The organism is Nitrospirillum amazonense, assembly GCF_007828035.1.
GTDB lineage: Bacteria > Pseudomonadota > Alphaproteobacteria > Azospirillales > Azospirillaceae > Nitrospirillum > Nitrospirillum amazonense.
Map to the genome: position 1 here is coordinate 1 of NZ_VITV01000008.1, position 333523 is coordinate 333523.

Consider the following 333523-nt stretch of genomic DNA (forward strand, 5'->3'; position numbering starts at 1 on the left):
GATTTGATGTCGTCGCCGATGATGGGCAGGTTGCGGGCCTTGAAGCGGTCGGCGAAGGCTTTGTCGCTGGCGATGAACACCGGCATGTTGTTGATGAAGGCGACGCCGGCCTCCAGCGCGCATTCCGCGTAGAAGCGGGCGGCCTGTTCGGAGCCCACGGGCATGTAGTTCAGCAGGACCTCGGCGCCGGTGCGCTTCAGCTCGGCGACGATCTCCTCCTTGCTCAGCTCGGCCGCGTCGGCGCGCACGAAGGTGCGGTCTTCCGAATAGTCCGCCATGTGGTCGGAGATGCCGTCCAGCACCTGGCCCATCTTGACGGTCACGCCGCTGTCGGGAATGTCGGCCTGGAAAACCTTGGTGCAGTTGGGCTTGGCGAAGATGGCGCGATGGACGTCGGTGCCCACCTTGCGCGCGTCCACGTCGAACGCGGCGACGACCGCGATGTCGCAGGGCAGGAAGCCCCCGATCTCACGATGCATCAGACCAACCACACCGTCGCGGCAGCGCTCAGGGGTGTAGTAATGAATGCCCTGGATCAGCGCGCTCGCACAGTTTCCGATGCCTGCGATGGCAATACGGATTTTGGCCCTCTGCATGACGTAACCTGTGAGTTGCTAGTTGCAAAAAAACTTCGGCACCCCGCCGGACCTCGGTCACAGACCGTGCCATCGTGTCCGCGCTAAGGAGCTTGGCATGTACAGGTAACGATAGCGCATGACATAGATCGGAAACAGCATTGACATTAACCTGCAAAGCCACTTGCCCATCTACCGGGGCGCCGGGCCGGCCACAAGCGCCGCGTTCGGCGCATCAGCCTCAACGACGGCACATTTGCCTTTCTGTCATCAATTTGCATACCTGTTTTCAAATCCCCTCGGCGTAAAGCCATAGAGAGTTAGGGTTACACGTAAAAATGACGTCTCCGACGCCCTCCCACCATCCCGGGCTCCCGACTCGCCATGCGGATTTCCTGTCCGTGGCCGACGCGCTGGATTACGCCGCCCAGGGCCCTACGGGTTACAATTTCTATTCCGGCAAGGGTGTCCTCAGCGAGGCCTTGCCCTACGCCACGCTGCGGGAGCAGGCGATCGATCTGGCCCGCCGCCTGTTGGGCATAGGCCTGGAACCCGGCGACCGCGTCGGCCTGATCGCGGAAAGTGATGGTGATTTCGTCCGCGCCTTCTTCGCGTGCCAATACGCCCGGCTGGTACCGGCGCCCATGCCACTGCCCTCGGCGTTCGGCGGCAAGGATACCTACATCGCCCATATCCGGCGCATGCTGGAAAGCTGCGGTGCCATCGCCGCCTTCGGGCCGGCCATGCTCAACGACTGGCTGGCCCAGTCGGTGGAGGGCCTGGACCTCAAGATTTCCGGCACCTTGGCCCTGCTGGACGACGTGGCGCCGTACGCCGGCGACCTGCCGGCACAGTCCGCCGACAGCATCAGCTACCTGCAATTCTCATCGGGCAGCACACGCTTCCCCATGGGCGTCGCCGTGACGCAGCGCGCCTTCCTCAGCAATGCCGCCCACGTGGGCCGCACCGGCCTGGCCATCGACGACGGCGACCGCTGCATTTCCTGGCTACCCTTTTACCATGACATGGGCCTGGTCGGATTCCTGCTGATCCCCATGGCGTGCCAGGTGTCGGTGGACACGCTGCCCACCCGGGAATTCGCCCGCCGCCCCCTGATGTGGCTGGATCTCATCAGCCGCAACCGCGGCACCATCTCCTACAGCCCATCCTTCGGGTATGAGTTGTGCGCCCGCCGGGCGGAGACGTTGTCGACCGAGGGGATCGACCTTTCCAGCTGGCGCAGCGCCGGCATCGGCGGCGACATGATTCGTCCGCATGTGCTGGCCAACTTCGCGTCGCGCTTCGCCGCCAACGGCTTCGACGCCCGCGCCTTCGTGCCCAGCTACGGCATGGCCGAGGCGACGCTAGCCCTGAACTTCACGCCCAAGGGCCAGGGCGTGCGCCACGACGTGGTCGACAGCATCCTGCTGGAGAGGGAACACCGCGCTGTGCCGGCCGCGCCCGGCGCCGAACGCAGCCGCACTTTCGTGCTCTGCGGCCACATCCTGCCCGACCACACCATCGAGGTGCGCGACGGCGCCGGCCAGCCGCAGCCGCCGCGCCACGTCGGGCGTATCTTCGTCCGCGGTCCCAGCCTGATGAGCGGCTATTTCGACGCACCGGAGGAAACCGCCCGGGTCCTGGACGAGGACGGCTGGCTGGATACCGGCGACCTGGGCTACCTGCTGGATGACCAGATCGTCCTGACCGGGCGGGCCAAGGACCTGATCATCGTCAACGGCCGCAATCTGTGGCCGCAGGATCTGGAGTGGACGGCGGAGGCGGAAATCACCGCCCTGCGCAGCGGCGACGTCGCGGTCTTCTCCGTCGACAGCGGTGACGAGGAAGAGGTAGTGGCGCTGGTGCAGTGCCGCAGCCAGGACCAGGCCGCACGGGACGCCTTGGCCGGCGAAATCAGCCAGGTCTTCCGCAGCCGCTATGGTGTGCTGGTCCGCGTTGTCCTGGTGCCGCCGCACAGCCTGCCGCAGACCACGTCGGGCAAGCTCAGCCGCAGCCGGGCGAAGGCTCTGTATCAGGCGGGCGACATGCCCATCCTGGGCGTCTCCGCGCCGGTGGAGCCCGTCCCGGCATGAACGGGCGGCCCATCGTCGCTGTCACGGGCGCGACGGGCTTTCTCGGGCTGCATCTGGTCGCCACCCTGGCGCGGTCGGGCGCACGGTTGCGGATATTGGCCCGCCGGCCGCCGGACCACCCGTTCTGGGCTGGCCTGACCTTCGAGACCGTCCGGGGCGGGCTGGAGGACCCCGATGCTTTGGCGCGGCTGGCCGAGGGGGCGCAGGTGCTGATCCACGCCGCCGGCCTGATCAAAGCGCCGGACCGGAACGCCTTCATGGCAACCAACCGGGACGGCACCGCCCGGATGGCATCGACATTGCGCCGCCTGGCGCCCCAGGCCCACCTCATCGTCGTCTCCTCCCTGGCTGCGCGTGAGCCGCAGCTGTCGGACTACGCGGCCAGCAAGCGGGCGGGTGAGGAGGCGGCACACCAGGCTTATGCGGATGCGCCGGGGCAACTGGCCGTCCTGCGCCCGCCCATGATCTACGGTCCCTGGGACCGGGAGACGCTGACGATTTTCAGAACGGCGTCACGGCCGATCATCCCGCTGGTGAGCGACGGGCGCCTGGCAGCGGTCCACGTCAGCGACGCGGCCGGGGCCTTGAGCGCTATCGCGACCGGCACCGGGGCCCCCTGTGGCGGCACCTACGCCTTGGCCGACACCGAGCCGGCCGGGTATGCCATGGCCGAGATGATGCGGCAGGCCGCCCTGGCCGTGCGCGGCGACGCGCGGCCCCGATTCCTGCGGGTGCCCAGCCGCCTGCTGCTGGCGGCCGGACAGGCCTCATCCTGGTGGGGAAGGGTGCGCGGCGCCGCCCCCATATTCACCACGGGCAAGGCGCGGGAGATCCTGCACCCCGACTGGACGGTCACGCCCGACGAGTTGCTGCCCGCAGCGGTATACCAGCCCGCCGTAAGCCTGGCGCAAGGGTTCCGCGACACCGTCGGCTGGTACAGGTCTGCCGGCTGGCTGCCGTAAGCCGTTTCAGAGCGCCTTCTCATAGATGCGGTAGGTTTTGTAGGCCACGCCGCCCAGGCTTTCGTTGATGCGGCGCATGGGCATGTTGTTCTCCAGAATCCACGACAGCTCGATGTGCTGGAAGCCCATGGCCGCCGCGTCGGTGCGCACGGCGTCGATCAGCAGGAAGGGCAGCAGGCTGCCGATCATGCCCTGGGACGCGGCCTTGCGGATGCCCATCAGCGGCACGCGCGCGGTCTTGAGGCCGGCGACCTTCAGCCGCCACAGCAGCTTGGCCCAGCCCAGGGGCAGCAGCTTGCCGTTCAGGTCGCGGATGGCCTCGTTCAGGTTGGGCAGGCAGACGATGAAGCCGACCGCCTCGCCATCCTGCTCCACGAACCGCACCAGGCGCGGGTTCAACAAGGGCTTCAGCGACTTGGCCAGATAGTCGGTCTCCACCTCCGTCAGGGGGACGAAGCCCCAATTGTCCCGCCAAGCGTCGTTGAAGATGGAGGTGACGGCCTTGATCTCGTCATCGTAGCGCTTGAAGTCCATGCGCCGTACCGTGACGCCCTTGGGCAACGGCCGGTCGATCAGGCGGCGGGCGCCGGCGGGCAGATCCTTGGTGATGTCGTAAAGATAGGCGTAGACGTCCTTTTCCTTGCGCAGGCCCTGCTCTTCCAGGCGGGGGCCCAGGTAGGGCTTGTCGTGCCCCATGAGCAGCATGGGCGGCGTGCCGAAGCCGTCGACCAGCAGGCCGATCTCCTCATTGATGTTGAGGTTCAGCGGGCCCTGCATGCGAGTCATGTCGCGGGCCCGTAGCCAGTCGGCGGCCACGTCCAGCAGGGCCTTGATGATTGCCGGATCGTCCTCCGCGGCGATCAGGCCGAACTGCCCGGTCCCGTCCGGCCGCAACTCCAAGGCGTGATGGTCGATCTGGGCGCTGATCCGACCCACGTCCCGGCCGTCCTTCCGGGCCAGCCAGAACTGCACGTCGGCGTGGCCGAAGAAGGGGTTCTTGGCCGTCAGCGCCTCCTTACGCTCCAGATGCAGCGGCGCGATGTAGTGCGGATCGTCCTTGTGCAGCCTTTCGGGCAGGCGGATGAAACGGTCGAGAAGGGCGGGCCCCGTCACGGGGACAATGTCGATCGCGGTCACGAGGCCGCACCACCTGTTTCAGAAGTTGCGAACGCGGTTGGCGGACGATCACGCGGCGGCGAGCCGGTTACCTCCATCACCCAGGGATAACGGCGGGCCTCGTCAAGGTCATAGCCGAGGTTGAAGACCGTGGCGCTTTTCGGGCAGTCGCGGGCCGAGGCGAAATAGGTGCCGAACAGCCGGTCGGGCGTGAAGCTGACGATACCCAGGTTGGTGTCCTCATTATGGAAATGATGGATCAGGTGATCGCGCTTCAGCTTCTGGATGAAGCGGCTCTTGGGCTTGTAGTTCAGGTGCTGGATGCAGTGGATGAATTCATAGACGCAGGTGGTGGCCAGGCCAGTCGCCAAGGCGGCGCCAGCGGCCGGCCAGCCGCCGACGACATAGCCGACCGGCATGGACACCAGGGCGATAGTCGGCAGCGTGTTGGCGGGTGAGCCGAACAGGACCTCCAGCAGGTGAGGATCCTGGTGGTGGTCGAAATGGATGCGCTTCCACAGGCTGGCCGACCATTTCATCCGGTACAGCCAGCGGCCGTGCAGGATGTAGCGATGGATCAGGAACCAGGCCATGGGATAGACGAAGAAAACCGCCAGGACGGCCAGCGCCGGCCCCTGCCAATTCCGCGCCGTGACGATGGTGTAGGCTGCGGCGGCCACGGCCAGCAGGCCGTAGATCTGGATCGCCGGATAGGTGAGATACGCCCGCCAGAGATCCGCCAGGGTCATGCGGCCGAGATCGTAACTGCGCCCATGCCAAGCGCGACCCCAGGCGAGTTTCTGTGCCATTTCCTTAACCTCAAAGTCCCCAACGCCTTTTACCCATGGCGCCCGGCCTAGTTCTAGTGATGAATTTGCCGGGGGTAAATCCCCGCATCCATCGCAGCGGCGCCGCATATGCGCTATGGGCGGCATCACAGCCGGCCAGGTTGTGCGTCGCCGCCGGCTGAGCGGGAGGCTCGCCGGATTGGCTCGGCAATGACCTGGGTGCATGTTGGCGATGGAGGCGTGCTGCGGGGCGCATCAGCTGGGGCGGCGGTTGGCCGCGCAGGGGGCAGGAGGTCTGGCTGATGGCGCGCCTGCTGATGTGGAAGCACATGCTATGCCGACCGGCGTCCAAGCCGCGTGCCGATTACACCGGCACCTCTCAGTATATCAGTTCACTCCCGGAAGGATAAGAGTAACAGAAGCGCGCATGGTTGTAGGCGACGGCTCGCGCTTCGTCCGGCGACTCCATCTTGGACAATCCATAAACGCGGGTGGTATCGAGTAATCGATAGCGGGCGCCGTGTGGTGTTTCGTGCAGTGCCACCAGCGATTTTGAAACCAGGTTGGCTAGGATTCTCACCACCGAATGCCTGTCAGAATTATCCCTGTCAGAATTATCAAGGCAGGCGACGGCGATCGCGGCATCCAGGGTGAAGTAACCCACGAAAATGGAAATTCGACGGAGCACGGCCCGTTCCGGTTCATTCAGTAGTTCGTAACTCCAGTCGAGGGCGGCGCTCAAGGTCTGGAGCCGGAGCGGCGCCGTCCGCCGGCCTTCCCACAGCAGGCGAAAATGCCCATTCAGAAGGGCCGCCGTTTGCCTGATGCCATAGGCAGGAACACGACCCGCCGCCAGTTCCAGGGCTAGGGGGATGCCATCGAGCTTGCGACATATTTCGCCGACCAACGGCGTGTCTTCGTCCGACAACTGAAAGCCCAGTTGATTGGCCTGGACACGATCAATGAAAAACTCCACCGCCGAGTAGCATAATGCGGCTTCACTTGATGAAGGGAGGGTCGGGGGCGGGCACGCCAGCGGAAATAGCCGGAAGACATGTTCCCCTTCCGCCCTCAACGATTCCCGGCTTGTCGCCAAGATGCTCAGTTCGGGAAGGCAGCTGAATAGCTTTTCCGCGAGGTCGGCAACGAAATCTATGACGTGTTCACAGCTATCAAGAATTAACAACATTCTGCGATCGCGGAAAATCGCGAGAAGGTGTTCCAACCGATAATCAACCGGCAAGGAATGTCCGGCGGCCGCAGCAATGGCGGCAGGGACCAAAGCGTCGCCGTTGAGGGCGCCGAGTTCGACAAATGCGACACCGTCAGGAAAATATTCGAGAAGGTCGTGGCCCAATTTGACCGCCAGCGTCGTTTTCCCGATGCCGGGCGGCCCGACCAGCGTCAGGAAGCGGCGAGCCAGCAGTTCGCTGCCGGCGTCCACGACCGTTGCGTCGATGCCGATGACGCGGCGCGTTCTAAGCGGGAGCTGGGGCACCTGTACGGCTGTTGCGCCCAGGGGTGCATTGGGAGACGGTGTCGCCGTGGCCGTGAAACAATAGCCGCGCCCCGCCACAGTCGTAAGGTACCTGCCATCCTGGGCGCTGTCGCCGAGTGCTTTGCGCAGCGCGACGATATGGAACCGCAGGTTCCCTTCTTCGACGATCACGCCCGGCCAAACGACACGGGTGAGTTCGGCCTTGCTGACCACTTGGCCGCAGCGTGCGGCCAACGCAAAAAGAACGTCGAGTGCCCGCCCACCCAGCGGAACGAGCTTGCCATCCCGCTCCAGGCGCCTCTCGGCGCGCGACAGGCGGAAAGGGCCGAAATGCAAGTCGTCACTGGTGCCCTGATCTTCAGGGCTGGCAACTGCAAGTGGAGATGCGAACGCCATCATATTGTCCTCTTGCAGCTTGAGGTAGCATTCGCGGAAATAAAGCTGACACATAGCATGCGCTACATGGGCCTTGTGGATCGGGCATCCGGAATTTGAATGGGGTGTCAATCAGATGGGCAAGCCTATCAGCTTGGTTTATCAGAAAGATTGAAGCTTATTGGCCGCTTGGTCTCAAATTGCGGTGGGCGCGGCCGTTAGCTCAAGGCGCACGTGGACGCGGCAACGAAGGCGGCCGCGATAAAACTGGCTATGTCTTCCCGCTCGTGGACTGGCTGGTAAAACGGGATACCTCGAAGTGCATATCCATTAGGGCGGTCGGCATCACAGTAGAACGCGGTTGCAGACTTCTCCGGAAAAAGCAAAAGTCGTCGAAGAAACGCAGATTGGCGTACCGCGGCGTTGGATCCTGTGCATTCCCAAACGCCTGTTTGGAAGCGCAGCAGTAAGATTAATTTTAAATCCGCTCGCTAAACTTCAACTGATTCCGCCCTGCCATGCGGGCAGGTTCGCGGTAAGGACCCCGTTAATGTCGGCTAAACAATATCAGCAGGCGGTCAATTTCGAGCAGGCGCGACAGCAGCTCAGCGATCGCCCCTTGCGTGCCACCAGCGCCGGCCGGTTATGGGAAGGTATTTCTTTGGATGAGTATGCCGACTATTATATGGATGGCAGCCAGTTCATGCCGCCACGCGACCATCATATTGTTACCGTCTCGCTCGGCCGCTCGTCAGACGTTCTGCAAGAACGGCTCGGTAAGACCTTTGAAAGTCCAAGCCTCTTCGGCGAAGCCACGATGATGCCCGCCGGATATGAAACCCGTTTCCGTGGCCTGTTACCTCGGCATATCAGAATTGGCCTGATGCCGGAGCAGTTGATAGAAGCAGCTGATGCCTGCAGGCGTATCGGGACAGCATCCAAGCCTCGCTTCCTCAGCAATTTTCGGGTGCGGGATCCGTGGCTCGTTCACATGGGCGAAATGCTGTCGCTGGAGTTGGGGCGGGCTCCGCATCCAGCACAAGACCTCCTGATTGAGTCGCTGTCCGTGGCGCTGTCAGTCCACCTGGTCCGCGGCTACAGTGCCGACGTACATGAAAGCGCCCCGCCTGCGGCGATGCTATCCTCGGCCGCTATGAGACGCGCCTTCGCCTATGTCGAAGATCGGGGGATGGAGAAGATTTCTCTCGCTGAACTCGCCGAAGCGGCAGGTGTGAACCGGTTTCACCTGGTCAAGATCTTTAAAAAAGAAGTGGGCATGTCTCCAATGAGATACTTGGAGCGGTTGAGAATCGAGCGAGCGAAGGAGCTGGTCCGGGCCGCAGAACTGCCGCTTGCGGATATCGCCTACGCGGTAGGCTTTTCCGACCAGAGCCATTTCACGCGCCGCTTCCGCCATCATGTCGGCTGCACGCCGGCGGCGTATGCGCGGGAGAATGGGCGACGTTTTCTGCCGGTCAACTCCAACTAACTGATTTTATTGTGATGGAAACGACCGTAATGCGCCGCGTCGGCGCGCGATTGATTCCTTTCATGGCATTGAGCCAGTCGCGAAGGCTAGTGCCGCGGCCGCGGTGAAAACATTGGCATGGGCATCTTCCTTGTCCGACTGGGCGCGGGCAAGGGACGTTTCCGATGTGACCAGGTCGGTGTAAGTCCCGACGCCATGACGATAAGCTTCCAGGGCGGACTCATAGGCCGTCTGGGCCGCCTTGGTGAGGACCACGGCGGCCTGGTATTCGGCGAAGCTGGTCGTCAGCGCGTCATAGGCATCGATCACTTTTTTGGACGCGGCGTCGCGGGTTCGGTCGAGTTCCCAATTGGCGGTGGCCAGTTCGGAATTGGCTTGCGCCACCTTGGCGTCCCGCACGCCGCCGTCATAAAGCGGCAGGCTGATCCTCAGCAGAATGGAGGAGCCGGGAAGATTGACGGTGCTGTAGGGACGGCCCTGCGAACTCAACTGGCCGATGTTTTCATAGATCTTGGTATCGATCCCCACGGTCGGATAGTAGGTGGCCTTCGCTGACCGAATGCGCCCCTCGGCAGCCCGAACCTTTCCCAAGGCGGCCAGCATGTCGGGACGGGCATTCAATGCCTCATGGATCATCTGCTCGACATCCCCCGAGGGCAGCGCCGGCAACGGCAATTCCGAACTATCGGTGGTTTGCAGCGGCTCTGACGGCGGCAGGCCCAGGCTGACCATCAGTGCCGTGTAGGCGGCGCGCTCCGCGCCACGGGCCCGTTCAAGATTGAACCGTGTCTGGGCCGTTTCCCGTTCCGCCTGATGCAGGGCCACCACGGTGGCCAGGCCATTGCTCTGCTTCCCTTGGGTCGCCTCCTGCACCACCAGCGCGTTATCCAAAGCCTTCTGCGCCACTTTGAGCCGGCCACGGGTGGCGCCGAGGGCGAAATAGTCGCGGCTCACTTCATAGATCAGCCGCTGGTGGACGCCGTTGAAGGCGACATTGGAAACGAACGAATTGGCTTTGGCCTCGTCAACGGCGCCGGCACGCTGGCCGAAATCGAACAACAGCCATTTGGCGGTCAGCGCCGGAACCAGCTCTCGGCTGTTGCTGGTGAAATACCCTTTCGGGATCAAAGACGTGGGGGCCGGCAGCGGTGTGTGCTGGAAGCCGCCGATCGCCTCCGCCGAAATCTGCGGCAGGTAGGCGGCTTCGGCAAGGCCAACCCCCAACGCCGCCTGGCGGGCCCTTTCCCAGGCGATGCGCGTGTCGGGATTGTTCCGCTGGGAAAGGTCGATCAGGGCCGGCAGATCGTAGCGCCGGGATGGGTCGATCATCACCGGTGACAGAACGACCTCCGTAGCCTCATGGCGCACGATTGACCCTTGTGCCGGCTGGGCCGAATAATCCGTCGGTAGCAGAATGGGGCGATCCGGACTGGACGGAGCCAGGTCCAGCCTGTCCGTGGCACAGGCGGAAGCAAGAAGGGGACAGAGTAGAAGGGCAGTGCGGAGGTACAGCACGGCTGTCAACTCCTGGCGTCGGTTGCGAGGGCGATTTGCTGCAGGAGCAATTTGCGGGCTTGTAGGGCGATGCGATCATCCGCTGGGGTCACCGCGAGCAAGCCGTCGAGATCCGCAGCTGCCTGGTGTGGCGGTGGCTGGACAGAGGCGCCACCCGCAACCCGGTCGGCGCTGGCGATTAGCCAATCCGCGGCGGCGGCATCGGCTGGTGCGGCAGCGGGACTTGCGGCCTGATCGGCAATGGTGAAGGTCGCCGCGGCGATCCGGTCGAGCGAGCCGAGGGTCAACACTTCATGCTTCTGGAGCGCACGCTCCGGAAGCGCCTTCAGTTCAAACAAGGCAAGGCCGGTGAAGCGGTGGGCGGCCCCCAGCGCCCGCAGCGCGGCCAGCCGGGTACCTGGCGTACCGGAACTCAACAGTCGGGCCAAGGCGCGCAAGGCCTCGGCTATAGAGCTTCGGACCCGGTCCGTGGCACTGACCGGCCACAACAGGCTGAAAACGAGGGACATCACCACGTTGCCAAGCAGAATGCCGGCGATGCGATCGCGCGGAATCGTGAGATCGGTTGACGGGGCATAGCCCTGCAGCACGGTGAGGAAAAAGGCGAAGGCCAGCTGCATGCCGGCGTAGGAAAGCCTGTCGCTGCTGGTTGAGATCCAGGCCCCCAGCGCGGAGCCACCCAGAATGAGCAGCGACAGCTGACCGATGTCGGTCATATGAGGCAGGATGAACACCACGCACATCCCACCCAGCAGCCCACCCAGAATTGCTCCGCTGAGGCGCAGTGTCAGCTTGTGCATGGTTTCGCCCAGGCTTCCGAGGGCCACGAAAAAGCAGGTGGTGATCGCCGTATCGATGCCGGGCCAATCCACCAAATTATAAGCGACGTAGCAGACCATGGCGGCCAGGGTGGTCTTAAGGGCAAAGCGCCCATGCGACGGGTTGGTGAAGGCATCACCTACAAAAAGGGGCTTCCGTTGCCTCGGTGCGGCCGCATTTATTGAGCCGCGCTGAGACAGGCCGTCCCGCAGCCGCATCATCGCCGTGCGGAACGCGATCACGACCGCGGTCGCTTCAGGCGTCAACTCCAGCGTGGGTATTGCCAGGGCGAGGGGGAAGGGGGCCGGCGGCGCCCCTCCGGATAGGAATGTCGCACAGTCTTCCGCCACTGCCGCCAAGGGCAGTCGGATCGCGGCGGGTGTCTGCCGGGGCAGCAAGGGACAAAGGGCGAGCAGTTCCGCCACAGTCTCGATCAGCATGCTGTCCAGTGCGTCGCGTCCATGCAGGCCGGGGTTCAAAAAGCTGGCCTTGTGGCGCACTTCCATCAGAGTGACCGCTTCCTCCCGTCGTTGTGCCAAGCCCGAGAAATCTCCGCATCGGAGCGCGTCCGCCAAGGCCGTGAGCAAGTCGTGGGCGGAACGCCGCGCCAGGCGCGCAGGATCCACCCCGATCAGCAGATTGACCAGGATGGTCGCCACGACCGGGATCATCACCACGACCCACAACCAGAGCACCGTATGGGTCAATGCTTCGAGGTTAGGGATTTCGTCGATCAGGGTCTGGGACAGGACGAGCACGAAGCTCGCCAGGAACATCACCGGACCCAGCGTCATGACCCGCACCAGATACATGCCTACAAAGGTGCTCAACGCCATCAGCGGAATGCGAAGTGCCGGCTCCGACGCGTCGAAGACATAAAACAGCAGCGACAGCCCGATGGCGATGGTGAACGCGAGCGCCGCCACCAAGCCGACCATCACCGTGCTTGTCGCCTCACCACCACTGATCAGGAACACCGCGTAAGCCATGTAGGGCGTCAGCGGCACCTGGAAGATCTGGCCGATGATCACGACGACCGTACAGGTGACGGCGATACGGCAGACCTGGCCTAACCTTCCTGGCCGCGGTGCCAGCTCGGCCCGGAGGAAGGCCAGCAGGGATGGTTCATCAGCGGCGGGCATGCCGCACCATGACGGTCACCGTCCCCCCGATGCGCATGAACGATTCCGGCGGTTCGGTCAGGCGAATGCGAACAGGGAAACGCTGCGCCACCACCACCCAGCTGAGGGTTCGACCCACCGTCGGCAGGGATGGGCCACCGCCGTCTTCGGGCCGGACGCCCCAGCCGATGCTGTCCACCTTGCCTTGCAGGGGATGGCCATTGTCCATCATCATCCAGATCGTGGCGTCGTCGCCGGCAGCGACGGCGGATAGCTCGGTCTCGCGGAAATTGGCTACTGCATACCATTCATCCGCCTTGACCAGGGTGAACAGCGGATGGCCGGCGACCGCGTAGGCGCCATCGGCAATATCCAGCCCCACCACCACCCCGTCGAACGGGGCCACCACCGTCGACAGCCTCAGGTCGCGTTCCGCCAGGGCTACACTGGCCTCAGCGCCGGCGAGTTGTGCTTCGAGACTGTCGGTATCGCCCACCATCTGACGAGCCTGCTGGGCCTGCTGGGTGGCGGCGGTCAGCGCTGCCGCGGCCGTCTGCACATTGGTGCGGGCCTCATCCACTTGCTGCGCGGTGACATAGCCCTTGCCGAGCAGCGGGGAAAGCCGGTCAAGCGTGTCCTGCGCCAATTTGTATTGGGTTCGGGCGCGGCCCACCTGGGTGGCGGCGGCATCGGCGCCGGATGACTGGCCTGCCACCTGCCGCCCCGTGAGCGCGATCTGCGCCTTGAGCGCCGCCACCTGCGCACGCGCCTGGCGGAGCCTCAGCTCGAACGGCTCCGGGTCGATCACCACGAGAGCCTGTCCCTTCGTAACGCGTTGGTTATCGCGCACCTTAAGGTTGATGATACGTCCGCTGACTTCAGGGGCCAGCCCCGCGCTGTCGGCGTACAGGAACGCGTCGTGGGTGCGTGGCCGGCTGTCGATGCGCACCAGGACGGTCGCCCCCAATCCAATGGCCAGCAGCACCACGACTGCCGCGAAGACCTTTCCCAACAGCCGTTTGATGGCGCTGGGTGCCGGCATTTCGGCTTCTAGTCCTGCCATAGCAGCCACACCGCGAAGGAGACGGCTACCGCCAGGATCAGATGGACGAGCAGGGCGGCTGGCACTGCGCGCGCCATCCCGACCGCGGAAAGAATGAGCCGGATGGCCACGGAGGCGACGGCCCCGATCAGGAAGCAAATCATCCAGGACGGGAAGAACGAGCCCAGAATGCTTTGGGTTGGGGCAGTGTTGCAACTGGACAGGCAACCCGTCAGGAGCAAGGCGCCGGCGGGAACGAGCCAGCGGTCCGGGGCGGTACGGGAATGGGGCATCGTGGGAACCGGAGGCGAGGTGAATATCCGGTCTAAAAGCTATTCGGTGTGATTTCCCCGGGATTGCATCCCGTTGCGCCGACTTGGAAATCCTTGCTTGCGTGTGCCAAGGGCATGCGCCGACGCCAGCAACAATAACTCTCAAAGCATGGCATTGGGCTGCAATCCATTTGGGCACGATGCCGCCAGCATGCGGCCGGCGCACCATCAGGGGATTTGCGATGACCGATACAGAACGCTGGCGTGAGGTTTTCGACGGCGGGTCGATTGAGGCGGAACAGGAAAGCTTTCAGCGCTTCGCTGAAGTCTTCCAATCAATCCAGGAGGCGACCCGGCGAAAGGCCGGATGGAGCCATCCCCAAAGGACGCTCCATGCGAAGCAAACCGCCGGGATCGAGGACGCCCGCCTGCTGATCGATGACGACGCGCCCGCCCGTTTCTGCCAGGGCTATGTCCAGGCGGGCAGAGAATTCGGGGCGACCGTTCGCTTCTCCAACGCCAGCGCGGCACACCTGCCTGACGCAGCGCCGGATCTCAGGGGGGTGGCGCTTCGTGTCGCGATCCCTGGCGGCGGCTTCCACGATCTGCTCATGACGAGCTTCCCCGTGTCGCATGCCCGTAACGCGCGCCAGTTCGTCGAGTTCGCCATGATCGCCTCAAGCGGCGACAGGGCGACTTTGCCGGCGCGTCTGGTCGAGCATTTCGGGGCTGCTGAAACGAGGCGAATGCTGGAAAACATCCAGCAAGGCGCCCGCAAATCACCGGGGCTCGCCCGCGAACGGTTCTGGAGCCGCGGCGCCTATCTTTGGGGGGAGGCGGGCCCGGTTCGCTTTAACCTGCGGCCCTGGTCCGACGCCACAGCCGCGCCCGGTGAAGAGGGGCCCGACGATCTCAATGCCGATTTCTCGGCGCGCCTGACCCAGGGCCCAGTGACCTTTAAATTGGCGCTGCAATCCTTCGTCGATGAAGAACGCACCCCAATAGAAGACGGCGCCGTCGAATGGCGTGAAGCCGTCACTCCGTCCGTCGACATTGCCACCCTCGTGATTCCCGGACGCCCAAGCATTGATGCGGAGGCGGCCGCCAGGGTGGACGGCCTGGCCTTTAATCCTTGGAACGCGCCCGAAGGATTCCGGCCGCTTGGAAATCTTAATCGTGCCCGCGGTGCGGTCTACAGCGCCAGCGCCGCACTGTGGCGCAAGTGACTTCTTTTGCAGAGGAGTATTCCCGGAATGAGCAAAAAAGTAGCCCAGATCATCGTCGAAACCCTGGAGCAGGCTGGCGTCAAGAATTGCTATGGTGTCGTCGGCGATACTCTCAATCTGATCGCGCACAATATCTCCACCAGCTCGATCAGTTGGATTCACATGCGCCATGAGGAGGCCGGTGCCTTCGCGGCGCAGGGCGAAGCGCTGGTGACCGGCAGGCTCACCGCCATCGCTGGCAGCTGCGGCCCCGGCAGCCTCCACTTTATCAACGGGGTGGTGGAGGCCAACCGCAACCGGGCCCCGCTCATCGTCATCGCCACCCAGGTCGTCCGCGACGAGTTGGGGTTCGACTTTCCTCAGGAAGTCGACTTCAAGGCCATTTACGGCAGTTGCAGCGTATATTGTGACATGATTCTCACGCCCAACCAGGCCAGGCGCAAGACCGTCATGGCCTGTCAGGCCGCCTTGGCCAAGCGGGGCGTCGCAGTCTTGATCGTGCCGGTCGATATCTCGCATTCCGATGCGCATGACGATGTGCCCTATGCCGTCCATACCAGCGATCCGCTGGTCCGCCCGATCGACGCCGATCTTGATCGTGCCGCCGCCTTCCTCAATGCCGGGCGGAAGGTGGCGATCTACGGTGGGTCGGGTTGCCGTGATGCGCATGATGCGATCGTCCGCCTCGCCGGAATTCTCAAGGCGCCGATCGCTCATACGTCGCGGGGCAAGGACGCGCTGGCTTACGACAATCCCTACAACGTCGGCATGACGGGAATCATTGGGACTGAAGCGGGCTATCAGGCGCTTCATGACTGCGACACGCTACTGCTGCTGGGGGCGGATTTCGCCTGGCGCCAATTTTACCCCAAGCATGCGCGCATCGTTCAAATCGACCTTGATCCGACGCATCTCGGCCGCCGTCATCCTATTGCCCTCGGCTTGACCGGCGACATCAAGGCAACCGTCGAGGCGCTAATTCCCAGGGTCCAGGAGAAGACGGACACGCATTTCCTCGATCGCCTGGTGAAGCGTTACCATGAGGTGATCGCGTCACACGTGGCCAAGGCGGCGCCTAAGCGGCGTGACAGTATTTCGGGCATTCATCTCACGGAAGTCATCGACCGCATGGCGGCCGAAGACGCGCTCGTAACCGGTGACGACGGCACGCCGACCGTCTGGATGCACCGCTATTTTACCGCAACGGCACAGCGCCGCTTCTTTGGAAGTCTGCTGCACGGCACGATGGCATCGGCGATGCCCACCGCCCTGGGCTTGCAGAAGGCGGCGCCCGACCGGCAGGTCATAGCCCTGTCCGGAGATGGCGGGATCGCCATGCTGTTCGGCGATTTGCTGACGGCGGTCCAGGAAAAACTGCCAATCAAGATCGCCGTCTACGATAACGGCAAGCTAGGCTTCATTGACATTGAGCAGAAGTCGGAAGGCCTGCTGCCGCTTTATACCCACCTGCACAACCCGGATTTCGGGAAGGTGGCCGAGGCGATGGGATTGTGGGGACGAACCGTTTCCCGCGCCGATGAGCTGGAGGAGGCGGTCGGTTCATGGCTCGCCCATCCCGGACCCGCATTGCTCAACGTCAAGGTGGAAAGCATGACGTTGGTGATGCCGCCGGTCATCGAGTTCGGTCCGGCATATGGCATGGCGCTCTATTCCGCCCGGGCCATTCTGGATGGGCAGAGCCAGGACGTCATTGAGATGATCCAGGAGAACTTTCTCTGATTTTTGGGTGATCGACGTGCGCTTTCATTGAAAGCGCACGTCAAAAATCTCAACGTCTAACAGGGAATTCGTGCCAAGGCGTCCATCCGCTTCGATGGCGCGGGCCCGCCGAAGGGTGGCAATGAGAATTCCATTGAAAGAGGCATGGGCCGATAGAATGTCCGCCAGAACACCGGGGTGGACATGCCGCATCTGATAGTCGCAGCGGTGGGCAATTCCATCGTCGGCGATCAGCAGCCGTCGATGGGGGCACAATGGATCGGCGCGATGAGGCAAGTGAATATCCAATTGCCCCACGCCGGTGGCGACGGTTCTCGCGCCAGGGAGAAGCCCAGCGAAAGGGCCGGCGATGGCGTTCCATAAAACGTTTCCAATAAGGAACAACCTCTCGATCTCGTCGAGGGGGCGACCGTTGGCACTTCCTGCCAGAGTGGCGTCCGGGTAGTCCACGCCAGTGATCAAAGCGTCCCTCCTGCTCCGGATCTCGAGCCGGTTGGGGCGGTATAGGAAATAGCGGTCCGCGTCGGTAGAGCCGAATAATTTCAGGCTTGGACTGCGGGGGTCTCCTTCAATGGCGAATTCCCGCGACAACGGACGGCCACCGGAGGGGGACGCAGAGCCGGGCCCCAATAATGGGCCGCCGATCGAGACATGGGCGGAAAAGGCTGTCAGTCGGTTCCAACGTCCTTTACCCCCGTAGGATCGGAAGACGTCTGAAGCGAGAGGCATGATTGATTCCCGGACTATGACGTCGCGGCGAGTCTAAGTCCTGGAAAATCTCTCTTCTTGAAACTCAGTGCGTCAATTTGCACCACTTTGCTTAATCGGACTTACAAATTCGCAATAATTTCTCGCAACGCCAAACAAGCGTTTGCGAGAGCGAACAATGCATCATCCCGACGTAATTCCGACGGGACTGGAAAGATGACTCAGCTGACCGCCGCCGTTGTTCCCGCTACGCCACTGAACGGGCTCGGGGAAGAGGCCCTTGTTCATAGCTTGCTTGAGCTGTTGGAGCGTGCCGAAGGCGACGTGGATTGGGACCCGGAATCCGCCAAGCGCGCGATTAACAGGGCGTCTGATATTCTAAAAGTTGAACTGGAAAGAACCTCCGTCATGCATGGCATGGATGGCGGCGGGCTTGCGCCTTGGCAGGTCCGCCGGGTCACCGCTTACATGGAGGAGCATCTGTCGGAACATATCTCCGTCAAGAAGCTCGGTGAGGTCGCTCGCAGAAGTGCGTCGCACTTCTGCAGGGCATTCAAGCGTACGATGGGCGAGACGCCGTATAGCTTCATTACACGGCGGCGCTTGGCGCTGGCCCAGCGGATGATGTTGACCAGCGATGCGCCGCTCAGCGAGATCGCCGTTGCTTGCGGATTTTCCGACCAGTCTCACTTCACCAACCGCTTTCGCGGAGCGACAGGACAGAGTCCGGCGGCTTGGCGGCGTGAACGCCGTGAGCGCGCGGGCCGATTCAGAGAGCGCCCCCCAATCGCGTCGCGCCCCCAAGGGCCCCCTCAAGGGCCCCCTCAAGGGCCCCCTCAAGGGCCCCCTCAAGGGCCAACGCCTGACCAGCCTGATATCCCTGGGGACGTAGCGACATCGGAAGCGGCTGGGTCGATCTGCCGCCCGACGTAAGCAGATGCTCCGGCGCCAGCCGGCGCTGGTGGTCTGGTTCGATGTCGGCCACACGACCGGCCGTGATCGCCGTCATGGGGGCCGGCCAGCGCTTTCGAATTTGCATTCACGGCGGAACTGAAATCCGCGGCGGTGGTTTCAGCCCTGGATGACTGGGCCTTGCCGTCCATCATCGTGTCTGCGGTTTATCCCCCGGGGCGTATGCCCAGCGGCAAGGCAAGGGCCTTTGTCACCTTCGTGGACAACTACCTGCGGGAAGGGTGGCACGTGAGGCGACACCTTTGCGGTGAGCTGTGGAGCAGTGACGTGTTTGCGGTTGGGCGGTGGCGGAGGGGACGATATGCGACATCATGGAAACGCCGACGTCAGCCGGCGTGGATTGCTGCTGGGGGCGGCGGCGTCCGCCGCCTTGACGGCGACGCCGCGGCACGGCCAGGCTATGCCGGCTGACGGCGATGCGCCGCCGGCCCCCCATCCCGGTCCGGCGCCCGTCATGAATCCTGTAATGAATCGCGTGTCCCTTACCGTGAACGGCACGGCGCAGACGCTGGAGGTGGACACCCGCACCACCCTGCTCGACGCGCTACGGGAGCATCTGCACCTGACCGGCACCAAGAAAGGGTGCGACCATGGCCAATGCGGCGCTTGTACCGTCATCGTCGATGGCCGGCGCATCAATTCCTGCCTGACCCTGGCCATCATGCATGAGGGCGGCAGCGTCACGACGGTGGAAGGGCTGGGCACGCCGGCCAGGCTGCACCCCATGCAGGCCGCTTTCGTGAAGCATGACGGGTATCAGTGCGGTTACTGCACGCCGGGCCAAATCTGCTCCGCCGTCGCCGTGCTGGATGAGATCAAGGCCGGCATTCCAAGTCACGTCACCGCCAGCCTGACGGACGCCCCCCAGCCCACCCATGCCGAGATGCGGGAACGCATGAGCGGCAACATCTGCCGTTGCGGCGCCTATTCCAACATTCTGGACGCCATGACCGACGTGGCGGGCCAAAGGACGGCGGGCCAACAGAACGGGAGGGATCCGGCATGAAGCCCTTCACCTATGAGCGCGCCACGTCCCCGGCCGATGCCGCGGCCAAGGCGGCCAGCATACCGGGCGCCCGCTTCATCGCCGGCGGCACCAATCTTCTGGACCTGATGAAGCTGCAGATCGAGACGCCGGCCCATCTGATCGACTTGAACGGCCTGGGCCTGGACAAGATCGAGGATACGCCGGACGGCGGCCTGCGCATCGGGGCCCTGGTGCGCAACACCGACCTGGCTGCCGACATGCGGGTGCGCCGGCACTATGGCGTGCTAAGCCGGGCCCTGGTGGCCGGCGCCTCGGGCCAATTGCGCAACGTCGCCACCACCGCCGGCAACCTGCTGCAACGGACCCGCTGCCCCTACTTCTATGACCCCAACCAGCCCTGCAACAAGCGCCAGCCCGGCAGCGGCTGTTCCGCCATCGGCGGTGTCAGCCGCCAACTGGGGATCGTCGGCACCAGCGAGGCTTGCATCGCCACCCACCCCAGCGACATGGCCGTGGCCATGCGGGTGCTGGACGCGACCGTGGAAACGGTGCGGCCCGGCGGTGCTTTCCGCGCAATCCCCATTGCGGACTTGCACCGCTTGCCCGGCGATACGCCGCATGTGGAAACGACGCTGGAGCAAGGGGAACTGATCACGGCCGTGACCTTGCCCAAGCCGGTGGGCGGCGTGCAGCTGTATCACAAGGTGCGCGACCGCGCCTCCTACGCCTTCGCGCTGGTTTCCGTCGCCGCCATCATGCAGCCCGGCGACACCAACGGGATCGCATGGGGCCGGGTGGCGCTGGGCGGCGTGGCGCCCAAGCCCTGGCGGGTGGAGGCGGCGGAGGCGCACATGAAGCAAGGCGCCAAGGCGGTCACTGCCGGCCTGCTGGCCGATGCGCGTCCGACGGCCGACAACCGGTTCAAGATCAAGTTGGCCGAGCGCACGTTGGCCGCCGTCCTGACCGAGGCGAGGGGGTGAGGCCATGAAGTTCGACACACCCGCCGCCACCAACCCCATCGACCAGCTGAAGGTGGTGGGGAAGGCCACCGACCGCATCGACGGGCCGCTGAAGACAACCGGCACGGCCCCCTATGCCTATGAGCGGCATGACGTGGTGGCCAACCAGGCCTACGGGTTCATCCTGGGATCCGCCATCGCCAAGGGCCGCATCAGCCGCATGGACGTCGCCGCTGCCAAGGCCGCCCCCGGCGTCATTGCCGTCGTGACGGCGGAAAACGCGGGCGCGCTGGGCAAGGGCAAGTGGAATACCGCCGCCCTCCTGGGCGGGCCGGAAATCCAGCACTACCACCAGGCGGTGGCCCTGGTGGTGGCCGAGACGTTCGAGCAGGCGCGCGACGCCGCCAGCCTGATCAAGGTGGACTATCAGGCGGAGGCCGGGGCCTATGACCTGGCGGCTGCCCGGAGTGGCGCGACGGTGGCCAAGGGCGAACCGGACAGCACGGTGGGCGATTTCAACGGCGCCTACGCCGCGGCGCCGGTGCAGCTGGACGCCACGTACACGACGCCCGATCAAGGCCACGCGATGATGGAGCCGCACGCCACCATCGCTGCCTGGAATGGCGACAAGCTGACCCTGTGGACCGCCAATCAGATGATCAACTGGGGCGTGAAGGACGTCTCGCAAACCCTTAACATGCCGGAGGAAAATATCCGCCTGATCTCGCCCTACATCGGTGGCGGCTTCGGTGGCAAGCTGTTCGTGCGCAGTGACGCGCTGATGGCGGCCCTGGGCGCGAAGGCGGCGGGCCGGCCGGTGAAGGTGGCGCTGACCCGGCCCCTGATGTTCAACAACACCACCCATCGTCCGGCCACCATCCAGCGTATCCGCATCGGCACCACGCGTGAGGGCAGGATCACCGCCATCGGCCATGAAAGCTGGTCCGGCGATCTGCCCGGTGGCAAGCCGGAGACGGCGGTGCAGCAGACCCGCCTGCTTTACGCCGGGGCCAACCGCCTGACCGCCATGCGTCTGGCCGTGCTGGACCTTCCGGAGGGCAACGCCATGCGGGCCCCGGGGGAGGCTCCGGGCTTGATGGCCCTGGAGATCGCCATGGATGAAATGGCGGAAAAGCTGGGTATGGATCCCATCCAGTTCCGCATCCTGAACGACACGCAAGAGGATCCGGAAAAGCCAGGCCGCCCCTACTCGCAACGCCAGCTGGCGGAATGCCTGCGCCAGGGGGCGGAGCGCTTCGGCTGGGCCAAGCGCAGCCCAAAGCCCGCCAGCGTGCGCGAGGGCCGCTGGCTGGTGGGCGTGGGCGTGGCGGCGGGCTTCCGCAACAACCTGGTGACCAAATCCGCCGCCCGCGTGCGGCTGGATGGCCAGGGCATGGTGACGGTGGAAACGGACATGACCGACATCGGCACCGGCACCTACACCATCATCGCCCAGACGGCGGCGGAAACCATGGGCGTGCCGCTGGACAGGGTAGCGGTGCGCTTAGGCGACAGCAGCTTCCCCGTCTCCTGTGGCTCCGGCGGGCAGTGGGGCGCCAACAACTCGACGGCGGGCGTCTATGCCGCCTGTATGAAGCTGCGCCAGGCCGTGGCGCGCAAGCTGGGCTTCAACGCCGCCGAGCCACAATTCGCCGACGGCCATGTCTCATCCGGCGGGCACACCGTGCCGCTGGCCCAGGCGGCCAAGGATGGGGAACTGGTGGTGGAAGACCTGATCGAATACGGCGACCTGGACAAGAAGTACCAGCAATCCACCTTCGCCGGCCATTTCGTAGAGGTGGCAGTGGACGGCGCCACGGGTGAGATCCGGCTGCGCCGCATGCTGGCGGTCTGTGCCGCCGGACGCATTCTGAACCCCAAGTCGGCCCGCAGCCAGGTCATCGGTGCCATGACCATGGGGGCGGGGGCGGCCCTGATGGAGGAACTGGCGGTGGACAAGCGCCGGGGCTTCTTCGTCAACCATGACCTGGCGGGATACGAGGTACCGGTGCACGCCGACATCCCGCACCAGGAGGTGGTCTTCCTGGACGAGGTCGATCCCATCTCCTCCCCCATGAAGGCCAAGGGGGTGGGCGAGCTGGGGATCTGCGGCGTGGGGGCGGCGGTGGCCAACGCCGTCTACAACGCCACCGGCGTGCGCGTGCGCGACTATCCCATCACCCTGGACAAGATCCTGGACCATCTGCCGGAAATGACCTGAGGAAAGCGCCCCGTCCACCCCGGGCCTGTTGGGTGGACGACACGGCACCATAATAAGGCTGGGTCAGTGCTTCACCTTGGCGGCGGTCACCTCGATTTCCACCAGGGCGCCGGGCAGCACCAGGGCCGCCACCTTCACCGTGCTGCGTGCCGGCTTGTTGGGCTGGACCACCGTGCCGAAGTACTGCGTCCAGGCGGCCTGCAGGCCGGCGAAGTCGATGTCGCCGCCCTTATTGGGGTCGCCCGCCAGGAAGACGTGCGCCTGCACCACGTCGCCCATGCCATAGCCCAGGCCTTCCAGCGTGGCCTTCAGCTTGCCCAGCACGCTCAGCGCCTGCGCCTGGGTGTCGCCATAGGCCTGGACGCTCCCCTTGGGGGCATTGGGATCGATGACGGAGGCCAGCGTGCCGCTGAGGTACACCGTCTCCGCCCCGGCGGGCACTGTGACGGCGGCGGCGATGGGGCTGTCGGCGTTGGGGCCTTGCGTGCGGACAATGCCGGTTTCGGCCAAAGCGGGCGTGGCGGCCAGCAGGACCAGGGCGGGCAGCAGGACGGACAGGCGCATCTTCTTGAATCTCCTTCCGAGTGTTGGCTAAGCCGGGCCGGGGCGGGGCCTTGCGACGTCGCAAGGCCCTCTTGACGTTTAGACGGCGGGCTCGTTGCCGAAGGCTGCGACCTCGGCCACCAGGCCAGTCACCGCCAGTCGCACCAGTTGGCCACCCTTTTCCGGCGTGGCCAGCGCGGGATCGGAGCCCATGCGGCCGTCCGGATGCCGGGCGCGGAAGTCCAGCGCCTCCCGGATGGGGCCGGAGCCGGCGATCTTGGGCGTGTACTCGGCCGTCTTGATGGCGTCCGGATACGCCCATTGCGTCACCGCGATTTCCGACGGGGTGGCGTGGCTGCCGTGGCCGGCGGGAAACAGCTGATGCGCCAGGGCGTTGACGCCCGGCAGATCCCACCAGTTGCGCAGCTTTAGGGCGAAGCCGGCACGGCGCTTGGCGAAGCTGGCCTCGGCATACAATTCGGAGAAGGCGGCCTCGATGGTGGCGACGTTGCCGCCATGGCCGTTCAGGAAATAGATCCGCTCGAAACCGTGCACGGCCAGGGATCGCACCCAGTCGCCGATCGCCGCCATGAAGGTGGAGGGGCGCAGGCTGATGGTGCCGGGGAAGCCCAGGTGGTGCTGGGCCATGCCGATGTTGAAGGTGGGCCCCACCAGGATGTCGGCGCCGCCCTTGTGCGCCTCATGCGCGATGATCTCCGGGCACAGCCAGTCCGTGCCCAGCAGGCCGGTGGGGCCGTGCTGCTCGTTGGAGCCGATGGGGATGACGATGGTCTTGGAGCGTTCCAGGTGGCGCTCGGTCTCCGACCAGGTGGACAGGTGCAACAGCATGGGTTCGTTCCTCAAAGCCTTATTGGCCGCCACCATAGGGTGGACCACCGGCAAAGGCATCCCAAAAGCGCCCCGGGGAACCGGGGCACCACCTTGGCGGTTGGCAGGGGATGGGGGATGAACGCCGGGCGTGCTGGAGGGGGCTTGCCGGACGGAACCTGCTTTACGGATTTGCGCCATGCGACGGGCATTCAAGATAATCGGCTGGTCCCTGGGTGTGCTGGTGGTACTGGTGCTGCTGGCCGGAACGGGGGTCTATTTCTTCGTCACGTCCGACTATGTGCGCGCCCAGCTGGAAAACCGGGCCGATGCTTTTTCCGGGCGCAAGACCAAGATCGGCAAGATCTCCGTTCATTGGGGCTGGGTCACCCACATCCTGCTGGACGACGTGCAGGTCTCCAACACCGACTGGGGCCAGGCGCCGCACCTGTTCACGGCCAAGCAGATCGAGCTGGATATCGAGCTCAAACCCCTGCTGCTGCACCGCGACCTGGTGTTCCCCCAGTTGATCCTGCGCCAGCCGGTGGTGGCGCTGGAAAAGAACGACCAGGAACAATGGAACTGGAGCCCGGCGGAAAGTCCGGTGGCCAGTGGCACCGTGAATCAGCTGAAGCCCGAGAGCCGGGATGAGGTGCCGTTGATCGGCCGGCTGGAGATCGACGACGGCCGCGTCAGCTATCGCGACGCCAAGCGCAAGCTGAACCTGGACGGCACGGTGCAGACGGCCACCGGCCAGGCCCCAGCCGAACCCAAGGCCGAACTGGATCTGAAGGGCAGCATCGAGAACCAGCCCCTGACCGTGCACTTCGTCGGCGGCAGCGTCCTCATGCTGCGCGACACGGACCAGCCTTATCCCGTGGACCTGAAGGTTGATTACGGGGCCACCAAGCTGACGGTGAACGGCACTTTGGAGGATCCCTTCCAATTCACAGGATCCAATGTGCAGGTGGCGCTGTCCGGCCCCAACCTCTCGGACATCTTTCCCCTGCTGGGCATTCCGGGCCCGCCCACGCCGCCGTACCGCATCACTGGCAAGCTGACGCATGAGCCCGGCGTCTGGCGGGTGGTGGACATGGCCTGGCATGCGGGCGACAGCGACCTGGCCGGGGACATCGCCATCGACCACCATGCCAAGCCCTCTTTCCTCACGGCGCATCTCACATCCGACCACCTGGCCTTCGCCGACTTGGCCCCCCTGGTGGGCGCCACGCCCGGCGCCAAGGGCAACCTCTCGGCGGAGCAGAAGAAGACCCAGGCCCAGCTGGAGGCGACGGGGGACCTGTTCCCCAACGTACCGCTGAAAATGGAACGGCTGCGCGCTATGAACATGGATGTCAGCCTGGACGCCCGCCACGTGGTGGCGCCGGACTACCTGCCGGTGCAGACGCTGAACTTCCGTGTGCGCGTCCGGGACGGGCAGGCGATGGTAGACCCGTTGCGCATGAGCGTGGCCGGCGGCACCCTGGCCGGCACCCTGGCGCTGGACGCCCGCACCGAAAACCCGCAGGCCCGCGCCAATCTGACCTACCAGGACGTGGACCTGAAGACCTTCTTCCGCGGGTCGGACTATTTCGACACCACCACGGGCAAGCTGAGGGGCCGCGTGCAACTGGTGGGGAATGGCCATTCCTTGGCAGAGGTCATGGGCTCGGCCACAGGCAACGTCGTCGTCACCATGTCCGGTGGTACCATCAGTTCCCTGATGGTCAGCCTGGCCGGCTTGCAGATCGCCGATGCCCTGGTGCTGTACATTACCGGCGACGACCAGATCCCCATTCGCTGCGCCCTGGGCCGCCTGAATTTCAACCATGGCCAGGTGGCTTTCGACCGCACCCTGATGGACACCCGCAAATCGGTTGTCCACGTCAACGGCGAGGTTCGGTTGAAGACCCAGGAGGTGGATACCGAGGTCACGGCCGACACCAAGAAGTTCGACCTTCTGGACCTGCACGCCCCCGTGGTGGTCAGGGGCAAGATCCGCTCCCCCCGCATCACCATTGGCCGCCTGATCCCCATCCCGCTGCCCGACTTCGGCGGCGCCGACGACGTGGATTGCGACGGCCTGACGCGGCAACTGTTGGCCGCCGATTAGCCCAGCCTGACCCGCATGACGCAGCCCGGCTGGCCGTCCTCGACGTCCAGGTGGAAGCCGTGCAGTTGCACCACGGCGGCCACCAGGCTGAGACCCAGGCCGTTGCCCGGCGTATGGCGGGCGTCGTCGCCGCGGGTGAAGCGGCGGAACATCATGTTCCGCTGTTCGGGCGTGATGCCGGGCCCGGTGTCGCGGACCATGAGCTCCGGCACCTGTCCCGTCTCCTGCCGCAGGGTCAGGCTGACGGCGCCGCCCGCCCCGCCATACTTGATGGCTGTGAACTTGATGGCATTGTCTAGCAGGTTGCCCAGCGCCTCGAACAGCAGGTCGGCGTCGCCGGTGACGGATCCGACTGGGTGGATGTCGGCGGTGAAGGCCAGGCCCTGGGCGGTGGCCAGCGGTTCATACAGCTCGGCGGCGGCGGTTGCCAGCGCCGCGGGGTCGACGGGGGCGAAGGCCGCGCGGCGGCGGCCGTCCTCCACCTCCGCGATGCGCAGCAGGGCGCGGAAGGTCGCCAGGATCTGGTCGGCGTCGCTGATGGCGTCTTCCATGGCGGCGCGATGGGTCTCGACATCGCCGCCCCGGCGCAGGGCACCCTCCAGCCGGGTGCGCAGGCGGGTAAGGGGGGTGCGCAGATCGTGGGCGATGTTGTCGCCCGCCGCCTTCACGTCGCCGATCAGCCCCTCGATCTTGCCCAGCATGGCGTTGACGATGGCGGCCAGCTTGTCGAAGTCGTCGCTGGAACCGCGCGTGGGCAGGCGCTGCGACAGGTCGCCTGCCATGATGGTGGCGCTGGCGCGATGGATGGCCTCGATGCGGCGCAGGGTGCCGAAGCTCAGTGCCAAGCCGCCCGCCAGGGCCAGGCCGACGCTGCCTACCAGGCCGGCCGCCATGGCGCGCAGGATCAATTCGCGCACCTCGTGCACCTCATCGGTGCGCAGGGCCAGCACCAGGACGCCCCCGTCCGGCAGGCGGTGTGCCAGTCCGCGTGCCTTGTGATGGTGCTCCGGCATCGGGCCGGCGCCGTGGGGCAGGGCGTGGACCTTGCCGTCGGCGTCCTTCAATTCCGGCGGCAACGCCGGCAGGTTGCCGGCCAGGACGTGACCGTCGGGCGCCAGCAGCAGGGCCTTCCAATACCCCCGGCCGTCGCTGTCCACCAGGCTGTCGATATGGGCGGATTGCTCCGGCACCGAGGTGCGCAGGAACTCCTCCGTCTCGCGCACTAGGGTGTCGTCCAGCCGGCGGGTCAGGAACACGCCCGTGCGCCAGTAGACGAAGCCCAGCACCAGCAGCACGGCGGTGATCATCAGCACGCCGAACAGCAGGGTCATGCGGAAGGCGGTGGTGCGGGGCAGGTCCGCCAGGCGGAACCGTTCAATCCGGGGCATGCAGGCGCCAGCCCCCGCCGCGCACGGTGCGGATCATCGGGTCCTCGTTATCCCAATCCACCTTGCGGCGCAGGCGGCCGATATGCACGTCGATGACGTTGGTGCCGGGATCGAAGCTGTATTCCCACACCGCCTGGTACAGCATGCTGCGGGTCAAGGTCTGTTCCGCGTTGCGGACGAAATATTCCAGCAAGCGGAACTCGCGCGGTGTCAGGTCCAGGTCCCGCGCCCCGCGCGTGGCCCGCCGGTTCATCAGGTCCATGACCAGGGGGCCCGCCTGCAGCAGGGTGCCGGCCGGCTTGTCCGCCCGGCGGCGGGCCAGGGCCATGACCCGCGCCACCAGCTCGGCCAGGGCGAAGGGCTTGGTGAGATAGTCGTCGCCGCCGGCGCGCAGTCCCCGCACCTTGTCGTCCACGCCATCCAAGGCGCTGACCACCAGCACGGGCGTGGTCACCCCCTCCCGCCGCAGGTCGGCCAGCAAGGTCAGCCCGTCCAGGCCCGGCAGCAGGCGATCCAGGGTGATGGCGTCGTAATGGCCGCTGCGCGCCGCCGCCAGGCCGGCGGGGCCGTCGGCGCGAAGGTCGACGGCATAGCCTTCGGCTTTCAGCGCATCGACGATCTCGCGCGCCGTCCGCTCCTCATCCTCGATCACCAATATCCTGGGCATGGGTGGGCAACTCTGGCAGGGCATTCTCAGGGCATCTCGGCGCACGATAGCGGCCTTGCCGCGGTGGGGCACCAGGGCAGACGCGGCCCTAACGCAAAAGTTAGCGTTTCCCCGGCCAGGATGCGGTTATTGAGCAGGGGTTTCATCGCTTGGACGTCCCGATCATGCCCTGCCGCCTTTCCCTCGCCGCCATCGCCTTCCTGTCCGCCGGCCTCGCCACCGTGGGGCCGGCCGGTGCCGCCGACGCGCCTTACCGCAAGGGCGCCAGCATCGCCGCACCCGATGGGCCGTGGGACTACGCCAGCGTGGACGCCGACGCCCGCCGGCTGTACGTGGCCCGTGGCGACGGCGTGCTGGCGCTGGACCTGGACAGTGGTCGGTTGACGCCCACCCTGGTGCCGGGCCAGCGGGTGCACGGCGTGTTGCCGCTGGGCGGCGGCATGGCGGTCAGCACCAACGGCGACAGCAACACCGCCACCCTGTTCAACACGGCCGACGGCGCCGTCCTGGCCAGCCTGCCCACCGGGACCAAGCCGGACGCCGTGGTCCGGGCCGGCAAGCTGGTCGCGGTGATGGACGGCAAGCAGGGCGACATCACCCTGATCGATCCGGCCGCCCGCACCGTCGTCGGCCACATCGCCGTGGGTGGTGCGCTGGAATTCGCCGCGGTAGACGCGCAGGGCCATCTCTACGTCAACGTGGAGGACAGGAACGAACTGGTGGTGGTCGACCTGCCCGGCCATGCCGTGCTGGCGCGACGGCCGCTGGCGGATTGCGACGGTCCCACCGGGCTTGCCTTGGACCCGGCCACGGGCATCCTGGTCACCGCCTGTTCCAGCGGCCGGGCCGTGGCCATGAATGCTGCCGACGGCCATGTCCTGGCCAGCCTGTCCATAGGCCAGGGGGCCGACGCGGTCATCCTGGATGCCAGGAACCACCGTTTCCTGATTCCTTGCGGCCATGACGGCGTGCTGACGGTGTTGAGCCAGGATGCCCGGGGCGTGCCCGCCGTCACCGCCATGGTGCCGACGGAGAAAGGCGCTCGCACTGGCGCCTTGGACCCTGTGACCGGCCGTGTCTATCTGCCGACGGCAACCTTCGAGGCTGCCAAGGCCGGGGGGCGTCCGTCCATGGTGCCGGGCAGCTTCCATGTGATGGTGCTGGAACCGGCCCAATGAAGGCGTCGCCATTCATGACAAATGCGTGAGTGTCGAAGACTAACTGAAAAGTCAATGGAGGGTAGACCCGTCTTCTGGCGTCGTGCATCCATGATTTCGCGACCTCTTCCTCCAGAACCTGCCGCATGATCCCACGCATATGGAAATCAAGGGGCTTGGGCGGCCTTCTGGCCCTGTCCAGCTTGGCCGGCTGCGCCAGCTACAGCCCGGCCCCCCTGGCTGATGCGCCCGACCTGGCGCAGGGCCTGGCGGGCATCACCGTAGACCCGGCGGCCATGCCCCTGCCGGCCCTGCGCCGCCACGCCGTCGATCCGGCCCGTCCGCTGGACGTCGATGCGGTGGCCATGGTGGCCGTGGCCCGCAATCCCGAGCTGAAGGCCGCCCGCGCCCAGCATGGCGTGGCGGTGGCGGAGGCGTTCACGGCGGGGCTGCTGCCCAACCCGCAGCTGTCGGTCGACTACGGCTTCCTCACCTCGGGCCCCGCGGTGATGGACGCCTTCACCCTCGGCCTGATGCAGGACGTCATGCCTTTCCTCACCCGATCCTCCCGCAAGGACGCCGCGGCGGCCACCCTGCGGGGGGCGGAGCTGGACCTGCTGTGGCAGGAATGGCAGGTGGTGTCCCAGGCGCGGCTGCTGGTGGTGCGGGCCCATGCCTTCGAGCGCCAGCGCGCCGTGCTGGAGGCCAATCGCGCCCTGTTCGCCGACCGCTATCGCCGCACCAGCACCGCCATGGGCCGGGGGGACGAAACCCTGCCCAACGTCGTCAGCGACCTGGCGGCGCTGAACGGCGTGGAAACCCAGCTGCATGACCTGGAGCAGCAGGCCTTGCGCAACCGCATGGACCTAAACGCCCTGCTGGGCCTGACGCCCGCTGCCACCCTGGCCCTTGCGCCCCTGACGGCCGGCGACCTGCCCCTGCCGCCGGCCGACCGCATCCGGGCCGATCTGCCCCAATTGGCCGGCCGCCGGCCCGACCTGCTGGCGCTGAGGGCCGGCTACCGGGCGCAGGAGCAGGCGGTGTGGCAGGCGGTGCTGGGCCAGTTCCCGGCCCTTAGCATCGGCAGCAACCGCGCCCGCGACACCTCCAACGTCAAGACGCAGAGTCTGGCGCTGTCCATCAGCCTGCCGCTGTTCGATGGCAACCAGGGCGCCATCGCCGTGCAGCGCGCGACACGGGAGCAGCTGCGCCAGGACTATCAGGCGCGCCTGGACGCCGCGGTGGCCGGCGTCGGCCAGGGCCTGCTGGCCCTGGACCAGCTGGAGGCCCAGGCGCGGGCGACGGCCGACAGCATCGCCACCCTGGAACGGGCGGCGGCCGACGCCGACGCCGCTTTCCGCGCCGGCAGCCTCGATGAGCGCACCTTCGCCGACCTGCATGGTGCCCTGCTGTCCCGCCGGCTGGAGGCGTTGAAGCTGGACCAGACGGTGCAGGAACAGCGCGTCGACCTCATGACCCTGATCGGTGGCGATGTGCCGGAAAACCTGGGCACGGCCCCAGACGCGATCGAGAAAGCGACCCCATGACCAAGTCCGCCCTGCGCGCCACGCTGCTGGCCGCGACCCTGCTGGCCGGTGGCGCCCATGCCGCCGAGGAGCCGGCGCCCGTCGCCACCGTGCGCGCCGCGCCCCTGGCCCGCCAGGCGGTCAGCGTCACCGTCGGCGGTTACGGCACCCTGACGCCGGACAGCGACGCCCTGGTCAACGTGAGTTTCCAGCGGGCGGGGCAGGTGGCCCGCGTGCTGGTGCGGCCTGGCCAGCCGGTGGCCAAAGGTGCCCCCCTGGTGGATCTGGCGACAGACCCCACGGCCGCCGCCGGCTATGCCAAGGCGCGCTCGGCCCTGACCTTCGCCACGGGGGAGCTGGAGCGGGCGCGCGCCCTGCGCGACCAGCACCTGGCGACCAATTCCCAGGTGGCGGCGGCGGAGCAGGCCGAACGGGACGCGCGCAGCGCCCTGGAGGCGGAGCAGCACCTGGGCACCGATCACACCACCGAAACCCTGGCCGCCCCCTTCGATGGCTATGTCGACAGCATCCCCGTGGCCTTGGGTGATCGCATCCAGCCGGGCGCGCCCGTGGTGCGGCTGGGCCGGGGCGCGGGCGTGCGCGTGGTGGCGGGCGTGGACCCGGCCGAGGTCGCCACGGTGAAGGTGGGCCAACCTGTGACGGTGACGCCGCTGGTGGGGGCCGGCACTGCCCTTACCGGCACGGTGGCCGGCATCGCCGGCATGCTGAACCCCGCCACCCGCTGGGTGGACGTGACCGTCATCCTGCAGGCGGGTGGCGGTGCGCTGCCCGGCACCCCGGCCCGCATCGCCATCATCACCGACCGGCACGACGGCTATGTCGTGCCCCGGCAGGCGGTGCTGACGGATGAGGACGGCGCCTACCTGTTCCAGCTAGCGGGGGCCAAGGCCCGGCGCGTGAGTGTCGAGACCGGCGTGGAGGGCCCCGCCGGCACGGAGGTCAGCGGCGACAAGCTGGACCCCAAGCTGCCGGTCATCATCCTGGGCAATTACGGTCTGGAGGACGGCGGGGCCGTCAAGGTCGAGGCCGCCCGATGACCAGTTTCACCGCGTGGGTGGCCGCCCATCGCCGCTCGCTCTTGTGCCTGCTGGCCCTGCCGGTACTGGCGGGCCTGATCATGGCGGCTCGTCTGCCCGTCACCCTGTTTCCCACCGTGACCTTCCCCCGGGTGCGGGTCTCGCTGGATGCCGGCGACCGGCCGGCGCCGCAGATGCTGCTGCTGGCCACAAGGCCGCTGGAACAGGCGGTGCACCGGGTGCCCGGGGTCACGGACGTGCGCTCCACCACCAGCCGGGGCAGTGCGGAACTGTCCATCACCTTCGCCTGGGGCACCGATATGACCACGGCGGAGCTGCAGGTGAACGCGGCGGTGGGGCAGGTGCTGCCTACCCTGCCGGCGGGCTCCACCGCCACCGTGCGCCGCATGGAACCTACCGTCTTCCCCATCATCGCCTACAGCCTGACCTCCGATACCCTGTCGCCCACGCGGCTGCGGGACTTGGCCCAGTACCAACTGCGCCCCCTGCTGGCCGGCATCGAGGGTGTTGCCGAGGTGGGTGTCACCGGCGGGGCGGAGCAGGAATTCCAGGTCATCGCCGATCCCGACCGCCTGCTGGCCCACGGCCTGGCCTTCGAGGACGTGGTCAAGGCGGTGGGCAACGCCAGCCTGGTGCAGGCCGTTGGCCGCATCGAAGATCATTACAAGCTGTTCCTGGTGGTATCGGACAACAGCCTGGGCGGCCTCGATGCCGTGCGCCACGTCGTGCTGTCCAGCGGTGCTGGCGGTGTCGTGACGGTGGGCGACGTGGCCCAGGTGGTGGACGGCACCGTGCCGCAATGGACGCGGGTGACGGCCGGTGGCCGCAATGCCGTGCTGCTGAACGTCTATCAGCAGCGCGACGGCAACAGCGTGCGCATCGCGGCGGCTGTGCGCGACCGCTTGGCGGCGGCCAGCCTGCCCAAGGGCGTCACGGTCAGCAACTGGTACGACCAGAGCCAGCTGGTGCTTGCCTCCGCGGCCAGTGTGCGCGACGCCGTGCTGATCGGCATCGTGCTGGCGGCCTTGGTGCTGTGGCTGTTCCTGCGCGACGTGCGCATCACCTTGATCGCCGCCCTGGTGGTACCGGCGGCGCTGGCGGCCACGGTGGCGCTGCTGAGCATCCTGCACCTCAGCTTCAACATCATGACCCTGGGGGGCATGGCGGCGGCGGTGGGCCTGATCATCGACGATGCCATCGTCATGGTGGAACACATCGTGCGCCGCCTGCGCGAAGGACATGGTGACGGCGGCGGCGGCGTGTTGGCCGCCGCGCGGGAATTCACGCGGCCCCTGGCCGGATCCAGCGCCGCCACCCTGGTCATCTTCGTTCCCCTGGCTTTCCTGAACGGCGTCACCGGCGCCTTTTTCCAGGCGCTGTCGCTGACCATGGCCTCCGGCCTGGCCTTTTCCTTCATCATCACCTGGCTGGCGGTGCCGCTGGCGGTGGAACGGCTGGTGGACATCCACAGGCCGCACGGCGCGGGCAGGGTGCAGGCCTGGGTGGACGACCGCTACGGACGGCTGTCGGCGCGCCTCCTGGCCCGGCCGTGGCTGGCGCTGGCCGGCCTGGTTCCCCTGATCGTCCTGGGTGGCCTGGCTTATCGCGCCGTGGGTTCCGGCTTCATGCCCGACATGGATGAGGGCGGCTTTGTCCTGGACTACCGCAGCGCCCCCGGCACGGCCATCACGGAGACGGCCCGCCTGCTGCACCAGGTTGATGCCATCCTGGCCGGCACCCCCGATGTCGCGACCTGGTCCTGGCGCATTGGCGCTGGTCTGGGTGGGGAGCTGAACGAGCCCAACCGGGGCGATTATTTCGTGCGCCTGAAACCGACCGGCCGCCGCGATATCGATGAGATCATCGCCGAGGTGCGGGCCCGCCTCGCCCACGAGGTGCCGGGCCTTGAGGTGGAGATCGCCCAGCAAATGGAGGATCTGATCGGCGACCTGACGGCCGTGCCGCAGCCCATCGAGGTCAAGATCTTCGGCGACGATCCCGCGACCGTACTGCCCACGGCCCGCGCCGTGGCGGCGGCCCTGGCCAAGGTGGACGGGGTGGTCGACATCAAGGACGGCGTCAACCCGGCAGGCGATGCCCTGGACATCCGCGTGGACGCCGCCCGGGCGGCGGTGGAGGGCATGGACGTGGCCGGCGTCACCGCGGCGGTGGCTGATTACCTGCAGGGGGCAGTGGCGACGCAGCTGCCGCTGCAGACGGCGCTGGCCACCAAGCAGGTGGGGGTGCGCGTCTGGGTGCCGGCGGCGGTGCGCACCACCGACACCGACGTGGCCAACCTGCGCCTGCGCGCGCCCGACGGCCATATGTTTCCCTTGAAGCGGGTGGCAGCGGTGGTGCCGGTGAGCGGGGAGCCGGAGATCGGGCAGGAGAACCTGCAGGGCATGGTGGCCGTCACCGCCCGCATAGAGGGGCGCGACATGGGCTCCGTCGCCGCTGACGTCACCGCCCTGCTGGACAGCCAGCACCTGGTGAAGGCGCCATTGCGCTATGAACTCGGCGGGCTTTATCAGCAGCAACGCATCGCCTTCCACGGCCTGCTGACCGTATTCTCCGCCGCCGTGGCGGCCGTCTTCGTCCTGCTGCTGTTCCTGTACGAAAGCTTCATCACCGCCCTGGTCATCCTGGTCATGCCCTTGCTGGCGGCGGGGGCGGTGTTCGTGGGGCTGTGGCTGACACGGACGGAGCTGAACATCACCGCCATGATGGGCATGACTATGGTCATCGGCATCGTGACCGAGGTGGCGATCTTCTTCTTCTCGGAGTTTGAGAGCCTGCCGGCGGACATGCCGCTGGTGGAACGGCTGTCCCAGGCGGGGCGCAACCGCTTCCGCCCCATCGCCATGACGACACTGGCCGCCATGCTGACCCTGCTGCCGCTGGCCTTCGGCCTGGGCGAAGGGGCGGGCATGCAGCAGCCGCTGGCCATCGCCATCCTGTCCGGGCTGGCGGTGCAGCTGCCACTGGTGCTGCTGGTCATGCCCTGCCTGTACCGCCTGGCCATGCGCGGCGTCAGGACTTGATCAGGCCGGCCTCCAGGATGGCGCGGGCGTCATCGGCGTTGCCCACGCCCAGGGGGCGGAAATGGCGGCCGCGCCGGCGGTTGTAATCGATGAAGAAGGCCTCGATGTCCTCCAGCAACTGGCGGGACAGGACAGGCACGGGATCGTCTGCGATAGGCTCCCGCGCCCGGTCGGGCACGCCCAGCAGGCGATCGTTGCGCACCGTCTTGCCGTTCTGGTCCGTCTGCTCCGCCATGATCACGCCCAACAGGCGCGTCTGGACCAGCAAGCCGGTGGGCAGGGGCGTGTCCAGTATCAACAGCAGATCCAGGGGATCCCCGTCCTGTCCTTCCGTTCCTGGGATGAAGCCGAAATTATGGGGGAAGACCTGGCCCAGGGGCAGCAGGTAACTGAGCGTGAACAGGCCCAGCCCAGGCTCATACTTCAGCTTTCCGGGGCAGCCCTTGGGCGTTTCCAGAACCGTGTTGACCAGGCCGCTTTCCAGATCGAAGGCGGGCAGGCGGTCCATGGCCGGAACAGGGCGGGGCGCCTGGTCCATGATCCCTCGCTCAGCCAAGGAAAGTCCCGCCCTTGGGCACGGTTACAGTCATCACGCCGCGACGGAACTCGGTCCGCACCAGCCGCGGATCGGGGCGGAACGGCAGTGGCACCCGCCGCCGGGGCACCTCCGGTCCCCACAGGACCAGGGCCCGATCCTTCAGTGTCACGGCGAACGGGCCGGACAGCACGTCTTCCGGCAGTTCGGTGATGATGTACAACGCCTCCTCCGCCTCCACGATGTCGATGGCGGGCGCATCGGTGGCAGGCACGTCGATGGCGGTGGCCGGGGTGGGGGCGGCTGGGCTGCCCAGGGCCCGGGCAATGGTGGTGCCGTGGTCGATGGAATAGTGGGCCATGGCGGGCGCTCCGTCGAGGATGGCTGTTCATGGGTTCAAGAGCCGGGGCGGCCTTTCCGTTCCCGGAACGGCGCCGAAAACAATTCGCCGCAGGGGCTGACGGGGGATGGGGCTGCCGGGTGGCTTGTGCTATGCTGGCCCCGCCACTCCATCCAGCGGGCGACCCGGTACCGTCTCCCCTGAGCCCGTCTCAGGGGAGAGCAGTGCGGGCCCGCCGCTCGTTTCGTTCGTCTCGCCCACGGCATCGGGGCCTTGCCCGTGCCATCCGTGCCGGGGATCGCAACAGAGGGGAGGACGCCATGCCTGACGCCGTCAAAGCACCGTTTCCACCGAACGACCGGACCAACCAAGCCCTCTTCGGCACCATGCTGGCCGACAACGCCGCCTGGCTGGGTGACATCCAGCACGCCTATGGCCGCATGGCCCATGGGGGCATGGCCTTCTTTCAGGAAATGAGCCGTTTCTGGGAGCTGCGCATGCACGAGGACAGGGAGGCCTGCGCCGAATTGTTGGCCTGTCGCACGCCGCAGGAACTGCAGGAATGCGGCCAGCGCTTCGCCCTCAAGGCCAGCCAGGATTACGCCGAGGGCATCAGCCGCCTGCTGCAAGTCAGCATCGGCGCGTTGGAGGACGGGCCCATTGGCAAGGGCGACGGGGCAAAGGGGGATGACGTCGGGGGCGGTGCCGCCGCGGCGCCCAAACAAGTCGCCTGACAGCCCGCGCCCTCGCCTGTCACGCAACAGATGCCGGTCGCGCAACAGACCTGTGCGTCGACGCCGCGTTCAAAGCGCGCGCCGGGGCCATTATGTTCAGACGGTTAGCAATTTGGGCGGCCGCCCCACCGCCGGTAGACGCCGGCGGCGGCCGCCCCACCGCCGGGACAGGATCTTATGCGCCAGCACCATGACCTCTATTCCTATGAGCCGGCCAAGGGCCATGGGTTGCCGCACGACCCGTTGAACTCGATGGTAGGACCCCGCCCCATCGGCTGGATCTCCAGCAGGGGGCGGGACGGCAGCGTCAACCTGGCGCCCTACAGCTTCTTCAACCTGTTCAACTACCGCCCGCCCATCGTGGGCTTCTGCAGCACCAGCGCCAAGGACAGCCTGCGCAACGCCCAGGAAACGGGCGTCTTCGTCTGGAACCTCGCCACACGCGACCTGGCGGAACAGATGAACGCCACCAGCGCTCCCGTGCCGTACGGGACCAACGAATTCGAGGCCGCCGGCCTGACCCAGCTGCCGGCGGTGCACATCGACGTGCCGCGCGTGGCCGAAAGCCCTGTCCATTTCGAATGCCGGGTGACGGACATCCACCGCCTGCGCCGCCATGACGGCACGGCCGTGGATTCCTGGCTGGTGATGGGCGAGGCCGTCGCCATCCATATCGCCCGCAACCTGATCGTCGATGGCGTCTTCGACACCTTCGGCGCCGGTATCATCCTGCGCGGTGGCGGCCCCTCGGCCTATGCCGCCATCACGCCCAACACCCGTTTCGACATGGACAGGCCCCGTGGATGATGATTGGGCGCAGGCAAATGGCTGTTGAAAACTATTCAATTACGGCGCTGCGGGCCAGTGTGGTACCGCAGCGCACAGTCCTTTGACTAAGCGTCGATCCGCCTTGTCATCCCGAATGAAGCGGTGTCCTATTCCCACCGCTCGGGTCTTGTGCCGAAACATTGGGCTGGCAACACCATCACCGGCAGGTAAGGTGTGCCCTCTATCGCGCTGTCTGTTGAGGCCTCATGTCCACGTCCTCCGCCCTTCCACCGCTCGATGACGCCGCCAGCATCATGGATGGCCTGCGCCAGGCCATGCGCCGCTTGGCGGCCTCGGTCTCCGTGGTGACGCTGCGGGATACGAACGGGGCGGCGGGCGCCACGGTCAGCGCCCTGTGTTCCCTGAGCTTCGAGCCACCCTCGGTCCTGATCGCGCTGAACCAGTCCGGCAGCATGCACGACCGCATCCTGGCGGTGGACACCTACGCCATCAACATCCTCTATGCCGACCAGGAAGAGGTCTCAAAGACCTTCGGCGCCCCCAACCGGACGGCCGACTGCTTCAGGCCCGACGCGTGGGAAGACATCATGGGCGCCCCCTGCTTGATCGGCGCCCAATCCACCCTGATCTGTCGCCGCGCCGCCGAGCTGCCCCACGGCAGTCACCGCGTCATCGTGGGGGAGGTGCTGTGGACCCGCAGCCGGCCCGAGGTCAACCCGCTGCTCTACGCCGACGGCGGTTACCGCCGGCTGGGGTGAGGCGCGGCCGGATTAAGACCGGTAAAGCCGCAAAAGGAAATCCCCGGGGGACGGGCGCCCCCGGGGATTTTTGTTTTTAACTGCCAAAACTCGAGTTTGGACGGCCCTAGGGAAGGGAGGCCCCTGGGACCGTCGGGGGGACTGAACTGGATCTCAGAACTTGGCGCGGGCGCCGAAGATCACCTGCACGCCGGGGTAATAGATGCTGTAGGGCGAGTTGGAGTGGCCGAACAGCGTCACCAGCGGCTCGTTGGTGACGTTCAGGGCATCCACGGTCAAGCGCAGGCTGTCGTTGAAGAAGGGCAGTTGATAACCCATGGACAGGTCCAACTGGCCATGCGCCTCGGCGATCAACGCCTCGTTGATGTTGTTCTGTGGGGCGTTGGCGGCCGTAGACTGGTCGTTCCAGACGTAGTTCACGCTGAGCGACACGCCGTGGCCTTCATAATAGGCCTGCAGATTGTAGCTGTAGGGGGCGATGCCGGTGGCGAACAGCCCGCTGTCCGAGCTCTGCTCGATATGCGTGCCGTTGGCCGAGAAGCCCAGACCCTCGACGATGAAGTCCAGCGGCTGCACCCAGGTCAGCTCGATGCCCTGCAGCAGCAGCTTGCTGAGGTTGACCGGCTGGGTCAGCGTGACGGTCGCCACGTTCGGGCCGCCGCGCAACAGCAGGGCCTGCTGCTGGCTGGTTTGCAGGTCGCTGAAATTGATGCCCAGGGCGGTGAAGGGCACAGTCTTCTGCGTGGTGACGGTGAAGCCGTCGATGTCCTTGCGGAACAGGGCGGCGCCGATATAGCCCAGGCCGCCCGTGTACCACTCGCCACCGATGTCGATGTTGTTGGAGGTGTAGGGCTTCAGGTTCGGGTTGCCGGCGCTGGCCACCTGCGCCGAGATGTCGGAGAAGGTGGTGCCGGGCAGCAGTTGGCTGGCGTCGGCGCGGGTGATGCTGCGCGAGGCCGAAGCGCGCAGCTTGATGTCATCCGTCAGGCTGTAGACCACGTTGGCCGAGGGCAGCACGTCACTGTACCCGGTGCTCAGCGTCTGGTCGACCAGGGCGCCGGACGCGGTCACCAGCGGGCTGGTCACGGTCTGGTCGGTGTGGAAGTAACGCAGGCCCATGTTGATGGCCACGTCATGGCCCAGCAGGGTATCCTTGGCGTTACCCTCGGCATAGCCGCCGAAGGTCTTTTCCGAGATGTTGCCGACGGAACCGCCGGTCACGGCGCTGCGCGTCTGCGGCGCCGTTTCCTTATAGTATTCGTAGTTGGTGGCCTTCTCCAGCGCCGACAGGTTGGTCATGATCCACTGGGTGTAGCCGACGTTGCCACCGGCCAGGTGACCGAAGTCGCTGATGTTCATGGGCTGCAGGTACTGGCCGATCTGGGAATTGGGCACCGAACCCGACAGCCCGTCGCAGGTGGCGCCGCAGACGGAGGTCTGGAAGGCCGTGCTGTTGTCGTAGGCGCGGATGATGCGGCTGGCCATGTCATAGGCGCCGCCCACCTTCAGGTTGACGTTGTCGTCGCCGTACTGGGTGTCGATGTGGGCGCCACGGGTCGTGGTCTCGCGGTACACGTTCTGCACGTTCACGCGGTACCACTTCCAACCCAGGTTCGGGTCGTTCAGGTTGCGGTTGGGCACGATGATGGGTTCGCCGTTGGCGCCATTGGCCTGATAGCTGACCACCAGGCCGGACTGCGCCGGCGTCTGCACGTCGAACTGCGGCTGTTCACGGAAGAAGGTGCTGTGGCCGTAGTTAACCTGGGCATCGACCTTGAAGTCCTTGGACGGCTTCCAGGTCAGGGTGGGGTTGATGTTGTAGAACTCGGTATGCTGGTTGAAGATGTCGTTTTCCAGGAAGAAGCTGGAATTGGCGAAGGTGCCCTGGGTCACGACGTTGTTGCTGTCGACGGTCAGGTTGAAGGGGACCATGCCGCCGGTGGACGTGGGGCTGGTGCCGGGGCCGGAGTTGCGGACGTACCAGTTCATGTTCAGGCGCTGATAGTCGCGGTCGGACTGGGCCCACAGGCCGTCGATGGCGAAGTGCCACTCGTCGCTGGGGCGGTATTCCAGGGACAGCAGGCTGGACACGCGCGAACGGTCGCCGAAGGTGTAGCTGTTGCGGCCCAGGCGCGGGATCTGCGCGCTGCCCAGCTGCGGCAGGGTCAGGCCCGACGTCTGCGCCAGGTTCACCGGCTGGCCAGCGGTGAGGCCCGCCACGTTGCGGGGGGCTGTGCTGGCATAGACGAAACCGTTGCCGGTGCCGACGTCGCCGCTGCCGGCGGGCAGGTTGCCGTCGGTCCAGCCGATGGTCTCGAAGCCGTCGATGCGGGTCGTGGTCTTCACGCCGGACACGCCGACCAGGATGCCGAAGGGGCCCCAGGTATGGCTGGCCACCATGGCGCCGCGCGGGCTGACCTCGCCGTCGGCGTTGGTGTACTGGCCCTGGCCGATCAGGGTGACGTGGGTGCCCTCGTTATCGAAGGGGCGGGCGCTGTGCAGGTTCACCGTGCCGGCAATGCCGCCTTCCAGGGTGGAGGAGACCGGCGTCTTCTCCACGTCCAGGCGGGTGAACAGCTCGGACGGGAACAGATCCAAGTCGACTTCGCGGTTGGCGTTGCCGCCGTTGGTGCCGCCGTCCGACGCCACCGCGATCTGGGTGTTGTTCAGCAGCACCTTGGAGAAGCTGGGGCCCAAGCCGCGGATGGAGACCTGCACGCCTTCGCCGTCGATGTCGCGGTTCAGGTTCACGCCGGGGATGCGGTTCAGGGTCTCGGCCAGGTTGGTGGCCGGCAGCTTGCCGATATCCTCGGCGAAGATGCTGTCGCCAAAGGCGACGGAATTGCGCTTCTGCTCGGTGGCGTCCAACAGGCTGCGCCGGATGCCGGTGACGGTGATTTCCTCCAGCGCGGCATCATCGCCCGCCGAGGCCGTCTGGGCGTAGGCCTGCATCGACATCATGCCCAGCAGCGCGGAGCCGGCCAGGGCGGTGGTCGTCAGTAATGCTTTCCAGTTCTTTGAATATGCCATTTCTTTTCCTCCCTGATCGCCCGCGGCTCCCTCTCCGGATTGGGCGGTCTGTTGTTAAGGTTCTGGTTTTGCGCGGCAATCCCGCGCGGATACGGGTCAGCGGTAGCGGTAGAACGTCACCCGCTGGATCTGAAACTGATCGGGGGGCAGGCGGATATGCCGACCCTGGTGGGTCTGGTCGCCGTTCAGATAGCGTCCCGGCACCCAGCGGCCCTGCGCGTCGAACGTGCCCTCGACGGCCTTGTCGATGCCGGCCAGCGCCGGGCCATCGCCCTTGGGGCCCGGTTCACCGGCGACCGTGACGATCAGGCCGCGGCCGGCGATCAGGTATTCCTCCGGCCCCGTCTGGATGATTAGGCCGCCGTGGCTGGCGGTGTCCTGCTCCGCCTTGGGCGTCCAGCTGTCGATGAAGCCGACGGTGAAGCGGTAGTCGCCCAGGGTGCGCGTGACCGGGGCGTCCAGCACCGTGCCATCCTCGAGCACCCGGGGCTTGAAGCCCGCCATGCGACCCAGCCCCTGCGCCTTAAGGATGGCGGGGGTCAGCTGGCGTAGCAGGCCGTAGGCGTCGGTGATGGCCGCCTGGCTCTTGGTGTCCGCGTTCTCGATGGAGAAGGGGCTGAAGCCGAAGGCGTCCAGATTGCCGATTGCGTAGAAGGCATTGGCCGGCACCTCGGGCGCCGTCACGTTGTTGGCCTCGGGAATGAACAGCGGATTGTCGGCGCGTTTGTACCGCCCGGCCAGGTCACTGAAATTGTGGAAGTAGATGTCTGGTCCGATCAGGTCCAGGCTGGGCGCGCCGGTCTTCCACACGTCGATCAGATGGGGCAGGGGCCCGCCGCTGGGATACTCGCCCGGCGTCTTGCCGGCCCTGTTCAATGCCACGTTGACGTACATGGGCAGGGGGTAGGCAGCCTTGCCCGCACGGGTGACGGCGTCGGCGTACTGGGCGTAATGCCAGGCGGTGAACACCTCCTGCCCCGCGTCGGCGTCGCCGAACACCTGGCCCCATGTGCCAGCGGTCTTGGCGCCGTGGGCCTGCCACAGGGCGCGCAGCTCCGGTTCCACCGTCTTGCCCTCGCGCACGGTGCGCAGCAGCGCCTCCGGCACCGGCTGCGCCCAGGCGGCCTGGGCGGCATCGCCCCATTCGCGCGCCACCGGCAGCATGCCGATCTCATTTTCCACCTGCACCATCAGCACGGTGCCTTTGGCATCAACGGCCTTCAGATGCGCCATCAGGGCCGCGAAGGCCTTCGCGTCGGCGTCGCGGAGCGCCGGGGAGAAGGCGGAAAGGATTTCCACGCTGGCACCATTGGCGGCGCGGGCGCGCGGGAAGCGCGCCTGGTCACGCTTCACCCAACCGGGGACGTAGGTGGACATGCTGTTCTTCCAGGCGCCAAACCACAGCAGCACCAGATGCATTTCCTGGGCGCGGGCGTCGGCCAGCAGCCCGTCAACCGTGGAAAAGTCGAACGTCCCTTCCTTGTCCTCGATCAGTTCCCAATAAACCGGCGACAGAACCGTGTTCAGGTTCATGGCCTTCAGTTTGGGCCAGTACTTGGCCATGTAGGACCGGCTGGAGGCGCTGGAATTGCCCAATTCACCGCCCAGCACCAACAGCGGCCTGCCGTCCACCATGAGGCGGGTGGCGGTGCCTTGGTGGTCCAGGATGGGGACGGCGGCCAGGGCGGCCGTGGGGGAGGACGTCCCGGTGGACAGCGCGACCAGGCTGGCGGCCAGCATCAAGCGCCAGGTGTTTGTTTGCCGGCCGGTGGCCGAATGCAGGCGTCCCATTCCGCTCCCCTCCCTCAACCAGCGCGTTCGAGGCGCTTTTAAATGGTAGCGTTACCATTTCCAGGAAACAGCAATATTGTCAATATATTTTTTAAACAATATTGGTATAATTCTGATAATTATTTTAAAATACAGGCAAATACAATGCCACCTTCCAAAGAAAGGTGATCGTTTCCAGAGAAATTACTTAAAGATTTTCTTTTTTCTCAGGATGCGGCGCCTCCGCTGTCCGGTATGGCGGGGCGCAGCTGGGGGCTCAGTGTCTGGAGGGCCAGCAGCGCCAGGGGATAGGCCAGGGCGGCCGTCAGGAAGATGGGGCCATAGCCGCCTGTGGTCTGCAAAATCCATCCCGTGAACTTGGACATCACCATGCCGCCCACGGCCCCCGCCGTGCCGCCCAGGCCCACTACGGTGGCGACGGCGGAGGGGGGAAACAGGTCGGAGGGCAGGGTCATCAGGTTGGCGGAAAAACCCTGATGACCGGCGGTCGCCAAGCCGATGATCAGGACCGCCGCCACCAGCCCGCCGACCCAGGGCGCCGCCAGCACGGGGACGACGCAGACGGCACACGCCAGCATGGCGACCTTGCGCGACCGGTTGGCGCCCAGACCCCGTCGCATCAGGCGTGACGACAGCCAACCACCGGCCACGCTGCCGACGTCGGACATGAGGTAGATCGCCACCAGGGGCGGGCCGAAGCTGGACAGGTCCAAGCCGAAGCGGCGGCCCAGGAAGTCCGGCAGCCAGAACAGGAACACCCACCAGATGGGATCGGTCAGGAACTTGGCCAGCACATAGGCCCAGGTCTGCCGCTGGCGCAACACCCAGCGCAGGCGCGGGCCCTGAACGGCAATGATGGGGGAAATGGCGTCAGAGCGGATGTGGGCCAACTCCGCCCCAGTCAGATGCCGATCCTCTTCCGGCCGGCGGTAGAAGAGAAGCCAGGCGGCCAGCCATCCGAAGCTGATGACACCGGTTACCACGAAAGCGGTGCGCCAATCGGCCACGGCGACGATGACGGGCACCACCAAGGGGGTGACGACCGCGCCGACGTTGGAACCGGCGTTGAAGATGCCCACGGCCAGGGCGCGCTCGCGCCGGGGGAACCATTCCGCCACGCTTTTCAGGCCTGCGGGGAAATTGCCGGCTTCGCCGGCGCCCAAGGCCACGCGCGCCAGGGTGAACTGGACCAACCCGCCGGCCAGGCCGTGGGCCATGTGGGCCAGGTTCCAGATGACGAAGGTCAGGGCGTAGCCCCAGCGAGCACCCACCCGGTCGATGACACGGCCGAACACCAGGTAAGCGATCGCGTATGAGGCTTGGAACCAGAAGATGATGTCGGCGTAGTCGGTATCGGACCAGCGGAATTCCTGCGACAGTAGGGGCTTCAGCAAGCCCAGCATCTGGCGGTCGACGTAGTTGATGACGGTGGCGGCGAACAGCAGGGCAACGACGATCCAGCGCCGCCGGCCTAGCCTGGCCGGCGGTGTGATCGGTGCACCTGTGGCTTCCGCGGGCCACGCCATGAACGTCTCTCTCCCATTCGTCACCGGCGGCTTTGACGCCCGCGCGGCGCTGTTCTTATGCAAGGGCGCGTTCAAGGCCGCGCCCGGTCCCAAGCCAGCTCACCAGTTCCAGAGCGTGCCGTCCGTCAAGCGGGCCACCGGGAGGTAGGCGGGCTGATAGGGGTACTTGGCGGCTTCCGCCTCATCGATGTCGACGCCGTGGCCGGGCGCTTCGCCTGGGTGCATGTAGCCCTGATCGAAGCTGTAGGCGTGGGGGAAGACGCTCTCGGTCACGGCCTCGTGCACCATGCGTTCCTGAATGCCGAAGTTGGGCACCCACAGGTCGAAGTGCAGGGCGGCGCCCATGCACACCGGCGACAGGTCGGTGGCCCCATGGCTGCCGGTGCGGATCTGGTACAACTCCGCCAGGTTGGCGATGCGGCGCAGGTGGGTGATGCCGCCCGCGTGCACCACCGTGGTGCGGATGTAGTCGATCAACTGGTTCTGGATCAGGTCCTTACAATCCCAGATGGTGTTGAACACCTCACCCACCGCCAGGGGCGTCGTGGTGTGCTGCCGGATCAGGCGGAAGGATTCCTGGTTTTCCGCCGGGGTGGGGTCTTCCATCCAGAACAGGCGGTAGGGTTCCAGGCTTTTGCCCAAGCGTGCCGCCTCGATGGGGGTCAGGCGGTGGTGCACGTCGTGCAGCAGATGCAGGTCCCAGCCGAAACGGTCGCGGGCGGCGGCGAACAGGGTGGGGGCGAAATCCAGGTAGGCTTCCGTGGACCAGGCCGATTCCGCCGGCAGGCCGCGTGTCGCCGGCTCGTAATTGATGCCTTTGGCCACGCCGTACACACCCTTCAGGCCGGGCACGCCCGCCTGGATGCGGATGGCCTTGTAGCCCTGATCGACATAGTGCTGCACCTGGTCCATGGCGTCATCGACGGTTTGGCCGTTGGCATGGGCGTAGACCATGACGCCGTTGCGGCTCTTGCCACCCAGCAACTGGTACAGCGGCAGGCCGGCCACCTTGGCCTTGATGTCCCATAGGGCGGTGTCCACCGCGGCGATGGCCGACATGGTGACGGGACCGCGGCGCCAATAGGCGCCCTTGTACAGGTACTGCCAAATATCCTCGATATCGTGGGGATCACGGCCGATCAGGCAGGGAATGACATGGTCGGTCAGGTAGGACGCGACCGCCAGTTCACGCCCGTTCAGGGTGGCGTCGCCGATGCCATAGACACCTTCATCCGTGCGGATCTTCAGGGTGACGAAGTTCCGCGCCGGGCAGGTGACGATGACGTAGGCGTCCGTGATCTTCATACTTTCAGCTCCGAAGGCGGGTCCAGGTGGGCGCGGGCCGGCCATGAAAAGGGCGGCGGATCCGGCAATGGTCTTCGACAAAGCCCCCGGGGTGGCCATGGGGCTGTGTTCTCTCCCAGTGCGAAACGGCTCATGCCGTTCGTCAGTTACCATTCATGTATACTACCATACCAGCTGGGTCAACAGGACAGTATGGGGTGCGTCTGAAGGGGGCAGCCGCTGCTGCGTGAAATTGCGCTGCTCCCATTCTCCGACCGACATCGCGGCCTTGTTTGTCGCCTAGTATGGTAGTATGTATGAATTGTAAGAGCAACGGCGTTCGACAAAAATGCGTTTCCTTCGGGCGATGTCCTCTGGAAGACGCCGGCCGAATGTCGCAGGGTGGAAACGGGGATGGGCGGTGTGCCGCGAGGGTACTCCCGTGCCGGGACCGTTTCGGCCCCGGGCCCGTGCGACTCTAATGGGGTGCGTCTGGTGTTGGCGGAAAATGACCGTGTCGTCCTGAACCGTATCCAGGCGGACAGTGCGGAGCCCGTGGCCCGCCGCGTGTTCCGGGAACTGCGGGGCGCCATCGTCGCCATGAAGTTCCGCCCCGGCCAAGCCATCTCCGAACAGGATATCGCCGACCAGCTGGGCGTCAGCCGCCAGCCGGTGCGTGAGGCCTTCATCAAGTTGAGCGAGGCGGGGCTGCTGTCCATCCGTCCGCAGCGTGGTTCCTTCATCGTCAAGATTTCCGTACGCCAGGTGTTCGACGCCCGTTTCGTGCGCGAGGCGGTGGAACTGGCAGTGGTGCGCCGCGCGGTGGCGGAGATGAAGGCGCGCGATATCGACCTGCTGCGTGACAACCTGCGCGCCCAGGCCAACGCCGCAGAGGACCGCGACCATGCGGGCTTCCTGGACCTGGACGAGCGCTTCCACCGTGACATCGCGCTGCATGTGGGCTGCGAATATGCCTGGCGGGTGGTTGAGGAAACCAAGGCGCAGATGGACCGCGTGCGCTATCTCAGCATGCCGGAGGCGACGCCGTTTTCCCTGCTGATCACGCAGCACCATGCCATCGTCGACGCCATCGCCGACCGCGACGCGGACAGGGCTGAGGCGGCGATGCGCCAACACCTGCAGGAAATCCTGACCTCTCTTCCCCGGTTGGCCACCCGGTTCCCGGACCTGTTCGCCGACGACGCGCCCTTATAACGATTTGGCTGTTTGGTAGGACCGGTCCCGGCCGGCTTAAGGTTTTGTGGCCATGGTAACGGTACCATGGCGGCCCTGACGGGGCGGGTGTCCGGGGGCCGGAGGCCTTGAAAGAATAACGATAGGGAGAAGCCAGCGTGCGTATACGCCATGACTCCATCCATCATCGGATCGGCCATCGGATCGGCCGCCGCCTGATCCTGGCCGGCGTCGCCGCCGTGGCCATCAGTGCCGCCGCCTATGCGGCCGACAAGCCTGCGGTCTACAAGGACGCGGGCGCGCCGGTGGCCGCCCGGGTCGACGATCTGCTGGCGCGCATGACGCTGGATGAGAAGGTGGCCCAGCTGATCGCCGTGTGGGATCACAAGCCCGCCATCTTCGACGCGGGCATGAACTTCGATCCGGCCAAGGCCAGCGGCGTATACCCCAACGGCCTGGGCCAGTTCACGCGCCCCAATGACGAAAAGGGCTCCGGTTCCCTGCGGACCCAGCATTGGCGGGACACAAAGGGCACGGTCGCCATGGTGAACGCCGTCCAGCATTGGGCGGTGGAGAAGACGCGGCTGGGCATCCCCGTGCTGTTCCATGAGGAGGGCCTGCACGGTTACCCTGCCATCGGCCCCACCAGTTTCCCCCAGGCCATCGCCCAAGCCAGCAGCTGGGACCCGGACCTGATCCGTGAGGTCGACAGCGTCGTGGCCCGCGAGATCCGCGTGCGCGGCGTCAGCCTGGTGCTGTCGCCGGTGGTGGACGTGGCGCGCGACCCGCGCTGGGGACGCATCGAGGAGACCTTTGGCGAGGATCCCTACCTGGCGGGGGAGATGGGCGTGGCCGCCGTCCAGGGACTGCAGGGCGACAGCCTGCCCCTGGCCGACGGCAAGGTCTTCGCCACGCTGAAGCACCTGACCGGCCACGGCCAGCCCGAAAGCGGCACCAACGTCGGCCCCGCCTCCGTCGGGGAGCGCACGCTGCGGGAGATGTTCTTCCCGCCGTTCGAGCAGGTCATCCACCGCACCAACGTGCGCGCCGTGATGGCCTCGTACAATGAGATCGACGGCGTGCCCAGCCATGTGAACACGTGGCTGCTGCACGACATCCTGCGCGGGGAATGGGGCTATAAGGGTTCCATCATCAGCGACTATTCCGCCATCGACCAGCTGGTCAGCGTCCATCACGTGGTGCCGGATCTGCCGTCGGCCGCCATCCGCGCCATCACGGCCGGGGTGGATGCCGACCTGCCGGATGGCGAGTCCTATGCCAGCCTGGCCCAAGCCGTGCGGGCCGGAAGGATCAAGGAAGAGGTGATCGACCGCGCCGTCCGCCGCATCCTGGAACTGAAGTTCCAGGCCGGCCTGTTTGAGCACCCCTATGCCGACGCGGACAAGGCCGAGGCCCTGACGGCGAACGGCGAGGCGCGGGCTGTGGCCCTGAAGGCGGCGCAAAAGTCGGTGGTGCTGCTGAAGAACGACGGCGTGCTGCCGCTGGACATGGCCAAGGTCAAGACCCTGGCCGTCATCGGCCCCAATGCCGCCAAGGCCCACCTGGGCGGCTACTCAGGTGAGCCCAAGCAGACCGTCAGCATCCTGGACGGCATCAAGGCCAAGGTGGGCGCCCAGGTGAAGGTGACCTATGCCGAGGGCGTGCGCATCACCAAGGATGACGATTGGTATGGCGACACCGTCGAACTGGCCGATCCGGCGGAAAACGCCCATCTGATCCAGCAGGCCGTTGCCGTGGCCAAGACCGCCGACCACATCGTGCTGGTCATCGGCGACAATGAACAGACCAGCCGGGAGGGCTGGGCCAACAACCATTTGGGCGATCGCGACAGCCTGGACCTGGTGGGCCAGCAGAACGATTTGGCCAAGGCCCTGTTCGCCTTGGGCAAGCCCATGGTCGTGGTGCTGCAGAACGGCCGCCCGCTGTCGGTGGTGGACGTGGCCGCCAAGGCCAACGCCCTGATCGAGGGCTGGTACCTGGGGCAGGAGGGTGGCACCGCCATGGCCGACGTGCTGTTCGGGGACGTGAACCCGGGCGGCAAGCTGCCGGTGACCGTCCCGCGCTCCGTTGGGCAATTGCCCATGTTCTACAACAAGAAGCCCAGCGCGCGGCGCGGCTATCTGTTCGACACCACCGACCCGCTGTTTCCCTTCGGCTATGGGCTTAGCTACACGACCTTCGACGTGGGCTTCCCGCGTCTGTCCACGCCCACGATCGCCAGGGATGGCGCCGTCACGGTGTCGGTGGACGTGAAGAACACCGGCAAGCGGGCAGGGGATGAGGTGGTGCAGTTGTATCTGCACCAGCAGGTCGCCTCCGTTACCCGGCCGGTGAAGGAGTTGAAGGGCTTCCAGCGCGTCACGCTGGCCCCGGGCGAGAGCCGCACGGTCACCTTCACCGTCGACGGCCAGGCGCTGGCCCTATGGAACCAGGACATGAAGCGGGTGGTGGAGCCCGGCGCCTTCGACATCATGGTCGGCGACAATTCCGTCGACCTCAAGACCGCTGTCCTGACGGTCACGGAGTGAGAACCATGAAGCGTTTCATCCGATCCCTTCTGCTGGCTACCGCCACGGTCGCGCTGGCCCCCCAGGCCTGGGCCCTGGGCCAACCCCGGTATGTCGAGGCACAGGCCACGCCTGGCGGCTTCGCCATCGTGCAGGGCGGTGTCGCCGCCCGCCTGCATGTCGATGCCCAGGACTATGCCGGCGTGCAGCGCGCCGCGCGGGACCTGGCGGCCGACATCGGCAAGGTCACGGGCGTCACGCCCGCGATAAGCCAGGACACGGATCTAGGCGCCCTGCCCATCCTGGTGGGCACCCTGGGTCACAGCCCGACCATCGACAGGCTGGCGGCGGAGGGCAGGATCGACGCCGGCGTCCTCAAGGGCAAGTGGGAGGCCTTCCGCATCCAGGTTGTGGCCAACCCGGCACCCGGCATCGCCAGCGCCCTGGTGATCGCCGGCAGCGACAAGCGCGGCACCATCTACGGCCTGTACGACGTCTCGGAACAGATCGGCGTGTCGCCCTGGGCATGGTGGGCGGATGTGCCGGTGCGGCACCGCGACAGCCTTTATGTGAAGGCTGGCACCTATGGCGAGGATCCGGCACCGGTCAAGTATCGCGGCATCTTCCTGAATGACGAGGCGCCGGCCCTGACCGGCTGGGCCAGGGAGAAGTTCGGCGGCCTGAACCACCAGTTTTACGAACATGTCTTCGAGCTGATCCTGCGGCTGAAGGGCAACTACCTGTGGCCCGCCATGTGGGGCAACGCCTTCAACGAGGATGACCCGCTGAACCCCAAGATCGCCGACGAGTATGGCGTGGTCATGGGCAATTCCCATCACGAACCCATGCTGCGGTCCCAGCAGGAATGGAAGCGCCACGGCACCGGCCCCTGGGACTATGCCCAGAATGGCGAGGTGCTGCGCCAGTTCTGGTCGGACGGGGTACGCCGCAACAAGGACTTCGAGAGCATCGTCACCATCGGCATGCGCGGTGATGGCGACATGCCCATGACCGGCGACGCGGCGGCAGCCAACACGGCGCTGCTGGAAAAGATCGTGGCCGACCAGCGCCAAATCCTGGCCAAGGAGGTCAACCCCGACGTCACCCAGATCCCGCAAATCTGGGCGCTCTACAAGGAAGTGCAGGAGTATTACGAAAAGGGCATGCGCGTGCCCGACGACGTGACCCTGCTGTGGTGCGACGACAATTGGGGTGACGTCCGCCGCCTGCCCACGGCGGAGGAGCGCAAGCGTCCCGGCGGGGCCGGCATGTACTACCATTTCGACTATGTCGGTGATCCCCGGAACTACAAGTGGATCAATACCAACTCCATTCCTAAGGTCTGGGAACAGATGAACCTGACCTTGGAATATGGCGCGGACCGGGTGTGGATCGTGAACGTGGGCGACCTGAAGCCCATGGAATTGCCCATCGAGTTCTTCCTGGATTACGCCAGGGACCCCAAGCGCTGGCCCAAGGAGAAGCTGCCGGAGTTCACGGCCGCCTGGGCCGAACGCGAATTCGGGCCTGAGCACGCCGCCGAGATCGCGACCCTGGTCACCCGCTACGGCATGCTGATCAGCCGCCGCAAGCCCGAGTTGCTGGACGCCAACACCTTCAGCCTGACCGACTACCGCGAGGCGGAGCGGGTGGTGGCCGACTACCAGGACCTGGTGGCGAAGGCAGAAGCCATCTATCAGGCCCTGCCGGCCGACGCCCGAGACGCCTTCTTCCAGCTGGTGTTGCACCCGGCCAAGGCGGCGGCCCAGGTGACGGAGCTGTACGTCGCCGTCGGCCGCAACCGCCTGTATGCCGACCAGGGCCGCGCGTCGGCCAATGCGGAGGCCGCGAAGGCCAAGGCCCTGTTCCAGGCCGATGCCGACCTGACGAAGCAGTACCACGCGCTGAATGGCGGCAAGTGGGACCACATGATGGACCAGCCCCACATCGGCTATACCTCTTGGCGGGAACCGCTTGCCGACATCATGCCGGAGATCCGGGAACTGAGCCTGCCGGCAGAGGCGAAGCTGGGCGTCGCGGTAGAGGGCAAGACCCAGGCCTGGCCGGCCCTGGATGGCAAGCCAATGAAGGACGCCGCCGTGCTGCCGGACCTGGATGTGACCAACAAACCAAGCCGTTACATCGATGTCTTCAACCGGGGATCGAAGCCTTTCGCCTACACCGCCAAGGCCAGCGCCCCCTGGATCATCCTGAGCCAGGCCAAGGGCACGGTGACGGAGGAGACCCGTCTGCAGGTGGCGGTAGACTGGGCCAAGGCGCCGGCCGGAACCAGCCCCGGCAGCGTCACCATCACGGGGGCCGGGGGCAGCGTCACCGTCCACCTGCGGGCCCTGAACACGCCAGTGCCGCAGGATGGCCAGCCGGCCTTCATCGCCGCCGACGGCTATGTGTCGATGGAGGCGGAGCACTACACCGGCAAAGCCGACGCCGGCGTGGCCGCCTGGCAGAAGATTCCGAACTATGGCCGCACCCTGTCGGGCCTGGCGCCCTTCCCGGTGACCTCGGCCAGCTTCGCGGCCGGGCAGGGGCCGCGCCTGGACTACCGCGTGTACCTGCCGGCGGCAGGCCCGCTGACGGTGCAGGCCATCGTCGGCCCCACCCTGAACTTCGTGCCCGGGCGCGGCCTGCGCTATGCCGTTGCCATCGATGACGAGGCGCCGCAGGTGGTGGACATCCTGGCATTGAACGGGGTCGCCGACTGGTCCAAGTCGGTTGAGGATAACGCGCGCAAGCCCACCAGCCACCACACCGTGGCCAGTGCCGGCTATCACACCCTTCACATCTGGATGGTGGATCCGGCGGTGGTGCTGACCAAGCTGGTGGTGGATCTGGGTGGGGTGAAGCCCACCTATCTGGGACCGCCGGAAAGCGCCAGGGTGGCGGCGCGATAAAAAAAGGGTGGGGAAGAAAACGTCATGCGTCTGAAACGACTGTTGCCCCTGGCCGCCGGCCTGATGCTGACCGCGGCCCCTGTGCTGGCGCAGCAGGCGCCCCCGCAGGCCGCCAAAATGCAAGTGGCCCTGACCATGGACGACCTGCCGGTGCACGGCCCCCTGCCGCCCGGCCTGACCCGGGCGGAGGTGGCGGCCCGCGTGCTTGCGGCCTTCAAGGGCGCCGGCGTGGCGGAGGTCTACGGCTTCGTCAACGCCAAGGGCCTGGCGGACGAGGGCGACGATGCCGCCCAGGTGCTGGCCCTGTGGCGCCAGGCCGGCTATCCGCTGGGCAACCACGTCTATGCCCATGACGATCTGCATGGTCACGACGTGGCCGCCTTCACCGCCGCGGTGACGGCGGATGAGGCGGCACTCACGCAGTACATGGGCCCAGGAAGTGGAAAGAACACCGATTGGCACTGGCTGCGCTTCCCCTATCTGCACATCGGCGAGACGCCGGAAAAGCGGCGGGAGGTGGCGGCCTTCCTCAAGGACCACGGCTATCGCGTGGCCGAAGTGACGCTCAGCTTCAACGACTACATCTACAACGCGCCCTATGCCCGCTGCATGGCCAAGGGCGACCAGGAGGCGGTGGCGCAACTGCGCAAGAGCTATCTGGACCGGGCGGCGGAATCGCTGGCCATCGGGCGGCAGCAGGCCCAGGCCTTGTACGGCCGCGACGTGCCCCACGTCATGCTGCTGCATATCGGCGGGTTTGAGACGGTGATGCTGCCGGAACTGCTGTCGCTGATGAAGGCCAAGGGCGTGGCCTTCGTGCCCCTGGCCGAGGCGGAGGCGGACCCCATCTACGCCACCAATCCCGACACGCCGTCCAATGGCACCGGCAGCCTGCTGGACCGGGAAATGACGGCCCGCAACCTGCCGCAGCCGGCGCACAGCGCCGACCCGTCCACCTGGCTGGATGGCCTGTGCCGCTGACACCCCTAGATTCAGGAAACACCCCATGCGCCTCCGTTCCCTACTCCTGGCTGGTGCCCTGCTGGCTTCCGCCACGGTTCATGCCGCCCCCCAGAATGTTAACCAGTTAACCACCCGGTGGGTGGGCAGCTGGATGGCGTCCGCCCAGGCGGGCGGCGCCGATTCCACGCCGCCGGCGCCGGGCTTCACCGACGCCACCCTGCGCCAGGTGGTGCACCTGACCTTAGGCGGCGCCCGCGTGCGCTTCCGCCTGTCCAACGCCTTCGGCACGGCGCCGCTGACCATCCCCGGCGCCCATGTCGCCCTGTCGGCGAAGGAGGGAAAGACGCCCAGCGCCGCCATTCGCGCCGGCAGCGACCACGCCCTGACCTTCAACGGCCAGACGTCCGTCACCATTCCGGCCGGCGGCATGGTCTGGTCCGACCCAGTGGACATGGCTGTGCCCGACATGGTGGACCTGGCCGTCAGCCTGCGCCTGAAGGACGTGCCAGCCACGGTCACCGGGCATCCGGGGTCCCGCGCCACCAGCTATATCGCCATCGGTGATGCCCTGGACGCCGCCGATCTGCCCAACGCCGCGACGGTCACGCACTGGTATATCCTCACCGGCGTGGACGTGCAGGCGCCGGCCACGGCCAATGCCGTGGTCGTGCTGGGCGACAGCATCACCGACGGGCGCGACAGCACCACCGACGGCAACGGCCGCTGGACGGACGCCCTGGCCCGACGCCTGCTGCAGGGCAAGAGCCCGGTGGGCGTGCTGAATGCCGGCATCGGCGGCAACCGCCTGCTGCTGGACGGCATCGGCCCCCGCGCGCTGGACCGGCTGGATCGCGACGTGCTGGACCAGACGGCGGTGCGCTGGGTCATCGTGCTGGAGGGCATCAACGACCTGGCGACGGCCCTTAAGGCGGCGGAACGCAAAGAGGTGGGGGCGACACCGGAGGCCATCATCGACGCCTACCGCCAGATCATCGCCCGCGCCCATGCGCGCGGCCTGCTGGTCTATGGCGCCACCATCCTGCCCTGCCAGGGCATCGGCTATTGCGACCCGGCCATGGAGCCCAACCGGCAGAAGGTCAACGCCTGGATGCGCGGCAGCGGCGCCTTCGACGCCGTCATCGACCTGGACCGCACGCTCCAGGATCCCAAGAATCCCGGCCATCTCTTGCCGGAGGCCGATGGCGGCGACCATCTGCATCCGGGCGATACCGGCTATCGCCTGATGGCGGAGGGTACGGACCTGGCGCTGTTCGCGAGGTGACGGCTTACAAGCCAGGCGGGATCTTGGCCAGGATGCCGGAGCGGAAGGGACCGGGGCGGTCGCCGCGCATCAGCACGCCGGTCTCGCTGGCGGCATACTGTGCCGCCAGATCCAAGGCGGCGGCGGCGGTCTCGGGCGTCGGCGCCTTGTCGCAGAACAGGTAGCTGGGCTTGCCCGGGCCGGACAGGGCCACGGTGCAGGCGCGGTCGCAGCCGCTCATGCACTCCACCCCGTTCAGGGCCACCTGGTCGCGGCCCGGCCAGTCGGCGTGCAGGGCGGCCACGGCCTCGTACAGCAGGCGGCCGTCGCGCACGGCCTCCGGCAGGGCGCCCTTGGGCCGGCAGGTGACGCAGATGTGAAGAGTGTGGGCAGGGGCGGGGACGGTCGGGGACGCTTCGCTCACCGGGGACTTCCTCAAGGCTTGAACGCGGTGCGACTATGGGCTCGGCCGTGCGGCGGGCGTCAAGGGGATACGCCGTATATTCATCACAGGCGCGGCGGTCGCCGGCAGTTATAAGACGGCTTCCACGCCCCCGAGGATTCGGCCTGATGCCCAGCATGCCTGTCGAGATTTCCGCGTCCCGCGCCCGTCATCTCTGGCTGGCGGCCCAGCGTCTGCTGGAACCGACCCCCTTCGGCGCGGGCCCCCAGGCCGTGAAATTGGCGACCGAGCACCTGGGTTATGTCCAGATCGACACCATCAACGTCATCGAGCGCAGCCACCACCACATCCTGCAGACGCGCATCCCTGACTACGCCCGGGCGGACCTGGCGGCGGCGCAGTCGGTGGACAAGTCGGTCTTCGAATACTGGGCGCACGCCCTGGCCTATATCCCCACGGCCGACTATCGCTATTTCGCGCCGGACATGCGCCAGATGCGCGACAACCCGCCGGCCAACTACGCCGCCATCAACCGGCGCGATTACAACGCCCTGCTGCGCCGCATTGGGGAGGAGGGCGCGCTCAGCATCCGCGACATCGACGATGAGGTGCTGGTGGAGAAAGAGCATCTGTGGGCCAGCCGCAAGCCGTCCAAGCGCCTGCTGAACTTCGGCTTCTACAACGGGGACCTCACCATCTCCCGCCGCGACGGCATGCTGAAGGCCTATGAGCTGACCGACCGTCATTTCGGCTGGGAGCGGCGGCCCCGCCCGGCGACGCCGGGGCAGGTGGCCGACTATCTGTTGAGCCGCGCGCTGCGCAGCCAAGGGGTCGTCAGCCTGGATTCCATCTGCTACGGCAATTTGGGCCTGAAGGCCCAGGTCTTGCCCTTGATCGAGAAGGCGGTACGTGCCGGCCGCCTGGCCCAGGTGAGCATTACCGGCGCGGAGAAGGTGCCCCACTGGGCCGAGGCCGCGGCGCTGGAAGGCGGGCAACCGCCGGTCCCCGCCGGCCTGGTTCACATCCTGTCGCCCTTCGACCCGCTGGTCATCCAGCGCAAGCGGCTGGAGGCCATCTTCGGCTATGTCCATCGGTTCGAGGCCTATGTGCCGGCGGCCAAACGGGTGCTGGGCTATTTCGCTCTGCCGGTGCTGGTGGGGGATGAGATCGTGGCGGCCCTGGACCTGAAGACCGACCGCCAGGCCGGCCGCCTGTTGGTGCAACGCTGGACCTGGATGGTGCCGGAACGGCCGGATCTGAAGGCCGCCATCGAGGAAGCGCTGGGCCGGTTCCAACGCTTCCAGCTGGCGCCCTCACTCCTGCCGGCTTGAGGGCAGCGTTTCCAGGAGCGGCCGGGCCAACTGCAGCACCTGATAGGTCACGGCCGTGGCCGGCGGGTTCGAGGGCGCCTCCGCGGCCAGGCGAACCCGGGTCAGGGTCCAGGTGCGGGTGTCCACCCCCACGGCGGAGGCCACGATGTCCTCCCCCTCCGCCACCTCACGGTTCAGCGCGATTTCATCGGCCCACAGCCCGCCCAGGGCGGTGTCCATCGAGATGGGCGCGTTGTCCACCACGGCGTAACGGGCGTCGCGGGCGCGGCCCTTGCGCGCGTCCAGCGCGACGCGCACATCGATGTCCGCCCGGCCGAAGGTATCGGTGACGGCCTTATAGTGGTTATGTACCAGGAAATCGCGGAAGGCTGCGTCCTGCCGCCACAGGTACAGGGAGGAATAGGCGTTGGCGATGGCGCCGTGCCTGCCTGCCTCCCGCAGCAGGAAACCCTTGAAGTACAGTTCGGGCATGGCGGCCCAGCGGGCGGCGTTGGTCTCGGCCCGCTTGCGCAGGATGTCCAGGTCGTAGTCGGCCGTCAGGCGGTGGCTATAGTGCGCGATCAGCATCGGTTGTCACTCCCGTGGTGGCGATGTCCGGGAGGATAACGACGCCTAGACGATCAGATAATCACATGAATGACTATTTCAGTAATTGCTGTTTGAAATGATTAAGCTGTCGGCTCTTGCGCCATGCGCCGCAGGAAATCCACCAGCGCCCGCACCGCCGGCGGGGTGTGGCGCTGTTTAGGGTAGTACAGGTACCAGCCGGGGAAGGGGGGTGAGTACTCCTGCAACAGCGGCACCAGGGCGCCCCGGTCGATCAGTGGCTTCATCCACCGGTCCGACCAATAGGCGAAGGCGATCCCCACCCCTTGCGCGGCGGCGGCCAAGGCCGTGTCGCGGTGGGACACCACCAGCGGTCCCTCCACCGCCACGGCGAACCAGCGGCCGTCGGTCTGAAATTCCCAATTGTACAGCTTGCCGCTGCCGGGCTTGCGCCAATTGATGCAGCGATGGGCGTGCAGGTCGGCGGGTGTGCTGGGCTGGCCGTGGCGGGCGATATAGTCGGGCGAGGCCACGGCCACCTGATGCAGGTCGGGTCCCAGCTTCGCCGCCACCATGTCCTTGGCCAGCAATTCGCCCAGGGTGATGCCCACGTCGAACCCGGCTTCCACGATGTCCACCACCGCGTCATCGATGGCCAGTTCCAGCACGATGTCGGGATATGTCGCGTGGAAGCGCCCCAGCACCGGTTCCACCAGCGTGGCGGCCGCCAGCCGGGGCAAATGCAGGCGCACCGTGCCGGTGGCCGTGCCGCGCATATTGCCGACGTCCGCCACCGCCGCCTCCATCTGTTGCAGGGCCGGCTTGAACCCCGCCAGCAGCCGCGCGCCCGCCTCCGTCAGGGCGGTGCTGCGCGTGGTGCGGTTGAACAGGGCGACGCCCAGCCGTTCCTCCAGCCCGCGGATGGTTTGGCTGAGGGCCGACGGGGTGACCCGCAATTGGGCCGCGGCGCGGGAGAAGTTCCCCTGTTCGGCGATCATGGCGAAGGCCCGCAGGTCGGCGAATTCACTGCCGCGCATTCTATCTCTCCAGCTAACAGGCGCATCGAGTTTATGTAGCATACCGCAGATCCGGCGGCTGTGGCCCACTCCCGCGCATTCTCAAACCAGCGCTGGGGTGTCCCCATGGTCCAATCGAAGATTTTCCTGATCACCGGCGTCAGCAGCGGCTTCGGCCGCGCCTTCGCGGAAGCGGCGCTGGCGGCCGGCCATACTGTCGTGGGCACCGTTCGGCGCGCGGCGGACGCCCAGGCCTTCACCGCGCTGCACGATACCCGCGCCCGCGCCATCCCTCTGGACATCACCGATACCGACGCCATCGCGCCGGCCGTGGCGGGGGTGGAGCGGGATGTTGGCCCCATCGCCGTTCTGGTCAACAACGCCGGCTATGGCCACGAAGGCATCCTGGAGGAATCACCGCTGGCGGAAATGCGCCGGCAGTTCGACGTTAACGTCTTTGGCGCCGTGGCCATGATCCAGGCGGTGCTGCCGTTCATGCGCCGGCGGCGGGCCGGGCACATCGTGAACATCACTTCCATGGGCGGCTTCATCACCATGCCCGGCCTAGCCTACTATTGCGGCAGCAAGTTCGCGCTGGAAGGCGTCAGCGAGGTGCTGGCGAAGGAGGTGCGCGATCTGGGCATCCGGGTGACGGCGGTGGCGCCGGGTTCCTTCCGCACCGATTGGGCCGGCCGCTCCATGGTCCGTTCAGCCCGCGCCATAGCGGACTATGACAGCCTGTTCGACCCCGTGCGCCAGGCGCGGGAGGAGAAGAGCGGCCGCCAGGCCGGCGACCCAGCCAAGGCGGCGCAGGCGCTGCTCACCCTCGTGGAGGCCGAGGCCCCGCCGACACATCTGCTGCTGGGCACCGACGCCCTGGCCCTGGTGCGCGACAAGCTGACGGCGCTGGAGGCCGAGATCACCGCGTGGGAGGACCTGACGCGGTCGACGGATTTCGATTAGGCGGCGCAGCCGTCCTTGCCGGGCGCCGTCTCGGGGCCCGACGCCGTCTCGGGAAAGGTCGCCGCCAGGGTGGCCAGCGCCATGGCGGCGGCGGCGCCCAGCGCCAGGAACGTGAGGCGGTAGCCGAAATGGTCGACCAGCATGCCGGCGGCCAGGCCGCTGACGGCCGCGCCCACGCCCTGCACAGTGGCGATGACGCCCAGCGCCAGGTTGTAGCGGCCGGTGCCGCGCATCAGGTCCGCCGCCACCAGGGGCGTCAGGGCGCCATGAATGCCCGCGCCCACGCCGTCCAGCAACTGCACCGCCACCAGCCAGGCGCTGTTGTCCGACAGGGTATAGAGCACGGCGCGGATGGGCAGGATGGCGAAGCCCACCAGCAGCAGGGGCTTGCGTCCCCAGCGGTCCGCCCGCCAGCCGCTGACGAGCGCCACCGGCAGCATGACCAACTGCGCCGCGATGATACAGGCAGACATCAAGGCGGTGGCCCAGGTTGGGTTGGCGGCGGCCAGCTTCTGCCCCACCAGCGGCAGCAACGGGGCGTTGGCGAAGTGGAACAACAGGGCGCAGAAGCTGAACACCATGAGCGGCCGACATCCCACCACGGCGCGCCAGGCGGGTGGGCCGCCCCCGGCCTCATTCCCATCGGCCCCTTTGGCGCGCTGATGGTCAATGGCGCGTCCGGGAATGGACAGGACCGCGACAATGGCCAGGACGGCGAACACCGGCCCCAAAAGGAAAACGGACCGCTGGCCGAACAGCCGGCCGACCGCCCCGGCAACCAGGGCGATGAAAACGTTGCCGGCATGGTCCCAGGCGGCGTTGCGCCCCATGCGGGCCGCCAATTGCTGCCGTGCGAACAGGCCGAGGGTCAGCGCCGCGACGGCGGGGCCCAGCACGTCACCGACGGCGGCCAGGACGCTGTTGGCCACCAGCACGGGCCAGAAGTCCGGCCAGGCGTAGATGACGCCGGTGCCGGCCGCCAGGACGACCAGAGCCGCCACCATCACGGCGCGCTTGGCCGTGGTGGCGTCGATGGCCGCCCCCGCCGGCGTCTGCGCCACCAGACCGACCAGGCCGCTGACCATGGTCATGACGCCAACGGCCGACTGGGTCCAGCCCTGCTGGGTCACCAGGAAGACGTTGAGGAAGGGACCCAGGGCGCCGCGCACGTCGGCCAGCAGGAAATTGATCGCGTCCAGCGAGACGGGATGGAAGCGGCGGCGGGGGGAGGCGTCGGTCATGGCGGTCCTGGCCGGGGGGAGGCGGTGGGACCAGAAACCTAGGGGCCGCGTCACCGCATGACCATCGAACCTTGGACTGAGCCATGGCGGCGGACGATCTAGGCGGCCGACTGGCGGCCCCGACCGGCGGCCCTAGGGCTGAAGGATCAGCACCAGGTAGGTGCAGGGCCGCTCGCCCCGGTTCTCGAACACGCAGTCGGCCGGCGGGCCCAGTTCCAGGCTGTCGCCGGCCGCCAGCCGGTGCTCGGTGTCGCCCTCGGTAAAGGTCAGTTCGTTGGTCAGCACGTGGATGATGTGGCGGGTGAAGGCGTAGGCCGAGGCGGGGAAGGGCACGCGCGCGCCGGCCGGAAGGTCGATATGCACCAGTTCCAGCGGCATGTCGGACCCCGGGGGCGGCGCCACCAGGCGGCGGACATAGCCGGTGGCGGGGTCGCGCCAACTGCGCTGCTCGCCCGCGCGCAGCAGGCGGCGGCGTCCGTCATCCTCCGCCCGGGCCAGCAGGGCCGACAGGGTCAGGCCGAAGGCGCCCGACAACCGGCCGAGGAGTGAGGCGGTGGGGCTGCTTTCCGCCCGCTCGATCTTGTTGATCATGGCGCGCGAGACGCCGGCGCGGTCCGACAGGTCGGTCAGCGACCAGCCACGGGCCTCACGCTCCACCCGGATGCGGGCGCCCAGCCGCGCGTCCAGTTCATCGCCGTTTCCCGTCATGTGCTTACCGAACTCCACTTGCCGACATCGGTATCGTATCACATAGTGGACGTCATGAAACTATAGTGAACGGATCGCCCGCATGACCCAGCCCGTTACCATCCGCCCGGCCACCGTGGACGATCTGGAAGGCATCCGCGTCATCTACAACCACGCGGTGGTGCATACGACGGCCATCTGGAACGACGTGCAGGTGGATCTGGAGAACCGCCGCCAGTGGTTCGAGGCGCGCATGGCCCGGAACTTCCCGGTGCTGGTCGCGGTGGCAGAGGGGGACGGGCAGGGGCAGGTGGTGGGCTACGCCGCCTATGGCGATTGGCGCCCCTTCGACGGTTTCCGCCACTCGGTGGAGAATTCCGTCTATGTGGCGCCCCAGGCCCAGGGACGCGGGGTGGGGGAGGCGCTGCTGCGCGCCCTGGTGGCGTGCGCGCGGGAACGCGGCATCCACCGCATGATCGCGGCCATCGCCAGCGAGAACGCCATCTCCATCGCCTTGCACGCCAAGGTCGGCTTCCGCACCGCCGGGGTCTTCTCCGAAGCGGGCACCAAGTTTGGCCGCTGGCTGGACCTGACCTTCATGGAACTGGCGGTCGGCGGGGGCCAGCCGACCTGAGGCGGGCCCCCATCCTCCACAAGCCTCAGCTCATCGTCGGGATCACGAAGCTGGCGCCTTCCTTGGTGCCGGAGGGCCAGCGTGAGGTGACCGTCTTGGTCTTGGTGTAGAAGCGGACGCTGTCCGGACCGTGCTGGTTCAGGTCGCCGAAGCCCGAGCGCTTCCAGCCGCCGAAGGTGTGATAGGCCAGCGGCACGGGGATGGGCACGTTCACGCCGACCATGCCCACGTTCACCCGGTTGGTGAAGTCGCGCGCGGTGTCGCCGTCGCGGGTGAAGATGGCGACACCGTTGCCGTAGGCATGCTCGTTGGGCAGGCGCAATGCCTGCTCATAGCTGTCGGCCCGCGCCACGGACAGCACCGGGCCGAAAATCTCGTCCTGGTAAATCCTCATGTCCGTGGTGACGTGGTCGAACAGGCTGCCGCCAATGAAATAGCCGTTTTCGTGCCCCTGCATCTTGAAGCCGCGCCCATCGACCAGCAGCTTGGCGCCTTCCTTGACGCCGGTATCGATGTAGCCGCGCACCCGCTCCAGCGCGTCGCGCGTCACCAGGGGGCCGTAGTCGGCGCCCTCATCGGTGGACAGGCCTACGCGCAGGGATTCCACGCGCGGCACCAGCCGTTCCACCAGGGCCTCGGCGGTGGCCCGACCCACCGGCACGGCCACGGAAATGGCCATGCAGCGCTCACCCGCCGAGCCGTAGCCGGCGCCGATCAGTGCGTCCACCGCCTGGTCCAGGTCGGCATCGGGCATGATGATCATGTGGTTCTTGGCGCCGCCGAAGCACTGGGCCCGTTTCCCGTGTTCCGCCGCCGTGGCGTAGATGTAGTTGGCGATGGCGCTGCTGCCGACGAAGCCAACGGCCTGTATGCGCGGGTCGGTCAGCAGCGTGTCCACCGCTTCCTTGTCGCCGTTCACCACGTTGAAGACGCCCTCGGGCAGTCCCGCCTCCAGGAACAGTTCCGCCAGGCGCAGCGGCACCGACGGATCGCGCTCCGACGGCTTCAGCACGAAGGCGTTGCCGCAAGCGATGGCGGGGGCGGCCTTCCACAGCGGGATCATGGCCGGGAAATTGAAGGGCGTGATACCCGCGACCACGCCCAGGGGCTGGCGCATGGAGTAGACGTCGATGCCGGGGCCGGCGCTGTCGGTGTACTCCCCCTTCAGCAGGTGGGGGATGCCGATGGCGAACTCCGCCACCTCCAGCCCGCGCTGGATGTCGCCCTTGGCGTCGGCAATGGTCTTGCCATGTTCGGAGGACAGCAGCCGCGCCAGGCTGTTCATGTCGCGGTTCACCAGGTCCACGAACTTCATCAGCACGCGGGCGCGGCGCTGCGGGTTGGTGGCTGCCCAGGCCGGCTGGGCCGCCTCGGCGGCGGCGATGGCGGCCTCCACCTCGCTTTTCGAGGCCAGCGGCACCTTGGCTTGCACCTCGCCGGTGTTGGGGTCGTACACGTCGCCGAAGCGGCCGGACGTGCCCGGCACAGGACGGCCGTTGACGAAATGGGTCAGTTCCCGGGTCATGCGCGTTCCTCCTGCTATGATTGTTTTGCACCAGTTAAACATTCATATTCCTGCACGTACAGGGCGCTGATTTCGCCCTCGGCTGTGCGGGAATTCCCATATGGAAAGCTCATTTGACTGGGACGCCCTGCAGTCGTTCCTGGCGGTGGTGCGCGCGGGCAAGCTGACGGCGGCGGCCCGCCGCCTGGGCGTGGATCATTCCACCCTCAGCCGCCGCATCGCCGACCTGGAACGCACCCTGCAGACCCAGCTGTTCACCCGCAGCGTCCAGGGTTATGCCCTGACACCCCAGGGGGAGAAGCTGCTGGCCTCGGCCCAGGCCATGGAGTCCGTGGCGCTGGGCATTCTGGGGGAGGTGGCGGGCTCCAGCCTCAAGGTGGCGGGCAGCGTGCGCATCGGCGCACCCGACGGCTTCGGCACCGTGTTCCTGGCGCCGCGCCTGGGCGACCTGGGGGCGGCCCATCCGGATTTGCTGGTGGAACTGGTGACCACGCCCCGGCTGTTCAGCCTGACCAAGCGCGAGGCCGACATCGCCATCGGCCTGGCGCCCCCGCGCGAGGGCCGGTTGCACGCCCGCAAGCTGACGGACTATCAGCTGGGCCTGTACGCGGCCCAGGACTATCTCGACCGGCGGGGGGCGCCGCTGCGGCGGACCGACCTGCGCGACCATCGCCTGATCGGCTATATCGGCGAGCTGATCTACGCGCCGGAACTGGACTACGTGCCCCTGATCGAAAAGGATCTGGCGCCCAGCATCACCAGTTCAAACCTATTGGCCCAATACCAGATGACCCTGGCGGGGCAGGGGCTGTGCGTCCTGCCCTGCTTCATGGCGGGGCAGGAGCCGCGACTGCGCCGGGTTTTGCCCGAGACGGTATCCCTGACACGTTCCTTCTGGCTGATCGTCCATTCCGACTTGCGCGCGCTGGCGCGGGTGCGCATCACCTCCGACTTCATTGTCGAGGCGGTGAGGGCCGCCCGCGCTATGTTCACGCCGGACGTGTAGATCCGATGGCCGGGTCGGTGCTGGCCGGCCAGTCGCCGTCGGCGCGGCCGGCCAGGCGGCGTTGGACATGGTCGCCGGTGATGACCAAATCGTACCACCCGCCCGTGGGGCGCAGGGGCCAGCGCATGACGCCGCCCACCGGCCCCGGCGTCCAGGGCCGGTGGTGATCCAGATAGGCGCCGGGCTGGATGCTCACGTCCGTGCCGGGGGCCACGGTAACGCGCAGGGCGTCGCCCTCCACCGCCCAGCTGACGCCGGCGGTGCCCGCGCGGGTACCGGTGAAGGCGCGGTGAAAGCCGTTGGGGCCGCGCACCCACAGGTCATAGGCGCCCTCGGGCCCGGTCAGGTGCCAGTCCCCCGATAGCGTGCGGCCGGCCTCTACGGTGTAGCGGCGCGGGATGGCGTCCAGCCGCAGCCGGTCATAGACATGGAACACGGCGCCCTGGCCCGCCCCGGCGGAGAAGTCCAACCGCAGGGTGCCGGTGGTCGCATCAACGTGGCCGGCGACCTCCAGCGCGTAGCGCAGCCGGCGCGATGGCCGGGTCCCGGCCTCCTGCACCGGATGGGGCGGGGCTACCGGCGTTTCCGGCACCGTCTGGCCGACAATGGCGCGGGCGCGGTCGCGGGTGGGCACCGTGTCCGGCAGAGGCGCCAGCTTGGCGTTGGGCGTCTTGAAGTCGAAGGCGGTCAGCAGGTCGCCGCACACCGCCCGCCGCCAGGCGGAGATGTTGGGTTCCATCACGCCGAAGCGCCGCTCCATGAAGCGGATGATGGAGGTGTGGTCCGCCACCTCCGAATGCACCCAGCCGCCGCGCGACCAGGGGGATAGGATATAGCAGGGCACGCGCGGCCCCAGGCCGTAGGGCCGGCCGCGCAGGTTCAAATCGTCGCCATCGGCGCCGGGGGCTTTCAGGCGGTGATAGTCGTCGTCCGTCGCCGCCGTGCTGGCGCCGGCGAAACCACCGGGGGCGTCCGGGTCGGGAGAGGGCGGGGCCGGTGGCGGAACATGGTCGAAGAAGCCGTCATTCTCATCGAAGGTGATGAACAGCACGGTGCGCGCCCACACCTTGGGGTTGGCGGTCAGCGCGTCGATGACCTGGGCGGTGTAGGCCGCCCCCTGCGCCGGGCTGGAGGGGCCGGGATGCTCCGACCCTTCCTCCGTGCCCACGACCCAGGAGATCTGGGGCAGTCGGTCGGCCAGCACATCCTCGCGCAGCTTGTCCAGCGCCCGGGTGGACAGGCCCTTTTCCCGCAGCACGGCGCGTGAGCCCGGATCGCCACGGTAGGCGGCGCGGTATTGCAGGAAATTGGCCAGCGGGTTGTCGCCGAAATTGTCGGCCATGTCCTGGTAATGGCCCCAGCTGATGCCCGCCGCCTCTAGCCGCTCCGGATAGGTCGTCCAGGAGAAGCGCGGGGTGCTGGCCGCATCCGGCTTCGTCAGGTCGTCGTCGGGGTTGTCGATGGCCGGGCCACCGCCCTTGCCGTGCGGGTCGTTGGTGCCGGTCCACAGGAACAGGCGGTTGGTGTTGGTGCCGGTGTGCATGGCGCAGTGGTAGGCGTCGCAGATCGTGAACGCCTCCGCCATGGCAAACTGGAAGGGAATGTCCTCCCGCGTGTAATAGCCCATGGCGCGCTGGGTCTTGGCCTCCGGCCAATGGGCCATGCGGCCGTTGTCCCAGGCCGCCTGGGCATTGGCCCACTGGTGCGGCGTTCCCAACATGCGCATCAGATCGAAATGCGCCTTGGTCGACAGGTGGAAGGGATTGACCAGGCGCGGGTGCGGGTCGGTACGGTCGCGCTGGTCCCATACGGTTAGGGGCTGCCCATCCGGGCCCGGCGGCACCGGGATGGGGAAGCGGTCGCCGAAGCCGCAGACACCCGAGAGGGTGCCGAAGTAATGATCGAAGCCCCGGTTTTCCTGCATGAGCACGACGATGTGGGCCACATCCTCGATGGTGCCGGTGCGCACATCAGCAGGGATGGCGGCGGCGCGGGCCAGGGCGGGGGGCAAGCCGGCCAGGGCGGCACCGCCCAGCGCATGGCGAAGAAGCGAACGGCGATCCATCATGATGGGCGGTCTTTCCGGGGCGGGAGATCAGGGGGCGACCGACAGCTTGTCGGCCACGGTCTTCACGGGGCACAGCGTGCCGCAGCCGGGCAGGGGCAGCACGGCGCTCCAGGGCGGGCTGGCCAGGCTGAGGGGGGCCAGATTGCGCACCTGGTCCGGCGTCTGGGCGACATAGGCGACGCGGACCAGGGCTTGGCCGGCAGCGTCGCGCCACAGTTCCAGCCGCAGGCCGCCGCCCACGGGCGGATCATCCTCGCCATAGCCCTGGACCTGGAAGTGCACGCCCAGCAATCCCGCGATGGCGGCGATGTTGTCGTCATGGCCCACCAACAGGGTGACGGGTGGCTGGCCGGCGCCGGTCAGCGCCTCCGCCATACGCGGGGCCAGGGCCACGGCCTTGCGCGGCGCCATGTAGGCGTTGCGGGCGAAGACGTCGAACTGCAGTCCGTGCAGGCGGGAAATCTGCGCCAGCGCGTCGCTTAGGCCGGGACCGGCGCCCAGGCGGCCCCAGGCCACCTGATCCGGCGCCATGCCCTCCAGATATTCCAGGATGAAGATCTGCGCCGCGCCGGCGGTCTGGGCCACGGGCCCGCGCAGATCCACGCCGCGGTTGTCGGCGCTGGGGCTGATGACCGTGCGCTCCTGCACCAGGTCGCAGGCCGGCAGGGTCTTGTCACAGCCCAGGCCGCGGATGGTGAGCGCGATGGCGGGCACCAAGTAGGTGGAGGCGTTGCGCACGTTGTCCATCTCCGGCTCCATGGCCTTCACGGCGGCGGCGGCATCCACGGTGGCGGCACCGGCCTCGAACGGATCGAACAGCGGGTCCAGCGTGCCCGGCGGCCTGTGCCCCACAGGCAGGGGGCAGTTCGGCGCCAGGCCTTGGGCCATGGCTTCGCCCGTGCGGATGGTGCGCTCCGCCGAATTGGTCCAGATCGCCACCTGGCTTGCGGCGGGGCAGCCCTGGGCCGGCAGCAGGCCGTTGGCGGCCAGCCACTGGCGTTGATAGGCGCCCATCAGCGTCGCGGCGGCGGCGCCATGGGGCGTGAGGTGGCTGGGCGCCACCGGCCAGGACGGCCACGGGCCCTGTGCCAGCCCGGGGGCCGCTTCGGTATCCAGGGGGGCCCGCACACCGTGGCGCACCAGCATGACCACCCGCTCCAGCGTCAGGGGCTGGCCGTTCGCGGCGCGGGGGGCCACGGTGGCGTCGGGTGCCGCTTGAGCCGGGGCGGTCGCCAGCATCAGGCCGGCCAGGAGAAGGAGAAGAAGGCGGGTCACGGGCATCTTTCCAGCAGCAGGGGTCAAAACACGCCTTGGGCGCGCAGTTGGGTCAAGGCTTGGGTAAGGGCGTCCAGTCCGCCCTGGGCTGCCAGCGACTGTACACGGGCGGCCCCCAGGTGACTCAGCACCGCGTGGCGATAGCCCCAGGTGTAGCGGGCGGGGTCGCCGGCATCCACGCCGAAGCGGGGGGCCAATTGGCGCAGCAGGGCGTCGGCATCCTCCACGGCCGGTTCGGCGTAGACCCAGTTGTGGTCGGATTGCGCGTGGATCAGGCAGGCGGACCACCAGCGCGGCACGGCGCCGGTTTCGGTCATACCGGGCAAGGTCAGGCCACCCGCCTGTGCCGGCGCCAGGTAACCCGCTGCCACCGGATCCACCCGGGCGATGATGGCGGCGGCGCGCAGCCAGTGCACCAGCCGATCGGGCTTGCCCCGTTCCGGCGCCTGGTGGGCGCAGGCCTGGACGATGATCAGGTCGGCCGGCATGCGGCGGGCCATCGCCTCCGCGAGGCCCAGGATGTGATGGGCGCCGGTGCGATAGTCGCCATCGGGTCCATGTCCGCCCAGGGATACCTCGGGCGGCAACCCGCCATCCGGGCGCCAGACGAACAGCAGGGCCTTGGCCCAGTCATGCCACAGCGGTGCGGCGGCGATCAGATCGTCCTGCCCATCCAGGACGACACCGTCGATGGCCCGGTAGGCGGCGGCGAAATCCTTGGCGCTTTGGGCGTTGAAGGCTTCGTGCACGGGCAGGCCGCCAGGCCAGGAATGATGGCTGCCGGCATTGCCGCCGGGGGCGGCGGCGAAGGGTTGGGGCAGATGGGGGCAGGGGCCGCCCTCGCCGGGCAAGGCCGGGAACAGCCCATCCACCAGGCCGTCGCCGGGGTCGGCCAGGCCCTCGGCCACCAGCCGGTTGATGATGTCTCGCTTGTCCGCTTGGCCCAGGTTGGCGCGATGGGCCACGCAGGTGGCGGGGTTGAACAGGGCGTCCTCGGTCGCGGCCTTGATGACCGGGTCGTGTATCGTGCTCACATCGGCGCGCAAGCGGGCCAGGGCATCGCGCGTCAGGGGCGAGGCGCCGGCGAGGGTGGCGGCATCGGCCGCCAGCGCGGGCCGGGCCAGCAGCAGTAGCACAGCCAAGGCGGAGGCCAGGCGGAGGAGCGTCGTCATCAAAACTCCTGTTGCAGGCTGAGTTCATAGCTGCGGCCGGCGCTGATGGTCTGCACCACGGCGTCGCCGTGACGGCCGACACTGGTGCGGTAGGCCAGGGCGTCGCCCAGATTGCGCACCGTCAGCCGCGCGCTCAAGCCCCCGCCGGCATTATAGCCGGCGCTGAGGTCCAGCCGGCGCGTGGGATGCACCCAGGTATCCAGCGCGCTGCCCGCCAGGGTCGTTCCGCCCCCGGAAACAAACGCGGTGCCGTAGGATTGCACGTAATCGTCGGCCCAGCGGTAATCCACGGACAGATGCAGGGCGTCGCGGTCGTAACGCAGTTGCACCCCGGCCAGCCAGCGGGGCGCATACTGCACCCGTTCGATCGTGCTCAAATCGGGGCTGTTGAGGCGCACCGCCGTGGTCTCCCAGCTGAGGGTGCCGGCCAGATGGAGATCACGCAGGATCTCGGCCACGGGCGCCAGGCCCTGATCCACCGACAGCTCCGCCCCGGTCAGCCGGGCGGTGCCGCCATTGGTGGGGATGCTGAGTCGGACTTGCGCGTCGCTGGTGGGGGACCCCACCGCCAGGCCGCCGCCGGCGTCGTAGAGGTAATTTTTTAAGCGCTTGTGGAACAGCGCCAGTTCCAGCCGACCGTCCTCCCCGGCGGTGTCACCCCAGGTCCAGGCGCCGGACAGGTCGAAATTCAGGCCGTCGACCGCCTTCAGGTCAGGGTTGCCCCGGGTGATGGTGACCACGCCGTCACTGTCCTGTGTGGCGGTGGCGTTGCCCGCCAGTTGATAGGGCGACGGCGCGGTCTGGCTGGTCCAGACGGCGGCGCGGTAGGTCGAGCGTTCGTCCGGCTGCCAGCGGGCGAGCACGCGGGGCAGCAGGGCGGTGAACCGGCTGCCACTCTCATTCCAGCCGTAATGGACGCCGCCCGCGGGCGCGCCGTTGTTGCCCGACAGCCAATAGCGGTTGGTCAGGTCAGAGAATTCCGCCCGTAACCCCGGCAGCAGGGTGAGGTCATCCCAGGTCAGCCGCGCCTGGGCATAGGCGGCCACCGTGCGCTCCCCACCGCTCAGCGTGTTGCCGTTCCAGGCATCGGCGGTCCAGGTCGCGGTGCCGTCACGCTGGCGGTACAGCTGCGCCAGCCGGTCGGCATCGATCAGGGGGAAGGTGAAATTGTAGATGCCGCTGAGCGGTGCCGTCAGCGTGCCGGCGCGCAGGCCCGCGGCCGCCAGGTCGGCCACGCTGGTGCCGGCGTCCACCGCCCCCAGCCCGCCTACCAGTTGCCCTTCCTGGTCGCGGCGGTAGCTGTCGCGCTGGCTGTCGGTGATCTTTACCCCGGCTTCCAGCGTGGCGTCGGAGGTCACGGCCAGCTTGCCGTCCAGGGCGCCGCCCAGCCTATCCTGACGGCTGGACAGGCTGGTGATCTGGCCGCGGTTGGAAACCGGCAAGTTCTCCACTCCGTCGGCCATTGCCAAGGCGCCGGACGGTCCAGCGACCACGGGATAGCCGTCCTTGTGCCCCAGGCTCAGGCCCTGGTTCACCGTGGTGCCGGTCGGGTTCCAGAACGACAGCTCGATATGCTGGGGCCGGCCGTTCTCCCCCCAGGTGTAGAACAGGCGGGGCGACAGGGTCAGGGCGCCCGTGTGCCAGTCGGCGCCCAGCTGGGCCGTGCCCAGGGTGGCGGTATCGGGGTTGGTCTCGAACCAGTAATGCACCTGGGTCTTGACGCTGCGGTTTTCATAAAGGCCGTTGCCCAGGGCGACGCGGGTGATGAAGCTGGGGTCGCGCCCACCCTGGAAGCCCGTCTGGTAGACTTCCTGGTCGGTGTCGGCCGTGGCCACGGTGACATGGGCGAAGGCGCGGAAGGTGTCGTTGGGCTGCCAGTCGCCCGCCAGGCTGCCCCCCCAGCGCCGCGTCTCCCCTTCCGAATATTGCACGTTCAGCGAGGTGGCCAGCAGGTCGCGCGCCGGATCCAGGCCGGCCGGCGTCTGGCCGCTGGCGTCGACCAGGCGGTATTCGAACTGGGTGGACTGGTAGGACTGTTCCACGCTGGCGAAGCGGTTGCGTCCGTAATAGCCGGTGACGGCCAGGCCCAGGCTGTGGTCGCGGCCGAGCTGCCGCGCGACGTCCACGGTGGCGAGGCCCCCGCCCGAGGGCCGGCCCAGGTTGGCGGAGCGTTCGTCCAAATTGCCCTGGACCACCAGGCGCGTATGCTCGCCACCCTCCAGGGCGGACGCCAGGCGCAGGTCGAACTGGCCCGCGGTGGCATCGCCGTCGTCATGGGCGTCCGGCGTCTTGGTCAGTTCCACCCCGTCCATGGCGAGCGGCGGCAGCAGGCTCAGTTGCACGGCGCGGCTGTAGGGCATGCTTTGCGCCACCGATACCCCGTCCAGGCGGGTGACGGCGTAGGCGCTGTCCAGCCCGCGCACGGCAGCGAACTGGCCTTCTCCCCGCGCCGCCCGGTCGATGCCACCCAGGTCGCCCTGAAGGGACGTTACCAGCACGTTGACCCCGGCCAGCCGGCCCAGGCTTTCCGCCAGGGTGCGGTCGGCCCGGTCGTGCAGGTCCGCCGTGGTCAGGCTGTCGGTCACGGCGGTAGCGGTGATTTCCGCCGGGGGCGTGCCGTGGTAGGGCGCCTTGACGATCAGCACCTCGGGCAGCTGACCGCCGCTGGCCGGTGCCACCGCCGGCGTGGCCGGGATGGACGATGCCCGCTCCAACTCGATGGCGCCACCGTCACCCAGACGATAGCGCAGGTGGCAGCCCGATATCAGGCGGCCCAGCGCTGCCTCGAAATCCGTCACACCGGCCAGCGGTCCGGCGCGGCAGCCGCGCACCAGTTCCGGCCGGAACAACACGTCGCGGCCGGACTGGCGCGCCAGGTCCAACAGCGCGCTGCCCAGCGGTTGTTCCGCGATGGTGAATGGCGTTCCCGCCGGCGCGGGCGCCGCTACCAGCAACGGCAGCACGGCGCAGGACGCCGCCAGCCGGCGGCGTCCTGGCCGGCGCTGGGGTCTACCGCCGGCGCGCAATCCGGTAATCCCCATTGGCGTCCTGCCGCCAGGTGATGGGATGCAGGCGGGCCAGGGCGGCGAGGAAGCCGGCGACATCGTCGGCGCGGTAGCTGCCGCTGACACGGATGGCGCCCAGGGCGGGGTCGTCCAGGTGCAGCACGATGCCGGTTCGTGCCGCCACCTCCGGCACCACCTGGGCCAGGGGCATGTCATCGAACAGCATGCGCCCGTCCTGGCGGGCCTTGACCTGGTCCACATTGGCCTTGCCCAGGCGCAGGGGGCCGCGGCCCTCCTGGTCCACCTGCTGGCCGGGCGCCAGACTGACCAACACCCGGCCGCTGTCGCGGTCGCGAACCTCGGCCGCCCCCTCCAGCAGCACGGCGCGCACTTGCCCGCCGTGGGATGAAACGGTGAAACGCGTGCCCAGGTCGCGCACCTCCAGCGCCCCGGCCATCACATGGAAGGGGCGCAGCCTCTCATGCGTCACCTGGAACTCCGCCTCACCCTGGGCCAGGTCCACGCGGCGGCCCAGCGGGTCGATGCGCACATGCAGGTGCGTTGAGCCGCCCAGGCGCATGACCGTGCCGTCGGACAGCGTTACCTGGGGATGGTCATGGGCGGCGGTGACATAGTCGGCTTCGCTGACCGCGCCGTTCCACAGCCAGACCAGCGCCAGGGCCAGGACGGCGGCAAGGCCGCCCACGGGGGGCATCCAGGCGACGGGGCGCCAGGAGCGGTGGGGCCGCGTCTGCCCATCCGCCAGGCGCAGGCCACGGGCGCGGGTCAGGTCAGGCCGCAGGGGGCCCTTGTCGTCGATGCCGCCGCTGGCCGTCCAGGCGCGGGTCACCAGGTCCATGGCGGCGGCGTGTCGGGGGTCGGCCGCCAGCCAGGCGCGGAAGGTCCGCTGGCCCTCCGGCCCCAGTTCCCCCGCCTGTATGCGCCGCAGCCAAGCGGCAGCCGTTTCTAGCAAGACTTGATCGTGATCGGTGGAGGTCAACGCGCGGGCTCCACCATCGTCCGGGCCAGGTGGGCCAGGACGCGTTCGATTTGACGAGACACCACTTTGACCTCAAGGCCCAGGCGGCCGGCCACTTCCCGGTGGCTCAGCCCATCAACGCGGACTAGCAGGAAGGCGTGCCGCGCCAGAGGATCGACATCGCGCAGCGCCGCCTCCAGGCTGGCCAGCTCCTGCCGGACCATGACGGTATGCTCGGGCGTGGCGGCGCCGTCGTCCGCCAGCTCCGCCACCTGGTCCAGGCCGTCGTGAGCGTCCTGGTGGCGGGCGGCGTTGCGGCGGAAGCGGTCGACCAGCAGGCTGCTGGCGACGCGCAGCAGGAAGGCGCGCCAGTTGTCCACGCCCCGGGCGGGGGCGGCGGCCAGCGCGCGCAGATAGACGTCCTGGACATAGTCGTCCACATCCTGCGCCTGGCGCACGCGGCGGGCGAAATAGCCGCGCAGCACGGATTGGTGCGCCTCGAACTCCGCGCCGTCGAACGCCGACGGCGCATCGCTCCTGGCCCTTGAGTCGGCCTGACTGTCCATCTTTCCTCTCGGCCGGCTAATGGGCACGGACAAGGTCATAGCGACGGCAGGCTGCAGATTTATGATGGAGGGCTGCGCCATGTGCAGGCTCCGGATGACGGGGACGCGGGGGTGGGGATGGGGGCGGGACCTGGCGGCCCCACCCCCGGTAGCGGAACGGATCAGTAGGTATACTTGACGGTCATCAGGGCGGTGGTGCCGCTGTCGACGATGTTCGACAGCGTCAGGCTGTTGCGCCCGATATGCGCCCAGTAGGTGTAGTCACCCGTGAGGTTGGAGACGGAGCCGTCGACCGCGAAGCCGTTGTCGAACTTGTAGCCCACGTGCAGGTCCAGGCGGTTGGTCGGCCGGACCCACATGTTGTCCCAGCTGCCGCCTTGGCCCAGGTAGTCGTAATAGGCCAGGTAGGAACCGGTGTAGTTGTAGCCGAGGTCGGCGGAGAAACCGCCCACGGTGTAGGACAGGGTGGCGTTGGCCAGCCAGCCGGGGGCGTTCTGGATGGGCTGGTCGGCGTCCAGGCCCTTGATGCCGGTGTCGACCACCGACCACTGGCGTGTGACGTTGCCGCCGATGCTGAAGCCGGACAGCCAGCCGGGCAGGATGGTGTCGAACTTCTGCCGGAAGGCCAGCTCGATGCCGTAGACGTCGCCGTCGCCGCCATTCTTGGGCTGGCTGATGCTGACCAGGTTGCTGGTGGTGCTGAAGGGGTTCACCAGGGTGGAACCGTTGTCGAACAGGTAGTTCGACAGCCGCTTGTAATAGACGGCGGCCGAGGCCGTACCGCCCTGGCTGTTGTGCCATTCACCCGACATGTCCAGGTTGGTGGACTCGATGGGCTTCAGGTTGGGGTTGCCCTGGGTGATGGTCTTGACACCCGTGTCGGCGCTGATGGACACGGAGGAAGAGGCGCCCAGCTGCACCAGGGCGGGCCGGGTGTAGGACTGGCTGACGCTGGCGCGGTAGACCGTGTCGTTGTCCGGGCGCCAGTTCACCAGCACGCTGGGCAGCGGCTCGTTGTACGTGGTGCTGCTGTTTTCCCAGTGGCCCACGGTCTTGCCGTCGCTGTTCAGCTGCCAGAAGGTGTTGTGGATGTCGGTGTGTTCGAACCGGATGCCAGGGATGACCTCCACCTGGCCGAACTGCAGGTTGGCCATGACATAGGCCGACGTCACCTGCTCCCGCCCCTTCAGGGTGTTGCAGTTCATGTTGTCGACGTAGTTGCCGTTGCAGGTGTCGAAGCTGCCGGCCGTCTGCAGCTTGTAGAAATAGTCCAGCAGGGCCTGCTGGCTGACCTTGGGCACCGACCAGCTGTAGCGGCCGGGATAGACCGAGGAATAATAGCCGTTGGCGATGCCCAGGCTGGACCAGGTGCTGTTGGGGTAGCCGGAGGCGGAGAAGTAGGCGTTGGTCCAGTCGCGGTTGGTGACCGCGCGGTCGCTTTCCACGAACTTCACGCCGGCCTTGATGAAGGACAGCGGGCTGTTGTCGTTCATGTCGTACTGGCCGTCCAGCTTGGCGCCGTACTTGTCCTGATGGCTGCCCTGCTGGGTCAGCTGGCCGGCGCGGCGGGCCCACAGCGCGGTGGCGGCGTTGTTCAGCGCATCGTACATGCCTGGGCTGAACACCGGCACCGGATAGCCGTCGTTGCTGCCCATGCCGCTGATGCCACTGGGGAAGCGGGCGCTGCTGCTGTACTGGTCGATGCGGGACGACGCCTCGATATGGTTGGGGCGATCGTTGTTGGCGGCGCTGAAGAAGACGGTGGGCGTCAGGGTCAGGGCGCCCAGCTTCTTCTCGCCACCCAGCTGCAGGGTGGACAGGTCGGCGCGCTCCGGGTTGGTCTCATACCAGACGGAGGTGCGGTACTTGTCCACGCTCAGGCCGTACAGACCGTTGGCCAGGGCGTTCCAGCTCTTGTCCGTGCTGATGATCTGGCTCAGCGTGCTGTTCTGCACCGCGTTCTCGCGGGCGAAGGAGCCGCGCAGGAAAACGGCGGTGGTGTCGTCCGGGTGCCAGTCCAGCGACAGGTTGCCGCCATAGCGTTCCGTGCTGCCGTCCGACACGCCGACGCTGATGCCCGTCTGGCGCAGGTTGGAGGCAGGGTCGGTGCCGGCCGGGTTGGTCGATCCGGTCTTGGTGCTGCTGACGGCGAAGCCCCAGCCGCCGTCGTTATGGGCGCTGTCGATGCCCGCCATCTCGCTGTTGGTGAAATAGCGCTTGTCGTAATAGCCGCTGACATAGACGCCGAACTGGCGGTCGCGGCCGAACTGGGTGGCCACCTCGGCGGCGGTGTTGCCGCCCAGGCCGGTCTCGCCATAGTCGCGCGCCCGGCTCTCCAGGCGGGCGCCGCCCTGGATGCTGAAGTGCAGCGGGTTGGCGAAGTCGTAGGCGGTGGGGGTGCGGAAGTCGACGGTGCCGGAAATGGCGTCGCCGCTCATGGACGCGTCCAGCGTCTTGTTGACGACAATGGTCTGCAGGCCGGACGGCGGCAGCAGGTCCAGCTGGACGCTGCGGCTGTAGGGCAGGCCCTGGGCCACCTCCACGCCGTTCATGAGGTCGACGGCGAATTCGGAGTTCATGCCCCGGATGGCCACCAGCATGCCTTCGCCGCGCGAGGCGCCGTCGATGCCGCCGGCCACCGACTGGCCGGTGTTGCTGACGGTTACGCCCGGCAACAGGCCCAGGGCCTCGGCCACGTTATGGACGGCGGTGTGCTCCAGCTCCGCCGCCGACATGATGTCGACGGTGTTGGACGCGCGGATCTTGGCGGTATCCGCCTGGTCGCGGTTGGCGAAGACCAGGATTTCGTCCAGCGTCCCGTCAGCGCTGGCGTCGGCCGCGCCGGCGTCGGCGGCGTTGGGGGCAGGGGTGGCGGGGGCGCTGGCTTCAGCGGCATGGATGGTCGGTGCGGCCAGCAGGGCGCCGGCCATGGCGCCGCACAGCAGGACGTCCTTGAGCATCGTGTGTCGCATAGTCTTCTTTTGGCTCCGTCATGGACGCCCACGACGGGCGCCCTCGGAAAGCCAAGACGCGGCACGTGACCAGATTCCGGCCTGTCACGGAACTTTAGTAATTTTGGTTTCGTTATTCGGGTGTTTGAAATGCCCTCATATGCCGGGCGCCCGCATCCGCGGGCTTGGCTTCCTCACTGCGCCCTTCGGTGCTCGGCGGACGCGGTCGCGTCCTACGGCATGAGGTTCAGCCTCACGCCGTAGGGTGGGGTTGAAGGTCAACGCTTCGGCGGCTGCACGGCCAGGAAAACGGTGCTCCACAGCTGGGCGGCGTTTGACTCGTCGGCGTCGTTGCCGGCGGCGCCATAGGGGGCGACGACGTAGTGGCCGTCGCGATAGTCCCAGGACCACAGTTCGGAATTCTGCACGCCCTTGGCGGCCTCGATATCCCGCCACAGGGCGGTTTGCATCCGGGTCAGCCTGGTCCGGGTCGTGGCAGGCAGGTCGGTGCGGGCCAACTGGCGGGCCAGGCCGGCGGCGGTCAGGGCCTGCTGCCAGGACCACACGACGGTGCCATGATAGGCGGTGCGGGGGAACAGCTCCCGCGTCGCCGCCGGCGCGTAGGCCGGGTTGGCGACCAGCATGCCAATGCCGGTCATCAGGCCGGCGGGGAAGGGGCGGTCCGCGGCCTCCACAGCGGCATCCAGCGCCGCGGGGCTGGGATGGCCGAACAGCATCTCGAACCCTTCATCCGAATGCAGGACGGGGACAGGGGTGCCGTCGGCGTTCAACGACAGGGCGTGGAAACGCACCGGGCCCTTGGGCAGGGCCGCCAGCGCCGCGTCGGCCGGCACGCCCGCCTTGGCGGCATAGGCGGCGACATCCCGGCGCGCCTGGGCCGGCGCCACCGTCACGTCGAACAGGGCAGGGGCCTTGGCCCGCCACACCTTGGCGAGGTCCGCCGCCTTGGCCAGGTCGGCACGGGCGGCCGCGTCCAGCCAGGGGTCCAGCAGCTTGGCTTTCAGCAGGGCGTCCGCCGCCTCCAGGGCCGCCGGCACCAGGATGGCGTTGACGTCGTAGGGATAGACACCGCCGCCCAGGCCGGTGTTGCTATCGCGCCATTCGCCCACCTGCTGCCCCGGCTTCAGTCGCACCAGGGTGGCGGTGCCGGGGGCTGCGGCGAAGGGGGCAGCCTGGGCCACCACCTGGCGCAGGTTGCGCACCAGGGCCGCACCCGCCGCCTCGCTCTCCCCATGCCGGCCATCGGGCGCCGCCAGGAATTCGGCCGCCGCTTCCCGGCCGCGCGGGTCGTCCAGCAGCCAGGCCCGCGCCACCGGCGCCAGCAGGAAGTCGCTGTCCACCATCTTGTAGTCATAGACCGGCGCGTCCGACGTGCTGCCGTCAGCCTTCAGATGGTCCAGGATGGCAAACTCACCGATATCCTCCTCATGCGCCACCTCACCGGCTGGCGAGAGCCGGGCGAGGACGGAGCGCAGGCCGGCCTGCACGGCATCCGGCTGCAAGGCTGGCATCAACAGCATGACGGACATCAGGGTGTCGCGCCCGAAATAGGTGTGGAAGCGCCAGGACCCGGCCAGCAGCTTTTCCTGATAGCTGAGGAAGGTCAGGGCGTTGCGGCTGGCCGGCTGGTTGGCGGCACCGGCGGTTAGCAAATGATCGCCGGACAGCGGGGTCAGCGGCGCCTCACCGGTCAGCGCCGTGATGCGCAGGCCGATGGTGCCGTCGGCACCGGCCTTCAGCCCATCGTCCGTCAGCTGGCCGTGGGTCACCGTCACGGTCAGGCGATAGCCGGCCTTGCCGTCCAGGCGGTCGCGGCTCCAGTCCAGCGTGTCGTTCGTGCGGATGGGTTGCACCTGCACTTGGGCGGGTAGGGTGCGCAGGGTTTCATAGTCGCGCAGCACCCGGGTGCTGGACAGCACGCCCTGGCGGGGCACGGCGCTGTCGGCTCTCAGCGTCGCCTCGAACACCACCCCGCGCAAGGGGCGTCCCTGGGCGTCGGTGGTGGTCACGGGCTGGGGGGTGCCGGTCAGGGTCCAGCTGGCGGTGTCGGCCGTGTCCAGCCACAGGCCCACGCTGCTGTTGCCGGCTGGAAACGCCACCAGGATGCGCGCGTCCTTGCCGGAGCGCAGCAGCAGGTGGGCCGCCACCTCGCCCTGGCGCACAAAGGCGTTGAGGTTTCGCCCCTCCGTCAGGCTGTAGGACAGGGCAGGCTTGGCGGCCGTATCAGCGAAGCATGCCGGTGCCCAGGCCAGCGTCAGGGCCAAGATGGAGCTGGAGAGCAGGTGCGGAAGGCGCGGCATGGGTGGGTCCTATAGGCAGGCATGAACCGGGGTGCGCCGCCCCGGGGACTGGGGCGGTGGCGGGGTGGAAAGACGGGGAGGGATGGGATCAGGCTGGTCCCATCACGCGGTGCAGATACCCTTCGTGACTGGGCAGGGTGGCGGCGGCCTTGGCCATCTGGTCGCGCAGGCGCAGCAAATAGGCCAGGTTCTCGTCCGCCGGCATTGTGTCCAGCAGCGGGTTGTAGTCGGTGGCCCGCAGCCCCTGGCCCATCAGCACGGCGAACCAACTGGCCTCACGGAACAGTTCATCGGTCGAGAGCACGATGCGGCCGGTGCGGGTGAAGTGGCGTTCCTTCAGCGACAGCCCCTCGGGTACCGCCATGGCCTGGCAGTGGCGCCACAACGGCTCATCCCGGCCCTGGGTGCGGCTGTAGTGCAGCACCAGGAAGTCGCGCACCGATTCAACGTCGGCGCCATAGACCTGGTTGAACTGGCCGGCCGTCTCCTCGGGGCAATCGCGGGTGGGGAACAGGGACAGAAGCTTGGCAATGCCGCTCTGGATCAGGTGGATGGAGGTGGATTCCAAGGGCTCCAGGAAGCCGCTGGACAGGCCGATGGCGACGACATTCTTGACCCAGGACCGCCGCCGCCGCCCGGTTTGGAAGCGGATCAGGCGCGGGTCGGCCAACGCCTTGCCGTCCAGGTTGGCCATCAGGGTGGATGCCGCCTCATCATCGCTGGCGAACCGGCTGCTGTAGACGATGCCGTTGCCGGTGCGGTGCTGCAGCGGGATGCGCCATTGCCAGCCAAAGGCGTGGGCGGTGGCGCGGGTGTAGGGGACGGGGGCGGCGACACGCTCGCACGGCACGGCCAGGGCGCGGTCGCAGGGCAGCCAGTGCGACCAGTCCTCGAACCCGCTGTTCATCACGCCCTCAATCAGCAGGGCGCGCAGGCCGGAGCAATCAATGAACAGGTCGCCTTCCACCCCCTCGCCCCGGTGGGTGGTCAGGCGGGTGACGAAGCCGGTCTCCGGATCCTGCTCGATCTGCTCCACCTTGCCTTCGATACGCTTCACCCCGCGCGCCTCAGACCGGCGGCGCAGATGGGCGGCGTAGAGGCCGGCGTCGAAGTGGTAGGCGTAGCCCAGGGTGGAGAAAAGGGAATTGGGGTCGGTGGCGGGCGGGCCGAACTTGTTCGCCATGGCCGCCAGCGTGGCCAGGGAATAATCCTGGTGGCCGTGCGGGAAGCCGCCCAGGGTGGCGCGGATCCAGCGGTGGAAGAACATCTGCGCGTCGGCCGGCCCGCCATAGCGGCCGAAGGGATGGAAATAGCGGCTGTCGCCACCGTTCCAGCCGACAAACTCTATGCCCAGCTTGAAGGTGGCCTTGGTTTCGCGCAGGAACTGCGCCTCGTCCAGGTCTACCAGGCGGTTGAACCAGTGGATGGTGGGGATGGTGGCCTCCCCCACGCCGATGATGCCGATCTCATCGGATTCGATCAGCGTCACCTCGAACTGCGGCGGGGTGTTGACCTTGGCCAGCGCCGCCGCCGTCATCCAGCCAGCGGTGCCCCCGCCCAGGATGACGACCTTCCGGATCCGTCGATCTGACACGGCTTTCGCTCTCCTTCAGAAAAAAAGCGGGCGGCGGGCCCCGAGACTGATCCGCCGCCCAGGGGAGGAAGAGGGTCAGAACTTGGCGGTCAGGGACACCATGGCGTTGGGGCCGACGATGCCACGGCCATAGAAGTAGCCGTTCACGACCTGCTGAGTGAAGCCCTGGCGGGGGTTGCCTTCCGTCAGGCCCAGCTCATCCGTGACATTGTCCACACTGACGTTCAGCGTCATGGCGGGCGTGAGGTTGTAGATGGCGCCGATGGTCACGACGCCGTAGCCGGGCAGCTCCACCTGGTTGCCGTTGTCGGCGAAGATGCGGCCGACGTACTTGTAGCGCAGGTAAATCTGGCCCTTGTTGTTGGGCAGGTTGTACTCCGGCGTGATGGCATACAGGATCTTCGGGGTGCGGCCCGGAATCTTGCCATTGTAGAAGGCGGCCACCTGCGGCGCGATGTTGGTGCCGTTGACGTCGATGAAGCCGACTTTGACGTTGCTGAACGTCGGGTCCTGGTAGGTGGCCTGGGCGTGCACGCCGAAGGCGCTCAGCGGCTCGTACTGCGGGCGGTAGTACAGATCGACGTCGACGCCGTTGGTTTCGGAATCGGCGAAGAAGCCCTGGTTCAGGTTGGGATCGGCCGGGTTGACGCCGCCGCCCCAGGTCTGGTTCTTGAACTCGGTGCGGAAGCCGCGGACGGTGCCGGTCAGGCCATAATCGGAATAGGTGACGCCGCCTTCGTACAGGCTCAGGGCGGCCGCCTGCGAGTTGGTGCCCTGGGTCTGGTAGGCGTGGGCGTAGCGGGCGTAGACCGACAGGTTCTGGGCGATGGTGTAGTTGACGCCGGCCGTGACGTGCACCGGTGACTCATGGCCCGAGGTGTAGTTGTAGGTGCCGTTGAAGGCGTTCGGGTTTACCTGGACGATGCCGCCCACGCCCGCCGGGATGGGCTGGGGCGAGCTGTTGCCCGCCACGCCGACGGTGTCCTCGCGCTCATAGCGCATGCCGAAGTCGAAGTGCAGGTCCTGGTTCCAGGCGAATTCGTCGTTCACATAGACCGACTTCGACGTCTGGTGGGTGGCGCTGATGCCCGCACCCCAGTTGCCGTAGGAGATCAGGCCGTTGTTGCCCAGCGTGCCCAGCACGTTGCCGGCGCTGTTCATGGCCACGATGTCATAGATGTTGGACTGGTTCTTCACGTCGTTGATGACGGTGGAGACGCCCGACTGATCGTTGGCGATGTCCGTGGCGTAGATCATGCCGCCCACGGTCAGGCTGTTGGTCCAGCCATCGCCCGAGGTGTCCCACTTGGCGCCAAAATCGCTGCCCCAGTCGCGCAGCTTCACCAACTGGCGGTTCAGCACGGTCTGCTGCAGCAGGCCGTTGCCGTTGAGCGCGTTCAGGGCCGCGGCATTGGACGCCGCGGTGACCTGGCCGTTGGTCAGGTTGCGGATGCCGAACTGCGTGGTGCCCGGGAAAGCGGCCAGGCCGGACTGCAGCAGGTCGTAGATGGGCGATGCGCTGGTGGGCGTCAGGTAGGTGAGGGCCGACGCCAGGCCGCCGTTGCCGGTGCCGCTGCCGGCGAACACGCCGTTGAAGTCCCAATCCGTCTCGGTATAGCGGCCACGGGCGAAGAGGGAGATGCCGTGGTCGAACTCACGCTCCCCATCCACGCGGAACTGGTGGCCGGTGGCGTGGATGCCGTCCTGCATGCTGAAATTGCGGAAGCACTGGCCGTTGGCGTAGCAGGAGTCCGGCACGCTGACGTTGGCGAAGCCCTTGCCGATGATGTTGCCGAACTGGGTGTCCAGGCCCGGCACGCTGGAAATGGTGCCGTTGTTATAGGCGTAGGGCTGGTCGGCGTAGTAGGGGTCGTGCTCGTCCCAGTCCTTGACGGTGAAGCGGATCCAGCCGTCCTCGAACTTGTGCTCCAGCTGGCCCTTGATGTGATAGGTCTCGTACCGGAAGGGGGAGCTGCGCACGCCCGGCGTGCTGTCGTAGTAGCCGGAGATGGCGAAGGCCGTGTCCTTCAGGTCCGGGATGGGGGACGAGAACCACAGGTCGCCGCGCCGGTCGCCATAGGTGGTGCCGGTGATGCGGGCGATGCCGCCGGCCTCGTCGAAGTTCAGCTTGCGGGAGATGAAGTTGATGGAGGCGCCGGCGGCGTTGGGCGTCAGGATGCCCGAGCTGCCGCCCTGCAGCGCTTCGACCCGGTCGATCGAGATGTCGTTCTGGAACACCTCGTCATCGTTCAGGCCGCCATAGATGGCGGGCATGCCGTCCTCGATCAGGCGGACGAACTGCTGGGTGCCACCGGGCAGGCCGCGCACCGAGTAGTTGTTGGACACGGGGCCGGCCGTGCCCTCGACGAAGATGCCGGGGATCATTTCCAGCACGTCGACCGTGCTGCGCGGCGCCTTCTGGGCCAGGTCGGCCTCGTTCACCGCGGTGATGGCGACGGAGGCGTTCAGCAGGTTGCGCTTGGAGCGCAGGCCGGTGACGATGATTTCCTGCAGGTCGGGCGCGCCGCCCATCTGCACGGTGTCGTCGGTGCCCGACGTGGTGGGGGTGGCCTGGGCGACCTGGGGCTGCGCGGCGGCGCCTTCCGTAGCACCTCCTTGGGCGGCGGCATTGCGCAGGGCCGGGGTCGCCGTGGCGGCGCGGTCGGACTTGCGGCTTACCACCGCGGCGCCCGACGGGTCGCGGTGCACGGTCAGGCCCGTGTTGGCCAGGATGCTGTCCAGCGCCTGCTGGGCGGACAGGCGGCCCTGGGCGCCCTTGGTGCTGATGCCGGCAACGTCGTCGGCCTTGTAGATCAGCTGCGAGCCGGTCTGGCGAATATAGCTTTCCAGCGCGGTGCGCAGGTCGCCGGCCGGGACATCGATCATCGTTTCGGCGGCGGACGCCAAAGTGATCGCGCGCGAAGGTTGCGGCACCGCCATGGATTCAGCGGCCTGCGTTAGGGCTGGCCAGCAGACCGTCGTCAGAAGGGCGGCGGAAAGGGCGTGACGGATATTCGGGTTTGGCACGATTTCTCCCTCATTTCTGGATTGTTGTATTTGGCTATGACGAAGGACCGTGCCGGATCCCCTATCCTCAATTTGAAATTCTTATTTCCCTGCCGTCGTCGATTACCTTCAGGCCGAAACCGCTGTGCAGCAGGCGGGCGAAAGCGTCGACATTGGTGGCCTCGAAACTGCCGCCGATGCGGATATCGCCCATGGGGCCGTCGGCCGGCACCACCAGTTGCTTGCGGTTATAGCGGTTGAACTCCGCCGCCACCTCCCGCAAGGGGCGGTCGGTGAAGACCAGCGTCCCGTGGCGCCAACCCAGGGAGTCCCGCACTTGTTCCTCGCTGCGCGGGCTTTTCCGGATGGCCTTGGGCTGCGCCACCGCCGCGTTCAACTGCGTCACCAGGGTGGGGCCCACCTCATTGGGATGGGCCATGTCCTCCACAAGGACGGCACCCTCGGCCACCACCACCTCAAGCCTGTCGCCTTCACGGCGAACGGAGAACTTGGTGCCTACGTCGACGATGCGCAGGTCGCCGCTGATGACGACGAAGGGGTGCTTGTCGTCGTGTACCACCTCGAAGAAGGCCTCGCCCTTGTCCAGCCGCACCTCGCGCGTTGTCTGGCCGACGGACGCGCGCAGGCGCGTGTTGGTGTTCAGCTCGATCTGCGATCCGTCCTGCAAGTGGGCGGTATAGCGGTCGCCGACGCCGGTGCTGAACTTCTGCCCGGCGGCGAAGGGCCAGTCCCAGTCATCCAAGGTGGGAACGACGGCGACCAGGGCCACCGCCGCGGCGACGGCCACCATAGGCGCCCAGCGGCGCCACGGCGCACGCACCAAGCCGGCCCGCGGCGGGGGCAGGGCGGGGGCCTGGCGGGTGGCGCGCAGCTGGTCGGCCCGCTGCCACGCCGCCTCCAGCCGCAGGTAGGTCACGCGGTGGCGGGTGGAGGTGGCGATCCAGGCGTCGAACCCTGCCTTGGCCGCCGCGTCCAGCGGGCCGGCATCCTGGCGGGCCAGCCAGCGCGCCGCCTGTTCCTCGATGGGATCGTGCTCCATCATGGCCGCCCCACCTGGCGCGGCCCCATTTTGCGCAAACGCCGTCCGAAGCGGGCTGTCCCGGGTTCGGGGACGATGTCGACCATGGCGTCGGCGATCAGGCGCACGCCCTTGGCCACCTGCTGTTCCACCGTGCTTTCGCTGATGCCCATGCGGCGGGCCACGTCGCGCTGGGGCAGGCCGTGCACCTTGCGCAGCAAGGTCACCTCGCGGCAGCGTGGCGGCAGGCGGTTGATGGCAGCCTGCAGCAGCCGCATGGCCTCGCGGCCGACGGCGCTCTGTTCCGGGTTGGGCACGGTGTCGGCCACGTCCAGGTCCTCAAGATCGATGACGGTCTCGATGGAGACCACCTGCGCGCGGCGGGCGCGGTCGATCAACAGGTTCCGGGCGGTCATGAACAGGAAGGGCTTGGTCATCTCAGGGATCGCCACGGTCGCCGCCTCGTAGACGCGGGTGTAGATTTCCTGCCGAAGATCGGGGATCTCGGACGCCTCCCGCCATTTGCGGCGCAGGTAGCCGGTCAGCGCCGCCTCCAAGGGTAGGACTTCCTCCACAAACCATAGATCCACCGCACTTCTGTTCACCGGACGTCCTTCCTCCCTCGGTATTTCTGCGCGCAAACGGGCGCCCTTTCCCTGGATGACGAACGGGCGCCAAAAATCCGTTATGGGCAATGGGAAAAAATTTCGGGGCCAGGATGTGCGGGGCGCTGCCCCATCGCTGGACGGGTATGCCGATCCGGGCACTATCGTGTCGCGCATCCTGTGGCATAAGGGGGCCAATCACGCCTTTGGAATCCGGTTCCCATGATCCGCCTCGAAAACATCAGCAAGCACAACGGCCACCGCATCCTGTTCATGGAGACGTCCGCGGCCCTGAACCGGGGTGAGAAGGTGGGCCTAGTCGGTCCCAACGGCGCCGGCAAGACCACCCTGTTCCGCATGATCACCGGTGAGGAACTGCCGGACACCGGCCAGGTGTCGGTGGAAAAGCAGATCACCATAGGTTACTTCAACCAGGACGTGGGCGAGATGTCCGGCCGCAGCGCGGTGGCGGAGGTGATGGACGGCGCCGGCCCGGTCAGCGAGGTGGCCAAGGAGATGGCCATCCTGGAGGCCGCCATGGCCGACCCCGACCAGGCCGACCGCATGGATGAGATCATCGAGCGCTATGGCGAGGTGCAGGCGCGCTTCGATGAGCTGGGCGGCTACGAGCTGGAGGGAAGGGCGCGGGAAGTGCTGGCCGGCCTCAGCTTCAGCCAGGAGATGATGGACAAGGACGTCGGCATGCTGTCCGGCGGCTGGAAGATGCGCGTGGCCCTGGCCCGCATCCTGCTGATGAAGCCCGACGCCATGCTGCTGGACGAACCCAGCAACCACTTGGATCTGGAAAGCCTGATCTGGCTGGAGGGCTTCCTGAAGGGGTACGACGGCGCCCTGCTGATGACCTCGCATGACCGGGAGTTCATGAACCGCATCGTCACCAAGATCATCGAGATCGACGGCGGGTCGCTGACCAGCTACTCCGGCGATTATGTGTTCTATGAGCAGCAACGGGCCCTGAACGAGCGGCAGCAGCAGGCGCAGTTCGAGCGCCAGCAGGCCATGCTGGCCAAGGAGCTGAAGTTCATCGAGCGGTTCAAGGCCCGCGCCTCGCACGCCAGCCAGGTGCAGAGCCGGGTCAAGAAGCTGGACAAGATCGAGCGGATCGAGCCGCCGAAGCGCCGCCAGACGGTGACGTTCGAATTCCCGCCGGCGCCGCGCTCGGGCGATGACGTCGCGGTGCTGAAGAACGTGCACAAGGGTTATGGCAGCCGCACCATCTACCAGGGCCTGGACCTCACCATCCGCCGCAAGGAGCGCTGGTGCGTCATGGGCGTCAACGGCGCCGGCAAGTCCACCCTGCTGAAGCTGATCGCGGGCGCCGACCAGCCGGATGCGGGCACCGTCACCGTCGGCGGCAGCGTCAAGATGGGCTATTTCTCCCAGCACGCCATGGAGCTGCTGGATGGTGAGCAGACGGTGTTCGAGGCCCTGGAGGCCAAGTTCCCCCAGGCGGGCCAGGGATCGCTGCGGGCGCTGGCCGGCTGCTTCGGTTTCTCCGGCGACGACGTGGAAAAGCGCTGCCGCGTCCTGTCGGGCGGAGAGAAGGCCCGGCTGGTGATGGCCATGATGCTGTACAACCCGCCCAACTTCCTGGTGCTGGACGAGCCGACCAACCACCTGGACCTCGACACCAAGCAGATGCTGATCACCGCCCTGGCGGCGTACGAGGGCACCATGCTGTTCGTATCGCACGACCGCCACTTCCTGGCCACGCTGTCCAACCGCGTGCTGGAACTGACGCCGGAAGGCATCCACCAATACGGCGGCGGCTATACCGAATATGTGGCCAGCACCGGGCAGGAGGCCCCCGGCCTGCACAGCTGATTCCGATCCTAAGACAGCGCGCGCAGGATGGCGCGGACGGGGGCGGCGTCGGCGTGGGCGAGGTTGAGGGGTAGGGCGATCAGTTCGTAATCCCCCGCCGGCACGTCGTCCAGCACCAGCCCCTCCAGGATGGCCAGGCCGTTGCGGCGTACGGCGTTGTGGGCCAGCAGGTCCTTGGACGTCTCCGGATCCAGCGACGGCGCGTCCACCCCCACCAGGCGCACGCCATGGGCGGCCATCAGGTCGATGGTGGCGGCGTCCAGGGCGCGGAAGTCGCTGACCCAGCGGTCGTGCGGGAAGCGCTGATAGGTGCGCAGCAGGATGCGCGGCGGCGCGCCTGCCAGGCTGTCCGCCACCTCCGCCGGCATGACCGGCCCATCGCCATCCACCACGTGGATAAGACGGCAGGGCCCCAGGTAGGGCGCCAGGTCGACGGCGCCGATGGGCAGGCCGGCGGCGTCATAGTGCAGGGGGGCGTCGGCGTGAGTCCCGGTGTGGGTGGACAGGGTCAGCCGGCTGACATTGACGGGGCAGCCGGGCCCCAGGGCCCACACCCGTTCCTCCTGATAGGCGGTGTCGCCGGGCCACACGGGGATTCCGGGGCGGATGGGCTGGGTGATGTCCCAGATGCGGGTCATAGCGCCGTCCTCACGGAAAGCAATTCGGGGAAGAAGCTGAGGCTCAGCGCCTTGACCAGGTAGCTGACGCCGCCGGTGCCGCCGGTGCCGGGCTTGAAGCCGATGATGCGCTCCACCGTCTTCATGTGGCTGAAGCGCCATTGCTGGAAACGGTATTCCAGATCCACCAGCTTTTCCGCCAGGTCGTACAGCTCCCAGTGCCGGTGCGGGTCCTGGTAGACCGCCAGCCAGGCGGCCTGCACCCGGGCGTCCGGCTCATAGGGCTGGGCGAAGTCACGCTCCAGCTTCTCTTGCGGGATGTCGAACCCCCGGCGGGCCAGCAGGCGCAGGGCCTCGTCATACAGGCTGGGGGCGTTCAGGCTCTCTTCCAATGCCGCGAAGATGGCCGGCTCGCCCTGGTGCACCGTCATCATGCCGGCGTTCTTGTTGCCCAGCAGGAATTCCAGGTGGCGATATTGATAGGACTGGAAGCCGCTGCTCTGTCCCAGATGGGGGCGGATCAGGCTGTAATCCGCCGGTGTCATGGTGGACAGCACCTCCCACGACTGGATCAGCTGCGCCTGGATGCGGCTGACCCGGGCGATCATCTTCAGGGCCGGCCCAAGGTCGTCCACCTGGATCTGCCGCAATGCCGCCCGCAGCTCATGCAGGGACAGCTTCATCCACAGCTCGGACGCCTGGTGGATGATGATGAACAGCAGTTCGTCATGCTCGCCGGAACGGGGATGCTGGGCGGCCAGCAGCTGTTCCAGCCCCAGATAGCTGCCATAGCTCATCGGTGGGGCGGTGTGCAGCCCCTCGCCGGACAGATCGACGGCGGCGGTATGGGGACGGGCGATGTCGGTCACGTCACGGCTCCACGGGTCTGATAGGCGGCATCCTGCCAGGCGCCGCTGTCCATGATGTCTTTCAGGTGGGCCACCGCGTCATAAACGTCGACATAGCGCACATAGAGCGGGGCGAAGCCGAAGCGGATCACATCCGGGGCGCGGAAGTCGCCGATGACCCCCCGGGCAATCAGCGCCTGCATGATGGCGTACCCCTCGGGATGGCCGAAGCTGACCTGGCTGCCCCGGGCCTGCGCGTCGCGGGGGGAATGCAGGATGAACTGCCCCGGGCAGGATTCCTCCACCAGCCGCATGAAAAGGTCGCCCAGCGCCATGGACTTGGCGCGCACCGCACGACGATCGGCGCTGGCCATGATGCCGACGCCGACCTCGAGGGCGGCCAGGCCCAGGATGGGGGGCGTGCCGCAGAGCATGCGCTCGATCCCGGGGGCCGGCGCATAGTCGTCGCCGAAGGCGAAGGGCGCCGCGTGGCCCATCCAGCCGGAGAGGGGGGAGCGCAGCTGCGCTTGGTGACGCCGGGCCGCGTATAGGAAGGCCGGCGCCCCGGGGCCCCCGTTCAGGTATTTATAGCCGCAGCCGACGGCCAGGTCGGCGCCAGCCGCGTTCAGGTCGACATCGATGGCACCGGCGCTGTGCGACAGGTCCCACAGCGCCAATGCCCCGGCGGCATGGGCCTTGGCGGTCAGCCGGGCCATGTCGTGGATGCGGCCCGTCTTGTAATGCACCTGGGTCAGCAGCAGCAGGGCCGTGTCCGCGTCCAGGGCCTGTTCGATGTGATCAGGCTCCACCACCCGCAGCTCGACCCGGTCGCCCAGGAGGTCGCGCACGCCCTGCAGGATATAGAGATCGGTGGGGAAGTTGCCCGGCTCCGTCACGATCACCCGGCGGCCGGGCCGCAGGGCCAGGGCGGCCGTCGCCAGCTTGAACAGATTGACGGAGGTGGAGTCCGCGGCGATGACCTCATCCGCCTCCGCGCCGATGAGTGACGCGATGCCGGCGCCGACGCGCTGGGGCAGGGTGATCCAGCCGGCCGTGTTCCAGCCGCGGATGAGTTCGCCCCCCCATTCCCGCGCCACCACGTCGGCCAGGCGCTGCCGCGTCGCCTTGGGCAGGGCGCCTAGCGAATTGCCGTCCAGGTAAATGACGCCGTCGGCGATCTCAAACGCGTCACGGAATTCGGCCAGCGGATCATCGCGATCCAAGGCGGCACAGGCGGCACGGTCCAGGGACATGTCCCGAGATCTCCTTGAGGTTTCCCTTTCCCCGATCATACCGCCCCCGAAGGGGAACATTGTTACGAAGATGCTTGTCTTGATGAAACGTTAAGAACATCGTTCTGCCAACTTGGCGAATTGGAGAACGACTATGGATGCGATCGATCAGCGCCTGCTGACCATCCTGGAAACCAGCGGCCGCGCGTCCTTCGCCCAGATTGCGGAGACGGTGGGCCTGTCCAAGACGCCGTGCTGGAACCGGGTGCAGGCCCTGGAGGACGGCGGGGTGATCACCGGATACCGGGCGGAGCTCGACCGGTCACGCGTGGGGCTGCCGCTGCTGGCCTTCGTGGACGTGGCCATCGACCTGGGGCGCCATCAGGCGTTCGAGGAGGCCATCGCCCAGGTTCCCGCCGTGCTGGAATGCCATACCACGGCCGGGCCGTTCGACTACGTCCTGCGGGTGGCGCTGCGCGATGTCGAGGCGCTGGACCAACTGTTGCGGACGGAGCTGTCGCGCCTGCCGGGCGTCAAGACCTTCTCCACCCGCATTTGCCTGAAGACGGTCTTTCAGGCGCGCCCGCTGATGGCCGCGTTGGGCACCCAGCCGTAAGGGCGGCAGCCCAGGCGGCCCGCCATTTCGGAACCTTATCCCGTGATGGCGGATTGTGGGCCGTGATCCCCGGAATCACGCCGGTGGACGTCGCCCCTAGCGGAGGCTGTGGCCGCCATGGACTATATCGCCCTGTTTTTCGCCGGGGTCTTCCTGTGCAACGGCATCCCCCATCTGGTCGCCGGCCTGCACGGACACCCATTTCCCACGCCCTTCGCCAAGCCACCCGCCGCCGGCGACAGCCCGCCCCTGGTGAACTTCCTATGGGGCTTCGCCAACATCATCGCCGGACTGTTGCTTTGGTCGGTGCGCCCGGTCATGGCGGTACTGACGCTTGATTTCGCGGTGCTGGCGCTGGGCGCGCTGTTGACGGGCGCCTGGCTGACCCTGCACTTCGCCAAGGTCCAGGCCGGGAAGCCGGCCCCATGAGCGCAGCCTGGGACCGGCGGCTGTCCACGGGCACGGCGGCGCTGATCGCGGTGTTCGGCCTTTATCTCATGGTCGGCGGTGCCTGGCTGATTCTCCTGCACGGCAGCCCGTATTACGCCATCGCCGGCGTCACGCTGCTGGCGGTCGCCGTCCTGTTGTGGCGCCGGCGGGCGGCGGCTTTGTGGCTGCACGCCGCCCTGGTGCTGGCCACCATGGCCTGGGCGGTATGGGAGGTGGGCTTCGATTTCTGGGCCCTGGCGCCGCGTGGCGACGTGTTGGTCCCCCTCGGCGCCTGGCTGATGCTGCCTTTCATCAGCCGCGGGCTGTCGCCGGCGGCCAGTGGGGAGGGCAAGAGTGGGGCAGGCAAGGGACCGGTGCTGGCTCTGGGCGGCGTGCTGGTGCTGGCCGTGGTGGTGGTTGGCATCGCCCTGGCGCATGATCGCCACGCCATCCAGGGAACGGTGCGCCCCATGGGGCTCGAGGCGCCCGCCCCCGACCAGGCAGCGACCGACTGGCCGGCCTATGGCGGCAGCGGCAGGGGCGACCGCTATTCCGACGTGGCCCAGATCACCCCTGCGAATGTCGGCCGCCTCAAGCTGGCCTGGCAGTTCCGCACCGGCGACCTGCCGGGGCCCAACGACCCCGGCGAGATCACCACCGAGGTGACGCCCCTGAAGGTCGGCGACCTGCTTTACACCTGCTCCCCGCACCAGATCGTTTTCGCCCTGGACGCCGCAACCGGGGCGCTGCGCTGGAAGTTCGATCCGCAGGTCCAGCGCAACCCTGGTTTCCAGCACATGACCTGCCGCGGCGTGGCCTTCCACCGCACGCGGCCCGGGGGCACGACGGCCGACGGCGCGCCGGCACCCGCCGAATGTCCCACCCGCATCTACCTGCCCACCGATGACGGCCGGCTGTTCGCCCTGGACGCGGAAACCGGCAAGCCCTGCGACGGCTTCGGCGACCATGGCCAAATCGACCTGAAGCGCGGCAGCGAGGTGAAGCAGGTGGGTTTCTACCAGGGCACTTCCCCGCCGGCGGTGACGGACAGGGTGCTGATCATGGGTGGTGCCGTCATCGACAACTACTCCGGCAAGGTGCCGTCCGGCGTCATCCGGGGATTCGATGTCTACAGCGGCCGGTTGCTCTGGGCGTTCGACGCCGGCAATCCCGACCCGAACGAGATGCCGTCGGCCACCCACCATTTCACCGCCGGCAGCCCCAATTCCTGGATCGTTTCGGCGGTGGACGAGGGGCTGGGCCTGGTCTATGTGCCGCTGGGATCGTCCTCCCCTGACATTTGGGGCGGCAACCGCACGCCGGCGCAGGAACGTTATGACAGCGCCCTGGTGGCGCTGGACATCGCCACGGGCAAGCTGCGCTGGTCCTACCAGAACGTGCACCACGACGTGTGGGACATGGACGTCCCGGCCCAGCCCAGCCTGGTGGACGTGGCGACGCCGGCCGGACCGGTGCCGGCTGTCTATGTCCCGGCCAAGACCGGCAACATCTTCGTGCTGGACCGCCGGGACGGGCACCCCATCGTGCCGGCGCCAGAGGTGCCGGTCCCCCAGGGACCCGCGCCCGGCGACCGGTTGTCCCCGACGCAGCCCGCCTCGCAACTGAGCTTCCGCCCCCGGGACAAGCTGACGGGCGCGCAGATGTGGGGCGGCACGATGTTCGACCAGTTGGCCTGCCGCATCCTGTTCAAGCGCCTGCGTTACGAGGGGCCCTTCACCCCGCCATCGCTGCAGGGCACGCTGGTCTTCCCAGGTGACCTCGGCATGTTCGAATGGGGCGGCATCGCCATCGACCCGCGGCGGCAAGTGGCCATTGCCAATCCCATGTCCATCCCCTTCGTCTCCCGCCTGGTGCCACGCGGCAAGGACAACCCGGCGGCCCCCAACGGCCAGCATCCGCCGGGGACGGAATTGGGTGTGCAGCCCATGTACGGCACGCCCTTCGGCGCTAACCTGGGTGTTTTCCTGTCGCCCCTGGGCATCCCCTGCCTGCAGCCGCCTTGGGGTGAGCTGGCGGCCATCGACCTGCGCACCAACACCGTGGTATGGCGCCACCGCGTGGGTACCATCCGCGACATGGCGCCGGTGCCGGTGCCGCTGGAACTGGGGGTGCCCATGCTGGGCGGGCCGCTAGTGACGGCGGGCGGCGTGGTGTTCCTGACCTCCACCATGGACTATGCCATCCGGGCCTTCGATGTGACGGACGGCCGGCTGCTGTGGCAGGACCGGCTGCCCGCCGGGGGCCAGTCCACCCCCATGTCCTATGAGCAAGGCGGGCGGCAATACATCGTCACCGTGGACGGCGGCCACGGCTCCTTCGGCACCAGGATCGGCGACTATGTGCGGGCCTATACCCTCGGGGATTGAGGGAGCGGCGATGGGCATAGTTCCTTTGTCATCCTTGCGCCGCAGGCCCCGGGCTGCGTTCTTCACAAGCCAGCGGGCGACGGCCCATGGGCGCGGTTGTCCATGGTTTCAATGATTTATGACAGCTCTTGCGGAAGGTTGGACTGATCGGCCGGCGTGATGAGGCCAAGGGCGTTGGAGGGGCATGTGGAGTTGGAAACCGATCCGCCGATCGTCGGCATCGGAGCGTCGGCAGGCGGGGTGAAGGCGTTGCAGGCCTTATTCGAGGCATTGCCGGACGAACCCAATGCCGCCTTCGTCGTGGTGATCCATCTAAATCCCGAACGGCGCAGCGAACTGGCCAAGATCCTGGCGACCCGCACCCGCATGCCTGTATCGCAGGTCACCGATCGGGTGCATCTGCGCAACAACCACGTCTATGTCATCGCCCCGGACAGCGCGCTCAACATCGCCGACCACATGATCTCGGCCCTGTCGTTTGACGAGCCGCGGGCCAAGCGGGCGCCCATCGACCTATTCTTCCGGTCGCTGGCGGCGCAGCATAGCGACGGCTTCGCCATCATCCTGACGGGTGCCGGCGCGGATGGCGCCGTGGGTGTCAGGGCCATCAAGGAGGTGGGCGGCATCGTCCTGGTGCAGGACCCGGACGAGGCGGAATTCGCCTCCATGCCCCGCAACGCCATCGCCACCGACGCCGCCGACTTCGTCCTGCCCGTGCGCGACCTGGCCCGGCAATTGGCGGAATTGTTGCGGAACCGGAAGGATGGCGAGGCGCTGACCGCGCCGGATGACGACGAGAATATGATGCGCCGCATCCTGGCTCATGTGCGGGTGCGCGTGGGCCATGACTTCAGCCAATACAAGCGTGCCACCATCGCGCGGCGCATCACACGGCGCATGCAGGTCACGCAGCAGGACACGCTGAGCCAGTACCACACTTACCTGCGGGAGCACGCGGACGAGGCCCACGCCCTGTTCACCGACTTCCTGATCTCGGTCACCACCTTCTTCCGCGACAAGCGGGCCTTCGATCAGCTCGCGGCCATGGTGATTCCCCAGTTGTTCGAAGGGAAGGAAGCGGCGAACACCATCCGCATCTGGGTCCCCGCCTGCGCCACGGGCGAAGAAGCCTACACCATCGGCATCCTGTTGCTGGAGGAAGCGGCGCGCCGCGACGTGCGGCCCGAAATCCAGGTCTTCGGGTCCGACCTGGACGCCGATGCGCTGGTCGTGGCCCGCGAGGGCTGCTTCCCCCTGACCATCGACCAGGACGTGCCAGAGGAATATCTGCGCCGCTACTTCCAGCGTGAGGGCGACCATTACCGGGTGCGTCGGGAATTGCGCGATACCGTCATGTTCGCCAGCCACAGCATCCTGCGCGACCCGCCCTTCGCCCGGGTCGACATGGTGTCCTGCCGCAACCTGCTGATCTACCTGGACCGGGAACTGCAGCACCAGGTCTGCACCACCTTCCACTACGCGCTGAACCCCGGCGGCTTCCTGTTCCTGGGCGCGTCTGAGAACGCCGACCATCCCCCCGGCCTGTTTCGGGCCCTGGACCGCGACGCGCGCATCTACCGCATGGTTCCCAATACCGGGGAAAGGCGGACGGCCCTGCCCATCATGCCCAGCACCCACCATGCGGCACCCAGCCGTGGCGCGACCGCGCACCGGCCCCTGGGTCCGGGGGGCGACGTGGCCCTGCACCGCCAGATGCTGGAACGCGTGGCGCCACCCAGCATGCTGGTGGATGAGACGCACCGCGCCATCCATCTGTCCGAAACCGCCGGCCGTTTCCTGCAACCCTCGGGCGGGCCCGTCACCACGGTGGCCACCGACATGGTCCGGCCCGAACTGCGCTTCGACCTCGAGGCGGCGCTGCACCGCGCCTTCGACCGGAAGGAGGCGACGCTGACCCGGCCGCTGGTGGTGAAGTTCGAAGGCCAGCCCCAGCGGGTCTATCTGCAGGTGAAACCGGTCCTTGAGGAAGGCGACCCCAGCCGCTACGCCCTGGTGCTGTTCATCGAGGGCGAGACGGTGCGGGCGGATGACGACGGGGACGAAGGCGGCCAGGATCGTGAGCCGACCAATGAGACCATCCGCCAGTTGCAGGAGGAATTGCAGCTGGCGCAAAACCGCCTGAGGGCCACGCGGGAGGAATCGGAGGCAACGAACGAGGAATTGCGGGCCGCCAACGAGGAACTGCAGTCCATCAACGAGGAGTACCGATCCACCTCCGAAGAGCTGGAGACCAGCAAGGAGGAGCTGCAATCCACCAATGAGGAGCTGCAGACCGTCAACAATGAGCTGAAGCAGAAGCTGGCCAGCGTGTCCCGCGCGCACAGCGACCTGCAGAACCTCATGGCGGCGGCGGATTTCGGCACCCTGTTCCTGGACCCCTCGCTGCGCATCAAGCGCTTCACGCCCCGCGTGACGGAGCTGTTCAACATCACCGCCACCGACGCCGGCCGGCCCATCACCGACTTCACCCATCAGTTGGATTACGACCAGCTGGCGGACCACGCCCACGCCGTGCTGCGGGAGCTGACGCTGCTGGAGCATGAGGTGCAAAGCCGGGACGGCGGTTGGTACCTGGTCCGTATCCGGCCCTATCGCACCGTCGACGATCGCATCGACGGCGTGGTGGTGACCTTCTTCGACATCACCGAGCGCCGCCGGGTCGAAGAAGCCCTGCGCGACAGCGAGGCGCGGCTGAAACAGGAGATGCGCCTGGTCGAATTCTCACGCGCGCCTATTTTCGTCTGGGAGTTCGACGACGGCATCGTTCAGTGGAACCGGGGCAGTGAGGAGTTGTACGGCTATTCCCGCGAAGAGGCGAAGGGCCAGGATGTGGCGGCACTGCTGCGATCGGCGCCGGTGGACGGCAGCTTCGATATTGTGCGCCAGGCCCTGTCGGAAAAGGGCGCCTGGAGTGGTGAGCTGCGGCACACCACCAAGGACGGCCGGGTGCTGACGGTGGAAAGCCAGATCGAGATGGTCAGCGTCGGCGGCCGGCGGCTGGTGCTGGAAAGCACGCGCGATGTCACCGACCGGAAGAAATGGGAACGGCGCCAGCGCCTGCTGCTGGGCGAACTGCGCCATCGCGTGGGCAACACCCTGGCGGTGGTGCAGTCACTGGCCCGGCAGACCTTGCGCACGGCCGGATCCAGCGACCGCTTCGTCGACCTGTTCGAGGGCCGCCTGACCGCGCTGGCCCGGGCGCATACCCTGCTGGTCGATTGCCAATGGGAAGGGGCGGAATTGATAGCCCTGGCCCGCATCCAGCTGGCGGCCTACATCACTGCCGGCCCGCAACGCCTGCGCCTGGAGGGCGCGCACGTCCTGCTGCCGCCCCACCTGGCAACCCCCTTTGGCCTTGTGTTGCACGAACTGGCCACCAACGCCGCCAAGTACGGCGCCCTTTCCGTTGCCGGCGGGCGGGTGGAACTGACTTGGACCCAAGTGACCCGCGAGGGCCGGCCCTTCCTGACGGTGACGTGGCGGGAATTCGACGGCCCCGCCGTCGTTCCGCCGGAACATCATGGCTTCGGCGGAGTTTTGATTGAGCGTGGTATGCCCGGCGCTACCGTGACCCGGCTTTTCGAGCCCGCGGGCCTGGTGTGCACCATGGAAATCGACGTTGAGGAGGAAGAGCAGGATGGGGACGACAGCTGATCCCGAACTGCCGCTGGCCGGCACGTGCATCCTGGTCGCGGATGACGAGGTGATGATCGCCATCAACCTGGAGGAGACCTTCCGGGACGCGGGTGCCGATATCCTCAGCGCCGCTACCGTGCCGCAGGCGATCGTCGCCGCCCGCAACCCCCGCCTGACCGCCGCCATCCTGGACGTGCGCCTGGGGCGCGAAACCTCCGAAGCCGTGGCCGACATCCTGACCGAACGGGGCATTCCCTTCTTCTTCTACAGCGGTCAGATGCTGTCGCCGAGCATGCAGGCAAAATACCCCGGCGTCCCGGTGCTGACCAAGCCGGTGCGGCAGGATGCCTTCATGGCCACCATGCTGGCCCTGGTGGCCAAGCAGAAGGCGCTGGCCTGACCGGAACCGTCCCGCCTGGGTAAATTTCGCGCCATAAGCGGAACCCCGCCGTGCCGTCCGGATTGATCCCGCACTCGGGGAACCACCCTCGCTTCAAGTCCGCAGCGCCGGAGAGGTCTTCCCGTTCAATCCGTGATCGACGTGGAAGGGATACCTCATGAAAGCGCTGACCTGGCACGGCAAGGGCGATGTTCGATGCGAACATGTCCCCGATCCGACGATCGAGCATGCCCGCGACTGCATCATCAAGGTGACGGCCTGTGCCATCTGCGGCTCGGACGTGCATCTTTACGACGGCATTATTCCCTCCATGGAAAGCGGTGACGTGCTGGGCCACGAGACCATGGGCGAGGTGGTCGAGGTCGGCAGCGGCGTCAGCAACCTGAAGGTCGGCGACCGCGTGGTGGTGCCTTTCACCATCTCCTGCGGCGAGTGCTTCTTCTGCAAGCGCGGCTATTACTCCGCCTGCGAGCGGTCCAACCCCGACAAGGCCAAGGCGACCAAGCTGTGGGGCAACTCGCCCGCGGGACTGTTCGGTTATTCGCACCTGCTGGGCGGTTACAGCGGCGGCCAGGCGGAGTACCTGCGCGTCCCCTACGCGGATGTCGGCCCCCTGAAGGTTCCGGGCGGCCTGACGGATGAGCAGGCGCTGTTCCTGTCCGACATCTTCCCCACCGGTTACATGGCCGCCGACTTCTGTAACATCCAGCCGGGCGACACCATCGCCATCTGGGGCTGCGGCCCGGTGGGCCAGATGGCCATCCGCAGCGCCTACCTGCTGGGGGCGGAGCGGGTCATCGCCATCGACCATGTGCCCGAGCGGCTGGAACTGGCACGGCAGGGCGGCGCCATGACCCTGGACTTCAAGGAAGAGGACATCTACGACCGCATCATGGACCTGACCCAGGGCCGGGGCGCCGACGCCTGCATCGACGCGGTGGGAACGGAACCCGACATCGGCAGCGGCTTCGACGCCGTGGTCGACCGCATCAAGGTCGCGACCTTCATGGGAACGGACCGGCCCCACGTGCTGCGCCAGGCCATCATGTGCTGCCGTAACTTCGGCACCGTCTCCATCGTCGGCGTCTATGGCGGCCTGCTGGACAAGATCCCCATGGGGTCCGCCATCAACCGGGGCCTGACCTTCCGCATGGCCCAGACGCCGGTGCAGCGCTACCTGCCCCACCTGCTGCGCCGCATCGAGGAGGGGGAGATCGATCCGTCCTTCGTCATCACCCACCGCGCGTCGCTGGAGGAGGGGCCGGAACTCTACAAAACCTTCCGCGACAAGCAGGACGGCTGCATCAAGGTCGTGATGAAGCCCTGACCATCCCATTAGCCAGTCCCCAAGAAGGAGAAACGCCATGGCTGCTTCCCGTGCGCCCGTGCGGCTGTTGGCCGTCGTCACCGGTGCCTCCACCGGCATCGGCTACGAACTCGCCAAGCTATGCGCCCAGAACGGCTTCGACCTGGTGGTCGCTGCCGATGAACCCGAAATCCATGACGCCGCCGACACCTTCCGCGCGCTGGGCGCGCATGTCGAGGCGGTGCAGGCCGATCTGGCCACCCTGGACGGCGTCGATACGCTTTATGCCACCATCCAGGCCCAAGGCCGTCCGGTGGACGCCCTGTTCGCCAATGCCGGCCGGGGCCTGGGCAAGGGCTTCCTCGACCAGAACTTCATCAAGGCCAAGCGGGTGATCGATACCAACGTCACCGGCACCGTGTATCTGATCCATTTGGTGGGCCGGGGCATGCGGGCGCTGAATTCGGGCCGCATCCTCATCACCGGGTCCATCGCCGGCTTCATCCCCGGCAGCTACCAGGCCGTCTACAACGCGAGCAAGGCCTTCCTGGACAACTTCGCCTACGCCTTGCGCAATGAGCTGGAGGGCACGGGCGTCACCGTCTCCTGCCTTATGCCCGGGCCGACGGACACCGACTTTTTCCGCCGCGCCGAGCTGATGGACACGGAGATGGGCACGGCCGAGAAGGACGACCCGGCCAAGGTCGCTCGCGATGGCTTCGACGCCCTGATGAAGGGTGAGGCCGACGTGGTCAGCGGCTGGAAGAACAAGCTGCAGACCACCCTGGCGAACATCATGCCGGCGGAAATGCTGGCGGACCAGCACCGTGGTATGGCCGCCCCGGGGACGGCCCACAAGCACTGACTGGTCGCCTAGGCTATATGGCGCCGTGTTTCTCCCTCGATGAGGCTGCGTGCTGTTCCATCAATAGCGATACCCTCAGCAGTCCGTCCTTGAGCATTTTGATAGTATTAGAATCTAGCGTCGAGCGCACCTTCTGCGCCTGCCATTCCGCCACAGCATCGTACACGCAATGTCGAAAATAATTCATCAGCGCTTGCTCACCCGAAATCTGAGAAACATGCGGGTGCTGCATGTTGATGATGACAATGACTTTCGAATTAGCGCCAGTCTCGCAGACTACATAAGGGTCAAATGGGCCGACGTCGGTCGGCACCACATATACCCAGACCTCTAGATCGCCGATCTTGGCCTGAATATCGGGTGTGCGCCCGGCTTTTACCGGTTCGGCGATGCGTGCCAAAGATGCGATAAGGGCTTCTTCGGGAGGTAGTACCGTGATCGAGATCTTATCGATCATCTCAGGCGACGTCAGCTCGTCGCGCAGGCCGGATATTGCTAAATCGACTTCACCGTCCGTCGGCCCGCGCTCATCTTCCTGATCTTTCCAAGGGGTACGAGCGATTGGGAGCAAATCCGCGATGGCATCTTTGAGACCCTTTTCAACCAGATCTTCCTCGTCACCATACCATTGAATCATATCTTTAGTGTGTGTCACATCGAAGTCTTCAAGGTGAATTTCCCCGAGGAGCCGCTGGTTCAGCAGATCGTTGCGATTGTGGCCGTAGATGCCCTCAGGCCGCCAGGCGTCCGGCCAACCTTTAACGACTCGATCTGAATGCAGCATGGAGAAGCCCGTATCCGCCCGTGCTCCAACGTCCAAAATACCCGCCCAGCCATAAGCTGTGCGGCCGCCGACATCAAAAATGAACTCGCGCTTGTAGAGTTCGCCCGCCTTGTTGCGGCGCAGCTTGGAATCGAACTCCTCCCAGATCATTTCCTCGTCGTTGTAGAAGAGCCGCAGCGACTTGGCGCGGAAGTCCATACGATACATTGAGCGCAGATAGTCCTTGATCTTCGAAATAGTACGCCCCTTAAACTCCCGATTGTGGTCGCGTATCTCGATACGCGTGTAGTGCGTATCTGCGGGCTGGTTTGCTATGGTCTTCGTCACAAGCTCGGAATTACCATTTTCTATTTTTCTGACGTTGATTTCGACAGTATATTCATTTGTGTCGCCTAGCTTTTTCGTCGTGACCGACCACCGGTTGCCGATCCAACAGGAAGAGGTTTTCATACCCATGCCATATCTGCACCGGCCAGTGCTGATAGCTGGCGGGTATGCAACCTTCAGGGCATGCTCGAGGTCCTGATAGTTCATTCCCATTGCGTTATCGACGATACGCAGAACTGGATCGCTACCCTGTCGTTCATAAGTGATGCGGACCTCGAGCCCTTCCCCTTCCCGCGTATAGGCGGCGTCAAGATCGGCTTTGTTGTTCGCGTAAGATTGAGTCGAATTGTCTACATACTCGGCCAAGGCATACCAAATCTCATAGCTCATGCGCCGGTAGCTGGCTATTGCGTTCAGCCCAATCTCAATATGCATCGACATCTTACCCCCCTGCGGCCGCTAATGGTCTAATCGAGTAATTGCCCTTATCGTCCCGCACCAAAGCATAGCGTTGGCCGGGCCTGATTGGCATCGAGTGTACAGGTGTGATGTAGCACTCGGTTGCCGTGTCAAATCGCTCCCAATACGTAGCCTGTTCGTCGATAAAAATCATCACTCGCTCACCATGCTGGAAATCTAGAGCGGCAGGTGATTTCACTGTCAGTAACCGTGGTAGCAGACAAAAGGCGAGTTCCGTCAGAATGTTCTGAGCAAGAACCGGCAGATTGCCGTCGATCGCAAAAATATGCCGGTTAGATGTGGGAGAACGGAAAATTTCAAACACCATCATGTGCGCGCCGTAGCGTCGAATCTCGCGGGCCCACTCCTCGTCATACTTGTTCACGAGGACAAGGATCTCGGGTGGCTCGCCGCGTAGCATTTGTGCAAGTTTATCTTGGTCGAATTTTGGATTCCCTGCAGCGAGATATTCGGCGTGTGATCGGTCATAAAGCGCGTTTCGCAGGGTGTCGATCTGCGGAATGACATGGCGGTGTAGATCGTGACGCAACATCTCGACCTCAACGACCGTCCACTTGCGGTAATCGTCGGCGATGACCGCTAGATCGGCGCGCGCCGAGCGCTCACCCGCATATACGGTCTTTTTGTAAGGCACGATCGAAGTGCCGGGGCGGATAATATTGGCATTCTGGATTAGTAGGCTCTCAAATTCACTTTCCGAGAGTGCACTCGGCGAAAGTTCGTGGAACCATTCGCTCTTATGAAACAGCCTAGGCATGTGCCTGCATCTTGCCCTGTTGCCATTCTATGGTCGTGGTACCTTCGAGGCTGGTGGCCTCCTGCGCTAGCCGCTTCCTTTCTTCTTCAGTTGCAAAAATCGTATACACGGAAGCCTCTGTCTTTCCTTTCGCCCTTCGCAGAATTCGTCCCAGACGCTGGATGCGTTGACGCTGGCTCGCGGTCGAGCTGGCGATGATTGCGACGCTGGCCTCGGGAACATTGATACCCTCATCAAGTGCGCGGCAACAAACCAGCACGTCAAATAACCCCCTGCGGAAGAGACGGAGATTGTCGCGGCGCACGATTGGCCCGATTTCGGCATGATAGACTGTCGCGCGATGGCCCCGCGCCTTCAGGATGTTGACAATTGTATTCGCCGCATCAATGCGCTCATGGAAGATGACTGCGCGGTCGCCTCGATGCTGCTCGACGAGCTTGATCGCAACAGGAATTCGCATCGTTGCGTTGGCCGACACCGCAGCCCGCTGCTGGAGCAGGCGTTTCAGCCGCTCTTCCTGCCCTTCGGCAACGCCACCCTTTCGGATGCAGCGCGCGATCGAGCGTGATAGTTTACTATATCTTTCCTCCTCGTCGGAGAGAAGGTCGACATGAATATTGATCAGCGAGAACGGCGTGATGATCCCTTCCGCAGCCGCGTCGCGATAGGTGTAATGGTAAATGATCGGACCAATTTTCGGCGCGATTAGCTCGGTAAAGCCTTCATCGTATTCGCGTTCGGGCGTGGCAGATAGTCCGAGTGTTGCCGCGAAGTCCCCATCCAGAGCCTTCGCATTAGACGGAGAGCCCGCGCGATGGCACTCATCTACGATCAAGAAGATTCGCCTGCCTTTGGCGAAGGTCGCTGTGAATTTACGGGCAGTGTTGATCACCGCGACGATAATCGGCTCATCCCCCTTGGGTTTTTCTTGTCCGCTCAGCAGGCCGATCTGATCCGGCCGGACATTCATCTCATCCTGCAGTGCGATGCACCATTGGTCGAGCAAGGAGACGGTCGGCACAATGATTAGCGCCTGACCAAGCGTCTCGTCTTTGAAGAATTCGAGAAGGCAGAGCTGGGCGAAGACGGTTTTTCCGCCACCCGTCACAACCTGCACTACGCCTCTCCGGTTGGGCCGCCAACGCTCGAGTGCAACGTTTTGCCAATCGCGTGGCCGGACCTTAAGTTCCCAGCCCGTCATGTTGGCTTCGCCTTCCGCAGGCTAGGCTGCTTCGGCTCCGCTTTCGTCTTCTGGCCCCCAGCTTTATCCAACCGATCCGGGGTCTGCTCCTCCCACAATAGGCCCGGCTTGGGGAGGCGGTAGAAATCGCCTTCTTCGCTGCCTGCCTTCAAACCGCGTATCTTACGCGGCGTCGGTTCAGCATCTTTCTGAAATCGGCCCAGGGCGCCCTGCAGGTAATCTTTGCGCAGCTCGGCGCAGAGCCAGCGGCGCTTGAGTCGTTCGCACACTTCACCCGTCACACAGCTGCCGGCAAAGGGGTCAAGCACCAAGTCGCCTTCGTCGGTCAGCATTCGCACAAAGAATTCAGGCAGATCGGTTGGGAAGCGCGCGGGGTGCGTCTTTAACCCTTTGTCGCGGCAGTAACGCTGATAGGCACTGTTACTTTCCGTATTCGCTATCGCGAGTAGGTTGGAGGGGATTGCCGCGCCGTTGTCGTTCCCGAACTTATCGCCAATATCGTGGCCGGAGGGCCGCAGCCCCGCATTATAGCCTCGCTTCAACAGGTCATTCATACTGTTGCTATAAGGTTGGAGCACACGACGGTTGCTCGCCTTTGGCCATTCGGTTTTGGAAAGCCACCAGATCTTGTTGATTGAGTCCTTCACTCGGATGCGCCGCACCGTAACCCACTCAGCAGGCGACGGAAGCTTGGCAGGATTCCACCAGTAGAAATCCTGGGCGAGGTGAAACTTATATTCCTCGCACAGCATGATCATTAACTTGAAGTGGTAAAGGTGGCGTGTTGGTATCCCTTTATTCCACGCGCCGCCGATATCGATGACGAGGCTACCCGTATTCTTCAGAATGCGTGAAAACTGGTTGGCATACGGCTTGAACCAATTGATATATTCGTCAGCGGGGACGTTCCCATACTCTTTTTCGCGAACCAATCCGAATGGTGGGCTGGTCATGATCAGATCAACGGAACTATCCTTAAGTCCTGCTATGTACTGATAGGAATCGCCATTAAAAATTTTTCCGTAGTCGGTCTCATGGAAATAGTGAAGATCATCATCGTGTTTCATGCAATGCCGGTTCTTCAATATCTGCGTACACCGACACCTATACCGAATACTCGATAAACTGGTTGGTGCACCCTTCAGCCGCAACGCGCGCCAATCGACGTTGCTAGCCCATCTAATAGTGTAGTACGGTTAAAAATGCTAGACGGGGCGTGACATTTTACCTCGTGAATGCACGGCGCTTGGCCCATATAGGCTTGGCGTGACGGCTGGCCGTTGCTCTTGCGGTACAGCTTGGCTTGGGGATCGGTCGTCGAGACGTGGGTCTGGTTGAAGCGCTTCTCCCCATGGAAGTCGCGCTCCCCCGTTGCGACCGGGGCCCGGCGGCTCGCCACCACCATCCTTGGGCTGGAAGCTCTTGATCGACGCCCAGGCCTCGATCAGCGTTCCATCCACCGAGAAGTGGTCTTCCGACAACAAGTTTCGCCACGCGCCTGGGCCACCATCGCACCCAGGAACTTCGCCGCAACATCGCCTCAAAGTCCGGCGACAGAATCTCCAGCGCCTCGTCGCAGATCGCCCGAATCGCCCGAAGCGGATAGCCTGGCGGAACACGCGTCTCGGAGATCACCTACGAAAACAAGCCTTCCATCCGAACGTTTCCGCCACGCATCTCCACCTCTTCAGCGTCATGAGAAAGCGAATCACGACGGAAACTCAGACGGAAGGGTTTTTCTGCATCTTGCTAACGCGTCAGGTAGTCCAGCGCCAGATAGCCCAGCAGGATCAGCAGCCAGAAGGCGGCCCCCAGCGCCATGATGCGCATCAGGCCGCCTTCGCGGCGCAGCTGCATATAGACCCAGGCGATCAGCGCCGCCTTGGCCGACGCGATGCCCAGGCTGACCACCAGGCTGGGCGTGCCGGTCAGCATCAGGCTGGCGCCTACGGTCAGTCCCAGCAGGGCCAGCAAGGCGGCCCAGACGGCGATCAGGGGAGCCACGACCTTCATCTCAGCGCACCAGGTAGAGGATGGGGTAGAGGAAGACCCAGATGACGTCCACCAGGTGCCAGTAGAGGCCCACCACCTCCACGCCTGCGGCCCCGCGCGGCAGGGCCAGGCTGCGACGATGGACACGCCAGGCCAGGCCGGCCAGCAGGACCACGCCCACCGTCACGTGCACGGCGTGCAGCGCCGTCGCGACCAGATAGAGGTCCATGAACAGGTGGGCCGGCGGGCTCTCGAACGCCTCGGCCGGGGTGAAGGCCGGCAGCAACTGTTCGCGGATTTCCATCCCGTATTCCACCGCCTTCAGGGCCAGGAAGCCGAGCCCCAGGCCGGCGGCGGCCAGCAGGCTCACCACGGTGCCCTTGACCTTGCCCATTTCCGCCGCCGCCACGGCCAGGGCCACCGCCAGGCTGGAAGTCAGCAGCACCACGGTGTTGGCCGCCCCGATGCCGTAGTGCAGGCGGCGGGACGCGGCCGCCACCTCCTGCGGGTGCAGCAGGCGCAGGGCCAGCGCCACGGCGAACAGCCCGCCGAACAGCATGATCTCGCTGGCGAGGAACAGGTACATGCCCATCAGCGTGGTGTCACGCTGCCGGCTGGGGGCGGCGTCAGCCATGGGCTGTCTCCCGCTCGGCGTCCGGTTCCACCGGGTACTGGTACGGCGGGCCGTCCACCGTGGGCAACTCATGGAAGTTGTGCTGGGGCGGGGGCGAGGGCACGGTCCATTCCAGCCCGGTGGCGCCCCAAGGATTGGGCGGTGCCTTTTCCCCATGCCGCAGGGAATAGAGCAAATAGGTGAAGGGCAGGAGATAGGCCAGGCCCAGCACGCTGGCCCCCGCCGACGACAGGACGTGCAGCGTCTGGAACTCCGCCGGGTAGACGTGATAGCGCCGGGGCATGCCCAGGTACCCCAGGATGAACTGGGGGAAGAAGGTCAGGTTGAAGCCCAGGAAGATGAAGATGGCCGACAGGCGCCCCCACACCAGGGGCAGCCAGCGCCCCATCATCTTGGGCCACCAGTAATGCAGGGCCCCGAAGTAGGCGGACACCGTGCCGCCCACCATGATGTAGTGAAAATGGGCGATGACGAAATAGGTGTCGTGTACGTGCACGTCCACCGCCAGCATGGCCAGGATCAGGCCGGTCATGCCGCCCACCACGAACAGGCCGATGAAGCTCATGGCGAACAGGAAGGGCGGGTCCAGGGCTATGTGCCCCTTATACAGGGTGGCCGTCCAGTTATAGACCTTGATGCCCGAGGGCACCGCCACCGCGAGGCTGAGGAAGCTGAAGACGGCGCTGGCGTACATGGATTGCCCCGCCACGAACATGTGATGGCCCCAGACCAGGAAGCCGATGATGGCGATGGCGATGGAGGAACCGGCCACGAAGCGGTAGCCGAACACCGGCTTGCGCGCCGCCGCCGTGACCAATTCGCTGATCACGCCCAGGGCCGGCAGCACCATGATGTAAACCGCCGGGTGGCTGTAAAACCAGAACAGGTGCTGGTACAGCAGCGGGTCGCCACCCAGCGCCGGGTTGAAGACGCCGACGCCGAACAGCCGCTCCGCCGCGATCAGCACCAGGGTGATGGACAGGACCGGCGTCGCCAGCACCAGGATCAGCGAGGTGGCATAGATCGACCACACGAACAGCGGCAGCCGGCCCCAGGTCATGCCCGGGCAGCGCAACCGGTGCACCGTAACGATGAAGTTGAGGCCCGTGAGGATGGACGAAAACCCCACCACGAAGATCGCGGTGGCGGCCAGGATGACGTTGCCGTTGGCGAACATGGAGGATAGCGGGGTGTAGAAGGTCCAGCCCGTGTCCACCCCACCCAGCACCAGCACCGCCAGGGTGAACAGCCCGCCCAGCATATAGATGTACCAGCTGAGCAGGTTCAGCCGCGGAAAGGCCAGGTCCCGCGCCCCGATCATCAGCGGCACCAGGAAATTGCCGAAGGTGTTGGGGATGGACGGGATCAGGAAGAACCACACCATGATGACGCCATGCAGGGTGAAGGCGCGGTTGTAGCCTTCGTTGCTCATCAGGTCGGCTTCAGGCGTCAGCAGATCGATGCGGATCAGCGCCGCCGCCGCCCCACCCACGAAGAAGAAGAAGGTGATGGAGAGAAAATAGAGGATGGCGATGCGCTTGTGGTCCGTGGTCAACAGCCAGGACTTCAGGCTGTGGCCATGCTCCAGGTAGCTGACCTCGGTCATGGCGGTCCCCCGTCGTCGCGATCCCTCGGGGGTGGTGGCGCGTTCGCCAGGGACTTGATGTAGGCCACCAGCTTCAGCACATCTTCCTCCCCCAGCACGTTCTGAAAGGTGGGCATGATGGCGGGATAGCCCGCCGCCACCTGGGCCTGTGGCAGCAGGATGCTGTCGCGCAGGTATTGATCGTCCGCGGTCACTACGCTGCCGTCGGCCAGGGGCACCGGGCGCCCGTACAGCCCTTCCAGTGGCGGGGCGTGGACGGTGCCGGCGGAACCATGGCAGCCGCTGCAGCCCCGGGTGCGGAACAGGACGGCCCCTTGCGCCGCCAGCGAACCGTCGGTGCCCATACCCTCCAGCCAACGGGCATAGTCGGCCGGCGTCTGCACCACCAGCCGGCCGCCCATGACGGCATGGTCGGCGCCGCAGAACTGGGCGCAGACCAGGGCGTAGCTGCCGGGTGTGTCGGCGGTGAACCACAGGCGGGTGTAGCGGCCGGGCACCACGTCCTGCTTCAGGCGCAGCGCGGGCACGAACAGGCTGTGGATGACATCCTGGGAGGCCAGGGTGACCTCCACCGGACGGCCGGCCGGCACATGCAGTTCGTTGATTTCCGCCTGGCCGCCCGGGTGCTGGAACTTCCACATCCATTGCTTGCCCACGGCGTTGATCGCCAGCGCCTCGGCCGGCGGCTGGTAGAGATCGATGTACAGACGGGTGGACCAGACATAGAAGGCAAGGGTGGCAAGGAAGGGGATGGCGGCCCACGACACCTCCAGCCAGACGCTGCGGTCGGCGGCATGGGTGCGGTCGGCCGGTTTCCCCCGCCGGTACTTCACCGCGAACCAGGGGATCAGGATGAACACCGGCGCCGACAGCAACACGGCCAGGGCCGCCAATCCCAGGAACAGCGTGTCCACCTGATGCGCGTGGTGCGAGGCCTGGCCGCCCCAGAAGGTCAGCAGCCGGTTCATGACTTCACCAGGCGGCGGTCGCGCCACAGGGACCAGGCGATCCAGCCCCCGCCGCCCAGCGCCACCAGCGCGCCCAGGGTGCGCAGCAGGGTCCAGATCAGGGGGCCGTTACGGCCGGTCATGGGATCGTAGTGGAAGCACAGCAGCAGGATGCGCTGGCCCCAGTCGCCAGCCCGACCCCGTGCCGCCTCGTCCAGCGCCCGTTCCAGCGCGTCGGGTGCGGGCGACAGGCCATAGAGCCAATGGTTCAGCGTCCCGTCCGGACGCAGGATGGCCACCGCCGCCACATGGGCGTACTGCCCGATGCGGTCATCCCAGGCGTAACGGTAGCCCAGGGCGTCGGTCACCGCCCGGATCTGGTCCCGCGCGCCGGTCAGGGCGTGGATGCCGTCGGCGGGCAGGGCCGGGAAGGCGCGGCGCAGGTCGGCTAGGTCGGCGGTGGCATCATCCGGCCCCTCGCGCGGGTCGATACCGAAGGCCACCAGGGTGAAGTCGCGGCCGGGGCGCAATCTCTGCGCCAGGACGGCCTGGGCCAAGCCCGCCAGGGTGACGCCGCAGATGTTGGGACAGCGATGCAGGACCGGGACCAGGACCAGCGGCTTGCCGTCCGCCAGCCCGCCCAGGCTGACCGCCCGGCCGTCGGCCTCGCGAAAGGTACCATCCAGGGGGACGCGCGCGCCCAGCCTTGGGTCGATGCCCGCCGCCTGGAAGGGGTCGAAGGCCGCCAGCCAGAAGGCGGCGGTGATCAGGGCGAGGGCGCGCGTCATTCCGGCGCCTCCGTGTCCTTGTCGTCCGGGTCTGGCCAACCCTTCCTAGCCAGCAGATCCATGGCCCGGTCGATGGGAATGGTGGCGCGTCCGGCGTCGCGGTCGGCCCAGCCATAGCGGGTGAGGTCGGCCTTCGCTCGCGCCCGCACCTGGGCGCCGCCCAGGTACGGCACCTCATCCAGGGGGACGCCCGCCACGGGGGGCGGGGTGGTGACGGGCGTCGGCCCCCGGCCATGGCCCAGCAGATGAACCAGGCCAGCCACGATGCCCAGCGCCACGGCGACGGAGGCCACCAGGACCGCCGCCGACCACAGCACGACGCGGGGGGACATGTCGCGCGCCTCGGGGGCCCGGGTTTCCGGCGCCGGGCTCATGCCCGCACCTCCCGCCAGCGCAAGCCGACCCAACTGAGCAGGCCCATTCCCAGCAACGCCAGAACGCCGGCGACCGCTGCGGGCCCCTGGTCGCGGGGCAGGTCGGGCAGTACCAGCCAGGCGGTTTCCAGCACCTTGCCCAACAGCACGAAGGGCGCCATGCGGGCCAGGGCCAGGCGGCTGCGGCGGATGGGCGGGAAGAACAACAGGAACAGGGGCAGCAGGCCCAGCACGGCCACGGCGTACTCCACCATGGCCCAGGCGCCTTCGCCACGCCGCTGGTACCAGCGCACACCCGGCGCCAGGTCGGTGGACCAGCTGATGAAATAATGCATGAAGGCGAGGTAGGCCCACAGCAGCAGCGCCGTCAGCCATACCCCCGCCAGCACCCCGGTGGGCGCCGTCTTGTCCGCCATCACCCGCAGGGGGATCAGCACCGCCAGCGCCGTCACCATATGCATGGACAGGATGTAGAGCCCGAAGCCGGAGGAATGAAAGTCCGGATCCAGCGACATCAGCCAGTCGGTGGCCACCAGATCCTGGAAGGGAACCAGCAGGATAAGGGTGAGGATGGCCATAGGCACCGCCGGCGGCCGCCGCAACAGCCCCCAGGCCAGCAGTCCGGCCAGGGCGAAAAACAGCGCGCCGCGCAGCCGGAAGGGCCACGACGACAGGTACCAGCCGCGAAAGCCCGCCATGACCTCATCCGCCCAAGGGTACAGCACCCGCGGTGCGATCAGCACGGGCAGCAGGGCCAGGGCCGCCAAGGCCAGCAGGGGCAGGGCGGCTTCCGCCCCCGGCGCCAGGCCCTGGCGCCAGACGCCGGGAATGAGGCGCATCATGGCCAGCAGGATCAGTGTCGCGATGGGCAGCCCGCTCCAGAAGGCGAAGGCCGCCAGCCACCCGCCGAGCGCCACGGCAGGTTCCACCGCCGCATAGGCCAGCACGCCGCCGCACACCAGCAGGCCGCAGACGGCCGGGAAATAGCGGCGGGCGGTCAAGACGCCCCTCCATCCAGCCTAGCCCCATCGAGCTTAGCCCTGTCCGTGGCCTCCAGCGCATCCGCCGGCGCGTCGCGGCTGAGCTGCAGGGCGCGGATATAGGCGGCGATGGCCCAGCGGTCGGCTGGGGCCACCCGGTCGGCGTAGCTGTACATGACGCCGTGGCCGCTGGTGATGACCTCCACGAAATAGCGGGACGGCGCCTGCACCAGGCGCGGCTCATGCAGGCTGGGCGGGGCCGGGAAACCCCGGGCGGGCACGGCGCCGTGGCCGGTGCCGGCGACGTCATGGCAGGGGCTGCAATAGATGTCATAGCGTTGGCGTCCGCGCGCCAGCAGCGCCGCACTCATGGCCGGGCGCCGGGCCAAGGCGGCGGCGCGGGCGCGGTCGTCCTGCGCCACCGCGCCGGCCGGCGGGGCCTGCATCGCCTTGCCATCTGGGAACAGCCGGCCCGGCCCCGCCGCCTGATAGCGGGGCTGGTGGGTCATCTCATCACAGCCGACAAGCAGAATGATCAGGACCGCGCACAGCGCCAGCAGCAGCAGATATCTCATTCCGGCCCCTCCGTCTGCGGCACGTCCACCACCCGCACGGGCGCCAGATCGCCGAGGAACCGGGCCGCCTCGCCAAAGCGGGCGTCCTCGCCCAGGATCACCAGGAAGAACTTGTCAGTACTGGCCAGGTGGAAATCCGGCACCCCGAACACCGGGTGGTGCAGGCGGGGCAGGCGGTTCAGCACCAGCATGCCCAGGATGGCGCTGAGCACGGCGCCCAGCACCGTCAGCTCGAAGGTGATCAGCAGGGTGGCGGGAAGGGCCACCAGCGGCCGGCCGCCCACGGGAATGGGATAGTCCAGATTGCTCCATACCTGCAGGCCGAAGCCGGCGGCGGCACCCATAATGCCGCCGGCCAGGGTCAGCCAGGGGACGCGATTGTCGTGGATGCCCAAAGCCTCCGTCAGGTCGGCCACGGGGAAGGGGGTGTAGGCGTCCAGCCGACGGAAGCCCGCGTCCCTGGCCCGTTTCACGGCATCCACCAGGTGTTCGGCGTCGTCGAATTCCGCCATCACGCCGAAGGGCGGCAGGGGGACCTTACGCTCCGGCATGGCCGCCTCCCTTTTCTTCGCTTTCCTCGAACAGCGCTTCCTTCACCTCGAAGGCGGAGATGACGGGCAGAAAGCGGACGAACACCAGGAAGGGCACCAGGAACACGCCCAGCATGCCGGCGAACAGCGCCACCTCCCAGAAGCTGGGGGTGTAGGGCCGCCAACTCGATGGTACCCAGCTGTGATGCAGGCTGGTGGCCAGCAGCATGAAGCGTTCGCACCACATGCCCACCATGGCGGAAAAGCCGATGAGGAACAGGGCCAGCGGGTGCCGCCGCACCCCCCGCCACCACAGCAGCTGCAGCGGAGCGAAGTTGGCGATGACGGCGCCCCAATAGCTCCAGGCGAACGGCCCGGTCAGCCGGTCGGCCAGCAGGGACAATTCCGGCTTTTCCCCGCCATAGAGGGTGTCGAACACCTCCGCCGCGTAACCGTAGGCGGTCATCAGTCCGGTGGCCAGCAGCAGGCGGCCCAGCATGTCCAGGTGCAGGGGCCGCACCAGATCCTGCAGTCCCAGGGCGCCGCGCAGCACAACCGCGATCATCGAGACGACGGCGAAGCCGGAGAAGGCGGCCCCCAGCACGAAATAAGGCGGGAAGACCGTGGAACTCCATCCCGGCACCGGGCCGGCCGCCAGCAACAGCGAGATTTCCGAATGCACGGAAACCACCAGCGGCACGGCGATCGCGGCCGTCAGGCGATAGGCCTGGCCCCAGCGCGCCCAGTGATGGGCGGACCCGCGCCAGCCCAAGGCGCCCAGACCGTACAGGACCTGGGCCAGGCGGCCGCGGGCCCGGTCCCGCGTGGCGGCCAGGTCCGGCACGATGCCGATGTACCAGAACAGGGCGGAGACGGTGAGGTAGGTCAGGACGGCGAAGAAGTCCCAGGTCAGCGGGCTTTTGAACTGCGGCCACAGCGTCATGCTGTTGGGATAGGGGGCCACCCAGTAGAACAGCCAGGGCCGGCCCAGATGCATCAGCGGGTAGAGGCCGGCGCAGACCACGGCGAACAGAGTCATCGCCTCCGCGAAACGGTTGAGCGAATTGCGCCAATGGACGTTCAGCAACAGCAGCATGGCCGAGATCAGGGTGCCGGCATGGCCAATGCCCAAGAACCAGATGTAGTTGACGATGTCGAAACCCCAGTTGACGGGGATATTCAGGCCCCATACGCCCACGCCGTTCCACAGCAGGACGCCCAGCGCCGTGAAGAAAACGGCCAGCAGGCCGCAGGCCGGCAGGAAGCACAGCCACCAGGCGCGCGGCCGGGGATAGTGCAGGGGGATGCCCGTCACCTCCGCCGTCACGTGGGCGTAGGCGGCGGCCCGTTGGGTGTCGGCCCGTTGGGTGTCCGTCGCGTCCGTCATGCGGGCCCCCCGTCCTTGTCCGTGGGGGCGGGCTCGATGCGGGCGAGGTAGGTGGTGCGCGGCCGCGTCCCGGCCTCGGGCACCAGGCTGTAATTGCGGGGACTGGCCTTTTGGCGGCTGACGGCGGAGGTGGGGTCGGTGACATCCCCGAAGGTGATGGCCTGGGTGGGGCAGGCTTGCTGGCAGGCGGGCACGATGGCGCCGTCCGGGATGGCCTCCCCTTTCAGCTTGGCCTGGATGCGCGCGGCGCTGATGCGCTGGACGCAGTAGGTGCACTTTTCCATGACGCCGCGCTGGCGCACGGTCACGTCCGGATTGCGCTGGGCCTTCACGGATTCAGGCGCGTCGGCGGTATAATCGTACCAGTTGAAGCGGCGCACCTTGTAGGGGCAGTAGGACGAGCAGGTGCGGGTGCCGATGCAGCGGTTGTAGACCTGCAGGTTCAGGCCGTCGTGGCTGTGCACTGCCGCGTTGACGGGGCAGCCCATCTCGCACGGCGCCTGTTCGCAATGCATGCAGGGCACGGGCTGGAAATAGGTGGCAGGTGCCGCCGCGTCGCCCGCGTGGTAGCTGTCGACGCGCAGCCAATGCATCTCGCGCCCCATGGCCACCAGCTCCGCCCCCACCATGGGCACGTTGTTCTCCGCCACGCAGGCGACGACGCAGGCGTTGCAGCCGATGCACAGGTCCAGGTCGATGGCCATGCCCCAGGACGGACGCTCACGCGGCGCATCGGGGTAGAAGCTGGGCGTGGGCTCTTCATGCGGCACCACAGGGTGGTCCGCCGGCACCGTGCGCACGAAGTTCTCGCCCTCCATGGCGTGGTGGCGCTGGGTGCTGGCGATGTCCAGCCGCCGGCCCGTGGCCTCCAGCGACACCGGGCCCGGGGTCAGGGGATAGGCGTCGTGGCCCAGGCCATCCGCCGTCTGGCCGGGCAGGCGCCGGCCATAGCCCAGCGTCAGGGTGATGGTCAGCGCCTGTTGCCCAGGCAGGACCCAGGCGGGACCCATGATGCTGGCGCCACCCACCGCCACCCGCACCTCATCGCCATTCCTCAGGCCGCGCTCGGCCGCCAAATGGGGGCTGATGTGCACGACGTTGCCCCAAGTGACCTTGGTCAGCGGCTTGGGCGTTTCCTGCAGCCAGGCGTTGTTGGCGGACGCGCCGTCCCACAGGGTGGGATCCGGCCGGACCAACAGGGTCAGACCGCCGGAGGATGCCGCCTCGGCGGGCGCGGGTAGGTTGGCGCGAAGCTCGGCAGACTGGGGCGTCACCCAAGCCGGGACGCTGTCGGGAATGAAACCGCGCACCAGCGCGTCGCTCCAACGCCGCTCAAAGTCATCACCCCAGCCGGGACGCCAGGTGGCCTGCACCACCTCCCGATCCGTGGCGCCGCCGCCCATCAGACCGTCCAGCAGGGCGTGGCGGCCGCGCACGTCGTAAAACGGGCGCACCAGCGGCTGGATCAGGCTGGCCGTGCCGTCCACGGCGCGCGCGTCGCCCCAGCTTTCCAGGTCATGGGCCAGGGGCGCATGCCATTGGCAGGCCGTGGCGGTTTCGTCCACCAGCGTGCCGGCATGCAGGCTGAAGGGCACCCGGGCCAGGGCGTCGCGGAACGCGGCGGCCTCGGGGGCGGCATAGGCCGGGTTGGCGTCCAGGACCAGCAGCGCGCGCACCTGGCCCTCGGCCATGTCCCGCAACAGGTCATGCCAAGGCGCGGCTGTCGCTACCAGCGGCCCGGTGAAGCGCAGGCAGCCGCCCAGCGCACCCAGCCGTGTGTTCAGGTCCAAGGCCTGGGCCTGCAGCGCCGGGTCGTGCCAGGGCCCCACGGTGATCAACGAACGGCCGGGATGAGCCAGCAGCGCCGCCCTGGCCTCTTCCGCCCAGCGGGCCTCCTGAGGGCTCAAGTCCGCCGTCTCACCGTGCAGGGCCTGCATCAGGGCCGGCAGCCGCTGCACCCCGGCCACAAGCCGCAGGTCAGCACGGGCGCCGGTCAGGGTGGGGGTCGGTTCCGCCACGAACAGCCGGCAGGGACCCTGGCCGGTCTGGCCGGCCAGGCGACGCCGCGCCCAGCGCCGGGCCAGCGTGGTCTGGGCGGGCCCTGGCCCCAGCGGGTCGTCATCCAGGCACACCACCACGTCCGCCTGATCCAGCAGAGTGTGTGCCTGCAAGGGCTGGCCGAAAGCCAGGCGCGCCGCCTCCAGCCGCGAGGCATCGCCCATCGGGTCCAGCACATGCCAGCGCACCCGGGGCCAGCGTTGGGCCAAAGCCGTGATCTGGCGGACCAGCGTGGGGGAGGTGGTGGGGCCGGTCAGCAGGCGCAGGCCCTCACCCTGGCTGGCGTCCGCCGCCCGCGCCCCTCCACCCAGCGCGGTGTCCAGGGCGGCCCAGGTCGTGGGCTGGTTCCGGCGCCGGGGACCCTGCGAGCGGTCGGGATCGTAAAGATCCAGCAGGGCGGCCTGGGTGAACAGGTCGGTGCCGCCGCCGGTGGCGGGATGGTTGGGATTGCCCTCCAGCTTCACCGGCCGGCCGCTGTGGGTCTTACCCATGACGGGCTGGGCATAGCCGCCCAGGCGCACGGCGGTGGCGTAATGGCGTGCGACGCCCGGCACGTCGCCCTCGGGTGCGGTGACATAGGGCAGGGCCGTTTCATCCGGCCGCCCGTCGCAGCCCGTCAGGCCGGCCAACGCCAGGCTGGCGGCCATAGCCTTCAGCGCAGCGCGGCGGTTCAGGCCGGCGGGCGCCAGCGACGGCAACAGGGCCGGGAACTCAGCCACCACCAGATCACGAAAGGCGGCGGTATCGGCCATGTCCTCCAGGCTGCGCCAGAGGCCGCTGCCGGTACGGCCGCTGAGGGCCTGGATGACGGTATCGCGTGCCGTGCGGTCCATGGGCGTCACCGGTGACACAGGGTGCAGTCGGTCATGCGCTCGGGCTTGATCCCGAACAACGCGGCCTGGTTGGGGCCGTAGTCGGCGTGGCCCTCGCGATCCCAGGCGCGCCAGTCCATGCGCGTTATCTGATCGGGCGGGCGCAGGTGCGGTCCGGGGTCGCGGTGGCAGTCCAGGCACCAGCGCATCTGGAAGGGCTGGGCCCGCATCATCAGGGGCATCTGGTCCACCCGCCCGTGGCAGGTGACGCAGGGCACCCCGCGCGCCACATGGATGCTGTGGTTGAAATAGACGTAGTCCGGCAGGCGGGCCACCCGCTGCCAACGTATGGGGGTGCCGGTGGCCAGGCTTTCCCGCACCGGCGCCAGGGCGGGGGCGCTGGTCCACAGCTGGGAATGGCAGGTCATGCAGGTGTGGGTGGCGGGAAACCCCGCGTGCGGTCCCGTCTCTACCGTCGTGTGGCAATAGCGGCAGTCGATGCCGACGTCGCCCACATGATGCTTGTGGCTGAAGGGCACCGGCTGGTCGCGGACCCAGCCCACGGCGGTGATATAGCTGGATCCGATGGCCCCACCCCACAGCAGACCCGTGACCAAGACGCCCAGCGCGGCCAGCAACACGCCAGCGCGCAACCAGGTATCGGCGGATGCCGTGAAAATCTGGGGCATGGGGCAGGGGGTCCCCTTATTCGGATGTTGGGCTTCGGAACGTGAACGCAACCGAGCCGCCCCCTGAACGGACGCCCGGCCGGTTTGGTTCCCAGCCTGCGGCGTCCTGTCGCACTGGCGGAAAGACGAGGCTTTGGCGCGGCAGGAACAAGCGCCGGCCTGCGGCGTTCATCCACCTGTAACAATTATGATGCCGCCAAAGAACGCCATGGACCTGACGCACAAGGTGAAGGCGGGGCTGGATGAACTCCGCATGCTGACCCTGGGCTGCCAGGTCCTGGTGGGCTTCCAGTTCCAGGCTGTTTTCCAGGAGCTGTTCGCCGACCTGCCGGACCATGCCAAGGCGGCCAACATCGCCGGCCTGCTGCTGATGATCTTGGCAGTGGGCCTGTTGATGGCGCCAGGCATCCATCACGCCCTTTACGGCGATCACCAGGCGACGCGGGGCGTCGCGCACATGACCAGCCGTATGGCGGACTGGGCCCTGCCGCCCTTCGCGCTGTCCCTGGGCTTGGACGTGTTGATCGGTGCCGAGCAAGTCTACGGCACGGCGGCGGGGGTGGCCGGGGGCCTGGCGTTTGCAGCCCTGGCGCTGGGCGCCTGGCTGGGCTGGGGCCTGCTGGCGCGGGGGCGTCATGGCCGGAAGGAGCGGGAGATGGCCGATCTGCGCTGGGATGAGACCGCCGACGTGGCGCAGAAGATCACCTTCATGATGACGGAGGCACGGACCATCCTGCCGGGCGCCCAGGCCATGCTGGGCTTTCAGCTGGCCGTGGTCCTGACCAGGGCATTCGCCGGCCTGTCGCCCCCGGAAAAGGCCCTGCATGCGGCCGCCCTGGGCTGCGTCGCCCTGTCCATCATCCTGCTGATGGCACCGGCCGCCTATCACCGCCTGGTTTACGCCGGTGAGGCCAGCCCCCGTTTCCTGACAGTGGCCAGCCGCCTGGTCACGGCCGCGACCCTGCCTCTGGGCGCGGGCATGGCAGCCGACGCCGCCGTCACCATTGGCTTCATCCTGGACTCGGCCATGGCCGGCGCCGTGGCCGGCGGGTCGGTCCTGCTGGTCCTGGCGCTGCTGTGGTATGCGCATCCCTGGCGCCTGCTTCGCCGCCGGCTGGTGACCTGAGGCCGGAACCGCCGCGTGCCGCCGCCGGTTATGGCGGCAGCCTTTCCGCGAGCGACCGATGCCGGATCCCACCCAACCCCGCAAGGGCACGCCCAGCCCCCTCCTGGATGAGGGCGAGTTCCGCCGCCGCTTCCTGGCGCCTTTCCAGGATCCCGTCTTTGATGCCCTGTCCGGGGAGCTGGACCGCGTCGCCGCCGCAGCTTGGGACGCCTATAGCCACCATCGCAAAAGCCCGCGCACGCGCAAGGCGGGTCCAGGGTTCCATGATCCGGATTACGATCTGGCGGTGGACTGGATCGCCGCCAGCGACGCCATCCAGGCGGCGCAGCGTCAGCACGACGATCCGGCCGGCCCCAGCCGTTTACTGCTCATCAGCGGCTCATCGCGCAGCGAGCACACCTGCCCGGGCGAAATGTCCAAGTCCCATCGCCTGGTGGATTTGGCGCGATCGGTACTGGAGGGCATGCCGGACACGGTGGTGGAGGTGCTGGAACTGCACCGCTTGGCCGCCGAGTATGGCCGCCACATCCATCCGTGCAAGGCTTGCTTCTCCACCGCCGCCCCGCTCTGCCACTGGCCCTGTTCCTGCTACCCCAATTATTCCCTGGGACAGGCGCAGGACTGGATGAACGAGATCTACCCCATGTGGGTGCGGGCCCATGGGGTGATGATCGTGACGCCGGTCAACTGGTACCAGGTGTCCTCACCGGTGAAGCTCATGATGGACCGCCTGGTTTGCGCCGACGGCGGCAATCCCGACCCCACCCTGACCCAGGGCAAGGACGCCCAGCGGGCCAAGGCGGTGGAGCTGGCGGGCTGGGACTATCCCCGCCACCTGGCCGGCCGTCTGTATTCCGTCATCGTCCATGGCGACGTGGAGGGGGCGGAGAATGTGAGGCGCAGCCTGTCGGACTGGCTGCGCTTCATGCGGCTGGTGCCGGCGGGGCCCCAGGCGGAGCTGGACCGCTACATCGGTTACTGGAAGCCCTACGCCACCAACCACCTGGAGTTGGACGCGGACGAGGCGGTGCAGGAAGAGGTGCGCAACGCCGCCCGCACCCTGGGCCAGGCTGTGACAGCCACGCGCCAGGGGCGCCAGGTCGCCGCCGGCAACGATTTACACCCGCCGCGCCAGAAGTAGACGGCCCAAAAGCCGGCGCCGTTGGCGCTTAACCGTTTGTTCAAGGATTTGTCCTAATTTTCACGGTAGGGATTAACCAATTCGGCTAGCCATTGCGGGATGGCGGCCGTGGTGCGGGGCGCGGTTTCGTTGGGTGCGGGACCAAGCGCCCTAGGACCGTGAGGGGAGACGTCCGATGACCATACGCAAGTTGATCGCATCATGCCTGGGCGGCGTCGCCGTCCTGATGCTGGTGCTGGGCGCCGTGGTGGCGGTGGAGCAATGGCGGGTGGCGGCCGCGGCGGCGGACGCCCAGGGCCTGGCCCGCGTCATGGCAGCGCTGACCCGCATGACGGAGAATCTGGCGGTCGAGCGTGGCCCGACGCTGGTGGCGCTGGGCAGTGCCGATCCGGCGACGCTGGCCCCGGTGAAGGAGCAGCGCGCCAAGTCCGATGCGGTGCGCAAGGCCCTGGCCGATCTGCTGGTCACGGAGGATTTCGATACCAAGGATAGCTTGAAGGCGGTCATGTCCACGCTGGACGGCCGGTTGGCCACCCAGCGCGGCATCGTCGACGCCCTGCTGGCCAAGCCGGTGGCGGACCGTCCGGCGGGCGAGGTCGACACCTACGTCAAGGGCATGTTCGCCATCATGGCGGACCTTGGCGCCGAACTGAATGCCACCGGCCGGTCGCTGCTGCAGCGCGCGCCGGAGGCGGGGCACTATGCCAACATCGCCGTGATGGCCTGGTCCTACCGCGACTATGCCGGTCGCCAATCCTCCATGCTGTTGCAGGCCCTGAACAGTGGCAAGCCTATGAGCCCGCAGGCCACGCGCGACGTTCAGGTCATGCAGGGGCATCTGGACGACCTGGAAGGGCGCCTGGACGGCCAGCTGGCCCTGGCCGGCACGCCCGACAACCTGGTGAAGGCGGCGGAGGCGGCGCGCCAGGGCTATAAGGGCGTCTTCGGCGCCATGCGCGCCAAGGTGCTGGAGGCCAGCGCGGCCGGAACGCCCTATCCCGTCGATGTCACGGAGTACCGAAAGACCAGCGTGCCCCAGCTGGCCGGCATCCTGGGCATCCGCGACGCCGCCATCGCCGAGGCGACCCGCCTGGCCGATGAACAGCATGCCAGCGCCAGCCGGGCCCTGCTGCTGGTCACCCTGCTGCTGCTGGCCGCAGGCGGCGTGCTGGGCGGCATCGTCTGGCTTGTCGGCCGCCGGGTCACCGGTCCGCTGTCGGTGTTGACGCAGGTGGTGATGAAGATCGCCGGCGGCGACCATGACTTGGCCGTCCCCTTGACGGAACGCCGCGACGAGATCGGAGAGATGGCGGGCGCCATCTCGACCTTGCGGGTCAATGCCAAGGAAGCCGATATCCTGGCCGATCGCCAGCGGGAGGAGGAGGCCGCCAAGGAACAGCGCCGCCTGCGCCTGGAAGCGGCGACCCGGGAATTCGCCACCTCCATCGACCAGGTTGTGGAAGGGTTCTCCGGGGCCGAACGTTCGCTGCGCGGGGCGGCGGATAGCCTGACCCTGTCGGCCGGCGACACCATCAGCCTGTCCAACACCGTGGCCGGCGCCGCCGAGGAGACCTCCGCCAACGTGCAGACGGTGGCGGCGGCGGCCGAGGAACTGAACCAGTCCATCAGTGAGATCGCCCGCCAGATGGTGGGCGCCACCACCACCTCCGAGGCGGCGGTGCGCGAAGCCTCGACCACCAAGCAGTCCATCGACGGCCTGGTCAGCGCCGCTCAGCGCATCGGCGACGTGGTGAAACTGATCACCGACATCGCCAGCCAGACCAACCTGCTGGCCCTGAACGCCACCATCGAGGCTGCGCGCGCCGGTGAAGCCGGCAAGGGCTTCGCCGTGGTCGCCAGCGAGGTCAAGGCACTGGCCAACCAGACGGCGAAGGCGACGGAGGAGATCCAGGCCCAGGTGGGCGCCATTCAGGAGGAGACGGCGCGCGCCGCCGCCGCCATCGATGGCATCACCAACACCATCGCCAGCATGAGCCAGATCACCACCGGCGTCGCCTCGGCGGTGGAGCAACAAGGCGCCGCCACGCGGGAGATCGCCCGCAACGTCCAGCAGGCCAGCGTCGGCACGCAAGAGGTGTCGTCCAACATCACCGGCGTGCGCACCGCCGCCGATGAGACGGGCAGCGCCGCGCGCAGCGTGCTCAGCTCCTCCGACGTGCTGGGCCGCGAGGCCGACACCCTGCGCTCGGTGGTCAGCGGCTTTGTCGCCACCATCAAGGCGGCGTGACGGCGGCGGGGGATTGGGCGGGGGATTGGGCAGGGGCGTCGCCGCCAACCGTGGCGGCCCTCTGTCCAGCCCGCGCCATGAGCAGGGCCGCGGCCAGGCTGAAGCCATAACCCCAGAGCAGCCAGGCGCCGGCCAGGCGGCTGACGGTATCGTTGGGCCCGTAAATCCGGGGGAACCAGTTCAGGACCAAGCCGTCGGTGACCATGACCACCGCGCCCACCAGCCCCACGCCCGCCATCAGCTGTTCCGGCGCCAATCCCGCCAGCCGCCGGATGAGGTACACGGCGGTCCAGGCGACCGAGACGGTGCTGGCGAAGTTCAACGGGTTCCAGAAGGGATCGGTCAGAAGCTGGGGCAGGCCGCGCAGGTAGGCCAGTGCCGACAGCCAGAACATACCCCCCAGCACGACCAGAATACCGGCCTGTCGTCCCGTAAACATCCCACACCCCCTTGCGTCACGTCCATTCGCTTGAGAATACGCGCGGGCGGGCCGGTCAGCTCACGCCCATTTCAATGGACAGGCGGATCAGGTCGGCGGTGCGGGCCACGCCCAGCTTGGCCTTGATGGCGGTGCAGGTGTTGGCGATGGTCTTGTAGCCCACGCCCAGTTCGCTGGCGATTTCCGCCAGCGCCCGGCCTTCGCCCAGCAGGCGCAGGATTTCCAGGTCGCGTTCCGTCAGGCGCTGCGCCGGATGGCTGGCGGGCATGCCGTGCACCGCCAGTTCCTGGGCGATCTCATTCTCCACATAGCGGCCGCCCTCGGCCAGGCGGCGGATGGCGGCCAGCAGTTCATCCGGGTCGGCATTCTTGCTCATGTAACCCTTGGCGCCCGCCGCCAGCGCGCGCGAGGCGTACAGCGCTTCGGCATGCATGCTGAACACCAGGACGCAGGCCGTGGGGTCCTCGATCAGCAGGCGCTGCAGCAGTTCCAGCCCACCCACGCCGGGCAGGTTCAGGTCCAGCAGCACGATGTCCGGCCGGTCCTCGCGATAGCGGGTCAGGGCGTCGCGGCCCGTGGCGGCCTCGGCGATGGCGACACCGGGCAGGGGGGCCAGCAGGCGGCGCAGGCCGGAGCGCACAATGGCATGGTCGTCGACAAGCAATAGCTTCATGGGGCCGTCATTCCTGATGCCGTCATCCTGATCACGCCGCTTCCGGGGTCGCCAAAGCCGATATGCCGGTGGCCGAAGGCAGCACGGCGTGGACGCGCACGCCGCCTTCCGGCCGGTTTGCCACCGTCAGGCTGCCGCCCAGGGCCGCCACCCGTTCCGCCATGCCGCGCAGGCCATAGCCTGTGCTGAGCGGCGCCTCCGCCGGCAGTCCGTCGCCGTCATCCGCGATGTCGACGGTGATGCCGCTGGCGCAGGACGCCACGCCGACGCTGACAGCCCCGGGCCGGCCGTGTCGGATGGCGTTGCTCAGGCTTTCCTGCACCACCCGGTAAATCGCGGTGTCCCCCGCTTCACCCAGGTGCGGACCGGGCGCCACGGTGACGGCGATGGCCACGTCCGGCCGGCGCGCGCGCCAGAAGGCCGCCAGGTTTTCCAGGGCGGCCCGCAGGCCCAGGTCGCTGAGGCCCGGCGGGCGCAGGCGGGCCAGGATGGCCTTCACCTCCTGCTGCACATGGGCCACGGCCTCGCGGGCGGAGCGGGCCTGGTCGCGCATCGCGGAATCACCCACCCGCTCCGCCGCCGCCATCAGTGCGGTGACATCGACATTGATGGCGAAGAGATAGGGGCCGACCTCGTCATGCAGGTCGCGGGCGAGATCCGCACGCTCCTCCTCCTGGATGGTCTGCAGTTGCTCGTGCAGGCGGCGGTTGCGCGCCTCCGCCGCCGCTAGGCGCTCGATCATGCGGTTGAAGCCGACGGCCAGGCGGCGCAGCTCCGGCGGCCCCGCCTCCGCCACCGGCCGCGCCGTCTCCATGCCGGTTTCCGCCACCTGGGCGAACGCCTTCGATAGCCGGTCGACGGAGCGCAGCGCCCGGCCCAGCGTCCAATAGACCATGGGCAGCGCCAGCGCGCTGAACAGCAGCATCATGACGGCGTCGTCGCCCAGTTCGCCCCACACCTCCGACACCTCGCCTGAGGGATCGGTTTCCAGGCGCAGCCACAGGCCCTGGCCGGAAAAACCGGGCAGGGGCACCTCGGCGCTCAGTTGCGGCACGTCCAGCGACCGGACGAACCAAGTGGGGGCCGGATGGTCGGGCACGGCCAGGCGGGAACTGGCGACCACCCCGCCGCCCGGCTGGCGCAGGCTGACCTTCAGGTGACGGTCGCCGTTGAAGGCGCCAACCAGCCGGGTCAGCAGGGTGGTGATGTCCTCGTCACTGCGGCTTTCCGGCACCGGCCGACCGGCCAGGTGGGCCAGCGCGCTGCCCACCGTGTGTTGGCCCACGGACAGGGCCGCCTCCATCTCCGTATGTACGGACCGCTCCGCCCGCAGCCAGGCGGCGGCGGCGCCGGTGGCCAGGCTGACCAGCAACAGCAGGGCGATGCTCAAGACCAGGCGGATGCGTAGCGACATGAGGTTGGTTCCCCAATGGCCGGTAAATGTGTGGCCGCCCACCTTCGGACAGCGCCTCCCACCCCTATCTAACAGGCGCTTGGGGGCCAGGTGCAACAACCGCCGTGATATCGGGAATTTTTCCCGGGAAAATCGGGAAGGGGGCCTATGGCCGGGCCCTGGCCTCAGGGCTAGCCTAAGACCAGCTCCATCCACCGGTGCGTCCCCATAATGAAAAACATCCCGGCCGGCTTGTTGGCTCTGCTCTGCACCACCTGCTCCACCCTGGCCTGTTCCGCCCACGCCCTGGCGGCCGAGCCCGACCCGGCCCCCGATGGCGCCCCGCCGACCTTGAGCGACATCATCGTCGTCGGCGTGACCCCCCTGCCGGGCGCCAACGTCCCGCTGGACAAGGTACCGGCCGCTGCCACCACCCTGTCGGCGGATGACTTGGCCCGCCTGCATTCCGTGTCCATCCTGGACGGCATGGCCCAGAGGATGCCGGGGCTGGCGTTGTCGGACACCCAGGGTAACGCCCTGTTCCAGGATGTCCGCTACCACGGCTTCACCGTGTCCCCCCTGCAGGGAACGCCCCAGGGCATCGCCGTCTATCAGAATGGCGTACGCCTGAACGAGGCCTTCGGCGACACGGTGAACTGGGATCTGGCGCCCGAGGTGGCGATCGACCGCCTGACCTTGGCGACCAACAACCCGGCCTATGGGCTGAACGCCCTGGGCGGGGCGGTGACCCTGGAGATGAAGAACGGCTTCACCTTTCAGGGCGCGAATGCAGAGTTGCTGGGCGGCAGCAACGGGCGGATCCAGGGCTCGGCCGAGTTCGGTTGGCAATCGGGGGCCTTCAGTCTTTACCTGGCGGCGGAGGCGGAGAAGGATGATGGCTGGCGCAAGCAGTCGGCCTCCGACGTAGAGCGCTTTTACGCCGACGCCGGCTGGCGCAGCGAAACGGCGGAGGTGCACCTGATCGCCGCCGCCGCGCGATCCAGCCTGGGCGTCGTGGGTCCCACGCCGCTGGAAATGATCCAGGCGGACGAGACCGCCATTTACACTTGGCCGCAGACCACTAAGAACGACAGCGGCATGCTGGCCCTGAACGGCAGGATCGACATCGCCCCCGGCTGGGCCCTGCAGGGCAATGTCTATGGCCGCCATTTCGGGCAGAAGCATGTGGACGGCAACGACAGCGATTTCGAAGGCTGCAGCGCGCGCTCCTCCTACGGCGGCCAGCTATGCCTGGAGGATGACGCCTTCGGTACGCCGGCGGGCGGAAAGACAACTGCTTTCCGCAACCAGTTCGTCATCACCGACCTGGCGGGACACACCTTCGCCTTCGACCGCGACGCCACCTACGGCACCCTGGATCGCAGCGCCACCGACACCACCGCCGTGGGCGGGTCGCTGCAGTTGACCAGCGACCGGCCGCTGATGGGCCTGGGCAACCGCTTCGCCGCCGGCGGCAGCATCGACCACAGCGACATCCGCTTCACCGCCACCACCACGCTGGGCATCATCAACCCCGACCTGTCGGTGAGCACCCAGGGCGGGGAGGCCATCGATATCCCCGGCGCCGGCCTGATCATCCGCACCCTGGGCAACCTGGGCTACGCCCCCGTCTGGCTGTCCGGCACCACCGACTATTACGGCGCCTACGTCACCGACACGCTGGACCTGACGCCGGCCCTGTCGCTGACCGCCGGCCTGCGCCTGAACGTGGCCGACATCGGCACCCGCGACCGGGGTGGGGCGGCGCCCGAACTGAACAGCGACAACCGCTATACCCACTGGAACCCGCAGGCCGGCCTGACCTATCAGCTGGGCGGCGGGGTCAGCGTCTATGGCGGCTATTCCCAGTCCAACCGCGCGCCCACGCCGCTGGAGCTGGACTGCGCCGACCCCCTGCGCCCCTGCCTGCTGGAGAATTCACTGGTGGCGGATCCGCCGCTGCGCCAGGTGGTGGCCGACACCTACGAGGCCGGCGTCCGCGGGACCCAGGGCATCCTTTCCGGCCGGCTGGACTGGACCGTGGGCCTGTTCCGCACCGACAGCGACAACGACATCGTGGCACTGGCCAGCAGCATCCAGGGCCGCGGCTATTACACCAACGTTCCCGGGACCCGTCGCCAGGGCGTCGACGCTGGCCTGACCTTCGCCGCCGAACGCTGGCAGGTCTACCTGAACTACAGCTTCGTCGACGCCACCTATCAGTTCGACGGCGTGCTGGCCTCGCCCAACAACCCGCAGGCGGATGACAACGGCACCATCACCGTGCACAGCGGCGACCGCATCCCCGGCATCCCCCGCCACCAGGTGAAGCTGGGCGGCGACGTGATGGTGACCGACGCGTGGAGCGTAGGCGGCGCCGTGCAGTACTACGGCAGCCAGTATCTGGTTGGGGATGACGCCAACCAGAGCTCCCAGCTGACGCCCTACTGGACCATGGACCTGCGCACCTCCTACCAGATCTTGTCCAACATCCAGCTGATCGGCGGCGTCAACAATCTGTTCGACCGCCGTTACGCCAGCTACGGCACCTATTTCGATACGGCAGGCGCCAGCGACATCCTGGGCCGCTCGTTGAGCGACGCCCGCACCCTGACCCTGGGTGCGCCGCGCACTTTCTATGGCGGGGTTAAGGTGTCGTTCTAAGAGGTTGAATTCATGCAGTTCCCTGTGGGCGACGCGATCATGCCGTCAGGGAAGGGGGACCGGTTCCATCCGCTGCCGGTCCCCCTCTTTTTACCCGCCGGCCGCCAGGGCCTTGAGTTCTTCCAGCAGCGCCAGCGGCACCTCCAGCCCATGGGTCTGTGCCCGGGCGCGGGCGGCCAGGCGGCGGTCGCCCGGCAGGCGCGCGCCATCCGCTACGATGGCCTGAACCAGTTCCCCCATGCGGCCGGCGAAGTCAGGGCCGCGGAACGCCGCGGGATCGAAGGCGATGATGACCTGGCCCACGGCGGGGCTGGACCCCTGGGCATCCAGGAAGGAACTGGCTTGCCAACCATACCGCCCACCGGCCAGCGCGCCGCAGAGGATTTCCACCATCAAGGCCAGCGCCGCCCCCTTGGGGCCGCCAATAGGGGCCAGCGCGCCCTTCAGCGCTGCCGCCGGATCGGTGGTGGGATTGCCATCGGCGTCCACGGCCCAGTCGGCCGGAATGGGTCGCCCGGCTTTTTGCGCCGCCACTATCTTGGATCGGGCGACCAGGGACAGCGCCATGTCGATGACCAGCGGCGCCCGGCCTGCCACCGGGGCGGCGAAGGCCAGCGGGTTGGTTCCCAGCAAGGCACGACGCCCGCCCGCCGTTGCCATGGCGGCCGGGGTGTTGGACATGACCAGGGCCACCATGCCCTGGTCCGCCAGCCTCTCCACCACCAGGCCTGCTTGGCCGATGTGGTGGGAGGCGTGGATGCCCGCGCCCGCCGTGCCCATCTGGCGCGCCAGGGCGGCCACGGCATCCACAGCCATATCCACGGCGGGATAGGCGAAACCGCCGGCCGCGTCCACCCGCAGGCTGGCGGCGGCCGTCTGGATCAGGCGTGGTAAAGCTGCGCCGTCAACCTTGCCGGCACGCACCTGGGCGGCATAGGACGGCACGCGGGCCAGACCGTGGCCGGCTTGGCCATCGGCCTCGGCCGCCACCAAGGCGCGGGCCACGCTGCCGGCAGCGGCGGGCAGGGTGCCGCAGGCGGTCAGCGCCCGGACAGTCAGGGTGTGGGCATCGGTGAGCGAGAGAATGGGCATGGCGGCAGCACAGGTTGGGGACGGGCACGGCTGGGCGATAATCCCCAGCTATGCCGCCACCCGGCCCATTTGTCGCCGCTTAACTGCGGGCCGTGGCTATTGCGCCGTCACCCGCCAGACCGTGTTGCCCACGTCGTCGGCGATCAGCAGGGCCCCGGTCTTGTCCACCGCCAGGCCCACAGGGCGGCCGTGGGCCTTGCCGTCCTGGTCCAGAAAGCCCGTGACCACATCCACCGGCTGACCATTGGGCTGGCCGTTGCTGAACGGTATGAAAATCACTTTGTATCCATTTGGAATCCTTCGATTCCAGCTGCCATGCTCACCCACGAAGGCGCCGCCCTGGTAGGTGCCGGGCAGAGTGCTTCCGGTGTAAAAGACCATGCCCAGGGGGGCAACGTGGGTGCTGAGGGCGTAGTCCGGCACGATGGCGCGGGCGACCAGATCGGGGCGCTGCGGCTTCACCCGCGGGTCGACGTTCTGACCGTAATAGCTGTAGGGCCACCCGTAGAAGCCGCCATCCTTCACCGAGGTCATGTAGTCCGGCACCAAATTGGGGCCCAGTTCGTCACGCTCGTTCACCACCGCCCACAGGGTGCCGGTCTGCGGTTCCCAGCTCAGGCCGTTGGGATTGCGCAGGCCATCGGCGTAGATGCGCCAGCGGCCGGTGGCGCGGTCCACCTCCCAGATGGCGGCTCGGTTCTTCTCCGCTTCGATGCCGTTTTCGGTGATGTTGCTGTTGGATCCGACCCCAACATAGAGCCGCGTGCCATCCTGGCTGGCCACCAGGCTTTTGGTCCAATGGTGGTCGATGGGGCCGCCGGGCAGGGGCGTCAGGGTGGTGCCCTCCGCCGTGATCTGGGTGTCGCCCTCGGTGTAGGGGTAGCGGATGATGGCGTCGGTGTCGGCCACGTACAGGTCGTTGCCCACCAGGGCCACGCCGAAGGGGGAATTCAGGTGGTCCAGGAACACGCTTTGGGACTCCGGCACGCCGTCGCCGTCGGCATCGCGCAACAAGGTAATGCGGTTGCTGTCCTTGGTTTCACCGCCGGACGTGGCCAGCGCTTCCACCCAATGCATGATCAGGTCCTTGGGGCGCTTGATGGGTTCACCCTTGGGCGCCACGGATTCGACCACCAGCACGTCGCCATTCGGCAGCACGGTGAGGGATCGGGGATGATGCAGCCCAGTGGCCATGGCCTGGATCTTCAACCCTTGGGCGACGGCCGGCTTCTCGCCATCCTTCCAGCCGACGACCTTGGCCACCTTCATGGGCGGCAGCAGGTATTGCTGCTGCTTGGGCAGGGTGGGGTTGGCGCCGATCTGGGCATTGGGATCCGTGCCCTTGCTGCCGTCGTCGCAGGCGCTCAGGGCAAAGGCGGCCACACTGGCCAGGGCCAGCAGGCGTAGGACATGCCGCTTCATGGCCGCACCTCCACCACCCGGCGGCGGTAGACCAGCACCGACCAGCCGATCCAGTTGCTGGTCAGCACGACGATCAGCACCAGCGCCGACAGGATCAGTCCCTGCGGCACGACGGAGGTCCAGGCGTCGCGGCTGTGCACGAAACAGTTCAGGATGGCCAGGCCCAACGCCACCAGGTTGCCCAGCACATGCGGCCAGATGGGCGCCTGGGTGACGACATAGCGGCGCTGCCCCAGATCCACCAAGCCGGCGACCAGCGCCAGGCACCCCAGCACCACGCCGGCGAACAGCAACCAGGCGGAAAAGTCCGCCCACATCATTTCCGCCGTGCCCCAGTAGGCGACATCGGTGAAGAAGGCGCCGACAAAACAGACGCTGGGGAAGGGGACCAGCATGGGATAAAGGGGGTGGCGCACAACCTCGGTGGTCGTGCTTTCCACGGTGGTCAGGTGCACCGGCGTCCCCTGGACCGTCGATCGCGTGATGTCACTGGGCATGGCCGCTCCTCTCCATAATCTTCCCCGCGCCTTCAACCCCTTAGGCGTCGGCGTGGTTCCGGAGGGCGCGCGGGTGCCGCTTTTGGGTACGCGTAAAAAGAGTATATCTTCGGGATTGGTAATAGCCCGCAGACCGTCATTATCCGCAGGAACGCTCAGATTTTGGCCATTTATCCACTATTAATACGTGCATATCCATAGTGACAAAGCCCGCAAGCGGGGATAAGAGTCGCGCATCGATTTCACCCAGGGGTTGTGAAATGCGCATCATCCCATCTTCGCGGGCCGCCCGTCGTCTGATCGGCACGGCGGCCCTGGCCATCACCACGGCATTCGCCGTCCCGTCCCTGTCCAATGCCGAGGTAAACGCGGAGGCGGCCAAGTCTCCGGGCGGCATCCGCCTCAGTTGGCAGGACTTCGCCAAGGATCCGGCCAAGGTCGCCAGCCTGCGCAAGGCCGTGGCCGTCATGAAATCCCGCAACAGCGCGGACCACACCAGCGCCGTGTACCGCACCAGCTGGGAGTATTGGGCCAACATCCACGGCTATTTCGGCCCGGATTCGCCTTTCGGTACGGTGGCCGAGAACATGCAGGGGCTGCCGCAGCAGTATCTGGTCTATTTCAAGGGCATCCAGGACACGAGCCCGCCGGACCAGGTGGCCAAGGACGTGTGGGCGAATTGCCAGCACGGGACGCCCTGGTTTTTCGCCTGGCACCGCCTGTACCTGCTGTATTTCGAGAAGCAGTTGCAGGCGGCCGCGGGCGACCCGACCTTGCGCCTGCCGTACTGGGACTATAGCAACCCGGCCCAACTGGCCATGCCGGCAGCCTTCATCGACAAGACCTATGTCGACGGCTCCGGCAAGACCCAGCCGAACCCGCTGTACGAAGCCCGTCGCGCGCCCGGCTGGCTGACGGGCAAGGCCACGCTGAACGGCAACTCCACCAATATCAATTCCGCGCTGAAGCTGAAGCAGTTCACTGCCTACCAGAACTATATCGAGGGCAGGGTGCACGGCTATGTCCACTGCACCGTGGGTGTGACCTGCCCGGTGGTGGACATGGGGTCGGTGCCCTATTCCTCCAACGATCCGGTGTTCTGGTCGCATCACGCCAACATAGACCGGATGTGGAGCTGCTGGAGCAACATCAGCGGCCACCAGAACCCGGACACCGATGCCTTCCTGAACCAGCCCTATTCCTTCGTCGACACCAACGGCAAGGAATTCACGGTAACGGTCCGCGACCTGTTCAACGGCACCATTGTCGACTACAAATATGAACAGGAAACGAACTGCGCCCGCGGCGCCGGCGAGACGCTGGTCGCCAGTGCCGGTCCGACGGTCGCGCTGGCCGCCGCGGCGGTGAAGGCCGCCGACCAGCCGCCGAACCCGTTGCCGCCAAACCCTTTGCCGCCCAATGGGGCCCCCAATGCGCCAGCCACCGAAAGCCTGCTTGCGGAGCCCCAGCCATTGAACGCGCCCTCCCAGCCGCTTGCCCTGACCCAGGCCAAGACCAAGGTGAAGATCACCATGCCCCAGGGCGGTGAGAAGGCGCGGTTGCAGGCGTTCGCGCTGGTCCCACAAAACGCGGCGGCCACCGAGACCCATCTGATCCTGGAGGGCATCAGCTACAAGGCGCACCCCGGCACCATGTTCGACGTGTTCCTGGAGAACAGCAAGGACCCCAAGAAGCGGGTGCAGGTGGGCACCATCAGCTTCTTCAGCCTGTCGGGCGCCGCCGCCGCCAAACATGCCGAGCACCAGCCCCCCAAGACCGACGACTTCGACGTCACCGACGCCCTGCGCGAGGTCGCCGGCGGCAAGGCCAGCCTGTCCGATGTGACCGTCAGCTTCGAAGCCACCACCGGCCGCGAGGGCACGGGTGAGAAGCCAACGATGAACGCCGACGCCGGCCTGACGATCCAGAAGATCAGCCTGATGGTGCAGCCGGCGCAGTGATCCTGGACCGCATGAGCTGACGTGCCTGGAAGGGACCGCCGGAAACGGGGTCCCTTCCAATGGCATGAGGTCTTTTCCATAAGATTGATTATCGGTTTTCCGTATGTAGGCGCAAAGTTAAAATGTCAGGCCTGTGCAAAGTAGAACTGTCAGTCTTCCGGTTGGCTGTGTCCGACGTGGGAGGCTGCGGTGGGCTGGGTCGTGATGAGCGACCGGGATGTTCGTCGGGTTGAGGTGCTGTCTGATGTTGTGGGTGGCCGGCTGACAGCTGGCTCAGCGGCAGCTGTTCTGGGCTTGAGCGAGCGTCAGGTATGGCGGTTGCTGGGCCGGTATCGGTCAGGCGGTGGTGGTGCCATCGTGCACCAGGCGCGAGGGCGGCCGTCGAACAGTCAGCTGGGTGCTGGGTTGCGTGAGTTGGCGCTGGAGTTGGTGCGGCGGCACTACGCGGATTTTGGTCCGACGCTGGCGGCGGAGCAATTGGCGGAGCGTCATGGGCTGGCTGTGTCGCGGGAGACGCTGCGGGGGTGGATGTCCGCGGCGGGGTTGTGGGTGTCGCGGCATCAGCGGCGTCAGTTTCACCGCCCTCGCCTGCGCCGGGAGCGCTTGGGCGAACTGGTTCAGATCGATGGCAGCGAGCATCGGTGGTTTGAGGACCGGGCGGGCCCGTGCAGCCTGTTGGTGTTCATCGACGATGCGACGGGCCGGTTGATGGAACTGCGGTTCGCGGCGTCGGAGAGCGCGTTCAGCTACTTCGCGGCGCTGGAGGGGTATGTGACGCGGCATGGGCGGCCGGTGGCGTTTTACTCCGACAAGCACACGGTGTTCCGGGTGGCGAAGGCGGAGGCGCGGACGGGGCAAGGGATGACGCAGTTCGGTCGGGCCTTGGCGGAGTTGGGGATCGAGATTCTGTGCGCGAACTCCAGCCAGGCGAAGGGGCGGGTTGAGCGGGTGAACCGGACGCTGCAGGACCGGCTGGTGAAGGAGTTGCGGCTGGCGGGGATCAGTGACATGGCGGCGGGGAATGCCTTCCTGCCCGGGTTCATGGAGCGGTTCAACGGGCGGTTTGCGGTGGCCCCTGCGCGGCCGGAGGATGTGCACTGTCCGCTGACGGTGTCGGCGGAGCGGCTGCGGGACATTCTGTGCTGGCGGGAGCGGCGGTATGTGGGGCGGCAGCTGACGCTGTCGTATGAGCGGCGGCGGGTGATGCTGGCGGAGACGGCGGTGACGCGGGTCCTGGTGGGTCAGTATGTGGACAGCTACGCCTTTGCGGACGGTCGGCTGGAGTTCCGCTGGCAGGGAGTGGCCCTGCCCTACACCGCGTTTGACAAGAACCAGCGGGTGAGCCACGCGGCGGTGGTTGAGAACAAGCGGCTGTCGGCGGTGCTGGCCGAGATCCGGGAGACGCAGGACGCGATGCCGGCACCGAAGGTCCAGACCAACAGCGAGCGCGTTGGTTACGTCAAGACCGGGGACAAACCGGGGCGTAAGCGGAGGTTGCCGGGGCGCCTTGCGGGGGTAGGCCGGTCCGCTGCGCCTTCGGCTCCGCTGCCCGCCCTACCCCCAGCACTGACAGTTCTACTTTGCGGGACACCCTGACACTTCTATCCGGTTGAAACACCGTATGTAGGCGGGGGGGTGGACTCAAAAACGAAGTGCGACTTTCCTTGGTTATCAGGGCTTTGCCAGGAGTTTCCCACGGGATTGCACTGGCGAAGAGTGGTAGTGAGAGATCTGGCAGGTTCAGGAAGGCAGAAAGATGCTCGATAGCGCTTCCCATGATAATTTGTAAGATAAGATTCCTTATGGCAGGAGCAGAGCCTATGCGGAGGAAACGAAGGGCGACCGGGGTCAAGCTGTTTTCCAGCTTCATAGGAATCGCGCTCTTCGCTGTGTTAGGGACAAGCAGCGCCTCGACAGCAGTATCGTCCCTCCCCTCAATCACTTATACGATATCTCCGAAAGCCGATGCCGGTCAGTTAACCGGAATATTAGTAGAGGTCATGTTGCCGATCGGCGCGACGGGTGACGTTGTTCTTAACTTACCTGAAGAATGGGGCGGTACTGACAAGCTCTACCGATATCTTTCACCCATCAATGTAATCGGAGGGTCGATTGTAGCGCTGTCACAAACACACCTTAAGGTTTCGGCCCCGCCGGGCCGGAGCGTCACACTGCGCTATGCTGTATCCAGTGCCTATGACCACGAGCCGAATGCGAAGGATGCCATCCTCACGGCCGGACCTATGATCCGCTCGGACTGGTTCACCGGCATGGGCGACCAATTTATCGTCGGCCTCAAGGACCGCGACACCGCGCCGGCAACGGTACGCTGGAAAGGCTGGCCGAAAAGTTGGGTGACGGTATCGAGTGAGGATGCCCGCGTCTCAACTGTCGCCGATGTAATCGGCGCCAGCTTCATCGCCGGACGGGAGGTCATGATACGGAGCCGTCCGATCAGCGGAGGCACGCTTCGCTTCATAAGTCACGGTTCTTTTGAATGGAATGTCGATGCGTATGCTGATCGCGTAGCGCGGACGATCGATGCCGAGCGCAGATTCTGGGGTGGCATCTCGGGCAACTACACAGTGACCATGATCGGCTTGGCGCCATCGCTGGGGTTCAGTTCGTCCGGGGGCACAGGTCGAAACCACGGCTTCGTCCAATATGCCTCTCCGGATACGCAGATGCCCGTCCTTGAGCGGAATATAGCGCACGAACATATGCATAACTGGATACCGCGCCAAGTCGGAGAGATGCCAGACACGGATGGCGAGGCATCAGTCTATTGGTTCAGCGAGGGGTTCACTGATTTTTATACAGGAAGGACGCTGTTACGCTCAGGTCTGTGGTCACCGGAGCAGTTTACGGACAACCTAAACGAAGTCATCACCCGCCTCGCAACGTCGAAAGCTCGCAACTACACCAACGCCCAAGCGGCGAAAGAGGCATGGTCGGATCAGGACGTGCACCAACTCGCCTATGATCGCGGGCAACTGTTTGCGTTCCTGCTTGACCATGCATTACGGCAGGCTGGAAAGCGCGGACTGGACAGTGTCATGCTTCTAATGCGCGACCGCTGGCAGGCTGCGCCCGCGAACGCCAAACCGCCCGTGATCGCAAATCTGCTCTCCGCTGCCGATGCCGTTGCCTTCGATATGCGGCCGATGCTCGCAAAGTACATTGATGCGGGCGAAACGATCACATTGCCGGCGGACCTCTTCGCCAATTGTGCCACGATCGCGGATGTGAAACTGGCGGAGTTCGACCTTGGCTACGATCGCGTAGCTACGGGAAAAAGCGGTGGCGTGTTTGCCGGGGTTCAGCCGGATGGTCCTGCCTATGCCGCCGGACTGCGCGACGGTATGGTCAGATTGGCAAAGTTGAGCGGAACGATGGGCGTCTCGACAACAGCCTGGAGTTTCCGTGTTCGCGACGGTGCCAGTGAGCGGGTCATCACCTACTATCCAAGGGGCAAGAAGCTCATTGACGGTCAGGAGATGCGCCTAACGGCATCGCTCTCCCCCTCCCAACGCAAGCAGTGCGCGCTATCTATGAGCGGTGCCTGATTGCATGGGGCTCCCGTTTGGGAACGACGATGCGACCTACGTGACCTGGCAGGTCGATGCCCTGGTCGGGCGGCAGGAGATCACGCGCGTGCATGATGAGGGTCTTCCGTCGCTAGGCTCCCGGCACCCGCGTGGCGCCCGCCGCCGGGCGCGTGCTTGACCGCGGCGGGGCATTTACTCCCGCACGCACTCATAGGCGCCATTGGAAATGGCCGTGATGTTGTCCACGGTTACCAGCACGCTGCTGCGATAGCCGGCGGGGCAGACGGCCATGATCCGCCAGCCGCCGGGCGGCGTGGCCCTGGTGGCCAGGGTCTGGCCGCTGTCTAGCGTGTCCAGGCGCAGCGTGGTCGGGTTGGTGCTGCGGCGCTGTTCCAGGGTGATGGGCTGGGGACAGACGTTGGTCATGAGGCGGATGCCGGCGTCGTCCGGATCGGGCTCGGTGTGACGGCAGCGCTCCGCCTGCGGCAGCGTCGCCTGTCCCAGATCCCAGGGCGTGGCCGTCGTGTCCGGAGGAGGGCGCCGCTCGGGCGGCAGCGTGGTTGTCAGGGCGAAGTCCGGGTTCTCCCGCGCCGTGGACCAATCAGCGCGGATCAGGTCATAAGCCGTGGCCTTTTCTCGCCCCGGTTCCGTCGCCACGTCGGGTCGCACCCCCACCCCTTCCCAGCCCTCGCCGCCATCCGGCGCCCGCAGCAGCTTGGTGGGCAGGAACAGCGACAGGCCGCCGGGCAGATCTTCCAAATGGCCGGCGATGCCCGCACCGGCCGTCGTCTGGCCTACGATGGTGGCGCGCCCCGCCCGCTGCAGGCCGAAGGCGAACCCCTCCGCCGCCGATCCGGTATGAGCATCGACCAGGATGTAGAGCTTGGCGTCGGCCAGACGGCGGCCGGGAACGTAGCCGTAGGTCCACTCCTGTTCCTCACGGGCCGGATCGCGGTGTACCCCCCTGACCAGCAGGCGCTCCTGCCCCAGGGGGAAGAAGTAGGTCGCCAGGAACACCCCGATTTCGCCATTACCGCCGCCGTTGCCGCGCACATCGATGATGACGTAATGCGACCGGGCGGCAAGCGCCATGGCGGCGGCGGCGCTGGCGAAGCCGGCCTCATTGGCCGTCCACGGGCCTGGCGAGCGGATGGTCGTGACCGGAAGGTCGGGATCGACGGTAACGGCGGCGATGCCGTGGTAGGGGCCGGCCACCACCTCCTCCGTGCCCGGGCCGTCGCCAGGGGTAGCGTCGCACCGTACGCTCAGATGCAGGTCGGCATGCTCGGCCCGCAAATCCTCGGTCAGCCTCTTGGCCAAAGGGCACGGCGCCTGCCCATCATAGCGCCCGGCCTTCAGCCCGCGCGCCAGCACCTTTCCGTATCGCGCGGAAATGTCGGGCAGAGGATAATGGTCGCGCAGCAGGCGGCTGATGGTCGCCACCGCATCCGCCACCTGCCCATGATCAAGCGGCGCCGGCCCGGCATCGGCGGCCCCAACCGCCGTACTGATCAGCAGGCAGGCACCGGCAAGAAGCGTCAGGGCGCGTGACATGGGACGACGGGCGATCCAGGGTGAGGAAACGCCCCCATCCTATTGATGGTGCAAGATTCGTCACCCCTTATGCGACCAGTGGCGAATTTGTCGCACATCTCAGTTCAGGAGATAGATCCCGGCGTTCAGCGCGGAGGCGAAGGCGACCCAGGCGGCATAGGGCAGGAACAGCAGGGCGGCGATCCGGTCGCTGCGCCAGGCTGTGGCGATGAAGGCCAGGATGGTGACCAGCAGCAACAGGATGACGGCCAGCGCCAGCCCCGTCAGGTGGGCGGCGAAGAAGATGGGCGACCAGCAGAAGTTCAGCAGCATCTGGATCCACCAAAGCCGCATGGGCCGGCTGTCCCTGTCCCGCTGCCATGCCACCCATCCGGCGATGGCGATCAGCACATAGAGGGTGGTCCAGGCGGGCGCGAACACCCAATTGGGCGGCGTGAAACCAGGCTTCGCCAAGCGCAGGTACCACAGGCCGGGCACCGTCAGGTAGCCGATGGCAAGGCCTATGCCCAGCACCAGGACGACGAAGAGGATGAGGGCCCGGGAAACCGACGATGGCGCCGGCGGTTCATCCTCATAGGGCGTCATGGGCGCTTTCCCTAAATGATGTCTACCCAACGGTGTCTACCAAGGCATTGGTACACAATAACTTCGCGACTGTCGCGCCCGTTCCATGCGCCCCGTTCGATGCCTGGTTTGTCAGGGGCCTAGTGGTCAGGCCCCCTGCAGCCGTTTCAGCAGATCCGGCGACCAGGTAGCCAGCCGGGCGCCGTGCGCGTTGGCCTCCTGCGCCACCTGGTTATAAAGCTCCAGCAGCTTGCGCGGGTCGAGCAGGCAATCGTTGAAGGCCGCACGGCCGAAACGCTTCTCCACCAGCACGGCCATTTCATAACCCACGGTGTACCAGGCGCCTTGGGCATCGCCCCAGAAGGGTGCCGCGCGCTTCATGATGTCCGCGTCCTGGGTCAGCTTGTCGTCCAGGATGTCCAGCAACAACTGCTGGACGGCCTCAAGGTCGGTGGCGAAGCGCTGCATGTCGCCGTCCCACCTAGCGCGGACGGGGGCATCGTCCTCCCAGTGGGGGTGCCGGTCGGCGCCGGCGGCGGCCAGCATGGCCTCCCCCTCGCCGAAGGCGCTGAGCCAGTTGACGGCGCGCTTCACATTGGCGGGCAGCCCCGCCTGCAGTTCCTCCTGCCGCGCCGCCAGGCTTTCCAGGCCGATGTGGTGGCATTCATGGGCCACCGTGTTCTCGAACTGGTCCCGCGATTGCCGGTTGACGGCCAGGAAGATGGCCGGGCCGCCGCCATCATCCGCTGCCGCAGCAGCGGGTTTTTTCCACACGAAGCTGTTGCGCTGCGGCTTGATTTCCGGAAACACCTGGGCGTGGATGCTGGCGCCGGTCGGCAGCCACGCCAGAACCCCGGCGCCCAGCCGGGCCATGTCCGCCTGTTTCATGGCGGCCAGGGTCGATGCCCAACCCAACCGCTGCTCCGCCGCTTCCGGCGACAACAGGAAGCGCTGGAAATCCTCATCGGAAAGGGGTCGTCCCATCGCGGCCTCCCGCGCCTTCAGCCACTGATAGGGCCGGGTCGCGAACAAGCGGTTCCAATCCGCCGTGGTGACCGGCTCATGCGCCGCGCTCTTGTCCAGGATGCGCAGGGCCTCGTCCGCCTCCGACGTGTCGAGTGCCAGCGCCACCGGCGCCTGGGCCATGGCCGTGCCAGCCAGGAAAAGCCACGCCCCGACGATGGCGGAATACATCGATCCGTTCATGCCCTGCCTCCCTCCAGTCCAGGGCCAAAAATACCAGGATGCGGTTCGGCGCCCCAGACCGCTTGCCGGTGCCCGGTTGGGGCCACTCGTCACGCGGCCACCTTCTCCACGTCGGCATTCGATGTCATGATCGGGCCCGCCGTGAACCCGTGTGAGGGAGATGTGGGCTTGGTTGGACGCGCGCCGTACCGCATCGCCTTGGGCGCCCGAACCTGGACATTCGCCGACCTCAAGGATCTGATGGCCAAGGCGACGCCCCCCCGATCGGGCGACCGGCTGGCCGGTATCGCCGCCCAGTCGGCCGAGGAAAACGTGGCGGCCAAGATGTGTCTGGCCGACCTGCCGCTGAAAACTTTCCTGACCGAGGCCCTGGTGCCCTATGAGGAGGATGAAGTCACCCGCCTGATCCTGGACCGGCACGACGCGGCGGCCTTTGCCCCGGTGTCGCACCTGACGGTCGGCGGCTTCCGCGACTACCTGCTGTCGGACCAGGCGACGACGGACGCGCTGGCTGCGCTCGCCCCCGGCCTGACGCCGGAGATGGCGGCGGCCGTGTCCAAGATCATGCGCAACCAGGACCTGATCCTGGCGGCGCGCAAATGCACGGTCGTCACCCGCTTCCGCAACACCATCGGCCTGCCGGGCACGCTGGCCGTGCGGCTGCAGCCCAACCACCCGGCGGACGACCCCGCCGGCGTGGCGGCCAGCATCCTGGACGGCCTGCTCTATGGCTGCGGCGACGCCGTCATCGGCCTGAACCCGGTGTCGGACAGCCTGTCGGTGCTGGCCGACCTGGCGCGCCTGATCGACGGCGTCATTCAGCGCTTCGCCATTCCGACCCAGGCCTGCATCCTGACCCATGTCACCACCAGCATCGAGCTGATGAACCGGGGCGTGCCGCTGGATCTGGTGTTCCAGTCGGTGGCGGGCACTCAGGCGGCCAACCAGGGCTTCGGCGTCAGCCTGGCCCTGCTGCGTGAGGGCATGGAAGCGGCCCAGGCGCTGAAGCGCGGCACGGTGGGTGATCATGTCATGTATTTCGAGACCGGCCAGGGCAGCGCCCTGTCCGCCGGCGCCCACCACGGCGTGGATCAGCAGACGCTGGAGGCGCGGGCCTACGCCGTGGCGCGGGAGTTCCGGCCCCTGCTGGTCAACACGGTCGTGGGCTTCATCGGGCCGGAATATCTCTATGACGGCAAACAGATCATCCGCGCCGGGCTGGAGGACCATTTCTGCGGCAAGCTGCTGGGCCTGCCGCTGGGCTGCGACGTCTGCTACACCAACCATGCCGAGGCCGACCAGGACGACATGGACACGCTGCTGACCCTGCTGGCCACGGCCGGCGTGTCCTACGTCATGGGCGTGCCGGGGGCGGACGACGTCATGCTGAACTACCAATCGACCTCCTTCCACGATGCCCTCTATGTCCGGCGCCTGCTGGGCCTGAAGCGCGCGCCGGAGTTCGAGGCCTGGCTGGCCGCCCTGGGCATCACCGGTGCCGACGGCCGGCCCCTGCCCCAGCCGCCCAGCCAGCCTTTGCTGCGGGGATGGCGCTGATGGACAAGCCGACGGTCACGCCCGACGCTTGGGCGCACCTGGCCGCTGCCACGCCGGCGCGCATCGCCCTGGGCCGCGCCGGCGACAGCCTGCCGGCGGCGGAGGTGCTGCGCTTCGCCCTGGCCCACGCCCAGGCTCGCGACGCCGTGCACACCCCGTTCGATGCCATCGGCCTGGTGGAGCAACTGGCGGCCCTGGATCTGGCGCCGGTGGCGGTGCACAGCGCCGCGCCAGACCGCGCCACCTACCTCAACCGCCCGGATCTGGGTCGCCTGCTGGATCCGGCGGGCCGGCAGGCGCTGGCGGCCTTGCCCACGACCAGTCCGGACCTGGCCATCATCATCGCCGACGGCCTGTCGGCAACGGCGGTGCACCGCCAGGCCCTGCCCCTGCTGACCGCCTTCCTGCCCTGGGTCCGGCAGGAGGGCCGGCGCCTGGCCCCGGTGGTGGTGGCGTCCCAGGCGCGGGTGGCCCTGGGCGACGCGGTGGGCCAGGCGCTGGGCGCCCGCGCCGTGGCCGTGCTGATTGGGGAGAGGCCTGGCCTGTCCGCCCCCGACAGCCTGGGCGTCTACCTTACCCTCAACCCCGCGCCCGGCCGCCTGGATGCCGAACGCAACTGCCTGTCCAACATCCGCGACGGCGGCCTGTCCCACGACCTGGCGGCCTTCAAGCTGGCCTGGCTGCTGCGCCAGGCGCTGCGCCGCCAGGTGACGGGTGTGGCCCTGAAGGATGAAAGCGACCGCTTGCTGGTCGATGGCAGCAGCCCCATGTTGCTGGCGGACTGAGGGAGAGGATGGCCGTGCTGCGGACAGGTTTGGTGGCGTTGTCGATGATGGCGCTGGCTTCAGGGGCCCAGGCGGAAGCCGGCCGCATCGAGGAACGGACCCTGCCCTACGCGCCGCTGCCGGCCGACCTCAAGGCGGTGGATGAGGTCATCAAGGCGCCGCTCAGCGACGACTTCGTGGCCAAGACCTACACCGCCCCGGACGGCCGCACGGTGCCCTATCGCCTGCTGGCCCCGGCCACGGTGGCGGCCCAGCCCATGGCCGCCAAACTGCCCCTGGTGGTGGTCCTGCACGGCTCCGGCAGCATCGGACAGGACAATGCCGGGCAGATGACCGGTTTCGCCAAAGCCTGGGCCCTGCCCGACCTGCGCCGCCGCTTCCCCGCTTATGTGGTGGTACCGCAGGTGGACGCGCGCAGCGCCGACTACGCGCCAGGCGGCGACGGCCTGTTAGCATCCCACCCCGGCGCCTCCCTGCCTGCGGTGCTGGCCTTGGTGGACGATCTGGCGGGCCGCCTGCCGGTCGACCCGGCGCGGATCTATGTCGTGGGTTTCTCCATGGGGGCGTCCGCGGCGCTGGACGCGCTGGTGGCGAAGCCCGGGCGCTTCGCCGCGGCGGTCGCCTTCTCGTCCGTGCCGCCGGACCGGGCGCAGGCCGCCGGGGTAGCGGCCGTGCCCACCCTGCAGGTGCATGGTGACCAGGACACCGAGAACCCCTACGCCCCCGACCACGCCTGGGCGGAGGCGGTGGCGGCGGCCGGCGGTGTACCCGTCTTCCTGCGTTATCAGGGGATGGAGCACCGGGTGCCGCCAGACATGATCCTGGCGCCCGGCTGGCGGGAATGGCTGTTCGCCCAGCGGCTCACGCCGGCCGTGCCGCCCCGGCCTTGACGGGCCGGCCGTAGCGGGCCAGCAGGGTCAGCACCGCCTCGTCGATCACCCGGCCCACTTCGGCATCGTCCACCACCTGGTCCGCGGCCAGGAAGGTGGGCCAGAAGATCAGGTCGTTGATCATGCCCAGGAACTGGCGCGCCGCCAGCGGCACGTCATGGATGTCCATAGTGCCGACGGCGATCTCAGACCGTAGATAGGCATGCAGGCGGTCGAGGTAGGGTGCCTTGCCCCGCAGGAACAGGGCCTGGCCAAGCTCCGGGAAACGCGGCGCCTCCGCGATGATGACGCGGAACAAGGGGCCGGTATCGGGCTGGCGCAGCTTTCCGGCATAATCGTGGCCGATGGCGGTCAGCCCGGCGGTGGGGTTGCCGGCCGGCGGCAACGGGCGCTGCAGTTCCGGATCAACCTCCCACAGCTCCTCCATGATGCCTTCGAACAGGGCGGCCTTGGTGGGAAAGTGCTTGAACAGGGTACCGGTGGAGATGCCGGCCTCCCTCGCCACATGGGCCAGGGTGGTGCGGTCGTAGCCGTGGGACAGAAAGGCCCGGCCGGCGGCGGCCAGGGCCGCCGCGCGCTTTTCGGACTTCACACGTTCCCGGTACTTTTCCACAGCCATGGCCGACACATCCCCAATTCCAGCCGCAAGCCGCCTGTATACCGGCGGTTGCGGCTGGGGTTAAGGGTACAGATGTTCCCCTTCAGAGAACGCTTTTAAAGGGGGCCATGGTCCGAATGTGGCAGGAGAGGGCCGGCGGCGAAGGCGGTAGTGTTGATGCCCAGACTGTGGCGGGTGGCGGATGAGACATGATCCATCCGGCCCATCGATAACAACGCATGGGTTTTATCGATTTTCCTTTTACCCCCGGACCCCGGTCTAATGCGGCCCCAAGACGGGAGGAATAAAGACGCCAGCGTAGCCGGGTCGTGAACCCGGGCGTTCCCGTCGTCAGTAGCGGTACAGACAGGAACCGGCAGCATGGCCCGCACCTTCATCGACATCTCCGTCACCCTCGACAACGACGTGGTGGCCGACCCGCCCTTCATGCGCCCGCATATCGAGTATCAGACGCATAAGGACACGCTGCATGAGCTGACGGTGTTCTTCCCCGATCTGGACCCCAACGATATGCCGGATGCGGAGTTCGCGGCGGCCGAGACCGTGCGCCTCTCCACCCACAACGGCACCCATCTGGATGCGCCCTGGCACTACGCCTCCACCATGAACAAGGGGCAGCGGGCGATCACCATCGATGAGGTGCCGCTGGAATGGTGCTTCAACCCCGGTGTGAAGCTGGACTTCCGCCACCTCCCAGACGGGCATGTGGTCGGCGCGGGGGAGGTTGAGGCGGAACTGGCCCGCATCGGCCATACCTTACGGCCGCTGGACATCGTGCTGGTCAACACCCGTGCCGGTTCCCGCTATGGCCATGGCGACTTCCTGGGCGCCGGTTGCGGCATGGGGCGGGAGGCGACGCTGTACCTGACGGAACGCGGCGTGCGTGTCACCGGCACCGACGCGTGGAGCTGGGACGCCCCCTTCCCCCACACCGCCAAGAAGTTCGCCGAGACAAAGGACGTCGGCCTGATCTGGGAAGGCCACAAGGCCGGCCGCGACATTGGCTATTGCCACCTGGAAAAGCTGCATAACCTTGAGGCGCTGCCCGCCACGGGCTTCACCGTCAGCTGCTTCCCCGCCAAGATCAAAGGGGCGTCGGCCGGCTGGACCCGGGCGGTGGCGATCATCGACACCTGACGCTGCTGTTCCTCATCCTCTAAGGTACCGGCTGGGCGGTACCCCCAGCAGACGCTTGAACATGCTGGTGAAGGCGGCGGGGCTGTCGTAGCCGAGATCCAGCGCCACTGTCGTCACCGCCTCGCCCGCCGCCAGCCTGGGCAGGGCCGCGAACAGGCAGGCCTGCTGGCGCCAGGCGGCGAAGCTGAGGCCTGTTTCGCGGCGGAACTGGCGGGTGAAGGCCCGGCGGCTCATGCCCAGGTCGTTGGCCCAGCCGTCGATGGTGGCGTGCGGGTCGGGATCGGCCACGAAGGCACGGCAGCGGGCCGCCAGCCGCCCGTCGGTGGGCAGGGGCATGGACAGGGGTAAGACGGGCAGCGACGGCAGCTCATGCAGCAGCAGCCCCATGATCAGGCTGCCCCGGCTTCCTTCCTTGATTTCGGCGGGCAACTCCGCCGCCTCGATCAGCAGCGCGTGGACCAGGGGGGAGATGCCGACCACTTGGCAGCGTTCCGCCCGGGGATCCAGGGCGCCTTCCTCCCGCGCCGGGGGCAGCACGGCGGGGGCGATGTACAGGCTGCGCATGGCGCCTGGGCCCGCGACCACCTCCACCTCGTGCACCACGCCGGCGGGTATCCACACCGCCCGCTCCGGTGGCACCATCCAGGTTCCCTGGGCCGTGGCCACGGTCATGACTCCGCATATACCATACAGCAACTGACAGCGGCTGTGCTGATGCGGCGGCAGGATAAAGCCCTGCGGATAATCGTTGCCCACGGCAAAAACCGGGGCTGGCAATTCCTCCAACGTCAGGGACCGGACGTTGCGCACCATGGTGTTGGCCCACTCTCACAGGAAATTGGCCTGACCCCGTAAGCGGGCCGGCGCCTTGGCGGGTAGCTTGTCCATTGCCCGCTGAAATGCAAGCCGCGTGAGCGGCGGGGACTGTGGGATGGGCGCTGTGAAAGAGGGGGGAATGTTGGTGACTCAAGCGCAAGGCGTTGTTGAATCTGGGCCGGCTTCAGGCGCGGGCATGGATGTCGGCCCGGCGGCGGCGGCCAAGGTGGGGGGTACCGTGTTCTCGGTGCTGGGGGCCATCAGCTTCTGCCATCTGCTGAACGACATGATGCAGTCCATGCTGCCGGCCATCTACCCCATCCTGAAGGGCAGCTTCGACCTCAGCTTCAGCCAGGTGGGCCTGGTGACTCTGGTCTACCAGATCACCGCCTCGCTGCTGCAGCCCTTGATCGGCCTTTACACCGACGCCAAGCCCAAGCCCTATTCCCTGTCGATCGGCATGGGCTTCACCCTGGTGGGCCTGGTGCTACTGGCGACGGCGCCCAGCTTTGTCCTGGTGCTGGCGGCGGCGGCGCTGGTGGGCACCGGTTCCTCCGTCTTTCATCCTGAATCCTCGCGCGTGGCCCGCATGGCCTCGGGCGGGCGGCACGGCCTGGCGCAGTCGCTGTTCCAGGTGGGCGGCAACGCCGGTTCCGCCTTGGGGCCCCTGCTGGCCGCCTTCATCATTGTCCCGCACGGCCGGGGCAGCATCGCCTGGTTCTCCCTGGCCGCTTTCCTGGGCATGATCGTCCTGGCCAGGATCGGCCTGTGGTACAAGCGCAACGCCAAGCCCAAGGCCGCCAAGGCGGTGAAGGAGGATCTGACCGGCCTGACGCCGCGCCAAGTGGGGCTGGCCTTCGCCATCCTGCTGGCGCTGATCTTCTCCAAGTATGTCTACCTGGCCAGCATCACCAGCTACTTCACCTTCTATCTCATCCAGACCTTCGGCGTTTCGGTGAAGGCGGCGCAGTTGCACCTGTTCATCTTCCTGGGCGCGGCCGCCGTGGGCACCATCGCCGGAGGTCCCATCGGCGACCGCTTTGGGCGCAAGCACGTCATCTGGTGGTCCATCCTGGGCGTGCTGCCCTTCACCCTGGTCCTGCCCTACGCCAACCTGTTCTGGACCAGCGTGCTCAGCGGTGTCATCGGCGTGTGCCTGGCCTCTGCCTTCCCGGCCATCGTCGTCTATGCCCAGGAACTGATGCCGGGCAAGGTCGGCACCGTGGCCGGCCTGTTCTTCGGCCTGGCCTTCGGGGTGGCCGGTGTGGCCGCCGCGGCCCTGGGCTGGTTGGCCGACCTGACCAGCATCACCACCGTTTACAAAATCTGCGCCTACCTGCCGGCCCTGGGCATCCTGACGGTATTCCTGCCGGATATCGAAGGGGCGATGAAGCGGGCGGGCCAGGCGGGGTAAGGGATTACGGTGTCTTGGCGCGCTCTATGAAATAGTCCTCGCCCTCATAGAGATAAATGGCCTTACCGTCGCCCAGGAACAATACTCGGCCGACGGGACCTTTGTCACAGGCGAGCCGCGCATCAATGACTGACCCCTTCTGAGGAATAAGATTCTTGGCGCTCTTGGGCAAGTTGCTACCAAAGAGTTTCATGACTTGGTCGCCGGGTATGGTCCGGTTGGGATAAGAGGCATTGGCGCAGGTGATTGAGAATGGATCCGTGAACGACGTCGGAGCGAAGACGAGTTTGGTTCCCACTTCCTCTGGTCGCCTGTCAGCGCAGTCTTTGCAGAGGACTTTGGTGATGGTCCAGGTCCCGAACATTTCGAGCGAGCCTTGAGTATTTCCCATCGGCCTGACATGAACACCTTCATCGGCAGTGGCGTTCGATGCTGAAGCAGTGAAAATAAGAGCAAAGGCAAGTAGCAATCTCATTGGTATCGACCCTGCTTGTCGTCAATGCGCTTTGCGCTCAATCAAAAAGTCGACGCTCTCGAAGAGATAGATTGCCTTGTCACCCCCCAGGAAAAGCACGCGGGCGTAGGGGCCGCCGCCGCAGTTCAGGCGCGTGTCTGTGACAGTGCCGCCGGCGGGAAGCAGTTTTTGGGCACCCTTAGGTAGTTTGAATAGTTTTACCGCCTCTAGACTGGATAGTGCCCGGTTCGGATAGGCCACGTCTGAGGCGCAAGTCGTTGAGAAGGGATCGGTAAACGCGGTGCCGGAAAGAATAATTTCCGTACCGACCTCTGCCGGCTGCCGGCCCTTGCACTGGCTGCACAACACTTTGGTCACGGTCCAGGTCCCGAACATTTCGGGCGAGCCTTGAGGGTTGGCCATTGGTGGCAGAGCAACATCCGCTTGGACAGCAGCGGTCAGCATCATCCCCATTGCGAAGACGGTTGCAGCCAACAGCTTCATTGTGCAGGCCCCTTGTAGCGAAAGAACTCCTTCTTGCGTGGCCACCACCAGGTATCAGGTACCTTGACCCGACCAACGCCTTTGGACTGCATCCCTACGAATTCAGACGACGAGAGCATGATGGCGACATGGGCGGGGAAATCATGCTTGATACCGTTCTTGGTCACTTCGTATGGAACCTGACCTTTTGGAAAATAGACGATATCGCCTACCTGAGGTGGTCCTAGCACGGGCTCAAAACGTAGCCGATCCGCCGCGATTGCGCTGAGGATTCTCGAACGAAATGCGGATTGACGGTCTTGATGGCCAGCCAAACGAAGTATGAGCAGTCAAACGTGCCATCTGAAATAGGTGGAGTCGCATAGGCCGCATCCGATTTTGTGCTCCAAAGATTGAGTGCAGCAGTGGCTATACGTTCGGAAACAGAGGGTGGTGGCTGCTGGTCCATCGCGCGTCACGTGGAGGTTCATTCAACGCAACAATGGTTGTATCGCTGGCGCCGTCTTCAAGGGAGCGGAGATCAAAATAAGGGGCCGCCCCCACGGACGGCCCCCTCTCCATTTGCTTTTAGCTGACACCGGGCCTTACTTGGCCTCGGCCGTCCAGGTGTTCAGCCAGCCCAGCACCTCCTGGTGCCACTGGACGGAGTTCTGGGGCTTCAGCACCCAGTGGTTCTCGTCGGCAAAGAACACCAGCTTGCTAGGCACGCCCTTGCGCTGCAGGGCGGTAAAGGCGCCCAGGCCCTGTTCGAAGGGGATGCGGAAGTCGCGGCCGCCGTGGATGATCAGCTGCGGCTTGGTCCACTGGTCGACGTGGTTGGCGGGGTTGAAGCGTTCGTACCCGGCCGGGTTCTCCCAGACCTTGCCGCCGTTCTCCCATTCGCTGAACCACAGTTCCTCGGTGGAATAGCCCATCATGCGGTTGTCGAAGACGCCGTCATGGTTGACCAGGCACTTCCACGGGCCGTTCCAGTTGCCGGCGATCCAGTTGATCATGAAGCCGCCGTAGCTGGCACCCAGCGCGCAGGCCCGGTCGCCGTCCAGGAAGGGGTACTTGGCCAGCGCCGCGGCCCAACCCTTCTGCAGGTCCTCCAGCGGGCGGTCACCCCAATGCTGGCTGATGGCGTCGGTGAAGGCCTGGCCGTAGCCGGTGGAGCCGTGGAAGTCGATCATGACCACGGCATAGCCCGCACCGGTGTAGGCCTGCGGGTTCCAGCGGAAGCTCCAGGCGTTGCCGAAGGAGCCCTGGGGGCCACCGTGGATGATGAAGGCCACCGGGTACTTGTGGCCTTCCTGATAATTGGCCGGCTTCACGACATAGCCGTGGACCGTTTCGTTGTTCCAGCCGGGGAAGCTGAACTGCTCATAGGCGCCCAGGGCGACGTCCGCCAGCTTGTCGGCGCCCACGTGGGTCAGCTGCTCCGCCTTGCCGCCCTTCAGCGACACCTTGTATGCCTGCGACGGGCCGGACAGGCTGTCGGCCATGTAGACCACGCCCTTGTCGCCGCCCTTCACCAGGTCGATGGCCGTCACATGGCCCTCGCCGGTCAGCGCCTTCACCGCACCCGACTTCACGTCGACGGAGAACAGCTTGGACTGGCCCACGTCGTAGGCGGTGGTCAGGAGCGTGCGGCCATCGGCGGTCCAGGCCAGCGTGTCGGCGGAGCGGTCCCAGCTGGGGTCGATCTCGCGCGTTTCGTCGCTCTTCAGGTCGCGGACCATGATGCCGAAGCGGTCGGCCTCGAAGGTCGGCCGCTTCATGGCGCGCCAGGCCAGCTTGGACCCGTCGGGGCTGAACACGGGCCCCGTGTCCATGGCGGCGTTACCGGCCGTCAGGTTGACGGGGGCGGCGCTGCCGTCCATGGGGACTTGCCACAGGTCCAGGTTGGTGCTCCACGGTTCCGTGCGGCCGGCCAGGCGGGCGGTGAAGACCACCGTCTTGCCGTCCGGGCTGATGGTGATCTCGCTGTCATCGCCGAAGGGCTTGCCCGGCGCGTCGCCGTCGAAGCCCTTCATCAGCGGCACGGGCGCGCCGGTGGCGACACCCTCGCCGTTCAGCGCCAGGGCGAACAAATGGTTGCGGGTGCCGTCGGCCCATTCATCCCAATGACGAACGAAGACCTTGTCGAACACCACGCCGCTGGACTTGGCGATGTCCGCCGGCTTGGCCGGCTTGTCACCCGTCTCGGTGCCGGGGAACACGGCCATGGACACGACGATGTGCGTGCCGTCCGGCGCCAGGTTGAAGCTGCCCACGTCCAGCGGCAGGGCTGTCACCTGGGTGGCCTGGGTGCCGGCCGCATTCGTCTTCCACACCTGCTGGCTGCCGGACCGGCCGGACATGAAATAGAGGCTCTTGCCATCGGCCGACCAGCGCGGGGTGCTGGCGCCGCCGTCGGAGATGGCCAGGCGGCGGCCGTCGCCCTTGCCATCGATCTCTTTCACCCACAGGGAGTGGGCGGCCTTGTTGCTGGCGTAGTCGACGGTGCGGACGTCGAAGGCAAGCAGGCGTCCATCGGGCGAAACGCGCGCGTCGCTGGCGCGGTCCATCGTCGCCAGTTCCATCGGCGTCAGGCCGTGCTTGGCTGCCTGCGCGTCGGCCGGCGTGGCGGCCAGGGCCAGCGTCAACGCCAGCGGCGCGCAGAAAGTGACGCGCCGGGCCAGGCCCAGGGCGGAAACGGATCGGTCCATCAAGCTCTCCAGAAAGGCAAGAACCCCATCGGCCGTTGCGGCCGCTTGGCGGCCGTCATAACCCAAAACGCTTCCCAAGCCTACCGCCCAGCGGCGTCGTACCACCACCTGCCCCGGTACCCGTCCCGAAACAACCAGCCGGCCAGGCCACCCAGCGCCCCCGTGAAGACGGACAGCGCCGTCCCCAGCGCCAGGATGACGGCGGGCACGTCGCCCAGCCGCCACGACACCAGAATGCCTATGAGGGCGCAGGCGCCGCCCACCAACGCGCCGCCCATGACAGCGATGGACAGCCCGGTCCGGGTACGGCCGTAGAGGAAGCCGGCAAGGGCGGAGATGGCCATGCCCCCCACGGCGAAGAAATCGGCGATCACCGGCACGTAGTGGCCGGCCACCACCATGGCCACTTGCAGCGCCGTGCCGGCCAGCGTAGCACGGAACAAGATGCTCCCCGGCATGGGCGTCGGTTTCCTCCCGTGATGAATGAGACGATCCTGAACCATCGGCGGGGACAGCACCACCCACAACAACGGCGGAAAAGGTTACAGACCGCACCCGTCCCTGCCGGGAAAACCGCCGGATCGGCCGCTGGACGCCCCTCCCCGTCGTCGGGTGGCCATGCTACGAACCCGCAGGTACGCTGGGGTTGGCGCGTTTTCGATGTCATGACAGGTTGACTGGCACGCCTTCTGCTATGCTGGTCGCTACCAAGCGTATGCGTACCCAGGAACGCCGGCAATGATCGGCGGCCTTCGATCCAAAAGCCCGGGAGGCACCTAAGATGAAGTCCAAGAAGACTTTCGTTTCCGCCCTATTCGGCGCCAGCGCCCTATCCGCCGTCCTGGCCATGCCGGCCGCCGCCGAGGATGTGGTGCGCCTGGGTAACCTGAAGCTGGCCCACTTCGGCGCCGTGTCCTACACGCAGATGCTGACCGACTGCGGCATCAAGGTGGAGGAGCGGATTTTCGCCAAGGGCCCCGACATCATGCAGGCCATGGTGGCCGGTGAGCTGGACGTGGGCGCCACCGCGTCCGAGGCCGCGATCTCCGGCCGCGCCGCCGGCGCCCCCATCTACATCGTCGCCGGTTTCGCCAAGGGCGGCGCCCGCCTGGTGGCGGCGCCCGAGGCCAAGGTGACCAAGGTCGCCGACCTGAAGGGCAAGAAGGTGGGCGTCACGCGGGGCGGCATCCAGGAGGTGCTGCTGGCCGCCGAGCTGGCGCAGAACAACCTCACCTGGTCCGATCAGCCGGGCAAGGACGTGCAGATCGTCTACCTGAACTATCCGGACCTGAACCAGGCACTGATGCTGAAGCAGCTGGACGCCATCATGCAGACGGAGCCGCAGGGCTCGCAGGCCGTGAACGGCGGCTTCGGCGTCGAGGTGATGAAGCCCTACGACACCGCTATCGGCACCCCCGTGCGCACCCTGGTGATGTCGGAGGAGTTCCACGACAAGCATAAGGCCGTAGCCGAGAAGTTCATGCGCTGCTTCGTGAAGGCAACCAAGACCTTCATCGACAAGCCGGACGTGGCGTCCAAGTATGTGCGCGAGACGCTGTTCAAGAAGCAGCTGACCGAGGCCGACTTCAACAGCGCCATGGGCAACGCCCAGTACAGCTATGACATCGATCCGGCCCAGATCCAGATCACGGGCGAGACCATGGCGAAGTATGGCGTGTCCAAGATGGCCAAGGTGCCGACCGCCACCGATTACGTGAAGCTGGACCTGCTGGCCGATGCCAAGAAGGACCTGGGCATCCAGTAAGCGCCTGGGCCCGCCGCCACCCAAGCGGCGGGCCTTTTCCCATCCGCCCTTTCCGCCTTTAAGGGGAGTACCCGAATGCGGCGTAACACTTGGTTGGCGGCCCTGCAGGGGGCTGTCGTGCCGCTCGTGCTGCTTGCCATCTGGCAGGCGGCGTCCAGTTCCGGCCTGGTCAACGCGAAGATCCTGCCCTCGCCCGTGGCGGTGGCCGTGCGCTGGTGGGCCTATCTCGCGCCGGCCGAACCATACGATCCCGCGAACGGCGGCTACGTTGCCTGGCTGTTCTCCGGCGAGCTGATCATGGACGCCATGGGCAGCCTGTACCGCGTCGTCATGGGCTTCCTGGTGGGGGCGGTCCTGGCCCTGCCGATGGGCCTGGCCATGGGCGCCAGCCGGGCCGCCTTCCGCTGGCTGAATCCCCTGGTGGAGGTGCTGCGGCCCATCCCGCCCATCGCCTACATCCCGCTGTCCATCCTGTGGTTCGGCCTGGGCAATCCGCCGGCCATCTTCCTGATCTCGCTGGGCGCCTTCTTCCCCGTCCTGGTCAACACCATCGCGGGGGTACGCCAGGTGGATGGCATCTATCTGCGCGCCGCCCGCAACCTGGGGGCCGGGCCCTTGACCATCTTCCGCCGCGTCATGCTGCCGGCGGCCACGCCGTACATCCTGTCGGGCGTGCGCATCGGCATCGGCACCGCCTTCATCGTCGTGATCGTGTCGGAGATGATCGCCGTCAACAACGGCCTGGGCTTCCGCATTCTGGAGGCGCGGGAGTACTTCTGGTCCGACAAGATCATCGCCGGCATGCTGACCATCGGCCTGCTGGGCCTGGCCATCGACAGCGGCGTCACCCGCATCAACAACCACCTGCTGCGCTGGCACCGCGGGCTGGAGCACTGAACCATGTCCGACATCCTGATCAACCACGTCTACAAGCGCTTCGCCGTTCCGGGGAACGAAGTGGTGGCGCTGAAGGACATCAACCTGGACATCGCGTCGGGGGAGTTCATCTGCCTGCTGGGCCCCTCCGGCTGCGGCAAGTCCACCCTGCTGAACGCCATCGCCGGCTTCTCTCACCCCACGGAGGGCAGCATCACCGTGGGTGGCCGCCCGGTGGTGGACCCCGGACCCGACCGGGGCATGGTCTTCCAGGAATACGCCCTGTTCCCGTGGATGACGGTGTTCAAGAACGTCCGCTTCGGGCTGGAGGTCAAGGGCGTGGCCAATGACGTAGCCGACGCCCGGGTGCGCGAGCTGCTGGACATGCTGGGCCTGTCGGAATTCGGCGAGCGCTTCCCCAAGGATCTCTCTGGCGGCATGCGCCAGCGCGTGGCCATCGCCCGCGTCCTGGCGCTGGACAGCCCCGTCCTGCTGATGGATGAGCCGTTCGGCGCGCTGGATGCCCTGACCCGGCGGTCCCTGCAGGATGAACTGCTGAAGATCTGGGCGCGCCTGGGCAAGACCATCGTCTTCGTCACCCATTCCATCGAGGAGGCCATCTACCTGGCCGACCGCATCGTTGTCCTGACCTACCGTCCCGGCACCTTGAAGCGCGACATCCGGGTGGAGATGCCGCGCCCGCGCGACGCCGCCTCGCCCGAGTTCAACACGCTGAAGCGCGAACTGTCCCGCCTGGTGTCGGAGGAACAGCAGCGTCATGAGGCGGCGGAACGCGCCGGCCTCACCACCGACTGATCTCCACTTGGCCGGCCCCTTCCCCTTCACGGCCCGCGTCCGCGCCGTCGGCACCGGCGGCGCCCTGGCGCTGCTGCTGGCGGTGGCCGGGGCGGTGGGAATGTGGGTGCTGGCGGTGGGCCATGCCGAGCGGCGGGCGGTGGAGGCGGTGGCCGCCGACGCCCGCCACCGGCTGGAGATCTACGCCAACAACCTGGACAGCGCGGTCGAGCGCTTCGACTACCTGCCCTCTGTCGCCGCGCGGGACCCGGCGGTGGCGGCGCTGGCGGCGGCCGGCTTCGGCCATACCGATCCGGCCGAGGTCGGCCGGGTGAACCGATATCTGGAAGCGGTGAACGCGAGCGCCGGATCCGCCGTCCTCTACCTCATGGACGCGGAGGGGCGGACCGTGGCGTCCAGCAACTGGAACCGGCCGGACAGCTACCTGGGCGTGGACTTTTCCTACCGCCCCTATTTCAAGGACGCGCGTGACCAGGGCGTGGGCCGTTTCTATGGCGTGGGCACGGTCACCCGGCTGCCCGGCTATTTCATCGCGGCACCGGTGGAGCGGGATGGACGTCGCGTGGGCGTGCTGGCCGTCAAGATCGTGCTGGACGCGCTGGAGGACGGCTGGCGCACCTCCCACGACGCGGTGCTGGTGGCCGACCGTTTCGGCATCGTCTTTTTGTCGTCCAATCCGGAATGGAAGTTCCGCGCCCGCCGGCCGCTGGACCCGGACACCGTGACGTACCTGAATGAGACCCGTGAATATGTCGGGTTGGACCATCCGCCGCTGGTGCTGCCCCGCTCCCTTCGGGTCCATCCGGATCTGCTGGTGGAACGGGGGCTCAGCCGTTATGGCTGGACCATCGCGCTGGCCGCCGATGCCCACCCCGTGGCCCAGGCCGCCACCACGGCCCGCATCGGCCTGGCGCTGCTGTTGCTGTTGGCGCTCGCCATTGGCCTTTACGTGCGCCAGCGGGTGAAGCGCCTGCGGGAACAGCGGCTGGCCAAAGCCGCCCTGGACCGCGCCTACCTGGACCTGGAACGCCAGGTGGAAGCGCGCACCGCGGACCTGCGCGACGCCCAGGCCGAACTGGTGCAGGCCGCCAAACTGGCCATGATCGGCCAGGTGGCGGCGGGCGTGACCCATGAACTGAACCAGCCGCTGACGGCCCTGCGCGCCCTGGCCGACAACGCCCGCCTGCTGCTGGACCAGGGCCGGCAGGCGGAGGTCAGCCAGAACCTGGTCCACATCGCCGGCCTGGTGGACCGCATGGCCAAGATTTCCAGCCAGCTGCGCAACTTCTCCCGCCGCAGCGAGGGGCCGGCCCAGCCTGTCGCCCTGCCGGGCGCGGTGCAGGAGGCGCTGGCCTTGCTGGACCGCCGCCTGAAGGAGGCGCGGGTCCAGGTGACGGTGGACGTGCCGGAGATGACGGTGGCCTTCGACCCCGTGCGCCTGCAGCAGGTGCTGGTCAACCTGATCCGCAACGCGGAGGATGCGACGGCCGGGGTAGCCGAGCCCCGCATCGCCATCACCGCCGCCCCGGCCCAGTTGGACCAGCGCGCCGCCGTGCGGGTGACGGTGGCCGACAACGGCCCGGGCCTGGATCCGGCGGTGCGCGACCGGCTGTTCGACCCCTTCGTCACCACCAAGCCGGGCGGCCAGGGCTTGGGCCTGGGCCTTGCCATCTCCCTGGCCATCACCCAGGAATATGGCGGGCAGTTGGAGGCTCGCGATGGGGACGCCCGCGATGGCGAAAATACCGGGGCCGTCTTCCTGCTGACCCTGCCTCTGATCTCAGTTGAGCACGATGACCCAACCGCCTGATATCGCACCCGTTGTCCTGTTCGTGGATGATGAGGAAATCATCCGCCTGACCGTGCGCCAGACGCTGGAGCTGGCGGGCTTGGCCGTGGCAACCTACCCGACGGCGGAGGCGGCGCTGGCCCACCTGTCGCCGGATACTCCGGGCATCCTGGTGACCGACGTGCGCCTGCCGGGCATGAGCGGGCTGGACCTGCTGTCGCGGGTGCGGGCGCTGGATGCGGAACTGCCGGTGGTCCTGGTCACCGGCCAGGGCGATGTCTCCATGGCGGTGCGCGCCATGCAGGACGGCGCCTACGACTTCATTGAGAAGCCCTTCGTCACCGACCATTTCGTGGAGGTGATCCGCCGCGCCCTGGAAAAGCGCGCCCTGGTGCGGGAGAACCGGCGCCTGCGCCAGGCCCTGGAGCAGAACGCGGCGGTGGAGAACCATCTGCTGGGCCAAAGCCCGGCCCTGGTGCGCACCCGCCGCCTGGTGGCGGACCTGGCCGGCACCGACGTGGACGTGCTGGTGCTGGGGGAAACGGGCACGGGCAAGGAACAAGTGGCCCGCGCGCTGCACGAGGGCGGGCCGCGGGCTGCATTTCCCTTTGTCGCCGTGAATTGCGGCGCCATCCCGGACAGCATGTTCGAAAGCGAGATGTTCGGGCATGAGGCCGGCGCCTTCACCGGGGCGGCCAAGCGCCGGGTGGGCAAGATCGAATACGCCCATCGTGGCACCCTGTTCCTGGATGAGATCGAGAGCATGCCGCCGGCCCTGCAGGTCAAGCTGCTGCGCGTGCTGCAGGACCGGGCGCTGGAGCGGCTGGGCGGCAACGACCGGGTGATGGTGGACCTGCGCGTGGTGGCGGCCACCAAGGAGAACCTGCTGGATCTCGCCAACGCCGGCCGCTTCCGCGCCGACCTCTATTACCGTCTGAGCGTCGTCACCCTGACCCTGCCCCCCTTGCGCGACCGGCGGGAGGACATTCCCCTGCTGTTCCAGCACTTCGCTTTGCAGGCGGCGGCCCGCTTCCGCCGGCCTTATGCCGAACCGGTGCCGGCCCTGCTGCGCGCCCTGATGCTGAAGGATTGGCCGGGCAATGTGCGCGAACTGCGCAACGCCGCCGACCGTCATGTGCTGGGACTGGCGGAAGACGAGGGTCCTGGGACCGACGGCGGCTCCCTGGCTGACATCCTGGATGGGGTGGAGCGGCACCTGATCACCGAGGCCTTGCGCGCCAGCGGCGGCCAGGTGACGCGCGCCGCCGAGACACTGGGCGTGCCGCGCAAGACGCTGTACGACAAGATGAAACGCCTGAATATTGGCGGCGCGGAATGAATTGGGGCACCGAATGAACGCCGATCCCGTGATCCTGACCGTGGCGCCCAACGGCGCCCGCCGTCTGAAGACCGACCACCCGGCCATCCCCCTGGACCCGGCGGAGATCGCCCGGGATGCCGCCGCCTGCCTGGAGGCGGGCGCCGCCATGATCCACATGCACGTGCGGGACGGCCAAGGCCGCCACCTGCTGGACGCCGATGCCTACGCCGCCGCCACGGCGGCCGTGCGCCAGGCCGTGGGCGATCGCCTGGTCATCCAGGTGACGACGGAGGCCGCCGGCATCTACCACCCGCCCCACCAGATGGCCGTCATCCGCGCCCTGAAGCCAGAGGCGGTGTCGCTGGCCATCCGCGAACTGGCCCCGGACACCGCGCATGAGAAAGACGCCGCCGACTTCTTCGCCTGGCTGGCGCGGGAGAGGATCATGGTGCAGACCATCCTCTATTCTCGGGACGACCTGCTGCGCTGGCACGATTTGCGCCGTCGCGGCGTGATGCCGGAGGCGCCGCACTTCCTACTATACGTCCTGGGCCGCTACACGGCAGGGCAAGTCAGCGATCCGCATGACCTGTTGCCCTTCCTGGCACCCGTCGCGGGTACGCCCGACGACAACACCGGCGACGTGCCCTGGGCCGTCTGCGCCTTCGGCCGGCGAGAGAACGCCTGCGTGCTGACGGCCGCCGGCCTGGGTGGCCATATCCGTGTCGGCTTCGAGAACAACCTGCACTTGCCGGACGGCACCCTCGCCCCCGACAACGCCGCCTTGGTGGCCGCCGCCGCCCAAGGCAGCCGCCTCATGGGCCGCCCGCTGGCCACGGCGGACGAGGTGCGGGCGCGGTTCGGCTGACCCGCGCCCTAAATCGCGGTGCTGAAAAAGTCGTTGGGCATCACCGCCCCGCCGGTTTCTTCCATGATGGCCCGCATGGCGGCGGCGTCGGGGTGGCGCTGGCCGGTGCACCACCGGGCAACGGTGGAACGGCTGCGTCCGATGCGGCGGGCGAATTCAGCGGCGGTGAGGCCGTGCGCCTGGAGGTAGTCGGCGAGCGTCATGGCCAGATGGTGCCGAATGGGCAACTTTCTGTCAACGCGTTGCCCGCATGGCGACTGACGATTGGTAGCCGCTGTGGCAACTTCGCTGTCATGATGGACCGCCCGCCCAACCGTATCCGTGAACTTCGTGAAGCCAAAAGGATGACCCAGGAACAGCTGGGCGCCCTGATCGGCACCGATAAGACGGTGATCTCCAAGCTGGAATCCGGCCGCACGCGCCTGTCGCAGCAGCGCATGATGGCGATCGCCGCCAGCCTGGGCTGCGGTGTGGCGGAATTGCTGGAGCCGGTGACGGCGGCGTCGCCCCCGTCCGACTGGGGACAGGACGACGCATCCGTCGAGGTGGCGGAGGTCGATATCTACGGTGACCGGCGTGGCGGCTTCCTGTCGAGTCACCAGGGGGCCGGCCATGGGGGTAAGCCGCAGGGCTTCCGCGAGGATGAGACCATCGCCCCCTGGCGCTTCCCCGCCAGCTATCTCTCCGCCGAATTGCAGGTGCGGCCCGCCGCCGTGCGCATCGTGGAGGTGCGGGGGGACGGCATGGAACCCACCCTGCTGCCCGGCGACCGGGTCATGGTCAACCTGGCCGACCAGTCCCCCTCGCCCCCTGGGATCTTCGCCCTGTGGGATGGACAGGGCGTGGTGATCAAGCGGCTGGAACTGATCATGGGCAGCCACCCGCCCATGGTTGAAATCCGCTCCGACAATCCGCATCACCGTGTCTACGAGCGGGCGGCGGCCGACATCGACATCATCGGCCGTGTCGTCTGGGTGGGCCGGCGCCTTTGAGCGCCACCCGTCTTCGATGCGCAAGTTGCCAGGAGAGCAACTTATGAATTGACGGGCGGTTGCCGTTCAGGCACCGTCAGGATATCGGCTGTTCTGTCGATGTTCCCCTTCCCCAAGCGCTGACCGCCTGAGGAGCCCTTTCCCCTTGGAGAGGCTGATGACCCGTCTTGAGCGCACGACACAGTTTTACTGGCAATTGGCCCAGTTGGCGCGGCACGACACTTTCCTGGACCTGGTGGTGCGTGGCCTGGACGGGCTGGCCGTGGTGGCGCGCACTGCCCCCAGCCATCGCTTGCGCCGGGCCGCCGCCGCCCATGTTGGCGTGGCCGCGCGGGCGCATCGTTTTCTGAATGCGGATCGGCTGGAACAGGCGGCGGTGGCACTGACCGCCGCGCCGAGCTGGCCGATTCCTTGCAGGCCAGCTCCGCCATTCGCGCGTAAAGCCGGCTGTCCGAAGGGATAGGGGCGCCCGGGGGGATAAGCGGGCGTCTGGTTTGCGAGCAATCATAAGTGGTATGATGACGCATCCCCCTCATCAGTAGCGGGTTCACCTAGCAATGAGAGGCCGTGGCGCCGCCCGCTGTTTGGCCTGTTATGACCTGCCTGCGGCGGTGACACCGCTGCCGCTGCCCCCATCCCGTTCTTCCCAGTCTACCTCTACCACCCCCGTGTTGCCGGCGGCGCCATCATGCAGACGCAGATCTGGTCCCCGCTCATGAACATTTGAATGCTAATCGTTAGGATTCTAATATTCTGGACATGGAACAAACGGCTCCCCTTCCCATTACCCCCCGGCACCGGGCCTTCGGCCTGACGCTTCTCTATCTCACCCGGCGGTGGCGGCGGGAGGCGGACGCGGCGTTGAAGGCCTATGGCCAGTCCGAGGCGACGGCCCTGCCGCTGGTGGTGCTGGCCCGCCTGGGCGACGGCATCCGCCAAGGCCAGCTGGCGGATCATGTGGGCGTGGAAGGCCCCTCGTTGGTGCGGCTGGTGGACATGCTGGAAAGGGACGGTCTGTTGGAACGCCGCAGCGACCCGCGCGACCGACGGGTGAAGACCCTGCACCTGACAGCCAAGGGCCGCGCGTTGGCCCTTCAGTTGGATGACGCCCTGGACGGCATGCGCCAGCGCCTGCTGGCTGAGGTGACGCCGGAGCAGCTGGATACCACGCTGACCGTCTTCGCGGCCGTTGAACGCGCCCTGGGCGGGTCCCCGGGCGCCAAGGACGGCACCGAGGGAGATGCGCCGTGACCGCCGCCGCCTGGTTCTCATCTCTTTTCCGGGGCTTCTCCAAGGGCGCTGGCGACTGGATGTTCGCGGCCAAGACGGCCGCCGCGGCCCTGGCGGCCTTGTACATCGGGTTCAGCCTGGACTTGCCGCGCCCCTACTGGGCGGCGGGGACGGTCTTCATCGTGTCGCAGCCGCTGGCCGGCGCCATGCGGTCCAAAGGCGTGTTCCGCGTGATGGGGACGGTCATCGGCGCCGTGGCCACGGTGGCCATCATTCCCAACCTGGTGGACGCCCCGCCCTTGCTGTGCGTCGCCATGGCGCTGTGGACGATGGTCTGCCTGACCTTGGCCCTGCTGGACCGCACGCCGCGCAGTTACATCTTCATGCTGGCGGCCTACAGCACCGCGCTGATCGGCTTCCCCACCGTCACCGACCCCGGCACCGTGTTCGACGCCGCCCTGGCCCGGGTGGAGGAGATCACCGTCGGCATCCTCTGCGCCACCGTCATCGGCAGCGTCATCTTCCCGCGCGGCATCGGCCCGGTGATCAGCGACCGCATTGACGCCTTCGCCGCCGATGTCACCCGCTGGGCGCGGGACGCCCTGGCCGGGGCGGAGGAAACGGCGGCCACCCGCTCGGACCGGCGCCGCCTGGCCGCCGACGCGGTCGAACTGCAAATGATGGCCACGCACCTGGATTACGACACCAGCCACCTGCACGGCATGAGCCAGGAGGTGCGGCAACTGCGCCAGCGCCTGGTCATGCTGCTGCCCATCCTGTCGGGCCTGGGCGACCGCGTCCGTGCCTTGAAAGCCGACGGCCAGCCGCTGCCGGCGGCGCTGGAGGTGTTGCTGGCCGACGTCGGTGACTGGGTGGCGGACCTGGAGGCGCCGGCGGACCGCACGGCGGATTTGCGCGCCCGTATCGCGGCGCTGCGCACGGCGCCGGCCGACTGGCACGACGTGCTGACCCTGAACCTGCTGACGCGGCTGAAGGACCTGATGGACGCCCTGCAGGATTGCCGCGACCTGCGCCGGTACACAATCAGCGGCGGCCATGGGCCCAAGGTACGCCGCCGCCGGGGCGGCCGGGCGGGGGCGGAGGTGGTGATGCACCGCGACCTGGGCATGGCCCTGTGGTCCGGGGCGGGCGCCGCCATCACCATCCTGCTGGGCAGCGCCTTCTGGATCGGCACGGAATGGGCGGACGGCGCCATCGCCCTGGAAATGGCGGCCGTGGCCTGCTGTTTCTTCGCCGCGCAGGACAACCCGGTGCCGGCCATCCTGGACTTCGCGCTGTACAACGCCGTGGCCGCGGTGCTGGCCGGCATCTACATCTTCGCCATCATGCCGCACATTGACGGCTTCGTGATGCTGGCCTTCGCCCTGGGTCCCATGTTCCTGCTGCTGGGCCGCGTCATCGCCAATCCGCGCCTGGCTGGCCGGGCCCTGGCGGTAGGCGCCACCCTGCCCACCCTGGCGGGCCTGAGCAACACCTACAGCGCCGACTTCGCCTCCTACCTCAACAGCGCCTTGGCGCTGGTGCTGGGCATGGGATTTGCGGGGCTGGTGACGGCGCTGGTGCGCGCGGTGGGCGCGGAATGGGGCGCCCGGCGCATCCTGCGCGCCTGCTGGTACGACATCCGGGCCGTGGCCGACATCCGCGCCCCCGCCCCCGACGGCGGCCTGCGCCCCGTGTTCGCCGGCAAGCTGCTGGACCGCATGGGCCTGCTGGTACCACGCCTGGCCGCCCTGCCCCCGGGGTCGGAAATCGCGGCCGCCGACGCCCTGGCCGACATCCGCACGGGCATGAACGTGCTGGAGCTGCGCGGGGTGGAACGGGCCCTGCCCATCTCGGCGCGGGCGGCGGTGGACGGGGCGTTGTCCCTGCTGGCCGACCATTACCGGGCCGTCTGCCGCGCCGGTGCCCCGCGCCCGCCCTCGCCGCCGTTGCTGGCCGGCATCGACGCCGCCCTGGCGGCGCTGATGCCCCTGCCTGACCGCAAGCCGCGCCAAGCCTTGCTGGCCTTGGCCGGAATCCGCCGGGCCCTGTCGGACGGCGTGCCCGACCTGCCGCCGCCCACCCCCGCCGTTCCCGCCCCTCCCACCCCGGAAGAAAGCCTGGCCGCATGATCGGCGAAATGGACATTCACGGCGTTTTCGTCTCCCCCCTGCTGGTCTGGGGCGTGGTCGCCTTCCTCATCTCCATGGCCGTGCGCTGGGTGCTGCGCCTGGTGGGCGCCTATCGCCTAGTCTGGCATCGGCCGCTGTTCGACCTGGCCGTTTACGTCATCGTCCTCGGCGGGGTCGCCGCCGTCTTCACCCACTACACGTCTCATCCCTGACTTGCTGGACGCCGCCGCCATGCGCAGCTTCATCACCGCCCTGACCCGCCTTGCCGTCACGCTGGTCGTGGTCGCCATCGCCGCCCTGGTAGGCTGGCGCTTCTGGATCTATTACATGGAAGAGCCATGGACCCGGGACGGCCGGGTGCGGGCCGATATCGTGGGCGTGACGCCCGACGTCTCCGGCCTGGTGGATGAGGTGCTGGTGCATGACAACCAGACCGTGACCAAGGGCCAAGTGCTGTTCCGCATCGATCGTGCCCGCTTCACCCTGGCGCTGCAGCAGGCCGACGCCGCGGTGGCCGCCAAGAAGGCCAACTTCGACGAACTGGTGCTGGAGCGGAACCGCTATGAATCGCTCAGCAGCTCCGCCGTGTCGCGGGAGAAGCAGGAGCAGACGGTGGCCGCCGCCAAGCAGGCCGAGGCCATCTACCTGCAGGCCGTGGCCGACCGCAACGTCGCCAAGCTGAACCTGGACCGGACGGAGGTGATGGCCACCGTCAACGGCTATATCACCAACTTCGACCTGCGCCCCGGCGACTATGTCACCGCCGGCAAGGCCGTGACCGCTCTGGTGGACAGCGACAGCCTGCACGTCCAGGGCTATTTCGAGGAAACCAAGCTGGGCCGCATCCATGTGGGTGACCCGGTAACCGTGCGCCTGATGGGCGACCCGCGCAGCTTCAGTGGCCATGTGGAGAGCGTGGCCGCCGCCATCGAGGACCGGGAACGCACGGACGGCAGCAACCTGCTGGCCAACGTGAACCCCACCTTCAGCTGGGTGCGCCTGGCCCAGCGCATCCCGGTGCGCGTGGTGCTGGACAACCCGCCGGCCGACCTGCGCCTGATCCCTGGCCGCACCGCCACCGTGGCGGTCGTGGGCTCCGACGCCGTGCTGAAAACGCCCCTGACCAAGTTGCCCCATCCGACGCCGCAAGGCACCCAGCAGCCCCAGGCGTCCCCGCCGGTAGCACCGACACCCCAGCCGGCGGTCCCCGCCACCAAGCCCAAGGCGCGGTGACCAAAACTGTCCGAGGAAGAGCGTGCAAGGGGCGCTGCCGCCCCTCTTCATTCAGGGACATGACGTCGCAGTCCAGCAGGCCCCCGACAGCCAGCGGGCCCCGCCCCGTTTAATGACCCAGGCGCCCCGTGGGCGGGTGCCGGGGCATCGGGGGCGATCGGCATATGGAAGGGGCATCCGGCACGGCGAGCGTGCCCACGGGCAGCATGCCCGGCGCCGAGGCCATCCGGCGGGCGATCCTGCGGCTGGAAGGTGCGGTGGCGGACAGCCCCACATCCATCGATGCGCGCTTTCACCTCGGCGTCCTGTTGCAGGCCGACGGCCGGCGGGACGAGGCGGTAGCGCAGTACCGCCAGGCCTTGGTGCTGAACCCCTTCGACGCCCGTTTGCACAACGCCCTGGGCATCGCGCACCACGACGCCGGCGACATGGCCCAGGCCATGAGCTGTTTCGAGGATGCGCTGGCCAGCGATCCGGACGATCCCCAGGCGCACAACAACATGGGCCACCTGCTGCAGGTGGAGAACCGGCTGGACGACGCGCTGGCCTTCTTCGATTGGGCGCTGGCCCTGCGGCCTGACTATCCGGAGGCGCTGAACAACAGCGGCGTGGTCAGGCAGATGCAGGGCCGGCTGGACCAGGCCGTCGCCCTATACCGCCGCGCCGTGGCGCTGCGCCCCGACTATGCCGCCGCGCACAAGAACCTGGGCATGACCCTGCTGGCGGCCGGCCAATATGAGAAAGGCTGGCGGGAGTTCGAATGGCGCTGGCAGGACCCTCAGCTGGCCGGCGCCCGCCGCCCCTTCACCTGCCCGCAATGGCGTGGCGAGGACGCGCCCGGGCGCATCGTGCTGATCCATGGCGAACAAGGCTACGGCGATAGCCTGCAGTTCTGCCGCTACATCCCCCTGGTGGCCGAACGTGGCCTGCGCGTGGTGGTGGAAGTGCCCCAGCCCCTGGTCCGGCTGATGCGCCGTCTGCCGGGGGTGGAGCAGGTGGTGGCCCATGGCCAGGCCCTGTCGCCGTTCGACCTGCATTGCCCGATGATGAGCCTGCCGCTGGCCTTCGGCACCACCCTCGCCACCATCCCGGCGCCCATCCCCTATCTGGCGGCCGATCCGGCGGAGATGGAGGTTTGGCGACGGCGCCTGGCGTTGGCGGCGCCGGGTGACAACCGGCCCTTGGTGGGATTGGTTTGGGCGGGGGCAGCCCGCGCCGGTACGCCCGACGTGGCGGTGGCCGATCGCCGCCGGTCCATGGGCCTGGCCGCCCTCATGCCCCTGTTGGATGATGACCGCGTGCGTTTCATCAGTCTGCAAAAGGACGCGGCGGAGACCGAGGTGCCACCCGGCCTGGGCGGCCTGATCGACAGCGTTGTGGATTTCGCCGACACCGCCGCCCTGGTCAGCAACCTGGATCTGGTGATCAGCGTCGACACCGCCGTGGCCCATCTGGCGGCGGCCATGGGCGTCAGCGTCTGGCTGCTGAACCGCTTTGACAGTTGCTGGCGTTGGCTGCGCGGCCGGGATGACAGCCCCTGGTATCCCACGACCCTGCGTCAGTTCCGGCAAGCGCGCCTGGGGGACTGGGGCGGTGTCGTTCAATCCGTACGCGCGGCCCTGGCCGCCACCTTCACCTCTGGAACATGCCGATGACCGCCCGCCCCGCCGCCCTTCCCAAACCACCCCTGCCGGCGGGTCAGAAAGCCTTCGCCGCCGCCGTGATACAGCACAAGGCCGGCCGGCTGGAAGCGGCGGCCGTGCTGTACCGCAAGGCGCTGTCGCTGATGCCCCGGCACCCGGAAAGCCTGCACCTGCTGGGCGTCGTCGCCTTCCAGCAGAAGCGCATGGATGAGGCAGTGGTGTTGATCACCCAGGCCCTGACCCTGAAGCCAGCCTTCCCCGAGGCACTGAACAATCTGGGCACGGTGCGGGAGGCACAGGGTGACATCGATGCCGCCGCCGATTGCTTCCAGCGCGCCGTAGCGCTGAAACCAGATTTCGCCGAAGGATACAACAACCTGGGCAACGCCTTGAAGGCACAGGGAAAGCTGGACGAAGCCCTGGCGGCGCTGGACCGGGCGCTGGAGCTTCGCCCCGCCTATGCGGAGGCACACAACAACAGGGGCGTGGTCCATCGCCTGCAAAGCCGCTGGGCCGAGGCCGAAGCCGGCTTCCGGCAGGCACTGGCGGCCAAGCCCACCTATGTCAACGCCCTCTACAACCTGGGCCTGGTGCTACGCCTGACCGGCCGGCTGGAAGAGGCCATGCCCTGGCTGGAGCAGGCGGTGGATCGGGCGCCCGACCATGCCGAAGCCTGCTTCAACCTGGGCCTCGCCTTACAGGATCTGGACAGGCACGATGACGCCCTGCCGTACCTGCGCCGGGCGGCGGCCCTGCGCCCCGATGATCCTGTCCCCCACAGCAGCCTGGGCACCACCTTGCAAACCTTGGGGCACGCGCCGGAGGCGCTGCTGTGCTATCAGCGGGCGCTGGCGCTGAAGCCGGATTTCGCCGACGCCCACAACAACATGGGCCTTATCCTTTACGTCCACGGCCGCTATGCCGAGGCGGAGTCTTGTTTCGCCCGCGCCATTGCGCTGTTGCCCGGCAATCCCAAGACCCACAATAACTTAGGGCTCGCCCTCCTGGCGCAGGGTAAGGGCGCGGAGGCGGCGCGAGCCTTCGACCTGGCCATCGACGCCCAGCCGGACTATGCCGAGCCACACAACAACCTGGGCATGGCCCTGCATGCCGAGGGGCGGATGGACCAGGCGCGGGCCAGCATCCAGGCCGCCTTGGCCCTAAACCCGGATTATCCGGAGGCCCACAACAACTTGGGCGCTGTCTTTCAGGCCAAAGGTGAGCTGGACTTGGCCGCCGCCTGCTTCCGCCGCGCCATCGCGCTGAAGCCCGACTACGGCGCCTGCCACAACAATCTGGGCATGTCGTTGCTGTCCGCCGGACAGTATGAGGAGGGCTGGCGCGAATATGAGTGGCGCTGGCGCACCCGCCAGATGACGCCCTACGCCCGCCAGTTCCCCCAGCCGCAGTGGCGGGGAGAGCCGGCCGCCGGCAAGACCATCCTGATCCACGCCGAACAGGGCCTGGGCGATACCCTTCAGTTCAGCCGCTACCTGCCCCTAGTGGCGGCGCGGGGCCTGCGCATCACGCTGGCCGTCCAGCCGCAGGTGGCCCGCCTGCTGCGCCCCCTGCCCGGCGTGACCCATATCCTGGTGGAAGGGGAACCCCTGCCGCCCTTCGACCTGCAATGCCCGATGATGAGCCTGCCGCTGGCCTTCGGCACCACGGTGGAGACCGTCCCGGCGGAGGTGCCCTACCTGGCCGCCGACGCGGGGGATGTGGCCGTCTGGCGGGACCGCCTGGCCGGGGACGGCCCGGGCCTGCGCGTCGGCCTGGCCTGGGCCGGCAACCCCCGGCGCGACCGGCCGGAACTGGCAGCCGTGGACCGCCGCCGCTCCGTGGCGCCGGAGTTGCTGGCGCCCTTGGCCCAGGTGCCCGGCGTGCGGCTCTACAGCCTGCAGAAGGACGCGGCACCACCGGCCGATCTCCCCTTGATCGACCGTATGGCGGAAGTGGCGGACTTCGGGGACACCGCCGCCCTCATCGCCAACCTGGACCTGGTGATCAGTGTCGACACCTCGGTCGTCCATCTGGCCGGCGCGCTGGGCAAGCCGGTGTGGATGATGAACCGCCACGACAGCTGCTGGCGATGGTTCCGGAACCGGAACGACAGCCCCTGGTATCCGACTTTACGGCTGTTCAGCCAGGCGGCACCGGGGGACTGGGATGGCGTGGTGATGGCGGTGTGGAAGGCGCTGGCAATAAAGGTGGCAGAGCGGAATTAGGGGGCAGCATCAACATCGATCACCATAGAAACCTTAGTGTGTTCCATTGTGGTTCGATAATATCGCCTTCCTCCCGTCGTATAAATTCTAACTCCAACAGCCGATCATTTTCGTCGGCATATAAAACAACCTCAATTTCAGTATGATCAGCGTCTAGGAGAACGCCTCCAGGCGAATAAGAATGCTGTCCATGATAGGATGGCCTGGCATAGCCATTGATCCTAAATTTTATCACTTCACCATTTGCACGAGTTGACTCAACGACCGCATTTTCCATGTCTTGGATTAATATCTGGCGCTTGCCCGGATCGAGCCTCTCGGCAAATTTCCGAATGATCAACAGCTCTTTGGAACTAAGAGCACGTTCGCTCATGGTCGATATTTTCCCGGTTGGTGACGCTGAGGCCCGTCTCTCGCGTATGAAAAAGCCCCTGGCTGAACCCCGCATCGCGCGGTCCGGCCGGGGGCTTGGAATGGCAAGGCGTTTTACGCGAACTCCGCCAGTTCCGCCTCCAGCCCACGGCTGCGGCAGGCGGCGGTCAGGGTGTTCAGCAGCAGCACGGCGATGGTCATGGGGCCCACGCCGCCCGGCACCGGAGTGATGGCGCCGGCCACGGCGGCCGCCTCGTCATAGGCGACGTCGCCCACCAGGCGGGTCTTGCCGGCGGCAGCCGCCTCGGGATCGCGGGCGGGCACGCGGTTGATGCCCACGTCGATGACCACGGCGCCGGGCTTCACCCAATCACCCTTCACCATCTCCGGTCGGCCGACGGCGGCCACCAGGATGTCGGCGGTGCGGCACAGGGCGGGCAGATCGGCGGTGCGGCTGTGGGCGATGGTGACGGTGCAGTCGGCCTGCAGCAGCAGCTGGGCCATGGGCTTGCCCACTATGTTGGACCGGCCCACCACCACGGCGTGCTTGCCCTTCAGGCTGCCCAGATGGTCCTTCAGCATCATCAGGCAGCCCAGCGGCGTGCACGGAACCATGCCGGGCAGACCCACCGCCAGGCGTCCGGCGTTGACCACGTGGAAACCGTCGACATCCTTGTTGGGGTCGATGGCGCCCAGGACGGCGTTGCTGTCGATATGGGCCGGCAGGGGCAACTGCACCAGGATGCCGTGGATGGCGGGATCGGCGTTCAGGCTGTGCACCAGGGCCAGCAGATCTTCCTGCGTGGTGCTGGCCTCCAGCCGGTGGGTGACGGAGTGCATGCCGGCGGCGTGGGTCTGTTCGCCCTTGTTGCGGACATAGACCTGGCTGGCCGGATCCTCGCCCACCAGCACCACGGCCAGGCCGGGCTTCAGCCCGTGACGGGTGATGAGGTCGGCGACCTTGGCGCCGATGCGTTCGCGCAAGGCCGCAGCGAATGCCTTACCGTCGATGATGTGCGCCATGACCTGTTCCTCCGCCAGCGAAACCTGAGAATTGCGCGGGACATTAGCCGCAGCGCACTGCGCCGCCAATCCCTTGGGCTCAAAAGCCTTCCGAACCCTGCCATGCAGCACCGTCGGTCCCCCCGGTGCCGTGACAAGGCTGCCGCCAGGCGTTTTTATATTTGACGTATAAATTCATATTTGATGTGCTGGTCACCAGCCGGGCCACATGCCGGCCAAAAGAACACCCTGGGAGGGGACATGTCGGACGGCCGCGCGCATCCGCATCAGCACCAAGCCACAAAACCGAAATGGGCGATTCCCATCGCCCTGATCGTCAGCCTGTTTTTCCTGTGGGGCGTGGCCAACAACCTGAACGACGTGCTGATCGCGCAGTTCCGCAAGGCCTTCGATCTTCAGGATTGGCAGTCCGGTCTGGTGCAATCCGCCTTCTACCTGGGCTATTTCTTCTGCGCCATGCCGGCGGCCCTGTTCGCCCGGCGCTACGGTTACAAGGCCGCCATTGTCCTCGGGCTGGCGCTCTACGGCATCGGTGCGCTGCTGTTCTATCCGGCGGCCGAACTACGGGCGTACAGCGCCTTCCTGGGCGCCCTGTTTGTCATCGCCAGCGGCCTCGCCTTCCTGGAAACCTCCGCCAACCCGCTGATGACCGTGCTGGGCGACCCGGCGGGGGCTGAGCGGCGGCTGAACCTGGCCCAGGCCTTCAATCCCCTGGGCTCCGTTGCGGGTGTCCTCATGGGGCGGCAGTTCATCCTGTCCGGCGTGGAATACACGCCCGAGCAACTGGCCGCCCTATCGCCCGAGGCGCTGGCCCGGTTCCGGGACACCGAGGCCATGGCGGCCCAGTCCTCCTATCTGGTGCTGGGCGTGCTGGTCCTGCTGTGGGCGGTGGTGGTGTTCGCCGTGCGCTTCCCCACCCTGAGCGACGGGCCGGAGGAACGGCCTGAGGAAGGGGTGGATACGGCGGCGGCTGGTGATGGAAGCGGCTTCCGCGGTCTGCTGCGCCACCGCCATTTCCTGTTCGGCGTGGTGGCGCAGTTCTTCTACGTCGGCGCCCAGGTGGGGGTATGGAGCTTCCTGATCCGCTATTCCCAGCACGCCCTGCCCGGCACGGGGGAGAAGACGGCCGCCGCCTACCTCACCCTGTCCCTGGTGGCCTTCATGGCCGGGCGCTTCGCCGGCACCGCCCTGATGGGCCGGATGCCGGCGGAACGGCTGATGGGCGTGTTCGCCGCCATCAACGTCGCGCTGTGCCTGGTGGGAGCGTTTGGCGGCGGCTGGCTGGGGCTGGGCGCCATGATTGCCACCAGCTTCTTCATGTCCATCATGTTCCCCACCATCTTCGCCCTGTCGTTGCGCGGCCTGGGGCCGCTGACCAAGCTGGGCTCGTCTTGGCTGGTCATGGCCATCATCGGGGGCGCCGCCATCCCCGTGGCCATGGGCCGTGTGTCGGACATGACCAGCATCGCCGTCGCCATGGTGGTGCCGGGGGTGTGCTTCGCCGTCGTCGGCGCCTTCAGCCTGGCGGGGCGCACGGCGCCGGTGGGTGGGCGCGATGAGCGGCTGAAGGTCGTGGCCACGCACTGAGGGCGACCGGCATGATCGATGCCCACCAGCACATCTGGCGCCTGGGCCGGCACGGGCACAGCTGGCCCACGCCCGACCTGGCGGTCATCCACCGCGACCATGAGGTAGCGGACCTGGAGGCCCTGGCCGCCCCCCTGGGCGTCACCGGCAGCGTGCTGGTGCAGTCCCAGCCCTGTGACGAGGACACCGACTTCCTGCTGGAGGAAGCGGCGCGCCAGCCCTTCGTCCGGGGTGTGGTGGGCTGGGTTGACATGAAGGCGCCGGACGCGCCAGCGCGCATCGCCGCCCTGGCCGCCCGGCCCAAGATACGCGGCCTGCGCCCCATGCTGCAGTCTCTGCCCGTGGACTGGATCGCCGATCCATCCGTCGATGCCGCCGCCCGCGCCCTTGTGGTGTGCGGCCTGAGCTTCGACGCGCTGGTCCTGCCGCCCCACCTGCCCGCTTTGCTGGACTTCTCCCGCCGGCACCCGGATTTGGCCATGGTGATCGACCACGGCGCCAAGCCCTATATCGCCCGGGGGGAGATCGACGGCTGGGCCGCCGGCATGCGGGGCCTGGCCGCCCTGCCCCAGGTCCACGCCAAGCTGTCCGGCCTGCTGACCGAGGCTGGCGACCGGCCGACGGCTGCCGCCCTGATACCCTACGTGGACGTCCTGCTGGACGCCTTCGGCCCCGACCGCCTGATGTGGGGAAGCGACTGGCCGGTGCTGAACCTGGCAGGCGATTACGCGGGCTGGCTGGCCATGGCGCGCGATCTGGTGCCGGCCGAGGCGCACCCGGCGGTGTTCGACGGCACGGCGCAGCGCTTCTACCGTCTTTAAAGTACCTCCTCCACCAGCCGGGCGCCCCATTCACCCAGGCGCTCGTCCAGGCCGCGATGATGCCATGCCTCGGGGTCTATCGCCCGGGCATGGGTCAGGTCATGCTGGAACATGGCCTCCATCTCCTGCCCGAACCCGGCGCCCAGGACCACGGCGTTGATCTCGTTGTTGAAGGCGACGCTGCGCCAATCGAGGTTGGAGGAACCGACGGTGGACCAGTCGCCGTCGATGACGGCGGTCTTGGCATGCAGGATGGCGTCCGCATACTCGTAAATATGCACGCCGGCGGCCAGCAGGTCGCTGTAATAGCCGCGCCCGGCCATGACCGACAGGGGGCTGTCGCTGGGCCCCGGCACCAGCACGGTGACATCCACGCCCCGCGCGGCCGCCTGCCTCAGTGCCCGGGCCAGGTCCGGCGTCGGCACGAAATAGCCGGTGGTCAGGTGGATGGACTTGCGCGCCAGGGTGATGGCCACCAGCAGGCTGCGGTAGATCAGCGGCCGGCCCTCCGTCGGCGCGCCGCTCAGCGCCTGCAGGACGATGTCGCCCGGCCGGGTTCGTGGGCCCGGCGGCGGCGCGCTCAAGGGTGGGGCGGCGTCGAGCCCCTGGGCCTGGCGCTGCTGGTCCCAGGTGTCCGCGTACAGGCGCTGGAACTCCGCCACCACCGGGCCGGCGATGCGCACATCGGTATCGCGCCAGGGGCGCTGTTCCGGATCCTGGTTTTCGGCGCCCGCGCCGGCGTGATGGCGGCGGTCGTAGACCTCGCTGATGTTCACGCCGCCCACGATGGCGACGGCGTCGTCCACGATCAGCAGCTTGCGATGGTCGCGGCGGTTGACGTCCAGGGTCAGCAACGTCGCGGGGTCGACCGGGTTGAAGACCAGCAGGTTCACGCCGCCCTGGCGCAGGCGCTCGAACACCTCCTTGGGCGTGTCCTGCGAGCCCCAGGCGTCATAGATCAGGTTGACCTCCACCCCTTGCGCCCGCTTGGCCACCAGCTTCTCCGCGAAGCGGGAGCCTTCCACCCCATCGAACTCATAGCTTTCCATGTCGATGCGGGTGCGGGCGCCGTCGATGGCGGCGTCCATGGCGGCATAGGTCTCGGTGCCGCTGCGCAACAGGGTGACGCTGTTGCCGCCGACGAAGGGCGCGCCGCCGATGATTTCCCCCTGCCGGCGCAGCAGATCCAGCCGGCTGGTCGCATCCGCCGTGGCCAGTGCCCGGGCGATGTCGGGGTCGGCCGAGGGCAGCGTGGCGCAGCCGGCGACGCCGCCAACCAAGGCAAGGGCGATAAGGGCGGTTCTGGCGAAGCTTAGGCGAGGCGGCATGGGCCGGATCGTGCCACCGCTGCCGCCATCCGGCCATTGCGACCAGCGGCGGAGCGGGGCCCGATTTCCGGCTTATGCGGGGGATGCGGCGGCTTAGGCCGTCCAGCCACCGTCGATGACATGGATGGCGCCGGTGGTGAAGGATGAGGCGTCGCTGGCCAGGTACAGCGCCAGTTCCGCGATCTCCTCCGCCCGGCCCAGGCGGCCCATGGGCTGGCGGGCGACGAAGGCGGCCTGCGCCGCGGCATAATCGCCGGTGGCGGCCAGGCGTTCATCCAGCGAGGGGGTCTGCACCGTGCCGGGACAGATGGCGTTGCAGCGCACACCCCGGCCCACGAAGTCGGCGGCCACCGACTTGGTCAGGCCGATGACGGCGGCCTTGGTGGCACCGTAGGCGAAGCGGTTGGGCACGCCCTTGATGGAGCTGGCGACCGACGACATGTTGACGATGCTGCCCCCGCCCGCCTCCAGCATGCCGGGCAGAAAGGCGCGGATGGTGCGGACCATGGCCGTGACGTTCAGATCCCAGGAAAAGTCCCAGGCGGCCGCATCGCACTCCAGGATGGTGCCCGCATGGACGAAGCCGGCGCAATTGAACAGCACGTCGATGGGCCCGACCTCCGCCGCGATGGCAGCCACGTCCGCGTCACTGCGCACGTCCAGCCGATGGTGACGGCAGCCCGCGACCTCGGCCAGCTTGTCGGTGTTGATGTCGGTGGCGTGGACGGTCGCCCCCTCCCGCGCGAACAGTTCCGCCGCCGCGCGACCAATGCCTTGCGCAGCCGCCGTCACCAGCGCCGTCTTACCCTCTAGACGTCCCATTAGTGATCTCCTCAAGCAGCCCGCGTGGGCAGGCAGGCGGGGCCCACCGGCTCGAACGATTTGTAGGTCAGGATGAATTCCTGATGGCCCAGGGCCTCGGACACGGTGCGCTCGCCCACCGCCGCCGCCTCGACTAGATCCAGGATCTCGGCCCCCACCTCATCCAGCGTGGCCTTGCCTTCCAGGATGCGGCCGGCGTTCACGTCCATGTCCTCCGACAGCCGGGTATAAGTCTCCGGGTTGGCGCAGACCTTGATGACGGGGGAGATGGCGGAGCCGACGACGGAGCCGCGCCCGGTGGTGAACAGGATGACGTGGCTGCCCGACGCGATCAGCTCCACGATCTCCGCGTTGTCGGAAATGTTGGGGAAACCGAAGCGCGGCTCCCCATCCGGCACCACGTCCATCAGGTACAGTCCACCTGACGGCGGAATGTCGCCCGGCTTGATCAGGCCGCTGATGGGGGAGGAGCCGGACTTGGAATAGGCGCCCATGGACTTCTCTTCCTGGGTGGTCAGCCCGCCCTCGGCATTGCCAGGGGCGAAGCTGCCGAAGCCCATGATGGTGTAGTAGCGCTCCGCCTTCTGCACGCAGGCCTCGATCTCGGCACCCAGTTCCGGCGTCACGGCCCGGTCGGACATGATGCGCTCACAGCCCACCAGCTCGCCCGTCTCCTCGAAGATGCAGGTGGCGCCGGCCTCGACCAGCCAATCGAAGCAGCGGCCGACGGCGGGGTTGGCGGTGATGCCGCTGGTACCGTCGGACCCGCCGCAGATGGTACCCACCACCAGTTCATGCCGGGCCATGGGCCCCACCGGCGTCTGGTCGGCGAGGGCTTTCAGGCGGGCCACGGCGGCACGCCCGGCCTCGATGGTGGCCTTGGTGCCGCCGGCCTGCTGGATGACCAGGGTTTCCACCGGCCGGCCGCTGGCCGCCACCACCTGGCGCAGGGCCTCACGGTTGAAGCTCTCGCAGCCCAGCGACACCAGCAGCACCCCGCCCACGTTGGGATGGGTGCACAGCTTGGTCATGATCTGGAAGGCGTAGCTGTTGGGATAGCAGCCGGGGAAGCCGATCAGGTGCACGTCCATGTCGTCGCTGACCGTGACGATACGGCGGGCCACATGGTGGGCGCATTCCACCAGATAGGCCACGACCACCACGTTGCGGATGCCCTTGCGCCCGTCGCTTCTGAGAAACCCACGCATCTCCGCCATATCAGTGGCCCCCTTCGCTGCCGCCGACCACCTGTCGTGTATGGCTGGCGATGTAATCGCTTTTCATGTTGTGCATGTGGACATGGCCGCCGACGTCCACCGCGGCGGTCATGGAGCCGATGGGCGCGCCGTATTTCAGCACCTTGTCCCCCGCCGCCAGGGTGCGGCGGGCCAGTTTATGGCCCACGGTCACGTCCTGGGCGGCGGTGACGGGCGTGCCGTCGATTTCCAGGGCGTCGCCGGCGCGGATGGCGGCGCGGACCACCAGCACGTTGTCATCCGGATGCAGCAGGATGAGAGGAGAGATGGGCGTGCTCATGCGGCTTTCGTTGTGTTGGGAGTGGGAACGGGGGCATCCGGATGCAGCAAGCCATCGGCGCCCAGGATCTGCCACAACTCGGGTGGAATGACGGTGTCCATCAGGGCCCGGGTTTGGGCCACCTGTGCCGCATCCGCCATGCCGGGGATGACGCTGGCCACCACCGGGTGTGCCAGGGGAAACTGCAAGGCCGCCGCGGCCAAAGGCACGTCGAAGCGGTCGCAAGCCGCTTCCAGCCGGCGCACGCGGTCGATGATGGCGGCGGGCGCCGGCTGGTAATTGTAGTACAGCGGGGCCGCACCCTGGGTGCCGTTCACCAGAATGCCGGAATTGTAGGGGCCGCCGACGATGACCTTCACCCCGCGCGCGGCGCAGGCGGGAAAGAAGGCGTCCAGCGCCGTCTGTTCCAGCAGGGTGTAGCGGCCGGCCAGCAACACGACGTCGAAGTCGGCATGGCTCATCGCCTCCAGGCACACCTGCCACTCATTGACGCCCAGGCCGATGGCGCGCACCGCCCCCTGGTCCCGCAGTTCCCGCATGGCGCGGTAGCCGCCGTCCAGGAAACGGCGGAAATGAACGGCGTGGTCGTCACCATGGGTGACGGTGCCCAGGTCATGGGCCAGCAGCAGGTCGATGCGGTTCCGCCCCAGCCGCCGCCGGCTTTCGGCGTAGGAACGCATGACGCCATCATAGCTGTAGTCGAACACGGGCTCATACGGGGCGGCGTCGGCGAAGCCGTGCCTCACCGGGCCCGCGCCCGCGCCAACCGGCACCAGCACCCGCCCCACCTTGGTGGAAACCACCAGCTCTTCACCGGGGTCCAACTCTGCCAGCACGGCACCCAGGCGGCTCTCGCTGAGGCCAAAGCCGTAATGGGGTGCTGTATCCAGGTAGCGGATGCCGGCCGTCACTGCCGCCGTCACGGCGGCCCGGGCCGCTTCCTCCGCCACCGGCTGGTACAGGTTGCCGATGGCCGCGGCGCCGAAGCCCAGCGGGGGCAAGGGCGGGCATGCCGGGGTGAATGAAGAGAATGCGTCCATGGCGGCCTTCCCGGGGGGCGGGGCGATTTTCAATTCATATACGAAATCACCTTCCGCATATAAAATCATCGGCCACAGTCCGTAAGTCAAGACGCCTCACGCCATCTCTTGCCCGGCGGGCGCCCTGATGGCATAGCCGGAGAGCCGCAAACCCAGCCCTCAGGCCCAGGCCGGATTATCCATGCCCCCCCTTCCCGATGATACCGTGCCCGACCTCGACACCCCCGATGACCTCACGGCCGACGGTGCGGCGGAAACCGTGCGCAAGTACCGGGCGCCCGCCTTGGAGAAAGGGCTGGACATCCTGGAGTTGATGGCCAGCCACGGCGCGCCCATGACGCCGTCGCAGATTTCCGCCCGGCTGGGCCGCTCGGTCAGTGAGCTGTTCCGCATGATCCAGGTGCTGGAGTTCCGGGGCTATATCGCGCCGGCGGCGGCGGCCGATGGCTATGAGCTGACCAACAAGTTGTTTACTCTGGGCATGGCGCGGGCGTCGGTGCGCACCCTTCTGGAGGCGGCCCTTCCCCTGATGCGCGAGCTGGCGCTGGCCATCGGCCAATCCTGCCACCTGGCGGTGGCTTCGGACGACCAGATGGTGGTGGTGGCGCGCATCGAGAACCCGGGCCACCTGGGTTTCTCCGTGCGTCCCGGCTATCACCGCAGCTTGGTGGAGGCTACGTCCGGCATGGTGCTGTACGCCTTCCAGCCGCCTCACACCCAGGCCCTGTGGCGCGCCATGCTGGAACGCGCCGTGGGGCCGGAACGGGTGGCCCCCTTTGCCGCCCGCGCCGATGCCGTGCGCGCCCAGGGTTATGCCCAGGCCGCCAGCGACTACGCCCTGGGGGTCATGGACCTGTCCGCCCCGGTCATCGGTGGCACCGGGGCGGCGGTGGCGGCCCTGACCGTGCCCTTCATGCAGCATACACCCCAGGTCCGTTCCCTGGCGGAAACCATAGGCATGGTGCAAGCCACCGCCCGGCAGATCGCCCTTGACCTCACGGAACGGGCCTGAACCGACCCGCACGGGATGGCCGGCATGCACGCGCCCAGGGCTGTGACAGGGCCATGGTTTATGCTAGACCCGGGCAACTTCCTTCCAAATAACACCCGCATGCCTTGAGGAATCGTTCGCCGTGACGTCGCAGCCGACCCCCGCCCCCCACAGCCCCTACGTCCTGGTGCTGACCTGCCCCGACGTGAAGGGTGTGGTGGCCGCCGTCTCCAGCTATCTGGCCGACAACGACGCCTCGATCACCGAATCCAATCATTTCAACGACCAGCTGACCAACAGCTTTTCCATGCGCACGGCCTTCCGGCCGGATGGCCCGGGATTCCCCGACCCGGACAGCCTGCGCCAGGGCTTTCAGTTGATCGCCCGCCGCTTCCGCATGGATTGGCAGTTGGTGGACATGACGGTGAAGCCCAAAGTGGTGATCGCCGTGTCCAAGTTCGGCCACTGCCTTTACGACCTGCTGCACCGCGCCCGCTCCGGCTCCCTGCCCATCGACATCCCGGCCGTCATCTCCAACCACGACGACATGCGCTCCTTCGTGGAATGGAGCGGCATCCCCTATCACCACCTGCCGGTGAAGGGCGATAAGACGGCGCAGGAGGCCGCGTTCATGGACGTGGTGAATCAGGCCGGTGCCGACCTGGTCGTGCTGGCCCGCTACATGCAGATCCTGTCGGCTGACCTCTGCGGCCAACTGGCGGGCCGCTGCATCAATATCCACCATTCCTTCCTGCCCAGCTTCAAGGGCGCCAAGCCCTACCACCAGGCCCACGCCCGTGGCGTGAAGCTGATCGGCGCCACCGCCCATTATGTGACCACAGACCTGGATGAAGGCCCCATCATCGAACAGGGCATCGAGCGGGTGGATCACACCCAGACGCCGGAAGACCTGGTGGATATCGGCCGTGACATCGAATGCGCCGTCCTGGCCCGCGCCGTGCGCTGGCACATCGAGCGCCGCATCCTGGTGACGGGGCAGAAAACCATCGTGTTCAGCTGAACGAAAAGGGTGGGACAGCCAGCCAGCCGTCCCGCCCTTAGACTTCAGGCGCCACTACGGTCAGCGCGGCGTTACGCTGGTGCTGGTCGATGTGCCGCCCGAGGCGTTCACCTTGGCCGATGCGCCCCCGGCGGACACGCTGTCCTGGCTCTGGACCCTGGCATGGTCGTTGGCGGACACGCCGGACTTGCCGGCCGAGACATCAGCGCCGCCGGTGGTGCCGGCCGACACGCCGGCACCACCGTTCAGCAGCGTCGGAGCTTTGGCGGCGCCCACGGCCGTGGTGCTCGTGCTGCCGGTGGTCTGGGTCGTACCGGCGGCGGTACCGTTGGTCACGCCCATGGCGCCGGCGGTGGTGCCGTTCTCGACCTCCTGGGTGGTGGCCGCGGCGCTGGCGGCGGTACTGCCGGCCGCGTTGGCGTTCGCCTTGGCGGCATCGGTGGCGGCATTGGTGGTGTCCTGCGCCGTCACGGCGGCGCTGTCCCTCACCTGGCCGGCGGCGGCGGTGCCGCTGGCGGCGCGGGGGACGGCCTGGGCGTTCAAGCCGGCCATCGCATTCTGCTGGGCGCCCAGGTTGGCGCCGGTGGCGGTGTTCAGGGTGCTGCTGACGCCACCGGTCACGGCACCGGTGGCATGGCCGCCGATCAACTGCGCGTTGGCGGCGCCGGCCAGCAGGGCGGCGACAGCCACGCCGCTCAGGAGAAGACGGGTATTCATGGTGTTCCTCCGTATCGCAGTGCGGCAAGCGCCTTCAAATTTTCCGCGCCTGCCCTTGCTACAGAGGCCAGTTCATTACCCAATGATGGCGGCAATTTGGCAAGGGAATGGATTCAATTGGCCTAATGCGAAAGCCGTAAAGGCTCAGAAATTTAAAATATTCCTCTCTCTATTAAAAATGAAATTGATCTTCTATCCACCCACACACTTCCGGAATTTATGAGAATTTTTCAAAGACATGGCCGTGAGAAAGGGCGGGACGTCCCGGGGACATCCCGCCCTGTTTTCGCCGGTCGCAAGGACCGGTCACACCAACGGCGCTCAGCGCGGCGTGCTGGTGGTGGTGGTGGTGGTCGTGGTGCTGGTGTTGCCGTAGCCATCCGTCTGGGTCGACTGGCGCTCCACCACGCTGCCGTCCGGCGTCTCCACCTTGCTGCCGCTGCGCGTGACCTTGGTGCCGTCCGGATAGGTCGTGGTGGTGGTGCGGGATTTGGTGACGCGATCGGCATCGGAACCCGTGACCGAACTGTAGGAGGTCTCGGTCGATTGGGTGGTACCGGGCGCCATCATGTCGGGCGCGGGCGGCTGCACCGTGGTGGTTTCGGTGGTGGTGGTGCGGGACTGGGCCACCGGCACCGCGCTGGTGGTGACGGTGCGGGTGGTGGTCGTTTCGGACTGGGCGCAAGCCGCACCAGCCAGCAGGCTCGCCAGGGCCGCGCCAGTCAAAAGAAGACGGGTGCTCATGACACTTCCTCCATTGTGCGTTTCCGGTGGGCGCATTGGATTGAGTTGCCGCGCCCGCCTTGCTACGAAATTGAATTTTATTTCTGAATATGGCTGGATTTCGGTGTGTAATAGGAATGTTTTTGTCATTAATCATTAGAAATATTCGAATGAATTACATCATTATTTAAACCATAAAGACAAATAAGGGCATGGCATCGTCGGGATGCCTTGCCCTTATTTTCCGTCAGGCCGGTGGGGTGGCGCCATCCACCCCCCGATTATCGTCAACGCGGCGTGCTGGTCGTCGTGGTGGTGCTGGTGGAATTGCCATAGCCGTCGGTCTGGGTCGACTGATGCTCCACCGTGCTGCCGTCCGGGGTTTCCACCTTGCTCTTGCTGCGCGTGGACTTGCTGCCGTCCGGGTACGTTGTGGTCGTGGTCTTCGACTTGGCCGTGCGGTCATCGTCCGACCCGGACTGGGAGCTGTAGGTCTCGGTCGACTGGGTGGTACCGGGCATGGCCGCATCCATGGCCGCATCCGACGCCGCATCGGGGGCCGGAGGCTGCTGCGTGGTGGTTTCCGTGGTGGTGGTGCGCGACTGGGCCACAGGAACGGCGGTGGTCGTCGTAGTGCGCGAGGTCGTGGTTTCGGACTGGGCGCACGCCGCACCGGCCAGAAGGCTGGCGAAAGCCGCGCTGCTCAGAAGAAGACGGGTATTCATGGTTATTCCTCCGTATTTGCGTACGGCGGGCATCACATGAAACGATGCGCCTGCCTGTTACCGACTAGAGTTCAGCCCCGTAATATGGCCGGAATTTGGCAATAATTGCAGCTCTATTTGCTTAACTCCTTCGCTGATTACGGTGTATTTTAAAATGGATAGGAAAATCGGTGGGCGGCATATACTCCTCATGCCGCCCGAACCAAGCATTCATCACTTAGCCATCATGGATAGACAGCAGTCAGCCATTCGGCCAAGAGCGCCGGCTTTTCCTGACCTTCGATTTCAATGGTGACGGTGCGGGTCAATACCCAGCCGCCGCCCTTTTCCTCAACCGAATCCAGGGTCTGGCGGCTGCGCAGGCGCGACCCTGCCGGCACCGGCGCCAGGAAGCGGATCTTGTTGAAGCCATAGTTCACGCCCTTGCCGGCGTCCCGCACCTCCAGCGTCTGATAGCTGAAGGCGGCTAGCAACGACAGGGTGAGGAAGCCATGGGCGATGGTGCCGCCCAGGGCCGCCGTGGCACGCGGCACGTCGATATGGATCCATTGATGGTCGCCGGTGGCGTCGGCGAAACCGTTGATGCGGTCCTGATCCACCACCACCCAGTCGGAGTAGCCCAGGTCCCGTCCCACCAGGGTGGGCAGGTCGGCCATGTCCACGGTCAGCATTCTGTTTCCCTCCTCGTTGTTGGCGCAGCAAGAGGTATCCCGTGACACGGGGGGTCCCGCACGCGGTGGCAGGATGCCAAATTGGCGGGGCAAGGGCACGGACTATGCAATTCCCCAGGCGTACCGTTCGCCTACCATAAGCGTCCTCCTCCTCTGCGGCCCCGCCTTTGGCCCGCCCTGACCAACGGACCATCCATGACCGCCACCGCCTTGCCCGACGATGTCGCCCCGGACGAGCGGGAGCCCGGTCGGTCGGTGTGGGCGGAGTTCCGCCGGGGGCTCGCCGCCATGGCGCCCATTCTGCTGGGCGTGGCGCCCTTCGCCCTGGTGCTGGGCTCCCAGGCCGCGATGAAGGGCCTGAGCCCGCTGGAAGTGGCGCTGATGTGCGGCCTGAACTTCGCCGGCGGGTCGGAGTTCGTGGCCATCGAGCTGTGGCGCAGCCCGCCGCAGATCGCGCTGATCGCCGGCATGACCCTGCTGGTCAACTGCCGCCACCTGCTGATGGGGGCGTCATTCGCCCCGCATCTGCGGCGCCTGCGCCCCTGGCAGGCGGCGCTGGTGCTGTTCGTCATGGCCGATGAGACCTGGGCGCTGGGCATGGACGATGCCCGCCGCCGCATGGCCGTCACCGGCCGGCCGGGCATCAGCCTGCCTTACTATGCCGGCCTCGCCGTCTCCCTCTACATTGCCTGGGTGGCGGTGACGGTGCTGGGGGCGGTGGTGGGGCCGGTGCTGGGCAACCCCCACGCCTATGGCTTCGACATGGCCTTCACCGCCGTCTTCCTGGTGCTGATCCGCGGCATGTGGAAGGGCTGGCGCCGCGCCCTGCCCTGGCCGGTCAGCCTGGGCGTGGCCGCTGTCACCCATCTGGCGGTGCCGGGCGCCTGGTACGTGCCGGCCGGCACGCTGGCCGGCCTGGCCGTCGCCTATTTCGTTGCCGGCACCGAAACCCGGGAGGCCGCGTCGTGAGCGACTTCGCCCGCTATCTCACCTTGGACGTACCGTCCCTGCTGGCCATCCTGGCCATGATGGCGGTGACCTACGCCACCCGCGTCACGGGATACCTGGTACTGCGCAACCGCGCCCTCAGTGCCCGCGCCACCGCGGTGCTGGAGGCGGTGCCGGGCGCCGTGCTGATCTCCGTCATCGCGCCGGCCTTAACCACCACCAATCCGGCGGACCTGCTGGGCCTGGCGGTGACCCTTGCCATGGCCTGCCGCTTCCCCATGCTGCCCACCGTCATCGTCGGCGTGGCCGTCACAGCCCTGTTGCGCCATGTGCTATGAAGTGGGGCGGCCGTCGCTAAACGGTTGAACCCCAACCGCGTCGTTGGCATCCTTCCCGCCCAAGGCCTAAGGGGGAAAAGCATCATGATCGAACTCGTCATCGACCAGCGGCGGCGCGACTTGGGCGGGTTCGAGGTCGGGCGCATCCTGCCCGTGGCCCAGCGCCGCCATGTCGGCCCCTTCGTCTTCTTCGACCACATGGGCCCGGTGGACTTCCCCAAGGGCATCCCGCTGGAGCGGGACGTGCGCCCGCACCCGCACATCGGCCTGTCCACCGTCACCTACCTGTTTGATGGTGAGATCATGCACCGCGACAGTGTGGGCTCCGAACAGGCCATCCGCCCGGGCGAGGTCAACTGGATGACCGCCGGCAGCGGCATCACCCATTCCGAGCGCTTCGAAAAGGCCCGGGCCGAGGGCGGCGCCCTGCACGGCATCCAGGCCTGGGTGGCTCTGCCGGAGGCGGATGAGGAGACCGACCCCAGCTTTCATCATTACGGTGCGGACGACCTGCCCACCTATGAGCATGGCGGGCTGTGGGCCCGGCTGGTGGCGGGTGAGGCCTTCGGCGCCAAGGCCGGGGTCAAGACCCACTCCCCCCTGTTCTATGTGCACTGGGTGCTGCAGCCCGGCACCAAGGCGCAGCTGCCGGCCGAGTATCCGGAGCGCGCAGCCTATGTCGCCGTCGGCTCGGTGGAGGTGGAAGGCAGGACGGTGGAGGCCGGCCACATGCTGGTGTTCGCCCCCGGCCAGCCGGTGCTGTTCACCGCCGTCACCCCTGCGGTGGTCATGCTGCTGGGCGGGGAGCCGCTGGGCGACCGCTATATCGACTGGAACTTCGTCTCCTCCCGCAAGGAGCGGATCGAGCAGGCCAAGGCCGACTGGCGCGCCGGCCGCATGAAGCTGCCGGACCTGGACGACAAGGAATTCATTCCGCTGCCATAGTCCGCACGCTTGACGGAAGCTAAAATGAGAGATTATTTGAACGATTACCCAAACGTATTGTACGTACTGCGCCTGAATGTCTCTGCGTCGGCTCCTATTGATCGCGGAAAAAGGGATAAGTTTTGCTTCATGGCGGACAAAAGCAATGTAAAATTTGGATCGGCTAGAAGTTTTATAGAAAGAACAAAAAATTACAAATATGTATTTAATGAAAGAGAGCAAGAAGAAAAATTATTCGATATTTTTCCCCTTTTGTCAATATGTTCCATTGAAAACGCCAGAAGAATTGAGAAAATTATATTAGGAAAATTTGAATGTTATAGAGTCTATTATAGCAGTCTTCATAATAAAAGGTCATGCACGCTAGAGTGGCTTCATAGTCCTGTGACCGCAGAGGATGTGGCTCGGGTTTCTAGAGAGGTCGCGCAAGAGTTTGGAGTTGGCAAAGAACTATTTGGAATGAATAATTTGCTCGGCGAATTTCCCAACGTATAAGTTTTAATATTCACAAACGTACCGCACTGACGACGATACCGTCCTCATCGGCGTAGAGCCAGGCGCCGGGCGTGAACTGCGCGCCACCGAAGGATAGGGGCACGTCCACCTGGCCGGCGCCGGTCTTGGTGCTTTTCTTCGGGTTGGTGCCCAGCGCCTTGATGCCGAGGTCGATGTGGGCCAGGGCCACGCTGTCGCGCACGGCGCCCCACAGCACCAGGCCGGCCCAGCCGTGCTTGAACGCCAGGCCGGCGATGACGTCGCCCACCAGGGCGGTGCGCAGCGAGCCGTGGCCGTCCACCACCAGGACGGCACCCTCGCCCGCCTCGGACAGCGTATGCTTCAGCAGGGCGTTGTCCTCATGGCAGCGCACGGTCCGGATGGGCCCGTGGAAGGAAGCCCGCGCCCCGAAGGAGCGGAACTGGATCTCGCAGCTTTGCAGGCTGTCCTCATAAGCATCGACCAAGTCGGCGGTGCGATGGGTCATGCCACCCCTCCCTTCCCTGCCAAGGTTTCTCCTTATCCTAGCGCATTTTGGCCGGCACGGCAGCGGCGAGGATGGAACCGTGACCACACTCTTAAGTGACTACATGGATGTGTATACTGCAGCGGTAAGGTCTGGTGCCGGATTTGGAAATCAAGGCCGGCGCTGGACCAGGAACGGTGGGGAATTTCCGTGGCTTATTCCATCTATGTCTTGGTGGTGCTGGTGCTGGCCTATGTGCTGGCCTTCATCGACCGCCAGATCCTGACCTTACTGGCGGTGCCGATGAAGGCCGATCTGGGCCTCAGCGACCTGCAGCTCAGCCTGCTGCAGGGCTTGTCCTTCGCCCTGTTCCTGGCCATTGGCGGCCTGCCCATCGGCCGCCTGGTGGATCGGCGGCGGCGCACGGCGGTGCTGGCCGCCGGCGTCGCGGCTTGGAGCCTGTTCACCGCGGCCTGTGGCTTAGCGCGATCCTTTCCAGCCCTGTTCGTGGCGCGCGTGGGCGTGGGCTTTGGCGAGGCGACCATGGTCCCCTCGGCCTACTCCCTGATTGGCGACCTGTTCCACGGCCGGCGCCTGGGCCTGGCCATCGGCTTGTACAACATGGGCCCCTATGTGGGCGCCGGGCTGGCCCTGATCCTGGGCGGACTGGTGCTGCACCATCTGCCGCCGGATGTCGTGCTCCCCCTGCTGGGCAGCCTGCGCGGCTGGCAGGTGGTGTTCCTGCTGCTGGGGCCCGTGGGCCTGCTGATGGCGCTGTGGGTCGTCACCGTGCGGGAACCGGAAAGAACGGGCGCCGGGGCGCACACCGCGCCCAACTGGGCCGAGGTGCGGGCCTACTACCGCGCCCATGGCGTCAACGCCCTGATGGTCAACCTGGCCGGCACCTTCGCCGCCATGGCGCTGTACAGCCTGGGTGCCTGGCTGCCGCATCTGCTGGCCCGCATCCACCACATGAAGCCGCTGGACATCGGCCAGGGCATGGGCTGGCGCCTGATGGTGTTCGGCGCCGGCGGCGCCTTGCTGGCCGGCATCCTGGGTGACCTCCTGCGCCGACGGGGCTTGGTCCAGGGACGCCTGGTCGTGATGATCGCCGGTGCCGCCGCGTCTTGCCTGCTGCTTTACCCCGCCCTGCGCGCGCCAGACGGCGCCGGCGCGCTGGCATGGCTGGGGCCGCTGATCGGCTGCATGACCCTGGCCATCGGCTCCAGCCCCCCGGCCTTGCAGGAGATCACCCCCAACCGCCTGCGCGGGTTCCAGCACGCCGTGGCGGCACTGATCGCCACCCTGCTGGGCCTGGGTGCGGGCCCGTCAGTTGTGGCCCTGGTGACGGACAAGGTGCTGCGCGACGAAAGCCGGCTGGACCTGTCGCTGCTGCTGACCCTGCCCGCCATGCTGGGCATCTGCATCCTGCTGGCGCTGATCGTGTGCCGCCGCTACGCCGCCAGCCTGGCGGCCATGGCGTCAACCGGTGAAACGGTGCCAACCGCCGGCCTTTCCCTTTCGGGGGCAAGCGGAAACGCCACAACCTGAGAAATCTATTTTTGTAGGAAGCTCCCGCAAAAAGATGTATGAGGAGGAATATCGCTTATGCGCGCATAGGTTGTCGCGCCAGCCCTGGAGAAGAGCATGTACAACACCGCCACCTTCCCTGTGCCGGACGGCACCACCATCAAGATCAACGGCTTCACCAATTCCGGCTATTGGGCCCAGCGCATCGTGATCGAGGTCACGGGCCAGGCGCCCATCACCTGGAACGGCACCGGCGCCCAGAACAACAAGCTGGTGGGCCAGGTGGTGATCCCGCCCGGCAACGGCCGGCAGGTCAGCATCACCATGTCCTATGATCCGGGCGGCGGCTTCGCCCCTTCCACCGTCGTGAAGATCCCCTTCGATGATCCCAGCCTGACCGGCTTCGTCATCGGCGGCCAGGACGCCGGCGGCCGCCCCAATGGCCCTGCCAGCTGGAACACGGTGGCCTTCGTCTATTGGGCCAAGGGCTATTAAGGCGGCGCTCGCTCCGGCGGACGCAGTGGCGTCCTACAGCGGCATGAGGCTTGTGCCCTCATGCCGCTGACAAAGGTGTCAGGCCGCTTCGCGGTTCTGCGCCAGGCGGTCCAGCAGGGCGTCCTGCTGGTCGATCAGTTCCTGTGGCGTGTCGCCACCGAAGCGGCCGAACAGCTCCGACTGGTCACGCAGTTCCGTTTCAGCCTCCACGTCGTTCACCGCCATGACGGCGTCGAACTGGTCGCGACCGAAGTCCAGGCCGGTCCAGGTCAGGTCCTCATAGCGTGGCGTCAGGCCGAACAGGTTCTCTTCCGTTTCCACGGCGCGACCGCGCACCCGGTCCACGATCCACTTCAGCACCCGCATGTTGTCGCCGAAGCCCGGCCAGGCGAACTTGCCGTCCTGGTCCTTGCGGAACCAGTTGACGCGGTAGATGCGCGGCAGGTCATTGATCTTGTTGCCCATGTCCAGCCAGTGGCGCCAGTACTCCGCCATGTTGTAGCCGCAGAAGGGCAGCATGGCGAAGGGATCGCGGCGAATGGCGGCTTGGCCCACGGCGGCGGCGGTCGCCTCCGACCCCAGGGTCGCCGCCCAGTACACGCCCTCGTTCCAGCCGCGGGTCTCGAACACCAGGGGGAAGGTGCGCGACAGGCGGCCACCGAAGATGAAGGCGCTGATGGGCACGCCGGCCGGGTCTTCCCAGGCCGGATCGATGCTGGGGCATTGGCTGGCCGGGGCGGTGAAGCGGGCGTTGGGATGCGCCGCCTTGCGGCCGCTGGCGGGCGTCCAGTCCTTGCCCTCCCAGTCGATCAGGTGGGCCGGCGGCGTCTCGGTCAGGCCTTCCCACCACACGTCGCCGTCATCGGTCAGGGCGCAGTTGGTGAAGATGACGTTGGCGTGCAGGGTCAGCAGGGCGTTGGGGTTGGACTTCAGGCTGGTGCCCGGCGCCACGCCGAAGAAGCCAGCCTCCGGATTGATGGCGCGCAGGGTGCCGTCAGGCGCCGGCTTGATCCAGGCGATGTCGTCGCCGATGGTGCGCACCTTCCAGCCGTCGAAGGCGGCCGGCGGCACCATCATGGCGAAGTTGGTCTTGCCGCAGGCCGAGGGGAAGGCCGCCGCGACATAGGTCTTCTCGCCCTCCGGGCTTTCCACGCCCAGGATCAGCATGTGCTCGGCCAGCCAGCCCTCCTCGCGCCCCAGGGATGACGCGATGCGCAGCGCGAAGCACTTTTTGCCCAGCAGGGCATTGCCGCCATAGCCGGAGCCATAGCTGATGATCTCATGCGTCTCGGGGAAGTGGACGATGTACTTGTGCCGGGCATTGCAGGGCCAGGCCACGTCATTCTGGCCGGGGGCCAGGGGCGCGCCCACGGAATGCAGGCACTTCACGAAACCACCGTCACCCAGCTGGCGCAGCACCGCCTCGCCCATGCGGGTCATGATGCGCATGTTCACGGCGACATAGGGGCTGTCGGACAGCTGCACGCCGATGTGGGAGATGGAGGAGCCCAGGGGGCCCATGCTGAAGGGCACGACATACAAGGTGCGGCCGCGCATGCTGCCCTTGAACAGGCCCTGCAGCGTTTGGCGCATTTCGGCGGGATCGGCCCAGTTGTTGGTCGGGCCGGCCTCTTCCGACGTCGGGGTGCAGATGAAGGTGCGATCCTCCACACGGGCGACGTCGCCGGCGTCGGACCGGCAGAGGAAGGAATTGGGCCGCTTGGCCGGGTTCAGGCGGATGAAGGTGCCTTGGGCCACCATCTCTTCGCACAGCCGGTCATATTCCTCCTGGCTGCCGTCGCACCAATGGACGGCCGCCGGCTGGCAATGGGCGACAACCTCATCAACCCAGTCCAGCAGGGCCTGGTTGGTCGTGGGCGCGCCGGTGGCGCCACTCAGGGGGGAGCCGGTCAGGGCGGAGGACGTCGTGACGGAGCTGCTCATGGAAATATTCTACCTTTCGATCCGCGAAACCGCTGGCGGTTGGCCCGGTGCCGTCCCGGCCTGCCTGGCCCGGAAGGGGGCGCCGGCCATCAACGGAAGCGTCAGGTTCGCAGCATCGTTCCCGGGGGCCGGCAGGGTGTGGGCACAGCCGATGGCAAATGATGCCGCGCCGCTTCCATCGGCGCAGACGGTCATGATTGGTATGGGGCGTTGAAGGGCGCGATGGCCGACCGTTGACAGGTCAACTATATGCGCATGCCTCCCTGGCACCGGACAAGCCGGGTGCGGCAGGGCGATCGCCCCGCGGACGGGATCGTCGACGGATTCCGTGGGTAAAGGTCATTGTGCGCTACTCCCCGAAGTTGAGTACGGGTGGGCCGGTCTTCGCCGCCAGCTCCACCCTCAAAACATGGCCGGCCCTGTCGCCGGGCGCGTGCCTGTTCCATCTTCTACCGCCCCGCCACCGGATGTCCAGTGGCTTGGCTGTGTCAACGGCGGTCATACCGGTTGGGAAGGCCGGCCGCCTTTATCCAAGGTATTAACATCATGGCGTGTCCGCCAGCATCCGCACCGTCACCGGATCACGCCGGTAAACCATGAGGACGGATAGCAAACCGCAGAGGGCGGCGGCGGCCATCCACAGGCCGGGCGCGGCCCTGTCGTCCGTCAGATCGATCAGCCAGGTCGATACCAGCGGCGTGAAGCCGCCGAACAGCGCCGTCGCCAGGCTGTAGGCCAGGGAGAACCCCACCGTCCGCACCTCCGGGGGCATGACCTCCGTCAGCGCCACCAGGGCCGCCGCATTGTAACTGGCGTAGAGGAAGGACAACCACAGCTCGGCCACCAGCATGGTGCCGAAGCTGACGTCATGGACCAGCCAGTTCAGCACCGGATACGCCGTCAGCATGGCCAGGATGGTGAAGGCCATCAGCAGAGGCCGGCGGCCCACCTTGTCGGACAGCGCCCCCATCACCGGCAGCCAGATGAAATTGGACAGGCCGACGCAAAAGGTGAGCAGCAGGCTTTGCCCGGCATCGAGCTTCAGCACGCTTTTGCCATAGGTCGGCGCATAGACGGTGATGAGGTAGAAGGACACCGTGGTCATCACCACCATCATCATGCCGGCCAGCACCAGCCGCCAGTTCGCGGCGATGGACCGGACGATCTCCCGAAAGGTGGGACGATGCCGCCGGTGCTGGAATTCCGCCGTCTCCTCCAGCGAGCGGCGGATGACGAAGATCACCGGCACGATCAGGCAGCCGATGAAGAAAGGTATGCGCCAGGCCCAGTCGTGGATTTGCTCCGGCGTCAAAATCCGGCTCAGCCCATAGCCGATGAGGGCAGCGGCCATGATGGCCGCCTGCTGGCTGGCGGATTGCCAGCTGACGTAAAAGCCTTTGCGGCCCGGCGTGGCCATTTCCGACAGGTAGACAGAGACGCCGCCCATCTCCACGCCGGCGGAGAAACCCTGCAGCAGACGGCCGATCAGCACCAGGGCGGGGGCCAGCAGCCCGATGCTGGCGTAACCTGGCACGAAGGCGATCAGCACCGTGCCCAGCGCCATAATGGCCAGCGTCACCACCAGGCCCTTGCGGCGCCCGATCCTGTCGATGTAGCTGCCCAGGATGACGGCCCCCACAGGCCGCATCAGGAATCCGGCGCCAAAGGTGGCGAAGGTCAGCATCAGCGACGCGGTGTCGTCGCCGCTGGGGAAAAACGTGCTCGCGATATAGGGCGCGTAGAAGCCGTAAAGGAAGAAATCGAACATCTCCAGGAAGTTGCCACTGGTCACACGCAGCACTGTGGCCAGCCTGGACGGCTGCTTGGCATTGGAACTCGGCATGGAAGCGATCCTCAGCGGGGGGCTGCGGTGGCGGGCACCAGCCCGGATTTGGTGATCAGCGACGCGGCGTCGGGCGAGGACAGGAACGCGGTCAGGTCCTCGGCCGCCTGCGTTTCCCGTGTTCCGGCAACGATGCCGATGGAAAACGGTGTCACCTTCTGCGCCTCATCGGGCAAGGGCCCGACGATGTCGATGCCGGACAGCGGCAATAATTCGCTGATCTGCTGGAAGCCGATCTCCGCCTCGCCGCGGGCGACGACGTTGCCGACCGGCTCCGCCGGGATCATCCGCGCCTTGTCCCTCATGGCGTCGGCGATGCCCAGGCGCTTGAAGAGGACCGTGGACAGGAAGACACCGCTGGCGCTGTCGGAATAGGCGACCGACTTGGCGTCCAGCAGCACCTTCTTCAAGGACGCCACGGTCGAGATGTCCGGATGGGGCGCGCCGGCCTTCACGGCCAGGCCGATCTTGGACAGGGCCAGGACCCGGTGGTCCAGATCCATCACCTGCCCGTCCCGCACCAGCGCTTCAAGGCTGTCGCCCACCATGATGACGACATCGATATCCTGATGCTGGCGCAGCCGATTGGGGATGGCCTCCGGCGTGTCCCCCATGGACGGGCCCCACACCGAGACCAGCGTGTGCCCGGTGCGTTTTTCGAATTCCGGCGCCAGGGCCTTATACGCGGCGGCGAAGCCACCGGAACTGGCGACGTGCAGTTCCGCGGCGTTGGCCGACAGCGGCGACAACGCCAGCAGCAGGGCGAACGCACGCGACATGACGCCGCCCGCGGAACGCGGGACACTTCCGGTCATCACCGTCTCCTCCGGTTTTAATATCGCCGCCATTGTGGAATGCCGGCGACCGGACAGGAATTGCATTTATCTTCTCAATTAATAATGATGGTGCATCAATTGGAGCGCGTGGCATGCGGCTGGATTTCGAGTTTGGGGAGGTGCTGGCCTTCGTCACAGTGGCGCAGACGCTGAACTTCCGCGCGGCGGCGGACAGGCTGCACCTATCCCAGCCCGCCTTAAGCCGGCGGGTGGAGAAGCTGGAGGCGGCGCTGGAGATGCGCCTGCTGGAGCGCACGACGCGCAAGGTGGACTTGACGGAGGCCGGCCGTCAGTTCCTGAACCACGCCGTCGTCATCCTGGAAGAGTTGGAATTAGCACGCGCGAGCATGGTAGAGCGCGCCAGCCGGGCCAAGCAGCTGGTGACGGTGGCCTGCGTGCCTTCCGTGGCCAACCATGTGTTGCCCGGCATCCTGCGCCTATACGCCCAAACCCATCCGGGAGTACGCATCCGCATCATCGATGAAAGCGCCGGCAAGGTGCTAGATGCCGTGATGGGGGGCGAGGCCGATATCGGGATCAGTTTCCTGGGTGCCCAGAACGCGGAGGTGGATTTCATTCCCATCCGCAGCGAACCCTATGTGCTGGCGGTACGCCGGGACCATCCCCTGGCGGCGGCAGCGGCGGCCCGCTGGGACAGCCTGGAGGCCGAACGCCTGATCGCTGTCTCGCTGAACAGCGGCAACCGCATCCTGATCGAGAACGTGCTGGCCGGCCTGCCGCGGCGGCCCACCATCCATTATGAGGCCAATCATGTCGCCGGGGCGCTGGGCCTTGTATCGGCCGGGCTGGGGGTGGCGGTGCTGCCCGCGCTGGCCCTGGCCAACAACGCCTATCCGGGGCTGGTGGGCATACCGATGCGGGACCCTGAACTCAGCCGCACTCTAGGCCTGGTCACCCGCGCCGGCACGCGCCTGAGCCAGCCCGCGTCCGCCCTTCACGACCTGATCTTGCAAAAGATCGGCGAATAACCGCCCCTCAGCCCGCCTTGGCCAGCAGGGCGCGGCCGGCGCGGCTGGCGTTAGGGCGGCCAATGGCGTCGGAGATCCAGCCGCCGATGACGGACAGGGCGTCGAGGTCCACGGCCGTCGACAGGCCCTGCCCTTCCAGCATGTAGACCACGTCCTCCGTCGCCACGTTGCCGGTGGCGCCCTTGGCATAGGGGCAGCCGCCGAGGCCGGCGACGGAGCTGTCGATGACCCGGATGCCTTCATCCAGGCAGGCCAACAGGTTGGCCAGGGCCTGGCCGTAGGTGTCGTGGAAATGCGCGGCCAGCCGAGACACCGGCACCTCTTCGGCCACGCGCCGGATCAGGGCCGCCGCCTTGGCCGGCGTGCCCACGCCGATGGTGTCGCCGAGGGAGATTTCGGCGCAGCCCAGCTCCACCAGGCGGGCCGATACCTCCGCCACCTTGGCGGGGTCGATCGCGCCCTCATAGGGGCATCCCAGCACGCAGGAGACATAGCCGCGCACGGCGATGCCGTTGTCGCGCGCCAGGCGCGTCACGGGGGCGAAGCGGTCCAGGCTCTCGGCGATGGAACAATTGATGTTGCGCTGGGAAAAGGCCTCCGACGCGGCGGCGAAGACGGCGATTTCCGTCACGCCGGCCGCCAGCGCCTGGGTGAAGCCACGCTCATTGGGCACCAGCACGGGGTAGCCGACGCCCGCCTTTCGCTGGATGCGGGCCAGCACGTCGGCCGTGTCGGCCATCTGCGGCACCCATTTGGGCGAGACGAAGGCCCCGGCCTCCACCACCGCCAGGCCGGTGGCCGACAGGCGGTCGATCAGGGCCACCTTGGTGTCGGTGGGCACCAGCGCCGCCTCGTTCTGCAGGCCATCGCGGGGACCGACCTCGACGATACGGATGGCAGGACCACTCATGCCTCATCCCCTTTCACGATGATCAGCTCAGCACCGTCCGGCACCTGGTCGCCCACGGTATAGCGCACGGCTTCCACCGTGCCGGGCCCTTGCGCCTTGATGGTGTGCTCCATCTTCATGGCCTCCAGCACCACCAGGCCCTGGCCCTTCTCCACCCGGTCCCCGGCCGCCACCAGCACGGCGATCACCTTGCCCGGCATGGGCGCCACCAGGCGGCCACCGCCGCCGGCATCGACCACACCAACGTCCAGCGGGTCGATCTGGGTCAGGCGGTGATGTCGGCCGGGGCGGAACAGGTCCAGCTCCCGCGCCCGGCGCGACCACCCGGCCGTCAGGCGGCGCCCGCCGACCTCGGCCACCAGGCGGCCATCCGCCGCGAAGCGGGCATTCCCCGCCAGTTCCTGGCCACTGGGCAGGGTGATGTCGAAGCCGCCATCGCGCCGGCGGCGGGCCCGCACCTCCTGCGGCTCAGCGCCCTCGCGCCCATCGGTGAAGGTCAGGATCTCCGCCACGGCGTCGTTCAGGCGCCAGCTGTCCGCCATGGCCCAGGGGCTCCACGGGTCGTTGGTCCGAGCGGCCGCGGCTGCCGTCTCCGCCTCGCGCTCCAGCAGCACGCCCAAGGCAGCCAGCGCCAGCACGTCATCGTCAGGAGCGGCCGGCGCGGGCAGCAGGTCGGCCTGGTATCGCTCGATGAAGCGGGTATCGAGGTCGGCCGCCAGAAAGGCAGGATGGCCGGCGATGGACGCCAGGAAGGGGATGTTGGCGGCCAGGCCGCCCACTTCCGTACCCGCCAGGGCCTGGCGCAGGCGCCGCACCGCGGCGGGGCGGTCCACGTCCCAGACGATCAGCTTGGCGATCATGGGGTCATAGTGGATGGAAATGGCGTCGCCCTGGCGCACCCCCGTGTCCACACGCACATGCGACCCCGCTTCCGGGAAGCGCAGGTGCGACAGGGTGCCGGTCTGCGGCAGGAAACCCTTGTCTGGATCCTCGGCGTAGAGGCGCACCTCGATGGCGTGGCCGGTCACCGCCAGCTGATCCTGGTTCAGCGGCAGGGCGCCGCCGGCCGCCACCCGCAACTGCCACTCCACCAGATCCTGCCCGGTGATGTACTCCGTCACCGGATGTTCGACCTGCAGGCGGGTGTTCATCTCCATGAAGTAGAAACGGCCGTCGCCGCCCGTCTCCACCGGGTCCAGCAAAAATTCCACCGTGCCGGCGCCGACATAGCCGATGGCCTTGGCCGCCGCCACGGCCGCCGCCCCCATCTCCTGCCGCAGCTCCAGCGGCAGGTTGGGCGCCGGCGCCTCCTCCACCACCTTCTGGTGGCGGCGCTGGATGGAACAGTCACGCTCGAACAGGTAGACGCAGTTGCCGTGGCTGTCGGCGAAGACCTGGATTTCCACATGGCGCGGCCGGCCTAGGTACTTCTCGATCAACACCCGGTCGTTGCCGAAGGCGGCCTGTGCCTCGCGCTTGGCGGAGGCCAGCTGCTCGTGAAAGTCCTCGGCCGAGGTGGCGACCTTCATGCCCTTGCCGCCGCCGCCGGCCGACGCCTTGATCAGCACGGGGAAGCCGATGCGGGCCGCCTCCGCCGCCAGCACGCCGCTGTTCTGCTCCTCCCCATGGTAACCAGGCACCAGGGGGACGCCGGCGGTTTCCATCAGGGCCTTGGCCTCGGACTTGCCGCCCATGGCGCGGATGGCGCTGGCCGGCGGGCCGACGAAGATCAGGCCGGCGGCGGCGCAGGCCTCGGCGAAGCCGGCGTTTTCCGACAGGAAGCCATAGCCGGGGTGAATGGCCTGGGCGCCGGTGCGGGCGGCCGCGTCCAGGATGGCGTCCATGCGCAGGTAGCTGTCCCGGGCCGGGGCGGCGCCAATGCGCAGCGCCTCATCCGCCAAGGCCACATGCAGCGCACCCGCGTCGGCGTCGGAATAGACCGCGACGGTGCGGATGCCCAGGCGGCGGGCCGTGCGGATGATGCGGCAGGCGATTTCACCGCGGTTGGCGATCAGCAGCGTATCGATCATCACTTGTCCCCTGCAGGCTGGACCCAGGCGGCCTTGCGCTTTTCCAGAAAGGCGGAAACACCCTCCCGCCCCTCGTCACTGGCCCGGATGCGGGCGATGCGTTCCGCCGTGTCGCTGATCAGCGCGTCGGTGACCGGCTGGTTGGCGCAGTCGAAGACCAGCTGCTTGGCGGCCGCCTGGGCAACGGGGCCCCCCTCGCCCAGGCGCTTCACCAGCGTGGCCACGGCCTCGTCCAGCTGGTCGGCCGGCACCACCTGGTGCACTAGGCCCGCCGCCTGGGCATCCGCCGCGCTGAAGCGCTCCGCCGTCAGGAAATAGCGGCGGCAGGCACGCTCTCCCATGGCGGCCACGACATAGGGGCCGATGGTGGCCGGGATCAGGCCCAGCTTGACCTCCGACAGGCAGAAGGTGGCGCCCTCGGCCGCGACGGCGATGTCGCAGCAGGCCACCAAGCCCACGCCGCCGCCGAAGGCCGCCCCGTGCACCACGGCGATGGTGGGTTTGGGGCAGCGGTTCAGGGTGCGCAGCATGGTGGCCAGGCCCAGCGCGTCGGCGTGGTTCTGGTCGCGGGTATAGCCCGCCATGCGCCGCATCCAGTCCAGGTCCGCCCCGGCGGAGAAGCTGGGGCCATTGCCCTTCAGCAGGATGACGCGCACGTCCGGGTCACGGCCCAGCTGGTCGAACAGCTGGGTCAGCTCGGCGATCACGCCCTCGTTGAAGGCATTGTGCAGGGCCGGCCGGTCCAGGGTGACGGTGGCGGTCCCGGCTTGATCCACTGTGGCAAGAACATCGGTCATGGTCTTGATCTCACATCCGGAAGACGCCGTAGGTGGTCGGCTCCCCCCTATTGACGTCAGGGGCTGCATTGAGGGCGGCGGACAAGGACAGCGCCAGCACCATCCGCGTCTCCGCGGGGTCGATGATGCCGTCATCCCACAGGCGGGCGCTGGCGTAATAGGGATGGCCCTGGTGTTCGTACTGGGCGCGGATGGGGGCCTTGAACGCCTCCTCCTCCTCGGCACTCCAGGTTTTGCCCTGGGCCTCCAGGCCATCGCGCTTCACCGTGGCCAGGACGCCGGCAGCCTGCTCCCCGCCCATGACGCTGATGCGGGCATTGGGCCACATGTAGAGGAAGCGGGGGGAATAGCCCCGGCCGCACATGCCGTAATTGCCGGCACCGAAGCTGCCACCGATGATGACGGTGAACTTGGGCACCTTGGCGCAGGCCACGGCCGTCACCAGCTTGGCGCCGTCCTTGGCGATGCCGGCGTTCTCATACTTCTGCCCGACCATGAAACCGGTGATATTCTGCAGGAAAATCAGCGGGATGCCGCGCTGATTGCACAGCTCGATGAAATGCGCGCCCTTCAGCGCGCTTTCCGAGAACAGGATGCCGTTGTTGGCGATGATGCCCACGGGATAGCCCCACAGGTGGGCGAAGCCGCAGACCAGGGTGGCGCCGTACAACTGCTTGAACTCATCGAACTCCGATCCGTCGACCAGGCGGGCGATGATCTCGCGCACGTCGAAGGGCTTGCGGCTGTCGGTGGGGATGATGCCGTAGATTTCCTCCGCCGCGTACTTGGGTGCCACCGGTTCGCGGAGCGCCAGGGCCGGCGCCTTAACGCGGTTCAAATTGCCGACGATGCGCCGGGCGATGGCCAGGGCGTGGGCGTCGTTCTGGGCCAGATGATCGGTGACGCCGCTGGTGCGGCTGTGCACGTCGGCGCCGCCCAGATCCTCGGCACTCACCACCTCACCGGTGGCGGCCTTCACCAGGGGCGGCCCGCCGAGGAAGATGGTGCCCTGGTTGCGGACGATGATGGACTCGTCCGCCATGGCCGGGACATAGGCGCCGCCCGCCGTGCAGCTGCCCATGACCACGGCGATCTGCGGGATGCCGGCGGCCGACATGGTGGCCTGGTTGTAGAAGATGCGGCCGAAATGGTCGCGGTCGGGGAACACCTCGTCCTGGTTGGGCAGGTTGGCGCCACCGCTGTCCACCAGATAGACGCACGGCAGGTTGTTTTCCCGCGCGATCTCCTGCGCCCGCAGGTGCTTCTTCACCGTCAGGGGGTAGTAGGTGCCGCCCTTGACCGTGGCGTCGTTGGCCACCACCACGCACTCGGTGCCCGAGACGCGGCCGATGCCGGTCAGGATGCCGGCGGCCGGCACCACGTCGTCATAGACGCCGTGGGCGGCCAGCTGCGAAAACTCCAGCCAGGGGCTGCCCGGGTCCAGCAGGTGGCGCACCCGGTCACGGGGCAGCAGCTTGCCGCGCGACAGGTGCTTGGCCCGCGCCTTCTCACCCCCGCCCTGCTTGATGCCGGTGACGGTGGTGTGCAGGTCGTCGACCAGGGCGCGCATGGCCGCGACATTGTCGGCGTAGGCGGCGGCGCGGGTGTCGATCTGGGAAATCAGCTGGGGCATGACGCGGGTGTTCCCCCTTGTTGTCTCAGGCAGATGAGGTCGGCGGGCCGATGCGCCGGTCAGGTGGCGCTTTCGCGGAACAGTTCCCGGCCGATCAGCATGCGGCGGATCTCCGAGGTGCCGGCGCCGATCTCATACAGCTTGGCGTCGCGCAGCAGGCGGCCGGTGGCGTATTCGTTGATGTAGCCGTTGCCGCCCAGGATCTGGATGGCGTCCAGCGCGCATTTGGTGGCGCTTTCCGCCGCCAGCAGGATGGCCCCGGCCGCGTCCTTGCGGGTGATCTTCTTGGCGTCGGCCGCGCGGCCCACGGCATAGACGTAGGCGCGGGCGGAGTTCAGGGCCACGTACATGTCCGCGACCTTGCCCTGGATGAACTGGAACTCACCGATGGGCTGGCCGAACTGCTCCCGGTCATGGACATAGGGCACGACCACGTCCAGGCAGGCCTGCATGATGCCCAGGGGGCCGGCGGCCAGCACGGCCCGCTCATAATCCAGGCCGCTCATCAGCACGCGGACGCCGCCGCCCAGTTGGCCCAGGATGTTCTCCTCCGGCACTTCGCAGTCCTCAAACACCAGCTCGCCGGTGTGGCTGCCGCGCATGCCCAGCTTGTCCAGCTTCTGCGCGCAGGAGAAGCCCTTGAAGCCTTTCTCGATCAGGAAGGCGGTGATGCCCTTGGGGCCCGCCGACGGGTCGGTCTTGGCGTAGACCACCAGGGTGTCGGCGTCGGGGCCGTTGGTGATCCACATCTTGGTGCCGTTCAGGACGTAGCGGTCGCCCCGGCGCTCCGCCTTCAGCTTCATGGACACGACGTCGGAGCCGGCACCGGGCTCGCTCATGGCCAGGGCGCCGACATGCTCGCCCGAGATCAGCTTGGGCAGGTAGCGGGTCTTCTGCTCGGGCCGGCCGTTCAGGCGGATCTGGTTGACGCACAGGTTGGAATGGGCGCCGTAGCTGAGGCCGACCGAGGCGGAGGCGCGGCTGATCTCCTCCATCGCCACCATGTGCTCGACATAGCCCATGGCCGCCCCGCCGTACTCCTCCTCCGCCGTCACGCCCAGCACGCCCAGGTCGCCCAGCTTGCGCCACAGGTCCATGGGGAACTGGTCCGTGCGGTCGATCTCCGCCGCGCGCGGGGCGATCTCGGCCGCCGAGAAGGACGCCACGGCGTCGCGCAACATGTCGGCGGTTTCGCCGAGGCCAAAATCCATGGTGGGGAACGCGGCGGAGATCGACATGGCGGGCTTGTCCTCCCTCAGGGAATGTGAGATTGCTTATTTACAAACGGTCATACGTTTCTTTCGGGCGGGCCGCAAGGGTGATTTAGGGACCAAATGGGGCGTGATCTTGACGGCCGCCACCCATGGCCCGAAAAGTCGCAAGGCCGGGACGGGCTAAGCCCCGGAAACGTTTGAGATTGGATTTTTGAGCATGGTGCGCACGGTGGGCTCTCGCGGCCCGAAGACGATGGAGGCGATACGCGCGGCGGGCCTGCGGCTGATCCGTGAGCATGGCTATGAGGCCATCACGCTGCGCCAACTGGGGCAGGAAGTGGGTATCCAGCCCGGGTCCATGTACAACTACATCCAGTCGAAACAGGAACTGCTGTTCATCCTTATCCGCGACCATATGGTGGCCCTGTCGGCCGAGGTCGCCACGGCGCTGGAGGGGGCGCCCGATCCCCTGGACCGGCTGCGGCGCTTCATCCGTTTCCACGTCTCCTACCACATCCGCCGCACGGATGAGGTGTTCATCGGCGGGTCCGAATTGCGCAGCCTGGAGGGGGAGAACCGTACCGCCATCCTGGCCATGCGCCGCGATTACGAGCGCCTGCTGGTCGCCATCCTGGAGGACGGCATGGCCGCTGGCCAGTTCAAGCGCACCGACCCACCCGTCACCGCCTACGCCATCCTGGCCATGCTGACCGGCGTGTGCACCTGGTACAACCCCGCCGGCCGCATGGGCGAGGAAGACCTGATCCGCCTGCACCAGGACATGATCCTGGGCGGGGTGCTGGCGTGAGGATGCGGGCACGCCACTCTCATACTCTTTTGCACTCTTCACCGCTCGAGAAGACTGTTTAGGTACTCTAAATTGTCAGGATCCTGTTCAGCAGCCATCATTGCTTCTATCTTTCCAAAATCTAAATAGCCGTAGGCAGATAGAATTTTTATAGCGTTGAATCGATGCCCATCATCGCGATGATGAGCGGCAATATTACTGAGAATTCCCACCGCAGAAGATTCAAATAGCGTTAATCCCGCAGTTATTACGTCAATCCATTCTTCGTAAGGAAGATTTTCATCATAAAATTTCTCTATATCATGTTTGCGAATAGCTTCAACTAGATGGCTGGCGGCAATTTTGAATTCGTGATCGACTTGGAAAATTCCCTTTAACGATGGAATCCATCTGAGCCCTTCCGCCTCATCGACCGTCACTATAAATTGCGAAATTCCTTCACAGTTTAGATGATTCTTAGCCGCCAATGAAAACCCGGACGTCGAAATCATCACGGTTGGAATTCCACCAATATCTTGAACCAAGGCAATTGTCGCCCCCGCTACAGTTATATCGACAGGCCTATTATGTTTCTTCGCCTCAATTATGAGAATTGGAACTCGCGAACCTCGCCTGAAAACAGCTCCATCAATTTGACGGCTGACCTTTGTCTTAAGACCTTTAAGATGTATGTCATGGACTACTTCGTATTCGGGACTCTGCCAATTTAGTCGGACCCGTTCTAGGACTGCCCGCTCATATTCCCTGGCATCCATAACAGTTACCTTATTCCACCAAGCTCATTTGCCACGACACAGCGAACGGGTCAGCCAGTCAAGGATAGCGCAGACTGAAGGGATATGCGTCCAGCGACATGAGGATATCGCCACCCTCATTCAAGGTCGCACAGGCATGGTCCAGCGCGGCTGGTATCGGTGAATGCCACGAACAGGAACAGCGACGGCATGAAGCTGAAGCGTGGGTGATGGGGCTGTCGATGCACCGCACCAGCTGCTTGCTTATGCTGTAGCGGGCCTTCTGCACGCTGCCCGGCGCGCGGGGCCTCCAGCGCCAGTTAAAGCACCGGCGGCGCCGCCTCCAGGAAGCGCGCCACGTCCGCCGGTGTGCCAAGGGGCACCACCGCCGTGAACGGCATGCGGTGCAGGTAGACGGGCAGGCCCGCCCGGATCAGGTGGTTGTAAAGGGGGGCGATGTACTTCTCCCCCTTCGCCATATTGGCCGGGTTGGCGAAGAACTCGGCATAGGATCGGACGTAGAGGGTGAAGGAGGAGAACCAATAGAGCCCGACGGTGGCATCGTCGGAGATGCGCTCCTTCTCCCGCAGCTCGGCGATGCGGCCGTTCTCGTCGGCGCGGGCGAAGCTCCAGGCAGCCCCGGGTCCGGGAAAGCAGGGAACCCAACCGTCGCCGCGCACGGCATCGGCCGGCAGGTGGGCTGGGTCGACATGGGTGTCGATGTTGTAGACCAGCATCGGCCGGTCGGGGTGGGCCACCGCGTCCCGGGCCGCCAAGGCGCTGGTCGCCTGGCCATCAGTCAGCGCGTCCAGTTCGATCAAGGACACGTCGCGGATGCCCAAGGCGGCGGCTTGCTCACGAATGAAATCCCCCGCCCCATCCTGCCGCAGGGCCACGAAGATGCAGGGCGATCCTGCCTCAATGAAGGAGCGCAGGCTGAGCATGGACCAGACGAACAGGGTGCGGCCGTGCGCTTCGATCCGGTACTTGGGCACGGTGTAGCCGGCGTCGCGGAAGCGCTGGCCCATGCCCGCCATGGTGATGATGACCGTGGGCGGGGCGGCGGTGGACATGGGCACGCGGACCTTCCATCAAGCGGATTGGCTTCAAGCGGCGGTCGCCTGCTCGATCTCTTCCAGGATGGAGCGGGCGGTCAGGGCGAAGCCTAAAATCTTCTTCGGCACGTCGATGTGCAAGGGCGCCATGCTGATGAACAGCGAGGCCTCGCACAGCCGCACCAGCAGGGGGTCGAAGCCCGCCTGGGCCAGGCGGTCGCGGAACAGCGCTTGCGCCCAGGCACGCTCCCCGGCGTCGCTGGCCAGGGTCAGGCCCAGGTCGGCGCCCAGCGCCACCTCATACTGCCCGCTGTTGACGAAGTCGTAGCCGCCCAGGATGGAGTGGGACAGCTTGGCCAAGTCGTAATAGGGATCGGTGTGCAGCTCATCGGCCGACTCCACGCCGCGCGGATCGATGAAACGCAGCAGCTGCGTCGCCTTGGAATAGAGGATGTTGGAGAAGCACAGGTCGCCATGGCCCACCACCAGCCGGTCGGCGGGGAAGCGGTCCCGCAGGCCTTGGTAGGCCGCCAGGTAGCGGTCGGTCAGCGCGTCGATGCCGCCCACGGCGCGGGCCAGCAGGGGCGCCAGGTCGCCGTAGGCAGGCAGGCTTTTCAGCAGGGCCACCCGCTCCACCACCTTGTCGCGGTAGAGTCGGTCCATGACGGCCCTGCCCTCCGGCCGGCCGACGCGGCGCGCCGGGCGCTGGGTCACGTAGCTGAACACCCGGTCCAGGAACAGGCCGAACTCCGCCGGGGTCATGGTGCCATGAACCCACTGGATGCCCATGTCGGCGATCAGCAGGCGCTCCATGCGATAGCTGGCGGTGTCGCCGTCGTCCTGGAAGTCGAAGGGCTGCACGAAGAAGATACGCTGCTGCGCCGGCAACAGACCGTAATACTCAAACTCCCGCCGCAGCTTGGCGCGGTCGCGCGACCGCTTCACCAGGGTGTAGTCCGGCCCGTCGCTGATGGAATTGAAGTGGCGCGCGTCGAAGTTGTTGGCCAGGAACCCCACGAACTGTGCCGGGTCGCGCAAATCGATCAGACCCGTGTCGGCCAGGTCGGGCGCCGTGAAGTCCTTGCGCCGCCGCGACACGAATTCGCGCAGGCGTCCCTGGGCCAGGGCGCTCAGCGCGCCCTCGGCCAGGCGCTGTTCCACCAGCACCAGCCCGGTCCACTCCGCGACGGTACGCACCGGCCAAGCCTGGTTGCCGGTGGCCTGGGCCAATGTCTTCAGCAACTGCGTCAGCTGCCCACGGGGGCCGGCGGCGGCCAGGTTGGCGGGGAACAGCAGGAACTGCGTGGACGCCGGGGCCGTCCCCGCCCGCTCCGCCGCCTCATCCAGGGCGGCACGGGTGGTGGCCACCACGGGCGGGGGCAGGCCAGCCTCCTGCGCCGCTTCTTGCACATGGCGAAGCAGGGTGCGGCGGCCGTGGATCAGGCCGCCGAAACTGCCCACGCCGGTCATGCTGAGGATGTCGTCGGGAACCCGGCGGCTGTCATCGAACAGTATGGTCAGGCCCATCGCGATCCCTCCTCGATACCGGCACCGCCGGTGTGGACGACGCATGGCCTGACAAGAATGCAGGGATTGTGCCAGCAGCGGCGGCGCGGCGACAAGAGGCCGGGCCTACCCTTTCCGGTGGAAGGCGGACGGGCAACGCCCCGTGTGCGGCCAGCGTGACGGCGGCCAGGCGTGACATGTGGCATGGGCTTGACGTTTTCCACTCGACGGCGGTCCCTGGAGAGGTCGAAGATCGGCGCAGGACGGACGGGACGACAAGAGCGTCCCCTTCTCCAGACGGTTTTCATACGGTTTTCATTCCCCATCTCAGAACCGGATCCTGATCCATGCCTGGCACCCCCACCCACACCCCGCCCGTTCCCGACGCCCAGAGCTGCCTGCACGCCGAAGGCCCGCGACTGTCGCCGCTGGTCTGGGGCGCCTGGCGCTCACGCGAGGGGGAAGAAACCGGCACCCCGGCAAAGCTTGCCCGCTTCCTGGACGGATGCCTGCAGCTGGGCATCAGCAGCTTCGATCATGCCGACATTTACGGCGATTACGGGGCGGAGGCCCTGTTCGGCCAGGCGCTCAAGGAATGGGGCGGCAAGCGCTCTGCTCTGCAGCTGGTCACCAAATGCGACATTGCCTTGCTGTCGCCGCTGCGGCCGGGCCATGTGGTGAAGCATTACAACACCTGCGGCGACCACATCATCGCCTCGGTCGAGCAATCGCTGCGCAACCTGGGCACCGACTATATCGACCTGCTGCTGCTGCACCGGCCCGATCCCCTGATGAACCCGGACAATACGGCCGACGCGCTGGACCGGCTGCTGCGGTCGGGCGTGATCCGCCACATCGGCGTGTCCAACCATAACCCGTCGCAGGTGCGGCTGCTGCAATCCCGCCTGGGCCGGCCGCTGGTGACCAACCAGATCGAATTCTCCGTCACCAGCCTGGCGCCCCTGTTCGACGGCACGCTGGACCAGGCGCTGGAACTGCGCATGCGGCCCATGGCCTGGTCACCCCTGGGCGGTGGCGGCCTGTTCACCGGCGCCACGGAGCAGGCGCGCCGCACCCTGGCGGCGCTGGAGGCCGTGGGCGCGGAAATGGGCATCGGCGACCCGGGCACGGTGGCGCTGGCCTGGCTGATGCGCCATCCGTCACGCCCCGTGCCGGTGCTGGGCACCACGCGCCTGGACCGCGTGCGCACCTACATGCAGGCAGCACAGCTGAAGATGCAGCGCCAGCACTGGTTCCAGATCCTGGAGGCCAGCCAGGGCCATGAAGTCCCCTGAATGAGGGATGGTGCCATTCCGTATGGTGCCACCGGTCGTGGCCGATAGTGTCGGGTGGATGTCCTTCCGCCCGGCACGCGTCCGGCCGATACTGCCCCCACGACGCGGCCGACCGGAGAGGCGGCGCGATGAGGGGAATGGAGAATGACGCGGGCACCGGCAGGCATCGGAATTCTGGGCTATGACGACGTCAACGCCCTGGACGTGACCGGTCCGGCCGAGGTCTTCGCCAACGCCGCCGACCTGGCGGAATGGGGCGAGGCCGAGATGGCGCCGGGGAAACGGCCCTATCGCGTCGTGCCGCTGGGCGTGAAGGCGGGGCCCTTCACCAGCGAGTCCGGCCTGACCTTCACCCCGGCGCACAGTCTGGCGGCCGATGACGTGCCGGACCTGGATACCTTGATCATCGCCGGCGGCAAGGGCCTGCGTGAGCCGGTCACCAATGCCGCCGTGGCGCAGTGGCTGGTCGGAAACGCCCATCGCTTCCGCCGGGTGGCCAGCGTCTGCACCGGCATCTACGGCCTGGCGGCCAGCGGCCTGATGGATGGCCGCCGTGTCACCACCCACTGGCGTCATGCCGCCGACCTGGCCCGCCGCTTCCCGCGCTTGAGCGTCTGCGCCGACGCCCTGTTCCTGAAGGACGGCGACTTCTACACCGCCGCCGGCGTCACCGCCGGCATCGACCTGGCCCTGTCGCTGGTGGAGGAGGACCACGGGCCGGCGCTGGCCCTGGCGACGGCCCGGGAACTGGTGGTGTTCATGAAGCGCCCGGGCGGCCAGGCGCAATTCTCCGAACCCCTGCGGTTTCAAAGCCGGGCGGCCGACCGCTTCGCCGACTTGTCGGCCTGGATGCTGGGCAACCTGGACCGCGACCTGTCGGTGGAGGAGTTGGCGACGCGGGTGAACCTCAGCCCCCGGCAGTTCCGGCGCCGCTTCACCGCCGCCCTAGGCCGTCCGCCGGCGGATTATGTCGCCGACCTGCGCCTGGGCGAGGCCTGCCGCCGCCTGGTGCAGCCAGGCGTGAGCGTGGAGACGCTGGCCGCCGCCATCGGCTTCCGCAGCGCCGACGCCTTCCGCCGCGCCTTCCGCCAGCGCTACGGCGTGTCCCCCAGCCAATATCAAGCGCATTTCTCCCCGGCCGGCAGCAGCTGAGCCGTTTCATCCCACCCTGAACCACCGGAGGGCCCCATGGCCTGGTTTTCCCCTGCCCGCCGCCTCGCGGCGGCGATGCCCCTGCTTTGCCTGCTGCTCACCTCCGCGACGGGGTCCGCCGCCACGGACGAACCTGCCCCCTTCGTTCCGCAATTCGACAAGGACGATCGGCTGACCTTCCCCGCCGACTACCGGGAATGGGTCTATGTCACCACCGGCATCGACATGGCCTATGGCCCGGCCATGCGCATGGGCCATTCCATGTTCGACAACGTCTTCGTGAACCGCGAGGCCTACCTGGCCTTCAAACAGACCGGCACCTGGCCGGAGAAAACCACCTTCGTGCTGGAGGTGCGCGGCGCGGCGGACAAAGGCTCCATCAACAAATCCGGCCATTTCCAGACGTCGGAGGTCATGGGGCTGGAGGTTCATGTGAAAGACACCGCCCGCTTCCACGACGACGGCTGGGGCTTTTATTCCTTTGACGCGGGCGACGCGGCACCCCGGCCCGCGGAGCAGTTGCCGGTGGAGCAGAGCTGTTACAGCTGCCACCGGGAGCATGGGGCGGTGAACACTACTTTCGTGCAATTCTATCCGACCCTGCGCCCCATCGCCGAGGCCAAGAAAACCTTCAGCGCCGCATACCTGGCCGAAAAACCCTAGAGCAGAAGGCGATCAGGTGGGGTCGCCTGACCGTGTAAATCCGCTCTATTATGAATAGGTTAAGGGCAAGATACGATCATGGCTGATTGTATCTTGCTCTTGGCGGCGCCTGCTGCCGGCCGGGGCGACCGCGGGCCGGGGCGTCCTTCCTGGCCTTTGTGACGTATTCTGACACGGCGCCGTTGCCGTCGTGTCGGGGATGGACTATCAGTGCGCTTCGGCAGATAAAAGCGCGGTCATGAAGCCCGGCCTGATCCCCTCCTTGGACCCGTCCCTTTCCGATTCTCCGCCGGCGGCGGCGGGAGGGTCGGCCCCATCCCGCACGGCCGGCCGGCCCCAGGACAGCACCCGGGAACGGCTGATCGACCAGGCGCACACCCTGCTGGCCCAGGGCGGCCTGAAGGCATTGAGCGTCCGCAACTTGGCCGCCGCCGCCGGCCTGTCCACCAGCGCCGTCCCCTATCACCTGGGCGACAAAGACCGCCTGACCCAAGCGGTGTTCCTGGCCGCGGCAGAGCGTGACCGTCAAGCTTGGGCACAGTTCCGGGTATCGCTGGGCGATGGCGGCCTGCCCGTCCACGCCCTGGCCGATGCGCTGGTGGTGCAGGCGCTGGACCTGTCGTCACGCCAGGGCACCATCGAGTTGGTATGGTACGAGCTGATCCACCAGGCCCGCCATACCCCCGCCCTGCGCCCCATCCTCACGCAATGGTATGAAGAGCGGCGCAGCCACTATCGCGACCTGTTCGCACTGGCCGGCCTGCCCATCCATATCGCCGACATCATGACCCATTATCTGGTGGGCGACCGCTCCACCCTGCTGGTGGCCGGCGGCGCATCGGGCTTCGCCCTATCGGTTGTGGAGAACATCCGCCACCTGTGCGAACCGGAAGAAGGCCGCGGCGCCCTGTGGCATGAGCGCCTGCGCCGTCCCGGCAGCACGGGCGACGGCGGCGGTGAACCGGTGGGCGAGACGGAACGGCGCATCATCGCCGCCGCCGTGGCCACCATCATCGACCAGGGCGTGGCCGCCGTGACCCATCGCGCGGTGGCGCAGCGGGCGGGCGTCTCTCTCTCCTCCACCACCTATTACTTCCGCTCGCGCGGCGACATCATCCGCCGCGCCTTCCAGTTCATCCATGAGGAGCTGCGGCGCGAAATCCCGGCGGTGAATCGCGAACCGCCACCGCTGGACATCTTCCTGCGGGCCGTGGCCGACAACATGCTGACCCCGGTGGAGGGCGGGCGCATCGCCGGCCGCAACACCACCCACGCCATGGGCGACTTCGCGCTGGAGGCCTGCCGGGACGCCAGCCTGGTGCCGTTGTACCTGGCCTTCCGCCAGGGCCGCGGCTCCCGCATCCGCGCGGCGCTGGATTACGTGGTGGGCCCGCAGGCCTCCCTCTCCCCCTTTCAGGCGCAAATCGTCTCCACCTGGATGCAGGGGCGCGCGCAGATCCTGCACGCCATGGATGACCCGCCCGGTGTCGCCGGCCCCGATATCGACGGCTACGCCGCCGAGATGATCGTCCTGCTGCGCTACCTGCAGCCGGCGATGCCCAAGACCTGACAAGAGAGCCCTGACGTCAAAAGGCCAGGCGCCCCAGGTGGCGGCCGGCCAGAACCCAGGCGCGGGCGGCTGCCAGTTGTTCGCCGTCCAGGACCCGCCGCAGATGGGTCACCCGGCGCACATGCTGCCGGCTTTCCAGCACCGTGTAGATATGGGTGTACACGCCGTGGTGACGGTGGATGACGGCGTAGGTGCGGGCGACACAGTCCGGCACGCCAGCAAGGGGCATGCGCTCTTCCCGCAGCAGATGTACGGCATCCCCCGGATGGCTGCTGATGCCCGGGGCGATGCCCAAGACCGGGGCCGGCGGTTCTTCCTCCGCCTGCGCAATGGTACCGGGCGTGCTTAGCGGGAAGGCGGCGGGAATATGCACGGGATGTCCACTCCAAACGGAGCGGATCCGGCATGATGCGACCATACGCTGCGACCCACTTGGTTGCCGCCGCCCGGGAACCGGGGGCCGCCACATCTCCGCGCGGGACGCGGAAACCACCTTGCCTGGGCTGGCAGGTTGGTGCGGGACGCCGGCCCCGCTCCTGATGCAACAGTGCCGGCACGAACACCGGCGCGTTGTGGATACCCGCAACCGTCAGCCCTGGCAAGCGGCCATTTGGGCATGACGGCCCCAGTCGTCCGGCGTCCAGTGCGGCGCCAGAACCAGGGCGCGGCCGGTGGCGACGATGTCGCCGTCCCGCCCACTGTCATGAATACGGCACACCGTGGCCAAGTCCACCAGCCGCTTTTCGGGCCGCAGGCGGGTGATGGCCACGGTGGCGGACAGCGCCGCATCCAAGGGTACCCGGCGCCAGAACACCGTGTCTTGCTTCAGGTAGTTGGTGCCCGGCCCCGGCAGGTGGACGCCCAGCAGGAAGGAGAAGAGGCTCAGCACCAGCGGCTCGCGCAGGCGATGGCCGGTCAGGCGTTCATAAAGCGCCAGATCCTGGTCCGCGTATAGGCGGGTGACCTGGGCGGCGGCGCCCGGCGGCGGCTCGCGCCAGTCCTCATCCGGCGCCAGCGGCGCCAGGGTGGCCACGCCGTCACACACGACCTGGCCGTCCGTCCGCCGCTGGGCCACCAGACGCACGTGGGCGCCGTCTTGCGGATCGGCGCGGAAGGTCAGCACCTCGTCCGCGTACGCGGGGGCGGGGAAGGTCACGGCCAAGCGGGCCAGGGGCTGGCCGGGCTGCGCGTCGGCGGCCAGGCCGCGCAGCAGGGCGCACAGCAGGGCGCCGTGGGCCACAGTGCGGCCGAAGCGGGTGCGGGCCGCATGGTCCGGGTCCACATGAATGGGGTTGTCATCGCCCGACAGCCGGGCGAAGGCGTGGAAGTCATCCTGGCTCAGGGTGCGCGTGAGGATCACGAGGCCAGATCCAGGCCCGGCGGCGGCACCAGACGGTGCTTCTGAATCTTGCCGGCGGCGGTGCGGGGGAAATCCTCCACCAGCACGAACCGGCGCGGTACCTTGTAGCCGGCCAGCAGCCCCCGGCAATGCCTGGCCAGGCTGTCGATGTCGGTGCCGGGCTGGGCGCGGACATGGGCATGCCCCACCTCCCCCCACACCGGGTCGGGCACGGCCACCACCGCAACCTCCAGCACGCCGGGATGGCGCAGCAGGGCGTTCTCCACCTCCACCGGATAGACGTTCTCCCCGCCCGAGATGAACATCTCCTTCAACCGCCCCGCCGGGTAGTAATAGCCGTCCTCGTCCTGGCGCACCAAGTCGCCGGTGCGCAGCCAGCCGTCGGGGGAAAAGGCGGCGGCGGTGGCCGCCGGCTGGCGCCAATAGCCGGGTGTCACCGCGGGCCCCTTCACCCACACCTCGCCCACGTGGCCGGCGGGCACATCCCGCCCGGCCCCATCCACCACCCGCACCCGGCATAGAATCTGCGGCTTGCCGATGGAGCCCACCTTGGCGGCGGCCCCGGCCGGGTCGTTCAGGAACAGGGTCGGCCCTGTCTCCGTCATGCCCATGCCGTTGCACACGAACGCGCCGCGCTCAATGAAGCGGCGGGCCAGTGCATCCTCTAGCGGGGCGCCGCCGCAAGCCCAGCGCCGCACGGCGCCCAAGTCCGTGCTCCTGAAGCGGGGATGCAAGGCCAGCTGGCGATAGACGGCGGGCACGCCGAAGAAGGTGGTGATGCGGCCCTGGGCGATCAGATCCAGGACAGCGCCGGCGTCGAATTGCGGCTGCACCAGCACCTCGCCCCCCGCCATCAGCAGCGGCAGGGTGTGCAGGTTGATGCCGGCGGTGTGGAACAGCGGAAGGTAGTTCAGGGTGCGGTCGTTCTCCGACAAATCCACGCCCTGGCGCAGGTTGGCGTAGTTCGCCATGGCCATGCCGTAGGTGTAGAGCACGGCCTTCGGCTCACCGGTCGTGCCGGAGGTGTAGAGCAGGTACCAGACATCGTCGGCCGGCCAGACTTCGCGGCAGGGCAACGGCGGCTGCTTCGCCACCCGGTCCTCGAAATCATCGTCCACATCGACATGGGCCAGATCGACATGGGCCAGCCCGCCGGCCAGGGCTTGGGCCGTGGCCCTGTCCTCGGCCCCATGGAACAGCAGCCGGGGTTGGCAATCGGCCAGCACGGGAGCCAGTTCCGCCGCCGGCATGCGCCAATTCAACGGCACCAGCAGGCAGCCCAGCTTGGCGCAAGCGAACAGCAGCGTGAAGAAGTCTGGTCGGTTGCGGCACAGCACCGCCACCCTGTCGCCGGGTTCGGCGCCCAGGGCGGCCAGCAGGCTGGCGGCACGCGCGGCGCGATCGTCCAGGCCGGCATAGGTCAGCGCCCCGGCAGCGGACCCAACCGCGGTCAGGTCCACCAGGGCCCTGCGGTCCGGCGACAGCCGGGCGCGCTGCGCCGTCAGGTCGAACAGATCCCACATGGTTTGGCGCCAGGCGCCCCGCTCCCTCATCGTTCCGGTTCAGAAATGATCCAGGCAACTTAAGGTTTGGTCACTTACGGCTTCAGCCCCCGGGCGATGAAGTCGGCCGCCTCCGCCGCGACTTCCGCCGCCGGGCGGTCATCGCCCCAGACGGCGTAGCGCTGGCCGATGAAGACGCTGACGCCGATCAAGGCCCAGGCCCGCACCTCCACGTCGCCCTCGCGGATTTCCCCCCGTTTCTTGGCCGACTCCAAATTGTTGATATAGCCGTCGGCGAACACCTGATAGTAGCGCCGGTAGGCATCCTCGGCAACGAACTGCGCCTCCATCACGATGCGGTAGAGGTTGCGGTGCGCGCGCACGAACTCGATGAACGCCTCCAGGCCCAGGCGTTCCGCCGTCAGCCGGTCAGGCGCGTGGGCCACCCGCTCCGCAATCCAGCGGCGGGTCAGCGCGCCCATATCCTCCACCAGCGCGCGGAACAGCGATTCCTTGCTGTCGAAGTAGGTGTAGAAGGTGCCCAGGGCCACAGCCGCGCGCTGGGTGATGCCGCTGACCGACGCCTCGTGGAAGCCGCGCTCACCGAATTCCAGGGCGGCGGCGTCCAGCAGTTTGCGCAAAGTACGCTTACCCCGCTCGGTCCGCGGCGTCTTGTCGGCGGCCGCTTCCCCAGGCGCCGCCTCGGTCTCGGGCCCCTCGCCCAAGCCGCCCTGCGTCATGGCATCGGTTTCGCCATCGCCGACAGCCCGCTTCGCCGCCTCGGGTGAACGCGCCATGCCCCAACCTCCCTCTCTCGCTTTTCAGAACTTGAACGTTGACTCAACTTTCATTTTACGGCAAGCATGACGGCGGGAGGATGATCCGCCGACGCTACCGTCGGTGGATACCACGAAGCGCGGAAAACACCGATGCACGAACTGGGGCGACAGGCCGGGACCCGGCCACGCGGGGAAGACTCACGCCCGCTGCTACCGGCTGACGGGGGCCTGATGGCCTATCGTCTGGCTGGCAAGGGCCGCCCTCTGGTGCTGCTGCACGGCTGGGCCACCCATGGCGGCTTCTTCGCGCCCCAGCTTACGGACCTGGCCGCCTCGTTCCAGGTGCTGGTGCCGGATCTGCCCGGCCACGGCGCCACCCCAGCCCCCCACCCCACCGTGCGAGACCAGGCGGATGCGCTGCGTGCCCTGCTGAACGCCCTGGACCTGCGGGGTACCCTGCTGGTCGGCTGGTCCATGGGGGCCATGGTGGCGTGGCGCGCTCTGCTGGACGGCGCCCGGGAGCGGGTGGCCGGCCTGGTGGTGGTGGATATGAGCCCGCGCCTGTGCAACGACGCCAGCTGGCCCTGGGGCCTGCGGGGGGCGGTCCAGGCGCGCGGGCCACAAGCCGCCCGCCTACTGGCAACCGACTGGGCGGCCTTCGCGCCGCGCATCGCCCGGCGCATCTTCGCCGCCGGCAGCCTGCACACCGGCCTGCGCCGCTGGGTGGAGGGAGAGGTTGCGCGATGCGATGCCGAAGCCATGGCCGCCCTATGGCTGGACCTGCTGGCCCAGGACTTCCGGGCCGACCTGGGCCAGTTGGACTTGCCCACGCTGATCCTGCGCGGGGGCCTGAGCCAGCTCTATCCCGCCGGCACGGCCGATTGGCTGGCGACGGCCCTGCCCCGGGCGCGGCAGGTCACCTTCGCCGCCTCCGGCCATGCGCCGCATCTGGAGGAGCCGCAGCGCTTCAACGAGATCATCACCGGCTTCGCCGCCGGCCTGCCGCCCTGAGGGAGCGGGTGGGGAACGGCAATCAACGGACGAAAGAACGGGCCCATGAACAGGGCCATAGACGGGAGGGCAAAGGGAATGAGCAAGGCTGCACGCTGGTTGTTGGGCGTTTCGGTCGCGGGTCTGATGCTGGGGGATGCGGCGTGGGCGCAACAGGCCGCCGATCCCGCCACCGACAGCGACGTGCTGCAAGAGGTAGTGGTGACGGCCCGCCGCCGGGCGGAAAACCTGAAGGATGTGCCGGTGGCGGTCACCGCCATTTCCGCCGACCAGTTGCAGGCCCAGGGCTCCGTCAACCTGACCGACCTGGAATACAAGTCACCCAATACCACGGTGCAGGTGGCGCGCGGCTCCAACTCCACCCTCATCGCCTTCATCCGCGGCGTGGGCCAGCAGGACCCGCTGTGGGGTTTCGAGCCCGGCGTGGGCCTGTACGTCGACGATGTGTACATCGCCCGGCCGCAAGGTGCCGTGCTGGACATCTACGACGTCAGCCGCATCGAGGTGCTGCGCGGACCACAGGGCACGCTGTACGGCCGCAACACCATCGGCGGCGCCATCAAGTATGTAACCCGCGACATGACCGACCAGCCCACCGCTAATGCGCGGGTGGAGATCGGCAGCTATAACGAGCACAACGTCATCCTGTCCGGCAGCACGCCGCTCAGCGAGAAATTCGCCATCGGCGGCGCCGTGGCCATCTATCGCCACGATGGCTATGGCCACAACCTCTACACCGGCGCCGACCAGTACAATAAGGACGTGGTGGCCGGCCGCATCAGTGCGGAATTCAAGCCCACCGAGAAATTCACCATCAAGGTGGCGGCCGACCAGACCAATGACATGTCCAACGCCAAGAGCGGCCACCGCGAAACGGCGACACCGGCCGGCGCCGCTCCCCTGGCCGACGACTACGACACCATGGCCGGCGTTGGCGACCACAACTTCGTGACCAACCGGGGCATGTCGCTGACGGCCGAATGGCAGCTGTCAGACCAGTGGCTGCTGAAGGCCATCAGCGCCTACCGCGACGGCTACACCCAGACCAACATCGACTTCGACAACCTGCCCCAGCCCTATCTGGACGTGCCCGCCTGGTACAAGGACCACCAGTTCAGCCAGGAGGTTCAGGCCGTTTACACCGGCGAACGGCTGCAGGGCGTGGCCGGCATCTATTATATGGACGCGACCGCCGCCGGCGCCTTCGACACCGATGTGCAGAACCTGGGCCTCAGCATCCTGACGTCTGGTTCGGTCAAGACCAAGAGCATCGCCGGCTTCACCGACCTCAGCTACGACATCACCGATGACCTGAAGGTCTCGCTGGGCGGGCGCTACACCAACGACGACAAGACCGGCAGCGTCTATCGCGCCTATTACCTGGGCATCCGCAGCCCCATGTTCGGTGGCAAGCAGCAGGCGCCCTTCTCCATCCGCACCAACTACACCAACGACCGCAGCTTCGGTGAATTCACGCCGCGCGCCAGCGTCAGCTATAAGCTGACGCCGGACGTGACCGGCTATGTCTCCTACTCCAAGGGCTTCAAGTCCGGTGGCTTCGACATGCGCGGCGACGCCGTGCTCACCCCCGACACGGTCAAGGGCTATAACCCCGAGACGGTCGATAGCTATGAGGTGGGCCTGAAGGGGGACTATCTGGATCGGCGCCTGACGCTGAACCTGGCCGGCTTCTACGCCGACTATAGCGGCCAGCAGGTGACGACCCAGGTGCCCACCGCCACCGGTATCGCCAGCTTCGTCGACAACGCCGGCGCCAGCCATATCTACGGCCTGGAGTTCGAGGCCGTGGCAAAGCTGACCCGCCAGCTGACCGCCCAGGCCAATGTCGGCTACACCCTGGCGCAGTTCGACAAGTTCCTGTCCTACGACCTGACCAGCAGGCAGTACGTGGACGTGGCCAACACCCGCGGCTTCCAGAACACCCCCAAATGGACCACCGGCTTTACCCTGTCCTACCTGCTGCCCTTCGATGACAAGAGCACCCTGAACTCCTCCGCCAGCGTGTCCTATCGCAGCTTCACCCAGCTGTACGACACCGCCAGCATCCTGGATCAGCCGGGCTACACCTTGCTGGACCTCAACTTTATCTGGACCTCCGCCGATGATCATTGGCAGGTGGGCCTGCATGCCAAGAACCTGACGGATGAGCGGTACCGCGTGGGCGGCTATCCCTTCGGCGGCGCCACCTATGCCAATTCCTTCGCCGCCTATTACGGCCCGCCGCGCACCATCACCGGCACCATCGGCTTGCATTTCTGACACCGGCGCGGCCGGCGCCTCGGCGGGCGGGTCCAGATCAGCGGTTCCGCCCGCCGCTCCATGCTAGAGATCAGCCAGGATCACCCATGAGCGAGAGCACGATGACCGAGACGACCGCCACGCCGACGACCGCACTGGTACGGCCAGGATACCGCGTCCTGGTGATGGCGGCGCTGTTCGTGGTCTACACCCTGAACTTTGTGGACCGGCAGATCCTCAGCATTCTGGCCGTGCCCATCAAGACGGAGCTGGAGCTGACCGATACGCAGCTGGGCTGGCTGGGCGGGCCGGCCTTCGCCCTGTTCTACACCTTCCTCGCCATCCCCATCGCCCGCTTGGCCGACCGCATGAGCCGGGTGCGCATCATGGCCGTGTCGCTGGCGCTGTGGAGCGGCTTTACGGCACTCACCGGCCAGGTGGGCCTGTTCTGGCAACTGTTCCTGTGCCGCATGGGCGTGGGCGTGGGGGAGGCCGGCGGCGTCGCCCCCGCCTATTCCCTGATCAGCGACTATTTCCCCAAGCACCAGCGCGCCCGCGCCCTGGCCGTCTATTCCTTCGGCATCCCCTTTGGCAGCGCCCTGGGCATCCTGCTGGGCGGCTACATCGCCACGGCCGTGAACTGGCGCCTGGCCTTCACCGTCTGCGGCATCGGCGGCCTGATCATGACGCCCATCTTCCTGGTTTGCGTGCGCGAGCCGGTGCGCGGCGCGTTCGACGCCGTGAAGAACGCGGGCGCCCCGGTGCCGCTGCGGGCCGTGCTGTCCATTCTGTGTACCAAGCCGTCGTTCTGGCTGCTGTCGGCCGGTGCCGCCTCCTGCTCCGTCCTGGGGTATGGGCTGGCGTTCTGGATGCCGGCCTTCCTGGCGCGCATGCACGGCATGGCGCTGAAGGACGTGTCGCTGCTGCTGGGCGTCGGCAGCCTGGTGGCCGGCACGTTGGGCATCTGGGCCGGCGGCGCCCTGGCCGACCGGCTGGGCAGCGCGCGCAAAGCCGCCTATCCGCTGGTGCCGGCCGTAGCCTTCCTGGTGGCGGTACCGCTCTATGCCCTGGGCTTCCTGGCCAAGGAGCTGTGGCTGGTGGCGGCGCTGTGCACCCTGCCCTTGGCCCTGGGCCTCGCCTGGCTGGGCCCCGTCATCGCCGCCGTGCAGCACGTGGTGCCCCCGGCCATGCGGGCCACCGCCTCGGCCATCTTCCTCTTCATCAACAACCTGGTGGGCATCGGCTTCGGCATCTTCTTCTTCGGCCGCCTGTCCGACTTCCTGGCCCCCCGGTACGGCACCGAGGCCCTGCGCTATTCCTTGCTGATCGGGCTGGGTTTCTACCTGCTGAGCGCCCTGTTCTTCATCCTTTCCAGCCGCCGCCTGGAACGGGATTGGGAAGGGTGAAGTCCGGTGGGTTGCAGGTAAGGGCTAGGAGCCTTATAATGTGGAAATTCCCGCGGGAGGGAATTCTCCCATGTCCATCGAACTGACGGTAACGGCCAAGGGCCAGGTCATCCTGCGTCAGGAAGTCCTGGCTCACTTAGGCATAGGGCCAGGCGACAAGGTCGTGGTCGATCTATTGCCGGATGGCCGGGTCCAGGTCCATGCCAAACCGGGCCTAGCCATAACGGAGCTGTTCGGTGCGCTGAAACGGCCCGGCCAACCTGTCCTTACCATTGACGAGGTGAATGAAGCGATCGCGGCCGGTTGGGCCGGCGAACGATAAAGATCACGATCGATACCAATATCCTGGTCCGTTTCTTCATTGAAGACGATCCAGAGCAGGCGGCCCAGGCACGCGCCCTGATGATCAAAGGGACACGGATCGTCATTCCCCTGCCCGCGCTGTGCGAGGCGGCATGGGTACTGCGACGCGGGTATCGACTTCCCGCCGCAGATATCGCGGATCAGTTGGAACGCCTGCTTCTTGTCGAAACAATCGTCATCGACAGGCAGGCGCTGATGGCGGGTGCCGCTTTCCTGCGCGCCGGTGGCGACTTCGCCGATGGGGCCATCGCGACCGATGGCCGGGACAAGGGTGGTGAAGTGTTTGTTTCGTTTGATCGTGGCGCCGTCAATCGCTGGCGGCGTATGGGCGGGAACGCTGCCGAACCCACCCTTGTGCTGTCCGCCGGGTGATCACTCCGCCAGTTGCGCCTCACGCTGGCGGGCGGAGTTACGCATGCCGTAGAGGAAGTAGATGGCCAGGCCCAGCAGGCTCCACGCGCCGAAGCGGATCCAGTTGCTGAGGCCCAGCGAGATCATCAGCGCCACGCAGATCACGGCGCCGATGACGGCCACCACCGGCAGATAGGGCACACGGAAGGGGCGCGGGCGGTGCGGGTCGCGCACGCGCAGCACCAGGGTGGCGACGCAGACCAGGGCGAAGGCCATGAGCGTGCCCAAGGATACCAGGTCGCCCAGCACATCCAGCGGCGCGATGCCGCCGATGATGGCGGCCACCAGCGTCACCCACAGCGTCGCCTGCCACGGCACATGGTGCTCCGGATTGACCGAGGCGAAGGACGGCGGCATCAGGCCGTCGCGGGCCATGGCATAGAAGATGCGGATCTGGCCGTAGTTGCAGATGAGGATGGCGGAGCCCAGGCCCAGGATGGCGGCCAGGTTGATGATCATGCCCAGCCAGGCCAGGGACGGGCCGGCGTTCTTGATGGCGATGAAGATGGCCTCGGGCGCATCCAGCATGGTGTAGGGCGCCAGGCCGGTCATGACCAGGCCCACCACCACGTACAGCGTCACGCACACGGCCAGGCCGCCCAGGATGCCGCGCGGCACCGTGCGCTGGGGCGACCGCGCCTCCTGCGCCGCGGTGGAGACCGCATCGAAACCGATATAGGCGAAGAACAGGGTGCCGGCGGCGCGGAACACACCAGACCAGCCGAAGGCCCCATCGCCCGTGCTCTCGGGAATGAAGGGATGCCAGTTGGCGGTATCGACGTAGAAGATGCCCACCACCGCGAACAGCACCATGGCGCCCACCTTGATGGCGACGGAGATGTTGTTGAAGCGCGCGGTTTCCTTGATGCCCAGGCTGAGGATGACGCCGCACAGGGCGATGATGAACACGGCCGGCCCGTTGATGAAGGCCCCGGTCCATTCGAAGCCCTTCTCATCCGAGTAGGACAAGGGGGCCGATGCCAGGTTGGTGGGCAGGTGCACCCCCCATTGCCCGAGGAAGGCGTTGAGGTAGCCGGAGAAGCCCACGGCCACGGCCGACCCGCTGATCATGTATTCCAGCACCAGGTTCCAGCCCACCAGCCAGGCCACGATTTCACCCAGCGTGGCGTAGGTGTAGCTGTAGGCGCTGCCCGCCACGGGAATGACGGTGGCCAGCTCAGCGAAGCACAGCCCGGCGAACAGGCAGGCCAGTGCGGCGAAGGCGAAGGAGATGGCGACCGCCGGCCCCGCATGGGTGGCGGCCTGCGATCCGGTCATGACGAAGATGCCGGCCCCCACCGTGCAGCCCACGCCCGCCAGGATCAGGTCCAACGTACCCAGGCCACGCGTCAGCTTCGCGGCCCCGTGCTTCCCCTCACCGGCCGCGATGAGCGCATCGACCGGCTTGACCGTCCATAACCCCATACCCGTCCCTTTCCCCGTTCGCGCCATCAGGTGGGCCGCACGTCCGGGGCCCTGTCCTATCCGTTATTCCCGTCCTAGCACGTTCCGGCGCGCCCGTCCCAGCCTGGGCCCGTGAACGCGATCAAATTTTTAATCCACGCCTTCATCCTCCGGTGACGGATATCGGCGCAGCACCGCCTCGATGACGAAATTCTGGCCGGTATAGACATGCTCATACAACAGCTGGGCCGCCTTCTCGCCATCGCCGGCGATCAGGGCGGCCAGCACCGGCTGGCTGCCGGCCCGGTAGGCCGCCGCCCCTTCGGACTGGGGAATGCCCATGAACAGGGGGCGCTGCCCACGCTCGTACAGGTTCTGCAGGATCTGCTGCAGGCGCGGATTGCCCGAGGCCTCAGCGATGGTCTCGTGGAAATCCTGGTCGGCCTCCAGGATCTTGCGATGCTGGTCAGGGTCGTCGGGCTCCACCGTGATGGTGGTGGCCCGCACCAGGCGGCGGACCTGCGCGGTGGTCAGCCGCCCGGCGGCCAGCCGCCCAGCCATGGGCTCAAGGGCCAGGCGGAGCTGGAAGCAGTGCATGATGTCTTCCGGCGTGATGGGCGCCACGGTGAAACCGCTGCGCGCCCGCGCCGCCATCAGCCCTTCCTGGCACAGGCGCGCCAGGGCGGTCCGCACCGGTGCCTTGCCAAACCCCAGCCGCTCCGCCAGCAGGGCCTCGCTGACCCGCTGCCCGGGCGTCAGGCGGCAGAGCATGATGTCGGCGCGCAGGGCCTGGTAGGCCCGTTCGCTCAGGCGTTCCTCAGTGGTGCTCAAGGCCCGCTTCCCTCCCGCTCAATGCCGCCCTCTTACTAGAACTCCAGCCCCGCGCCCAGGTCACCGTTCACCACCAGGGCCTTGGCGGCGGCGATGTCGGGGGCGAAGTAGCGGTCCTGGTCATAGGCCGGCACCACGGCGCGCAGCTTGGCCCTGGCCGCCTCCAACACTTCCGAGGTCCGCAGCGGCAGGTGGAATTCCAGGCCCTGGATGGCGGCCAGTGCCTCGATGCCGACGATGCCGGCGGCGTTGTCGGCCATGTCGATCAGACGGCGGGCCGCCCAGGTCGCCATGGAGACGTGATCCTCCTGGTTGGCGGAGGTGGGAATGCTGTCCACCGACGCCGGGTGGGCCAGGCCCTTGTTCTCGCTGGCGAGCGCCGCCGCGGTGACATGGGCGATCATGAAACCGGAATTGATGCCACCGTCCTTCACCAGGAAGGCCGGCAGGCCGCCGTTGTGGTGCGGATCCACCAGCATGGCGATGCGGCGCTCCGACAGGTTGCCGATCTCGGCGAGCGCCAGGGCGATCTGGTCGGCGGCGAAGGCCACCGGCTCGGCATGGAAGTTGCCGCCGGACAGGATGTCGCCGGTGTCGGGGAAGACCAGGGGGTTGTCGGTGACGGCGTTGGCCTCGATCAGCAGGGTGCCGGCCGCCATGCGCAGCTGGTCCAGGCAGGCGCCCATGACCTGCGGCTGGCAGCGCAGGCAGTAGGGGTCCTGCACCCGCTCGCAATCCAGGTGGCTGGCGCGCACGGCGCTGCCGTCCAGCAGGCGGCGATAGGCGGCGGCGGTGTCGATCTGGCCCTTCTGGCCGCGCAGCTCATGGATGCGGGCGTCGAAGGGGGTGTCGGAGCCGCGGGCGGCGTCCACCGACAGGGCGCCGGCGGTCAGGGCGGCCTGGAACACCCGCTCGGCCGCGAACAGGCCGTTCAGCGCCAGCGCGGTCGATACCTGGGTGCCGTTCAGCAGGGCCAAGCCCTCCTTGGGCCCCAGATCCGTGGGCTCCAGCCCCGCTTTGCGGATGCCTTCGGTGGCGGGCAGGATCTGGCCATCCACCCGCACCTCGCCCACACCCAGCAGCGGCGCCACCAGGTGGGCCAGCGGGGCCAGGTCGCCCGAGGCGCCGACGGAGCCCTTGGACGGGATGCAGGGATAGACGCCATGATTGGCCAGCGCCACCAGCGCCCGGATGACGCTGCCGCGCACGCCGGAATAGCCGCGCGCGAGGCTGGAAATCTTGAGCACCAGGATCAGGCGCACGATGGCGTCGTCCAGCAGCGGGCCGGTGCCCACCGCGTGGCTCAGCACCAGGTTGCGCTGAAGCTGAGACAGCTGGTCATTGCCGATGCGGGTCTTGGCCAGCAAGCCGAAGCCGGTGTTGATGCCATAGGCGGTGCGACCGGCGGCCATGACGGCATCGACCGTGGCGGCGGACTTTTCCGCAGTCGCCAGGGTGGCGTCATCGACCACCAGGTGGACAGGGCCCGCCAGGGTGGCGCGCAGGTCGGCCAGGGTCAGGCGGCCGGGGACCAGGGTGAAGGTGTGCATGGCACGGGGACTCCCGAGATAAATCAATAGACTATAGGCCAATCTTCAGGCGGCGGCGTAATACGCCGCCGCTGAGGACAGGAAGGTTGCGATCATCTGGCGCAGCACCGGACGCAGGCGGGAACAGCGCCCCTCATCCAGCGCCGGCACCAGGCCGGGGGCCAGGTGGGTATCCTGCGACAGTTCCAACTGCAGGGCGTGGACATGCTCCGCCGGCCGGCCGTAGTGGCGGGTGACGTGCCCGCCCTTGAACCTGCCGTTCAGCACCGCGCTATAGCCGCTGGTCTGGGTTACCTGGAACACCGCGTCGGCGAAGGCCGGAGCGCAGGAGGCGCCGGCGTTGCTGCCCAGGTTCAGGTCGGGCAGCCGGCCATCGAACAGGCGCGGCACCTCCGCCGCGATGGAATGCGCGTCCCACAGCAGGGCGTAGCCGTGCCGCGCCTTCAGCCGGGCCAACTCCGTCGACAGTTGGGCATGATAGGGCTGCCAGTAGGTGGCGACGCGGGCGGCCTTTTCGGCATCGTCCGGCCCCTGCGCCGGCAGATACAAGGGCGTGCCATCGAACATCACCTCCGGGATCAGGCCGGTGCCGGCTTGGCCGGGATAGAGGTTAGCGTCATCCGCCGGGCGGTTCAGATCCACGACATAACGGCTGTAGCCCGCCACCAGGGTGGAGGCGCCGATCGCGTCCGCGAAGTCATACAGCAAATCAACATGCCAGTCGGTGTCGAGCAGGCCGTGGGCCTCAGGCGCCAGGCGGGACGAAATGTCCGCCGGCACCTGGATACCGACATGGGGGAAAGAGATCAGCAGCGGTGCCGTCCCCTGCCGAAAGGTGAAGATTGGCGCCATCATTGGATGATCACGGGCAAGTCCAGACCATGGTGCGGGGTGCCCTCGACAGTCAGATCATGGCCGGCGGCGACGTGTGGAACGGCGGGCCTCATTTGACATTCCTCTTTCCTGCTTGGCCGGCCAAAGTACATCGCTGAGGGGCGCTTTGGCCCGAAACGACCGATCCCGATGGCAATGGCGGTACCATGGGCGCCATCCTAGCGGCCAAGTGATGGCGCGTAAAGGCCTGCCACGCCATCTGACCTGTCAGTAAGTTCACCTGGACAGCGCTTCGCGGCCCTGCTTCGCTCTGCCAAAACGCTGGAACTGGCTGTATGATTCCCCTGGGATGTTCGGCTGATGATGGCTCTGCGCGACGCCTGAATGGCGTCGGCCATCTGAAATTTCAGGACCACCAGCGGCGCACCGCGTCCTCGACACAAGGAATTGGTCTGCCGACCGGAGGGCGACGCCAGCACGAACCGGGCCGGAAAGTGGTCAGGCCGTCTGATCGGGGGCGGCCGACGCCGCCAGCAAAGAGGCCAGGAAGTCGGACGCGTCCTCGGCGTCGGCCAGGAAGTCCGCGCCGATGATTCGCCGCCCCCCATCCACCCGCCGCACAATGATGGGGAACAGGGCGACGCCGTTGGTCACCTCGCTATGGATGCTGACGGTCAGGGTCTGGCCCGGGGCGATATCCTCCACCCCGCCGTGCAACTGCAGGCCGATCCCCTTGGCCGACCAATCGACCAGGCGGGCCTGGTGGCGGCCCACCCGCAGCGGGTACGCGTCGCCGGACAGGCGCGCGGCTCGCCGGCGATCGACTGCGGAGGGGGGAGGCTCGTCCGTCATGGGCGCCATTCTACCCGGATCAGACGGCCAAGGCTTCAGCGGAAAAGTTTTTGGCGCCGCGGAAGTCGGCGTTGCGAATGTCGGCCCCGCGCAGGTCCGCCATGGTCAGGGTCGCGTCGGTCAGGCAGGCGCCGGCCAGGACGGCGTTGCGCAGGTTTCCCTGGGTCAGGTCACCATCTTCCAGGCGGGCCATGGTCAGGTCGGCGCCCGCCAGGTTCACCCGCACCATGCGCGCCTTGCTGAAATTGGTGGGCCATTCGTGGCCGTTGCGCAAATCCATGGGGCAGGCCACGGCATTGGCCAGATTGGCCTCGTTCAGCGTCGCCCGCTCCAGGCAGGCGCCGCGCAGATCGGCGCCGGCAAGTTCCGCGCCGCGCAGGTCGGCCATGGACAGATCGGCCATGGCCAGCACCGTGCCGCTGAGATTGGCGCCCTTCAGCGTCGTCTGCCTGAGGATGGCGGCCGACAGGTTCAGATTGGACAGATCTTGGCCGCTAAGATCGGTGGCCGACAGGTCCGCGCGCCTGCCCTTGCCGCCGTTGCTCAATATCCACAGGCGGTGCTGACGCAATGTCTCGCCGATGGTGCCCTCGATATCGTCCAGGCGGCGCACCAGGTCGGCGCCCGTCAGATTGGCCATGGAGAGATCAACATCGTCCAGCAGGGCGCCCAGCAGACTGGCCTTGGACAGGTTGGCGCTGCGCAACAGGGCGCGGGTCAGCACGGCGCCATCCAGCTTGGTGCCGCTGAGGTTGGCCTCCGACAGGTCCGCCCCCTCCAGGTTGCAGCCGGTGAGATCGGAGCCGCTGAGATCCGCCTTCACGAAGATGGCGCCGCGCAGGTCGGTGTCGCGCAAATCGGTCTGCACGACGAAGGCGTTGGACAGCTTGGCGTGGCTGAGATCGGCCTTGGTCATGGACGCCTCCGCCAGCTCGGCCGAGGGATTGCCCTGGACGTTGGGCGTCAGTTCACCGTTCTTGCTGCGCATGAGATGGCCGTCGCGCAGATCCGCCTCCGCCATCACCACCCGCTGCATGCGGGCGCCACGGAAGGCGGCGCCGCGCAAATCGGCCCGTGCCAGGTTGGCGCGCTCCAGCGTGGCGCGGCGCAGGTCCGCGCCGAACAGGCAGGCGGAGCGCAAATCGGCCTCCGACAGGTCGGCATCGCTGAGCCGCGCGCCGGTCAGGTCGGCGCCGGCCAACATCCGCCCGCGCAGCACGGCGTTGGACAGGTCGCAGAACTTGAGGCTGGCCCGCGCCCCGCCCCGTTGACCCTGGAGGTAGCGCAGATGCAGGGTCAGGGCTTGCTCGATCTCCGCGGCCGAGAGGCGCCGGTAACCGATATCGAGGCTGTCAACGTCGGCCCTGGGGCTCATATGGGTCTCAGGCTTTAAGGTTCATCACCGCGGGAGCCTATGTGATAGCGGCCCTTCGTTAATAAAAGGTCATCAAGATAAAGTTTCCCCGGCAGGGGCCTAAAAAATCAGCGGAAAATCAAAAGAACATTTGGAGCGTTGCTTTCTGATGGATTGTGACGAGAGCTCATCTCTTTTAAAGAGAACTGTCCTGACTTGTGTCGCAAAAGGCAACGGCGGAACCCGAGGGTCCCGCCGTTCCGTCCAACTGCCACTTGCCCTTGAACCGTCTTCTTGTCCGTGAGGCGCCCGCCGTGGCGTTGTCGTCCGGTCAGGCGCCCACACATCCAGAATCAGGGTTCAGAATTAGGCCAAATGGGTCTCCAGCGCCGCGTTCTTCACGGCCTTCTGAAGCTTTTCGAACGCCCGCACCTCGATCTGGCGCACACGTTCGCGGCTGATGCCGAACTCCTGGGACAGGTCTTCCAGCGTCGTCGGGTCGTCGCGCAGGCGACGCTCCGCCAGGATACGGCGCTCACGGTCGTTCAGGCCCTTCATGGCGCCGGCCAGCAGGGCCTTGCGCTTGCCCAGCTCTTCACGGTCGGCCAGGCGGATTTCTTGGCTTTCCGTCTCATCCACCAGCCAATCCTGCCACTCGCCCTCGCCATCCACGCGCAGGGGCGCGTTCAGGCTATGGTCGGGGCTGCCCAGACGGCGGTTCATGGACACGACGTCCTGTTCCGGCACGTCCAGCTTGGTGGCGATGGCGGTCACCGTCTCCGGCGACAGGTCGCCGTCCTCGATAGCCTGCATCTGGCCCTTCAGCTTGCGCAGGTTGAAAAACAGCTTCTTCTGCGCTGCCGTCGTGCCCATCTTCACCAGGCTCCAGCTGTGCAGGATGTATTCCTGGATGGCGGCGCGGATCCACCACATGGCATACGTGGCAAGGCGGAAGCCCCGGTCGGGATCGAAGCGCTTCACCGCCTGCATCATGCCGACGTTGCCTTCGGAGATCAGCTCGGACAGCGGCAGGCCGTAGCCGCGGTAGCCCATGGCGATCTTGGCCACCAGGCGCAAATGGCTGGTCACCAGCTGGTGGGCGGCAATGCCGTCCTCATGTTCCTGCCAGCGCTTGGCCAGCATGAACTCCTTCTCCGGTTCCAGCATGGGGAAGCGGCGGATTTCCTGAAGATACCGCGACAGGCTCGATTCCGAACTGACGGCGGGGATGGCGGGCAAGGTGGCCATGGTCAACAACCTTTCACGGTTAAGGACCCCCGGGGATCGGGCGGTCCCCCCGTACCGGATGCTCAAATGGAGCCCCCCGGACGGGGTTGGGGTGACACATTGATCAGTATACGCCTCTGACTCGTATCCGACCACACTTTAAAATCATTCTAAACTAAAGATCAGCCCTGCAAGATCGGCGGGCAGGTCGCTGGTGAAGGCCACCATGTCACCGCTGACCGGATGACGGAAGGCGATGTCCTTCGCATGCAACGCTTGGCGACGAAAACCGAGAAGTTGGGCCTGCGCGTCCGGCGTCGCCTCCTTCAGCCGGGCGCCCAGGGCACCGGTGGGGCGAGCCTTGCCATACAGCGGATCGCCCACCAACGGATGGCCGATCTGGGCCATGTGCACCCGGATCTGGTGCGTACGGCCCGTGGCCAGCTTGCATTCCACATGGGCGGCCAGCAGGCCGTAGCGGGCCAGCGTGCGCCAGCGGGTCAGCGCCGGCTTGCCGCCCTTGCTTACCACGGCCATGCGCTTGCGATCCGTCGGATGGCGGCCGATGTTGCCTTCGATTTCCCCCTCGCCCGCCGCCGGTGAACCCCAGACGACGGCGTGGTAGGTGCGCGACAGGGTGCGGTCGGCGAACTGAGCGGACAGGCCGGCATGGGCCCGGTCGGTCTTGGCCACCACCATCAAGCCGCTGGTATCCTTGTCCAGCCGGTGGACGATGCCCGGCCGGCGGACGCCACCGATGCCGGACAGCCGTTCCCCGCAGTGAAACAGCAGGGCGTTCACCAGCGTGCCGTCCGGGTTGCCGGCGGCGGGATGCACCACCATCCCGGCGGGCTTGTCGATCACCAGCAGGTCATCATCCTCGAAAACGATGGTCAGCGGGATGTCCTGCGCCACCGGCACGGCCGGCTCCGGCGCGGGCACGGCAATCTGGAACACCTGGCCGGGTTTGACCCGGTATGAGGCGTCGTCTATGGTCTGGCCACCCGGCTGACCCGAGGCCACGCGCCCTTCCCCAATCAGCGCTTGCAAGCGCGAGCGGGTGAGGCCGGCGGCCTCCGGCACCAGCTGGGCCAGGGCCTTGTCCAACCGGTCGCGGGCCGCGGTGTCGGGGATGGTGACGGCGATCAAGGCGGAACCCGCCTCCTCGCCCTCCAGATCCTCATCCTCCGCGCTATCCACCACCGGGGCGCCAAGGTCCAGGCGGTCAGCCCCGCCCTCACCCGTCATGGCGCTGAAACGCGCGACGGCGGGGTCGGCAGGCTGGCCCGGAGCGGCACAGATGGTTGAAGCAAGTGCGGACAATAAAGACCTTCCTCGTCATCATGGGCGTACTGATCGTCGCCGGTTTCACCTTCATCGGGGTGGAAATCTGGCGGCGTGCCACCGACCCAAACCACCCCCGCGCCTTCGGCCGCCATGCTGATACGGCGACCCTGGGCGCAACCACTGCGGGCACAACCACCACTTCGGCCCTGCCGCCCGAGGCCCTGACCCCGCTGCTGAAACTGCCGGAAGGCAGCCGCATCGAAGCCATGACCAGCGTGGGCAGCCGCCTGGCCGTCCAGGTCACCCTTCCCGGTGGTGCCCAGCAGATCGTCCTGCTGGAGCCCAGTACCGGAAAGGTCCAGATCGCGGTCGTTACTGGAACCACTTCATCGGCCACCCCATCTTCCCCAGTTGGGACTTCCACAGGTGGGGCGCCTGAACCCAACCAGACGATGCGCCCGCAGGTTCCCCGGACGCCGTGATTACGGTCACACCGACAGGCCGCCCACCAGCGTAATCACCCTACATGACAGAGATTTAATGGCCCCTGTCAGGAAGCCGGCGCTGGAATGGGGGCTGGGGGCGACTGCCCAATATTTCAGCGATCTACGGCAGCATTGGGCTTCTCCACATTTTTTCGCTTCCTCTTCGTGAACGCCGGCCCCGATCATCACCCGACATCCAGCAATAGGCGAGACGGTCCCCCATGAACTTCATGAGCGACAATGTGGTGGGCGCGGCCCCGGAGATCCTGGCGGCCCTGGCCGCGGCCAATGAGGGCGCGCAGCCCTCCTACGGCGGCGACCCGCTGACGGCGCGGGTGACCCGGGACCTGGCCGAGTTGTTCGAGTGCGACGTGACCGTTTTCCCCGTCGCCACCGGCACCGCCGCCAACGCGCTGGCCCTGTCGGTGCTGACTCCGCCCTACGGCGCCGTCTATTGCCATGATGAGGCCCACGTTCAGGTGGATGAGTGCGGCGCGCCGGAGCTGATGTCCGGCGGCGCCAAGCTGGTCCCCTTGTCGGGCCCCCATGGCAAGCTGGACGCCACGGCACTGAAGGCCGCCTTGGACAAGGGCGGCGCTGGCGTCGTCCATCATGTGCAACCGGCCGCGTTGACCCTGACCCAGGCGACGGAGTCCGGCACCGTCTACACCCCCAACGAGGTGATGGCCCTGACGGAGGTGGCGCGCGCGCACAAGCTGCGCGTCCACATGGACGGGGCCCGCTTCGCCAATGCAGTGGCCAGCCTGGCCTGCGCCCCGGCCGATATCACCTGGCGCGCGGGCGTGGACGTCCTGTCCTTCGGCGCGACCAAGAACGGCGCCCTGGCGGCGGAGGCCGTGATCTTCTTCGACAAGGCCCTGGCCGACAGCTTCGCCTATCGCCGCAAGCGGGCCGGCCATCTGTTCTCCAAGATGCGCTTCCTGTCGGCGCAGTTGGACGCCTATCTGACGGACGGCCTGTGGCTGCGCCTGGCCACCCACGCCAACGCCATGGCGACGCGCCTGGCCCAGGGCCTGGACGCCCTGCCCGGCGTCGGCCTGCGCAGCCCGGTGCAGGCCAACGAGGTCTTCGCCGTGATGCCGGAGCCGATGATCGCGGGGCTGGAGGCCGCCGGCTTCCACTTCTATCGCTGGGATGGCGCCTGTATTCGCCTCGTGACTGCCTGGAATACCGACCCGGCGCACGTGGACGCCTTCGTCGCCGCCGCGCGGGGGCTGGCGGGGATCGCATGAGCGACAAAGCCCGCCTGAGGCAAAAGACCGCCCCTCACCCAGGCCCACAATGACGTAGGGTCCAGGCCACAAACCGGGGCCGATGCACCCGACAAACTCTGTGGAGATGACATGCGCAAGATCGTTCTCGCCGCCGCCCTCTTGGCCGCCACCTCGGCGCCGGCCTGGGCGGCCCTTCCCAACGGCGCGCCGGCCCCGGCCTTCACCGCCCAGGGCGCCCTGGGCGGCAAGACGTCGACCTTCTCGCTGACCGACGCGCTGAAGAAGGGGCCGGTGGTGCTTTACTTCTTCCCCGCCGCCTTCACCAAGGGCTGCACCGTGGAGGCGCATGAATTCGCCGAGGCGACGGAGACGTTCAAGCAATACGGCGCCACCGTGGTGGGCATCACGGCCGGCAACATCGACCGCGTGGCCGAGTTCTCCTCGGTGGAGTGCCGGGACAAATTCATGGTGGCAGCCGACCCGGACGCCAAGATCGCCGCCGAGTATGACGCCAAGAGCCAGGGCAATTCCGCCGTCTCCAACCGCACGTCCTACGTCATCGGCCAGGACGGCAAGGTCGTCGCCAGCTACACGGACTACAATCCCGACCAGCATGTCCAGCTGATGCTGGACGCGGTCAAGGCGCTGCACGCCAAGTAGGGGCGGGCCGGTTCCAGCGGCCGCCCGGGCCGTTGGAACCAGTTTGAGATCATTCCGCTAGGATGTGGGCGGTCTCAGCTGCGGTGACGAAGGCCGCGCGGGCGGCCTCCGCCTCGCCCGACCCGTCCAGGGCGGCCAGGCACGCGGCGGTGGCGGCTTGGCGGGCGGGATCGTTGAGATGGGCTTCGGGCCAACGGTAGATCAGCCAGTTGGAAGCCTCGTCCACCGTTGTAATGGTCCGGCGGACGGAAGGGGCTTCCCACACATCGATCGGTGTCAGGGTACGCAAGGGTGGCCTCCTCCATCTGGTGGAACATACAACGAGGCAGCGGCGGTAGGGTTCCCGCCTGGCGTTACCCGCCCGTGACCAGCCTGAACGCGATGCCCCACATCACCAGCGCGATGACGCCCTCCAGCACCCGCCAGGCGGCGGGGCGGGCAAAGATGGGGCGCAGCTGGGTGGCGCCGAAGCCCAGCGAAAAGAAGAACAGGAAGGAACCGGTGATGGCCCCGGCGGCGAAGGACGCCTGGAAGCCGTCGAACTGCGTGGACACGGTGCCCAGCAGGACCACCGTGTCCAGGTAGACATGCGGATTCAGCCAGGTGATGGCCAGGCAGGCCAGCACGGTCTTGCCCAGGCCCCGTCCCTCCGTCCCGGGGCCTGCCGTCAGCGCGCCGGTGGAGCGCCAGGCCGACCACAGGCTTTTGGCCCCGTACCAGGCCAGGAAGGTGGCGCCGGCATAGCGCATGACCGGATCCAGCCAGGGCAGCCAGGCGGCGGCGGTGCCGAAGCCGGTCACGCCAACGCCGATGAGGATGGCATCGGACAGGGCGCAGGCTAGGCACACGGCGAAGACGTGCTGGCCGCGCAGGCCCTGCCGCAACAGGAAGGCGTTCTGCGCGCCGATGGCGACGATGAGGCTGAGCCCCATGCTCAGGCCCGCGATGTAAACCGAGACATTCATGGTGGTAGGGCGAAATCCCAGAGGTGGCTGGCCCTTGTGGTAAGTGCCGCGCCGGGATTAGGCTAATTAAATTATCTAATCCGAATTTAGCGAAACTTAGCCATGATCGATTACCCGGCGGCGCGCGCCGTGGCGTTGGTGGTGCAGACCGGCAGCTTTGAAAAGGCCGCCGCCGCGCTGAACGTCACCCCCTCCGCCGTGTCCCAGCGCGTGAAGCAGTTGGAGGAGCGGCTGGGCGCCGTGCTGGTCGAGCGGGGTAGTCCCTGCACCGCCACCGAAAAGGGCGAATGGCTATGCCGCCACATGGACCACGTCGGCTTGCTGGAGCGGGAGCTGACGGCCCACCTGCCGGGCCTGGTCGACCCGGCGGCGCCGGTGCCGCGTGTAACCCTGGCCATCGCCGCCAACGCCGACAGCCTGGGCACCTGGTTCCTGGCGGCAGCCGCCGCCTTCACCCAAGGCTGCGACCATCTGCTGAATATCGTCATCGACGACCAGGATCACACCGCCGACTGGCTGCGGCGCGGCCGGGTGCTGGCGGCGGTGACCTCGCTGGAAAAGCCCATCCAAGGCTGCCGCGTCACCGCCCTGGGCGCGTTGCGCTATCACGCCACGGCCAGCCCGGACTTCATGGCGCGCCATTTCCCGGACGGGGTGACACCAGAGGCGCTGGCCCAGGCTCCGGCGCTGACCTTCAACCAGAAGGACCGGCTGCAGCATGACTGGATTCGGCGGACGCTGGGCCGGAATGTCGGGCATCCTACCCACTTGCCCACCCACTGGCTGCCGTCGACCCAGGGTTTCGTCGACGGCGCGCTGGCTGGGATAGGCTGGGGCATGAACCCCGCCCAGCTGGTACGTGGACATCTGGACGCAGGCCGGCTGGTGGAACTGGTCCCCGGCGCCATCCTGGACGTGCCCCTGTTCTGGCAGGTGAGCCGCCTGGCCGCCGACCAGCTTTCCGACCTCAGCCGGCGGGTGGCGACCACGGCCAAGCGCGAACTGGTGCAACCGGGGTGAGGCGATATTCGCCTTGGGCGTGTGTTGGCCGGCAGGCATACTGCCGGCAGCGTGCTCATGAAGGGGATATCGTCCGTGCCCAAGCCGATCAACCACCCCACACCCGGCGTCTACGTAACGGAACGTTCGGCCTTTCCACCCAGCATCGTCGGGGTGCAAACGGCCATCCCCATCTTCATCGGCTACACGGAGTCCGCCCACGACCCCGCAACCCAGAAGGCCCTGCATGGCCAGGCGGTCGCGGTCGGATCCCTCGGGGACTACACCACCTATTTCGGTGGCGCCTATCTCCAGCCCTTTGACGTGGCGCCGTCACCCGCGGGCACGGCCGATTTCCAGGCGCCCCCTCCAAATGGTCAGGGAACCGCTTACTACGCGGTCAGCCCCAGCGGCCCCCGTTTCAACCTCTACCTGGCCATCCAGGCCTTCTATGCCAATGGCGGCGCCAATTGCTACGTCGTGTCGGTCGCGGATTACAGCCAAGGCGGGGTCTCCAAGGACGCCCTGCTGGCTGGCTTGCAGGCCACCGACACACAGGTGGGGCCGACCATGACCGTGGTGCCGGATGCCTGCCTGCTGGCCGGCGCCGACTATGGAGCGGTGGTGACGGCCATGCTGACGCAGGCGGCCACCCTGCAGGACCGCATGGCCATGCTGGATCTACCGGGCGCCGTCGATCCGGCAAGCTGGACCGCCGACGGCCTGGCCGCCCAGCGCGACGCCTTCTACTCCGCCATCGCCCCCGCCTCGGATGCCTTCAGCTATGGCGCCGCCTACGCCCCGGCGCTGCGGACCAGCCTGGTCACGGCGGGTGACGTCGACTACACCTGCCTGCAGGGCAGCGCCGCCGTGGTGCTGGGTCTGCTGAACCAAGAGGCGTCGACCCTCTACACCGGCGCCAAACTGGCCGAGGTCCAGGCACAGCTGGCGGCGGCCTTCCCCGAAACGCCCCCGGCCACGGCACCCAGCGCCAGCCAGATCAGCGCCACCAACCAGGCCCTGCTGAGTGCCCTGCCCCTGCTGGGCACGATCGAAGGCATCGTGGCGCAAAAGCTGAACGTGGCGCCGCCCAGCGGCATCATGGCCGGCATCTGGACGGCAAGCGACACCAATCATGGCGTGTGGCTCGCCCCCGCCAATATGGCCCTGGCCGGCGTGACGGCGCCCACGGTGATCCTGAACGACGCGCAGCAGGGGGACTACAACGTCCCGCTCAACGGCAACGCCATCAATATCCTGCGCGCCTTCGTCAATCGCGGCACGGTGCCATGGGGCGCCCGCACCCTGGACGGCAACAGCAACGACTATCGCTACATCCAGGTGCGCCGTACCCTGATTTACGTCGAGCAATCCATCAAGACCGCCCTGCAACAGTTTGTTTTCGCGCCGAATGACGGCCAAACCTGGGTCACCGTCACGGCCATGATCTCCAAGTTCCTGACGGGGCTGTGGAGCCAGGGCGGCCTGATGGGCGACAAGGCCAGCGACGCCTTCAGCGTCCAATGCGGGCTGGGAACGACCATGACCGCGCAGGACATCCTGAACGGCTACATGATCGTTTCCGTGACCCTGCAACTGGTCCATCCGGCGGAGTTCATCGAGCTGACGTTCAAACAGATCATGCAGGGCGCCTGACCTGTCGCGCCCTTTCGACCTGTCGCACGATCAGGATGTCGGCAGCACCGTCCAGCCGTTGGTCTTGGGATCCAGGCGTTTCACCGGCCCCTCGAAACGGCGCAGCAGACCGTCCAGCAGGCCGGGCAGGCTTTGATAACGGTTGAGGATGGCCTGCACCTGCGCCTGGCCCGGGCCGGCGGTCTGACCCGCCAGGGTGATCGCCTGGTCCAGCGGGATGGCGCGGTGGACGACGATGCCGGGGGCGGCCTGGCGGCTGGCGTTCGGGGCCCGGATGTAGGCCAGCAGCGCCGTTTCGTCCACCAGATGCCGCAGCACGTCATCCAGGGCATGCAGCACCTCCCCCCGCCAGCGGGTGGTAACGCCGCCGATACGCCGTTCCTCCCCTCCATGGGCGTGACCGGCGCACACCACCTCCGCCAGGTGCCAGCGCAGCCGGCTGGCGTAGCCGCCGAACATGTGGGCGTGCTGGTCCTGTTCCGGCAGGCCGGTCCGGGTGACAACCGGGGCCCCGGTGTTGGCATGGCCGAGGTCGATGGACGACAGGCCGTTCCACACCTCGGCCAGCATGCCGTTGTAGTTGGCCATGCGGGTGGGCCAGACGGCGCCGCCGCCGAAGATGTCAGACAAGGCGTTGCGAACGACACCGACGACATCACCGAAAACGTGGTCACCCTGCATGGGGGCCAGGGGTGGTGCAGCGGTCGGCACCGGCTCCGCCGGGATCTGGGCGCCTTGGGGATTGGCGAAGGTGCACTGGGAGATGAGCGGCATGGGCAAACCCTGTCGGAGACGGGCTTGGAGGCCCGCGGGAGGCCACACCCTAGCCGGATCGCCGCCCCAACTCATGCGCGCCGAAGCTGTATGCCGCCCGGGGGAAACCTTGATGACGACATTGATCTTGTTGCGTATTCCGGTTTCGCCGATAGGCCCACTGGCCCGGGCCACCGCAGCACTCGAGACCAGTTCCCCTCTTTCGGAGCCGGTGGCAGAATGGCCGCCGGCTGTTCACCGCCGCAACGGTGAAGGCCCGGCACGACAATGGATGGGCGATTGACATGATCACGTTCACGCTGAACGGGCAGGCGCAGCGTTTCGAGGGCGATCCCGAAATGCCCCTGCTGTGGTATCTGCGCGATGTCCAGGGCCTAACCGGCACCAAGTTCGGCTGTGGCGAGGCGTTGTGCGGCGCCTGCACCGTGCACGCCGACGGCGCGCCCATCCGCAGTTGCCAGACGACGCTGGGCGACCTGTCCGGCGTGGCCGTCACCACCATCGAGGGCCTGTCGCCCGACGGCATGCACCCGGTGCAGGTGGCATGGCGGGAACTGAACGTGGCCCAGTGCGGCTATTGCCAGGCCGGGCAGATCATGTCGGCGGCGGCCTTGCTGAAGGACACGCCCCGCCCCAGCGACGAAGCCATCGATGACGCCATGAGCGGCAACATCTGCCGCTGCGCGACCTATCCCCGCATCCGCGCCGCCATCAAGCGCGCGGCCGGCGAAGTGCAGCGCAAGACGGCCAGCAGCGGGAGTGCGAAGTGATGAACGGCATCACCAACCTTAGCCGCCGCGCCGTCCTGATGGGCCTGGGCACCGGCACCTTCATCCTGGCCGGCGGGCTCGGCCTTGCGGCCGCCACCGGCGCCCTGGCGGAGGATGCGCCCAAGAAGTATGGCGGCGAAGCCATGCCCGGCGGGGTGAAGGACGACCCGCGCCTGTTCGTCGCCGTGGCCGCCGACGGCACCCTCACCATCATCTGCCACCGGGCGGAGATGGGCCAGGGCGTGCGCACCAGCTGGGCCATGGTCATCGCCGACGAGATGGACGCCGACTGGGCGAAGGTGAAGGTGGACCAGGCGCTGGGTGACGAGGCGCGCTACGGCAACCAGAACACCGACGGCTCGCGCAGCATGCGCCACCATTTCCAGGCCCTGCGCCGTATCGGCGCCGCCGCGCGCCAGATGCTGGCCAAGGCGGCCGCCACGCAGTGGGGCGTGCCGGTGGCGGAGGTGACGGTGGACCACCACAGCCTGGTGCATGCCGCCAGCGGCCGGCGCCTGGGCTTCGGCGAGGTGGCGGCGGCCGCCGCCACCCTGCCCGTGCCGGCGCGTGAGACCCTGGTGTTCAAGGACCCGGCCAAGTTCCGCTATATCGGCCGAAGCGACGTCGGCCTGGTCGACGGCTTCGACATCACCACCGGCCGCGCCACCTATGGCATCGACGTGCGGCGGGAGGGGATGCTGTACGCCGTGGTCGCCCGCCCGCCGGTGCATGGCGGCAAGCTGGGCCACTACAACGTGGATGAGGCGTTGCAGGTGCCGGGCGTGCTGAAGGTGGTGGTGCTGAACAGCGCGCCCCTGCCCTCCGGCTTCCTGCCCAAGGGCGGCCTTGCCGTGGTGGCGGAAAACACCTGGGCCGCGCTCAAGGGGCGGGAGAAGCTGAAGGTCACCTGGGAGGATGGGCCCAACGCCAGCTATGACAGCGCCGCCTACCGGGCGGAGCTGGAGGCGGCGGCCCGCGCCCCCGGCCAGGTGGTGCGGAACGTGGGTGACGTGGACGGCGCGCTCAAGTCGGCGGCCAAGCATGTCACGGCGGAATACTACATTCCCCACCTGGCCCAGGCGCCCATGGAACCGCCGGCCGCCGCCGCCCAGGTGACGGGCGACAAGTGCGAGATCTGGGGCAGCACTCAGGCGCCGCAGACGACGCGCGAGACGGTGGCCAAGGTGTTGAGCATCCCGCCGGAGAATGTGACCGTCCACCAGACCCTGGTGGGCGGCGGCTTTGGCCGCAAATCCAAGCCGGACTACATCGCGGAGGCGGCCCTGCTGTCCCGCGCCATGGATGGCCGGCCGGTTAAGCTGACCTACACCCGCACCGATGACCTGCACCACGGCTTCCTGCACACCGTGTCGGTGGAGCGGCTGGAGGGCGGGCTGGACGCCAAGGGTAAGCCGGTGGCCTGGCTGCACCGCACCGTGGCCCCGTCCATCGGCGCCACCTTCACCGCCGGCGTGAAGCATGAGGGCGCCTCGGAACTGGGCATGGGCGCCGTCAACACGCCCTGGATCGTGCCCAACCTGCGGGTGGAGAACCCGGAGGCCGAGAGCCACACCCGCATCGGCTGGTTCCGCAGCGTCTCCAACATCCCGCACGCCTTCGCGGTGCAGAGCTTCGTCGCCGAACTGGCGGAGGCCGCGGGGCGCGACCCCAAGGATTTCCTGCTGGAACTGATCGGGCCGGCCCGGCAGATCAACCCGGCCGACCTGTCGGACAGCTGGAACTACAACGAGGACCCGGTGGCCTACGCCTATGACACCGGCCGCCTGCACGGCGTGGTGGAGCGGGCGGCCAAGGAGGCCGGCTGGGGCAAGCCCCTGCCCAAAGGCCAGGGCCGGGGCATCGCCGCCCACCGCAGCTTCGCCAGCTACGCCGCTGCCGTCGTGCAGGTGGATGTCGATACCCAGGGCAAGCTGACCATCCCCCGCGTCGATATCGCCTTCGATTGCGGCCCCGTCATCAACCCCGACCGGGTGCGGGCGCAGCTGGAGGGGGCGGTGACCCAGGGCGTCAGCCTGGCCACGCTGGGCGAGATCAGTTTCAAGGCCGGCCAGGTGCAGCAGAACAACTTCGACACCTATCAAGTCACCCGCATCGACACGGCGCCCAAGGACATCCGCGTCCACCTGATGCCGGCGACCCAGTACGACGCCCCGCTGGGCGGCGTGGGCGAGCCCGGCGTCCCCCCCATCGCCCCGGCCCTGCTGAACGCCATCCACGCCGCCACCGGCAAACGCATCCGCAGCCTGCCCATCCGGGACCAGTTGCGGGCGTGAGGAAAACACTGGCGCACGAGGTTGGCGTTGCCCGTGCGTTGGCATGGACGCTGGGGTTTGGGGTCGTGGATCCCGTCCTGCTAAAGGCGGCGCATCACACCATGCTGCTGTTGACGCCGCTGTCCATTGTCGCCCGGATCCAATCTGCGGAACCAGTCGAGAAAGCCCGCGCGACGGCCGAGCGTGAATTGACGGTCACCCGCCATCTAGCATTCCGGGGACTACCGGTTTTGAGGCCCCTGGAGGTGGCCTTGGCTGGCCCCCATGTCCTTGACGGATGCGTCGTCTCGTTCTGGCCCTATATCGACCACGCGCCGTTGCGGCGGCAAGCGGACATGATCGCGGCGGCCCGGGGCCTACGCGCCATCCATGAGGCGCTGATGGATTTTGGCGGAACCCTGCCGCCCTATCAGGCGAGTGTGGACCAGTGCTGGACTGTTCTAATAGGGATGCCGCGGGCCGCCTTTCCCGCGACGACGGACAAGGAGTTCCTGACTGAGAATTTTCTGGCCTTGCGGCATCAGCTTGAGGCACTTGGTACGGCCGCCCGCGTCCTGCACGGCGACGCCCATAAAGGGAATGTGCTGGTCGGCGCCCATGGGCCGGTATGGATAGACTTTGAGTCCGTATGCCGCGGCCCGCTGGAATTCGAGCTGGCGACACTGCCCCGCTATGCACACCGGCATGTCGGCAAGGCGGATACGCGCCTAGTCGACCTTTTCACTGACTTGAAAAGCGTTTGTGTCGCCGTCTGGTGTTTGGCTGACGCGGGACGCAGCGCCGAAATGCGGGATGCAGCCCGGTATCACCTGCAACGACTAAGGCAGCAATAACGCCACTTGCAATCGGTTGCAAACCTCTATTGCCAATAATGCCTTATCGCTATAAAAGTTATGCTTCATATTGATTGGCTTGCCAGCAGAATCTTCAACAAACAAACGATACGGGAGGAACAAATCCATGCGACGGCACACTATGCTTTCCGCGCTGGTCGCGGCTGGCCTTGTCGCGGGCCTGTGCGCGCCGGCTTGGGCATCCGGTGATGCCGCCGGCACCTGGATAACCACCTGGGCGTCCAGCCCCTCCCTACCCATCGAGAAGCTGCCCCTGCCGTTCTGGAAGCCGGCGCCGGAGGTGCAAGGCACGGTGCGCTACACTCTGCGGATCAGCGCCGGGGGTGACCAGGTGCGCGTCCGGCTGTCGGCCGAGACCCTGCCGCAGGACCTGCTGGTCGACCACGCCACGGTCGCGATGGCCGACGCCCAGGGACATGTCGCGCCCGGCTCCTTCCGCACCCTGACCTTCAATGGCGCCCGCGCCGTCCGCGTGCCGGCGGGCGCGCCGCTGGTCAGCGATCCGCTGGACCTGCCGGTCGAGGCCGGCGCGGTGCTGGTGGTGAGCCTGCATCTGCCCCAGCCGGTGACGGTGCCGCAGGCGGACAACAACCATCACACCGACATCCTGCCCGGCGATGACCGGACCGAAGCCGTCGCGCTGGACGGCGCGCGGACCGAGGACGCGCGGGAAATCGTGTCCGCCCTGTTGGTCCATGCCGGCGCACAAGGCCGCACCATCGTCGCCTTCGGCGATTCCATCACCGACGGCTTCGGCGCCAAGGACAGGCTGATGCGGGGCTGGCCGGACCAGCTGGCCGCCTTGCTGCGGGCCAAGGGCCGGCGCGATATCGGCATCGCCAACGCCGGCATCGGCGGCAACCGCATCCTGCGCGGCGAGGTCGGCCCCTCAGCCCTGGCCCGGTTCGACCGCGACGCGCTGGCGGTCCCGGGCGTCACCGATGTCATCCTGCTGGAGGGCATCAACGATCTGGGCCTGAGCGGCCTGCCGACCCTGCGGACCAGCGCCACCCACCCCGTGGTGACGGCGGAGGACATCATCGCCGGCTATCGCCAGCTGATCGACCGGGCGCGGGCGCGGCACCTGAAGGTGCATGGCGCCACCCTCACGCCCGCCATGGGCGCCACTTTCCCCGGCTACGCCACCCCGGAAAAGGAGGCGGTACGGCAGAGGATCAACGCCTGGATCCGCACCAGCGGCGCGTTCGACGATGTGATCGATTTCGATGCCGCCGTCCGCGACCCCGCCCACCCCAACCGTATCCGGGCTGACTACGATTGCGGTGACCACCTGCACCCCTCCGATGCCGGCTACCGCGCCATGGCGGAGGCGGCGCTGGCGGTCATCGCCCGCTGATAGACCCCAGGATCACTCCGGCCGCATTCGCCGGTGCAGGGTGCTGCGGTGCACACCCAGTTCCCGGGCGGCGGCGCTGATGTTGCCCTGATGCCGGGCCAGGGCTTGGCGGATGGCGTCCTCCTCCCGCGTTTTCAGGCTGGGCGCTGGTGCGCCGGTCGGTACCACGGGCGCCAGATCCGGCGGCAGCTCGGCCGGGGTGATCAGTGTCCCTGGCGGCGACAGGGCCACCAAGGTGCGCAGCAGGTTGGCCAGTTCGCGTAGGTTGCCCGGCCAGTCATGGCGGCGTAGGCGGTCGCGGGCGGCGGGGGCCAAGCGGATGCCCCGCTCTGCTGCGCCGAAGCTGGCCATCAGCGCATCGATGATGCCATCCAACGACCGCTCGCGCAGGGGCGGCAGGGTCACCACCAGGTGCTTCAGCCGGTAATAGAGGTCGGCGCGGAAGGTGCCCTCGGCAACGCAGGCCGCCAGGTCGCGATGGGTGGCGGTGACCAGCAGGAAATCCACCTTCACCGGCCGGCCGCCCACGGGCGTCACCTCCCCATCCTGCAGCACGCGCAGCAGGCGGGCCTGCAGGGCCGGCGGCATGTCGCCGATCTCATCCAGGAACAGGATGCCGCCGTCGGCCTGGCGGATCTGGCCGCGATGGCCGCCCCGCCGGGCGCCGGTGAAGGCGCCATCCTCGTACCCGAACAACTCGGATTCCAGCAGGCCTTCCGGAATGGCGGCGCAGTTGACCGCCACCAGGGGCGCCTGCGCCCGCCCGCAGGCGGCGTGGGCCGCGCGCACGAACACCTCCTTGCCCGTTCCCGTCTCCCCCTGCAACAGCACGGGGATACCCGCGTCCAGCGCCCGGATGGCGCGCTCCAGCAGCGGCCGGGTGCCGGCATCCCACAGCATGCCGTCCGGGGCGGTCGCCGGCGGGGACAGGTCCTTGGCATGGGCCGGGCGGCGTATCGCGGGGCGGCTCTTGCCCGGCGTGGTGATGCGGGCATGCAGCGGGCGGCCGCTGTCGGCAGTGCGCAGGATACGGTCGCCCCGCGCCAGGCCGCCATCTAGCACGCTCTCCAGCCGCACGCGGCCGATGGCGGCGGCGTTCAGGCCCAGAAGGGCCAGCGCCGCCGGGTTGGCCGCGCACACCACGCCATCGTCCACCGCCAGCAGGCCTTCCTGCGGCGAGCCCAGCCAGCCGGGATGGGCATGCAGGCGCACCACTAGCTCGTGCCCCTCCGCCGCTTGCGCCGCCCAGCGATGTTCCAGGTGGGCCACCGCCAGGCTGGCCAGGCTTCTGGCGCTGGTGCCCTGGCTATCCGACCGGGCCGCGCGCGTGTCGCCCGACAGGTCGATGACACCGGCCAGCGCGCCATAGGGGTCCATCACCGGCATGGCGGTGCAGATGAGAAAGGCGTTGTCGGTCAGGTAATGCTCCGCCCCTCGCACCTGCACCAGGGCGCGTTCCGCCAAGGCGGTACCCACGGCGTTGGTGCCCTCGTCATCCTCCCCCCAGCCGGCGCCGGGTTGGAGGGAAACGCGGCGGGCGCGGCGGACGAAACCGGCGTCGCCCCGCGCGTCCAGGATCAGGCCCCGGTCATTGGTCAGCAGCACCATGCCGCCCAGGTCGCGCATGGCCTGGTGCAGGGTGTCCAACTCGGGTGTCGCGAGATGCATCAGGGTATGGTGGCGCTCGCGCAGTACCGCCAGATCGGCGCGCGACAGCGGATCCTGGCGTGCGGGGCGGTCGGCGCGCAGACCGCGGTCGGCGCAGCGGCGCCAGGACCGCGCGATGATGGGCGGGATGGGGGCACCCTCCAGGCCGGCCAACTCGCCCAGCTGCTCGCGCGCCATGGCCAGGACAGCCGCCTGACTTTGCGGGGCGTTCACCATGCTGATCCTCCCGATAGTCGCGACAGGTGTCGCGGACATGTCGCGCATTGCGACAGATCCGGCGCCCCTCTTTGCGGGAAAGCATGGGGCAGATCGGCGGCCCCCGCAACCCGACCTAAGTGGCATGGATTAAGGGCTTGATCTGGCGGGATTCCTGAAATTGCCGACGCCGTTGGCACGGCCCTTGCCATTGGAAAGCCAGCGCAAACCGCCCGCCTGAGGCGCAAAACAAGCTGGAGGACACGTTACATGGCCAAGATCGCTCCCGGACAGTATGGCAGCCCGGTCTCGTTCAAGAGCCGCTATGGCAATTTCATCGGCGGCGAGTGGGTGCCGCCGGCGTCCGGCGACTATTTCCAGAACACCACCCCCATCACAGGCCAGGTCATTTGCGAGATACCACGGTCGAACGCGGAGGATATCGAGCGCGCGCTGGACGCGGCGCACGCCGCCAAACGTGACTGGGGCCGCACCTCGGCCGCCGACCGCGCCCGCATCCTGGAAAAGATCGCCCAGCGCATCGACGACAACCTGGAAACCCTGGCGACAGTGGAAACCTGGGACAACGGCAAGCCCATCCGCGAGACGCGCGCCGCCGACATTCCCCTGGCAGCCGACCATTTCCGCTATTTCGCCGCCGCCATTCGCGCGCAAGAGGGCGGCATCTCGGAGATCGACCACAACACCATCGCGTACCATTATCATGAGCCCCTGGGCGTGGTGGGCCAGATCATCCCCTGGAACTTCCCCATCCTGATGGCGACGTGGAAGCTAGCCCCGGCCCTGGCCGCCGGCAACTGCGTGGTGCTGAAGCCGGCGGAACAGACGCCGGTCAGCATCCTGGTGCTGATGGAACTGATCCAGGACCTGTTGCCCAAGGGCGTGGTCAACGTCGTCAACGGCTTCGGTGTCGAGGCCGGCAAGCCCCTGGCCAGCAGTTCCCGCATCGCCAAGATCGCCTTCACCGGGGAAACCACCACCGGCCGGCTGATCATGCAGTACGCCTCGCAGAACCTGATCCCGGTGACGCTGGAGTTGGGCGGCAAGTCGCCCAACATCTTCTTCGATGACGTGGCGGCCCAGGACGACGCCTTCCTGGACAAGGCCATCGAGGGCTTCGTCATGTTCGCCCTGAACCAGGGCGAAGTCTGCACCTGCCCCTCCCGCGCCCTGATCCAGGAAAGCCTGTACGGCCGCTTCATGGACAAGGCGCTGGCCCGCGTGCAGGCCATCAAGCAGGGCAACCCGCTGGACGGCGACACCATGATCGGCGCCCAGGCCAGCAGCGAGCAGCTGGAGAAGATCCTCTCCTACCTCGATATCGGCAGAAAGGAAGGCGCCAAGGTGCTGGCCGGCGGCAACCGGGCGGAACTGTCGGGCGACCTGGCCGGCGGCTTCTACGTCCAGCCCACGGTGTTCCAGGGCAACAACCGCATGCGCATCTTCCAGGAGGAGATTTTCGGGCCGGTCGTGGCCGTCACCACCTTTAAGGACGAGGAAGAGGCCCTGCACGTCGCCAACGACACGCTGTACGGCCTGGGTGCGGGCGTGTGGACGCGCGACATCAACCGCGCCTACCGCTTCGGCCGGGAAATCCAGGCGGGCCGGGTGTGGACCAACTGCTACCACCTGTACCCGGCGCACGCGGCCTTCGGCGGCTACAAGCAATCCGGCATCGGGCGGGAAAACCACGCCATGATGCTGGACCATTACCAGCAGACCAAGAACCAGCTGGTCAGCTACAGCCCCAACGCCCTGGGCTTCTTCTGATGGCGGGCTTGGCCATGCCAAAGCCGGACAGCCAGGCCTCCACGGAATCCGGACCATCGGAATCGGTGGTCCGGGCCGCCGTGCTGAGGGTCGATGCGACGCCGGAGGCGCTGGCGCTGATCCAGAGGCTGGAGGCCCGCCACGGCCCCCTGCTGTTCCACCAGTCCGGCGGCTGCTGCGACGGCAGCGCGCCCATGTGCTACCCGCGCGGGGAGTTCATGACCGGCGACGGCGACGTCCTGCTGGGGGAGATCGGCGGCCAGCCCTTCTACATGGGCAAAGCCCAGTTCGAGTATTGGAAGCACACCCGCCTGACCATCGACGTGGTGCCCGGCCGGGGCGGCATGTTCTCCCTGGAAGGGCCGGAGGGCCTGCGCTTCCTCACCCGGTCGCGGCTGTTCACGGATGAGGAGAATGCGGCGCTGAATGGCTAGGCGGCAGCCAACCGCTGGCGCCGGGTTCGGGCATAATAGGCCAGGCCCAGCGCCAGCCAGACGGCCAGCAAGGCGTAGGGGCGCCAGTCGGTGCCGAAGCCCAGGGCGGCGATGACCAGGGCGGCCACCATGCCCAGGGCCGACAGCGCCTTCACCAGGCCCGGGCTGAAGCGCAGCCGGGCCTGGGCCCGCACTTCCGGGTGCTTGTCCGCCACGTTGTAGGCGGCAAGGCAGGAGCCGAAGTATTTCATCATCGTCGGCACGTTGATGGACAGCAGCAGGAACAGCAGGCTGTCCGGCAGGAACAGGCCGACGCACGACGCGAGGAAAGCCACGGCGGTGGCCACGTGCGGCGTGCCGAAGCGGGGGTGGATGCGGCCCAGCGGCGCCGGCAGCACGCCGCTGGCACCCATGGCATAGAGGAAGCGGGCGTAGACCAGGAAGATGGCGTTCATCGACTTGATCAGCGCCGCCGCCGCCGCCGTGACGATCAGGGGCGTGGCCCAGCGGCCCAGCGTGGCCTGCGCCACCATCAGCAGGGGCGCCTTGGCCTGGCCCAGTTCCCCGGGCCCTACGACGCTGAGTGCGGTGAAGGAGACGGCGACGTAGACGACCACGGTCAGCAGCAGGCCCAGGGCGATGCCCCAGGGCACCACCACCTTGGCGTTCCTGACCTCCTCCCCCACCTCGGTCGCCGTTTCGATGCCCAGGAACAGCTGGATCATCAGCGGCAGGGCCGCCAGGATGGGCGTCCAGCCGCCGGTCACCGCCTGCACGAACAGTTCCGGCTTCATCTGCGGGGCACCGCTGACGACCAGTACGGCGAACAGGCCCAGCAGCATGATCATCAGCACCGTCTGGGCCCGCGCCGCCACGGCCACGCCCAGGTAGTTGAGGGCGAAGATCAGGGTGAACAGGCCCAGGATGACCGGCGCCGCCGGCAGGGGCAGCACCATGCCCAGGTAGTTCATCAGCACCCGGCCCAAAACGATCATGACCACGGCGTTGCTCAACACCCGCAGCCAGACGATGGAAAAGGCGATGACCGGGTGGCTGAACTGCCGCTGCCACTCATAGGAGGCCGCGGTGCGCGGCACGGCCGAGGCCATGTAGGCATAGACCAGGGCGAACAGCACCATGGGCAGGGCCGCCAACCCGGCCGCCACCAGGATGCCGGCGCCCCCCACCTGGGTGGCGGGGCCGAGCACGGAGAAGATGGCGGCCCCAATGGCGGTGCCCGCCCCCAGCATCACCAGGTCGATCAGGGTGACGCCTTGTTTCAAGCCACCAGGCTTCAGGCCGGCCGTGCTGTCACTCATGAGGAATGAACCAATCCTAAATATGCTCGGTCAACGGCATTGCCGTGCCGTTGTAGGACGCGGGCGCCCGGCGATTGAGGGAACACTACCGGCTCAGGAAAGTCCGCACGTCGCGCGCCAACGCAGTGCGTGCCTCATTGCCCATATAGGGCATATGGCCCGAGGGGTAGAGATGGGTTTCCGTGCGGTCCTGGGGAATACCGGCGTGGGCGATGGTGTAGGCGGCGGAGCCCAGGGTCGTCACGAGGTCATAGTAGCCGGCCCCCACCATGACCCGCAGGCGCGGATTGCGGCGCATGGCGGTGGCGAGATCCTTGGCATGGTTGGTCTCGGCGCCCGAAGCCTTGCCGTAATCCCAGCGGGCGTTGACCGTCCGGAAGGAGATGGCTTCGTAGGGCTCCGCCACCGTCACGCCCAGGTCATGACGGATGTAGTCATTGAAGGCGCCGACGAAGCCCGGCACGTACTGGCCCATGGCCGGGTCGTCGGCCACCGGGTCCTCGGCGCTGCCGGCCAGCGGCAGGGTGTAGCGGCCATCATAAGCGCCAATCTCCTGGCCCTGCAGCAGTTCACGGGCGAAAACCCCGGTGCTGATGCGCAGGTCGTTGGCCTTGATGACCGCGGGCGACAGGCCAGTCAGGGACGACAGCTCCGCCGTCACCGCCTCGCGCTCCGCCTCCGGCAGCGTGTTGCCGGCATAGAGCGCCTTGAGGTAACGGTCGGCCGCGAAGGCCTTGGCCGCGCCCACCTGGCCCTCGGCCGTGCAGCCGGCCGGGCCCTGGTGGTGATAGCAGGCGGTCGCCGCCAGGGTGGGCAGCGCCGTCAGGACACGCACGTCATCCCCCGCCGTGCCCGACATGTCCATGGACTGTCCCAGCAGGATGATGCCGTTCAGGGTCATGCCGTCCATGGTGCCCGTGGCCATGGGCCCCCCGGCCAGCAGGCGGGCCACCACGGCCGCCCGGACGGTGCCGTAGCTTTCCGACATCAGGTACTTGGGCGCGTTCCAGCGGTCATGCTCCCGCGTCCAGCGCTCGATGACGTCCACCGTCATCTGCGCATCCTGGGCCGTGCCGTAGAACTGCTCCGGCTTGCCATCGGGCAGGATGCGGCTGTAGCCGGTGCCGGGCGGATCGATCAGAACGATGTCGGCCACGTCCAGCGGGCTGTCGGGGTTGTCCACCGTGTGGAAGGGCGGCGTGGTCGGCGGGTGCACCGGGTCGGCGAAGTCCACCCGCTTGGGGCCGACGAAGCCCATGTGCAGCCACAGGCTGGCGGAGCCCGGTCCGCCGTTGAAGACGAACACCACGGGCCGCACGCTGCCCTTGGGCACGTCGGTGCGGATGTAGCTGGTGGTGAAAACGCTGGCCGTCTTCTGCCCGGCGGGATTGGTCAGGATGGTTTCCGCCACCGTCGCCGTATAGCGCAGCTTCTGCCCGTTAAAGGTGCCGCTGTGCTCGGAGGTGAACACGCGCGGCGCAGGGATAGCGGCGGGCCCCCCGCCCGCCTCCGCGCCCGGGGCTTGGCCGGCCATCAGACCCGCAAGCACCCCCCCCGTCATCAACGCCGTCTTCCATTTACCCATGATGCGCCCCCAGGATTCTTAGTCGTTGCTCAGTCGCCCAGGTCGTCGTCATGGCCGCCGCCGAACAGGCCGGGCGCGCCCAGGCTGTCACCGGGCCCCTCCACCACCTTGGGCACTGTCACCGGCGGGGCGTCGGCGAAGGGCTTGATGCTCAGCGACTGGTAGATTTCGCTCGGGTAGTAGAGGGCCCCCCCCTTCATCACCAGGCGCGGCTTCTTCACCGCGCGTATGTCCTGGGTGGGGTCGCCGGCGATCAGCACCAGGTCGGCCAGCTTGCCGCGCTCCACGGTGCCCAGATCGCTGTGGCCCATGTACTCCTCGGGCGACAGGGTGGACAGCCGCAGCACCTCCGCCGGGCTGATGCCGGCCATGGTGTACAGCTCCATTTCCCGGTGCACGGTGAAACCGGTGACGTCATCCGTGCCCGGCAGCAGGCGTATGCCCTTGTCGTGCAGCAGCTTCAGCGTCTCCAGCACTTTACCAAATGCTTTCACGTACGCTTGGTCGTCGGCCGGCGACTTCAGGGGTACGAAGGTGCGCTTGCGATAGCGCTGATAGCCGATGGGCATGTTGTCGAGGTAATCGACATCGCCGGGCGGGGTCACACCGGCGCGGCTCAGCATCAGGCGTTCCAGGATGACGGCCGTGGGATCATGGGCGATGTGCCCATCCACCATCAGCTTCACCGTCGCCTGGACGGGGGCAGAGTTCAGATCCAGGTCGGCTGCGCGCGCCATGGCAGTCAGGCGCAGGGGCGTGCGGGTATCCTCCTCCGGCTTCAGCAGCCAACCCAGCATCAGCTGATTGATGTGGGTGATCTCGCTGTAGCCGTCCCTGATGCAGCGGTCGGGCGTGTCGAAGGCCGGCACGTGGCCGGTGACGGTCATGCCGCGCTTGTGCGCCTCGTCCGCGATGGGTCGCACCCAGTCCGGCGTCATGGAATTGTATATTTTGATCTGGAAATAGCCGCGGTCGGCATACCAGTCCACGGCCTTGACCGCGTCGGCCATCGTTTCCGGAATGATGCCGAAGCGGGCGGAATAGGGACTGCGGCCTTCCAGGAAGCCGTTGGGCGTGATGCGCGGGCCCGCCAATTCCCCTGCCTCGATGCGGGGCATCAGGTCCTGGAGGAAGGCGTTGTCGTTGCCCATGTCCCGCGTCTCGGTGACGCCGGCCGCCAGGTAGAACAGCCCGGAATCGAGCGTGGTGTGGGAATGCATGTCGTGCAGGCCGGGCATCAAGGTGCCGCCCTGCCCGTCCACGATCACCTGGTCGTCAGGTTGGGCCCCATTCCCACCAGATGGGTCCTGGTCCGACGGCAGGACGGCGGTGATGCGGTCGCGCAGCACGATGACGGTGGATAAGCCGCCCAGCGTGCCGGTGCGCGGATCGAACACATGAACATTCCGGATACGAACCGGTTGGGTGTAGCGATGGGCCAGCGCCTTCTGCCGGTCGCGCGCCAGCGTACGCTCAGCTTCGGCGCCCAGGGCCTGGATGGTATGGGCTTCCTTCTCATGGCCTTGGCGGATGGTCAGGTAGTGGCCGCCGAAGGTGGCGAACAGGCGGCCCGCCTTGTCCAACAGCACATAGTCCGGCTGCAGGTTCACGCCCTCGATACGATAGAGCGTCAAGGGCACGGCGTCCTTGCCCACACCCAGCGTGGTGGCCTTGACCTTGACCAGCCGCATAGTGCCGGCGGGCAGCAGCGGCAGGCTGTTGCCCGGGGCCTTCAACAGGGCGCGGGCATAGACGCCGAGCGCCCAGGGGCTGTCGTCGTTGACAACATACAGCGGCGCCTTGGCCGCCGGCACCGCCCCCTTGTCCGCCTGGCTGGCCCAGCTGGCCTGGCCGCCTTCCCACTTGAAGCTTTCGTTGACGCTGCCACCCATCAGCGAGGTGCCGCCCACCGTCCAGCTGGTGGGAATGCCGCCGGCACCGATGGTGAGATTTTCCTTGTGCTTCGGGCCCCGGCCATTGTCGTCGACGTAATAGTCGACGCTGACCGACGCGCCGTCGGTCGTGCCGGTGACGGTGCCGATGTTCTCCCCATTCTGGACGATGACCAGCTTTTCGGTGACGGCGGCGGCCTGCGCCATGCCGGCGGTCAGGGCCAGCGCGGCAGCGCCGTTCAGCCAGAGGACGGTCGCCAGATGGCGGGGGGAAACGCGCGTGTTCATGCCCGGTGCTCCTGCTTCTTCCCATCAGGCCGGTTACCGGCCCAGCCTGTCCGGCGCGTCGACGGCGCCGCCGGACCAGGATCCCTGTATTGGGGAAAGCCTATCGCGCGCTGGGGGGATAGATTATGCCGATATGGAAGAAAGCACTCGGGCGTCGCATAAACTATGCCGCCACAGCCCCGGTCCCAGCATAAGGGTGCCGGCGCCGCCGGCACCCCATCCGCCCTTAGTGCTGAGCCCCACCGGCCGTACCGGCGCCACCGATGTGCCGGTCGAACCAGGCGATGATGCGGCGGTTCAAATCCTCAATGTTTTCCGCCTTCTGCATGACGTGGCCCTCATCGGCGTAGACGATGAAGCTGGTCTCCACGCCCATGGCGCGCAGGGCGTGCCAATACTCGCGCGTCTGCATCACCGGGGTTTCGATGTCGCGTTCCCCCACATGCAGCAGGGTGGGCGTCTTCACATTGCGGATGTAGCGGATGGGCGACAGCCGGTCGTAAATCTCCGGATCCTCGTACGCCGACTTGCCGAAGAAGGGGATCATCCAGCGGTCGATGCCGTTCTGGCCGTAGTAGGAATACCAGTCCGACAGCCCGGCGCCGATGGCGGCAGCCTTGAAGCGCTGGGTCTGGGTGATGGCCCACATGCTCATGAAGCCGCCATAGCTGCGGCCGAAGATCATCAGGCGGTTGTCATCGATGGGCGCTTGCGCCTCCGCCGCGTCGATGCCGGCCATGATGTCGCGCAGGTCGCCGCCGCCGAAGTCGCGGATGTTGGCGCGGGTGAACGCCTCCCCCTGGCCGAAGCTGCCGCGCGGGTTGGGCAGGAACACGGCATAGCCCGCCTTGGCGAAGGCGGCAATGATGTCGCCCCAGACGAAGCGTGGCGTGTGCGCGGCCGACGGGCCGCCATGGATGTTCACCACCATGGGCCGCTTGGCGTCATTGGCCACCGGCGTCCTGGGCGTCACCAGCCAGCCCTGGACGGTCATGCCGTCGTTCTTCCAGCTCAGGCTGGTGACGGTGACCAGCGGCGCCAGGCCGTCGTTGTCGTGGGTGATGGCCGCCAGGTCGCCCAGGCGCCCATACTCGATGCGCGGGCCGAAGTCGAAGCCCTCCGCCACCCAGGCGGCGTGGATGCCGGCGCGGTCCAGCGCCATGCGGCCATCGCCGGCGGTACGGGTGGCAGGGGCGGTCTCGATCTCCATCACAGTGCCCTTGGCGGGATCGACCACGGCGCTGCCCGTCTCCCCGCCCAGGGTGACGCCGGCCACCAAGCGGTTGCCCCGCCACGCGAGCGAGGTCAGCGTGCCGGCATAGCCGGCGGTCACGTCCTTGGGCACCCCGCCCTTGACGGGCACGGTGTAGACGTCGCCACCGAAGGAGCCGAAATCGCTCATCAGCCCGCCGATGAAGGCCACGGTCTTGCCGTCGGGCGACACGCGGGGGAAAGCGACTTGGGTTTGGGGGCTGGCGATAATCCGGGCCGATCCATCGCGGCCGAAGGCGCGCAGGCTGGCGATCCACCAGTTGTTGTCGCCATTGCCCTCAGCGGCGGTGGCGACGAAGCCCTTGCCGTCCGGCATCCAGTCATAGTCATAGACATAGGTCTTGTCCGGGCTGACCAGGCGCACGGCACCGCTGGCAACGGTGACGATGGCGATGCGCTGGACGTCGTCGCCCTCGCCCTGCTCCCCCACCTGGCGGGCACCAGCATGGGTGGCACCCGCCTCCTTTTTGGCGTTCTCCGTCACCAGCAGGGCGATTTCCGTGCCGTCGGGCGACCAGCGCGGCGTGCTGGCCAGACCCTGGACGGCGGTCAGCGGACGCACCGTCCCGCCCTCTGCCAGATAGAGGATGGCCTGCCCGCCGGAGGTGCCGACGAAGGCCAGGACCTTGTTGTCCGGTGACCAAGCGGGCCCGGCATAGCGGCAGGCGGCGCACGGATCCAGCGTCAGGGCGACAGCGCCATCCGTGCCGCGCACCACCACGGTGCCATGGCCGGCGCTGCCCGCCCCCTCGTCCTTGTCGGCCTCGACCGCCACCAGGCGCTTGCCGTCGCCCGACAGGCTGAGGCCGGTGTACTGGTGCGAACTGGCGGCCTGCGCGCCCCCGGCCACCCCAGACACCGCCAGCACCAGGCCGATCGCCGTTGCCCCAACAAACCCGCGATCAGCGCCCCACCAAGAAGCCATGCATCATCTCCTGCATCCGAACCTGCCCCGCCTCCCCGTCGAAGGGGCTGTGGCCCGCATCGAAGGCGGCAACGGTCACGCGGTCAAGAGGAATGCCGGCCCGGTCGATGGCGTAGCGGGCGGAAAGCAGTGGCACGGTCATGTCGTAATAGCCGCCGACCAGCAGCAGGCGGGTCCTGGCCTGCGCCTTCATCACCGGCGCGATGTCGGGTGCTGCGTTGACGTAGAATCCGTCCTCGCGCTTGGCCGGCTGGAAGTTCCAACCAAAGTTCACGTCCAGGGTCAGGGACACATAGTCGCGGTCCACCGGCACGTTCAGCTCACGCTTGAAATAATCGGTGGCGACGCTGGAGGTGATGACGTTGGTGCGCCCCAGCCCCAGCGCCGGATCCTTGGCGGCGGCCGGACGGTCGGCAGGCGCGTCCTTGGGCGCCGGCCCGGTGACGCGGCCGTCGAGGCGGCCCACCACCAGACCCTGGTCGGCCAGCAGCGTCTCCAGGAATGTCTGCGTGCCGATGCGAAGATTGGCATCGGCGATGGTCTTGGCCGGCAGGCCGATCAACTCGCCCAGACGAGCGGCCACGGCGTCGCGCTCCGTCGCCGGCAGCCGGCCGCCCTTCAGCAGGGCCAGGGCGTAGGGGCCCTCGGCATAGTTGGCGGCCACCTGGAACACTTGGTCCGGCGTCTGCGCGTCGATCTTGGCGCGGCCATGCTTCCAGGCCGTCACCGCCATGGCCGGCAGCTCGAAGATGTGCGGCAGGTCGTTGCCGGGATTCTCCGCCGTCGCCGTAAAGTCCAAGGCGGGGGAGATAAGGATCAAGCCGGCGATGGGCAGGTCGCCCACGAACTTCATCATGGTGGCGAGGCGAAAGCCGCCATAGCTCTCCCCGGCGATATAGACGGGGGAGCCGGCACGCCCCTGGTCGCGCAGCCAGTCGCGGATCAGGCCCAGCACCGCCTGGGCGTCGCCGTCGGCGTTCCAGTAGGGGTGCCCGTCGCCGCCGGGCAGCACCCGGCTGAAGCCGGTGCCCACCGGATCGATGAACACCAGGTCGGCATCGGCCAGCAGGCTGTTCGGGTTGTCGGCCAGCACGCGGTTGCCGTCCGCCCCCTTCACGATGCTGCGCGGCCCGAAGGCGCCGAAATGCAAGGGGGAGGATGAGGCGCCGGGCCCGCCGTTGAAGACGAACAGCACCGGCCGGGTCTTCACCATCGGGCTCGCCACATAGGACGTGGCAGAGATCGAGGCCAAGGGCTTGCCGGCCGCGTCCTTCAACACCGTCTCCGCGAAGGTGGCGGTGTAGCGCACGGTCTTGCCACTCAGCGTGATGCTGTGCGGCGTGGTCACCGGCCCCAGGATGGGGCCCGCGATCTCGGGCACCGGCGCACCTTGAGCGAGCGCCGTCCCCGCGGCGGCCGTCATCATCAGGCTTAGAACCAGGCCGCGCGCCCGTTTGCCCATCATGGTATCCCCATTATTTGTTCCCTCAGTCGCCGGACGGGCGCATCCGCGCCCTTGGCTTCCTCGTTTTGCAGTCCGCTGATGCTCCCCGCAAAACTCTGGCGGCCCCAGTCAGGGCCTACAGCGGCACGAGCCGCTGGCGTTATTTGGGCGCGTAGGCCCAGCACTCGACTTCGACACCCGCGCCCAGCGGCAGGGCGCCGACGCCCATGGCGCTGCGGGCCGGCAGCCGATCCGGTTTGAAATAGCTGACATAGACCTGATTGAAGGCCGCCCACTGCGTCATGTCGGTCAGCATGACAGTGCATTTGAAGACGGCGCCCATGCCGCTGCCCACGCGGCCCAGGGCGGCGCTGATGTTGTCCATGGCCGCCTTGGCCTGGACGCCCATGTCGCCCACCACCTTGCCGTCCTGGTTCACACCCAGCTGGCCGGAAACGTAGAGGATGTCGCCCACGCGCACGACTTGGGAATAGGGCACCCTGGTCGTTTCCGGGCGATAGAATTGCACGCCGGCCGGCGGTGCCGCGATGGTGCCATTGGTGGCACCGTCTCCCTCATCCGGGCCGCCGGGCGGCGCGGCCGTCAGGGCCAGGGCCGGGCCGGCCAGCAGATAGCCCAGCAAAGCCAAACTGATGATGCGCATGGAAACATGTCCCCGTTCCGGCGCGTGGGACGGTTTGTCACCGCCCCACCCTGCCCGGCATTTTTCTGAATGAACCCAACTGCCAAAACTCTCTTTTTAACAGACAACCTGAACGCACGACCTTAGGCATGACCGAGTGCGGCGAGCAGCCGGTCGATATCGGTGTGGTCGTTGAACACCGAAGGGGTGACGCGGAAGCGGTTGGCGCTGACCGTCATCTTGATCTTGGCCGCCGCCAGCTTGGGCCCCAGCTTCTCCCGCGCGTTCTCATAGGCGCAGGTGACCAGGGGCGTGGTGGCCTCGGGCGGGGTCATCAGGCTGTAGCCCAGCTTTGGCAATTCCCGCTTCAGCCGGCCGATCAGGTCCTGGGCATGCGCCTGGATGGCCGGCACGCCCACGCCCAGGATGTAATCCAGGGAATGGTCCAGCTGCGCGATCACCATATGGGCGTGGGTTCCGTGGGCGAAGGTGCCCTCCGCCGTGTCGGCGTAGGCGTAGTCGGCGATCATCCCGCCCGGCGGGTCAAAGGGGTAGATATGCGGCTTGAACGCGCTCATGCCGTAATAGCCGTACTCGGTGCGTGCCAGCTGGGCGCGGGCGGCCTTGGCCCCATAGACGAAGCCCAGGCCGAAATCGCCCATCAGCCACTTGTAGCTGGCGCAGGCGGCGAAATCGACGCCGCTGCCCTTCAAATCGACGGGCACGCAGCCGGCGGCATGGATGATGTCGGCGTAGACCAGGGCGCCGTTCGCATGCGCTAGGTCGCACACCGCCTTCAAATCATGCTCGAAGCCGTTGATGGTGGAGACCAGCGACAGGGCCACCAGCTTGGTGTCCTTGCGGATGGCCTGCTTCAGGTCGGAGAGCAGGATGCGGCCCTCCTTGGGCTCCACCCAGGTGACCTCCACCCCATGGCGCTGCATCTCCTCATACAGCGGCAGGGACCCGAAGAAGTGCAGCGTGTCGGTGATGATGTGGCCGCCCGATTTGGGAAGCCCCAGGCCGCGCAGCACCATCTGTTCCCCCGCCGTGGTGCTCTGCACATAGGCGATGTCGTCGGCATCGGCATTCACCAGACGGGCGAATTTCTCCCGCACGCCGTCGTCGGGCAGATCATAGTGCGCCGCCGCCGGGTCCAGCATGCGCTTGGACAGATAGGTGTCGACGGCGGCCTTGGCGCCCGTGCTGACGGGGTGCTGGGACCCGCTGTCGAGATAAACCAGGTCGTGGGGGAAAAAGGACGCCTTGTCCGGAAAGTGCGTAGGCAGGGTCGGCTTGGGCGCAACGGCCGGGGCCGTCTGGGCGCCTACGGCGGCCGGCACGACTTCGGCCATGGTGAGAGTGCCGGCGGCCAGCATCACGTCCCTGCGCGTCATTCTCATCCGTGTACTCGTGGGTTTGGAAAAGGCGCCCGTTGGCCAAGAGGCTCCCTGGCTGAAACCATGCTAGCGGAAACCCCGGGGGCATTTTTGGCGAAGTTGCAGGCATTTGGGCGGCGCCCGGGAAATTTTATCCGTTCGTCGGATCGACCGCGCATGGACGTGCCCTGAGGGGCCATTCCCGGAATTATCATTCCACCCCGTTGAGGATGGCGCGGCGGTGCTTCTCACCCGCTTTGGCGGCATCCATGCATAAAACCTGCCCACGCTGGTCGGAATGGTGGAAATTCTACCGGATGGATGGTGGCTTTGCCGGGAACTCCGGAAAGAAAAACCCCATCCCCTGCCCTAAGGTGGTTCGGGAACAGGATGACAGGGAAGACACCCATGGGTTTCGCGCCGTCCGGCCTTGCCGTTTTCGATGCCGCCGCCGTCCGTGCGGGCCTGGGTCATGGGGCGGCCATTTCCGCCGTCCGCCAGGCCATGGTGGACTTGAGCACCGGACGGGTGCGCCAGCAGCTGCGCAGCTTCATCAGCCTGGGCGCCGGCCGCACCTTCGCCATCATGCCGGCGGCCTTCGTCGGTGCGGACCGGCCCGGCTATTTCGGCGCCAAGCTGGTCAGCGTTTATAACGATGGCCAGGGCCGCAAGGCGCACGAGGGGCTGGTGGTGCTGTTTGACGGCGCCAGCGGCCGCCCCGTCTGCCTGGCCGATGCGGCCGAGGTCACGGCCATCCGCACCGCCGCGGCCAGCGCCGTCGCCACCGAAGCCCTGGCCCGGCCGGATGCCGACACCCTGGCCCTGGTGGGCACCGGGCGCCAGGCCCTGGCCCATGCCCTGGCACTGGCCGGCGTGCGCACTGTGCGCCACATTCGCGTCTGGGGCCGCGATCCCGCCAAGACCCAGGCCTTCGCCGCCCAGGTGCAGGCCGCCACCGGCATCGACACCCAAGCCCATGACAGCGTGCAGCGGGCCGTGGCCGGTGCCGCCATCGTCTGCACCATCACCGCCGCCGCCGATCCCATCCTGCGCGGCGACTGGATCGCCCCCGGCACCCATGTGAACGTCGTTGGCTCCAGCGGCCCGGCCCAGGCGGAGATCGACACCGACCTGGTGGCGGCCAGCCGCTTCATCGTCGACCACCGGGAGCATGTGCTGGTCCATGGCGGGGAGTTCCTGCGCGCCAAGGCGGCCGGCACCCTCGGTGACGACCACATCGCGGCGGAGATCGGGGAGGTGCTGGCGGGCCGGGCGCCAGGCCGGCAGTCGGCGGCGCAGATCACCGTTTACAAGTCCCTGGGCCATGCCGTGCAGGATGTGGCCGCCACGGCCTGGCTGTATGAAAACGCCCGCCATCCCGCCACGTCGCCCCTGCCCATCGTCGACGGACATGCCGTGGCCGACAGCCTGGACTATGACACCTGCATTCCCATCGTACGCCAAGCCATGACGGCGCTGTCCAAGGGGGAGACGCAGCAGCTGCCACGCGGCGTGCTGCCCCTGGACCACGGCCATATGTTCGGCGTCATGCCCGGCGCGCTCAACGGTGGGCCCTTTGGCGGCGGGCCCTTCGGCGCCAAGCTGGTGGCCGTGTTCCCGGACAATTTCGACAAGGGCCTGCCCTCGCACCAGGGCGTCATCGTCCTGTTCGACCGTGACAGCGGCAAGCCTGTGGGCGTGGTCGACGGCGGGGAGGTCACGGCCATCCGCACGGCGGCGGCCAGCGCCGTGGCCACCGACGCCCTGGCCCGGCCCGAGGCCAAGACCCTGGCCCTGCTGGGCTATGGCGAGCAGGCCCTGACCCATGCCCATGCCATCGCCCGGGTGCGCCGCCTGAACCGCGTCACCGTCTGGGGCCGTTCCCCCGGCCGCGCCGCCGCCTTCGCCGCGCGGCTGGCGGAGGAACTGGGCCTGCCCGTCCGCGCCGCCGCCAGCGCGCAGGAGGCGGTGGTGGACGCCGACATCGTCTGCACCGTGACGGCCGCGAGGGAACCCATCCTGCACGGCGCCTGGGTGGCGCCGGGGGCGCACGTGAACGTCGTGGGCTCCAGCATCGCCGGCCCGGTGGAGGTGGACCACGACCTGGTCATCCGGTCCCGTTTCATCGCCGATTGCCGGGAGCATGTGCTGCGCCAGGGGGCGGAATTCCTGCGGGCCAAGGCCGCCGGCCTGATCGGCGACGCTCACGTGGTGGCGGAGATCGGGGAGGTGCTGGCGGGCCACGCCGAGGGCCGCCAGTCGGCGGAGCAGGTCACGCTCTACAAGTCGCTGGGCCATGTGGTCCAGGACCTGGCCGCCGCCTGGCCTCTGCTGAAGAAGGATTGAGGCCATGGCGAACGCGGAACTCGACGCCATCGACATGAAAATCCTGACCCATATGCAGCGCGACGCCTCGCTGACCACGGCGGAGCTGGCGGAGCGGGTGGGCATCTCGCAATCCCCTTGCTGGCGCCGCGTGCAGCGCCTGCATGACGAGGGCTACATCAAGTCCCAGGTGGTGCTGGTCGATCGGCAGAAACTGGGCTTCGACATGCACATCTTCGCCCAGGTGAAGATCGCCCGGCTGTCGGAGGAGGAGCGCGAGACCTTTTTCCGGGGCATCCAGAACATCCCCGAGGTGCTGGAGTGCTACACCGTTTTCGGTGAAATGGACGCCCTGCTGAAGATCGTGGCGCCGGACGTGAAGTGGTACCAGGAGTTCATCTTCAACACCCTGATGAAGCTGCCGGGGGTGGAGGACATCCGTTCCATCGTCACCCTGTCGGAGGCCAAGAGCACCACGGCCATCCCGCTGAAACCGCGCACGTTCCAATAAGCGTCCCCGCGACGCATAGCCTATGCCCGGAACCCAGCGCGGGGCCGGCACTGGGAAAACATAAACCTGCCGCCGTCCGCCATCATGCGGGAACGCGGGGGCGTATGAGCGGCTGGAAACGGCCGGACAGAACAGGTGGGGACCATCCATGAGAAAACTGACCTTGGGCCTGCTGGCCACCTCCATGCTGACATTTAGCGCCGCCGCCGCCGAGGCACCAGCCCCCCTGGACGTCGTGCTGCGTCCGCACGCCAGCGGCGGCGTGGCCGATCGCATGGACGTGGAACTGCGCATCGCGCATCCCGGCGTGGCCGCCGGCCAGCCCCTGCTGCGCATGCCCACCACCATCGTCTCCACCCCCACGGCGGGCTATGACGCCAGCGCCATCGTGGCGCGGGACGACAAGGGCCCCCTGCCGCTGACCATGGCGGATGAGGCGCCGACGCCCACCGGCAGCTACCGCCACTATGACGCGGGCCGGGCCACGGTGGGCGACGTGGTGGTGCGGTACGGCACCCCGCCCCGCGCCGTCAGCGTCGCCACGCGCAACGGCCCGCTGTTCGATCTGCGTCAGCAGGCAGACGGCCTGATGGGTGCGGGCGTCTATTTCCTGGCCCTGCCGGCGGGGGAGCAGCCCTACCGCATCAGCCTGAAGTGGGACCTGTCAGGCATGCCCAAGGGCGCCCGGGGGATATGGAGCCTGGGCGAAGGCGACCAATCCACGGTCGCCCCGGCGGAACTGCTGGCCTTCTCCTTCTACGCCACCGGCTCGGTGAAGAGCGTGCCAGCGGAGGGGAAGGGCAATTTCGGCCTGTACTGGCTGACCCAGCCGCCGTTCGACGTGAACGACCTGGCCACGGGCATCCAGCGCCTCTACGGCTACATGGCCCATTTCTTCAAGGATGACGGCGCGCCCTACCGCGTCTTCATCCGCGCCAATCCCTACCCGGCCGGCGGGGGCACGGCCCTGGCCAAGTCCTTCATGTTTGGCTATGGCGTGGACGGCACCACCGCCGCCAGCGACACCCAGATGCTGCTGGCGCATGAGATGACCCACAACTGGCCCAGGCTGGATGGCGGAGAGCATGCCGCCACCGCCTGGTACACCGAGGGCATGGCCGAATATTATTCCGTCGTGCTGGCGCTGCGCGCCGGCGTGATCGACCAGGCCAAGTTCCTGCGCGTGGTCAACGACCATGCCTCCGGCTACTACACCAACCCCTACGTGGCCCTGACCAACACCCAGGCCGGTGCCAAGTTCTGGAGCGACGCCCGCGCCCAACGCGTGCCCTACGGCCGGGGCTTCATGTACCTGGCCCGCGTCGACGCCGAAATCCGCGCCAAATCCAGCGGCACGCGCAGCCTGGACGACTTGGTGCTGGAGGTGCTGGAGCGCCAGCGCGAAGGCGAGAAGGTGGGCCTGGAGCAATGGGTGGCGATGGTGGTGCGCGAGTTGGGCGAACCCGGGCGGCAGGAGTACGAGGACATGGTGGCCGGTAAGCTGATCGAGCCCGCCCCCACCGGCTTCACCCCCTGCTACCACGCCGTGAAGGCGGCGGAGCGTCCCTTCGACCTGGGCTATGACGAGATGCGCCTGGGTGTGGTGGCCGATCTGCGCGCCGACAGTCCGGCCGCCCAGGCCGGCGTGAAGGAAGGCGACCTGATCGTGAGGTCCAGTCCCAAGCAGGCGCTGATGGACGACCCGGCCAAGCAGATGGAGATCACCGTCAAGCGCGACGGCAAGGAGCAGAGCTTCACCTATCTGCCACGCGGCCAGGCCGTGACTAGCTGGCATTGGGAACGCGTGCCGGGGGTGGAGGACAGGGCCTGCCATCTTTGACCGGCTGGGTCGACACATGGGGGCCGGGTCTTTCCCGGCCCTTTTTCATGACCGCCGCCGGCCCGTCGTTCCCTGAAACCGGCACTATCGAGGGCTGCCCGAAGAAGGTAGATTTATGCCGGACAGGGGCGGAAGACCCCATGGGCGATACCAGAATGAATAGGGGATCACATAGGATATGCCGGCTGCGGAACTCGACGCCATAGACATGAAAATCCTGACGCTGATGCAGAAAGACGCGTCACTAACCACGGCGGAACTGGCTGAAAAGGTGGGGATTTCCCAATCCCCCTGCTGGCGCCGCATCCAGCGCCTGCAGGGCGAGGGCTATATCAAGGGCCAGGTGGTCATCGTCGACCGGGAGAAACTGGGCTTCCACATGCAGATCTTCGCCCAGGTGAAGATGGCCCGGCTGTCGGACGAGGAACGCCAGACCTTTTTCCGGGGTGTGGAGAACATTCCAGAGATCCTTGAATGCTATACCGTATTCGGGGAGATGGACATCCTGATGAAGATCGTGGCGCCGGACGTCAAATGGTATCAGCAGTTCATTTTCAGCAGCCTGATGAAGCTGCCAGGCGTGCAGGACATCCGCTCCATCGTGACCCTGTCGGAGGCCAAGCACACCACCGCCGTGCCGCTGAAACCACGCCAGTTCCAGTGAATAAAATTACCCACCGGGCCCAGTCAGGGCTGGCGGGTGATGAAGCGGCCGAGGTCGGCGCTCAGGCGCACCCGCGCCTCGGCGTCGCGGTACATCATGTGCCCGCCGCCGTAGCAGTTCACCGACAGCCGGGCGGACAGGCCCGGCTCCAGCTTGGCCTTCAGAATCTCGTTGGCGGCGCAGCTGTTCAGGCTGTCGTACAGCCCGGCGGCGGCAAAGACGCGCAGCTTGCCGTCCATCTCCATGGCCCTGCGGATCCAGGGTTCCGCACCGGGCGGCCCCTCACCCGCGCGTGCGGCAGCGATGGCGGCGGCGAAGGCGGCCGGTGAGGTATCCCCGGAATTGTAGTCCCACTGCTCGCCCACCGGCTTGGCCGCCGGGTCGGTGTCCTTCTCCAGCCCCAGGTAAGGCAAGTCGGTGCGATAGCCCAGGGTCTCGCGCAAATAGCGCACCATGACGGCGGCGCCCGGCTCCTCGGCGTCCGCCTGGCCGGCCCCCGGGGTCACCGGCGTGCTGACGCGCATGTCGAAGGTATCCAGCCGACGGCCGGGCAGAAGATTGTTCAGGAACTGGCGGGACGAGACCACCAGGCTGGTCCTGTCAACCAGGGACGGGTCCACGCCCATTTGGTGGGCCACATCCTGGACCAGGGCGGCCTTTTGCTGGGCGCTGAGATCGCCCAGATGGGCCAGGGCCGGGGCGTAAACCTGTTCCGCCCAGGCGCGGGTGGCATCGGCCGTGGCCGATGGGCTGGTCCCCGCCAGGCTGACCGGCAGCCGGCCGTGCACCTGGGCGGCGGCGGCACGGCCCGGCAGCTTCAGCGCGGTCACCAGCTCCTTGGGCAGCACCGGCCCCACGGGAATGCCGCCGGAGATGAGGACGACGCCCGCCACCGGCCGGCCGCGCTTCTCCAGTGCCTCCGCCACGCCGGCGGCGCGCCAGACGCCGAAGCTTTCACCGATGAGGTAGACCGGTGTGCGGGCATCGGCATGGCGCTGGGTCCAGACCTGCACGAAGTCGGTGATGGAGGACTGGTCGCCCAGGGTGCTGAAAAAACGCGACCCATCCTGCGCCGTCGCCGGGCGGCTGAAGCCCGTGCCCACGGGATCGACGAACACCAGGTCGCTGTCGGCCAGCAGGGTCTGGGCGTTGTCCACCAGGGCGCCGCCGTCCAGCCGCTTCGGCCCGAAGGCCTCGAAATGCAGCAACGTGGAATTGGCACCAGGCCCGCCGTTCCACAGGAAGGTGACCGGCCGCCCACCTTGCCCGGGAACACGATAGGCGACGTAGAAGATGTGGCCCCGCACCACACCCTGCGCATCGGTCAGGTCCAGGGTCGCGGCCTCGGCCACGTAGCGCAGTGGCTTGCCCGCCAGGGTAATCTGCTGGGCGACTCCGGAAGGGGGTGCCATCGCCGGGTCATGGGCCGCGCAGCCCGCCAAGGCCAGGGCCACCGCGCTGATGCCGTTCCGTATTGCCGCCCGCATGCCCCACTCCCCCGTTGCCGCGTTTCCCTCAGCGATCCCGCCAGGCCCGCAGGCCGGCGTGCAGCCGGCTCAATCCCCGGTCCAATGTCTCGGCATCACCGGCGTAGCCCAGACGGACATGGCCGGCCAGGCCGAAATACTCGCCGGGCGCCACCAGCAGATCGACCTGATTCCACAGGTGACGGGTCAGCGCCAGTGTGTCCGCCACCCCGACGATGCGCGGGAAATAAAGGCAACCGGCCGCCGGCACCGCGCCCTCGATCAAGCCCTCGTCCCGCATGGCGGCGGCGTGGCGGTGCAGCACCGGCGTGGTGGCGGTCATGACCGCCTGCCAGTGCCGGTCGAAGGTGTCGGCATTCTCCATCACATGGGCAGCCACGGCGTGCGACAGCTTGGACAGGCCGACATCCCCCTCCGGCTGGCCGGCACGGATGCGGCCCAGCACCTCGGGTGCCGCCACCATCCAGCCGCACTTGAGCGCGAACAGGCCGAACACCTTGGTCAGGCTGGCCAAGCTGATGATGTTGGGCGCCAGCCTGGCCGCCAGCCCGGCCGAGGGGCGCCGGGCGAAATCGCCGTAGACCTCATCCACCACCAGCAGCGCGCCGACGGTGGCCGCCGCCTGCGCCACGGCCTTCAGGGTGGCGTGGTCCAGGAACACGCCGGTGGGGTTGTGCGGGTTGGTCAGGATGACCAGGCGGGTATCGGGCGTCAGCCTGGCCGCCACCTGGGCCGGGTCGATGCCGAAATGCGGCGCCGGCCGGTCCAGCTCATCCACTGCGGCGCCCGCCTCCAAGGCCAGGTTGGTGAGAAGCTTGAACCCCGGGTTTTCGATCAGCACCCGTTCGCCCGGCTTCACCAGGGCGCGCAGGATCAGTTGCAGGGCGCCGGTGACGCCGGTGACGGTCTGCAACCGCTCCGGCGTCTCGTCATAGCGCGCGCACAGCGCGTCGACCAGGAAGCGGTTGCCGTTGGCGAAGACACTGACGTAGCGGTTGCTGAGCCGTGGCGCGCCGTCGTCATCCACGGTGACCAGCGACTTGGCCACCAGTCCCGCCAGCAGATCCGAAGGTTCGCTGATGGTGCTGTCGTACAGGGCGATGGCGTTGGGCCGGCCGGCGAGCGCGCGTATGGACCCCCGCACCCAGTCGGAATATTGGGTGGCCGCGAAGAAGTCGCCGCCGGACGAGGTCCCGGACGGGACGTTGGACGCGGGACCGACGGATTTACCGGCAGATTTCAAGGCGTACTTCCTATTCGGACGAGGCGTTCGGGCGCGAAGGGCCACCGAAGCCGGCAATGCCTAAATTCTATTCGACTTGGCGGGTGCTTTTTTGCGTATGCCCGGGTCCGGCAGGGTGGTGGCGGTCGGTTTATGCGGCATCCCGCCGGAGTCGCGCATAAGCTGACCGCACCGGTTCCCGCCCTATCGGCAATTGGCCGGCGCGTCCAGGCGCCGGGCCCATTGATAGGCTTGCACCGTTTCGCCCCGGGGCAGGTAGGTGATGGGGAAGACCTGGCCGTCGCGGCGTATCTGCAGGGTCAGCGTGGCCTGCTGGTTTCCCTGGATCATGTCCTGCGGCACGGGCTTCACGATCTCATCCCCCTCGCGCAGGCCGGCGTCCGCCGCGGCCGAGCCGGGGATCAGGCCGTGCACGATGCGTTTGGGCTGGATCAACACCTCAGGATCGAAGCCCAGCTGATAGCGGCGCAAGGGGGCCGTGGTGCGGGTGAAGCAGGGGCCGAAGGCATCGTCGTCCGGCAGGACCAGGGCGCCGTTCAGCATGGCGTCCAGTTCCACCTTGCCGCGCGGGCCCAACTCCTTGGTGATGATCTCCACCCAGGCGGCGTGGTCCATGGGCCGGCCGTGGCGGCGGCGGTCCAGCATGGCCAGGATCAGATCATCCAGGGAGCGCTTGCCGTGGCTGGCCTTGCGCACCTCGCCATCCACCAGGGCGAAGTAGAGGGCGCCCCGGTCGTAGGGCAGCACACGGATGCGGGTGTCGGCCCAGAAGCGGTCCGGGATGGCGCTGTTGGGCGTGCCGTTCAGGGCGTTGGTGTAGTAGCGGGCGGCGGTGGTGTTGAGATCCTTCAGGAACTCATCACCCGTGATCATGCCGGCGCGCAGCGGCAGGCGGTTCTGGTAATAGACCGCGATGCCCTCGCTGAACCAGGATGAGGCTAGGCCCTGCGGCCCGTCCTTTGAAGCGTCCAGCGACCGCACGAAGGTGTGAACCATTTCGTGCGCCAGGGTGAACTTGAAGTCCTTCACGTCGGTCTTCTGGTCGAAGGTGCCGATGAAGGCGCCGTTCAGTTCCACACCGCCGCCGGCGTTCACCAGGTTGGGCCGCAGGAAAACGCCGTAGGGCGGCATGCCCACCGCCTCGAAATAGCCCAGGTAATGATGATACAGCGATTCCGTCCACCGCATCAGTTCCGTGCCGTCGAAGGGCGGGCTGCCTTGCCAGGCGGAGAAGAAGCCTTGCTTGGGTGGAACCTCGGGATAGCGGTGGATGGCCCCACCCATGACATAGGTGGCGCCAAGGTCGTCCGCACTCAAGGGACCGCTGGAGGTCACGTCACCCGTGCCGAAGTTGGAAACGCCGGCGGCGCCTGGGCCGGCCGCCGACAGGTCCCAACGCAGCGCCAGGCCATACTTGGCATCCGCCTCCGGCAGGATCAAAAAGGTCTCGGCCGCACCGGAAAAGCCGCCGCCGTCGGTGCGCAGTTCCAGCGGCGGGGCGGCGCCGCGCGGGTTGGCCAGGGTGGTGATCGGGGCGCGATAACGGACCGTCAGCGCGCCCTTGACCACCCGCGCCGCCGTCCAGTGGCGGTAGGCCATGGCCGGCCTGTCGGCATCGTCCTTGGCCGTCAGTGCTACGGAACCGGCGGCGTCGCTGGCCGTCAGGTTCGTCAGCGTGTCGGCGACACTCTTGACGTTATTGGCCACCAGCGGCAGGCGCAGCAGCGGCGCCCCCGCCTCCACCGCCACGTCCGGGATCTCAACCGTGACATCGACAAAAGGCACGATTCCTTCCCCATTGGGCCCCGCCCCGTCCGCCGCCGCCGGCTTCAACGTCACGGCCAGCTGGGGCGCTGCCGCCAAGGCCGCCGGTGCGGCGGACAGCGCCAGCAGGGCCGCCAAGCCACTCGTCTTGAAATACCGCATTGCCCGCGCCCCCGCCTGCTTCTACCGACCCCAGAAAACAGGGGGCCGACCCGGTGCTGCCGGACCGGCCCCGTCACTCACGCGTCCATCAAGGCTTGGCCATCAGAAGTCTTTGCTGATGGTCATGCCGAAGGTGCGCGGCTGGATGATGGCCGCCGAGTAGATGCCCGTGCGGGTGATGGTATCCAGCGGGCCGCCGGAGACGAAGGCGATCTCGTTGCCCAGGTTCTTGGCGTAAACGGACAGGTTCCAGTCGTCGTGGGTGACGCCGGCGCGCAGGTCCACGGTGGTGTAGGACGGCATGAAGAAACGCTGGCCTGTGGACTTGGTCGGGAACACGCTGTAGCGGTCGCCGATGTAGGACACGGTGGCGCCGACGAAGCCGTTGAAGCCGTCGATGATGCGGAACTTCTGGTCCGCGGACAGGCTGCCGCTGAACTTGGCGGAGTACGGCAGGCGCTGGCCCTTCAGGCCGTACAGGCCCGAGGTCTTGATGTTTTCGGTCAGCGTCGCGTCGGTGTAGCCCAGGTTGGCCACGACGCTCAGCCCTTCCGAGGGCGTCAGGGTCAGCGTCAACTCGCCACCGCGCGACCGGGCCGTGCCGCCGTTCTGCACGTAGGAGAAGCCGGTGGGCGACGCCGCCTGCAGCTGGATGTCATCCCACTCGATGTCGAACAGGGCGGCGTCCACCGTCAGCAGGCGATCAACCACGACGCCCTTGAAGCCCACCTCGTAGTTGGTGGTGGTGTCGGAGTTGTAGGCGGCGGGCTCACCTGGGGCGGCATTGGGACCGCCCGGACGGAAGCCCGTGGACACGCGGCCATAGACCATCATGTCCTTGTTGATGTGGTACTGCGGGCCCAGCGAATAGGTGAAGACGCTGGTGCCGGAATGGATGTCGGTGATTTCGTTGTCACCCTGCAGCACGCCGCCGACATCCTGGTAGCTTTCTTGGAACTGCCGGCTGAAGCGGCCGCCGAAGGTGAAATCCAGCTTGTCATCGAAGTGATAGGTGGCGGAACCGAAGCCGGCATACTCCCGGTAATGCGACGGTCCGAAGACGGTGTAGAGGTCTGGGAAGCCAACGTTTTCGCCGTTGGCCTTGTTGGCGACGTAGACGTTCTGGCGGTTCAGGTTGTCCTCATTGGTGGCGAAGCCGCCGACCATCCAATCGATCATGCCGCCCGGCTGGGATTCCAGGCGGATTTCCTGGCTGAGCTTGTTCGTCTGGTAATAGTTGTAGATGCCGGTGCCCAGGCCCGGCAGGGCCGAAGACGGGAAGAAGAAGCCCAGATAGCGGCCGAAGGTGCCGGTGGTGTCCTGCGGGCCGTTGAACACCGTGTGGCTATAGGAGGTGACGGCCACCAGGTTGGCGAAGCCCAGGTCGGCCTTCAGGTTGCCGTTGTAGATGCCCATGTCGAGATAGCCGGTGTTCAGGCCGGCGATGGGCGCCTGGGTATAGTCGCCATAGGTGGGCACGCGATCCACCGAGACGTACTCGTTGGCCGAGCCGCCGGCCGTCATGTGCTGGTAGGTGGCGGATGCCTGGTAGCTGACGCTGGGCGTGATCTGCCATAGCAGGCTGGCGCGGCCGCCTTCCGTGCGGTTGACGTTGATTTCCGTCTGGCCGCTGTTGGCGTTGGTCATGTAGCCCGGGTCCATGCGGGCGAAGGCGCTGACCCGCAGGCCCAGCTTGTCCTCGACGATGGGCACGTTGATGTAGGCGCGGCCGCCGCCGCCCTCGCCGCCATGGGCGACGCTGGAACCGGACACGGCCACTTGGCCGAAGGTCTCGGTCAGGCTGGGCGCCGCCGTCACGTAGCGGATCAGGCCGCCCATGGAGCTGGCGCCATACAGGCTGCCCTGGGGCCCGCGCAGCACTTCGATTTGCTGCAGGCTGGACGGATCGATTTCCGGCACCACCGCGTCACCCAGGCCGCCGCTGGTGGCGGAGCCGATGGGAACGTCATCGATGGTCAGGCCCACGGTGGGGTTATTGCCGGCACCCGTGGTGATGCCACGGATGGCGATGGTGGTGCGGCCGTTGCCGCTGGACGTGACGTTCAGGCCCGGCACCTGGGTGTAGAAGTCACGCAGTTGGGTATTGTTGGCCTGCAGCAGCGACTGGCTGGTCACCACGGCGATGGAGGCCGGCACGTCCATCAGGCGTTCGGTCTTCTTCTGCGCCGTGACGACGATCTCTTGCAGCTCATCCAAGCTGTCGTCGGCCGCGGCACCATCGGCGAAACTCGGCAGCGACCAGAAAGAAAAAGTTGTAAGAATAGTCGTGGCGAGTAACGCCCGGATTCCACGAGTGCCCTGCATATTACTACCCCCTGTTCTTATGAGCGCCCTCTACCGCCACCAATCCTTGTGGGATTTTGTTATTCGGTGGGGTCGAAAAAGATAATTTATGATACCGCCGCGCCTGGGGTTTTCTTTCCAAATTGCGTATGCCGAAGCGGGTGGGCAGAAAATTTTATTCCCCAAGTGACCGCTGCAGAAATTTTCTGCCGGGACCGGTCGGCAGCGCATTCCGCGCAGGTGGGCGAAGGACCATCAGGCGGAACCGAACACCCCTCGGCTGTCATAAGACGGCATTTCCAATGCCCTTGATCCTGGATGGAGGAATAGATTTTCCCTGAATGCGCGCGATAAGCCAGGACCTGTCGCAAGGCCGAAAAACAAACGCCCGCAGGCGGCACCTGCGGGCGTGCGATTTCCGGGATTGCCGGCGTCAGGGTGCTGGATGGACGAAGGCGCGGATGTCGGCACCGAACTTGCGGGCGGCCCCCTCATCCGTGTAGGCCATGTGCCCGCCCTCATAGAAGGTCAGCCGCACGCTGCCCTCGGGCCAGCCGCCCTGGCGGGCCAGCAACTCCGCCGCCCCCACCGTGGTCTGGGTGTCGTAATAGCCGTTGCCGATCAACAGCCGCATCTTGGGACTGGCCTTCATGGCCTTCAGCAGCCGGTCGCTGTAGGCCCAGTTGGCGAAAGGCGAGGCGAAGCCCCATCCCCAGTCGTCCAGCCCCTGGACCTCCGCTATCTCCACATAGGGTTCGGCGCGGTCGACCTTCAGGTCGGTGTGGAGGTAGTCCTTGAACAGGCGGGAGAATGCCGGCATGACGGCCGCGGCGAACGGATCGGGCCCGATGCCCTTGTCGGTGATGGGGGCGGCATAGCGCGCGTCGGCGCGACCCAGCAGCAAGCCCTGATCCTTCAGCAATTCGCCCCGGTACTGCTCCTTGCTGATGCGCAGGGCGTGGTCGCGGTAATAGGCGGCGGGAATGCCGGTCAGATCCTGCAGGCGCTGGGCCACGCGGTCGCGGTCCGCCGCCGGCAATTCGCCGCCCTGGTACAAGGCGGGCATGTAATCGCTCTGGGCGTAGCGCCGCGCCTCATCCACGAAAGCTTCCAGCGACAGGCCGTGGCGGTCCACCTTCTGGTGGTACCAGGCAATGGCCGCCAGGGTGGGCAGCGACACCACGTAACTCATGATGTTCTGCGGCCGTTGCACGTATTCGATGATGTTGACCGCCTGGCCCATCAGCAGCACGCCAGCCAGCGGGATGGGCTTGGGCAGCTCGGCCAGTTGGCCGGCCACCTCGGCCGCACGCATGGTGCCGTAGCTTTCACCCAGCAGGTAAACGGCGGACACGTCGCGGTGATGCTGCGCCAGCCAAGCCTGAATGAAGGCCGTGACCTCCTGCCCGTCCGCCTTCACCGAGAAATAGCTCTTGGGATCGACGCCCTCGGCCACTCGGCTGAAACCGGTGGAGGCCGGGTCGATGAACACCAGGTCGGTGGCGTCCAGCGGCGAATAGGGGTTGTCCACCAGCGTGAAGGTGGAGGGATCAGCCTTCAGGTCATCCGGCACGGCCACGCGTTTCGGCCCCATGACACCCAGGTGCAGCCAGAGGGAGGCGGTGATGGGCCCGCCGTTGAAGACGAAGGTCACCGGCCGTTTGGCCGCGTCCTTGGCTTCCACGGTGTAGGCGAAGCTCACCAGGTGCGCGCCCGGCTTGCCCGCGGCGTCATTCACGTCCGTCCCTTCCACCGTCGCGGTGTAGGCCAGCTTATGGCCGTTCAGCGTGGTGGTGTGATGGGTCACGGCCGGCGCGTCCGCGAATGCCGACATGGATGCGGCCAGCATCAGCGCGGCCATCAGGCCCCCCACTTTACGTCCGGTGGCTTTGCCGGTCATCATCGTCCCCCTGTCGCAGGCGCCCTGTTCTCAGGGGAAATAATACCGGCCGGCGGCGGAATGTTTTTGCGTTATCCCGCTCGCCGGGCGGGTGACGGCAAGTTTTATGCGGGGACTGGCCGTCAGGGGGTGGCCTTGGCCGTGGCGTGGCGCGCCTGGTAGGCTTGCATGGCTTCCTGGTACGCCGGAGATTGCTGCGCGGCCGGTAGGGTGCGGAGCTTCTTTTTCTGCTTCAGCACAAAGGTTTCCGCCGTCAGGCTGGCATGCTCCCCACAGAACTTGGCGCAGGCGCCGGTGGGATCGCTAAAGCCCACCTCATCCCCGCTAAGGGTCATGGTCAGTAGGCAGCGCTGTGTGGGCGCCGGATCCTGGAAGACGAAGCTGCCGATCTTTTTGTATTCCGCGATGCCGGTCAGGGTGCAACTCTGCCCGTTATAAAAGGACAGGCGCATGTCCAGGTAGGCGGCGCCATCCGCCACCGGCGTCACCTGCAGCACGTCCTCCGCCCCGTGGATGCTGTCGGCGGTCTTGACCGGGTGACGGTAGATGCCGGCGATGCGGGCCAGCAGCATCTTGGCGTCGGCCTTGCTGCCATCGGGGGCGTAGGCCATGGCGCGCTTGGCCGATTCCGCCTGCACCGCCTTGATCTTCATCCGGTATTCCCGTTCCAGGCAGGCGCGGGCGTCCAGCGTGGCATCGCAGCGCTGGAACATCGCCTCGTCCACCGTCCAGGCACGGCCCAGGCGGACATAGGGCACATCCTGAACACTGTCGATCAACTGGTGCAGGCCGGGATCGGCGCACAGCGCCTGGAAGGAGGCTGAGGTGGGCGCCTGGCAGTCCGCCGGCGTGAGACCGGGCACGGGCGCCTCTGCGGCCACCGCCCCGCCGCTTCCCAACACGACCGCCAGAAAGGTGATGACCGCCCGCTTGCCCATGACGCCCCCAACGCCCCTGTGCTTACCCGGGTGAACTGTGCCTAAGGGCAACGGTGGGCGCAAGGGATCGCCTGGGCACTCACCGTTTTGCACCCTAGGCACCGCGCACTAGGACGTGGCGCTTGCGCCCCGCCGACAGGCGCACCGGCAGGGCCCGCGCCACGATGCGGGCATCCAGGTCCGCCACTGCCACCCCATCGACCCGCACGCCGCCCCCGGCGATCAGGCGGCGCGCCTCCCCTTTCGAGGCCGCCAGGCCGCCGCGCACCAGCAGGTCGACCACCAGGGCGCCGTCCGGCACCTCCTCCACCGTCAGCGCCACCGCCGGCAGGCCCTCGGCGTTGGTGCCGGTGAAGGCCCGGCGGGCGGTCTCATTGGCGGCCTGGGCTGCCTCGGGCCCGTGGGCCAGGGCGGTCGCGGCGTTGGCCAGCACCTCCTTGGCCTGGTTGATCTCCGCCCCCGGCAGCGCCTCCAGTTCCGCGATGCGCTCCAGCGGCAGATCGGTGAACAGGCGCAGGAAGCGGCCGACGTCGGCATCCTCCGTGTTGCGCCAGAACTGCCAGTAGCCGTAGGGCGGCAGCCGGTCGGCGTTCAGCCAGACGGCACCGCCGGCGGTCTTGCCCATCTTGGCACCGGACGCGGTGGTCAGCAGCGGAGTGGTCAGGCCGAAGACCTCCCGCCCCTCAAGCCGGCGCACCAGGTCGATGCCGTTGACGATATTGCCCCATTGGTCCGACCCGCCCATCTGCGCCAGGCAGCCGGCGCGGCGGTGCAGTTCCAGGAAATCGAAGGCCTGGAGGATCATGTAGTTGAATTCCAGGAAGCTCATGGGGTCCTGCCGCTCCAGCCGCGCCTTCACGCTGTCGAAGGACAGCATGCGGTTGACGGAGAAATGGCGGCCGATGTCGCGCAACAGGTCGATGTAACCCAGGCGGTCCAGCCAATCGGCGTTGTTGACCATGACGGCATCGATGGGCCCCGACCCGAAGGTCAGGAAACGTTCGAAAACCCGGCGGATGCCCTGGATGTTGGCGGCGATCTGGACGTCGGTCAGCAGCGGACGTTCCGTGGCGCGAAAGCTGGGGTCACCCACCCTGGTGGTGCCGCCGCCGATCAGCACGATGGGCTTGTGCCCCGCCCGTTGCAGGCGGCGCAGCGTCATGATGGGCAGCAGATGCCCCACGTGCAGGCTGTCGGCCGTGGCGTCGAAGCCGATGTAGACCGGCACCACACCGGCCGCGAAGGCCGCGTCCAGCCCATCCAGGTTGGTGCACTGGTGAATGTAGCCGCGCGCGCCAAGCACCTGCAGGGCGGTGGAGCGTGGTGTCTGTGGGGAAAAATCCTGGGTATCCATGAAGCGGTTCCTGGTCTGGTGGACCGCCACCAAGAGGGAGACCGCTTTTGGAAAACGACTGCCGCCTTGGCGGCGGCATCGTTTCAACATGGTCGAACAACGCCGCTCCTATCAGGAGGGCGCGTAATACGTGCAGCAGAGGGGCAGCGTCGTGACCATGGGCGGATGGTGATCATCCCGCCGCCGTCCTGTCAAGCCGCCGCAGCGCATAGCCTCCTTATTTAACATAATTTTTCTGTCAATTGTATAGATTGACTCTCAACAGATCGTTAATTTAGCCTCAACTTAGATCGTAGAATAACGCGCACCGATTGATAAATAACATATCCAATAGTGTTGATTTGCGGGAGACCATGATGGGTAAAGCCTATTCCGCCCTTTGCCGCCTGGCCCTGGCTGCGGCCTTGACCCTGGGTATTGGCGCGGCATCCGCAGCGGAAAAGCCGGTGCGCATCGGCTATCAGAAATACGGAACCCTGCTTCTGCTGAAGGAAAGCGGCAAGCTGGACGAACAGCTGAAAGCCCAAGGCGTCGCTGTGGAATGGCGGGAATTCCCCGGCGGCCCGCAGTTGCTGGAGGCGCTGAACGTCGGCGCGCTGGACTTCGGCATCACCGGCGAAGCGCCCCCCATCTTCGCCCAGGCCGCGGGCGCCCCCCTCGTCTATGTCGGCGTGGAACCGCCGGCACCCAAGGGCGAGGCCATCCTGGTACCCAAGGATAGCCCGCTGAAAAGCGTGGCCGACCTGAAGGGCAAGAAGGTGGCGCTGAACAAGGGCTCCAACGTCCACTACCTGCTGGTGAAGGCGCTGGAGGAAGCGGGCCTGGCATACAGCGACATCCAGCCCACCTACTTGGCGCCGGCCGACGCCCGCGCGGCGTTCGAGCAGGGCAGCGTCGATGCCTGGGTCATCTGGGACCCCTACTACGCCGCCGCGGCCGCCGCCACCCAGGCCAGGGTGCTGTTGGACGGCGTGCGCCCCGACGGCAGCAATCTGGTGGCCAACCACCAGTTCTACCTGGCCGAACGCGGCTTCAACGAGACGCGGCCCCAGGTGGTTCAGACCATCCTGGCGGCACTGAAGGACATCGACGCCCAGTCCAGGGGCGACCAGAAGGCCGTGGCCCAGCGCCTGAGCCCGCAGGTGGGCATCCCGGCGCCGGTGCTGGAAACGGCGCTGGCCCGCATGGGCTACGGCGTGCAGCCCATTACGCCCGAGGTGGTCGCTGCCCAGCAGAAGATCGCCGACACCTTCCACCAGCTGGGGCTGATCCCCAAGCCCATCCGCGTCTCCGACGCCATTCCCGGATCGAAATCATGAGCGACACCCCCCTTCACCCTGCCGAACCGGTGACGGAAGCGAACGTCTTCTGGTTCATCCCCACCCATGGCGACGGCCGCTATCTGGGCACCACCCACGGCGCCCGCGCCGTCAGCTTCGATTACCTGAAGCAGATCGCACAGGCGGCCGACAGCCTGGGCTACTACGGCGTGCTGCTGCCCACCGGGCGCAGTTGCGAGGACAGCTGGGTCATCGCCTCCGCCCTGGCCCCGCTGACGGAACGCTTGCGCTATCTGGTAGCGGTACGGCCCGGCTTGCAGTCGCCCACCGTTTCGGCCCGTATGGCGGCCACACTGGACCGGGTGTCCAACGGCCGGCTGCTGATCAATGTGGTAACCGGCGGCGACCCGGTGGAGAACGCCGGCGACGGCATCTTCCTGTCGCATACAGAGCGCTATGAGGTGACGCGGGAATTCTTGTCGGTCTGGACCCGCCTGATCGCCGGCGAGACGGTGCATTATGAAGGCAAGCACATCCGCATCGAGGATGGGCGACTGTTCTTCCCCTCCCTGCAGCGGCCCTACCCGCCCCTGTATTTCGGCGGATCATCGACCGCCGGCATCGACGTGGCGGCGGAGACGGTCGACAAATACCTGACCTGGGGCGAGCCACCGGCGCAGGTGGCGGAGAAGGTGGCCGTCGTCCGCGCCGCCGCAGCCGCCAAAGGCCGCAAGGTGACCTTCGGCATCCGCCTGCATGTCATCGTGCGCGAAACCAACGAGGCTGCCTGGCGTGCCGCCGATGAGCTGATCCAGCACGTGGATGACGCCACCATCGCCCAGGCCCAGAAGACCTTCGCCCGCATGGACAGCGTGGGTCAGGCCCGCATGCAGGCGCTGCACGGCGGCCGGCGCGACAAGCTGGAGGTCAGCCCCAACCTGTGGGCCGGCGTGGGCCTGGTGCGCGGCGGCGCCGGCACCGCCCTGGTGGGCGATCCGGAAACGGTGGCGCAGCGCATGAAGGAATACATGGCGGTGGGCATCGACAGCTTCATCCTGTCGGGCTACCCGCACCTGGAGGAAGCCTACCGCTTCGCCGAACTGGTCTTCCCCCTGCTGCCGCTGGCGCCCGGCAATGGCCGGGACAAGGGCGAGGCCACCAACCATGGCCCGTTCGGCGAGCGCATCGCCAACACCCTGCCCCCGGCGCCCAAGGATACCGCCGCCCTGCGCCAGGCGTCGGCATCATGACCAGGGCTACCGCGCTGCGCCGGGGGCTGGTCCCCTGGCTGCTGCCCATCGCCCTGCTGGCGGTGTGGGAGGTGGCGGCCAAGGCGGGATGGCTGTCGGCCCGCGTGCTGCCGGCGCCCAGCGACATCGCCGTCGCTTTCTGGATCACGCTGAAGGACGGCAGCCTGCCCCACCACGTCGGCATCAGTGCCGAACGCGCCGTACTGGGCCTGGCCATCGGCGGCGGCCTGGGCTTTGCCCTGGGGCTGGTCAACGGCGCCCTGCCCCTGGCCGAGGACATCCTGGACAGTTCCTTGCAGATGCTGCGCAACGTGCCGCACCTGGCCATCATCCCCATGGTCATCCTGTGGTTCGGCATCGGGGAGGAGGCCAAGGTCTTCCTGGTGGCCGTGGGCGTGCTGTTCCCCATGTACCTCAACACCTTCCACGGCATCCGCTCGGTGGACCGGGGCCTGGTGGAGATGGGGCGGGTCTATGGCCTGAGGCCCGTGGCCCTCTACCTGCGCGTCATTCTGCCGGGCGCCCTGCCCGCCATCCTGGTTGGCCTGCGCTACGCCCTGGGCATCATGTGGCTGACCCTGATCGTGGCGGAGACCATCTCCGCCTCCTCCGGCATCGGCTACATGACCATGAACGCGCGGGAGTTCCTGCAAACCGACATGGTGTTGCTGGGCATCATCGTCTACGCCCTGCTGGGCAAGCTGGCCGACATCGCGTCGCGCTGGCTGGAGCGCAGGGCGCTGAAGTGGAACCCATCCTTCCACACCGGGCTGGAGGCGGCATGATGGTCCCCCTGCGCGCGGCGCCCCCACCCCAGGTTCAGCCCGAGGTCCAGGACGAAGCCCCCGTTACCGGCAAGGGCTTGGAACTGGCCTTCGACGGCGTCACCAAAGCCTTCGGCGACGTGAGCGTGCTGAAGGGCCTGGACCTGGCCATCCCGGCCGGACAATTCGTCGCCGTCGTCGGCCGCTCGGGCGGTGGCAAGACCACGCTGATGCGCCTCATCGCCGGGCTGGACGGCCCAACCAGCGGCACCATCCGCATCGACGGCACGGCCCGCCGGGGCCTGCAGCCCGACGTGCGCCTGCTGTTCCAGGACGCCCGCCTGCTGCCCTGGCAGCGGGTGCTGAGCAATGTCGGCATCGCCCGGGGGCCCGGCTGGAAGGCACGCGCCCAGGCGCTGCTGGCCGAGGTGGGCCTGGCGGATCGCGCGGGCGACTGGCCCTACGTCCTGTCCGGCGGGCAGAAGCAGCGCGTGGCCCTGGCCCGCGCCCTGGTGACGGAGCCCGGCATCCTGCTGCTGGACGAACCCTTCGGCGCCCTGGACGCCCTGACCCGGGCGGACATGCACCGCCTGCTGACCCGGATTTGGGGCCAGCACGGCTTCACCGCCATCCTCATCACCCACGACGTGGCCGAGGCCGTGGCCCTGGCCGATCGCGTGCTGGTGCTGCGCGACGGGCGCGTGGCCGAGGACATCGCCGTCGACATCCCGCGCGGCGCCCGCGCCACCGGCGCCCCCCGGCTGGCGGAACTGGAACGCCGCATCCTCAACGCCGTCTAAAAGAGAGTGCCCCTGGACGCGCAACGATCACTTTTGAAGTTCACAAAAGGCAACTACGTGCCGCCTTGAACCAATCGCTTGCCCCTGACACTCTGGCACCCGACAGCCTGACCGCCGCCGCCCTATAGACGGCATCGCTGCACCGGTATCACTTGATCGGGTTCCCCATGTCCCTGGGTGATGCGCACCAAAGAACCGCCCCCCGCGTCGTCATCCTGGGCGGCGGCTTCAGCGGGGCCGTGGCCGCCTTGCACTTGGCCCGGGGCACGCCGGTGCCGGTGGACATCGATATCGTGGAGCCGCGTCCGCTGCTGGGGGGCGGTGTCGCCTATTCCACCCCCGATCCGCAGCACCGCATCAACGTGCCAGCCGCGCGCATGAGCGCTTTTTCCGCCGACATGGGCCATTTCGACCGCTGGCTGCGCCGCTCCGGCGTGCTGGCCACGGACCCGCAGGCCCTGGTCAAGGGCGGGCACATCTTCTCCAGCCGGCTGGAGTTCGGGCGCTATCTCGACGGGCTGGTGCGGGAACAGGCGGCCTCCGACGGGCCCGCCCACATCCGTCATGTGCAGCAGCGGGCGACATCCATCACCCCCATCCCCCGTGATGCGCCGCCGGGCCAGTCCTTCGGCTATGCCGTGGCGCTGGAAAACGGCGGCCGTCTGGTGGCCGATGTGGTGATCATCGCCACCAGCCACCCGCCGCCGGCCCCGCCCCGGAACCTCGTAGCGGCGCTGGGCGACGACCCGCGCCTGATCGCGAACCCCTGGGCGCCCGGCGCGCTGGAGGGGCTGGACACCAACGCCCGGGTGCTGGTGGTGGGCTCGGGCCTCACCATGGCCGACATCCTGGCCACGCTGGAGGCCGGGGGGCACAAGGGGCCAATCACCGTCTTCTCCCGTCGTGGCCTGACGCCCCGGGGACATGCCCTGGACGCGAGCGAGCTGGTGGGTGACTTCGCCACCCGGCCGGAGGTGACGGCCCTGGCCCTGCTGCGCCGCATCCGCGCCACGGTGAAAGCTGCGGATGTGGAGGGCCGGCCGTGGCAGACGGTGCTGGACGCCGTGCGCCGGGACGCCCGCGCCATCTGGCAGGCCCTACCCCTGGACCAGAAGCGCAAAATGCTGCGTCACCTGCGCCCCTTCTGGGACGCGCACCGCTACCGCATCGCCCCGCAGCCGGAGGCGACCATCCATGAGCTGGAAGCGCGGGGGCAGCTTGAAATCCTGGCGGCCAACCTGGCCGACATCCGGGCCGATGCCGCTGGCGTGCATGTCACCCTGCGTCCCCGCCGGGGCGGCCCCGCCCTGACCCGCACGGTGGACGCGGTGGTGGTGGCCACCGGGCCGGCACACGACCATCTGATCGATGCCGTTCCCGCCCTGGCCCCCCTGGTGTCGACCGGACGCCTTCATCCCGACGCGCTGGGCCTGGGCATCGCCGTGGATGAGCAGAGCCGCGTCATCGACGTGCGCGGCGTGCCGGATGAGACGTTGTGGGTGGCCGGCCCCCTTGCCCGCGCCACCTTCGGCGAGCTGATGGGCCTGCCTCAGGTGCTGATCCATGCGGAGGAGGTGGCGCGGTCCGTGGCCCAGCGTCTGCCGGGCCAGGCCGCCCCGGAAAAGCCGAAGGCGGGCACCCGCAGCCGGATGCCCGCCTGATCGGACTGGGTTTAGATCACCCGGCGGATCCAGCCATCCACCAGCGGGGCCTGGCTGCCGCGCTGCATGCCGACCAGGCGCTCACGCAGGTCTGCCGTGGTCGACCCGCCCTCACCATTGCCGATGACAAAGTCACCCTCGGCCGTGCGCACGGTGCCGATGGGCGCCAGCACGGCGGCGGTGCCGCAGGCGAAGGCCTCGCGCACCCGGCCGGTGGCGGCATCCTCCTTCCACTGCGCCAGGGTATACGGCTCCTCCACCACCGTGTGGCCCAGGCTGCGCGCCAGCTGGATGATGCTGTCGCGGGTGATGCCGGGCAGGATGGTGCCGCTGAGCGGCGGGGTCAGCAGGCTGCCGTCGTCGCGGACGAAGAAGACGTTCATGCCGCCCAGCTCCTCGATCCAGCGATGCTCCGCCGCGTCCAGGAACACCACCTGGTCGCAGCCGTGCTTGCTGGCCTCCAATTGGGCGATCAGGCTGGCGGCGTAGTTGCCGCCGCACTTGGCCGCGCCGGTGCCGCCGGGGGCGGCGCGGGTGTAGTTCTCCGGCGCCCAGATGGTGATGGCCTTGGCCCCGCCCTTGAAGTAGGCGCCCACCGGGCAGGCGATGACGCAGAAGATGTACTCCGACGCCGGCCGCACGCCCAGGAAAGCCTCGTTGGCGAACATGAAGGGCCGGATGTACAGGCTGGCGCCCTCCCCGCCGGGGATCCAGGCCTGGTCGATGCGCACCAGCTGCTCCACCGCTTCCAGGAACAGCTCCTCCGGGATCAGCGGCATGGCCATGCGCTCGGCCGAGTCCCGGAAGCGCTTGGCATTGGCGTCGGGCCGGAACAGCGTCACGCCGCCGTCCGCCGCGCGATAGGCCTTCATGCCCTCGAAGACTTCCTGGGCGTAGTGCAGCACAGCCGCCGCAGGATCGAGCGCGAACGGCGCCCGCGCCGTGACCTTGGCGTCATGCCAACCCTGGCCCTCCGTCCAGCGGATCGTCACCATGTGGTCGGTGAATACCTTGCCGAAGCCGGGGTTTTCCAGGATGCGGGCGCGCGTGGCGGCGTCGGTCGGATTGGCGGTGCGGTCTATCGTGAACGTCATGATCTCAAGCCTTCGTGTCCCATGCCGGCAGCCTAACCGATCGGCTGGTCGCATACGGTCGTGTATTTTTAGTCCGACGTGGTACGGCGGATTTTCAAACCTGCCTAGCGGACGGATCAGATCGAAGCTAAATCTGATGCGAAACGCCATTAAAGAACAACGGCGGAGGATTGTATGGGCGAAACATTGCCGATGGCCGGGGCGGCCGGGCCAGCGGGGATGTCGGCGGGTGCGCAGCGCCTGACCATGGGGCTATGCTTCCTGGCGGCCGCCATTGAAGGGTTCGATCTGCAGTCGGCCGGTGTGGCCGCACCCCGCCTGGGCCCCGCCTTCCAGCTGGACCCCACACAGATGAGCTTGGTGTTCAGCGCCGCCATCGCCGGCCTGATCGTGGGCGCCCTGGTGGGGGGCCGCGTCTCCGACCTCAGGGGGCGCAAGGTGGCGCTGATGCTGTCGCTGGGCGTCTTCGGTCTGTTCTCCTGCCTCACGGCACTTGCCTGGGACTATCCCAGCCTGCTGGCCGCGCGTTTCCTGACCGGCCTGGGCCTGGGCGGCGCCTTTCCCAACCTGATCGCCATCGCCTCGGAAAGCACGGAGCGGGGCAAGGCCGGCGCCGTGGCCATCATCTATGCCGGCATGCCCCTGGGCGGGGCGCTGGCCGCCGTCATGGCCTTGCGCGGCGGACACGGTGATTGGCAGACCGTGTTCTGGATGGGCGGCGTCGCCCCGCTGGCGCTGCTGCCCATCCTGGCCGTGGCCCTGCCCGCCTTTTGCGTGGCACCGGCGGCCGACACCCCGCGCCAGGGCATCGTTCAGGCCCTGTTCGCCCCGGGGCGACGCGTGGACACAGGCGCCCTGTGGCTGGGCTCCTTCTTCGCCCTGCTGGTCCTGTACCTGCTGCTGAATTGGCTGCCCGTACTGCTGCTGTCGCGCGGCCTGCCCCGCACCCTGGTTCTGGGCGTGCAGATCGTCTTCAACATGGGCGGCGCCTGCGGCTCCGGCATTGCCGGCCAGTTGATGGACCGGGTGGACCGCCGGCTGGCCGTGATCGTCATCTTCCTGGCCCTGGCGCTGGCCCTGGCCGGCCTGGCCGGGGTGGAGGCCAATTTCCTCATGGCCGTGGCCGCCGTCGCCGGCGCGGCGGTACTGGCCGCCCAGGCGCTGATTTATGGCCTGGCACCCAGCTATTATCCGGCAGAGGTGCGTGGACAAGGCGTGGGTGCCGTTGTGGCCGCCGGCCGCCTGGGTTCCGTCGCCGGGCCGCTGCTGGCCGGCCAGTTGATCGCCAGCGGCGGCAGCAGCGCCGACGTGCTGATGGGCATCATCCCGATGGCGGTGTTGAGTGGCATCGCGACCTTCGTCCTGGTCGCCCGCCGGCCCGCCTAGAGCGGAACGCGATCATGGCTGATCGCATCTTGCTCTAGGCGGGAACGGCCGTCGCCTCGAGCCGCATGCGCCGGCCGCGGCGATGATCCACCGGCGTCGCCAGGCGCAACAGGTGACGCTTATGCTGGACGGAGGCGACGGTGCGGCCCAGGGCTTGGGCGATTTCCCGGTCGCCCTGCCCGGCGGCGTTCATGGCGATCAGCTGGGCCAGGCTCTCTTCATCCCAGGATCGCGCGGGGCCAAGTTTGGCGGCGCTACGCATGCTCTCACCTTGAGTGTTAGAAACGGCATCCAAGTCTTTGGTAAAATCAACTCTAGGCTTTCAATCGAACTTCCCCGTCTTTCCAGGGCGACCGGGCCGCGAAGAGGAGTTCGCCCTCCTCCACCATGCGCTGGGCGATGGAACCGTCGACTTGCAGGGCGCTACGGAAGTCGCCCATGCACAGGACGGTGACGGCGGCGGGCAGATCCAGGCGGCCAAGGGTGGCCAGCGCCAAGTTGCCGTCCCAGCAGGGCAGCGGCGCCTCGTCGTCAATGACGATCAGGAAGTGGCCGGTGGCGCCCTCGGCACGCATCGGCGACGGGACCAGGAGGTAGATGCGCCAGGGATGCAGGGCGTCGACAAGGGCCAGCAGGGCCGCCGCTATCCGTTGCGTGCCAATCCACCGGTCGCCCCATTGCCCCGGCCCTTCCGCCGCCGCCATGCCGTCCTCCCTGGGTTGGTCGTCTCCTGTTCCGCGTCGCCGTCGTCTGCTGCCGAATGGAAGCGCTTACCGGCCCTTGAACTGGGGCGGACGCTTCTCGGCGAACGCGCTCATGCCTTCCTTCTGATCCTCCAGCGCGAAGGTCGAGTGGAACAGCCGGCGCTCGAACCGCAGGCCTTCGGCCAGCGTCAGCTCGAACGCGCGGTCCACCGCCTCCTTCGCCATCATCACGGCGGGGCGGGAATAGCCGCAGATCTTCTCCGCCACCTTCACCGCCTCTTCCACCAATTCGGCCGCCGGCACGATGCGCGCCACCAGGCCTGCCCGCTCGGCCTCCACCGCGTCCATCATGCGGCCGGTCAGCACCAGCTCCATGGCCTTGGCCTTGCCGATGGCGCGGGTCAGGCGCTGGGTGCCGCCGGCACCGGGAATGGTGCCGATGGTGATTTCGGGCTGGCCGAACTTGGCTGTGTCGGCGGCCAGCAGGATGTCGGCCATCATGGCCAGTTCGCATCCGCCACCCAGGGCATAGCCCGCGACCGCCGCGATGGTCGGCTTGCGGCAGGTGGCCAGGCGTCCCCACTTCTTGGTGATGAAGTCACCCAGGTAGGCGTCCATGTAGGTCTTGGACTGCATCTCCTTAATGTCGGCGCCGGCGGCGAAGGCCTTCTCGCTGCCCGTCACAACGATGGCGCCAATGGAATCATCGGCCTCCAGCCGGTCCAGCGCGTCCTGCAGGTCGGTCACCAGGCCGTCCGACAGGGCGTTCAGCGCCTTGGGACGGTTCAGGCGGATCAGGCCCACGGGGCCCCGCACCTCGACCAGGATGTTCTCGTAGGCGAACTCGGACATTGGGGTCCTCTCCAGGATGATTGCCACGGGCGTCGTATCGTCGGCGCCGGGGTGGGACCGGGACCGCACCGAGGCCCGGACAGTGCCTGCAAACTGCCCCATATCATGGAAAGGGCAGCGAATACCGAAGTTCCCAGGATTATTCAGCGATCCGCCCGGCCTGACTAGGAAAAGGGGGTGAAGGCTGGAAATGGGCCTTGCGAAGTTTGTGAAGTCGCCCCTGGCACAGCTGTCGCGCCGCCCTGCCCAAGCCCGAAAGGTTGCCTGTTACGGGCAATCCTGGAATGATCCGCCGCGATGCGCGGGCCTGGCGGCCCCAAACCGGTACCTATGACCCTGCCTCGCTCGTGAAACCGACACCGTGACGACCCAGACTGCAAAGACGCCCGCGGTTCCCTCTCGTGGCGGGGCGCCGGCCCAGGCGGCGCGGCGGATGCGCGATGAGATCCTGGCCTTGCCCGATGGCGCGCCGCTGGGATCGGAAGAGGAACTCCTGGCCCGCTATGGCCTGAGCCGGCCCACCCTGCGTCAGACGGCGCGTATCCTGGAGCAGGAGCAGTTGCTGGTCGTGCGTCGGGGCAACGGCGGCGGCTATTACGGCCGGCGGCCGGACATCGGCGCCGTCACCCAGGCCGCGGCGCTCTACCTGCGCCTGCGCCAGACCACGGTGCGCGACGTGCTGGACGCCTTCCAGCTGGTGAATGTGGAGGCCGCCCGCCTGGCCGCCCTGGCGGACACGATGGCGGCCGACGCCACGGGCGCGCGGCTGGACCTGGCGGAATTCCGCCAGCACCTGATGGACCGCAAGGACGTGACCTATCTGGCGGCCGACGTGGTACGGGACGAGGTGGCCCTGTACGCCATCCTTATGCGCATGGCGGGCAACCCAGCGCTGGAACTGTTCCACCGCACGCTGTTCGAGTTCGGCCAGCGCGATGCGAACCTGCGCGTCTTCCAGGGCCATCCCGACCGTTGCGCCCATTGGCGCACGGGACGCCTGCGCATGGTGGACGCCATCCTGGCCCGCGACCCGGAGATGGCCGTGCTGCTGGCGCGCCGGCAGAACCGCCTGATGCTGGACTGGGTGTCGCCGGAGGTAGAGCGGGAATCCATCGCCCCCCGCGACTGAGCCAACAAAAGGGGGACGGCCCATCATTCCGTCCCCGTAACGTTAAAGGGATAACGTTGATGAACGGGCCCGTCTCTCGCTTCTATTTCTCCGACCGCTTGCGCCTGCACTATGTCGAGTGGGGACGGGAGGACAAGCCCACCCTGCTGCTGGTCCACGGCGGCCGCGACCATTGCCGCAGCTGGGACTGGGTGGCGCAGGACTTGGCGCGCGACTTCCACATCCTGGCGCCCGACCTTCGCGGCCATGGCGATTCCGCCTGGTCGCAAGGCGGCGCCTATACCCTGGCGGAGGTGGTGGCCGACCTGGTGCAGCTGCTGCGCCAGCGCGCCGGCCGCAAGGTGGTGGTCATGGGCCATTCCTACGGCGGGGCGGCGGCGCTGTTCCTCGCCAGCCTGTACCCAGAGCTGGTGGAGCGGCTGGCGGTGGTGGAGGGCACCTGGCCCTGGCAGGAACTGCGGACGCAGAAGCCTCTGGCCGACCGTTTCCGCGACTGGGTGGACAAGGTGCACGAACTGTCGGCCCGGGGCCCGCGCAAATACCAGACGCTGGAGGAAGCCGTGGCCCGCATGCAGGCGGAGAACAGTTTCCTGTCGACCGATCAGGCGCGCCACCTGACGGTCCACGGCCTGCACCAGAATGAGGATGGCACCTACAGCTGGAAGTTCGACAACTATATCCGCACCGCCTATCCCTTCCGCATCAGCCTGGATGAGCTGCGGGACCTTTGGTCGGCGGTCACCTGCCCCACCTTGCTGATCAACGGCGGGAAAAGCTGGGTGGAGGATCCGGTGGCCAATGGTGCCGCCGCCTTGTTCCCGCAGGGCCGGACGGCCATGATCGCGGACGCCGGTCATTGGCCGCATCACGACCGCTTCGACGCGTTCATGGCGGTCACCCGCCCCTTCCTTGCGGGCTGACCCTACCGCGGCCGCAAGCCCTCAACCAGCAGGGCCAAGGCTTCGGCCAGGGCTTGCTCCTGCGCCTCCACCGCCAGGCGCTCGGCGGCGCCCACCAGCATCTTGGCCGCGCGGTGCAGCTCCACCACCGTCAGGTCCGCCCGCACCAGGCCCGCCGCCTGCGCCGAAGCCAGCGGCGGGGCCAGCACGGCGTCCAGCTGCCCGTGTAGCCCCTGGATGAGGGCGGGCCCATCCTCCTCCGCCTCCAGGCTGGCGATCAGCGGGCCGTGCAGCACGGCCTGTCGGGCGATGCGGCACAGAAAGGGATAGAAGGCGGCCGGGTCGCCGCCGGTGGCCGCCCAATCCTGGGCCAGGACCGCCAGTTGCCGCTCGAACACCGCCAGGGCCAGCGCGCGCCGATCGGCGAAGTTGCGATAGAGGGTGGCGCGGCCCACCCCGGCCTCCGCCGCGATGGCCTCCAGCGCGACATGATAGCCGTGGCACTGGAACAGCGCCGCCGCCGCCGTGATCAGCCGTTCCCGACGGTCCTGCGCATCCCGACGCACCGGGCCGCTCCTTCCCTGGGGAGATTCTTCAACCGGAACGCCGCGATGGCGTATCGGGTTGCACCGCTTCCAAAATTTCCTGCCACGGCGATTGTCACGGAACATCTGGACAGGCCTGTCCGTTTACAGCGGCCGTTCACCAGCCGCCCCTACCTGAGCAGGCCTGCCCCATGAGTGATGACGAGACGCCACGCAAGGACCAGCAGCCCCAGGGCGATCGTCATCAGGGCGACGACAAGCGACAGGACGACAAGAAGCGGGACGCGGACGGCCGGGACAAGGACGGCCGGGACAAGGACGGCAAGGAGGAAAAGAAGCCCTCCCCCCTCGCCAACCCGCGGGTGCGCATCGGCCTGATCATCGCGGCCGTGGTGGTCGTCGCGGCCCTGATCGCCTGGGGCGTCTACTACTGGACCACCGGCCAGTATGAGCAGGAGACCAACGACGCCTATCTGCAGGCGGACATGGTGACCGTCGCGCCCAAGGTGGGCGGTTATGTCGAGCAGGTGCTGGTCGAGGACAACCAACTGGTGGAGCCCGGCCAGCCCCTGGTGAAGATTGATGAGCGGGAGACCAGGGCCCGCCACGACCAGGCCGTGGCCCAGGTGGCTCAGGGCAAGGCCGCCATCGTGGAGTACCAGGCCCAGATCCGCCGGCAGGAGGCGGAGATTGTGCGCGCCCAGGCCCAGCTGGCCGGCGCCCGCAGCACGGCCCTCTATGCCCAGCGTCAGGTCGACCGCTACACACCGCTCGCCGCCAGCGGCGCCCAGACGGCGGAGCAGCTGGACCAGATGCGCCAGACCCGCGACCAGGCCAAGGCCGAGGCCGTCGCCGACGAGGCGCAGGTGGAAAGCGCGCGGCGCCAGATCGATGTGCTGAACGCCCAGATCCAGAGCGCCCAGGCCCAGGTGGAACAAGCCCAGGCCCAGGTGGACCAGGCGGACGTGGATTTGCGCAGCACCCTGGTGCGCAGCAGCATCAGGGGCCGGGTAGGCGACCGCACCGTGCGCGTCGGCCAATACGTGCAAACGGGCACGCGCATGATGTCCATCGTGCCGCTGGAGGGCGTCTACCTGGTCGCCAACTACAAGGAGACGCAGATCGGCCTGATGCGCATCGGCCAGCCTGCCACCTTCACCGTCGATGCCGTCAGCGGCGGGGAGTTCCACGGCACGGTGGACAGCTTCGCCCCCGGCACCGGCGCCCAGTTCGCCCTGCTGCCGCCGCAGAACGCCACCGGCAACTTCACCAAGATCGTGCAGCGCGTGCCGGTGCGCATCCGCATCGAGGCGGGGCCGGAAGCGCGCAAGGTGCTGGTGCCGGGGCTGTCGGTCATCGTCACCGTCGACACCATCGGCGCCAAGGAGGAGCAGCGCCGCATCAAGGAAGAGGCCAAGCGCACGGAGGAGCGCCGTCAGCGCGAGCATGACGACGCCGTCCAGCGCAACCGGGAGGCGGAGAAGGCCAACCAGCCGCAGAACGGGGCTGGGAAATGAGCGCCGCCGCCGCGACAGCGGACCCGAAAGGGAATGCGTCCAAGGCCGACAGCGGGGCCTGGCTGGCCGTGGCGGCCGGCACCATCGGCGCCCTGATGGCCACGCTGGACGTTTCCATCGTCAACGCCGCCCTGCCCCTGATCCAGGGTGAGGTGGGCGCCAGCGGCAGCGAGGGCACCTGGATCTCCACCGCCTATCTGGTGGCGGAGATCGTCATGATCGCCTTGGCCGGCTGGTTCGTTCGCCTGTTGGGCCTGCGCACCTTCCTGCTGATCGTCACCAGTGGCTTCGTGCTGTCGTCCATGGCTTGCGGCATCTCCAGCAACCTAGTGCAGATGATCATCGGCCGCGTCGGCCAGGGCATGACCGGCGGCGCCATGATCCCCACCGCCATGACCATCGTTTCCACCCGCCTGCCGCCCAGCCAGCAGCCGGTGGGCATTGCCATGTTCGGCGCCACCGCCGTGCTGGGGCCCGTGCTGGGGCCCGCCATCGGCGGCTATCTGGCGGAGAATGTCAGCTGGCATTACGCCTTTTTCCTGAACCTGCCCATCGGGCTCACGCTGCTGGGCCTGCTGACGTTGGGGCTGCCTTCGGAAAAGGGTGATTGGGGTCAGCTGGCCGACGCCGACTGGCTGGGCATCCTGGGGCTGACCCTGGGCCTGGGCTGCCTGACCACCCTGCTGGAGGAGGGCCAGCGGGAGCGGTGGTTCGAATCCGACATGATCAACACGCTGGCCGGCGTCTCCATCCTCGGCTTCGTGCTGCTGATCGCGGGGCAGTTCGTGGCCCGCCGGCCGGTCATCCGCCTCAGCATCCTGGTCAGCAACCACAGCTTCGCCGCCGTCTTCGCCATGAGCCTGGTGGTAGGCGGGGCGCTCTATGGCCTGCTGTACCTGATCCCGCAATACCTGGCCAATGTGCAGGGCTACAACCCGGAACAGTCTGGCTACATCGCCATGATCAGCGGCGTGCCCACCCTGATGCTCATGCCCCTCTTCCCCATCGCCGTGCGCCGCATCGACGTGCGCCTGGCGGTCGCCATGGGCCTGGGCTTCTACGGTATCAGCTGCATGCTGAACAGCCACCTGACACCCGACATCGCCGGGCCGGAACTGGTGGTGCCGCAGCTGCTGCGCGGTGTCGGCCAGTTCTTCTCCATGCTGTTCCTGAACCAGGCGGCGACCGCGTCGGCCGGCAAGGAGCATGCGGAGGACGCGTCCTGCCTGTTCAACGCCGCCCGCAACCTGGGCGGATCGTTCGGCCTGGCCGTCATCTCCACCCTGCTGGACCAGCGCGACACGCTGCACATCAACCGCATCGGCGAAAGCGTCACCTACAACTCCCCCGAAGGGCAGGCCTACGTCGCCCAGCTGACCCAGGCCTTCGCCAACGGCGACCCGGAGGGCGGCCGGCTGCGGGGCCTGGCGGTGTTCAGCCAGCAGGTGGCCCACCAGGCCAACGTCCTGACCTTCAGCGATCTGTTCTGGCTGTTCGGCATGATCCTGTTCGGCTCCATCCCCCTGGTGCTCATGATGCGGCCGCTGCCCAAGGGCGGCGCGCCCGGCGGGGGGCATTGACGATGCGGCGCCCGTCTCTGCTGCCCCTGCTTTTGTTATCGGCCGCCTGCACGGTGGGACCCGATTACAAGGGCCCGCCCGACGTGGCGCCCCGGTCCGAAGCCGCCGGCCAGTTCCGCCGCGCCGCGACCGCGCCGGTGGACGTCGCCACCCCGCCGGCGCGCTGGTGGGACGGCATGGGCGACCCGGAGCTGACCCGCCTGGTGGATCTGGCCCTGGCCGCCAGCCCGACGCTGAAGGCGGCGCAGGCCCGCGTGCTGGAGGCCCGCGCCCTGGTGGCGCAGCAGCGGGCCGCCCTGTTCCCCCAGGGCAATGCCACCGCCCTGGCGGCCAAGGCCCGCATCCCCACCGGCGCCCTGTCCACGGCCGACAACCAGATCAACGCCGCCTTGGCGCGGGAGGCCATCACCAACCCAAGCCTGTTCCCCGGCGGCACGCCGCCCCATGTCGACATCCCCAACCATGTGACGACGGAGCTGTACAACCTGGGCTTCGACGCGCGCTGGGAACTGGATCTCTTCGGCGGCACGCGGCGGGAGATCGAAGCGGCGGCGGCCCAGACCGACGCGGCCGCCGCCAAGGTCGAGGACGCCCAGGTGCAGCTGGCGGCCGAGGTGGGCCAGGCCTACGTGGGCTTGCGTGATGCCCAGCACCGGCTGGATCTGACCCGCGCCTCGGCAGCGGCCGAGCACCGCATGCTGGACCTGACGGTGGACAAGCGCCACTTGGGCACGGCCACCGACGCCGACGTGGCCCGGATGGAGACCCAGGCCCGGCAGACCGACGCCCAGATTCCGCCGCTGGAAGGCCGGGTGGAACAGGCCATGGACCAGCTGGCCCTGTTGGCGGGCCAGGAGCCCGGCACCCTGGATGCGGAGCTGACGCCCCTTCGCCCCGTGCCCCTGCCGCCGGCGGTGGTGCCGGTGGCCGACCCGGCCGCCCTGCTGCGGCGCCGGCCGGACATCCGCGCCGCCGAACGCCAGCTGGCCGCCAGCAATGCGGAGATCGGCCACGCCGTGGCGCAACTGTTTCCCAATGTCAGCCTGTTCGGCAGCATCGGCTTCGGGTCCAACAAGGTGGACACCCTGTTCCGCAGCAGCAGCCTCAGCTTGATCGGCGCCCCCATGCTGAGCTGGAACGTCCTGGACTGGGGTCGCGTGCGCGCGCAGATCCGACAGGCCAGCGCCGCCAACCAGGAAAGCCTGGCGCAGTATCAAAGCACGGTGCTGCAGGCCCTGCAGGATGCGGAAGGCGGGCTGTCGCGCTATGGCCACCAACGCGAGGCCACTTTCCAGCTGGCCGGCGCGCTGGACGTGGCCACCCGGGCCCAGCGGCTGGCCGACGCCCGCTATCGTGGTGGCACCGCCACCGCGCTGGAGGCGCTGGACGCCGAGCGCCAGCGTTTGCAGGTGGAGCAGAGCCTGGCCCAGGCCCAGGCACAGACCAGCGATGACTACATCGCCTTGCAGAAAAGCCTGGGGCTGGGCTGGCAGCCGGTGGACCCGGCGCAGTTGCCCGACCCACCGGATTACTGAGGCGGAACCGGGCACAAGCTGCGGCGTTTCCCCGTCACGAACGGAGGTCGGACCTATGCCTATGTCCCTGAAATCGCGCCACGTCTCCTCCTGGCTGTCCTGGCCCGGCCTGACGGGCATCGTCGTCATCCTTCTCGGGCTGGCGCTGGCGATCCCCGGCGGCTGGCTGATCGTGGCGGGCGGCAGCTGGTACTACTTCCTGGCCGGCCTGACGCTGGCTGCGGTGGGCGTACTGCTGGGGCTGGGCCGGTGGGAAGCCTTATGGCTATACGCCCTGCTGTTCCTGGCAACGGCGCTTTGGGCCTACTGGGAGGTGGGGCTGGACGGCTGGCAGCTGGTTCCCCGCCTGCTGACGCCGGCCTTGCTGGGCGCCTGGCTCAGCCTGCCATGGGTGGTGCGTCCCCTGCACGGGGCGCCGCGCCCGGCGGGGCCGCCGGAGGACGATTCCCTGGCGACGCACAGCGTCCGGCCCCGGCCCTTGACATATCGACCCTGGCTGGGCGTGGGCGTCTACGCCCTGGTGGTAGCGGTGATTGTGGTGCTGGGCTACCGCGTCACGGCCATCCGCACGGTGGAGGGCGGCCCGCTGGTGGGCGGCAAGCCCGTCACGGAACCGGCGCCCAACCCGCCGGTGCCCGAGGGCGGCTGGCAGTATTACGGCCGCACCGCCGATGGCGACCGCTTCTCCCCGTTGAGCCAAATCCGGCCGGACAATGTGAACCAGCTGGATTTGGCCTGGTATTACCGCACGGGCGACTTGCCCAGCGATTTCGAGAACCAGAACGGGCGGGAATTCAATTTCGAGGCGACGCCTATCAAGGTGAACGACACCCTTTACTTCTGCACACCGCACCGCCAGGTCATCGCCCTGGATGCCACCGCCGGCACCGTGAAATGGAAATACGATCCCCACAACGACACATCGGCCAACGAATACTTGGCCTGCCGGGGCGTGGCCTATTACGAGAAACCGGCCGAGACGACACCAACGCCCCTCACCCCCACGCCCCTTGCGCCCTCGGCCAACCCCATGGCCGCCGCCTGCCCCCGGCGCATCATCGCCACCACGGCGGACGCCCGGCTGATGGCGCTGGATGCCGACACGGGGCAGCCCTGCCCCGATTTCGGCAGCAACGGCTACGTCAGCCTGACAGACGCCATGGGACCGGTCCCGCCGGGCTTCCACTTCATCACCTCGCAGCCGCTGGTGGTGAACAATCGCGTCATCCTGGGTGGCTGGATCTACGACAACCAGTCCAAGGGCGAACCCTCGGGCGTGGTGCGTGCCTATGATCCCGTCAGCGGCGCGCTGGCCTGGGCTTGGGACATGGGCCGGCCTGACCCCACGGCACCGCTGAAGCCGGGTGAGGTGTATACCCGCGGCACGCCCAACGGCTGGGGCACCTACACCGCCGACCCGGCGCTGGGCCTGGTCTACATCCCGCTGGGCAATGCCACGCCGGACTATTACGGCGCCGACCGCCGCCCCTTCGACGATGCCTATTCCAGCGCGCTGGTGGCGCTGGACATCGCCACGGGCCAGGAACGCTGGCACTTCCAGACCGTGCACCATGACGTCTGGGATTTCGACCTGCCCATCGGCCCGTCGCTGGTGGAGGTGTCCACGCCCGACGGCGTCGTCCCGGCCCTGGTGCAGACCACCAAGATGGGGGAGCTGTACCTGCTGGACCGGCGCGACGGCCATCCGCTGGCGCGGGTGGAGGAAAAGGCGGTGCCCGGCCGGGGCTTGCCGGGCGAGCACCTGTCCCCCACCCAGCCCTTTTCCACCGGCATGCCCTCGCTGACCCCGCCGCCGTTGAAGGCCACGGACGCCTGGGGCGCCACGCCCATCGACCAGTTGCTGTGCCGGCTGGATTTCCAGCGCCGGCGCTATGATGGGCTTTACACCCCGCCCACGCTGGACCGAGGGACCATCGCCTATCCCGCCTTCGACGGCGTGGTCGATTGGCACGGCGCCAGCATCGACCCCAGCCGCCACCTGCTGATCGCCAATGCCAGCTACATCCCCTTCACTGTCGACATCCTGCCGCGCGAGGAGGCGATGAAGAAGGGCATGATCAAGCCGTGGAAAGGCTGGAGCGAACCCTACCCCAAGCCCAAGGACTTCAGCATCGGCCCGCAGTACGGCACCCCCTATGCCGCCGTGGTCCAGCCCTGGCTGGGTGCGTTCGGCGCCCCCTGCCACGCCCCGCCCTGGGGAAAGCTGGTAGCCATTGACCTGCAAAGCCGCACGATCGTCTGGCAGCACCCCCTAGGCACCACGCGGGACACCAACCTGTTCAACACGCGGACGAACCTGCCCCTGCCGACCGGCATCTTCAACATCGGCGGCAATCTGGTGACGGCCAGCGGCGTCATCTTCGTCGGCGCCACCGCCGACCAGTACCTGCGCGCCTTCGACGAGCATACGGGTCGGGAGCTGTGGAAGGCGCGCCTGCCGGCGGGCGGCCAAGCCAACCCTATGACCTATCAGGGCAAGGATGGACGACAGTACGTGGTCATCGCCGCCGGCGGGCATGGTGGCCTGCGCACGCGCAACGGCGACTACATCATGGCCTACGCCCTGCCCACGCCGGGCGCCAGCGTGGTGGGGATGGAGAGCCACCCTGGAAGCCATTAATGCGGAAGCCATTGAAGCGTAGAGATTTTTTCATTTAAGGCGGGAACCGGCGGCGCCCGGGGATGTTGCCTGCATGGGCAGACATCATTCGAGGGGGCACCCATGAAGCGCCTTGTTATTGTTTCCAACCGGGTTCCGGCCGCTGGCACGCCGCAGGCCGGCGGCCTGGTCGTGGCGCTGGTGGGCCTGTTGCGCCGGCACAAGGGCCTGTGGTTCGGGTGGAGCGACGCGTTGACGGACCATCCCGATCCCGAGCCGCGGGTGGTCGACCGGCAAGGCATCAGTTGCGCCATGATCGACCTGACGCCGGACGAGCATCGCAAATACTACCTCGGCTTCGCCAACGGCGTGCTGTGGCCGCTGATGCATATCCTGCCCGGCGTGGTGAGCTTCCACCGGAACGAGCTGGAAACCTATCGCGCCGTGAACGTCCGTTTCGCCACAGCGTTGAAGGGTCTGCTGAAAAAGGACGACCTGATCTGGGTGCAGGACTACCAGTTGCTGGCCGTGCCGGCGGCGCTGCGGGACCTGAAGGTCGGCAACCTCATCGGCTTCTTCCTGCACATTCCCTTCCCGCCGCCTGTGGTAGCGGCCATCTCCGAAGGCCTGTTGGGACTGGTGCGCGACGTGTTGGCCGCCGATCTCATCGGTTTCCAGACGGCAACGGACGCAGAGCATTTCGCCCAGACGGCGGCGCGGTACGCCGGCGCCCGCCGGGTGGGCAAACTGGGGCTTAGACTGGGCGACCGCACCGTCCGCCTAGGTGTTTTCCCGGTGGAGATCGACGCGCGGGAATTCGCGCGCGTGACCGAGGCCGCCATGGAGCGGCGGCCGGCCCAGGATCTGGCTCACAATATGCGCGACCGCGCGTTGGTGCTCGGGGTGGACCGGCTGGATCCCAGCAAGGGACTGGTGGAACGCCTGACCGCCTTCCGGCAGTTTCTGGCGGCGGAGCCGAAATGGCATCGCCGTGTCAGCTTCCTACAGATCGCCGCCAAGTCGCGCGAGGGTGTACAGGCCTACCGCAGCCTGTTGCGGGACCTGGAAAAGATCGCCGGCGCCACCAACGGCGCCTATGCCGAACCCGACTGGACGCCGCTGAAGCTGGTAACGCAAAGCAGCACCCGTAACACCGTCGCCAGCTATATGCGGCATGCACGCGTGGGGCTGGTCACCCCCTTGCGTGACGGCATGAACCTGGTAGCCAAGGAGTTCGTGGCGGCACAGGACCCGGACGACCCGGGCGTGCTGGTGCTGTCCCGCTTCGCCGGCGCCGCCACCCAGCTGGACGCCGCCCTGCAGGTCAATCCCTATGACCCCGACCAGATCGAGGAGGCCCTGCGCCGGGCGCTCACCATGCCGCTGGCGGAGCGGCGGGAGCGCTGGCGCGACCTGTGGGACGTCATCAAGGACACGTCGGCCCTGGTGTGGGGCGAGGCCTTTGCTGACGCGTTGGCCAACCGCAAGATGGCGCGGACCAAAACGGAGCGCGACGGGACCGGCGGAATCCCAACGAAAAAGGCCGCCCCCCGGGCAAGCGCGAGGGGGACGGCCTCCAAACGGGCGCGACCAGCCGGGAACGGGGTGGCCGGGGATGGGCGCCCCACCACAGGAGGCGCCCGGGCCACGACCGGCTGACGCCGGGTCGCTTATTCCGCCGCCATGGCGTTGATATGCGACTTGGCCAGCATGGTCAGCTTCTCATCCGTGGCCTTTTCCTCTTCCAGGTTCTGGTGCAGCAGGGCGGCGCAGTCATCGCGGCCCAGCAGCTTGGCCCAGGTCACCAGCGTGCCGTAGCGCGAGATCTCATAATGCTCCACCGCCTGGCCGGCGGCGACCAGGGCGGCGTCCAGGACCTGCTTGTCGTCCACGTCCCCGGCGATATCGTCGGCCTCATCGATGATCCCGTCGATGGCCGGGCACTTCACCGCCTCCGGTTCCACGCCGTGCTGGCGGAACACCTGCTCCAGGCGCTGGATCTGGCCCTCGGTTTCCCGCAGGTGGGTCTGGAATCCCTGCTTCAGTTCCGAGTTGGTGGCCTTTTCGATCATGTCGGGCAGCGCCTTCAGAATGCGCTTCTCCGCGTAATAGATGTCCTTCAGCTGATGAACGAACAGGTCGTTCATGGTCTCAATGTCCTTGGTGAACAAACCCATGGTGTTCCTCCTGGGGATTGGACGCGGGATATTTTTGAGGCGCCGGCCTCGGTAGAGGTCGCCGGCCAGCACTCAATTCCTGAACCTCGACCCGGTTCCGGGATTTCTGAACGCCCCCTCCGCCGCCGTCACAGGCGGTTCACCTCGAATTCTTCACAGGAATAGCCCAGGGCGGCCAAGCCCTCCTCCAGGAAATCACCCAGGGTGGGGATGCCGATCAGGTAGCGGGCGGACCTTTCCCGGTGACGCTCGAACGCCAGGGCGCGGGCTTCGGCCCATTCGGCCGCGGTGTAGTCGCCACGCCCGATCCAGGTGAGGGCGATCAGGTCCACCACCTCATCCTCGTTCAGGGACGTGATGGCACCCACCAGTTCCGCCTGGGTGGGATCGTCGTCATAGTCCTCCAGCACGCCGCGCCCGCCGTCATCAGCGGGATTGGATGCCGGGTCCGGTTCCACCGGATCGACCTTCACATCGAATTCCCGCGCCTTGACAATGATGAAGCAGACCTTTTCCAAACTGATGTTGAGTTCCACCGCCGGTATGCCGTCACCGGTCATTTCCTGGGTATTGGACATCGTAGAGCCCTCCGTTTCGCACCCCGAAAAAACCGGCCGCCGCGGGGCAAAGTTCCCGGACGAAGAAAGCCCCGCCCGGTCACGCCAGTGCCTTCGGCGATGGGCTGAAACTTTTCATTGTATGCCAATTCCAGGTTCCATGAGGCGGCAGCGCGCTTGGGCGGCATCCCCATCGGACTCGCCATCTGAAATCCATTTCAACGTGCCATGGCATTCGGTTCCCGGCCCATTTTCCCGTCTTGGCGCCTGGACCGCGACGTGCGAGAACGGTTTTGTATTATTAATGCCCAATAAAGCCGGCCCCTTCCCACCGGGATGGATACGCCCGGCACCCGGAGGGGATGGTCGCGAGATGCTGAGTTCGAGAAAAAGAAAGCCGTTCCTGCGGGCGGCGTTGGCGGGTTTTGTGTCGGCCCTGGCCCTCACGGCGACTTTGACCACTGGGGCCAAGGCCGACCCCATCGCGGTGCTGGACCGCTACGGCGCCTTCGTCTCGGTCGAAGGCTACGGCGCCAACGTCGTGCGCGTCACCATCGCCACCGAAAAGGACCAGGCGCTGAAGGGCCCTGGCTACGGTCTTCTGCCCGGTGCCGTGGACAACAGTGGATTCCACCGGACCAGCGACCAGGGCGGCGACAGTTTCGCCTCCAGCGCCCTGACCCTGCATGTCGATGCGGCTAAGGCGCCGCGCGTGCCCTCCACCATGGAGAAGTACTTCGCGCCCCAGCTGCCGCCCGTCACCCTGCAGGTGAAGAACGCGCGCGGTGAGGTCGTGCTGAACATGGACGGCTGGTCCATGGCGCCGCATACCGTGGCCGGCGAGAAGACCTATCAGGTCGGCGCCAGCTTCAAGTCGCCGGCGGACGAGCATTATTACGGCATGGGGCAGAACCAGCAGTCGGTCGGCCCGCTGGACCTGCGCGGCCGCACCCTGGACTGCAAGCACTGGTATGACGCGCCCGGTGGTGAAACCGTGTGCGTGCCGGTGCTGGTCAGTTCCAAGGGCTATGCCATCGTTTGGGACAACCCGGCGGAGACGGTGCTGAATGCCGGCATCAACGGCGCCACCTCCCTCACCTCCAGCGTGGGGGAACGGGTCAGCTTCTTCGTCATCACCGGCGATACGCCCGCCGACATTTATGGCGCCTACGCCCGCCTGACCGGCAAGACGCCCATTCCCCCCAAGGCCGCCTTCGGCCTGATCCAGTCCAAGGCGCGGTATGACAGCCAGGATGAAATCCTGCGGGTGGCCAAGACCTACCGGCAGAAGAAGTACCCGCTGGATATCATGGTCATCGACTGGTTCTACTGGACCCGCATGGGCCAGTTGGACATCAACCCGGCGGAATTCCCCAACCCCGACGCCATGAACCAGGACCTGCACGCCATGGGCATGCAGTCCATCATCTCCATCTGGCCGCGTTTCGAGACTTCGGGCCGCTATTTCAACGAACTGGATGCCAAGGGCTATCTGCTGAAGGACGAGGACGGCAGAAGCGTGGACGGCCTGCCCTTCCGTTCCGACCGCACCGGCGGCCTGATCGACGTGACCAATCCCGACGCCCGCAAGTGGTTTTGGGAACACGCCCGCGACAATGTGCTGAGCCACGGCTTCGACTATCCCTGGCTGGATGAGACGGAACCGGACCTGGTGCCCGACGGCTTCTTCTATTCCATCGGCTCCGGCGACCGGTACCACAACGTCTTCCCGCTGCTGCATGTGGAAAATGCGTCGCAAGGCCTGCGGGCCTGGCGGCCCAACCGCCGGCCGCTGATCTTGTCGCGCGCCGCCTATCTGGGGTCCCAGCGCACCGGCGCCCTGTTCTGGTCGTCGGACATCAGCCCGCAGTGGGAGGTACTGGCCCGCCAGATCCCCACCGGCCTGAACATGACAGCCTCGGGCATCGCCTATTGGGGCAACGACATCGGCGGCTGGCAGTACCTGCCACAGACGACCAGCTACACCGGCACGCCACTGGTCAGCCCGGCGGGCGCCGAGGAGACGGTTGGCCAGAACCACGACTATCCGGAACTGATGGTCCGCTGGTTCCAATACGGCACCTTCCTGCCCACCCTGCGCCTGCACGGCGACCGCAAGCACACGGAGATCTGGGCCTTCGGTCCGGAGGCGGAGGCCATCATGGCCCGCTACGACACGCTGCGCTACGCCCTGGTGCCCTACCTTTACGCCCAGGCCAAGGCCACCTACGACACAGGCGTGCCCTTCATGCGGGCCTTGTGGATGGACTTCCCCCACGATCCCACCGTGGCGGACATCGGCACCGAATACATGTTCGGCCCAGCCTTCCTGGTGGCGCCGGTGACGGAGCCCGGCCAGACGCGCAAGCAGGTCTACCTGCCGGCCGGGACCGACTGGTATAATTACTGGACCAACGAGAAGCTGGCCGGCGGCCAGTGGGTGACCGTGGCGTCCCCCATCGACCAGATCCCGCTGTTCGTGCGCGCGGGGTCCATCCTGCCCCTGGGCTCCGCCGTGCAATCGACGGCGGAAAAGCAGAAGATCGTGGCCCTGAAGGTCTATCCCGGCCGCGACGCCAGCTTCACCGTCTATGACGACGACGGCCTGAGCCTGGACTATGAGAAGGGCAAGGGCGGCGCCACCGCCACCCTGCATTGGGACGATCACGCGGGCAAGCTGACGGCCGACGGCTCCCGCGAGCCCTTCGCCAAGGCGCCGGCGGATCTGGTGCAGGTCATGGGCCACTGAGCCCCACCCGCCCATGTGACACGCGTCATTTCACACAAGGAACGGCCGGGGCTATCGTCGCGGCCGTTCCTATTTTCATTGAGGCCGGCTCAAGGAACCACTTCGGTCGCTTGAGCATTGTCAAATTGTTGACGCCCCGATGGGGGCTTTATAGCTTCCGGGCGCAGCCTTCGCTGTCGCGTGGACGCGTGGGCGGAGGGATGGCGATGCCGGTGCTTGGGGGACGGTTGGCTTTGGTGCGCCGTGAAAAAGCAGCAGCCCAGCTGACCGGCGACGGTCTGTGGGATCGCATCCGGACCGAGGCGGAGGAAGCCCTGGCCGGCGCGCCCATGTTGGCGCCGCTGTTCCTGGATTCCATCATCAACCAGTCCTCGTTCGAGACGGCGCTGTTCCACCGCATCGCGGCGCGCCTGAAGAATGACGTGGTGTCGCAGCCCCTGATCGTCGACACCTTCAACCAGGCGGCGGCCGACGACACCACGCTGGCGGCGGCCCTGCGCGCGGACATCACCGCCGTGCTGGATCGGGACCCGGCCTGCGAGCGGCTGATTGAGCCCTTCCTTTATTTCAAGGGCTTCCACGCCATTCAGACCCACCGGCTGGCCCATTGGCTGTGGATCAACGGGGCGCGTGACTTCGCGCTGTACCTGCAGAGCCGCTCATCCGAGGTGTTCCAGACCGACATCCACCCGGCTGCCGCCATTGGCCAAGGCGTCTTCCTCGACCACGCGACCGGTCTGGTGGTGGGCGAGACGGCGGTGATTGAGGATGACGTGTCGCTGTTGCAGGACGTGACCCTGGGCGGCACCGGCAAGAATACGACCGACCGCCATCCAAAGGTGCGCAAGGGCACGATCATCGGCGCCGGCGCCAAGATCCTGGGCAATATCGAGATCGGTGCCTACACCCGCGTCGCCGCCGGCTCGGTCGTGCTGCGGCCGACGGAACCTTATTCCACCGTGGCCGGCATCCCGGCCAAGGTGGTGAAGGTGGACGAGGCGGGGCGACAGGCGGCCCAGCAGTTGGACCAGGTGCTGAGCGACCTAGCCTACAACTCCTTCAACTACTCCATTTAGGGCAACTACTCCATTTAGGGTCAGCGCAAACTTTGTTGCGAGGCTTAAGCGCCACCTTGACGGGCGCGGCAAGTTGGTCAGGCTGAATGACCTGGCAAATGCCGCTCGAGCCATCAAGGAGCCTCCATGAGCGCCCGTCCCTTTCTGCCTCCCGTCCCGGCCGCCTTCTTCGGCATCGTGCTGGGCCTGACCGGCCTGGGTGCCAGCTGGCGGGCGGCCCATGACGCCTGGGGCCTGCCGTCTGCAGTGGGCGAGACGCTGATGGCAGCAGGCGCCGCGGTGTGGGCCATCGTGCTGCTGCTGTACGTCGCCAAATGGATCAACCATCGCGCGGCCGCCCTGGCGGAGGTGGATCATCCCGTCCAATGCTGCTTCATCGGCCTGGCCGGCGTCGCCACCATGCTGGTCGCGGGGGGCGCCCTGCCCCATTCGCGGCCCCTGGCCCTGGCGCTATACACCCTGGGTGCCGCCTTCACCCTGCTGTTCGCTGTGTGGCGCACGGGCGGGCTGTGGCAGGGCGGGCGCGACCCCGCCACCACCACCGCCGTGTTGTACCTGCCCACGGTGGCGGGCAGCTTCGTCGCCGCCATCGTGGCGGCGGCCCTGGGCTATCGCGAGGCGGGCCAAATGGCCTTCGGCGCCGGCTTCTTCGGCTGGCTGGCCATCGAGTCCGTGCTGCTGCACCGGCTGCTGACCACGCCGGCCCTGGCCCCTGCTCTGCGCCCCACCCTGGGTGTGCAACTGGCGCCACCGGTAGTGGGTGCGGTCGCCCTGATCAGCGTGGCACCCGACCTGCCGGCCCTTTTCCCCCGCATGCTGGTCGGCTATGGCCTGTTGCAAGCCTTGGTGCTGCTGCGCCTGTTGCCTTGGATTTTGAAGGAATCGTTCACCCCGGCCTTCTGGGCCTTTACCTTCGGCGCTACCGCCTTGGCGACCACGCCAGTCCGCATGGCGGCCAGGGGCGACACCGGCGTCCTGGCCCAGTTGGCGCCGGGGCTGTTCCTGCTGGCCAACCTGGTGGTGGGCGTGGTGGCCGCGGGCACGGTGTTCCGCGCCCTGCAGGGCCGCCTGCTACCACCCACCGTGCCGGCCACGCCTCGCTGACATGCGCGCCTCAAGCCGGCGGAGGCTTGGATGAAAGCGCTATCGGCGGGTACAGAGTAAGCGGGAACGCAACGCCGAGGTTCCGGCCAAGGTCGGACGCTTTTGGGCCAAGTCCCACTTGGGGCCTAAAACGACGAAGCCCGCGCTCACGGGGAGGGCGGGCTTCCCCTCGGCAGGACGGTCGCCGGGTCGTTGCCCCAAGTTCCAAGGTCAGCCGCTTCAGGTTGCCGGCCGCCGCCTTCATGATGACGCGGCCGGGCGGCTCGCGCCTGGGTGTCTCCGGCGAGGCGCGCTTTGCGGCATTCAAGGACTACGTCGCCTCCGGCGGCCGGCTTTCGCTTTTTTAGCGGACTGGCATCGCGAGAATGATGGCGGGACCTTCCAGATATGACCCAGCCCTTTCAAATCGATCTTGGGTTTCTCGCAGCAAACCTCAGCCGGATTTCCCCCGGCGTTCACGAGGGCCGAAACCGCAGCCATCGTCACACCCCCTAAATCAGCCCCAGTTCCAGGCGCGCGCTTTCAGTCATGCGTTCCCGGGTCCAAGGCGGGTCCCAGACCATGTCGACCAGCACCACGCTGACCCCCGGCACCAGCGAGACCAGGTTCTGGACCTGGCCCGGCAGCGTGGTGGCCACGGGACAGGCGGGTGTGGTCAGGGTCATGTTGATATGGACCAGGCCGTCGCGGCGGACCAGCACCCGATAGATCAGGCCAAGGTCGACCAGGTTGACCGGTATCTCCGGATCGCGGACGGTGCGCAGCGCCTCGAACACCGCCGCCATCAAGGCGGGGTCGCCGTCGTCCGCCGTCCCGTCCGCCAGCAGTGGTTCTTCCCGGATGATGCGCATGGATGCCCCCCTATTCCGTCTTCACCGGCACGGGCAGGCCGCCGCCTTTCACCGCCGCCTCCAGCGTGTGCCAGGCCAAGGTCGCGCACTTCACCCGCGTGGGGTAGGCCTTGACCCCCGTCAGGGGCTGCAGCCGCTCCCCCTCCTCCGCCAGTGCAACAGGCAAATCACCGCCCCCGCCTGTCACGGCGCCATGGAAATGGCCAAACAGGGCCTCGGCCTCCGCCAGAGTCTTGTTCAGCACGACCTCCGTCATCAGGGAGGCGGAGGCGGTGGAGATGGCGCAGCCCTTGCCCTCGAAACTGACATCCACGATGCGGTCGCCATCCAGGCGCAGGAAGACGGTGACCTTGTCGCCGCACAGCGGGTTATGGCCATGGGCGAAGTGGCTGGGCGTGGCCAAGGCCCGGAAATTGCGGGGGGAACGGCCGTGGTCCAGGATGATGTCCTGGTAGAGATCGCGCAAATCCATGGGGGTGCCCCTTCCTATCGCGCCGCGACGCCGAACAGCTTTTGCGCCGCACGGATGGCCTCGGCCAGGCGCTCCACGTCAGCCTCGGTGCTGTAGACCCCGAACGAGGCACGGGCCGTCGCCGGCAGGTCCAGCCGGTCCATCAGCGGTTGGGCGCAGTGGTGGCCAGCCCGCACCGCAACGTCGTGCTGGTCGAAAATGGTGGCCAGATCGTGCGGGTGGATGCCGTCCACCAGGAAGGAAAGGGCACCCAGCCGGCTGCCGCCCGCCGCCACCAGGCTGACCCCCGGGATTTCCGTCAGCAGCGCCTCGGCATAACGGGTCAGGGCGGCTTCATGGTCGCGGATCGCAGCGCGGCTCAGCCCGTCCATGAAGTCCAGCGCCAGGGCCAGGCCGACGGCGCCGGCGATGTCGGGCGTCCCGGCCTCGAACCGCTGGGGGGCGTCCTGGTAGGTGGTCTCAGCGAAGCTGACGGTGCGGATCATATCGCCGCCACCCTGCCAGGGGGGCATGGCATCCAGCAGCGCGCGCTTGGCGTACAGCACGCCGATGCCGGTAGGGCCGTAGCACTTGTGGCCAGAGAAGACGTAGAAGTCGCAATCCAGCGCCCGCACGTCCACCGGCAGGCGCGGCACCGCCTGGCATCCGTCCAGCAGGACCACGGCGCCCTGGGCGTGGGCCAGGCGCACCACCGCCTCCACCGCGACGACATGGCCGGTGACATTGGCCAGGTGGGTCATGGCCACCAGCCGGGTGCGCGGCCCCAGCAGGCCTTGGAACGCCACCAGATCCAAGGCGCCATCGGCACCGATAGGGGCCACCACCAGCTCTATTCCCAGGCGCTGGCGCAGCATCTGCCACGGCACGATATTGGAATGGTGCTCCAACTCGGATACCACCACCTGGTCACCAGGGCGCAGGAAGGCCGGCCCCCAGCTTTGCGCCACCAGGTTGATGCCCTCCGTGGCACCGCGCACGAAGACGATCTCCGACGCGTCGGCGGCGTTCAGGAAACGCGCCACCGTTTCCCGCGCCGCCTCGAACCGGGCGGTGGAGCGGGCGCTCAGGCCGTAGACGCCGCGATGCACGTTGGCATAGTCGGTGCGGTAGAACTCGGCCATGCCGTCGATCACGGCGCGCGGCTTTTGCGCGCTGGCGGCCGTGTCCAGGAAGGTCAGGCCGGGATTGCGCCCGAAGATGGGAAACTGGCGGCGGACAGCCACCGGATCGAACGCGGCGCCATCGGGCCGGATCGCGGCCCGGTCTTCCAGCAGCAGGGTCATGACGCACCCCCATCCAGCCAGCGCCGCAGGTGCCGGCGGGCCAGCGCGGCCAGCGCATCCGGCAGGCCGGCGGCATCGATGGCGTCGACGGCGAAGGCCTCCACCAGCATGCGGCGGGCGGCGTCCGGATCGATCCCGCGGGCCTGGAGATAGAACAGCGACGCCTCGTCCAGGCTGCCGACCGTGGCGCCGTGGCTGCACTTCACGTCGTCCGCCAGGATTTCCAGTTCCGGCTTGGTGTCCACCCGCGCCTGAGGGCTGAGCAGCAGGTTGCGGTTCAGCTGGCGCGCGTCGGTGCCGTCGGCGCTCGGTGCCACGGCCACGGTGCCCAGGAACACGCCGTGAGAGGCCCCCGCCAGCACGCCCTTCACCACTTCCTCCGTGCGGCAGCCCAGGCCCAGATGATTGGCCCGGACCGACAGGGTGGCCTCCTGCCCGCCGTCCAGCAGATAGGCGCCGTGCAGGCGGAATTGCGCCCCGTCGCCCGCCAGGGTGACCGCCACGTCCCGCCGGGACAGGCGCCCGCCGGTGATCAGGGTGCAGGTCTCATACCGGGCCTGGTCCGCCAGCACGGCCCGCACCGCGGTCGTATGGCAGGCGGCCGGATCCTCCGCCTGGATGTGCAGGTGGGTCAGCGTGGCACCGGCGCCCAGGGTGATGACGCCGACGGTATTGCTCCAGCCGGTCCCCGTGCCTATCGCCGTTTCCACCACCATGGCCTGGGCACCCGCCCCGAGGGCAATGTGCAGACGGGCATGGGCGGCGGACCTGGTGTGGTGGATGATCTCCACCGGCGTTTCCAGCACCACGCCCGGTTCCAGCGCCAGGACCACCCCGTCGGTGAACAGGGCGGCGTTCAGGGCGGCAAATGCCTCCTCACCTTCCCCGAAGGCGCGTTCCAGCATGTCCGGGCGGCGGCGCAGCGTCTCCGCCGCCGAGGCGAGCCACACGCCGGCCGGCAGGGCCCCACCGGCCGACAGCGCGGGCGCGAACCGGCCGTCCACCAGCACCAGCCGGTGTGTGGGAACAGGCAGAAGCCAGGGCGCCAGCGACGCCGGCGCCGGCCCATCGTCGCCGCCCGCTGCCGGCAGGGGGTGCGCCGGCAGGGGTGGTGCCGCGATCAGCGGTTCCAGGTCGGTGAACCGCCAGGCTTCCTGACGCCGGGTGGGAAAGCCCAGCAGGGCGAAGCGGTCCATTTCCGCCCGGCGGCGGGTGGTGAGCCAGGCAGGTTCCGCCACCGTGGCCAGCAGCTGGTCGAAGGTGTCGCGGAACGGCGCGCTGTCGTCTGTCATCAGCATGGCATCGCCCCCGCTCAAGCCGCGTCGCCCAGATAAGCGTAGCCGGTGCGCTCCAATTCGGCGGCGAAGGTCTTGTCACCGGACGCGACGATGCGTCCGTCGGCCAACACATGCACCCGGTCAGGCACGATATAGTCCAGCAGCCGCTGGTAATGGGTGATCATGACGATGGCGCGGGCCGGATCGCGCAGGCGGTTGACACCGTCCGACACGGCGCGCAGGGCGTCGATGTCCAGGCCGCTGTCGGTTTCATCCAGGATGGCCAGCTTCGGCTCCAGCATGGCCATCTGGAAAATCTCGTTCCGCTTCTTCTCCCCGCCGGAGAAGCCGACATTGACCGCGCGCCGCAGCAGGTCGTCACCGATGTCCAGCAGCTTCAGCCGGTCGCGCACGGCCTTCAGGAACTGCTGCGCGTCCAGTTCCGCCTGGCCGCGCTGGCGGCGCCCGGCGTTCAGGGCCGCGCGCAGGAAGTACATGTTGTTCACGCCCGGTATCTCCACCGGGTACTGGAAGGCCAGGAACACCCCTTCCCGCGCCCGCTCATCCGCCGGCATGGCCAGCAGATCCTGGCCCAGGTAGCGCACCGTGCCCCCGGTCACCTCATACCCCGGCTTGCCCGCCAGCACGCTGGACAGGGTGCTTTTGCCCGCACCGTTGGGGCCCATGATGGCGTGCACCTCCCCCGCCGCCACGTCCAGGTCGATGCCCTTCAGCACCTCCCGCCCATTGGCGATGCGGGCCCGCAGTCCACGGATTTCCAGAAGCTTGCTCATGATGGTTCCCTTCGCTGGGTCGGGGTTGCGGGGGTATCAGGCGGCCTAGCCCACGCTGCCTTCCAGGCTGACGGCCAGCAGCTTCTGCGCCTCGACCGCGAACTCCATGGGCAGTTCGTTCAGCACTTCCTTGCAGAAGCCGTTCACGATCAGCGACAGCGCGTCTTCCGCCGTCAGGCCGCGCTGCTGGCAATAGAACATCTGGTCTTCGCTGATCTTCGAGGTGGTCGCCTCATGCTCCACCTTGGCGCCCGGATGGCGCACGTCGATGTAGGGCACGGTGTGGGCGCCGCAGCGCTTGCCGATCAGCAGGCTGTCGCACTGGGTATAGTTGCGGGCGCCGTCGGCATTCGACAGCACCTTGACTTGGCCGCGATAGGTGTTCTGCCCCCGGCCGGCCGAGATGCCCTTGGAAATGACGGTCGAGCTGGTGTCGCGCCCGATGTGGATCATCTTGGTGCCGGTGTCGGCCTGCTGGCGGTTGTTGGTGATGGCCACGGAATAGAAGGCGCCGGTCGATCCTTCCCCTTCCAGCAGGCAACTGGGGTATTTCCAGGTGATGGCCGATCCCGTCTCCACCTGCGCCCAGCTGATCTTGGACCGGGCCCCCCGGCAGGCGCCGCGCTTGGTGACGAAGTTGTAGATGCCGCCCTTGCCGTTCTCGTCCCCCGGATACCAGTTCTGGACGGTGGCGTACTTGATCTCCGCATCCTCCAGCGCCACCAGTTCCACCACAGCGGCATGCAGCTGGTTTTCATCCCGCTGCGGCGCCGTGCAACCTTCCAGGTAGCTGACATAAGCGCCCTTGTCGGCAATCAGCAACGTGCGCTCGAACTGCCCCGTCTTGGCGGCGTTGATGCGAAAGTAGGTGGACAGTTCCATGGGACAGCGGATACCCGCGGGCACGTAGACGAAGGACCCGTCGCTAAACACCGCTGAATTAAGCGCCGCGAAGAAGTTGTCACCCTGGGGGACGACGGAACCCAGGTAGCGCCGCACCAGCTCCGGATGCTCCCGCACCGCCTCACCGAAGGAACAGAAGATGATGCCCAGGTCGGCCAGCTTGTCCTTGAAGGTGGTGGCGACCGACACGCTGTCGAACACGGCGTCCACCGCCACCCCGGCTAGGGCCGCGCGCTCCCCCAGGGGGATGCCCAGCTTCTCGTAGGTTTTCAGCAGCTCGGGATCGACCTCGTCCAGGCTCTTGGGGCCGGACGCGGCCTTGGGCGCGGAATAATAGCTGGCGGCCTGATAGTCGATGGGGGCGATGTCCAGCTTGGCCCAATCCGGCGGCGCCATCGTCTGCCAGCGGCGGAAGGCCTTCAGCCGCCATTCCAGCAGCCACGCCGGCTCCCCCTTCTTGGCGGAGATGAAGCGGACGGTGTCCTCGTTCAGGCCGGGCGGCGCGTCTTCCGTCTCCACATCGGTGGTGAAGCCGTATTTGTAGCCCTCCGCCTGGACGATGCCCTCCAACAGGCCGGTGGATGGGGCGTTGCTGGCGGGGCGGTTCGCGGTCGCGCTGTCCGACATGGCGGTCCATCCGATCGTGGCTGGGTCTTGGCTGGGCAGGATGATCAGCAACGGCCGTGCCAGCCGCTTGAAGCTAGGATTTCTGGGCCTTTCCAAAGGATTGGCCACGTCGGCAACCGGACGTTTGTTGCAATCCCGACAGGGGGATTTGGAACGAACGCCGCCGCCGCCCGTGCTTTCCGCTGCCAACGCCACCGGCATGTTTCCTGCACCATCGGCTTTCGACAGGACCAGGAACAGAGGCGGCGCCATGATCACCGAAGCGGTTTCCCAGCGGACGATCTTTGAGGCCATCGGCGGCCAAGCGGCCGTCGATCGGCTGGTGGAGGCGTTCTACCACCAGATGGACACCCTGCCGGAGGTGCGCGGCCTGCGCGCGATGCACGCACCCGACCTGACGGAAACCAAGCGCGTGCTGAAGCTCTATCTGGCCCAATGGATGGGCGGCCCCGCCGATTATTCGGCGGAGCGCGGGCATCCGCGCCTGCGGGCGCGGCACCTGGGCTTCACGGTGGGGATGGCCGAGCGCGACGCCTGGCTGCTGTGCATGAGCCAGGCGCTGATGGCCACCGTGCCGGATGCGGATTTGCGCGGGGCCATCCTCCAGGCGCTGACGCCCTTGGCCGACTGGATGCGCAACCAGCCGGGACAATAATGCCCTCAGCCACCGTAGGACGTGACCGCGTCCGCGGGAGATTTCTGAGGAACCGAAGGCGGACTGGAAATCGAGGACAGCCGAGGGGCGGATGCCCCGCCGGCGCCTGAGGGAACATATACAGCGAACGCCGCGGCCGGCATGGTGGCAGCCGCGGCGTCCCCGTAAAGGGGCGGCCTAGGCGGCGGCTTCCCCCTTCAGGCTCTCGATCTCTGATCGCGCCAGGCGGAACACACCCCGGCCGCCGGCGAGAGCCTGGTAGGGGCCAGTGGCTTTCAGGCTCAGCAGGTTGAACCAGGCCTGGGCCGGAACGGCGGCCGGCCGCTCCCCTATCTCCGTCACCGTGCCGTCCGGCGCGAAGCGGACGTGGATCATCACCGTCTCGACGTGCATCCCTGTTCCCCTCGTCAGAAGCCGGAGCCGAAGCCCAGCAGTTCAACCTTGATGGGTTCGGTCCCCAGCACCTTGGCCTGGCAGGCCAGGCGCGATTTCGATCCCACGCCGACCATGGCGTCCAGCCGCTCATTCTCTTCCCGCGCGATGCGGGAGAGGCCCTTGCGCCCTTCCTGGACGAAGACGTGACAGGTCCCGCACGAGGCCTTGCCGTCGCACTTGTGGGTCAGGGTCTCGTCCGCCGCCAGGATGGCGGCCAGCAGGGTCATGCCCTCGGCGGCGTCTATGGTCTTGCCGGACGGCAGGATGGTGAGCAGCGACATGTCCAAAAGCTCCCTCAAGGTTTTGATCAGGGGTCAGTAAATCGCCGCCCCGGCGCCGACGTTGACCGACGCATCCTTCATCGTCTCGACGATGTGGGCGATCTGGTCCTCGTTGAGGTGCGTGTGGAACGGCAGGGCGATGGCGCGGTCCGCCACCTTCTCCGTGACGAAGTAATCGCCCCGGCGATAACCGAGGTCGAAGTAATGCCGCTGCAGATGCAGGGGCTGGCCGAAGGCGGCGGCCTCGACCTCGGCCAGCCGCAAATCCTCCACGATGGCGTCGCGGCTGGAGCGGGAGAAGCGCGTGCCCAGGTGCACCTGGTAAAGGAACCAGTTCACCTCGGTGACGTCCGGCCCGACATAGGGGTCCTTGATGCCCTCGAACGACTGGAGGTACTTGAAATACAGATGCTGCACGCCCCGGCGCCTCTCCAGGATTTCATCCAGGCGGCGCAGTTGCGCCAGCCCCAGGACGGACGCCAGGTCGCTCAAGGCCGCCTGGTAAGGGGCCGTGCCACCCACCACCACGGAGGTACGCTCGGCCAGGCGATGGCGGCATTGCCGGCGCAGGGCCATGGCGATGTCCACGTCATCGGTCACCACCATGCCGCCCTCGCCACAGCACAGCGCGCCTGGCTGGGAGAAATCGAACACGGCGGTGTCGCCGAAGGTCCCGACCAGTGCGCCCTGGTAGCGGGAGCCGATGGCCTCCGTGCTGTCCTCGACCAGCACCAGGCCGTGCCGGTTGGCCAGCTCCCGCAACCCCGCCCATGCGGCCGGGTGGCCATTGGTGTTGGCGGCCACGATGGCGCGCGTGTCGGGCGTGATGCGGCCGGCCACCTTGTCCGGCGCCAGCGTCCCCGCCCAATAGTCGATGTCGGCGAAGACCGGCCGGGCGCCGGACAGGCTGACGGCATGCTGGGTCTCGCGGAAACCGTAAGGGGAGAGGATGACCTCCTGCCCCAGGCCGATGCCGTGGGCGCGCAACGTCATCAGCAGGCCCAGCGTGCCGCTGGCCACCGCCACCGCGTGGCGCCGGCCAAGATATGCCGCGAACGCCTCTTCGAACGCCTCCGTCACGGCGCCGGCGGCCAGGTTGGGGGTGCGCAGCACCCGCTCCACCGCCGCCAGTTCCGCCGGCGTGATGTCCGGATCGCTGAGACGGATCAGATCCGCCGCCGGCACCTTGGCCAGCGCGGTCATGATCCCACCCGCCGGGCCAGCAGCACGCCGGTGGCATCGGCGGGCTCCGCCGTCAGGCGCACGCAATGCCCGCTGCCGTCCAGCAAATGCACGTCAAAACCGCCGTAGCGGCGGAAGGGATCCTCCGCCACGTCCGACGCGTCGCAGCGCGTCCAGGCCAGGTGGGGCAGCTGGCGGCGCAGGGTGGCGAAGGCATCCTCGGATGCGGCGACCAGGACCGCATCCGACAGAACCGCATCCAACATCCCCAGGTCTTCCACGCTCAACGCCATGTCGTCCCCCGTCATTGCCAGAACTGCCGGTCGGCATCCACGTTCAGCAGGTCCAGCAGGTCGCCCAGCCGGCCGAAGGCGCCGTGCGGCTCTCAGGTCCCCTGGGCGTGGTCCTTGCGATACAGCCGCCAATACCCCTGGCTGAACTGGATCAGCGCCACGTCGATGACCCCGCCCTCACGGTCCACGTTGCGGGAACAGCAGGGGCTTTCGATGCGATAGCCGCCCTGGGCCGGCACGACGCTGGGCCGGACGTAGAGGTAGCGCTGGCGCGCCTGCAACGCGCGCTCAATGCGCTTGCGGTCCACATCGTTGGGATGCCCCGCCGCGGTGAGACCTTGCGACGCCGCCATCATGCACATACCTCCTCCCCTGACGTGCCCCCTATGACTCCATGACCCCGCCTCAGACAGGAACGATCTCTTCCTCCAGGCAGCCGATCACCCGCCGGTCGGGGAATTCGACCAAGTAGATGGGCGTGCCGCTGTCCACATGGGTCCCGACCTGCACGATCTCCCCCACCGTGCCCGCCGGTTCCAGCAGGGCGTCGGCCGGCGTGTCGGGATAGCCGCCGTCGTTGACCAGGTCGGTGACCACGCGCATGCGCTGTCCCCACTGGTACAGGGGTTGGCGGGGCTCGATCATGGTCGCCCCCCGGCGGCCCGGCCCGGCACCGGCAGGGCGGTGGGCAGGGGCAGGTCGTCCTCGTCGGCAACCGCCAGCACGGCCTCCAGCTCCTTGCGCTTCATGCCCACGCGGTTGCCGCTGCCCAGGAATTCGACGCCGTAGATGTAGAATTGCTGGAGGAAGGTGCCGATGCTGACGACGTAGCCTTCTTCCCCCTTCTTGGCGAGGATGTCGCCGATCTCCTTGCCGGCGTAGGTGCCGTCGTTGCGGACGGTGCGCCGGGACCGCACCTTTTCCCCATAGGTGAAGGTGGGGGGATCGACGATCTCCACCACGTCGCTGTCGCGGACGATGTTGCTCATGACACAATTTCCAACATGGTGGGCTCCAATATGGCGGGCTCCAGCGTCCGAGGCGTTGTAGGCGGCGACAGGCGCGAGGCCACCATTTCCCGCACCAGGATGTCCTCATCCCGGGCCAGGTCGGCGATTTGCGCCACGGGCAGGCGGCTGGCGACCTCGAACCGCACCCGCCAGTCGGGATCGCGCTTCAGACGGGCCAGCAGGTCGCCCGGCAGGCGCTTGGACACCTCGTACCGCACGTCGGCGTCGGCATCGGCGGCCATGCGGATCAGCCACTCGACAGGCGCGCGAACGGCGACCATGCGGCGCACCTCCGGCTCCTTGTCCTCGATCATGCGGGCCAGCAGGCCGGGGCCGACGCGGCGCGCCACCATCAGGCGCACGTAGTAGTCGGGATCGCGGATCATGGGGATCAGGTCGGCTTCGTCCAGCAGGGCGGCGACGCGGATGCGCACCTCGCGGTGGGGATCGTCGCGCAAGCGCAGGGCGTAGCGCCTGGGCAGGCGGCGCACCGCGTTCCAGCGCACCGCCTCCTCCGGATCGTCCAGCATGGGCGGCAGCAGGAAGATGTCGGCGTGCTTGGCTGCGATCGCCCGCACCTCGAAATGCGGATGGCGCACATGGGTGTCCGCCAGGGTGGGATTCCAGGCGAAAAAGCGGTCGATGCGGCGGGCGTAGCGGTCGTTGACACAGGCGTGCTTCGGCCGGCACCGGCCGGCCGCCAGCAGGGCGGCATAACCGCAGGCATCACAGGAAATGGTATTGCCCCGCCAGTCCACAGCCTCGTCGATGTCAGTCATGGTCGTCCTCTCCCATGCGCTGGATGACGCTCAGCAGCACCTGGGCGCCGACCTTGTCGCTGGGGTCCAATTCCAGCAGCTTGAGAACGGCCGCCAAGCCCTCGTCCAGGCTGCCCATGCGCATGTGCAGGTAGGCGTAACCCTTGAGGGTGAACAGGAAGAAGCGGGGCAACGGCGCGTCGAAGCGGCCGAAGTCCGCGTCCGTGGCCACCACCTGGCGCCAATCGGCCGGCAGCTTGTTGTCCTGCGCCGCCTTGGCCAGGCAAAGGCGGGCGATGTCCAGCGCGTCCTTCAGGCGGCCCTTGTAGAAATAGAAGCGGTACAGGGCGATCAGGGTGGCGGCATGCCAGGGCGCCAGCAGACGCGCCTGCCGCAGGTGGCGTTCCGCCACCTCCTCCAGATGATAGACCTGGGCGGCGGCCGACAGGTGGTGGTGCACATCCGGCGGCAGCCCGCCGCCCAACACGGCGGCGGACAGCCATTCGCCATCGGGGATGGGTGGCGGCCCGCTTTCCCCGAATGGCGTCGCCGCTGCCGTTTGCCCTGCCCGCATGGCCCCACCCCTCCCCTCTGGCTCCCGCCTATTGCAGCCGCACGATGGGCGTGGGCGCCGTGGCGCAGGAGGTGGCGGCCTTGGGGTCGCGGAACACCAGGCCGCTCTGCGCGGTGCCGTCCGCGAAGTCGATGGTGACGCCGGCCAGCAGCAGCCGGCTTTCCGTGGGCAGGAACAGACGCAGGCCGTAGCACTCCACCACCGCGTCGCCAGGCTCAGGCGCCGCGCGGACGCTCATGTCGGCCGACAGGCCGGAACAGCCACCGGGGCTCAGGACCAGGCGGAACCCGGCCTCGGGCCCGCCATCGGCCCGCAGCATGAAGCGGATGAAACGCTCGGCCGCCGGGGTGATCGTGAAGGTCATCGCCATCCCCCTCAGCCGGCCGCCTGATAGCGGGGATAGGTGGTGTCGATGACGCAGGTGTTGTCCACCGGGCAGACGGCGACACACTGCGGCACATCGAAATACCCGATGCATTCCGTGCACTTCTTCGGATTGATGACGAAGGTGCCGCCCTTTTCCGAAATCGCCACGTTCGGGCACTCCGCCTCGCAGGCGGAGCAGCTGGTGCATTGCGAGGCGATGATCTTGTAGGCCATGCTTCATATTCTCCTTCGGGTGGATGGGTCCGGGGCCGGATGCGGCCCGCCCCGGTCCAAATGGAATGCGCATCAGGCGGCGACGATCAGGGCGCCCTGGCGGATGGCGGCATCGCCGCGCGGGCTGTGGACCAGCTCACCGGCCGCCACCTTCCCCAGGTAGCCCTTGAACCAGGCGATGGCGGATTTCTCGATGAACTCATGGGCGTACTGGTCCACGGGCTCGATGCCCGCCCCCAGCAGGTCCGCCTTGGGACAGCCGCCGATCTTGGCGACGAAGACGGCGTGACAGTCGTTGATGGCGCGGATGACGGTCTGCAGGCTGTCCTCATCGCCAAAGCCACCCTGGCAATAGAGGTCGACGCGCCGGTGGCCCACGAACTTGGCCCCGGCGGTGGACAGCTCGTAGACCTGGAATTCCTTGGCGTGGCCGAAGTGCTCGTTGATCAGGCCCGAGCCCTTGGTCGCCACCGCCACCAGCAGGGTGATGTCGCTGCGCGCCCCGGCCAGCGTGGCCAGTTCCTCCTGCTTGGCGGCCACCTTGGCCACCCGTTCCTCCTCCACCCGCGCCTGGTAGGCCTGGCGGCCCTCCAGGTCGTAGTCGACCTCCATTTCCATGATCTTTTCGGTGGTGAATTCGGCGCTGCGATCCTCGCCCAGCAGGCCGACGGCGTCGGCCCGGCACTGGCGGCAGTGCCGCATCATGTTCATCTCGCCCTCGCAGTCATCCTGCAGGGCCTTCAGTTCCTGGGCGGTGGGGCCGCGCTGGCCCGTCAGGCCGAAAACGGTGCCGTGCTCGGGCGCGGAGATCAGGGGCATGATGTTGTGCAGGAAGGCGCCACGCGACTTCACCGCCCGGTTCACCTCCACCAGATGCCGGTCGTTGACGCCCGGGATCATGACGGAGTTGACCTTGCACAGGATCCCCCGCTCGGTCAGCATTTCCAGCCCGCGCAGCTGGCGCTCGGTCAGCAGCCGCGCCGCCTCCACGCCCGTGTAGCGCTTGTGGTTCCAATAGACCCAGGGATAGATCTTCGCCCCCACCTCCGGATCCACCATGTTGATGGTGATGGTGACGTGGTCGACGTTGTAGCGCGCTATGGTGTCGACATGGTCGGGCAGCGCCAGGCCGTTGGTGGACAGGCACAGCTTGATGTCGGGCGCGGTCTGGGAGATCAGCTCGAAGGTTTTGAACGTCTTGGCCGGATTGGCCAGCGGGTCGCCCGGCCCGGCGATGCCCAGCACGGTCATCTGCGGGATGGTGGAGGCGACGGCCAGCACCTTCCTGGCCGCCTGCTCCGGCGTCAGCCGCTCGCTCACCACGCCGGGGCGGGATTCGTTGGCGCAGTCGTACTTGCGATTGCAGTAGTTGCACTGGATGTTGCAGGCGGGCGCCACGGCGACGTGCATGCGGGCGTAATGGTGATGCGCCTCCTCGCTGTAGCAGGGGTGGTTCTTCACCTTCTCCCAAATCTCGGTCGGCAAGTCGCCCTGGCCGGCGGCGGAACCGCAGCTGGCCTTGCCGCTGCCCCCTTGGGTACCACACCCCTTGTGTTCGGCCACCTGCTGCATCACCGCGTCGATGGTGACCAGACGGCCGGCGGCCCCGTCCTGCGTTGTGGATGCGTGCATGTCCGTTCCTCACTGTTGGGCCCGGCGCGCGGGCGCGGCGATTTCAATGGGAAAGCTTGCTTGACATTTCCTGGCCGGGCCCGCCTGAACCCACGCCGTATTTCAGCAAAGGCCGTGCCACGTCTTTGAATCCCGAAGAACGGCGGGAACCCTCAGTTCAAGCCCTCACGCCAGCTGTGCGGTTATCGACAAACCGCGCCGAAGCCGGACACCGGCGTCCGTTACGCAACAGCCCCGCACAGGATTTCGACAGCCCGCGGCAACGGCACGGCAACGGGCGTCAGGCCCTGCGCGGCGAAGAACTTGACCTCATTGCGGGTCAGCGTCGCCGGCTCCACCACCACGTAGTGCCGGTCAGCCGATCGCTTGGAAACCTGGCGGGCATAGGTGCGCAGCAGCTGGTCGTGGAAGCGGCAGCCCACGAACAGGAAACCCCGGCCATGCCGCCGTTCCTTCACGATGTCGGGAATGGGCGTCTGGATATCGATTTCCGTCAGCACCTCGACATAATCGGCATCGGTGATCAGGAAATTGCGCACCGGGTCCACGCCGCCGTGCGGCTTGTACAGCACGGTTTCCCAGGCGCTCGCAGCGTCGCGCGTGGTTTCCCGCCCGCCGGCGTCATAGAAGCGGTACCAGCGATCCTCGCCGATGCCGGCGCGGGTGATGCCCTGCACCTCCCCCCAGCTGGCTCGGGAAGCCGCCAGGGCGGCGCGCATGGCGCCGTCGTACCAGGTGTCGACGATCAGCGGGACGCCCAAGGCCGCCAGGTGGCGATGCAGGGCCGTGGGCGCCACCGGCGGCCGGAACGCCTCCGCCATCAGGGCAGAGACGGTGGAACGGTGGCGCGTACTTTCGATGTGCTGGGCCGCCGCCCAGGCGTTGCCCTTGGCGCGGCGGGGCAGCGCCACCTTGGCGGCGAAGAAGTCGGCCAGCGCCTCATGCGTGGTTGGGGCCGCCACCGGAGCCAGGCAGGCCAGCGCCGGTCCCAGATAGGGAACCAGCCCACCGGCGCGCAACTGCGCGGCCAGGTCGACCAGCAGGCGCTCGGCCGCAAGGCCGTCGGGCATGATGGAAGCGGCGGTTGCCAAGGCTGTCATCTCACTCCTCCTCCCCCCGCTTGCGGGCGTTGACCGTCACCGGCAGGCGCGTGTCGGCCGCCATCTCCGGCAGGTCCAAGACCCAGCCATTGGCGATGCGGATCCAGCCCCCCCACAGATCCTCCCGCTCCGCCTCCACCACCGGCTCTTCCAGATCCTTCTTCGGCACGTAGACGGAAAGGCCGATCTCGGGTGAGCGGCGGATCATCACTTTCATCGGGGCCGGTCCTTTCCATTGGAAGCCGTCCTCAGTTCAGCAAGGGCCGTGCCACGCTGGAAGGCCCTGAAACCGGCGCTTTCCCACGCGTCGTCGCGTTGGGAAACCGACAAGGCCTGTCGTATCCCTTACCGCCGATGGACGCTTTCCCCTGGTAAAGTGGCGGCACAGCACCGGCCGAACGGTGGCATGCGCGGTGCAAGTCCCGCCCTTGATCCGGCCACGCGCCGCGACCGCTTCCCTGGACAGGAGATCCCCCATGCCCGACAGCGTCGCCTATACCGACAACCTGCTGAACCTGGCCGCCGTGATCTATCAGCCGGAGGATGACGTGGACACCCTGCTGGCCGACTTCGCGCTGGGTCTGCGCGACCGCGGCCGCCGGGTGGGTGGCATCGTCCAGCGCAACCGCAAGGGCGACTGCGGACCGGTGAAGCTGATGGAGGTGATGGACCTGAACACCGGCCGCGTCATCCCCATCTGCCAGAACCTGGGCCCCGGTTCCGTGGCCTGCCGCCTGGACACGGGCGGGCTGGCGGATGCGGCCCTGGCGGTGGCCCAGGCCGTGGCCGACCGGGTCGAACTGGTCCTGGTCAACAAATTCGGCAAGACGGAGGCCGAGGGTCGCGGCCTGAGGGGAGAGATCGCGGCCGCCATCGACGCCGGATTGCCGGTGCTGACCGCTGTGCCCTGGCGTTTCTACGACGCGTGGACGGCCTTCACCGGCGGCTATGGCACCACCCTGGTGTGCGACACGGGCGTAATCACCACCTGGTGGGAGGACTGGGCCCGCCGGGCCGACCGGCGGCGGGCCAATTGACGGCGGAAAAGTTGTCGCGGGCGCCCTGCGCTGATGGCCGGGGGGCCGGTGCCGGGCACCGGCCCCCCGCAGCGCCTATTCCTTGCCGATGATCACGTCGGAGGACTTGATGATGGCGGAGACGGTGTCACCCACCTTCAGGCCCAGATCGTCCACCGACTCATTGGTGATCGATGAGGTGATGACGCTGCCGGCGGCGATCTCGATCTTCACATGGGCGGTGGTCACTCCCTTGGTGACGGCCACGACCTTACCGGCGATGACGTTGCGGGCACTCAGCTTCATTCCTGTCTCATCCTCAAGTCAGCGGTCCACTGGGACGTCCACGGGGACCACGGGCACCCGCTCTTGGCCTTGGCGGGAATTCAGAACTTCTTCACCGGGATGTTGTGCTTGATCAGGGCGTAGCCCACCTGGCGCGGCGTCAGGTTCAGCAACCTTGCGGCTTTGGCCTGCACCCACCCCGCCGTCTCCATCGCCTGGATCAGGCGATCCCGTTCCGACAAGCCATCGCCCTGGGCCGCAGCACAGGTTCCCGCCTGCGGGCAGGTGGCCGGAGGGCCATCCCCATCCCCCAACGCCGCGGCCGGCTCGATCGGCACCGGCTGGCGGAGCGGGAGGGGCGTGGGCGCCGAGGGGCGGGACATGATCTTGAAGGCGCTGCCCGGACCGATGGCCCCCTTCCACAGGGTGGAGGACAGGCACTCGTCATGCCGGCAGGCGAAGTCGTCCGCGATGATGCCGGCGTCCCGCGAGAGGGTGGCCGTCCGGCGCACGCAATTCTCAAGCTCCCGCACGTTGCCGGGAAAGTAGCAGCTTTCCAGGACGGCGTAGGCGGAGCCGGTCAGGCTCTTGCGCGTGCCGTGTTCCTCATTGAAGCGCTTCAGGAATTCGCGGGCCAGCAGGGTGATGTCTTCCCGGCGGTCGCGCACCGCCGGCAGGAAGATGGAGACGACGTTGATGCGGTAATACAGGTCGGCCCGGAACTGCCCCCGCGCCACCGCTTCCTCCAGGTTTTTGTTGGTCGCGGCCACCAGCCGGACATCCACCTTCAGCGTGCGCGAGCCGCCCACCCGCTCGAACTCCCCTTCCTGCAGGACGCGCAGCAGCTTGGCCTGGAAGGCGCCCGAGATTTCCCCGATCTCATCCAGGAACAAGGTGCCGCCGTGGGCCAGTTCGAACCGGCCCTTGCGCTGGGACAGGGCACCGGTGAAGGCCCCCTTCTCATGCCCGAACAGTTCTGACTCCAGCATGCTCTCGGGCAGGGCGGCGCAGTTCAGCTTCACGAACGGGCCGCCGCTGCGCGGCGACAGGTCGTGCGTCGCCCGGGCGAACAATTCCTTGCCGGTGCCGGATTCCCCGCGCAGCAGCACGGTGGAATGGCTGCGCGCCACGATCTTGATCTTGTCGATGACCGAACGGATGGCCGGGCTGTTGCCGACGATGCCCTGGGGCCTAACCTCGCGTTCCGGCCGTGCGGTTTCGATCAGTTCCTTTTCCAGACGGCGCTGCGCGCTCATCAGCCGGTCGCGATCCCGGCCGATCAGGTCGTGCAGGCGCACCGTCTGACCCACCAGGTTGGCGATCATGACCAGGAAGCGCACATCCTCATCCAGGCGGAAGGTCGCCTTGCCCTCCCACGTGCGGTCCAGCGTCAAGGTCCCGATGACCCGGTCCCTTTCCTTGATGGGCACGCCGATGAAGGACACGCGCGAGCCGGCACCCCATTCCACGGCCGACCAATCGTCGAACAGGGGATTGTCGGCCACGTTCTCCACCACGACCGGCATCTGCGTCGTGACGATCTGGCCGATGGCCCGTTCGGGCAGCCGGTCGAAATGGCTCTTGGCGTTCTTCTCCGTCCAGCCCAGGCCCACCACCACCTGGGGTGAGCCGTCATCGCCCAGCAGGGCGATGATGCCGTGATGCATCTCCAGGAAGCTGGAGAGCAGCGCCAGGACATTGGACAGCGTCGTTTCCAGGCGGGTGGGCACCGCCAGGATCTTGGAAATCTCGTACACCCCGTGCAACGCTATTTCCGCGCGGGAGGAGAATTCACCGGCACGCGACCGATCGGCCGCCGAGGGCGGGCTGGATGTCGCGGACGCGTGAGAGGCGGAACCAGTCATAGGCATCGCACGAATCCTTTCGTGTCCCGAGGCCTACCGATGCGGCGGCGCGGCCCCCGCCAACTGCCAGTCCAGTCAAGTACCTGCAAGCAAGCTTCGCAGGTGCAACACGAGACCGCAAGTGAATTCACAATATTCAATCAGCAAAATATTATGTTCATTCAGCAAACTATTCTTTGAGATCCATTTGATTCATAAGGCCGTTATAGTCACCTGTATATCGCGCGGCTTGGCGAAGAAGGGGGCCGAGGTAACCAGCGTGTCGGCACCCGCCTTCGCATATGCACCCGCGTTCTGGGCAGTGACGCCACCGGCCGCGGCGACGACTGGCCGGCCGTCCACGCGCCGGGGCAACCGGCGCACCAGCCGGTGCACCGCCTCGGGCGCAAACTTTTCCAGTTGGATGACATCGACGTGCGCGGCGGCGGCGGCCAGGGCATCCTCCTCGCTGGTCACCTCCACCATGACCGCGCGCTCCGGCGCCGTCCGCTTCAGCCGCGCGATAGCCGCCGCCAAGTCATGCGGCGGATCGAAAAACACCCGATGTTCCGGGAACAGCAGGATGGTGTCGGAAAGCCCCAGGCGGTGGATGTCCCCACCCCCCGCCAGCACCGCCTTGCATGCCAGCTGGCGCGTGTAGGGAACGGACTTGCGGGTGCACAGCACCGCGATGTCGGGGTTGACTGCCCGCGCGGCATCGACGATGGCGCGGGTCTCGCTGGCCAGGCCCGACGCCCACTCCATCAAGGTCTGCGCCACCTTCCAGCCGGCGTGCAGGGCGGCGGCGGAACCGGTGGCCTCCAGAAGCACGGCATCCCCGCCATAACGGCATCCGGCGGGCGCCATGACGGTCACCGCAGCGCCCAGCCGAGCCAGCAGACGCGCGGCCTCGTCCACGCCGGACAGCACCATGTCCGCGCGGGCCTGGAAGCGCATGCGGCCCGGCCGGCCACCGATGCCCAAGGCACGGGTCGTCAGGTCGCCAAAGCGCACGTCCTCTTCCAGCAGCCGTTCTATGGCCCCATCCGCGAGGTGAAGCGGGTCACCGGCGCCCGCGTCGATGGCCATCAGCCGAACTTGAACAGGACGCCGAAGCCGCCGCGGGGATAGTTCCACTCCACCTCCCCGGTCTTGGCGGTCAGCACGCGGCAGGTGCCGCATTCCACGCAGCCGTCCACCACCGCCTCGACCTGGCCCTTGTCGTTCTGGCTGTAACAGCCGGCCGGACACAGGTGGGTCAGCGCCATCAGCGCCTTGGAGGGTTCGGTGTGGGGCTTGATCTTGATATGCGGGCGTCCGGCATCCACCAGGTAGCGGTTCTGGAACAGCCGCTCCTCCACCTTCACGAGCGGTGCGCCAGGGGCGCCCGCCCCCACCTCAGTCGTGTTCATCATCGCCATGACCTCGCCAGTTTGAGGGCGTCCCCGATCAGGCCGGGCAGGGTCCGGCCGCTGCGGAATGATTGGAAGATCTGCTTTTCCTTGGCGCGCTTATCGACGCCGTCCACCCGGAACCAGGTCTGGGCGGCGGCGCTCAGCAGCTTGGGATAGACGCCGAAGATGTGCTTGTTGCGGTGCAGGAAATCCGGGATGCGCCGATACTTCCTCAGATCCTTCATGACGAAGGTTTCCTCCAGCCGGCGCTGGTATTCGGCCAGGTTGGCCTTGGTCGCCATCTCCCGCCGCCGCTTCAGCCACACCACCGTCTCACCGGCGATGCGGCCGGTGGTCATGGCCAGGTTGGAGCCTTCACGGTGAACGGCGTTCACGAACTGCCCGGCATCGCCCACCACGATCCAGCCGTCCCCGAACAGCTCCGGCATGGCGTTGTAGCCGCCCTCCGGGATCAGGTGGGCCGCATACTCCTTGCATTCCGAACCTTCCAGCAGGGGGCGGACGCTGGGGTGGCGCTTGAACGCCTCCAGCAGGCCATAGGGCGTGCGGCCGCTTTCCGCGAAGTCCGAGACGATGCAGCCGATGCCGATCGAGATGGATTCCTGGTTGGTGTAGATGAAGCCGGTGCCGGTCATGCCGTCGGTGATGGTGCCCATGGCCTCGATCACCACGCCCTCGTTGCCCGCCAGGTTGAAGCGGCTTTCGATGACCTCGCGCGGCAGGAAATGCATTTCCTTGACCGCCAGGGCCACCGTGTCCGGCTTCAGTTCGGGCCGCAGGCCGGAGCGCTGGCCCACCAGGCCGTTCACCCCTTCTCCCAGGATGACGACATCGGCGAAGGCGGTGCCGCCGTCACGGTCGGTGCGCACACCGATGACCCGGCCCTGCGGATCGCGCAACAGTTCCGTCACCGTCGTCTCGCACAGCAGGACCGCACCGGCCTCACGCACCTTGCCGCTGAACCACCTGTCGAACTGGGCGCGGATGATGGTGTAACGATTGGGCTTTTCCTCATTGAAGTCGTCGGAACGGTAGTGCATGCCGACATAGGACGTGTCGTCCATGGTCCACAGCCGCTGCTCGATCACATGGCGTTCCAGCGGCGCGTCCTCGCGGAAATCCGGAATGATCTTTTCCAGCGCGTCGGCATAGAGGATGGCGCCCTGCACGTTCTTGGAGCCTGGGTATTCCCCCCGTTCCAGCTGCAGGACCTTCAGCCCTTCCTTGGCCATGGTATAGGCGGCGGCGTTGCCCGAGGGGCCGGCTCCCACGACGATAGCGTCGAACTTGTCCCTGATCATGACGGGGCCCTCCTTCAGCCGGCAAGGCGGTTGACGGACAGGTGCGCCTGGAAGGCCCGGGTCAGGGCCGGCAGCAACTCTATCGCGTCGGCAACCACGCCCAGGTGGGCGAAGTCGAAGATGGGGGCGTTGGGGTCGGTGTTGATGGCGACGATGGTGTCCGCCCCCTCCACCCCCACGCGGTGCTGGATGGCGCCGGAGATGCCGGCGGCGATGTACAGCTTGGGCCGGATGGTCTTGCCCGTCTGGCCGATCTGGCGGTCGGCGGTGATCCAGCCCTTCTGCACCAGGGGGCGCGACCCGCCGTAGTCGCCGCCCAGCACCTCCGCCAGCGCGCGGACCAGCTGGAAATTCTCCGCCGAGCGCAGGCCCAGGCCGCCGGCCACCACGATGTCGGCATAGGCCAGCTGCGCCTTGTCGCTTTCCCGGTCGGCGATGAAGCGCAGCACCTTGGTGACCACGTCCTCTTCCGCAAGGTCCAGCGGGTGTTCGACGATGCGACCCCAGCGCCCCGGTTCCCGCGCCGGCATGGCCATGACGCGCGGGCGCACGGTGGCCATCTGCGGCCGATAGTTCAGGGTCAGGATGGTGCACAGCAAGGACCCGCCGAAGGTCGGCCGCGTCGCCGCCAATGAACCCTCGTCATCGATGGCCAGTTCGGTGCAATCGGCCGTCAGGCCGGTTTGCAGCGTGGTCGCCACCGATCCCGCCAGGTCACGCCCCAGGTTGGTGGCGCCCAGCAGCAGGATTTCCGGCTGGTGGGTGTTCACCAGATCGGTCATGGCCCGGGTGTAGGTCTCATTGCGATAGTGCGCCAAGATGGGCGCCGTCACGGTATAGACCAGGTCGGCGCCATGCTCGAACGCGGCGGCCGCCGTCTGGGCCGCCGTCAGGCTGTCGCCCGCCAGCACCACGCCCGCCAGGTCGGCACCGCGCTTGTCCGCCAGCTTGCGCCCCTCCCCCAACAGTTCCAGCGACACGGGGTGGACGACGCCGTGTTCGCACTCGACCACCACCCAGACGTGGCGGTAAGCCTTGAACCGCTCCGGCAGTTCGCGCTTGGAGCCGGCACGGCCGGCGGCGGGAGGCTTGGGGCCGGTGGGGGGGGCGTCGCTCATCGTCTTCTACTCCCTCGGGGGTGTCACTGGCCGGCGGCGAACCGCAGCAGATCGTCTTCCAGCGGCGGCTGGGTCCGGAAAATCGCGGCGATGACATCGGCCGCCAGTTCGTCGGCGGACCGGTCGGCGGTCGGGACCTGGTGAACCTTTTCCGCCCGACCCTGGGGCGCGAACACCTTCTTCACGATGGTGGGCGATCCCTTCAAGCCGCAGCGCGCCAGTTCGGTGATGCCGGCATCGGCGGCACTCCACCGCACGATTTGGGCCCGGGCCGCGCGGTAGGCGTCATCCAGGCTGCCCCGGCGGATCTCGTTCACGCCTTCCAGCATGGTGATCAGCACGGGCAGGCGGGTTTGCAGGACCTGCAGGCCCCCTTCCGCCCGACGCTCCACCGTGATGGTGCCGGCGGCGGGGTCCAGGTCGGCGATGCGGGCAACGTAGGTCAGCTGGTTCAGGCCCAGACGCTTGGCGATGCCCGGCCCCACCTGGGCCGTGTCGCCATCGATGGTCTGCTTGCCGGTGAAGATGATTGGCGGCTCCCCGAACTCCTGGCTGACCTTGTCCAGGGCAGCGGCCAGGGCGAAGCTGGTGGCCAGGGTGTCCGAGCCCGCGAAGGCCCGGTCGGTCAGCAGCACGGCACGGTCGGCGCCGAAGGTCAGCGCCTTGCGCAGCGACTCCTCCGCCATGGGCGGTCCCATGGTCAGCACCGTCACCTCGCCCCCCAACCGGTCGCGCAGGCGCAAGGCCTCCTCCAGCGCGAACAAATCATAGGGGTTGATGATGGTGGGCACGCCCTGGCGCATGATGGTGTTGGTCACGGGATGGACCCGGATCTGCGCGCTGTCAGGGACCTGCTTCATGCAGACGACGATGTGCATTTCCCTATTCCTTTCCCTCGGCCGATCCGGCGGTCACAGCCATGATTGGCAAGGGGCATGCCAATTGAGGGCGCCCCGCTAAGCCATTGAATCACCTTCATTCCGCCGTCCGCCCGTAAGCGACGCTTTGTCGGATACGCGACAGCCCCTGTCGGCTCTCGGCCTCACGGCCCCTTGGCGCCGTCCAGCACCGCCAGCGGCACGAAGGGCTTGGGCGCCGGCTGCTTGGGCGCCACCGCGTCGCGGTGCACCTTGAACAGCCGTTCCGCGATGGGGGTGGAGGCGACGAAGTCCTGATAGGCCTGTTCCAGATGGCCACGACAGAGCGTCCGGATTTCGCCCTCGTCCAGGCCGGTGAACGCGCCCTCCACCTCGCTGCCGCGCAGGTACTGGCCCATGCGCCGCAGGATGTGCAGGCGCGCGACGCGGACCACCGCCGCCTCGAACGGCACCTCCAGGAACACGAAGAAATCCTCGGCCGACGACAGCCGCGACAGCTCATCCAACACGCCCATGATCCCTGCCCTTCGCTTCGGGTTCGTACAAAAGCGCCGCCAGCCGGCCCTGCGTGTGGGCCAGGCGCGCCTCAAGAAAGGCGATGCGGTCCAACATCAGGGTCAACGCATCCCCCACCGGATCGGGGATCAGGTGGTGGTCCAGGTCGATACGGCCGGCCGTGCCCCGCCGGGTGCGGGGGTCGCGCACCACCCGGCCGGGAATACCGACCACCGTCATCCCCGGCGGCACGTCCTCCACCACCACGGAATTGGCGCCGATGCGGGCGCCGGTCCCCACGGTGATGGGCCCCAGCACCTTGGCACCGGCGCCGATCAGCACGCCGGACCCGACGGTGGGATGGCGCTTGCCGGGCGACCAGCTGGTCCCGCCCAGGGTGACGCCGTGATACAGGGTCACGTCGTCGCCGATCTCCGCTGTTTCCCCGATGACCACGCCGGCACCGTGGTCGATGAAGAAGCGCCGGCCGATGCGGGCACCGGGGTGGATGTCGACATTGGTCACCAGCCGCGCGAACCAGGACAGCAACCGGGCAGGAAAGCGCAGGCCGCGCCGCCACAGCCGGTGGGCGATGCGGTGGTGGATGACAGCGTGCAGCCCCGGATAGGTCAGCGCGATCTCCATCGTGTGCCGGGCCGCCGGGTCGCGCGCCTTCACGCAGGCGATGTCCTCACCCACCAGCCCCCACAGTCCGCGTTCCTGTGCCATGGCCGCCCCCATCCCGCCGGTCCGTCACCCTGGTCAGTCGCCAGCGGCCTCGTAGAACTTCAAGAGTTCGCCCTCATTGATGGGGCGCTTCCAGGCGACGGCGCAGTTGCGCACCTCATCCAGCACGCGGCGCGTGCGGCCCTCATCCGGTGACAGGCCCAGCGATTCCAGGGCGTTGTTGATGGCGGCCATGCCGGAATGCTTGCCCAGCACGATGGAGCGCACGCGGCCGAACCAGGCGGGGTGGATGGCCTCATAGGTTTCGGGGTCACGCAGCAGGCCGGACACGTGGATGCCGGACTCGTGGGCGAAGACGGCCGAACCGACGATGGACTTGGCCGCCGGGATGGGCCGGCCGGCGGCTACGGCCACCAGTTCGGCCAGGCCTGTCAACTGGGTCAGGTCCACGCCCGTCCGCCGTTGGGCGATGGGACCCAGGGCGGCCACCACCTCTTCCAGCGCCGCGTTGCCCGCCCGCTCACCCAGGCCCAGGACGCAGACGCTGGCATGGGTGGCGCCGCCGCGCACCGCCGCCAGGGTGTTGGCGGTGGCCAAGCCAAGATCATCGTGGCCGTGGAATTCCAGTTCCAAATCCGTCTCCGCGCACAGCTGGCGGAAGATCTCATGGGTGCGGAAGGGATCCAGGATGCCCACGGTATCGGCGAAGCGGAAACGATGGGCGCCCGCCTCCTCCGCCGCGGCGACGACGCGCAGCAGGAAGTCCATCTCCGCCCGGCTGGAATCCTCGCCGCCGACCGCCACGGCCAGGCCCCGGTCCCGCGCGTAGGACACCACGCGGCGGATGCGGGGGATGATGTCCTGGCGGCTGGTCTGCAGCTTCACCCGGATCTGCCGGTCGGACACCGGCACGGACAGGTTCACGCGCGTCAGGCCGGTGCGCAGGGCGGCGTCCACATCGGCCTCCGTCATGCGGCACCAGGCAATGGCCGCCGCCTGCTGGAGGGAGGCGCCGATCTCGGCCATGGCCTCGATCTCCTCGGCCCCCATGGCGGGGATGCCGGCCTCGATCTCATCCACGCCGGCGGCCTCCAGCTTGCGGGCGATGGCCACCTTTTCCGCCGTGGTGAAGGCGACGCCGGGCGCCTGTTCACCATCGCGCAACGTGCTGTCATTGATGACGATGGGCGGTGCCTTGAGCATGCTGCGTCTCCTTGAGCGAAGGGTCAGGCGAAGGTGGGGGCACGGTCCCGCCAGAGGGGCGAACTGGACCGCAGGCGGCCGACGATGTCGGGCAGGACATCCAGCACCCGGTCGATGTCGGCAACGGCCGTGTCACGGGAAAGTGAGAAGCGCAAGGCGCCCCGGATGGCGCCGGCCGGCACGCGCATGGCGCGCAGCACATGCGACGGCTCCGTCCCGCCAGAGGCGCAAGCCGAGCCGGAGGACACGGCAATGCCCGCCCGGTCCAGCATCAGCAGCAGGGCGTCGGCATCGACATAGTCGAAGGCGATGCAGGCGGTGTTGGCCAGGCGGTTGCCCCGGTCGCCCAGAACGTGGGCCTGGCCGATCCGCGCCAGCACGCCTTGCTCCAGCCGGTCGCGCAGACGGCCGATCCAGCCGCGTTCCGTTTCCAGATAGCGCGCCGCCAGGTCGGCCGCGGCGCCCAAGCCAACGATGCCGGGTACGTTTTCCGTTCCGCCGCGCCGGCCCCGTTCCTGCCGGCCGCCGCGCAGCAGCGGGCGGAAGGCGGTGCCCTTGCGCAGGTACAGCGCGCCGATACCCTTGGGACCGTGCAGCTTGTGTCCCGACAGCGACAGCATGTCGATGTCCGTGTGCCGCAATTGCAGGGGCACCCGGCCCACGGCCTGGACGGCGTCGGTGTGGAACAGCGCGCCGGCGGCGTGGGCCTGGCGCGCCAACGCCGCCACCGGGAACAGGGTCCCCGTCTCGTTATTCGCCCACATGACGGAGACCAGGGCCGTGCGCGGCCCCAGCGCCCGTTCGAAATCCTCCATATCCAAACGGCCGTCGCCGTCCACCCCCACCGTGTGCACCTTGATGCCGCGCGTCTTTTCCAGATGCGCCGCCAGCGCCAGGATGGCGGGGTGTTCCACCGCGGTGGTCACGATCTCATCCCGGCCGGGCTGGCTGTCCAGGGCCGACAGGATGGCCGTGTTGTTGGCCTCCGTCCCGCCGGAGGTGAAGACGATCTCATGGTCGTGGGCGGCGCCCAGCAGGGCCTGCACCTGGCGCCGCGCCAGCCGGATGCCGTCCGCCGCCGCCGCGCCGACGGCGTGGGCGGAGGACGGGTTGCCGAACCGCTCCGTGAACCAGGGCAACATTGCGGCCACCACGCTGGCGTCGGTGGCGGTCGTCGCATTGTTGTCGAGGTAGACGGGGCGCATGAGATGGTTCCCCCCTGCCGGATCAGTGCGGGCCCGGCGCCCGGCCCAGGACCGGGACCAGGCGGACGAAGGTCCCCAGGCGCTCCACCACCCGGGCCTGGATGCCCTCCAACGTGGCGCTGCTGAGGCGGCACATCACACAGGCGCCCGTCAGCCGGACGCGCACGATGTCGCCCTCCACGTCCAGCAACTCACAATCCCCGCCGTCCCGTTGCAGGCCGGGGCGGATTTCGGCGATGGCGGCGCGGATGACCTGGACGCGGCGGTCCTCCGTCCCATCCGGCACTGCCCGGTCAACCGTCTGTTCCTCAAGCGTGGGGATCAGCATGGCCGGTCCCCTCAACCGAAGGACTTGCCGCAGCCGCAGGCGGACTTGGCGTTGGGGTTGTCGAAGGTGAAGCCCGAGCCTTCCAGCGCCACGACGAAGTCGATGGTGGTGCCGTCCAGCAGCTCATGGCTCTTGGTGTCGACGAAGACCTTGACGCCGTCCTGGTCGATGACGGTGTCCTCCGGCCCCGCCTCGCCGGCCAGGCCCATCATGTATTTGTAGCCGGCGCATCCGCCGGCATCGACGCTGATGCGTAGCCCGCCCGTGGGGTTGGCGGCGCCGGCGATGGCGCTGCGGACGGCGTTCAGGGCGCTGGGGGTCAAGTTGATCATGGGGCACCTGCAAGGGTTGGTGACCTGTGATCCTCCGCAAGGGGCGTGCCACGGCAGAGTTCATTGGAAAATATGGGTTTTCCCGCCGAACCCTGTTGCGTTCACACCCCCGATGTCGGGTTTGCGACAGGGGTGTTTGCTGCAATCGGCGGGGTGGCGCGCGCGAAAAATCCCGCAAATCCAAGGGCGGCGGCCCGGTTGCCCCAACCGGCAAAGCCCTTGCAAAGGGGGCGCTCGAGGCCCCGCCCCCGCGGGCCCTCCCCCGTACAGGAGCCGCACCCGATGACGACCACCGCGACGACGATCGAGAAAACCGCCCTGGCCCGCCTGGCCCAGGAAGACCGCCTGATGAATGCCGTGCTGAAAGCGCCCACGACCAAGCCCGGCCGTTTCGGCTTTCGCGGCGACATCGCCCTGAAGTTCCAGCCGCACATCGCGGATGAAAAACGTCCGCCGGAGTACAAGCTGGAACAGGTGCTGACCTACGCACAGGAGGGGGAGGCGACGATCCCCGTGCTGGCGGGTTACGTCCATTCCTTCGCCTATCTCAAGGACGTGTCGGAGGTGCTGTCCGGCCTGCTGCGGTCCGGCGGGAAATACTTCATCTTCTGCAACAACATCGACCTGCTGGCCGGTTACCAGGTCACCCTGGACGGCATCACCTTCATCGTCCTGCCCTGCGATGAATCCACCGTGTGGAAGGAGATGATGGACCTGATGGGCGTCGACAAGAACGACATCAAGAAGCTGGACACCGCCGGCAAGCTGGACGTGCTGCTGGATATCGCCCGGCGCTTCGACCGAAGCTATCCGGCCATAAGCTATGAGGATGGCGTGGCGCAGATGCTGCCGGTGAAGAACCGCAACGAGAACCGGCCGGTCTGATACCCGGTCTGATACAGGGCGGGGGCGCTACGGCGCCTCTTCCACCAGGGTGACGCCGGTGACGCAGATGTCGCCGTCCTCGACGGACAGCGCCACCGGCTCAAGCCCGGCGCCCTGGCAGGGACCATCCACGCACAGGCCCGTGCCCAGGTCGAACAGGGCGCCGTGCTTGCCGCACATCAGCCGTGTGCCGTCCGGGTCCAGGAACTGGTTGCGTTCCCAGTCCAGGTGCACGCCGTTGTGCGGGCAGCGGTTGACGTAGCCCACCACCTGCCGGCCCCAGCGCACAACGATGATGCCCCAGGGCCGATGCTCTCCCTCGTCATCAACGCGCAACAGCTGAAAGCCCCGGGCCTTGCGGCTGGGGATGTCGTCCACGCGGCACAGGACATAAGTCTCTGACATGGGCGGTATCTTCAATGGGCGGGCGGAGGCCGGCCGGAGCGGAGGTGGGCCAGCATGGCCTCGCCGTCCTCCGCCCCGAAGCAATGGTCGAAGTCATCGCACTCGGTACAGATGGGGGCGGTGCACAGGGTGAAGCCCTCCGCCCGGCAGATCATGCGGAACAGGAACTTCTTCCATTTCATGTCCTGGCTGTTGCGGCGGGCGAGGCCGCCGAAGTGGCGCTGCATCAACGACGACAGCTCGCCCCGGTTGCGCAGACCCAGATCCTGCCAAAGGTGGTTGGGTCGGCTGCACCGTCGGGCGATCATGGTCGCCAGGTCGCGCTGCAGCGGGGTGCCGCCGTCGGCATACATCCACAGCAGGTCACGCACCGCCTGCTCATCCTCCTCCAGCGCGGCGGGGCCGTCCGCCAGCGCGGCCATGCCGGCCCAGGCGCCCGGAAACAGGCGGAGGGCCAGGCCCTCAAGGGCGATGCCATCCAGGCCGGCGCAGAGCGGCAAAGATCCCCGCCCCGCCAGCGCCTCGGCCCAGGCCAGCGCCAGGATGCTGGCCACCACATGCAGGTCGAAGGGGTCGGCCGGCCCCGCCCGCTTCATCAGCCAGCCATACGCATCGGCGGCACGCATCACTTCCTCACGCCGCGTCCGCCGCCAGGGGCGCGTGGGTCTGGCAGTTGGCGGGGCAGACGCGGGCGCAGGCGCGGCAGCCGACGCAGGCGCCCGCGTCGTCCATGACCATCACCTTCTTCTCGATCTCATCATCGTCATCATCATTGCCGAGATCGACCAGGTCGCCCTCCTCGGTCAGGCCCTTCAGGACCATGACCCCACGGCCGCAGACCTTGAAGCAGCGACCGCAGCCGATGCAGCGCTTGGCATCGATGGCGATCAGGAAATCCGGCTGCCAGGACCGGCCGTCGCGGGTGAGCGAGGACATGGGGGCGAACTCCTTCTAGGGCGCGACGGACAGCTGGGCGGCGGTGGCCCCGGCGGTTTCCAGCGTCTTCAGGTCGGCGCGCTTGAGCTCCAGCGCCGCGAAGGCGTCGTGGGCGCGCTGTGCCACCTCCAGGATGGAGGTCCAGTTGACGGGCAGTTCCTCCGACAGGTCATGCAGGTCCATCTTGGCCTGCATGGCCCGGGCCGATTGCTTCTTGATCTCGTTCTTCAGGGCCTCGACATCGCTCATGGCAATTCCCCTATCCGCTCAATAACGGGCGACGTCGGGAAAGCGCCCGATCATGTCCACGCCCGCCTGGACGTATTTGCCCCCCTCCTCCGCCAGCTTGGCCAGGGTGTCGAAGCCGAAGCGGTGGACATCGCGCAGCTGCTTGTTCACCACCACCAGACGGCCGCCGATCAGCACCATGCGGCCGAAACCCTCATGGCTCATCTTCAGCATGGGGGACACCATGACGCCCGTCGCCTGCTCGATGCTGAGCGCCACGGCGTTGAAGAACAGCTCCAGCCGCCAGATGGTCTCCGGATCCGGATCGCCCAGGATGGGCAGCTGCCGCCGCTTCTCCTTGTCGACGATGTAGGGTTCCAGCAAATCCAGGTCGGCCTTGCCCTCCCAGGTGCCGTGGGTGTCCTGGGCGCGCCAGATCACGATCAGCTGGCGGATGAAGGGGCTTTGCGCCGCCACCGTTTCGGGCGGCAGTTCCAGAACGTCGGACATGGGTATCAATCCTCGAAATCCAGAGTACGGACGGCCCCCTTGGCCATGGCCTTGCGCAGCCAGGGCGGCGGCGTGCCGTTCAGCACGGCGCGCAGGCGTTCCAGCAGATCCTCGATGGGTTCCGGCTGGGTGACCTTCATGGGGTGGATGTTGCTGGCGACGACGCGGGCGGCGCCGGACCCGCCGATGGCGGCGACATAGAGGATGGCGCAGTCCTTGATCGCCTCGATCTTGGGCGCCAGCTTGTCCTCGTTGCCGTCCTCCTGCAGATCACCGGCGAACTCCACCGCCTGCAGCAGGCGATAGCCGTCGGGATCCAGCTCATAGATGGCGATGTTGCGGGCCCAGCCGAAATGGGCGTCGACCCGCTTCATGTCCTGCGTGGCGAAAGCGACCTTCATGCGGCTTCCCCTTTCGATTGAGCGCCGTCCCCGTCCACCACCCGCCAGGTGTCGGGGGTGGCCCCGTGATGCTGTTCGGTGTCGGCCATCACCAGGTTGCTGAGGGCGAAGATCAAATCCCGCGCCCCGCGGTAGCCGACGGAAACCAGGTGCCCGGCCCCCAGCCGGTCGAACAGGGGCAGGCCCATGCGAAAGAACGGAATGCCCAGGCGGGCCGCCGCCTGGCGCCCATGGGAATGGGTGATCAAGAGGTCGCACCCCCGTTCCCGCGCCCGCCGCTCCAGATCCTCCAGGTCGCCGATCAGCACCTCGTCCGTCTCCACCCCAGCCAGCACGGGCGAATGGGTGGTGGTGACGGCGGCGGTGATGTGGGCGCCCATGGCGTGCAGCATACCGCCGACATGGGCCAGCAGGTCGGGCTCCGCCCCGATGGCCACCTTACGGCCGCCAATGTGGAAGTGTCCGTCCAGCATGGCGTCCACCAGCTGTCCGCGCTGCCGCCGGTATTTGACAGGCACCGGCCGGCCGCTGATCTCCGACAGGAACATGATGAAGGCGTCGGTCGCCTCCAGCCCGCACAGGCGGGGGAAAAGGCGGAAGGGCACGCCCGTCCTGTCCCGCAAGGCTTCCGCCGCTGGGCGCATCTGCTCACCGATGGCGATGGCCCAGGATGAGGCGCCCAGGCCCGCCACCTCATCCACGCCGATGCCGCCGATGGTGGTGGGGGTGAAGTCTTCCGGAATGTGGCCGTCCAACGAGCCCGCCAGGTCGGGCAGGAAGCTGGACTTCAGCCCGAAATCCTCCAGGATGGTGCGCAACTCGTCCAAATCACCCGGCGTCATGTGGCAGCCGGGCAGTATCGTGACCCTGGCCGGGTCGCGCGCAGCATCGGCCGGGGGGGCTGCCACCAGTTCCTGCACCATGCGGGTCACGGCCTTGCCCCACCCATCCTGGAACGCGTCCTTGAAGTCGGGGGTGGAAACGTAGACCAGCGGCAGGTGCGCCACCTCCGCATGGCGTTCCCGCACCAGGCGGATGTAACCCTCCACATCGTCGCCCTTGGTCTCGGTGACGCCGGTGGAACAGATGCCGATGATCTCCGGCTTGGTGCGCTTGTGGATGTTCAGGATGGCTTGTTCGACATTGTCGTAGCCGCCCAGCACGGTGGCGACCTCGCTCATCGCCGTCGTCTGCAGGGGGATGGCCTCCTTGAAGTGGCGGACGAACAGCACCAGCCCGAAGGAGGTGCAGCCCTGCGACCCGTGCAGCAGGGGCATGGCGCCGCGCAGGCCCATGAAGGCCAAGGCGGCGCCGATGGGTTGGCTCATCTTCAGCGGGTTGACCGCGCAGGCCTTCTTGACGTGGGTGACCGTCGCCATGGCCCCTACTCCGCCGCCAGGGCCGGCAGGGCGGCCAGCACCTCTTCCACCCGGCTGGCGCAGGCGCCACAGCCGGTGCCCGCCGCGGTATGCCGGCGTACATCGTCAAGCGATGTCAGCCCATGCGCGCGGACCGCGTCCTCGATGGTGCCGAGGTCCACACCCTTGCAGGTGCAGACGGCACCAGCCCGCCGCGCCTGTTCAATCTTCTCCGGATCGGCAGCCTCCGCCGCCAGCTGGGCGTCGGCGCGGGCCTGCCAGGTATTGCCCGGGTCATCCCAGGGCGCCGGGCGCCGCACCTGCTCCCACACCGGGTTGAACAGGGTGCGCGCGATTTGTTCCATCAGCGTCACCATGCCGACATAGCCCATGTAGGCGTGGTGGCGTTCCTGGTTGATGTCCAGCCAGGGCATGGCGGCCTTCAGCGCCACGAACTGCGACCGGCCGCCCGACAGCATGATGTCCGCCTTGGCATCCTTAAGCAGGCGGTACATCTCGCGCGGGGTCATGTCCTCGATCATGTGGGCATCCTGGCCCAGCAGTTCCTTGATGCGCTCCTTGTCCTCCTTGGTGGATTTCTTGACGCTGGTGCCCACCAGTTCCAGCCCCGCCTCCTGCAGGGCCGCCACCACGGACCAGGACTTCACCCCGCCGGTGATCAGCAGCACCTTCTTGCCGGCGAAGCGCGGCTTGAGCGGCGCGATGGCGGCCCAGGCCCGCGCCTCCTCCCGCGCGATCAGCGCCTCCGTCCGGTCCAGCAGGTCGGACGGCGCCCCCCGCTCGACCAGCAGCCGGGCGATCTGGCGCAGGCTGTCGCTGGTATCGCCGATGCCGTAGAACGACCCTTCGAAGAAGGGGATGCCGTAGCGTTCCTCCATCTTGCGGGCCACGTTGATCATGGCCTTGGAGCACACCATCATCGCCGCGCGGGCGCGGTGGGAATAGGCCACCTCGCGATAGCGTCCATCGCCAGAGATGCAGGACAGGATGCGGATGCCCAGCTCATCCAGCAGGGGCTTCACCTGCCACAGCTCGCCCGACAGATTGTATTCACCGATGATGTTGATGTCGTAGGGCGTCGTCTCGTCCGGTTCCTCGGTGCCGATGACGTGGTCCAGCAGGGCCTCGCCCGCCAGCTTGTTGCCCAGGTTCTTGGGCCCGACGAAGCCCGGGGAATTGACGGGGATGACCGGCTTGCCGAACTTCTCCCGCGCCGCCTTGCACACGGCGTTGATATCGTCGCCGGTCATGGCCGGGATACAGGTCTGGTAGACGAAGACCGCCGGCGGGTCGTACTTCTCGATGATCTCACGAATAGCCTTGAACAGGCGTTTCTCCCCGCCGAAGACGATGTCCGTCTCATTGATGTCGGTGGTGAAGCCGGTGCGCCACAGGGTCGGGCCGGAGGATTTGGCGCCCCGGTTGTCCCAGGAATTGCCCTCGCAGGCGATGGGGCCGTGGACCAGGTGGGCCACGTCGGTCAGCGGCTGCAGGGCGATCTTGGCGCCGTCGAAGGCACACCCGCCAGCCGCCCCGCCCGGCTGCAGCTGCTTGGTGCAGCCCTTCTTGCGGTCAGCCGCCGACTTGGTGGCGTTCTTGGCGCAACCGGGCTCGTTGAAGACGTCCTGGATGGTGGCCGACAGCGAACTCATTTCCGTGTTCCTCACCTGAACGGGTCAAGAAGCGCCGCGCCGCCAGCCCCGACGGGAAACCCCGGGGGACAAAGCGGCGCGGCCAGGACGCAAGCGTCTTTGGGGAAGACGCCACGGAGAGGCCAAGCCCGCCGTCAGCGGATGATGTCGAAGCTGTAGTCCGTCTTGGACGGCACGTTGGTGTTGAGGTCGATCGTGTCGAAGATCTTGTCCAGGATGGTCACCAGCACGTTCAGCCCGCCCTGATATCCCCACAGCGGGAAGCGGTGATGGTGGTGCCGGTCGAAGATGGGGAAGCCGATGCGGATCAGCGGCGTGCCCGTGTCACGCTCCAGGTACTTGCCGTAGGTGTTGCCGATCAGGAAGTCCACCGGCTCCGTGAACAGCAGGGAGCGCAGGTGCCACAGGTCGCGGCCGGGATGGACGTGGCAGTTCTTCCCGAAGGGGGAACTGTCGAACAGCTCCTGCACCTTCGCCGCCCAGGCCTTGCTGCCGTTGGTGGCCAGCACGTGCGTCGGTTCCGCCCCCAGTTCCAGCAGGAAGCCGGCCAGGCCCAGGCACAGGTCGGGATCGCCGTAGATGGCGAACTTCTTGCCATGGATGTGGGCACTGGAGTCCGCGATGGCGTCGACCAGCCGGCCGCGCTCCCGCTCCAGCTCCACCGGGATCTCCGTACCCGTCAGGCGGGCCAATGCCATCAGGAAACGGTCGGTGCCGGCGACACCCACCGGGTGGTTGAAGGCGGCGACCTCCTGCCCATGCGCCGCGATGAACGGCAGGGTCTTTTCCGTGCAGTATTCCTGCATGGAAACGGTGGCCTTGGCATGGATGGCGTCGGCCGCCTCTTCCAGGGTGGTGCCGCCATCGTACATACGGAATTCGCCATCCGTGGGGGTGTCCCAGACGTCGCTGGTGTCGCCCAGGATGGTGTAGTCGATCCCCATCAGCCCGAAGATGCGCTTGATCTCCCGCAGGTTGCCGACGGTGTAGCCGTCGAAGCCGCCGATGAAGTTGATCTTGCCGTTGGGCACGCGCTCCAGCTTGGGCGCGGTGCCGGCCTTGCCGTCCCAGAAATGGTCCAGGATGCCCTTCATGACGTTGTCGTAGCCGGTGACGTGGCTGCCGACGAAGGCGGGGGTGTGGGCGAAGGGCACGTCATACTCGGCGGGGACGGAGCCCTTCTCCTTCGCCGTCTTGATGAAGGCGTTCAGGTCGTCGCCGATCACCTCCGCCATGCAGGTGGTGGAGACGGCGATCATCTTGGGCTTGTACATGGCATAGGCGTTGGCCAGCCCGTCGATCATGTTGTTCAGGCCGCCGAACACCGCCGCGTCCTCGGTCATCGACGACGACACGCAGGAGGACGGCTCCTTGAAATGGCGGGAGAAATGGCTGCGGTAATAGGCGACGCAGCCTTGGGAACCGTGTACGAAGGGCAGTGTGCTTTCAAAGCCGACGGCGGCGAAGACGGCGCCCAGCGGCTGGCAGGCCTTGGCCGGATTGATGGTCAGCGCCTCGCGGGCGAAGTTCTTTTCCTGGTACTCGGGCGTCTTGGCCCATTCCCGCACCCGCTCCACCTCCGCCGGATCGCGGCGGTTCTCGAACTGCTGGCGCTTGTTGACCAGCATTTCCTGGTATTCCGGGCCACGGAACAGCTCGAAATGGTCGAGCACGTTTTCGGCACTCTGCGTCATGATGGAAACCTTTCCGAAGAACGTCGTACGGGAGCGCCTTATTCGGCGGCCAGCAGGCGGGGTTGCGCCGCGCCCTTCCAGGGGGCCTTGGCCATCTTCCAGACGGGGGCGTTGATGGCCATGTCCATGTCCCGCGCGAAGATGGCGAAGCCGTCATAGCCGTGATACGGGCCGGAATAGTCCCAGGAATGCATCTGGCGGAAGGGCACGCCCATCTTCTGGAAGACGTACTTTTCCTTGATGCCCGACCCGACCAGGTCCGGCTGGATGCGTTCCACGAACTTCTCGAACTCGTAGCCGGTCACGTCGTCGTAGATCAGCGTGCCGTCCTTGACGTAGTGCTGGGCCGTGCGCTGATAGTCGTCGTTGTGGCCGAACTCATAGCCGGTACCCACCACCTCCATGCCCAGGTCCTCATAGGCGCCGATGACGTGGCGGGGGCGCAGACCGCCCACGAACAGCATCACCGTCTTGCCTTCCAGGCGCGGGCGGTACTTGGCGATGACGGCGTCCGTCAGCGCCTGGTACTTGGCGATGACGCGCTCGGCCCCCTCCTTGATCTTGTCGTCGAAGTAACTGGCAATCTTGCGCAGGGATTCGGCGATCTTGCTGGGGCCGAAGAAATTGTACTCGCACCAGGGAATGCCGTACTTCTCTTCCATGTGGCGCGAGATGTAGTTCATCGAACGGTAGCAGTGCAGGACGTTCAGCTTGGCCTTGGGCGTGTTCTCCAGCTCCGCCAGGGTACCGTCACCCGACCATTGGGCGATGACGCGCAAGCCCATCTCCTCCAGCAGGATGCGGGATGACCAGGCGTCGCCGCCGATGTTGTAGTCGCCGATGATGGCCACGTCGTAGGGGCTGGCCTCGAACGCCGCCGGCTTGGCCGCGCTCTTGTCGAAAACCCAGTCGCGGATGGCGTCGTTGGCGACGTGGTGGCCCAGGGACTGCGACACGCCGCGAAAGCCCTCGCAGCGCACGGGCACGATGGTCTTGCCCTCGTATTCCTTGGACTTGGCCTTCGACACCGCCTCGATGTCGTCACCGATCAGGCCGATGGGGCATTCCGATTGTATGCTGATGCCGTTGTTCAGCGGGAACAGCTCCTGGATTTCATCGATGATCTTGGCCAGCTTCTTGTCGCCGCCGAAAACGATGTCCTTTTCCTGGAAGTCTGAGGTGAACTGCATGGTCACGAAGGTGTCGATGCCCGTCGTGCCGATGTAATAGTTGCGCCGCGCCGCCCAGGAATACTGGCCGCAGCCCACGGGGCCGTGGCTGATGTGGATCATGTCCTTGATCGGGCCCCACACCACGCCCTTGGACCCGGCGTAGGCGCAGCCGCGGATGGTCATGACGCCCGGAATGGACTTCAGGTTGGACTTCACGCCGCAATCGGACTTGCCGGCCTCATGCACGTTCAGGTGCTTGGCGCGCCGTTTCGCGGTCTTCTCCGGGTAAACCTGCAAGACCTCGGCAATCAGTTCCTTGTTGCGTTCCTTGATCTCCGCAACGCTCTGCGTCTCCGACATACTCATTTCGCTGCCCTCATGTTCCCCGGTGAAGAAAGCCCGCTGGCGCGCGCCCGGCCCCCATGCGGAGGGACCGGGCGGCACCGGCGGCCGTCGCCGATCAGGCGAGTTCCAGCTCAGGCCAGTTCCAGCTGGGCGGCGGTCCGGCCGACCAGGCTTTCGTCCACGGCCTTCATGATCCCGTGCTCCATCAGCATGTCCTCAAGCTCGTCCATGGTGATGGGGGTGGGGATGATGCCCTTGCCGGCGTTGTTGTGGATGCGGGTGGCCAGGTTGCGGTAGTGGTTGGCCTGGGCGCTCTCCGGCGCGTATTCCAGCACCGTCATGCGGCGCAGTTCCGCGTGCTGCACGATGTTGTCGCGCGGCACGAAGTAGATCAGCTGTGTGCCCAGCTTCTTGGCCAGGTTCTCCGCCAGCTCCAGCTCCTTGTCGGTCTGGCGCTCGTTGCAGATCAGGCCGCCCAGGCGCACGCCGCCGGACACGGCGTACTTCAGGATGCCCTTGGAGATGTTGTTGGCCGCGTACATGGCCATCATCTCGCCGGACATGACGATGTAGATTTCCTGCGCCTTGTTCTCGCGGATAGGCATGGCGAAGCCGCCGCACACCACGTCGCCCAGCACGTCATAGGAAACGTAGTCGATGTCTTCATAGGCGCCGTTCTCCTCCAGGAAATTGATGGAGGTGATGACGCCGCGGCCGGCGCAGCCCACGCCCGGCTCCGGACCGCCGGATTCCACGCAGCGGATGTCCTGGTAGCCGACCTTCATGACATCCTCGATCTCCAGATCCTCCACGCTGCCGGCGGCGGCGGCCAGGCTGAGGATGGTGTCCTGGGCCTTGGCGTGCAGGATGAGGCGGGTGGAATCCGCCTTGGGATCGCAGCCGACGATTAGGATGCGGTGGCCCATTTCAGCCAGGGCCGCCAGGGTGTTCTGGGAGGTGGTGGACTTGCCGATGCCACCCTTGCCGTAAAACGCGATCTGTCGCAGTGCCGACATTCAAGGTCTCCTTGAACCGATTGTTGAGCCGATTGCCAATGCCCCGGTTGAGGTCGGGGCGATCCTCGTTCGCAGAAGCTGGCCCGCGGATTTCGGGAAGGAGCACATCGCTCGACAACGCGTAGGCGTGCACTCAGCCCTCACTAGCCGACCGGTATTTCAGCAACCGGTGTGCCAAGTGGAGGATTTATGATAAGCTGTTGATATTATTATACTTGTACCGACTGCCACGCCCCCGACAAAGATGTGCCGAACCCGACAGGCGGTGTGCGGCTGTCGCAAACGGAACAAGCCCACCGCCGCCCGTCCGTGCGGGAAAAGCCCGGCCCCGCTGCTTCCCTGGGCCATGAGCGCCTGCGGAACGGAAATTGCTGTGGACACCCCAATGCCCGGGACGGGGCAGCCCATCATTGGAAAGGGCGTGCCATGCAGATTGGGGTCGAGACCGCCAAGGCCGTGGACCAACGGCGGGTTTTCGTCGTGGACCAGGATGAGATCACCCGCGCCGCCTTGCAGTTCATGCTGCATGACGAGATCGAGGCGCATGAACTGGCGACGCCGGAGGAGGCCTACGCCAAGGGCGTGGACTGGCTGAAACCCGACGTGGTGCTGCTGGGTGCCGCCTTCCTGGCGGAACGGGGCGTGGGCCTGGTGGGCGACCTGCTGCGCACCTTCCCCGGCGTGCGGGTGCTGATCGTCTGCGCCAAAGCGGAGGAAGCGCTGGCGCTACAAGCCCTGGCCGCAGGCGCCCACGGCGCGCTGGTCAAGCCGCTGGCCCTGGCCGACGTGCGCCGCAAGGTGGACACGGTGCTGGGCCGCATCGGCGGCGCCGCCCTGGTGCAACTGGTATGAGCACCATTGTCTTCTATGAAAAGCCCGGCTGCCGCACCAACGCCCGCCAGCGCCGGGCGCTGGAGGCGGCGGGGCATACGGTGCTGGTCCGCGACCTGCTGGCCGAGCCCTGGACGGCGGAACGGCTGCGCGATTTCCTCGGCCACGCGCCCGTCGCCACCTGGTTCAACCCGGCGGCACCCGCCGTGAAGGCGGGAACCGTCGATCCCGCCGTCCTGGACGCGGCCACAGCCCTGAACCTCATGGTGGCCGATCCGCTGCTGATCCGCCGGCCGCTGGCGGAGGTGGACGGCCTGCGCCATGCCGGGTTCGAGAGCTTGCGCGACTGGTTGGGCCTGGCGGGGGACCTGGAGGCCGTGGCCACCGGCTGCTCCCACCCGCACAGCCCCTGCCCCACCCCCAAGAGCACTGGAACGCCGTGATGACCGATCGTGCGCCTTACGCCATCATCCTAGGCACCAATGAGATCGCCTCCGCCGTAGCGATCCGGCTTCACCAGCAGGGTTACGGCGTGGTCATGTCCCACGACCCGTCGCCCCCCGTCATCCGCCGCAAGATGGCCTTCCACGACGCGCTGTTCGACGACCCGGTGACCCTGGCGGGCATCGCCGCCGAAAGGGTGGACGGTGGCATGGCCGCGGCGGCGGCCCTGGCCCGCCGCCAGGGCGTGGTCATCACCGAACTGGGCCTGCTGGACCTGATCGTCATCCGAACCCTGGATCTGCTGGTCGATGCCCGGCTGCAGAAATACAGCACCACCCCCGACCTGCGCCGCCTGGCCAAGGTCACCGTCGGCCTCGGCCCCGGCTTCACCGCCGGTGAGAATTGCGACTTCGCCATCGAGACCAAGCCCGGCAGACAGGGCGCCCTGGTACGCGAGGGCGCGACGGAACCCGCGGACGGCATCGTCCGGCCCCTGGGCAACCGCGGGGCGGAACGCTTCGCCTATTCCGCCTTCCCCGGCCGCTGGCACACGGCGATGGAGATCGGCTCCCGCGTCTTCAAGGACTATGTCATTGGCTATCTGGGCGCCGCCGCCGTCCAGGCCCCTTTCGACGGCATCCTGCGCGGCGTGGTGCGGGACGGGACGGAGGTGCCCGCCGGCGTCAAGCTGCTGGAGGTCGACCCCCGTGTCCGGGGCGCCGTCTGGGCCGGCGTCGATGACCGCGCCCAGACCATAGCCCAAGCCGTCGGCACGGCACTGACCACGCACATCCGTCCAGTGCCGATCCGCTGAGGCCCCCGCCTTAGGGCGCGCCATGAGGCCGGCAGTGACATATCTTTGAATCGCGTCCGCCGCGTAGCCGCCATCTCCGGACAAGCCAGCCGTGTCAAGAACGCCACCGAAACGCGCCGATACCGTCTACGGCGCCTGGCGTGTCCGGCACGACCTTGCTGGCGGAGGGGATCGCCTGCGGCCTGCATCGTGTGGAACGGTTGATGCGCCAACGGGGACTGCATGCCCGGCCGCGCCGGCGTGATCTTCCCAAGGATGCGGGGAAACGATCCCTCGTCGCCGGCAACATGCTGGATCGGCAGTTCAGCGCCGACGGCCCGAACCAGAAATGGGTGGCGGACTTCACCTACAGCTGGACGGCCGAGGGCGGGCTGTATTAGGCCAGCACGGTCAGCGTCAGCACGGCGTAGCGCGCCAGGCTGGCGAAGAAACCGCGCAACATGGCGTCGAACTGCGGGGTGCGGCCCAGGACGGCCGTGACGATGCGGCTGACCTTGCCCGACAGCCACAGGCCGATCAGCAGGATCAGGATGG

Annotated in this window: 294 protein-coding genes, 3 pseudogenes and 1 riboswitch; of the genes and pseudogenes, 119 read left to right on the plus strand and 178 right to left on the minus strand. The window is 67.3% G+C overall.

What is annotated here, in order from left to right:
• Positions 1 to 479 (minus strand): annotated as a pseudogene (locus FBZ87_RS20520) (myo-inositol-1-phosphate synthase); the annotation flags it as partial.
• A 434-nt stretch (positions 480 to 913) separates the two neighbouring features.
• Between FBZ87_RS20520 and FBZ87_RS20525 the strand changes: the two are divergent.
• Together FBZ87_RS20525 and FBZ87_RS20530 are read left to right on the plus strand one after the other, a co-directional pair.
• Complete coding sequence (locus FBZ87_RS20525; protein WP_145612467.1) at positions 914 to 2668, plus strand: fatty acyl-AMP ligase; 1755 nt, start codon at positions 914 to 916, stop codon at positions 2666 to 2668.
• On the plus strand, positions 2665 to 3630 hold the full coding sequence (locus tag FBZ87_RS20530; RefSeq protein ID WP_145612468.1) for an NAD-dependent epimerase/dehydratase family protein: 966 nt from the start codon (positions 2665 to 2667) through the stop codon (positions 3628 to 3630). Before FBZ87_RS20525 ends, FBZ87_RS20530 begins: the two co-directional genes overlap by 4 nt.
• A 6-nt stretch (positions 3631 to 3636) precedes the next feature.
• On the opposite strand, the gene FBZ87_RS20535 is transcribed toward FBZ87_RS20530, so the two are convergent.
• From FBZ87_RS20535 to FBZ87_RS20545, 3 genes are all read right to left on the minus strand, one after another.
• Complete coding sequence (locus tag FBZ87_RS20535) at positions 3637 to 4767, minus strand: GNAT family N-acetyltransferase (protein WP_145612469.1); 1131 nt, start codon at positions 4765 to 4767, stop codon at positions 3637 to 3639.
• Positions 4764 to 5555, minus strand: a complete 792-nt coding sequence (locus FBZ87_RS20540) for a sterol desaturase family protein (RefSeq protein ID WP_246134513.1) — start codon at positions 5553 to 5555, stop codon at positions 4764 to 4766. Before FBZ87_RS20540 ends, FBZ87_RS20535 begins: the two co-directional genes overlap by 4 nt.
• A gap of 358 nt (positions 5556 to 5913) precedes the next feature.
• Positions 5914 to 7482 carry an ATP-binding protein gene (locus tag FBZ87_RS20545; RefSeq protein ID WP_145612470.1) on the minus strand — a complete coding sequence of 523 codons (1569 nt, stop codon included), beginning with the start codon at positions 7480 to 7482 and terminating at the stop codon, positions 5914 to 5916.
• A 286-nt stretch (positions 7483 to 7768) separates the two neighbouring features.
• On the opposite strand from FBZ87_RS20545, the gene FBZ87_RS20550 reads away from it, so the two are divergent.
• Positions 7769 to 8896 carry a helix-turn-helix transcriptional regulator gene (locus FBZ87_RS20550; protein WP_246134514.1) on the plus strand — a complete coding sequence of 376 codons (1128 nt, stop codon included), beginning with the start codon at positions 7769 to 7771 and terminating at the stop codon, positions 8894 to 8896.
• A gap of 60 nt (positions 8897 to 8956) precedes the next feature.
• Here the strand turns inward: FBZ87_RS20550 and FBZ87_RS20555 are convergent, their stop codons facing one another.
• The 4 genes from FBZ87_RS20555 to FBZ87_RS20570 all read right to left on the minus strand — a co-directional run bounded on the left by FBZ87_RS20555 (position 8957) and on the right by FBZ87_RS20570 (position 13686).
• On the minus strand, positions 8957 to 10225 hold the full coding sequence (locus FBZ87_RS20555; RefSeq protein ID WP_246134515.1) for a TolC family protein: 1269 nt from the start codon (positions 10223 to 10225) through the stop codon (positions 8957 to 8959).
• 191 nt (positions 10226 to 10416) lie between these two features.
• Complete coding sequence (locus FBZ87_RS20560; protein ID WP_145612472.1) at positions 10417 to 12372, minus strand: FUSC family protein; 1956 nt, start codon at positions 12370 to 12372, stop codon at positions 10417 to 10419.
• The gene (mdtN, locus tag FBZ87_RS20565; protein ID WP_246134516.1) at positions 12359 to 13393 is read right to left on the minus strand and encodes a multidrug transporter subunit MdtN; all 1035 of its coding nucleotides are present in this window, start codon (positions 13391 to 13393) and stop codon (positions 12359 to 12361) included. Before mdtN ends, FBZ87_RS20560 begins: the two co-directional genes overlap by 14 nt.
• Before the next feature lie 8 nt (positions 13394 to 13401).
• The gene (locus FBZ87_RS20570) at positions 13402 to 13686 is read right to left on the minus strand and encodes a YtcA family lipoprotein (RefSeq protein WP_145612474.1); all 285 of its coding nucleotides are present in this window, start codon (positions 13684 to 13686) and stop codon (positions 13402 to 13404) included.
• Positions 13687 to 13907: 221 nt separating this feature from the next.
• On the opposite strand from FBZ87_RS20570, the gene FBZ87_RS20575 reads away from it, so the two are divergent.
• Together FBZ87_RS20575 and FBZ87_RS20580 are read left to right on the plus strand one after the other, a co-directional pair.
• Entirely contained in the window at positions 13908 to 14891 is a 984-nt protein-coding gene (locus FBZ87_RS20575; protein WP_186454878.1) for a catalase family protein, read from the plus strand.
• 27 nt (positions 14892 to 14918) lie between these two features.
• Positions 14919 to 16631, plus strand: coding sequence for a thiamine pyrophosphate-dependent enzyme (locus FBZ87_RS20580; RefSeq protein ID WP_145612476.1), 1713 nt, complete (start codon positions 14919 to 14921; stop codon positions 16629 to 16631).
• 24 nt (positions 16632 to 16655) lie between these two features.
• Here FBZ87_RS20580 and FBZ87_RS20585 read toward each other — a convergent pair whose 3' ends face one another.
• Positions 16656 to 17093 (minus strand): hypothetical protein, encoded by a 438-nt coding sequence (locus FBZ87_RS20585; protein ID WP_145612477.1) that lies wholly within the window; start codon positions 17091 to 17093, stop codon positions 16656 to 16658.
• Positions 17094 to 17807: 714 nt separating this feature from the next.
• Here FBZ87_RS20585 and FBZ87_RS30235 point away from each other — a divergent pair.
• The 4 genes from FBZ87_RS30235 (at position 17808) to paoC (ending at position 22479) form a co-directional block, all read left to right on the plus strand.
• Positions 17808 to 18272 (plus strand): helix-turn-helix transcriptional regulator, encoded by a 465-nt coding sequence (locus FBZ87_RS30235; protein ID WP_425465737.1) that lies wholly within the window; start codon positions 17808 to 17810, stop codon positions 18270 to 18272.
• Positions 18273 to 18612: 340 nt separating this feature from the next.
• Positions 18613 to 19317 (plus strand): aldehyde dehydrogenase iron-sulfur subunit PaoA, encoded by a 705-nt coding sequence (paoA, locus tag FBZ87_RS20595; RefSeq protein WP_145612479.1) that lies wholly within the window; start codon positions 18613 to 18615, stop codon positions 19315 to 19317.
• Positions 19314 to 20279, plus strand: coding sequence for an FAD binding domain-containing protein (locus FBZ87_RS20600; protein WP_145612480.1), 966 nt, complete (start codon positions 19314 to 19316; stop codon positions 20277 to 20279). Before paoA ends, FBZ87_RS20600 begins: the two co-directional genes overlap by 4 nt.
• Before the next feature lie 4 nt (positions 20280 to 20283).
• Complete coding sequence (paoC, locus tag FBZ87_RS20605) at positions 20284 to 22479, plus strand: aldehyde oxidoreductase molybdenum-binding subunit PaoC (RefSeq protein WP_145612481.1); 2196 nt, start codon at positions 20284 to 20286, stop codon at positions 22477 to 22479.
• Between the two features lie 63 nt (positions 22480 to 22542).
• Here the strand turns inward: paoC and FBZ87_RS20610 are convergent, their stop codons facing one another.
• On the minus strand, positions 22543 to 23043 hold the full coding sequence (locus FBZ87_RS20610; RefSeq protein WP_145612482.1) for a RidA family protein: 501 nt from the start codon (positions 23041 to 23043) through the stop codon (positions 22543 to 22545).
• 78 nt (positions 23044 to 23121) lie between these two features.
• A complete protein-coding gene (locus FBZ87_RS20615) occupies positions 23122 to 23871 on the minus strand; it encodes a creatininase family protein (RefSeq protein ID WP_145612483.1) in 750 nt (249 codons plus the stop codon).
• A 178-nt stretch (positions 23872 to 24049) separates the two neighbouring features.
• Between FBZ87_RS20615 and FBZ87_RS20620 the strand changes: the two genes are divergently transcribed.
• Positions 24050 to 25963, plus strand: a complete 1914-nt coding sequence (locus FBZ87_RS20620; RefSeq protein ID WP_145612484.1) for an AsmA family protein — start codon at positions 24050 to 24052, stop codon at positions 25961 to 25963.
• On the opposite strand, the gene FBZ87_RS20625 is transcribed toward FBZ87_RS20620, so the two are convergent.
• Positions 25960 to 27351: an ATP-binding protein gene (locus tag FBZ87_RS20625; protein ID WP_145612485.1), complete on the minus strand. Its 1392-nt coding sequence runs from the start codon at positions 27349 to 27351 to the stop codon at positions 25960 to 25962. The genes FBZ87_RS20620 and FBZ87_RS20625 overlap by 4 nt on opposite strands.
• Positions 27338 to 28018 carry a response regulator transcription factor gene (locus FBZ87_RS20630; protein ID WP_145612486.1) on the minus strand — a complete coding sequence of 227 codons (681 nt, stop codon included), beginning with the start codon at positions 28016 to 28018 and terminating at the stop codon, positions 27338 to 27340. Before FBZ87_RS20630 ends, FBZ87_RS20625 begins: the two co-directional genes overlap by 14 nt.
• Positions 28019 to 28182: 164 nt before the next feature.
• Here FBZ87_RS20630 and FBZ87_RS20635 point away from each other — a divergent pair, with 164 nt between their 5' ends.
• The 4 genes from FBZ87_RS20635 (at position 28183) to FBZ87_RS20650 (ending at position 34800) form a co-directional block, all read left to right on the plus strand.
• Positions 28183 to 29196 (plus strand): YncE family protein, encoded by a 1014-nt coding sequence (locus FBZ87_RS20635; RefSeq protein ID WP_145612487.1) that lies wholly within the window; start codon positions 28183 to 28185, stop codon positions 29194 to 29196.
• Between the two features lie 155 nt (positions 29197 to 29351).
• Entirely contained in the window at positions 29352 to 30722 is a 1371-nt protein-coding gene (locus FBZ87_RS20640; protein ID WP_186454879.1) for a TolC family protein, read from the plus strand.
• Positions 30719 to 31759 (plus strand): efflux RND transporter periplasmic adaptor subunit, encoded by a 1041-nt coding sequence (locus tag FBZ87_RS20645; protein WP_145612489.1) that lies wholly within the window; start codon positions 30719 to 30721, stop codon positions 31757 to 31759. The genes FBZ87_RS20640 and FBZ87_RS20645 overlap by 4 nt, the downstream gene beginning before the upstream one ends.
• Positions 31756 to 34800 (plus strand): efflux RND transporter permease subunit, encoded by a 3045-nt coding sequence (locus tag FBZ87_RS20650; RefSeq protein ID WP_145612490.1) that lies wholly within the window; start codon positions 31756 to 31758, stop codon positions 34798 to 34800. Before FBZ87_RS20645 ends, FBZ87_RS20650 begins: the two co-directional genes overlap by 4 nt.
• Here the strand turns inward: FBZ87_RS20650 and FBZ87_RS20655 are convergent.
• A complete protein-coding gene (locus FBZ87_RS20655) occupies positions 34790 to 35338 on the minus strand; it encodes an inorganic diphosphatase (RefSeq protein WP_145612491.1) in 549 nt (182 codons plus the stop codon). The two genes, FBZ87_RS20650 and FBZ87_RS20655, sit on opposite strands and share 11 nt — an antisense overlap.
• Positions 35339 to 35348: 10 nt before the next feature.
• A complete protein-coding gene (locus tag FBZ87_RS20660) occupies positions 35349 to 35696 on the minus strand; it encodes an Hsp20/alpha crystallin family protein (RefSeq protein ID WP_145612492.1) in 348 nt (115 codons plus the stop codon).
• A 299-nt stretch (positions 35697 to 35995) separates the two neighbouring features.
• Here FBZ87_RS20660 and FBZ87_RS20665 point away from each other — a divergent pair, with 299 nt between their 5' ends.
• The 3 genes from FBZ87_RS20665 (at position 35996) to FBZ87_RS20675 (ending at position 37956) form a co-directional block, all read left to right on the plus strand.
• Complete coding sequence (locus tag FBZ87_RS20665; protein WP_145612493.1) at positions 35996 to 36409, plus strand: hypothetical protein; 414 nt, start codon at positions 35996 to 35998, stop codon at positions 36407 to 36409.
• 177 nt (positions 36410 to 36586) lie between these two features.
• Positions 36587 to 37216: a flavin reductase family protein gene (locus tag FBZ87_RS20670; protein WP_145612494.1), complete on the plus strand. Its 630-nt coding sequence runs from the start codon at positions 36587 to 36589 to the stop codon at positions 37214 to 37216.
• 227 nt (positions 37217 to 37443) lie between these two features.
• The gene (locus FBZ87_RS20675) at positions 37444 to 37956 is read left to right on the plus strand and encodes a flavin reductase family protein (protein ID WP_145612495.1); all 513 of its coding nucleotides are present in this window, start codon (positions 37444 to 37446) and stop codon (positions 37954 to 37956) included.
• A 153-nt stretch (positions 37957 to 38109) separates the two neighbouring features.
• Here FBZ87_RS20675 and FBZ87_RS20680 read toward each other — a convergent pair whose 3' ends face one another.
• The 4 genes from FBZ87_RS20680 to manD form a co-directional block, all read right to left on the minus strand.
• Positions 38110 to 40986 (minus strand): TonB-dependent receptor, encoded by a 2877-nt coding sequence (locus FBZ87_RS20680; protein WP_145612496.1) that lies wholly within the window; start codon positions 40984 to 40986, stop codon positions 38110 to 38112.
• Positions 40987 to 41082: 96 nt separating this feature from the next.
• A complete protein-coding gene (locus FBZ87_RS20685) occupies positions 41083 to 42777 on the minus strand; it encodes a GH35 family beta-galactosidase (protein WP_145612497.1) in 1695 nt (564 codons plus the stop codon).
• A 206-nt stretch (positions 42778 to 42983) separates the two neighbouring features.
• Complete coding sequence (locus FBZ87_RS20690; RefSeq protein ID WP_145612498.1) at positions 42984 to 44303, minus strand: MFS transporter; 1320 nt, start codon at positions 44301 to 44303, stop codon at positions 42984 to 42986.
• 99 nt (positions 44304 to 44402) lie between these two features.
• Positions 44403 to 45608, minus strand: coding sequence for a D-mannonate dehydratase ManD (manD, locus tag FBZ87_RS20695; RefSeq protein WP_145612499.1), 1206 nt, complete (start codon positions 45606 to 45608; stop codon positions 44403 to 44405).
• 474 nt (positions 45609 to 46082) lie between these two features.
• Between manD and FBZ87_RS20700 the strand changes: the two genes are divergently transcribed.
• From FBZ87_RS20700 to FBZ87_RS20720, 5 genes are all read left to right on the plus strand, one after another.
• Positions 46083 to 46802, plus strand: a complete 720-nt coding sequence (locus FBZ87_RS20700) for a GntR family transcriptional regulator (RefSeq protein WP_244410944.1) — start codon at positions 46083 to 46085, stop codon at positions 46800 to 46802.
• A gap of 137 nt (positions 46803 to 46939) precedes the next feature.
• A complete protein-coding gene (locus FBZ87_RS20705) occupies positions 46940 to 49330 on the plus strand; it encodes a glycoside hydrolase family 3 N-terminal domain-containing protein (protein WP_246134517.1) in 2391 nt (796 codons plus the stop codon).
• A gap of 5 nt (positions 49331 to 49335) precedes the next feature.
• Positions 49336 to 52221 (plus strand): glycosyl hydrolase 115 family protein, encoded by a 2886-nt coding sequence (locus FBZ87_RS20710; RefSeq protein ID WP_145612501.1) that lies wholly within the window; start codon positions 49336 to 49338, stop codon positions 52219 to 52221.
• A gap of 24 nt (positions 52222 to 52245) precedes the next feature.
• Positions 52246 to 53202 carry a polysaccharide deacetylase family protein gene (locus FBZ87_RS20715; RefSeq protein WP_145612502.1) on the plus strand — a complete coding sequence of 319 codons (957 nt, stop codon included), beginning with the start codon at positions 52246 to 52248 and terminating at the stop codon, positions 53200 to 53202.
• Between the two features lie 25 nt (positions 53203 to 53227).
• A complete protein-coding gene (locus tag FBZ87_RS20720; RefSeq protein WP_145612503.1) occupies positions 53228 to 54466 on the plus strand; it encodes an SGNH/GDSL hydrolase family protein in 1239 nt (412 codons plus the stop codon).
• A gap of 4 nt (positions 54467 to 54470) precedes the next feature.
• Here the strand turns inward: FBZ87_RS20720 and FBZ87_RS20725 are convergent, their stop codons facing one another.
• Positions 54471 to 54869, minus strand: coding sequence for a DUF1636 family protein (locus FBZ87_RS20725; protein WP_186454880.1), 399 nt, complete (start codon positions 54867 to 54869; stop codon positions 54471 to 54473).
• 146 nt (positions 54870 to 55015) lie between these two features.
• Between FBZ87_RS20725 and FBZ87_RS20730 the strand changes: the two genes are divergently transcribed.
• A complete protein-coding gene (locus tag FBZ87_RS20730) occupies positions 55016 to 56179 on the plus strand; it encodes a winged helix-turn-helix domain-containing protein (protein ID WP_145612505.1) in 1164 nt (387 codons plus the stop codon).
• Here FBZ87_RS20730 and FBZ87_RS20735 read toward each other — a convergent pair.
• Both FBZ87_RS20735 and FBZ87_RS20740 read right to left on the minus strand, forming a co-directional pair.
• Positions 56162 to 56746 carry a DUF4865 family protein gene (locus tag FBZ87_RS20735; RefSeq protein ID WP_145612506.1) on the minus strand — a complete coding sequence of 195 codons (585 nt, stop codon included), beginning with the start codon at positions 56744 to 56746 and terminating at the stop codon, positions 56162 to 56164. The genes FBZ87_RS20730 and FBZ87_RS20735 overlap by 18 nt on opposite strands.
• A gap of 101 nt (positions 56747 to 56847) precedes the next feature.
• Positions 56848 to 57762, minus strand: a complete 915-nt coding sequence (locus FBZ87_RS20740; protein ID WP_145612507.1) for a LysR family transcriptional regulator — start codon at positions 57760 to 57762, stop codon at positions 56848 to 56850.
• A gap of 105 nt (positions 57763 to 57867) precedes the next feature.
• On the opposite strand from FBZ87_RS20740, the gene FBZ87_RS20745 reads away from it, so the two are divergent.
• Positions 57868 to 58704, plus strand: a complete 837-nt coding sequence (locus FBZ87_RS20745) for an oxidoreductase (RefSeq protein ID WP_145612508.1) — start codon at positions 57868 to 57870, stop codon at positions 58702 to 58704.
• Here the strand turns inward: FBZ87_RS20745 and FBZ87_RS20750 are convergent.
• Positions 58701 to 59945, minus strand: a complete 1245-nt coding sequence (locus FBZ87_RS20750; protein ID WP_145612509.1) for an MFS transporter — start codon at positions 59943 to 59945, stop codon at positions 58701 to 58703. The two genes, FBZ87_RS20745 and FBZ87_RS20750, sit on opposite strands and share 4 nt — an antisense overlap.
• Positions 59946 to 60077: 132 nt before the next feature.
• Positions 60078 to 60653 (minus strand): helix-turn-helix domain-containing protein, encoded by a 576-nt coding sequence (locus FBZ87_RS20755; RefSeq protein ID WP_145612510.1) that lies wholly within the window; start codon positions 60651 to 60653, stop codon positions 60078 to 60080.
• 82 nt (positions 60654 to 60735) lie between these two features.
• Here FBZ87_RS20755 and FBZ87_RS20760 point away from each other — a divergent pair, with 82 nt between their 5' ends.
• A complete protein-coding gene (locus FBZ87_RS20760; protein ID WP_145612511.1) occupies positions 60736 to 61266 on the plus strand; it encodes a GNAT family N-acetyltransferase in 531 nt (176 codons plus the stop codon).
• Positions 61267 to 61291: 25 nt separating this feature from the next.
• On the opposite strand, the gene FBZ87_RS20765 is transcribed toward FBZ87_RS20760, so the two are convergent.
• Positions 61292 to 62791 (minus strand): CoA-acylating methylmalonate-semialdehyde dehydrogenase, encoded by a 1500-nt coding sequence (locus FBZ87_RS20765; RefSeq protein WP_145612512.1) that lies wholly within the window; start codon positions 62789 to 62791, stop codon positions 61292 to 61294.
• Positions 62792 to 62891: 100 nt separating this feature from the next.
• On the opposite strand from FBZ87_RS20765, the gene FBZ87_RS20770 reads away from it, so the two are divergent.
• On the plus strand, positions 62892 to 63797 hold the full coding sequence (locus FBZ87_RS20770; RefSeq protein WP_145612513.1) for a LysR family transcriptional regulator: 906 nt from the start codon (positions 62892 to 62894) through the stop codon (positions 63795 to 63797).
• Here the strand turns inward: FBZ87_RS20770 and FBZ87_RS20775 are convergent.
• The 12 genes from FBZ87_RS20775 to FBZ87_RS20830 all read right to left on the minus strand — a co-directional run bounded on the left by FBZ87_RS20775 (position 63781) and on the right by FBZ87_RS20830 (position 84378).
• Positions 63781 to 65865 carry a phosphocholine-specific phospholipase C gene (locus FBZ87_RS20775; RefSeq protein ID WP_145612514.1) on the minus strand — a complete coding sequence of 695 codons (2085 nt, stop codon included), beginning with the start codon at positions 65863 to 65865 and terminating at the stop codon, positions 63781 to 63783. The two genes, FBZ87_RS20770 and FBZ87_RS20775, sit on opposite strands and share 17 nt — an antisense overlap.
• Positions 65866 to 65892: 27 nt before the next feature.
• Positions 65893 to 67140 (minus strand): histidine-type phosphatase, encoded by a 1248-nt coding sequence (locus FBZ87_RS20780; protein WP_186454881.1) that lies wholly within the window; start codon positions 67138 to 67140, stop codon positions 65893 to 65895.
• A 23-nt stretch (positions 67141 to 67163) separates the two neighbouring features.
• A complete protein-coding gene (locus FBZ87_RS20785; protein ID WP_145612516.1) occupies positions 67164 to 68312 on the minus strand; it encodes a hypothetical protein in 1149 nt (382 codons plus the stop codon).
• Positions 68312 to 71275 (minus strand): TonB-dependent receptor, encoded by a 2964-nt coding sequence (locus tag FBZ87_RS20790; protein ID WP_186454882.1) that lies wholly within the window; start codon positions 71273 to 71275, stop codon positions 68312 to 68314. The genes FBZ87_RS20785 and FBZ87_RS20790 overlap by 1 nt, the downstream gene beginning before the upstream one ends.
• Before the next feature lie 46 nt (positions 71276 to 71321).
• The gene (locus tag FBZ87_RS20795) at positions 71322 to 72317 is read right to left on the minus strand and encodes a FecR family protein (RefSeq protein ID WP_145612518.1); all 996 of its coding nucleotides are present in this window, start codon (positions 72315 to 72317) and stop codon (positions 71322 to 71324) included.
• A complete protein-coding gene (locus FBZ87_RS20800; RefSeq protein WP_186454883.1) occupies positions 72314 to 72862 on the minus strand; it encodes an RNA polymerase sigma factor in 549 nt (182 codons plus the stop codon). The genes FBZ87_RS20795 and FBZ87_RS20800 overlap by 4 nt, the downstream gene beginning before the upstream one ends.
• A 161-nt stretch (positions 72863 to 73023) precedes the next feature.
• Positions 73024 to 75822, minus strand: coding sequence for a TonB-dependent receptor (locus tag FBZ87_RS20805; RefSeq protein ID WP_145612520.1), 2799 nt, complete (start codon positions 75820 to 75822; stop codon positions 73024 to 73026).
• A gap of 269 nt (positions 75823 to 76091) precedes the next feature.
• Positions 76092 to 78134, minus strand: a complete 2043-nt coding sequence (locus FBZ87_RS20810) for a hypothetical protein (protein WP_145612521.1) — start codon at positions 78132 to 78134, stop codon at positions 76092 to 76094.
• A gap of 88 nt (positions 78135 to 78222) precedes the next feature.
• Complete coding sequence (locus FBZ87_RS20815; protein WP_145612522.1) at positions 78223 to 79728, minus strand: tryptophan halogenase family protein; 1506 nt, start codon at positions 79726 to 79728, stop codon at positions 78223 to 78225.
• Positions 79729 to 79803: 75 nt separating this feature from the next.
• Positions 79804 to 82614, minus strand: coding sequence for a TonB-dependent receptor (locus tag FBZ87_RS20820; RefSeq protein ID WP_186454884.1), 2811 nt, complete (start codon positions 82612 to 82614; stop codon positions 79804 to 79806).
• A gap of 208 nt (positions 82615 to 82822) precedes the next feature.
• On the minus strand, positions 82823 to 83797 hold the full coding sequence (locus tag FBZ87_RS20825; RefSeq protein WP_145612524.1) for a FecR family protein: 975 nt from the start codon (positions 83795 to 83797) through the stop codon (positions 82823 to 82825).
• On the minus strand, positions 83794 to 84378 hold the full coding sequence (locus tag FBZ87_RS20830) for an RNA polymerase sigma factor (RefSeq protein WP_211107036.1): 585 nt from the start codon (positions 84376 to 84378) through the stop codon (positions 83794 to 83796). The genes FBZ87_RS20825 and FBZ87_RS20830 overlap by 4 nt, the downstream gene beginning before the upstream one ends.
• A 222-nt stretch (positions 84379 to 84600) precedes the next feature.
• Here FBZ87_RS20830 and FBZ87_RS20835 point away from each other — a divergent pair, with 222 nt between their 5' ends.
• Positions 84601 to 86223, plus strand: coding sequence for an ABC-F family ATP-binding cassette domain-containing protein (locus FBZ87_RS20835; protein ID WP_145612526.1), 1623 nt, complete (start codon positions 84601 to 84603; stop codon positions 86221 to 86223).
• Positions 86224 to 86231: 8 nt separating this feature from the next.
• On the opposite strand, the gene kynB is transcribed toward FBZ87_RS20835, so the two are convergent.
• The 3 genes from kynB to kynU are packed head-to-tail and all read right to left on the minus strand — an operon-like array spanning position 86232 to position 88941.
• Positions 86232 to 86861 (minus strand): arylformamidase, encoded by a 630-nt coding sequence (gene kynB, locus FBZ87_RS20840; RefSeq protein ID WP_145612527.1) that lies wholly within the window; start codon positions 86859 to 86861, stop codon positions 86232 to 86234.
• On the minus strand, positions 86858 to 87709 hold the full coding sequence (gene kynA / locus FBZ87_RS20845; protein WP_246134518.1) for a tryptophan 2,3-dioxygenase: 852 nt from the start codon (positions 87707 to 87709) through the stop codon (positions 86858 to 86860). Before kynA ends, kynB begins: the two co-directional genes overlap by 4 nt.
• Entirely contained in the window at positions 87706 to 88941 is a 1236-nt protein-coding gene (gene kynU / locus FBZ87_RS20850; RefSeq protein WP_145612528.1) for a kynureninase, read from the minus strand. Before kynU ends, kynA begins: the two co-directional genes overlap by 4 nt.
• Positions 88942 to 89074: 133 nt before the next feature.
• Here kynU and FBZ87_RS20855 point away from each other — a divergent pair, with 133 nt between their 5' ends.
• From FBZ87_RS20855 to FBZ87_RS20885, 7 genes are all read left to right on the plus strand, one after another.
• Positions 89075 to 89536, plus strand: a complete 462-nt coding sequence (locus FBZ87_RS20855) for an Lrp/AsnC family transcriptional regulator (RefSeq protein WP_145612529.1) — start codon at positions 89075 to 89077, stop codon at positions 89534 to 89536.
• A gap of 117 nt (positions 89537 to 89653) precedes the next feature.
• Entirely contained in the window at positions 89654 to 89965 is a 312-nt protein-coding gene (locus FBZ87_RS20860; protein WP_145612530.1) for a hypothetical protein, read from the plus strand.
• Positions 89962 to 92352, plus strand: a complete 2391-nt coding sequence (locus FBZ87_RS20865) for a membrane-bound PQQ-dependent dehydrogenase, glucose/quinate/shikimate family (RefSeq protein ID WP_145612531.1) — start codon at positions 89962 to 89964, stop codon at positions 92350 to 92352. Before FBZ87_RS20860 ends, FBZ87_RS20865 begins: the two co-directional genes overlap by 4 nt.
• 186 nt (positions 92353 to 92538) lie before the next feature.
• Positions 92539 to 96027, plus strand: a complete 3489-nt coding sequence (locus FBZ87_RS20870; protein ID WP_145612532.1) for a chemotaxis protein CheB — start codon at positions 92539 to 92541, stop codon at positions 96025 to 96027.
• Positions 96011 to 96409, plus strand: coding sequence for a response regulator (locus FBZ87_RS20875; protein WP_145612533.1), 399 nt, complete (start codon positions 96011 to 96013; stop codon positions 96407 to 96409). The genes FBZ87_RS20870 and FBZ87_RS20875 overlap by 17 nt, the downstream gene beginning before the upstream one ends.
• Positions 96410 to 96566: 157 nt before the next feature.
• Positions 96567 to 97736 (plus strand): zinc-dependent alcohol dehydrogenase, encoded by a 1170-nt coding sequence (locus FBZ87_RS20880; protein ID WP_040850348.1) that lies wholly within the window; start codon positions 96567 to 96569, stop codon positions 97734 to 97736.
• A 37-nt stretch (positions 97737 to 97773) separates the two neighbouring features.
• A complete protein-coding gene (locus FBZ87_RS20885; RefSeq protein WP_145612534.1) occupies positions 97774 to 98580 on the plus strand; it encodes an SDR family NAD(P)-dependent oxidoreductase in 807 nt (268 codons plus the stop codon).
• A gap of 13 nt (positions 98581 to 98593) precedes the next feature.
• Here FBZ87_RS20885 and FBZ87_RS20890 read toward each other — a convergent pair whose 3' ends face one another.
• The 17 genes and pseudogenes from FBZ87_RS20890 to FBZ87_RS20970 form a co-directional block, all read right to left on the minus strand.
• A complete protein-coding gene (locus tag FBZ87_RS20890) occupies positions 98594 to 100132 on the minus strand; it encodes an ATP-binding protein (protein WP_145612535.1) in 1539 nt (512 codons plus the stop codon).
• Position 100133: 1 nt separating this feature from the next.
• Positions 100134 to 100928, minus strand: a complete 795-nt coding sequence (locus FBZ87_RS20895) for a hypothetical protein (RefSeq protein WP_145612536.1) — start codon at positions 100926 to 100928, stop codon at positions 100134 to 100136.
• Positions 100921 to 102129: a DEAD/DEAH box helicase gene (locus tag FBZ87_RS20900; RefSeq protein WP_145612537.1), complete on the minus strand. Its 1209-nt coding sequence runs from the start codon at positions 102127 to 102129 to the stop codon at positions 100921 to 100923. The genes FBZ87_RS20895 and FBZ87_RS20900 overlap by 8 nt, the downstream gene beginning before the upstream one ends.
• Positions 102126 to 103196: a DNA-methyltransferase gene (locus FBZ87_RS20905; RefSeq protein WP_145612538.1), complete on the minus strand. Its 1071-nt coding sequence runs from the start codon at positions 103194 to 103196 to the stop codon at positions 102126 to 102128. The genes FBZ87_RS20900 and FBZ87_RS20905 overlap by 4 nt, the downstream gene beginning before the upstream one ends.
• 182 nt (positions 103197 to 103378) lie before the next feature.
• A pseudogene (locus FBZ87_RS29830) lies at positions 103379 to 103764 on the minus strand (transposase); the annotation flags it as partial.
• A 114-nt stretch (positions 103765 to 103878) separates the two neighbouring features.
• The gene (locus tag FBZ87_RS20915; protein ID WP_145612539.1) at positions 103879 to 104142 is read right to left on the minus strand and encodes a cytochrome C oxidase subunit IV family protein; all 264 of its coding nucleotides are present in this window, start codon (positions 104140 to 104142) and stop codon (positions 103879 to 103881) included.
• Position 104143: 1 nt separating this feature from the next.
• On the minus strand, positions 104144 to 104755 hold the full coding sequence (locus FBZ87_RS20920) for a cytochrome c oxidase subunit 3 (RefSeq protein ID WP_145612540.1): 612 nt from the start codon (positions 104753 to 104755) through the stop codon (positions 104144 to 104146).
• The gene (ctaD, locus tag FBZ87_RS20925; RefSeq protein WP_145612541.1) at positions 104748 to 106361 is read right to left on the minus strand and encodes a cytochrome c oxidase subunit I; all 1614 of its coding nucleotides are present in this window, start codon (positions 106359 to 106361) and stop codon (positions 104748 to 104750) included. The genes FBZ87_RS20920 and ctaD overlap by 8 nt, the downstream gene beginning before the upstream one ends.
• Positions 106358 to 107329, minus strand: a complete 972-nt coding sequence (gene coxB, locus FBZ87_RS20930; protein WP_145612542.1) for a cytochrome c oxidase subunit II — start codon at positions 107327 to 107329, stop codon at positions 106358 to 106360. Before coxB ends, ctaD begins: the two co-directional genes overlap by 4 nt.
• Positions 107326 to 108096 (minus strand): SCO family protein, encoded by a 771-nt coding sequence (locus FBZ87_RS20935; protein WP_145612543.1) that lies wholly within the window; start codon positions 108094 to 108096, stop codon positions 107326 to 107328. The genes coxB and FBZ87_RS20935 overlap by 4 nt, the downstream gene beginning before the upstream one ends.
• Positions 108093 to 108470: a hypothetical protein gene (locus tag FBZ87_RS20940; protein ID WP_145612544.1), complete on the minus strand. Its 378-nt coding sequence runs from the start codon at positions 108468 to 108470 to the stop codon at positions 108093 to 108095. The genes FBZ87_RS20935 and FBZ87_RS20940 overlap by 4 nt, the downstream gene beginning before the upstream one ends.
• Positions 108467 to 109471, minus strand: coding sequence for a hypothetical protein (locus tag FBZ87_RS20945; RefSeq protein WP_145612545.1), 1005 nt, complete (start codon positions 109469 to 109471; stop codon positions 108467 to 108469). Before FBZ87_RS20945 ends, FBZ87_RS20940 begins: the two co-directional genes overlap by 4 nt.
• Entirely contained in the window at positions 109468 to 110025 is a 558-nt protein-coding gene (locus FBZ87_RS20950) for a c-type cytochrome (RefSeq protein WP_145612546.1), read from the minus strand. The genes FBZ87_RS20945 and FBZ87_RS20950 overlap by 4 nt, the downstream gene beginning before the upstream one ends.
• Entirely contained in the window at positions 110022 to 110576 is a 555-nt protein-coding gene (locus tag FBZ87_RS20955; protein ID WP_145612547.1) for a DUF3341 domain-containing protein, read from the minus strand. The genes FBZ87_RS20950 and FBZ87_RS20955 overlap by 4 nt, the downstream gene beginning before the upstream one ends.
• Positions 110563 to 111942: an NrfD/PsrC family molybdoenzyme membrane anchor subunit gene (nrfD, locus tag FBZ87_RS20960; protein WP_145612548.1), complete on the minus strand. Its 1380-nt coding sequence runs from the start codon at positions 111940 to 111942 to the stop codon at positions 110563 to 110565. The genes FBZ87_RS20955 and nrfD overlap by 14 nt, the downstream gene beginning before the upstream one ends.
• Complete coding sequence (locus FBZ87_RS20965) at positions 111939 to 114833, minus strand: TAT-variant-translocated molybdopterin oxidoreductase (RefSeq protein ID WP_145612549.1); 2895 nt, start codon at positions 114831 to 114833, stop codon at positions 111939 to 111941. Before FBZ87_RS20965 ends, nrfD begins: the two co-directional genes overlap by 4 nt.
• 5 nt (positions 114834 to 114838) lie before the next feature.
• Positions 114839 to 115501, minus strand: coding sequence for a cytochrome c3 family protein (locus FBZ87_RS20970; RefSeq protein ID WP_145612550.1), 663 nt, complete (start codon positions 115499 to 115501; stop codon positions 114839 to 114841).
• Between the two features lie 208 nt (positions 115502 to 115709).
• Between FBZ87_RS20970 and FBZ87_RS20975 the strand changes: the two genes are divergently transcribed.
• From FBZ87_RS20975 to FBZ87_RS20985, 3 genes are all read left to right on the plus strand, one after another.
• Complete coding sequence (locus FBZ87_RS20975) at positions 115710 to 116627, plus strand: DUF6328 family protein (protein ID WP_145612551.1); 918 nt, start codon at positions 115710 to 115712, stop codon at positions 116625 to 116627.
• A 58-nt stretch (positions 116628 to 116685) separates the two neighbouring features.
• Complete coding sequence (locus tag FBZ87_RS20980; protein WP_145612552.1) at positions 116686 to 117768, plus strand: flavodoxin family protein; 1083 nt, start codon at positions 116686 to 116688, stop codon at positions 117766 to 117768.
• Positions 117769 to 117943: 175 nt separating this feature from the next.
• Positions 117944 to 120016, plus strand: coding sequence for a methyl-accepting chemotaxis protein (locus tag FBZ87_RS20985; protein WP_145612553.1), 2073 nt, complete (start codon positions 117944 to 117946; stop codon positions 120014 to 120016).
• On the opposite strand, the gene FBZ87_RS20990 is transcribed toward FBZ87_RS20985, so the two are convergent.
• Genes FBZ87_RS20990 through FBZ87_RS21000 form a run of 3 tightly spaced genes read right to left on the minus strand, consistent with a single transcriptional unit; the run spans position 120003 to position 122542 of the window.
• Positions 120003 to 120455 carry a hypothetical protein gene (locus FBZ87_RS20990; protein ID WP_145612554.1) on the minus strand — a complete coding sequence of 151 codons (453 nt, stop codon included), beginning with the start codon at positions 120453 to 120455 and terminating at the stop codon, positions 120003 to 120005. The genes FBZ87_RS20985 and FBZ87_RS20990 overlap by 14 nt on opposite strands.
• A 55-nt stretch (positions 120456 to 120510) precedes the next feature.
• The gene (locus FBZ87_RS20995; protein WP_145612555.1) at positions 120511 to 121128 is read right to left on the minus strand and encodes a response regulator; all 618 of its coding nucleotides are present in this window, start codon (positions 121126 to 121128) and stop codon (positions 120511 to 120513) included.
• Positions 121129 to 121159: 31 nt separating this feature from the next.
• Positions 121160 to 122542 carry a histidine kinase gene (locus FBZ87_RS21000; protein WP_145612556.1) on the minus strand — a complete coding sequence of 461 codons (1383 nt, stop codon included), beginning with the start codon at positions 122540 to 122542 and terminating at the stop codon, positions 121160 to 121162.
• Positions 122543 to 122752: 210 nt separating this feature from the next.
• Between FBZ87_RS21000 and FBZ87_RS21005 the strand changes: the two genes are divergently transcribed.
• Positions 122753 to 125185, plus strand: coding sequence for a TonB-dependent receptor (locus tag FBZ87_RS21005; RefSeq protein WP_145612557.1), 2433 nt, complete (start codon positions 122753 to 122755; stop codon positions 125183 to 125185).
• Positions 125186 to 125275: 90 nt separating this feature from the next.
• Here the strand turns inward: FBZ87_RS21005 and FBZ87_RS21010 are convergent, their stop codons facing one another.
• The 3 genes from FBZ87_RS21010 to FBZ87_RS21020 all read right to left on the minus strand — a co-directional run bounded on the left by FBZ87_RS21010 (position 125276) and on the right by FBZ87_RS21020 (position 128196).
• A complete protein-coding gene (locus FBZ87_RS21010) occupies positions 125276 to 126277 on the minus strand; it encodes an Ldh family oxidoreductase (protein WP_145612558.1) in 1002 nt (333 codons plus the stop codon).
• 96 nt (positions 126278 to 126373) lie between these two features.
• Positions 126374 to 127699: a PQQ-dependent sugar dehydrogenase gene (locus FBZ87_RS21015; protein ID WP_145612559.1), complete on the minus strand. Its 1326-nt coding sequence runs from the start codon at positions 127697 to 127699 to the stop codon at positions 126374 to 126376.
• Positions 127696 to 128196: a DUF2231 domain-containing protein gene (locus FBZ87_RS21020; RefSeq protein ID WP_211107037.1), complete on the minus strand. Its 501-nt coding sequence runs from the start codon at positions 128194 to 128196 to the stop codon at positions 127696 to 127698. The genes FBZ87_RS21015 and FBZ87_RS21020 overlap by 4 nt, the downstream gene beginning before the upstream one ends.
• 260 nt (positions 128197 to 128456) lie before the next feature.
• Between FBZ87_RS21020 and FBZ87_RS21025 the strand changes: the two genes are divergently transcribed.
• From FBZ87_RS21025 to FBZ87_RS21035, 3 genes are all read left to right on the plus strand, one after another.
• The gene (locus tag FBZ87_RS21025) at positions 128457 to 130157 is read left to right on the plus strand and encodes a tyrosinase family protein (protein ID WP_145612560.1); all 1701 of its coding nucleotides are present in this window, start codon (positions 128457 to 128459) and stop codon (positions 130155 to 130157) included.
• Positions 130158 to 130346: 189 nt separating this feature from the next.
• Positions 130347 to 131753, plus strand: a complete 1407-nt coding sequence (locus FBZ87_RS21030; protein ID WP_425465736.1) for an ISNCY family transposase — start codon at positions 130347 to 130349, stop codon at positions 131751 to 131753.
• Between the two features lie 404 nt (positions 131754 to 132157).
• On the plus strand, positions 132158 to 133723 hold the full coding sequence (locus FBZ87_RS21035; protein WP_186454885.1) for a M61 family metallopeptidase: 1566 nt from the start codon (positions 132158 to 132160) through the stop codon (positions 133721 to 133723).
• A 174-nt stretch (positions 133724 to 133897) separates the two neighbouring features.
• Here FBZ87_RS21035 and FBZ87_RS21040 read toward each other — a convergent pair whose 3' ends face one another.
• The 3 genes from FBZ87_RS21040 to FBZ87_RS21050 form a co-directional block, all read right to left on the minus strand.
• Positions 133898 to 135259, minus strand: coding sequence for a S41 family peptidase (locus tag FBZ87_RS21040; RefSeq protein ID WP_145612563.1), 1362 nt, complete (start codon positions 135257 to 135259; stop codon positions 133898 to 133900).
• A 99-nt stretch (positions 135260 to 135358) separates the two neighbouring features.
• Positions 135359 to 135844 (minus strand): TspO/MBR family protein, encoded by a 486-nt coding sequence (locus FBZ87_RS21045; RefSeq protein WP_145612564.1) that lies wholly within the window; start codon positions 135842 to 135844, stop codon positions 135359 to 135361.
• 126 nt (positions 135845 to 135970) lie between these two features.
• On the minus strand, positions 135971 to 137029 hold the full coding sequence (locus FBZ87_RS21050) for a DUF5700 domain-containing putative Zn-dependent protease (protein WP_145612565.1): 1059 nt from the start codon (positions 137027 to 137029) through the stop codon (positions 135971 to 135973).
• 240 nt (positions 137030 to 137269) lie between these two features.
• Here FBZ87_RS21050 and FBZ87_RS21055 point away from each other — a divergent pair, with 240 nt between their 5' ends.
• The 3 genes from FBZ87_RS21055 to FBZ87_RS21065 are packed head-to-tail and all read left to right on the plus strand — an operon-like array spanning position 137270 to position 140261.
• Positions 137270 to 138586: an ethanolamine ammonia-lyase subunit EutB gene (locus FBZ87_RS21055; RefSeq protein WP_246134529.1), complete on the plus strand. Its 1317-nt coding sequence runs from the start codon at positions 137270 to 137272 to the stop codon at positions 138584 to 138586.
• Positions 138586 to 139371 (plus strand): ethanolamine ammonia-lyase subunit EutC, encoded by a 786-nt coding sequence (gene eutC, locus FBZ87_RS21060; RefSeq protein WP_145612567.1) that lies wholly within the window; start codon positions 138586 to 138588, stop codon positions 139369 to 139371. Before FBZ87_RS21055 ends, eutC begins: the two co-directional genes overlap by 1 nt.
• A 14-nt stretch (positions 139372 to 139385) precedes the next feature.
• On the plus strand, positions 139386 to 140261 hold the full coding sequence (locus tag FBZ87_RS21065; protein ID WP_186454886.1) for a carboxylesterase family protein: 876 nt from the start codon (positions 139386 to 139388) through the stop codon (positions 140259 to 140261).
• On the opposite strand, the gene FBZ87_RS21070 is transcribed toward FBZ87_RS21065, so the two are convergent.
• A complete protein-coding gene (locus FBZ87_RS21070) occupies positions 140233 to 140880 on the minus strand; it encodes a TetR/AcrR family transcriptional regulator (RefSeq protein WP_145612569.1) in 648 nt (215 codons plus the stop codon). The genes FBZ87_RS21065 and FBZ87_RS21070 overlap by 29 nt on opposite strands.
• A gap of 360 nt (positions 140881 to 141240) precedes the next feature.
• Between FBZ87_RS21070 and FBZ87_RS21075 the strand changes: the two genes are divergently transcribed.
• Positions 141241 to 142017 (plus strand): cyclase family protein, encoded by a 777-nt coding sequence (locus tag FBZ87_RS21075; protein WP_145612570.1) that lies wholly within the window; start codon positions 141241 to 141243, stop codon positions 142015 to 142017.
• A gap of 12 nt (positions 142018 to 142029) precedes the next feature.
• Here the strand turns inward: FBZ87_RS21075 and FBZ87_RS21080 are convergent, their stop codons facing one another.
• On the minus strand, positions 142030 to 142830 hold the full coding sequence (locus FBZ87_RS21080; RefSeq protein ID WP_145612571.1) for an AraC family transcriptional regulator: 801 nt from the start codon (positions 142828 to 142830) through the stop codon (positions 142030 to 142032).
• Between the two features lie 199 nt (positions 142831 to 143029).
• Here FBZ87_RS21080 and FBZ87_RS21085 point away from each other — a divergent pair, with 199 nt between their 5' ends.
• Entirely contained in the window at positions 143030 to 144247 is a 1218-nt protein-coding gene (locus tag FBZ87_RS21085; RefSeq protein ID WP_145612572.1) for an MFS transporter, read from the plus strand.
• 4 nt (positions 144248 to 144251) lie between these two features.
• Here the strand turns inward: FBZ87_RS21085 and FBZ87_RS21090 are convergent, their stop codons facing one another.
• From FBZ87_RS21090 to FBZ87_RS21105, 5 genes are all read right to left on the minus strand, one after another.
• Positions 144252 to 144722, minus strand: a complete 471-nt coding sequence (locus FBZ87_RS21090; RefSeq protein ID WP_145612573.1) for a hypothetical protein — start codon at positions 144720 to 144722, stop codon at positions 144252 to 144254.
• Between the two features lie 21 nt (positions 144723 to 144743).
• On the minus strand, positions 144744 to 145205 hold the full coding sequence (locus FBZ87_RS21095) for a hypothetical protein (RefSeq protein ID WP_145612574.1): 462 nt from the start codon (positions 145203 to 145205) through the stop codon (positions 144744 to 144746).
• A complete protein-coding gene (locus tag FBZ87_RS29315; protein WP_186454887.1) occupies positions 145202 to 145372 on the minus strand; it encodes a hypothetical protein in 171 nt (56 codons plus the stop codon). The genes FBZ87_RS21095 and FBZ87_RS29315 overlap by 4 nt, the downstream gene beginning before the upstream one ends.
• 417 nt (positions 145373 to 145789) lie before the next feature.
• A complete protein-coding gene (locus FBZ87_RS21100; RefSeq protein ID WP_145612575.1) occupies positions 145790 to 147895 on the minus strand; it encodes a S9 family peptidase in 2106 nt (701 codons plus the stop codon).
• A gap of 80 nt (positions 147896 to 147975) precedes the next feature.
• Positions 147976 to 148353, minus strand: coding sequence for a hypothetical protein (locus FBZ87_RS21105; RefSeq protein WP_145612576.1), 378 nt, complete (start codon positions 148351 to 148353; stop codon positions 147976 to 147978).
• 323 nt (positions 148354 to 148676) lie between these two features.
• Between FBZ87_RS21105 and FBZ87_RS21110 the strand changes: the two genes are divergently transcribed.
• The 6 genes from FBZ87_RS21110 to FBZ87_RS21135 all read left to right on the plus strand — a co-directional run bounded on the left by FBZ87_RS21110 (position 148677) and on the right by FBZ87_RS21135 (position 155330).
• Complete coding sequence (locus tag FBZ87_RS21110) at positions 148677 to 149660, plus strand: ABC transporter substrate-binding protein (RefSeq protein WP_145612577.1); 984 nt, start codon at positions 148677 to 148679, stop codon at positions 149658 to 149660.
• A 75-nt stretch (positions 149661 to 149735) separates the two neighbouring features.
• On the plus strand, positions 149736 to 150557 hold the full coding sequence (locus tag FBZ87_RS21115) for an ABC transporter permease (protein ID WP_145612578.1): 822 nt from the start codon (positions 149736 to 149738) through the stop codon (positions 150555 to 150557).
• A 3-nt stretch (positions 150558 to 150560) separates the two neighbouring features.
• A complete protein-coding gene (locus FBZ87_RS21120; protein ID WP_145612579.1) occupies positions 150561 to 151352 on the plus strand; it encodes an ABC transporter ATP-binding protein in 792 nt (263 codons plus the stop codon).
• Positions 151315 to 153162, plus strand: a complete 1848-nt coding sequence (locus FBZ87_RS21125; protein ID WP_145612580.1) for an ATP-binding protein — start codon at positions 151315 to 151317, stop codon at positions 153160 to 153162. Before FBZ87_RS21120 ends, FBZ87_RS21125 begins: the two co-directional genes overlap by 38 nt.
• Entirely contained in the window at positions 153146 to 154480 is a 1335-nt protein-coding gene (locus FBZ87_RS21130) for a sigma-54-dependent transcriptional regulator (protein ID WP_145612581.1), read from the plus strand. The genes FBZ87_RS21125 and FBZ87_RS21130 overlap by 17 nt, the downstream gene beginning before the upstream one ends.
• A 13-nt stretch (positions 154481 to 154493) precedes the next feature.
• Positions 154494 to 155330 carry a beta-keto acid cleavage family enzyme gene (locus FBZ87_RS21135; RefSeq protein ID WP_145612582.1) on the plus strand — a complete coding sequence of 279 codons (837 nt, stop codon included), beginning with the start codon at positions 154494 to 154496 and terminating at the stop codon, positions 155328 to 155330.
• Between the two features lie 8 nt (positions 155331 to 155338).
• Here FBZ87_RS21135 and FBZ87_RS21140 read toward each other — a convergent pair whose 3' ends face one another.
• Positions 155339 to 155533, minus strand: a complete 195-nt coding sequence (locus FBZ87_RS21140; RefSeq protein ID WP_145612583.1) for a helix-turn-helix domain-containing protein — start codon at positions 155531 to 155533, stop codon at positions 155339 to 155341.
• A gap of 93 nt (positions 155534 to 155626) precedes the next feature.
• On the opposite strand from FBZ87_RS21140, the gene FBZ87_RS21145 reads away from it, so the two are divergent.
• From FBZ87_RS21145 to FBZ87_RS21180, 8 genes are all read left to right on the plus strand, one after another.
• Positions 155627 to 156322: an XRE family transcriptional regulator gene (locus tag FBZ87_RS21145; RefSeq protein ID WP_281288998.1), complete on the plus strand. Its 696-nt coding sequence runs from the start codon at positions 155627 to 155629 to the stop codon at positions 156320 to 156322.
• A gap of 157 nt (positions 156323 to 156479) precedes the next feature.
• Positions 156480 to 156785 (plus strand): hypothetical protein, encoded by a 306-nt coding sequence (locus FBZ87_RS21150; RefSeq protein ID WP_145612585.1) that lies wholly within the window; start codon positions 156480 to 156482, stop codon positions 156783 to 156785.
• 296 nt (positions 156786 to 157081) lie between these two features.
• Entirely contained in the window at positions 157082 to 157573 is a 492-nt protein-coding gene (locus FBZ87_RS21155) for a MarR family winged helix-turn-helix transcriptional regulator (RefSeq protein WP_145612586.1), read from the plus strand.
• A complete protein-coding gene (locus FBZ87_RS21160) occupies positions 157570 to 159684 on the plus strand; it encodes an FUSC family protein (protein ID WP_145612587.1) in 2115 nt (704 codons plus the stop codon). Before FBZ87_RS21155 ends, FBZ87_RS21160 begins: the two co-directional genes overlap by 4 nt.
• Positions 159681 to 159896, plus strand: a complete 216-nt coding sequence (locus FBZ87_RS21165) for a DUF1656 domain-containing protein (RefSeq protein ID WP_145612588.1) — start codon at positions 159681 to 159683, stop codon at positions 159894 to 159896. Before FBZ87_RS21160 ends, FBZ87_RS21165 begins: the two co-directional genes overlap by 4 nt.
• Positions 159897 to 159915: 19 nt before the next feature.
• Entirely contained in the window at positions 159916 to 160917 is a 1002-nt protein-coding gene (locus FBZ87_RS21170) for an efflux RND transporter periplasmic adaptor subunit (protein WP_186291609.1), read from the plus strand.
• A gap of 164 nt (positions 160918 to 161081) precedes the next feature.
• Entirely contained in the window at positions 161082 to 162572 is a 1491-nt protein-coding gene (locus tag FBZ87_RS21175) for a tetratricopeptide repeat protein (protein ID WP_145612590.1), read from the plus strand.
• Entirely contained in the window at positions 162569 to 164785 is a 2217-nt protein-coding gene (locus FBZ87_RS21180) for a tetratricopeptide repeat protein (protein WP_186454889.1), read from the plus strand. The genes FBZ87_RS21175 and FBZ87_RS21180 overlap by 4 nt, the downstream gene beginning before the upstream one ends.
• Before the next feature lie 19 nt (positions 164786 to 164804).
• Here the strand turns inward: FBZ87_RS21180 and FBZ87_RS21185 are convergent, their stop codons facing one another.
• Both FBZ87_RS21185 and folD read right to left on the minus strand, forming a co-directional pair.
• Entirely contained in the window at positions 164805 to 165158 is a 354-nt protein-coding gene (locus FBZ87_RS21185) for a DUF6984 family protein (RefSeq protein ID WP_145612592.1), read from the minus strand.
• Positions 165159 to 165271: 113 nt separating this feature from the next.
• Complete coding sequence (folD, locus tag FBZ87_RS21190) at positions 165272 to 166180, minus strand: bifunctional methylenetetrahydrofolate dehydrogenase/methenyltetrahydrofolate cyclohydrolase FolD (RefSeq protein ID WP_145612593.1); 909 nt, start codon at positions 166178 to 166180, stop codon at positions 165272 to 165274.
• Positions 166181 to 166420: 240 nt separating this feature from the next.
• Here folD and fucP point away from each other — a divergent pair, with 240 nt between their 5' ends.
• On the plus strand, positions 166421 to 167767 hold the full coding sequence (gene fucP, locus FBZ87_RS21195; RefSeq protein WP_145612594.1) for an L-fucose:H+ symporter permease: 1347 nt from the start codon (positions 166421 to 166423) through the stop codon (positions 167765 to 167767).
• Positions 167768 to 167778: 11 nt separating this feature from the next.
• Positions 167779 to 168588, plus strand: a complete 810-nt coding sequence (locus FBZ87_RS21200; protein ID WP_145612595.1) for an amidohydrolase family protein — start codon at positions 167779 to 167781, stop codon at positions 168586 to 168588.
• Here the strand turns inward: FBZ87_RS21200 and FBZ87_RS21205 are convergent.
• The 5 genes from FBZ87_RS21205 to FBZ87_RS21225 form a co-directional block, all read right to left on the minus strand.
• Positions 168585 to 169916: a phospholipase D-like domain-containing protein gene (locus tag FBZ87_RS21205; protein WP_145612596.1), complete on the minus strand. Its 1332-nt coding sequence runs from the start codon at positions 169914 to 169916 to the stop codon at positions 168585 to 168587. The genes FBZ87_RS21200 and FBZ87_RS21205 overlap by 4 nt on opposite strands.
• 93 nt (positions 169917 to 170009) lie before the next feature.
• Positions 170010 to 170738 carry an SDR family oxidoreductase gene (locus FBZ87_RS21210; RefSeq protein WP_145612597.1) on the minus strand — a complete coding sequence of 243 codons (729 nt, stop codon included), beginning with the start codon at positions 170736 to 170738 and terminating at the stop codon, positions 170010 to 170012.
• Between the two features lie 11 nt (positions 170739 to 170749).
• Positions 170750 to 171946, minus strand: coding sequence for a UxaA family hydrolase (locus tag FBZ87_RS21215; RefSeq protein WP_211107038.1), 1197 nt, complete (start codon positions 171944 to 171946; stop codon positions 170750 to 170752).
• A gap of 10 nt (positions 171947 to 171956) precedes the next feature.
• The gene (locus FBZ87_RS21220) at positions 171957 to 172274 is read right to left on the minus strand and encodes a UxaA family hydrolase (protein ID WP_145612599.1); all 318 of its coding nucleotides are present in this window, start codon (positions 172272 to 172274) and stop codon (positions 171957 to 171959) included.
• Complete coding sequence (locus FBZ87_RS21225; protein WP_145612600.1) at positions 172271 to 173314, minus strand: aldo/keto reductase; 1044 nt, start codon at positions 173312 to 173314, stop codon at positions 172271 to 172273. The genes FBZ87_RS21220 and FBZ87_RS21225 overlap by 4 nt, the downstream gene beginning before the upstream one ends.
• 181 nt (positions 173315 to 173495) lie before the next feature.
• Here FBZ87_RS21225 and FBZ87_RS21230 point away from each other — a divergent pair, with 181 nt between their 5' ends.
• Positions 173496 to 174326 carry an IclR family transcriptional regulator gene (locus FBZ87_RS21230; RefSeq protein ID WP_145612601.1) on the plus strand — a complete coding sequence of 277 codons (831 nt, stop codon included), beginning with the start codon at positions 173496 to 173498 and terminating at the stop codon, positions 174324 to 174326.
• 121 nt (positions 174327 to 174447) lie between these two features.
• Positions 174448 to 175326 carry a formyltetrahydrofolate deformylase gene (gene purU / locus FBZ87_RS21235; protein WP_246134519.1) on the plus strand — a complete coding sequence of 293 codons (879 nt, stop codon included), beginning with the start codon at positions 174448 to 174450 and terminating at the stop codon, positions 175324 to 175326.
• 60 nt (positions 175327 to 175386) lie between these two features.
• On the opposite strand, the gene FBZ87_RS21240 is transcribed toward purU, so the two are convergent.
• The 4 genes from FBZ87_RS21240 to FBZ87_RS21255 all read right to left on the minus strand — a co-directional run bounded on the left by FBZ87_RS21240 (position 175387) and on the right by FBZ87_RS21255 (position 178162).
• Positions 175387 to 176043 carry a hypothetical protein gene (locus tag FBZ87_RS21240; protein WP_145612602.1) on the minus strand — a complete coding sequence of 219 codons (657 nt, stop codon included), beginning with the start codon at positions 176041 to 176043 and terminating at the stop codon, positions 175387 to 175389.
• Between the two features lie 321 nt (positions 176044 to 176364).
• Entirely contained in the window at positions 176365 to 176787 is a 423-nt protein-coding gene (locus tag FBZ87_RS21245) for a hypothetical protein (RefSeq protein ID WP_145612603.1), read from the minus strand.
• Between the two features lie 266 nt (positions 176788 to 177053).
• Complete coding sequence (locus FBZ87_RS21250; protein ID WP_145612604.1) at positions 177054 to 177491, minus strand: hypothetical protein; 438 nt, start codon at positions 177489 to 177491, stop codon at positions 177054 to 177056.
• A 224-nt stretch (positions 177492 to 177715) separates the two neighbouring features.
• Positions 177716 to 178162, minus strand: a complete 447-nt coding sequence (locus FBZ87_RS21255) for a MaoC family dehydratase (protein WP_145612605.1) — start codon at positions 178160 to 178162, stop codon at positions 177716 to 177718.
• Positions 178163 to 178357: 195 nt separating this feature from the next.
• Between FBZ87_RS21255 and FBZ87_RS21260 the strand changes: the two genes are divergently transcribed.
• The 4 genes from FBZ87_RS21260 (at position 178358) to FBZ87_RS21275 (ending at position 180888) form a co-directional block, all read left to right on the plus strand.
• A complete protein-coding gene (locus FBZ87_RS21260) occupies positions 178358 to 179131 on the plus strand; it encodes an AzlC family ABC transporter permease (protein WP_211107039.1) in 774 nt (257 codons plus the stop codon).
• Positions 179128 to 179448: an AzlD family protein gene (locus FBZ87_RS21265; RefSeq protein WP_145612606.1), complete on the plus strand. Its 321-nt coding sequence runs from the start codon at positions 179128 to 179130 to the stop codon at positions 179446 to 179448. Before FBZ87_RS21260 ends, FBZ87_RS21265 begins: the two co-directional genes overlap by 4 nt.
• An 84-nt stretch (positions 179449 to 179532) precedes the next feature.
• Complete coding sequence (locus FBZ87_RS21270) at positions 179533 to 180393, plus strand: pirin family protein (RefSeq protein WP_145612607.1); 861 nt, start codon at positions 179533 to 179535, stop codon at positions 180391 to 180393.
• 24 nt (positions 180394 to 180417) lie between these two features.
• Positions 180418 to 180888 carry a hypothetical protein gene (locus FBZ87_RS21275; protein ID WP_186454890.1) on the plus strand — a complete coding sequence of 157 codons (471 nt, stop codon included), beginning with the start codon at positions 180418 to 180420 and terminating at the stop codon, positions 180886 to 180888.
• A 10-nt stretch (positions 180889 to 180898) separates the two neighbouring features.
• On the opposite strand, the gene rraA is transcribed toward FBZ87_RS21275, so the two are convergent.
• The gene (rraA, locus tag FBZ87_RS21280) at positions 180899 to 181375 is read right to left on the minus strand and encodes a ribonuclease E activity regulator RraA (protein ID WP_004272192.1); all 477 of its coding nucleotides are present in this window, start codon (positions 181373 to 181375) and stop codon (positions 180899 to 180901) included.
• A 189-nt stretch (positions 181376 to 181564) separates the two neighbouring features.
• Here rraA and FBZ87_RS21285 point away from each other — a divergent pair, with 189 nt between their 5' ends.
• Positions 181565 to 182905: an MFS transporter gene (locus FBZ87_RS21285; RefSeq protein WP_246134520.1), complete on the plus strand. Its 1341-nt coding sequence runs from the start codon at positions 181565 to 181567 to the stop codon at positions 182903 to 182905.
• 96 nt (positions 182906 to 183001) lie between these two features.
• On the plus strand, positions 183002 to 183379 hold the full coding sequence (locus FBZ87_RS21290; protein ID WP_145612610.1) for an SRPBCC family protein: 378 nt from the start codon (positions 183002 to 183004) through the stop codon (positions 183377 to 183379).
• 78 nt (positions 183380 to 183457) lie between these two features.
• Here the strand turns inward: FBZ87_RS21290 and FBZ87_RS21295 are convergent, their stop codons facing one another.
• The 3 genes from FBZ87_RS21295 to FBZ87_RS21305 all read right to left on the minus strand — a co-directional run bounded on the left by FBZ87_RS21295 (position 183458) and on the right by FBZ87_RS21305 (position 187981).
• Complete coding sequence (locus FBZ87_RS21295; protein ID WP_246134521.1) at positions 183458 to 185323, minus strand: phosphoenolpyruvate carboxykinase (GTP); 1866 nt, start codon at positions 185321 to 185323, stop codon at positions 183458 to 183460.
• Between the two features lie 544 nt (positions 185324 to 185867).
• Positions 185868 to 187166 carry an MFS transporter gene (tcuC, locus tag FBZ87_RS21300; RefSeq protein ID WP_145612611.1) on the minus strand — a complete coding sequence of 433 codons (1299 nt, stop codon included), beginning with the start codon at positions 187164 to 187166 and terminating at the stop codon, positions 185868 to 185870.
• A gap of 11 nt (positions 187167 to 187177) precedes the next feature.
• Positions 187178 to 187981, minus strand: a complete 804-nt coding sequence (locus FBZ87_RS21305; protein WP_211107040.1) for a substrate-binding domain-containing protein — start codon at positions 187979 to 187981, stop codon at positions 187178 to 187180.
• 113 nt (positions 187982 to 188094) lie between these two features.
• Here FBZ87_RS21305 and FBZ87_RS21310 point away from each other — a divergent pair, with 113 nt between their 5' ends.
• The gene (locus tag FBZ87_RS21310) at positions 188095 to 188991 is read left to right on the plus strand and encodes a LysR family transcriptional regulator (protein ID WP_145612612.1); all 897 of its coding nucleotides are present in this window, start codon (positions 188095 to 188097) and stop codon (positions 188989 to 188991) included.
• A 7-nt stretch (positions 188992 to 188998) separates the two neighbouring features.
• On the opposite strand, the gene FBZ87_RS21315 is transcribed toward FBZ87_RS21310, so the two are convergent.
• The 5 genes from FBZ87_RS21315 to FBZ87_RS21335 are packed head-to-tail and all read right to left on the minus strand — an operon-like array spanning position 188999 to position 195599.
• Complete coding sequence (locus tag FBZ87_RS21315) at positions 188999 to 189901, minus strand: hydroxymethylglutaryl-CoA lyase (protein WP_145612613.1); 903 nt, start codon at positions 189899 to 189901, stop codon at positions 188999 to 189001.
• Positions 189898 to 191931 (minus strand): acetyl/propionyl/methylcrotonyl-CoA carboxylase subunit alpha, encoded by a 2034-nt coding sequence (locus tag FBZ87_RS21320; RefSeq protein WP_145612614.1) that lies wholly within the window; start codon positions 191929 to 191931, stop codon positions 189898 to 189900. Before FBZ87_RS21320 ends, FBZ87_RS21315 begins: the two co-directional genes overlap by 4 nt.
• Positions 191931 to 192728 carry an enoyl-CoA hydratase/isomerase family protein gene (locus FBZ87_RS21325; protein WP_145612615.1) on the minus strand — a complete coding sequence of 266 codons (798 nt, stop codon included), beginning with the start codon at positions 192726 to 192728 and terminating at the stop codon, positions 191931 to 191933. The genes FBZ87_RS21320 and FBZ87_RS21325 overlap by 1 nt, the downstream gene beginning before the upstream one ends.
• 10 nt (positions 192729 to 192738) lie before the next feature.
• Positions 192739 to 194361: a carboxyl transferase domain-containing protein gene (locus FBZ87_RS21330; protein ID WP_145612616.1), complete on the minus strand. Its 1623-nt coding sequence runs from the start codon at positions 194359 to 194361 to the stop codon at positions 192739 to 192741.
• A 59-nt stretch (positions 194362 to 194420) separates the two neighbouring features.
• Positions 194421 to 195599: an isovaleryl-CoA dehydrogenase gene (locus tag FBZ87_RS21335; protein ID WP_145612617.1), complete on the minus strand. Its 1179-nt coding sequence runs from the start codon at positions 195597 to 195599 to the stop codon at positions 194421 to 194423.
• Positions 195600 to 195792: 193 nt separating this feature from the next.
• Between FBZ87_RS21335 and FBZ87_RS21340 the strand changes: the two genes are divergently transcribed.
• Complete coding sequence (locus tag FBZ87_RS21340) at positions 195793 to 196383, plus strand: TetR/AcrR family transcriptional regulator (protein WP_145612618.1); 591 nt, start codon at positions 195793 to 195795, stop codon at positions 196381 to 196383.
• A 38-nt stretch (positions 196384 to 196421) separates the two neighbouring features.
• Here FBZ87_RS21340 and FBZ87_RS21345 read toward each other — a convergent pair whose 3' ends face one another.
• The 3 genes from FBZ87_RS21345 to FBZ87_RS21355 form a co-directional block, all read right to left on the minus strand.
• Entirely contained in the window at positions 196422 to 197138 is a 717-nt protein-coding gene (locus tag FBZ87_RS21345; RefSeq protein ID WP_145612619.1) for a hypothetical protein, read from the minus strand.
• A gap of 299 nt (positions 197139 to 197437) precedes the next feature.
• Positions 197438 to 198196, minus strand: coding sequence for a glycosyltransferase family 2 protein (locus tag FBZ87_RS21350; protein ID WP_211107041.1), 759 nt, complete (start codon positions 198194 to 198196; stop codon positions 197438 to 197440).
• Positions 198197 to 198223: 27 nt separating this feature from the next.
• Entirely contained in the window at positions 198224 to 199699 is a 1476-nt protein-coding gene (locus tag FBZ87_RS21355) for a capsular biosynthesis protein (protein ID WP_145612620.1), read from the minus strand.
• Between the two features lie 326 nt (positions 199700 to 200025).
• Here FBZ87_RS21355 and FBZ87_RS21360 point away from each other — a divergent pair, with 326 nt between their 5' ends.
• The 4 genes from FBZ87_RS21360 (at position 200026) to FBZ87_RS21375 (ending at position 204358) form a co-directional block, all read left to right on the plus strand.
• A complete protein-coding gene (locus FBZ87_RS21360) occupies positions 200026 to 200973 on the plus strand; it encodes an aldo/keto reductase (protein ID WP_145612621.1) in 948 nt (315 codons plus the stop codon).
• 144 nt (positions 200974 to 201117) lie between these two features.
• Positions 201118 to 202125 (plus strand): GlxA family transcriptional regulator, encoded by a 1008-nt coding sequence (locus FBZ87_RS21365; protein ID WP_145612622.1) that lies wholly within the window; start codon positions 201118 to 201120, stop codon positions 202123 to 202125.
• A 36-nt stretch (positions 202126 to 202161) separates the two neighbouring features.
• A complete protein-coding gene (locus FBZ87_RS21370; RefSeq protein WP_211107042.1) occupies positions 202162 to 202788 on the plus strand; it encodes a cytochrome P460 family protein in 627 nt (208 codons plus the stop codon).
• A 238-nt stretch (positions 202789 to 203026) separates the two neighbouring features.
• A complete protein-coding gene (locus FBZ87_RS21375; protein WP_186454891.1) occupies positions 203027 to 204358 on the plus strand; it encodes a TetR/AcrR family transcriptional regulator in 1332 nt (443 codons plus the stop codon).
• Positions 204359 to 204374: 16 nt separating this feature from the next.
• Here FBZ87_RS21375 and FBZ87_RS21380 read toward each other — a convergent pair whose 3' ends face one another.
• The 4 genes from FBZ87_RS21380 to FBZ87_RS21400 all read right to left on the minus strand — a co-directional run bounded on the left by FBZ87_RS21380 (position 204375) and on the right by FBZ87_RS21400 (position 208017).
• Positions 204375 to 204731 (minus strand): hypothetical protein, encoded by a 357-nt coding sequence (locus tag FBZ87_RS21380; protein WP_145612624.1) that lies wholly within the window; start codon positions 204729 to 204731, stop codon positions 204375 to 204377.
• A 49-nt stretch (positions 204732 to 204780) separates the two neighbouring features.
• Positions 204781 to 204906: riboswitch (SAM-I-IV-variant riboswitch) on the minus strand.
• A 41-nt stretch (positions 204907 to 204947) separates the two neighbouring features.
• Entirely contained in the window at positions 204948 to 205718 is a 771-nt protein-coding gene (locus FBZ87_RS29490; protein WP_211107043.1) for a MaoC/PaaZ C-terminal domain-containing protein, read from the minus strand.
• The gene (locus FBZ87_RS21395) at positions 205715 to 207271 is read right to left on the minus strand and encodes an AMP-binding protein (RefSeq protein WP_246134522.1); all 1557 of its coding nucleotides are present in this window, start codon (positions 207269 to 207271) and stop codon (positions 205715 to 205717) included. The genes FBZ87_RS29490 and FBZ87_RS21395 overlap by 4 nt, the downstream gene beginning before the upstream one ends.
• Before the next feature lie 44 nt (positions 207272 to 207315).
• Complete coding sequence (locus tag FBZ87_RS21400) at positions 207316 to 208017, minus strand: TetR/AcrR family transcriptional regulator (protein ID WP_186454892.1); 702 nt, start codon at positions 208015 to 208017, stop codon at positions 207316 to 207318.
• Between the two features lie 213 nt (positions 208018 to 208230).
• Here FBZ87_RS21400 and FBZ87_RS21405 point away from each other — a divergent pair, with 213 nt between their 5' ends.
• From FBZ87_RS21405 to FBZ87_RS21425, 5 genes are all read left to right on the plus strand, one after another.
• A complete protein-coding gene (locus tag FBZ87_RS21405) occupies positions 208231 to 209010 on the plus strand; it encodes an alpha/beta fold hydrolase (RefSeq protein ID WP_186454893.1) in 780 nt (259 codons plus the stop codon).
• Positions 209011 to 209088: 78 nt separating this feature from the next.
• Positions 209089 to 211290: a TonB-dependent receptor gene (locus FBZ87_RS21410; protein WP_145612626.1), complete on the plus strand. Its 2202-nt coding sequence runs from the start codon at positions 209089 to 209091 to the stop codon at positions 211288 to 211290.
• An 86-nt stretch (positions 211291 to 211376) separates the two neighbouring features.
• Positions 211377 to 212675 (plus strand): spinster family MFS transporter, encoded by a 1299-nt coding sequence (locus tag FBZ87_RS21415; protein WP_186454894.1) that lies wholly within the window; start codon positions 211377 to 211379, stop codon positions 212673 to 212675.
• A 70-nt stretch (positions 212676 to 212745) separates the two neighbouring features.
• Positions 212746 to 212997, plus strand: coding sequence for an AbrB/MazE/SpoVT family DNA-binding domain-containing protein (locus FBZ87_RS21420; RefSeq protein WP_145612627.1), 252 nt, complete (start codon positions 212746 to 212748; stop codon positions 212995 to 212997).
• Complete coding sequence (locus tag FBZ87_RS21425) at positions 212979 to 213410, plus strand: type II toxin-antitoxin system VapC family toxin (protein WP_211107044.1); 432 nt, start codon at positions 212979 to 212981, stop codon at positions 213408 to 213410. The genes FBZ87_RS21420 and FBZ87_RS21425 overlap by 19 nt, the downstream gene beginning before the upstream one ends.
• Here FBZ87_RS21425 and FBZ87_RS21430 read toward each other — a convergent pair whose 3' ends face one another.
• The 8 genes from FBZ87_RS21430 to FBZ87_RS21465 form a co-directional block, all read right to left on the minus strand.
• Positions 213411 to 214874 (minus strand): APC family permease, encoded by a 1464-nt coding sequence (locus tag FBZ87_RS21430; protein WP_145612628.1) that lies wholly within the window; start codon positions 214872 to 214874, stop codon positions 213411 to 213413.
• A gap of 129 nt (positions 214875 to 215003) precedes the next feature.
• Positions 215004 to 215684: a GntR family transcriptional regulator gene (locus FBZ87_RS21435; RefSeq protein WP_145612629.1), complete on the minus strand. Its 681-nt coding sequence runs from the start codon at positions 215682 to 215684 to the stop codon at positions 215004 to 215006.
• 35 nt (positions 215685 to 215719) lie between these two features.
• Entirely contained in the window at positions 215720 to 217234 is a 1515-nt protein-coding gene (gene hutH, locus FBZ87_RS21440) for a histidine ammonia-lyase (protein ID WP_145612630.1), read from the minus strand.
• A gap of 45 nt (positions 217235 to 217279) precedes the next feature.
• Positions 217280 to 218089: an N-formylglutamate deformylase gene (gene hutG, locus FBZ87_RS21445; RefSeq protein ID WP_145612631.1), complete on the minus strand. Its 810-nt coding sequence runs from the start codon at positions 218087 to 218089 to the stop codon at positions 217280 to 217282.
• 477 nt (positions 218090 to 218566) lie between these two features.
• Complete coding sequence (locus tag FBZ87_RS21450) at positions 218567 to 218920, minus strand: PilZ domain-containing protein (protein WP_145612632.1); 354 nt, start codon at positions 218918 to 218920, stop codon at positions 218567 to 218569.
• 19 nt (positions 218921 to 218939) lie between these two features.
• Positions 218940 to 220295: a pentapeptide repeat-containing protein gene (locus tag FBZ87_RS21455; protein WP_145612633.1), complete on the minus strand. Its 1356-nt coding sequence runs from the start codon at positions 220293 to 220295 to the stop codon at positions 218940 to 218942.
• Positions 220296 to 220640: 345 nt separating this feature from the next.
• Complete coding sequence (gene rpoH, locus FBZ87_RS21460; protein WP_004272279.1) at positions 220641 to 221522, minus strand: RNA polymerase sigma factor RpoH; 882 nt, start codon at positions 221520 to 221522, stop codon at positions 220641 to 220643.
• 144 nt (positions 221523 to 221666) lie between these two features.
• Positions 221667 to 222749, minus strand: coding sequence for an RluA family pseudouridine synthase (locus tag FBZ87_RS21465; protein WP_145612737.1), 1083 nt, complete (start codon positions 222747 to 222749; stop codon positions 221667 to 221669).
• A gap of 95 nt (positions 222750 to 222844) precedes the next feature.
• Here FBZ87_RS21465 and FBZ87_RS21470 point away from each other — a divergent pair, with 95 nt between their 5' ends.
• The 3 genes from FBZ87_RS21470 (at position 222845) to FBZ87_RS21480 (ending at position 225168) form a co-directional block, all read left to right on the plus strand.
• Complete coding sequence (locus FBZ87_RS21470) at positions 222845 to 223270, plus strand: hypothetical protein (RefSeq protein ID WP_186454895.1); 426 nt, start codon at positions 222845 to 222847, stop codon at positions 223268 to 223270.
• 224 nt (positions 223271 to 223494) lie between these two features.
• A complete protein-coding gene (locus FBZ87_RS21475; RefSeq protein ID WP_145612635.1) occupies positions 223495 to 224526 on the plus strand; it encodes a threonine aldolase family protein in 1032 nt (343 codons plus the stop codon).
• A 111-nt stretch (positions 224527 to 224637) separates the two neighbouring features.
• Positions 224638 to 225168: a peroxiredoxin gene (locus FBZ87_RS21480; protein ID WP_145612636.1), complete on the plus strand. Its 531-nt coding sequence runs from the start codon at positions 224638 to 224640 to the stop codon at positions 225166 to 225168.
• 49 nt (positions 225169 to 225217) lie between these two features.
• On the opposite strand, the gene FBZ87_RS21485 is transcribed toward FBZ87_RS21480, so the two are convergent.
• Both FBZ87_RS21485 and FBZ87_RS21490 read right to left on the minus strand, forming a co-directional pair.
• Entirely contained in the window at positions 225218 to 225457 is a 240-nt protein-coding gene (locus FBZ87_RS21485; RefSeq protein WP_145612637.1) for a DUF982 domain-containing protein, read from the minus strand.
• Between the two features lie 64 nt (positions 225458 to 225521).
• Positions 225522 to 226133 (minus strand): LysE/ArgO family amino acid transporter, encoded by a 612-nt coding sequence (locus FBZ87_RS21490; protein WP_145612638.1) that lies wholly within the window; start codon positions 226131 to 226133, stop codon positions 225522 to 225524.
• Between the two features lie 102 nt (positions 226134 to 226235).
• Between FBZ87_RS21490 and FBZ87_RS21495 the strand changes: the two genes are divergently transcribed.
• The gene (locus tag FBZ87_RS21495) at positions 226236 to 227153 is read left to right on the plus strand and encodes a LysR family transcriptional regulator ArgP (protein ID WP_145612639.1); all 918 of its coding nucleotides are present in this window, start codon (positions 226236 to 226238) and stop codon (positions 227151 to 227153) included.
• Between the two features lie 75 nt (positions 227154 to 227228).
• Positions 227229 to 228788 (plus strand): phage tail sheath family protein, encoded by a 1560-nt coding sequence (locus FBZ87_RS21500; RefSeq protein WP_145612640.1) that lies wholly within the window; start codon positions 227229 to 227231, stop codon positions 228786 to 228788.
• Between the two features lie 30 nt (positions 228789 to 228818).
• Here the strand turns inward: FBZ87_RS21500 and FBZ87_RS21505 are convergent, their stop codons facing one another.
• Entirely contained in the window at positions 228819 to 229562 is a 744-nt protein-coding gene (locus FBZ87_RS21505; protein WP_145612641.1) for a hypothetical protein, read from the minus strand.
• A gap of 284 nt (positions 229563 to 229846) precedes the next feature.
• On the opposite strand from FBZ87_RS21505, the gene FBZ87_RS21510 reads away from it, so the two are divergent.
• The 4 genes from FBZ87_RS21510 (at position 229847) to FBZ87_RS21525 (ending at position 234837) form a co-directional block, all read left to right on the plus strand.
• Entirely contained in the window at positions 229847 to 230332 is a 486-nt protein-coding gene (locus FBZ87_RS21510) for a (2Fe-2S)-binding protein (protein WP_145612642.1), read from the plus strand.
• Positions 230332 to 232626, plus strand: coding sequence for a xanthine dehydrogenase family protein molybdopterin-binding subunit (locus tag FBZ87_RS21515; RefSeq protein WP_186454896.1), 2295 nt, complete (start codon positions 230332 to 230334; stop codon positions 232624 to 232626). Before FBZ87_RS21510 ends, FBZ87_RS21515 begins: the two co-directional genes overlap by 1 nt.
• A 101-nt stretch (positions 232627 to 232727) precedes the next feature.
• On the plus strand, positions 232728 to 233459 hold the full coding sequence (locus tag FBZ87_RS21520) for a phosphotransferase (RefSeq protein WP_145612643.1): 732 nt from the start codon (positions 232728 to 232730) through the stop codon (positions 233457 to 233459).
• Positions 233460 to 233586: 127 nt separating this feature from the next.
• Positions 233587 to 234837 (plus strand): SGNH/GDSL hydrolase family protein, encoded by a 1251-nt coding sequence (locus FBZ87_RS21525; RefSeq protein ID WP_145612644.1) that lies wholly within the window; start codon positions 233587 to 233589, stop codon positions 234835 to 234837.
• 12 nt (positions 234838 to 234849) lie between these two features.
• Here the strand turns inward: FBZ87_RS21525 and FBZ87_RS21530 are convergent, their stop codons facing one another.
• Positions 234850 to 236721, minus strand: coding sequence for a sigma-54-dependent Fis family transcriptional regulator (locus FBZ87_RS21530; RefSeq protein ID WP_211107045.1), 1872 nt, complete (start codon positions 236719 to 236721; stop codon positions 234850 to 234852).
• Between the two features lie 249 nt (positions 236722 to 236970).
• Here FBZ87_RS21530 and adh point away from each other — a divergent pair, with 249 nt between their 5' ends.
• Together adh and FBZ87_RS21540 are read left to right on the plus strand one after the other, a co-directional pair.
• Entirely contained in the window at positions 236971 to 238491 is a 1521-nt protein-coding gene (adh, locus tag FBZ87_RS21535) for an aldehyde dehydrogenase (RefSeq protein WP_145612645.1), read from the plus strand.
• Positions 238492 to 238505: 14 nt separating this feature from the next.
• Positions 238506 to 238925 (plus strand): DUF779 domain-containing protein, encoded by a 420-nt coding sequence (locus FBZ87_RS21540; protein WP_145612646.1) that lies wholly within the window; start codon positions 238506 to 238508, stop codon positions 238923 to 238925.
• On the opposite strand, the gene FBZ87_RS21545 is transcribed toward FBZ87_RS21540, so the two are convergent.
• The 7 genes from FBZ87_RS21545 to FBZ87_RS21575 form a co-directional block, all read right to left on the minus strand.
• Positions 238922 to 240244 (minus strand): APC family permease, encoded by a 1323-nt coding sequence (locus tag FBZ87_RS21545; RefSeq protein WP_145612647.1) that lies wholly within the window; start codon positions 240242 to 240244, stop codon positions 238922 to 238924. The two genes, FBZ87_RS21540 and FBZ87_RS21545, sit on opposite strands and share 4 nt — an antisense overlap.
• An 85-nt stretch (positions 240245 to 240329) precedes the next feature.
• A complete protein-coding gene (locus FBZ87_RS21550; protein ID WP_145612648.1) occupies positions 240330 to 241829 on the minus strand; it encodes a S10 family peptidase in 1500 nt (499 codons plus the stop codon).
• Between the two features lie 29 nt (positions 241830 to 241858).
• Positions 241859 to 244009, minus strand: a complete 2151-nt coding sequence (locus tag FBZ87_RS21555) for an amidohydrolase family protein (protein WP_246134524.1) — start codon at positions 244007 to 244009, stop codon at positions 241859 to 241861.
• Positions 244010 to 244235: 226 nt separating this feature from the next.
• Complete coding sequence (locus tag FBZ87_RS21560; RefSeq protein ID WP_246134525.1) at positions 244236 to 246206, minus strand: alpha/beta hydrolase family protein; 1971 nt, start codon at positions 246204 to 246206, stop codon at positions 244236 to 244238.
• Positions 246184 to 247671, minus strand: coding sequence for a S10 family peptidase (locus FBZ87_RS21565; RefSeq protein ID WP_145612649.1), 1488 nt, complete (start codon positions 247669 to 247671; stop codon positions 246184 to 246186). Before FBZ87_RS21565 ends, FBZ87_RS21560 begins: the two co-directional genes overlap by 23 nt.
• Before the next feature lie 139 nt (positions 247672 to 247810).
• The gene (locus FBZ87_RS21570) at positions 247811 to 248314 is read right to left on the minus strand and encodes a RidA family protein (RefSeq protein WP_145612650.1); all 504 of its coding nucleotides are present in this window, start codon (positions 248312 to 248314) and stop codon (positions 247811 to 247813) included.
• A gap of 122 nt (positions 248315 to 248436) precedes the next feature.
• Positions 248437 to 249690, minus strand: coding sequence for an aminotransferase class V-fold PLP-dependent enzyme (locus FBZ87_RS21575; protein ID WP_211107046.1), 1254 nt, complete (start codon positions 249688 to 249690; stop codon positions 248437 to 248439).
• Positions 249691 to 250080: 390 nt separating this feature from the next.
• Between FBZ87_RS21575 and FBZ87_RS29495 the strand changes: the two genes are divergently transcribed.
• The 4 genes from FBZ87_RS29495 to FBZ87_RS21600 all read left to right on the plus strand — a co-directional run bounded on the left by FBZ87_RS29495 (position 250081) and on the right by FBZ87_RS21600 (position 255012).
• A complete protein-coding gene (locus tag FBZ87_RS29495) occupies positions 250081 to 252018 on the plus strand; it encodes an ornithine cyclodeaminase family protein (RefSeq protein ID WP_211107047.1) in 1938 nt (645 codons plus the stop codon).
• Between the two features lie 4 nt (positions 252019 to 252022).
• Entirely contained in the window at positions 252023 to 252508 is a 486-nt protein-coding gene (locus FBZ87_RS21590) for an Lrp/AsnC family transcriptional regulator (RefSeq protein WP_145612652.1), read from the plus strand.
• 148 nt (positions 252509 to 252656) lie between these two features.
• Positions 252657 to 254348, plus strand: coding sequence for a M61 family metallopeptidase (locus tag FBZ87_RS21595; RefSeq protein WP_145612653.1), 1692 nt, complete (start codon positions 252657 to 252659; stop codon positions 254346 to 254348).
• Between the two features lie 178 nt (positions 254349 to 254526).
• Complete coding sequence (locus FBZ87_RS21600; RefSeq protein ID WP_145612654.1) at positions 254527 to 255012, plus strand: Lrp/AsnC family transcriptional regulator; 486 nt, start codon at positions 254527 to 254529, stop codon at positions 255010 to 255012.
• A gap of 23 nt (positions 255013 to 255035) precedes the next feature.
• Here FBZ87_RS21600 and FBZ87_RS21605 read toward each other — a convergent pair whose 3' ends face one another.
• The 7 genes from FBZ87_RS21605 to tyrS all read right to left on the minus strand — a co-directional run bounded on the left by FBZ87_RS21605 (position 255036) and on the right by tyrS (position 266164).
• Complete coding sequence (locus FBZ87_RS21605; protein WP_145612655.1) at positions 255036 to 256499, minus strand: S10 family serine carboxypeptidase-like protein; 1464 nt, start codon at positions 256497 to 256499, stop codon at positions 255036 to 255038.
• Positions 256500 to 256527: 28 nt separating this feature from the next.
• Positions 256528 to 257742 (minus strand): pyridoxal phosphate-dependent aminotransferase, encoded by a 1215-nt coding sequence (locus FBZ87_RS21610; RefSeq protein ID WP_186454897.1) that lies wholly within the window; start codon positions 257740 to 257742, stop codon positions 256528 to 256530.
• Between the two features lie 183 nt (positions 257743 to 257925).
• Complete coding sequence (locus FBZ87_RS21615) at positions 257926 to 259668, minus strand: M61 family metallopeptidase (RefSeq protein ID WP_145612657.1); 1743 nt, start codon at positions 259666 to 259668, stop codon at positions 257926 to 257928.
• Positions 259669 to 259770: 102 nt separating this feature from the next.
• Positions 259771 to 261885 (minus strand): TonB-dependent receptor, encoded by a 2115-nt coding sequence (locus FBZ87_RS21620; protein WP_186454898.1) that lies wholly within the window; start codon positions 261883 to 261885, stop codon positions 259771 to 259773.
• 520 nt (positions 261886 to 262405) lie between these two features.
• The gene (locus FBZ87_RS21625) at positions 262406 to 263833 is read right to left on the minus strand and encodes a S10 family peptidase (protein WP_246134526.1); all 1428 of its coding nucleotides are present in this window, start codon (positions 263831 to 263833) and stop codon (positions 262406 to 262408) included.
• A 161-nt stretch (positions 263834 to 263994) separates the two neighbouring features.
• Positions 263995 to 264810: a hypothetical protein gene (locus FBZ87_RS21630; protein WP_145612659.1), complete on the minus strand. Its 816-nt coding sequence runs from the start codon at positions 264808 to 264810 to the stop codon at positions 263995 to 263997.
• Positions 264811 to 264904: 94 nt separating this feature from the next.
• Positions 264905 to 266164: a tyrosine--tRNA ligase gene (gene tyrS, locus FBZ87_RS21635; RefSeq protein WP_145612660.1), complete on the minus strand. Its 1260-nt coding sequence runs from the start codon at positions 266162 to 266164 to the stop codon at positions 264905 to 264907.
• A gap of 353 nt (positions 266165 to 266517) precedes the next feature.
• On the opposite strand from tyrS, the gene FBZ87_RS21640 reads away from it, so the two are divergent.
• The 5 genes from FBZ87_RS21640 to FBZ87_RS21660 all read left to right on the plus strand — a co-directional run bounded on the left by FBZ87_RS21640 (position 266518) and on the right by FBZ87_RS21660 (position 271919).
• Complete coding sequence (locus FBZ87_RS21640) at positions 266518 to 267483, plus strand: sulfonate ABC transporter substrate-binding protein (RefSeq protein ID WP_145612661.1); 966 nt, start codon at positions 266518 to 266520, stop codon at positions 267481 to 267483.
• Positions 267480 to 268694 (plus strand): FMNH2-dependent alkanesulfonate monooxygenase, encoded by a 1215-nt coding sequence (ssuD, locus tag FBZ87_RS21645; RefSeq protein ID WP_145612662.1) that lies wholly within the window; start codon positions 267480 to 267482, stop codon positions 268692 to 268694. Before FBZ87_RS21640 ends, ssuD begins: the two co-directional genes overlap by 4 nt.
• A complete protein-coding gene (gene ssuC / locus FBZ87_RS21650) occupies positions 268691 to 269479 on the plus strand; it encodes an aliphatic sulfonate ABC transporter permease SsuC (protein WP_145612663.1) in 789 nt (262 codons plus the stop codon). Before ssuD ends, ssuC begins: the two co-directional genes overlap by 4 nt.
• Positions 269476 to 270258 carry an ATP-binding cassette domain-containing protein gene (locus FBZ87_RS21655; RefSeq protein ID WP_211107048.1) on the plus strand — a complete coding sequence of 261 codons (783 nt, stop codon included), beginning with the start codon at positions 269476 to 269478 and terminating at the stop codon, positions 270256 to 270258. The genes ssuC and FBZ87_RS21655 overlap by 4 nt, the downstream gene beginning before the upstream one ends.
• Before the next feature lie 167 nt (positions 270259 to 270425).
• Complete coding sequence (locus FBZ87_RS21660; protein ID WP_145612664.1) at positions 270426 to 271919, plus strand: FAD/NAD(P)-binding protein; 1494 nt, start codon at positions 270426 to 270428, stop codon at positions 271917 to 271919.
• An 11-nt stretch (positions 271920 to 271930) separates the two neighbouring features.
• Here FBZ87_RS21660 and FBZ87_RS21665 read toward each other — a convergent pair whose 3' ends face one another.
• Complete coding sequence (locus tag FBZ87_RS21665; RefSeq protein ID WP_145612665.1) at positions 271931 to 273013, minus strand: branched-chain amino acid aminotransferase; 1083 nt, start codon at positions 273011 to 273013, stop codon at positions 271931 to 271933.
• 174 nt (positions 273014 to 273187) lie between these two features.
• Between FBZ87_RS21665 and mhpT the strand changes: the two genes are divergently transcribed.
• Positions 273188 to 274399 (plus strand): 3-(3-hydroxy-phenyl)propionate transporter MhpT, encoded by a 1212-nt coding sequence (mhpT, locus tag FBZ87_RS21670; protein ID WP_246134527.1) that lies wholly within the window; start codon positions 273188 to 273190, stop codon positions 274397 to 274399.
• A 34-nt stretch (positions 274400 to 274433) separates the two neighbouring features.
• On the opposite strand, the gene FBZ87_RS21675 is transcribed toward mhpT, so the two are convergent.
• The 3 genes from FBZ87_RS21675 to FBZ87_RS21685 form a co-directional block, all read right to left on the minus strand.
• Entirely contained in the window at positions 274434 to 274661 is a 228-nt protein-coding gene (locus FBZ87_RS21675) for a hypothetical protein (protein WP_145612666.1), read from the minus strand.
• Between the two features lie 52 nt (positions 274662 to 274713).
• Complete coding sequence (locus tag FBZ87_RS21680; protein ID WP_145612667.1) at positions 274714 to 275103, minus strand: hypothetical protein; 390 nt, start codon at positions 275101 to 275103, stop codon at positions 274714 to 274716.
• A 66-nt stretch (positions 275104 to 275169) separates the two neighbouring features.
• Positions 275170 to 275955: an enoyl-CoA hydratase gene (locus tag FBZ87_RS21685; RefSeq protein WP_145612668.1), complete on the minus strand. Its 786-nt coding sequence runs from the start codon at positions 275953 to 275955 to the stop codon at positions 275170 to 275172.
• A gap of 361 nt (positions 275956 to 276316) precedes the next feature.
• Between FBZ87_RS21685 and FBZ87_RS30125 the strand changes: the two genes are divergently transcribed.
• Both FBZ87_RS30125 and FBZ87_RS21695 read left to right on the plus strand, forming a co-directional pair.
• The gene (locus FBZ87_RS30125) at positions 276317 to 277084 is read left to right on the plus strand and encodes a FadR/GntR family transcriptional regulator (protein ID WP_281288997.1); all 768 of its coding nucleotides are present in this window, start codon (positions 276317 to 276319) and stop codon (positions 277082 to 277084) included.
• 59 nt (positions 277085 to 277143) lie between these two features.
• Complete coding sequence (locus tag FBZ87_RS21695) at positions 277144 to 278004, plus strand: alpha/beta fold hydrolase (RefSeq protein ID WP_145612670.1); 861 nt, start codon at positions 277144 to 277146, stop codon at positions 278002 to 278004.
• A 2-nt stretch (positions 278005 to 278006) separates the two neighbouring features.
• Here FBZ87_RS21695 and FBZ87_RS21700 read toward each other — a convergent pair whose 3' ends face one another.
• Entirely contained in the window at positions 278007 to 278549 is a 543-nt protein-coding gene (locus tag FBZ87_RS21700; protein ID WP_186454899.1) for a TetR/AcrR family transcriptional regulator, read from the minus strand.
• A gap of 170 nt (positions 278550 to 278719) precedes the next feature.
• Between FBZ87_RS21700 and FBZ87_RS21705 the strand changes: the two genes are divergently transcribed.
• From FBZ87_RS21705 to FBZ87_RS21725, 5 genes are all read left to right on the plus strand, one after another.
• Positions 278720 to 280045, plus strand: coding sequence for an HlyD family secretion protein (locus tag FBZ87_RS21705; RefSeq protein WP_145612672.1), 1326 nt, complete (start codon positions 278720 to 278722; stop codon positions 280043 to 280045).
• Positions 280042 to 281625 (plus strand): MDR family MFS transporter, encoded by a 1584-nt coding sequence (locus tag FBZ87_RS21710; RefSeq protein WP_145612673.1) that lies wholly within the window; start codon positions 280042 to 280044, stop codon positions 281623 to 281625. Before FBZ87_RS21705 ends, FBZ87_RS21710 begins: the two co-directional genes overlap by 4 nt.
• A gap of 2 nt (positions 281626 to 281627) precedes the next feature.
• On the plus strand, positions 281628 to 283160 hold the full coding sequence (locus FBZ87_RS21715; RefSeq protein WP_145612674.1) for an efflux transporter outer membrane subunit: 1533 nt from the start codon (positions 281628 to 281630) through the stop codon (positions 283158 to 283160).
• A gap of 55 nt (positions 283161 to 283215) precedes the next feature.
• The gene (locus FBZ87_RS21720; protein ID WP_145612675.1) at positions 283216 to 285801 is read left to right on the plus strand and encodes a membrane-bound PQQ-dependent dehydrogenase, glucose/quinate/shikimate family; all 2586 of its coding nucleotides are present in this window, start codon (positions 283216 to 283218) and stop codon (positions 285799 to 285801) included.
• Positions 285802 to 285903: 102 nt separating this feature from the next.
• Complete coding sequence (locus FBZ87_RS21725; protein ID WP_145612676.1) at positions 285904 to 287439, plus strand: alpha,alpha-trehalose-phosphate synthase (UDP-forming); 1536 nt, start codon at positions 285904 to 285906, stop codon at positions 287437 to 287439.
• Positions 287440 to 287450: 11 nt separating this feature from the next.
• On the opposite strand, the gene FBZ87_RS21730 is transcribed toward FBZ87_RS21725, so the two are convergent.
• Positions 287451 to 287957, minus strand: a complete 507-nt coding sequence (locus FBZ87_RS21730; RefSeq protein ID WP_145612677.1) for a YciE/YciF ferroxidase family protein — start codon at positions 287955 to 287957, stop codon at positions 287451 to 287453.
• Positions 287958 to 288085: 128 nt separating this feature from the next.
• Complete coding sequence (locus FBZ87_RS21735; protein WP_211107049.1) at positions 288086 to 288535, minus strand: DUF3775 domain-containing protein; 450 nt, start codon at positions 288533 to 288535, stop codon at positions 288086 to 288088.
• 352 nt (positions 288536 to 288887) lie between these two features.
• Between FBZ87_RS21735 and FBZ87_RS21740 the strand changes: the two genes are divergently transcribed.
• From FBZ87_RS21740 to tehA, 3 genes are all read left to right on the plus strand, one after another.
• Positions 288888 to 291263 (plus strand): glycoside hydrolase family 31 protein, encoded by a 2376-nt coding sequence (locus FBZ87_RS21740; RefSeq protein ID WP_145612678.1) that lies wholly within the window; start codon positions 288888 to 288890, stop codon positions 291261 to 291263.
• A 236-nt stretch (positions 291264 to 291499) separates the two neighbouring features.
• Positions 291500 to 292339, plus strand: coding sequence for a serine O-acetyltransferase (cysE, locus tag FBZ87_RS21745; protein WP_246134528.1), 840 nt, complete (start codon positions 291500 to 291502; stop codon positions 292337 to 292339).
• Between the two features lie 126 nt (positions 292340 to 292465).
• Complete coding sequence (tehA, locus tag FBZ87_RS21750) at positions 292466 to 293443, plus strand: dicarboxylate transporter/tellurite-resistance protein TehA (RefSeq protein WP_145612680.1); 978 nt, start codon at positions 292466 to 292468, stop codon at positions 293441 to 293443.
• Between the two features lie 491 nt (positions 293444 to 293934).
• On the opposite strand, the gene FBZ87_RS21755 is transcribed toward tehA, so the two are convergent.
• Genes FBZ87_RS21755 through sufB form a run of 6 tightly spaced genes read right to left on the minus strand, consistent with a single transcriptional unit; the run spans position 293935 to position 299650 of the window.
• Positions 293935 to 294294, minus strand: a complete 360-nt coding sequence (locus tag FBZ87_RS21755) for an iron-sulfur cluster assembly protein (protein ID WP_145612681.1) — start codon at positions 294292 to 294294, stop codon at positions 293935 to 293937.
• Between the two features lie 10 nt (positions 294295 to 294304).
• Positions 294305 to 294766 carry a Fe-S cluster assembly sulfur transfer protein SufU gene (gene sufU, locus FBZ87_RS21760; protein ID WP_145612682.1) on the minus strand — a complete coding sequence of 154 codons (462 nt, stop codon included), beginning with the start codon at positions 294764 to 294766 and terminating at the stop codon, positions 294305 to 294307.
• Between the two features lie 14 nt (positions 294767 to 294780).
• Positions 294781 to 296049 (minus strand): aminotransferase class V-fold PLP-dependent enzyme, encoded by a 1269-nt coding sequence (locus tag FBZ87_RS21765; protein ID WP_145612683.1) that lies wholly within the window; start codon positions 296047 to 296049, stop codon positions 294781 to 294783.
• A complete protein-coding gene (gene sufD, locus FBZ87_RS21770) occupies positions 296046 to 297347 on the minus strand; it encodes a Fe-S cluster assembly protein SufD (protein ID WP_145612684.1) in 1302 nt (433 codons plus the stop codon). The genes FBZ87_RS21765 and sufD overlap by 4 nt, the downstream gene beginning before the upstream one ends.
• Before the next feature lie 14 nt (positions 297348 to 297361).
• A complete protein-coding gene (sufC, locus tag FBZ87_RS21775) occupies positions 297362 to 298120 on the minus strand; it encodes a Fe-S cluster assembly ATPase SufC (protein ID WP_145612685.1) in 759 nt (252 codons plus the stop codon).
• A 45-nt stretch (positions 298121 to 298165) separates the two neighbouring features.
• The gene (sufB, locus tag FBZ87_RS21780) at positions 298166 to 299650 is read right to left on the minus strand and encodes a Fe-S cluster assembly protein SufB (RefSeq protein ID WP_145612686.1); all 1485 of its coding nucleotides are present in this window, start codon (positions 299648 to 299650) and stop codon (positions 298166 to 298168) included.
• A 250-nt stretch (positions 299651 to 299900) separates the two neighbouring features.
• Between sufB and FBZ87_RS21785 the strand changes: the two genes are divergently transcribed.
• Complete coding sequence (locus tag FBZ87_RS21785; protein WP_145612687.1) at positions 299901 to 300305, plus strand: group II truncated hemoglobin; 405 nt, start codon at positions 299901 to 299903, stop codon at positions 300303 to 300305.
• A 177-nt stretch (positions 300306 to 300482) separates the two neighbouring features.
• Here FBZ87_RS21785 and FBZ87_RS21790 read toward each other — a convergent pair whose 3' ends face one another.
• The 14 genes from FBZ87_RS21790 to nifT form a co-directional block, all read right to left on the minus strand.
• The gene (locus tag FBZ87_RS21790) at positions 300483 to 300698 is read right to left on the minus strand and encodes a hypothetical protein (RefSeq protein WP_145612688.1); all 216 of its coding nucleotides are present in this window, start codon (positions 300696 to 300698) and stop codon (positions 300483 to 300485) included.
• Between the two features lie 14 nt (positions 300699 to 300712).
• Positions 300713 to 301021 carry a 2Fe-2S iron-sulfur cluster-binding protein gene (locus tag FBZ87_RS21795; protein ID WP_145612689.1) on the minus strand — a complete coding sequence of 103 codons (309 nt, stop codon included), beginning with the start codon at positions 301019 to 301021 and terminating at the stop codon, positions 300713 to 300715.
• A gap of 33 nt (positions 301022 to 301054) precedes the next feature.
• A complete protein-coding gene (locus FBZ87_RS21800; protein ID WP_145612690.1) occupies positions 301055 to 302224 on the minus strand; it encodes a DegT/DnrJ/EryC1/StrS family aminotransferase in 1170 nt (389 codons plus the stop codon).
• Positions 302221 to 302469: a hypothetical protein gene (locus FBZ87_RS21805; RefSeq protein ID WP_211107050.1), complete on the minus strand. Its 249-nt coding sequence runs from the start codon at positions 302467 to 302469 to the stop codon at positions 302221 to 302223. Before FBZ87_RS21805 ends, FBZ87_RS21800 begins: the two co-directional genes overlap by 4 nt.
• Before the next feature lie 119 nt (positions 302470 to 302588).
• The gene (locus tag FBZ87_RS21810; RefSeq protein ID WP_211107051.1) at positions 302589 to 302852 is read right to left on the minus strand and encodes a DUF3024 domain-containing protein; all 264 of its coding nucleotides are present in this window, start codon (positions 302850 to 302852) and stop codon (positions 302589 to 302591) included.
• A gap of 49 nt (positions 302853 to 302901) precedes the next feature.
• A complete protein-coding gene (locus tag FBZ87_RS21815; protein ID WP_145612691.1) occupies positions 302902 to 303141 on the minus strand; it encodes a nitrogen fixation protein NifZ in 240 nt (79 codons plus the stop codon).
• The gene (locus FBZ87_RS21820; RefSeq protein ID WP_145612692.1) at positions 303138 to 303485 is read right to left on the minus strand and encodes a nitrogen fixation protein NifZ; all 348 of its coding nucleotides are present in this window, start codon (positions 303483 to 303485) and stop codon (positions 303138 to 303140) included. Before FBZ87_RS21820 ends, FBZ87_RS21815 begins: the two co-directional genes overlap by 4 nt.
• Complete coding sequence (locus FBZ87_RS21825; protein ID WP_145612693.1) at positions 303482 to 304285, minus strand: 4Fe4S-binding leucine-rich repeat protein; 804 nt, start codon at positions 304283 to 304285, stop codon at positions 303482 to 303484. Before FBZ87_RS21825 ends, FBZ87_RS21820 begins: the two co-directional genes overlap by 4 nt.
• A complete protein-coding gene (locus FBZ87_RS21830; RefSeq protein ID WP_211107052.1) occupies positions 304278 to 304838 on the minus strand; it encodes a hypothetical protein in 561 nt (186 codons plus the stop codon). The genes FBZ87_RS21825 and FBZ87_RS21830 overlap by 8 nt, the downstream gene beginning before the upstream one ends.
• 28 nt (positions 304839 to 304866) lie before the next feature.
• Positions 304867 to 305202, minus strand: a complete 336-nt coding sequence (locus tag FBZ87_RS21835) for a HesB/IscA family protein (RefSeq protein ID WP_088871209.1) — start codon at positions 305200 to 305202, stop codon at positions 304867 to 304869.
• 11 nt (positions 305203 to 305213) lie between these two features.
• The gene (locus tag FBZ87_RS21840; protein WP_145612694.1) at positions 305214 to 305438 is read right to left on the minus strand and encodes a 4Fe-4S dicluster domain-containing protein; all 225 of its coding nucleotides are present in this window, start codon (positions 305436 to 305438) and stop codon (positions 305214 to 305216) included.
• Between the two features lie 72 nt (positions 305439 to 305510).
• Positions 305511 to 307010 (minus strand): nitrogenase cofactor biosynthesis protein NifB, encoded by a 1500-nt coding sequence (gene nifB / locus FBZ87_RS21845; protein WP_246134530.1) that lies wholly within the window; start codon positions 307008 to 307010, stop codon positions 305511 to 305513.
• Positions 307011 to 307291: 281 nt separating this feature from the next.
• The gene (locus FBZ87_RS21850; protein ID WP_145612696.1) at positions 307292 to 308170 is read right to left on the minus strand and encodes an SIR2 family NAD-dependent protein deacylase; all 879 of its coding nucleotides are present in this window, start codon (positions 308168 to 308170) and stop codon (positions 307292 to 307294) included.
• Between the two features lies 1 nt (position 308171).
• Positions 308172 to 308387: a putative nitrogen fixation protein NifT gene (gene nifT, locus FBZ87_RS21855; protein ID WP_040844955.1), complete on the minus strand. Its 216-nt coding sequence runs from the start codon at positions 308385 to 308387 to the stop codon at positions 308172 to 308174.
• A 259-nt stretch (positions 308388 to 308646) separates the two neighbouring features.
• Between nifT and FBZ87_RS21860 the strand changes: the two genes are divergently transcribed.
• The gene (locus tag FBZ87_RS21860) at positions 308647 to 309207 is read left to right on the plus strand and encodes a DUF2478 domain-containing protein (RefSeq protein WP_145612697.1); all 561 of its coding nucleotides are present in this window, start codon (positions 308647 to 308649) and stop codon (positions 309205 to 309207) included.
• Positions 309208 to 309282: 75 nt separating this feature from the next.
• On the opposite strand, the gene FBZ87_RS21865 is transcribed toward FBZ87_RS21860, so the two are convergent.
• The 13 genes from FBZ87_RS21865 to FBZ87_RS21925 all read right to left on the minus strand — a co-directional run bounded on the left by FBZ87_RS21865 (position 309283) and on the right by FBZ87_RS21925 (position 320277).
• Complete coding sequence (locus tag FBZ87_RS21865) at positions 309283 to 309492, minus strand: TOBE domain-containing protein (protein WP_088871206.1); 210 nt, start codon at positions 309490 to 309492, stop codon at positions 309283 to 309285.
• Between the two features lie 80 nt (positions 309493 to 309572).
• A complete protein-coding gene (gene nifA, locus FBZ87_RS21870; protein WP_342780927.1) occupies positions 309573 to 311228 on the minus strand; it encodes a nif-specific transcriptional activator NifA in 1656 nt (551 codons plus the stop codon).
• 300 nt (positions 311229 to 311528) lie between these two features.
• The gene (gene modD / locus FBZ87_RS21875; protein ID WP_145612699.1) at positions 311529 to 312404 is read right to left on the minus strand and encodes a ModD protein; all 876 of its coding nucleotides are present in this window, start codon (positions 312402 to 312404) and stop codon (positions 311529 to 311531) included.
• Complete coding sequence (locus tag FBZ87_RS21880) at positions 312404 to 312730, minus strand: ferredoxin family protein (protein ID WP_422394440.1); 327 nt, start codon at positions 312728 to 312730, stop codon at positions 312404 to 312406. Before FBZ87_RS21880 ends, modD begins: the two co-directional genes overlap by 1 nt.
• A complete protein-coding gene (locus tag FBZ87_RS21885; protein ID WP_145612700.1) occupies positions 312727 to 314031 on the minus strand; it encodes an FAD-dependent oxidoreductase in 1305 nt (434 codons plus the stop codon). Before FBZ87_RS21885 ends, FBZ87_RS21880 begins: the two co-directional genes overlap by 4 nt.
• 14 nt (positions 314032 to 314045) lie before the next feature.
• The gene (locus tag FBZ87_RS21890) at positions 314046 to 315149 is read right to left on the minus strand and encodes an electron transfer flavoprotein subunit alpha/FixB family protein (protein WP_145612701.1); all 1104 of its coding nucleotides are present in this window, start codon (positions 315147 to 315149) and stop codon (positions 314046 to 314048) included.
• A gap of 23 nt (positions 315150 to 315172) precedes the next feature.
• On the minus strand, positions 315173 to 316027 hold the full coding sequence (locus FBZ87_RS21895) for an electron transfer flavoprotein subunit beta/FixA family protein (protein ID WP_145612702.1): 855 nt from the start codon (positions 316025 to 316027) through the stop codon (positions 315173 to 315175).
• Positions 316028 to 316191: 164 nt separating this feature from the next.
• Positions 316192 to 316542: a nitrogenase stabilizing/protective protein NifW gene (nifW, locus tag FBZ87_RS21900; protein ID WP_145612703.1), complete on the minus strand. Its 351-nt coding sequence runs from the start codon at positions 316540 to 316542 to the stop codon at positions 316192 to 316194.
• Positions 316526 to 317251, minus strand: coding sequence for a serine O-acetyltransferase (cysE, locus tag FBZ87_RS21905; protein ID WP_145612704.1), 726 nt, complete (start codon positions 317249 to 317251; stop codon positions 316526 to 316528). The genes nifW and cysE (FBZ87_RS21905) overlap by 17 nt, the downstream gene beginning before the upstream one ends.
• Before the next feature lie 33 nt (positions 317252 to 317284).
• The gene (nifV, locus tag FBZ87_RS21910) at positions 317285 to 318412 is read right to left on the minus strand and encodes a homocitrate synthase (protein WP_145612705.1); all 1128 of its coding nucleotides are present in this window, start codon (positions 318410 to 318412) and stop codon (positions 317285 to 317287) included.
• A gap of 23 nt (positions 318413 to 318435) precedes the next feature.
• A complete protein-coding gene (gene nifS, locus FBZ87_RS21915) occupies positions 318436 to 319617 on the minus strand; it encodes a cysteine desulfurase NifS (protein WP_145612706.1) in 1182 nt (393 codons plus the stop codon).
• A gap of 22 nt (positions 319618 to 319639) precedes the next feature.
• Positions 319640 to 319945: a NifU family protein gene (locus FBZ87_RS21920; protein ID WP_145612707.1), complete on the minus strand. Its 306-nt coding sequence runs from the start codon at positions 319943 to 319945 to the stop codon at positions 319640 to 319642.
• A gap of 11 nt (positions 319946 to 319956) precedes the next feature.
• Positions 319957 to 320277: a HesB/IscA family protein gene (locus FBZ87_RS21925; protein WP_004274331.1), complete on the minus strand. Its 321-nt coding sequence runs from the start codon at positions 320275 to 320277 to the stop codon at positions 319957 to 319959.
• Between the two features lie 282 nt (positions 320278 to 320559).
• On the opposite strand from FBZ87_RS21925, the gene FBZ87_RS21930 reads away from it, so the two are divergent.
• On the plus strand, positions 320560 to 321162 hold the full coding sequence (locus FBZ87_RS21930; RefSeq protein WP_145612708.1) for a hypothetical protein: 603 nt from the start codon (positions 320560 to 320562) through the stop codon (positions 321160 to 321162).
• 27 nt (positions 321163 to 321189) lie between these two features.
• Here FBZ87_RS21930 and FBZ87_RS21935 read toward each other — a convergent pair whose 3' ends face one another.
• The 11 genes from FBZ87_RS21935 to nifH all read right to left on the minus strand — a co-directional run bounded on the left by FBZ87_RS21935 (position 321190) and on the right by nifH (position 330900).
• On the minus strand, positions 321190 to 321567 hold the full coding sequence (locus FBZ87_RS21935) for a Rieske (2Fe-2S) protein (protein ID WP_145612709.1): 378 nt from the start codon (positions 321565 to 321567) through the stop codon (positions 321190 to 321192).
• Between the two features lie 11 nt (positions 321568 to 321578).
• Complete coding sequence (locus FBZ87_RS21940; RefSeq protein ID WP_145612710.1) at positions 321579 to 322193, minus strand: nitrogen fixation protein NifQ; 615 nt, start codon at positions 322191 to 322193, stop codon at positions 321579 to 321581.
• Positions 322194 to 322200: 7 nt separating this feature from the next.
• Complete coding sequence (gene fdxB, locus FBZ87_RS21945; protein WP_004274327.1) at positions 322201 to 322503, minus strand: ferredoxin III, nif-specific; 303 nt, start codon at positions 322501 to 322503, stop codon at positions 322201 to 322203.
• Positions 322504 to 322518: 15 nt separating this feature from the next.
• Complete coding sequence (locus FBZ87_RS21950; protein ID WP_145612711.1) at positions 322519 to 322752, minus strand: CCE_0567 family metalloprotein; 234 nt, start codon at positions 322750 to 322752, stop codon at positions 322519 to 322521.
• 18 nt (positions 322753 to 322770) lie between these two features.
• Positions 322771 to 323241, minus strand: a complete 471-nt coding sequence (locus FBZ87_RS21955; protein WP_145612712.1) for a NifX-associated nitrogen fixation protein — start codon at positions 323239 to 323241, stop codon at positions 322771 to 322773.
• A gap of 5 nt (positions 323242 to 323246) precedes the next feature.
• Positions 323247 to 323642: a nitrogen fixation protein NifX gene (gene nifX, locus FBZ87_RS21960; protein ID WP_145612713.1), complete on the minus strand. Its 396-nt coding sequence runs from the start codon at positions 323640 to 323642 to the stop codon at positions 323247 to 323249.
• Positions 323639 to 325021, minus strand: coding sequence for a nitrogenase iron-molybdenum cofactor biosynthesis protein NifN (gene nifN, locus FBZ87_RS21965; protein WP_145612714.1), 1383 nt, complete (start codon positions 325019 to 325021; stop codon positions 323639 to 323641). The genes nifX and nifN overlap by 4 nt, the downstream gene beginning before the upstream one ends.
• A 5-nt stretch (positions 325022 to 325026) precedes the next feature.
• Positions 325027 to 326673, minus strand: a complete 1647-nt coding sequence (gene nifE / locus FBZ87_RS21970; RefSeq protein ID WP_145612715.1) for a nitrogenase iron-molybdenum cofactor biosynthesis protein NifE — start codon at positions 326671 to 326673, stop codon at positions 325027 to 325029.
• A gap of 134 nt (positions 326674 to 326807) precedes the next feature.
• Positions 326808 to 328367 (minus strand): nitrogenase molybdenum-iron protein subunit beta, encoded by a 1560-nt coding sequence (gene nifK / locus FBZ87_RS21975; protein ID WP_145612716.1) that lies wholly within the window; start codon positions 328365 to 328367, stop codon positions 326808 to 326810.
• Positions 328368 to 328405: 38 nt separating this feature from the next.
• Positions 328406 to 329905: a nitrogenase molybdenum-iron protein alpha chain gene (gene nifD / locus FBZ87_RS21980; RefSeq protein ID WP_004274320.1), complete on the minus strand. Its 1500-nt coding sequence runs from the start codon at positions 329903 to 329905 to the stop codon at positions 328406 to 328408.
• 110 nt (positions 329906 to 330015) lie between these two features.
• Positions 330016 to 330900 (minus strand): nitrogenase iron protein, encoded by an 885-nt coding sequence (gene nifH / locus FBZ87_RS21985; RefSeq protein WP_145612717.1) that lies wholly within the window; start codon positions 330898 to 330900, stop codon positions 330016 to 330018.
• 426 nt (positions 330901 to 331326) lie between these two features.
• On the opposite strand from nifH, the gene FBZ87_RS21990 reads away from it, so the two are divergent.
• From FBZ87_RS21990 to FBZ87_RS22005, 4 genes and pseudogenes are all read left to right on the plus strand, one after another.
• Positions 331327 to 331752, plus strand: a complete 426-nt coding sequence (locus FBZ87_RS21990) for a response regulator (protein ID WP_145612718.1) — start codon at positions 331327 to 331329, stop codon at positions 331750 to 331752.
• Positions 331749 to 332174 carry a thioredoxin domain-containing protein gene (locus tag FBZ87_RS21995; RefSeq protein ID WP_145612719.1) on the plus strand — a complete coding sequence of 142 codons (426 nt, stop codon included), beginning with the start codon at positions 331749 to 331751 and terminating at the stop codon, positions 332172 to 332174. The genes FBZ87_RS21990 and FBZ87_RS21995 overlap by 4 nt, the downstream gene beginning before the upstream one ends.
• The gene (locus tag FBZ87_RS22000; protein WP_145612720.1) at positions 332174 to 332989 is read left to right on the plus strand and encodes a xanthine dehydrogenase; all 816 of its coding nucleotides are present in this window, start codon (positions 332174 to 332176) and stop codon (positions 332987 to 332989) included. Before FBZ87_RS21995 ends, FBZ87_RS22000 begins: the two co-directional genes overlap by 1 nt.
• 112 nt (positions 332990 to 333101) lie before the next feature.
• Positions 333102 to 333366 (plus strand): annotated as a pseudogene (locus tag FBZ87_RS22005) (IS3 family transposase); the annotation flags it as partial.
• Positions 333367 to 333523 lie beyond the last annotated feature (157 nt).

Excerpts from the sequence above, each read along its gene's own strand:
- FBZ87_RS21455 (WP_145612633.1), bottom strand. The coding sequence starts at position 220,295 with ATGAGCCCCAGGGCCGACGTTGACAGCCTCGATATCGGTTACCGGCGC.
- FBZ87_RS21895 (WP_145612702.1), bottom strand. The coding sequence starts at position 316,027 with ATGCACATCGTCGTCTGCATGAAGCAGGTCCCTGACAGCGCGCAGATC.
- FBZ87_RS21625 (WP_246134526.1), bottom strand. The coding sequence starts at position 263,833 with ATGGCCGCGCTGATGCTGGCCGCATCCATGTCGGCATTCGCGGACGCG.
- FBZ87_RS21010 (WP_145612558.1), bottom strand. The coding sequence starts at position 126,277 with ATGCCCATTCTCTCGCTCACCGATGCCCACACCCTGACTGTCCGGGCG.
- FBZ87_RS21665 (WP_145612665.1), bottom strand. The coding sequence starts at position 273,013 with ATGACGTTCACGATAGACCGCACCGCCAATCCGACCGACGCCGCCACG.
- FBZ87_RS21655 (WP_211107048.1), top strand. The coding sequence starts at position 269,476 with ATGATGGTCCCCCTGCGCGCGGCGCCCCCACCCCAGGTTCAGCCCGAG.
- FBZ87_RS20810 (WP_145612521.1), bottom strand. The coding sequence starts at position 78,134 with ATGCCGCGCCTTCCGCACCTGCTCTCCAGCTCCATCTTGGCCCTGACG.
- FBZ87_RS20685 (WP_145612497.1), bottom strand. The coding sequence starts at position 42,777 with ATGGGACGCCTGCATTCGGCCACCGGCCGGCAAACAAACACCTGGCGC.
- FBZ87_RS20835 (WP_145612526.1), top strand. The coding sequence starts at position 84,601 with ATGATCCGCCTCGAAAACATCAGCAAGCACAACGGCCACCGCATCCTG.
- FBZ87_RS21835 (WP_088871209.1), bottom strand. The coding sequence starts at position 305,202 with ATGACCTTCACGATCACCCCGGCGGCCGAGCGTTTCATCCGCTTCATG.
- FBZ87_RS21530 (WP_211107045.1), bottom strand. The coding sequence starts at position 236,721 with ATGGTGAACGCCCCGCAAAGTCAGGCGGCTGTCCTGGCCATGGCGCGC.
- manD (WP_145612499.1), bottom strand. The coding sequence starts at position 45,608 with ATGAAGATCACGGACGCCTACGTCATCGTCACCTGCCCGGCGCGGAAC.
- FBZ87_RS20885 (WP_145612534.1), top strand. The coding sequence starts at position 97,774 with ATGGCTGCTTCCCGTGCGCCCGTGCGGCTGTTGGCCGTCGTCACCGGT.
- FBZ87_RS21850 (WP_145612696.1), bottom strand. The coding sequence starts at position 308,170 with ATGACAGCCTTGGCAACCGCCGCTTCCATCATGCCCGACGGCCTTGCG.
- FBZ87_RS21730 (WP_145612677.1), bottom strand. The coding sequence starts at position 287,957 with ATGGGTTTGTTCACCAAGGACATTGAGACCATGAACGACCTGTTCGTT.
- FBZ87_RS20765 (WP_145612512.1), bottom strand. The coding sequence starts at position 62,791 with ATGACCCGGGAACTGACCCATTTCGTCAACGGCCGTCCTGTGCCGGGC.
- FBZ87_RS21375 (WP_186454891.1), top strand. The coding sequence starts at position 203,027 with ATGAAGCCCGGCCTGATCCCCTCCTTGGACCCGTCCCTTTCCGATTCT.
- FBZ87_RS20690 (WP_145612498.1), bottom strand. The coding sequence starts at position 44,303 with ATGGCGTGGCCCGCGGAAGCCACAGGTGCACCGATCACACCGCCGGCC.
- FBZ87_RS20670 (WP_145612494.1), top strand. The coding sequence starts at position 36,587 with ATGCGCCAGCACCATGACCTCTATTCCTATGAGCCGGCCAAGGGCCAT.
- FBZ87_RS21400 (WP_186454892.1), bottom strand. The coding sequence starts at position 208,017 with ATGGCGCGTTCACCCGAGGCGGCGAAGCGGGCTGTCGGCGATGGCGAA.
- FBZ87_RS20540 (WP_246134513.1), bottom strand. The coding sequence starts at position 5,555 with ATGGCACAGAAACTCGCCTGGGGTCGCGCTTGGCATGGGCGCAGTTAC.
- FBZ87_RS21940 (WP_145612710.1), bottom strand. The coding sequence starts at position 322,193 with ATGCGTGCCGCCGATGCGTATGGCTGGCTGATGAAGCGGGCGGGGCCG.
- FBZ87_RS20635 (WP_145612487.1), top strand. The coding sequence starts at position 28,183 with ATGCCCTGCCGCCTTTCCCTCGCCGCCATCGCCTTCCTGTCCGCCGGC.
- FBZ87_RS20545 (WP_145612470.1), bottom strand. The coding sequence starts at position 7,482 with ATGTGTCAGCTTTATTTCCGCGAATGCTACCTCAAGCTGCAAGAGGAC.
- FBZ87_RS20560 (WP_145612472.1), bottom strand. The coding sequence starts at position 12,372 with ATGCCCGCCGCTGATGAACCATCCCTGCTGGCCTTCCTCCGGGCCGAG.
- FBZ87_RS20615 (WP_145612483.1), bottom strand. The coding sequence starts at position 23,871 with ATGCTGTTGCACCTGTCCACCTGGTCGGAGACCGAGCGCCACCTGGAA.
- FBZ87_RS21680 (WP_145612667.1), bottom strand. The coding sequence starts at position 275,103 with ATGGCGGCGGCGGAAGGGCCGGGGCAATGGGGCGACCGGTGGATTGGC.
- FBZ87_RS21140 (WP_145612583.1), bottom strand. The coding sequence starts at position 155,533 with ATGACGCTCGCCGACTACCTCCAGGCGCACGGCCTCACCGCCGCTGAA.
- FBZ87_RS20935 (WP_145612543.1), bottom strand. The coding sequence starts at position 108,096 with ATGACGCGCGCCCTCGCCCTGATCACCGCCGCCTTCTGGCTGGCGGCC.
- FBZ87_RS20575 (WP_186454878.1), top strand. The coding sequence starts at position 13,908 with ATGACCGATACAGAACGCTGGCGTGAGGTTTTCGACGGCGGGTCGATT.
- FBZ87_RS30235 (WP_425465737.1), top strand. The coding sequence starts at position 17,808 with ATGGAGGAGCATCTGTCGGAACATATCTCCGTCAAGAAGCTCGGTGAG.
- FBZ87_RS21020 (WP_211107037.1), bottom strand. The coding sequence starts at position 128,196 with ATGCCCAGTGACATCACGCGATCGACGGTCCAGGGGACGCCGGTGCAC.
- FBZ87_RS20770 (WP_145612513.1), top strand. The coding sequence starts at position 62,892 with ATGGAAAGCTCATTTGACTGGGACGCCCTGCAGTCGTTCCTGGCGGTG.
- FBZ87_RS21565 (WP_145612649.1), bottom strand. The coding sequence starts at position 247,671 with ATGATGGGCAAACGGGCGCGCGGCCTGGTTCTAAGCCTGATGATGACG.
- FBZ87_RS21150 (WP_145612585.1), top strand. The coding sequence starts at position 156,480 with ATGACCCGTCTTGAGCGCACGACACAGTTTTACTGGCAATTGGCCCAG.
- FBZ87_RS21055 (WP_246134529.1), top strand. The coding sequence starts at position 137,270 with ATGGCCAAGGCGACGCCCCCCCGATCGGGCGACCGGCTGGCCGGTATC.
- ssuD (WP_145612662.1), top strand. The coding sequence starts at position 267,480 with ATGAGCGACACCCCCCTTCACCCTGCCGAACCGGTGACGGAAGCGAAC.
- FBZ87_RS21740 (WP_145612678.1), top strand. The coding sequence starts at position 288,888 with ATGCTGAGTTCGAGAAAAAGAAAGCCGTTCCTGCGGGCGGCGTTGGCG.
- FBZ87_RS21685 (WP_145612668.1), bottom strand. The coding sequence starts at position 275,955 with ATGTCCGAGTTCGCCTACGAGAACATCCTGGTCGAGGTGCGGGGCCCC.
- FBZ87_RS20905 (WP_145612538.1), bottom strand. The coding sequence starts at position 103,196 with ATGAAACACGATGATGATCTTCACTATTTCCATGAGACCGACTACGGA.
- FBZ87_RS20805 (WP_145612520.1), bottom strand. The coding sequence starts at position 75,822 with ATGCTCAAGGACGTCCTGCTGTGCGGCGCCATGGCCGGCGCCCTGCTG.
- FBZ87_RS21405 (WP_186454893.1), top strand. The coding sequence starts at position 208,231 with ATGGCCTATCGTCTGGCTGGCAAGGGCCGCCCTCTGGTGCTGCTGCAC.
- FBZ87_RS20525 (WP_145612467.1), top strand. The coding sequence starts at position 914 with ATGACGTCTCCGACGCCCTCCCACCATCCCGGGCTCCCGACTCGCCAT.
- FBZ87_RS20875 (WP_145612533.1), top strand. The coding sequence starts at position 96,011 with ATGGGGACGACAGCTGATCCCGAACTGCCGCTGGCCGGCACGTGCATC.
- FBZ87_RS20620 (WP_145612484.1), top strand. The coding sequence starts at position 24,050 with ATGCGACGGGCATTCAAGATAATCGGCTGGTCCCTGGGTGTGCTGGTG.
- FBZ87_RS21815 (WP_145612691.1), bottom strand. The coding sequence starts at position 303,141 with ATGATCGAGCCCCGCCAACCCCTGTACCAGTGGGGACAGCGCATGCGC.
- FBZ87_RS21800 (WP_145612690.1), bottom strand. The coding sequence starts at position 302,224 with ATGACCGCGCTGGCCAAGGTGCCGGCGGCGGATCTGATCCGTCTCAGC.
- FBZ87_RS20940 (WP_145612544.1), bottom strand. The coding sequence starts at position 108,470 with ATGAGCCCGGCGCCGGAAACCCGGGCCCCCGAGGCGCGCGACATGTCC.
- FBZ87_RS21295 (WP_246134521.1), bottom strand. The coding sequence starts at position 185,323 with ATGAGCAGCTCCGTCACGACGTCCTCCGCCCTGACCGGCTCCCCCCTG.
- FBZ87_RS20740 (WP_145612507.1), bottom strand. The coding sequence starts at position 57,762 with ATGCGCGGCAGTGAATTCGCCGACCTGCGGGCCTTCGCCATGATCGCC.
- FBZ87_RS21095 (WP_145612574.1), bottom strand. The coding sequence starts at position 145,205 with ATGAAGCTGTTGGCTGCAACCGTCTTCGCAATGGGGATGATGCTGACC.
- FBZ87_RS21165 (WP_145612588.1), top strand. The coding sequence starts at position 159,681 with ATGATCGGCGAAATGGACATTCACGGCGTTTTCGTCTCCCCCCTGCTG.
- FBZ87_RS21880 (WP_422394440.1), bottom strand. The coding sequence starts at position 312,730 with ATGATGAACACGACTGAGGTGGGGGCGGGCGCCCCTGGCGCACCGCTC.
- FBZ87_RS21075 (WP_145612570.1), top strand. The coding sequence starts at position 141,241 with ATGGCCCGCACCTTCATCGACATCTCCGTCACCCTCGACAACGACGTG.
- FBZ87_RS21135 (WP_145612582.1), top strand. The coding sequence starts at position 154,494 with ATGAACGCCGATCCCGTGATCCTGACCGTGGCGCCCAACGGCGCCCGC.
- FBZ87_RS21475 (WP_145612635.1), top strand. The coding sequence starts at position 223,495 with ATGAACTTCATGAGCGACAATGTGGTGGGCGCGGCCCCGGAGATCCTG.
- FBZ87_RS20825 (WP_145612524.1), bottom strand. The coding sequence starts at position 83,797 with ATGATGGAGCACGATCCCATCGAGGAACAGGCGGCGCGCTGGCTGGCC.
- nifN (WP_145612714.1), bottom strand. The coding sequence starts at position 325,021 with ATGGCGACGGTCACCCACGTCAAGAAGGCCTGCGCGGTCAACCCGCTG.
- mdtN (WP_246134516.1), bottom strand. The coding sequence starts at position 13,393 with ATGCCGGCACCCAGCGCCATCAAACGGCTGTTGGGAAAGGTCTTCGCG.
- FBZ87_RS21600 (WP_145612654.1), top strand. The coding sequence starts at position 254,527 with ATGCCGGCTGCGGAACTCGACGCCATAGACATGAAAATCCTGACGCTG.
- FBZ87_RS20570 (WP_145612474.1), bottom strand. The coding sequence starts at position 13,686 with ATGCCCCATTCCCGTACCGCCCCGGACCGCTGGCTCGTTCCCGCCGGC.
- FBZ87_RS20895 (WP_145612536.1), bottom strand. The coding sequence starts at position 100,928 with ATGCCTAGGCTGTTTCATAAGAGCGAATGGTTCCACGAACTTTCGCCG.
- hutG (WP_145612631.1), bottom strand. The coding sequence starts at position 218,089 with ATGATGGCGCCAATCTTCACCTTTCGGCAGGGGACGGCACCGCTGCTG.
- cysE (WP_145612704.1), bottom strand. The coding sequence starts at position 317,251 with ATGGCACAGGAACGCGGACTGTGGGGGCTGGTGGGTGAGGACATCGCC.
- paoA (WP_145612479.1), top strand. The coding sequence starts at position 18,613 with ATGCGACATCATGGAAACGCCGACGTCAGCCGGCGTGGATTGCTGCTG.
- FBZ87_RS20630 (WP_145612486.1), bottom strand. The coding sequence starts at position 28,018 with ATGCCCAGGATATTGGTGATCGAGGATGAGGAGCGGACGGCGCGCGAG.
- nifE (WP_145612715.1), bottom strand. The coding sequence starts at position 326,673 with ATGAGTTCGCTGTCGGCCACCATCCAGGACGTCTTCAACGAGCCCGGT.
- FBZ87_RS21185 (WP_145612592.1), bottom strand. The coding sequence starts at position 165,158 with ATGAGCGAACGTGCTCTTAGTTCCAAAGAGCTGTTGATCATTCGGAAA.
- FBZ87_RS20900 (WP_145612537.1), bottom strand. The coding sequence starts at position 102,129 with ATGACGGGCTGGGAACTTAAGGTCCGGCCACGCGATTGGCAAAACGTT.
- FBZ87_RS21865 (WP_088871206.1), bottom strand. The coding sequence starts at position 309,492 with ATGAAGCTGAGTGCCCGCAACGTCATCGCCGGTAAGGTCGTGGCCGTC.
- FBZ87_RS21550 (WP_145612648.1), bottom strand. The coding sequence starts at position 241,829 with ATGGGTAAATGGAAGACGGCGTTGATGACGGGGGGGGTGCTTGCGGGT.
- FBZ87_RS21720 (WP_145612675.1), top strand. The coding sequence starts at position 283,216 with ATGCCTATGTCCCTGAAATCGCGCCACGTCTCCTCCTGGCTGTCCTGG.
- FBZ87_RS21290 (WP_145612610.1), top strand. The coding sequence starts at position 183,002 with ATGTACAACACCGCCACCTTCCCTGTGCCGGACGGCACCACCATCAAG.
- FBZ87_RS21555 (WP_246134524.1), bottom strand. The coding sequence starts at position 244,009 with ATGAACACGCGCGTTTCCCCCCGCCATCTGGCGACCGTCCTCTGGCTG.
- FBZ87_RS21170 (WP_186291609.1), top strand. The coding sequence starts at position 159,916 with ATGCGCAGCTTCATCACCGCCCTGACCCGCCTTGCCGTCACGCTGGTC.
- FBZ87_RS21100 (WP_145612575.1), bottom strand. The coding sequence starts at position 147,895 with ATGGACCGATCCGTTTCCGCCCTGGGCCTGGCCCGGCGCGTCACTTTC.
- FBZ87_RS21830 (WP_211107052.1), bottom strand. The coding sequence starts at position 304,838 with ATGCGGGCAGGGCAAACGGCAGCGGCGACGCCATTCGGGGAAAGCGGG.
- nifB (WP_246134530.1), bottom strand. The coding sequence starts at position 307,010 with ATGCAGCAGGTGGCCGAACACAAGGGGTGTGGTACCCAAGGGGGCAGC.
- sufD (WP_145612684.1), bottom strand. The coding sequence starts at position 297,347 with ATGCTGATGACAGACGACAGCGCGCCGTTCCGCGACACCTTCGACCAG.
- FBZ87_RS20855 (WP_145612529.1), top strand. The coding sequence starts at position 89,075 with ATGGATGCGATCGATCAGCGCCTGCTGACCATCCTGGAAACCAGCGGC.
- FBZ87_RS21935 (WP_145612709.1), bottom strand. The coding sequence starts at position 321,567 with ATGTCAGAGACTTATGTCCTGTGCCGCGTGGACGACATCCCCAGCCGC.
- FBZ87_RS20990 (WP_145612554.1), bottom strand. The coding sequence starts at position 120,455 with ATGTTTACGGGACGACAGGCCGGTATTCTGGTCGTGCTGGGGGGTATG.
- FBZ87_RS21605 (WP_145612655.1), bottom strand. The coding sequence starts at position 256,499 with ATGCGGGCGGCAATACGGAACGGCATCAGCGCGGTGGCCCTGGCCTTG.
- tyrS (WP_145612660.1), bottom strand. The coding sequence starts at position 266,164 with ATGGATACCCAGGATTTTTCCCCACAGACACCACGCTCCACCGCCCTG.
- FBZ87_RS20980 (WP_145612552.1), top strand. The coding sequence starts at position 116,686 with ATGCCGGATCCCACCCAACCCCGCAAGGGCACGCCCAGCCCCCTCCTG.
- FBZ87_RS20665 (WP_145612493.1), top strand. The coding sequence starts at position 35,996 with ATGCCTGACGCCGTCAAAGCACCGTTTCCACCGAACGACCGGACCAAC.
- FBZ87_RS21755 (WP_145612681.1), bottom strand. The coding sequence starts at position 294,294 with ATGCGCATCATCCGGGAAGAACCACTGCTGGCGGACGGGACGGCGGAC.
- sufB (WP_145612686.1), bottom strand. The coding sequence starts at position 299,650 with ATGTCGGACAGCGCGACCGCGAACCGCCCCGCCAGCAACGCCCCATCC.
- FBZ87_RS20645 (WP_145612489.1), top strand. The coding sequence starts at position 30,719 with ATGACCAAGTCCGCCCTGCGCGCCACGCTGCTGGCCGCGACCCTGCTG.
- FBZ87_RS21930 (WP_145612708.1), top strand. The coding sequence starts at position 320,560 with ATGACGACCACCGCGACGACGATCGAGAAAACCGCCCTGGCCCGCCTG.
- FBZ87_RS20650 (WP_145612490.1), top strand. The coding sequence starts at position 31,756 with ATGACCAGTTTCACCGCGTGGGTGGCCGCCCATCGCCGCTCGCTCTTG.
- FBZ87_RS21130 (WP_145612581.1), top strand. The coding sequence starts at position 153,146 with ATGACCCAACCGCCTGATATCGCACCCGTTGTCCTGTTCGTGGATGAT.
- FBZ87_RS21090 (WP_145612573.1), bottom strand. The coding sequence starts at position 144,722 with ATGAGATTGCTACTTGCCTTTGCTCTTATTTTCACTGCTTCAGCATCG.
- nifH (WP_145612717.1), bottom strand. The coding sequence starts at position 330,900 with ATGTCGGCACTGCGACAGATCGCGTTTTACGGCAAGGGTGGCATCGGC.
- FBZ87_RS20655 (WP_145612491.1), bottom strand. The coding sequence starts at position 35,338 with ATGGACCAGGCGCCCCGCCCTGTTCCGGCCATGGACCGCCTGCCCGCC.
- FBZ87_RS20775 (WP_145612514.1), bottom strand. The coding sequence starts at position 65,865 with ATGATGGATCGCCGTTCGCTTCTTCGCCATGCGCTGGGCGGTGCCGCC.
- FBZ87_RS21495 (WP_145612639.1), top strand. The coding sequence starts at position 226,236 with ATGATCGATTACCCGGCGGCGCGCGCCGTGGCGTTGGTGGTGCAGACC.
- FBZ87_RS20710 (WP_145612501.1), top strand. The coding sequence starts at position 49,336 with ATGAAGCGTTTCATCCGATCCCTTCTGCTGGCTACCGCCACGGTCGCG.
- FBZ87_RS21240 (WP_145612602.1), bottom strand. The coding sequence starts at position 176,043 with ATGAATACCCGTCTTCTCCTGAGCGGCGTGGCTGTCGCCGCCCTGCTG.
- rpoH (WP_004272279.1), bottom strand. The coding sequence starts at position 221,522 with ATGGCCACCTTGCCCGCCATCCCCGCCGTCAGTTCGGAATCGAGCCTG.
- FBZ87_RS20625 (WP_145612485.1), bottom strand. The coding sequence starts at position 27,351 with ATGCCCCGGATTGAACGGTTCCGCCTGGCGGACCTGCCCCGCACCACC.
- FBZ87_RS20975 (WP_145612551.1), top strand. The coding sequence starts at position 115,710 with ATGGACCTGACGCACAAGGTGAAGGCGGGGCTGGATGAACTCCGCATG.
- nifK (WP_145612716.1), bottom strand. The coding sequence starts at position 328,367 with ATGACGCAGAGTGCCGAAAACGTGCTCGACCATTTCGAGCTGTTCCGT.
- FBZ87_RS21820 (WP_145612692.1), bottom strand. The coding sequence starts at position 303,485 with ATGAGCAACATCGTCCGCGACAGCGACGTGGTGGAGATCGTCGATCCC.
- FBZ87_RS21595 (WP_145612653.1), top strand. The coding sequence starts at position 252,657 with ATGAGAAAACTGACCTTGGGCCTGCTGGCCACCTCCATGCTGACATTT.
- FBZ87_RS21040 (WP_145612563.1), bottom strand. The coding sequence starts at position 135,259 with ATGTCACGCGCCCTGACGCTTCTTGCCGGTGCCTGCCTGCTGATCAGT.
- FBZ87_RS21805 (WP_211107050.1), bottom strand. The coding sequence starts at position 302,469 with ATGTTGGATGCGGTTCTGTCGGATGCGGTCCTGGTCGCCGCATCCGAG.
- paoC (WP_145612481.1), top strand. The coding sequence starts at position 20,284 with ATGAAGTTCGACACACCCGCCGCCACCAACCCCATCGACCAGCTGAAG.
- FBZ87_RS21410 (WP_145612626.1), top strand. The coding sequence starts at position 209,089 with ATGAGCAAGGCTGCACGCTGGTTGTTGGGCGTTTCGGTCGCGGGTCTG.
- FBZ87_RS21275 (WP_186454890.1), top strand. The coding sequence starts at position 180,418 with ATGAGAGATTATTTGAACGATTACCCAAACGTATTGTACGTACTGCGC.
- FBZ87_RS21025 (WP_145612560.1), top strand. The coding sequence starts at position 128,457 with ATGCGCATCATCCCATCTTCGCGGGCCGCCCGTCGTCTGATCGGCACG.
- FBZ87_RS21320 (WP_145612614.1), bottom strand. The coding sequence starts at position 191,931 with ATGATCGATACGCTGCTGATCGCCAACCGCGGTGAAATCGCCTGCCGC.
- FBZ87_RS20880 (WP_040850348.1), top strand. The coding sequence starts at position 96,567 with ATGAAAGCGCTGACCTGGCACGGCAAGGGCGATGTTCGATGCGAACAT.
- FBZ87_RS20950 (WP_145612546.1), bottom strand. The coding sequence starts at position 110,025 with ATGAGATATCTGCTGCTGCTGGCGCTGTGCGCGGTCCTGATCATTCTG.
- FBZ87_RS20995 (WP_145612555.1), bottom strand. The coding sequence starts at position 121,128 with ATGAAGCTATTGCTTGTCGACGACCATGCCATTGTGCGCTCCGGCCTG.
- FBZ87_RS21085 (WP_145612572.1), top strand. The coding sequence starts at position 143,030 with ATGGATGTCGGCCCGGCGGCGGCGGCCAAGGTGGGGGGTACCGTGTTC.
- FBZ87_RS21540 (WP_145612646.1), top strand. The coding sequence starts at position 238,506 with ATGCCAAAGCCGGACAGCCAGGCCTCCACGGAATCCGGACCATCGGAA.
- FBZ87_RS21490 (WP_145612638.1), bottom strand. The coding sequence starts at position 226,133 with ATGAATGTCTCGGTTTACATCGCGGGCCTGAGCATGGGGCTCAGCCTC.
- FBZ87_RS21430 (WP_145612628.1), bottom strand. The coding sequence starts at position 214,874 with ATGGGGTTATGGACGGTCAAGCCGGTCGATGCGCTCATCGCGGCCGGT.
- nifW (WP_145612703.1), bottom strand. The coding sequence starts at position 316,542 with ATGGGCGTGTTGGATGAGCTGTCGCGGCTGTCGTCGGCCGAGGATTTC.
- FBZ87_RS21270 (WP_145612607.1), top strand. The coding sequence starts at position 179,533 with ATGATCGAACTCGTCATCGACCAGCGGCGGCGCGACTTGGGCGGGTTC.
- kynB (WP_145612527.1), bottom strand. The coding sequence starts at position 86,861 with ATGACCCGCATCTGGGACATCACCCAGCCCATCCGCCCCGGAATCCCC.
- FBZ87_RS20675 (WP_145612495.1), top strand. The coding sequence starts at position 37,444 with ATGTCCACGTCCTCCGCCCTTCCACCGCTCGATGACGCCGCCAGCATC.
- sufC (WP_145612685.1), bottom strand. The coding sequence starts at position 298,120 with ATGAGCAAGCTTCTGGAAATCCGTGGACTGCGGGCCCGCATCGCCAAT.
- FBZ87_RS21925 (WP_004274331.1), bottom strand. The coding sequence starts at position 320,277 with ATGATCAACTTGACCCCCAGCGCCCTGAACGCCGTCCGCAGCGCCATC.
- hutH (WP_145612630.1), bottom strand. The coding sequence starts at position 217,234 with ATGCACACCTTCACCCTGGTCCCCGGCCGCCTGACCCTGGCCGACCTG.
- FBZ87_RS21920 (WP_145612707.1), bottom strand. The coding sequence starts at position 319,945 with ATGCTGATCCCCACGCTTGAGGAACAGACGGTTGACCGGGCAGTGCCG.
- FBZ87_RS21705 (WP_145612672.1), top strand. The coding sequence starts at position 278,720 with ATGAGTGATGACGAGACGCCACGCAAGGACCAGCAGCCCCAGGGCGAT.
- FBZ87_RS21345 (WP_145612619.1), bottom strand. The coding sequence starts at position 197,138 with ATGGATGCCAGGGAATATGAGCGGGCAGTCCTAGAACGGGTCCGACTA.
- FBZ87_RS20735 (WP_145612506.1), bottom strand. The coding sequence starts at position 56,746 with ATGCTGATCGCGCACTATAGCCACCGCCTGACGGCCGACTACGACCTG.
- FBZ87_RS20755 (WP_145612510.1), bottom strand. The coding sequence starts at position 60,653 with ATGACGGGAAACGGCGATGAACTGGACGCGCGGCTGGGCGCCCGCATC.
- FBZ87_RS21695 (WP_145612670.1), top strand. The coding sequence starts at position 277,144 with ATGAACGGGCCCGTCTCTCGCTTCTATTTCTCCGACCGCTTGCGCCTG.
- FBZ87_RS20860 (WP_145612530.1), top strand. The coding sequence starts at position 89,654 with ATGGACTATATCGCCCTGTTTTTCGCCGGGGTCTTCCTGTGCAACGGC.
- FBZ87_RS21050 (WP_145612565.1), bottom strand. The coding sequence starts at position 137,029 with ATGAACGGATCGATGTATTCCGCCATCGTCGGGGCGTGGCTTTTCCTG.
- adh (WP_145612645.1), top strand. The coding sequence starts at position 236,971 with ATGGCCAAGATCGCTCCCGGACAGTATGGCAGCCCGGTCTCGTTCAAG.
- FBZ87_RS21120 (WP_145612579.1), top strand. The coding sequence starts at position 150,561 with ATGTCCGACATCCTGATCAACCACGTCTACAAGCGCTTCGCCGTTCCG.
- FBZ87_RS21890 (WP_145612701.1), bottom strand. The coding sequence starts at position 315,149 with ATGAGCGACGCCCCCCCCACCGGCCCCAAGCCTCCCGCCGCCGGCCGT.
- FBZ87_RS20680 (WP_145612496.1), bottom strand. The coding sequence starts at position 40,986 with ATGGCATATTCAAAGAACTGGAAAGCATTACTGACGACCACCGCCCTG.
- FBZ87_RS21735 (WP_211107049.1), bottom strand. The coding sequence starts at position 288,535 with ATGTCCAATACCCAGGAAATGACCGGTGACGGCATACCGGCGGTGGAA.
- ctaD (WP_145612541.1), bottom strand. The coding sequence starts at position 106,361 with ATGACCGAGGTCAGCTACCTGGAGCATGGCCACAGCCTGAAGTCCTGG.
- FBZ87_RS20660 (WP_145612492.1), bottom strand. The coding sequence starts at position 35,696 with ATGGCCCACTATTCCATCGACCACGGCACCACCATTGCCCGGGCCCTG.
- FBZ87_RS21105 (WP_145612576.1), bottom strand. The coding sequence starts at position 148,353 with ATGCCGGGGAGCATCTTGTTCCGTGCTACGCTGGCCGGCACGGCGCTG.
- FBZ87_RS21310 (WP_145612612.1), top strand. The coding sequence starts at position 188,095 with ATGCGGCTGGATTTCGAGTTTGGGGAGGTGCTGGCCTTCGTCACAGTG.
- FBZ87_RS20530 (WP_145612468.1), top strand. The coding sequence starts at position 2,665 with ATGAACGGGCGGCCCATCGTCGCTGTCACGGGCGCGACGGGCTTTCTC.
- mhpT (WP_246134527.1), top strand. The coding sequence starts at position 273,188 with ATGGGCGAAACATTGCCGATGGCCGGGGCGGCCGGGCCAGCGGGGATG.
- tcuC (WP_145612611.1), bottom strand. The coding sequence starts at position 187,166 with ATGCCGAGTTCCAATGCCAAGCAGCCGTCCAGGCTGGCCACAGTGCTG.
- FBZ87_RS20955 (WP_145612547.1), bottom strand. The coding sequence starts at position 110,576 with ATGCCGGAGCGTAAGGTCCCCCTGCCGCCCTTCGGCGTGATGGCGGAA.
- FBZ87_RS21955 (WP_145612712.1), bottom strand. The coding sequence starts at position 323,241 with ATGTCCGACGTTCTGGAACTGCCGCCCGAAACGGTGGCGGCGCAAAGC.
- FBZ87_RS21035 (WP_186454885.1), top strand. The coding sequence starts at position 132,158 with ATGTTGCCGATCGGCGCGACGGGTGACGTTGTTCTTAACTTACCTGAA.
- FBZ87_RS21245 (WP_145612603.1), bottom strand. The coding sequence starts at position 176,787 with ATGAGCACCCGTCTTCTTTTGACTGGCGCGGCCCTGGCGAGCCTGCTG.
- nifX (WP_145612713.1), bottom strand. The coding sequence starts at position 323,642 with ATGAAGGTCGCTTTCGCCACGCAGGACATGAAGCGGGTCGACGCCCAT.
- folD (WP_145612593.1), bottom strand. The coding sequence starts at position 166,180 with ATGGCGCACATCATCGACGGTAAGGCATTCGCTGCGGCCTTGCGCGAA.
- rraA (WP_004272192.1), bottom strand. The coding sequence starts at position 181,375 with ATGACCCATCGCACCGCCGACTTGGTCGATGCTTATGAGGACAGCCTG.
- nrfD (WP_145612548.1), bottom strand. The coding sequence starts at position 111,942 with ATGACGGACGCGACGGACACCCAACGGGCCGACACCCAACGGGCCGCC.
- FBZ87_RS21725 (WP_145612676.1), top strand. The coding sequence starts at position 285,904 with ATGAAGCGCCTTGTTATTGTTTCCAACCGGGTTCCGGCCGCTGGCACG.
- eutC (WP_145612567.1), top strand. The coding sequence starts at position 138,586 with ATGGACAAGCCGACGGTCACGCCCGACGCTTGGGCGCACCTGGCCGCT.
- FBZ87_RS21005 (WP_145612557.1), top strand. The coding sequence starts at position 122,753 with ATGAAAAACATCCCGGCCGGCTTGTTGGCTCTGCTCTGCACCACCTGC.
- FBZ87_RS20915 (WP_145612539.1), bottom strand. The coding sequence starts at position 104,142 with ATGAAGGTCGTGGCTCCCCTGATCGCCGTCTGGGCCGCCTTGCTGGCC.
- FBZ87_RS21505 (WP_145612641.1), bottom strand. The coding sequence starts at position 229,562 with ATGCCGCTCATCTCCCAGTGCACCTTCGCCAATCCCCAAGGCGCCCAG.
- FBZ87_RS20970 (WP_145612550.1), bottom strand. The coding sequence starts at position 115,501 with ATGCCCCAGATTTTCACGGCATCCGCCGATACCTGGTTGCGCGCTGGC.
- FBZ87_RS21640 (WP_145612661.1), top strand. The coding sequence starts at position 266,518 with ATGATGGGTAAAGCCTATTCCGCCCTTTGCCGCCTGGCCCTGGCTGCG.
- FBZ87_RS21155 (WP_145612586.1), top strand. The coding sequence starts at position 157,082 with ATGGAACAAACGGCTCCCCTTCCCATTACCCCCCGGCACCGGGCCTTC.
- FBZ87_RS21765 (WP_145612683.1), bottom strand. The coding sequence starts at position 296,049 with ATGACCCTGCTGCTGGAAGACCGGGCCGCGATCCGGCCCGATGGCGCC.
- FBZ87_RS20555 (WP_246134515.1), bottom strand. The coding sequence starts at position 10,225 with ATGATCGACCCATCCCGGCGCTACGATCTGCCGGCCCTGATCGACCTT.
- FBZ87_RS20985 (WP_145612553.1), top strand. The coding sequence starts at position 117,944 with ATGACCATACGCAAGTTGATCGCATCATGCCTGGGCGGCGTCGCCGTC.
- FBZ87_RS21675 (WP_145612666.1), bottom strand. The coding sequence starts at position 274,661 with ATGCGTAGCGCCGCCAAACTTGGCCCCGCGCGATCCTGGGATGAAGAG.
- FBZ87_RS21015 (WP_145612559.1), bottom strand. The coding sequence starts at position 127,699 with ATGAAGCGGCATGTCCTACGCCTGCTGGCCCTGGCCAGTGTGGCCGCC.
- FBZ87_RS20800 (WP_186454883.1), bottom strand. The coding sequence starts at position 72,862 with ATGGACAGTCAGGCCGACTCAAGGGCCAGGAGCGATGCGCCGTCGGCG.
- FBZ87_RS21990 (WP_145612718.1), top strand. The coding sequence starts at position 331,327 with ATGCAGATTGGGGTCGAGACCGCCAAGGCCGTGGACCAACGGCGGGTT.
- FBZ87_RS21225 (WP_145612600.1), bottom strand. The coding sequence starts at position 173,314 with ATGGACGCATTCTCTTCATTCACCCCGGCATGCCCGCCCTTGCCCCCG.
- tehA (WP_145612680.1), top strand. The coding sequence starts at position 292,466 with ATGAGCGCCCGTCCCTTTCTGCCTCCCGTCCCGGCCGCCTTCTTCGGC.
- FBZ87_RS21200 (WP_145612595.1), top strand. The coding sequence starts at position 167,779 with ATGATCGATGCCCACCAGCACATCTGGCGCCTGGGCCGGCACGGGCAC.
- FBZ87_RS22000 (WP_145612720.1), top strand. The coding sequence starts at position 332,174 with ATGACCGATCGTGCGCCTTACGCCATCATCCTAGGCACCAATGAGATC.
- FBZ87_RS21360 (WP_145612621.1), top strand. The coding sequence starts at position 200,026 with ATGCCTGGCACCCCCACCCACACCCCGCCCGTTCCCGACGCCCAGAGC.
- FBZ87_RS21785 (WP_145612687.1), top strand. The coding sequence starts at position 299,901 with ATGATCACCGAAGCGGTTTCCCAGCGGACGATCTTTGAGGCCATCGGC.
- FBZ87_RS21590 (WP_145612652.1), top strand. The coding sequence starts at position 252,023 with ATGGCGAACGCGGAACTCGACGCCATCGACATGAAAATCCTGACCCAT.
- FBZ87_RS21615 (WP_145612657.1), bottom strand. The coding sequence starts at position 259,668 with ATGCGGTATTTCAAGACGAGTGGCTTGGCGGCCCTGCTGGCGCTGTCC.
- FBZ87_RS21365 (WP_145612622.1), top strand. The coding sequence starts at position 201,118 with ATGACGCGGGCACCGGCAGGCATCGGAATTCTGGGCTATGACGACGTC.
- FBZ87_RS21810 (WP_211107051.1), bottom strand. The coding sequence starts at position 302,852 with ATGATGGCGGCGTCGCAAGGTCTCACCGCGGCGGGGCATCCCAACGAT.
- FBZ87_RS21080 (WP_145612571.1), bottom strand. The coding sequence starts at position 142,830 with ATGGTGCGCAACGTCCGGTCCCTGACGTTGGAGGAATTGCCAGCCCCG.
- FBZ87_RS20760 (WP_145612511.1), top strand. The coding sequence starts at position 60,736 with ATGACCCAGCCCGTTACCATCCGCCCGGCCACCGTGGACGATCTGGAA.
- FBZ87_RS21715 (WP_145612674.1), top strand. The coding sequence starts at position 281,628 with ATGCGGCGCCCGTCTCTGCTGCCCCTGCTTTTGTTATCGGCCGCCTGC.
- FBZ87_RS20965 (WP_145612549.1), bottom strand. The coding sequence starts at position 114,833 with ATGGACCGCACGGCACGCGATACCGTCATCCAGGCCCTCAGCGGCCGT.
- sufU (WP_145612682.1), bottom strand. The coding sequence starts at position 294,766 with ATGGATTTGCGCGATCTCTACCAGGACATCATCCTGGACCACGGCCGT.
- FBZ87_RS21415 (WP_186454894.1), top strand. The coding sequence starts at position 211,377 with ATGAGCGAGAGCACGATGACCGAGACGACCGCCACGCCGACGACCGCA.
- FBZ87_RS21825 (WP_145612693.1), bottom strand. The coding sequence starts at position 304,285 with ATGACTGACATCGACGAGGCTGTGGACTGGCGGGGCAATACCATTTCC.
- FBZ87_RS20715 (WP_145612502.1), top strand. The coding sequence starts at position 52,246 with ATGCGTCTGAAACGACTGTTGCCCCTGGCCGCCGGCCTGATGCTGACC.
- FBZ87_RS21045 (WP_145612564.1), bottom strand. The coding sequence starts at position 135,844 with ATGACGCCCTATGAGGATGAACCGCCGGCGCCATCGTCGGTTTCCCGG.
- FBZ87_RS20730 (WP_145612505.1), top strand. The coding sequence starts at position 55,016 with ATGCCCAGCATGCCTGTCGAGATTTCCGCGTCCCGCGCCCGTCATCTC.
- FBZ87_RS21710 (WP_145612673.1), top strand. The coding sequence starts at position 280,042 with ATGAGCGCCGCCGCCGCGACAGCGGACCCGAAAGGGAATGCGTCCAAG.
- FBZ87_RS21325 (WP_145612615.1), bottom strand. The coding sequence starts at position 192,728 with ATGACCGATGTTCTTGCCACAGTGGATCAAGCCGGGACCGCCACCGTC.
- FBZ87_RS21260 (WP_211107039.1), top strand. The coding sequence starts at position 178,358 with ATGACCGCCACCGCCTTGCCCGACGATGTCGCCCCGGACGAGCGGGAG.
- FBZ87_RS21220 (WP_145612599.1), bottom strand. The coding sequence starts at position 172,274 with ATGAGCACGCCCATCTCTCCTCTCATCCTGCTGCATCCGGATGACAAC.
- FBZ87_RS21000 (WP_145612556.1), bottom strand. The coding sequence starts at position 122,542 with ATGTCGCTACGCATCCGCCTGGTCTTGAGCATCGCCCTGCTGTTGCTG.
- FBZ87_RS21215 (WP_211107038.1), bottom strand. The coding sequence starts at position 171,946 with ATGCGTGGGTTTCTCAGAAGCGACGGGCGCAAGGGCATCCGCAACGTG.
- nifS (WP_145612706.1), bottom strand. The coding sequence starts at position 319,617 with ATGCGCCCCGTCTACCTCGACAACAATGCGACGACCGCCACCGACGCC.
- FBZ87_RS21995 (WP_145612719.1), top strand. The coding sequence starts at position 331,749 with ATGAGCACCATTGTCTTCTATGAAAAGCCCGGCTGCCGCACCAACGCC.
- FBZ87_RS21315 (WP_145612613.1), bottom strand. The coding sequence starts at position 189,901 with ATGAGTGGTCCTGCCATCCGTATCGTCGAGGTCGGTCCCCGCGATGGC.
- FBZ87_RS21520 (WP_145612643.1), top strand. The coding sequence starts at position 232,728 with ATGCTGCTGTTGACGCCGCTGTCCATTGTCGCCCGGATCCAATCTGCG.
- FBZ87_RS20745 (WP_145612508.1), top strand. The coding sequence starts at position 57,868 with ATGGTCCAATCGAAGATTTTCCTGATCACCGGCGTCAGCAGCGGCTTC.
- FBZ87_RS21840 (WP_145612694.1), bottom strand. The coding sequence starts at position 305,438 with ATGGCCTACAAGATCATCGCCTCGCAATGCACCAGCTGCTCCGCCTGC.
- FBZ87_RS21305 (WP_211107040.1), bottom strand. The coding sequence starts at position 187,981 with ATGACCGGAAGTGTCCCGCGTTCCGCGGGCGGCGTCATGTCGCGTGCG.
- FBZ87_RS20750 (WP_145612509.1), bottom strand. The coding sequence starts at position 59,945 with ATGACCGACGCCTCCCCCCGCCGCCGCTTCCATCCCGTCTCGCTGGAC.
- FBZ87_RS21950 (WP_145612711.1), bottom strand. The coding sequence starts at position 322,752 with ATGAGCGATGTCGAGGCCCTGAAGAACGAGATCAAGAAGCAATCGGCC.
- FBZ87_RS21480 (WP_145612636.1), top strand. The coding sequence starts at position 224,638 with ATGCGCAAGATCGTTCTCGCCGCCGCCCTCTTGGCCGCCACCTCGGCG.
- FBZ87_RS20600 (WP_145612480.1), top strand. The coding sequence starts at position 19,314 with ATGAAGCCCTTCACCTATGAGCGCGCCACGTCCCCGGCCGATGCCGCG.
- FBZ87_RS21560 (WP_246134525.1), bottom strand. The coding sequence starts at position 246,206 with ATGGCTTCTTGGTGGGGCGCTGATCGCGGGTTTGTTGGGGCAACGGCG.
- FBZ87_RS21145 (WP_281288998.1), top strand. The coding sequence starts at position 155,627 with ATGGACCGCCCGCCCAACCGTATCCGTGAACTTCGTGAAGCCAAAAGG.
- FBZ87_RS20720 (WP_145612503.1), top strand. The coding sequence starts at position 53,228 with ATGCGCCTCCGTTCCCTACTCCTGGCTGGTGCCCTGCTGGCTTCCGCC.
- FBZ87_RS21790 (WP_145612688.1), bottom strand. The coding sequence starts at position 300,698 with ATGCACGTCGAGACGGTGATGATCCACGTCCGCTTCGCGCCGGACGGC.
- FBZ87_RS21630 (WP_145612659.1), bottom strand. The coding sequence starts at position 264,810 with ATGGGCAAGCGGGCGGTCATCACCTTTCTGGCGGTCGTGTTGGGAAGC.
- FBZ87_RS29495 (WP_211107047.1), top strand. The coding sequence starts at position 250,081 with ATGGGTTTCGCGCCGTCCGGCCTTGCCGTTTTCGATGCCGCCGCCGTC.
- ssuC (WP_145612663.1), top strand. The coding sequence starts at position 268,691 with ATGACCAGGGCTACCGCGCTGCGCCGGGGGCTGGTCCCCTGGCTGCTG.
- FBZ87_RS20580 (WP_145612476.1), top strand. The coding sequence starts at position 14,919 with ATGAGCAAAAAAGTAGCCCAGATCATCGTCGAAACCCTGGAGCAGGCT.
- FBZ87_RS21470 (WP_186454895.1), top strand. The coding sequence starts at position 222,845 with ATGGGCGTACTGATCGTCGCCGGTTTCACCTTCATCGGGGTGGAAATC.
- coxB (WP_145612542.1), bottom strand. The coding sequence starts at position 107,329 with ATGAACCGGCTGCTGACCTTCTGGGGCGGCCAGGCCTCGCACCACGCG.
- FBZ87_RS21355 (WP_145612620.1), bottom strand. The coding sequence starts at position 199,699 with ATGGGCCTGACCATACTGTTCGATGACAGCCGCCGGGTTCCCGACGAC.
- fucP (WP_145612594.1), top strand. The coding sequence starts at position 166,421 with ATGTCGGACGGCCGCGCGCATCCGCATCAGCACCAAGCCACAAAACCG.
- FBZ87_RS21545 (WP_145612647.1), bottom strand. The coding sequence starts at position 240,244 with ATGAGTGACAGCACGGCCGGCCTGAAGCCTGGTGGCTTGAAACAAGGC.
- FBZ87_RS21450 (WP_145612632.1), bottom strand. The coding sequence starts at position 218,920 with ATGACGGACGAGCCTCCCCCCTCCGCAGTCGATCGCCGGCGAGCCGCG.
- FBZ87_RS20890 (WP_145612535.1), bottom strand. The coding sequence starts at position 100,132 with ATGTCGATGCATATTGAGATTGGGCTGAACGCAATAGCCAGCTACCGG.
- FBZ87_RS21795 (WP_145612689.1), bottom strand. The coding sequence starts at position 301,021 with ATGTCGCTGCTCACCATCCTGCCGTCCGGCAAGACCATAGACGCCGCC.
- nifD (WP_004274320.1), bottom strand. The coding sequence starts at position 329,905 with ATGAGTATGTCGGAGACGCAGAGCGTTGCGGAGATCAAGGAACGCAAC.
- FBZ87_RS21575 (WP_211107046.1), bottom strand. The coding sequence starts at position 249,690 with ATGACGCGCAGGGACGTGATGCTGGCCGCCGGCACTCTCACCATGGCC.
- FBZ87_RS21250 (WP_145612604.1), bottom strand. The coding sequence starts at position 177,491 with ATGAATACCCGTCTTCTTCTGAGCAGCGCGGCTTTCGCCAGCCTTCTG.
- FBZ87_RS21515 (WP_186454896.1), top strand. The coding sequence starts at position 230,332 with ATGAACGGCATCACCAACCTTAGCCGCCGCGCCGTCCTGATGGGCCTG.
- modD (WP_145612699.1), bottom strand. The coding sequence starts at position 312,404 with ATGGCCATCGACGCGGGCGCCGGTGACCCGCTTCACCTCGCGGATGGG.
- FBZ87_RS21230 (WP_145612601.1), top strand. The coding sequence starts at position 173,496 with ATGCCCCCCCTTCCCGATGATACCGTGCCCGACCTCGACACCCCCGAT.
- fdxB (WP_004274327.1), bottom strand. The coding sequence starts at position 322,503 with ATGTCCTCGCTCACCCGCGACGGCCGGTCCTGGCAGCCGGATTTCCTG.
- FBZ87_RS20610 (WP_145612482.1), bottom strand. The coding sequence starts at position 23,043 with ATGCGCCTGTCCGTCCTGCTGCCCGCCCTGGTCCTGCTGGCCGCCACG.
- FBZ87_RS21205 (WP_145612596.1), bottom strand. The coding sequence starts at position 169,916 with ATGCCGCCTCGCCTAAGCTTCGCCAGAACCGCCCTTATCGCCCTTGCC.
- FBZ87_RS21210 (WP_145612597.1), bottom strand. The coding sequence starts at position 170,738 with ATGGGACGTCTAGAGGGTAAGACGGCGCTGGTGACGGCGGCTGCGCAA.
- FBZ87_RS21420 (WP_145612627.1), top strand. The coding sequence starts at position 212,746 with ATGTCCATCGAACTGACGGTAACGGCCAAGGGCCAGGTCATCCTGCGT.
- FBZ87_RS21125 (WP_145612580.1), top strand. The coding sequence starts at position 151,315 with ATGAGGCGGCGGAACGCGCCGGCCTCACCACCGACTGATCTCCACTTG.
- nifT (WP_040844955.1), bottom strand. The coding sequence starts at position 308,387 with ATGAAAGTGATGATCCGCCGCTCACCCGAGATCGGCCTTTCCGTCTAC.
- FBZ87_RS20920 (WP_145612540.1), bottom strand. The coding sequence starts at position 104,755 with ATGGCTGACGCCGCCCCCAGCCGGCAGCGTGACACCACGCTGATGGGC.
- FBZ87_RS21180 (WP_186454889.1), top strand. The coding sequence starts at position 162,569 with ATGACCGCCCGCCCCGCCGCCCTTCCCAAACCACCCCTGCCGGCGGGT.
- FBZ87_RS21255 (WP_145612605.1), bottom strand. The coding sequence starts at position 178,162 with ATGCTGACCGTGGACATGGCCGACCTGCCCACCCTGGTGGGACGGGAC.
- FBZ87_RS20820 (WP_186454884.1), bottom strand. The coding sequence starts at position 82,614 with ATGATCGATGTCCCGGCCGGCGACCTGCGCACCGCGCTGGAAAGCTAT.
- FBZ87_RS21885 (WP_145612700.1), bottom strand. The coding sequence starts at position 314,031 with ATGATCAGGGACAAGTTCGACGCTATCGTCGTGGGAGCCGGCCCCTCG.
- FBZ87_RS21465 (WP_145612737.1), bottom strand. The coding sequence starts at position 222,749 with ATGACGGGTGAGGGCGGGGCTGACCGCCTGGACCTTGGCGCCCCGGTG.
- FBZ87_RS21115 (WP_145612578.1), top strand. The coding sequence starts at position 149,736 with ATGCGGCGTAACACTTGGTTGGCGGCCCTGCAGGGGGCTGTCGTGCCG.
- kynU (WP_145612528.1), bottom strand. The coding sequence starts at position 88,941 with ATGTCCCTGGACCGTGCCGCCTGTGCCGCCTTGGATCGCGATGATCCG.
- FBZ87_RS21330 (WP_145612616.1), bottom strand. The coding sequence starts at position 194,361 with ATGCCCCAGCTGATTTCCCAGATCGACACCCGCGCCGCCGCCTACGCC.
- FBZ87_RS21570 (WP_145612650.1), bottom strand. The coding sequence starts at position 248,314 with ATGCGCATCATCAGTTTGGCTTTGCTGGGCTATCTGCTGGCCGGCCCG.
- FBZ87_RS21510 (WP_145612642.1), top strand. The coding sequence starts at position 229,847 with ATGATCACGTTCACGCTGAACGGGCAGGCGCAGCGTTTCGAGGGCGAT.
- FBZ87_RS21070 (WP_145612569.1), bottom strand. The coding sequence starts at position 140,880 with ATGGCTGTGGAAAAGTACCGGGAACGTGTGAAGTCCGAAAAGCGCGCG.
- FBZ87_RS21660 (WP_145612664.1), top strand. The coding sequence starts at position 270,426 with ATGTCCCTGGGTGATGCGCACCAAAGAACCGCCCCCCGCGTCGTCATC.
- FBZ87_RS21860 (WP_145612697.1), top strand. The coding sequence starts at position 308,647 with ATGCCCGACAGCGTCGCCTATACCGACAACCTGCTGAACCTGGCCGCC.
- FBZ87_RS21525 (WP_145612644.1), top strand. The coding sequence starts at position 233,587 with ATGCGACGGCACACTATGCTTTCCGCGCTGGTCGCGGCTGGCCTTGTC.
- FBZ87_RS20865 (WP_145612531.1), top strand. The coding sequence starts at position 89,962 with ATGAGCGCAGCCTGGGACCGGCGGCTGTCCACGGGCACGGCGGCGCTG.
- FBZ87_RS21340 (WP_145612618.1), top strand. The coding sequence starts at position 195,793 with ATGGTGCGCACGGTGGGCTCTCGCGGCCCGAAGACGATGGAGGCGATA.
- FBZ87_RS21175 (WP_145612590.1), top strand. The coding sequence starts at position 161,082 with ATGGAAGGGGCATCCGGCACGGCGAGCGTGCCCACGGGCAGCATGCCC.
- FBZ87_RS21335 (WP_145612617.1), bottom strand. The coding sequence starts at position 195,599 with ATGTCGATCTCCGCCGCGTTCCCCACCATGGATTTTGGCCTCGGCGAA.
- nifV (WP_145612705.1), bottom strand. The coding sequence starts at position 318,412 with ATGCTCAAGGCACCGCCCATCGTCATCAATGACAGCACGTTGCGCGAT.
- FBZ87_RS21370 (WP_211107042.1), top strand. The coding sequence starts at position 202,162 with ATGGCCTGGTTTTCCCCTGCCCGCCGCCTCGCGGCGGCGATGCCCCTG.
- FBZ87_RS21110 (WP_145612577.1), top strand. The coding sequence starts at position 148,677 with ATGAAGTCCAAGAAGACTTTCGTTTCCGCCCTATTCGGCGCCAGCGCC.
- FBZ87_RS21395 (WP_246134522.1), bottom strand. The coding sequence starts at position 207,271 with ATGAGGGAGCGGGGCGCCTGGCGCCAAACCATGTGGGATCTGTTCGAC.
- FBZ87_RS20785 (WP_145612516.1), bottom strand. The coding sequence starts at position 68,312 with ATGACGACGCTCCTCCGCCTGGCCTCCGCCTTGGCTGTGCTACTGCTG.